We start from the raw sequence: 461,373 nt of genomic DNA, 5'->3' as shown, positions 1-461,373 counted from the left end.
TCATGAGTTAATTAACATTCAACTGTTAAAAAACCATCAACTTAGAGAATTAAATATTAGACTTATCGATGACAAAAACATCATAAGTCTGTTACCATCAGGTAGGCACAATCTGTCAAAGACGTCGTTGACATATGTCTCATTTGTTCCGTTTTACGATGAGACTTGTTTAACCTTGTCAGGTTTTAAATATAACTTAACGGATAAATATATTAGTATTGGTGAAACATTGACCGTCTCAAATGAGTTTCAAAACGATGAAGCCTTTGTTGAAACGAGTCATGATTTATTAATGATAAATTCTTCAGATTAGAGGTGGATGAATGATATTTGCAGGTGCAATTGTCAACGCATTAGCGATTATCGTTGGTGGGTTACTCGGTATGGTATTAACCTTTATACCTGAGCACATTAAAGATGCAATAATGAAAATACAGGGTGTTTTTATTATTGCCATGGGTATACAAATGGTTGTCGGTGCGACCGACATTTTGACAACGCTTATATCACTCATTATTGGTGTAGTTGTTGGTGAAGTGATTCAATTGGAAAAACAATTAAACCGCATGGGTCACCTACTAGAGTATAAACTTGGTGACAAGCATGGGGGTAATATCTCTCAAGGTTTAATTTCAGGGATGTTAATCTTTATAGTCGGTGCGATGGGCATTGTCGGTGGTTTGGATGCAGGTCTACGCGGGAACAATGATGTCCTGTATACAAAATCAGCGATGGACTTCTTCATTGCCTTAGTTATGACAGCGGCCTACGGTCGTGGCGTTATTTTTTCAGGTATTCCTACATTTATTTATACAGCACTGATCATTATTAGTGCACGTCTAATTGCTGCTTTTATACCTGAAGGGACACTCAATTTGATGATAGATCAAGTGAGTGCAACTGGAGGGGTAATTCTACTTGCTATCGGTTTAAATATGTTAAATGTGACCGCAATGCGAGTAGGGAATATGATTCCAGCAATCTTTATTGGCATGATTTTAGTTTGGATGATTTCATTCTTCTAAAAAAAAGCCGTCAGATCAATTGATTTGACGGCTTTTTTAATATTAAACGCGTTCTACTTTACCAGATTTTAGTGCACGAGCTGAAACCCAAACTTTTTTAGGCTTACCGTCAACTAAAATTCTTACTTTTTGTAGGTTAGCTCCAAAAGTTCTCTTATTAGCGTTTAGCGCGTGAGAACGGTTGTTACCACTTCTAGATCTGCGTCCAGTTACATAACATTCTTTGACCATGTGTCCCACTCCTCTACTTAAAATTACATAATCATGTTCTTTTATACTTTATGCATACTCTAATATGGTACACTAAGACAGATGATAAGACAATAGAAATTTTTAGAAAATGTTTAGAAAAACTGTAATAACACTTGTATTTGACTAGTGGTTTTGCTTATAATTATATGATGTATTGGAGGCGAATTAAATGGCGCTAGAAATTGTAAATGATTTAGGTAAAATTGAAATTTCAACGGATGTAATTGCGAATATCGCTGGTGGTACTGTCGTAGAATCTTACGGTGTTGTTGGAATGGCATCTAAGAACCAAGTCCGCGATGGTTTTGCTGAACTCCTAGGTAAAGAAAACTATTCACGTGGAGTAATCGTTGAAAATAATGAAGGTAAGTTGACAATTGAGTTATATATAATTGCCGGTTACGGTGTGAAAATATCAGAAGTTGCTTCAAATGTACAAACTTCAGTAAAATATAAATTAGAAAAAACATTGGGCTTAAATATAGAAGCTGTGAATATACACGTTCAAGGCGTGCGTATTATCTCAACAGATGAGTAACCAGGGAGGATTTACAAGATAATGAACAAAATAGATGGCGTAATGTTCCGACAAATGATTAAAAACGGAGCACAAAACCTAAAAAAGAATGCAGATTATGTTGATTCATTAAACGTATTTCCGGTCCCAGACGGCGATACAGGTACGAACATGAATCTTTCGATGTCTTCAGGTGCGAGTGAAGTCGAACCGGTAGACGATAAGCATATTGGTACAGTAGGTAAGCACTTTTCAAAAGGCTTACTTATGGGCGCACGTGGAAACTCAGGTGTCATACTATCTCAATTATTTAGAGGCTTCTCTAAGGCGATTGAAGATAAGGATACGGTCGATACAGATCAGTTTATTGCAGCGTTTAAACAGGGTGTTAAAACTGCATATAAAGCAGTGATGAAACCAGTTGAAGGTACAATATTAACTGTCGCAAAGGACGCATCTAAAAAAGCTGCTGAATTTGAAGGCCAAGATAAGTCAATTATCGAAGTGATGCAAGCGACTTTAGAAGAGGTAAAAGCTTCATTGAAGCGTACGCCTGAATTGTTACCAGTCTTAAAAGAGGTTGGTGTGGTCGATTCTGGTGGACAAGGTTTAGTCTATGTTTATGAAGGTTTCTTAAGTGCTTTAACAGGTCAAGAAATCGAAGAGGACGAAGATCAATTAAACAATGAGTTATTAGTGGATTCTCATGACCACGACAATGATTTCGATGACTTTATGAGTGTCGATGATATCGAGTTTGGTTATTGTACAGAATTCATGGTGCGTTTCGAAGATGGTAAACGTGCCTTTGATGAAGATGAATTCCGTCAAGAGATGAGTGACTTTGGTGATTCTTTACTCGTCATTTCTGATGATGAAATTGTAAAAGTTCACGTCCACACTGAAACACCTGGTGAGGCGTTCACATATGGTCAAACATACGGTGAATTAATTAAACTTAAAGTTGAAAACATGCGTGAGCAGTTCAGAACAGTTCACGGCAATAAAAATGATAAAGTAGCTGAGAAACAATCATACGATACTGCCATAATCACAGTATCAAGTGGAGAAGGCATAAACGAGTTGTTTAAGAGTATCGGAGTGACTCATGTCATCAACGGTGGCCAAACAATGAATCCTTCTACTGAGGACATTGTCAATGTCATTAAAGATGAAGATGTAAAAGAAGTCTTGATACTACCTAATAATAAGAATATTGTGATGGCAGCAGAACAAGCGACTTACATGCTCGATATTCCTTCAGCAGTGGTTTCGACAACATCAATCCCTGAAGGTTTAGCTGCAATGCTTAGCTTTAACCCAGAAGCAGAATTATCAGAGAATAAAGCGCAGATGACTAAAGCATTTGAATTTGTCCAAACAGGACAAGTGACATATTCAGTCAGAGATACTAAAATAGATGGCATAGAGATTAAAAAAGACCAGCATATGGGTATCGCAAATGGTAAAATCATTACTGCTAGTGACTCAAAACATACGACGCTAAAAGATCTAATTAACAATATGATTGATGAGGATACTGAAATCATTACTGTACTGATCGGTGAAGAAGGTACAGAAGAAGAAGTTGAATCAGTGATTGAAGAAATAGAAACAGAAAATGAAGATGTAGAATTTGAAGTTCATAACGGTGCACAGCCCGTATACAGCTACTTAATTTCTGTTGAATAAAGAAGACTGGCCGCATCGGTTAACCCGATGCGGCTTTTTGAACACGGAGGGATTGTATGAAATTTAAAAGTGTCTTTGACATAATCGGCCCGGTCATGGTCGGTCCATCATCATCACATACGGCAGGTGCGGCGAGAATCGGCTTACTTGCAAGAAGTCTCTTCGGCGGACAGCCAGATAAGGTAGACATTTATTTATATGGTTCCTTTAGGGATACATATCAAGGCCATGCGACAGATGTTGCTTTACTCGGTGGTCTCCTTGGTTACGACACGGATGATGAACGTATTATCAATGCAAAAAAAGAAGCAGAATCACACAATATGACTTATAATTTTATAGAAATGAACGAAGAACGTTCACACCCGAATACTGCGGTCTTACACTTATTTAAAGGTGAGGAAGAGCTTGTGATCGAGGGTGTCTCCATCGGTGGCGGTAAGATAGAGCTCGTTAGTATAAATGGTTACAACATTAATATATCTGGTAACTATCATGCTTTACTTGTCTTTCACAAGGATGAGTTCGGTACGATTGCACGTGTGACAACTAAGCTGGGTGAAGAACAACTCAATATTTCTCAGATGAGCGTTTCACGTAAGGAAAAAGGCCAAGTAGCCCTAATGACTGTTGAACTTGATGACACAATTTCACAAACCGCAATAGATGAAATTCGTGCTGTAAAAGGTGTCGACAGAGTCATAGAAATGATTGGAGGATAAGAAATGTTTAATAGTATAAATCAATTAGTAGAACGTGCCTTATCTGAAGGTATTTCTCTTTCAGAAGTGATGATTCAACAAGAGATGGAACAGACAGGTCAATCGTATTTAGATGTTTATAATTTGATGAAAATTAATTATGAAACGATGGAAAATGCGGTTCAAGAAGGTATTGCTGGTGTGAATTCTACAACAGGATTAACCGGTATGGACGCTGTGAAGATGCAGAAATATATAGATTCAGGTAAGGGACTGAGCGGTGAACTTAATCTCCTTGCAATTGCCAATGCAATTTCAACAAATGAAGTTAATGCGGCTATGGGTAAAATTTGTGCGACACTGACAGCTGGTTCTGCAGGTGTTGTCCCTGGTGTTTTATTTGCTATGGTAAAAAAAGATCCGACGATTACTGAGGAACAAAAGATTCGCTTCTTGTTCACTTCAGGTGCCTTTGGTTTTGTCGTTGCGAATAATGCGAGTATCTCAGGTGCAGCAGGCGGCTGCCAAGCAGAAGTGGGTAGTGCCAGTGCGATGGCTGCAGCCGCACTTGTAGAATTAGCAGGTGGTACACCAGAAATGAGTGCGAACGCCTTCGCCATCGCTATGAAAAATATGCTCGGGCTTGTATGTGACCTAGTTGCTGGTTTAGTAGAGGTACCATGTGTCAAACGTAATGCAGCAGGTGCATCTAATGCTTTAACAGCAGCAGATATGGCATTAGCAGGAATTGAATCAAGAATTCCAGCAGATGAGGTCATTGAAGCGATGTACAAGATAGGGTTAACAATGCCATCAGCGCTCCGTGAAACTGGTCGTGGTGGTTTAGCGGCTACACCAACAGGAGAACGTCTTAAAGCAGAACTATTCGGTGCAAAATAATGACGCGCATTCATCAGGTACAGACACCAGATCAAAGTATAACGGGTTTAAAAGGTGTCGGGGATAAGGTCAAAGAAAAACTTTTTAGTATTGGAATAGAAGGTGTGAATGATGTATTATTTCACCTTCCTTCATCCTATACAGATCAAAGTGTGGTTAATATAAATGAAGCTATAGACGGCGCAAATATTACCGTAGAAGGTACAGTGAAAACTGAACCTCAATTAGCTTTCTTTAGAAAAGGTAAGAGCCGTCTTACTTTTTTTATGGATGCAGATGGTATTTATGTTAAGGTAACTTTCTTTAATCAACCCTATCTTAAAAGTAAAATTATTAATGGTGAATTTGTTAGGCTCTTCGGGAAATTTAACCGTAATAAGCTTGAGATTAACGGTAGTAAATTAATCTTTGAAGCTAGTGGAGGCATGTCGGTAAAATATCCACTCGGTGGCGTGATACAGTCGAAAACCTTTCAAAAAATAGTGAGAAGTGCCTTTGACACTGCTATTTTTAACTTAGATTTACCACAACACTTAAAAGCAAAATATAAGTTGATGGCTGTACGTGACGCCTTGTTCGAACTTCATTTTCCAACGAGTCAGGTTATGACAGATCAAGCGAGACGTACAATTAAATTCTTTGAGTTGTATAATTTCCAACTTAAGATAATGGATAAACGACAAAAAGAACGCGTGAGAAGCGAGCGTTTTATAGTCGATTATAATATAGATGAATTAAAGCAGTTTATAGAAACCTTACCCTTTGAATTAACAGGAGATCAAAAGCGTAGCGTCAATGATATTTGCCGTGATTTTAAGCAGAATATTTCCATGCACAGGCTACTACAAGGTGATGTGGGTAGTGGGAAGACGATTGTTGCTGGAATTGCTGTTTACGCCGTGAAGACCATCGGTGAACAAAGTGCAGTAATGGTCCCAACAGAAGTGCTTGCTAACCAGCATTATCAGAGTTTTAAAGATACTTTTGGTGATAAGCTAGTTATTGAAAAACTCACAGGGACGACCAAACCTAGAGAAAAAAGAGAAATTTTGGATCGACTGAGTAGTGGTGAAATTGATCTCTTAGTAGGAACGCATGCGATCTTTGAAGACGACGTGGTTTTTGACCGTTTAAGTTTTACAATTATAGATGAGCAACACCGCTTTGGTGTAAGACAAAGGCAACGCTTAAACGATAAGGCTTATAGAAAAAATGTGTTGTACATGACAGCGACTCCGATTCCAAGAACTTTATCGATTACTGCTTATGGTGATATGGATATCTCTCTAATAAGAGAAATGCCAGCAGGACGTTTGCCAATTACAACAGAATGGCGACGCTTTAATGAGTTAGATCAAGTGTTAAGCTCAGTAAAAAATGAAATAGATAAAGGCCATAGTGCCTATATTGTCGCACCGTTAATTGAAGAGTCGGAAACCTTAGACTTAAAAAATGTCTACGAGATTTATAGTATTTTTGAAGATTACTTTGGACATGAAGACGTCGTACTTGTACACGGGCGAATGAAGCCTGAAGAGAAAAATGATGCAATGAAGGCTTTTGAATCTCTGAATAAAAAACTTTTAGTATCGACAACAGTGATTGAAGTAGGTATTAATGTGCCTAATGCGACATCCATAGTGATCTTTAATGCAGAACGATTCGGGTTATCTACTTTACATCAGCTTAGAGGAAGAGTCGGTCGGAATAATAAACAAAGTGCATGTATTTTAGTCAGTGATGCGGCGACAGATAATGCCAAATTACGAATGGAAATCATGACCTCTACGACAGATGGCTTTATTTTGAGTGAACGCGATTTAGAAATGCGTGGACCAGGTGATTACTTTGGTGTCAGACAAAGTGGTTTACCACAATTTAAAGTTGCTGACATTACAGAAGATTATCGTATACTAGAAGTAGCGAGAGAGGAAGCAGCAAAAGCCTATCTTCAAGATCAGTTTTAATCGGAGGAAACCATGAGAATTTTATTGAGAACACTCGGGGTGTTGATGATTGTTGCCGCACTAGTCTTATTTTTCTGGCAGGATATTAGAGAATACTTTACAGATCAAGTCAATGATAAAGTCATTACTGCCTACCAAGACGGTGATGATGATGTAAAGATAAATCCTTTAGAGTCCTTTGTTTCTGGTGTTGAAGCAACTGAAGATACATCACTTAATATTTCAGATAATATGGCTGGTGTGCTGGAAATTGAAAGTGCTGAAATCTTTGAACCATTATATAAAGGCGCGCTGACTGAAGAGAAACTTCGTAATGGTGTCAGTTTACTTGAAGAAACGGATAATCTAGAGATGCAGAATATCCCGATTGCTGGTCATAGAGTTGAAGGTGCAGGCATCAGATTTAACTACATCGACCGTGCAGAAGTTGGGGATGAAGTCAAAATCATTACCCATGATGATACGAAAGTGTATAAGATTACTGAAATGTTTGAAGTTGAACCTACAGAAGTCAATGTCCTCGACCAAAAAGAGGGCGAGCCACAAGAACTGACATTGATTACATGTGAGGATTACAATCCAGACACGTTACTCTTTGAGAAGCGGTTAATCGTTAAAGCTGAAATAGTTCAATAATAGCGCACTTCCTCCCATGGAGGAAGTGTTTTTATGTGCCGTCGACCTTATAACGAAGGCGAGTATTTTGATTTACGTGCCGTCGTCACCCGTAATAAATGCACTTTTTTATCATTGAAACTAATTGAAAAAATGGTAAGGGTTTAATATACTAAGTTTAGTGTTATGTTTAGATATTAATACCAACTACTAAAGTATAGAAGATTAGAGGAATCGACATGGGGAAATTAAAGAAAGTGGAACGACAATCAAATCTAGAAGCACATCTAGAAGAAGATCCATTTTTAACTGATGACCAGTTAGCAAAGATTTTTGACGTGTCTATCCAAACGATTCGTTTGGACCGTCTCGAATTGAATATACCTGAATTAAGAACGAGAGTTCAACACGTTGCTCGTGAAGGGGCAGATAAGATTCGTGCGTTATCTGTTCAAGATGTAGTCGGGGAAATAATCGATATCGAACTCAATGACAATGCAATTTCTCTGTTTATCATTGAAAGCGGGCATGTCTTTGAAAAAAACGAAATTGCCCGAGGGCATTTTTTGTTTGCACAAGCAAATTCTCTTTGTGTCGCTTTAATCGATGAGCCACTAGCATTAACTTCAAAAGCAGAAGTAGATTTTAAACGACCTGTTATGTTAAATGATAAGGTTATCGCCAAAGCAAAGGTGATCTCGATGGATAAGAATAGGGCACAAATTGAAGTGGAATCAAAAGTGAATGGTAAAGTGATTTTTACTGGAAAATTTGAAATGTATTATAAAGATGAAGATGGAGCTGAGTAGAACATGGCTAAAATTGCGATTGATTTAATGGGTGGAGACAATGCCCCTAGAGCGATAGAAGAAGGTGTACTCGAAGCGGTAGAGACATACCCAGATGTAGAAATCCTAGCATTTGGAACAAAAGGTAGCTACACACAGTCCCATCCAAAAGTGACGTTTATTGAAGTAACAGAAGTGATTGAATCAGATGATGATCCAGTCAAAGCGGTCAGAAAGAAAAAAGATAGTTCACTGGTTCGTGCAATTAAAGCGGTCAGTGATGGTGAGGCGGATGCGATTGTATCTGCAGGAAATACAGGTGCCTTGATGAGTGCAGGACTCTTTGGAGTCAAGCGCATAAAGGGTATCGAACGTCCGGCGATTACTTCGATGATTCCGACCACTTCAGGTGAAGGTATGATGTTACTTGATATGGGTGCGAATTCTGAGAATAAGCCGAACCATTTACTGCAATTTGCACAGATGGCAAGTGTCTATATGGAAAATATAGAGGGCAGAGAGAATCCTTCAATCGGGCTCATTAACAACGGTTCAGAAGAAATTAAAGGTACTGAGCTAACTAAAGAAACCTATCAGCTGCTCAAAAATAGCGGCTTAAACTTTGCAGGTTTTTTTGAGACGAGAGATATTTTATCTGGAAAAGTTGATATTGCAGTAACAGATGGTTTTACAGGTAATATCGTCTTAAAAACCATTGAGGGTACTGCCAGTGCGCTCATGAGTGAGCTAAAGAAAATTATGTATAAAAGCACGTTAAATAAAGGTGCAGCCCTAGTCTTGAAAAACGATTTAGGCGACCTTAAAGATATGTTGGACTACCGACAGTTTGGTGGTGCGCCATTAATGGGCTTACGTGGAAACGTGCTTAAGGCACATGGCTCTTCTGACTCGACAGCGATCGTTAATGCTATAAAACAAGCAAAAATTATGGCGGATTCTGGTACGATTGAAAAAATTCAAGAATTGATAGGTGAATCAAATGAGTAGATTACTAATCTTTCCTGGCCAAGGCGCACAGTACGGCGGTATGGCTAAGGATCTATACGAAAATAACGACAAGGCAAAAGCCATTCTCGATAAAATTTTCGACTTATCAAACTACGACTTAAAAGAAATTATGTTTAGTGAAGATGATGACAGATTGAACGACACTAAGTATACACAGCCAGCTCTTTTTGCTCATAGTCTAGCAGTCGTTGAAGCAACAGGTATAACAGGCGATTACTTACTTGGGCACTCACTAGGTGAGCTTCCAGCATTGGTACATGCTGGTGTTGTTTCATTGGCAGATGGTGTTCGTCTTGTAGAAAAACGTGGGGAACTAATGAGTCAAACTGAAGATGGCGCAATGGCTGCCATCATTGGTATGGACTATGATGCGCTTAAAGAAACTTGTGAGGCAGCCTCAACGGATGAGGAAAGCGTTGCACCTGCAAATATTAATGCGCCAGACCAAGTTGTCGTTTCAGGTGACAAGGCTGCTGTGGAATGTTTTAGAGCACTCGCGAAGGATGCTGGTGCGAGACGCATCATACCATTAAAGGTATCAGGCGCTTTTCACTCGCACTTAATGGCACCTGCGAAAGATCAGTTCAAGGCTTTTGTTAAAGATATTACTTTCAACGATGCAAAAACACCTGTCATTCAAAATGTGTCTGCTAAAGCTGAAACGGATAGTGAAACAATTAAGGCAAATTTTGTTGAACAAATCACGCATCCAGTCCGTTTTGTAGAATGTGTGGAAACTGCAGCGGCACATGGTGTAACAGAATCTGTAGAGGTTGGACCGAAGAAAGTTCAGTCTGGCTTAGTACGTAAGATCACTAAGGAAATCTCAACATCAAATATTGATACGATCGAACATGTGGAGGTGTTTTTAAATGAGTAAAGTTGCATTAGTCACAGGCGCATCTCGAGGAATTGGTCGTGCGATTGCATTGACATTAGCTGAAGAAGGGCACACTGTAGTCGTCAATTACTCTGGTTCAAAAGACAAAGCAGAAGAAGTTGTTAAAGAGATTGAAGACAAGGGTGGGAAAGCGACAGCCTATCAGTGCCAAGTCCAAAATGCTGATGAAGTGAAAGAAATGGTTAAATATATCACGGATACTTATAGTTCTATCGATGTTGTTGTAAACAACGCAGGTATTACGAAAGATAATCTATTGATGCGCATGAAAGAGGAAGAGTTTGACGCAGTTGTGGATGTTAACTTAAAAGGTGCATTCAATGTCATTAAGAGTGTATCAAGACCGATGATCCGCCAAAAATCAGGGCGTATTATTAATATTTCAAGTATCGTTGGATCACTTGGGAATGCAGGGCAAACAAACTATGTTGCAACGAAGGCAGCGATCGATGGCATGACGAAGTCAACTGCGAGAGAACTTGCAGCTAAAAACATTACAGTGAATGCTGTGGCACCTGGATTTATTAAAAGTGATATGACAGATGTTTTAAGTGATGACATCAAAGATGGTATGTTACAACAAATTCCTTTAAAACATTTCGGTGACACGAAAGATATCGCAGATGCAGTGAGTTTCTTAGCAAGTGACCGTGCATCGTACATTACAGGCCAAGTATTACACGTCAACGGCGGTATGTACATGGGGTAGAGCTTATGATATTATTTAAGGGAGGTGAATTGAATAATGGCTAACATTGACAAAATTAAAGATATCATCGTTGACAAACTTGGAATCGATGAAGAAAAAGTAACTAGAGAAGCTTCTTTTAAAGATGATCTAGGTGCTGACTCACTTGACATTGCTGAATTAGTAATGGAACTTGAAGACGAGTTTGATATGGAAATTCCTGATGAGGAAGCTGAAAAGATTAACACAGTAGGCGACGCATTAGATTTCATTGATAAAATCGAAAAAGAGCAATAATAAGCTTCGAAAAATCCACTCCGGAGAGTGGATTTTTCTTTGTAATTAAAAACTAAGAAAGTAAAATATAAGAGGTGATTAAATGGACTTTAACGTTGTCTTAAACAAGGTGAAAACTGAAGACAGTGCTAGGGAAAAGCTAAGAGACTTTAACCAACTATTTAAAGCATTTACAAGTCAGTTGAATATAACAGTAGAAAATTTAATGCTCTACCAACAAGCCTTTATGCATAGTTCATATATCAATGATTTAGGCTTAGATAAACGCTATAATAATGAGCGTTTAGAATTTCTAGGAGATGCGGTACTAGAATTGATGGTTTCAGATCATATTTTTAATAAATACGAAGCTTTACCTGAGGGCAGATTAACAAAACTTCGTGCCAATATCGTATGTGAACCTTCACTTGTAGTATTTGCCTCAAAAATTAACATGGAACAACTCATCTTACTGGGTAGAGGTGAGGAGAAAACAGGGGGTAGACATAGACCGTCTATTGTTAGTGATGCCTTTGAAGCCTTCTTAGGCGCCTTATACTTAGATCAGGGGACCAAGGGTGTCTTTCAATTTTTAAGCCAGGTTGTCTTTCCAGAAATACAGACGAGTGATTATAATGCAGTGGTGGATTACAAGACAAAGTTACAAGAATATGCACATAGTGCTTATAAAGATAGTGTAACTTATACACTGGTTAGTGCATCTGGACCGAGCCACCATAGACAATTTGAGACCACTGCAAACCTAGGTAATAAAGTCCTCGGCCATGGTCAAGGTCTAACTAAAAAAGAATCAGAACAACAAGCAGCTAAAAGTGCATTGCTGGCACTTGGCCAAGAGGTGTAAATGAATGGTATTTTTAAAGCGAATCGAAGCTCAAGGTTTTAAATCTTTTGCAGATAAAGTAAATATTAAATTCGATAGCGGAGTCACAGCAGTTGTCGGGCCTAACGGTAGTGGTAAAAGTAACATCACTGATGCTATACGCTGGGTGCTTGGAGAGCAGTCTGCACGTGTCATGCGCGGTGCCAAGATGGAAGATGTCATCTTTGATGGAACTGAAAACCGTAACCCTATGAATAGTGCTTCTGTTAGTTTAATATTAGACAACAGTAAAAAAGTACTTGGTGATGAAGCGGAAGTCGTTATATCTAGGAAATTATATAGAAATGGTGACAGTGAGTACTTCATTGATAAGGAAAAGGTTAAGTTAAAAAATATTACCGAACTCTTTATGGATTCAGGACTTGGCAAAAATGCTTATAATATTATCAGCCAGGGTCAGGTCGATGAAATACTTAATGCAAAACCATTAGAACGTCGTAAGATTATCGAAGAAGCTGCAGGTGTCATGAAGTATAAAAGTCGTAAAATCGAGTCTGAGAAACGTCTCGAAGAGACCAAGCAAAACTTACTTCGCGTTCATGATATTATCGAAGAAATTTCTTCACGTGTCGAACGTTTAGAAAGAGAAAGTGCTGTCGCTGAAGAGTACTTGGCATTAAAAGAAGAAATGACTGAAAGCGATATTGAAGTAACAGTCTATGATGCGAAATTACTCGCTAGTGAACTCAAAGACTTAAAGACAGCTATAAACAAAGAAGAAACGACGTTAAAGACTTCTCGTGAAAAATTAGAGTCAGTTTTAAATGAACAAACAGAGTTAAATAATGAACGTGATGAATTAGAGGCAAAATCAAAGTCATTAAACAACCAATTATTAGAAGATGCACGTACCCTTGAGCAAATTGAGGGGCGCATCGCCTTGTATGCTGAAAGAGAGACAAATAAGGAAACCTTAAGAGAAGATTTAAACAGTCGTCTTGAAAAAAATAAGGCTGAAATTACTACACTAAAAGAGCAGTTGCAAGAAGAAACAACTAAAAAAGATGAATTAGCATATGCTTGCACTGAACTTGCTACAAAGATTAAAAATAAGGAAAGAGAAATCAGTGTCATAAGAGAAGGCAATGATACTGATATAGAAGAGTTAAAAGATCAGTATTACCAGCTCATGGTAGAAAAGACAACCTTAGAAAATGATAAACGACGCAATCATGATGAGCAGTCTAAAATCGAAAATAATATCCGCTATAAATCCGAACGTTTAGAAACGCTCTTAAATGAAGTGAGTGAAGCTGAGTCGAAACTTAAAGATTTAAAAGCAGGAGCTGAAACGACAGGGCAGAATCTAAATAGAGCGAGACAAGCATATAAGGATACTAAATCAAAGCTTGATTCCTTAAATGAAAATTACGACCAGGCAAAAAGTGATTATAACCGAGCCGAAAACTTCATCCAAAACCAGCAATCAAAGCTGGATATGCTTAGAAATATGGAAGAGAATTACCAGGGGTATTACCCTGGTGTTCGGGCAATTTTGAAAAAAAAAAAGAGTATTCCTGGTGTTGTCGGTCCAGTGGGTGAATTGATTAGTGCTAATCCAGAGTACATGACTGCTTTAGATACTGCACTTGGTCAAGCGAGCCAGAATATTGTTATGGATGTAGAGTATAATGCAAGAACTGCGATTCAATTTTTAAAACAAAAGAAACTCGGTTTCGCAACTTTCTTACCACTTGATACCATTAAGGAGCGCCACCTATCGGTGGATATAGAAAATGCACTACAGTCTTCAGGTGTGGAATATCAAATATTATCAGAAGTGACAGATATTGACCGTGCCTATAGAAAAGTGATTCTACATTTATTAAATACGACGATTGTCGTGAAAAACTTAGAAGATGCTTCTCGTATATCTCGAGCGAGTAATCAAAGAGTTAGAATTATTACCTTAGACGGCGACATTATCATGCCTGGTGGGGCAATGAGTGGTGGTTCTAAAAACCGTAAGGGATCCATCATGGAAACTAAAAAAGAAATCGCTGATATCACTGAAAAAATAAATGCTTATAAATCACAGACAGCGGAGCTTGAAAATAAGGTCAATCGCTATAGGGAGCAAATCTTACAAGCGACAGCAGAATTAAAAACACAAGAAAACAGTGGCGTACAGCTCGCAGAAGTGTACGATGAAGAAGAAAGAGAAATTGCTAAACTTGAATATGCGCTTCAGTCAAAAAATGAAAATGCTAAAGAGATTCAAAAGGAAGTCGATGGTTTATCAGCAAGTACTAACGAAGAAAACCTCGATCAGCAAATTGAAAACTTAACGTCTAAAATGGCTGATATTGAAACTTCAATTAACATGATGAGTCGCTCTAATGATGAAAAAGATAAGGAAATAGAAACATTATCACACGAGATTCAACAGCTAAATAATGATAAAATAAGTAAAGACGGTGATGTGCGTTACACACGTGCATCGATTAGCCGAATTGAAGCGTCAATTGAAGATCTTGAAAATCAAGTTGCGAATATTGAAAGTGAAATCAGCATGGTGGATGATGACTTATCTGCTATGAATATTGAAGAATTAGAGACGAACAAAACCGAGTTAACACAAACTGTCGCGACCATTAAATCTTCTCAACAAGAGAATGATGAAAAACTGGTCACTGTTAAGGACGCACTAAAATCTATCGCAAGTAAAGAAACAGCGCTTCGTGCAGAAATTGATGACTGTCAATCCAGACTCCGTGGACAGTCAGCAGAATTAGAAGGTGTCGATACTAAATTAGAGAACAAACTGACTTATATTAGTGATAACTACAAGATGACTTATGAGTTAGCACTCAGTAAGTTCGATAGTTTTGAAAACATTGAAGAAAAACGTCAAAAAATCACTTTAAACAAGAAGAGTATTGAAGAACTCGGACCGGTTAACTTGGGTTCAATCGAAGAGTTTAAGACAGTTAATGAACGCTTTACCTTCTTAAAAGAACAAGAAGCGGACTTAATTGATGCAAGACAAACCTTATTAGATGTTATTGCCGAAATGGATGAAGAAGTTTCGGTTCGTTTTAAAGATACTTTCATTCAAGTCAATGTTTACTTCCAAGATGTCTTTAGTGAGATGTTTGGCGGTGGGCGTGCTGAACTCAGATTACAAGAACCCGACAATTACTTAGATTCTGGTATAGAGATTTTTGCGGAGCCACCTGGCAAGAAGTTATCCTCCCTATCTTTATTATCCGGTGGGGAACGTGCTTTGACAGCAATCAGCTTACTCTTTAGTGTGCTGAAAGTTAAGGTAAGTCCGTTTATAATTTTAGATGAAGTTGAAGCGGCACTCGATGAAGCAAACGTGATAAGATATGCAAGATACTTGAAAAAACTATCTCACGATACGCAGTTTATCGTTATTACTCATAGAAAAGGCACTATGGAAGAATCAGACCGCTTGTTTGGTGTAACCATGCAAGAAAAAGGTGTGACGAAGTTAATCAGTGTCGATTTGAAAAACTATGTTGACCCTGGAGTTAATGAAAAGAAAGGAAGAGTTTAATGGGTATTTTTGATCGTTTCAGACGTAAGAAAAAAACAAGTGAAGAAACCCCAGAAAATTTAGAAACACAGACAGACAAGCTTGATGATGGGCTGATTAGTTTAGATGAATTTGAAGAGTGGGAACAAGAACAGCTCAGCTATAAATTTGAACAAGGGCTTAAAAAGAGCCGTGATAAGTTCCAAGCAGATATCAATGCTTTGATGTCACGTTACCGTAAAGTCGATGAAGACTTCTTTGAAGCATTAGAAGAAGTACTTATCTCAGCGGATGTCGGTTTTAATACTGTACTTGAATTAACTGAAGAACTACGCCGTGAAGCACAGTTGAAAAATATCACAGAGACGGCTGACTTAAGAGAGACCATCGTTGAAAAAATGGTAGAAATATATGAGCGTAACGGTGACTTATCTGAAGAGATGAACATTCAAAATGATGAGTTGACCGTTGTATTAATGGTCGGTGTAAATGGTGTAGGTAAGACAACTTCAATCGGTAAACTTGCCTATAAATACCAACAAGAAGGCAAGAAAGTAATGCTCGCTGCGGGTGATACTTTCCGTGCCGGTGCAATCAACCAACTGCAAGTTTGGGGTGATAGAGTCGGTGTAGATGTCATTAAACAGGCAGAAGGCTCTGACCCCGCAGCAGTCATGTTCGATGCAGTAAGTGCTGCAAAAAAACGCGGTGCAGACATCCTTTTATGTGATACTGCAGGCCGTCTACAGAATAAAGGAAACTTGATGAATGAGCTCGGTAAGATTAAGAAAGTCATTCAAAAAGTTGTCCCAGAAGCACCTCATGAAGTCCTCTTAGTACTCGATGCAACAACTGGGCAAAATGCACTGAGCCAGGCCAAAGCCTTTAAAGAAGTCACTGACGTTACCGGCATTATTCTTTCCAAATTAGACGGGACGGCCAAAGGTGGGATCGTTCTAGCGATTAAGAATGAACTCGGTATACCAGTTAAGTTTGTAGGACTCGGTGAAAAACTGGATGATCTTCAGCCTTTTGATGCAGAAAACTATGTTTATGGTTTATTTGCTGATATGATTGAAGACTCGGAAACGCTCGAAGAAAAATTAGAGGAAGATGCTGATGACTAATGATTTAGAGCGCACGATGCGCATGAATTATCTCTATGATTTTTATCAGACCTTACTCACAGAAAAACAACAAAAATATATAGAATTATATTATCTTGAAGACTTTCAGTTTTCGGAAATTGCAGAAGCAATGGATGTTACACGTCAAGCAGTCTACGATAACTTAAAGCGGTCGAGAGATCTTTTAGAACATTATGAAGAGACACTCGGTATGTATAAGAACTTTAATAAGCGACTTGAACTCTATAAGGATTTAAAAGAAGCGCTTGGTGATGATACGAGTGCAGAAGTAAAGGATATATTAAATCGTCTAGAAAACCTAGATTAAGGAGGCCACATACATGGCATTTGAAGGACTTGGAGAACGACTGCAGTCCACAATGGACCGTATTAAGGGTAAAGGTAAAGTAACCGAATCCGACGTCAAAGTAATGATGCGTGAAGTAAGACTGGCTTTACTTGAAGCAGATGTTAACTTCAAAGTAGTCAAACAGTTCATCAATGATGTTAAAGAACGTGCCTTAGGCTCAGATGTTATGCAGAGCTTAACACCTGGCCAACAGGTCATTAAAATTGTACAAGAAGAATTGACAGCGTTGATGGGTGGAGAAAACCAACGGATTAACATGGCCAACAAACCACCAACAGTTATCATGATGGTCGGCTTACAAGGGGCAGGTAAAACAACAACGGCTGGTAAGCTCGCACTTCATTTACGTAAAAAACATAACAAAAAGCCACTCTTAGTTGCTGGTGATATTTACAGACCAGCTGCTATAGACCAGTTAGAAACTGTAGGGAAGCAGATTGATATCCCAGTCTTTTCACTTGGTGATCAAGTCAAACCTGAAGAAATTACAGAACGTGCCTTGGCTCATGCTAAAGAAGAACACTTAGATACAGTCATCATTGATACTGCGGGTCGTCTGCATATTGATGAAGCACTGATGAATGAATTGAAAAATGTTAAGGAAATTGCTAATCCGAACGAAATCATGCTCGTCGTCGACTCAATGACCGGTCAAGATGCGGTCAATGTTGCCGAGAGCTTTAACGATTTACTGGACATTACAGGTGTAACTTTAACTAAACTCGACGGCGACACACGTGGTGGTGCCGCACTTTCCATTCGTTCAGTCACAGAAAAACCAATTAAATTCATCGGTGTCTCTGAGAAGATGGACGGCTTAGAAGCCTTCCACCCTGAACGTATGGCATCTCGTATTCTCGGCATGGGTGACGTACTGTCAATCATCGAAAAAGCACAGGATAATATCAATGAAGATGAACAAAAAGCACTTGAGAAAAAGTTGAAAGATTCATCATTCACACTCGATGACTTCCTTGGACAAATGGATCAGGTGAAAACACTTGGACCATTAGATGAACTATTGAAGATGATGCCTGGTGCCAACAAGATAAAAGGACTAGATAAAATGCAGTTCAGCGGCAAGGAAATCGATCACGTACAAGCGATTATACGTTCGATGACTCTAGAAGAAAGAGAGCACCCTGAAAAGCTGAATGCGAGTCGTAAAAAACGTATATCTAGAGGTTCTGGACGTTCCTTACAGGAAATTAACCGCCTCTTAAAACAGTTTAACGACATGAAGAAAATGATGAAACAAATGACAAGTGGCAAGAAAAAAGGTAAGAATCCGTTTGGTAATATGGGCTTACCATTCTAAAAAAATAAATGTGTAAAGAAAAAACTCTTTACACATTTATTTTGATTTGTTATGATATATAAGTCGAAAAGATAGTAAAGAGAGGAGTTTTCAAACATGGCAGTAAAAATTAGATTAACTCGTATGGGTTCTAAAAGAAATCCTTTCTACCGTATCGTTGTTGCAGATGCACGCAGCCCAAGAGATGGTAGAATCATCGAGCAAATCGGTTCATACAACCCGGTTTCAAAATCTGAAGATAACGTTGTTTTAGACAACGACAAAGCGCTTGATTGGTTACAAAAAGGTGCTAAACCAAGCGACACTGTAAGAAATATTTTCAGTGACAAAGGCATTATGGAACAGTTCCACAACGCTAAATTCGGGAAATAATTCCTATGGACAAATTACTTCAAACAATTCTTGAACCGATGCTAGATTATCCGGAGGCGCTCGTTATTACAACGGAAGATACGCCAGCGAAGATTTCGTACAAAATCAGTGTTCATGAAGCCGATGCAGGTCGTGTAATCGGTCGAGGCGGTCGTACAATTAAGGCGATTCGTGTCATCATGTCAAATGCTGAAAGAGATGCATCAAAGAAAGTGTTTGTTGATTTGCATTAAGAGACACACTTTTCTAGTGTGTCTTTTATTTTTTACTAAGAGGTGTATATCTTGAGCATTAAAATTGGTAAATTAGTCAATTTTCACGGCGTTAAAGGTGAAGTTAAAATCATGAGTGATTCTGACTTCTTAGAAGACCGTTTCATAAGCGGTGAAACAGTTGAGATTAAAGGTGAGACCTACACAATAAAATCTTACCGTAAACATAAAAATTTTCACTTACTAACCTTTGAAGGTGTGAGTAATATGAATGATATTCTGCACTTAAAGGGTGAAACAGTTTTTATCGATGAAAATGCAGATGACTTAACACTAGACGAACACGAGTTCCACGTAAAAGATATCATCGGATTAAAGGTCATTAACTTGGATGATAATCAGACGCTTGGGACGGTTAAAGATGTCATGTTCACTGGAGCAAATGATGTTTGGGTGATAGAGGGCGATAAGGAATATTTGATTCCTTATATCGAGCAAGTTGTTCAGACAGTAGACCTCGATAAAGGTATTATTGAAATTACACCACTTGAAGGATTGTTAGACTAATGGATATTTATTATTTAACCTTGTTTCCTGAAATGTACCAAGGGGTCCTAGGAACATCTATTTTAAAACGTGCTGAGGACAAAGGCATTGTGAATTATCACCTCATTAACTTTAGAGATTTCTCAAATGATAAACATAACAAAGTCGATGATTATCCGTACGGCGGTGGTGCAGGTATGGTTTTAAAACCAGAGCCTGTCTTCAATGCCATGGACAGTTTAGAGTTAGAAAACAAGCGCGTGATTTTAATGTGTCCTCAAGGTAAACCCTTTGATCAAAAATTAGCGGAAGAGCTGGCTCATGAAGAGAATATTGTTTTCATCAATGGCCATTACGAAGGCTATGATGAACGCATACGCTCACTTGTTACAGACGAAGTGTCAATCGGTGACTACGTATTAACCGGAGGCGAACTTGCTTCTATGACGATGACAGATGCAATCGTACGTCTAATTCCAGATGTATTAAGTAATGAAAAAAGTCATCAAGAAGATTCGTTCTCTACAGGAATGCTTGAACATCCGCATTACACTAGACCTAGAGAGTACCGCGGTATGAAGGTACCCGATGTTCTATTAAGCGGTAATCACAAGTTGATTGAAGAGTGGCGACAAGCTGAAAGTTTAAAACGCACGAGAGAAAGACGCCCTGATTTACTAGGGGAGTAAAAAGTTAATTTTATTTCTAAAAGTGATTGAATGGTCACCGCTTGTATGGTAATATAATACGAGTGTAAATACACGTAAATATCACAGTCATCCGCTGCCAAAGTTCGTCGGCAAGATAACTGGAAGAATGGAGAAGATATAATATGTCACAAGAATTATTAAATTCTATTGTCAAAGATCAGTTAAAAACTGATATTCCTGATTTCAAACCAGGAGACACTGTAAAAGTTCACGTACGTATCGTTGAGGGAGATCGCGAAAGAATCCAGCTATTCGAAGGTGTTGTAATCAAACGCCGCGGTGGTGGAATCTCAGAAACATTCACAGTCCGTAAAGTATCTTACGGTGTTGGTGTTGAGCGTACATTCCCAATTCACACGCCAAAAATCGAAAAAATCGAAGTTTCACGTCGCGGACGCGTTCGTCGTGCTAAACTTTACTACCTACGTAACCTACGTGGTAAAGCTGCACGTATTAGAGAAATCCGCTAATAATGCTTTAAGAAAACCAAACCTCAGCCGAGGTTTGGTTTTTTTGTTGGGAAAATTTCTGTTTTTAAGCGAAAGAGGAAATGCCTCTAATACATATGGTCAAACGTTAAATAATGTTGTATAAATGATATGTAAATGAAAAATGGAGGTTAAGTATTGTTCATAACAGAACGTCATCGTCCCTCTGAACTTTTGCACATGGAAGCTATGTTTAGCCGCTCAAAATTAGATGATAAAAACCACAATCAGTTAGAAAATCTTCGGAGAGGTTATGAAGGTGAATGTATCTATGACAATATCTTTAATGAAGTTGGTCATGATAATTCATATATTTATAGAGATGTCTATTTGAACATTGAAGACAGCACCACTCAGTACGATAGTTTAATCGTTACCGAAGAAGGTGTCGTCGTCAACGAAATTAAAAACTTTAGCGGGACTTATACCGTAAGTGATGACAGCTGGGCAAAAGGAAATTTTGAGTTACCCGACGATCCATTCGCACAGCTGCGTCGTGCTATTGGTAAGATGAGACGATTATCTTTATCGTCCGATTTACAATTTAAAGTCAGTGGCAAGTTAATATTTCCTAATGAAGAATGTACTTTAATTATTGCCGATGAGTCCTTGAAACAAAATATTATAATTAGAAGTAATTTGAGACGATACTTAGCTCGTTTTAAGAACAGTTTTAGCGGAAATTTCGCTCGGGAAATTTGTGAAGTGATTACTGAACATATCGTTGTCAATCCCTACTTCAAATCAGCAGTCGACTTTGATGACGTCCGTCACGGTATCTACTGTAGTGAATGCGCCGGGTTTGAGGTCGATTCTGAGCGATTTCATTTTAGGTGTTCATCCTGTGGCTCATATGAAACCAAAGAAACTCATTTTGTCCGTGCAATTAGTGACTATAAATACTTGTTCGGAAAATTGCCGATGACAACAAATCGTATGATGGAATTTACAAATTATAAGTTCAGCAAGCGTTCTGTTCAAAGATTGTTGGCTAAGTATTGTGATCGAGAGGGAATTTATAAATCGACGAGTTATAAATTTAAATACTACGATTTCGAAGATGCGATGTCGAAACAACCTAGAAATATACGATATAAGGATAGAATAGATTAGGTGATCTACGATGTGCGCCAATGAGAGAGCACCGTTGGCGCGCAAACAGAAATACGCGCCAATGAGCAGACGCTGTTGGCGCGCAAATGGAAATACGCGCCAATGAGAGAGCGCCGTTGGCGCGCAAATGGAAATACGCGCCAATGAGAGAGCGCCGTTGGCGCGCAAACAGAAATACACGCCAATGAGAGAGCGCCGTTGGCGCACAAACGGAAATACTCTCGAGCGCCCAATCAATCAAGGCGCGTAAGCTAAAAAAATGATAAAATAAAGGACATGAAATGAAGAAAACGGAGGGAAAAGTATGTCGATTAATTGGTTCCCTGGACATATGGCAAAAGCACGTAGGCAAATCGAGGAAAGTTTAAAAAAAGTAGATGTTGTCATCGAAATTTTAGATGCGAGGATTCCATATGCATCACAAAACCCGATGCTGGACCAAGTTATTGGTGAAAAGCCGAGAGTCATTATTTTAAATAAGAAAGATATGGCGAGTCAAAGTGAAACAGACCGCTGGATGAATCACTATAAGGCAGAGGGACTTTATCCTGTTGCAATAAATGGTAAGGAGCCTAATATTTTAAAGAAAATTGAAGGTGTCGTCGTAGAAGCGACTAAAGAAATTTTTGAGAGAATGGAACGTAAGGGCATCAATCCACGCGCCATTCGTGCAATGATCGTCGGGATCCCGAATGTTGGAAAGTCAACGATTATCAACAATATTGCAAAGAAAAAAGTTGCGAAAACAGGAAATACACCAGGTGTGACAAAGGCTCAACAATGGATCAAAGCTGGAGGTAAGATGGAACTCTTAGATACCCCAGGCGTACTTTGGCCAAAGTTTGAAGATGAGACGGTAGGCTTAAAATTATCACTTACAGGTGCGATCAAAGACAATGTGGTTAACCTAGATGAAGTGGCAATCTTCGCCTTAAAATTTATGCAAGCACACCATCTAAAGGCTCTGAACAAATTTTATAATATCAATATAGACGAAGACTCAGAAATCGTCGAAATTTTCGATGCTATCGGACAGTCTCGCGGTTTCAAAATGAGCGGAAACGAAATCGACTATGAGCGCGTCACAGAACGTGTCATTTACGATACCAGAGACGCTAAGATTGACCTCATGACGTTCGACTTCCCGGAGGATAACTAATCTAATGAAGATTTCAGATATAAAATTAGCCCTCAACAAGATAAAAACCCTGGACGATTTAGCGGCCTCTGAATTTCATTTAGATGAAAGAAAAGGGGTTCAAAACGCGCTTAAATCAAGGGCTCGCACACTTCAAAAAGAAGTCGAATTAATTGAAAAGTATAAAGAAATGATGCGATACGAAAACCAGCACTACGGCAAGATCATTGCAGGCATTGATGAAGCGGGGCGAGGTCCACTTGCAGGGGAGGTTGTTGCAGCAGCAGTGATTCTCCCTTTAGAACATGATTTCTTAGGCCTTGATGATTCAAAGAAAATCCCAGCAAAAAAACGTGCAGCGCTACGTGAAGAGATTATGAAATATGCGGACTATGGTATCGGTGTAGCAACTGTTGAGGAGATTGATACGTTCAACATTTACGAAGCGACCAAACTCGCAATGGACAGGGCTGTAAAAAATTTGAAACACACCCCAGAGCATCTTCTCATCGATGCGATGACCCTGGATAATGGTATTGAACAAACATCACTCATTAAAGGGGATGCGATTTCTAATTCTATTGCAGCAGCTTCTATTATTGCTAAAACGACGCGTGATGAAATGATGATTCAGCATGCAAAAAGATATCCTGATTACGCCTTTGAAAAGAATATGGGATACGGGACGAAAGACCATCTCGAAGGGCTGAAAAATTATGGAGCATGTAGTATTCATAGACGTTCTTTTGAACCGATTAAGAGCCATTTTTAAGCTATTTCGTTTTTGAGTAACTTATTACATATAAAATAATAAGGAGAAGGATTTGAAAGTTTACAATCTACATCAATTTTCTTATAATTGAGAATGTAAGCTTTATTAAAAAGTCTTAGGAGGAAAACCATGAATATCCATGAGTATCAAGGAAAAGAAATTTTTCGCTCTATGGGTGTAAACGTGCCTGATGGCGGCGTTGCACTTACACCTGATGAAGCAGTTGAAGTTGCAAAAACACTTGATTCAGATGTCTATGTAGTAAAAGCTCAAATCCACGCAGGTGGCCGTGGCAAAGCTGGCGGTGTAAAAATCGCTAAATCGTTAGATGAGGTTAAAGCATATGCTGAGGAACTACTTGGTAAAGTATTAGTGACTCATCAAAACGGTCCAGATGGTACTGAAATCAAGCGTCTTCTTATTGAAGAAGGTTGCGATATCGACAGCGAATACTACTTAGGTTTCGTTATCGACCGCGCGACGAACCGCGTTACATTAATGGGTTCTGAAGAAGGCGGAACGGAAATCGAAGAAGTTGCAGAAAAAACTCCTGAAAAGATTTTCAAAGAAGTTATAGATCCTGCAGTTGGATTACTACCATTCCAAGCGAAGAGACTCGCTTTTAATATCAATATTCCAACAGGTTCAGTAAACAAAGCTGCTAAATTAATGCTTTCACTCTACGATGTGTTCATCAGTAAAGACGCATCAATTATGGAAATTAACCCACTTGTAACTACAGGTGATGGTGAAGTAATCGCGCTTGATGCTAAAGTAAACTTCGACGCGAACTCACTATTCAGACACAAAGATGTTGTTGAATTACGTGACTTCGACGAGGAAGATGAAAAAGAAATTGAAGCATCAAAACACGACCTTGCTTACATCGCACTTGATGGTAATATAGGTTGCATGGTAAATGGTGCAGGTCTTGCGATGGCAACTATGGATACAATCAACCACTTCGGTGGTAAACCAGCCAACTTCCTTGACGTAGGGGGCGGCGCGACTGCTGAGAAAGTTACTGAAGCATTCAAACTTATCTTAAGTGACAAATCAGTTGAAGGAATCTTTGTAAACATCTTTGGAGGAATCATGCGTTGTGACGTAATTGCACAAGGTGTTGTAGAAGCTGTAAACAACGTTGGTCTAGAAATTCCTTTAGTCGTACGCTTAGAAGGTACGAATGTTGAAGAAGGTAAGAAAATTCTAGCAGAATCTGGTCTTGCAATTACTCCAGCTAGTACTATGGCTGAAGGTGCAGAAAAGATTATCGCTGCTGTTAACGAAAATAAATAATAACGGAGGAATATATTGTGGCTGTATTTGTTGATAAAAATACGAAAGTAATTGTTCAAGGTATTACTGGTTCAACAGCACTCTTCCACACTAAGCAAATGTTAGAGTATGGTACTCAAATCGTTGCTGGTGTTACACCTGGTAAAGGTGGACAAGAAGTTGAAGGTGTACCTGTATTTAACACAGTAGAAGAAGCTAAAAAAGAAACTGGCGCAACAGTTTCTGTAGTATACGTACCAGCTCCATTTGCTGCAGACTCTATTATGGAAGCTGCGGATTCAGAAATTGAATTAGTGATTTGTATCACTGAGCACATTCCTGTTTTAGACATGGTTAAAGTTGTCCGTTATTTAGAAGATAAGAATACACGTTTAATCGGACCAAACTGTCCAGGTGTCATCACTGCTGATGAAACTAAGATTGGTATCATGCCTGGTTATATTCACAAAAAAGGACATGTTGGTGTAGTTTCACGTTCTGGTACATTAACATATGAAGCGGTTCATCAGTTATCTGAAGAAGGCGTTGGTCAAACAACGGCTGTCGGTATTGGTGGGGACCCTGTTAACGGTACTAACTTCATCGACGTACTTAAAGCGTTCAATGAAGATCCAGAAACATACGCTGTCGTTATGATCGGTGAAATCGGTGGTACTGCAGAAGAAGAAGCTGCTGAATGGGTTCGTGACAACATGACTAAACCTGTTGTTGGATTCATCGGTGGTCAAACTGCCCCTCCAGGAAAACGTATGGGCCACGCTGGTGCGATTATTTCTGGCGGTAAAGGTACAGCAGATGAAAAAATCCGCATCATGAACGAATGTGGAATTGAAACTGCTGATACACCATCTGAAATTGGTGAAACATTAATCAACCGTATCAAGAAAGAAGACGGTTTATACGAAAAATGTCTAACAGTAAAATAAATGAAATATAAATCAGTTAAGTGATTTAAAAGAGCGGTAATCATCATGGATTACCGCTCTTTTTTGTATTTTTATGGTAGTGTTTGTCAGTAAATTGAAAAGTAAAATGAGACAATTTTCTACTATAATATAGGGGATAATATTTGTCAGGAGGAAACATGTGGATCTATTACTTTTATCGTACGCTGGGGTGACTGCAAAAGAATTTTTATCCATAACAAACCATGAATATATTAAGCCTGATTTAAGTAAAAAATTAGCCTATGCAAAATCTTTAAATCGTGAGGAAATATTAGGTAAACTACAGTCATTCAATGTGAATTTCATGACCTATAAACATAGGAAATATCCACAACTCCTAAAAGAAATTTATGATTTTCCTTACATTATATATTACAGAGGTAACATCAATTTGTTACAAACAGATATGTTAGGGGTAGTAGGGAGTAGAAAGGCGACGCTTTATACGAAAAATGCTCTACTAGATATTCTTCCAAAACTAAAGGATATTACAATTATTTCAGGTCTGGCATATGGAGCTGATGAAATGGCACACAGTATCGCAATCAAGAATGATTTAAAGACTATTGGCGTGCTTGCATTTGGCCATGATATTCATTACCCTAAAACAACTGAAAAAGTACGTGCTCTGATGGAAAAGGAACATTTAACAATCAGTGAATATCCACCAGGTACAAAGATTGAAAAATGGAGATTTATAGCTAGAAATAGAATTATTGCAGGTTGTGCTAAGGGTGTTTTAGTGACGGAAGCTGAAGAGAAAAGTGGAAGTTTGATAACTTTAGAGATGGCATTAGATGAAAATAGAAATGGCTATTGCCTACCAGGAAATATTACCTCTGACTTTTCAAGAGGTACAAATTTGAGAATAAAAGACGGTGCAATGCTTGTTTTGAGTGCTGATGATATACTTTTAGATTACAATTAAATTGTCACTTATAGAACGTGATTAGAATTATTTTAATTGACAAAGTAAAATTTATCTGTGTATCATTTGGACTTGAGTGGATAATAACGAATGGAGGTCGTGAGTGTGGCAGACAATTTAGTGATCGTGGAATCACCCGCGAAAGCAAAAACGATTGAAAAGTACCTCGGTAAACGATATAAAGTTGTCGCATCTATGGGACACGTGAGAGATTTACCACGTAGTCAAACTGGAATCGACACAGAAAATAACTATGAACCAAAATATATAACTATACGAGGTAAGGGCCCCTTACTAAAAGATTTAAAGAAAGAAGCTAAAAAAGCGAAGAAAGTATTTCTCGCAAGTGACCCCGACAGAGAAGGAGAAGCAATCGCATGGCATCTCAGTCATGCCCTTGGTGATAATAATGATTATTACCGAGTCGTCTTCAATGAGATTACTAAAGATGCGGTTAAAGAAAGTTTTAAAAGCCCGAATGAAATAGATATGCAATTGGTCGATGCCCAGCAGGCTAGACGCATTTTAGATAGACTGGTAGGGTATAACATTTCTCCAGTCCTATGGAAAAAAGTTAAGAAAGGTTTGTCTGCAGGACGTGTTCAATCAGTCGCACTTAAGCTAATTATCGACCGTGAAAATGAAATCAGAAACTTTGTTCCAGAAGAATACTGGACGATCGAAGGCACCTTTAAGACAGGGCGTTCGAAGTTTACTGGTAAGTTTAACAAGTTAAAGAGAGATAAGGAAAAAACGAAATTAAAAACTAAAGCCGATGTTGATAACGTATTAAAAGAGCTTAGTGGTAAGGATTATTTAATCGAAAAAGTAGAGAAGAAAGAAAAGAAACGTTACCCAGCACAACCATTCACAACTTCTTCTCTACAACAAGAAGCAGCACGTAAGTTGAACTTTAAGGCACGTAAGACCATGATGCTCGCCCAGCAATTATATGAAGGTATCGATATTAAAAAAGAAGGTACAGTGGGTCTGATTACTTATATGAGAACTGACTCAACACGTATCTCAGATTCAGCTAAAGCAGAAGCTTACCAACTTATTAATGATACTTATGGTAAAGAATATACAGGCGTGCAAAAGGAAAAAAAAGCAGCCCAAGATGCACACGAAGCCGTGAGACCAACATCTGCTAATCGTACACCTGAAAATATGAAGCAATATTTAAGCCGTGACCAACACCGTCTATATAAACTGATTTGGGATCGTTTTATTGCGAGTCAAATGGCACCAGCAGTGCTCGATACGGTAAAAGTTGATTTGAGTAATAATGGTGTGCTGTTTAGAAGTACCGGACAAACAATTAAATTTAAAGGTTTCATGACAATTTATATTGAAGGCACCGATGATGCTGAAGATGATTTAAATAACCGTTTACCAGAATTAAAAGAGGGTGAAACGGTAACAGAAGAAAAAATTGAACCTTCTCAGCACTTTACTCAACCACCACCAAGATATACAGAAGCGAGGTTAGTTAAGACTTTAGAAGAGTCAGGTATTGGTAGACCATCAACGTATGCCCCGACAATTGATACGATTCAAAAGCGTAACTATGTAAGAATGGATCAGAAGCGATTTATCCCTACGGAAATTGGAGAAATTGTCAACGAGCAAGTTGTTGAATACTTCCCTGATATTATCGATGTTGCCTTTACACGAAATATGGAAGATAGTCTAGATGCTGTAGCAGAAGGCGAAAAAGAGTGGCGTCAAGTCATCGATGAGTTCTATAAAGGCTTCGAGCCTCAGGTTGAACGCGCAGAAGAAGAGATGGAGAAAATTGAAATCAAGGACGAACCCGTTGGTGAAGATTGTGAAAAATGTGGTTCACCAATGGTATACAAGATGGGCCGTTATGGTAAGTTTATGGCATGCTCTAATTTCCCAGAATGTCGCAATACAAAAGCCATCGTTAAATCGATTGGTGTGACTTGCCCAACATGTAAGGAAGGCGACGTGGTTGAAAGAAAATCTAAGCGTGGTCGAATCTTTTACGGTTGTGACAAATATCCTGATTGTGATTTCGTCTCTTGGGATCGCCCAATTGGCAGGAACTGTCCGAAGTGCGAACACTACTTAGTTGAAAAGAAAAAAGGACAGAAGGCACAGGTTAAATGTACCAACTGTGATTACACAGAAGATGCAAGTTAATTGATTACCGTGATTCTTAATAGAATCACGGTTTTTTTAATTGAATAATTAGAACTGTTTTACTTTGTGGCTGAATTATAAATATTTGTACAATTTCGTGCAATTTATATTCAAATGGTTTAGAATTACTAATGGAATTAATGGGAACGAATCATCTGACATATAATTTGGATATATTTTCTTAATTATGATAAAATTCAGACAAAGATAGAGGTGGTTATTATTTACGTCAAAGATTTTCTTAAGATGTTAGAATTTCAACGTAATTTTTCACCCCATTCTATTAAAAGTTATGATCATGATATTCATGAATTCATAACTTTTTTATGGACTGAGAATTTATCTGTTAAAGAATTTAAATATGATGATGCTAGAAGCTATTTGTCTAGTCTATATGACCGGGGCTTAAAAAAAGCGACAGTATCTAGAAAGATATCGTCACTTAGAAGCTACTATAATTATTTATTAGATAGAGATGCTGTTGAAATTAACCCATTTTCTAACTTACCATTTCCTAAAAAAGAAAGTCAGTTACCTGATTTTATGTATGATAATGAGATTAATGCTCTTTTTGACTCGATGGACACTGGTCACAAAATGTATCTGAGAGACCGTGCAATCATCGAACTCTTATATGCGACGGGCATTAGGGCAAGTGAGCTAATTAACATAAAATTGAGTGACATTGATTTTACTGCTCAAGCACTCAAGGTATTAGGGAAAGGTCGAAAGTGGCGTGTTGTTCCTTTTAACAACAGTACACGTGAAAGTCTTAAAGACTACCTTGATGAATTTTCTACACCCATTAAAGGAATCGATACAATATGGATCAACCAACGTCAAGGTCAGTTAACTGTACGTGGCTTAAGACACATTATTGATATGGTTGTTAAGAGAAGTGCCTTACATCTAGATGTACACCCACACACCTTCAGGCACACATTTGCAACCCATCTATTAAATAACGGTGCAGATTTACGTGCTGTACAAGACCTCTTAGGTCATGAGTCTTTATCGACAACTCAGCGCTATACCCATGTGACGACAGAACAAATAAAAGCGACATATTTAAATGCCCATCCGGGCAATAAGAAGAGGTGACAAGATGACAACGATATTTGCATTAAAACACAAGGGCCAAGTCGCCATGGCTGGAGACGGTCAGGTAACGCTTGGTAATCAGGTTGTTATGAAACATACAGCTAAGAAAGTCAGACGCCTATTCAACGGCAAGGTCGCTGCAGGATTTGCGGGTAGTGTGGCCGACGCGTTTACACTATCTGAAAAATTTGAAGCGAACCTCTATGAATATAATGGGAATTTAACTCGTGCTGCTGTAGAACTTGCTAAGGATTGGCGAGGGGATAAGATGCTGCGACAACTTGAAGCGATGCTCATTGTGATGGATAAGGATAATCTTCTCCTAGTCTCTGGTACAGGAGAGGTCATCGAACCAGATGATGGTATATTGGCCATTGGTTCTGGCGGTAACTATGCACTTGCTGCTGGACGTGCGCTTGTGAAATACGGGGATCATCTAGATGCTAAAACAATTGCCAAAGAAAGCTTGGAACTGGCAAGTGAGATTTGTGTCTTTACAAATGGCAATATAATAGTAGAAACAATTGACTAAATATAAAGGTGAGATGTATGTCTAACAGAAATCTTTCTCCAAAAGAAATCACTAGTCGTCTCGACGAGAGTATTGTCGGACAAAGTGAAGCAAAAAGAAAAGTTGCAATCGCTATGCGTAACCGCTATAGACGTATGCTTTTAGATGATGAGCTACAAGAAGAAGTTATTCCTAAAAATATTCTAATGATAGGACCGACAGGTGTCGGTAAGACGGAAATTGCTAGACGGATTGCAAAAATTACTGGCAGTCCTTATACAAAAGTTGAAGCAACTAAGTATACTGAGGTCGGCTATGTTGGACGAGATGTTGAGTCCATGGTCAGAGATTTAGTCGAAGCATCTGTCAGAATGATTAAAGAACAGAAGAAAAATGAAGTCGAGGACGATGCTTTGAACCTTGCGAATGAAAGACTTGTTGGGCTATTAGCTCCAGGTAAAAAAATTAAAAAGCCTGCTTCTAATAACCCTTTCGAAATGTTGATGAATCAATCCAATCAAGATGAAGAGATTGAAGAAGTCGATGATAGTGTTAGAACAAAGAGAAGAGATATCAAAAGCCAGCTTGAAGCTGGTCAGTTAGAAGATGAAAAGGTTACGATCGAAGTGACTGAAGAATCCAACCAACTTGGTATGATGATGCCAGGAATGGATAATAACGGTATGGGGGACATGTTACAAAACCTGATGCCTAAGAAAAAACAAAAGCGTACAATGACAGTTAAAAAAGCACGTCAGTATTTAAAAGACGAAGAAGCTGAGAAGTTAATCGATGGTGAAAATGTAAATGATGAGGCAATCGAATTAGCTGAAACAACGGGTATTATTTTTATCGATGAAATAGATAAGATCGCTAAAGGTAGTCAAAACTCGGGTGACGTTTCTCGTGAAGGTGTACAAAGAGATATTTTACCGATCGTCGAAGGATCACAAGTCCAAACGAAATACGGTACGATTAGAACGGATTACATTTTGTTCATCGGTGCAGGTGCTTTCCATGTTGCTAAACCAAGTGACTTAATTCCAGAATTACAAGGGCGTTTCCCACTAAGGGTTGAGCTGAACAAGTTGTCAGTTGATGACTTTGAAAAAATCTTAAGAGAACCGAAAAACTCTCTCTTAGAACAGTATCAAGCCTTACTACAAACTGAGGATGTGACAGTCACATTCACTGATGAAGCAGTAAGAACCTTAGCTGAGATTGCCTATAATGTGAACACATCAAATGATGATATTGGTGCGAGACGCTTGCATACAATTTTAGAAACCCTGCTTGAAGAATTGCTATTTGAAGCAAGTGATATCAAAGGGGCACAAGTTGAAATAACTAAGCAGTATGTTGAATCTAAGTTATCGCATATATCAACTGATAAAAACTTAAGCGAATTTATATTATAACTAATAGGAGTGAATGAAATGGTCAGTTTATTACAAAAAACACGTGAGATTAATACTTTAATTCAAAGCAGTTCGAGTATTAAGGTAGATTTCGAAGAGGTTGCAGACAAAGTCAGCCGTACTCTAGAATGTAATGCCTTTGTCGTATCAAAGAGAGGTAAGTTACTTGGTGTAGGCCAAGTGGAAGCAATAGATAATGAACGTATCGTTGAGATGTTAGAAAACAGACAGTTCCCTGAGTACTATGTCAGCCAAATTATGCGTTTAACAGAAACACGTGAAAATATTGCTTTTGAAGATGAGTTAACAATTTTCCCGACAGAAGATTCCTACCAAGATTCAGAAACATGCATCGTACCGATATACGGTGGGGGTAATCGCTTAGGAACTCTAGTATTAGGACGTAGTGAAACAGAGTTTTCTGAAGATGACTTAGTGTTAGCAGAATATACAGCGACTGTTGTTGGTATGGAAATTCTCCGAGAGAAAAACGATGAGATTGAACAAAAAGCCCGTGATAAGGCAAGCATCTCTATGGCAATCCGTTCATTATCTTACTCAGAAAGAGAAGCAATTGAGCACATCTTTGATGAGCTAGATGCGGATGAGGGCTTACTCGTCGCTTCTAAGATTGCAGATAGAGTGGGCATTACGCGTTCTGTAATCGTTAATGCACTTCGTAAGTTAGAAAGTGCAGGTGTGATCGAATCACGTTCACTTGGTATGAAGGGTACATTTATTAAAGTTAAAAAGGAAGACTTCCTACCTGAATTAAGAAAAGAAAGCTAAGCTTGCACGACTTTTAGAAATATGATATTATATAAAACGGTCATTAGACCAAATACGCACAACTTTGTAGGGGCTTGACCGGTGCCTTTTTAGGTGGTCACGTAGCGCAAAGTTGGAGGTATAAACCATTTAGGAGGAAACAAATCATGGCAGTAATTACTATGAAACAATTGCTTGAAGCAGGTGTACATTTCGGACACCAAACTCGCCGTTGGAACCCTAAGATGTCTAAATACATCTTTACGGAACGTAACGGTATCTACATTATCGACTTACAAAAAACAGTTAAGAAAGTTGCAGAAGCTTACGATTTCGTAAAATCTGTATCTGAAGAAGGCGGACAAATCCTGTTTGTAGGAACTAAAAAACAGGCTCAAGACGCTATTAAAGAGGAAGCTGAACGCGCTGGCCAACTTTACGTTAACCAACGTTGGTTAGGTGGAATCTTAACGAACTATCAAACAATCAGTAAACGTATCAAGAGAATTTCTGAAATCGAAAAAATGGAAGCTGACGGTACATTTGACGTACTTCCTAAAAAAGAAGTCGTTGAACTTCGTAAAGAGTATGCACGTTTAAACAAATTCCTAGGCGGAATTCGTGACATGAAGAAAATGCCAAGTGCAATCTTCATCGTTGACCCACGTAAAGAACGTAATGCAATCGCTGAAGCGAAAAAATTAAACATTCCTATCGTTGCAATGGTAGATACAAACTGTGACCCAGATGAGGTTGACTACGTAATCCCAGCAAACGACGATGCAATCCGTGCTGTAAGATTAATGACTAGTAAGATGGCTGACGCTGTTTTAGAAGGTCAACGCGGAATTTCTGATGAAGAAGTTGCAGAGGAACAAAATATCGACTTAACAGAAGAAGAAGCTTCAGCTGAGACTTCAGAAGATAACGAGTAATAAGTAAGAACAATCTTGGTGATAAGCGTCAAAACTTATCACCTTTTTTTAAAACAAAGTTATGGAGGACTGAGAACATGGCTATTTCAGCAAAATTAGTTAAAGAACTACGTGAAAAAACTGGCGCAGGTATGATGGATTGTAAAAAAGCGCTCATGGAAACAGATGGTGACATCGACAAAGCAGTAGACTACCTACGTGAAAATGGTATTGCTAAAGCTGCTAAAAAAGCAGATCGTATTGCTGCAGAAGGTGCTGTTTACATCACTTCTGAAGGTAACGATGCTGTAATCGTTGAAGTTAACTCTGAAACAGATTTCGTTGCGAGAAACGAAAGCTTCCAAGAACTAGTTAAAAAGATTGCTTCTCACATCCTAGCAACTAAACCTGCAGATGTTGAAGAATTATATAACTCTGAAATCGATGGTGAGTCAGTAACTTCTGTAATGAACAATGCTGTTGCAACTATCGGTGAAAAATTAAGCATCAGACGTTTTGCAGTTGAGTCAAAAACTGATGATGATGCTTTTGGTCAGTACATGCACATGGGTGGACGCATTGGTGTACTTACAGTTGTTGAAGGTACAACAAGTGAAGATGTAGCTAAAGATGTTGCAATGCACGCAGCTGCATTAAACCCTAAATATGTTTCACGCGACCAAGTTAACCAATCTGAGCTTGATCACGAACGTGAAGTATTGCGTCAACAAGCCTTAAATGAAGGTAAACCTGAAAATATCGTTGACAAAATGGTTGAAGGTCGTATCCGCAAATATCTTGAAGAGATTTGCTTAGTAGACCAACCATTTGTTAAAGATTCAGACCAAACAGTACAACAGTACTTAGATGCACAAAAAGCGTCACTACGTACTTTCGTTCGCTATGAACTCGGTGAAGGTATGGAGAAACGTGAAGAAAACTTTGCTGACGAAGTACTTGGTCAGGTTAAAAAATAAGCTTTTTTAAAAGACACTTCGGTGTCTTTTTTTCTAAGTTGAAAATTTAAGGAAAAGGATTGAAATACATGGCTGAAACTTCTAGATTCAATCGTATCGTTTTAAAGTTAAGTGGTGAGGCACTTGCTGGTGATGACGGCTTTGGTATCAACCCTGTTGTCATTAAAAATATTGCAGAGCAAGTTTCAGAAGCACAAAAACTCGGTGTAGAAATGGCAATCATCGTCGGCGGTGGCAATATTTGGCGAGGTAAAATCGGTAGCGATTTAGGTATGGACCGTGGGACTGCTGACTACATGGGCATGCTTGCAACTGTAATGAATTCTTTAGCACTACAAGATAGTCTAGAACAGCTCGGTCATGAAACACGTGTGCTGACTTCTATCGAAATGAAACAAGTCGCGGAACCTTATATTAGAAGACGTGCGATACGTCACTTAGAAAAGGGTCGCATTGTTATCTTTGCGGCTGGTATTGGTAATCCATACTTCTCTACAGATACTACAGCTGCACTTAGAGCAGCAGAAGTAGAAGCTGATGTTATCCTAATGGGTAAAAATAACGTTGATGGCGTGTATTCTGCAGATCCTAAAACAAATAGTGATGCAGTTAAATACGAGAAACTAACGTATATGGAGATGCTACAAAATAATTTACAGGTGATGGATTCCACTGCATCATCGTTCTGTATGGACAACAACATTCCGCTTGTGGTATTTTCAATTACAGAAGACGGTAATATCAAACGTGCTGTATCAGGAGAAACGATCGGTACAACAATTACAAAGTAATAGGAGAAGATATTATAATGAGTGAAGCTGTGTTAAAAACGACAGAAGAAAAAATGGACAAGTCTATTGATAACCTACAAAGAGAACTTGCTGGCATTAGAACAGGAGCTGCAAACTCAAGCATGCTTGACAGAGTATCTGTGGATTACTACGGTGCACCAACACCAATCAACCAATTAGCAAGTATTTCAGTGCCTGAAGCACGTATGCTAGTTGTTCAACCTTATGACAAAAGTTCAGTAGATGATGTCTTAAAAGCAATACAAATTGCAGACCTTGGTGTTAACCCAACAAGCGACGGGACATTAATCAGAATTACTGTGCCTCAGCTTACAGAAGAGCGTCGTAAAGAGTTTGTTAAAGATGCACGTAAAGAAGGCGAAAATGCAAAAGTTGCCATCCGTAATGTACGTCGTGATTCTAATGATGAATTAAAAGCAGCTGAAAAAGCAGGCGATATTTCTGAAGACGAATTACGTAATTACACAGACGATGTTCAAAAACTCACTGATAAGTTTATCGCTAAAGTAGATTCGTTATGTGACGATAAAGAGAAAGATATCTTAGCAGTTTAACTTTCAAACAGGTAAGGGGACTTACCTGTTTTTTTATTGATTAACTATGTTAAAATTAAATAATTGATAAGTATATAAAAATGTACAAAGCAACATATACAGCACGGAGGATCGTCATGTTTAATTCCGAAAAAATTAAAGCAGAGACAAATAGACCACTACCTGAACATATCGCTATGATTATGGATGGTAATGGCAGATATGCGAAGCGTATGGGAATGCCTAGAATTAAAGGGCATTATGAAGGGATGCAAAATGTTAAACGCATCGTCCGGCACGCAGCTAACATCAACATAAAGTACTTAACACTATATGCCTTTTCAACAGAGAATTGGACACGACCAAAGAGTGAAGTGAAATACCTGTTAAAGTTGCCGACTGACTTTTTAGGTACGTTTTTACCTGAGCTCATGGAGAAAAACGTTAAGGTCACAACAATTGGTGATTTTAATGCTTTACCTATACATACGAAGAAGGCAGTACAAACCGCAATAGATAAGACTGAGAATAACACAGGATTGAATCTAATCTTTGCCTTGAACTACGGCAGTAGAGACGAAATTCAAGACGCTCTAAAAGCGATGATTAGAGACGTAGAACAGGGGCACTTATCTATCGATGATATTGACAATCAAAAAATTGACGATTATTTGATGACAAGAGATATACCAGACCCAGAAATGATTATTAGAACGTCTGGGGAATATCGCTTAAGTAATTTTCTATTATGGCAATCCTCTTACAGTGAATTATTTTTCTCGCATACGTTTTGGCCAGAGTTTACTACTGAAGAAATGGATGAACTGATTTCCCAGTACCAAAACAGAGAAAGGCGTTTTGGAGGATTGAATGAGGAGGAGGATGTGAATGAGGACTAGAACAGTAACTGCAGTTATTGCACTGTTGTTATTTATCCCAATTGTCATTATTGGCAATTGGCCATTGTTGATTCTTGTTTATCTGATGGCAATTACTGGCCTGTATGAGATATTAAAGATGAATCGCATTCATATCATTTCATTACCAGGTATCTTATCCTTAATCGGACTCTGTATGATTTTAATACCTAAGGAATCTTTCTCTCCCTTAGTCGGTGAATTTCAACTGGAAATCATTGTTGGACTCGCACTGATTATGCTATCGACAACGGTGGTCTCTAAAAATAGATTTACTTTTGTCGACATGGGCTTTTGTGTTCTAGCAGTCGCCTATATAGGGATTGGTTTTATGTACTTTTATGAAACTAGAGAAGCAGGTATCTTTTATATTCTATATGCGCTATTAATCGTTTGGTTAACAGACACCGGTGCTTATCTTTTCGGTAAGGCATTTGGTAAAAGAAAATTATGGCCACAGATTAGCCCGAACAAAACTATTGAAGGCTCACTTGGTGGTACATTGATTTCCACACTCATTCCAATCATTTTTGTTTCTTTTGGATGGTTAGAAGGATCATTATGGTTTCTTATTCCATTTACAATAATTCTTAGCATATTTGGCCAGATGGGGGATTTAGTTGAGTCAGCCTTAAAACGTCACTTTGATGTTAAGGACTCTGGTAATTTTCTACCTGGCCACGGCGGTATTTTAGACCGTTTTGATAGCTTTATATTCGTGTTACCACTCATGAATATTCTGCCGATTATTTCATAAAATAGGTGAATAAAATGATTAAGACAATTTCTATATTAGGTGCGACAGGGTCTATTGGTACTCAAGCGCTTGATGTCATAAAAAATAATCCGGAACACTTTAGACTCGGGGCCATATCTATCGGGCGTAATATAAATCGTTTAAGAGAAATTTTAACTGATTTCACGCCACACTTGGTATCTGTACAAGACGAAAGTGTAGTAAAAGATTTAACATCAGATTATCCACACATTGAATTTACCTATGGAGAACAAGGTCTTTTGGATGTTGCGTCATCCTCATGTGATATACTACTTACCGCTATCATGGGAAGTATCGGCTTAAAGCCGACCTTAAAAGCCATCGACAATAAGACAACCATTGCGCTTGCTAACAAGGAAACACTCGTTGCAGCCGGCGATATTGTAATGCGTCGTGCTAAGGAAAATAATGTATCGATTATCCCCGTTGATTCTGAGCATTCTGCACTCTTTCAATGCCTAAAGGGTGAGAACATTAAAGAAGTTGAACAGTTAATTATCACTGCGAGTGGTGGATCTTTTAGAGATTTAACACGTGAAGAACTAACGCATGTCACCTTAAAAGATGCCCTAAATCATCCAAACTGGTCTATGGGACAAAAGATTACCATTGATTCAGCGACGATGATGAACAAAGGTTTTGAAGTCATCGAAGCCAAGCACCTCTTTGATTTACCGACAGAAAAAATCCAAACGGTACTTCATAAGGAGAGCATCATTCATTCAATGGTAGAGTTTATTGATAATAGTATGATTGCGCAACTTGGTAATTCAGATATGCGTACAGCGATTCAATATGCCTTCACGCATCCAGAGCGTCTACATAAGAACAATCCATTAAAACTATCGGAACTACATCAATTGAACTTCAAACCAATGGATTTTCACCGCTTTAAAATGTTAAAATTCGCATACGATGCACTCGAGGCTGGTGGGACGCTAGCGACTGTTATGAATGCAGCGAATGAATTTGCTGTTGGTCAATTTTTACAAGGTCAGATTAGCTTTTTAGAAATTGAAGAAATTGTTGAACGTCGCATGATGATGCATGACAATATTCAAAACCCAGATCTTGAGACAATCTTAAGCCTTGACGCTCAGTATAAAACTAATATGAGGTGACATAAGTGGCTGGAATTTTAGCATTTATAGTAGTCTTTGGGCTCCTCGTTACCGTCCACGAATTTGGTCATATGTTCTTTGCAAAAAGAGCGGGTATAATGTGTCCAGAATTCGCAATCGGTATGGGTCCGAAGATTTTCTCTTATAAATATAATGATACACAGTACACCATTCGTCTATTACCGATTGGTGGCTATGTAAGAATGGCTTCAAAAGATATGGAAATCAATCCATTAAATGCAGGCATGAGAGTACAAGTTAAGTTAAATAACAGAGATGAAATTACACATGTTCTCCTAGATGATAAACACAATTTCCAATTTGCAGAAGAGCTTGAGGTGATCGATAGCGACATTTCAGAAGAAATGTACATTCGTGCTTACAGGCTAACAGACAATCAAGAAGTGACTTATTACTTTAGCGAAGAGACATACTTTGTTGAGGATGCAGAACTTGAACGTATCGCACCACTTTCCGGTCGATTTGAATCGAAGTCAGTCTGGCAACGTTTCCTCACTTTATTTGCTGGACCACTTTTCAATTTCTTACTTGCCTTTGTCTTATTTACAATTCTGTTTTATATACAAGGTAAGGCAAGTGATGAACCGATTGTTGGTCAAGTAGTTGAAGACACACCCGCTGAAGAGATTAATCTTGAATCGGGAGACCGCATCTTAGAAATTGATGGTCAAAAAGTGGAAAGCTGGTCTCATATGACTAGCCTAATTCAACAAGGCCAAGGTGAATCTCAAGAACTATTGATCGATTCAGATGGACAACAGAGAACTGAAAACCTTGAACCTGTGATTGAATCAACAGAATTTCCTGACGGAACAGTAAATGAAAGACTGATTATCGGCGTTGGTGCTTACTTTGAAAATGGTATTATCGCTCCGATATGGTGGGGGATTCAAGAAACTGTCTCGAGTATGAGTTTGATCTTCGAACTTGTTGTAAGAATGATTGGTACTATTTTTGCGGGTACATTCAGCTTTGATATGTTGAATGGTCCAGTTGGAATATATAAGGTTACAGAGACAGTTGCTGCACAAGGCATACTTGTTTTAATGAGATTTACCGCACTCTTAAGTGTGAATTTAGGTATAATGAACTTATTACCAATTCCTGCTTTAGACGGTGGACGTATTTTATTCGTTTTATATGAAGGAATCTTCAGACGTCCATTAAACCGTAAGGTAGAATTGAACATACAACTTATCGGCGTACTATTCGTCTTAATCATCATGGTGCTGGTCACCTGGAATGATATTAAAACATTTTTCTTATAGGAGTGGATTTAAATGAGGCAATCACAAATGTTCATCCCAACTATGCGGGAAACACCAACAGAAGCTGAGAGTTTAAGTCATCGCCTGATGCTAAAATCCGGCATGATTAAACAACTCGCACGAGGTATTTATGCCTACTTGCCGATTACCCAATTAGTATTAAACAACATCCAAGACATCGTCCGCGAGGAAATGATGGCAATTGGTGGTGCTGAAGTCCACTTACCTGTACTGCATCCACAAGAACTCTGGGAAGAGTCAGGCAGATGGGATGCTTATGGTAAAGAACTCATGCGTTTAGAAGACCGTCATGGTAGAGGATTTGCACTCGGACCGACTCATGAAGAGGTCATTACAGATCTTGTACGTGATGAGTTAAAGAGTTATAAGAAATTACCACTGACACTTTTTCAGATTCAGACAAAATTCCGTGACGAGCTAAGACCAAGATTCGGACTCCTACGTGGACGTGAATTTATAATGAAAGATGCTTATTCATTCCATATTGATGAAGCATCATTAGACCAAACATACAATGATATGTACAATGCATATTCACGCATTTTTGACCGTTTAGATTTAAACTATAGAGCGGTTGAAGCGGATGGTGGTTCTATTGGAGGTAGTCATACTCACGAATTTATGGCCTTAGCCGATATTGGTGAAGATACGATTGTCTATACAGATGAGAGCGATTATGCTGCAAATATTGAAAAGGCAGTATCACCAAAACCAACAACGGTGAGTGAAGCAGAATTAAAAGATGTAGAAAAACTAGAAACACCAAATATTGCAACTGTTAAAGCGTTAGCAGAACTTTTAGAGACTGACTTAACACTTACAACCAAGACAATGGTGGTTAAGGTCGATGATGGTCTTAAAATGATAGTCATTAGAGGGGACCAGGAACTCAACGATGTTAAAGTGAAAGCCTTCTTTAATTCAGTTATCGTTGAGATGGCTACTGATGAAGAAATTCGACATGAATTAAACGCTTCACCAGGGTCCCTTGGCCCAGTTAATGCAACAATTCCAGTTTACATCGATTATCAAGTTGAAGTGATGAAGAACTATCCAGTTGGCGCAAATGAAACGGGTTACCATCTATTAAACGTTAACCATGGCCGTGATTTTACTCCAGACGGCACAGGAGATTTCCGCTTTATTAATGAAGGGGAAATGGTTGAAGATGGTTCAGGTCCAGCAAAATTCATGCGCGGTATTGAAGTTGGACAGGTCTTTAAACTCGGCACTAAATATTCAGAGTCGATGAACTTTAACGTCCTTGATCAGAATGGACGTTCAACACCAGTCTTGATGGGTTGTTATGGCATCGGTATTTCACGTGTATTATCAGCTGTCGTAGAAAGTCATCATGACGATAAAGGTATCTTCTGGCCGAAGTCTATTACACCATTTGATATCCATATCATTACAGCTAATACAAAAGATCAGACTATCGTAGACACAGCAGCGGAGCTCTATGACATTTTATCGAAAAACTATAGAGTACTTTACGATGATCGTAACGAGCGTGCAGGTGTTAAATTTGCCGATTCTGAATTGATTGGCTTACCAGTAAGAATTGTCGTTGGCCGCGGCGCTAAAGATGGCGTTGTTGAAGTAAAAGGTCGACGAGACGAAGAATCTACTGAAGTGCAAATCGCTGACTTAACATCATACCTTACTGACAATAACTACGCGTAAATCCTTGATTTACGCGTTTTTCTAAGGCGTGTATATAGAATTTTTAACCGGGAGTGTTATGTAAGTGGAAGGACAAGATAAATTAAGTATTTTGCTTCAGCGGGCGAATATCCAACAGAATAACTATTTAGAAGATGCATCACTGACAAAAGTTGTTGTCGATGATCAGTCTCGTAAGTGGCAGTTTCATTTGAAAACGTCTAGAATCATTCCGAGCACACTCTATCAGCTCATGAATCAAAATATTAAAGCAGCTTTTAAAGATATCGCGACAACAGAATTGATTATGTCATCGGCAGATTTTGATGAACAGACTGTCTTAGATTATTTTGATATTGCAGTAGATAGTTTAACTATAAACGACAATATAAAGCATCAGTTAAAGGGAACTGCAAAAAAACTACAAGATGAAACCCTTTTTATTGCGGTTAAGAATAGTATTGAAGAAGCGCACTTTAACAAACATATCAACGGCAACTTAACGACGGCCTATAAATATTTTGGTATTCATCTACAAGGTGTAAAAGTGACCGTCGATGATGAACTTCAAAACACTCGTACAGAAGCGCTAGAAAATAGAATCAATGATGAAAGAGAAGCGCTGATATCTGAATTCATTAATAGACGTGAACAAGAGAGTGAAGCAGAAGACACTAAAAAAGATGTTCAAAAACAAATCGGTAAACCGCAGACATTTGACGGAGTACGGCCATTAGAAAACATTTTTGATGAGGAAAACAGTGTCAAAATAGAAGGTCATATTTTTGATAAGGAAATCCGTGAGCTAAAAAGTGGCCGTCAAATTTTACAATTAAAGCTAACGGACTATACGGATTCTATTATGGCTAAGATGTTCTCTCGCCATGGTAAAAACGATGAGGATGTATTCGGTGCTTTAGAAGTGGGAGATTGGGTGATAATTGAAGGCCGTGTTGAATACGATGAATTTACACGTGATATGGTCTTAAATATTAGAAATCTTACCGCAGTCAATAAGAAACCGAAAAAAGATTACGGAGATGAAAAACGCGTAGAATTACACCTTCATTCTGCCATGAGTCAAATGGATGGTATGACGAGTATCAGTGAATACATCAAACGCGCGAAATCTTTCGGACACGATGCTCTAGCGATTACAGACCATAATAATGTTCAAGCCTTCCCAGAAGCCTTTAATGCAACTGCAGGTGATGAGGACTTTAAGATGATTTTTGGCATGGAGGGCATGCTCGTCGGTGACGGTGCACCAATTGCCTATAGACCTCAGAATTATAATTTAGACACACATGATTTTGTGGTCTTTGACGTCGAGACAACAGGACTATCATCTAAATATGATCAAATTATCGAACTTGCTGGAGTTAAGGTAAGAAACGGGGAAGTTGTAGATAAGTTTGAACGTTTTGCAAATCCAGGTGAAAAATTAACTGAACTGATCAAAGAATTAACAGGTATCACAGATGATATGCTTGTCGGAGCCCCTGATATTAGTGAAGTCATTACTGACTTCAAAAAATGGGTCGGAGATGCAATTTTTGTTGCTCATAATGCGAGCTTTGATGTGGGCTTTATAGATGAAGCCTATGAAAAACAAGGTTTTGGTGAATCTACAAATGGTGTCATTGATACCTTAGAGTTGTCACGTACAATTAATACGAAGATGAAAAAGCATGGATTAAATATCTTAGCCAAGCACTATAACGTAGATTTAACTCAGCACCATAGAGCCATTTACGACGCCGAAGCGACAGCTTATATCTTTATTAAGATGATGGCACAGCTAAAAAGAGACTACGGTGTAACGAATCACCAGGATATTAACCGTAGCTTATCGAATAGTGATTCATATAAACGTGCTATGCCTTCTCACGTGTCGATTCTTGTAGAAAATAATACTGGCTTAAAGAACCTCTTTAAAATAGTCAGCCTATCATTAACGGATAATTTCTATAAATCACCTAGAATTAAAAGACAAGTACTAGAAGAGCACCGTGAGGGCTTACTTATCGGTAGTGCGTGTGATAACGGTGAGGTCTTTACTGCTATGATGCAGAAGTCTTATGAAGAAGCGAAGAAAAAAGCGTATTTCTATGATTATATAGAAGTCTTTCCAAAACCACTCTATCAGAGACTTTTAGACCGTGAAGTTGTCAGAGATGAAGCGGTCTTAGAAGAAATAATAGAAAACATGATTAAGCTTGGTAAGGACCTTGACAAACCAGTCGTTGCAACAGGTAATGTTCACTACTTAGATGAGTCAGATAAGCTTTCTCGTGATATTTTAGTCAAATCAAATCCTGGTAATCCCTTATCAAGAGGGAACCTACCCGATGCTCACTTTAGAACGACAGATGAGATGTTAGAGCTGTTCGACTTTTTAGATGAAGATACAGCCTATGAAATCGTTGTGACGAACACACGTAAAATCGCGAGTAAAATTGATAGAGTTGAAGTGATTAAGAAAGATCTCTTCCCACCTAAAATTGAAGGAGCAGAACAAGAAATTAGAGATATGTCATACAACAATGCTAAGGCGCTTTATGGTGAAGATGTGCCTGAAATTGTTGTCGAGCGTTTAGAGAAAGAACTTGAGAGTATTATTGGTAACGGCTTTGCCGTCATCTATTTAATATCACATAAACTTGTAAAACGTTCACTTGATGATGGTTATCTCGTAGGTTCAAGGGGTTCAGTTGGTTCAAGCTTAGTTGCCACTATGACCGAGATTACGGAGGTTAACCCTTTACCACCGCATTACGTTTGTCCAAAATGTAAGCAGTCTGAGTTCTTTACAGATGGTTCAGTCTCTTCTGGTTATGATTTACCGGACAAACAGTGTGAAAACTGCCAAGTCGACTTGATTAAAGAAGGCCAAGATATTCCTTTTGAAACCTTCCTTGGCTTTAAAGGGGATAAAGTTCCAGATATTGACTTAAACTTCTCTGGTGTTTATCAACCTAAAGCGCACAACTATACGAAAGAATTGTTTGGTGAGGACTATGTCTACCGTGCGGGAACGATTGGTACAGTTGCAGAAAAAACGGCCTTTGGTTATGTTAAAGGGTATTTAAACGATAATGGTCTGCATAAGCGTGCTGCTGAAATTGACCGGCTCGTCATTGGCTGTTCTGGTGTAAAACGTACAACAGGTCAGCATCCAGGTGGGATAATTGTTGTTCCAGATGACATGGATATTTATGACTTTACGCCGATCCAATATCCTGCAGATGATATTGAAGCAGAATGGAAGACGACACACTTTGACTTCCACTCTATTGATAATAACTTATTGAAACTGGATATACTTGGACACGATGATCCGACTATGATTCGCATGCTACAAGACTTATCTGGTATCGATCCAACAACAGTACCAACTGATGACAAGGCAACGATGGGGCTGTTTTCATCACCGAGTTCACTCGGTGTGGACCAAGATCAAATTTTATGTAAGACCGGAACCTTAGGTATACCAGAGTTTGGTACAGGGTTCGTGCGTCAGATGTTAGAGGACACGAGACCGACAACGTTCTCAGAACTCGTACAAATTTCAGGATTATCTCACGGTACCGATGTTTGGTTAGGCAATGCCCAAGACCTCATTAGAAAAGGGATTTGCGACTTATCTAATGTAATTGGTTGTCGTGACGATATCATGGTGACCTTGATGTATAAAGGACTTGAACCGAGTCTAGCCTTCAACATTATGGAGAAGGTGCGTAAAGGTAAGGGACTCACTCCCGAACACGAACTTGCCATGAGAGAAAACGGCGTTGAGAGCTGGTACATCGATTCTTGTAAGAAAATCAAGTACATGTTCCCGAAAGCCCATGCCGCAGCTTACGTATTAAACTCAGTACGTATTGCTTATTTTAAAGTACATCATCCACTCTATTATTATGCATCGTACTTTACAGTCCGAGCATCAGACTTTGATTTGTTAACGTTCGTAAAAGATAAAGATACGATCCGGCATAGAGTCAAAGAGATGAATGCAAATTTCCAAGAACTCTCTAAAAAAGAGAAAGATACATTAGTCGTCTTAGAGCTTGTGAATGAAATGACGCAACGTGGCTATAGAATGCAGCCAGTCAACGTCGACAAATCACATGCGACGGACTTCATCATTGAGGGTGATACGCTAATTCCGCCTTTTGAATCTGTTCCAGGACTTGGGCGTTCTGTGGCGAACCGTATCGTTGAGGCAAGAGAAGATGGTGGCTTTATATCTAAAGAAGACTTGAACAAGAAAGCAGGTGTATCTCAAAAACTTATCGACTACTTAACAGAGCTCGGAAGTTTAGATCACCTTCCAGACAAAGCGCAGTTGTCAATCTTTGACATCTAGTGTTCTTGCGGTCGTTAAGCACGTGTGATATAATATTATTGATTTAAATAATCAGTCGTGAGGAGAAGAGCGGGTTTATACCGTTCTTCTCTTACTTTTGAAAGGGGATTTTGACATGAACCGAACTGAACAGGAAGTATATAACCATGTCGAGCCAATTGCCAAAGAAAATGATTTAAAGCTAGTTGAAGTTTCCTACGTAAAGGAAGGACCTGATTTCTTCTTGCGCGTTTACCTAGACAAAAAAGGCGGTATTACACTCGATGATTGTGCAGCATTTTCGGAAATAATCAGTGCGAAACTTGATGACTTGGACATCGTTCAAGGGGCCTATTATTTAGATGTGTCGTCTCCTGGTGCAGAACGTCCGATTAAAGATGATGAGGACTTAGAACTCACTTTAGAAAAAGGTATTTATATCAAAACTTATCAACAAATCGACGGTGAAAAAGAGTGGACTGGTGTCTTAAAAGAATACGATGACAAGTCTGTGACTATTGAATACAAAGTGAAAACTCGTAAGAAAACCATCACCGTAGAACGTGAAAAAATTGCAACGATTAGAAAAGCTGTACTGATTTAGAATGGAGGAAAATTGAGTGAATAAAGAATTGATCAATGCGGTTGAATATATCCATAAGGAAAAGAATATCCCAATGGAAGTCTTAGTGGATGCGATTGAAGCTGCTTTAATTACCGCTTATAAAAAGAATTACGCTGACCATAAAAATGTCTCGATCGATTTAAATATGGAATCTGGAAGTTATAGAGTGATTTCTAGAAAAGATGTTGTTGAAGAAGTAATGGACCCAACAGCAGAAATTGATCTCTTAACTGCAAGAGAATACAACCCAGCATATGAAGTCGGCGACCCGTTTGATGAAGACGTGACGCCTAAGGACTTTAATCGCGTTGGTGCACAGGCAGCGAGACAAGCAGTCATGCAGCGTATTAGAGATGCTGAACGCAGTATTCTATACGATGAGTTTATCGACAAAGAAGATGAAGTCTTAACTGGCTTAATCGATAGAGTCGACCACCGCTTTGTGTATATTCAACTAGGGAAGACAGATGCGGTATTAGCTGAATCTGAGCGCATGCCAAATGAGTCTTATATTCCAAATGAGCGTATTAAAGTTTACGTTAATAAGGTGGAACAAACGACTAAAGGGCCACAAATCTTCGTATCTAGAACGCATCCGAATCTATTAAAGCGACTATTTGAAGATGAAGTTCCTGAAATCTTTGATGGTACAGTAGAGGTTATGAGTGTTGCTCGTGAAGCGGGTGAGCGTTCGAAGATTAGTGTCCATGCAGAGAACCCAGATGTTGATGCTGTCGGGTCTTGTGTTGGTTCACGCGGTGCGCGTGTAGAAGCGATTGTGGATGAACTTCACGGTGAAAAAATTGACATCGTCTTATGGGATGAAGATCCTAAAGTATTTGTGAAAAATGCTTTAAGTCCTTCTCAAGTTGTCAGTGTGACTGTAGATGAGGAAAACAAATCAACTGTAGTTGTTGTTCCGGATCACCAACTATCATTAGCGATTGGTAAGAAAGGTCAAAATGCACGTCTTGCTGCGAAACTGACGGGCTGGAAAATTGACATTAAAAGTGAATCTGATGCTGAGGCAGAAAGCATCGAAAACGACTAGAGGTGTATACAATGGCACGGAAAATTCCGATGAGAAAATGTATCTTAACGAATGAAATGCATCCTAAAAATGATTTAATCCGCGTCGTTAAAACGAAAGAAGGCGAAGTTTTCGCTGATGCTACAGGTAAGAAAAATGGCCGAGGTAGCTATGTCGTTAAAGATTTAGAAAAAGTTAATAAAGCGAGAGAGAAAAAAGCTTTAGAAAAAGCGCTGGGTAAAGATACAGAAGCTTTAAATCCGGTCTATGATGAAATTATCCGTTTGATCTATAGAGAGGATATTCCGAAGCGATGAACGATAAAATACTAAATTATGTCGGTCTAGCAACAGGCGCTAACAAGACAATCAATGGAGAAGAAAAAACAATTGAAGCGGTCAAGTCAAACAAAGCTGCCCTTGTGTTTTTAGCTTCTGATGCGGGTAAGAGTACAAGTAAGAGAATGAATGATAAGTGTAAGAGTTACAATGTCACAATCATTGATAAGTATACAAACGAAGAGCTCTCTAAAGCGACGGGTGCCTATAACCGCGTTGTTCTTGCCATTACCGACCATGGTTTTGCACGAAAGATTAAAGAGCTCTCATAGAAGGGATTGGTTCAATGAGTAAAACTAGAATTCATGAATATGCCAAAGAAATTGGCTTATCAAGTAAAGAGGTCATCGACTTCTTAGTATCACAAAATGTCGAGGTTAAGAGTCATATGTCTTCAATCGAAGACGATGTCTTAGTAATGCTTGATAAGAAATTTAAAAACAAAGAATCAAACACATCTAAAGAAACTAAGCCAAACAACAAAGAAAACAAACCAAAGCAAAAACAAAATAACCAGAAACAAAATAACAAAGGCAGACAACAAAAAGCTAAAGAAAACAATAAAAATCAAAAACCCGCTAAAAAAGAATCATCCAAAAAAGAAGCGCCTAAAAAAGAGGAAGCTGACAGTAAGCATTTCACTTATGAAGAAGGTATCACAGTAGGAGAGCTTGCTGAAAAAATCAATGTAGACCCTTCTAAAATTGTTAAAGACCTCTTCATGCTTGGTATTGTAACAAACATTAATCAGTCACTTGACCAAGATTCAGTTGAAATTGTGGCTGAAAACTACGGCTATACTTCAGAGCTGACAGTTGAAGTCGATGATAGTGATCTGACAAACTTCTTCAATTTAGAGGAAGAAAACTTAGACGAAGAACGTCCAAGTGTAGTAACAATCATGGGTCACGTTGACCATGGTAAGACGACTTTACTTGACTCTATTAGAGATACGAAAGTAACAGCAGGTGAAGCTAGTGGAATTACTCAACACGTCGGTGCCTACCAAATTGAACATGAGAATAAGAAAATTACTTTCTTAGATACACCAGGACACGCAGCGTTCACTACAATGCGTGCGCGCGGTGCACAGGTAACTGACTTAACAGTACTTGTAGTGGCTGCAGATGATGGTGTAATGCCACAAACAATTGAAGCAATTAACCACGCTAAAGCAGCTGAGGTACCAATTATTGTTGCAGTAAACAAAGTTGATAAACCAACTGCTAACCCAGACCGTGTTATGACAGAACTTGGTGAACATGGTCTTTACCCAGAAGACTGGGGCGGCGACACAATCTTTGTTCAATTATCAGCACTAACAGGTGATGGAATCGATGACTTATTAGAAATGATTAATCTTGTTTCTGAAGTGTCGGAACTTAGAACAACGAGTGATATGCCAGCAGTCGGTACTGTAATCGACGCAGAATTAGACAAATCTCGTGGACCTTCTGCAAGTTTACTTGTACAACATGGTACTTTAAAAGTGGGCGACTCTATTGTTGTCGGCTCAACTTATGGTAAGGTCCGTGCAATGGTAAGTGACACAGGTCAGCGTATTAAGTCCGCTGGTCCATCTGTACCTGTTGAAATTACAGGTATCAATGATGTCCCTGAAGCAGGCGATCGTTTTGTAGTCTTTAAAGATGATAAGAAAGCGCGCCAAATCGGTGAAGCGCGTCACGAGGATAAGATTATGCGTGACCGTGAAGTCAATCAGAAAGTGTCTCTAGATAATCTGTTTGAACAGATGAAAGAGGGCGAAATGAAAGACTTAAACGTTATCATCAAAGGTGACGCTCAAGGATCTGTAGAGGCACTAGCTGCATCACTTATGAAGATTGATGTTGAAGGTGTCAATGTACGTATCATTCACACAGGTGTTGGTGCGATAAACGAATCTGACGTCACTTTAGCAAATGCATCAAGTGCGATTATTATCGGTTTCAATGTTCGTCCTGATGTCAACGCGAAACGTGCAGCAGAACAGAACCAAATCGATATGAGACTACACCGTATCATCTACAAAGTAATCGAAGAAATCGAGTCAGCAATGAAAGGAATGCTAGACCCTGAATTCGAAGAACAAGTTATTGGTAATGTCGAAGTTCGTGAAATCTTTAAAGTATCTAAAGTGGGTACCATTGCAGGTGCTTATGTAACAGATGGTAAGATTACACGTGATAGCGGCGTGAGAGTAATTCGTGATAGCATCGTTATCTTTGAAGGCGAACTCGACACACTGAAACGTTTTAAAGATGATGCCAAAGAAGTGACTGCAGGATATGAATGTGGTCTGACAATTAAAAACTTCAACGATATCAAAGAAGGCGACCAAATAGAGCCATTCATTATGGTAGAGATTGAGAGGAAATAATATGTCACAAAGAAATGAAAGAATTGCAGAAGAAATAAAAAAAGTACTCAGTGAAGAAATCCGCACAACAGTGACAGAGAAAGAACCTGACATTGGTATGGTGACAATCACAGAAGTCGAAGTCACTAAGGAAAACGAATTAGCGACAGTATATTTCACTGCCCTTAACAATAATAAAGAATTCGTCCAAGAGACGCTTGATAAGTTTAATGGCTTATTTAGAAAAACTGTAGCGTCAAACATTCGTTTAAGAAAAGCACCCGAAATTCAATTTAAGTATGATAATTCAATTGAATACGGTCAGAGAATTGAGTCACTCTTAAGCGATATTAAGAAGCGAGACGAATAATTTTAAAGTGCCGCAGCCGGTGGATCGGCCGCGGCTATCTTTTTATGGAGGAAACCTTATGACAAACCAAAAACATGGTGTTGTGGTGGTGGACAAACCGAGCGGTATGACTTCTCATGATGTCGTCTTCAAGATGCGTAAAGTCCTGAAGACAAAACGTGTTGGTCACACAGGAACACTCGATCCAGATGTCACTGGTGTCTTACCAATCGTAGTGGGTGATGCCACTAAGCTCACTGAGATCTTACAAATGAGAGACAAGCGCTATAGTGCAACAGTTACATTAGGAATCGCAACAGATACTGAAGATGCATCAGGGAATGTTACTGCACGTCAAGTGGTAGGTGAAAACATGAGTATTGACACAGTCAAAGAGGCGATTCAATCATTCATTGGTGGTTATAGCCAAATGGTACCTATGTACAGCTCAGTCAAAGTCAACGGAAGAAAACTTTATGATTACGCGAGAAATGGCGAAATTGTTGACCGTCCTGTAAAAGATATCTACATCGAGGACATAAAATTGACTTCTGACATTAGAAAGGATTCGAGTACTTTATCTTTTGATATTGATGTGAAGTGTTCTAAAGGAACCTACATTAGAACACTTGCATTTGATATTGGTAAAGCGCTTGGCTATCCTGCACACATGTCTTATTTGAGGCGGACGGCTTCTTGTGGATTTTCCCTTGATGATGCGACGCCACTTCAGGATTTAATTGAAAACCCTGAGGCAGTTAATGTTATCCCGGTTATTGAGATTTTAGATGATCAAGTTCATTTTGATATTAGTGATGACCAAGCTTTACAATTTAAAATCACTAACGGGCAAAAATTGGTCAAAAGTGATATATTAAATGTGCTAGGTTTAACTGAACTCGACACGGTTTTATTTACGCATCAGAACGTGCCGATTGGCATCTACAAAACGCACGTAGATAAGCCGGATCAGCTTAAGCCATTTAAAATGTTTAGTAACTTATGGGGGGCTTATGGAAATATTTAGATTGCACTATCCAAATGAGCAAGACTTATCTTCAATAGAGCCATCGGCAGCGGCGATTGGATTTTTTGATGGTTTACACCGTGGACACCTTGATGTCATTAATACTATGAAGGGCATTGCTGAAGAAAAAGGCCTAAAAAAAACGGTCATTACCTTTGATCCGCATCCGTCGGTTGTCTTAGATCCGACACGCCAGCGTACAACTTATCTCACACCGATCGATGTGAAGATTAAAAAACTTGAAGCACTAGATATCGACTACCTATTCATCATCAACTTCTCAAGTGCTTTTGCCGGTCTAGATAAAGATTTCTTTATTCAGGAATACATTATCAATACACAAGTAAAAGAAGTCATTTCTGGATTCGATTATACTTATGGTAAAAAAGGTAGCGGCACAGTCGAAGATTTAAAACAGTATACTGAGTTCAACACGACAGTCGTTGACAAACTTGATTTTGATGGTGAAAAAGTATCAACGACAAAAATTCGTGAGTATTTGGAAACAAAAGCGCTCGCTAAAGCGAATCAAGCACTCGGCCGCGCTTACGATATCGAGGGCATTGTCGTACAAGGAGAAAAGCGCGGCCGGACCATCGGCTTTCCGACTGCGAACATTGAACCGAACTATCGTTACTTCATGCCGGCGAACGGTTCCTATGCAGTGACGGTGACGATTGATAACGATGACAATGTTTATAAGGGCGTTGCAAGTGTAGGTGTCAAACCCACTTTCCACGACAACGCACGTCTAACGACAGAAGTCTATCTCTTTGACTTCAATAAAGATATCTACGGTGAAAACGTCACAATACATTGGCACCATTTCGTTCGTGATGAAGAAAAATTTGATGGTATCGAACCGTTAATAGAAGCAATCGATTCAGATGCCAAGATTGCACGCGAACTGCTGAGCGATATTTAACTCAAGGTGACTTTCGAAAAGGATGGGTTTCTATCGAAAGAATACTTGAACTTAGAGTAGAAAAATTGTATAATACTACGAGTACCTTATCTTGGCATTGTTGAAACTCCGACGCATGCTCGGATATTGGTGAATATAATTTTATTAGGAGGAATTTTCATGGCAATTTCAAAAGAAAGAAAAAATGAATTAATCGAAGAATACCGCGTACACGAATCTGATACAGGATCTCCTGAGGTTCAAATTGCAGTATTAACTGAAGAAATCAACACATTAAACGAACACTTACGTTTCCACAAGAAAGACCACCACTCAAGACGTGGACTTCTTAAAATGGTAGGTCGTCGTAAACACCTACTTACGTACCTACGTAATAAAGACGTTTCTAGATACCGTGAATTAATCGGTAAATTAGGCATCCGTCGTTAATTTTAATTGTGCATATTCATCCCCTCTCTGTCTGAGAGGGGATTTTTTGTTTATGGTTTTGTGACGGTTACGATAAAAAGGGAAATCGCGGCGCTGTGGCGGTGACAGCGTCCAATTAAGGCAATATCGGCTCCCTGTGGATCTGACAGCGGTCCGCTAGCAGAATATCGGCTCTCTGTGGATTTGACAGCGACCCGCCAACGCAATATCGGCTCTCTGTAACGACCATAGCGGCCAAATAATACAATATCAATCTAAATTATAGCGATATGCCACAACACACCAACCTCTTTTTATATATATATTTGTAAAAAAAAATGATATGATAACTATAAGTGCCAAGCTAAGGAGAGAAAACAAATTATGAATGAACAAAATAAACAAGTTTTTGAAACGACGTGGGGCGGCCGACCACTAAAAGTTGAGTATGGTGAAATGGCTAAGCAGGCAAATGGATCTGTGTTGGTACGTTACGGAGATACAGTTGTACTCTCTACGGCGACGGCTTCTAAGGAACCTAAGGATATTGGATTTTTCCCACTTACTGTAGGTTACGAAGAGAAATTATATGCTGCTGGTAAGATACCAGGTGGCTTTAATAAACGTGAGGGACGTCCGAGTGAGGATGCAACGTTAACGAGTCGTTTGATTGACAGACCGATTCGTCCACTATTCCCGGATGGTTATAGACATGATGTTCAAGTCATTTCGATTGTTTTATCTGTCGATAATGACGCATCTCCACAGATGGCAGCGATGCTAGGGTCTTCTATGGCCTTAAGCGTATCTGATATTCCATTTGATGGGCCGATTGCTGGTGTAACGGTTGGCTTAATCGATGGGGAATTTATTATTAACCCGACAGCAGAACAGATGGAAAAATCTGAGTTAGAGCTTCAAGTAGCAGGGACTAAACATGCGGTGAACATGGTAGAGGCTGCTGCCGAGGAAGTACCTGAAGATGTCATGTTAAAAGCGATTCTCTTCGGACATGAAAACATTAAGGAACTTGTTCAATTCCAAGAAGAAGCGATTGCACAAGTTCAACCTGAAAAACGTGAAGTCATTGTTCACGAAATTGATGCGGACTTCCGTACGAAGATTACAGCTGAAATTGAAGCGATGGGACTTTACGCTAAGATCCAAGAAAACGATAAGCAAACGCGTGAAGCAAACATTTCAGAAGTTAAACAAGACATCATTGCAACACTTGATGAAGAAGCGGAAGACTACGAGGCTCAAGTTCAAGATGTTTCTGCGATTTTTGATGATCTCGTTAAGGCTGAAGTACGTCGATTAATTACAGATGAAAAAGTGCGTCCGGATGGTCGTGAGCCAGCTGAAATTCGTCCGCTTTCTTCTAATGTAGGCCTGTTACCACGTGCACATGGTTCGGCTTTATTTACACGTGGTCAAACCCAAGCCTTATCCGTTGCCACACTTGGTGGTTTAGGAGAACACCAAATCATTGATGGTTTAGGCACAGAAGAGAACAAACGCTATATGCACCACTACAACTTCCCGAATTTCTCGGTAGGTGAAACTGGACCGATTCGTGGACCTGGCCGTCGTGAGATTGGTCACGGTGCCTTAGGTGAACGTGCATTATTACAAGTTATTCCTTCAGAAGAGGAATTCCCGTATACAATCCGTGTCGTATCTGAAGTATTAGAATCCAATGGTTCATCATCTCAAGCATCAATCTGTGGTTCAACACTTGCACTAATGGATGCAGGTGTACCGCTTAAAGCACCGGTTGCAGGTATTGCAATGGGGCTTGTTAAGAAAGGTGAAAACTACACAATTCTATCTGATATTCAAGGTATGGAAGATGCTCTAGGTGACATGGACTTTAAAGTTGCAGGTACACCTAAAGGAATCACTGCCATTCAAATGGATATTAAGATTGATGGATTAAGTGAAGCGATTCTTCAAGAAGCACTTGAACAAGCACGTCTTGGTCGTCAGCACATTTTAGATCATATGCTAGCAACAATTGATAAACCGCGTACTGAGCTATCAGCATATGCGCCGAAAATTGAAGTCATGCATATTAAACCTGCTAAAATCCGTGACGTGATTGGACCAGGTGGTAAGAAAATTAACGAAATTATCGATGAGACAGGCGTTAAGCTCGACATCGAGCAAGATGGGACGGTATTTATCGGTGCAAGTGATCAGGGAGCCATCAAGAAAGCTCGTGCCATTATCGAAGATATTGTCAGAGAAGCTGAAGTTGGAGAAATTTATAACGGTGAAGTGCGCCGTATTGAGAAGTTTGGTGCCTTCGTTCAACTCTTCCCAGGTAAAGATGCACTCGTTCACATTTCTCAACTTGATACAACACGTGTCAACAAGGTTGAAGATGTCGTTAAAGTGGGGGATAAAATCCTCGTTAAGGTAACGAATATCGATAACCAAGGTCGTGTTAACGCTTCACGTAAAGAGTTATTAGAATCAAACAATGAAGAAGACAAATAAATTGCCGAAAGAAATTGGAGGACAACACTGTGAAAAAAAAGCAAAATGATGCACATGTGAAAATCGTTCCTCTCGGCGGCGTTGGAGAAATTGCGAAGAACATGTACATTGTTGAAGTCGACAACGACATGTTTATCCTCGATGCAGGATTGATGTTTCCGGAAGATGAGATGCTCGGTATCGACATTGTCATCCCGGATATCTCCTATGTTTTAGAGAATAAAGATCGTCTTAAAGCGATTTTTGTAACTCATGGACACGAGGATTCGATCGGCGCAATTCCATATATTATCCAAGACTTAAACGTGCCAATCTATGGTTCACGTTTAACAATTGCATTAATTAAAGAACGTCTGAAAGAGAAGAACGTTAAAAAGAAAGTTAAATTTTACGCTATCAATAGCGAATCTGTTATGAAATTTGGGCAGACGAATGTGGAGTTCTTTGAAACTTCTCATAGCATCCCGGACTCATACGGTATTAGTATGAACACACCATATGGCTCGATTGTCTATACAGGTGAATTTAAGTTCGACCAGAGCTTAACAGGAAACTATGACTATAATATGGCGAAGATGTATGCCTTAAGTCAAAAGAATAAGACACTCGCTTTAATCAGTGACTCTACTGAAGCTGAGAAAATGGGCTACAATACGGCTGAGAACATTATCGAAGAGCACATTCTCGATAACTTCCAAAAGTCTAAAAAGCGTATTATCGTGTCATGCTACGCTTCGAACTTTGTTCGCATTCAACAAGTTTTAACAAATGCTGCCAAAGTTAACCGTAAAGTTTCCTTCCTTGGACGTACATTAGAATCATCGTTTAAGGTTGCTAGAAAACTGGGTTACTTCGACATTCCAGAAGGTTTACTTGTACCAAGCCATGAAATTAAAGATTATCCGGATAATGAACTTGTCATTATCGCGACAGGCTCACAAGGTGAGCCAATAGAAGCACTTGGTAAAATGTCACGTGGACAACATGAAGTGACCAACATTAAAGAAGGCGATGAAGTATACATCTTAACGACACCTTCTTCTAGTATGGAAGTCGTTTTATACTCTACTCAAAATGAACTTGTTAAAGCAGGTGCGACAATCAAGTCACCTGAATCAAGAATTCATGCCTCAGGACATGGTTTAGCTGAAGAATTAAAAATGATGCTAAACGTCTTTAAACCGGAATATTTCGTTCCTGTTCAAGGTGAATTCAAAAACCAAATTGCCCATGCCCGTCTTGCAACAGAGACAGGGGTTAAGGCAGAGAATATATTCCTACTTGAAAAAGGTGACGTCGTTCAGTACGACGGTACGAAGATGTATTCTAAAGATAAGGTTGAAGCAGGCAATGTCTTAATCGACGGTAGCGGTGTTGGCGACGTTGGTAACATCGTCTTACGTGACCGTAGACTTCTTAGTGAGGACGGTATCTTTATTGCTGTTGTCACAATTGACCGTCAGACACGTCAAATTATTGCAGGACCTGAAATTCAATCACGTGGATTTGTCTACGTCAAAGAATCTGAAGAATTATTAAAAGAAGCGGCTGGCCGCGTTGGTGGTATTGTTGAAGAAAACATTAGCGCCGGTAAGATTGAATGGAGCGTCTTAAAACAAAATATCAGAGACGACCTCGGAAAATTCTTATACGATGAAACGAAACGCCGTCCAATGATAATTCCAATCATTTCTGAAATATAATAAAGTTAGATCCAACGGAGATATGAGGTTATCCTAATATCTCCGTTGTTATAATTATTCTGTTAATAAAGGTGGTTAACCATGGCGACCAAAAGAAAGCGCACCACAAAGAAGAAAAAGAATGATAAAAAAACATACTATGCTAGTTTTTCATTAATACTTATTATCCTACTTATCATTACGGTGTTTAGCCTAGGTGTCGTCGGTGAATATTTAGATGCAGGATTCAATTATTTATTCGGCTCGAGTCGATACTTTACTTACTTCGTACTCCTACTCGCAGCCTTTTATCTTGCGACAAACTTAAAATTCCCATTCACGAAACGCATGTTTGGCTACACCCTAATGCAATTCGGACTCTTATTTTTCCTACATTCCATCCTGTACCTAACAAATCGAGCACTTACAGACAGCTACTATAGCTTCCAAGAAATTCTCGAATTAACAAGAGCTTCGGGCTTTGAATTTACAGGCGGTGGCGTGATCGGTCAGACACTTTTCAACTTCTCATCAACAGGAATCAGCTTCTTTGGCACACTCTTAATCAGCTTGATCTTTATCTATTTAAGCCTGATTATTGTGCGTAATAAGAGCATTGAAGAATCACTAAGAAATGATTTCACCTTTGTCATTAAAGGACTGACAGCTATCGGTGCAGGCATTGCCTCATTATTTAGCATAATCAATGAGAAAATTAAAAATAGACCGGCTAAAGAGAAGAAAACCAGTACTGGAAAAACGGCCCCTGTCATTGAAGAAGCGAACGCCGAAGCACCCTTACCAAAAAGAAAAAACAAAAAACGTGAGGCGAGATTTAATCAGACGGATGAATCAGCAAAAGAAGAAGTTTCGGATACAGACTACGAGGAGACTTATATCGAACCAGAAGTCTATGCATCCGATGAGCTCGTCAGTGAAGAACCTGAAACCAAAGACGAAGTTGGACGAGCTGATTCAGAATCTGGTTTAACAATAGAAGAGGAAATTAGTGAGAAAAAAGAAATAGAATATGAAGATGATGATGCGGATCCCCTTCACGATATTCCAGAAGGCGAAGTCGGTGATGATGAGTTTGAGGAATTTGACGCAGAAGAGTTAAGAGAACTGAATGCCTACAAACTTCCACCAATCGATATTTTAAATGACGCTGAACAGACTGCTAAAGTCAGTAATAAGGAAGTTATTCAGCAAGGTAAAGTGCTGGAAGAGACGCTTAAGAACTTTGGCGTCAATGCGAAAGTTTCTAAGATTAGAATTGGCCCGGCAGTGACACAGTTTGAAATTCAGCCAGATATCGGTGTCAAAGTTTCCAAAATTATTAACCTTCAAAATGATATCGCCCTGAGTTTAGCTGCAAAAGACATACGTATTGAGGCACCAATACCGGGTAAATCAGCTGTTGGTATTGAAGTGCCAAACTCTGTTGTCAGTATGGTGACCTTAAGAGAAGTCATTAAGAGAAGATCATCCGACAATCCACTTGAGGTTGCCCTCGGTAAAGATATTTCTGGTGCGCCGATTATGGCAGAGTTAAATAAGATGCCGCACTTACTTGTTGCTGGGTCAACAGGAAGTGGTAAATCAGTATGTATTAACGGCATTATAGTCAGTATCTTACTCAATGCTAAACCGCATGAGGTAAAACTGATGATGATTGATCCGAAAATGGTAGAGTTAAATGTCTATAACGGCATTCCTCACCTCTTAGCACCTGTAGTGACTAATCCACAAAAGGCGAGCGATGCCTTAAATAGAATCGTGAGTGAAATGGAAAGACGTTACGATTTATTTAGTCACTCTAATACAAGAAACATCGAAGCTTACAACCAGTATCTAGAACGGACTGCTGATAATCCGAAAAAAGTACAAAAATTACCGTACATTGTCGTCATCGTCGATGAGCTCGCTGACCTTATGATGGTCGCTTCAAAAGATGTAGAAGCATCGATTACTCGTATTGCCCAGATGGCTAGGGCTGCAGGTATTCACCTTATCATCGCAACACAAAGACCATCAGTTGACGTCATTACTGGTATAATTAAAGCAAATATTCCTTCCCGCATCGCATTTGCAGTCAGCTCTCAAACAGACTCACGCACAATCATTGACTCTATGGGCGCAGAAAAACTGCTCGGGCGCGGTGATATGCTCTTCTTACCATCAGGCCGCTCTAAGCCATTACGTGTTCAAGGGGCCTTCCTAGATGATGAAGAGGTCACAGATATAGTAGAATTTATAACAGAGCAGATGAAAGCAAACTATGAGAAATCAGTCATCATGAATCAAAAACAAGCAGAAAAAACAGAAGTTGAATCCGATGATGACCTATATCCAGATGCGAAGTGGTTCGTCATCGAAGAACAACGCGCGTCTGCCAGTCTATTACAGCGCCAGTTCAGAGTCGGATATAACCGCGCCGCTCGCCTCGTTGATGACTTAGAGGCTAACGGTGTAATCGGGCCGGCGAGCGGGTCGAAACCACGGAGTGTCCTGATTGAAAACCATGAAGATTAGTTAGGAGTTTTTCTTATGCAAGGTGTAGAGAAAAAAATTATTAATAATGTACCCATCGTAAAGATATATACCGCAAAGTTTAAGACAGTTGTCGTCAGCATCTACTTCCGTACGCCACTGACTGAACAAGGGGCAACAACAAGGAGTTTACTCAGTCGTATGATGGTCAAAAGAACAAGTGAACATCCGACGAATGCCAAACTGCTTGAGTACTTAGCTGAGCATTACGGTGCACACTTAACTTCTAACGTCATTAAGAAGGGTAGTGACCACCTATTAAAAGTGTCAATTGAATTTGTAAACGATAAGTTTATTCTTGAAGATATGGATATGCTTGGTGATATTACAGCACTCTTAAAAGATGTGTTGTATTCACCGTTCTCTTATAGTGAGGAAGATCAGGCATTTTTCGATAGAGAGAAGCGACTTTTAAAAAATCGTCTGACGAGCATGAAGGATAACTATGCCCAACGTGCCTTTGAGTCTCTCTTAGAGACTATGTTTGATGATGAGCCGTACCGGATTTTATCATTTGGGGATATTGAAGTCTTAGAACAATTAACGCTAGATGATGTTAAAGCAGCTCATGCTGATATGATGGCTAACAACGACATGTCAATTCTAGTTGCCGGTAAAGTGGATGATAAGGTATTTGATGCCTTAGCGAACGTTCATCAATTAGAAGAACCTAAGCTCTATCCTTATAAAGGCTACCCAATACAAGCACCTGGGGACGTGAAGTACAAGACGACAGAAAGCCGTATTGAACAAGCGAAAGCTAACCTAGGCTTTAGGGTACTGTATTCTGAACCTGGTGATGTCATGGCATTGAATGTCTTCAACCAATTGTTTGGCGGTTCTGCTTCATCACTTTTATTTACGAATATTCGTGAGAAGATGAGCTTAGCATATTCCATCCATTCACAAGTGGATATTAAAAATGGTTATCTCTTTGTTCTAGCAGGGGTAGATAACGACAATATCAAGGTCTTTGAAGATGCAGTTAAACGAGAACTTGATCGCGTTTTAGATGGTGATTTTGATGAGCGCTTCGTCGAAGAAATCAAGCGTAATATGTTATCTTCAAGAAAAGAGTCCATGGATAAGCCGAGAGGCTTGATCTCTTTAAATTATAATCGCTTACTGAGAGATCAATCGACGACTAAAGAAGTTAAAGAATGGACTGAACAATTAAAAGCAGTCACTAAGGCAGATATCATAAACCTTGCTACTAAGATTAAACTGGACACAGTATATACGCTGAAAGGCGGTAATAATGATGACTAAGTATACAAAAACATACTATGAACACGTTGATGAAACCGTCTATAAACAAGTAATGGATAACGGTTTACAAGTGTATATAATCGACAAGTCAGGTTATAATAAAAAGTTTGCAACGTATACAACTAAATATGGTTCGACTGATAATCACTTTAAGTCAGGTGATAAGGTTTACAATGTGCCAGACGGTATCGCTCACTTTTTAGAGCATAAGATGTTCGACAAAGAATCAGGTGACGTCTTTACGAAGTTTTCTGAAATGGGTGCCAGTGCCAATGCCTTTACTTCAGTGGACCGGACATCATATTTATTCAGTGCTACGGAAAATTTTGAAGAGAACTTAACGCTCTTGATGAACATGGTTGAAATTCCATATTTTACACCTGAAAAAGTGGATAAGGAAATTGGTATTATCAATGAAGAGATAAAGATGTACCAGGATAATCCAGGCTATAGACTCTACCATGAGACCCTAAATTCAATGTATGAAAACTCACCTGTTGCAATTGATATTGCAGGGACTTTAGAATCGATTTCTGAAATTACTGCAGAACACTTATATCTATGCCATGAGACATTCTATGCACCGGATAATATGGTCATGATTTTAGCAGGAGATTTCGATATCGAAGCAACGTTTAACTTTATCGAAACGCATCAAAATAAACGTCCGACAACGACACCATCAAACATTGAACGCTTCCTACCAGAAGAACCTTATGGTGTAAGTCGTTATAATCAAGAACTTCAACTGCAAGTGACCACACCAAAAGTGATGCTCGGTTTTAAATCACTCCCGGATGATGCAGATAGTCATTTACGATCAAAACGTGATGCAGCGATGTTATTTGCCTTAGATATGGTCTTTGGCGAACAGTCTAGTTATTATGAGGATCTTTTAGAACGCGGCATTATAGATGATTCCTTTAATTTCTCTTATCAAGAAGATAATCTAGTCCGTCATACTTTGATGGCTGTGGAAACTGAACATCCAGAAACATTTACACAAGAAATAATCCGCATTATTAAAGAAGTTAAAGACTCAGATTTCTTCAGCGAGAAGCGATTGCAGAGTCAAAAGCGAGAGTTATTAGGTGATTACTTAACGAGCTTAAACTCTCCAGAATACGTTGCGAATCAGTTTACTAAGTATCTCTTTGATGGTGCCGATCTCTATGAAGTGCCAGATCTAATCAATAGTATTAGCTTAGATGACTTGAAGGAATTCTTTAATAATTCTATCGATGAAATGAATGTCTCAAGTGTCATCGTGAAGCCACATGACTAAGGTTGTCATCGTCGGTGCAAGTGGTGATATCGGATCATCGGTCCATAAGAAATTTAAAGATGATGATGTCATCACATTCTCAAAGACACAGGCGCCGAAATTTCAAAGTACCCATCATTATTTAGACTTGAGTCAGCCAATTGAAAGGGACGATCTAGCGTCATACTTTCAACACATTGATGTCATCGATACATTAATCTACACTCCAGGCGAAGCTTTGTTTGAACTCATCCAAGATACGGATTTAAGCACTGTAGATAAACAGTACAATATAAACATACGTAGTTTGGTCGCTTTTATTCAGATATTGCTTCCTAAGCTGAGAGAAAGTGAGCAAGCATCGATTATCGTCATGTCCTCGGTATGGGGAACATACGGCTCAAGTATGGAAAGTGTTTATAGTGCCTTTAAAGGTGCACAGGAGACCTTGGTCAAATCCTTGGCCAAGGAGTTTGCACCGTCAGGAATTTCAGTAAATGCTATAGCACCTGGTGTGGTCCGTGGTAGAATGACATTAAAGCTAAGTAAAGAAGACATAAAGTATATGTTAGAAGATTTGCCGCAAGGCCGTTTAATTGAGCCTGAAGAAGTGGCAGACCTCACTCTTTATTTAGCATCTAGTAAAGCACGAAGCATTACGGGAGAGGTTTTAAAAATCAACGGGGGATGGTTTACATGAATCCAACACAACCTGAATTTTATCCTGAACGTACAGTAGAGGTGTATTTAGAATATAAAAATTTAGATGACAGGCCAGGTTTACTGGGCGATATTCTAAGTCTTTTAGGTAATATTGGTCTTTCAATTAAAACGATTAACGGTGTTGAAGTTTCACAGCGTGCACTGTTGATTCGTACGGACGATATGTGGAAGTTAGAACGATTTAAAAACATCGTCAGACACATCCATGAGATTGAAATTATAAAGATTAGAAAACCGACCATTACTGACCGTTTGACCCTACGTCATGGCAGATTCATCAAACGTGCTGAAGAGAACAAGAATATCTTTAGTTTTACACGTGATGAAATTAGTATTGTTGTTGACTTTCTAGCGAGTTTATTTGAGATTGATGATACTTTCTTAATTGGTGTCCGCGGCATGCCAAGAGTTGGTAAGACAGAATCCGTAGTTGCGGGGAGCGTGACAGCTGGTGATAAGTGGTTGTTCTTATCGTCAACAATGTTAAAACAGACGGAAAGAACGAGTCTTCACAAACAGGAATACGACAAAGGTAACGTCTACATTATAGACGGTGCTGTCACGTCTAAATCAACAAATAATGAACATAAACGTCTGGTCAACGAAATTATAAACTACGAGGGTACGACTGTCGTCGAACATCCTGACTTACTAATGGAAGATCCTTACTTTAAACTGACTCAAGATGATTTTGATTACATTATTGAAATACGTGAGTACGAAGGTCAAGAAATTACTTATGAAAAACATAAGAAGCGTCACTGGTTTGAAAGTGACAACATGGACTTTTTCTAATTGGAGCTAAAGATTATGAAACTAGGGACTTACTTAAAAAATAAAAGGGAAAAATCCGGCATCACTTTAAGAGAGATGGAAAGTGGCTCAGGTATAAAAAAATCAGTCATCTTAATTATCGAAGCGGGTGACTTATCAAAACTCCCTGAACCGAAACATACCAAACACCTTATTAGAAAGTATGCTGATTACGTAAAACTCGATGCTGATATGCTCTTTGAGCGTTTTAGTGATGAGCTTCCAAAAGCGACAACAGATCAGCAGAAGAGAAATCAAAAAGAAGATCAGGACTTTAAATACTTAAAGAAAATTTTAATCGGTTTTATTACGATGATCCTAGTCTTGTTTGTTGTTTGGCTTGTACTTTTGCAAATCGGTTCTGAAGGTGACCTCTTTGAAACTAAACGGGTCTATGAAACAGACTCTGAAGTTATTGATGACATTGCTTCATCAAATGAAGAAGAATCGACCGAAGCACCAGAAGAAGAAGCTGAATCTGAAGAACCAGAAGGAGAAACAGCTGAAGAAGAAACAGAGGAAACAAGCGAGGAAGAAGCTGAAGAAGCGCCGACAACCGATGTGAGTTTTGTCAATCGTGAAGGTAATACTTTGATATACAATATTACGACGAGTGACACTTTTTCAGTGGAAATTTCAGGAGATGAGCCTTCTTGGGTTAGCCTAACTGATGACCTTGAAAATTCTTATCTATATGAGGAATCTGAAGGTGGCACTTTTGATATTGATCCAGAAGCGTCTGTATTAAATTTGGCACTCGGAAACTCTACGAATTTTGATGTCTCAATTGATGGTCAGCCACTCGACAATTCCTTACGTGGTGATACGGTAACAATATATTATCAATTTAACATAACGAGGGAGTGACAAAATGAATATACCTAATTGGTTGACTGTGTTTCGAGTCATCCTTATTCCAGTCTTCTTAATCTTTGCCTTAGTCGATTTCGGTTTTGGCAATACGACCTTCCTCGGTGGGGAAGTTATCCGTATTGAACAGCTCATTGCTGCTGTTACCTTTGTCGTTGCCGCATTGACTGACTTTTTAGATGGCTACTTAGCCCGTAAATGGAATCTCATTACCAACATGGGCAAATTTTTAGATCCGCTTGCCGACAAACTCCTCGTCACGACCGGTTTAATTGTCCTAGTTGAATGGCATGTTATTTCATCCTGGATTGCAGTCGTCATCATCGCACGTGAATTTGCAGTCACAGGTTTAAGACTCTTACAAATTGAGCAGGGCTACGTGTCAGCAGCAGGCCAGCTTGGTAAAGTGAAGACGGTCTTTCAAATGTTTGCACTAGTATTTTTACTTTTCGGTGATATTATGACAAGCTTCCTACCATTTTCACCAGGTATGGTATTAATGTACATTGCAGTCTTCTTTACAATCTTATCTGGAGTCGAATACTTTGTTAAAGGCCGTGCTGTTTTTAAGGCAGACCATAAATAAAAAATTGTCGATAAAAACCAACAGAAAAGTGAAGTTTAGTAATGAATCCTGGCGGTAATTAGAAAATGGTCAGCAAAAATTAAAATTTTGTATTTAAAAGCGAACATATATTCGCTTTTTTATTTTATGAGTGATATAATAAATATGAAATCACGACTGGAGGTACATTATGGACGAAAGACATAAAGCGATAGATACAGTAATTAAAAATATGGAAAAATCATTTGGTAAAGGTTCGGTAATGAAGCTAGGAGATGACGTTGGACGTAAGGTACAAACCACTTCATCAGGATCAGTCACAGTAGACAGAGCACTCGGTGTAGGCGGTTATCCTAAAGGCAGAATTATAGAAATCTATGGACCGGAATCTTCAGGTAAGACGACAGTATCCCTACACGCGATTGCAGAAGTTCAGAAAAATGGAGGCATCTGTGCCTTCATTGACGCAGAGCATGCGCTCGATCCAGAATATGCTAAGAATCTTGGTGTAGACATTGATAATTTATATATTTCACAACCAGACACAGGTGAGCAAGCACTAGAAATTACAGAAGCTTTCGTACGTAGTGGTGCTGTAGATATGGTCGTTATCGACTCTGTAGCAGCTCTAACACCTAGAGCGGAAATAGAAGGTGAGATGGGTGACTCTCACATGGGTCTTCAAGCCCGTCTGATGTCTCAGGCACTACGTAAACTTTCAGGTGCCATTTCTAAGTCAAACACAACTGCCTTATTCATCAACCAAGTTCGTGAGAAAATTGGTGTGATGTTCGGTAACCCAGAAACAACAACCGGCGGACGTGCCCTAAAATTCTATAGCTCAGTACGTCTTGAAGTCCGCCGTGCGGAAAGTCTTAAAGTCGGTCAAGATATCGTTGGTAACCGTACTAAGATTAAAGTTGTAAAAAATAAGGTTGCACCACCGTTTAAAGTGGCAGAAGTCGACATCATGTATGGTGAAGGTATTTCTCGCGTCGGTGAAGTGATTGACCTTGGTGTAGAAGAAGACATCATTGAAAAAAGTGGTGCTTGGTATTCTTACAATGGTGAAAGACTTGGCCAAGGTAAAGAGAATGCGAAGAATACACTAAAAGAAAACACTGAACTATACGAAGAAATCCAAAGAAAACTGCGCTCGGCACTCGGCTTTGGGGAAGATATTGAAGTCACTGAAGAAGAGGATGAGAAAGAAAGTACACTCTTTGATGAAGATGAATTAAAATAAGCTTATATAGCAATTTATTAAAAGTCGGCAAGCACGGGAAATGTAAATTCTCGTGCTTGCTTTTATGTAACATTATATTTAAAATTGTAATATATAATATTTTAATTCAACTCATATTATATTTAACACACTTTAGAACCGAGATAGGGAGGTGTTTATTGTGGACTTAATGAACATTCTCTTCATCCTAATTGGTATTATTCTAGGTGTTGTTATCGGATATTTTATTGTCAATAACATGTTGACGAAAAAGCAGCAACAAGCGAGAACATCAGCTGATCATATAATTTCAGAAGCAGAGAAAGAAGCTGACAATCTCAAGAAAGAAAAGCTGCTCGAAGCGAAGGAAGAAAACCAAAATCTGAAGGAAGCTTTCGATGATGATATGAATCGTCAACGCGCAGAGATGAAAGCATATGAAAACAGATTAATTCAACGAGAATCATCCTTAGATCGTAAAAGCGAAACGCTAGATAAGAAAGATGACTCGTTGGAACAAAAAGAAGCTAAAATTGAAGAAAAACAGCAGATGGTAGATGCCAAGGATGACGAGATTAATGAAAAAATTAGTCAACAAGAAACAGAATTATCCCGCATCTCCGGACTGACTCGTGATGAAGCGCGAGAAGAGTTGTTCTCTCAAGTAGAACAAGAACTGTCACATGATATGGCTGTAATGGTAAAAGAAAAGAAAGAAGCAATGACCCGCGATGTAGAAAAAGAAGCGCGTGAACTGCTTGCCCTAACGGCACAGCGTTACGCAGCAGAATATACAAGCGAGTCCACAGTGTCGGTAGTCAACCTACCAAATGATGAGATGAAAGGTCGCATCATTGGCCGCGAAGGTCGTAACATTAGAACACTTGAAACGCTGACTGGAGTCGATCTCATCATCGATGATACGCCAGAAGCAGTAATCTTATCAGGCTTTGATCCGATTCGTCGTCAAATTGCGAAAAGTGCCCTAGAAGCACTCGTAGAAGATGGCCGAATTCATCCAGGACGTATTGAAGAAATGGTTGATAAATCCCGTCGCAATATGGAAACTGAAATTCGCGACGCAGGTGAAGCTGCTGCATTTGAACTCGACATTCATAACTTACATCCAGAACTTTCTAAGCATTTAGGTAAGATGAAATATCGTCTAAGCTACGGACAAAACGTCCTCAAGCACTCAGTAGAAGTTGGATATCTTGCAGGTATCCTAGCAGCAGAACTCGGCGAAAACGTTGCACTCGCTCGCCGTGCTGGACTACTTCATGATATCGGTAAATCCATCGACCATGAACTAGAAGGATCACACGTTGAAATCGGGGCTGAACTTGCTAAACGTTACAAGGAAAAAGACACAGTTATCAACGCAATTGAATCACACCACGGTGATGCTGAACCAACAAGCGTCATTTCAATCCTTGTTGCAGCGGCAGATGCCTTATCAGCTGCCCGTCCAGGTGCAAGACGCGAAACACTCGAGAACTACGTTAAACGTTTAGAAAAACTAGAGCACATAGCAGAAAGCTATGAAGGCGTTGAAAAAACCTTTGCAATTCAGGCCGGACGCGAAATTCGTGTCATGGTAAGTCCTGAAAATATCGATGACCTTAAAGCCCATCGATTAGCAAGAGACATTAAAAAACAAGTAGAAGATGAACTACAATATCCAGGACACATAAAAGTGACAGTTGTCCGTGAGATGAGGGCCATAGAATACGCTAAATAGTATTTAGAGAATCCCCCAGACTAATTCCTAGTCTGGGGGATTTTTGTATGGTGCTTTTTACCATTTTTCAAATAAGTACTTACACTTTCGCCATTATTGTATTTGTGAGGGCTTTTAGCTGAAAAACTATATTTTCCATGTATAAATAGAAGTGAGGAAATATACAAATTGGAGGAAAAATGTTCTTAAATCATCGTAAGCAACCATTCGAACTTTTACATTATGCCGCTTTAGGAAAACGTCGAGTATTGACAGAAGAAGAACAAACCGCCTTGAGAACAAGTCATAAGGGGTTTATCAGAGAAAAGAATTACGATTTGATTTTGGATGAAACCGGCCACAGAAATATGCATATATTTCGTGATGTCTTTTTGAAAATCGGTAAAAGTTATACCCAGTTTGATAGCATCATCATCGCTGAAGATAGAATATCACTCAATGAAATCAAAAACTACAGCGGTGAATATAGATTTGAAAATGGTAATTGGTATCGAAATCAAAGGCAGATGAGTGATAACCCTTTTGTTCAAACAGTGCGAGCAAAAAACAAACTTCAGCGACTAATGACAGAGAACAACATTCAATACAATGTTGAGTCGGCCACCGTCTTTGTGAATGATGGTTTTAGGTTGATTAGTGACGACGATAAGATCTGGAAGACCACCGTGTTACGAAATTATCTTAGGTCATACTTTTCAAGTCGGGGTAGTAGTTTTGTGGGCAATCGTACAAAGAAGGCAGCTGAAATAATTAAAACTGCTATAGCTGAAAATCCCTATTTACCAGATGCTATAGATATAAAGACGTTGAAGCTGGGTCTTTATTGTGGGGTTTGTGGGCACTTTGATTTGGAGAAGGGTCAATTCCATTTTTTGTGTGCAAATTGCGGGACGAAGGAGAGTAATAGTACCCACGTTTTACGTACCTTTAGCGATTTTAAATTCCTCTTCCCTAATGAAAAAATGACTAAGAGGAAGGTGCTGCAGCTGGCGGATCATCAGTTGTCCGATACTACCATTAAACGTTATTTAGCAAAATTTTGTACTAGAGATACAAGTGTGAAAACTGCTTGTTATAAATTTAAATTTTATGATTTTGAAGAAGCTATGACGACGATAAAGGACATAAGATATAAAGATTGGGTGAAAATTGTTGAATGATGGAGGTAGTTTGTCTTTATCGGCTCGCTGTGAAACTGACAGCGGCCCGCAAGAGTTGTATCGCACTGTTCTATCCCAAACATCGACACGGAAATCAGAAATAATGTATAATACTAGCAGTAGATAGGGTGGTTTTGATATGAGAATATTATTTATCGGAGATGTGGTCGGAAAAGTTGGCCGCCGCATGTTAAAAAATTATTTACCTGGGTTAAAAAAAGAACACGGCGCGCATTTCACAATTGTCAATGGTGAGAATGCTGCACACGGTAAGGGGATTACCGAGCGAACGTATAAGGAAATACTAAGTGCGGGTGCGGATTTTATCACGCTAGGGAATCATGCTTTCGCTAAACGTGAGGTATACGATCTCCTCAATACAGATGTGAAAATGGTAAGGCCGGCAAACTTCCCAGAAGGTACACCGGGTGAAGGGGCCAAAGTGGTCAACATCAATGGTAAGAAGCTGTTGATCGTTAATCTTCAGGCGCGTAGTTTCCTTGAGCCAATTGAAAATCCTTTTAAAGTTATCGATAAAATTCTTGATAGTCATGAATACGATCAAGCTTTCGTCGACTTCCACAGCGAAACGACGTCAGAGTCAATCGCCATGGGTTATTATTTAGATGGTCGGGTGAATGCTGTCGTTGGTACGCATACCCATGTGCAAACGAATGATGCGACCCGATTAGAAAATGGGACAGTTTACATAACGGACGTTGGTATGACTGGCTTTAAGGATGGAATTCTTGGTATTCGAAAAGATGAAGTCATCAGAAGGTTCATAACAAATTTACCTGAAAGACATGTGGTACCTGATGAAGGAAAAGGTGTCATCAGTGGCGTCATTATCGACATAGATCAAAAATCAATTAAAAATTTCAAAGTAGAAGAATAACTATGAAGGGTTCAGTTCAAATATAAACTGAACTCTTTTTCTTTATTCCAATCAAATTTAGTGAAAATTTCGTCTGTTTTATGGCATAATATAATTAATTCGGTTTTCGAAATAAGTATGTGGGATTGAAACAAGGGGTGCGTGTGTATGTTAACTGTCTACCGTTATGCAACGAAATATAAATGGCTGATTATCGTTGCTTTAGTGTTTATGTTTATTGAACTGATTGTTGAATTAATTCAGCCACTGTTTATTCAGCAAGTCATCGACCAGGGGATACTTGCCAATGATTTAGATAACGTCATATTTTATTTAATTGTGATGTTTGCAGTATCGCTGATTGCCTTTATATCAGGGATTCTGAATACATATTTCACTAGTCATTTAACCAATATGTTTGGTTATGATTTAAGAATGGCAATTTTTACTAGAGTCCAGCACTTTACTTTAGCAACATTCTCGAAATTTCCAACTTCAAGCTTGATTACACGACTCACACAAGATGTCCTTCAAACAGAAATGCTCTTGTACATGAGTTTACGTATATTACTTAGGGCACCACTGCTCGTTATTGGTTCCTTGGTCATGTCATTTGTAGTCAATCCGACACTTGGTTTTTATCTATCAATTCTAACGCCAGTCCTTGCGGTATTCTTATTCATTACTGCGAGAAAAGGGGCAAAAGTATTTTTAAGAGTGCAGCACTGGCTTGATAGAATTAACCGTTTTATTCAGCAAAATTTAGAAGCTGTTAGGCTGATAAAGGCCAACGACAGAGGGAAATTCGAAGCAAATAAATTCGCCAAGGTCGCAACCAAGTTAAAGACAGACACGACTTATGCTTTACGATTGATGGAATCGATATTACCGGTCTTACTTTTAATCATGAACGGCAGTTTACTACTGGTCTTATGGGTGGCATCTGACATTCTACAAGATAACGCTGTTGCTGTCGGTGAGATTGTAGCCATCATTAACTACGCCTTAAGAATGCAGGGTGGATTCTCAATGTTTGCCTTTTTAATTATCGCGACATCTCGTGCTAAGGCGTCAAGTGACAGAATAAGTGAAGTCCTTCATTCACCAATTTCAATAGATGGAGAACAGACGTATAAAGAGAGTGAAGAAGAAGGTTACGTTAAGTTTGAAAATGTATCATTCAAATATCCAAACGCCTCGCGATATGTACTTAAGAACATATCATTTGAAATATACGACAACGAAAACTTTGTCATCATGGGCGGGACAGGTTCAGGTAAGTCCACTTTGATTAGCTTGATTCCAAATATGTATGACCCGACAGACGGGAAAGTCTATGTCAATGATAAAGAAATCAGGGACTGGGAAACTGCTGACTTAAGGCAAACAATCGGTTATGTGCCGCAGAGATCTATGTTATTTACAGGTAGCATCTACGATAATCTCCTTTGGGGTAACATAAAGGCTGAAGAAGAAGAGGTCATGACTTCTTCAGAGAAAGCACAAATTCACGATAATATAATGAGCTTTGATGATAACTACGATACGCCAGTGGGTCAGATGGGTGTCACTTTATCAGGGGGGCAAAAACAAAGACTCTCTATTGCACGTGCCTTGGTAAGAAAGCCGGCTATTTTAATTTTAGATGACTCAACATCAGCACTTGATATTAAGACAGAAAACAACTTGTGGGATGCCTTAAAAGATGAAAATGTGACGCGAATCGTCATCACCCAAAAGATTTCTACAGCCAAAAATGCTGACCGTATTTTACTTTTAGATGACGGTGAAATTGCGGGGCTAGGTACACACGAGGAACTGTTAAAATCGTCACCGCTCTACGGAAAGATCAACGAGTCACAGATGAAAGGGGGGCACATCGATGAGTAATTTTTTCAACAAGCCTTTTGGTCATGAACCTGTCTTAAAGAAGGAAGATATTGGTTCAAAACAGAAGCGTACGAGGGCAGATAATATGGGGCAGACGCTCCTGAGAATCTGGCAGTTCATGAGAGGTGAAAGAAAGTTATTATACCTCATCATACTACTCGTCGTTGTGACCAGTCTTTTAAGCATCGTTGGTCCATTTTTAGTTGGCCGTATTGTTGACTTTTATTTTATACCGAGAGAATTCGATGGGCTATTTAGAGTATTAATTATACTTTTAGCTTCCTATATCTTACTGTCATTAACAACATTTATTCAGGCCTACCTAATGGTCGGCTTATCACAAAGAACAATCTATAACTTAAGACAACATTTATTTGATCATATGCAGGAATTACCAGTCACTTTTTTCGATAATCGCCAACACGGGGAATTGATGAGTCGGATGACAAACGATATTGAAACCTTGTCTCAAACAATGAACTCTTCATTTATTCAATTTACGACAAGTATTGTGACCTTGCTCGGCACGTTTTCGGTAATGTTGTACCTAAGTCCAATTATGACATTTCTAACGGCATTAATTATTCCTTTACTTATCATTGGTGTCCGCTATATTACAAATCGTACAGGTCCGATTTTTAAAATGAGACAGAGACGTACGGGGGAACTTAATGGCTATATAGAAGAAATTGTCTCTGGTCAAGAAATCGTTAAAGTATTCTCTCAAGAAAAACGAGCGATTGATAACTTTGAAGAAAAAGCGAGAAATTTAAGAGAAGTTACTTTCTGGGCAAACTTGTACTCTGGCTTTATACCGAAAATAATGAATATGTTAAATAACTTATCCTTTACTATAGTTGCAGGTGCTGGAGGCATTCTTGCACTGACGACAAACGGTATCGTTACTGTTGGTACTATTGTTGTCTTCGCTGAATATGCGAGACAGTTTACAAGACCGCTCGCTGACCTATCCAACCAACTCAACCAGGTACTATCCGCCATTGCCGGTGCTGAAAGGGTCTTTCAGATTATAGATACGCCAAAAGAAAAGGATAATGGAACGATTGAAAATTTACAAATTGAAGGAAATATAGAATTTAAGAATGTCACATTCTCATATTTAAAAGAACAAAAATCACCAACTATAAAGGATCTATCGTTTTCAATTCAGGCTGGTGAATCAGTTGCTTTAATTGGTGCCACTGGAGCAGGGAAGACGACGATTATGCAGTTACTGGCCCGTTTCTATGAGACAGATAACGGGGAAATTTTAATCGACGGTAGAAATGTTAAAGACTATAAACGGCATGCCATACGCTCACGTACCGCATTTGTCTTACAAGATCCTTATCTTTTTGAGGCAACAATCAGAGAAAATATTCGCTATGGACGCTTAGATGCAACAGATGAGGAAGTCATAGAAGCTGCGAAGACCGCCAATGCACACGACTTCATTATCTCCCTTGATAACGGATATGATACTGTACTTGATTCGGATGATGGTGTTGTTTCAGAAGGACAAAAGCAGCTGATATCTATTGCGCGGGCTTTAATTACCGATCCTGCAATCTTATTATTAGATGAGGCAACATCTTCAATTGATACGATTACAGAGCTTAAAATCCAAGAATCACTTGAGCGGCTGATGAAAGGGCGAACGAGTATTATTATTGCTCATAGACTCAATACTATAAAAGCAGTTGACCGAATCTTTGTACTTGAACACGGTAAAATGCTTGAATCGGGTACTGAAAAAGCCTTGCTCGAAAAGAAAGGGAAATATTACGATATGGTGAATCAGTAAGTTCATGAGATTTACATTTAATTCGTGTAAGGATTCATATATAATGGTGATATATAAACTTAAAGGTGGAACGTTTCATGTATACTAAGGAACAAATAATAGAAGAAGCAAAAAAGCTCGGTAAGATGATGGCTGAAACCGAGCAGGTTGAGTTTTTCCAAAAGGCAGAAGCTAAAATTCATGAAAACCAGGAAATTCGTGAAAAGATGGCAAGCTTAAAGAGTCTTCAGCAACAAGCCGTTAACTTCCAAAACTACGGTAAGGAACGCGCTTATAAGATGACTGAAGAAAAGCTCGCAAAAATTGAAGAAGAGTTAAACGACATGCCATTAGTCGAACAATTCCAAGCATCCCAAGCGGGTGTCAATGAACTATTACAAATGGTGTCTCACGCGATCAGCTCAACTGTTACTCAAGAAGTGATTGAAAGAACGGGTGGAGATGTGCTCCAAGGTGAAACTGGAGCTGCTGTTAGAAACAGACCGAACCAAAACAAAGATCAATTTAAATAAGCAATTTTTAAAGCCGATAACCAACTGATGTTGATTACGGCTTTTTTCTTAAAAAAAGGGGGATTTATAAATGAATAAATTGACGAGAAATTTAACCTTAACTTCTGTTTTTGTTGCTTTAAATGTGGTCTTAGGTGTATTTATAACAATACCACTCGGTGTAATTAGAGCCGCACCAATGCAACATTTAATTAACGTACTCGGGGCAGTATTCACAGGTCCATGGGTCATCGTTCAAGCCTTCGTGTCCTCGACAATTCGAGTACTCTTAGGTACAGGCACAATATTTGCTTATCCCGGATCTATGATCGGTGCTTTATTGGCATACCTATTATATCGATATACTAAAAAATTGGCACCGACTGCCTTAGGTGAAGTGCTTGGAACAGGTATCATTGGGGCTCTAAGTCTGTACCCTTTGATGTTGATATTAGACCTCGACACTAATGTATATGCCGTTATTGCACTTGCATTTTTAGTGTCGAGTGCGATCGGTGCAACGGTGTCTTATTTTATCTTAAAAGCGCTCGAAAAGCGTGGAGTTTTAAACCGACTTTAAATGCTTCACATGTTATAATAATACGACAAGATTATCTTAGGAAGTGGAATAGATGGCAGAACTGACGCCGATGATGAAACAATATTTTTCGATAAAAGACCAACATCCCGATAGCCTATTATTCTTTAGGTTAGGTGACTTTTATGAGCTGTTTTACGATGATGCAGTGACTGCAGCAAAAGTGCTGGAAATCACACTGACTTCAAGAGATAAAAACAGTGACAATCCAACGCCAATGTGCGGTGTACCTTATCATTCTGCAAGAAATTACATTGCTAAACTCATCGACCATGGTTTTAAAGTCGCAATCTGTGAGCAGATGGAAAACCCGCGTGAAACTAAAGGCATGGTGAAACGTGAAGTCGTCCGAGTCATTACGCCAGGCACTTTAATCGATGATTTTGGAATGGAAGACGGCGCGAGTAACTATATTTTAGCGCTCAGAGAAGTGAATCAAACATATGAGGTCGCTTACGGTGATATTTCAACGGGAGAAATCCATGCCTTCTCAACCGCGAACCAGGACGATTTGAAGAGTGAAATCGAGACAATCGGTGCAAGTGAATTAGTCGTGGATTCAAGTTCAGAGTACCTGCTAAGTAAAATATATAGTGATCCACCGCTATATACTGTCTTTGAAGCGGTTGATAAGAAGGATTACGACTTTGAAGATGATGTCGTTGAACATGAGGCGATTCAGCTCCTCTTAAACTATATTCGTGCACAAAACATGAGAGATTTAGAGCATTTAAAACCGGTGACTAAACACCAGTTGAATGCTCATATGAGATTGAATTATGCAGCCGTGTCGAATTTGGAATTGCTTGAAAATATTCAGACTAAAAAGCAAAAAGGGTCACTGTTTTGGTATTTAAATAAGACCGAAACACCGATGGGGAAACGTCGTCTAAAAAATATGATTGAACGTCCGCTCGTTTCTAAAAAAGAGATTGAGAACCGCCAACAAATTGTGACCGTTCTAATCGACCATTTCTCTGAACGTGAACAGTTGTCTAAAATATTGAATCAAGTATATGATATTGAACGTTTGGTCGGGCGTTTATCGTTTAATAATATTGATGTGAAGGACTTTGTCCAATTAAGAGACTCGCTCGAAGGCTTACCTGAATTAAAAGCACTTCTAGAATATCTTTCATTAACTGACAATCAATTATTTAGAAATTTTGATAGTTTAGAAGATGTCTATGAGCATTTAACTGTATTTACAGATCAACCACCTAAGACGATTCGAGAGGGTAATATCTTTAAAGATGGGGTCTCTGATGAATTGGATGAACTTAGAGACATTTCAAATAATGCGAGAACTTGGTTGAATAATTACTTAGAAGATGAAAAAGAACGTACTGGCTTAAAAAATCTAAAAATTGGTTTTAATAAAGTTTTTGGCTATTACTTAGAAATTTCTAAAGGGCAAGCTGTAAACTTTGATGCGGATAAGTTCTCTTACAATCGTAAACAAACATTAACGAATGCAGAGCGGTTTATTACCCCAGAACTTAAAGATATGGAGAGCAAAATACTGACTGCAGAAGATGATAGCATCATGCTTGAGTATAAGATGTTTACTGAAGTTAGAAATCATATGATGACCTACATCGATCGCTTGCAACATACCGCTTCACACTTATCAATGTTAGATACATTGATTTCATTTGCTCATGTTTCAAATGAGCATCACCTTATTGCACCTGAATTTTCTAGTGATCGTACATTAGAACTTGTTGAAGCACGCCATCCAATTGTTGAACGCATGTTAAACGAAAGTACTTATGTACCGAATGATTTAAACATGACAGATGATGACTTTATCTATCTAATTACCGGACCGAACATGTCAGGTAAATCGACCTATATGAGGTAAGTTGCTTTGATTATCATCATGGCTCAAATTGGTATGAGAGTACCTGCAAACAAAGCAGTGCTTCCAATATTCGATGCAATCTATACTAGAATTGGTGCGAGTGATGACCTATCTAGTGGAAAGTCGACTTTCATGATTGAAATGATGGAAGCAAATACTGCCCTTCAAAATGCGACTAAAGATTCTCTATTAATTTTTGATGAGATTGGCCGAGGGACGTCGACTTATGATGGTATGGCGCTCGCTCAAGCCATGCTATCGTATATACACGATGACATTGGAGCTAAGACCTTATTCTCTACGCACTATCACGAATTAACAGCCTTAGAAAATGACTTATCTGGGCTACAAAATGTACACGTTAAAGCGACTGAATACGATGGTAAACTGGTCTTCTTACACAAGGTGAAGCCTGGTGCAGTAGAGAAAAGTTATGGTATTCACGTCGCAAGACTCGCTGAACTGCCAAATAAGGTGACAGAGCTTGCAGAATCTTACTTGAGTGGTTTTGAAAATAAGAGTAAAGAAGCGCCAGACAATACAATTTTCCAACTTGAACTTCCGTTAGACGATTCAGAAGAAAAAGAGAGAAATATAAACAGTGATCTAATTGAAAAATTAGAAAGTATCGACTTAAATGAAATGACACCAATCGAAGCATTGAATACCCTAGCAGAATTCAAAAAACTATTGAAATAGGAGGCATATAAAATGAGTAGAATACACGTGCTTCCTGCTGATATACAAAACAAGATTGCAGCAGGTGAAGTGGTCGAGCGTCCATCATCGATCGTTAAAGAAATCGTTGAAAACTCACTCGACGCTGATGCCTCTGTTATAGAAGTCATGGTCAAAAACTCTGGTATGGAATCTATTAAGGTCATCGATAATGGATCCGGAATTGACTATGAAGATAGACACTTACTTTTTGAACGTCATGCGACGAGTAAGCTTGATACAAGCTATGACCTATTCGAAATACGTTCCTTAGGCTTTCGAGGAGAGGCCCTGAGTAGTATTGGTGCTGTAGCCAAGGTCACTTTAGAGAGTATGAGTCAAAATTCAACACCTTTTAAAATTGTCTATTCAGCCGGGAAGTATGAAAGGGATACAGTTTGGCACGAAAGACAGGGGACGATAATTGAAATAGAAGATTTATTTTACAATACACCTGCACGGTTAAAATATATAAAAAATCTTAGAACTGAGGCCGGTAAGATTATTGATATCGTCCAAAGAATGGCTTTAAATAATCCAAGTGTAAGTTTCCGTTTAGTCTTTGATGATAAGGAACGCTTTAAAACGACAGGTAATGGCAACTTAAAAGAAGTTATTCATATCTTGTACGGTATGCAAGTATCGTCCAATACCTTAGAAGTACACGGGGTGAGCCCGGACTATGAAATTACAGGCTACGCAGTTAGACCAGAAATTACTCGGTCCAATCGAAATTACATCAATATAGCAATCAACAACCGTCACATTCGTAATTTCAAGCTCACTCAAAGCATCATCAATGCCTACCATACTCTTCAAGCGAAAGATAAATACCCGCTTGTCTTTTTAGATATTAAGATGGATCCGAAATTACTTGATGTCAATGTGCACCCATCTAAGGTTGAAGTTAAATTATCAAAAGAACGAGAACTGTTAGATTTAACAGAACAAGCTGTCAAAGATGCATTAACAGAGACACAGTTAATTCCAGAAGTTCAGCATAAGTCGAAAGAAGAGAGACAACAAAAACCAGAACAGTCATCGATAGACTTTAGTGAGGACCACTTAAAAGCCATAAAAGAATCAGCGAGTCTTTATCAGAGTCCACCCAAGAAGAATAATTTCTTCAAGGAAAGAGAAATCGAACAGACGAGTGACCGGGCCTCAACAAAGCAAGAGCGTCCGACCGAGACTAAACCAAAAGATCAACCGACTTATATCAATACAGAAGACAAGCTAGAAAAAGAAAAACTACCGTATTTGGAAATTATCGGCCAACTTCATGGAACCTATATCATCATGCAAAATGAAACCGGCATGTACTTAATGGATCAGCACGCCGCTCAAGAACGCATCAAATATGAATATATTTATGAAAACGTAGTAAAAGAAAATGACGGCGTACCATTACTGATTCCATATACCTTCGAATTTTCATTTGACGACGTAATTACCATAGATGAGAAACTGACTGAATTAAGAAATCTAGGTTTTGAAATTGATAAGACGGGCATGAAACAATATACAGTATCAGCATATCCATCATGGATTAATAAAGATAATCCAGAAGCGGATATCAATGACCTCATAGATTTTATATCCCACACTGACCACTTTGATATCAACAAATATAGAGAAGAAATGTCCATCATGATGAGTTGTAAACAATCTATTAAAGCCAATCACTACCTCGATAAAAAACAGATGGAAGCCCTGTTAGAAGAACTCGGTAAGTGTCAATCACCCTACACATGTCCGCACGGCCGCCCAGTTATCATTCATATGACGACCTATGAGATCGAAAGACTGTTTAATCGGGTGATGAAGTAAGGTAGATTGTGGGAATATGGTGTTTGGTGAACTGGCCCGGCTTCGAAACCAAAACGAAGCGCATGTACAGAACAAGAACCGCTAAGAGGGGGGTAGTGCATGAAGATTATTAACAAAACAATGAAAAATAAAGGCAGGACGATTACCGTGACGCATTATGTACCAGTTGAACCGAAGGCGAGTATTCAGATTTTACACGGTATGGCTGAACATAAGGACCGCTACAAGGAATTTTTAACTTATTTAACTTTAAATAATATTCATTGTGTTGTTCACAACCATAGGGGTCATGGTAGTGATGAGAAAAAATCTAATTTAGGTCACTTTGATTCTTTTGAAGATTTAATCGACGACGCTATGGTCGTCTATCGTTCTATGCCGAGAGATTTACCCAGGTTCGCACTTGGTCATTCCATGGGCTCAATCATATTAAGAAGACTGTTAATTGAGGATTTATATGACGGTGCGATTATTGTAGGTACAGGCAGTAAGTTATCTTTTAAAGATGCGCTGGCTACAAATTTCTTAAAAGTGCTCGCTAAAGTAATTCCAAAAACAAGATCGACACTCATCAACAAATTAGCATTCTTTGGCTACGACTCTAACTTCAAAGGGAATCATAAGAATCGATGGCTATCAAAAGAAGATAGCAACGTCATCTCCTATAACGAAGATCCACATGCTGGTCAAAAGATGAGTGTGAAGGCGCTCAGTGAGATTTTATCGAATATACGTCAAGTGGATTCATCAAAGGTCATCAGACAATATAAAAACATTCCATACTTATTAATTGGCGGCAATGATGATCCCTTCTCTCATTTCGCGAGAGATTACGAGATTATACGCTATCGGTTAAAGCGCTTATCTGATCACGTTGACGTCATACTGGAACCGAATGCACGTCATGAGGTGCTATTTGAAGAAAATAGAGGGGCGGTTTTTTCTAAAATCGTCAACTGGGTATACTTACATGGGAAAAAGTAAATTATTAATCCTTGTCGGTCCAACAGCAATCGGTAAAACTGATTTATCTATAAAAATCGCAGAACATTTTAATGCAGAAATTATCAGCGGAGACTCCATGCAGGTTTATAGAGGTATGGATGTCGGTACAGGAAAAATTACTATAGATGAAATGAATGGCATTCCACATCACCTAATCGATATTAAAGACCCGGATGAAACTTTTTCAGTATCTGACTTTCAAACAATGGTGGTAAACTTAGTGAAGGATATTGAGAGTCGAGGTAAAGTACCCTTCATTGTTGGTGGGACAGGTCACTACATTAAAGCCCTGATCGATGGCTATAAATTTAACGAAGAAGAAAAAGAAGATATCGATAAATTCACCCAATACTATCAGCAATTTACAACTGAAAATTTATTCAAGATGCTCAGTGAAATGGTGCAAGATGTTGATATTCACCCCAACAACAGACAGCGAATCATTCGTCGTCTGGTAAAGGAAAACCTAACAACTACAGAAAAGAAAGCGTATACACAAGAAGAGAAGTATGATACATTCATAATAGGACTTACAACACAGAGAAGTGTGATATACGATCGTATCAATTTACGTGTAGAAAAAATGTTTTTGGCTGGCCTTGAAAATGAGGTTAGGGGATTGTATGACAAAGGTATGTCTAAGACAGCGAGTCAGGCAATAGGCTATAAGGAATTCTTGCCATATTTTAAAGGGGAGGCGAGTATTTCTGAAGTCATGGAGCGTGTACAAGCACATTCTAGACAGTACGCTAAAAGGCAATTAACTTATTTTAGAAACCAGCTTGAAATTCATTGGTATGATATCGCACAGACAAACACGGATATTATCTATAATGATATATATCAATTCTTACAAACAAAAGGGGAGAATTAGATGAATTTACAAGATTCGTTTCTAGGGGAGTATAAGGAGTCGGGGCAGGTGTTAACCGTCTTCTTAATGAACGGTTTTCAACTGCAAGGTAAGATCAATGATTTCGACAAATATGTGATAGAACTGGATTCTGATGGGAAAATTCAAATCATATATAAGCATGCAATTTCAACTTTTGTACGTGCTTAAAAAAGGGGAAACCGACTGTGAAATCTCTACGGAGAAACTTTACAGTCGGCTTATTTTTTACCCAGCTAGATAACGTTTGATATCTTCTTCTATATCTTTAGGATCTTTTTGAGGCGCATAACGTTTCGCAACAACACCTTCACGAGTGACTAAGAATTTTGTAAAGTTCCACTTAACTGCACTAGTAATAAGTCCGGACTTTCCTTCAGTTAGGAATTTGAATAATGGATGAATGTTTTCACCCTTAACATCGACCTTCTCCATGACAGTGTACGTCGCACCAAAATTGTTCATGTATTCATCACGTGCTTCTGTCGCAGAACACGGTTCTTGATTCATAAAATTATTAGACGGGAAGGCAAGAATTTCTAAGCCAATTTCATGATACTTTTCGTATAATTTCTCTAATTCTGCAAGCTGGTTATTAAAGCCGCATTCACTTGCGGTGTTAACAATAAGTACGACCTTTCCTTCGAACTGTCGCATATTTATAATATTTTCATCTGCGTCTTTTGCAGAAAGATCATAGAATGTCGTTTTCATTATATGATTCACCTTTCTTATTCAGAAACTTACTTAACTACTTTAATATAGCCTTATTTATAAATGCAAAACATGATATCGTAATATTAATAAAAAAATTTGGGGGTGTTTGTCATAGAAATGACGCATACCGGAATCATCATTGCAGCAAATTTACCTCAGACGAAGGATGTTGACGCTGAAGTCAAAGAATTAAAAGAACTTTCTGAGTCTATCGGTATCGAAATCCTTGGTATACATATACAAAATAGACAACGGGTTGATCGTAAATCATATGTAGGTTCAGGTTTTTTAGCAGAAATAGTAGCGCAATATGAAGACCTTGATTACTGCATTGTAAATGATGAAATTTTAGCTAGTCAGAATAGAGCAATTGAAACTATGTTAGATACAAGTGTCATCGATCGGACCCAAGTCATCTTGGATATATTTTCTTTAAGAGCGCAGTCGAAGTCAGGTAAACTTCAAGTCGAACTCGCTCAACTTGAATACTTGGTTCCTAGGCTTAAAGGAGAAGGCATAAACTTATCACGCCTTGGTGGGGGAATTGGCACAAGAGGTCCCGGTGAAACAAAACTTGAAACGGACCGTAGGCACATAAACTCACGTATCTCTGATATAAAGAGGCAATTGAAAGTTATCGATAATCACCGCCTAAGATATAGAAATAAGCGTCGTGAAAATCAAGTGACGAAAGTGTCTTTAATCGGTTATACCAATGCTGGAAAATCGACACTTTTCAATAAATTGACTAAGGCAGAGGCGCTTGAGGCAAATAAGCTTTTCGCTACACTAGATCCACTAACCCGTGAGATGGTGTTACCATCCGGTTTCCAGTGTATTATCTCAGATACTGTTGGATTTATTCAGAAACTGCCGACGACCTTAATCGAGAGTTTTAAATCGACACTAGAAGAAGCGGCGGACAGTGATTTTATTATACACGTGATTGATAATAATGCTGCAGATATCAACAGTCAGTATGATACAGTTGAGCAATTGATTCAGTCACTAGATATGGCGGATATTCCACAGCTTGTCTTATTTAATAAGAGCGACCTGAACGACAGTAAAAAATTATTACCACCTGTGCCTTATAACTTTGTAAATAAGAATATGAACTCAACTGAACTACTGTCTTATATAGAAGACTTCATGATTAAGTATTTCAGTGATTATGAAGTCAGTGTACCAATATATAGACAAGATAAGATTTATAATCTTAAACGACAAACGGTGGTTAAGGATATAGAAATCGAAGAAGAAACAGTGAAGATATCCGGCTTTGAACCAGATGGGAATTTTGTAAATAGAATAATTGCTAAGGATGAAGATAGTGAATAAAGAAGAAAAAATTATAAGCATCATAAATGAGGCAGAAGAAGCGTTATCACCTCATTTTAAAAAGAACAAAGATTTAGCCTACAAAAATTTTAAGAAGGTCATGCAGGCTTTTAATACACATTCAGTTATGGAGTCAGACTTTAATGGTACAACGGGTTATGGCTATGACGATACTGGGCGTGACAAGTTAGAGGATATCTATAGAGATGTCTTCAAGGCTGAAGATGCTTTAGTAAGAACACAAATTATTTCAGGAACGCATGCAATTAGTCTTGTGCTACTTAGTATTTTAAGAGAGGGAGATGAACTGCTTTATATTACTGGCCAACCTTATGACACCTTAGAGAAGGTCATCGGAAATAGTAAAGATGACGTAGGAAGTCTCATGGAATTAGGCGTTAAATTCAATACTATAGACTTAAAAGAAGATCAGTTTGACACAGAGAAAATTCTCAAATCAATTACGGATCAGACAAAAATAATTGGTATTCAACGCTCACGAGGGTATTCTGCACGTAAATCAATGTCAATCAACGAAATAGAAACCATCATAAAAACCATCAAAGAAAAGCATCCAAATGTGATTGTCTTCGTAGATAACTGTTACGGTGAATTTGTTGAGAGTAAAGAACCCCTTGAAGTCGGTGCAGATATCATCGCTGGTTCCCTCATTAAAAACCCAGGCGGTGGCATAGCTAAAATGGGTGGCTATGTCGCAGGTAGACAAGACCTTGTTGAAAGAGTAAGCTACCGCTTAACTGTACCAGGTGTCGGTAAGGAAATGGGCGCGAGTTTAAATGCTTTAACAGATATGTACCAAGGATTCTTTATGGCACCCCATGCAGTTATAGAATCTGTAAACGGTGCACTCTTAATGGCTTATGTCTTTGAACAATTGAACATGACAGCATCACCGTCTTATAGAGATAAGAGAACGGATCTAATCCAAAGTGTGAGCTTCAATACAGAAGAAGAGATGATAACATTCACACAAATGATTCAAAAAGCAAGCCCAGTCAATTCAAGATTTTTACCTATACCAGATCAAATACCAGGTTATCAAAACCCACTAATCATGGCTGCAGGTACCTTTGTACAAGGTGCATCACTAGAACTATCTGCTGATGGTCCGATTCGAGCACCATATACAGTCTATGCTCAAGGTGGTCTACATATTGAACACGTTAAATATGCTTTAGAGATGACTCTGAATGAAATGCACGATAAGGGTATGATTCAACTCTAGGCCTTGTATTTTAAAGGCTAGTGACACAATAATAGTTTAAGAGTATAATTAACTTCGATCTTACAAATTGGAGCAAACCATATGAAAAATGTATTTGCGTTATTAAAAGAAAACTTCGAAAACCTGCCATTGATTTGGAAGTTGAGTTTATATAACTTGAAGGCTTCATACGCCAACCACTATCTTGGTTTACTTTGGACAATTTTAATGCCAGCTGCCCAAGTTGGCGTATTTTATGTTGTCTTTGGACTTGGACTAAGAGGGGATAGAGGAGATGTACAGAATGTACCTTTCCTCGTCTATTTGATTACTGGTATATTTGCCTTTGGTTTTATATCAGGCTGTGTCAATGCATCATCAAATGCCATTAGTAGCCAGATTAACTTAGTGACAAAGATGAAGTTCCCTTCATCTATCTTGCTTTCGATGTCGGTCATGAATAATGTAATTTCTTTTATAATTATGACTTTAATCGTACTAGTCATCAGTTTAGTGAACGGTTATTCTGAACCAAGCCATTATTTAGTATGGTTTTATTTTATGTTTGCCACCATTGCCTTTAGTTATAGTATTGGTTTAATAATGTCTTCAGTGAACATATTAATAAGGGACTTTAAAAATGTTCAGGCAAATGTAATGAGAATGTTTTTCTTTGTAACACCAATTTTCTGGGAGCCAGAAGGTAGACCACCATTGATGTCTATAATTATGGCTTTTAACCCATTCGCTTATCTTCTCATGACATTCAGAAATGCGCTCATATTTGATGGACCAGCATTTTATGGTACAGCTGCTGACCATATCTATTTCTGGTCGATTACATTGTTCTTATTCTTTGTTGGAGTTCAGGTTCATTATCGCTATAAAGACAGATTAGTCGATTATCTGTAGAGGTGAAATTATGTATAAAGTAAAAGTAGATAATGTCTCAAAAATATATGATATAAATCGCAATAGAATTCAAAAAGTCTTATCCTTAATTTCATTTGGTTGGCTATATAAAGCTAAACCATTCTATGCATTAAGAGATATTAATTTTGAAGTACATGCTGGTGATTCAGTAGGTATTTTGGGTTTGAACGGTTCAGGTAAGACTACACTGTCTGACTTAATTGCTGAAGCGACGGTACCGTCTAAAGGGAATATTCATATTAATGGAAGAACATCACTTATTGCAATCAGTGCAGGTTTAAATAATGAGTTAACAGGCGAAGAAAATATTCGTATTAAATGCTTAATGCATGGTCTGTCTGAAAAAGATATTAATGATCGTTATGATGATATCTTAAAATTTTCTGAGCTTGGTGATTTCATCAAACAACCAATCAAGAGTTACTCTAGCGGAATGAGGTCAAGACTTGGTTTTGCGATTGCTATTCATACAGACCCGGACATTCTCATTGTAGATGAGGCTCTGTCTGTTGGTGATGAGACTTTTGCTAACAAATGTATTGACCGAATGAGAGATTTTCAAGCACAAGGTAAAACTATATTCTTCGTGTCTCATGCAACTGGTCAAATTAGACAGTTTTGTAATAAGGCAGTTTGGGTACAATATGGAGAAATGAAACAATTTGGAGATATGCAAGATGTAGTAAAAAGTTATGCTGAGTTTGTGGGTCAATATAAAAACTTAACACGTGATGAACAGATTGAGTATAAAGATAAGATGGTTGCCGAACAAATGGCGAAAAGTCAAAGATTGGTTTTACCGAAAGAGAAGATTAATATGTTGAGTGTTGCTGTCGGTAGTGGGCTGTTCTTACTAATGGTGCTCGGTATACTAATACAAGTATTCACTGTTTTTAATTAAAACAGCCTTTTTAAATATAGCAAAATATTGTAAGGTATAATATTAGTTCATTTCTGATAGACACATAGGAGAATTGCCATGAGATATCTTCAAGGAGTTATATCATACTTCGCATTAAAATATAATATGCCTGTTGTCTCTAGACACATACTCAAAATAAGTCTGACTAAAAAGATTGGTAAAAAAGAGCCGGGTTTAAGTTACTTTTTGAGAAAGTCAGGACACTTAACGCTACTTGACTTGATTGATCGTATGCGATTAGCCAATGATTATGAAGCTTATTTAAAGGCGCTTATTTTACGTCATGAGAAGGATTATAAAGGGTCTTTAGAGATGGTTGAAAATGACCGTAATAAGGCACTTGTACCTTTTAAGACCAAACTTTATTATAATTTAAAGCGTTTTGATGATGTTGAAGATATTGCAGAATCTGGACATGATGTACTCGGTGACTTAACAAAAGACCAGCAAGAGGTCTTAGTTCGTAATTTCTTAAAGTCAAATCAATACGATACGATTGAACGTATGATTAACCGTATGAGTAGAAATAAACAGCGATTGGTAGAATTATATAACGAAGAAAAAGATGATTTATTCTACCAATACTCTTGGACAAACTATAGACAAAATGTTTTAGAAATTGATGACCCTGATGTTCAGTTATCCGATTTAAAAGTAGTGATCGATCAAGAAGATATCAATTTAAAACATCTCGGTTATGTTTTAGTAATTAATAATCACTTCCAAAAAGAAGAATTAGTTGAACAATTAAACGATTTATTTGTCGATCACATCAACAATAATAGTCAGTTATTTAAATACATAGATCCAATCGCAGTCGATGTATTAGATTTCAATCTAGCTTCGACTGACAAAAAATCTGACCAACTCCAAAATCTATTAAATTATTATCACTTTGGTAAAGGTACGAAAGTGTTAATGAATAAAATTTTAAAATTGTTGCCTGAAGTACCGCTTAATGCACAGCATATTATGAGTTTACGAAGACTCATTATAGATCAACAGATACAATTTAAGGACTCAAATGCAATTCGTTTGTTTAAGTCAGATAAGCGTTTAGAAACTGTATTTCAAAGTGCAACGCTATTTTTAGATGAAGACACTAATGATAATACAGATTGTTTTGTCTATGACAATTTTTCAAATAAGTCTAGAGCGAGAATATATAATGCAGTGATTGCACAACTCCAAAGGGTAAATAAGTTATATAATTTACCACCATATCTTTTTGCTTATTTAGAAAAGACTGCAAGTAAAAAATATAATCATGCCCTCATACTCGGTCGATTTTATGCTGCTGAAAATGATACTGATAAGTTAAACCAGTTAATTAAGCGCCATTTACCGGAAAAGAAATACAAGTTACATATTAATCTTTCAATGTACTTGTTTAATTTAAAACGATTCAATGATTCACTCTATCATGCACAAGAAGCGTATAAGATTAAACCTGCCAGTGCAGATGTTTTAAGGGCATTGATCAGAGCAAATCATGCAATCGGTAATATTACTGCTTGGTATAAATTTTTAAAGGAAATGAAAAAGCACTTTCCTTCAAGAATATATCCTGGTGAATTTAATCTAGCGGAACAAGAATATAAACTGATGCAAAAAGAATGGCAACCGAAGCCCTTACCTTTAGATTCAAAATTCAATAGTGACGGCAAGACAATACTTTTTGTACTAAACAAAGGAATGCCAGTGATTAATGGTTATACAATTCGTTCAAATGAAATTATTTCTAGAGTAAAAGAACTCGGATATCGTCCAGTGGTGACCACACGCCTTGGCTGGTCTCCAGAACATGAGAGTTATGAAAAACCCGGTCTAGATGATGGGGATTATCGCATATATTATATTGATCGCTCAGATAAGTACTTAACAAATCGAACACCTTTAAAAAAATACTTCGATACTTACAAAGATGAACTTTATAAGATTGTCATGGCGGAGCGTCCGACAATTATTCATGCCGCTTCAAATTTCCAAAATGCCCTTCCAGCTATACGTTTAGGAAATCAGATGGGTATTAAGACAATTTATGAAGTTCGAGGCATGTGGCATCATACACAAACATCTAAAATTCATGAATTCTATCAGTCAGATAGATTTAACATGCAAGAAGAGTACGAAGTTATATGCTGTTCATACGCTGATGAGGTCGTTGTAATTAGTGAGAGCTTGAGAGAATATTTAATTTTTAAAGGTATTGATGCTTCTAAAATTACTTTAATTCAAAACGGCGTGAACACAGAGAAAATCTACCCAACAGAAAAATCAGAATCAATTGTTAATCAGTATAACCTTCAAAATAGTATTGTATTCGGCTTTATTGGGTCAATTACTAATTATGAAGGTATCGAAATGATAATTGATACTATTAAAGAATTAAACGAAAGTGATTATTATGATAAGCGCTTTAAGTTCTTAATTGTTGGAGATGGTCAATATCGCGCGACGCTCCAAAAGAAAGTGCTTGAGGCTCACTTAAGTGAGGATGTCATCTTTATAGGTAAAGTTCCATTTGAAACGGTTAAGGACTTCTATTCAGTTATAGATATCGCACCATTCCCTAGAGTGGATGAGCTTGTGTGTCAGTTGGTGACGCCAATCAAGACATATGAGGCGATGGCGATGGCTAAGAAAGTGATTGTCAGTGATGTCAATGCGCTTAAAGAAATGGTGATTGATCAAGTTAACGGCGTATACTTTAAAGCAGATGATCAAGAGGCATTCAAAGAAGCGGTGGTCAAAGTACTAACAAATGACTCTATCGGTGAATCAGCGAGAATGTGGGTTGAAGAAAATCGTAATTGGCAAGTATTAATCGATCGATTAGATCGTTTGTACAAAGAAATGATAGCTTAAAAAAATTGTGCCTAAGGAAAGCCTTAGGCACAATTTTTAATTTAACTTACTAATATAATCCTTAATCGCATTTGATGCTGAATTAAGAGCATCTTGATTATCAACGATGAATGTTTCAAGATCGTCTTTGTTTAAGTCATAAAGAATATTTAAAGCCATCTCTAATAAGTCTTCTTTTTTAATATAGTCTGCGTTTACTTCTTCTTTTAGAAATACGTCTAGACCGTTATAGCCATCCACATACCTAAATGGGTTACCCACTAGTCCTTTGAAGTTCGAAGTTGACAATATCAAATTTAACATCCATAAGTTTTCATCACTTGGCATTTCAACATATTGGTATGACTTACCTTTTGCTGAAATAGTTTTTGGATTATACACAAATGTATCGGAGAACCTAGGCTTAATATTATCTACTTCAGCTGTTACGCGGATTCGGTATTTTCCAGCTTCATCTAAATGGAACTGACAATAGCGTGAATCAGTACGGTGAGATTTTTTAAAAGGGCGACCACCTTTATATAATTCATAGATATAATGACGTTCTTCTACATAGTTCATAAAAACAGATAGAATATTATCTTCTAATTTTTCGTCAAAGAGTAGTTGATTTTCATAGTTGTCTGAATTAATTTTTCTAAGCTGTTGGTTAACTGCATCATAGATTTCTAGTGGTGCGTTAAGTATATCTTTAACTGCATCATTCCCTGCACTGATTACTAACTTATTTTCTATATTATTATAGAGTAATTCATATAGGCCTGAAATAAAGCTGTCGTAATCATTATTAGGTAGTACATCGATTAAAATAACTTTGTCATATCTTTGTGCCAAGGTTAAAATATCTTTGATTCTATCCCTTAAAGCTCTAAACTGATCAATTTTTCTAACTGTTTGGTAGTCGATTTCATCATCAATCAATTCAAATGAACGACGATTAAAGTAATCGCCATTATAGACGACGATATCATTTAGCTCACTGAGTAAATCAATCATTAATACTTCAGAGTTAGATTCTTTAAGTTTTTCCAGGTTTGCTTTATTTAAATCTCTATGAGCCGTAGAGATTTCAACGATATCACTCGTGTTAATATCTTTCATTGCCTTAGGGTACGGCTCTGAAAACAATGACAATAAGCTAGTACCAGCTATGAAGTTATTAACTGAGTAGGGGAAACTTCTGAATTCTGTTAGTTTGGAAGAAAATTTACTTCCGATAATATCAATTTTCATTACTTGCACCTCTAGATTTCGATAGAATGTTTTCTATTTGCATGCCTTAATAGTATAATATAATTTGAATCACGAATTAAGGAGCAGACTTATGTACTTTTTAAAGAAAAACATTCTTAATATTATTATTTGCATGCTTAGTTTTGGCGTGCTTGCTACAGTGGTTAACTTCTTCATTCCACCGTCCAGTACAACATACGAAGAATATTATACATTAGAAACTGCTCTAGAACCAAATTCTATTGCAGATTTAAATATTTTACTAAATGACACTATTAATAATAGTTCTGATAATATTCACGTAGCTGAGTTGAATGGACAGACAAATTCTAATCTGTTACAACTAAATATTACAACAGAAAGTGGAATTAACTATGATTCAATTCATGCACAGGTAATTGATATCATAGAAGCAGAAGGCTTCGTTGTACAAGAGAATTTAAGTCAACTGACTTATGAAACATCGAATGAAGCCTTACAGATTATAATTGTTATGTTAGGGTTAATCATTGGTACTGTTGCAGGGATCCTTCTCGCAGTCAACAATAATAACATTAATACTGAAGAAGATATCCAATACTATCTAAACGAAAGAACATTGGGTACATTCTAGGAGTGAGAATATGAGTTCAAATGAACAAAGTGGATCAGTATTTGACAAAGATCTTTTAAATACTTTATACGATACTGCGATTGCAATAAGAAAAGAGAACAAAGATAATCCAAAAAATAAGACGATATTTTCATCTTTAACAAAGCAAGCGGCAACTGTTGAAGCAACAGTTCATATTGCTTACTTACTCGCCAGCCTAAAAGATCGTGTGTTAATCGTTAACTTAGATGGAAAATCGTTTAACCAGGTTGAAACGTATATAAATTCAAAAGCCAAGCCGAATTTATTTACAACATTGAAGACTTCCATGTTTTTAAGTGAAGCCATTCAACCGACATCTGTTGAACGATTAGATGTCATTCATATTGAAGATTTAAGTGATGAGGAAATCGTTACAAAATTTAATGAGTATAATGTATTATCAAAATTAAGCCCGTTAACGAATTATTATGATCATATCTTCATCATTGGTCCTCAAGTGGATGATATGGAAAATTACGGAACATATTTGGAATTAGCTGACAGTGCTGTCACAATTATCAGTGCCAAAAAGAATGACAAACATGAATTAAGTAAATATTTACAGAAAATTAATCTTTTTAATGTAAAAAGTTTTGGTATACTAAGAAAAGAATAAATTTAAATTTGAAGAAGGTAAGGTGTTCCATAGTGAAACTAACAACAATTGGATTAGGATATATTGGTTTACCTACATCTATTATGTTCGCTAAACACGGCGTAGATGTGTTAGGTGTCGATATTAAGCAAGAAGCTGTTGATATGCTTAATGGAGGCCAAATTCATATTGAGGAGCCTGGACTACAAGAAGCACTTGAAGAAGTGTTAGAGTCAGGTAAATTTAGAGCGTCAACGGTTGCAGAAGAAGCAGACGCATATATTATTGCGGTACCAACACCAAACAATGATGATGAGCATAAATCTGCTGACATCTCTATTGTTATGGCTGGTGTTGAGTCAATCGTTCCTATACTTAAAAAAGGTGACACTGTAATCGTAGAATCTACAATTGCACCTCGTACTATGGATGATAATGTAGCGCCTTATCTAGAAGAACAAGGCTTTAAGATTGGTGAAGACATTTTCTTAGTACACTGTCCTGAACGTGTATTACCAGGACAAATTATGCATGAGCTTATTTATAACAACCGTATTGTTGGTGGAATGACTCCAGCATGTGTTGAAGCTGGTAAGAAAGTATATGGTACTTTCGTTAAAGGTGAAATGATTGAAACAAATGCGAAGACTGCTGAAATGTCTAAGCTAATGGAGAATACTTATCGTGATGTGAATATTGCATTAGCGAATGAATTGGCTAAAATTTGTAACCATTTAGATATCAATGTACATGAAGTAATTGAAATGGCGAACAAGCACCCACGTGTTAACTTACACACACCAGGACCTGGTGTAGGTGGTCACTGTCTAGCAGTAGACCCTTACTTCATTATTGCTGAAGCACCAGAACAGTCTCCATTAATTCAGTTATCACGTTCTATTAACGTGTCTATGCCTGAGTATGTTGTTAATACTACTAAAGACATTCTTGGCAAACTTGGTGGTAATAAAATGAGTGTCTTTGGTTTAACTTATAAAGGTGATGTGGATGACATTCGTGAATCACCAGCGTTTGATATTTATGAGTTATTACGTAAAGAATCTGGCCTAGAAGTTAATGCTTACGATCCACACGTTAAGATGGATTTTGTGGAAAAAGACATGACTGAAGCGATTAAAGATTCTTCTTTAGTCCTAGTATTAAGTGATCACAGTGAATTCAAGACATTAACTGATGTAGACTTTGAAGGTATGAAAGATAAGGTTATCTTTGATACTAAGAATGTTGTACCTAACAACTTCGAAGAAGTGAAATACTTCAACTACGGGAACATCCAAAAATTCTAGAAATTATATATAAATACAAAACTGTAGACAAAGTTAATATTTGACCTGTCTGCAGTTTTCTTTATACATAAAATAATTGAACATTGTGAGGTAAATGTATGGAACACAAATTAGATAAGTTTTTTAGACATGTCAAAGAATTTGATGTCAGCCATTATGTATGGATTTATGAAAAAGGGGACAAATCATTATTACAATCGGTTCAATCAATGAAAAAAATAGGTGATTTAAAAGATTATCAAAAACAAATTGTTCGTGTACTAGCCCACAGAAAAGTAAACAAGAAGAATTTCTATTACCTTGAACATAATGAAAATGAACTGGGATGGGCAGAATTAAGAACATCTATAGTTGTATATTCGAAACCACGTGAACATGTCAGATTAGACCTTGATAAATTTATGGAACAACAGGACAAGCAGATATTTGTGGTGGCTAAAAATAATTTGAGACTACTAAAAGATCAGATGCTTGATTCTAGGTTTGTAATGATTAAAGATGGCATTGAATATGAAGCTTTATTTAAAAAGCATCGTCTTCAGGGATGGTTTTCTTCAGATACTTTAATTCGTTCTGAGAAGGCAAAAATTAATGTAATTAGCTATTCAGATGAATTAAAGCTTTATGAATTCAATAATTTAACAAGTGAAGTAAAAATTGATGAAAAGAAAATTTATCCAATTACAATTGTACACATGTTTAGAGATATCAATCTGGCTAAAGTTAAAACGGGGATGGGTAATTTTTGGACTGATATGACTACACTTGAATATGATAAGAACACTTTACCTGAATATGAAAGACCATATACATTCGATGAGATAGTAGTTTATGATTTGATTCAAAACATTTCTGAAGAACGCACTATGACCAAAGCATTGGTAGAAAGACTGAATAGTCAATTTAAAAATACAGACATTGAAATTGAGCCCTCTAATAAAGAAGAAATTGTTGAACAAGAAATGGATAACAATCAGAATGTCGAATTATTAAAAGCAGAGTTAGCTGAAGAGAAAGAAAAACGACAAAATATTGAGAAAAGATATAAAAATCTAAAACAATCATTCTTCGGTAAACTTCAGACGAAATATTGGCAGATGAGAAAGTAGGTAGATTATATTGAATTCAAATAATAATGAATCAGTCTTGCCTTATGTAAGTATGTCTAATAACTACTTACTGGGTTTATATCATATGGCAAAATTTCATGATGTAGATACATATGGAGATTTATTTAATAAGGATGTATCGACTTCTGAACAATATCATGATTTAACACTAGAAGAGTACTATAAATTATTTAATCAACAGGGTAAACCAAACTTAGTGAATGAAATTGAAACACTTTCTGAACATGTCGTAGACTCTAATGGTTCTAGAATATTTAAGAAAATTAATCTTAATGTAGGGATTATTTGTGACGAGTTCCTATATGAAGCATATAAAGATGTTGTGAATTTGCAGTATATAAATTACAACAAGGATTATATCGATACAAATTTTGATTTTGTTATTATTGCTACTACATGGAAAGGTATTGATGGTAGTTGGCAGAATGTTGCCAAAGATAAATCAGAGGAGAGACATCATCTTTATGATTTAATTTTAGAACTGCAGGACCGAAAGATTCCCACGTTATTCTATTCAAAAGAAGATCCTGTAAACTACGATCAATTCGTTGAAATTGCCAAGAAATGTGATTATGTATTTACTTCTGCTGAAGAAATCATTCCGAGATATGTCCAGGCTGTTGGTCACGATAGAGTGTATAAGCTGGAATTTGGTATTAATCCACATAAACATAATCCGATTGGTATTAATGTACCTGAATTTAAAGATTATAAAAGTGATGTTATTTTTGCAGGCAGCTGGATGGTTAAATACCCAGTACGAAATCAGGAGTCTGCAATGGCATTCGATGGTGTACGACAATCGAATAATCAACTGACTATAATTGACCGTAATTTAAAGTTAGAAAATAAGAGATATCATTTCCCACCGAAGTACATGGAGCATCTATCTTATCCATTACCACATGATTTATTAATGAAATCACATAAAATATATAGGAATGCAATCAATGTAAACTCAGTTAAATACTCAAATACTATGTTCGCGAATAGAGTGTATGAGTTACAAGCATTCGGAAATATTCTGATGTCCAACTTTTCTGTGGGAGTTAATAGTAAGTTTCCACATATATTTATTTTCAACTATAAAACAGATGTACCACAGTTTCTAAAATATACTTCTGAACGTGCAATTAGAGAAATATCTTCTGCTGGAATCAGACAAACTATGAATAATGAAACAACTTATCACCGCATTCAATATATCTCTGAGATACTTGGTCATAAAATCGATGTAGACAATGCTAAAGTATTAGTCGTTCTTAAATCCAATAAAAACAATGCTGATCAAATGGTTAAAGCTCAGTCATATCAAGATATTGATTTCATTAATAGGGATGAATTAAAAGATATTGGTCTATCACCGTACCGCTTTGTTGCTTATTTTGATAATGAAAAATATTATTATGAAGAAAACTACATTGAAGAGCTGGTTAGTGGTTTCAAGTATGCTGATGTAGATTTCGTTACCAAAGACAATCAGCAGGAAAAATATAACTTTACAGATAATTTTAAAGATCTTGCTTTAACTATGTTTGATTTAACAATCATGCCTGATGGAAGTATAGATACAGTTAAAGATAAAGTACTTTCTGGATTAAATATTGATGATACGGAAGTTGTGGAACATAGTAGTCTACCAAGAAAATCAGAACGTACAAACAAATTAAGTGTGGTAGTGCCAATTCATAATAACGGAAGATATCTTGAAAACAAATGTTTAAGAAGTCTAAAACGCCAATCAGTTTATAATGATATGGAAATCATCTTTGTTAATGATGGTTCAACGGATGAGCAAACAATCAATATTATCAATCGTTTAATTCGTCGTAATCCTGATATTGTTTACCATGAGTTTGAAAAGGCGTCGGGTAGTGCATCAACCCCAAGAAATAAAGGTGTTGAATTGGCATCAACTGAATTAATAACCTTTCTTGACCCTGATAATGAAGCCACAGGAGATGGCTTTAGTAAGCTGCTCTCTGAAATTGAATCAGATGACACAATAGATATGGTCGTTGGTAATATGGTCAAAGAAGACCAAAATGAGAAAAGTGTTTTCAATTATTATAAAACAGTTCAACACTATAACTTTAAAAATGATGTTATCGATGATACGAAAGGATTTCTTAAACGATCTTATCTAAAAGCACAAAGTATTCAAGCTATGATTATTCGTAAATCAGTAATTATAGAGAATAATATTAAAATGGTGGAAGGTGCCATTGGACAAGATACTATATATTACCAAGAATTATTATTAAATTCTAATAAAGTTAAGGCAATTAATGAAGTAATCCATATGTACTATGGTGCGGTCGCAGACTCTGTAACCAACACAGTTGGTCTGTCATTCTTTGAGAAATATTTGAAGTTAGAAAAGTATAGAATTCATTTCCTTGAAGAAAACGATCTTATAAACGAGTATATTGAAGATCGTCTGGAGTACTATCTGATGAACTGGTATCTACCGAGACTTGAAAGAGTAGATCAATCAAAACAAAGTGAAGCGGCTGAAACGCTACAAGAAATCTTTAACTTATATGAAAAATACGTTGGAGATGAATACGAAATTGTTGAAGAAAAAATAAAAGATTACATTCAGACCTAATAGTAACACTTTAATCAGTCTTACTTTGGTAAAGTCGAATCTAAGAACAATATTAACTTGAGCAATGCAGAAAATTTGTATTGCTCATATTTTTAAATTACAAGTTGAGGTGCGTTATATGGCTTTTAAATATCTGCTTTCAAGCGAAAAAAATAATAGATATAATTTTAGCAGTCAGTTGAACGATGAATTTATATTAAATTATGATAATGAAGAGTTCTTTACAGAAGCAAATACAGGCTCAGGTAGAATGATTTGTTATGGTTTTTGCTTTGACGTAAGAAATCCAGAAAATTCTACTGAAGATACAATCAAAAAAATATTAAACAATAAAAATTTTAATGAGACTGTCGGATATCTAAATGGACAGTTTATTTTGTTCTACATTGATAAAAATAACAATCTATACTCAACGATTGATGCCACTTCTCTGATACCAGTATATATCGATAAAAAATTATCTATAATTTCTACAGATGAAATTGAAAACTTTAAAATATTTAATCCAAATTACATATTAAATTTAACGAACAAGTCACTACAACGTATAACAGTAGCTGCTGATTTAACTGATCAGGCTCTTGAAGATTATGTCCTATCCTTACTAGGGAATCAGTACAAATATTTTAGTGAACAGAATTTGATATTAAACTATAAAACAAACAAATATCTTAAAGCTTTAGTATCAGTTATGAAACCTAAATTATATAATAATTATATGGTTATGGATGATTTAGCAGTAGAAGAGAATGATCATTATTTTGCCAAGTCTCTATCAAGTGATTTTTCAATGAAACTTGTAGCTAAAGAGGATATTAAAGAGTTGTCTAGAATTACGTTCTTGAGAAATCAGCTCTTTGATTATGAACAGTTTCTTAAAGAGAATGATGGTTATAATAACGAAGACTTTTTACTAGATGAATCTTTTTCAGCCCAACCCAAATATCTTCAACACGTAGAAATCAATATCATCAGTAGGAAGCGTGCTCAGAGTAAGGTGCTGACAGAAACTGGACTACTGTTTGATCCATTCAATGTTCATGCAATTTATCAAACCTTATTTAAGAATAAGGCTAAAAATAGTAACATTATAACAAGTGTTACACAGACTTTATTACCTTCTTTAAATTTTTATGATTTTAATAAAGGTTATGATTTAAAACAAGTGAATCAGAGTTTACTTGAACAAATAGATGAGCTGAAATTAAAACAAATTACTGCAGATAATGAACAGTTCTTATTAGATACTAAAATGTCATTCTTTAATGTGAGTGATAATGTAGATGGTAAATTGAGTGGTAAGGAGATTATTATTTACCCAGCAAGCCAGTCTATTCAAAAAGGCGAGAAATTTTATGTATCTTATGAAAACCCAGGAGATGGAATGATTTTTATAAAATCGTTCTTTAAAAACAAAAAGAATGGGCAGACTATAGAAGTAACTATCAATAAAGAAAAATACACTATTGATCAACTAAGTAAAGGTATTCACCTGCATGTTCAAAGTAAACTAAATGTTCGTATACAATATAAAAACTCTAGAAATTCATTGCCATGGCAAAAGGCAGGTACTTTATTAATACGTGAGAAATAACTCACATATGGAGGCAAGTATATGGAAGATTTAATAGAAAGATATACAGATAAACTCGACATTAAAAAGCATTTATTCTTAATAGAAGATACATTTGAGATTTATAGTAACGTTCAAAAAGCGGCTAGTAAGATACAAAAATCATCTCTTAATTCTACATTAGTTGAAGTTGTAGATCAGTGTCGTTTGAACGATGAAGTCTTATATTTAGTTTCAGCTAACGGTAACGAACTAGGATGGATGACTACTGAGAAACCTTTATTTATTTTCAACACATTTAATGAAAATGTTCTTGTGACAGATGCGAATACTGATAATGAAATTAATAATATACTAAATTTATATTCAGATATTAATAAGGAAGAAATATATATTAAAAATTTCTTTACTATTTATGAAGGTCACGTTTATTTTGGGCTTACTAAGGAAGATCAGCTAATTACTTTCTTACCTGATGCTCAGATTACAAATGGTGATATTAAGCCAGTTAACTTTAAATTTAAACAAATGAGAAATAACGTATTTGAAGATATTTATCAAAAAGTCTCATCCCATTTCATCAGTAGTGACGTGTCTTATGAATGTATTAAAATCATCTATTTTAATAATGCTTATTTCGGTAAATTTAAAATAGGACGAATGAGTTATTGGTTCAATATCAATGATACGGATATTGATATTGACACGGTGGAATATAAACCATCATTTACAAGTGAGGAATTGAAACTTAGTCATTTGTTTTACACTGTTATGAAAGAAGAATCTGCATCTCCCCAAAAAATAGATGAGAAAGTTATTCAGAATAGATTTAACGAATACAACGAAAAAATCAATGAATTACAAGATGAAATTACTCGTTTAAAAAGTGAAATGAACAATCCAAAGGAAGATGAAATTTAATAATTGAAGTAGGTGTTAAATTTGACGGAATTAAGTGCAAAGCAAATATTATCAAATTCCTTACCGACAATTGAGGAAGAAGACCTGGAGAAGGCACTTTTATTAAAATACTATAATGATGCCATAGTACTTCAAAATAATAAAAAAGTTGAGCTATCTGATTTTAATATTAGTAATGCTCATTCAACAGACTTTAGTATTAAACTTCCAAATAACAAAAATGTTTATTATTACGATAGTAGTATTAAAGCCAAGTATCATACACTTCATGGATCGAAAACAGAAGTTAGAAGTAGATATCTCGAACAGCTTAGAATAATTGATGTGACAGTATCATATGAAATCGATGGTCATCTAGAGGTTACACCATATATTGTTGAATATTATGAATCAGAGATTATTGACATTTTGGAAATGTCGGATAATAATATTAAATTTCAACCAAATTCTCAAACAGATTCATTTGAGATTATGTTTAAATTTGAAGGCAACGGTGTCATTTTTAATTTTGATTTGGAACAGAAAGAGTTGGAAAGAACTGTACTAGGAGAAAAAACAATCTCATTTAACAGTGATGAATTCTTCTTGAATAAAAATCTAGTTAAAATAGCGCCTGAAAAGACTGGTGATTATTTAGATATTTCAGTGGTTCCAAATGATAAAAAACATATTTATGTTTCCTATCTAGAACAAAATAATAAGTATACATCATTACCTGTAGAATCTATATTTTCAGGTTTAGACCTAACAAGTAATCTACTGATTGAAATTGATGTTTTAAAAGATCAGACTTTGGAATTTATTCCGATGCTAATTGAGTATGATGAAGAAGAGAAAATCGGAATAAAAAATCTTAATATACTGAACCCGGATATCATTAAACTGATGGCTGATACCAAAAACGTCAGACTTGCTTTCAGAATTAGTGGAACAGGTGATATCAAGATTGGCAACATTAATATTACTGCATTAGAAGATTTACCTGACAACCCAAGACTTAATTTCCAAGATCGTGCAGATGTCATCAGCCTCTTATCACCTAAAATGAAGTTGAAGGAATTTAAGGTAGCAAGTATCATGGATGAGTTTACTTTCAATTCATTTAACTCTGAAGTACAGATGCATCGCTTAGACAGTAAGAAATGGAAATCTGAACTGTTATTCGTCCAACCTGATTTACTTTTCATTGAATCTGCATGGGTTGGAAACAATGGAATGTGGCATAGGAAAGTTGCTTATTATGATGAGGAGCAACATAAAGATGTCAGAGAACTGATTGAGTTTGCCAAGAATCTAAATATTCCTGTAGTGTTTTGGAATAAGGAAGACCCTGTCCACTATGATCGCTTTATTGAAACAGCGAAACTTTGTGATTATGTATTCACAACGGATAAAGGGCGTGTGAAACAGTACAAGAAAGATTGCGGTCATGACAATGTTGCTGCACTTCCTTTTGCTGCACAACCAAAAGTCCATAATCCAATTAAAATTCAGGAAAAACGTGATCCTAGAGTCAGCTTTGCTGGTTCATACTATCGTCACCATGAGGAACGTTCTAAAGATATGGATATTCTTCTGGAAGGTTCTAAAAAGACCGGTCTTGTTATTTATGACAGAAACTATGAAAAGACTAAAAAAGGTCAGATGCCTAACCATAAGTTCCCAGAGAGATATGATCCTTATATCGCGGGAACCTTACCTTTCAACCTGATTGATAAATCATATAAAGGCTATAAATATATGATCAACGTAAATACGGTTAAACATTCTGAAACGATGTTCTCAAGACGCGTATTTGAAGGATTATTATCAGGAACACCTATTATTAGTACATACTCACTCGGAATGAAAAAAATGTTTGGTGATATCATTAATGCTTCGGGTACAGTCTCTGGTTTGCAGGATCACCTTCAAAAATTAGATAATGATGACGAACTATACAATAAATATGCGCTTAGAGGTATTCGTGAGGTATTGATAAATCATACTTATGAGAACCGTATGAAACAAATTCTTCACAGTGTGGGTTATAGAACCTTATCTACAAAAACTGATGTATACTTCGTGTGTTTTGTTGAAAGCGATGAAGAAATCCAGAAGTATGAAGAGATTTTTGAATCACAGACAGTGTTGAATAAGAAGTTAGTGATTATTCATAAAAATATTGTGAACTACAAAGAATTTTATAATAACTATAATAAGCAGAATGTTATTGGGATTGATTACAAAGCACTTAGAAAATATATTAATATCCGACAGCTTTTAGGCGAAGGATATATTGCAGTTCTTGACAGTAGAAATCATTACGCTGAAAACTACGCGCTTGATTTGGTACTTGCTAAGGAATATGCACAGGCAGAAATTATTGGTAAATCTATGTATTATAAAGCTGACAATCAGGAATTAACAATCGTAAACAATAATAAAGACTATATTTTTTCAAACGAACTATTAGTAGACAGATCTATTATTAATATTTCTGTATTTGATAAATTCAGTGTGGACTCTGCGCTGGAATATATCGAAGGGACATCAGAATTGATAAATCTTGCTCCGTTTGGCTCGAAGCTATTCTCAGCAGATTCATTAAACTTTATAGAATCAGGTGAAGATTTCACAGAGAAGGACAGAGTCACTATATAAAAAGGGGTCAGAAAGGAGTTTTGCATTGAAAATATTAATCGCAGGACACGATTTGAAGTTCATTCAATTTTACATTGACTATCTGGAGAATACTGAACACGAAGTTAAATTAGATGTTTGGGAAAACCACGTTGCTCATAATGTAAAAGATAGTTATGAGTATTTAGAGTGGGCAGATATTATTTTTTGTGAGTGGGGATTGGGCAATACTATTTTCTACTCACAAAACAAAAAAGAAAATCAGAAGTTAATAGTAAGACTGCATAGACAGGAATTGGAAACGACTTATCTGACTCAAGCTAAAATCGATCAAATTGATAGTTTTATAGCTGTATCACCGTATATTTACGAAGAATTTAGCCGTGTATTTCAATTGCCTAGAGAAAAAATGCATTTAATTTATAATAATGTTGATTTAGATAAATTTAAAAACTTAAATTTATCTGGACGAGAATACAATCTTGGTATGGTAGGATACCTCCCTAAATTAAAACGCATGGATTTAGCTCTTGATATTTTTGAAAATTTATATGAGCAGGATAATCGATATCATTTACACTTCAAAGGTAAGAGACCAGAAGAATTAAGATGGTTAATGCGGATCGATGAAGAAAGAGAATATTATGAAGCACAGTTCAAAAGAATTAATAAGGCTAAGTGGAAAGATAATGTGATATTTGAATCCTATGGAGATGTTGTAGAGTTTTATAACCAAATGGAGTTTATTTTAAGTATTAGTGACGTCGAGAGTTTCCATTTGGCTGCTGCAGAGGGAATTGCAACAGGAGCAATTCCTATCATTACCAATTGGGAAGGGTCAGAATCAATATATTCTGCTGATTTCATTATAGAAGATTTAACAGAAGTAGAGGGATATATTACGAAGATGAGAGCTAAAAAAGAGGAAATTGATCAAAGACTTTCTAGTGAAAAGAGTAAATTTGATCAAAGTAATGCTATTATGGAACTAGATGAAATAATATTTGCTTAATTAAGAATTAACTTAAACAATCAAAGCAGGGTGAAAATTATGAGCAGAAATTCCGATACTAAGATACTAAATAAACTTCTCGCAAATATCGATGAAGACCTGGAAAAAGATAGTGTGAGATTTAATCCCGAAAAATATTATGATGTGATTAATAAGTATGGAACGAGTGATAAATTAGATGGAATTATTAATAATTTCAGAGAAATAGATCACGAAGGTTCTGCTCTATACGACAAAATCGATGTGAATATCGGTATTATCTGCGATGAATTTATGTATCACTCTCTAAAAGATGCCGCTAATATTAAATATATACCTTACTCTGACGATATAGAAATAGATCAGACTTTAGATCTTTTCTTGGTCGTCACTAGTTGGAGAGGAATCGATGGGACATGGCAATATATAGCAAACCCTAATGGTGCCAAAAGAAAGTCACTTCTTGACCTCATAGGGAAGTATAAAGCTGCTGGTATTCCGACAGTTTTTTACTCGAAAGAAGATCCTGTTAACTATGATAAATACATTTCTATAGCACAATCATGTGATCATGTTTTCACTTCAGCTGTGGAAATTATAGATAAATATAAGCAGGACACAGGCAATCAAAGTGTTGGATATTTAGAATTTGGAATTAATCCTTTCTACCATAACCCTCTTGGTAAAAATCTTGCAGAATCTGACTTAAATAAAGAAGTTGTGTTTGCAGGCAGTTGGATGACGAAATATCCTGTGAGAAATAAAGAAGCAGAAAATTTATTTAGTGGCGTCATTAGAAGTGACCATGCCCTTAACATAATAGATAGAAATTTTGATCGAAAACTCAAATCATATCAATTCCCTACAAAATATTTCGATTTTATTTCTAAGACAATTCCTCATGATAGACTGATGAATTTACATAAGTCGACAATGTGGGGCATTAACCTGAACTCAGTTAAATATTCAAATACTATGTTTGCCAACAGGGTCTATGAATTACAGGCTATGGGTAATATTATTCTCAGTAACTATAGTATGGGTGTAAATAATCGCTTCCCAAATGTTTTTATAGTAAATGACAGAGATGACGTAAAACGAATTTTAGATGGCCATAATTTTGATGATCAAAAAGAGTACATTGCAAAAGGTATTCAGAATGTCATGCTAAATCACACAGCATTTCATAGAGTAAGTAAAATTTTAAATGCTGCTAATATAAACCATGAGTTAAGTGAACCAAAAATCTTGGTTGTTTTAAAAGATGATGCATCAGAGGAATCATTTAATAGACAGATAATCACTAATGCAGATTATATTCACGAAAAAGATTTTACAGATGATTCTTTAACTGGGTATGATTATATAGCTAAATTTGATGATGATGTCGAATATGAAGAGTATTACTTGCAGACCTTACTATCTGGTTTTGCCTATACTGATGCAGATGTAGTAACAATGAATAAAGACGAGTATAACTTTACTGAAGAATGGGATGAGAAGTTTTCATTACAAAAGATTTCTAACGTAGGACAATCTGAGAAACTCGTTTTAAATATTCCGGTTACTGAAATTTTCAATAGTGCTGAGAAGTCAACAGGAGTATCAGATGACAAAACACTGTCAGTCATTATCCCTGTACACAACAATGGGCGTTATTTGGATAACAAATGTTTCCGTAGTCTCAAACGCTCGACTATCTTTAATAAGATGGAAATTATTCTAGTTGATGATGGCAGTTCTGATGAGATTACTTTAAAGGTCATTAACCGTATTAGAAGAAGACATCCTGATGTTAAATATCATCGTTATGAAGAAGGGTCGGGCAGTGCTTCCAGACCAAGAAATAAAGGTATTCAAATGACTACAACGAAGTATCTTACATTCCTCGACCCGGATAATGAAGCGAGTGGAGATGGTTACGCAAAACTTCTAAATGAATTACAGCAGGACGAGGAACTTGATCTTGTTCTTGGTAACATCATTAAGGAAGACCACCAGAAGAGAACACCATTAAATTACACTAGCTATATGGCAAAATATGATAAAGATTTACTAATAGAAGATCCTAAGGATTTTCTAATCAAGGCTGGGTTACGTGCACATAGTATTCAAGCTCTCATCGTAAAAAGCTCTATTGTTCAGGATAATAATCTTTATATGGTTGAAGGTGCTGCAGGACAAGATACAATGTTCTTCCAGGAGCTTGTATTGAATTCAAATAAAATAAAAGGTATGAAGCTTCTTATTCATATGTATTATGCAGCAGTAACAGGATCTGTTACAACGACCCTAAAGAAAAGCTTTTTTGAAAAATACTATAAACTTGAAAAGGAAAGGGTACCTTTCCTTAAGGAAAATGGTATATATGATATCTACGTTAAAAATAGATTTCCCTTTTACTTTAAAAATTGGTATGTCAAACGAATTGATAAGGTCAATGAAGATGAGAAAGATGATGCGATTGAAATTTTGAAAGCAATCTTTGATATGTATGGTGATGATTATCTAAGTAATGACAGAGAATTAAATGAGATACTAAATGATTTATTTGGATACTCCCATTTTATAGAAATTCGAAAAGTGGAGGATAGCAAATAATGAACATTGATGTATACGGAAGTAGATACACATTAATCCCACTGATGAGGAGTGCCGAAGAATTAGGATTTAATTTAAATAAAGCATATCTGGGTTCTTCTCTTTCAAGTCAGTATACAAAGACACAAAAATTGGATGTAAATTTAGCTGAAACTCGCTTGGGTGAATATGAGCAGTTAGAAGTTTTAAATGATCGATTAAAGTTGTTTAGAAGGTTTAGCAGCCAATCACTAAGTGAAGTCATTGTTATTGATTTTGTATACGAAGCATTTGAAGTTGTTACCTCTGCTCAAGGCAGATTAACTTTAACACCAGCCAATCAAAAATTTGATCGGGAGAGTACTAGAAATATAAGAATGACGAAAGATTCCAGATTAAACTTGGTTAGTGAAAATATTAATTTATTTGTAAAAGATCTAAATAAGTTTGATAAAGTGATATTAAATAAGTTGAGATTGCCAAAATATATTAAGAAAACAGAAGATAAGTTTGAGTTACGATCAGATATAGAGACTGTAAATATAATGAATGCTTTTATAGAATCATTTGAGGATTTATTGATTGAAAAGTTGGACGGTGTCCATGTGGTCCCACTTTATGAAAATCATCATTTAGATGCTTATTGGTTCTCTCAAAATTATCTCCAACATTTCAAAAAACATTCTGGTTTATAGCCTGTTTTAGATTTGAATTGATAAGGAGGGTGCATACACGTATGAAATACAACTATGAAATTGTAAAACCATTATTATATAGGAGTAGAAATAAAAATCCAGTTCCAGCAGCTGATGACATGCTCAGTAAGAATCTATTTGCCTTACCGCCTAATGGAAAAATTGCTATAGATATAGATAATAATTTTAGATTTGAGAATGAAACAAGAAGTCTGTGGCGCTTAATTCATGGCCATACTTTTCTAGGTGATTTATTTGATGCATATTTGCAGACATCAGACATGTCATATATTTATTATGCTGAGTCTATTTTATTTAAATGGTTTGATTATGTTGATCAAACTCCAGAAGATAAGATGATTTACCATGATGAAACTACCGCTCTTAGATTAACTTATTGGTTAAATTTTAACTATTCTTGCAGAGATGTGTTGTCTGAACAAATGATTATAAGGTTAGATAAAGAAATACGAAGTACCGTAGAGTTATTATCAACTAAAGAATTCCATTCCACCAATACGAATCATGGGATGTTTCAGGACATTTCATTAATGGCCTATGCAATCTTATATAATGAAGAACCAGCAATATCTAAAGAGTATCAGTTAGCTTTAGCAAGATTAAAGGATTACTTCTACTCAACCTATACTAGTGATGGTGTACACAAGGAACACTCTCCAGATTATCATTATATGGTTACTGTAAATGTAAAAAAGGTTGTAGATGTAATTACTAGCTTACACAATGAAGAATTATCATTGGATGAGGAAAAACTTATCTCGATTTATAAAAATGCTGAAGAATATGCGATGCACATTCTTGAACCAAGTTTATACCTACCTAAGATATCAGATTGTAGTAACTTCCAATTACCGAAAAGACCAACTTATTATAATTTATTCCCGTCCGAAACATTTCAGTATGTTAAGACGTTTGGAGAAGAAGGTAAAGAACCCACTAAAAAGCAGGTTCTATTTAAAGAAGCAGGTTATTTTATAAGTCGCAGTGACTGGACTAAGCATGCAACATACTTCCTTTTTATAGCCAGTTATAATGCCAGATACCATAAACACTCAGATGATCTAAGTTTTATAGTTTATGACAAAGGTGAACTATTCGTAGACTCTGGACCAAATGGATATGACTATGATTCACCATTTACAAAATATGCTTATTCTGGTTTTGCACATTCAACATTAATTGTAAATAATACTAGCCTGCCTAGAAATGACGATCAATTTGATAAAGTTGGTATAAGTAACGCTGAATTTGAAGATAATGGTGATGAATTTATAGTTACTGGATATAATAATCGTTACACAGACGTAAAACATGATAGAACAATACAGGGGAACCATGAAACTGGATCGTTTATAGTTAACGATGTTGTTGAGTCACCTAATCGAAATGAGTATCAAGTATTGTATCAGCTGAGCAGCAAAGTATCTGCTAGAGTAAATGGTAATATCATATCAATCTTTTCAAAAAAAGATGGTTCTAAAAGAGCCGAAATTGAAATTTCACTTGACCAAAGCATTAAGCATTATGAAATAGAAATAGTCGAGGGCCAGGGTCATAGACAACAAAGTTTTGAATTCCCTAAGATGGGCAGCTATTTAGAATCATCTACAGTTGTTATAAGATTTTATAATGAAGATAATATAGCAAAAGTGAGCTCTGCTATAGAATTAGAAAACTTCAAAGTACAAGAGACTATTATTGATAATGAAGAGGTATACGGGAACTCTAATGTAAAATATAATTTTTACAAGTCTAATAGTAAATCCGACTCCTTACTTGTAGTTTTTTCAGCGATGATGCCTTTATATCAATATAAATATAATTACTATGCAACTTTAAAAGATATTGATATGAATCAGTTATATATAAAAGATGACATAGGTGAGTTTGGTAACTATTTTATAGGTAAAAACAAAGGAAAAGAAACTGAAGCGGACATATTATCCTTGATATTAACTATTATGACTCAAAATAATATTTCTTTTGAAAATATTACCTTAGTAGGTTCATCTAAAGGTGCTTTCGCGTCTCTGTATTTTGGAATGAAGTACGGATTTAAGAATGTAATTGCCGGAGCGCCACAAACACAGGTGGGTAACTTCGTTATCGATGAAGCGCCTCATAAAAATGTTGGTGAAGTAGTATCAGGTGGAACAGATATTGGTGATAAATTATACTTGAATAATTTATTATATGGCTTTAAACCAAATGTGAGAAATTATGAAAATTACTTTATATGTGTGGGAACAAAAGATCATCATTATAAAGGACATATCCTTCCATATTATCGATTGTTAAAAGAATCTGGTGTTGATATTAGATTAGACGAGATTCCTGATGCAAACCATGCAGATCTGAAGATGTTCTTTAAAGATTATATATATCAGTCATTAAATAAAATTTATGGATTGAATCTTGCACATAATTCAATAATAGGTGTGGAAGAGCCGGAATTATCTATTGTTGATCACAACACTGAATTAGTAGGTAATACACAGGTTTCATTAAACTTAGATATACTTGGTAAAGACTATAATATTGTGTATTACTTAATAAGTGATAAAAATGAAGTTAAATTTAAAAGTAGACCTCAAAAGGCTAGCTCTATTGTTTTAGATATTGATCAAATTCTTAACTCGAGAATTAAAATATTTTTACGAAGTAATGATATTGTTAAGAAATATATAACTTCAATTATTAGAAATGTAGAAATGATAGAATTAAATCAAACTATATAAGGGGTTGCTATTATGAATAAAAAATTATTACTTATGTTGGGTGTTTCATTAATGCTTGCAGCTTGTGGAAATGAATCATCAGAAGAAGATGCTGCCAAAACAGAAGGAGAAGTAACTGAGGAATCAGCAGAAACTGACGCTAATGCTTCGGAGGATCCAGAAGAAAACTTAGAATCAACTGAAGCTGAGGATGCTGAAGTTGAGAATGAATCAAGTTATATTTCTATGGATGATGAAACATTAAACAACAGCTATTTATTTACTTCTGACGAACGTAGATCAAATGTTACATTTGACAATGGAATCATTAGATTTTCAGATGGAGATGGCAACCTGCGTTATAGACTAGCAAATGATGGAGATAGATTGGTGATTTCAGGTGAAGAACCACAAGTATACTTATTTTCTGAAAATGACAATGGTTATGAATTAATTAATATAGATAATGAAGGGAAAAGAACAGGTTCGAATATAACATTAGAGTCGCGATGACATATTAATATATATTTAAATAGACCTATACATAGCTGTGAAATAAGCGATGTATAGGTTTTTAAATACTAAAGTCAATATTATAAATAAACTACAATATGATTTATGATTATAGGAGGGTGATTGTATATGTTTACTACACTGGTACATACAAAACAGCATTATGATTTACTAACAGATTATAAAGTAATGGACAATACATATATAATTTCAAAAAATCAACAAAAATTTAATGGTTTTGAAGTGAACGGTTCAGGAATTGTAAATGACAAATTTTTAAAGCATAATCAAAGTTATAGTAAAAATGATGTTCTTTCCCAGAGTTTTGATATTGAAGAAATACAATTTAAAATGAAAGGTTCTGTCTGTTTATTTATATATGATGAAAATGAAACCGTGATTATACCTGATCCACTAGGTGGAGCAATATTGTTCTATTATGATTCACCTGGAATAAAGGTGTTTTCTAATTCTATTGATAATATTATTTCAATATTGAGTGAACTTGGCATAGAAGTGGAAAAAGATTTCTCCTATTTTTTAGAAAATATAGCTACAGGAAACGGTGGTTTAACTCAATCACCATTTAAAAATATTTATGCCTTAAAACAGTTCTCATTTTTAAGAATTGATAAGGAAAAAGTTCACTTTACAATAAACAAAAAAATTAAAGAATACATTAAGAATGCTAACACTAGAAATTATGATGAAGTTCTAAATATAGCGTTACACGAGATAAAATCAAATTTGGATATAGTATCCTCACATAATAATATAGGTAATAAATATTCACATTTAACTGGTGGTTTTGATTCTCGACTAATACTTAGTGGTTTATTAGCAATTGATAAAAAGAATGAGTATAGGTATTTTTGTTCAGGTTCAAAAGGTTCTCCTGATAAAGATATATCTATTGCCTTATCAAAGCATTTTGGTCTGACACAAACTAACGATTCAGGACAATTTATATATAAATATCCTAAATCGTTAAAGCAGGAAGTAATCTGGAGTATGAATTTAACAAGTGGAATAATAAAAACTATTAATCCTAATATAGAACAAAGAGACAATGTAATTTTGAGCGGTGGTTACGGTGAGTTAATGAGGTCTTTCTATACAAGAGATAATAATTACTATAGTTTTAATTCATTTGAAGATATTGTAGATAAATTATGGAAAAACCTAAATAGTAATGGCTTATTTACCAGTAATTTCAAAATGAAATTTGTAGAGAAATTTAGAAATGTTATTAATGATGGGTTGAATCTAGGTTTCCCAGAAGAGAGTATACTAGATTACTATTACGTCGCCATTAGAAATAGATATTTTGTTGGACAAATCTCATTTTATTCAAGTGTCTATAATTCTAGATTTGATCCTTTATATTCATGTAAAATTGCAATAGATACATTATTCATTTATAGAAATGAAAGAAATAATAATTTTCTTGTATTAGATTTATTAAAATTATTGAATGAAGATTTGTTATACCTACCATTTGATACCCCAAGAATCAATAATGACTACAAGAACTCTAGAGAAAATGTTAAAGAAATACAGTTCAAAGATAACTATGAAATTGTTTATGAGAATATTAATTTTGCAGAAAAACCTGATAATAACACCAGAAGACAAGCAAATAAATTAGATCGTGAAAAAGCCAATAAGATGAAGGCGAGATTATGGCAAGTAGTTGAGATGGAGAACATGCAAGAGAGTTTAATAAAAATTTTAGGTGAAGTAGATTCACATGAAATAAAGGAAAACTTAAGAGAAGAAAAAATTAATAATCTTTTACATCAAGAAATTAATAATAGACCTGATCTAAGAACACTAAATTTGTTGTATTCAAATTTAGTTTGGTGGATTGAGAAAGACGAGTAAAACTCGTCTTTCTTTTATTTTTTAAGGAAGTTCTTATATTTATCTATATTTGTTGATATTACTTTAGCTGGGACACCAGCAACAACGCAGTTATCTGGTATCTCATCTAAAACAACTGCATTAGCAGCAACAACAACATTAGAACCTATTTTACCACCGAGGCATAAAGCACCAGGTGCTATATAAACATTATTTCCAATGACTGGTCCTTCTAAAGTACTATTTCCACCAGAGAAACCGATAGTTACATGTTGAGCAATTTTTACGTTGTCACCAATGGTTGCATTTGGATGGATAATAGTTCCAATACCACCTAAACCTAGTCTGAAATTTTGACCTACTATTGTTTTATAACTTATAGAGCAACTCGAGTTTCGTCTCATATTAATCCAAATATAATGTGCCCCTTTTTCTAAGCCAACTAAGTATAATCTTCTAGAAAGTTGTTGAAGTTGTACAACACTTTTACGGCTGAGATATTCATTAAGAACATTATCACTACTTTGTGATAAGGATATATAATGATAGTCATTGTCATGTATTTTAGAACTATCACATGTCAAAATTTTAGAACCAGCTTTTATAGCAGAAGGAAATGAAATTGAATCTAAATCGTTAAAAGTATCATTGTCTGATTTATCACCTAAATAGTGTTCAATATTATACGCGTCTTTTAGTATCGTTGAAATCCACAGTAAGTCAAAGTTTGGTTTGTCAAGAATAAAATTAGTATGTCTAATAGTCGTTGCTGATTTATTTCTAACATATAGAACTTTGCTTGTTTTACTAATAATTTCTTCATCAGTTTTATAAAATACTTTAACGGTATAATTTCCAGGTTGTAAATTCTTAAATTCGTATGAATGGCATTCTTTATATGGAACTCTTTTGATTATTTCATTATTTTTATATAAGTAAAAAGCATAGAGTCCAGTGATTTTTACATCAGTTACTATATCAAAAAAATTTTTGATTTTAGTGGTAAAATTTAGATTATCCATCATATACGACCTTTCTAAAAAATTGTATAATACATACCAATTATACAATACAATCTAACGTAAAGGGGTTTATATTATGCAATTGGACATCTTTGGTGGTAGTGTTAAATTAGTACATTTTCAATGGTACTAATAGTGTAATATAAAACGCTATTATACAAAAAACAACAATTATAATTTTATATTCTAAATCTTTACATTTGAAAATAGGTGATATTAAGCTTGATTCAGTATTCTAACATAGAATTGTATTCTTGATTTAATGGAAGATTTTAGAGCAAGAATCAGAAATACAACATCTAAATTTTTAATTATTGATTCTAGAGATGAACTTAACTAAATAATAAATGTATACTAAATATCTAAAGAAGGAATACGAAATTTTCGTATTCCTTCTTTTAGATATTATAATTACAATAAACATTTATGTAAAAGTTCTTCCAATTTCTTGTTTGTAAGTTCTGAATACAACCATGGACTTACTCGGCCATTTGAGCTTATGTCAGAATAATAATCTTCTAATTTAATATAATTGTAGTTACTTTTTTTGAATTTTAAATGTTCATAAAATGTTTTTAACAAGGCATTCACTTTATTTATGCCATACTGGTTAGGATTGATAACTAACATATTATTTTCGTCTAATGAATAATTGGTCAGGTAAAGTTCTGCTACAATTACTTTTTCATATGAATCTGCAATTTCTGTAAACCGATCTATGTAGGAGGGTATAGATTTTGCACGGTTATCAAGTATTACATTCTTTGTTTTTTCATTTTCCAAAAATTTTCTTATTTCTGTATTAGATGTTAATTTACTTTTATTGTACTGAACAATGTTATTTCTTTCACTTAAGAAATCTACTAACAGGTACTTACCACGAGTCCCATTTAAACGAAATGACTTTTTATATTCATTCTCAACTATACTTCTTTCCATCCCGTTTAGTTGATCAAGTTTAGAGTTAGAAAGAGTAAGCGACGTCGAGAATTGACTTTCCAAGCTAGATGATATTACAGAACTATTAAGTTTTTCAGGACCGATTATATTAGATGTAACTTGGTGGAGTGTCTTTGAACCGAATATATCAATCATTGTAATTGCTCCTTTTTTAATATACTTTCATTATAAAGATTAAATATTAATAATTTGTAAAAACTAAAAGTTTAAAATTATTTTAGTCTATATAATTTTTTCTATTAATTAAGTTATTAGCTTTGAACTTATAACTACCAGAATAAGCTAAAGATTCATCTTTTTCTAAAGTGACCTTATTATTATTTCTGCCAAGGTTATGGGCATAAATTTTTCCGAATTCTCCACCAGTGAAGGTCATTGGTGACTGCGGAAATTCATCAGTACTTTTTGGGGCTAGACTACCGTCACCTATTCCAAAATCTCTATCAATACTCATAATCAACATACTTGAATCATTATATAGAATTGCACTATGGATATCTTCGTATGATTTAGATTTAAGAGTATATCTGCCTTCCTCCTCTCCTTGAACTGTGTATGCCTCTGGTTGTGAAGAAAAAGCAAAGTGATCATAATAATCAGGTTGTATCATCTGTAAACCCGCGTATCTAGTGAGTATCACGTCCTCTAATGCAGTCAGACTGACGTCTACATTATGTTCACCATCAGTAATCTTATATGTTCTCTCTTCTAATAGGCTATCACGAGTATTAAACCCATCGATAGTATTTGAGGCATAAATATAGTGTGACAAATTTAAAGTCAGTTCTCTTCCTTCATAGAAGCCATCCTTATCTAAATTCTGATCATCTAATTTAATTGAATCAAAACCACCAAATCTACTTGTAGGATAATCATTTGCTCCTGTTGTACTGTGTGATCCACCAACTGTGAAGCCTTTATTGTTTACAGTATTATTTTCCGCTAATAAACCATAAGGTGATACGAAATCAGTAGCTGTCTTCATTACTACTTCACCTTTAAAGTCATTTTTGTCACTATCTTTATCTTGTACAATAAATTGACTCATATCAAATGTCTCATTATCTCTGTTCTGATTGTATACTACAATAATATTTTGTTCTTTAGTGAGGGAATGCTTTACTTTAATTTCGGAGCCATCAATATTAACGTAGATATTATTGTCACTTTTATAAACAAAAAAGAGTGTAATTATTACAATGAATAAAAAAGAAATCAGTAATATTCTCTTCTTCATTATTTTCATCCTCTATGTAAAAATTTTAAATGTATTTAGAATGGCCTTTATAAAATGTGTAGGGACTTTAATTATTTCAAATTTATAAGTACAATAATAACATATATATAAATGGTATAATCAAAAGAATATTGCAACCGTTAGGAGCAGAGTATATGAGAGTCAACGAGACAAATTATAACTATTCATACGTCATTACAAACAAAAAGGTAAGCGGTTTCTTAGAAAGTGATAGTAAAAAAATCAATGAAGAATGGTCACTTTATCATAGTAATGATCTTGATGTGGAAGTCTATGAGGAAAATCAAAATAAACTTATCCTGCTAGGCTATGCATTGGATATTAGAAATGGAAGTCTGCAGGATTTAGATATCCTCGAGAGACTAACGAAAGTAGAAAACATTGAAGATGGGCTTGATTTTATTAATGGTCGTTACGTTTTAATAGTAAGAAAATCTGATGATATAAAGATATATACTGATGCAAGTGCATTACTACCAATCAATTACTCAGCGGATAAGAAAATTATTTCTTCACATGACGTCATTATTAAAGACATTATTGAGGCAACAGGAGAAGTTGTCAGTCTTGTTGAAGATGAACTGAAAGGGTCATTTGATTTTACCAGATATAAAGATGTTTTTAAATTTAACCCGAGTCTGTCATTGAGTTTATCTTCCGGTGAATTTAACAGATATTATCCGCAGAAGGAAATGGTAAATAAGGATATAGATTTGATTATTAAAGAGTTAGAAATATACTTTGAGCAAATGCTTATTTGGTTGAAAAATTGGAATAATGATATTGTGCTTACCTTAACTGGTGGTTATGACTCACGAGTATCCTTAGCTTTAACACGTGAAATTAATGACAAGATAGAGTATATAACGTACATACATCCAAATCTCAAAAGGTTAAGTGAACGTGCGCAAGAGATATATGACATTGACATGTTTATCACTAAATCTTTAAGAGACAATATGAATTTAAATCATACGATGGTCAATTTAGCTGATTATGATATACAAGGTGAAGAAAGAGATTACTATAAGAAAGTATTACAGTCATCTCACTCATATCCACTAATTGATTACTTTGAAAACAAAAGAAGATTTAATAAGGTATTACACATCAAATCCACTGTGTTTGGGATGGGTAAGTCAGATTTTCCGTTAATTCAAAGTCACTCTGCTGATACATACGAAGAGATGGGAGATTTTATTCACGGTGTTTCGAAAGAAGCTCAAGAATCGGCTAACTATCCAGAAATAGTGAAATCTTATTTTGAACGGAACTTGCAAAGTGAGAATGTAGGTCGGGGCAGACACTTTTTTGAAATGTTCCACTTGGAAAGCCGTATGGGGAATTGGCATAGTAATGTAACCCAGGAAACGGATCCAGCTCTTCTTGATTTTATCTTCGTGAACACTAGACGAATTATAGATTTGATACAATCTCCATCTATTCAAGAGCGTAGAGACAAGGTCTTATATACAAAACTAATTAATAAGTATTGGCCAGCTCTTTTATTTGTTGGTTTTAATGAAAAAGATATCAATCTAGATTATAATAAAGTTGGTTTAAGTAATATCTATATAAATGGTCTTAAGATTTATGAATTAAATCAGTTAGAACTAGAAAAAACAGATAACACTATAACGATCAAACCGGATTCTGAAATAACAGGTCCTCAGAATCAGTATGTTTTCAAAGCGAAGAACAATACACATCAACCAAAAGTACTGAATATTAAAAGCTTGTTTAATAAAGAGAACGGTCGTAAGTATATAAATGTAAGAATTATGAAGTTGGAGAATAAGACATATAAAACAATCGACATAGTTGATCTATATGATGGTTATGAATTAACACTTGAACCATTTAAAGAATTGATGATTAGAATCGATTACAATCATGGATTTGACAAAACTTCATGGCAAAATGCAGGTAGAGTTCAAATCAGTAATATATAATTCAAATTTTCGGAGGTAATTATGTTAAATAGTTTTGAAGTCTCTAAAGGTGCAGTAGGAGAGTATAGTAACAATGTCGAACTGGGAGAGGGTCTAAACCTCTATTACAATAATAATGATATTTTTTCAAAATATGATCTAGATACTAAATCAATTATCTTATAAATCAATTATCTTATACGGATATTGTTTTGATGTCAGAGAGCCAGAATTAGATACAGAGAATACTCTAAAGAAACTTCTTGTAAACTATGAAAACATTAACGATGAACTGAAATATTTAAATGGCCATTTTATAATTTTATTTAGAAATGATGAAATATGGTCATTAGTAACTGATGCTGTGAGTATGACTCCCAACTATTATGACAAAGAGAATCAGTTGGTTACTACGCTTGAATCAGATAATTTAGCTCCACTGAATGGTTTTATTATTTTGAATTTGAATGATTTCTCAACATCAAGAATTGAAATAGCTAAAAATAAATTAACTGATGAGAGAATTGAACGTACAATCTTTGATTTGCTAGAGAATCAGTATAAGTATTTTACAGATAAAAATCTTACTTTAAATTTTAGAAGAAATAAAATGAATAAAGCTATTCTTGCTTTGATGTATCCAGCATTGGTTAATAAAGTGTTGAACCTTAGAGAACATGATGAAATATCTATTAAAATTGCTAAATGGCTATCACGCGATTACAAAATGGAACTTTTAGATGAAGAAACAGAACCATCAACATTATATATGGTTAATACTCATTTGATGGACTTTGATTCTTTTATAGCCAAAGAAGTAGATGAACACTCTAATGACATTGTTCAATTTAAACAAAATATGTTGCTTGATTCAGATGAACTAAAAAGCAGAGTCAATGCAGAATACAACCTGTTAAATAATCTAAGGTATAGAAATGAAAAGAAAAATCATTTAATGTTTGATCCATTTAATGTAGTTGCTATACAGGAGAGAGTATATGACTATCAAGACAAGAAAAAATTCAAACCTTTAGACCGTATTATTAGTATTCTGCACCCGTCGATTGACTTTTATGACTTTGCAAAAGGTGAAACTCTAATGCAAAAGTATAAGAAAGTTAAAAAGAAGAACAAGAATTTAACTGAAGAAATGAAACAATATAAGATTAATGATCCATTCTTAAGAGAAGCTTCAAACAACGATATTAAAGTAACTGATAATTTAGATGGAAAGATTTTGGATGATGGAGTAACGTTCTATCCTGCCAGAACATCTATAAGCAGTCAGGACAGGTTCGAAATTACCTATAAAAAGAAAAATAATGGGATGGTCTTAATTGAGTCATATTTCGATAATCCTAAAAACTCACATAGAATTAAAGTCGAGCACGGTGGCGAAGAGTTTAATATAGATGAATTCCTCAATGGCAAATTTATAAATGTGGAATCCGAAGTGAATTTGGTTCTCAGATATGAAAGAGATTATGATGCACCTTCTTGGCAAAAAGCAGGGAAGATTACAATTAGAGAAGTGTAAAAATTAAGCGTGAAGAATAATTTTCTTCACGCTTTTTCTATAAAAAGTATGGATTTAGGCTTTTAGATATCTTTTTCTAAGTGTGTCTTCTAGTACAAGTGTTTCATAAATAGTAAGTAGATTTTGATTTAACGAAGAATCTGGATAGTAGTTGGTAGCAATCTGGTATGAAAAATCACCGACTAAATTAATATTTGTAGTATCACTGAGTAGAAAATCTAGATCTGTTTCTAATGAACCATTTATATAATCTTTAAACTTGTTACCATATCCACCGAAGTTATTGTAAACACCTTTTTTCCAATTATCATGTTTAATCAGACCTATAAATTTCTTACTGCCGACAGCAATTGTTGGTTTCCCGCTGGCCATCGACTCAATTGCAGATCTACCGGGTGCAAATATAATATCGCATTCACTATAGGCTTTTATAAGTGACTCATCTACTAGCCATCCGGTAAATTCTATTCTATGTTTGGTACCGTTGAGTAAGTCCTTACAAGACTGAAGAAATTCATCTTGTTTTTTTCCTGTTCCAATTATCTTAAAAGTGAAAGTGAATTCCTCATAATCTTTAAGATATTTCAATGCAATCAAAAAGATATCAAGTATAAATGATTTATCTTCATCAAGTCTTGTAACCAGGCCGATATTAAGATTTTTTTGTGTAGGGTCAAAACTGATTAAATTAGTAAAGAGTTTATCATTATAACCGTTTGGGATTACATAGCATTTATCTCCGATATTCTCTGTTTGTGTTTTAATATAGTCTTTAATTCCTTCTGATACACAGATGATAGAATTGATACGGTCGTGATATAAATGTAAGCTGTCAGCCCACATACCATGAAATGTCATAACTAAAGGAATATCAAATTCTTTAGAGATATGTAAGGCGGCTTTTCTTGACAGCCCTGGGTGGGTGTGAACAATATCAAAATCTACATTAGTATTTCTGATAGCATTTAAAGTTTCACTTATATATTTATAGTCCACAATGATAGTGTTCACACCATTATGTCTTAATCTTTCAGCCAGTGGACCTTCTTTTATAACAATCCATACATTTTGATTATTGTTATTCATAAATAGTGCTGATGAATACAAGTTTTCATGCAAACCACCCATTGGTGCATTAAAGTGTAATAAATAAAGGATATTCATTGTTGTAATTCACTCCTTCTATGTACTTTTTAATTTATGTGCATATAACTTCTATATGTTGTGATAAAATTGTATAAAATGAAGATAAATAATGACCCTATTATAGCATAGGAAATTTCATTATTTTATGAGGGGGATTTTATATGGAGAATCTTTTTAAAAATTATTTAGATAACAATAGTGAAATAGAAGAAAGTGTTGATATAAAAGACTTTGATGTACTTTCACTGACTAAGAGGTCACGATATACAGATGAAATTGTTGAAAGTGCTATGAATAACATTGTTGTTCCATTTCCAAACTTTACATCATTTAAATTAATTGAAACAAAAGACTGGGATACTGTAGATGATAAATATGGAGACAGCTATCAACTATACATTCATTCATTGAGGTTTGTTAATGAATTACTTACGACATATGATAGTAGTAAAGACGTTAAATACATAGATAAAGCTAGAGATTATATTGAAAATTGGATTGAATTCACTACAAATAATATAGGTAGTAATATGGTTTGGTATGATCATCCGACTGCCCAACGTATTCAGGTTATTATTTATTATTTATACTTAGCTAAAGATGTCCATGAAATAAATGAAAATCAATATGCAAATATATTAAAATACCATAGTCAATTTTTGGCTGAAGACAAAAATTACAGAAGAAATAACCATGGATTAATGATGGATAGGTCACTGATGATTTTTGGTAATGTACTTAATGATGATGCGATATTTAATATAGGTTATTATCGTTCCATTGATACTTTTTGGCATAGCTACAGCTATACGGGACTGCACTTAGAGAATTCTCCAGAGTATCATAATATGGTAACGAATATGTATATTGAGCTACAAAAATATTTAAGAAACAGTGGTAAAACATACGGGAAAACCATTGTTGCATTATTGAATAGGGCAAGCATACTTAAAAACATATTTACAAAACCCAACAAGATAATACCTTCGATTGGGGATTCAGGTAATGGTGTAGTTAAGATCAATAAAAATTATGAAAACTTCATTGATTATGCTGCAGGCTTATCAATAATTCAGGAAGAAAGAAATGAGTATTTCCTAACATTTATAAGTGGATATGCCTCAACGACTCATAAGCATATTGACGATTTAAGTTTTAACTTATTCTATAAAGGCAAAGACTTCTTTGTAGACCCTGGTAAGTTCAGTTATTCAAAACATCCCTATAGAAGCTATGTAAAATCTTTCAAGGGACACAGTGGGGTTTTCATCAATCATACAAATTATAAAATTGATGATGATAATCGCTTTAGAAAAAAGGTCAAATTTGATTATCACTTCGAAAATGAGAATTATTTCTTAGTTAAAGGAACAAATAATAGTTATGATGAAGGTAGTCTTTCAAGAACAATTTTATATTTAAAACAGCATCAGGTAACAATTCTAGTAGATGAAGTAACAGCGTATGAAGATATTTCAGTGCTGCATAATTTCAACTTACATCATAAAGTGGAAACTATTAAATTAAATAATAGTTCATACAAATTGGTAAATGGTAACGAGTCTTTAATACTTACAAACCACAATAATATTGCATTTGACAGAGTGATTGGAGATAAAGAGAACGAACCATATAAAGCTATAAATAGTGTTGTCTTTAATGAAGTTGTGGAGACGACACAACTTAGAAATAACCTAAAATATAACACTAACGAATCACCTGTAAATATCTTCAGTATTGTTGATGGACAAGTGGATATACCTATTGAAGTTCATCGGGAAAATAGGACTTTATATGTAGCTTGTGATGACAAAAAATATACTATTAACTTCTAAGGAGCATATATGAATCATACTATTGATAATTTAAATGAAATTGATAACTTGAAATTAGAAGCGGGTGTGGGCAATAACATAACGTATAGAACAGACTTTTTTGAATATAATGTGCTCGTTTATGTCAAAGAAAGATTTGATAATTTAGTTGTACTTTCTAATGGAGCAGTGAATTATGAGAAGAAAGCACCACCCATTTTTATGAGAAGTAAATGGGCAAGAGATATTGATGGGAATCTAATATACCTTGATGATCCAACTATTCATAACACACAGTTAAATCTTGGATGGGGACAAGGTAATTCTAAGGAATTCGCTCTAAGAGTTTATAGTGAGATGGTAAAGAAAATCTCTAAACTTTTAAAAATAGAAGATACTAAAATTTGTTACTATGGTTCTTCAGCCGGCGGTTTTATGTCGATGGTTTTAGCTTCAATGCATACTGATAGTTTTTCTATTGTTAATAATCCACAAACTGATGTGAGAAGTTATCATGAAGGACACTCATACCCATTATTAGAATTAAGTTATGGAAATATTGATCAGGCGTATAAAGATTTTCCAGAACGAGTGAATGTTGCTGAGGCGTTTAAATACACTAACTATGTTCCAAAAGTTTATTATATCCAGAACCAATTTTCACATCATGATTTAAAGTTTCATGTTAATCCATTCATAAAGAGTATGAAAGAGTACGAATTAGATTTGGAGAAAATAATCTTTATTAATTATTTTGATAAAGAAAAGGGGCATACACCTCTAGATAAAGATCCTGCGGTAAATTCAATTAACTTACTATTAAGCAGAGACATATTTTAATAATTTATACTGGATGAGGTTTTAAAAAAGAATATAAACTCTGTTATAAAGGAGTAAATGATGAATATTGAAAAAGAGCGAGAAAAGGTAGAAGCATTTTTAAATAATAAGTTTATTGTAAGAAAAGGTTTCGACCCTATTGATATCTCAAAGGGTATAAATTGGAACTATAAGCATGCTAAGAGTGCTAATACTTATCAAACTTATATGCATGGCTTAGGAATTGTCACGGACTTATTGATTGTTTCTAAGAAAGATGGCAACCCAACATTATTAGAGCATGCCACAAATATAATCATTGATTGGCATAAGAAAAACCCTAAAACTGTTAAAAATTATTCATGGAAAGAACATCCTGTTTCTTCACGTATTTCCAATATTATAGAGTTTCAGGAAAAAGCAGGTGATTATAAGTTAGATAATGATTTATTCGAAAAGATCGTTATTGATCACTGTGAGTTTTTATACGAGGAAAGAAATTACAAGTTCAATAACCATGGGCTGATGATGGATTATGGTTTGCTAAATGCCTGTAAACATATTACGGATAAACGACTTAAACGATTTTATGCAGATAAGGCTATCTATCGTGTGAGATATGCACTACTTCGTGACTTTACAAGAAAAGGCGTACATCTTGAAAACTCACCTGAATACCATAGACTTGTCATTTCAATTTTTAGAAAGTTAGAGAGAGTTATTAAAGAACTTAAGATTAGTATAGGTAAAGAAGAAACAGAGCTTTTAAAATTGGCTGATGGGTATAAAAAAAGAATAATTCTACCTAACAATTATTACCCAATGATAGGAGATACAGGGACCATTCAGGATATTAGAATCAAAAAAAATTATAATGATTTTATTGACTATGATGCTGGAATTGCTGTATTAAATAACAAAAATGTTGTTAATGAAAAAGATAGTACAATGCTCACTTTCAAAAGTGGATATCACAAGAAAACACATAAGCATAATGATGACTTGAGTATTACTTTATACATGACGGGTGAAGAAGTACTGGTTGATTCAGGTAAGTACAGCTATGATAGTAAAGACTTAGTTAGGAAACATCTAGTATCACCAAAAGGTCATAATGCACCATGTATTTCTAATAAAAATTATAAACTAGTCAATCCATTAATCGAACAGGAATTGATGAAAATTACAAAGTATAGTAATAAGAATGGACACAAGATAGTTTCAGGAATAAACAAGTTATATGACGATGTCTCATTGACCAGACATAATATCTTAAGTAACGATGATTTATACTTTGTAGTTGACAGAATGGTTTCTAAAGATAATGATTTGTTCTATCAAAATTTCAATATAAATGAAAATGCAGAAGTAGTGCAAACAGACAAACTCACTTTTAATCTTAAAATCGGTTCTAAAGAATTTATTTTGCGTACTTACGAAAGATTTGATTCTGATCTTGCAACGGAAATTAAACAAGGTTATGTCTCTAGAAGTTTTGGCAATTATGAGAATAACAAACGAATTTTAGTTAAACAAAATCAGATTAACTCGACATTCATTACTGTAATATTACCTAAAAAGAAATATGAAATGTTAGATGATGTTAGGTTTGTAAATAACAAGTTGAAGTATAACTATAAGGATAAGAATTACGAAGTGATTATATAGTGAGAAGTTAACTAAAACACGGTTTATATTTAATAATATAAACCGTGTTTTTAGTTTGAAAATATAAATACCAATATTCAAGATAAAAATATAATCAATTATGGTAATATTAAAGTAGACAAAGATTATTTAATAATAGTTGTAGAGTAAGGAGTTAATTATGAAATTAGCTAAAGAAAGAGAAAAAGTAGAGGCCTTTTTAGATAATCAATTAATTGTTCGTAAAGGTTTTGAACCAATTGATATATCAGAAGGTATAAACTGGAACTACCAGCATGTAAAGAATGCAAATACATATCAGACATATTTACATAGTCTTGGTATTATTATAGATTTATTAAAAATATCAAAAAGCGAAGGCAATCCACAACTACTAGTGTACGCTAAAAATATAATTATGGATTGGTATCAAACGGATCATACTACTAGTCAAAATTTTGCATGGAGAGAGCACCCTGTATCATCAAGGATTTCTAATATAATTGAATTTCAAGAAGGCGCTTTAGATTATAGATTAGAAGATGAAATCTTTGAAAAAATAATTATTGAGCACTGTGATTATTTATATGATGAGACTCATTATAAATTTAATAATCATGGACTAATGATGGATTATGGATTACTAGATGCATGTAAATATGTTTCTGATGTAAAACTTAAAAGAATGTATGCTGATAAGGCAATATACAGAGTTCGGTATGCACTATTAAGAGATTTTACACGTAAGGGAGTCCATTTGGAGAACTCTCCTGAATATCATCGCTTAGTATTAATTATCTTTAGAAAACTTGAAAAAGTAATCAAAGATTTAAAACTGAGTATAGGTAGAGATGAGACTGAAATTATCAAACTAGCTATAAAATATAAAAACTATATGATTCAACCGAATAACTACTATCCCATGATTGGTGATACTGGAACTATACATGATCCAAGAATAAAGAAAAATTATAATGATTTTATAGATTTTGATGCAGGCATAGCTATACTTAATAATAAAAATGAAGGTAATGAGATAGAAAGTTCAATGTTGACTTTTAAAAGTGGTTATCATAAGCAGACCCATAAACATAATGATGATTTAAGTGTCAGTTTATATCTAACAGGTGAAGAACTCTTAGTGGACTCAGGGAAGTATAGTTATGATGCTAAAGATGAAATCAGACAACACCTAATTTCACCACGTGGTCACAGTGCACCTTGTATTGCGCATTCAAACTATAAATTAGTAAGCCCAATAAAAGAACAAAAAGATATGAAAATCACTAGGTATTTTAACAAAAATGGTCATAAATTAGTTTCAGGAGTAAATCGATTGTATGCTAATGCATCACTTACCAGACATAATATTCTCAGTAAAGATGATATTTATTTTGTAGTTGATCGAATTGTTTCTAAAGAAAAAGGGTTATTCTATCAAAACTTCAACTTAAATGAAAATGCAGAGGTTAATAAGATTGATGATTTAACTTTTGAAATTAGTTTAAATAATAAGAAATTTATTCTAAAATCTTATGAAAGATATGATTCTAACTTGATGACAGAAATAAACAGCGGCTATGTTTCCAGAGCATTCGGTGAATACAAAGACAATAAACGAGTGTTGGTAAAACAAACAAACTTGAATTCAACATTTGTTACAGTTATATTGCCAAAAGAAAAATTTGATCTACTATCAGATGTTAATTTCTTAAACAGTTCTTTAAGATATTCGTTTGATGGTAATGAATTTGAAATTATCATCTAGAGGTGTTTGTATGGTCAAAATTAAATTTAATCCTACGTCTGAATTTAATATACAAGAAGAGAGCAGACTTGTAATTTTAGATAAAGAAAGTGCTGAATTCGTTCTAACACAAATTATAAAGAAAGACGATATATTCACTTTTGATTCAAAGATGTTGAAAGCACATTGGAATTATAGATATAAGTATCAGGTTAGACGTAAAGACAGAGATACTGGTTTGATGCGCTGGTCAGACAACACTGAATATAAACGCTTATATCCCGAAAGACAGAGTCAAAGTGGACTAAAGTATTTACTCTATAAAAAACCAAAGAGCAAAAAATTACTGGTAATGTTTCAAGCAATTAATCACAATCCAACTTATAATTATGTAGGCTTGCTTAGAGATTCAAATGTACATCAATTATATATAAAGGATGACTATGGACTAAATGTACCAACTAAAACTTCATATTATTTGAATTATAATACGAATTTTGACGTTGTGACTTCTGTTCAAAAGATTATCTCAAAGGTTTTAAGTGAAGTAAATTTAGAAATGAAAGATGTTATTTTTGCAGGTTCTAGTAAAGGTGGTTTTGCTGCTTTATATTATGCCTATAAATTAGGAAGCGGTCATGTGATTGCAGGCGGACCACAAGTATTATTGGGAGAGTATTTGTCAAAAGGGCATGAAGAAAGTAGTGTAGGGAAAAGTATTTTTAAATCAATGTTCGGTGAGATAAATGAGCAAAATATTGAAAAATCTAACTCTATTCTATTAGATGTCGTTGAAAATAGTGAGTTCAAAAATATAGATGTTAATATTCATGTTGGGTACTGGGAACCACATTTTACGGATCACGTACAACCATTTATGGATATTGCCAAAAATAATGAAATCAATAATATTACACTTCATCTCGATGACTATGACACCCATTCCGGTCTTGCAACTTATTTTCCACCATTTTTGAAACAGACTGTAGAGTCAATAGGCAATTTTTAAAAGGTATGCAAATATGCATACCTTTTTGTTAAAGGAGCCAGCATTATGAATCAAATTAAAACTGATATGATGAAAAAACTACAACAAGAAGAACCCAACTGTTTTAACATGGAAGATCATGTAGTAGCTAATTTTGTAGAAAACGGTGCAAAAAATTTACACAAAAGATATAGAGTGAAGGATAGATTAATAGAATTTTATCATGGTGAAAATACGTATGGTTCAATAAATGGTTTGTTACCAGGAACAACCAGTAATATTGCATATAATATTTGTAAAGATAAGTATAAAACAGAAGAGTTTTTAACATCCATGAATTTACCGACACTCAAATCAAAGTTTTTTACTGTTGATCAAATAAATGAGGCACAATGGTTACGGCCACAAGATTTTACCACTTCTGCCATCTTTCTTACCACTAAATGACATAGTATTTACCACACCCTGCCAACAAGCTTACCAATACATATAAAAATTAATGGTAATCATATGTTGAGAAAGAATTGATGTCTTTTTTAGTCAGTAGTGCCAGACTAGAAACCACCTTCCAAGCCATGACGTTCACGCATAGAGATTTCTCCGTCAATTAATATCTGATAGGAGTCATGGATGATCCGATCTAAAATGGCTTCGGCAATTGTTTCATTACCCAGTTTCAAATGCCAACCACTTGGGTCAATTTGAGAACAGAAAATGGTTGAAGATACCTTATGACGGGCTTCTGTAATTTCCAAAAGCATACTTGCTTCTTCAGGTGTTAAATCAGTGAGTAACCACTCATCCAGTACTAGAACGTCCACTTTTGTATATTTTTTAATACTTCTTCGGTAACTTCCATCTGCGGATAATTTGGCCAGAGATAATTCATCTAATAGCTCGGGTAAACGAATGTACTTCACTTTGTACAATTGACGACATGCCGAAATACCGAATGCGGTGCCTAAAAATGTCTTACCTGACCCTGTGGGTCCTTTTAATATGATGTTGTGCGCGTGATGAATATAAGTGCCACTCGCTAGTTTTAAAATCAAATCTTTATCCAGTCGACGATCTGCATGATACTCAATATCTTCAACACTGGCATTTGAGTTAACGAATGTCGCTGCTTTAATCAAGCGCTGCAGACGATTATTTTTACGACGGGAATGTTCCAAGTCGACCAGTAAAGAAAATCGGTCTTCAAAACTCATCTTTTTAAAATCCTGATTCATCGCTTGTTCCTGGTAGGCTTCAGCCATGCCATTTAATTTCATTTCGTGTAATTTAGTTAAAGTCTGATCATTCATCATTTATCCTCACCTCCATAATAAGATGCGCCACGGGTGAAGCCATAGTTGTTTTCGGTCATTTCTGTATTCTGTTTCAGTGTCTGTTCGGCATCATTCTTCTTATTATTTTTTAAGAGGGTTTGAATGCTTTTGACCGTCGGTCGTTGAGTGAGGGAAATTACCATTTTACACGCTCGTTCAATCTCATACTTTGTATATTTACGTTCTGATCTTTTCAGTGAAAATATCGATTGGAGGGCTTGTTTTTCAATTTGAGCCGTATCCAATATATATTCGATGACCTTCAGAGTACATGAACCAATACTGTTTGCCCACTCAATCGCAGCTTCCGGTGTCTGGTCTACAAATAATTTATGATTATCTGGCATATGGTCCCGCATAGTAGATAGTTGTCCAAATTTCCCATATAATCGTTTGTGAGAGGCCACTCGCATATGATTGAAATAAACTTCTACCAGGGTCTCTGAGAGTCTGATGTCAACTTGCCGATTAATGTACTCATAAGGCACAGAATAAAACATACTTTCGACAGAGACATGGTAGTCTGGACGGACTTTCGCTGTTCTCCATACAGAAAGTTTATACGGTGTGGCAGGCAGAGGGGAAAGCGCAAATTTCTCCTCTGTTTCAAATGCTGACAGTCGGTTCCCTTGTTTACGTGTAAATGCACGTTGATTGAAGTCAGCCAACTTTTGTTCAATTGCTTCATTTAATTCATCGATACTGAAGCACTGAGTATTTCTGAGTGCGGCAATAATCCATGTAGAAACCGTACTGACTGAGCCCTCAACACTCGACTTATCTTTAGGTGCCCGCACACGTGCTGGCATGACGACTGTATTATAATGCTCAGCCATTTCTCTGTATGTTGGGTTTAAAATAAGCTCTTGAGACGTGTGCTTTGTCACGCTCGCTTTCAAATTATCTGGAACAATAATCTGTGTCGTCCCGCCAAAGTAAGCATACGCATGATTGTGTACTCGAATCCATGACTGTAAGTCCATCGACAAGGTCGCCTCTGCATAAGACAATTGACTGCATGGTAGAGTGGCGACAAATACATACGCTTTTAACTTTTCACCCGTATCTCGATCAATGATAAAAGCTGTGGATCCTGCCCAATCCACCTCCATGATTTCCCCTGGTTTTCTACGGATGCGTAAAGTGGCTTTATGCTTATCTGCATACTTACTGTAGTGCCGGACAAAGCTCCGATATGAATACGGTATTTTTTGATTCGTCCGACACTCCGCCTCATATTCATGATGAAGGAGTGAGAGCGTCACATTGGGTTTCGCTAATTCCTGATGAATATAATCAAAATCTAACGGTTGTCTGCCTGATGCCTCCAATGTCTTTTCCGGATATAAAAACGCCTCAATCCATACATCTGTCATTATTTCATCTAATGGACAGACTAATTCTTTCTTCTCCGCCAAATCAATAATTTCTGTCACTTTTTGTCGAGAATGATTCGTACTGGTCGCGATGCCTCTAAGACTGATGCCTTCAGCACGTAATTCTAATATCTTTCGATAATGAATCATAAAAATACCTCCGATATAAAATGTCACACCTATTGGTGTGCGCATTAATTATATCGGAGGTAGTGGTAAACATACTGACATGACTTGGTACATTCCTTGTCATTTAATGGTAAGAAAGATGGCAGAGGTGGTACATTTTTCTGGCCGTAATCACACAAGAATTTTTGGAACAACATAATGATGAAACATTTGTATTGAAGCCTTTGAGTCTTGGTTCAGGTAAAGGGATAGTATTTGATGTTAATTTTGATAATTTCAAAGATGCGTATGAAGAATCTTTAAGAATTCAAAAAGAGAGGCTAATTGAAAATCCTTCCTTCATTCTGCAAAGCTATCTGGATGGTTTTGATATTAGAATTTGTGTAGCAGAAGGGAAGTATTCTTGTGCACTCTGGAGAGTACAACCCCATGTAGTTGGTAATGGGATAAATACAATTGAAGAATTAGTAGATCAAAAGAATACACAAAGAAAAAAATCCGTTTATTTTAATAAATTTCTTTATAATATCGATGGGAATTTATTGAAGTTTTTATCCAGTCAAGGAAAAGATATAAAATCGATTTTGGATAAAGATGAAATAATTTATCTGAGTAATCTAGGAAATCTTGCGGCAGGAGCAGAAAGTGTTGATATAACAAATTCTGTAAGTGAAGAATTAGTTGATTTAGCAATAAGGGCTGTTGCTTCAGTACCAGGTCTTCATACAGCAGGGGTTGATATATTAACTGATAGCTTAACGTCTAAGCAAGGATATATTATTGAAATAAATACAAATGCTAATCATAAAGTGCACTACCTACCATATTACGGATCTATTCGTACACCATATCAAGATATGATTGAGAATATGTTTATAAAATTTAAGATTAATTATGGGTATGGACTTACACAAGAAGAACGTAGAAAGTCTAGGAAGATAGCAACCTTTAATGAGTATAGAGCATATTATCATAATCTTTTAGGAAGAACTATATATGAAAATAAACTATAAAAATAATCGATTATTAAGATAGCCTAATCTTAATAATCGATTTGTTTATAGATTGAGAAACATATTGAATGAGTTAGATAACGACTTTTGTTTATTAAATAAATACTTATATCTATCTAAGATAGTTTTTAATTCATCTTCTGTTATATTATTAACATTAATTTCATCATTGAGAATTTTTCTATCTATTTGACAGTTTTTGAATATATCGTAAAGAGGCATTGTCTTTTCACCAGTCATTGGATAGTAATGAAGCTGTAGTGCTGGGTTAAGATTCACTTCAATAACAGTACCTTCCGTAGCATCAAGATCTTCAACAAAGATATCTACACCAGCAGTATGGGCTCCAGGGATAGCAGTAACTGCATCGAGTGCTTGATTAAAGATATTTGTATCTAAATATTTACTTACTTCAAAAACTTCTCGACCTGTTGCAATATCTGACTGCGAGTATAATATACAATATTCTCCGTCTGCTAATACTGTTTCTAAGGTTAGGTTTTTATTTTTTAGATTCTCTAATAAATTATCGTTAATTTTAAGTGGGTTACGATTTAAATAATTATGTTGCGAACGTTCAACGTTCTTAATCTCGATTAATTCTTGGATGGTGTGTTGCCCATCACCTTTAACATTACCAGGACCTCTAAATACCGCCGAATCAACTTTACCCTCAACTACAAGTACTCTTAATTCTAAACCTTGAATTTGCTCTTGAATTAATATTCTGGGGTTTTCAACTTTATATTTTTTCTGTACGTTAAAAGATCTTTCCCAAGATGATTCAAGGTTACTTTCATCAACATTTAAAAAAGTTCCGAGAGACATACTCATGCTTACAGGTTTAAGAACATATTTTGTTGAAGAATTATTTGAGATGAAAGACTTGGCTTCCACTAATTCATCAGGTTTGAACAGTTTGCCTACAGGCGTTTTCACACATGCATTATCTAAAAATCGTTGAGTTAAAAATTTGTCAGCACAAATACTTTTCCCTAGTCGGGTATTATTCGGATAAAAGCCTTTAACATATCTAAGTGGGCTATCAGAATCACTATAGAGATGTAACACATTTTCGCTTTTACTATCTTTTTTATATGGTATTGCTAAATTTTTAAATTCGTCCATTGCAACTTGTATCAGATTTACTTTAATGTTCGGTGAATATTGGATTGGTTGGTCATTGCTAATTTTTTTGAAAAAATTTTTAAGTATGATTTCGTTCAATTATATGCACTCCGGTCTAGTTTTTTCTTAATATCATGTCCTCATGTGGATGATCATCCATAATGTAAACATCAGATGTTGATACGAATCCTAAAGAGTTATAAAATTTTCTGAGATAGCTCATCGCTACTATTTCAATGTTTTTATTTGGAAAATGATTATCGCAATATTCAAGTGCTTTCGTTAGTAGTTGTCTACCACTACCATTTCCACGTTTTGCTTTGTTAACAGTTACCCTGCCTAAAATTATCTTATCATCGTAAATTAATAATCTTACATATGCCCAAATATTATCATTTTCTTTATTGAATATATGAATTGCCTTTTTATCATTTCCATCAATATCTTCAAAGAAACTTTTTTGTTCTAAAATGAAAATTGACTGTCTCATTCTAAGAATTTGTTCGAAGTCATATAGGTTGAGCTCATCAAATTGTCTTATGTACCACATGTAATGCCTCCAATTTATTTATAATATAATGATACTATAGTTTAATATTATTATGTGAAATTTTTAGAATGAAAGTTGTATACTTAATGTAAAGAAGAAAGAGGGTAATTATATGACAGCGAAGATTTACATTATATTTATAGCAAAATTAATGGGATGCCTAAAACTGAGTATCCAAGTAATATAAGTATTGGAACCCGGGGAATACAGTTGAATTATTTACGTACTAATAAAATATAAAACTTATAAATTAAATAATAGAAATTACATAGATATATTAAGAAAAGATAATAGTTATCTTACAACTGTCTCTGATAATACCTATCCAACCAATAGTAAGACTGCTATTAGATTGGGTATGGATAAAGTAGCCACTGAACAATACTTAAAAGAAAGAAATATAAGGACACCATTATCAAATCTATATGATCCTGACGATGCACAAAAAGCATTCGAGGAAACATTTATTAACGGTGATGAAGTTGTTGTGGTAAAACCCTCAACTTCTACTCTTGGTAGGGGAGTTGTTGTTGGCGTTAAAAAAGATGCATTTTTTGAAGCTTGGGAATATGCAAATGAAGTAAAATTAAAGGATAAGAAGATAATAGTACAAGAGTATTTAACGGGGTTTGAAGCTAAAGCTACTGTTATTCAGGGAGAACTTCATTCAATGGTATTAAGGGTTCCACCTTATGTAATTGGTAATGGGAAATATAGTATTTCTTATCTAATTAACAAGAAAAATGAAGAAAGAGAGAGCCATAGTCACCTTAAAATTGGTCCCATTCCAAAAAATGAGAGAATAAAATCTTTTCTAAAATCACAAAATTTAAGTTTAAATTATATACCTAAAAAAGGCGAGTATGTGTTACTAGTGTCAGTTTCGAATTTCTCACTTGGAGGGGAATTAGTGAACATCACTGATATGGTGTCAGATCATATAAAAGAAAATGTTTTAAAAGCAATTGCAGCAATGCCAGGATTATATACTGGAGGATTAGATGTTATGATGAAAAATTTTGATGATCCGGATCCTGTAATTTTAGAAATCAATTCGTTTCCTGCTCTAAGTTTAGCCACATATCCTACTTATGGTAAACTAGATAACCCTTTTAAATTATATGTTGAATCAATAGTAGCTGTTGATCAATTTTTAAATCCAAGACAAGAAAATTACGATATTGATAACAGTAATGATTATATTAGAAATTTGCTAAATTTTAACAATCTTAGAAACGAAGTTGATCATCAAAGAACTGATTTATGATAAGCTCTTATTTATTCTTTAATATTATTTTCTTGGATGTATCTATGTTTCATTGAAAAAAGTAATTTGTAGACTGGGGATTTGGGAATGCCTCTTAGGGGGAATTGGTGCATCTTATAATTGGCTGAGGTGTTGATTTCCAAAACAATTGGTTCCTGATCTTCAAAAGAGTTGTATAAAATATCAACACCAGCAGAGTTTATACCAGGTATAGCTTGAACACTTTGTTCAGCTATTACCTTCATTTTATCTGACACAAGGGTACTGATCTCTATATTGTCTCCTCCCTGAGTCAGATTTGAGCTCGTTTTTAAGAAAATAATCTTATTATTTTCAAGTACAGAATCACATGATAAATTCTGGCTTTCTAGAAACTTTATAGTTTGATTGTCGATTTTAATCAAGAGTTTTCTTAAGTAAGGATTTTTTGATCTTAGGAGATTTTTATTTTCGATTAGTTCTTTGATGGTACTTTTACCATTACCGATAATATGTGCAGGAATTCTTAACACTGCTGAATAAAAATTATTATTTATAACTAAGAATCGTGATTCTATACCATCAACAAAATCTTGAATGATGATTTCAACATCTTTATCTTGATCTAGACAAGCATCAGTAGCAAATTTCCAAGCTTCCTCGAAATTTTCTGATGTAACACCTATTGTTACCCCACGTCCACCGCTTAAGCTATTAGGTTTTAATACTAAAGGATAACCTTTAGTTTCCACAAAGACTTTAGCAAATTCATAAGCATCGCTTTTAAACAATATTGATTTTGTGGTGTTAATCCTGTTCTTACGTAATAAATTTTCTGTTTCAAATTTATTTCTTGTGATTAAAATTCCTTCTCTTTCATTCAGTGAAGAAATTTGACCTTTAATATAGCCAATATTGTGTGAACCATAAAATATATTTAATTTACCATCTTTATTTTCTATATAGGAGAATTGGTCTAGACTTTGTATAGTTGATTTAAATATGTTGTTATTGGTTTGAGTAACGTTAGGGTATTCATTTAGTTGCATACTTGTAGTTATATCTCTTATTATTATGTTTAGAAAATTTTCGTCTGAATGTTTGGTCTTTATCTTCTTGTTATTTTTTGATAAAAACTTTGTTAGTATATTCAATTTCTTTTCAACCTCCAGATCAATTATATTTCTAAAATCATACTAACTAGAATTTAATAAACATTACTTAATAGATTATTAAAATTTAATTAAATAACATAATTTTTGATATAAAGGTATATTAAATTGTATGATTCATATGAAAATCCCATGGAGGGTAAATATATGAATTTTTATAGAATAACAAGCTTATTAGTCGTCATACTATTTTTCTTATCAGCTTGCGATGGGATTGTTTCTTCTAATTCTTCGAATAATAATCTAATAAATAAGGTAAATATCATAGAGGACCGCTGGATAAATTATGAGGGAACTTCTGAAAATAATAAAACGATGAATCAATCCCAATATATTCCTATTGATACAGAGAACACATATGAACTAGACACAGACGCCTACATCTCTTATTTCAATGGAGATGAATTTCTAGGGACGATTCTTCACGAAGATACCCCTCAGGAAATAGAGATGATGGAAGAAGCAGATGGAATCATACTTAGTTTTAACAAAGAAAATATTAATGGTATAAAGCTGGTGGAACATAATGAATAAGCTCTTAAGAGCAATGACCAAACCAAAAATCGCTATTCCATTAACTATTATTCTGACCTTAATAATGGTTGGAGTAATTGTAGAAAGTTTCATTCATAATGATTCGGAGAAACCAGAAGACAGTGATGTTATTGTTGTACTTGGTGGCGGCGATCAGGGCAGGATGAAAAGGGCTGCAGATTTATATGAGTCTAGTTATGCAGAAAAGGTGATTGTTACACCCGTTGGTGATCGTTATAACACGGAGGAACTAACGAATATTGCCAGACACTATGGAATCGAAGAAGAAGATATTATAGTTGATTCAGAATCTACCAGCACATATACAAATGCACAAAGGACAATTGAGATTATGGATGAAAATGATTTTGAATTAGCTATGATTGTGACAAGCGACTATCATGTAAAACGTGCAAAAATTATCTTTGATAGATTAAATGATGGGAGCAAATCGTTTACTTACATTGCAGCAGGCAACTTGGAAGGTGATATCTGGATTGATAGGGAGGATGCTATAAGACATTGGCTTTCTGAATCAATTAAGGTTTGGGGATATCGATTTGGTTTATATAAATTCTTCGGTTAAAAGTTATCTATTTATGATACGATTACATTAAATTCTTCAGAAAAGGGGATTTATATGAAAAAAAGAATGTCTTTTATGAGTTTACTATTCGGTATTGTATTCTTAACAGCATGTGGCAACAGTGATGGGAATTTAATTGACACAGGTTCACTTACTGAAGGCAGTTGGATGGGCTATGACGGTGAAGCGGTAGAAAACGAAGAAATGATGACCACTGAATCGATTGATTACGACCCTGCAACTACATATGAAATTAACAGATCCAGTTATGTTTCATATTTTAATGGAGAAGAGTTTATTGAAACGATTCAATACAGTGATGATCCACCAATGACACTAGATACAGTTGAAGAGGCAGATTCTATCCATGTCAGCTTTAACCAATACAATGAAGATACAATCAGTTTAACTGAAGCTGAATAACAAGTACCTCCAAACAACATTGATTGGAGGTTTTTTACATGTTCTTAACTGACTTTAAATTCAATCTAAATATGCCCTTGTTAAGCTTAATTTAAGAATGAAGAAAGGGTGTAAATATGTCTTTTGAAAACAAAACATTAATTGTATACCTTGACGGTGATTATCGTAGATTCAAAGCAGTCGCAGATTTATACCAATGTTTTGACAGAGGAGACGCACACATTCTGATTACTTCATTTAATGACCAAAACGAACTCAGAGGTCAGATCGATTTATTAAATTCAAACTATGATTTCATCGATGAAAGACATATTTTAACCGAATACTATTCAACAACAACATACAATAACGCGATTGAAATAGAAGAAATCTTAAAAAGATTAAATTATGGTCATGTTATTGTTGTAACAAGTCAGTATCACATATTCAGAACAAAAATGATTTTTAAAGATAGATTCAAATATAACGATAAATTTAAATTTGTTGGTGTACATCATGATACGACTTTTATAGAATATGCTTCTGAAGTCGTGAAATTAGGCTTATACCTCATGAGAAACTACAAATTCTTTACAAAAGATAAATTATTATATAGTAAGAGTAAATATAGAACAAAATCCCGGTTAACCTACCAGTAAAAATAGTAGCTGATATGTTAAACTAGACTAATAAGAAATATTAGAATAGGGGATTACATGAAGAGCTATAAAGAAACCAAAGAATATTTAAAGCAACTAGAAGATTTTAGATCATTCAATTACAGAGCAACACGCTTACCAGAAATGGTCGCTAATGAAACAAAACACTTCGAGGATGTTCAAGAATTCTTTAAAGAAGAAGGATTCAACCATCTATCAGTCGTAGAAATTATACGTTCATTCATTAAAATGGATTTATTAAAGTTATCCTTAATGCAAAGTACACACGGCATATATGTGAATGACAATACACCACAGTATCCTTCAGAAGCTGAAACAGTTGCGAAGTTCACTTTAGAAAACTCAGATATCGACTTCTACCCACTCATACTTCCAGATGAGTTAGAGAAAGTGAATAAAGACACAAGAGATGCAATTATCTCTTATAACAAGAGTATTGAACCATTCTTACAGAGCATTGAAAAGAATGCAGGGGATATAACTGAAACAGTTCAAGCAGTTATTACAGAATTATTTGATTCAAATACACACATCTTAGATAAGATTTATGATGAAACATATTATAATACTGTATTGAACTACATGATCGACAATGCATTCGAAAACACATGGAAGAAACAAAAAGTACAAACACCGCTTGTATCGTTCTATGCAATGTTTACACTATCATTTTATGACAACGTTTATTTAGATCAGTTAGTATAAGATAAATGGCCACCTTAGGGTGGTCTTTTTAATTTGTGAATTTAATTAGAAAACTAATTAAAAATGTAATAACTTTGAAGAAATTGTTATATAATATATGTATTAGTTTATATATTACATATTGTAAAATATTTGCAAATTAATTAGAAAGGCAGGATATTAAATGCTGTGTCCAAATTGTAAGAAAGAAGTATTAGAGAGTGATAAATTTTGTGGTCACTGTGGTCTTCATTTAGGTTCTGAAACTCACACTCAAACAAATCCGAAACTTAAAGTTGGTTCTTATACATCAACTTTTGTGAAGACACCATCAAAAGTCATTGAAACACCAAGACTATTTAATATATATACAATGTTAACGACTGTTGGGATATTAATCTTATTAATCGGATTTCTATCATTTGTATATCTTGAAGGATTTTACCTTAACTTCGGTACTAGCCTTGGGATATTTTTAAGAGCAGTTTTTATATATGTAGGAATATTGGTTTTATACCTTTTTGCACTACTCTTAACATCATATATTTCATCTAGTAAATCAATTGATTTTAAAGATTTATTTAAAAGCTATTTGAGTTTGTCTGTAATTGCTTTAGTAGCTTTTACAGTATCACTCGTTTTATCTATTTTAAATGTTTCATACATACCATTAACATTTAATATTTTTGCCTTAATGAGTCTTAGTATTGGGACGTATTATATCTATAAGACTCAAAATACTACATCAGAAAAATTTGATTCTTTCTATGTATTAATCATACACATCGTTATAGTAGGAGTTGTTACACATTTAATTTATAACTATTGGATTAATCAAATATTTACTAATGCATTTAATTTATAAGATTAGGAGAGAGATAATGAAATATTGCAGTAATTGTGGACATGAATTAAGAGAAGGGACTACAGTTTGTACGAATTGTGGTCATAGTATAGAAGGTAAAAGAACTGAATCAATTAAAAGAGGGATGTCAAAGAAAAGTAAATCAATAATATTTGGTGCAGTTATTCTAGTATTACTTATAACCATTGCTCTAGTAGTATTTAGTCAAATACTTTCACCTAAAAATCAGCTGGACAATATCAGCCAGGCTGTCGAGGGGGAAGATCCAGCATTACTAGTAGAAAATATCGATAATGAAATTACTGAGGTTGATGCAGAAGCATATTTTCAGTATATTAATGAATCAGGTGGAAAAGATTCTATTATTGAAGACCTAAACTCATTAAAGGAATCTGCTGATAATTTGGTATATGACGAAATATCAGATGGAATGAATACTCTACTGACAGTTGAGGAAAATGACAAACAGTACCTTCTATTTAAAAATTATGATATAGAAATTCCAAAAGTATCTGTTTATAGTTATGAAGACTACAATATTGATGAATTTACATATGATTATAATGAGAAAGAAAGAAGATGGAATGGTACAACAGATAAGGTAATGGACCTCATACCAGGTATCTACAGTTTTGAGGGTATTTCTAGAATTGATGACACTGATTATAGTGAGACTATGCAGGTCGATTTAACAGATAGTGAACATATTTCATTCAACCCAGGCTACTTCAATATAAATTTAACAGAGAATATTTCATATTCTAGTTTAGACGTAGATTTTGATGATATTGCGATTAAAGTAAATGGAGAAGATACACCAGCAGATTTTAGTCAGTATGAAGTTACAATTGGACCATTTAAATATGGTGATGAAATAAGTATAGAAACAATTGTAAATGCAGGTGGAAAACAACTTACATCAGATCCTCAAGTCCTTAATTCAGAAGATGCGGAAATAAACTTTGAATATCAGACTAATGGTACTTTGGAACCTGTAGCAAGATTAGAATTAGAACACGATCAAGACGAAATTAGAGAAGTAGCAGATGAGCAAATGAATGAAGAAATGAAAGAAAATGCCCGAAAAGATTTTGAAGAAAACTTAGAAGATAATGCAAAACTTTTTGTCGAAAACTATTTATATGCACTTGAAACAATGTACCTTTATGAGGATATTAATGAAGTTGAAGATTATATTGAAGAAGGAAGCGGCGCATATAATACACTATCTAATAATATAAGTAGTGGAACATTTGAAGGAATGTTTATCTATAATATCAGTACGACGAACTATCAACGTGAAGACAATTTCATAACTTTAACAGCTAACACAGAAAGAGAATATGATGCTCTAAGTGAATCACAATCATTTAAGACAGTCTATACACTTGAGTATGATCCTGAAGCATTAACATTTACTATTGTAGATTTCAGAGATATTTAAGCTAGGTCATTTGACCTAGCTTTTTAATTTGATTTAATCATACTGAATTTTCATTATATTTAAAACTAAGCTATAATAGTATTCATCTTTAAAACATGGGGGAAAATAATGTACTGGTACATTACGTTATTCATTTTATACTTCGGGGCAATGTTTGGTATTGCCTGCTATTATTTCTACAAGATTAAAACATATGAGGATTACATGATATCCTCTTGGTCAACAGGATTTTGGAAAATTACAGGAACGATTATCAGTACAAACGCTGGTGCAGCTGTATTTGATTATTTCGCATTAATAAGCCCACCTTTTCACAGAGTGGGGTCCTAAGATATTCAATTGGAGTCCGGTAACACGCAAGTGGAGTCCACTTAAAAAGTGGGGTCAGGACTTTTGTCCCAGCCCCATCATTCATCAATTCATTTTTGCTTCAAATTCTCTGATGTTCTTATCTTCCGTATCAAACCAAACCGCATTATGAACGATACGGTCCATCATCGCATCAGCGTGGACACCCCCACCGAGTCTTTGATGCCAGTCTTTTTTCATAAATTGTGTGCAGTACATGGTCGAACTGTTATCATAGCGACGTTCCGTGAGTTCAAATATAAAATGGATTTCCTCTTCATTCAAATTATCCAGTAACCACTCATCTAAAATGAGTAAGTCAAAATTCGCATATTTGTTCAAAAGTTTAGGTACACCTTTGGGTATGAGTGAGGCTTCATCCCGTTCAACGAGTAAATCTGGGAGGCGAATATACTTGGTTCGGATGCCAAGTTTACATGCTTCTTTACCTAATGCACATGCACAATACGTTTTTCCAGAGCCTGTGAAGCCTGCAAATATCACATTCATATTATGTTCGATGAATTGGCAAGTACTGAGTTCCTGAAATTGACTGCGGTTGATGTTTCTCTGTTCATAGTAAATGCTGGACACATCCGCATTGGGGATCCGGAACTTTGCGCGTCGGATTAATCCATGGACTTTCTTATTGTACTTCTCTTGATGGACATAATCGACAATCGATTCAAATCGTTCTTCAAATGTTTGGTGCAGTGTATGCGCCTGTTTCTGTTGTTGATCAATCAGCTGGATCATTTCTTCTAAATTCAATTCTCTGAGTTTTCTTCTTGTGTCATTGTTCAACATTATTCATTCCCTCCATAATAGTCAGCACCTCTGATATAACCTTGTTGAGATTGTGTATGTGTGTTTGTGTGTTCTGTCGTTTCACTCTCCTGATTCAGCACACCAGAAGACAGTATTGTCTTCAACTGTTTGTATCGGGGAGTGTGCAACTTTGTCAGTGCCAGTCCACATGCAGCCTCCAGGTCATGTTTTGAATACTTTTTTGACAGATTGAGTACAGACAGTATTGAACGATAGGCCTGTTCTTTTAACGTGACGCTATCGAAGATACGGTCGACAACAGAATGAGTGTAAGGACCAATAGATTGTGCCCATTGTTTCATCCTGACATCATCCCATTCCGGTTGATTGAACTGTTCGGGTAAATGTTCCGGCAAGGTGGCCCATTGATATTTCTGATACAAACCGAACCGACGATGGCTCGCAATTCGTTGATCTTGGTGGTAAATATCCAATCGTTGTTTAGTTATTTTAAAATTGACGGCTTTGCGTACATATTGATATGGGCATGAATAGTAGTTATTCTTATATTGGATATGGCAGTCTAAATTTACTTTTCTTCCGTAGACCCACTCGGCAACTTCATACGGAAATTCAGGCAAGGGTCTCAGGGCTGAGACTTCTTCCTGTTGAAAAATGTCATAACGGCTGCCGGTCCGTTTTTGAAATGCTTGCGCATTGAAGGCAGTCAACTGTGCATTGATGGCACCGGACAGTTCATCTAGAGAAAAGAAGGACTGATTTCTGAGTGGCGCAATGACCGACATCGCAATTTTACCGACATTGCTTTCAACCGATGCTTTCCGCTTTGGTTTTCTCACAGGGGCCGGCATGATCGCTGTTAAATAGTGTTCACCCAGTGCCTCATACTGTGCGTTGAGTACGATGTCCCCTCTTTCGGGTGATGAATCACACCCGTCTTTAAATTGTCGCAAATGAGCCGAACAGTCGAACCACCAAAAAAACGATACATATTCACGTGACACTGTAACCATGTCTCACTTTTTTGATTAAATGTCGCCTCGACGTAGGTATACTGACTGTAAGGCAGTGTACCGACAAATAAGTATGCCGTTAAAATCTCTCCGCTCGCACGATCGATGACCGTCATTGTACTGCCACTCCAATCGACCTCAGTTGTGATTCCTGGTTTATGTTTCAAATGATTCGTGAGCTTATAACTGAGGATATGTGCCTGGTAGCCTTCACAAAATTTGGTGTACCCCATTGCGATGGTTCCTTTCGCCTGGCACTGATCTTTGTACTCCTGCCATAGTAGCTTCAACGTGACACCCACCCGTTTCAATTCCTTGTGAATATACGCATACTCCGGCACATCATACAGGGTCTCTGATTGATGGCGTTCAGGGAACAGCTTATGGTACACCTCAACTTCTGATAAAGATTCAACATCCTCTGCAGTTAATCCCAATTCATCGGCACGTTTGAAGACATCACTCACAGAGCTGCGTCCCACTTTCTTCGTTTTTGAGATGAGGTTTCTGGATAACCCCATCGCCCGATACTCCAGAATTAACTTTGCTGGAATTTTTCTAGCCATTAAAAATAGGCCTCCTTTTCATTTAATTAGAAAGCATAAGCTTTCTAATTAAATATACCGAAAAGAAGACCTGGGCGGACTCTTTATGCGAATCAATGGACTTGAACTGCGTATTCAAAAAATAATCACGTGGACTCTTTGTCATGAATTGGTGGACTCCAATTGCGTATTGATGGACTTCAACTCGCGAAATAATCAGTATTCATTGGTTGGGTAGGATTAGGCTTTACAGTCGGCTTATCTGGTTACGTTAAATTTGCTATGGTTGCCTACATATTTAGTTTGATTTTAGTCATATTCTTCGCAAAACCATTAAGAAGGCAAAAACTTTTTACATTAGCTGATTTATTTACTGCAAGATTTGGTGGTCGAGCTGGAATCATTCCATCGATTTTATCTGCAATTATCTATTCAGTTCCTACACTAGGTTTACAACTCATTGGTATGTCAACAGTATTTAACATCACTTTAGGCTGGGATCAATCAACTGGACTTATTGTGGGTACTATTCTTATTTTAATATTTTCAATTTTAGGAGGCTTACCTGCAACGATTATTACAGACGCGATGCAGTCGATATTAATATTAATTGGTTTAATTGTATTAGCCATTACAGTTGTTATGCACGTCGGTGGCTTTAGTGAACTGTTTGCAAATACATCTTGGGAATTTCTTAGTCCAATCAGTGCAGATGGTGTAACAGATACATTATTATATGCACTTTCAGTTGGTCCATTCTATTTAGTATGGCAGTCAACTTGGCAAAGAATATTTGCGGCTAAAGATGAAGAGACAGCTTTAAAAGCAGGAGTTACTGGGCACATCATTGTTATGGTCATATCTTTCTTACCATTCTTAATTGGTGTATCTGCAAGACAATTTGTTGATTTAAATATGCAACAAGATTTAGTATTCTCCTTTGTAACAAATGAATTGTTACCTACACCTATTGCAGCAATTGTTTTTGTGGCACTGCTTGCAGCTTTAATGACAGGTGCAACTTCATTTAATCTACAAGGTGCAAGTAACCTAACAAGAGATTTATACCAAGTATTGATCAATCCTAAAGCTTCAAACAAGAAACTATTACTGATATCCAGAATATCAGTTGCGATTATGACGCTCTTAGGCCTCGTCGTTGCTTTCTTTATTACGAACATTAATGACGCCTACCGCTGGGCACTCATGGTAAATGGTGTCATGTTGGTATTCCCATTCCTAGCAATCATGTTTTGGTCTAGAGTCACTAAGAAAGGTGTACTGATCAGTATGGTTGGATCACTGATTATTGTAATAATCTATCCATATCTAGGGCTACCTTTTGACCAGGCACTGGTCGGTTATTCATTATCATTGATTTTAGTAGTTGGAGTGAGTTTATTAACCAAACATGACAAGAGTGAGATTCCAAAAGCAGCATACAAGTATAAATTAGAAGATTACAAATAGGGGAGAACTAAATGAGTATTAAAAAGATTACTAATGCCAATGTACTAAACGTTGAAGATGGTTCTGTACAGTTAGCAACTGTTATTATTAGTGATGGAAAAATTAATGCTATAAATGAACAGACTGATCTGATAGTTGAAGATAAAGATTTAGATTTACAAGGGCAATTTCTTTCACCAGGTTTTATAGATACGCATAGTCATTTGGTGATGTATTCAAACTTTAGAAGACAATTAAATTGTTCACCTGAAAATACTAAAAGTATTGAAGAGATTATTGAGAAATTTAAGGAACAAAAAGATGAAATTTTAAGAGATGGATGGTTGAGGGGGTATGGCTATAATGAATTTGAACTTCAAGAAGGACGCCACCCAAACCGTTTTGATTTAGACAAAGTATCAACAGAGATACCCATTTATATTCAACATAGTTCAGCACATATGGGAACAGTAAACACAAAAGCCTTAGAAATTATGAAATTAGATTTAGATGCACCAGACCCTAAAGGTGGATCATTTGAACGAGATGAAAATGGTCAAATCAACGGTGTATTATTTGAATTTCCTGCACTTGATAAGGTTAAGGCAGTTTTACCAGATATATCTGCAGGGGATTTGGCTGAGGATATTAAAGGTGGGGTCTATGACTATCAAAGTAGAGGCATTACGAGTGCGACGGAGATGTGTGTCAGTCTATTAAATGGTATAAACGATTATAAAGCATCTTTAAAATATCTTGAAGACAAGGAAGAACAAGATTTTAGAATTCGATTTGCGATTGATTATAAGCTATTACTTAATGATCCAATGTTTGAAAATGAAACAGCTGATTCAATACGAGTAAAATTAGAGACCTTAAGTAACGGATTCTCTACATTAGCTGGGGCTAAATTCTTTAATGATGGCAGCATCCAACTCCATACTGCAAGCTTAAGAGAACCATATTATGATGGCACACCGTCAGCAGACACCCAGTTTACACTTGAAGAGTTAGAAAAACTTTTCATTCACTTCCAAAAATTAGGCTATCCACTTATCACTCATGCAAATGGTGACAAGGCAGGAGAAGATGTTATTAAAGCCTATATCAATACAAGTAATTATAAAAAAACTAAGCAAATGCATCGTGTAGAACACTTACAAATTGCTTCCTTAGAAGATATTCAAGAAATGACAAAAAACAATATTGGTGGTTCTTTCTTCATCAACCACCTTTATTACTTCGGTGATGTGCACAAAAATACATTTTTAGGTCCGGATAGAGTAATTAACCAAGAACCTGTACGCTGGGCAGAAGATGAGGGAATGATCTTTACAATACACTCAGATTGTCCAGTCACTGATATTTCTCCACTAGATTCAATTAGGTTTGCAGTAGAAAGAAAAACAAGAAGCGGTGAAACATTAGGAAATACACAGAAACTTACGAGAGTTGAAGCCTACAAAAAGATGACAATAGATGCTGCTAGGCTAAATCAAACAGATGATTTAGAAGGATCTATAGAAGTAGGGAAGTATGCAGATTTTGTCGTATTAACAGAGAACCCATACGATGAGAAAACTCAGTTATCTGATTCATTAGTGAATCGTACGATTGTGAATGGTAAAACAGTATATGAAAAATAAAAGCTAGGTCATAGACCTAGCTTTTTCTATTGTAAGGATTCGGTTAAATTAAGGGGGTTTATTTCAAACTTATACTTATTGAAGTTATAATTAAGGTGTAAATAATAGAGATGGAGTGACTTTATATGATAGATATTCATAATCACTTATTAATCAATGTGGATGACGGACCAAGATCAAAAGATGAGACTTTAGATTTATTATTACAAGCACAATCACTAGGCATTACAGATATTATCTGTACGCCACATCATCACAGTCCAGCACACATTACACCATCATCCGTTGTATATGAAAAATTATCAGAAGTAAAAAATATTATAGATGATAATAACATCAATATTACCGTACACCCAGGTCAGGAAATTAGAATCAATGATGATATTATTAGTGAATTAGTCAATGGAGAAGCAATTACACTAGCAAATGGAAAGTATGTACTCGTAGAATTCTCCTTTACAGAGTTAAAAGAAGATATTGAAGCAATTTTTGAAAAGCTAAGACAACTAAATCTGACACCTATTATTGCCCATCCAGAACGTTGTCAACCTTTAGTAGAACAACGTCACATTTTAAGGAAATTAATCAATGACGGTGCCATTGCACAAGTTACAGCTGCATCAGTTTGTGGAGATCTTGGGACAGAACTTCAAACAATAGCTTTAGACATGATAGAAAATGGTGACATTCATATCGTGTCAAGTGATGCACATCATGCTGAAGTCAGACCATTTAGGCTAAAACAAGCCTATGACATTATTGAGGAACAACTTGGAATTTCATATGTAGAAGAAATGAAAAAACAGGCAGAAATAGTATTAATGAGTAAAAAAGTAGAAGTAGACTAAAGCTAGTCTACTTCTACTTTTCCTTTTTCACTTTAAAGTAATTCCCACTATTTTTCTGAGTCTGTTCTTCATGACTCACTTCTCTTAGCTCTGGAATATGCTTAGAACAGTGAATATATGCTTCATCTACAGTGACGACCACCCAGCGTTCAGCTTTACCTTGATGCATGTCTTCCAAACGCCCGACGAGATCTTTATCTTGTAAAATAAATTCGAGTTCACTGTTTTCAACGATTTTTGCACCGCCGTTTATATGTAAGCCCACTTGGTCTTCTAAAAAGTCTATTAACAACAAGCCGATATGCGGGTTTTCACTGATATTACCTAAGGATGCCATGACACCATTGCCTCTATATTCCGGATACATCAATCTATAATCATCAATCACATAGACAAAACCTTTTTGTCCTGATCTAAAAGTTGAATCACAATTTCCATGTCTATCACTTGTAGAGACAAACATAAATTGCTGTTTATTTATAAAATCCTTCATCTGCTCATTAATATAATCAATCATTTGATTATCATAAAAAGCCGTTGCACGTCGTTTTGTACCAAATTTTTCTTGTAACTCACGTTCTCCTTGTGACATATAATTCCCCCTCAATATAAAAACCTTAACATTTTTTAAAGTATTAAAATTTGGGTATAGGTTACAAAGAGGTGAAATAAATGAAAAAATCATTACGATTCATTTTATTGGTGGCTCAAACATAGAAGTCAATAAGACAGAAGCGGTCGAAACCTTACTCCATCATTTAGAAGGCACAGAAAGTCAGAGACAATTTATTAGCCTACCGAACCGAAGCGGCCAAGAGATTTACATTAATTTAAAGCTAGTAACATCTATCGAAGTTAAGAGTATATAAAAGAATACGTAAAAGGAGCGGTGTTCGCCGCTCCTTTTTTTGAACAAATCTATGCCTGTTTTTCACTTGAAATCATAACTAGTTCGTTTCTTATTGTTAATATGTCTTTAGGTGTAGGATAATTCTCAACACAAACTACCGGGGTCTTATAAATGTTTTCATATGGGAAATTCGTTACGACTAAGTCGTATTTACCACTCGGGCAAATATCTTTGATTTGGGATATATCATATCCGATATATGCATTAAGTTGTGAATGAAACTCATCTGAAATTATACTCGCCAACATTGTAGCATGTTCGTAATCATTATTACTCATAAAGAATACATCATATTTCGGTTTAGTTTTTCTCAAGTGAACAAATAAATCTTCCCAGTGTGTCATGAAAGTGTAAATCATGTGATTTACTATATCAGGATCACACTTACTATTATTGTCTAGGAATTCTTTCACATAGGACTGTAAATCATCGTAGAACGATGGGAATTCTAATTGTACGTTGTCTAGGAACTGCTGTTTTTTATCGAAAACGAGATAGTGTGAAAATGGTTCACTAGAACCAAGATAATAAGTGGAGTGAATGCCCATAATCAATTGGTCCTGATTAGGAATTGGAACATTATATTTATTAGATAAGTTTCTACATATACTCAAAGCCTCGAAGTATGAATCAGAAATCGTTTGGTTAGAATGAGCATGAGCAATCAACTCATCTGGTGTATACAGTACATTGTCATTTAAGAAAGGTGTAAAAATTTCATATATAAGCTCCTGGTCAACTTTTAGATCCAGAGCTGATTCATAGTCTTCTGAATGTAAATCTGCATGTAAACGTTCGATAATATCGAGCTTAGTCTCATTTTGATTTTTGTAAAGACGTTTTCCTTGTTTATAACGTGTAAGTGCAATTGCTGAAATAAATCTCATATGACGTCTAAATGAAAAATCAAAATCCAAGTCTAAAGTATCTAAGACATCGTCAACGAGCTGATGTGAAAGAGATCTAGAAATCACCTCATCAAATGGCCATTCAAAGATTCCATATTTCTCACTAAAGAAAGTGTTATAAAAATTACGAATCTCTTTTTCATTACCTTCGACTCTACAAGGATTTGTTTCAAAAGATAAGTTAAACTCAGTCGATAAGATGCTCTCAATCTTATTGAAATAACGATATAAGGTAGATGGACTAACATACAACTGTTCAGATAGATCATCTACGCTCATATCATTATTAAAGAATAGTATCTCCAGCATTTGGAATGAAAAATTATGGTTTATAAAGTAACGAGTCAGAGATTCCATTCCCGTATTCTTATGGAAATCAATTTGTACACGATCATGATGTAAATCTACTTTGAGAATATCTGAGAGCTCTATAAGCTCATTTAAATTTTCCCTCAAGTTTCTTTCAGATGTTTTGAAGTTTTTAGTCAGCTCAGAGATATTTGTATAGTCATTAGAGTTATTAAGTATCTCAATTATCTCTAATTTTCTCTGTTCAGTTTTTGACAATAATCTCCTCATAGACTGTAGCTCCTTTTCAACAAATCATAATGTTCTATTTTTCTCACTTTTTTTCTTATATACCCATTTTTTTAAAAAATATTCATAATGTGTGGGTCTGAGACGACCATCATGCCAATACTTCTTGAAAATAAGCAAGTATTTAAACATATTTAAAGTAGTAGAAAACTACTCTTTTTCATATTTTCGTAATTAAAAAAATTGTTTTAATAAAAATTGACAAACATACATATTGTTTATTAACCATTTGCGAATATTAATGAACTTTAATGTATAAATATTTATATGAGTGTGAAGAAGGATTTTTGAAAAAGATTAGACAATAATCATTTAAGAAAAATACTTAAAATTTACCGCCTCGAAATGCTGATAACAAAGGGATTTTTGAAGTTTTTTAATTTTAATGTTTTTTGCGAAAAAAGGTGGAATGGGTATTGCTACGCTCCGTTGCTAAAATATTATTGTTGAATTAGATATTGTTTTTAAATAAGGAGCGTAATATCTTTGAGTAAAATAAAAAAACGTAAATATTCCCAATTTGTTGATAAGCGTGTGAATCGTTATTCAATACGAAAAATGAAATTCGGTGCAGCATCAGTAATGGTAGGCTCATTCCTATTCTTAGGTTTTAGTGGTGACACTAAAGCAGCAGAAACTGATGTAGTAGATGAAAATGCAATAGTAGATGAAACTGGAGGCGTAGACACCTCCAGTTCGCAAGAGGAAATAGAAGAAAGTACCGTCGAAACTGAAGCTATAGAAGAAACGACTCCAGTCGAAGAAATCAAAACATCAGAAGTTACGCCAATAGAAGAAACAGAAGAAGTCAATGATGATACTGAACTAGAGAATCGTCAGTATGAATTAGAGCAACAACTACAAAGTGAAAAAGAATCAGCTAAATCACAAATTAATCAATTAGGATACTTAGAGAATGTTACACGTTCAAATTTTATTACTCAAATTGATCAAGCAAATGACTCAGCGACCATTGATACGATTATTAATAATGCCAATATTGAAAATGATAGATTATATCAATTAGAACTAGAGGCAGAAGCACAAGCGGCTGAAGAAGCGGCAGCTCAGGAAGCTGAAGAACAAAAAGCAGCTGAAGAAGTAGCTGCTGCAGAGGGAACTGAATCAGAAGAACCGACTGAAGAAGTAGTTGAACAAGAAGCAGAATCAGAAGAATCGACTGAAGAAACAGTTGAAGAAGAAGCTGATTCAGAGGAAGTAACTGAAGAAACAGTTGAGGAAGAAACTGAGTCAGAGGAAACTTCTGAAAAAACAACTGAGAAAAAATCTAAGTCTAAAGAATTGACAGAAGAAACAAAAGAAGAATTGGAATCAGAAGAAATGACTGAAGAGTCATTAGAGCAAAATGAGCTAGAGGAAACGACTGATGAATCAGTAGAAGAAAAACCAGAAGATGCTGTTGAAAATACAGAAGAAGTACTTGTAAATACTCAGCCTAACGACGCAGAAGTAGATAATGGAAGCACAAGTAATTTTGTATCAAATAAAGACAATAGTTTAGCCTCTGATATTGATCAAGCATTTAATGAATCTGGAAACAAAGAAGAATTAACATCATCTTTATCCAAAGTTGTTGAAGATACCCTTAGTGAAGAAGAAACTACAAAATTTATGAAGTCAATTGATAGTGAGATAGAAAATTTAAACCCTAATGAAGTTAAATATATGTTATTTAGACTCGCATCTGAGAAAAAAGATCAGACTTCTATTGAAGTTACAAGAGAAAACATGAACTCTAAATCAACTGAGATTCAACTATTTGCAGCAGAAACAGCATCAGAGTTGGCAGCAAATATAGAAGTCGCACGCGGACAAAGTAAACGTGACGTTAATATAATGTTTTATTTAACCGATGAACAGAAAACTAGCTTTGAAAACAGATTAGATGGTGCGGAGGATCATGAAGCGTTATTAACTATCCTTAGTGAAGCGGATGAATTAAATGATTCACAAACGCCAGAAAAGGTTGGTACTGGGCAATATCCTTCAAGTAACACACAACCTTTATTATCACTTGATAAAGAGAATAATTACACATTCCAAACACTAAATTTTGATGTTGAGAACCTTGAAAACTACTTAGATCTAAATTATATCCCATTCGAATTAAATTCTTATATGGTTGGTTCAAACTCACTAGAAAGATTTAAAATTAACATTCAACTTGATGAAAGAATTGCTCAGCACGTAAGTGGCATGAGTTCTAGTCCACATGCACGACCTAACGAAACACGAGAGTATACAAGATTAAGAGATGAGTACGGTGACTTAAGAAATGTCTGGGAAGTTAATTATATTAGAGCTGAAAATGGACTGTTTCCTGGTGCGGAAATACTTGCTGGAAAAACCTCTCAAAATGGGCGTATAATGCTAGATGATACTTTAGGCAATATTCTTTCCCAGTACAATGATTTGGATACAAATAAGCTTAAATTTGAAACTGCTGTAAGAAATGATGTTACAAATAAATTGATTAGAACAACAGTATCTTCAGGATATTTAAGAACATCTAATGATTCATCAACAAATTTAGAAGTTTCGCCTAACCAAAGTGATTTCTTTAGAGGTTCCTTAGGAAAAGTTAATTACCATGACTCTGAAGCCGTTGGTAATCAAAACGGTGCTCTAGTTGTTGACCATGAGCTAGTTAAAAGAGCAATAGGTAGTTACAGTAATAGTAATAATTGGACTTATAATTTTGAGATAGATCCTAGCTTAGTTCCGTATATAGAATCTGTAGAATTACACGAACATGATTTTGTTGGTGTAAGTGGCTTTAACTATGATTTTAATTCAGATAATAAAAAAGCAGATTTAACTATTGATGAAAATGGAAAAGGTAGTATTACTTCTAATCGCTTAAGAGAATTAATTGAATTTAATAATTCATTACCTGAAACCGTTGGTGTTAGAGTAGTTTACAAGCTAAGAGAAAATGTAAATGAAATATTTAAAGAACAATATGGTAGTGGAGAGCCTGCAGTTGATAATTACTTCAATGGTTACTTTACGGATCCGCAAGGACGACTAATTTCAGATTCATATATGAGCGGTACACATACTATGTTGGATACTGATTTAGATGGCGTAGTCGATTCTTTTGAAAGTACATCAGTCGGTACTGACAAGATGGTTGCGAAACCAATATCTACTGATATTTATGATGTAGATACTCAAGTGAATGGTGTAGTAGATATTGATTATAATACCAATGGACAGACAGTTAGAATTATAAATACAACGACTGGTGAGACGATTGCAGAAGGTACTGTTGTGGATAATGTTATTCGAATCCATGATTCTAGTAATTTAGAAACACATGAATTCAATGTTGACATCACAGAACAACTTCCTGGTTCACAGTTAAGAATAGAAATCTTGTCACAAGATTTCTTAACTCCTGAAGTTACAGAAATTAACGTTCTAGAATCACCAAAAACTGTAGACATATTACAGTTGGAGATGGGTGAAGTAGTTGACCCACAGTCATCAATTGTTAATATGCAGAATCTTCCAGAAGGTGCCACATATGAGTGGATAGTTGAGCCAGACACGACACAAATCGGATTTTCAGAAGCAACAGTACGTGTGACTATTGGTAGTCGTATTTTTGATTTAAATGTTCCTGTTAATGTTGTAGATACCGAAGCACCTGTAATCAGTGCAGAAGGATTTACGGTTATAGAAGGACAAGACATAGAACCTAGAATTATAAATGTCGCAGATAATTCTAATGGACCAATTACAACAGAAGTGACTGGTCTTGTAGAAGGATTAACTTTTGATTCAACTGACAATCAAATTAGTGGAAATATAGATTCCAACATAATAGATTGGGAAGACACTGAAGAAGAACGTAGTTTTGAAATTGTTATCACGGCGACCGATGAATCAGGAAATACTTCAAATGAAACTGTAACAATCACAGTCCAAAGAGATACTGATGGCGACGGGGACCCAGATGTGACAGATCCAGATGATGATAACGATGGTTACACAGATGAGGAAGAAATCGAAGCTGGTACAGATCCAAAAGATCCAAATCAATTCCCATGGACACCAATCAACCCAGCACCAACAGTAGATCCGATTGATAATCAAACAGTTAATGAGAGTACTCCAATTGAAACAATTGTTGTGGATGCAGACGACGATGGTGAAGTAACAGTAGAAGTATCAGAACTTCCTGAGGGTGTGACTTTCAACCCAGAAACAAATGAAATCAGTGGTACACCAATCGTTGAAGATTGGGGACAAACTGAAGAAGAACGCACAACAACAGTTACGGTTACAGTGACCGATGAAGACGGTGCGACTGTTACTGAAGTGTTTGATATCACAGTCCAAAGAGATACTGATGGCGACGGGGATCCAGATGTGACAGATCCAGATGATGATAATGATGGATTCACGGATGAGGAAGAAATTGAAGCTGGTACAGATCCAAAAGATCCAAATCAATTCCCATGGACACCATTGAACCCAGCACCAACAGTAGATCCGATTGATAATCAAACAGTTAATGAGAGTACTCCAATTGAAACAATTGTTGTGAATGCAGACGACGATGGTGAAGTAACTATAGAAGTGTCAGAACTTCCAGACGGTGTAACATTCAATCCTGAAACTAACGAAATTTCTGGTACGCCAACAGTTGACGATTGGGGCACAACTGAAGAAGAACGTACAACGACAATCAACGTTACAGTCACTGACGAAGATGGTGCAACTGTTACTGAAGAATTCACAATCACAGTTCAACGTGATACTGATGGCGATGGTGATCCAGATGTGACAGATTCAGATGATGATAACGATGGTTACACAGATGAAGAAGAAATCGAAGCTGGTACAGATCCAAAAGATCCAGACCAATTCCCATGGACACCAATGAATCCAGCACCAACTGTAGATGCGATTGATAATCAAGAAGTTATCGAAGGTAATGCGATTACACCGATTACAGTTAATGCAGAAGATGATGGAGACGTGACGGTTGAAGTATCAGAATTACCAGAGGGTGTAACTTTCAATCCGGAAACAAATGAGATTTCTGGTACACCAGTTGTCGAAGATTGGGATTCAGCTGAAGAAGAACGCACAACAACAGTTACGGTTACAGTCACTGACGAAGTTGATGCAACTGTTACAGAAGAATTCGTTATCACAGTCCAAAGAGACACTGACGGTGATGGAACACCTGATGTGGATGATGAAGATGATGACAACGATGGTTACACAGATGAGGAAGAAATCGAAGCTGGTACAGATCCAAAAGATCCAAATCAATTCCCATGGACACCATTGAACCCAGCACCAACTATTGACGCGATTGGTAATCAAACAGTGAATGAAGAAACTCCAATTGAAACAATCACAATCAACCCTGAAGATGATGGTGAAGTGACAATTGAAGTGTCAGAACTTCCTGAGGGTGTGACATTTAACCCAGAGACAAATGAAATTTCTGGTACACCAGTTGTCGAAGATTGGGATTCAGCTGAAGAAGAACGCACAACAACAGTTACGGTTACTGTCACTGATGCAGATGGTGCAACTGTAACTGAAGAGTTTATTATCACAGTCCAACGTGACACAGATGGTGATGGCGATCCAGATGTGACAGATCCAGATGATGATAATGATGGCTACACAGATGAAGAAGAAATCGAAGCTGGTACAGATCCAAAAGATCCAAATCAATTCCCGTGGACACCGATCAATCCAGCACCAACAGTAGATGCGATTGATAGCCAAACAGTTACGGAAGGTAATGCGATCAATCCAGTCGTTATCAATGCTGAAGACGATGGTGAAGTGACAATTGAAGTGTCAGAACTTCCTGAGGGTGTGACATTTAACCCAGAGACAAATGAAATCTCTGGTACGCCAACAGTTGATGATTGGGGTGCAACTGAAGAAGAACGTACAACGACAATCAACGTTACAGTCACTGACGAAGATGGTGCAACTGTTACTGAAGAGTTTATTATCACAGTCCAAAGAGACACTGATGGCGATGGAACACCTGATGTGGATGATGAAGATGATGACAACGACGGTTACACGGATGAAGAAGAAATCGAAGCTGGGACAGATCCAAAGGATCCAAATCAATTCCCATGGACACCAATCAACCCAGCACCAACTGTAGCTGCGATTGATAATCAAGAAGTTATCGAAGGTAATACGATTACTCCGATTACAGTTAATGCAGAAAATGATGGAGACGTGACAGTTGAAGTTTCAGAACTACCAGAGGGTGTGACATTCGATCCAGAAACAAATGAAATTTCTGGTACACCAGTTGTCGAAGATTGGGATTCAGCTGAAGAAGAACGCACAACAACAGTGACGGTTACAGTGACTGACGAAGATGGCGCGACTGTTACAGAAGAATTCGTTATCACAGTCCAACGTGACACAGATGGTGATGGAGACCCAGATGTGACAGATCCAGATGATGATAACGATGGTTACACGGATGAAGAAGAAATCGAAGCTGGTACAGATCCAAAAGATCCAAATCAATTCCCATGGACACCGATCAATCCAGCACCAACAGTAGATCCGATTGATAATCAAACAGTTAATGAGAGTACTCCAATTGAAACAATTGTTGTGAATGCAGACGACGATGGTGATGTGACAATTGAAGTATCAGAACTTCCTGAGGGTGTAACATTTGATCCAGAAAACAATACAATTTCTGGTACGCCAACAGTTGACGATTGGGGCACAACTGAAGAAGAACGTACAACGACTATCACCTTAACTGTTACTGACGAAGACGGTGCAGTTGTAACTGAAGAATTCACAATCACAGTACAAAGAGACACAGATGGTGATGGTGATCCAGATGTGACAGATCCAGATGATGATAATGATGGTTACACAGATGAAGAAGAAATCGAAGCTGGTACAGATTCAAAAAATCCAAATCAATTCCCATGGACACCAATGAATCCAGCACCAACAGTCGATGCGGTTGATGATCAAAAAGTTAATGAGAATACTCCAATTGAAACGATTGTTATAAATGCTGAAGACGATGGTGATGTGACAATTGAAGTATCAGAACTTCCTGAGGGTGTAACATTTGATCCAGAAAACAATACAATTTCTGGTACGCCAACAGTAGATGATTGGGACACAACTGAAGAAGAACGCACAACAACCATCATGGTAACTGTTACTGACGAAGACGGTGCAGTTGTAACTGAAGAATTCACAATCACAGTCCAAAGAGACACAGATGGTGATGGAGACCCAGATGTGACAGATCCAGATGATGATAATGATCGTTACACAGATGAAGAAGAGATTGAAGCTGGTACAGATCCAAAAGATTCAAATCAATTCCCATGGACACCAATGAATCCAGCACCAACAGTCGACGCGATTGGTAATCAAGAAGTTATCGAAGGTAATGCGATTACGCCAATCACAATCAATCCTGAAGATGATGGTGATGTGACAATTGAAGTGTCTGAATTACCAGAGGGTGTATCTTTCAACCCGGAAACAAATGAGATTTCTGGTACACCAGTTGTCGAAAATTGGAATTCAGCTGAAGAAGAACGCACAACAACCATCATGGTAACTGTTACTGACGAAGACGGTGCCACTGTTACTGAAGAATTCACAATCACAGTTCAACGTGACACAGATGGCGACGGTGATCCAGATGTGACAGATCCAGATGACGACAATGATGGTTACACAGATGAAGAAGAAATCGAAGCTGGTACAGATCCAAAAGATCCAAATCAATTCCCATGGACACCAATGAATCCAGCACCAACAGTCGACGCGGTTGATAATCAAGAAGTTATCGAAGGTAATGCGATTACGCCAATCACTGTCAATGCCGAAGATGATGGTGAAGTGACAATTGAAGTATCAGAACTTCCTGAGGGTGTGACATTCGATCCAGAAACAAACACAATCTCAGGTACGCCTGAAGTTGAGTGGGATGGAGACGAAGAGACACGTGACATCACAGTAACAGTTACAGTGACTGACAAAGATGGCGCGACTGTTACAGAAGAGTTCACTATCACAGTCCAAAGAGACACAGATGGCGACGGTGATACAGATGTGACAGATCCAGATGACGACAATGATGGTTACACAGATGAAGAAGAAATCGAAGCTGGTACAGATCCAAAAGATCCAAATCAATTCCCATGGACACCAATGAATCCAGCACCAACAGTCGATGCGGTTGATGATCAAACAGTGAATGAAGGCAGTACGATTACACCAATCACAGTTAATGCTGAAGACGATGGTGAAGTGACAATTGAAGTATCAGAACTTCCTGAGGGTGTGACATTTAACCCTGAAACAAATGAAATCTCTGGTACACCAGTTGTTGATGACTGGGGTCCAACTGAGGAAGAACGTACAACAACAATCACAGTTACAGTCACTGACGAAGATGATGCGACTGTTACTAAAGAGTTTGAAATCACTGTACAAAGAGATACAGATGGTGATGGAACACCTGATGTGGATGATGAAGATGATGACAACGACGGATTCACTGACGAAGAGGAAATTGAAGCTGGCTCAGATCCGAAAGATCCAGATAGCTTCCCAGCAACACCGATTAATCCAGTACCAACTGTAGATCAGATTGATAATCAAACAGTTAACGAAGGCACTCCAATTGAGACAATTACTATCAACCCTGAAGATGATGGTGAAGTGACAGTTGAAGTATCAGACCTACCAGAAGGTGTGACATTCGATCCAGAAACAAACACAATCTCAGGTACGCCTGAAGTTGAGTGGGATGGAAACGAAGAGACACGTGACTTCACAGTAACAGTTACTGTCACTGACGAGGATGGTGCGACTGTTTCAGAAGAGTTTACTATCACAGTACAAAGAGATACAGATGGCGACGGAAATCCTGATGTGACAGATACAGATGATGACAATGATGGATTCACTGATGAAGAAGAAAAAGATGCTGGTACTGATTCGAAAGATCCAAACAGTTATCCAGAAGATGACGACGTGGATAACGGCAATCCAGTGATTACACCAATCGATGACCAAGAGGTCAACGAAGGTAATCCGATTGATCCAATCGTGATTGAAGTCAGTGAAGATGCAGATATCGAAGTAGATGGACTTCCTGATGGTGTGACATTTGACCCAGAAACAAACACAATTTCAGGTACACCTGAAGTTGAATGGACTGATGACAAGGAAGAACGTAGTTACGAAGTCATCATCACAGCGACTGATGAAGATGGTAATACAACAACAGAAACTGTTATCATCACAGTTCAAAGAGATACAGATGGTGACGGTGACCCAGATGTGACTGATCCAGATGATGACAACGATGGATTCACTGATGAAGAAGAAAAAGATGCTGGTACTGATTCGAAAGATCCAAATAGTTATCCAGAGGATGACGACACTGATAACGGCAATCCAGTAATTACACCAATCGATGACCAAGAGGCCAACGAAGGTAATCCGATTGAACCAATCGTGATTGAAGTCAGTGAGGATGCAGATATCGAAGTAGATGGTCTTCCAGATGGTGTGACATTTGATCCAGAAACAAACACAATTTCAGGTACTCCTGAAGTTGAATGGACAGATGACGAAGAAGAACGCAGCTACGAAGTCATCATCACTGCGACGGATGAAGATGGTAATACAACAACAGAAACTGTTATCATCACAGTCCAACGTGATACAGATGGTGACGGTGACCCAGATGTGACTGATCCAGATGATGATAACGATGGCTTCACTGATGAAGTAGAAATTGATGCTGGTACAGATCCTAAAGATCCAAACAGCTATCCTGAAAATGAAGTTCATCCAACAACACCAACAGACGATGATAATAATGAAGGTATTGTTGATGATTCAGATGATACGACTGTTGATGCACCTGTAATCAACCCAGTTGATGTTGATGATCAAACAGTATCAGGTACTGGAACTCCTGGCCATGAAGTGACTGTAACTTTCCCTAATGGAGAGACAGTAACGACGACAGTGAATAACGATGGTACTTGGACAGTAAACATTCCAGGTTCTATTAATCTTGAAGTCGGTCAAGTTATCACAGCAGTTTCTACTGACGAAAACGGTAATGTTTCTCAAACAAGTCAAATCACTGTTACTGATAATAATCAATCTGCAGCTACAACAAATACCGCTGATCAAAGTGGTATTGGTGAAGATGGTAGTAAAGTAGAAAGTCTTCCAGATACAGGTATTGCAAATGATGGTAAAACAGGCATCTTTGCAGCCTTCCTAGCAGCTCTAGGTACAATCTTTGCTTTCAGAAGAAGAAAAGATGAAGAGGAAGAAAATAAATAAGTAATCAAATGGCTATGAATACTCGTTCTCAGTGTTCATAGCCATTTTTAAGTTTTTAATAGATGATTTGTGAAAGAAACTTATACATTTCTACTGGTATAATCGAATTATCAAATACAATAAATCTAGGGTGGGTAAAAATGAATATCAATGACTATGCATGGAATGATCACGAACGTAGCTTAAAAGAAGATGATAAGATCAAAATTCCAACACCATACAAGATATCCATCAAAGATAATCTCGATAAAAGAATCGAACTTGAACAAATTTTAGAAATTTTACATCAAAGAGAGCTTGCAAGATGGGCTATAGAAAATGCTGAAAGATTTATTGAATACATTGATATAGACAATGAGGATTTTAAGTACTCAATAATACAAAGTAGTCGAGAAATTTTATTTAGAAGAATTAATAATGAAGTGAACGATTATCACTTAAGACAGGCCGGATTTTTATCCAACACTCTTGCTAAAAAATCAGTAAATGAGATCAGTAAGTATTCATCAAGAGTATTTGCTCAAGCAATTTCGACAGGACATATGCGTGGACATGCGATTGTTTCCTCTGATTATGCAGTGAAGGTAAAGAATTTGATTAGTGATTGTGACGTCAGTTCAAGAGAAAGAGATATACAAATCGAAATTGCTAGTAAATACTTAAAAATTCACAAATCTTAACAGAATTTAAACAAATATAGTATGTATTTTAAACATTTACATAGTATAATTGAATCACTAATATATATTGGGCTTAATCTATAAATGGAGGTGAAACTGATGAAAAATAGAAAGATGAACAAGCATACAAATGTCAATCAAGTAAAACAACGATTCTCTATTCGTAAATATAAAAAGTCTGTGTCATCGGTCATGGTTGGCATGTTCTTAATATTTGGATTTAGTTTCGATACCGATGCCTCTGAGAAAAATAAGGTAGATGGAGTTCAAACTGAGGAACGGACAGAGACAGAAAATAAAAATGAGGAAGATCAGACCAATGAAGCTGAGCTTGTTGAACAAGAAGATGCTTTATTGGCTGAACAAGAAAATGCAGAGCTCCTTATATCAGCTTTAGAAAATATATCAGCCGAAGACAAGTCTTCTTATATCGGTGAAATTGAAGTCGCTTCTGACATTGAAACAGTACAAATCATTCTTGAAGAAGCCATTGTAGAAGATGAGGCAATCTATCAAGAAATATTAAAAGAAGAAGAGGCTAAAAAAGCTGAAGCGGAAAGATTAAGAGCCGAACAAGCTGCTAAAAAACAGGCAGAACAGGAAGCAGCTAAACAAGCCGAAGCAGAAAAGGCTGAACAAGAAGCAAAGGAATTAGCAGAAAAAGAGCAGGCTGAACGTGAAGAGGCTGAGCGTAAGGAAAAAGAAAAAGTTGAGGAAGAAACAGATCAACAAGATCAAGATCAACAACAAGATAATGATGAATCTAAATCTAAAGAAGAAAATGATGAGGATGAAGTAGAAGACAAACAGTCTGAACTGGATACTGATACAGAAAATGATGATAGTGAAAATAAAGATGATGTAGAAGATTCACAGTCTGAACATGATAATACTGAAGAAACTGAAGATTCTAAAGAACCGGTTGAAAAACAACCAAAAGAAACAGAAGATGAGGTTGTTGAAGAAACACCTGAACAAAGTGAAGCGTCTGAAGAACCTATAACAGAACCGGTTCAACCAGAAGAGGAAATTGTAGAAAAGGCGCCCGAATATGTCGAACCTGAACAACCAGTTGTAGAAAAACCGGTTAAAGAAGAGGTCGAGATTGAAAAACAACCGCCTGTAAACTTCCAAAAAGGAGTGAGCGATGCTTATAAAAAAGCTGATGACAAGGCACAGTTAGAAAAACATCTCACTAACGTTGTCAACACGACCTTTAAAATGAATGATACGGAAGCCTTTATGAAATCGTTAGATGTGAATTTAGAAGACTTAACACCAGAAGAATTCACATATATGCTGTTGAAATACCTCTCTGAAAACATTGATGCAAAGAGTGTTGTTGTTACGAGAGATGATAGCGATGATATCTTAATTGCTGAAGGTGTGAAAGACTTATCAAAAGATTTAGGTCAGGCAAAGGACGATAGTAAGAATAATCTCAGCATGATGTTCTACTTAGACAATGAAGCAAGAGCTGCATACAAGCATCAAATTGACCAGGCAAAAGATCATAGTCAAATTACTGCGATTATGTTGGTGGCAAATGCATTTAATAATATGAACATGCCAGATTATGTTGCATATGGTAATCATCCATCACAAAATACTAAATCAATCCTGAATAATGATACAGAAGTGTCACCATCTGTTAAATCATTATCGATGAATAATGAAGCATTAAGTGGAATTAAAGATTTAAACTATGTTCCTTTTGAACTGACAAGTGAGCGTGTTAATGATGAAGGGACCTATAAGATTCAGATACAGTTAGACGAAAGACTAGCCCAGCATGTAACAGCAATGACTGTCCATCCACATCAATCATTTATTACGAAGCCGTTTAAGAGACTTGTAAATGATGCTGGACAACTAACAAATGTATGGCAAATTGACTACGACCGTCTCTTTAATAGTGAAGATGACACTTTTATGACAGCTAAAAATGGTTTAATCATGCTAGAAGATAGTATCGAGAATATTATAAGTTACTATAATGATTTAGGTATTAATCCACTAACTTATCAAAGTGCAGTGATTAATGAAGGTACTGGTAATCTTATAGACTCAACTGTAGGAAGAAATATAATTTAACATTCCAAAAGCCGTGAAATCTTGTTAATGAGATTTCACGGTTTTTTGTATAAATAAATTGTTTAAATATCTAAAATATTTTGGTCAAAACTTCGTTGAATAGAAAACATGAAAAATTGTCCATAACTCATGATTCAAGTTATGAGTTATGGACAAACTATTAAATATAACTTATATGCTTGTATCTAGATCTTACAGCTCATTGTTATCGTAAAAATCGATTAAGGCTTTTAGGCCAGCTGAAGCATCTATATTTTTAACACTTTTACTTTCAAGGAATACACCGAAAGCTGAAATGAAGTTTAAAAGATTTTGTTTTTCAGCAACATATCCCATCGTACCAATACGCCAAATTTTACCTGCAACTGCACCAAATGTTCCTGCAATTTCAATTCCGAAACGTTCGAGTAACTCATTACGGAAGGCAGCATCCTCAACACCTTCTGGAATGTTTACACAAACAACCATCTGCATTTCGTGTTCTTGATCACCGAATATTTCAAGTCCCATAGCAGTCACTGCTTGTTTCATTGCTTCATGGTGATAGGAATGGCGCTTCGCCCTTTGTTCTACACCTTCGGCAAGTGCAAGTTTTAATCCTTCATATAAACCGTAAACATTAACAGTGGCTTCAGTGTGATGGTTAAGGCGTCGATTAGACCAATAACCTTCCAGTTGCGTTAAGTCTAAGTAGTTACTTGTAATAAAACTTGATCGATTTTCTTCATCCGATTCTGTACGGATCCCTTTTTCAACACGCTGACGTTTATTTATTTCTTCACTAAATCTATCATTGTAAGTAATAGGGGTAATACCTGAAGGTACAGACAAGCATTTTTGTGAGCCACCGATAACAGCATCAAGTTGCCATTCATCAACAGGAATATCTTGACCCATATAAGTCGCAACAGCATCCACAACAGTAAAGGCACCACGTTCTTTAGAAGCCTTACCTAATTGATCAATCGGTTGTGAGCGACCAGATGATGTTTCACCATGTATTAATGCTAAAACTTTAGGCTCCAACTTATCCATTTCGTTAATGATATCTTCTTGCGGAATGACTTCTCCCATAGGTGCTTCAATTGTGTGAACTTCACCGCCAGCACGTTCAACGAGTTCGATTAGTAAGTTACCAAAACGGCCGATAACAGGTATTAGAACCTTATCGCCTGGTTCTACAATAGATGAAATCACTGCTTCTATACCTGCACGACTCGTACCATCAATGGGGTATGACCATTTATTATCTGTTTTAAATGAGTCACGAATTAAATCCATCGTTTCATTCATGATATTTGTAAATTCGGGATCGAATTGGCCAAGTATGGAGTTGCTCATTGCTTGTGAAACACGAGGGTCAACTGCAACAGGTCCTGGGGTCATGATTAATCTTCTGTTTATTTTTAAACTTGACATATTCTATCATCCTTTTTAATTTTTATTTCTATATAATATAACCGTTATCATGAGATAGCAAACAATAAATCTAAAATTGTGATAAATTGAACATAATATAATAGTGAATTTATACATATTGTATAATGTTTTGATTGAGGAGAAACAGAATAATTATGAGTGATAAAAGAAGTATTAAAGAAAAGAGGGAAAATATTCGAGAACAAACAGCTTTCAAACAATTACTGGATTAAAATTGTTATCGTGTTTACGCTCGGTTGGGTCGCAATTTATGCAACACGTACAATTTTAAACCCGATCATGACAAACATCCAAAGTGAGTTTGCAATTACGACTGCACAACTAGGTTTAATTTCAAGTTTATTCTTCCTAGGTTATACAGCTACACAGATCCCATCAGGGGTTTTTAGGGGATAAATTCGGGCGTAAGAAAATGATCATCCCAGCATTTATCGGTTTTGGTATTTTAGCAATTTTATCTGGACAAATGTTCACATTCTACATGTTCTTAACAATGTGGTTTATGACAGGGATGTTCCAAGGGGTATTCTACGGACCACAATATGGTCTATCTTCAGAGGCAATACCTCAAAAGCGTTTAACAATCGGTTCATCAATCATTAACTCAGGTATGGCGCTTGGTATGACAGCAGGTTACTGGATTTCTAGTATTACAGTTCAAGAGATGGACCTATCTTGGAGAACACCATTCTGGATTATGGGTGTTATCGTTATCATCATCGGTATTATTATGTGGATTGTTGTAAAAGAACATCCTCCAGGTTATCAAGCACCAAATGAAACTGCAGGCGAACAAGAGAAACTGAAAGTTTCAGAGCTATTTAAAAATAAAAACTTACTTCTAGCATTTATTACTATATTCTGTTCTATCTACGGTTTCTTCGTAATTTTAACTTGGTTACCATATTACCTTGAAACAGCAAGAGGAATTTCAGGAACTAGCGTCGCATTTGTATCTTCATTAGTACCTTGGGCATCTATACCTGGTATGCTCCTATTTGGTTGGATATCAGATAAGCTCGGTAAACAAAGACCAGTACTACTTGTGATGGTCCCGTTAGCATTTATCTCAACAATTTCTATAGTATTGTTTGATCAAATGTGGGTACTCTATTTTGCTCTAATCTTATATGGCATCGTCGGTAAATTACCAACTAACCCAGTACTGATTGCAGTAGTGGCAAACAACGCACCAGGTGTCGGACTAGCAACATCTTTTGGTATTTATAACTTTATCGGAATGTCAGCCTCAATATTGGCACCGTACATTACTGGCTTCATTACAGATGTAACTGGTAACTTAGATATGGGATTCTATTTAGCAGGTGGATTACTTCTGATCGCAGTCATAGCAGTATTCTTCATCGATGAATCAGGCTATAAAAGAGTCGTAGATATAGAGAAAGTTAACTAATGTATAGAGAAAAACTGATGCACTGAAACCTTACGGTTTCAGTGCTCTTTTGTTTGGTAGGATGGGAGAGTTGTTATTTGCTGGTGTATTTGGGTTGGGTGATTTCAATGGAATGGGATTGCTCCGCTTCGAAATAAAAACGAAGCTGATGAATGGTACGAGCTCCGCTTAGAAATAGAAATGAAGCACACCTACTCAAATCAACATCCAACCAAAACTCGCATAAGGACCATTTAAAATGGATATTTATTACATATAAGCGCTTACAATGAATATATGATAAGTTAAACTTATTGTTATCATTAAATATTCTATAGATTAATCAGAATATTTGTGATAGATTATTAATGTGTTTTATTTAAGGAGGGGGTATTTGTGAGCGAGTTTAAAGATAAAAATATCGTTCAGAAAAGTTATGATAACTTATGGAGTGAATCCAAAAGAACAAAATCATTACTGAAGTTTTTTAGTGCAAAAGATTTAAGGGACGCGGCAACAGGCGCACCGGTGCCTGAGCCTAATGCAACATCATATACTAAGGTCCAGCTGATTGGACTTCTGCTCGGACCATTATTATTTGTATTAACTCTGTTGTTTTTACAAACTGAAGGCTTAGATCAGAATGGAATTTTCGTCGTTGCAGCGGCTTTATGGATTGCAACTTGGTGGGTAACGGAAGCAATTCCGATACCAGCTACATCTTTACTACCATTAGTATTATTCCCGATGGGAGGAATAATGACGAATCAGGATACGGCAAGTTTTTATGGGGATGACATTGTATTCTTATTCTTAGGTGGTTTCTTATTAGCAGTTGCAATGGAGAAGTGGAATTTACATACACGTATCGCGCTTTCTATTATTAAAGCAATCGGTACGACAACAGCGACAATTCTTTTAGGCTTTATGATTTCTACAGCGCTGTTATCAATGTTTGTATCGAATACTGCAGCAGTTATGATTATGATTCCTATAGGACTCGCAATTATTAAAGAGGCACACTCTTTATCTACTCCGAGTGTTCAAGAGGATGTTAAAATCTTTGAGAAATCTTTAGTACTTGCGATCGGTTATGCGGGTACGATTGGTGGACTCGGTACTTTAATTGGAACACCGCCACTCATTATATTAGCTGGTCAGATGAAGCAAATCTTTGATGTTGAGATGAACTTTGCCCAGTGGATGCTAGTCGGGGTGCCTGTTGTTATTGTTTTACTGGCTCTAGCATGGGCATACATGAACTTCTTCCAGTTCAAACATGGTATGAATCAATTGCCTGGTGGGAGAAAAATTATTGTTGATGAGCTAGATAAGTTAGGGAAGATCACAAAGGAAGAAAAATGGGTACTTGCAGTATTTATTTTAGCTGCATCACTTTGGGTCCTTAGAGGCTTCTTCTTTGATCAGTTTGCATTCACAGAGCTATTAGGTGATGGCTCAATTGCAATGCTCGCTGCAGTCTTACTATTCATCATCCCTTCTAAGAGACAAAATGGTCGTGTACTCGACTGGGGTGTTGCAAAAGATCTACCATGGGGTGTTCTATTACTCTTCGGTGGTGGTTTAGCGCTTGCTGGTTCAATTGTTGAAACTGGTGTCGACCAATGGATCGGTGAAATGCTTTCAGGTGTAGGCGGTATGCCATTGATCTTAATGATTGCAATCGTTGCACTACTTATTTTGTTCTTGACAGAATTCACATCAAACACAGCAACAGCTACGATGATTCTACCAGTTCTAGCTGGTCTAGCTATTGCTTTAGACGTTCACCCATTAGCATTAATGGTACCTGCAGCTATGGCTGCAAACTGTGCCTTTATGTTACCGGTTGGAACACCGCCAAACGCGATTGTCTTTGGTACAGGTAAGGTAACAATTGGTGAGATGATGAAAGCAGGATTCGGTTTAAACATTATTGCTGCACTTATGATTATTATCGTCGTTTACCTTTGGGTACCGGTTGTTTACGGTATTGACTTACTTGCATTTCCATTTTAAATAAATAAATAAGCACTCAAGAAATTTAATTCTTGAGTGCTTATTTTTATATTGTCTTATGCGTGTTGTGAATTTTTGCCATCTCTTAGGTAGATTACTAAGAAGAAAAGCAGTGCTGCAACTAATAGTAAAACAGTTCCAATATAGAAACCAATAATTTGTGAACTTGTAGTATCACCAATGAAACCAGTTAACCATGGTGCGACAACTGATGATGCCATACCGAAGAAGTTAAACAAGCCAAGTGCTTTAGCTGTTTTGTGTTCTGGTACAGAATCTGAAACATAAGTAATTAATACAGGGTCGATTGCTAGTTTACCAAATAGTCCGTAAAGGATTAATGCGATGTACAGAATCCATGGTGATGGATAGTACACTGTCAATCCAATCATGACTGTAGAAATGATTAATAGGGCTAAGATATATTTCAAACGATCTTGCTGTCTTCTGTCTAGAATACGAGCGAAAATTAAAGCGCCCGGAATACCTGCGATAGCAACAAGTGCTGAAACATAACCAACGTCTGATTGTGCGAATCCTTTTTCTGCTACTAGGAATGAAGGTAACCAAGTTACAATCATGTAGTAACCGTAACAAACAGCGAAGTATACGAAGTAAATTGTTAGGTGTTTACTTGAGAATAATGACACACCATCATCTTCTTTAACAACATTTTTTGTATCTGTTGTTGTTTTTGCAGTTTGATCTTCCATAGCTGCAGGTTGCTTATCACTCTTGATGTTGATGTAAAATACAAATGTTACACCTAAGATGATAAGTGCAGTACCGTAAAGCATCCAGTTCCACTCAACGTTCAAGCCACCAACAAGCACTGATGAACCGATTAGACCGATCACCATACCGACAGCAGAACCAGAGTTGATTACGACGGCATTAGCAAAAGCTTTCTTTTCTTTAGGTACATGCTTAGCAGACAAGCTATAAGCCGAACCGTAGTAAGAACCTGTTGCTAGACCTGCAATCAATGAACCGATATATACTTGCGGTAAAGTTGTTGAAGTACCAAGTACAACTGCACCAACCGCGAAACCAATAAATGCTGGAATTAAGACTGTTTTTTGACCGAACTTGTCGACCAAGGCACCTGCAGGAATCTGCATACCTGTATACGCAAAGAAGTAAACAGAAGCAATTAAACCGATTTCTGCATTCGATGCATTACCTAGTGCATCTTGGATTTGTGGGTAAATTGGAGTCAAGATTGTTCTATATATCCAAATTGCTACCCAACCAAAGACTAAGGCAACTATAATTTTCTTATAATTATTGGATGTGAACAAGTTTTAAGCATCTTGGATATGTTGGGAAATGAACAATGCCAACCTAATATTTAATGAATGAACAGGATCCATGACATTCACTCTTAACATTTCTTCACATTTATTTATACGATATTTAACAGTATTTCGGTGTACGAAAATTTCATTTGAAGTCTTCGTAATATCACACTGATTATTCATGTATATTTGTAGGGTCTTCTTAAGTTCCTTATCCTTGGTGTTTGTTGGAAAAGCGAGGTCCCCTAAAGTATTCACTACAAATGGCCTGACCTTATCTGGGCTGATCAGTTGTAACAGTTCCTCAAAATTTCTCGGACGATAAACTTCCAAGAACTCTTTGTCACCGCGATTATGACTAATATCATAGGTCTCTTCTGCCTCGACGAATGATGAATGGATTTGGGTGAAGTCGGACACTTCATTTCCTATACCAAACGATAAGGATTCCCTAAAGAATTTCTTATATTCTTTTTGAAGATGGCGACAGTATGCCTGGTAATATTCATGACGTTCTTGTAACAAGATCGCAAAGCGATTGGAGTCACCAAAACCGAATATACTGATATTTGGGTCGAGTGAGACGAGCGCGTTTTGTAGCCATTCAAAAGTGAGTTGATAACGTTCATTTACATATTCTGAGTTTTCTATTTCATCGGTTTTATCGATTCCGCAAATCATGACTTGGTAGTATGACGAATCGATTAAATGATAACGTTCAAAAAATTCTGGATGAGAATTTAAATTAATAGGCGTACCATCTGTTGAATTGATAATAGAGCTAAACAGTAAGTTCACATCCTCTTGTTCTGTCGCTCTAATTTTAGAATCCTTATAAATTGCAAACGACAAGGTATTGATCGCTTGTTCAATTGCCAAATGGCTAAACGGATAAGATATCTTATCCAAATTAGAAACGATTAAATAGTAAGGGAAATACGTGAAGGCAGGCACTTTAAATACTGCAGTTTTCGTATTGAAGTCATTGGTGAAGTCTTCTTGGTTATTCAAATAGACATCATTAAAATATCGTATGCTTTCTTTATATAATTTCTGGTCGTTTTTAAAATTATTACTCATTACATCTACCTTGTAAAAAGGGTTAATTAATATAATCGGCAATCTTAAAAACTGACTGAGTTGGTTGACCATACGCTCAACACTAAACTCCTTGATTAACATTGAGTTCATGCGTTGTTGTACTTCTAAGGCATAATACAATTTTTCAGTTTCATCTTGTGAAATATATGTCGCGATACTATGAGTAGCTTGACCGAGTTTCCAGTTGTTTGGAATTTCAATTAATGGGAAACCGAGATTATTTGCGTAGTCGATTACGCTCTTATCAATCTCATGAATGAAGCGTGATAATTTAATTCCCAGTGCAGCAACAGGTACATCGTTTAAATCTCTAATGAATTTAATCAGTCCATCTGGGTCATTCTTAAAAGTCATTGCTGTCGTTAAGAGGATTGTGTGCTCCGTAGTGTAATCTTTGACATCTGGAGTCTCTGTTATATCGACATTGGTGACGGTTCTCTCGAGATCCGCTTTATGATTAATTACTTTAAAATTACTAAAGCGCTCCAAAGATAAAATTTCCTTAATTGTTACCATCTATTAATCACCTGTATTTTAAAAATAGGTTTTTGTACAAAATGCACAAAAATAAATTATTAACATTATAATTTAGACAATTTATATTTCTCCACTTAATAGTACACTAATAACAAAATAAACGTAAATATATTTGACTAATAGTATGTTTTAGAGCGTGCAACATGGGTATTGCCTAAAGTATGCTATTATCTTGTTTTGCGTTATTATACACCTAGTGTAGGAGGACTTAAAAATGGCTTATGATTTAGTAATTAAGAATGGTTTGGTTATACTTCCTGGCGGTGAACAAGAAGTTGATATCGCTGTTACTGATGGAAAAATCGCTCAAATTGGTACTGATATTGAAATAGGTGACGCTCGCGTTGTTGATGCTAAAGGTTTAGTTGTTTCCCCAGGTATGATTGATGCACATGTTCATATTAGTGAACCAGGTGGAGGCATTCGTGACCACTGGGAAGGCTATGATACAGGTACGCGTGCAGCAGCAAAAGGTGGGGTAACATCATTTATCGAAATGCCTTTAAACCAGATTCCAGCTACAGTCGATCACGATTCAATTCAAGAAAAATTCAAAGCCGGTGACGATAAGTTATCAGTTGATGTATATAGTTATGGCGGTCTAGTACCTTTTAATTTAGACGGCGGCATTCAAGAATTGGATGAAGACGGTGTAGTTGCTTATAAGGCATTTGTTGCAACAGCTGGTGACCGTTCAATCGAAGGAGACTTTATGAATGTTGATGACTACTCTTTATATGAAGGTATGCGTCAGATTGCTAAGACAGGTAAAATTTTATCAATCCATGCTGAAAATGGTCCAATAACAGATAAACTTGGTCAATTAGCACAAGAACGTGGTGAAAAATCACTAGCAGCTTATGTGGATACAAGACCTGTATTTACTGAAGTTGAACCGATTCAAAAGATTATTTTATTTGCTAAAGAAACAGGTTGTCGTGTGCATATCGTACATGTTGCCAATGCTGAAGCAATTGATTTAATCAATGAAGCTGCAAATGAAGGTGTAGATATTACATGTGAAACATGTACGCATTACCTATACTTCTATAAAGAAGAACTTGATGACATCGGACCAGTGGTTAAATGTTCACCACCAATCCGTGAAAAATCACGTTTAGAAGGTATGTGGGAACGCGTCTTTGACGGTAAAGTGATGTTCGTTACGAGTGACCACTCTCCATGTACACCAGATCTTAAAGATACAGATGATGCCTTTAAAGCTTGGGGTGGAATTTCCGGTATCCAAAATAATGTCGATCTTTTATTTGATGAAGCTGTACAAAAACGTGGTATGTCATTGACGCAGTTTGCAGATATCATTGCATCAAATGTCGCAGACCGTTTTGAGCTCAAAGGAAAAGGACGTATTGAAGTCGGTTACGACGCAGATTTCGTATTAATTAAAGGTGATTCACCTTATACTGTAGAAAAAGAAGCATTAGAATATCGCAATAAGATCAGTCCTTATATTGGACGTGAAATTGGTGCGCAAGTTGCCGGTACTATTTTACGTGGTGAAGAAATTTATTCACTAGATCAAGGTGTAAGTAATCTTAAAATTGGACAATTCTATAAATAAATAAAAAGTCAGGGAGGTGCCTCCCTGACTTTTCTTATGTATGCTGGTCATTCATAAAAGTAACTGCTGTTTCATAGAGTTTGATATTGTTTTCATTGACTGTTTGATCAAAATTGTGAGTATTTGTATCGACCTCAACAAATTTTACAACTGGTGCATTTTTATTTAACTTTCGACTGAAGAAAACAGGTACATCAGGATCTCCCTTCCCATGGGCGACAAAGATAGGTGGCAATGCTTTTATATCCTCATTGGTTAATCGGTATTTATCGTTCTCTAAATCGATGCCAAGGGTTTTTGCCCATTCACCAATATGCCTATAGTAAAGATATAAAAGATATCTTGGATCTGGATTTTCTTTGACGGTCACATAGTCACGTATGTTTGGTGTGACAATATCTTCAGTCAGCATTGAAGCTAGGTGCTTTTGATCGTGTGGTAGGTAATTGAAGTCACTATGACTGAAATTAAAGTAACCGTAAAAATTGATGATGCCTTCAATATTAAAATCGCGTGCCATCATTAAGCTTAAGTAACCACCGGCAGAGCGTCCCATAATATATATTTTTTCGTGTTTCAAAGTTGTAGCGAAGTGATATATGTCTTGTAAATCGATGAAAATATCATCGATAGTAGATTCAGGTGCGAGACGATAGTCGGCACAAAGGACTTCGAAGCGTTTACGTAGTATTTCAATATACTCATTAGGGAGGTCTGTGCGTTCACCAAAAACTAAACCACCACCATGTAAGTAGATTAAAGTACCTAAAACATCTCGGCTATTTACAGCAGTACTTTTGTAATAATCGCCTAAAAGCGTATATGAGTCAGCAATCTTAATTGTTACAGTTTCCATAAGCATGTCTCCTTTACATTAATCATTATACAGACTAAGCAATTTTAGTGTATTTGTCTAAAGTGAATAATTTGAATAGACATGATTGTTGAAACTGTCAATGCTAGTTGATGGTACTAATTTTATAATTGTAATTGAAAAATAATGAGTGGAGTGGATTTATAATGGACATTCTTGAAACTTTTGAAAAACTGGACAAACAGTTTACAAGTTATGGCGGTTTAGACCCTCGTGGAATTACACGCCTACTTTATTCAGAAGAATGGCGCAAAGCAGTTGACGCTTTGAAAGAAATCTTTGAAGAAAACGGACTAGAAGTATCAAGTGATGCTGTAGGTAACGTTTCAGGGCGACTAATTGGTTCAGAAAAGCCTGAAGAAACAATTATGTCAGGATCACACATCGATACTGTTGTAGAAGGTGGACACCTTGATGGACAGTTCGGTATTTTAAGTGCATTAATTGCAACACTTTACTTGAAAGAAAAATATGGTCAACCAAAACGTACATTAGAAGTACTATCTATTGCAGAAGAAGAAGGTTCTCGCTTCCCATACACATTCTGGGGTGTTAAAAACTTCTTCAACCTTCAAAACAATGATGACGTAAAAGACATCACTGATGGTGAAGGTGTTAAATTCGTTGATGCAATGAGAGAATCTGGTTTTGACTTTAGAACAGATGATAAGGTTCGTGATGACATCAAGGCCTTTATCGAAGTGCACATTGAACAAGGTCAAATCCTTGAAAAAGAAGAGAAGAAAATCGGTGTTGTTACAGGTATCGTTGGTCAAAAACGTTACACTATCAACCTAAAAGGTGAAGCAAACCATGCGGGAACAACACCTATGGGTTACCGTAAAGATACGGTTGTAGCCTTTACTGAAATCGCACAAGCGCTTGTACAAAAAGCACAAGAGATTGGTGATCCACTTGTTGTAACATTCGGAAGTGTTAAACCAGTTCCTGGTGTTGTTAACGTTGTACCTGGTGAGGTTGAATTCTCAGTTGATACACGTCACATCGATGAAGCGGAATTAAACGATTTTGCGAAAACTGTTGAAGACACAATCAACGAAGTTGCTGACAAGTACGGTATGACTGCGGACATCAACTTATGGATGGAACAATCTCCAGCCTTGATGGATGAAAGTATTGTCAACATGATTCAAGAATCTGCAGACAAAGTTGTCGGTGATTCATATAAAGTAATGCCATCTGGTGCAGGACATGATGCTCAAATATTCTCTAATTACATGCCAACAGGTATGGTGTTCGTACCATCAATCGGTGGGATTTCACACAACGTTGAAGAAGAAACAAAAATCGAAGATTTAGTTAACGGTATTGAAGTACTTGCTGAGACACTTTATAAATTAGCTTATTAATATAAATAGACTTAATTTAAGAGAAAGGGAGATATATAAATGGGTTACTTAAACCATCAACAAGGATATAGAGAAGGCTTATTAGAAACACGTTCAATCGTTAAGAAGGATGATTTTGCAGTATTAACTCCAGACGGACTCGTTAATAACGTTGTTCCTGGGTTTGAAGATTGCGATATGTCAATCTTAGGTTCACCAAGAATGGGTGCACGTTTTGTTGACTACCTAGTTACAGTTAAAAACAATGGTGGTAACAAACAAGGATTCGGCGGAGAAGGTATTCAAACTTTCTTATATGTTGTTTACGGAAACGTGACTGCAACTGCAGATGGACAATCTTATAATCTTTCACAGGGTGGATACATCTATGTGCCACCACACTTAGAACTTACATTTGAAAACAACAACAACGGTGAAGATAGCCGCCTCTTCCTTTACAAGAAGCGCTATCAAGAAGCTAAAGGTGTAGGTAAACCTGAAGTTGTGACAGGTAATGTTAACGATATCGAACAAAAAGCTTACGAAGGTATGGATGAAGTACTTGTACAAGACCTTTTACCAGCAGATATTGCTTATGACATGAACTTCCACATCTTATCATTCAAACCAGGTGCGTCACATGGTTATGTTGAAACACACGTACAAGAACACGGTGCTTATATCTTAAGTGGTCGCGGCATGTACAACCTTGATAACAACTGGATGCCAGTTGATAAAGGTGATTATATCTTCATGGGTGCTTATGCATTACAAGCAACTTATGCAGTCGGCCTAGATGAGCCATTTGCTTACATCTATTCTAAAGATGCAAACAGAGACGTTGAACTATAAAACATTCATATAGAGATAGGAGGTTATGGCATGTCAGAAGAATTAGTCATTTCTAATTCAGAAGAACTGCGTGAACTATTTAAAGCCAAATTTGTCCTTAATGGTATGCCTGAAACATTTGCAGATCGTGCTGCAGATGTTCTGGTTTGGGCAGATGCACGCGGTATTCATTCACACGGCTCAGTTCGTATGCAGTACTACTCAGAGCGCTGTGCAAAAGGTGGTTTTAACCTAGAGCCAGAGCTTAAATTTGAAAAAACTGGTACGTCAACTGGTGTTTACCACGGTGATAACTCTGTCGGTCATTACGTCGCTTTTGAAGCGATGGAAGAAGCAATCAAACTTGCTAAGGAATCTGGTATTGGTGCAGTTGGTGTAAGTGAAATGAGTCACTCTGGTGCGATTGGTTACTTCGTACAACATGCTGCAGAACAAGGCATGGTTGCTCTATCAATGTGTCAATCAGATCCAATGGTTGTACCATTTGGTGGCTCGGATCCTTACTTTGGTACAAACCCAATTGCTTTCGCTGCACCAAGAAAAGATGGACAGTCTCCAATCGTTTTCGACATGGCGACAACCGTTCAAGCTTGGGGTAAAATCCTCGATGCAAGAAGTAAGAATAAGGATATTCCAGATACTTGGGCAGTCGATAAAGACGGTAACCCAACGACGGACCCTTACGCAGTAAACGCACTCTTACCAGTTGCTGGACCTAAAGGTTACGGCTTGATGATGATGGTTGATATCTTATCAGGTAGTCTGATGGGATTAAATCACGGTAAACATGTAACAAGTATGTACAAAGACTTAAGTGAATATCGTCGTCTAGGACAGTTCCATTTAGTCATCAACCCTGATTTCTTCTCAACTAGAGAAGCAATGGAAGAGAAGATGGAAACGATGATTGAAGAGTTACATGCTAACAAACCTGCAACAGGTTTCGATCAAGTGTACTACCCAGGTGAGTTAATGGAAGTTACAAAGGCTGAGTACGAAAAATCAGGTATTCCAATTCCTAAAGACATCATGGAATTCTTAAAATCAAATACACCATACTAAAAGGTGGGATGTAAGAAATGCGTGTTTCAAAAGATGAACTATTTCAACTCATGAAAACTAAATTAGCTAAAGCTGGTCTTACAGAAGAGGCTGCGGATGCTGTCAGCGATGTACTTACTTTCGCTGACCACCGCGGTATCCACTCTCACGGTGCGGTACGTGTAGAATACTACGCTGAACGTATCGCTAAGGGCGGCATAACTAATAACCCAGAATTTAAATTTGAAAAAACAGGACCATCAACTGCATTACTTGACGGAGATAATGGTGTCGGTCACCAAGTTGCTAAACTTGGCATGGACAAAGCCATTGAAATGGCTAAAGAGAATGGTGTAGCTGTCGTTGGAATGACGAACATTTCACACTCAGGTGCACTCGGCTATTTCGTTGAAAAAGCAGCAGAACAAGATATGGTTGCTTTATCAATGTGTCAGTCGGATCCTATGGTTGTACCATTTGGCGGTACTGAACCTTACTTTGGTACAAATCCAATCGCTTTTGCAGCACCGACAAATGATGAACGAATCATCACTTTTGATATGGCGACTACTGTACAGGCATGGGGTAAAGTTTTAGATGCCCGTTCTAAAGGGCAGGATATTCCAGATACTTGGGCAGTAAATGCTAAAGGTGAACCAACAACAAACTCTCGTGATGTTCATGCATTAGTTCCAGTTGCTGGACCTAAAGGTTATGGACTGATGATGATGGTTGATATTCTTTCTGGTTCCTTACTTGGATTGCCGCACGGTGTGCATGTCTCAAGTATGTACAAGGACTTGACTGCTGGTCGTCAATTAGGGCAGCTACATATTGTCATTAATCCGGCGTACTTCACAGATGTGACAGCTTTCAAAAAACAATTATCTACAATGCTAGATGAACTAAAAGAGCAGTCACCTGCACCAGGATTCTCTGAAGTTAACTTCCCAGGAGAACGCGGAAAACAACGTGCCGAAAAATATGATGAAGATGGCATTGAAATTGTTGATGATATATATGATTATCTCGTGAGTGACAACATTCACTTTGATCGTTATCACGGTAAAAATAGATTTGCAGAATAAATATTAATGGAGGTTTATGATGTTATATACAATTATTAAGGGAAACACTTATCAAGATTCCATCGTGCTTATGCTTTTAAGTCAAAAACTTAGTGCTATGGAAGGTGTCAACAAAGCATCAGTAATGATGGGGACACCTGCTAACAAAGACATTTTCAAAGGATCTGGTTTAGGTACACCTGAATTAAAAGATGCAAGTGCAAATGACATTGTTATTGTTATCGATACTGACGATGAGTCTAAAGTTGATGAAGTTGACCAAGCAGTTGAAACTGAACTTGCTGGTGGTAGCGGTTCTGACGACAGTCAAAAATCTTCAGAAGCTCATAACTGGAAACGTGCTTTAGAACTTGCAAACAATCCTAACCTTGCATTAATTTCCATCCCTGGTACATACGCTGCGATGGAAGCAGAAAATGCTTTACGTAACGGTCTTCACGTATTCATGTTCTCAGATAACGTACCTAAAGAAGACGAAGTTCGTCTTAAAGAACTCGCTCATGAAAAAGGTCTTTTTGTAATGGGTCCTGACTGTGGTACTGGTATTATCCATAGCGTGCCATTAGCATTTACAAACACTGTTGCACAAGGTGACATTGGTGTTGTTGGTGCATCTGGTACAGGTATCCAAGAAGTAACAACAATCGTTGACCGTATGGGCAAAGGTGTCACAAATGCGATCGGTACTGGTGGACGTGACCTTTCAACAGAAGTTGGTGCGATTACTATGCTAGATAGCATTAAAGCTCTTAACCAAGACCCTAAAGTTAAGGTCATTACTGTAATTTCTAAGCCACCAGCTAAAGAAGTACAAGAAAAAGTTGAGAGCGTATTACGTTCAATCGACAAACCAGTTGTTGCTCTATTCTTAGGTGCGAAACCAGAATATCAAGAGGATGCAATTTATCATGCTTATACACTTGAAGAAGCGGCAGTTGCGTCTGTACAACTTTCAAATGGTGAAACAGTTGACTTCAAACCATCTACAATTGAAGGCTTATCTGTAGACTTTGATGCGAACCAAAAAGGAATCAAAGCATACTACTCAGGTGGTACGCTAGCAAGTGAAGCGGCAATGATGATTAGACATTCACTTGGTGAAGAAGAAGTTAAAGATGAAGGATTCACTTATAAATCTACTTCACACGAGGTGATTGACCTAGGTGATGATATGTACACTCAAGGTAAACCTCACCCAATGATCGACCCTGAAAAACGTATTGAAAAATTAGAAACATCTGCTGACAGTGAAGATACAGCTGTTATTATGTTAGACAACGTTATTGGTTATGGTTCTCATGCTGACATGGCTTCTGAACTTGCTCCGACTATTAAACGTATCACTGACAAAGCTAAATCAGAAGAGCGTTCACTTGTAGTACTTGCAACTGTTGTAGGTACTGACAAAGATGCTCAAGGTTACGATAAACAACGTCAAATCTTAGAAGAAGCTGGTGCAGTTCTTTGTGATACTAACGACCAAATGGTTCGTACTGCTATTGAACTTGTTGGTGGTAAAGTTGAACAGCCAATACTTGAAACTAAGAACTTTGACAAAGGTTCAGAAGACTTATCAGTAGATGAAAAAATGATGAGCCTAATTTCAAACAACCCAAGCGTAATCAACATCGGTCTGAAAAGCTTTACAGAAGCTGTTGAAAACAGTGGAGCAGAAGTTGTTCAATTCAACTGGCGCCCAGTTGCTGGTGGAGATGAGAAGCTTATGAAAGTACTTCAATTCTTAAACAATTATGAAGGAGAGAATGTATAATGGCTTACCAAAATATCGAAGAAGCAAATAAAGCAGTCGTTCAAAAAATGATTGGTGCAGCACCTTTCTTAACTGATGTTGTGCCTGCACACACGGTAATCCCAGAATTAAAAGAACACGTTCTTTTACACGCTGGACCACCAATCAAGTATGAAAACATGACTGATCCTATGCAAGGTTCTTGTGTCGGTGCAATCCTTTTTGAAGGATGGGCAAAAGACGAAGCAGGTGCACGTGAATTATTAGAAAATGACAAAATCACTTTCATTCCGTGTCACCATGTAAACGCTGTTGGTCCAATGGGTGGTATCACTTCAATGAACATGCCACTTGTAGTCGTTGTAAACAAAGAACACGGTAACGAAGCATACTGCACAATGAACGAAGGTATCGGTGCGGTACTACGCTTCGGTGCGTTCAACGACCAAGTTATCAACCGTTTACACTGGATGAAAGATGTCCTAGCTCCAGTTTTATCTGAAGCACTTAAAACTATGGACGAAGGACTTAACGTTAACGTTCTAGTTGCTAAAGCAATTGCAATGGGTGACGAATTCCACCAAAGAAACATTGCAGCTTCATTAGCATTCTTAAAAGAAGTTGCACCAGCAATTACATCATTAGAAGATGTATCTCTAGAAGACAGAGAAGCAGTTATGCAGTTCTTAGCTGATACTGATCAATTCTTCTTAAACATTGCGATGGCTACGGGTAAAGCAATGACAGATGCTGCACGTACAATCGAACACGGAACAATCGTTACAGCAATGTGCCGTAACGGTGAAAACTTCGGTATACGTATCGCTGGTATGGGTGACGAGTGGTTCACTGCGCCAGTAAACACACCACAAGGTCTATACTTCACTGGTTACTCAGCTGAAGATGCAAACACAGATATCGGTGACTCAGCAATTACTGAAACAATCGGTGTTGGTGGTATGTCAATGATCGCTGCTCCAGCAGTTACACGTTTCGTCGGTTCAGGTGGTTTCAATGACGCACTTGAAACTTCAAACAACATGGCTGAGATCACTCAACAAGAAAACCCTAACTTCATCATTCCTACTTGGGACTTCAAAGGTGCACCAACCGGAATCGATGCACGTAAAGTTGTTGAAAGTGGAATCCTTCCTGTAATCAACACAGGTATTGCACACAAAGTTGCTGGTTTTGGACAAATTGGTGCGGGTACAGTAAACCCTCCAATCGAATGTTTCGAAAAAGCAATCACAGCTTATGCCAAGAAATTAGGTTTTGAAGCTTAATGATATACCAAGCAAGTGCGGTCGGATCGATCGCACTTGACTTATTAAATCAGAACAATCACATGCGTGTGCATAGTATTTTCAACAATGGTTTTAATATTGTTAATGAATCTAACGATTTAATTTTCGTTGGAACGACTAAAAATGGATACTTTCCATTCGGTGTCACAATCGATAAAAACACCATGCATTATGCTAAGGAATTTCTGTCTGTTGGTCATATAGTCAAAGTGAGCCGACGTGGTATTGACTATAAAGATTTTATGATTATGTTGAATCAGGCAGACTTAGTTAAATATGACAAGGTTGAAACCGGATACACTACTGCTATAAAAAATGTAGTGAATGACTTTAATTTTGAAAAATTTAATGATAGTGATTTTTATCCTGAAAAAATGAGTGAGATATTAGACGCTCTAGCTGATGAAAACTCAGACTTCCCCCTTAAATATTTAGTGGGGAGAGGATCTGGCTTAACACCATCTGGTGATGATATGATTACAGGTATATTATATGTGGATGCACTAGATCCCTTTATCAGTGAAGTGCATAAAAATTCCTTAGCTTCATATCTATCGGAGACGGTAACGACTATAGTCAGTGAAAATTTTATTAAGCTCGCTCTAAAAGGTATATTTTCTTCGAAAATTACCGAACTTGGTGAGAACCCGAGTAAAAAAGCCGTTGAGGCGTTATTGGCTTTAGGATCTTCTTCTGGCCATGACACACTCTACGGAATTTATATGACATTAAATAGGAGATGAAATAATGGGTAAAAAAGTAGTTTTAGCTTTAGGTGGTAACGCCATCTTACAACCAAAACAAGAAGCAACATTTGAAAACCAATACCAAAACGTAATTAATGCGGCAAACCGTATGGTTGAAATTTCAGAAGCAGGTCACAAAATCGTAGTCACTCACGGTAACGGACCACAAGTCGGAAACATCATCGCTCAAAACGAAGCGGCAAAAGAAGAAATTCCTGCAATGCCAATCTTCGTTAACAACGCTGAATCTCAAGGTATGATCGGTTATATGATGGAATCAGCATTGAAAAACCGTTTAATCCAAGGTGGAGACAATACAAACGTTGTGACTCTACTGACTATGGTAGAAGTAGACAAAGATGATCCAGCATTTGAAAACCCAACAAAACCAGTAGGTGTATTCTTCGACGAAGAAGAAGCTAAACGCTTAACAGAAGAAAAAGGTTACCAAATGGCAGAAGATGCTGGACGCGGATTCCGTCGTGTTGTACCTTCACCAGAACCTAAAGTCATCCATGGTGTGGACGAAATTAAATCTCTTATTGAAACATCAATCGTCGTATCATCAGGCGGTGGCGGTATTCCAATCTACCGTGACGAAAAAGGTCAAATCAACGGTGTTGAAGCCGTAATCGATAAAGACCGTTCTGGTTTAAAACTTTCAGAACAAACTGATGCTGACGTATTCATGATGCTTACAGACGTACCAAACGTCTACATCAACTTCGGCAAAGAAAACGAACAAAAACTAGAAGAAATCACAGTTGCAGAAGCAGAACAATACGTTGCAGAAGGACAATTCCCTGCCGGTTCAATGCTTCCTAAAATTGAAGCAGCTATTGCCTTCGCTAAACACGAAGGTAAAGAAGGTATCATCTGCTCACTAGATGAAGCTGTCCTTGCCCTAGAAGGTAAAGCAGGTACAAGAATTAAACTATAATATTATTAGTTGATTGCCAACGACCGCTTGGTCGTTGGCTTTTTTGTGTAGGTATATGGCTGGTGTTGAGGTGGTGGCTTAATGTATGGCTGTAGCTCCGCTTCGAAATAAAAACGAAGCGGAGCATCGTTCACCCCCCAAAAAACACAACAAAAAACCGACCCAAGAAGGGTCGGTGCCAAGACACAAAATCATTAGAGTAGTTTTTTCTTGGTAATTTTGTTGATAATCCAACGAATCAATAGGCCGAGTGATATAGCAAGGCCGATGTAGCCGAGTATTGGGTAAACGATGTTGACGAGCTCGACGAAACCGACTTTAGAAATTAAGAAGGCTCCAATGAGTGACACAACTAGGAGCATTTTGTACTTGCCTGAGTAGGGCTCGGTGAATCTTGAAAGGAACGGGTACATTAAACCTACGACTGAATTAAATATCAACAGTATGATTATGATGGAGTATACTGTTCCTAACCAGGGTGCCATATTTTCTGCCATTAACATTGCTGGTAATGGGACTTCATTGGCATCTGGCATAATGGAGAGTACACCAACATTAACGAGTACCATTAATAAGAGGGTGATCAGACCGCCATAGATTGCCCCACGTCTTGCGATAGCGTGTTTGGCAGCACCAGCGCCCATAATCGATAAAAAGCTAAACGCGACTGCGAAAGCTAAACCAGCGTATGTGATTGAATCGAACCACCAAAATTTTGACGGTGCACGTGTTGGATCAACATAATTATTAACTTCAGAATAAGGTACTGTTGGATTTAAAATATTATAGGTTGTAATAATAACGACAGCGATGATCAATAGGGGCGTAATACCTCCGATTATATTGACGATCTTGTCGAAATTAAGAAGTAAGGTTCCTGCAGTTATGACGATCAATATTAAGACTCCGATATCAGGTGAGATACCAAATGCTTGATTAAAGGTAGCACCACTACCGGCAATCATTACGACTGCAATTCCATATAAAAAGAAGACTAAAGTGTAGTCGATAATTAATCCCAATCGCCTACCGAATAAAGCTTTAACTGGCCCTTCATGTGACTCTGCATCGAGTCTATAGCCAAGTTTTGCAGCCTGACGGCTGACAAACATTAATATAAATGCAGCCATGATGATACTGACAATACTGATCAATCCATGGCTGGCGAAGAATTGCAAAACTTCTTGTCCTGTTGAAAATCCGGCACCGACAACGATACCGGCATAGGCGAATCCAATTCGCCATGACGCTCTGTTCTTTCCGTTTGACATTCTCACAACTCCTATTATCTTGTTTACATAACTAATATAAACAACTAAGCGACTAATAAACATAGTATAGTTGTAAAAATACATATATATATAAATATCACTCTATAGTTTACGAATATACAAACTATAGAGTGATTTATATTAGTCTTCATCTGAGATTTTTTCAGCTAAATGATAAGCTTTACGTTTTAAGAAGATCCATCTTACAGTTAACATAAGTCCAATGGTCAATCCAACGTAACCAAACAATGGATAGATGATATTAACAAGTTCTACGAATCCCACATATGTCGCTAGATAACCAATTACTAACGATGATATCAAGAGTATCTTATATTTCCCAGATTGTGGTTTAGTAAAACGGCTTAAGAATGGATATAAGAAACCGACTACTGAGTTAAAGATTAGTAAGATAATAATAATAGAATATGCTGTACCGATCCACGGTGATAGATTATTCGCCATCTGCATTGTCGGTAAGGAAACATCATATGCTGCTGGCATAATAGATAATATACCAAAATTAATCAAGAGCATAATGAAAGTGATTAAGAGTCCACCGTATATTGCGCCGCGTCTTACGATGGATTGACGTGCACTTTCTGAACCCATTATGGATAAAAAACTGAAGGCTGTCGCTAGTGTAAAGCCTGAATAAGTTATTGCATCAAACCACCAGCTACCTGTTGGTGTGTGGCTAGTATCATTATATTGATTCACTTCAGAAAAAGGCACCATAGGGTTAAATATATTGTAGATTGCAATAATAAATAAAGCGATGACTAATACAGGAGTAATAGAACCGATAATTGAGATAATCTTATCGAAATCCATTAGTAAGGTGACGAAGGCAACAATAATTAAGAAAATCGCACCCACTTGCGGGTTGAGGCCAAAACCTTCATTGAAAGTTGCACCACTACCTGCAATCATTACAACGGCTAAACCATAGAGAAAGAATGCAAGGATGATGTCTACGACCTTACCAAGTTTGACACCAAATAAGGTGTTAAGCGGTAGGACGTGTGATTCAGCATTTGTAGAATAACCAAGTTTTGCTGCTTGACGTCCAATAAACATTACAATGAGTCCTGTTAGTATGACGCCGATAATACTAATTAAGCCATAGCTTGAAAAAAACTGAAGTACTTCTTGGCCAGTTGCAAAACCAGCACCAACAACGATACCAGTATAGGCAAAAGCATACTTCCAAGACGCTCTTCTTAATCCGTTTGACATGATTCCAACTCCAATATAATTTAAAATGTTACTATATTATTACACATATATTATAACAAAATTCAATTATCCGTAGCTGAATTTTACAAAAATAAAATCATTTTATAGTATACTTGTCTACTATAGAAATATTAGGAGGTTTCCTATGTATAAAGGCTTGAACTTTAGCAATGACTACAAAAAATTACCACGTACCTTTTGGGCACCTTATGAACCTGAAGAATGTGAAGCGCCTAAAATGATCTTATTTAATAAACACCTTGCCAAGCTATTAAAGCTTGAGGATGAGGCTTTAAGTGATGATGCAGAATTTTTCTCTGGCAACCATCTACCTGATGAAACAACACCGATTGCTCAAAGTTACATGGGCCATCAATTTGGTGTACTGAATATGTTGGGTGACGGCAGAAACGTCCTCTTAGGTGAGCATAATACACCTGAAGATGAAAAAATGGATATTGTTCTAAAGGGATCTGGGGCGACCAAGTTCTCTAGGAATGGGGACGGACGTGCACCCGTCGATTCAATGCTAAGAGAATATATCATCAGTGAATACATGGCGAATGTTGGTGTTTCAACAACGCGTGCACTTGCCGTCGTTGAAACAGGAGAATATTTACAACGTCAGTCCATCGTTAAAAGCGGAATTTTGACTCGGGTCGCAGAATCTCATTTAAGGGTCGGAACTTTTGAGTTTGCATACCATCAGTCTAGAGATAAGTTGACGACTTTAATTGATTTTGCCATTGATCGTCATTACCCATATTTAAAAGATATTGAAGCACCTAAACGCTACGAGTTGTTCTACGATCATGTCATAAGAAAACAAGCGGAACTCGTAGCAGAATGGCAAGCGCTCGGCTTTATTCATGGTGTGATGAACACTGACAATATGTCGATAGCAGGTGAGACTTTAGATTACGGTCCCTGTGCCTTTTTAGACACTTATGATCCAGATACCTATTTCTCATCTATTGATACAAACGGTCGCTATCGTTATAAAAACCAACCTTCAATTGCTCAGTGGAATTTAAGTAAGCTCGGGGAATCTTTAATTCCGGTATTAGCAGATGAACAAGAAGAAGCGGTTAAGCTTGCACAAAATGCCTTAAATCATTTCCCACAGTACTACAATAGAAAGTATATTTCTTTAATGGGTGAGAAGTTAGGGATTTTGGATATGAACCATGAGGATGTTTATGATCAGAGTCTAATCAATGATTTTCTAGAGCTTATGTTTAAACATAAGGCAGATTATACTCGAACGTTTCGTGATTTTTATCTTACAAATTATCATCTTTTACCTATGTTTGATGATAGTGACTTTATTTTATGGTTTGAAAAATATCAGGCTAGAAAGAAAAGTCAAACTGCTAAGCAAGATGAGATCGAGCTAGTAATGAATAAAAGAAACCCGAGTATGGTACCTAGAAATCACATCGTTCAAGAAGCATTAGATCAAGCAATAGAAGGACATTACGGTGAGGTTAAGCAATTGCTTAAGGCAGTGTCTAAACCTTATAATGATAAAATCGGGGGCAAATATACAGATGCACCTGGTGATGATGATATCGATCCGAACTTTAAAACATATTGCGGGACATGATTAAATAAAGAATGAGGACATTAAATAAATGCAGAGTATTTTAGAAGATTTAATTAATCAGTTTGGCTATTTTGCGATTGTCTTTTTGATTGCACTAGAGAATATTTTTCCACCAATCCCATCAGAAGTCATCCTGACTTTTGGTGGCTTTATGACAGCGCATACCGAAATGTCGATTTTTGGCGTCATCATCGCCTCGACTGTGGGTTCAGTTGGTGGGGCTATTGTCCTTTACTATCTAGGGAGTATCCTCGGCAAAGACCGAATGAAGCGTATTGTCCTAAGATATGGTAAGTGGCTACGTGTGACAGAAAATGACATTGAAAAATCTTATAATTGGTTCGGTAAGTATGGTGGTTGGACTGTATTTTTCTGTCGCTTCGTTCCACTGATAAGAAGCCTCATTTCCATTCCTGCAGGGATGAGTAAAATGTCTATGCCACTTTTTCTAGTTTTGACAACAGTTGGGACGCTGATTTGGAATACCGTTCTTGTATATCTCGGTGCTTCAGTAGGTGAAAACTGGGAGGACATCGTTAGCGTAATGGATGTGTATTCAAATATCGCATATGTCATTATAGCTGTAGCAGGTATCGCCTTCTTAATCTGGTTCTTTTATTATAGACCGAAGAAAAAAGCGAGAAGTTAAATAGAGTACACTTGGTTTGACATAGCCAAGTGTACTTTTTAATTGTCCCTAATTTCATAAGCTTTTAGTAACAATGTTACAGTATCTAAAATAGGTGTATGGATTGAACAATTTCCCTTTAGAGTCATTAAAAATCCTTGAATATATTGAAATTCAGTTGGCTTGTCTTGGATGACATCGTAATACATACTCGTGCCCATATGAGCTGGATAGCCTAAATACATATTCATTGCCGTGTCGATAAAATTCTCATCAATGGTGACACCATCCGGATTACAATTGTTAACAATATCGATTGCTTCATTTAAGAGTTGTCTTGTAAACATAACGACAGACTGGTCTTTAAATATACGAGCAGTGTTTTGACTGAGTGCAGTGACAGTGTTAACGCCTGTATTGACAATGAGTTTTTCATATCTTATTCGCTTAAAGTCTTCAGTCTTTACTATTTGAAGTTCGACTGAAGGATTCTCCTGCATCTGTTCAATGAGTGTATCAAGCGCTTTATATTGTTTATTTTCAATAAGCAACTTTTTATTTAAGAAGTGTTCGATGTAATCTTCTTTTTGTTGGCCGCTAATATACACAACAGCTGGAACACCATGTGAAAACATATTGTCATAACCCATACCATTCAAGGCGAACACAATCTCAGTATCCTCATGCATGAGCGTCGGGATTTTATCTTGTAAATCTTTTAAGGCGGGGGTCTTTGAGGCAATAAATATTAAATCGAATTTGTCGTCGACTGTGTCAATATCATAAACTGGTATCTTGTGATACTGCACGGTTTCACCAGTTTTTATAGTTAAGCCATCACGGTTAGATCTTGCCATTAGTTTTAATTCGACATCTAGATTTGATAGCTCAGTTGCGATGATAGCTCCGACAGCGCCAGCACCGATTATACCTATTTTCATACGGTCACTCCGTTCTTTGTTTCCGGTGATTATGTGGTAAAATTAAGTATAACTAATTTCAGAAAGTAGGGAAACTATGAAATCGACTGCGGACTTAATCAACATGAAGCACGATGACAAAATTGTCATGGTAACTGCCTATGACTATCCTTCAGCTAAGTCTTGTGAGGCGGCTGGTGTCGATATTATACTTGTTGGAGATTCACTAGGCATGGTAGTGCTTGGTTATGATTCTCCTGTTAAGGTGACCTTGGCTGACATGATTCACCATACTAAGGCAGCACGCCGTGGTGCAAATGACACATATATTATTGCAGACATGCCTTTTGGATCTTATCATGGTGATGTTAATCAAGCGATTAGTAATGGTATACAGCTATACCAGGAATCGAATGCGAACATGCTTAAATTAGAAGGTTCGGCGCGTGTTGATGTTATTGAAGGTCTAATTAAGGCAGGCATACCGGTATGTGGTCACCTAGGTTTAACGCCGCAACATGTCGGTATTACTGGCTTTAAAATGCAGGCTGGAGATACAGATCAGGCTGAACAATTAATAGAAGATGCGAAAACTTTAGAGTCAATTGGTGTATCAATGATGGTTTTAGAAGCGATTCCGAGCGATCTTGCTAAAAGAGTGACAGAGGCAGTCAGAATACCGACTATTGGTATCGGTGCAGGTGTTGACACAGATGGACAAGTACTTGTCTACCATGACTTACTTCAGTATGGGTCAGACAGATTACCGAAGTTTGTTAAAAAATTTGGTAATCTAACAGAACCAGCGGTGTCCGGCTTAAAAGCCTACCGAGATGAAGTAAAGAATGGCACTTTCCCAGATGAAGAAACCACTTATAAGAAGCGGGTGTACGAAGCGTGAAACACAGTGTAATGATTGACGAAACTAGAGAAATTTTAAGTGAATATAAGGGTCAGACTGTTGGCCTTGTTCCGACAATGGGCGCACTACATGAAGGACACGGAGCCTTAATCCAAGCTGCCAAAGAAGCTTGTGATATCGTTGTCGTCAGTATCTTTTTAAATCCTTTACAGTTTGGACCAGATGAAGATTTTGAAAGCTATCCCAAAGATTTAAAAGGAGACTTAGCTTTATGTGAAAGCTACGGCGTGGATCTTGTCTTTGCACCTAGTGAAAAGGTGATGTACCCATGTGAAATGGAATTTAACATCGGTATTAAATCAATGGCAAATCTACTTGATGGTGTAAAACGTCCGGGTCATTTTGAAGGTGTCGTCACTGTAGTGAGTAAGTTGTTTAATATTATTCAACCAGCTATGGCGTTTTTTGGAGAGAAGGACCGCCAGCAACTTATGATTATCAAACGTTATGTTCAAGATTTTAATGTGCCAGTTAAAATTCAAGACGTTCCAACAAAAAGAGAAGAGAGTGGACTTGCAAGAAGTTCAAGAAATGTGAATTTAACAGCAACGGAATATCAAGAAGCACCGAACATTTACCAAGCATTAAAGATGGCGAGTCTGAAAATTAAAGACGGTGAAACCAATGTCGATAAAATCCAATCATTGATTAAGATCCATATCGAACAAAATACAAGTGGGTCAATTGATGATTTAGCAATCTACAGGGCTGATAATCTTGGTGAACTTAATGAAATTGACAGTGATGTTATCATATTCATAGCGGTACAATTTTCTAAAGCACGTCTCATCGATAATTTATACGTCAGTATTTAGAGGGGAATAGTTTGAATGAATTGGATACGACGCGCACTTGGATTAGTAATTTTATATTTGGTAGTGGTTTTTATCGTACCAGTCATTCAATCTTATGATTTTAGAAATGGGTTGAACGAAGATTACTTCAGTCATTGGTTTGAAGGCCACTTCATACCCAGTTATGATACGACGAAGATTGAAAAGGTTTATGGTAGTCAAGAAACCAACATTGATTATTCCTTAGGTTCTTCAGTGACGACAGAAGGGGAAACTGTTTTAAACTCCGAGTACGAAGGTGTTTTTGTGATTAAAAATGAGCCTGGTGCTTTTCACATGTTACTCGTAAGAGACGGAGAACTGACTGGTGGATATACTAATTCACCAAACGTATCACTCGGCAAGATGAGTATAGACAAGATGACTCGAGAAAAGGCCAGAGAAACTTACGGTGAACCGGTGGAGTATGTTAGAAAGCAGTGGAAACGACTGAAAGTAGAAAATGAAGAATATGATGTCTTTGATGTCGGAAATTACTATGTCTACTTCTTTTATGATATTCATGAAGGCTATCAAGCCAATGGTATGCTTGTCTTACATAAGGACGAGATTATTGATATCAGTGAACTGTATAACCATCCATCAATAGAAGATAATGAACTCATGCACTATTATCTCTTAAATGCTACACGTTATGAATACGGCTATGGCATGTTAGATAGAAATGCCGAAGTGGATAATGTTGCTTACTATCACAGTGTAGACATGGCGGAACGTAAGTTCTTTGATCATGATAATCCTGATGGAAATGGTCTAAAGGAAAGGTTGGAAAGAGAAAATGTGAGGTATACCTATGCTGGTGAAAATATCGCAACAGGACATACTTCTCCAATATTCGCTCACCACAGTCTTTTAAACTCACCATCTCACAGAGTGAATATTTTAAATGATAAGTTCACATCAGTGGGCATAGGGATTGAGTATGATCAGGAACAAGTGCCTTTTTATACTGAAAACTTTTTACAATAATAAATAATGTATAGAGAAACACTCAGAATCTTTTCTTTAAGATTCTGAGTGTTTTTTGTTAAATAAATTCTCTAAATAAACCAACCACTTTGCCTAAGACACTCACATTATCAAGGAATATTGGTTCCATTGTAGAATTTTCAGGTTGTAAACGATAGTACCCTTTTTCCTTATAGAAACGTTTAACTGTTGCTTCATCTTCATCAGTCATGGCAACAATAATTTCACCGTTATGTGCAATGTTTTGCTTGCGAACAATGACTCTGTCACCATCATGTATGCCAGCTTCAATCATACTATCACCAACAACATTTAATAAGAAGATTTCACTATTATGGTTGGCAGTAAAATGTTCTGGGAGGGGGAAGTATTCTTCAACATTTTCCACGGCTGTTATCGGTAAACCAGCTGTGACCTTACCAAGGACAGGCACGTGAATAACCGGAGATTCATTTACATCTGATTCTTGCACGATTTCAATCGCACGTGGTTTGGTAGGATCACGTTTAATGTAGCCCTTACTTTCTAGTTTAGCGAGATGGCCATGCACGGTTGAGCTGGATTGTAGACCTACTGCATTACCAATCTCTCTAACGCTTGGTGGATATCCCTTATCGTTAACGTTTCTTTTTATAAACTGAAATATATCTTTTTGTCTCTCTGTTAAATCTTTCATCATTTTACCTCCAACCTTATGTTAATTAAATTTTACCATATTGTAAGTACGCTTACAAACATTTGTTCGTATAATTGTTGACTAAGAACAAGTGTTCTGTTATATTATTAATACAAACATTTGTTCGAAGGAGAGAATGTAAATGACAATTAAAGAATTGAAATCATTGATGGGATTGTTTACCGTGACGTTGAGTCTAGTGCTTTTATATAGTTTTACTAATACGGAACAAGTAGAGGGAGAGAACGTTTATTCTTCTGAAACTACAGCGAGTACAGAAGTTGTAAATGAAATGGATAGCGAACAAAAAACGAACACAATGTTATCTGGAGAAAGTGAAAGTATCATAGAGGAAGAACTCGTGAGTGGTGTGGTTCACACAGGTCTATTGGCAAATCGAATGATGGCACATTTCCAGAATTATGAAGTTTCTAGTTTAAATTAGATATATTGTGAGTTTATTCTCAAAATAAGTGCAGGACCGTTTGGTTTCTGCACTCTTTTTGTGGTAAATTATATGAGAAAGGATGACGCTTATGTTAGATGATGAAAAGATTAAACAGCTCAATGCACTTGCAAGAAAGAAAAAAGAAAATAACATTTCTGAATCTGAAATGCGAGAGCTGACTAAATTGAGAAAAGAATATTTATCAAACTTTAGAAATTCTTTTAGAAATCACATTGAAAGTACTAAGGTCATTGATCCGGAGGGTAATGATGTTACGCCTCAGAAGGTCAAAGATATAAAAGCACAAAAAAACAATGATAGTAATAAAGGAGACAAATGATATGTCATTTGATAAGACGGATTTACTCGCAATTAATACCATTAGATCTTTAAGCATTGATGCAATTGAGAAGGCAAATTCAGGTCACCCCGGTTTACCTATGGGTGCGGCACCAATGGCTTATGTGTTATGGCAGAAGCACTTAAACTTCAACCCTAAAAATGTAAATTGGTTCAACAGAGACCGCTTTGTTTTAAGTGCTGGTCATGGTTCAATGTTGATTTACAGCTTATTACACTTATCGGGTATTCTAGAAATGGATGACTTAAAAGAATTCAGACAGTATGAATCTAAAACACCAGGACACCCTGAATTTAAACATACAGAGGGTGTCGAGGTAACGACTGGCCCACTTGGTCAAGGTTTTGCAATGAGTGTCGGTATGGCGATGGCAGAAACTCATTTAGCTGCAACATTTAATTCTGAGGATAATAATGGACTTGTTGATCACTATACATATGTACTTGCATCTGATGGTGATTTAATGGAAGGGATCTCTCATGAGGCTGCTTCTCTAGCTGGTCACCTAGGTTTAGGTAAATTAATCGTCCTTTATGATTCTAATGATATTTCCTTAGATGGTGATTTAGACAAGAGTTTCTCAGAGAACGTAGCTGAGCGTTTCAAAGCTTACAACTGGGACTATATCCGAGTCAATGATGGTAACGATTTAGATGAAATTGACCGTGCTATTGAACATGCTAAAACAACAAATCAACCTTCATTAATTGAAGTGAAAACTGTCATTGGCTACGGGGCACCGACGAAGTCTGGTAAGTCAGATTCACACGGGGCGCCACTTGGTGAAGATGAGCGTCGTGGTGCATTTGAAGCATACGGCCTAGATCACACACAAACATTTGTCGCTGATGACAGTGTTTACGAACGTTTCAAGGAGACGTTAGCTGCTCGAGGTCAGGAAAAAGAAGACGCATGGAATTCATTAGTGGATAACTTTAAGAATGAAAATAGTGATCTTCATCAACAATTTATGGATGCAATTCACCGTAAGCTTCCAGAAGGCTACAGTGATGAACTACCAACTTATGAAGCAGGAAGTAAAAAGGCAACACGTGGTAATTCTGGAGATATGATTCAAGCATTGTCTAAATCAATCCCAACTTTCTTCGGTGGTGCAGCGGACTTAGCAGGTAGTAACAAAACAAATGTTAAGGATGCAACAGACTACTCAAAAGACAATTACGCTGGGCGTAATGTTTGGTTTGGTGTGAGAGAGTTTGCAATGGCGGCTGCCTTAAATGGTATGGCTGCGCATGGTGGCGTTTATCCATACGGCGGTACATTTTTCGTATTTTCTGATTACTTAAAACCAGCGGTACGTTTAAGTGCCTTAATGAAATTACCTGTAACTTATGTATTAACACATGATTCAATTGCTGTAGGGGAAGATGGACCAACCCATGAACCTATCGAACAGTTGGCAGGCTTACGTGCAATTCCAAACTTAAACGTGATTCGTCCAGCTGATGGCAATGAAACACGTGAAGCATGGAAAGTTGCATTGGAATCAGAAGATACACCGACAGCATTGGTGTTAACACGTCAAGATATCGAAGTGTTAGATGTATCAAGTGAAGCTGTATCTGAAGGTGTTCAAAAAGGTGGCTATCTCGTCTATGATGGTGGAGATGATGGGATTGTCTTTGCGACTGGTAGTGAAGTGGCCTTAGCTGTTAATACAGCGAAACAACTTAAAGAAGAAGGCATGAATATTAAAGTAGCATCTATACCTAATGTTCAAGCATTCTTACAACAAGACGAAGCTTATATTGAGTCAGTTCTAAATACAAATATTGAAAATCGTACAGCAGTTGAAATGGCTGCAAGTCATGGTTGGCATAGATTTGTTGGTATCAAAGGAAAACTACTGACGATTGATACTTTTGGTGCGAGTGCACCTGGCGGTGAAGTTGTAGAACGTTACGGATTCACAGTCGATAACTTAGCTCGCATTATCCGTGACAAATAAACATTGAATTTAGATGTTTGATATTGTAAACTAAATAGTGGTTTACACGGGAAAGAGGTGAGCATTTTGGCGACTTGGATATGGATACTAATTGTAATTGTAGCCCTCATTGGTGGTTTTGCATTAGGATTTTGGATCTCTAGAAAATACATGATGGATTATTTGGAGAAGAACCCTCCTATTAATGAAGACATGCTCAGAATCATGATGATGCAAATGGGACAAAAACCATCTCAGAAGAAAATTAATCAGATGTTGAGCATGATGAATAAATCATCTGAACAAGCAAAAAAAGGCACAAAAAAGTAAATTAAAATGAGTGAGTAGGCTCATGAGTAAAAGAAGCCCTGAAATCCGTATGGATTTCAGGGCTTCTTTCATTCTATTATATTTACTTCTGTGAATTTTACAAATATATTGAAAATTGGTAATAAACATGCATATAATAGATTATCAAGCAAAAGGGGGAAAACAGCAATGAATAAGCAAAAGTTTTTGGCGTTTTTTGTAATCGCTTTCTTGTTTATTTTATCAGCATGTTCGAGTGATGAAAATGTAGATGAAGCAGCAAGCGGTGAAGAAGGGGCTGAAGGTGGAAACACGGGTGATTTAACTGTAGGGACATTGGCGGATGTTGTATCGCTAGATTTACATGGTTCTAACGACTCTGCATCAAGTCAGGTAAGAACAAATATCTATGAAAGATTATTAAATCAAGATGTGAATATGGAATTACAACCAGGGCTCGCAACAGAATTTGAACAAGTCGATGAAACAACATGGAATTTCAAATTACGTGAAGAGACAACTTTCCATGGTGGTGAAGACTTTACTGCTGAAGATGTAGTTGCTACTTTTGACAGAGTGAGGGATGAAGCACTTGCTTCACCGGTTTTATTCTTGTATGAAATGATTGATGAAATTGAAGTAGTCAATGATTATGAAATCAATATACATACCACAATTCCATTTGCACCATTAGCTAGCCACTTAGCACATAGTACTGCGGGAATTATGCCTAAAGAATTAATCGATAGTGATTATCAAGCAGCCCTAGATGCGGCTGGAAATGATATGAGTTTAGAAGAGTATTATGAAGCACGTGATAGTGGAAGTGACGCATATGAAGAAATTAAGGATGACTTAGGTGAGCACTTAGGTACTGTAATTGGTTCTGAACCTAACGGTACTAACCATATGCAATTTGTATCACGTAGTGCAGGAGATTCAGTAACACTTGAGCGCTTTGACGACTTCCAAGGTGGCGATCGTTACTTTGAAACTGTTGAGTTTAGAGTCATTCCTGAAACTGGTTCTAGAATTGCAGAATTAGAAACAGGTGGTATTCAAATAGCGACAGATATTGATTCTTCAAACGTAGACCGTGTTGAAAATGGATCAGACACAGCTTTAGAAATTAAAGATTCAGTACGTATGTCATACTTAGGATTTAATACAGAGAAAGAGCCTTTCAATGATCCAAAAGTAAGACAAGCAATTTCATACGCTATTGACCGTGAAGAAATCGTAGCCGGTGTGTATGATGGTATGGGAATTCCAGCGAAAGGACCATTGGCGCCTGATGTATGGGGCTATAATGAAGACCTTGAAGGTGTTGAATTTGATTTAGAAAAAGCGAAAGAACTACTAGCTGAAACAGATGTGGCAGATGGATTCTCAACAACGCTTTGGGTAAATGATGATCAGCAAATTATTGATACAGCTGTTTATATCCAAAACAAACTTTCAGAGCTCAATATCGATGTTCAAGTTGAGCAATTTGAGTGGGGTGCATATCTTGAGACCTTAGCAAATGGTGATCACGATATGTTCATCCTAGGATGGACGACTGTTACAGGGGATGCGGACTATGGTCTATATGCCTTGTTCCACTCTAAGAATATTGGTGCTGCAGGGAACCGTTCATTCTATGCAAACGATGAGGTCGATGAATTATTAGACGCTGGCCGTGCTGAAGTCGATGAAGCTGCCCGCCAAGAAGTTTATACTGAAGTCGAAGAAATCTTAGTCGAAGAAGTTCCAGCATCATATCTTTTCCATGCTCAATTTGCTGTTGGTTATAATAGCACAGAAGTGAGTGGGGTGGAGATTGATCCGACAGGTCGAATTCACTTTGATAATGTATCATTTAATTAAAAAGTGTAACAAGACTCTCGATAACCGAACAGGTCGTCGAGAGTTTTTGTTATTGAGAATAGTATACCTATTTAACTCTAGAAAACGTTTTCAACAATTAACATAGTATTACTTAGTAGCGAAAAGTAAGTACCCTGTGTATAATATTTAGTATTCTAATAATGAGGAGCTTTCTATGAATAATTCACTTAAAGAAAAACGCTCTATTTTAGATTGGATTGAATATGGGGGAAATAAGTTACCACATCCTGTTACTATATTTTTAATTTTTACATTACTCGTAATTATTATTTCTCATATTGCTTATCTATTTGGAGTCACTGTATCGTATACAGGTGTAAATCCTGAAACTGGAAATCAAGAGAAACTTAATGTTGAAGTCGTTAGTCTACTAACCACTGATGGCATTCGCTATATTTTTACTAGTGTTGTTGAGAACTTTACGACTTTCGTCGCTTTAGGTCCTGTACTTGTGGCTATGTTAGGTGTTGGAGTAGCTGAGAAAAGTGGTTACATAAGTGCCTTAATGACTAATGTTGTAACGAAAGCACCTAAGAAATTTATCACACCAATTGTTGTTTTTATGGGTGTAATGTCCAACGTTGCAGCAAGTGTAGGTTATGTTGTTTTAGTGCCACTTGGAGCAATCATCTTCCTAGGGTTTAGACGTCATCCATTAGCAGGACTTGCAGCAGCCTTTGCAGGTGTTGCAGGCGGCTATTCAGCAAACTTACTCATCGGTACAAATGATCCGCTTTTAGCAGGAATTACAACAGAAGCGGCAGCAATTTTAGATACTTCATATATTGTTGAAGCGACTGATAACTGGTATTTTATGTTTGCATCGACTTTCTTAGTTGTAATTTTAGGTACAATTATTACAGATAAAGTAATTGAACCAAGATTAGGTGCTTATAATTTTGATAAAGATCAAAATAGCCCAGATGATAATCTTACAAGTAGAGAAACTACAGCATTAAGATGGGCGAATGTAGCTGCAGTGTTAACTATAATCGGAATACTTGCACTTGTTGCCTTCCCTAATTCACCTTTACGGGGTGATGACGGCGGCATAATCGGTTCACCGTTCATATCAAGCATCATTTTCATTATGATGTTAGTATTCTTAATACCAGGTTTGGTTTACGGTTTTATTAATAAGACGATTAGAAACGATAAAGACGCAGTACAGCTAATGGATTCATCTATTTCGACTATGGCAGGCTTTATTGTCTTGATATTTTTTGCCGCACAGTTTGTTGCACTCTTTACTTATTCGAATTTAGGTACAGTTATTGCTGTTAATGGTGCACAACTTTTAGAAAGCATGGATATTGGTGTGATTCCTGTGCTTGTTACATTTATCTTGGTCTCTGCAATTATTGACATCGTAATCGCTGCAGACTCTGCTAAATGGGCAATTATGGCGCCGATTTTTGTGCCGATGTTTATGCAGCTTGGTATCGCTCCGGAAGTGAGTCAAGCCGCATATAGAATTGGAGACTCAACTACGAATGTTGTTTCACCACTCATGCCGTTCTTCCCATTAATTGTCGCTTTCGCACAACGATATGGTAAGAACAACGGTATTGGTACAGTTGTGTCGCTCATGCTTCCATATTCAATTATTTTCTTAATTGCTTGGATTATCTTGTTTGTTGTTTGGTATCTATTTGGTATTCCATTTGGACCAGGTGCAAGCATTTCATATTAAAGTTTTTCCCACTTGGTGATTACCAGGTGGGATTTTTTGTTTCAAGCATTAGCTGTGCTTGGATAGAGAAACGACGGCACGTATTCTGATTTAGTGACCTTGACGAAGGTCCACTTTAATAAGGTTGGCAAAATACAGAATATCCATCTCAAGTATTATTTCATAATCCGAAATATATGGTAAAATTTGAAGTGATATTGGGGTTAAAAAGGGGATGGTTTTCATGAGAGTATTCAAGGATTTATGGTGGTTTTTTTCAAGTGAGAATAAAAGTTATTTGATAGGCTTATTGATGCTGATTTTAGTCGCTTTATTAGAACTGGTACCACCTCAGATTATCGGGCGCTTTATAGATGATATTACAATGGAGACGCTCACAGTAAATACATTGTTCATGTTCTCCGGTATATTGCTGTTAGTTGCAATACTGGCATACATATTTAGATTTTTCTGGCGGGTCATGATTTTTGGTGCGGCAAATAGACTGGGAAAATTGTTAAGAAAGACCTTATTCAAAAAGTATTCTGATATGTCTCCGACATTTTTTGGTAAAAGACGTACGGGTGACTTAATGGCACATGCAACAAATGATATTAATGCTGTTCAAATGACCGCAGGTCAAGGCATATTAACCATAGCGGACTCAATTATTATGGGCACTGCAGTCTTAGTCACAATGGCAGTGACAGTGAGTCCTAAATTGACCTTAATTGCTTTGATTCCACTTCCCTTTATGGTCATACTAACGAGTTACTATGGTTCAGTATTAAGCCGTTTATTCAGAGTGGCACAAGCTGCTTTTTCTTCACTGAACGATAAAAGTCAGGAATCTGTCGCGGGTGTCAAAGTGATTAAAACATTCGGATATGAAAAAGATGATTTGAAAGACTTTGAAGACTTATCTGAAGATGTGGTAAATAAAAACTTAAAAGTTGCGAAAGTAGATGCATTATTTGATCCAACGATTACTTTAATTATTGCAATTTCTTATTTTCTATCCATATTTTTCGGGGCGAGGATGGTAATCAATGAAGAAATTAGTCTCGGTCAATTAGTCACTTTTACAACTTACTTAGGTATGATGATTTGGCCGCTTTTAGCACTCGGTTGGTTCTTTAATCTAATGGAACGTGGAAAAGCTTCTTACGACAGAATCGAAGAGGTGCTTCAAACAAAAAGTGGCATAGGAACGAATTTTACTACGCGTCAGCTACCTAAGGGCGACATCGTATTTGATATTGATCAATTTAAGTTCGATGGGTCTGATGACAGTGCTTTAACGGATATATCCTTCACATTAAAGCCGGGTCAAACTTTAGGGATAGTCGGTAGAACGGGGTCTGGAAAGAGTGCGATTATCAGACTTTTACTAAGAGAATATGATACCGACTCAGATAGTCTTATTTCTATAGGTGGTGTCAATATTAAAGATATTGAGATTTCTAGCTTAAGAGAGAAGTTTGGTTATGTACCACAAGATAATTTCTTATTCTCAACAACCATAAGAAATAATATTGCCTTTACTGATCCAACATTAAACGATAAGACGATCCATAAGGCAGCAGATTTAGCATATATTCACAATGATATTATGGATTTTCACAACGGTTACGAAACCATCGTTGGTGAACGTGGTGTGTCCTTGTCGGGAGGTCAGAAACAAAGAATTTCAATTGCGAGAGCACTGATTCAATCACCTGATATTTTAATCCTTGATGATTCCTTATCTGCAGTCGATGCGGAAACTGAAAAAGCGATTTTAGCTAATATTAAGAAGGTAAGAAGTGATAAGACAAATATTATTACTGCCCACCGGATGAGTGCAGTCAGAGATGCAGATTTAATATTAGTCATGGAGGATGGACACATTGCTGAACGCGGCAATCATGAAGCTCTGATGCAGAACAATGGTTGGTATCAAGAAACCTTCCGTGCCCAGTCATTAAAAGAAAGTTTAAATGATGCGCTAAATGACTCTCTAGAAGGGGGGAGAGATTAATGGAAGCACAAACTGAAATCCTTACATTAACACTCAAAGATCAGCTGAGAGTCTTGTTAAGACTACTAAAGTATACACTTCCATTTAAAGGATTAATCGCACTTTGTGTATTAATGCTCGTGACATCCACAGTCATGGGTGTAATGACCCCTTATTTGGTCATGATTTTTATTGATAATTATTTAACATTATCATATTTTCCTGAAGCGGATATAATGTGGCTGATTATTGCCTTTATTATGGTAAACCTCATTGCAATCGTCACAACCTACGCTCAAATCTACTATTTGCAAAAACTGGCCTTAAAAGTTATACAACAACTGAGAATTGATACGTTTGAAAAGGTCGGTAACCTTGGTATGAAGTATTTCGATAAAGTGCCGTCAGGTAGTGTGGTTTCTAGATTAACCAACGATACCCAGGCCATCGTTGATATGTTTACCAATGTACTTGGAACATTCCTAATGGCATTGTTTATGGTCGTTTCATCTTTTGTGATGATGTTTATATTAGATTTAAAGCTCGCATTTATTGCACTAATTTTTATGCCATTAATCATCTTGATTTTACTCGTCTATAGAAAATATTCTGCTAAATATTTCTCGCATGCTAGAGCACTTTTAAGTGATATGAATGCGAAGATTGCAGAATCAATAGAAGGTATGATGATCATTCAAGTATTTAATCAGGAAGCACGTTTACAACAGGAGTTTGAAGCAATCAATGAATCTCACTATAAATATAATATGCAAAACATAAAGCTCGATGGGCTTCTATTAAGACCAGCCATCGATATGATTTATATTCTATCAATCATTGTCATTTTGACTTATTTTGGTTTTCTAAGTTTTGAAACATCTGTTACAGCTGGTGTAATATTCGCCTTTATTCAGTATATGGAACGCTTTTTTGAACCGATTAATCAGGTGAGTATGAGTTTAAATATTTTCCAGCAGGCACTTGTTGCAGCGAGTAGGGTATTTACCTTAATGGATGATGACAGACTAGAACCCGCTCAAAATAATGAGGGAACAGGACAAATTACTGATGGCGTGGTCGAGTTTAAAAATGTGACATTCTCTTATGATGGTAAGAATGATGTGTTAAAAGATATAACTTTCACCGTTCCAAAAGGGACGACAACTGCACTCGTCGGTCATACGGGCTCTGGTAAAAGTTCGATTATTAATTTAATCATGCGCTTTTATGAATTTAATCAAGGTGAAATTTCAATTGATGGCACATCGATTAAATCATTCGACAAACAAGACATGAAGAATAACATCGGTCTCGTCTTACAAGATCCCTTTATCTTTTACGGGACAGTACGTTCAAATATAGAATTGTATGATAGTCAAATGACTATAGATAAAGTTCAATGGGCAGCAGATTTTGTTAATGCTGATAGTTTCATTAATAAGCTACCGAACCGCTATGATGAAAAGGTCACGGAGAAAGGTACTGACTTTTCTAGTGGGGAACGTCAATTACTGGCCTTTGCACGTACCATGGCTAAGGAACCAAAAATATTAATATTGGATGAAGCAACAGCGAACATTGACTCAACGACAGAAACCGTCATACAAACATCTCTTCAAAAGATGCGCACGGGACGAACGACCTTGGCGATTGCCCACCGACTTTCTACAATTCAAGATGCTGATGAGATACTTGTTTTAAACAAGGGGGAAATAGTTGAAAGAGGCAACCATGATGAACTGGTGAAATTAAATGGTATTTACTTTAAAATGTATCAATTACAAAACAGTCAACAATAATTTGTCATAAATAAGCTCGAATAAGCATTCATCACCCCCTTTAGATTTGATATAATATTTCTGAATGGGGGTATTTTTAATGGGTTCAGAAGTAACATTCTTCCTCGCCTTTGGTGCTGGTGTGCTAAGCTTTGTGTCCCCTTGTGTACTGCCGGTATTTCCTGCATTTGTGTCGTATATTACCGGAATGAGCTATAACGAGGTTGAGAAACAGCAATTCAATGGAAGAGCCATTTTACATACATTGTTTTTCTTAATAGGATTTAGCTTAATCTATATTGCCTTAGGATTTGGAACATCATTTTTAGGTGGATACTTAGTTGAGTACGGAAATCTCATTAGACAAATTGGCGCAATACTTATCGTCGTTTTCGGTCTAGTGATTACCGGCGTCTTAAAGTTTGATTTCCTAATGAAAAACCACAAGGTGGAATTTAAAAATAGACCGTCAGGATTTATCGGGTCTATATTAATTGGTATGGCTTTTGGTGCAGGTTGGACACCATGTAATGGTCCAATTATTGGTGCAATATTCGCCATGAGTGCAACTGAGCCTAACAATGCTTTGATGTTAATGCTCGTTTATTGTGTTGGTTTTGGTATTCCATTCTTTGTCTTAAGTTTCTTTGTATCTAAGACGAGATGGATGCTCAAGTATTCTGGTAAGATTATGAAAATTGGTGGCGTCATCATGATCTTAATGGGAATCTTGTTATATTTTGATGGTCTAACTCAAATTATCATTTGGTTACAGCCATTCTTTGGAGAATTCCAAGGATTCTAAGATGCTAGAATTTTTAAAATCAATTGAAGATACATTGTTCATGATTGCATCGTTAGGTGCAGTCGTGATGGGTATCTTAGTCATTGTCATTCGCCAAAAGGCAAGTAAGACGCCATTGACAATGAAGAAGATACTGATTCCACCTGTTGCAATGTCAACTGGTGCATTAATGTTTGTCTTCCCATACTTTAGATTATCACCACTTCATATCTTTGAGTCAGTTTTAATCGGTCTCTTATTTTCTATTGTTATTATATGGACGACGAAGTATGAAGTTAAGGCTGATGATCTATATGTGAGAACGACAAAAGCTTTTCCAATTATTTTAATGTCATTATTAATTCTAAGAATTGCTTTAAAATATATATTTTCACTGTCCACGACACCAGGAGAAATGGGCGGCATGTTTTTCTTACTTGCCTTTGTAATGATTCTATTGTGGCGGTTATCCATGTTAATGAAATTAATGAAATTCAAAAAACAGCAGGCCCTATGAGGGTCTGCTGTTAATTTTTTCTGTCTGTTCGAATATAGAGAACTTCTGTTTCTCATCATCTGCATATTCAAAGAGATCTAAGTACGGTGTGTAATCTATATCAAGTTGCTTTAATTTTTTCTTCATGAACTTATGGTCTTTTTTAGGTGTTGCAATAATATAACCCTTCATGATCTGATCGAGTTCTATTGTTTTAACTTTCTCATCTAGTGCAATCTTAGAAATCCTACCCGCAATTCTTTCTTTAGCGACATCTCTAAAGAGCTCTGGAACTGGACTGACTAATTCATTCAACAAGGCTTTAGCATCTTCATTCCATAAGGGAAGCGCCTGTTCAATATAATAGTCCTGCCAATCTAATTCTGAGTATCCGTCACCTTTTGGCATTCTGCGAAGAAACTTTCGGAACATGAAAAATCCACCAATGGTCATTAAACCCAACATGATAAAGGTCCAGATTGCGATTAGAATCATAAAAACATCAAATGACATCTTCTTCACCTCTCACTTATCTCACATTATACCGTCTTTAAAATCTTTTTGTCCATTTAATAATTTGTGACGATATATAGAGTGAAGGGAGGTGAAGACATGATAAAGAACATGAGCCTTAAAATGTTTCATTTTGTCACAGATGAGTCGGGTAAAGATGTGACAAAATCAAGAAGTTTGAACAACCTGAACACTGATGGTACAGATGCGAATTTGAATGCCTTAGCTGCAGTCTATGAAAGTTTAACAGGAGAATCTTATTACAACATTGAAAAAGTTATCACACATGTAGTCTAAAAAATAAAAAGGAGAAATTAAAATGACTGAAAAATTAGTATTAGTATTTACCACTAACGAAGACAAACGTTTTACATTAACGATTAATAACCCTAAAGAAGGTATTACGGCTGCAGAGGTTGAAGCTGAGGCACAAAAGATTATTGATGAAGATATCCTACGTCCAAATCAAGGCATTCCAGTTTCTCTATATTCAGCTAAAATTGTAAACACTGCAACAACAGTCCTTAAATAATGGATTGGTTACCATTCGTCAGTGATTTGGGCTTCCCTGCGGTCATTACATTCTTTTTACTCCACAGAGTGGAAAACAAATTGGATGATTTAATTATTACGATTCAAAGTCTCAAATAAACGACGCCACACTCAATAATATATTGAGTGTGGTTTTTTATATATCTTCATATCGTTTAAACATATAAATATGTATAATGACTGTAAGAGGTGACCATCATGCGAATATTACATACTGGGGACTGGCATATCGGTAGAAAAATGAATGGTTTAGATTTAATAGATGACCAGCGTTATATATTAGACCAACTACAAGTAGCAATCGAAGACAATCAAATTGATACTGTTGTCGTTGCTGGTGATATATTTGATCGTGTAAACCCTTCACAAAGTGCTTTAAAGCTAGCTAACGATACGCTATATAAAATAAATATAGAACTCGGCAAAAATCTTATCGTTATATCAGGAAATCATGACAGCCGTGAAAGAATCAATTACGGTAGTGAGTGGTTTAAAGCAACTGATTTTTATATAAATACAGACCTTTCCAACGTTGCTGAGCCTGTGACAATTGACGATGTTGATTTTTATCTTGTACCGCATGTTGAAGTGCTAGAAGCACGTGCGTATTTTAATGATGATACGATCCAAACTCATCAAGATGCATATGAAAATATCGTAAAAGAAATTAATAAACATATGAATAAAGAACAGACAAATGTTTTAGTTGGCCATTTATATCTAAATGGAAGTATAGAAAGTGACTCTGAGAGACCTTTATCTATGGGTCTAAGTGAGGCAGTGAGTTCGGATGTCTTTAGTGATTTTGACTACACCTTACTCGGTCACTTACACCATCCTTTTGCAGTGGATCATGGGACTGCATTTTATAGTGGGTCTTTACTGAAGTACTCATTTTCTGAAGCGAATCAGCCGAAGGGCTATAGAATTATTGACACTAAGAAAAAAGAAGTGACCTTCGTACCCATAAAACCGCTACATGAAGTGAAGGTGTACAGTGGAGATTATGAGGATTTAATCAAGCAAAAAGTGACTTTCGACGATGACCAAGCCTATTTTAAGTTTGAGCTATCCAATATGTCTTATGTCAATGAGCCGATGAGTAAAATTAAGCTACTATATCCGAACACTTTAGAGTTAAAACCATTAATTGAAGACGTGGCAAGTGACCTTGAAACGGTGGATATTTCAACAACTTCTGATATTGAAATTTATGAATCATTTATAGAACACACATTAGATCGAACAATGACTGACTTTGATAAGGACATGTTCGATCAACACTTTGCAGGTGAAGACAATGAAACTGAGTAAATTATCAATGAAATATTTCGGCCCTTTTGAAAAAGAAGTTGTCGATTTTCATAGTCTAAACGATAGGTTGTTTTTAATCAGCGGACGAACAGGTTCTGGTAAAACGATGATCTTTGATGCGATTGTTACGGCCCTCTATGGTTCAGCATCAACGACAGGTCGGGATGAGGAATCTCTAAGAAGCCAATTCGCACCAGACGATGCGCCGTGTGAAGTAAGTCTGAAATTTGAAGTTAAAGACCGCGCCTATACAGTAGAGCGTGTCCTTAAGTATCAAAAACCAGGTAACAAATCAGCCACACCACCGAAGGCTGTCTTATATGATGACCAAGGGCAAATCATCGCATCATCCTTAACTGATGTGAGGGATGCAATCGAAGATATTGTAAAATTAACAAAAGCTCAGTTTAGAAAAATCTTAATTTTACCTCAAGGTGAATTTAAGGAACTACTGGTCTCAACAAGTCAGGAAAAACAAGACATATTAAGAACACTCTTTCAAACAGAACGCTTCTTAGATTTTGAGAATAATCTTAGAGATGAGTTAAAGGAACGCTCGAGTGCAGCAGCCCACCTTGATACTCGAATTTCTGAGCTGATTAAATATATAAACACTGAAGAAATTGATATTGATGAGGTCACTGAATTTCCGAATTACGATATGGTTGTGGACTATGTCGACGGGGTCATCTATTCATACGATAAAAAACTCGAAGAATTAAGAACACTCGGTACTAAAAGAAAAGAAGAGGCAGATGAGCTATCAAGACGTCTGCAAGAAAAAATTAAACATAATGAACAAATTGACCATCTAAACAATTATAAAGGACAATTGACTACTTTAGTTGAACAGTCGGACTTTATCGAAAAAAATCGTCAGACAGTTAAACAGTTTGATGAGACGTCTAAAATCAAATATGAACTATTAAGAAAAAAAGAGCTTGAGACAGCGATAAGTGAAAATAAGGAAGCATTGAATGAAGCGGTTAGTATTCAAGCGAATATTACGGATACATTGAATACTAAGACTGAGACGCTTGAAAGTATAGAACGAGAAAGACCTGAAATTAATGATAGAGAAAAGGTCTATTATAAGCATGAAAGGTTTTTAACTGATACCTACCGAAACCTAAACGATGTTATAGAGCGGTTGACTAAAGATGTTCAGTCAAGATACGAAGAGATTAAAATTCATCAAGAGAAAATTAGTAAGAAAAATGATGTGATAGAACAGATTAGCTATAAAGAAGCTGACTTTTTTGAATCTAAGAGTTTGTTGACTGACAATGGTCATAAACTTGAAGCTATAGAGGATAAGGTGAGACAGGCTGAAAAATCTGAAGCCTTGGTTAAAGAGAGTCAAGATATTGAGGCCAAACTAAGTGATAATAATAAGGAAATTGAGGAGCGTAAAAATGAGCTCGCAAGTTTTTCAGCAAAGCTTGAAAATTATGATGAAGACACCTTGTCTGTCATCAATCACCTGGTTAGTCACTTAGAAGTTGGATTGACTTGCCCAGTCTGTGAGCAGACCGTCATCGAATTGCCTGAGCACGGTGAGTTCACTCAGCAGCATAAGGAAGAGTTTAATGCACTCAGCGAACGCTTAAAGGCGATAGAAAAAGAGAATCAGTCATTCGTTAATCGTCTCGATGTCATTGAAGAATTATTAAATTCAAGTGAATACCATGATTCGAGTGTGTTTAAAGAAGAAAGAGATAAATTAAGTGCTGACAAAGAGAAGCTAGTCAATCAAGTGGAAACGATTGAAGAGAAACTTAAGGAGAAAGAAGCCTTAAGTCAAGAAGTTGCCGGCTTAAAAGAAGAGGAAGATCAATTGACAAAATCTCTTTCTCAAAAAGAAGCTGACTTAAAAAACGAACAAAATAAGAAAGCTGAATTCACTGAAGTCACAGATTTTGAAGACTATGAATCCTTTAAAAATCATATGGATAGTGAGTATGAAACGCTAAATGCCTATCAGAAAAATTACGCTGAGGTGAAGGATGAGGTCAACCAGCTTTCTTCAAGTTTAAAATTAGCTAAGTCTAAGATTGAATCAAATGAAAAAGAAAAAGTGAAGTACCAAATCGAACAAGATAAACTCTCCACCACTATTAATAATTTCCTAACCTCAAGTGATTTTAACGAAGAAGAGGAATTATACGACCTTGTTCATAATCCAAATATTGAAGATAAAAGGCGAGAGGTCAAGCAGTATGACGATCAGAAAATGACCTTACAAGCCTACATCAAAGAAGTTGAAAGCGTACTGACAAGTAAGGATTCTATCAATATTGAAGGAGATCAGGCCGCCTTAAAAGAAGCGGATGATTCCTTAAGTCGGGCAAGAGAATTTTATGCAGAAGTCAGGACCAAGCGTCAGCAAAACGAAGATATTAAAGTGAAACTGTCTGACTTAATCAATGAACATCGTCAATCTTTTGAGTTCTATATGAAATTAGTAGAACTGACAGAAGCAATTCAAGGAAAAAAAGGCCAGAAGGTGTCATTAGAGCGTTATGTCTTAATTTATTACCTAGATCGTATTCTAGATATTGCCAATATTCGTTTACTGAAGATGACCAATCATCGTTATAAATTACAAAGAAGTACGAAGCGGACGAATCGTTATAGTGGCCTAGATATTGAAGTATTCGATTATTACAATAACCAAGAACGTAATATAAACACACTTTCTGGTGGAGAAACCTTCCAAGCATCGCTTGTCTTGGCACTTGCTCTAAACGAAGCGCTCCAACAAGAGTCTGGTGGTATACAACTGGATACTATGCTCATTGATGAGGGCTTTGGTACTTTAGACCAGGAAACTTTAGAGGTTGCGATAACAACATTAATAGACCTCCAAACGTCAGGCAAAACAATTGGTATTATTTCACATGTTGAAGAACTTAAAGATAGAATGGAGAACATTTTAACGGTCAGTCCGGAAAATGGAAAGAGTACAGTGTCTATCACAAGCTTATAGTCAATGAAAAGTCATAAATATAGTAAAATTGACCCTCTTGTATTCTAGAATTCTGATAAAATTAATTTAGAAATGAAACCGAGGAGGGAGTCACTTGAAAAAGTGGTTACTAGTCATCTTACCGGTCTTATTAATCTTATCGGCTTGTACTTCAGGTGCGATTGAACCAATGAGCCGCTATGGCGATGAAATTCAGTATTTTGAAGTGACGAATCAGGACGGTGAGACCTTCACACGTGAAGACATGGATGGGAAAGTTTGGCTGATGAATTTTATGTTCACAAACTGTGCTACAGTATGTCCGCCGATGACTCAAAATATGACAGATGTAACAAATGCACTTGAAGAAAAAGGCATTGAAGACTATGGAGTAATGAGCTTTTCGGTAGATCCTGAAACCGATCAACCTGATGTATTAACAGAGTATTCGAGCTGGTACGATATACCAGAAAGTACAGAATGGCAATTTTTAACGGATTATGATTACGACTTCATCAGAGGTTTTGCTGAAGATAACTTTAAAACTATCGTTGCACCACCACCAGAAGGTAGTAACCAAGTTACACACGGTACATCATTTTACTTAATCGATGAAGATGGGACGATACTTAAAGACTATGCTGGTGTTGATTCTGGAGATAATCAATTCCCATTAGAAGAAATTGTTTCAGATGTTGAAAAATTAGTTGAATACAACAGTGAAAATTAAAATCTGTAAAGATAAAGCGTGGCTAGGTTCATTAAGAACCTAGCCACGCTTTTCTTAAATATTAAACTAAGTTATCACATTGTCCTGTTTCAATGACTTCATAGAAGTTTTTAAAGCTAGTTTCAATCATATTAGATAAGGCTTCGTCAGTGTTTGAACCGATATGTGGAGTGACGAGTACTCTAGGGTAGAGTGAAAGTAAATCCTCAACGCTTTTATCAGGAAGTGGATTTTCATCAGTGAATTTCTTAAAGAAGACATCTTGCTCATTTGGCATAACATCTGTTCCGAACCCACGAAGTGCACCATTTTTAATTGCCTTTATAATCGCTACATTATCCTGGAGTTCCCCGCGTGCTGTATTAATTAAGATTGCATCGTCTTTCATCTGACTGAGGAAATCTTCATTGATCATACCATCATTTTCATTTGGAATATGTGGAATGTGCATACTGACGATATCGCTATTTTTAAGCAATTCTTCAGCTGAAACAAATTCGACGACTTCTTTTGCTGCTTCACTAGGATATAGATCAAAACCGAGGACTTTAGCACCTAACCCCTTGAATAATTTTGCTTCTGTTAAACCGATTTTTCCAGTTCCATATACGCCAACTGTACAGTTTCTAATTTCTCTACTGAACATTTCTGGTGAGACTCTTAAGTCTTTTTCTTTGGTACGATCTAGTGTGAACGGAAGATTTCTTAGTAAATTCATCGCTAACATAACAGCAAGTTCTGCAATAGCATTAGGTGAATATCTCGGTACTCTTGCGACCTTGATATTTAAGTCTCTTGCAGCATCTAAATCTATGTGAGAGTACCCAACGGTTCTTGTAAAAACATAGTTGATGCCTGCTTCTTTCATATATTCTAGGGCTTGACGGTCCCCTTTACAATTCGCTCTTAGGAGTACAGCATCCTGTCCCTTTACTGATTCTAAGTTATCATCCGTTAGTAATCCCTCGACTAAAGTTAAGTCGAAATTATATTTATTTAATTGCTTAAAATATTCAACTTCATTCGGCCTAACACCGTATGCGATTAGTTTTATCATTATATAAATTCCTTTCTAATTTTAGATTTTAAAATATGCCTAAGTTACCAATGATGTTTAATACCACTAACCAAGTTGGTATCATTATAACTGCTGCTAGTGTAGATAAAAGTGAAGCATTAGATGCGAGTATTGCTTCTTTGTCAAAGTTAATTGCATAGGCGACTGCTACTGTAGCAGCAGGAGTTGCCATCATTACTATCATTGTTGTAACTGCATCAATATCGAACACTAAAATGCCAGTTAGAGTTGTTAAAAAGAATACTGCTAAGTTAATGGCAGGCACTGCAATTGTTTTAACACCTGCGTAGTACCAAGAAGCTTTAGATTTTGCAGCTTGTGAAATATTAATTTCAGCTAAAGTTGCCCCGATTGATAACCACGCGAGTGGTGATGCGAGACGTGCTAAGTATTCCATTGGTGCATACAACCAAGGTAGTGTTTGATCAATTCTTAAGAATGCAACTTCCCTTGCAGCCTCAGTTTCAGTTGCTGCAACTGTAACTTGTGGTAAGTAGTCTTGTAAAAGCCAGATTGCAAGACCTAAGAATGTTGCAATAACAATTGGGTTTAAGAACATTGTTTTTAAGTTTCTAAGCTCCATTTTTAAGCCGCTCATACGGATATATGCATAAGAATATAGGAAAATACGGTATCCAATGTTAAAGATATTTGCATAGATTACACCGATAGGACCGAGTATTGCACTGACAATCGGAATCCCGAAGAATGTTGTTGATCCAAAAATAGATAATACTTCTAAAGTCGTTTTACGGTCTCCAGTAAATTTCGCGTAGAATGGTTTCATTGCAAACATTAATACGATATACATTAATATTCCCCAGATTAAAACGTTTAAGCCTTGTGCGAGTTGCTCGCCATCAATGTCTGTCATAAATGCCGTAAAGGCTAGGGTAGGTAGACCAACAGTTAAGACAATTTTTGATAACGTCTTACCGACAGTCTCATTGAAAATGCCTCGCTTTCTACAGAAAAATCCAAGTAAAATAATAAGAATAGTTGATGCGATGGCACTTAAGAAGCCCATATCAGTAAATGTTAAGACGATAACTTCCCAAAGGTTCATTGTGTTTCCTCCTCATATTGTTATTTTTTTCACAATGTTTAATTCACTTAGTATTCTATACTGGATTATACTTTTTGGGAAGACTTTATGTGAAAAAAATAACAATATTTTTTGTGCAGATGTAACAAAAATTATAGGAATGAATATAAAGGGGGACTTTTTAAAAGACTTATCACCGAAAAGGATTAAAGCGGTGATAAATGAGCGCAATTCAAAGGACTTATCACCAAAACAGACAAAAACGGTGATAAGTGGGCTCTATACTGAGCACTTATCACCGTCTATTATATATTTATTCACTTGCAGTGTTATCTTTGTTCCTAATTTTACCAACTAAGAGCATGATCCCGACTAATATAATAATGCAGAGTACATTTTTCGTAAATAGTGGAATGGGGGCCGCATTAATAAGAATTCCAATAACTAATGCGAGTACACCATAGAGTGGAAACTTACCAGCGAATTGAGCAAGTACAGCCCCGAAAATTGCTGGTAGGACAAATGGAAAGACTTCTTGAACACTTTCTGGAATGACAGTTAGTAGCCAAAGTCCACCTAGTATAACTGGAATCAAAATAATCTTATTTACAAGAGAGGCGGCACTTATACCTAGAGTACCAATAATCTCTCCTTCATCTGTACCTGGTTTTACACCGACAGCTTCCTGACATGATGCAACTGCAGGTAAACACATATTTGAAATATTACCTGTAAAGAAAGCAACGTAGGTACCAGAAACCCCGAGAACAGGGAAGTACATAATTGGTTCTAGGAACCATACAATTGCAACGACCGCAGCATAGGCAAGAAAACTATTTAATATTAATGAGAAACCTGGATGATAACCCATCGCAAAAGATATATATATAGGCAATGCAAATGATATTAAAATTGCAATGCCTAATGTGATTTTTCCCCATTTATGTGAGGCATTTCTAAATTCCTGCATGATTAACCTCCATTTATATAAAGAAGTAAACTGCGACTAAACTAATGAGGATAGAGAATCCTAATGACCATTCTTTTAGCCAGTTAATTCCTTTTTTATTGGCAATATAGTTAAATGTTAACGATGAGATAATTGCTACAATTGCAGTGAATATATATGGTGCGCCTTTAATCATTTCAGCTCCTGTTAGAGAACCGAAAACTGCAATCATTGCACCACTTGCCACAATCCCCATCAGATATTCCCCTTTGGGTTTTGAAGTTAACTTAGTCTGAATCCTACTTAAGTATGGTGTCGCAAAGAAAGTAAAGATCATCCAACCGGCGCCACCGATACATAAGGTCCATACTACAAGGTTAAAAATCTCGGGAGAGAAACCATCACCTGCTAAGGTCACACCTGCAGATTGCGCGGATAGCTGCGCACCCATACTTTCGATTGGTGCAGAGCCAATCACACCAATTCTCATCATCGTTAATGGATTACCTATGAGTGATATTAAGGAAACAGCAACAATAATAATACCAATGGAAGGTCCGATTGCTGTTATGCTTCCAGTCTTTACTGCACGTTTAATATCTGTTTCAGAAATACCAACATCTCGAGCTGCTTTTTTCGATAAGGATAAAAATTTGATTGCCTGAAATATTACCAAGACTATGATTGCACCAGCAAAAGTCCATACGACTGGTGAATTAGCGAAATCCATTCCTGTCATTTTAGACGCCCCTTTGTTTATATATGTTTTATTTTTCTAAGCGTGCTAAGGCAACTTGACCAAGTACTTTTGCACTGATCAAGAGTGAGCCCTCGTGCACCTTAAATTTAGGGTGGTGGTTTGGATAGACATCCTCTAGTTCAACACCATCTGGTTTGGCACCGACTTGGATGAAAGTGCCTGGTATTTTTTGAGTATAGAATGAAAAGTCTTCTGATCCACTTGAAGGTTTAGGATGAGAATTTGTATGGAAATAGTCACCGACATTTTCACTTAAAATCTCTTCGACTTGCTCGGTCTCTGTTGGATGATTATAAGTTACTGGATAGTCATAGACATAATCTAATTCACAAGATACATCAAATGAACTTTCAATACCTGTAGCAATTTTCTTCATTGCCTCATAGGCAGGCACCTTATTCTTTTCGTCTAGATAACGGACTGTACCTCTTAAGGTGACTGAATCTTGAATCACATTATAGCCACCTGGTGCATCAAAGGCAGTGACAGAAACGACGACACTATCCATTGGATCCATGCGTCTAGAGACAATGGTCTGTGCCTCAGCGACAAAATATGCACCTGCAACGAGTGCATCATGTGTTGTGTGTGGCATGGCACCGTGACCACCATAACCTTGTATTTTAAGATCATAGTTTGAGCGGCCTGCCATAGCATTACCAGATGTAAGACCAATTTCACCAAGTTCTAACATTGGGAAGATATGAATGCCATAAACTTCATCTAGATCACCTAAAATACCTGATTCCACAATACTTTTGGCGCCACCTGGTGGCACTTCTTCAGCATGTTGATGAATGAGTTTAATTTTCCCTTGCCATTCATCTTTTAATTCGATTAAAGCCTTACCTAAATAGAGTAAGTAAGCAGTATGTACGTCATGGCCACACGCATGCATGACACCATCATTTTTCGATTTAAATTCAACATCCGCTTCTTCTTGTATAGGTAGAGCGTCAAAGTCCGCACGTAATCCAATTGTTTGTCCAGGGCCATTACCTTCTATTTCAACGATGATGCCGTAACCGTTTCCAACATGGGTCGTAACTTTAACATCTTCACCCTTATAAAAATCTTCAATAAATTTGGCGGTGTTTTCCTCTTTAAAAGAAAGTTCTGGATTGGCATGGAGATGACGTCTTGTTTCAATCATAGCTGCTTCACTTTCTTCTAATTTTTTAAATAATTTGTCTTTCAAACTCATTTATATATCCTCCTTTATATTTATGAATTTAGTCTATCACTGGATTTTAGAATAGACAAATAATTCTTTATATTTGAATAATATATTTAAAAATAACAAAATTTCTATTTTTGTCTGTAATTTTAAGAAAATTGTCGTGATTTTTAGATAAAACAACGAAACTGTAGTGTTTTTCATACAATTTTGGAATTACTGCTTTTTTACAACAATTTAAATAGAGAATATATTGGATTTAAATCAATTAGAGGAGGACATTTATGCTTTTAATCATGACAATGGGTGGTGTGTTAGCTTCTTTTATGTATGCTTTAACTCAAAATAGTCATATCAACTTTTTAACTAGACGGAGTTCATGTGATTCATGTGACAGAACTTTAAACGTAATAGATCTTATTCCAGTTGTCGGCTTTTTGATAAACAGAGGGAGATGTAAAGCATGTAATACAAAAATATCAATCAACTATTTCTTTGTTGAGCTTATAATGATCAGTTTGTTTTTATTGCCGACTATTACGCCATTAGCCTATGATAATTTAGTTCTATATTACTTACTCGTCAGTATATTAATACCACTCTCAATATATGATTATGAAACGATGTTAATTCCCTTGCACATGCTTTTAATATTGTTAGTTACCGGTTTGTTCCTCACGAATTTTATAAACTTTGATCCTTTCCTTGACTTGATAATCGTTGGCTTACTCCATATCTTTTATTTCATTTTAAAAGATAAGATTGGGTATGGTGACATACAGCTGTTCTCTGTCTTGACTGTAATTACCCCTCTAGATTTTTTTATCTTTTCCTTTTTGTTTACCTATATTATCGGTGGGATTGCCGTTATTGTATTAGATTTAATCTCTAAAAAACGCCTTGTAAAAGTGCCTTTAGTTCCTTTTATTGCGACGAGCCTTATCATTACTTTCTTCTTATATATTGACTACAATGATATTTACTTTGGAGGACACCTATGACCAGCGAATTAATGATTAGAGAAATGCATGATTCCGATAAACCCCGTGAGCGATTGCTCTTATATGGTCCGGATAAACTTACTAACCAGGAATTACTCGCAATACTCATTGCAACAGGTAATAAAAATGAATCAAGTCTATCTTTAGCTGCAAAAATACTTAAAGATTTACCTTCTATTAGAGAATTAAGAGAACTGACTTATGAAGAACTAACCTCAATTAAAGGAATTGGCAAGGTAAAGGCGATTACAATACTTTCATTTATAGAACTTGCTATTCGTATGCATACACATTCTAGAGAGGAAGAAAAATTTATTCGATCACCTAAAGATGTATCAGATATATTGATGGAAAAAGTCAGGTTCTATAATCAAGAGCATTTTATCGTCCTATTTCTAACGACTAAAAACATGGTCATTGAAGAAAAAACTTTATTTATAGGATCTTTGAATTCAAGTATTGTACATCCAAGAGAAATCTTTCGTGAAGCAGTGAAAAGAAGTGCTGCAGCGTTTATTTGTGTGCACAATCATCCCAGCGGAGATCCGACTCCATCAAAGGAAGATATAGAAGTAACAAAAAGATTAAAAGATTGTGGAGACCTTATTGGTGTGGATTTTTTAGATCATATTATAATTGGAGATGGTAAATACATCTCCTTAAAAGAAATGTCTTATATATAAGGAGTATACTATGGGATTAGATATGTATTTAGTACTAGAAGATCGAACGACAAAAGAGCAAATTGAGTATGCATATTATAGGAAATTTAACGCACTGCAGGGTTACTTTGAATCAAATTATAATATTGAAAATCCTGGGGTCATAGAACTTACGATGGATATAATTAATGATGTCTATATCAGGTTAAACGAAATACGTTATGCACCAGAAAAAGCAAATTTAATTCTACCCACCTATGCTGGTCCATTTTTTGGACGAATGACTTACGATCGTTTATATCACTCTTATATAAACCAAGCAGCTAATGATTTTTATCATGCAAAATTCATAGACTACAGTAAATATAAATTATACTATTCATCCAATTGGTAGGATCGAGACCTGTGTAGAACACCATCTACACGGGTCTTTTTAAATGAATATAATCAATTATGAATGAAATATGTCAAAAATGTGATAATTCTGGTTTGTTAGATAGAAATTTAGGGGATTATTTAATATAAAAGTGTATTTTTAAAATATTAAAAGGGGATGTTTGCCATTAAATACTTGGTTCTATTACTATCTAGTTTCTGGTTTTTCGGTGGAGAGGGTGACAGTGATAACACTTCAAACATTTTTGTGCAACAGCTAGACAACAAAGATGATGAAAGTGAGGAAACAGAAGCTTCTAAAGAAGACGAGGAAGCTGAGGATGAAGCCGACCAAGAAACTGGAGTCGTCGGTTCAAGAAAAGTATCTAGTGAAATGACAGAAACTACCTTAACTGGTCCTGATGATAAGGAAATTACAGCACTTTTTGAAAATAATGCTGAACCGATTGAGGCATTTGAAGATGCGGAGGAAGCGGATGTAGACCTTGAAGATGTCTTAAAACCAAAAGATGAAGTCACAAGCTATTATTCTGAGACTTTCATGTTGATTAATGCCTTTGAAGCTGAGTCTGATGAGCCAGCTGATACAGATTTAATCGGTTTGACTGCAGAAATTAACGAGGAGGATGAACTTCAAGTCTACTCAGGGCAGTGGTATCAAGAAGATGAGTTCATCTACCCTTATGCATATGCAGATAGTGACACTTTACTTTATATAACTGAGGATAAATGGACGGATATAACAGGTGAAGCTGAAGCAGAAGAAATATATTATGGTACGTATTCAAGCGTTTACGATGCATTAATGGAAAGTGAAGATGTCATCGAAATTTTTGAAGATGATGATAATTACTACTTAATTAATGTCGGTCAAGAGGAAGTCCTACATGAGACATTTGGTTCGATTTATGACGTAGAGTTCCAAAATGCTGATGAAGAATCACAAAATAATGCAGTACTTGCAATAGTTGATAAAGACTCAAATGAAATTAGTGATCTCACCTACATTAGTAATGCCGAAGGCTTAGCTGAGGGATTAGAACTACAAATCGAAGTTGCAGCTAAGTTTGATAATTACGGCGACTACGACGATGGTGTGACAGAACCTACTGAAGGTGAGGAAATTGAAGTTGGTGAACAGACTGATGAAAATCGAAGTGGTGTTGATGCATCGAGTACTGGAAAAGTTGAAGGAGAAACTTTAACAGGTAAAGATAGTGCAGCGATTAATTCTGTTCAAGAAAATAACCAAGGCTTATCAACAGCACTTGAAGAAGCTGAAGATACTGATGTTGAAATTGATGAAATCTTTAAAGATAAAAACGAGATTTATTCTTATTACTCAGAGTTTGATGCAATGGTACGCTTAATCGGTGAATCTGATGATGAACAGAGGGAAGAAAGGGTTAAAGCAACTGCTGAAATTTATGAAGTCGAAGATGAATTAGAAGTTTACTCTGAAGTTGCGAATAATGGCGAGGACTTAGAACCATCTGTTTATGCAAGTGAAGAAATATATTTCCAATATGATGGAAGTAAATGGAATGATCTGTCTACAGAAGGGAATGTAGAGGACGTTTATAATCCCACATATAGTAATATGTATGATGTCTTCATGGAAAACCAGGAACTACTCGATGTTAAAGTAGATGATGACTATTATTATCTTTATAACATCTCAAATGGTATGGAAATTCATGATACATTTGGTCAGATATTTGGAGCAGAAATCAATAATGGTGTTGAAGATGAACAAGTGAATGCCATCGTTGGTGTTTTAGATAGGGAAACAAATGAATTGAGTCAAGTAACCTATATCTCTACAACACCATCTCAGAATGGTGAGGGTGCAATTCACTTAGAAATGTCTGGTATATATAAAGATTATGGGAAATTTGATGATGATGGTATAACTGTTCCTGACGAGATATACGAATAGGATGAAATAATTATGACCAAGTTCTTAAAATTTAAAGTACTTGGTCTTTAATATTGTATAATAATAATAAACATAAGCAAGGTGGGAGAAAGCATGGAATTCGTGACATTAAATAATGGTGTTGAAATGCCAATAGAAGGTTTTGGTGTCTTTCAAATTGAACCGGAAGAAACTGAGAAATGTGTACTAGATGCAATAGTAGTTGGATATAGACACATTGATACAGCAGCCACCTATGGCAATGAACGTGGTGTTGGTACTGCAATTAAAAAATCAGGTATTGATCGTAAAGATTTATTTATTACTAGTAAATTATGGGTGGAAGATCAAGGTTATGAATCAACTTTAAAGGCATTTGAGAAAACCCTAGAGCGTTTAGGGACCGATTATTTAGATTTATATTTAATTCATCAGCCATTCGGGGATTATTATGGTTCATACCGAGCTATGGAAGCATTATATAAGCAAGGAAAAATTAAAGCGATTGGGGTTTCAAACTTTGATTCTGCACGATTAGTTGATTTGATTATGAATAATGAGATTGTACCTCAGATTAATCAAATAGAACTGCATCCATTTTTACAACAAAAAGAAGCAATCAAGGTGATGAAAGAATATGGCGTTCAAGTAGAGTCATGGGGACCGTTAGCAGAAGCTAAACATGGTATTTTAGAGGAAAAAGAATTACAAGATATCGCAAAGAAGCATAAGAAGACCGTCGCGCAGGTCATCCTTAGATGGCACCTCGATAATGGTATCGTTATTATTCCTAAGTCTGTAAATAAAGATAGAATGATTGAAAATCTAGATATCCACGATTTTAATCTAGACAGTGCGGATATGAGAATTATTGAAGCTTTTGATGAAAGTCAAAATAAAATTGTGGATCATACTGATATCAATATTGTGATTGGTATGAATAAATCAAAGACACCAGAGTGAATGTAAAATCCCTGAATGCCAATATTGGTATTCAGGGACTTATCTTATAAAAAGGAAATTAATATACCACCAATTGCACCACTAACTACAATGAGCCAAGGCGGAGATTTTAAGTAATTCAACATGACAAATAGTATTGCAGCTAAGGCGAAATCTGCTGGTTGGTTAATGGCAGAAGTTGAGATTGGTGTGTAGAGTGCAGCAATTAAAATACCAACCACTGCTGCATTAACCCCCATTACAGCGCCTTTTGTTTTAGCATGATTTCTTATCATATCCCAGAAGGGCAGGCTGCCTAAAATAAGTAAGAATGCTGGTAAGAAAATTGCAAATGTTGCAAATAAGCCACCGATCCAGCCATTCATAACAGTGCCGAGATATGAAGCGAAAGTGAAAAGCGGCCCTGGGACGGCTTGAGTTGCAGCATAGCCTGCTAAAAAGGCCTCTTGTGAAATCCAACCCATTGGTACAAGTTCTTGCTCTAGAAGTGGTAACACAACGTGACCACCTCCAAACACCAAGGATCCTGCACGGTAAAAGCTATCAAAAACCGATATCCAATAATTTCCTGTGAATTCTCTTAACATGGGTAGTAGGAATAACAGTATAAAAAATAAACTTAAACAAATGATGGAAAAAGTCTTGTTAACTGGGAACAAAGTTCTTTTAGTATCAGCTTCATGGTTCTTAAATATTAAAAATCCAAGCAGTGCGGCAATTAAAATAACACCAACTTGTGTAATGACTGATGGAAAGATAAGTATAATAACTACTGCTAAGAGTGCAATCAGTTTTCGACTTAAATCAGGCGTTAAATTTTTAGCCATGCCAAGTATTGCATGTAGGACGATGACAACGGCAACGATTTTTAAGCCTTGAATCCAGGCAGAATCAGCAATATTGAAGGTTGTTAAAAGACTAGCAAAAATGATCAGTGCAATGACTGAAGGTAAGGTGAATCCTAAAAATGAGATGATACCACCTAAAACGCCACCGCGCATCACACCGACGCCGATACCCACTTGACTGGATGCAGGACCAGGTAAAAATTGAGAAAGTGCGACAAGATCAGCATAGCTCTTTTCGTCCATCCACTTTTTACGCTCGACATACTCGGTATGGAAGTAACCAAGGTGAGCAGAGGGTCCACCAAAAGAAGTTAAGCCTAATCTTGTGGATACTAAATATATTTCAAGTAATAGCATGAATCGCTTCATTTAATCCTCCATTAAAACTTGTTTATGTGTAGAATACCATTTAAAGTTATTGAGTACTATAGAAATTCATATTCTTTTACAATTCATAATGTAATAGAAATAAAGTAGGTGAATTAATGAAAAAGAGAGAAATTGCAGCCCTTGGTTTTCAGAAATTAGAATCGAATCTACAGTGTCCGATTTGTAGTGCTGATTTAAATGTCGTCGATTCAAATCGTTTAGTGTGTGTAAATCGTCATAGTTATGACTTAGCAAAACAAGGCTATGTCAACATGTTGCAAAAACAAGTATCATCGATGTATGATCAAGACTTATTTGATGCGAGGTATAATATTATATTAGTTCATAATCTTTACAAAATAATTCATCAAAAAATTGCTGATATAATTAATGCACTTCCAAATGAAAACCACCTTATTTTTGATGCAGGTTCTGGTGAAGGTTCACATTTAAGTTCAATTATAAAACTAGTTGATAAAGATAACACTCATGGTGTTGGATTAGATATCTCAAAAGATGGCGTTTTACTCGCGAGTAAAAACTATAGTCATGAAAACTGGGTGGTCGGTGATTTAAGACATACACCGTTTAAAGAGAGTAGTATAGATGTTATTTTAAGCTACTTATCTCCTGCGAATTATGAAGAATTTCATCGTATATTAAAGCCGAACGGCATACTGATTAAAGTTATTCCTGGTAGCAAGTACTTAAAAGAAATTAGAGAGGCCTTAGCCGGTGATAGTCAAGAATATGAGAATACGGATACCTTGGAATTATTGAGAAATAAAGTAGATGTTATTTCCGAAGAGAGAATCACATATGAAGTTGAACTGGATGATTCTGCTTTAAAAGACTTAATCAAGATGACCCCGCTCGGTTGGCATGTAATTCAGCAAGAGGTTAGAGATTTTACTGAAACAAGCAGTAAAATAATTACTGTAGATTTACACATTATTCAAGCGCAATTTTGAAATAACTGTCATTGTAATCTTATCAAACTGCGTTATAATACTGTTTATAGGCTAATACTTGAAACATTCGGGCATATATTACAAAGACATTACAAACTTAATTATTTCACATTTAGGCTTGAAATAAGCCAAAGATTAAAATATAATGAAAATATATTAAGAAATACATAACAGAACGACCTATTAATTTATAGCTATATTTCATATTATTAGCTCAATCGTTCTTTGATAGTGCCTTTGGCCTAGATATCATATTATATTATTTATCTGTTAGGGAGACTTCGAGTCTCTCTTTTTTTATGACTATTTATAAGTAGTGGTGAGTAAGGTGGACGAAAAAGAATTATTAAAATATGCGGTAACATTCTCAAAAAAGTTTTTTAATGTGGATTTTAATATTCCGCTAAGAATCTCAAATAGAATGACAGCCAAACTGGGCGCTTTTGTAATTAAGACGAGATACAACAGGGTTATTAACGAAGAGATTGTCATGTCGAAATCCTTTATCGACAATAATCCGAGGCACGTAATTCTTGATGTCCTACACCATGAATGTGTGCATTTTTGTCTATATCGAATAAATAAACCTTACCGAGATCAAGATGATTATTTTAAGAATACACTCAAGAAGCTCAATATTTCATTAACAAGAACCTATAGATACAAAGGCATTTTACATCATTATCAATGTATGCACTGTAATTATAAATTTACTAAACGTATGAAGGGCTATGAGAAGCGGTATGTCTGTGTACGTTGTCATTCGAGATTTGCTTATCTCGGTCAAAGTAATGAGTCGCCTTATATTGACTTTTAGAATTAAATCCTATAGTATTACTCTAAATTGAATATGAAATTATCAAGAGAGATGGAGGGTCGGGCCCTATGAAGTCTCAGCAGCGGGCTTATTTAAGTACTGTGCTAAATCCTGCAGGCATCGGCTTGAAAGATAATCAAACATCGCCATTTGTCTACATGATGAATGGTTTTTTTATTTTAAAGAGGAGGTAGATCATGAGCATAAAATTGGAGAGCGTTTCAAAAACCTATCAATTAAAAGGTCGTAAGGTTGAAGCATTAAAAGAAACATCATTAGAAATTAAATCAGGTGAGATTTTTGGTTTAATCGGATATTCAGGTGCAGGTAAATCTACTCTTGTTAGACTAATCAACTTATTAGAACAACCAACAACGGGTTCTGTAACAGTTGCTGGTGAAGATTTAACAAAGCTCACTAAGCATGAACTCAGACAGAAACGACAGAAAATTGGCATGATATTTCAGCAGTTTAACCTCATTGAATCTAAGACCGTTTATGAAAATATTGAGTTTGTCTTAAAAGCTTCAAAATTTGATAAAAAGAACAGAACAGCCCGTATCAAAGAACTATTGGAACTGGTTGGTCTTGGAGACAAGGCTGAAATTAAATCATCAAATTTAAGTGGAGGGCAAAAGCAAAGAGTCGGTATTGCTCGTGCACTTGCAAATGATCCTGACATTTTGCTTTGTGATGAAGCAACAAGTGCCTTAGATCCAGACACGACTAAGAGTATTCTTAAATTATTGAATCGAATCAATAAGGATTTAGGTATTACGATTATCGTTATTACTCATGAAATGGAAGTCATCAAAGAGATTGCAGACCGGGTCGGTGTAATGTCTAAAGGCGAAATTTTAGAAATAGGTCATACTTACGATGTCTTTAGTCATCCTAAGCATGAAATTACTAAAGACTTTGTTCAAGAAATTTATAATTTTGAAGTCCCTAATCAGTTTAAGGCAACGCGTGAGAATCAAGTGATTACAATACAGTTTCTCAGTGAAAATGCAGAGGAAAATTATCTCAACAAACTCTACCGTAATTTTGATTTAAACATAAGCATCTTAAATGGACGTATTGAATACATTAAGGATCAACCACTTGGTTTTTTAATGTTCCAAGTGACTGGTAAAGAAGAAGAAATTAATAGACTGAAAAGTCATATTGACCAGACGAACGGCATAGAAAGGGTGGGTTACATTGGATAGTTTCAGTCAGTTATGGCCAATTTTATATAAAGCATTACTTGAGACCGTACAAATGGTTTCTATTTCAATATTTTTTGCAGTGTTATTAGGCTTACCACTTGGTATCCTTTTATATATTACACAGCATCCACTCCTTTTTAGAATTAAACCTTTAAACAGTGTTCTTGGATGGGTGATGAATATTATACGGTCATTCCCTTTCATTATCTTAATCGTTGCGATAATGCCTTTTGCAACTTGGTTAGTCAATGATTCACATGGGCCAGTATTTGCAAGTGTGGCCTTATCAATAGCTGCAGTACCACTATTTGCCCGACTCGTTGAATCTAGTTTCAACGGTGTTAAGGACGGAGTGATTGAAGCGTGTATTGCTGGTGGCGCTTCAATTTTCTTAATCGTTACGGATGTTTTGTTACCAGAAGCGAAAAAGAGTATTACCCAAGCGATTACGCTAACAATTATTTCAATTATTGCTTTCTCAGCGACTGCAGGCGTTGTCGGTGGTGGTGGTGTAGGTGACCTAGCCATACGATACGGTTATTACCGTTATGACACATTAACGATGATTGTGACAGTGGTTGTCTTAATCATTATCGTACAAATTGTTCAGTGGGTCGGCGACCGACTTGCAAACAGAGCGGAGGATAAGTAATGAGAGGTATTATAACATTTTTAATTGGTACACTTTTTGTCATCGTTCTAACAACAGTTTTACTCCATGAGGATGAAGGTGAAGTGATTACTATTGGTGCATCTAGTGGACCATTTGCTGATATGGCCACATACGCATTAAAGCCTGTACTAGAACAAGAAGGTTATTCAGTTGAAGTCATTGAGTACAGTGATTATATTCAACCGAATAATGCATTAGCCAATGGTGATATTGATGCTAACCTCTTTCAAAATGTACTCTTCATGGATAGTTATAATGAAGAAAATAATACAGAATTAAAAAATATCATTCAAGTACCAACTGCGCCTATGGGGCTATACAGTGGGACATTCGACAGCATAGACAGTATTACATCAGGAAGTGAAGTGGCTCTGCCTTTAGACCCTGTTAACGCTTCACGCGGTTTCTTAACTTTACAAGATGCTGGGCTCATAACAATTAGTGAAGATGCTGACATGTTTGCCATCGAAGAAGCAGACATTATCGATAACAAGAAAAACTTAGAATTTATCTTCCAAGATGCTGGCCAACTGCCTAGAAGTGTCGATCAGATTGGTCTGTCTCTTGTGCCAGGAAACTTTGCGCTTGCGAGTAATATGAAGTTAGAAGATGCCTTGTCACTAGAGAATATGAACGAATATTTTAGAAATCAAATCGTGATTAACGGTGAAGATGCCGGAAGCAAAATGGAAGAAGACCTTATCAATGCTGTAGAATCTGAAGAATTTAATGAAGTCATTGATGCAGATTTCCAAGGTTTCGATAAACCAGAGGAGGATGAATAATGGCGAGTGATTTATTGAATAGTTTAAGTCCGAGCTACTTTTCTAGCATGATGAACAAAAAATTAGAAACAGGGGAAAAACCACTCTTAAATCTAGCAGTGGGTATCCCTGATGGTTTGACACCAAAAGTTATTACCGATGCTGTCAAGGTAGCGATTGATAAGGAAGAAAACCAAAAATATGGTTCTTTTCGTGGGAAAGAAGAATTAAAAATCAGTATTAAAAATTTTTACAAGAGAACTTATGATGTCGATTTAAATGATGAGAATATCGCAATTTTATTTGGTACAAAAAACGGCTTGGTTAATTTCCCACTTGCACATTTAAATCCTGGCTCTGGAATTATGTTGCCAAACCCAGGATATGCCGATTACATTACAGCTGTTGAATTAGCGGGGGCAAAGGCCATCGATATGCCTTTACTTGAAGAAAATAATTATTTACCAGATTTCGATGCCCTTGAAAGAGAACTTAAAGAGACGGATTTAATTTATTTAAACTATCCTTCTAATCCAGTCGGTGCAGTTGCAACAAAAGAATTTTTCGACGAAACAATTGAACGCTTTAAAGGTACGAATACACAAATCCTTCATGATTTCGCCTATGCAGCATTTGGTTTTAACGAACAACATCCGAGCATATTAACGAGTGATAAAAATCTTGAACAATCCATTGAAGTCTACTCACTGTCAAAAGGATTTAATATGTCAGGTTATCGTATAGGATTTGCTGTCGGCAATAAGGACATGATTGAAAGCATTAATAGATTCCAAGATCATACAAATGCTGGTGTCTTTGGTGTCACTCAGGATGCAGCAGTGGCAGCCTTAGATCATGCAGATGAACTGATACCAAAACAAAATGAAATCTTTAACAAGAGAAAGACATATATTAATGAAGCTTTAAGGTCATTAAATATTCCAATTCAACATATCGACGGGGGTATCTTTGGTTGGATTAAAGTACCGGACGGATTTACAGGTGAAACATTCGTTGAGTATTTATTAAAGGAACAGTCGATTTTGACTACGCCGGGTATTCCATTCGGTAGCCGAGGGACGAATTATATTAGAATATCTTTAGCCGTAGAGAATTCGATATTACAAACTTTTGTCGACAGGCTAAAAGAGATTAAAAATCTCTGGTAAGTTTAGTGCTAGTCCCTTATTAAATGTGTTATTATTTATTTCAGATATATTTTATTGGGGGCGGACGGAGAGTGACTAAGTTTTTTAATAGAAACCGCTTGCTCATCGTACTATTTGGGATCATTGTTTTGATTGCCTTAATAGGGTTTTCATTAACAGACCGTAGTACGACGACAAAAGCTGAACAATTTACTGGCGATGCGGTCGCAACTACACAAGAAACCGTTAATGCACCATTTGGTTTTATCGGCAATATATTTTCAAATTTTTTTAATATGTTTGGTGCAGTTGAAGAGAATGAAGAATTAAAAAAACAACTAGATATGTTACCGCAACTACAGGCGGATAATGAGCGGTTAACTGAAGAGAACCAAAAGCTTCAAGAAGCCCTAGACGTTAGTTCTAATATGGATTATGAAACAATTAATGCAAATGTCATTTCAAGATCTCCTGACCAGTGGTTAAACTCTTTTACTATCGATAAGGGTGAGAAGGATGGTCTAAAAGAAGGTATGGCTGTATCAACTTCTAAGGGATTGATTGGTATTGTTAATAGGGTGAACGGTGGTTCAGCCTTTGTAGAGATTATTTCATCCAATGCGTCTCAAAATAACCTATCTGTAGAGGTCAAACATGGTGACGAGACAGTTTATGGTAACATTAGAAATTTTAATACAGAGAAAAATGTTTTAGTTATCGAAAACATTAAAAATCAGGTAACGATAGAACAAGGTGATGAGGTCTATACTTCTGGATTAACAGGTTCTTTACCTGAAGGGATTGTGATCGGTAAGGTAGTAGAAGTAGAAAATGATGAGTATGGTCTGAGTCAAAATGCTTATGTCCAAATGAACAGCGACTTAAATGACGTGGATACGGTGTTTGTTTTAAAACGAGATCCTGAATCATTGGAGGACTAAATCATGCAGATGATTGTCATCTTCATCTTGGGAATTATACTCATGTACATCGATATGACATTTACAGCTTTTAGTCCCATGATGTTGTTTGGTGTTGAGGTATACTTTGTACCTAAGTTCTTATTTATGTATATTTTACTTCTCACTATTTATGCGGGACCAAAAGTAAGCATGTTTTTCGCGCTACTGTTCGGCGTCATGCTCGATGTCTATATCGGTTCGATTTATGGGATCTATAGTTTTGGGTTTATTGCTTTTGTTATATTCATGCAAACAGCATTTCGCGTATTTTACCGTGACTTTGTAGCTATGGCTTTTGTTGTATTGCTGAATTCGTTTTTCTTTGATTTATATCAGTATCTTATCTATCGTATTTTAGAATTTATTTCTATGCCATTCTTTGATTATATTGCCTTAAGAGCAATACCGAGTGTATTGGTTAATGCGATTATGTTTACAATTATATATGTCTTAGCCATACAAACAGCAAAAGTGAGAAAAGAATTACGTAGTAACAATTGACATGGTGGTACAAAATTTGTATAATACAGTAGTTGATGAAAAGTGAACATCAACCGCTCATATATAGGTCTAAGCGGGAAACCCACCTATAATGGCGTGTCTTAAAAAATAGGAGGTGTAAGTATGTTTGCAATCATCGAAACAGGTGGAAAACAAGTAAAAGTTGAAGAAGGACAATCAATCTTCGTTGAAAAAATCAACGCTGAAGAAGGTGCTTCATTCACATTTGACAAAGTACTTTTTGTTGGTGGAGACAGTGTTAAAGTTGGTGCCCCAACAGTTGAAGGTGCTACTGTTGAAGCAACGGTTGAAAAACACGGTCGCGGCAAGAAAATCAACATTATCAAGTTCAAACGTAGAAAGAACTATAGCCGTAAGCAAGGTCACCGTCAGCCGTACACGAAATTAACAATCGGCAAAATCAACGCATAATGATTAAAGTTATCATCGCACGTAACAGTGAGTCACAGATTACCGAATTTACTATGACAGGTCACGCGGACTATGATGTCCACGGTAAGGATCTAGTTTGTGCAGGTGCTTCGGCAGTTGTTTTCGGTTGTGTCAATGCACTATTTGCACTCACTGCAAGTGAACCTGACGTCGACATGGCGGATGATGGCGGATACTTAAGTATGAAACTTGAAAATCCGGATGACGACAAAGTTCAATTGATTTTGGAAACTATGATTGTTTCATTGAAGACTATTGAATCAGAATATACGGAATTTATAAAACTTGAATACAAGTGAGGTGTATTTACATGCTAAAATTAGACTTACAGTTCTTCGCATCGAAAAAAGGTGTAGGTTCGACTAGAAACGGTCGTGACTCAGAATCAAAACGCCTTGGTGTCAAAAGACAAGACGGTCAATTCGTAACTGGAGGATCTATTATCTTCCGTCAACGCGGAACTAAAATTCACCCAGGTGAAAACGTAGGACGCGGGGGAGACGACACACTATTCGCTAAAATCGATGGTGTTGTTAAATTCGAACGTGTTGGACGCGACAAAAAACGTGTTTCTGTATACCAGGAAGCGAAATAAGACTATTGTGGCATCAGCTTCTGCTGATGCCTTTTTTTATGAGTGCTATAATATAAATTAGAGAAAAATACATGGAGGTGAATCTATGTTTATAGATTACGTATCCGTCTTTTTAAAGGCTGGTAATGGTGGTAATGGCTTAGTTGCTTACCGCCGAGAAAAGTATATACCGCTGGGTGGACCAGCAGGTGGCGATGGTGGTAATGGTGCTGACATTATCATGGAAGTTGACGAAGGTCTTAGAACTTTGATGGACTTTAGATTCCAGCGTCATTTTAAAGCAACTCACGGTGAAAATGGTATGAATTCTAATATGCATGGAAAAAATAGTGCGCCGTTAGTATTAAAAGTACCACCAGGTACAATTATTAAAAATAAAGAAACTGGTGAGACACTTGCTGACTTAGTTGAACATGGTCAACAAGCAGTCATCGCTAAAGGTGGACGCGGCGGCCGTGGAAATTCAAGATTTGCGACCAGTCGTAATCCAGCACCTGATTTTGCCGAGAACGGTGAGCCAGGAGAAGAATTAGAAGTTACTATGGAACTTAAAATGATGGCAGATGTGGGTATAGTCGGTTTTCCAAGTGTAGGTAAATCAACATTGCTTGGAACTGTATCACAAGCTAAACCCAAAACAGGCGACTATCATTTCACAACCTTACAACCCAACTTAGGTGTAGTGTCTACACAGGATGGACGTACATTTGTCATGGCAGATATGCCGGGATTAATTGTGGGTGCATCAGATGGTACTGGTCTTGGTCATCAGTTCCTGAGACACATTGAGCGTACAAAAGTGCTTGTTCATGTTATTGATATTGCTGAGGTAGATGGTCGGGATGCGATTAGTGACTATAAGACGATTCGCCAAGAGATGGAACTGTTTAATGCAGAACTTCTAAATCTTCCTGAAGTTATTGCATTAAATAAAGTTGAATTAATCGATCACGATAATGAAATTATCAATCATTTTAAGGCTGGCATTGACTCAGATAGTGATATTGTGGAAATATCAGCAGCAACAGGTGAAAACCTAGATGAATTACTTTATAAAGTTGCAGGCTTACTTGAGAGTCAACCTGTAGTGAAAGAAGAAATCGAAACGGAAAGCCGTGTAATTTACCGACACGAAAAAGATCCTGATCGCTTTGAAATTACTAGAGATGACGACGGTGCTTATGTCGTATCTGGACACTCGATTGAACGTCTCTTCATGATGACTGACTTTAACCGAGAAGCAGCGGTACGTCGTTTTGCAAGACAGATGCGTACAATGGGAATTGATGATGCCCTTCGTGAACGTGGCATTAAAGCAGGAGATATCGTTCGTATATTAGGCGGAGAGTTTGAATTTGTAGAATAGGTGAATATAATGTACCAATATATAAAAGGACAACTCACAGAAGTAAAACCGACAGGTGTCACTGTCGAAAACAGTGGTATTGGCTATCATTTATTAGTCGCGAATCCATTTCGTTTAGAGCAGTATATTAATACGGAAGTTAAAATTTACACTGAGTTTATAGTGCGTGAGGATGCACAGCTACTATACGGTTTTATGGCTGAGGATGAAAAGGACTTGTTTAATTCACTCTTGAAGGTAACTGGAATTGGGCCAAAGAGTGCCCTTGCAATACTTGCTTCGGCTTCGCCGAGTGATATCATTCGTGCCATAGAGAACGAAGATAGTGCCTTTATGCAGAAGTTTCCTGGTATCGGTAAAAAGACTGCGAGTCAAATTATCTTAGACTTAAAAGGCAAACTGCAAATTACTGACAATGTTGAAGAGACTAATAAGTCTGTGACTACGAATGATTATCTAAGTGAAGCACTCTTAGCACTAGAGGCTTTAGGGTACTCAAAGAGAGAACTTACAAAAGTTGAAAAGAAACTTGCTGATGAAACATTGGAATCAGTTGATGCTAACGTAAAACGAGGCTTAAACTTATTATTAAACTAATGGTAGGAGTGACATTATGGATGAACGTATTCTCGATGAACATGAACACGGTGATGAAGCGTCCTTAGAACTCTCGCTACGGCCGGTTAAATTATCACAATATATCGGACAGCATGCCATTAAAGAAAATTTAAATGTCTTCATAAAAGCAGCAAAGATGCGTGAAGAAGCACTTGACCACGTTATCTTACATGGCCCACCAGGTTTAGGTAAAACGACATTGGCAAACATCATTGCTGCTGAGATGGATGTAAACATCAAGACCACCTCAGGACCAGCAATTGAACGGGCAGGCGATCTTGCTGCGATCTTATCTAGTCTAGAACCTGGCGATGTGCTCTTTATAGATGAGATTCATAGAATTCCGAGAGTCGTTGAAGAGGTCTTATATTCAGCTATGGAAGACTTTTTCATCGATATCGTCATCGGTAGTGGTGATGAAGTGAGAAGTATAAGAATTGACTTGCCACCCTTTACGCTTGTTGGTGCCACAACGCGCTTCGGTTCTTTATCTGCACCGCTAAGAGACCGCTTTGGAGTGCAACTTAGGTTAGAATATTACGATCTTGAAAGTCTTAAACATATCATCGAACGTACTGCAGATATATTTGAAGTCACATTGCCGACAGATAGTATGAATGAACTTGCGAGACGCTCTCGTGGTACGCCTAGAATTGCCAACCGTCTACTCAGACGTGTGAGGGATTTTTCTATGGTAAAAGAAGAGGATGAAATTACTTTAGAGACTACGAACCATGCTTTAAAAGTCTTAGAAGTTGATCCAGAAGGCTTAGAACCTGTGGATCACAAAATAATGCGGACGATTATTGACACATACGGTGGCGGTCCAGTTGGACTAGAAACAGTTGCAGTCTCGATTGGTGAGGAAGTTGTAACATTAAATGATGTGTACGAGCCTTATTTAATTCAACGCGGATTTTTAGAACGTACACCGAGAGGACGTAAAGCGACTGCTAAATCCTTCGAATATTTTAAAGACAACAAAACGAACTAAGTTAAAGTGGAGGATACACATGAAGTTAGACGAATTTGATTTCGACTTACCTGAAAATTTAATTGCGCAGACACCTTTAAAAGAGCGTACACATTCTCGTTTACTCGCAGTCAATAAATCGACCGGTGAACTTTCAGACAAACATTTTTATAATGTGACGGATTATTTTAAGCGCGGCGACGTGCTCGTGTTAAATGACACAAAAGTCTTACCGGCACGTCTATTTGGTGTTAAAGAAGATACTCACGCCAAAGTAGAGATGCTACTTTTAAAACCGATAGAAGTCGGTTATGAGGTGCTTCTAAAACCCTCTAAAAAGGTTAAAGTGGGAACGAAAGTGATCTTTGGTGAAGGGCGTTTAATTGCGGAGTGTGTCGAGAAATTTGATGAAGGTATTCATCATATGAAGTTGAGTTATGATGGCATCTTGGAAAATGTCTTAGATGAACTCGGTGAGATGCCTCTACCACCTTATATTAAAGAAAAGTTAGAAGATAAGGACCGCTACCAAACAGTCTTTGCACGGGAGTCAGGTTCTGCTGCTGCACCAACTGCTGGCTTACATTTTACTAAAGACTTACTTAGTGAAATCGAAGAATTAGGCATAAAAATTGTCTACATTACCTTACATGTTGGTCTCGGTACCTTTAGACCTGTTTCAGTAGACACGGTTGAAGATCACGTTATGCATAGTGAGTTTTACACCATGACTGACAATGTGGCAAAAACTTTAAATGAAGCAAAACAAGCTGGAAATAACATAATCAGTGTGGGTACGACGAGTACAAGAACACTTGAGACTATTATGCATGATCACGGGGAATTTAAGGCAGCATCAGGATTCACAGATATTTTTATTTATCCTGGGTTTGAATATAAAGCTGTCGATGTATTGATTACTAACTTCCATTTACCTAAGTCATCGTTAGTTATGTTAGTGTCCGCATTTGCGACAAAAAATAATATTTTAAATGCTTACCACCATGCAGTAAATGAAGAATATCGTTTCTTTAGTTTTGGTGATGCAATGATTTTATATTAAAGAGGTGACAAAATGGCTATACGTTATGAACATATAAAAACTTGTAAACAAACTGGTGCACGTCTAGGAAAGCTTCATACACCGCATGGTGTTATCGACACGCCAATTTTTATGCCAGTTGGCACACTCGCAACAGTTAAGACGATGACACCGGAAGAACTCGCTGATATCGGCTCACAGATTATTTTATCAAACACTTATCACCTCTGGCTACGTCCGGGTAATGAAATTGTTAAAGAAGCGGGTGGCCTTCATAAATTTATGAACTGGGATAAGCCAATCCTTACTGATTCTGGTGGTTTCCAGGTCTTTAGTTTGAGTCATAGAAGACAAATTACTGAAGATGGTGTGCACTTTAAAAGTCATTTAGACGGTAGAAACTTATTCCTAGGACCTGAAGGTGCTATGGATATCCAACATGACCTCGGTTCAGATATCATGATGAGTTTTGATGAGTGTGCTGAGATTCCATCAACACATGATTACGTCAAACAGTCTGTAGAAAGAACATCTCGATGGGCTGAAAGAGGCTTGAATCACCACATTAAAAAAGGACACGATAAACACCAGGCACTCTTTGGTATCGTCCAAGGTGGAGAATATAAAGACCTCCGTGAACAAAGTGCCAAAGATTTAGTGTCTATGGACTTTCCAGGCTATTCAATTGGAGGCTTATCCGTTGGAGAACCCAAACCAACGATGTATAGAGTCCTTGAAGAAACCGTACCCTTATTACCTGAAAATAAGCCAAGATATTTGATGGGTATCGGATCTCCAGACGCTTTAATCGAAGGTGTCATTCGTGGTGTGGATATGTTTGACTGTGTCTTACCGACACGCATCGCTAGAAATGGTACTACAATGACATCACAAGGACGAGTCGTAGTTAAGAACAAAGTCTATGAGCGAGATTTTACACCGCTAGACCCGAACTGTGATTGCTACACTTGTAAGAATTATACGAGAGCATACATACGTCACCTGTTCAAGGCGGATGAAATTCTCGGTTTACGACTTACTACTTATCATAACTTGTATTTTCTGTTAAACTTGATGAAAGATGTTCGAACTGCAATTTTAAATGATAACTTACTAGATTTTAAAGAAGCATTTTTCGAATCTTACGGATTGAATAAAGAAAATCCGAAAAATTTCTAAGCAGGAGGAAGCAGCTAGATGGAATTATTAGTTACATTAGCGCCGATAATCGTTTTAGTACTTGTTATGTACTTCTTGATGATTCGCCCGGCACAGAAGAGACAAAAAGAAGTTCAAAACATGCAAGCTAATCTTCAAAAAGGCGATGACATCATTACAATTGGTGGAATGCACGGTACAATTGAATCGTTTGACCAAAAACATATGTACGTGCGTACAGATGAATCAGTTGTCATTAAATTTGACCGTATTGCCTTAAAAGAAGTAGTTAAATAATGAAAATAAAGTCGACTGTAGTCGGCTTTTTTTATATTTATCTTTCTTTTCATTAGCGTTATAATGAACTCACTGTTGAAACTAGAGGTGTAGTAGTGAAAAAGAAAATTAATAAAATAATAATCGCATTAATGATTGTTGTCGTGTCCTTCACGGCAATTGGTTTAACGTTAAAAGATGTCTTAAAAGACGTCAATCTAGGTTTGGATTTACAAGGTGGTTTCGAGGTACTTTATCAAGTTGATCCTTTAGAAGAGGGGGATACGATTGACGATAGTGCTGTTGAATCGACCGCATCAACGTTAGATTCACGTGTTAACGTGCTCGGTGTATCAGAACCAAGTATTCAAATCGAGGATAATAATAGAATTAGAATACAGCTAGCAGGTGTAGAAGATCAGCAAGAAGCACGTGAATTATTAAGTACACAGGCAGAACTGACCATCCGTGATGTTGATGATAATGTTTTACTTTCTGGTAAAGACTTAGTTCAGGGCGGCGCATCTCAGGGCTATGATGAACTGAATAATGCAATGGTGTCACTTGAACTACGTGATAGTAATAAATTTAAAGAAGTCACTGAGGAAATTTCTTCTAAACCACAAGGTGAAAACCTGATGGTGATTTGGATGGACTTTGTAGAAGGTGAAGATTCATTCGCCGAAGAAGTTCAAAAAGAAGACCCTAAATTTATCTCTGCACCGACTGTTTCACAACCGATTAATTCTTCAGATGTCATGATTTCTGGCGGATTTGACGGTCAAGAAGGTGTAGAACGTGCACAAAATATTGCAGCACTATTAAACTCTGGTTCATTACCTGTTAAATTAACTGAGATTTATTCGACTTCAGTTGGTGCACAGTTTGGTGAACAAGCTCTAGATGAAACGGTCACTGCTGGATTGATTGGTGTTGCTTTAGTATTTATATTTATGATTTTCTTCTATAGAGTACCTGGCATCATTGCGGCGATTACTCTAACAATCTATATCTATCTTACATTAGTTGGCTTTAATGCAATCAGTGGTACATTGACCCTCCCAGGTATTGCGGCAATCATACTGGGTGTTGGTATGGCTGTGGACGCGAACATTATATTATACGAGCGATTAAAAGACGAGATTAGGATTGGCCGAAGCTTAAAACAAGCGTATAAAAAAGCAGCATCTTCATCCCTATGGACGATTGTAGATGCGAACTTAACAACATTAATCGCTGCTATTGTGCTCTTTATATTTGGTACTAGTAGTGTTAAAGGGTTCGCAACAATGCTACTCTTATCAATTCTAATGAGCTTTATTACAGCAGTAGTCTTAACGAGAGTACTTATGAATTTAATCGTTAATTCAAATTACTTTAATAAAAAAATAACCTGGTTTGGTGTAGCTAAAAAGAACATTCATAATATTACTGAAGGTAAAGACATTCAAGATCTTTCATCAATTTGGGATCGTTTTGACTTTGTCAAACATGCCAATAAGTTCTTTGCCCTTAGCGGTTTAATGATTGTAGCGGGTATTGTGATTCTCTTTATTTTTAAACTAAATTTAGGTATCGATTTTACAAGCGGGACACGTGCTGATATTTCGACAAATGGTAATGTGACTGAAAGTGAAGTTACAGAAGAGCTCAGTGACCTAGGGGTTCCAGCAGAGTCAATTACAATGTCAGGTGAGGATACATTTGTAGCACGCTATGCGACTGATTTGAATCAAGAGGAAGTCACTGACTTACAAAATCACTTTAATGAACTTTATGGTTCAGAACCAATGATTAGTACGGTGAGTCCTGTGATTGGTCAGGAGCTTGTACAAAATGCAATAGTAGCCTTAATTATTGCTTCGATTGGTATTATCATTTATACGTCGATTCGTTTTGAATGGCGAATGGCGCTTCCAGCAGTACTTGCGCTCTTACATGACGTCTTTATAATTATTGCAGTTTTCTCTATCTTAAGGCTTGAGGTTGATATAACTATCATTGCAGCAGTATTGACCGTCGTTGGTTATAGTATCAATGATACAATTGTTACTTTAGATAGGATTAGGGAAAATAATAGAAAAGTTAAAGTATACCGAAGTGAAGCTGAAATTAATGAAGTCATCAATCGTTCCTTAAGACAGACAGCGACAAGATCAATTAATACAGTATTGACAGTTATTATAGTTGTCGTCCTCTTGGTACTATTTGGAGCGACTTCAATCTTTAACTTCTCACTAGCTTTACTCATTGGTTTAATCAGTGGTGTATATTCTTCATTCTTCATTGCTATTCAACTATGGGGAGTGCTTAAACGTAGACAGCTTAGAAAAGCAGGTGGAGAATTAGTTGTCTATACTGATAAACCAAAAAATGATGATAAAGTGGTAGTATAATATTAGTACATTCAAACGTCCGGTTACGCCGGGCGTTTTTTAAGAGGTGATTGAGTGTTTACGTCAAAATTTACATGGCAAGTAAGAGAACGAACGAGCCAAATTGAAGATCAGCTAATTAAAGAATATAAATTAAACCATTTAGAGCAGACATTACTAGAAAATCGTGGCTATACATCAAGCGTTGAAGTGGAGACAATTCTAAATCCACAAACTTATAATTGGCAATATATCCCGAACATCCAGCATGCTATCAATATAATTAACACCCATCTTGAAAATAATAGTCGCATCTTAATTTATGGAGATTACGATGCTGATGGTATTACATCTACTGCTATGCTGTATGACGCTTTAAGAGGTAAAAGTGACAATGTATCTTATTTTATTCCAAACCGTATAGAACATGGTTATGGGCCGAACTATGATTTTTTTGAATTTGAAGTTGTGGGCAACGTCGATTTAGTTATTACTGTAGATAATGGTGTGGCACACAGTGAAGAGATCGGTTTATTAAGAGATAATGACATTGAAGTTGTCGTTATTGATCACCATAGTTTTTCAGAAGAAATTCCAAATGCAACCATTGTTCACACTGACTATAATGAGAGTGCCTATCCCTTTAAGGAACTCGCAGCAGCAGGTGTGACATACAAGGTGATTGAAGGTTTAGACTTAATGAAAGACCAATATCTCGGTTTACTTGCTATTGGTACTGTGGCAGATATTGTCTCAATGACAGATGAAAACAAAATGTTAGTAAAAGCAGGCTTAAAAGTGCTGAACGAACAACTTCCACTTGGATTAAAATCATTACTTAAAACGAGTAATCACAGTGGATTGATTGATGAAGAGACGATAGGTTTTACAATCGCACCTAGACTGAATGCAACAGGTAGAATCGATGAGGCTTCTATTGGTGTAGAACTCCTACTCACCGAGGATGAAAACCAGGCTTATGAACTGTCAAGTGTGGTTGATGGTTTAAATACGGAGCGTAAGGCACTTGTAGAAACTATATACAATGAAGCGGTACAACAGATAGATGAGAGTAATGAAATTAATATTGTTATCGGAGAGACCTGGCATCATGGTGTATTAGGTATAGTCGCTTCTAGACTCACCGATGCTTTTGGAAAACCAGCTATCGTCTTAAGCCGAGACTTTGAGCTTTTTAAAGGCTCTGCACGGTCTATAGACGGTGTAAACTTACTTGAAGCGTTGAGGAAGTACCCTGAGTATTTCGAATCCCTGGGTGGACACTCTCAGGCACTCGGTCTAGCGATTTACGAGAGTGGAGCAGAAGAATTTAAAACGACCGTTACTGACCACTTCAACAATTTGAACTTGAAGTTAAAACCAGTTAAATTTATAGATTATAAAATTACTAAAGATAATTTGACCATGAAAGATTTTGAACGACTGTCTAGACTCAAACCGTTTGGTAAAGACTTTAACGTACCCACATTCATGATTACTAATCAAACAATCAAGAGCATTCGCCAAGTCGGTAAGGATAAGACACATATTAAAATTAATTTAGATGATACGGATATTGATATCATAGGTTTTAAATTTGGTCACTTATATAATGAAGTACAAGTAGGAGACCGGATTTCTCTTATCGGCACTTTAGATATCAATGAATTCAATCATAAGAGAAGTCTTCAGATGATTCTTTCAGATGCAAGAGTGGATGACCTACAGATATTAGATATGAGGGCGAAAAATGACCAAGACTTCTCACTAGTATCTAAAGAAGATACCTTTCTAACGTCTGATGTAAATGAGACGGAAAAAGGAAACTATTTTGTTTACGGTGAGGAATTACCTTTAGCAATGGACACACTTGTACTTAGAGATATTCCTTACTCCCTTTCGGCACTAAAAGAAAGTTTATCCGGTATTCAAGCCTCTAAAATCATCGTTATTTTTAACGATAAAAATGAGCTCTTCTTTGAAGGTTTACCTAGTAAACAAATTATTGAAAAGACAGATGCAGTCATTAAAAAAGCCGAGAATGGGTCAATCGACCTTACAATTCATGCACCGTACCTAGCTAGTAAACTTGATATATCTATGAAGAACTTGAAAAATATTATAGATATTTTAGTGGATTTAAGCCGTATTACGTTAGAACATGGTATAGTATATAAGGATAAAATCAAAGATGATATTGATATTGAACAGAGCGTGCATTTAAGACGCTTGACTGATAAAATTGAAGCGGAAGCAAAATTAAAAATGTCATCTGGGATTAAAATGAAAGATTATTTACGGACATTAATTACGACGTAAATGTGGAGGAAATTATGGATTTAAAACAGTATGTATCAGAAGTAGAAGACTGGCCGAAAAAAGGTGTCAGTTTTAAAGACATTACAACAATAATGGATAATGGTCCAGCATATAAGTATGCCACTGATCAGATTGTTCTTTATGCGAAAGAAAAAGATATCGATGTTGTAGTTGGACCAGAAGCACGTGGCTTTATTATCGGATGTCCAGTCGCTTACAGCATGGAAATTGGCTTTGCACCGGTACGTAAAAAAGGTAAGTTACCAAGAGAAGTGTTAGAATATGAATATGAACTTGAATACGGTACAAACGTACTAACGATGCATAAGGATGCAATCAAACCTGGCCAACGCGTCTTAATTACTGATGACTTACTTGCTACAGGTGGGACGATTTTAGCGACAATCAAACTTGTGGAGGCACTTGGCGGTATTGTTGCAGGAATTGCATTTTTAATTGAACTAAAATACTTAAATGGTATGGAACTACTAGAAGGTTATGATACCATTTCCTTAATAACTTACGAAGATTAACTTAAAGCCTGTTTATACAGGCTTTTTTATATAGCAAATGTTTTATTCAACGTTTATTTGTAGTATTATTGTTCTATATCTAATTTAAGAAGGGCGGTCTGATCATGGATAAGGAATACCCATATAGTGCGAAAGACGTATTCAACATGTGCAGTGAATACATAGATGACAGCGATGTCCGTCTTATAAAAAAAGCATATGGTCTTGCAAAAGAAGCTCATGAGGGACAATTCCGTAAAAATGGTCTGCCGTACATTGCACATCCTGTCCAAGTAGCAGGCATTTTAACAGAATTAAAACTAGATGCACCAACCATTATCGCAGGCTTTCTTCACGATGTCGTAGAAGATACGCCGTATACATTTGATGATCTTGTAGAGATGTTTAATGAAGAAGTTGCAGTTATTGTAGACGGTGTAACAAAATTAGAAAAAGTAAAATACCGTTCTCATCAAGAGCAACAAGCAGAAAATCACCGTAAGCTCTTCATTGCTATCGCTAAAGACATAAGAGTTATTTTAGTTAAGCTTGCAGACCGCCTACACAATATGAGAACGTTAAAGGCAATGCCTGAGGAGAAGCAGGTAAGAATTTCTAAGGAGACCTTAGAAATCTATGCGCCACTTGCACACCGACTTGGTATTTCCAGTATTAAATGGGAACTAGAGGATACTTCATTAAGATACATTGAACCTGGTCAGTATTTCCGTATAGTAAGTCTGATGAAGAAAAAGCGTAGTGAGAGAGAAAATGTCATTAATGAAGCAATTGAAAAAATTGACTATGAGCTCACAGACAGTCAAGTCAATCATAATCTGTCTGGACGACCTAAACACATCTATAGTATCTATAAAAAGATGCAAAAGCAGGCAAAGAATTTTGAGCAAATCTTTGATTTACTTGCAATTCGTGTCTTAGTGGACGATGTGAAGGATTGTTATGCAGCGCTTGGTATTATTCATACCATATGGCGACCGATGCCAGGACGATTTAAAGACTATATTGCTATGCCGAAACCGAATATGTATCAATCGCTACATACGACGGTCGTTGGGCCGAATGGAGATCCATTGGAAATACAAATTAGGACCCATGAAATGCATGAAATTGCTGAGCACGGGGTCGCTGCGCATTGGGCGTACAAAGAAGGCGTTGATGCATCGAAAGTATCACTTGATTCTAGGCTAAACTGGTTTAAAGAAATTGTAGGGAATGTTTCTGACAATCCAGATGCCGAAGAATTTATGGCAGCCTTAAAAACTGACTTATTGAGTGATAAAGTATATGTCTTTACACCAGATGGTGATGTCATTGAATTACCTAAAGGTGCCATTCCGATTGATTTTGCCTATCAGGTTCACTCAGAAGTAGGTAATAAGATGGTCGGAGCTAAGGTAAATGGTAAAATTGTTCCGATTGATCACGAGTTAGAAACTGGAGACATCTTAGAAATCAGAACAAGTAAACAATCATATGGACCAAGCATTGATTGGCTAAAAATGGTAAAGACGTCTTCTGCTCGTAATAAGATACGTTCATTCTTTAAGAAACAAGATAAGGCAGTAAATATAGAAAAAGGGCGAACTGCTGTAGAGGCAGAGATTAAAGAACGTGGTTATATTCCTGATGAAATATGGAAAGAAAATTATATTGATGCAGTTTTAGATCGCTATAATTTACGTGAGGCTGATGATCTCTTTGCCATGATAGGATTTGGTGGTGTAACCGTTAATCAAGTAACGAATCGTTTGTTAGAGAAGGTTAAGGCAAAAGAAGCAGAAATTCAATCCAACCATGTTGAAGAGATTGACAGAACTAAGGAATATAAAGATATTGCAACCGAATCCGGTGTCTATGTTGAAGGCATGGATAATATGTTGATCAACTTATCTAAATGTTGTAATCCAATTCCTGGTGATGACATTATCGGCTACATTACTAAGGGACATGGTGTGAAAGTACACGTCAGTACATGTCCAAACATCATCAATGAAACTGAGCGTTTAATTGATGTGGAATGGGTTGGAAACAAAGAAGAAAACAAGCGATATCAAGTTGATTTAGAAATTACTGGTTATGACCGAAATGGCCTGGTCAATGAAATATTAAATTTAATTTCAAGCTTAAAAGTTCCAATTACGAGAGTGAATGGCTTAGCTGATGAAACAAAACAAGCACGGGTAAGTTTATCGATTATGGTACCGAATAAACATGACTTACACCGTGTTGTAGATAGAATTAGACAATTACAAGATATATACAGCGTTGAACGCGTATTTAAGTGAGGGATGACGATGAAGATTGTATTGCAAAAAGTATCACATGCACTAGTTAGCAATAACGAAATGTATAATGAAATCAATGATGGCTATTGCTTATTAGTGGGTGTGAGTCAATCATCTACTGTAGCTGATGCCAAAGTACTCGCTAAAAAAATTGCCAGTGCCCGTGTGTTTGAAGATGCAGAAGGAAAAATCAATCGTTTGATTCAAGAAGTAGGCGGTCAAATCTTAAGTATCTCTCAATTTACCTTATATGCTTCACTGAAAAAAGGGAATCGACCGAGCTTTACCGATGCCGCATCTGGTGACGTGGCAAAAGATCTGTACCAAGTATTCAATGAAGGTCTAAGAGATGAAGGACTCATTGTTAAAGAAGGTTTCTTTGGTGAACATATGGACGTTAGAATTGTAAATGACGGTCCGATTACACTCATCTATGAAGCTGTGGATGGAAAAATAGTCTGATGAATACGATCAAAGCATTTTTTAAAAAAGTAGTTTCGAATATTTTATATTTCTTAAAATATAAAAAACATTTATATGTAAAGCCTTTATTTATTTTAATTATTGCAGTTGGAATTTTATATTTAGCTGTTTATATATATAGAACAGTGATTCATGAACCTGAACAAAAAATTACTATGGATTTTTCAAATGAAACAGAAGCACCAACCTATGATTTGAGTGGGGTCACTGTGGCGCTTGATCCTGGCCATGGCGGTGAAGATCCGGGTGCACCAAGTAAATACGGAGAAAATGAAGATAATGTCGTCTACTCGATTGCTTCTAAATTACAAACTACTTTAGAGGATTCAGGTGCAGAAGTCATTATGACTCGCAGTGAAGAAGAAACGAAGAGTTTAGATGATAGGAAGGTTGAAGCAGATTTATTTATAAGCTTACATAGTGATGCTTTTGATGATCCTGCTATATCTGGTTTTACTACTTTTTATACTTATCCAGAACAAGAGGCCTTTGGTCAACATTTAAACGAATCCTTAGATCGACATTCATTCCTTTATAATCGTGGAAATCAAACTATGAACTATCAGGTCACTTGGCAGTTAGATTATCCTGGGGTTTTAGTTGAACTTGGTTATCTTTCAAATGAGTTTGATGATTATATTTTAAATGAACCGGAATATCAAGATAAGATGGTGACAGGCTTAATAGAAGGCATAAATTCTTATGTTCATAGATAACTTGACATTAACAATAATTCTGACTATTATTAAGAGACTAATTATAAATATTTCATTTGCAAAGAGAGTATCTATATAAAAGCAAAAGAGAAATTCACCTAGGCTGGAAGTGAATGCTTAAAAAGATATTGGCCGACACTTTGCTCATACATCTGAAAATCAGCGGCAACAACCGTTATCTGTCTTGAGAGTACGATACTCGTACTGAACATAGGGTGGCACCACGACCATTTCGTCCCTTATACCATTTTTGGTATAAGGTTTTTTTATATTTAAATAATTTATTTAGGAGAGATATTATGATTCAAGTACCAAGAGGTACCCAAGATATTTTACCGTCGGAATCTTATAAGTGGCAGTTTATAGAAAAAAAACTAGCTGAAGTTGCTAAAAGTTACAACTATAAAGAAATTCGCACGCCTGTCTTCGAATCAACTGAACTTTTTGTCAGAGGTGTCGGTGGATCAACTGATATTGTCAATAAGGAAATGTATACCTTCCAAGATAAGGGTGATCGTAGTCTAACATTACGCCCTGAAGGTACTGCTCCCGTGGTGAGAAGTTATATAGAGAATAAGATGCAACATGATGTTGAACAACCCACAAAACTTTATTATTTAGCACCGATGTTTCGTTATGAAAGAAAGCAAAAAGGTAGATATCGTCAATTCGTTCAATTTGGTATAGAAGCAATTGGTGTAGAGGATCCATTAATCGATGTTGAAGTCATCAGTATGTTGATGAATATTTACCAATCATTTGGATTGAAAAAGCTTAAGCTTAAGATAAATTCAATTGGTGATATCGATTCAAGAAATGAATATAATAAAGCCTTGGTTGAACACTTTTCTCCAAGAATTGGTGAGTTTTGTAGTGATTGTCAAAGCAGAATTAACACCAATCCGATGCGCATTCTAGACTGTAAGAAGGATAAGGACCATGAACTTGTTCAAACTGCTCCCAGAATGTACGATTATCTAAATAACGAATCAAAAGCATACTTTGAGGCAGTAAAAAACAAACTAGATGATTTAGATATCGAGTACGAAGTAGATTATAATCTCGTCCGTGGATTAGATTACTACACGCACACTGCCTTTGAGTTAATGAGTGATTCTGAAGGATTCGGAGCCATAACAACTTTATGTGGTGGCGGTCGCTATAATGGTCTCTTAGAGCTGTTAGATGGTCCACAAAAAACGGGTATTGGCTTTGCCTTAAGTATTGAACGTCTACTCCTAGCCTTAGAAGCTGAAGGTATCACAATTCCAGATGAAAGTGGCATTGAATTATATATTTGTACAATGACTGATGAAGCGCGAGATGTTGCAAGTACTTTACTTCACAAGCTTAGAAAAAACAATATTAGTGCAGAGATGGATTATGAAAATCGTAAACTGAAAGCACAGATGAAAGACGCAGACCGAAAAAATGCACGCTATACCATCGTCTTAGGTGATGATGAGTTAAGTAGTGAAGCGGTTGATATCAAAGAAATGGCTACTGGCGATAGTAAAAATGTGAAATTCGACGAATTAATACAATTTTTGGAGGACCAATAAATGACAAGAATATTTTCAAATGAAGTGACCTTAGACAAGGTTGGTGAGCAGGTTCATATACAAGGATGGGTACAAAAGCGTCGTGATTTAGGTGGCTTAATTTTTATTGATATGCGTGACTTAAAAGGACAAGTGCAGGTCGTCTTCAACCCAGATGTGTCTCTTGAAGCGCTTAAGATTGCAGATACAATCCGCACAGAATATGTGGTGAGTATTCATGGTGAAGTAATCAAACGAGATGAATCTCAAGTGAATAAAAATATTCCATCTGGTGACATTGAAATTTTAGCGAGTGACATTGAAATCTTAGCAAAAGCTAAGACGCCACCGTTTCAAGTGAGCGAAGACAAGGTAAATGAAGATACACGGTTAAAATATCGTTATATTGACCTCCGTCGTCAAAAACTACAAAATATTTTACGTACGAGATATAAAATTAATAAAGCTGTCAGAGATTTCTTAGATAAAGAAGATTTCATGGATATTGAAACACCTGTTTTATCTAAATCATCACCTGAGGGTGCGAGAGACTATCTTGTACCTTCTAGAGTACATCCAGGAGAATTTTATGCACTACCACAATCGCCACAAATCTATAAGCAACTACTTATGCTGTCTGGTTTAGAAAGATATTACCAGATCGTTAAATGTTTTAGAGATGAAGATTTACGAGCAGACCGTCAGCCAGAATTTACACAGATAGACATTGAAAAATCATTTACTAACATTGAAGATATGATTGAGATGAATGAACGGTTAATTCAGTTTGTTATGAAAAAGGTTAAGAATATTGATGTGCCTGCACCATTTAGCCGAATCACTTATGATGAAGCAATGGCGAGATACGGTGTAGATAAACCCGATACACGTTTTGCTTTAGAACTACAAGATATTAGTGATTTTGCTAAGACATCAGACTTTAAAGTATTCTCTTCTGCAGTGGAAAGCGGGGGTAAGGTGAATGCTTTAGTACTCGAAGGCCAAGCTAAAAACTATTCACGTAAGGATATTGATAAGCTTGAAGCTTTCGTTAAAAATTACGGTGCTAAGGGTCTCGCTTGGTTGAAGGTCAGTGAAGAAGGACTACAAGGTCCAATTGCAAAATTCTTTGATGATGAAAGTCAAGCGGAATTATTTAAAAAACTTGACCTTAAAACTGATGACCTTGTTCTATTCGTTGCAGATAAAACATCTGTTGTACATGCAAGCCTAGGAAACTTAAGAAATAAATTAGGTAAGGATTTAGGATTGATCGATCCAGAACAATTTAATTTCATTTGGGTAACCGACTGGCCATTACTAGAATACGACGAAGAACTTGAGCGTTATTTTGCTGCCCACCATCCATTTACTTCACCTAGAGAAGAAGATATTAACAAACTAGAAACAGCACCTGAAGAAGTAAAAGCAAACGCCTACGACATTGTTTTAAACGGCTATGAACTCGGTGGTGGATCGATTCGTATTTCAGACTCAAGTCTTCAAGAAAAAATGTTTAAAGCACTTGGATTTACTGATGAGGAAAGAGACAGACAGTTTGGTTTCCTAATTGAAGCCTTCCAATATGGTGCACCACCACATGGTGGTATTGCTTATGGGTTAGACCGCTTTGTAATGCTATTAACAGGATCTGATAATATCAGAGATGTTATTGCCTTTCCTAAGACGCAAAATGCAAGTGATTTAATGATGCAAGCACCTTCTGAAGTTTCTAAAGCTCAATTAAAAGAGTTAAATATTGATTTAGACATTGGCAAATAAGACGAAAATTGTTTACACTTAGACTGAGATGAATTCATCTCAGTCTATTTTTAAAATTATGGAGGCGGGGAATGCAAACATTTGTTGATCCAAATGCAGCGACAATTGAACTCGGCAGTTTAGAGCACATCATTTATTTGATTGGATTTGCTTTAGTTATTGCATTTTTAATCGAGAACAGATGGCGGGTAAAAAAAGAACCTAAAAAGGCAATGGTGATTATATTGTCATCTGCCGTTTTACAGCGTGTTCTGAGCGTCATTTACTTTGTCGGATTCACTGATTATTCATTAACTGAGTCCTTACCATTGCATATTTGCCGCTTAGTTTGTTATTTGATTATCATTCAGTTCTTTGTAAACAAAGCTTGGTTGGATCAAATTATTTTTTATTGGGGAATTTTTGCCTATGCATCATTCATTTATCCTGTAGGCATTTCATCACCATTCCACATGCTTGGTGTCACATTCTTTATCCTGCATAGTTTAATTATCGTATATCCATATATCAGATATGCCATTTATGGCTTTGTACCAAATATCAAAGGTGCAATAATTTCTGCATTAGGTTTTATGGTATATATGACAAGTGCACACTTATTAAATAAATTAATTGGCAGTAATTACTTCTACACTATTGACAGACCATTCTGGCAAGACTTAGGAGAGTTCGAATATTATATTATTACACTTTCTGGTGTGATGTTTGGTTTTGTTATTGTTGGCATACTGATACAATCAGTTATACCAATGTTCCGTTACATTACAAAAGGTCGATTAAAAGAAAATTAAAGTTTATTTATGAAAAATAATCAGGCAAAAAAAGTGGTGTGAACATCTAATTGTTTAAGATGTTCACACCATTTTTATTTTACTACCATAGCTTAAAGCCTTTAGCACCTGGAATATTTTCAGTAAACATTTGTGTGATAGGTACCGTGTAGGCAATTAGTACTAAAAAGGCTGTAATTATAAAGAGCAGTCTCCAATTATCGACCCATCTGACTGGAGAATCATTCTGATCAAGGAATTCTGCGACAGGAAATTCTTCGATTTCATCTGTTTTTGGTCCAGTAATCAATTTCAGGAACATTAATATAGCGATAATAATTGCGATGAATAAGAAAGAACCCCCCACGGCTTGCATAACCTGATAAGTAATCCATTCTTCTGCGACTGGCGCACCGCCGTATTCAGAGAAGGTTGAACGACGTGGTGCCCCTCTTAACCCTGCAAAATGCATGGCTGCTGACATGATACCCATACCTAGTGCCCATGTGTAAGCGAGCATCAGTCCCAGTCTGTTCGCAATACGGTCGATTTTATGTCCTGTAATATGTGGAAGTAAAAATAACATTGCTGCGAAGTAGGTGAGTACGACAGGAGCACCTACTGTGATGTGGAAGTGACCCACAATCCAAATCGTATTGTGTACCAATTGGTTCATTTGACCAGATGCATTAATAATACCACCAAGTCCACCTGGAACGAAGAAGAGCATACCTATAAATACCAGCACAAATCGCGCATCTGACCAAGGTAATTTTTTAAACCAATCTAATAAACCAGTGGCGCCTTTGTTACGTCCATATGTTTCAAAAACAGCAAACATACTAAAGGCAGTCATTAAGGATGGTATAATAACCATGAAAGTTAGAACAACTTGTAGCCCTTTCCAAAATGCATCAATACCTGGATCAACGAGTTGGTGGTGAATACCAACTGGGATACTAAAGAATAAGAATAATACAAAAGCAAGACGCGCAAGTTTATCTGAGAATCCTTTTGTACCTAATATTTTTGGCATTACTGCATACCATACCATGTAAGCCGGTAAGAGCCAGAAGTAAACTAAGGCATGACCAAAATACCAGAATAAAGTACGACTTAGTGTAATATTTATTGTCTCAACCCAACCAACGGACCAAGGAATAAATTGGAAGAGTACTGTTGATGCGACACCTATAGTACAGACATACCACATTAAGTTATTTACAGCTGTCATGTAGCTAAGTAAAGGTGTCTTTTGTCCTTTATTCTCTTTACGCCAACGGAAGTAACGCATCATTTGGCCTAAAGCAGACAACCATGTACCAACAATAACTAGTGTTAAACCAATATAGAAAATAACATGTGCTTGTAGCGGTGCATAAAAAGTATATAAAACTGAAGCTTCATTAGTCGCAATCATCACCGCGGCCATAAGCGTACCAACAGTCATTACCCAAAAGCCAATCCAACCGAGTCGACGTTCTTTATTGTTTAACGGACCTGCAGTTCTTGAAAGCGCAGCAATTTGGAAGCCCATTATAAAGAAAAATGTCATAACTAAGGCAAGGATAACACCGTGTAATGTTAAAAGTTGATAATAACCGATACCAAAAGGTAATTCGAATTGACCTGAACGTACTAAGGTCTGCAGGAGACCAGCAGATCCACCGATAAGTAGGGCGAATGCAACCCAAAACATGTTTGCTAAAACAAGTTTACTATCTTTAGAATCGACCTTAGTGTGTGGTGCAAACATTCGATCAGTTGTGAAATTAGTCATTCGTTGTACCTCCATCTACGATTTTTAATTTAGATGTCATATCAGCATGACCGACACCACAATATTCGTTACAGAGTATTAGATGTTCACCAGGCTCATCAAAGGTCATATCATATGTTGAAATTAGACCAGGTTCAGCCATCATATTGATATTTGTACCAACGACTTGAAAGCCGTGTACAACATCTGGACTTGTGACATGCACTTTAACTTTGGAACCCACAGGAATTTCAACTTCACCTGGTTCATACATAAAAGCACTCGCAACAAAGTATAAATCGTAATCATGATCTCCAGAAGTTGCCTCAACGAGTCCGGGCTCTTTAAATCGCTCATCATCTCTGACATGTTCAGGATTTATAGTTTCAATACCACTTGCTGCAGGTGTGTGCCCACCATGGACTGCAGATATACCTAAAATAATTAAAAATAGCGCAAGAGAACTGGTCCCAAGCGTAATCCAAATTTTCTCAAACTTATGCATGTGTTAACCTACATCCTTTCCATGAATAAAATAAATGCACCGAACCAACTGAGTAACATTAAACCCCCTAGAAAAAGTACCATCATAAATGTGCCTCTTAAATCCATATTGTGATGGCTATCTTCTTCGTTCTTTTTGTCTAAATTTTTCTTCTCAGTCATACTTTCACCTTCTTTACGAATGTTTTCTATACATAAATTGTAAGCGAGTAGGCCTCAGAAAAAAGTGATATTTGTCACACTTTATGATAAAATTTACTCAAATGACTGGAGGTTAAATTATGATGAACAATACAATTTTTTATCCTGACCAACTCATTAGTCTTATAGAAACTCACGGCTCAAAAATGAGCTTTCACAAAGGTGATTATATTTATCATCCAGGTGATGAAACAACCTACATATACACCATAAAAAAAGGACAAGTATTTATTAGTCGTATGCAACCAGAAGGTGTTGAATTGGCCACAAATTTAATTAGTGAAAAAGGCATATTTGGTGCTGTAACACTCTTTTGTGGACCTAAAGTTCATGCAACTTACGCTAAGGCAAAAGTAAATACAGAAATCTATAAGATTTCTAGAAAGAGATTTGAGACACTAATATTAGAAAATGAAGATATAAAAACAGAGTGGATGCACTGGGTAGAGATTGATCGACAACGCTCAATTACTAAAATGCGAGACAATATCATGTACGGTAAAATTGGGGCACTTTGTTCAACTTTAATTCGCTTATCCAATTCATTTGGTGAAGAGACTGCAAAAGGGATTGTAATTAAAACAAAGATTACGAACCAAGAGATGGGGCAAATGTGTGGCACCTCTAGAGAGGTCGTCAATAGATTATTGAGAGAATTAATTCAGCAGGAATTGATTACAATAGAAAATAAAGTAATTACAATACATAACATCGAAAAACTACGACATATGATCAATTGTGAAGACTGTCATATAGATGTTTGCCAAGTATTTTAAAGCGCTTTCAGACTTTTTAGTTTACTTCTATATATTTTGTGGTATTATTATATTAATAGAAATTCCTGAAGAGTTCGTGACGTGTTGAATTATATTTTGACCTAACACCTTTTTAAACGGGAGCCTAATTGGTTTTCCTTCGAAAAACATGCCTATGAACGTAATAGGACGTTTGGAGTCGGGAACAGGGCACCCACCTGCAAATAGCAGGCCAAAATAATCAACAATAACACACGGCTCATGTTGGGTATTTCGGTAGCCACCAAGTTTTCTTGGTGGTTATTTTTTATGAGAAAAAGCAGTGTGGATTTTCCACACTGCTTTATTTATTTAAATTTTTAAGTTTGTGATAGGTTTCAGTTAAAGTTTGCTCGTACTTACTAATGCCATCATCTTTATAATATCTCTTTTTCTTAATCGCATCAGGTAGATATTGTTGACTAACAACATGGTTAGGATAATCATGTGGGTATTTGTAGCCAATGGCATTACCTAATTCCTTAGCACCTTTATAATGTCCATCCCTTAGATGACGAGGTATTGCACCTGTTTTTCCTTTACGTACGTCAGATAATGCCTGATCAATACTTGTAATTGCTGTATTTGATTTAGGTGTTAAGGCGAGCTCAATTACAGCTTGTGACAAAGGAATACGTGCTTCTGGAAAACCTAGTCGTTCTGCAGCAATTATCGCATCAAGAGTTCTTGATGCGATGTTTGGATTTGCAAGGGAAATATCTTCATAAGCAATGACGAGTATACGTCTTGCAATTGTAACCAAATCACCAGCTTCAATTAAACGTGCTAGGTAGTGCAACGCTGCATCGACATCGCTACCACGAATAGATTTCTGTAAGGCGCTCATTATATCATAATGCATGTCACCGTCTTTATCGTGTAAGAATGCTGATTTTTGCATACAATCTAAGGCATCTTGCAAGGTGATATTAACAGTACCATCTTCTTTGTTAGAACTTAAGGCAGCAAGTTCTAGGGCATTTAAAGCACTTCTTACATCACCATGTGAAGAGGAAACAAAGTGTTCAATTGCATCGTCTTCAATTGTTATATTTAAATCAGCCAAGCCACGTTCACTATCGTTAAGTGCTCTCTGGATTGCGGATTTAATATCTTCTGTTTCTAATGGATTTAGTTCAAAAATTTGAGTTCTTGAGCGAATGGCAGGATTGATTGCATGGTAGGGGTTGGATGTGGTCGCTCCAATTAAAATAATCGTACCTTTCTCTAAATGTGGTAAGAGAAAATCTTGTTTAGCCTTATCCAACCTATGGATTTCATCTAAGAGTAAGATGACACTACCGCTCATTTTTCCTTCTTCTGCAACAATCTGCATATCTTTCTTAGTATCCGTCACTGCATTTAAAGTGCGGAATTTATATTTAGTTGAACCAGCAATGGCACTTGCGATGCTAGTCTTACCAATACCCGGTGGGCCGTATAAAATCATTGATGACAGTCTTTTTGCGTCGACCATACGTCTAATAATACCACCCCGACCGACAAGGTGGTTCTGACCCAAGACTTCATCAATATTCTGTGGGCGCATTCGATAGCTTAACGGTTGGTTATTCATAGTTTTTCACCTTACTTTAAAGATATGTTATATTTAATTATAATATAAATTCTTTATGAACTTAAATTTTAGAGGTGTAACAATGAAAATATCCACTAAAGGTAGATATGGATTATATTTTATGCTGACATTAGCGAAAGATTACGGCATAAAAAAACGTAGTGTCAAATCAGTAGCAACAGAAAGAGATATCAGTGATTTATATCTAGAACAGATTGTTGCTAACTTAAAGAAAGATGGCTTAGTTAAAAGTACAAGAGGTGCGTATGGGGGATATGAACTAAATTATCCACCAGAAGAAATAACAGTAGGACAAGTGTTCTCTGCAGTAGAAGAAAATGTCATGGTAGTTGATGCCGATGATCATGAAAGTAAAAATGAAAGTTTCCTGTGGAAACGTATTGGTAATGCTGTTAACGATGTTTTAGATCACACGACCTTACACGATATTATCGACAATGATACAGATGAATTTGATGGATATATGTTTTATATCTAGGTATATTTAAATATTAGTGGCCGTTAGATTAAATAATCTAACGGCCATTTTTATATACCTATTCTTTAGAACCTACCTGATTTAACGATTGACCAGAGTAGCCAAATAAACATGCCCATTGCAAAAATTGCTGCGATTTCAATGATAGGTATTCTAAAAATAATACTACCTTCACCGAGTATAGCTGAGCCGACTATAAGGCCAACCATAATAATACTAAAGGCAAGTAAAACAATAGAGAAACTAAGTCGGTTTATGACTCTATCTAAATGTTTTGAAAATTGGGAACGTCCTTTAACATCAATTTCAATCGGTAAATTAGAATTTTTTAAACCCTTAGAGAACTGGTGCACATTAGAAGTTACATCTCTAAGTTCTGTACCAATTTGCTGAAGCTCATCGACTTGAAAGTCTATTAAGTTTTTAGGATTATATCTTTCAAGTAATAAGGCCTTACCAAACGGTTCAGCAACGTCCATAATACTAAAGTCTGGATCTAGCTTACTGACGACACCTTCTAAAGTTAAGAGTGTTTTCGCTAGTATTGTGAAGTCTTGAGGTAACTTAATTTTATACTTATTTGCAATGCCAAATAGATCATTGACTGCATCTGAGAAATTTAATTGGGATAAGGGAACATCATAGTATTTATCTCGCATGATTTCTGCTTCACGATTTAATTTCTTCATAGAAACATCAGCTGGGACAACTCCCATTTTTACGATAGATTTAACAACACCTGATGCATCTTTTTTCATTAATGAAATCAGTAAAGAACCGAAGTTATTTTTTAAATCACTCGTCAAGCGACCAACCATTCCAAAGTCTAAAAAGACGAGGCTACCATCATTTAACACACTGACATTACCTGGGTGCGGATCACCGTGAAAATAGCCATCTTCAAATATTTGTTTGAAAATTGACTTAGCTAGTGTGTCCGCCACCTTACTTCGGTCAATATTTAATGCATCGAGCTTGTCGAATTGGTTTATCGGTGTGCCTTTTATAAAGTCCATCATTAAAACTTCTTTAGTCGTATAATCCCAATGAATACTAGGGATGATTACACGACTGTCATGCTTATGAGTTTTACTAATGCGTTCCATATTTCTCGCTTCAATCGTATAATCTAATTCATTGATTAAAGCAGTTGAAAATTCATCGATCATATCGGTTACTTGATAGTTTCTTGCCCACTCAAGATTTGACTCAGCAAGTGTTGCTAAATGCCTGAGAATTTCAAGGTCTGTGCGGACGGTCTTTTCAATATTCGGTCGTTGCACCTTAACTGCAACATCTTCACCACTTAATAACATTGCCCGGTGAACTTGACCAATTGAGGCAGACCCGACTGGATCTTCATCAAAAATCATAAATATTTCATCCATTGGAGCGCCGAGTGCATCTTCAATTATCGTCTTCACCTTGTCACTCGGAAAACTTGGCACGTGACTCTGTAATTTTTCAAGTTCTTTAATGAGCTCTGGTGGGAGTAAGTCACCACGTGTAGAAGCAATTTGACCTAGCTTAATAAAGGTGGTCCCCATCGATTCGATAAACAAGCGAATTCTCTCTGCATAGGTTAATTCTTGAACTTCATCATCTTTTTGACGAATTAGTAATCTTTTTGGTAGGGAAATTACCTTATCTAGGCCGAGCTCCTCAATGATATAACCAAAGCCACTTTTTGAAATTGCAATGGCAATTTCTCTGTAGCGATTAATGTATGACACACGGGTTTGCAGACTCATAAACCATCACTCCTATATGAAAAAACGCTTAAGTCTATTATAGAATAAACTAAAGTAATAGTTAAAGTATAGGACTTAGAAAAACTGATTGAATAATGCTTTAATCGCAGGGACATGATCCTGTGATTGTATGGCAAACATCATACTATATTCAGTCGAACCTTGATTCATCATACGTATATTTATATTGTTGTCAGCAAGTGCGGTAGTCACTCGCTGAACGGTTCCGACCTGCCGAGCCATACCAAGTCCGACAATGAATAAGAGGCTAAGGTTATCTTCAACTTCAATCCATTCAGGCTCTAGTTGTGTGTCGATATCTTTAATGACACGTTCTAAATTGTCGTTACCTGTAAATTGATTGGAACGTATGATGATAGAAATATCATCAATTCCTGAAGGCATATGCTCATAAGATATGTTGTAATCCTCAAGTATTTGTAAAATTCGCTTTGTAAATCCGACTTCCTTGTTTAAAAGATACTTGTGTAAGTTTATAGAAATAAAACCTTCATCACATGAAAAACCAATTATCGGAACTTTTGGATCTAAAGCTCTTTCGGCAACGATTTTCGTTCCTTCAACAGTTGGATCATTTGTATTTCTAATCATGACAGGTATTTTTTCCTGATAGAGCGGCTCAAGCGCTTCATCATGGAAGATACCAAAACCTGCATAGGCTAATTCTCGCATTTCTTTATAAGTGATTTCTTTAATCTTATAAGGATTATCTATAATACCTGGGTGTGCTGCAAAAATATAAGACTCATCCGTATAGTTCTCATAAATATCTGCAGATATACCTCGTGCAATAATCGCACCAGTTATATCTGATCCACCTCTGGCAAAAGTGATGATGTCATCATATTCTGAATAGCCAAAGAATCCTGGAATAACTAAGACATCTTCCTCATAGTCTTTAAGTTTTTTAATTTCATCATAAGATGATTTTAGTAAGCGTGCGTTAGCAGGTGTATTTGAAACGATTATACCCGCTTCTTTTGGGGAGACGTACTTACTCGATAAGCCGAGCGTATTGAGGTATGTACTAATTAATTGAGCATTGAAATCTTCACCAGATGATTTCAGTGCATCGAGTAAATATGCTTGTTCTTCTATATTGTCTAAACGGTCATTTAAGATTGTTTCAAAACTTTCCACTATCTTTGACTCTAGTGAGAGTTCTTCTGCGATTGAACGATAACGATCCATAATCTCATCTATTATCTTAGAAGTATCCATATTTGCGACCTTATTCGTATAAAGTGCAATAAGTAGATCTGTGACTTTAACGTCATCATCAAAACGTTTACCAGGCGCACTAACAACAATGGTTTTAATGTCAGGGTCTTCTTTAACGATTGCTGCAACTTTTTTTATTTGACTTGCATTTGATAAGGAACTACCACCGAATTTAGCTACTTTCATAATTAACACCTTTTTTTATATATTTTAATTAGTTTATTATATTACAAGAAAAGTTTAGAAAAGTGTAGAGTTTTCTGAATAATGTCTTGAAATTTTTTCAAAACGCATCTAATATGAGAATCTATAATAGATTATTGGAGGTCATTATGGAAAAGAAAATTGCCTTACTTGGAATGGGCACCGTTGGTAGTGGTGTGATCAAACTATTCAGAGAAAATGAAGACTTGATTAAAGAAACAACAGGTCTTACCTTTACCATTACACACATTTTAGTGTCTGATACGAAAAAAGTAAGAGACGTAGATGTATCAGACATTCATGTGACCGATAATATTGAAGAAATTAGTTTAGATAACATTGATTTAGTCGTTGAAGTGATGGGTGGTATCGATGATACTAAAGACCTTTTACTACAGATTTTAGAATTAGGCATACCTGTCGTCACTGCGAATAAGGATATGTTGGCAATACACATAGATGAACTTGAGGAAAAAGCTATAGAAGCGAATACTAAGATTCTTTATGAAGCGGCAGTAGCTGGTGGTATTCCAATTATCAATAGTATGAAATATAACTTGAACAGTAACAAAGTTAATAAAGTAATGGGAATTTTAAACGGTACGACAAACTATATGTTAACTAAGATGAGAGACGAGGGTTGGGATTATGAATTAGCCCTTTCTACAGCTCAAGATATTGGATATGCAGAAGCAGATCCTACAGCAGATGTTGAAGGTATAGATGCCGGAAGAAAAATCTTATTGTTAGCAAGACTAGCCTTTCATAAGAAATTTGACTTCAATCAAGTCACAATGTCTGGTATATCTGGTGTGGATATTAAAGATGTTAACATCGCTAAATCTAATGGCTTTACTTTAAAGTTACTTGGGGTAGCTGAAGCGGTAAATGAGGTTTATCACTTATCTGTTTCACCAATACTGATATCAAATAACCATCAACTGAGCAGTGTTAAAAATGAAAAAAATGCAGTGTACATTACAGGTAATGGCATCGGTGAAGCAATGTTTTATGGACCAGGTGCAGGGAGTTTAGAGACGGCCTCAGCAGTTCTAAGTGACATGATTAACGTCTTTAATATCGATGTGAATCAATTAACTTTACCTACAACGACTGCTGTTATTAATAATAGCATAGTTGAAGCAGATTATTACATTCGTTTTAGTGAAGACATTAAGACAGTTCAAAATGTTCTAGATGGTGAAAACGTTTCATATGAGATTTTAGATGATAAAAACTCTGTTTGTATTTTAACAGTTGATGATGAATCATCTTTTATAACAGTTACAAACAAGTTAACATTAAAAGTTTCATACCAAATATTAGGGGCTGATTTATAATGGCATGGCAAGGTCTAATTAAAGCATTCGGAGCATATTTACCAATTACAGAACAGACACCTCAACTCACTTTATTTGAAGGTAACACGCCTTTAGTAAAATTAGAAAAAGTTTCCGATACTTTAGGCATCGATTTATATGCTAAATTCGAAGGTTTGAATCCTACAGGATCATTTAAAGATAGAGGTATGGTACTTGCAGTTGCAAAAGCTAAAGAAGAGGGTGCACACACTGTAATCTGTGCGTCTACAGGAAATACTTCAGCTTCAGCTGCAGCCTATGCAGCTCGGGCAGGACTTAATGCAATTGTTGTGTTACCTGAAGGTAAGGTAGCAGCAGGGAAAATATCACAAGCGATGATGGCTGGTGCGAAAACGGTATCTATTGATGGTAATTTCGACGACGCCTTAAAAATTGTGCGTAAGATCGCTCTGAAAAATGAGGGTGTAGAATTAGTAAACTCCTTGAATCCATACCGTATTGAATGTCAAAAGACTGCAGCTTTTGAAGTGGTTGATGAATTAGGGAAAGCACCAGATTATTTAGCAATTCCGGTCGGTAATGCAGCTAATATTGCTGCTTATTGGAAAGGATTTAAAGAATACCATGAACAAAAACAATCTGGTTTACCAAAGATGTTTGGCTTTGAAGCAGAAGGGTCAGCTGCAATTGTTAAAGGGAAAGTTATTGAAAATCCAGAAACAATTGGTACAGCGATTCGTATCGGTAATCCAGCTTCCTGGACTAAGGCTGAAAAAGCGAGAGATGAATCAAAAGGTAAAATTGATGCTGTAACAGATGATGAAATTTTATCCGCTTATAAATTAGTTGCACAAACTGAAGGTGTCTTTTGTGAACCAGGGTCCGCAGCTTCTCTTGCAGGTGTCATAAAATCAGTGAATAACGGGTCAATTGAAAAAGGCACAACAGTCGTTACTGTACTTACAGGAAACGGACTTAAAGACCCAGATACAGCGATTGATACAGCTATGGAAAAACCGAAGAAACTACCATTAGATGAACAAGCGATTGTTGATTATATTGAGAGTTTAGGTCAATAATATGAGCGAGTTATCATTCAAAGTACCCGCATCAAGTGCTAACTTAGGACTCGGCTTTGACTCAATCGGTGTTGCAGTTGATCTGTTTTTAACTATTGAAACCACTTTAGCAGATGCGTTTAAAGTGGAATTTAAATCTAAAGAACTAGAAGTATTGCCATCTGATGAGACCAATCTAGTCTTTGAAACTGCATTAAAAATAGCGAAAGATTATAAGCGAACATTGCCACCAATCCATATGATTATGGATAGTGATATTCCACTTTCACATGGCTTAGGATCTTCTTCTAGTGCAATAGTTGCAGGAATAGAAATTGCAAATCATTATTTAGACTTAAATTTAAGTGACCACGAAAAAGTACTAATCGGCTGTCAGATAGAGGGACACCCAGATAATGTGGGCCCATGTATAACGGGCGGTGCTTTTGTGGGCTACTACTTAAATAATGAATTGTATTATTATCATATCGATATTGGGGAACTTGGAATAATTATTAGTGTGCCGGATTATGAGATTAATACTATTGAGGCTAGAGAAGTATTACCAAATGCCTATACAAGAGTAGAGGCAGTGGCGCAAAATGCCCTTGCCAATGTGATGATTCTCGCACTACAAAACCAAGATTATCAGTTAATGGGTCATTTAATGATGAAAGATAGCTTTCATGAACCCTATAGACAACCATTAATTCAGGAATTTGAAGAAATTAAGGAAATGGCACTCAAAAATGGTGCCTTAGCCACAGTAATCAGTGGCGCAGGGCCGACAGTTCTAACATTAGTTGAAGAAAATGATACAAGGGCTGTTTTAAAACACCTACAAACTATTCACTCCTGTGAGCATAGAATTGTGAATGTCTATCAGAAATAAAAAATGTGCACCTGACTTAAAATCAGGTGCACATTTGTCTTTTATTAAAGTTTGTTATATTCGCTTGCAACCTCAGCAAACAGGTCGTAGGATTTTAATAATGCATCCATATCATAAATATACGAAGCAACAATCAACTCATCTACATTATATTTCTCTTGGAATTTTTCTAAACTCGCCATCGCGTCCGCCTTGTCACCTAAGAACTGAATTGGGAACTGCTGCTTAATCGTATTTTCTTCCATTGGTGTCCATAATCCTTCCATGGAATCAACAGGTGGTTGAAGTTGTTCTCTTTTATTTCTAATTAGTCCAATAATAGTTTGGTAATGTGTCGTTGCTAGATGCTCTGCTTGAGACGTCGTTTCAGCTAAAATAGCATTAACTGATGCCATTTTATACGGTTTGTCGAGTTGGGCACTCGGCACAAAATTATTTTCATATATAATAAAGGCTTCATTCATCTGAGCAGGTGCAAAGTGTGAAGCAAAGGCATAAGGTAAGCCGAGTTTCGCCGCAATGTGGGCAGAGTCTGTTGAAGAGCCCAATACATATAAGGGGACGTTTGATCCTTCACCTGGATATGCAACTAAGGCAGCCCCGTTATCCGCTAGGTAACGACGGAGCTCTTCTATTTCATCTTTAAATGAAAATACACCTTCGTGATTACTGCGTCTAATTGCATTAGCAGTTAACATATCTGTACCTGGTGCACGACCAAGCCCTAAGTCTAAACGATCACCAAAAATTGCATGGAGTGTACCGAACTCCTCTGCAACAATATAAGGAGAGTGGTTAGGTAGCATGACCCCTCCAGATCCTACTCTAATCTCATCAGTATTTTGTAAGATATGTTGGATGAGTTGTCTAGTCGCACTGGATGCAAGAGATCTCATATTATGATGTTCTGAAATCCAGTATCTTTGATAGGCTGTTTTATCCACATGTTTAGCTAAAGTAATCATATCTTCAAAAGCACCTGTAGCATTAGAACCTTCTCTTACAGGAACTAAATTTAATACAGATATATTAATGTTTTTCGACATTTGTGAACCTCCATGAATTTATATTATTTATTACATTTTCTTATATCCAAACAGAAAAGTATAAATATCTGCTCGAACATGATAAAATCTATAAGAATTATGTATGAGATAAGAGGGATAGTATGTCAATTTATGTAGATTATGCAGCGACAACACCAATTGATGAATCAATATTACAAGAGATGCTAAATAATGCGGATAAGTTTGGAAATCCATCAAGTATTCATCGGATTGGTAAAGAAGCGAAAGCTTTTTATGAACAATCACGACAACGAGTTGCCAAACATCTAAATGCTAGAGCTGACGAAATTGTCTTTACGGGGAGTGCCACGGAGGCGAATAATTTTGTCATTCGTGGGATTAGTGGTTTTTATGAAAAACCTCATATTATTACAACGAACGTTGAACATGCTTCTGTTAAGGAAACTTTTGATGATATAAAAGAGAATGTTGATATTACTTATTTGAATGTCAACGAGACAGGTTTAATAGATGTCGATGAGCTAAAGGCCGCACTTAGACCAGAAACAAAGCTCGTCTCGATAATCATGGTAAACAACGAAACAGGTACGATTCAACCTGTTGAAGCGATCGCGAATGTCTTGAATGAAACTGATGCTCTTTTCCACATTGATGCAGTCCAAGCATTTAAGCAACTACCTATTGATGTTAAGGCATTATCTTGTGACTTCCTCACCTTAAGTGGACATAAATTAAATGCGCCTAAAGGTATAGGTGTCTTATATGTGAAAAACAATACACATATTAAACGCATGATTACTGGTGGCTCCCAGGAAAGGGAACGTCGAGCGGGTACCGAAAATACTTTATATGCTTATGCAATGAGTTTAGCGGTAGAAAAGGCAGCTGAAAATAGAGAGAGAAATACAGAGCAACTTAATCTATTAAAAGATTCATTCATTAAGTCACTAGAAGATGATAAGGTGCCATTTGAAATCAATGGAGACATTTCTAATCAGACAGGACATATATTGAATTTATATTTCCCGTGGAGTGAATCGGAATACTTGTTAACTGCCTTAGATATGAAAGGTGTATATGCCTCTGGTGGCTCAGCTTGTAATGCGGGTACAGTCGTCCCCTCACATGTTATTACAGCCATGTACGACAAAGACCGTAGCAAGCATTCTTTACGTTTTAGTTTCTCAGAACAACTATCCCCCTCAGATATAAAAACAGTCTCGAGCGCTTTAAGTAAAATATATAATAATTTAAATGAAAACGGCTTTATTTAAGCTAAAGAAAAAGAAAGGAAGATTTACAAATGTCTAATAATGACACAACTGTAGTCGTTGGTATGAGCGGTGGTGTAGACTCTTCAGTCACAGCGAAACTCTTATTGGAACAAGGCTATAACGTGATCGGTATTTTTATGAAAAATTGGGATGATACAGATGAGTTTGGTGTATGTACAGCAACTGAGGACTACGAAGATGTGAGGTTGGTTGCCGAAGAAATCGGTATACCATACTACTCTGTTAACTTTGAAAAGGAATATTACGACCGTGTATTCCAGTATTTCCTCGACGAATATAAAAAAGGACGTACACCTAATCCAGATGTGATGTGTAACAAAGAAATTAAATTTAAAGCATTCTTAGACCATGCAATGAAACTTGGAGCAGATTATGTAGCAACTGGTCATTATGCTAGAGTTGAGCATGATGGTGAAAATGTACGTATGCTTCGTGGGGTAGATAATAATAAAGATCAAACTTATTTCTTGAATCAATTATCTAAAGAACAACTTTCTAAAGTGATGTTTCCACTCGGTCACCTTGAGAAAAAAGAAGTGCGTGAATTAGCACATCAATACGATCTAGCAACTAAAGATAAGAAAGATTCAACAGGGATATGTTTTATCGGAGAAAGAGACTTTAAACAATTTTTAAGTAACTATTTACCAGCAAATCCGGGAAGAATGATTAACTTAGAAACTGGTGAAGATAAAGGACGTCATGATGGCTTAATGTACTACACTATAGGACAAAGACAAGGTCTTGGTATTGGTGGAGATGGTGGGCCCTATTTTGTTGCAGGTAAAAACCTAGAAACAAACGAATTGTACGTTGTACAAGGTGATGGGTCGAATGCCTTAACTTCAACGAGACTACTTGCAAGTGAAGTGAACTTTATAAACCCAGTTGAAGATACTTTTGAAGCAACAGCGAAATTCCGCTATAGACAAAAAGATGTGCCGGTAACTGTTAGAGTGATGGGCGACGATCAGATAGAGGTCACTTACGATTCAGCAAATGCTGTCACACCAGGTCAAGCAGTTGTACTCTATGACGGTGATACTGTAATTGGCGGGGCGACGATTGATTCAGTATATAGAAATGATGAGAGATTGGAGTATCTGGCTTAATGTTTGCATATAAGACGCTCATTGAAAAAGGGGACTATGAAGCAGCTTTAGAAGAAATTTTTAAAGCGATAGATGAATCTCCAAAAGAAGACACACACTATATAAACGGTGCCGTTGTTTTGTCAACTATAGGTAAAATAGAAGAAGCAGAACGTTTTTTACAACAAGCACTAGTGATTAATCCAGATAGTTTTAGTGCCTTATATACGCTTGGTAATTTATATTTTGATGCTGAGCGTTATAATGAAGCAAGAACAGTTTATTTAACTGCTTATGGTAGTAAAATGGATGATGGAGATTTAAATTTCATGCTAGGTCGCACACACGTCAATACCGGTGAAATTAAAATGAGCATCCCATTTTTTGAAAAAGCATATCAAAGCATGCCAGATGACACAGATTTATTGTTTAACTATGGTTTAGCATTGTGTCAAGTCGAACAATATGTACCTGCGGTTAAACTATTATCTGCAGTGACAGAAAAAATCGATCATGCAGATGCTGAATATAATCTAGGACTTGCAATATACATGCTAACTGAGGATAAGAGTAAGGCAACTGAACATTTTAAGAAGGCGACTGAAATTCAAGCAGATCATCATCTAAGTCATCACGCCTTAAAAAAATTTAATGAGTTGGAGTAGATTCTATGGCTGATCACGGACAAACTTCAATATATGACGAACTTTATATTATCGGTGATGTGGACCGCGTTATCTTCATGAGCGAAGATTCGCGGTTTCATGTATTGAAAGTTAATATTACAAAGACAAATACTAAGTTCCGTGATGATGGTATAGTCACTGGATTCTTTCATGAAATTGAAGAAGGTGAAAGTTACCGTTTTGTTGGTAAGGTAACAAGCCACCAAAGATTTGGTGAGCAATTTGCAGCAGATAGTTTTCATAAGGAAATTCCAGATACTAATGAAGGGCTGATTCAATACTTCTCTAGTGATAAGTTTCCTGGTGTAGGAACTAAAACAGCAGAAAAAATTGTTGAAACGCTTGGTTTAGAAGCCATTAGTATCATTACAAATGATGACGATGCTCTAAATAAGGTTAAGGGTTTAACAAAACAAAAAAGACAGATGATAACTGATACTGTTAGACAGTCTAACCTATCAGATGAAGCTTATTTGTTGATGATTAATTTAAATATAGAACCATCTAAGCGTTCTAAAATTATTGATACATATAAGAGTGATACTTTAAATATATTGAGAAATCACCCTTATCAACTCGTCAGTGATATCTTTGGCATAGGTTTTAAAAAGGCTGACCAAATCGCATTGAATTCAGGTATTAATGCGGATGATCCAGAGCGCTTGGTTGCTGGTGTCATGTATACGATTAGCGATGAAATCAATGCGGTCGGTCACACTTATACGACTGTTGATTTAATACAAGATAAAACCCTAACACTCTTAAATACATCAAAAAATTACTTTACCAAGAGTGATATTGATGTGGCGCTTGAGACCTTAGCTTTAAACAAGAAGCTAATCTTAAAAGATCAACGTGTCACTATGCCGAATATCTATCATTCTGAGTATAAAGCAGCGAATAAGCTTTCTCATATTATGGATTTTAAAATCGATGAGATTGATGTGGATGAAGCTAGACATACCATTAAAGAAATCGAAAAATCATTCGATATAAATTATAGTGACAAACAGCGAACATCGATATTAAATTCAATCACTGAAAAGGTTTCGATAATTACGGGGGGACCGGGTACTGGTAAAACAACAATAGTTAAAGGGATTATCGCCCTGTATAAGGAAATGTATGACTATAAAAATTTCAGTGAATATGAAGATGGGGAATATCCTATTAAACTTGCGGCACCAACAGGTCGTGCAGCGAAGCGGATGGCGGATACTTCAGGTATAGAAGCGAAGACGATTCACAGGATGATCGGCTGGGGTCAAGATACTGAAGCTGACGAGATTTTAGATAATGAGATTGATGCAGAATTAATAATTATTGATGAAATGTCCATGGTCGATACATGGTTATTTTATCAGTTGATGCAAAATGTAATGCCACATACCAGACTCGTTTTTGTAGGAGACAGTGACCAATTACCGTCAGTTGGTCCTGGTCGAGTATTTAAAGATTTAATTAAGTCTAATGTTATAAATACGACAATTCTCGACACAGTTTACCGTCAAGGCGAAGGTTCGTCTATCGTTAGTCTTGCATACGATATTGCTAATGGTAATCCTATGAATATCACAGATAAGTTTAAAGACAGGGTGTTTTTCCCTGCAAATGCGAACCAAATTGTAGAAGTAGTAGATAAGGTCGCTACAAGAGCTGTTGAAAAGGGTTATGACATGAGAGATATTCAGGTACTTGCCCCGATTTACAGAGGACCTGCAGGCATTAATACCCTTAATCAACTACTCCAAGGTATTCTAAATCCTGAAGGTGACGACAAAACCGAAATAGAATTTGGTGATAAAGTATTTCGTAAAGGTGATAAGGTCATTCAACTTGTTAATCGAACAGAAGATAATGTATTTAATGGTGATTCTGGCATAATTTCCAACATCTTTTTAAAATCCGACGGCGAAACTGACAAGGACAAAATTGTCGTTGAATTTGAAACTGGACATATCTCCTATGAAAGAAAAGATTTGATGGAGCTTTCACATGCCTACTGTACGAGTATTCACAAAGCACAGGGTAGTGAATATCCTATTGTCATTATGCCTATCGTCTCTAGTTATTACCATATGTTGTTGAGGAACATTGTATATACAGGTATTACACGTGCAAAGGAGTCCTTGGTCTTATGTGGGGACCCTAATGCTTTTTACAGTGCAATTAATAGAGAAGGAATAGAAAGAAATACGATGTTAGAGGAATTTCTAAGAACGTATTGTAAAACCTTTTTACAACCGACAGCCTTGCCAGACTATCTAACGGAAGAAGTCGTCAACAAAGAATTAGTAGATCCAATGATTGGCATGGAGGGTATTACCCCGTATGAATTTGTTTGACACTTAAACCTTAAGATTTTATAATTGATTTAAATTTACTGGAATTTTAAATATACGGATTGTTTTTTTAGAGACATTGCGGTTGGTGCAAGCAATGAGACCCCGTCTATGTGCTACTTTCCAGTTATACTAATAATGCTAAAGTGATGACTATGTCATAAACTGGGTGGTACCGCGGTAACTATCGTCCCTTTTTTACAAGGGACGATTTTTTTATTTTATAAAATAACAGGAGTGATAATGATGAAGAAGTTAACTGGTAATGAAATTCGTCAGATGTTTTTAGATTATTTTAAGTCACATGATCATATGGTAGAACCAAGTGCGTCACTAGTACCTGTCGATGATGATTCACTATTATGGATTAATTCAGGTGTCGCAACTTTAAAAAAATATTTTGATGGTCGTACAGTGCCTACAAAACCGAGAATCGTTAATGCACAAAAGGCAATCCGTACAAATGATATAGAGAATGTTGGATTTACAGCTCGTCACCATACTTTCTTTGAAATGTTAGGGAACTTTTCAATCGGTGACTATTTTAAAAAAGAAGCAATTATTCGTGCCTGGGAATTTTTAACGCATGAAGATTGGATTGGTTTCGATCCAGATTTACTTTATGTGACGATTCACCCGGAAGATATCGATGCTTATAATCTATGGAAAGATGTGATTGGGCTAGATGAATCACGAATCATCCGTATTGAAGGGAACTTCTGGGATATAGGAGAAGGCCCTTGTGGACCAAACAGTGAAATCTTCTATGACCGTGGTGAAGCTTACGATACGACAAGCCCAGAAAGCGAAATGTATCCTGGTGGAGAGAACGAGCGATATCTAGAAATTTGGAACTTAGTATTTAGTGAGTTCAACCATAATAAAGACGGTTCTTATACACCACTTCCAAAGCAAAATATTGATACGGGTATGGGCTTAGAGCGTATTACGAGCGTTATTCAAGATGCGAAAACAAACTTCGATACTGATTTATTTACACCAATCATTAAAGAAATTGAAGTGGTATCTAAGAAAGACTACGGTGTAAATGATACTTACGATACTGCATTTAAGGTCATTTCTGACCATATTAGAACGGTTGCATTTGCGATTGCTGATGGCGCACTACCATCGAATGAGGGACGTGGTTATGTCCTCCGTCGCTTAATTCGTAGAGCTGTGAGATTCAGTAAAGACTTGGATATTAACCAAGCCTTTATGTACCAGTTGACGGATGTTGTAAGTGAAGTTATGGGTGGGTTCTATCCAAATGTTTCTGAGAAAAAAGACTTTGTAAAAGAAGTTATTAAAGGTGAAGAGGAACGGTTCTTGCAAACACTTGATGAAGGTATCAAAATCTATCAAGGATTACGTGATCGTGCTAAACAAACGAATGGTGTGATTGATGGTAAGGATGCATTTAAACTTTATGATACTTACGGCTTCCCTTATGAGTTAACAGTAGAATATGCCGCCTTAGATGGTTTAACAGTTGATGAAGCAGTGTTCAATGAAGAGATGGCTCAACAAAAAGAACGCGCAAGACAAGGTAGAAAGAGCGGGGACTCTATGCAAGTGCAGTCTGAAACCTTCCATAGCATTACCTCCCCAAGTGTATTTAAAGGTTATGAGACCACATATGTTGAATCAACTTTAGATTATATTGTAAAAGATGATCAACTCGTTGATTCAGTTGAAGAAGGTAAAGTTGAAGTCATATTCAGTGAAACTCCATTCTACAGTGAAAGTGGTGGACAAATTGCAGATACTGGTATTATTTCTAACCAGTTTGGTAAAGCAGAGGTCGACTACGTTTACAAGGCGCCAAATGGTCAAAATGTTCATGTGATTAATGTTGTAGAAGGTCGCTTAACCAAAGGAGAAAGTTATCAACTTCAAGTAAACACAGAAAAACGCCGTTTTGTAATTAAAAATCACACTGCAACTCACTTATTACACCAAGCATTGAAGGATGTTATTGGTGAACATGCCAACCAAGCGGGATCACTTGTACAAGCTGAACGTTTACGTTTTGACTTCTCTCATTTAGAGTCGATATCTAAGGCAGATTTACAACAGATTGAAGACATTGTAAACGAAAAAATCTATGAAGGTTTAGATGTTGTTATTAAAGAAATGCCAATCGATAAAGCGAAAGAGCTTGGTGCAATGGCGCTCTTTGGTGAGAAATATGGTGACATTGTACGCGTGGTAAATATAGATAATTATTCAGTCGAACTATGTGGTGGGATACACGTTGGTAATACTTCTGATATCGGTGTATTTAAAATTGTTTCAGAAAGTGGTATTGGCGCCGGCATTCGTCGTATTGAAGCAGTTACAAGTAAATTTGCAGTCAATGTCTATAAGGAAGAAGAAGATAAACTATCACAAATTGATCAATTACTAAAATCAAAACCAGAAAATACGGTTCACAAACTAGAAACACTATTAACAGATAAAAAAGAATTACAGATTGCTTATGATGGGTTAAAACGTGAACTTCAAGAAACCAAACTCAATGATTTATCTGCATCAACAGTTGAAATTGACGGTATCAATGTAATTCGCCAAGAAGTTGAGGCATCAAATGCCAAAGAATTACGTGAACAAATGGACGTCATAAAATCACAAAATCAGGATGCGGTTATCGCGCTTAGTGCAGTAACGGGTGACAAAGTATCACTAGTTGTCACTGTGCCTAAGGAATTGACAGAAAAATTCCATGCTGGACAAATTATGAAGGGCATGGCTGAAATTGTAGGCGGCAAAGGCGGCGGCCGTCCTGATATGGCTCAGGGAGGGGGAACAAACCCTGAGAGTATAACAGCAGCATTACAATTTGTTGAAGAGTATATTAAAGATAATGTATAAAACGCTGTAAAATGTTATAATATGAACCAAATATAGATGTATGAATAGGAGTGCTTTTAGTGGACCAGTTCGATAAAACTATGAAGTTCAGTGTAGATGAACGTAAGGAAGAGAACGTTAAAAAAGTCTTAACTAACGTTTATAACACTTTGGAAGAACGCGGCTATAATCCTATTAATCAAATTGTCGGTTATCTGCAAAGTGGTGATCCTGCCTATATTCCTCGCCATAATGAAGCACGTAATCAGATTAGACACGTTGAACGTGATGAGATTATGGAAATTTTAGTGAAGAATTATGTCGACAAAGAGATAAATGGTTAGAATTCTCGGGCTCGATGTAGGCACAAAAACAATTGGTGTGGCCATTAGCGATGCTTTAGGTTGGACTGCTCAAGGACTGACTACACTAAAAATAGACACGCATCAAGATGATTACGGCATAGATGAACTTGTAGACATTGTTAAAAAGTATGAAGTAGATACAGTGGTTGTAGGTTTACCTAAAAATATGAACAATACGATTGGGGAAAGTGGAGAAAGATCTCAACATTTTGCCGAATCACTTGCTCTTGAACTCACAGATGTTAAAATAACTCTGTGGGATGAGCGCTTAAGCACGGTCGCTGCCGAGCGTTCATTACTAGAAGCTGATTTATCACGCAAAAAAAGAAAAGCGGTTATTGATAAGATGGCTGCAGTATTTATACTACAAGGCTACTTAGATAATCCGCATAAAGGAGCATGAATATGACGAGCGAGAATACAGAATTTAACAAAGAAGAAGAACTACTTACGCTTTATGATGAGGATGGTTCTGAAGTACTTTACAGAAAAATGCTCGAATTTTATCACCCAGAATTTGATAAGAACTACGTTATCCTTGCTGAAGAAGGAAACTTTAGTGACGAAGAAGAGGATATCGAGCTTATCCCAATGATTAACGTTCCCGATGAAGAAGGCGACGGCGGTAAATTCCTACCAGTGGAAACTGACGATGAATGGGACATGATCGAAGAAGTTGTAAACACACAAATGGATGATTACGACGAGTAATACCCTCCAGCTTCCAATAGAAATATTGGAAGCTATTTTTTCAGAAAGGATAAATCTATGAGTAAATACGATGATGTTAAATTTTCAAAAAATGTATCGTCTTACCTCACACTTTTTATCGTAATTATTTTAGTTGTTATTTTAATCGTCGGTATTATTTCAGCCTTTTTATATATTAGAAGTGGTTTACAACCCGTCGATGAGGATTCAACTGAAACAATTGAAATGTCCATAGAACAGGGCTATTCTGCTAGTGACATTGGGGATTTATTAGAAAGTGAAGGCATTGTTAAGAATGGTACGATGTTTGAGTTATACTTACGTTTAAATAGTATTTCTAGCTATCAAGCAGGTACATATCAAATGTCACCCGCAATGGATTTCGAGCAGATCGCTCGAACATTAGAAACCGGTACGATATATGAGGAAGTTCAGTATAGATTAACAGTTCCAGAAGGCTATACAATTGAAGAAATCGCTGGCCAGATTGAAAGCAATACACCTGCTTCAGCAGATGAATTCCTAGAACTCATGAATGATGAGGAATTTATTGATGAATTGATAAGTGAGTACCCAGAGATGCTAACGGATGAAATTAAGGAAGAAGATATTAAGTATGCACTTGAAGGGTATCTCTATCCTGCAACCTATGATATTACAACAGAAGAACCAGACTTAAAACAATTGGTGAGAAATATGCTGAATGCAACAAAAGAGAACAGTTATAACTTATATACATCGTCACCTGATTATACAATTACTTATGAAGGTGAATCGCGTACTTTAACATTCCATGAATTCTTGACGTTCTCATCATTAATTGAAGAAGAAGCGACCTCCCTTGCGGACCGTTCACGAATCGCGAGTGTATTTTTAAATCGCATGGCATCCGTTCCAACAATGCCACTACAAACAGATCCCACTGTACTTTATGCACTTGGGGAACACCAAGAAGTGGTCTTGTATGAAGATCTTGAGGTTGATGATCCTTATAACACATACATTCACAACGGCTTAACACCAGGACCTATTGCTGCACCAGGTTTAGAATCTGTTCAAAGTACATTAAATCCATCAGATACTAATTATTATTACTTCCTAGCGGATAGTGAAGGTAATAACCACTTTGCAGAAACCTATGAAGAGCATAACGAAAATAGAGAGAAATATATTGATGGAGAATAATATGCGCTTTTCAAATTAATTGAAATGTGTTATTATCTATCGTAATGGATGAACAACTGATAACTTTGTTATCAGTTGTATTTTTTGTATATGGTGATCAGATGGAACTAAAACAATATATTAGAGAATTGAATACAGAGGCTGAGATATTTATAGATATATATGACTACGCAGTTAAGCACCATGTTCCAATCATTGATGGCGATGCCTTAAATGCTGTTAAACAGTACATATCTATTAAAGGTGCAAAAAACATCTTAGAGATTGGAACGGCTATTGGCTATAGTGCTTTGCATTTTGCAAGCGTTGATGACGATATTCACGTGACAACGATCGAAAAGGACGAAGCGAGTCATAATATTGCAAATGAAAATATCAACAACAGCCCATATAAGGATAGAATTACAACGATCCTAGCCGATGCTAAAACAGTTGAACTAAATCAAAAAGATTTTGATTTTCTATTTATAGATGCATCAAAAGGAAACAATCAATTCTTTTTCGATAAATATAAGACTTATTTATCCGATGATGCACTGATCATTGTAGACAATATTTTTATCCGTGGGCTAATCACTGAAGATGAAATTGAGAATAAAAACAAAAGAAAACTTCGTGATAAGGTTAGGGAATTCAATCAGAATATGAAAGATAGTGAGTATTCGACTTCATACTTAAATATCGGAGACGGCTTACTAGTCATTTACTAAGGGTGTGTACGCAAATGGAAAAACCGACGATAATAGGAATTGCTGGGGGTTCAGGTTCTGGTAAAACTTCAGTTACTAGAAAAATTATGGAATCACTTGAAGGACACAGCATTGTTCTTATCGAACAGGACTACTATTACAAAGATCAGAGTGAGAAGACCATGGATGAAAGATTACAAACCAACTATGACCATCCATTTGCTTTTGATAATGATCTACTGATTCAACATATCAACCAGCTGATAAATAGGGAAACGATTGATATACCGACTTATGATTATGCTAACCATACAAGAAGTACTGAAACGATAAGGGTAGAACCTAAAGAAGTAATCATCATTGAAGGTATTTTCGCCTTAGAAAATGAAACGCTTAGAGATCTTATGGATGTGAAACTTTATGTAGATACGGATTCAGATATTCGTATTTTACGTCGTTTGGCACGTGATATCAAAGAACGTGGTCGCTCACTAGATTCAGTGATCGATCAGTATTTATCAGTTGTTAGACCAATGCATCTTCAATTTATTGAGCCTACCAAACGCTTCAGTGACATTATTATTCCTGAAGGTGGGGAAAATATGGTGGCAATCGATATCATTACAACGAAGATTAGAACTTTAATCAACGAATAAAAGATTTATATTTAACGGAGGATTACGATGGAAAACAAAAAAGAATACCCAATGACACAAGAAGGTTTTGAGCAATTACAAGTTGAACTAGAGGAATTAAAAACAGTTAAAAGACCAGAAGTGGTTGAGAAAATAAAGGTTGCACGTAGTTTCGGTGACTTATCTGAGAACTCAGAGTACGACGCAGCTAAAGATGAACAAGGTTTTGTTGAAAAAGAGATTACTAAAATTGAAGAAATGATTAGACACGCTGTTATCATTGAAGATAATGGTGATAAAAACACTGTTGGTTTAGGTAATACAGTAACATTTACTGAAGTGCCTGATGGTGATAAAGAATCATATCAGATCGTTGGTAGTGCAGAAGCGGATCCGTTTGAAGGAAAAATCTCGAACGAATCTCCAATGGCACAAGCACTATTAGGTGCAAAATTAAAAGACGAAGTCGATGTACCCTTACCAAATGGTAACTCAATGAAAGTGAAAATCGTGAAAATTGACTAAGTTTACAGTCGGTATCGTAGGTGCAATGGAACCTGAAGTTGCCTTGTTAAAAACGGCGATGACAATAGAGAGAGAAGAATCGCTTATTCACACTACTGCCTGTATTGGACAGTTGAATGGGCAGAATATTGTCTTAGTCCAGTCTGGGATTGGTAAGGTGAATGCGAGTATCATTACGGCATTAATGATTGAGCGCTATGATTTAGATTATTTAATAAACACTGGCGTCGCTGGTGCTTTATCAAATAAATTAAACGTAACAGATATGGTGATTTCAACAGATGTCACACATCATGATGTGGATGCAACTGCCTTCGGTTATGTATTGGGCCAAGTTCCTGGCATGCCAGAGGTTTATCATAGTGATGATCAGCTTCAAGCACTCGCCCTATCTATAATCGACAATAACGAAGAGATTAAAGGACAATGTGGTCAAGTTGTAAGTGGTGATTCATTTATCGATAGTAAAGTAGAAAAAGATAACATTCTTAGTAATTTTGCTGATGCACTTTGTGTAGATATGGAATCAAGTAGTATTGCACAAACTTGCTATCAATTTGAGACACCATTTTTAATTATGCGTTCGATGAGTGATAAAGCGGATGATAGTGCGGACATGAGTTATGATGAATTTTTAGCTCGGGCTTGTGTTCATTCTTCTGAAGTTGTAAAATCAATATTAAGAGAACTGTAATGTGGAGGTAGCTATGTTATTCTTAATGATTCTTGCAATTGTATTTACGGTTATTATTGGCTTTGTTGTTTACACAGAAACTGAAACGGAAGACCCTGAAATAATCGAGTAGTAAAATGCGCACCTTAAACTATTTAAGGTGCTTTTTTTGTGTATTATCACTAATTTGGAGAGAGCTTATGACAATTATTGAAGATAAATTTTTACCTAGCCATTTTGTGAATAGATATGAAGATATTACTGTTGAATTTTTAAAAGCGCATAATATTAGTGCTGTCATGACGGATTTAGATAATACCTTGGTTGCTTTTGACGAAGCGGATGCAGATGATAATGTACTTAAGTGGATTCAGTCACTTGAAGCTTCCAATATCAAGTTGCTCATCTTATCAAATGGACGTCATGAGAGAGTAAAAGCATTTGCTGAACCGCATGGTATAGATTATATTGATAGTGCTAGAAAACCAATGCTTGCAAACTTTCATAAAGGCTTGAAATTATTAGGTACTAAAAAGAAAAATACTGTGATGGTCGGAGACCAGTTAATGACAGACGTACTGGGTGCAAATCGGGTTGGCATAAAAAGTGTACTCGTTATCCCTGTCAAAGAAAAAGATGGATGGGCGACCTACTTAAACCGCCGTATAGAACGTGTTATAATGAAGTACTTTAAGAAAAAGAACATGATTACCTGGGAGGATTAATTTGACAGACATAAAATGTATCGGTTGTGGCAGTGTACTCCAAACCAATGATAAGAATAAAGAAGGTTATATAACAGAGTCTGGCTTAAAGAAAGATGAACCTATTTGTCAGCGTTGTTACCGCTTAAGACATTATAATGAGGTACAAGAAGTCTCTATGGATTCTGGCGACTTCTTAACCATGTTGAATTCACTTTATGAAACAGATAGCTTAATTGTAAAGGTCATCGATGTATTTGATTTTGAGGGTAGTATTATACCATCATTTAATCGAATCGTCGGAAAAAAACAGGTCTTAGCAGTCATTAACAAAATTGACTTATTGCCAAAATCAACGAATACATCTAGATTAGTTGAACGTGCCAAAAAAATGCTTAAGGACGAAGGTATAACTGCAAATGATACGATAGCAATCAGTGCACTTAAAGGAAAACACTTAGATGAATTATTGAAAAAGATAAGTAGTATGGCACAAGGTAAGGATGTCTATATTGTCGGTACGACAAATGTTGGGAAATCTACTTTAATCAATAAACTACTAGAAGATAATACGGGCTTAAAACATGTGATCACGACAAGCAATGTTCCAGGGACTACACTTGGCATGATTGATATTCCTCTCGGTGATAATCAAACGATGTATGACACACCAGGTATTGTTGTGGATTCACAAATCTCACATTTTGTAAAAGCAAGTGACTTAAAATTTGTATCTCCAACAAAAGAGATTAAATCAAAGACTTTTCAGTTGAATAGTGATCAAACTCTGTTTATCGGTAATCTTGGACGTATAGACTATACAGAAGGTGGCTCAAATAGTTTTTCTGTCTACTGTAGTCAACACCTTACCGTTCACCGAACTAAAACGACAAATGCCTATGACTTTTACAGTAAGCATTTCAATGAATTGTTGGCACCCCCAACCATAGAAGAAGATTTCTTAACGTCAAATTACGACGAATATCAATTCGATTTACATGGTGCGAGTGATGTATTGATTAGTGGTCTAGCCTTTATTTCTGTAGCAAAGAAAGCGAAGGTAAGTGTTCGAGTACCTAAAGATGTAAATGTTACCGTACGACCGACCATTTTTAAAGGAGTGCAGTAAGATGAACTATGCTGTAATCGGTTATCCTATAAAACATACCATGTCACCACTTATACACCAAACAAACTTTGACGCCTTAAAAAATGAGTCGACTTATACTGCGCAAGAAGTCCTAGCAGAAGACATTAAAGATATAAAAAAATGGATCATGGACAGTGAATTATCGGGCATTAATGTGACGGTGCCACATAAGGAAACCATCATGGCTCACTTAGACTATATCGATCCTAAGGCGATAAAAATTGGTGCTGTGAACACTGTTCATTATAAAGACGGTGAATTACATGGGTATAATACCGATGTAACAGGATATATAGCTGCCTTTAATGCAGCATTTGGGGAAAAAAAAGAACGTCATATCTTAATTCTAGGTGCTGGCGGTGCAGCAAAAGCAGTCCACAGAGCACATATTGATCATGGTGATATTGTTACAATTGTTGCTAGAAGACTTGAAAGTTTTGCTACGTTTAAGTCTGATGATTTTACAGGTATTGTGACAAACGATTTTACAAACCGGCATTATGATGCTGTCATTAATGCTACACCTATAGGGTTAAATCATGAAGATGTATTTGAAACAATGGGCATTGATCCATCATTTATTGATGATGATACAGTGGGTATGGATTTAATTTATAATCCGAAAACAACACCATTCATGACATATTTTAAGCACAGTATCAATGGATTAGATATGCTAGTTAATCAAGCGATGGATGCCTATAAAATTTGGACAGGGCAAACTGGTGACACTAAATCAGTAAAAGACAAATTAGAAAAATATATGGAGGAATCATAATGACATTGACAGGAAAACAAAAGCGCTACTTAAGATCACTCGCTCATCATGAAAAACCACTATTTCAAATTGGGAAAAATGGTGTGACTGAGAATTTTATTGCACAAGTGGACGATGTCATGATCAAAAGAGAATTAATTAAAATTTCTGTACTACAAAATTGTTTAGAAGATAAAGATTCTATTGCAAAAGCGCTAGAATCAGCAACCGGTGCTGAAATTGTTCAAATTATGGGAAATACTATCGTATTATATAGAGAATCTGATGAACATAAAGAGATAGAATTACCATGAAAATAGGCATTTTCGGCGGAACTTTTGATCCTGTTCACAATGGACATATCAATGCCTTTGTGGAAGCATATATTGGTCTGAATTTAGACCAGATCATTATCGTTCCGACTTATGTTTCACCTTTAAAAAATTCGGCAAATTCAAGTGATTCTGAGCGTTTAGAAATGCTTAGGCTTGCCGTTGAACCTTTCGAATTTGTTTCTATTGATACAAGTGAATTAGAACGTGCAGAAGTCACTTATACTTTTGATACTTTAAGCACTTTAAAGTCAAAATATCTTAATGATGACTTGTATTTCATTATTGGTACAGATCATTATTTAAATTTTGACAAATGGGCGCATTCAGAAGCACTCCATAATTTAGCTCAATTTGTGGTCATTAATCGTGATGATTCAAACCTTGAAATTAAATCACCATTCAAATATTTAAAAACAAATATTGTTGAAGTATCATCTACAACAATCAGAGAGCGACTTAAGACGAATACAGAAATACAACACCTTGTTAATCCAAACGTATTTAAGTTTATAAAGGAGCAGCGTATTTATGAAACGTAAGGAAGCTTTAAAAGTTTCAGAAGAAAAATTACCAAAAAAACGTTTTAAACATTGCCAAAGGGTAGCTGAAACTGCAGAAAAAATGGCAAAGATTTTTAACGCAGATAAAGATAAAGTATATCTTGCAGGTGTATTACATGATTATTCCAAGTATGATGACCTTGGCAAGATGTATCAAACTGTTCAATCTGAAGGCTTAGATCCTGAATTATTAGAGTACAAATCAGAAGTATTACATGGTCCGATTGCAGCAGTTAAAGTTAAGAATAAATTTGGTCTAGATGACCCAGATGTACTTTTAGCAATTACCCACCATACCTCTGGGGCAAAGCAGATGGGTATCATTGAAAAAATTATATTTGTTGCGGATTATATTGAGCCCGAAAGAAGTCAGCCAGGTGTAGATTTCATCAGGGATATAATTTATAAAGAAGAAAATATTGACCGAGCTGTATATCAGATTACTAAAGCAAATATGCAGCATTTACTAGAAAAAGATCAAACCATTTATTATAAAACATTAGAGTGCTTGAATTATTACAATATGGCTAAGGAGTGAAAGTATGGATAGCAATAAGCTATTAGATTTAATGGTTGAGGCCGTGGATGATAAACGTGCCCTCGACATAAAAGTTTACGATGTAAAAGATCATAGTCCTGTGACAGATTATTTTGTAATATGTCACGGTAATTCAGAACGACAAACGCAAGCAATTTCTGATGAAATCAGAGATGTCGCTTTTAAGAATAACCTTGATGTAAAAATTGAAGGCCATAAAGAAGGGCAGTGGATTCTCTGTGATGTAGGAGACGTGATTGTTCACGTATTTATAAAAACTCAAAGAGAATACTACAATTTAGAACGTTTATTCAAGGATGCTGGTGATGACCTTGGACGTGCCTAAATACGAAAATTTTTCTAAAGTTTACGACTTATTTAATGATGAGATGCCATATAACTTATGGCTCGATATCATTAAATACTACGGTGAAAATGTAAACTCAATTTTAGACATAGGCTCAGGTACGGGGACTGTTTTAAATGCATTAAAAGTACCAAGGAAAGTTGGTATCGATAATTCATTAACAATGGTGGAAATTGCTAGAGAAAATGATCCAACATCCGAGTATTTTTGTGACGATATGACTCAATTCGACTTGAGTGAATCCTTTGATATGATCATAGCAACAGCAGATGTACTCAATTATGCAAAAGATGTAACAGCCTTTGGTAATGTACTTCAAAATGCATACAAACATTTGAACAAAGACGGCGTCTTTATCTTTGATGTTCATACAGAATATAAGATGAAAACAGATTTTAACTATGAACTGTATTCTGATTCTAACGATGATGTATTCTATACTTGGCAGACGATACCGGGTGAAGCGGAACTCAGTGTCTGGCATGAATTGACATTTTTCATCAAAGTTCAAAATGATCTCTATGAAAAATTTGAAGAAACACATTATCAACAAACTTATAAGCATAGTGACATATTACAGTTAGCTAATGAGGCCGGCTTTACAATCCATCACTCTTTTAGTGATTTTGATATTGATAATCCATTAACAGAAGTAGCTGAAAGGAATTTCTATATTCTAAAACGACTCTAGGTAAATTAAATAACTTGTCCGATAAAAAGTAAATCCATCTTTTTTTAATATATATAGTATGAGAGCTATTTTAAGGAGGAGATGGATTGGAACTCAAAACCTTTTTCGAACAGTATAAATTTTACCTTGCTGGTGGGGGATTATTCATTGGTTTGGTCATTGTTCTTTTTATCTTTATGAAAGAAGACACTGTGGCTATTGAGGATATCTCTATGAACGTCAGTGAAGATATTGAGGGCAGTGAAGTAGATGCTAAAGTAGCTGACCTAGAAAACATAGAGACGACGGTGTACGTTGAAGTGAAGGGTGCAGTTAACTCACCAGGTGTCTATGAACTTCCAGTTGATGCTAGGGTAAAGAATGCCCTAGATATCGCAAATGTTTCTGAAAATGCAGATCTACTCACCGTTAATCAGTCTAAAAAGCTAACTGATGAAATGGTCATTTATATCCCATTCAAGGGTGAAATTAATCATGAGGAAATCAAACATGCCATGACTGTACCAAGCGCGGAAGAGACGAGTGAGGCAAAAGTTAACATCAATACAGCAAGTTTGGATGAATTGATGACCTTAAACGGTATAGGTGAGAAAAAAGCACAAACGATTATAGAATACCGTGAAGAGACGGGGGTCTTTATGAAATTGGAAGATATAAAGAACATTCCAGGTATTGGTGATAAGACGTTTCTAACTTTAGAACCACATATTACAATAGAATGAGGTGCTTTATGAGAATAAATTGGCATGAATATTTTATGGCCCAAGCAATGTTATTATCCCTTCGTTCAACTTGTCAGAGATTAAGTGTAGGTGCAACGATTGTCAAAGACAATCGCATTATAGCAGGCGGCTATAATGGTTCGGTTTCAGGTGAAGTTCACTGTATAGATGAAGGATGTTATGTAGAGGATGGTCATTGTATACGTACCATCCATGCTGAAATAAATGGACTGCTCCAATGCTCAAAATTTGGTGTCTCAACTGAAGGTGCATCAGTGTATGTGACACATTTCCCATGTGTGCATTGTACAAAATCATTAATTCAGGCAGGTATCAGTAACATTTATTATCGGGAAAATTATAAAAACCATCCTTATGCGATAGAGTTATTAGAAAAGAATAATATAAACTATGAACTGATAGAAACAGACACGGAAAAAGTAAAAGCTTATTTCGAAGCCTTGTAATGGTCTTACTATACATATTCTTAGCTGTTGTCATTGGTTATATCTTTTTAGAAAGCCCATTTTTGGGCTTCTTTTTTTATGCAATTTTAATGTGGAGTAGTCGAGTGAATAGATTCTCCTTAAAATTTTTAAGTTTCCTGTCAATAGTCATTATTGTTGTTATCTTATTAATTAATCAGCTAGACGTGACGTTAGAAGAAAAGAGAATTGATTACTTGCACATCATAGACTACAAATATTATAAAGATAGTATTCACTACATAGTAGAAAATAACAATGAAACATATGAACTATATATTGAAGAAGGTCTAGATATAATACCACTTGGTTCTAAGTGTACAGGGAGTTTTAATACTAGTATTCCTGAAGAACAAAGAAATTTTGTAAAGAAGGATAGTCGAACATCTTTAATTTTAAATGAGTTAAGTGGACGAATTTATTTAGACAATTTATCTGGTGTAGAGTGTAAGGAAGCGGATCTCAACTTAAAAACAAAAATAAATCAAATTAGATTTATTTATATGAGTAAGGTTTTGAATATTACTGAATACGACTATAAATTTGACATGCTCACATTGGCAGTTGGAAATAAGTCTTACATAACATCTGAATTTTTTGATGCTTTACAAAAGTTAGGTATATATCACCTTTATGTTATATCGGGGACGCATGTTGCGTTTTTAAGTGCTTTTATATATGGTGCATTGAAAATGATCAGAACACCAGTGCACTACATTAAAATTATATTGATTATCGTCTTACTATGCTTCTTCTTAATTAATTTTTTCAGTCCGAGTGTCCTAAGAGCTGTTTTTATGGGTGTATGCCTTTTGGTTTGCTCCTTCTTCGATAAAAAACCTTATATGACGATAATTTCATTAAGTGCCTTGGTTCAAGTACTTATAAATCCGTCAGTAATGTACCATGCAGGATTTCAGTTATCATATGTAACCACTTATTTTATTCTTTTAACTCGGCCACTGTTCATGCAGTTTTCAAGTATTGGTCAACTTGTCATTATTACAGTTATATGTGAATTATCCACGATTGTTATTGTACTGTTACATTTTAATGAAATAAGTTTAAGTGGCTTAATATTAAATATTATTTTTGTGCCGTTCTTTTCTTTTATTATTTTCCCTAGTGTACTCATCTTTAATTTTTTAAGCTTTATACATCTACCTGTATTTATGGACGAAATTTACAATTTTACTTTCAGCTGTATTAAGCGTTTGATTGATTTTCTAAGCCATAGTTTTAAACATAGAATGCCAATTAAAAATTTACATCCTCTAAGTACGCTAGTCCTCTTTATCTTAAGTTATGGTTTGATTATTTTCACTTTAAAAAAATCGTATTTTAAAATATTTACTGCTACTGTAATGATGACGATTGTCTTATATACAAATCATCAAAATTTTACACAAAATTACACACTTACCATGGTAGACGTTGGACAAGGGGATGCCTTTATAATTGAGGATTATAGAGCAAATAAGACCATTTTAATTGATACTGGAGGGCAATTCTTACATAACAAACAAGTAATTCCCTTAAGTGAAAAAACAGTACTACCTTATTTAAAAGAACAAGGTATTGATAAACTTGATTTGATTGTAGTCAGTCATTTAGATATTGATCACAGTGGTGAATTGTTAAATATTTTATCTAAGATAGATTCAACAAATATCCTTATGAATACTAATGATGAGAAGTTTGAGGAGTGGTCGAGTAGTATCCCTAAAGAATACCTAAGTAAAATAATAGATAGTCGAAATATAGAGGATTTTATGGTGGGTACGATATACATTCAACATCTGTATAGTATGGATGTGCTTGATGATTCAAATAACCAATCCGTCGTGTTGAAAGTGACCTTAGATCAGTTTAAAGTACTGTTTACTGGTGACATAGGAATTGAACGTGAAGCGGATTTGGTTGGTAAATATAATTTAGAAAGTGACATATTAAAAGTCGGACATCATGGTAGTGATACTTCGTCATCTTTAGATTTTATAGAGGCAGTAGGGCCAGATATCGCACTCATTTCAGCTGGTGTTAATAATCGTTATGGTCATCCGCATAATAGCGTGATAGAAAATTTAGAAGGCATAAGAACTTATTTAACAGCTGATAGCGGTATGGTGAAGTTCGGCATTAAAGATGGTACAATATGTACTCATGAAAAATTAACTCAACGACAGTCTTGCTTACAAAAAGACATAAAAAAAGAGCCAGTTAACGGCTCTAAATAAGCTTAGCTTAACCTGCTATGATAGAGAAAATTTGAGGAATGATGTAGATTACAGTAAAACCAATAAATCCTACGATAAAACCGAGGCCTGAATCAATTACATCATTATTTTTAGATTGTACATTTTTTTCAAATTTATTCATGTAATTACCCCCTAAACACTTACCTATAGTATAGGATAAATTAAAGAAAAAAGCTATAATATATTTATAAATTTAAAGGAGCCTTATAAATGGAATTGCTACAATTAATGTACGGCACCAATATCACACGGATTGAAGATGAGGTTAAAAAAATCGCTAAAAGTTATGCAGGTGACTTAGATGACTTCAATTTCACTCGTTTGAATCTAAAAGAAACATCTATTGAAACGGTTGTAGAAGAGGCTCAAACCTTACCATTTTTGACAGATAGAAAAGTGTTGGTCATTGATGATGCGCTTATATTTACTGCAAACAAGAATACAGGTTCTGTCAATCATAATATCGACTTGTTACTTGATTATTTAACAAAAAAGAATGATGATACAATGATTCTTTTTACTGTGTACACAGAGAAGCTTGATAACCGAAAAAAACTAACGAAAGTCTTAAAGGAAAAAGGTAAGGTCACTGAAATTAATGAAATGACTGAACGTGAGCTTTCTTTATATGTTGAAAGTGTCCTTAACCAAGAAAACATTGAGATACATAGTGAGGCATTGGAACTGCTTTTAGAAAGAACGAGCTATAAATATGAAAATGTTCATAATGAACTTTCAAAACTGTTGCTTTATACAGATGGTGACATTACTTTAGAGGATGTTAAAGAAGTTGTTAGTATTTCCCTTGAACAAAATGTATTTTTACTGACAGAATTTATCTTGAAAAATGAAAAGGAAAAAGCAGTACAACTTGGACGCGAACTCATACTTCAAAAAGAAGAGCCGATGAAATTGTTACATCTAATCATAGGACAGTTCCGTTTGTTTTACCAAGTGAAGATTTTAAATCAACAGGGTTATCAAGAGGACAATATCGCCAAAGCATTAAAAGTGCATCCCTACAGGGTGAAGTTGGCGCTTAGACACGTTAGAAAATTCCCTTTAGAAAATCTCTTATCTAAGATGATGCTATGCCGAGATATTGACTATAAATTTAAGTCATCGTATTTAGATCGGAATACTTTATTTGAATTATTTATATTAGAAATATAGGTAAAATAAAAAAACCTTCTTAATGATAAGAAGGTTTTGTGCTTATTTAGCCATTAATTGAGATTTTACACGGTTAGCTTTGTTTGCATGAATGTGATTGTTTTTCACAGCTTTATCAATAAGTTTTACAGCTTGTGATACTAAAGCGTCTGTGTTTTCAGCATTTTCAGCTTTAGCTGTTTCAGCACGTTTTACAGCAGTACGCATTGCATTTTTTTGTGCAATGTTTGCTTCTTGTGCTGATTGGTTCGTTTTCACACGTTTGATAGCTGATTTAATATTAGGCATAATGTCACCTCCGACATAAAGTTGTACAACTTTTATTGCAACACAAGATATTTTACCAAATATACGATGCTTATGCAATAATCAATCCGAAATGAATTGAAGTTAATGTGCAGCATTGATATAATTATAGCATTGCAAACACGAGGAAAGTTGGATTTTTATATGGATAAACAGGAACGGTTAAAAAGACAAAAGAATATAAGGAACTTTTCAATCATCGCTCACATTGACCATGGTAAATCATCACTTGCTGATAGATTATTAGAAAATACTAAAAGTGTTGATGCGAGAGATATGAAATCACAACTTCTTGATTCTATGGATCTTGAAAGAGAACGCGGTATTACCATTAAACTTAACGCAGTACGTTTAAAGTATACAGCTAAAGACGGAGAAGAGTATACCTTTCATTTAATCGATACGCCGGGTCACGTCGATTTTACATATGAGGTTTCTCGTTCATTGGCAGCATGTGAAGGGGCAATCTTAGTTGTCGATGCAGCTCAAGGAATTGAGGCACAGACATTAGCTAACGTATACTTGGCTTTAGACAACGATTTAGAACTCATTCCTGTTGTCAATAAAGTCGATCTACCTGCAGCTGAACCTGATAGAGTTGCAGAAGAGATCGAAGATGTAATCGGCTTACCTCAAGAAGACTCTATCTATGCCTCAGCAAAGGCAAATATAGGTATCGAGGAAATATTAGAGCGTATTGTAGATGCTGTGCCTGCACCGGACGGTGATATCGATGCACCGCTTAAGGCGCTTATCTTTGATTCTTCCTTTGATGCCTATAGAGGTGTAATTTCTTCCATTCGAATTATGGAAGGTTCGGTCAAAGCAGGGGATAAGATCCGTATGATGGCGAGTGGTAAGGAATTTGAAGTGACAGAAGTCGGCATTAATACACCAAAGCAATTACCTGTTGATGATCTATCTGCAGGTGATGTGGGCTATATCATCGCGTCGATTAAAAAAGTTGGGGATTCTTTAGTAGGTGATACAATTACGAATGCAGATAACCCTGCAACTGAACCCCTACAAGGATATAAGAAGATGAATCCGATGGTATATTGTGGTATGTATCCGATTGATTCCAATAAGTACAATGACCTAAGAGAAGCATTGGAGAAACTTGAATTGAATGACTCATCATTACAATATGAGCCGGAAACATCTCAGGCGCTAGGTTTTGGTTTTCGTACTGGTTTCTTAGGCTTACTTCATATGGAGATTGTTCAAGAACGAATTGAGAGAGAATTTGGTATTGAATTGATTGCTACAGCGCCTTCTGTTATTTACAGTGTCGAAATGACTGACTGTGAAGTTATCAATGTCGACAACCCTGCACAAATGCCAGATCCACAAAAAGTGACCAAGATTGAAGAACCCTATGTCAAGGCACAAATTATGGTGCCGAACGATTTCGTAGGATCAGTCATGGAGTTATGTCAAAAGAAACGTGGAAACTTTTTAACGATGGATTACTTAGATGATGTGCGTGTAAATATAATCTACGAAATTCCTTTATCGGAAATTGTATTCGACTTCTTTGATCAATTAAAATCGAATACTAAAGGTTATGCTTCATTAGATTACGATTTAATTGGATATAAAGAGTCTAAATTGGTTAAGATGGATATCTTATTAAATTCTCAAAAAGTCGATGCACTTAGCTTTATTGTCCATAAAGATTTTGCTTATGATAGAGGTAAGGCAATCGTAGAGAAATTAAAAAATATCATTCCAAGACAGCAATTTGAGGTACCAATTCAGGCTGCAATTGGACAAAAGATTGTCTCTAGAACTAACATTAAATCTATGGGTAAAAATGTCCTATCTAAATGTTATGGTGGGGATATTACCCGTAAGAAGAAATTGTTAGAGAAACAAAAAGAAGGTAAGAAGAAAATGAAAGCCGTGGGTAATGTTGAAATCCCACAAGAAGCTTTCTTAGCCGTCTTAAAAATGGATGACGAATAAATTAATCAGAACAAAGGAGAAATCGACGGATTTCTCCTTTAGTTTTAGGAGGACGCATATGGATAGCATGTATATCCACATTCCTTTTTGTAATCGCATATGTACTTATTGTGATTTTAATAAGGTACTAATTAAAAATCAGCCTGTTGATGAATATATAGATGCATTAATTTTAGAGTTGAAAACTTATGGCAAGTTAACTTTAAAAACAATCTATGTTGGTGGCGGTACACCGACCGCTCTAAATGAAACTCAGTTAGATAGACTACTCAGCTTTGTTACTGAACAGTTTACTGTGACAGAGGAATTTACATTTGAAGCTAATCCAGATGAGCTGACGAGTACTAAGTTAGATATATTAAAAAATTACGGTGTCAACAGAGTTAGTCTCGGTGTGCAGACCTTTAATAATGAATTATTGAAAGTACTTGGACGTACACATAGCTTTGACGATATCTTTCAAAGTATAAATCACCTAGAGAAAATTGGACTATCTAATTATTCTTTAGATTTAATGTACAATCTACCTGGGGAGACATTTGAAGATATCGATATGAGTTTAAAGTATGTAAAAGAACTGAAACCTAAACATATTTCATGGTATTCATTGATCATTGAACCACATACAGTGTTCTATAACAAAATTAGGCAAGGTAAGATGTCCATTGCAGGAAGTTTAGAAGAGGGCGAAAAATATAATAAGGTGATAAATGATTTAGCTGCACTCGGTTATCCACAATATGAGATCTCTAATTTCGCAACTTTAGAGCATGAGTCGACCCATAATAAGACTTACTGGTTAAATGAACCATATATTGGCGCAGGAGCTGGTAGCCACGGCTACACTGGTGAGTATAGATATTACAACATTAAGCCTGTCCCACACTATATAAAAAGCATGAATGAAACAGGTTCTGTAGTTAAAGAAAAATTAGATCTTTCTTTAAATGATAAGTATGAAGAAGAAATGTTCTTAGGCCTTCGGTTAAATAAAGGTGTTAGCGAAAAAAGATTTATTGAAAAGTACGGTTTGACTATAGAGGATGTTTACGGGCCAACAATAGATAAGTTGAAGTCCAAACAGTTGATTATTCAAAGTCGTGGATTTGTAAGTTTAACTGAGTCAGGACGTATGATTGGTAATGATGTATTCGCTGAATTCTTGCTCTAAAAAAGAAGAAACGTTTACCCTTGACATACTTTGACCTATTTGATAAATTATTATTAGCACTTAAGAGAGAAGAGTGCTAATGAGGTGATTACTTGCTAACGAACAGGCAGCAAATCATTTTGAAATTTATCGTAGATGATTTCTTGGATGTAATGACACCTATTAGTTCAAAGTATTTATTAGACAAATACAAATTTGATGTATCGAGTGCAACAATAAGAAATGAAATGGCAGCACTTGAAAGAGCAGGATTTTTACTAAAGGCTCACACGTCTTCGGGACGAATGCCATCGAGAAAAGCTTTGAAATTCTACATCGAAGAACAAAAAGCTATGATTAAGGCATCACCGCCACAGACAATAGAAATTGTCAGTTCGGTGGATGATATTGAGGCTTTTACACAGACGCTTGCAACATCTATAAGTAAAGAAACAGGCTATTTAACTCAAGTATCAGCAAGTTCTGATGATGAAAAGGTAAAAGGTATGTACATCACACCTCTAACCGACAGTGCGGGTATTGCGATTATCGTCTTGAATACAGGGAGTGTAAAACAGCTTCCAGTAAGGACGGGAAAACATGTTTCAGTTGACGATTTATCAAAACTGAGTAATCTATTTTCTAGTTTACTTAAAGATAAGCGTTTAGATGATTCATTGTTTATTTTAAATGAGCATACAGTTGTACCGCATGAAATCCGAAATTTATATGATCAGTTGACTGCACAAATCGCTGCTGCTGTAGAACAGCCAAAGCGTACAGTCGGCTATGCAGGTTTTAACTATCTCTTGAGTGATATGAAAGATGAAGTAGAGACCTTAGAACATATTTACGAGGATATTGAGTCAGAATCATTGCAACAAACTGTAGAAAGGTTATCATCTAATGATGTAAGTATTTATTTTGGTGATGAGTTGGATGATAGTTACAAGGCTGTTTCAGTCATTACAACTAATTTTGAGCATCAAGGACTGAGTGGTAATTTGATGGTGATTGGCCCGGAATTAATGGGGTACAAGCACGTCATTAACTTACTTCACTCATTTAAAAAAGGAGTGTAGACTTTGACAGAAGAGAAGAAGGATGTCACTTCAGAAGAACTTGACACGGAGACAGTTGATTCTGCTAAGGAAGAATCGGTAGAGGTTTCCACTGAAACTGATGATAATACAACAGAAGCTGTCTCGAATGAATCTGAAGAAGAAAAACAAGAAAATGTAATTGCTGAACTTAAAAATGAAGTTGAAGCAACTGAAAACAAGTATTTAAAACTTTATGCGGAATTTGAAAACTACAAACGCCGTACTAGGCAAGAAGCTGAGATTAACAACAAATATAAAGATCAAAAATTTGCTGAAAATCTCTTGCCGGTCATTGATAACCTAGAACGTGCACTCAGCATCGAAGGCGATACTGAGAGTTTTGAAGCTTTAAATAAGGGTGTTGAAATGGTCTATAATAACTTATTAGACACATTAAAAAACCATGATATTAAAGCAATTGAAGCACTAGATCAGCCATTTGATCCTAATTTCCATCAAGCAGTGATGACAGAAGCTGTGGAAGGTAAGGATGCTGGTTTAGTCGTAGAAGAATTCCAAAAAGGATATATTTTAAAAGACCGTGTCATTCGACCTACAATGGTCAAAGTGAGCGAGTAATAATATTTAATATAATGGAGGCTATATAATTATGAGTAAAGTAATTGGAATAGACTTAGGAACAACAAACTCAGTAGTATCAGTATTAGAAGGTGGAGAACCAAAAGTAATTCAAAACGCTGAAGGTAACCGTACAACGCCTTCTGTTGTATCATTTAAAAATGGTGAAAGACAAGTTGGTGAAGTAGCTAAACGTCAGGCGATTACAAACCCTAACACAATCTTGTCAATTAAAAGACACATGGGTACTGAGCATGTAGAGAAAATTGAAGACAAAGAATATACACCTCAAGAGATTTCAGCAATGATCTTACAAAACTTAAAAGAAACAGCTGAAAGTTACCTTGGTGAAAAAGTAAGTAAAGCGGTTGTTACAGTACCTGCTTACTTCAACGACTCAGAACGCCAAGCGACTAAAGATGCTGGTAGAATTGCTGGTTTAGAAGTAGAACGTATCATTAACGAACCAACAGCAGCAGCACTTGCATATGGTTTAGATAAGACTGAAAAAGAAGAAAACATTCTCGTATTTGACCTTGGTGGTGGTACATTCGACGTTTCAATTCTTGAACTTGGTGACGGTGTATTTGATGTACTAGCTACAGCAGGAGATAACAGATTAGGTGGGGACGACTTTGATGACATCATCATTGACTACCTAGTAGATTCATTTAAACAAGAAAATGGTATTGACTTATCTAAAGATAAGATGGCAATGCAACGTCTTAAAGATGCTGCAGAAAAAGCGAAAAAAGACTTATCAGGTGTATCTTCAACTCAAGTATCATTACCATTTATTTCTGCTGGAGAAGCAGGTCCTTTACACTTAGAAACAACATTAACACGTGCGAAATTCGATGAGTTAACTCACAAACTCGTTGAAAAAACAATGGGCCCTGTACGTCAAGCACTTAAAGATGCTGGTGTTTCTAAATCAGAAATTGATGAAATTATCTTAGTTGGTGGTTCAACACGTATTCCAGCTGTACAAGATGCAATCACTAAGGAATTAGGTAAAGAGCCTAACCGTAGTGTAAACCCTGACGAAGTTGTCGCTATGGGTGCTGCAGTACAAGGTGGGGTACTCACAGGTGATGTACAAGATGTTGTATTACTTGATGTTACACCACTATCATTAGGTATCGAAACTATGGGTAACGTATCTACAGTACTCATTGAAAGAAATACAACAATCCCAACAAGTAAATCACAAGTGTTCTCAACGGCAGCGGATAACCAACCAGCAGTTGATATTCATGTCGTACAAGGTGAAAGACCAATGGCAAGTGATAACAAGACATTAGGTCGCTTCCAATTGACAGATATTCCACCAGCACCAAAAGGTCAACCTCAAATAGAAGTTACATTCGATATCGATAAAAATGGTATCGTGAATGTTACAGCGACAGACAAAGGTACTGGTAAGGAACAAAAAATCACTATCGAATCAAGCTCTAACTTAACAGATGACGATATCGATAGAATGGTTAAAGAAGCTGAAGAAAATGCAGATGCTGATAAAGCTAAAAAAGAAGAAGCAGACCTTAGAAACGAAGCAGACCAAATGATATTCTCTGCTGATAAGAGCATTGAAGATCTTGGTGAACAAGTTGAAGAATCAGAAAAAGAACAAATTAACACTGCTAAAGAAGACTTGAAGACTGCTCTAGAAGGTTCTGATTTAGACGCAATCAAAGAGAAAAAAGAAGCGTTAGAACAAGCTTTACACGCAATCACAACAAAACTTTATGAACAAATGGCACAAGAGCAACAAGCAAATGCAGAAGGTGCTGAAGGTTCAGGAGAACAAAAGGCAGACGATGATGTTATCGATGCTGACTACAAAGAAGTAGACGACGAAGACGATAAGAAATAATATAGTTGACCAAAAAAGTCAAAGCCAATGTGTTTGGCTTTGACTTTTTAAATGGTATTATATTGACTGTTGGAGGGAAAAATTGTGGCTAAAAGAGACTATTATGAAATATTAGGCTTAGATAAAAATGCAAGTCAGGATGAAATTAAAAAAGCATATCGTAAGCTATCAAAGAAATATCACCCGGATATGAAAGAAGGCTCTGAAGAAAAGTTTAAAGAGGTTTCAGAAGCTTATGAAGTACTATCTGATGATAATAAACGTGCGCAGTACGACCGCTTTGGTCATGAAGGTATGAACTCACAAGGCGGCTTTGGCGGCGGTGGATTCAGTAGTGGCTTCGGCGGCTTCGAAGACATCTTTTCTTCATTCTTTGGTGGTGGTGCACGCCGTGATCCTAATGCACCACGTAAGGGTGACGACCTGCAGTATACAATGACGATTACTTTTGAAGAAGCAGTCTTTGGTGCAACGAAGACTGTGACAATCAAAAAAGATGTAACATGTGATGTGTGTCATGGTGATGGTACAAAACCTGGTACTTCTAAATCGACATGTAAAACATGTTCAGGATCAGGTCATGTGTCTGTAGAACAAAACACACCATTTGGGCGAGTTCAAACACAAAGAGAATGTCCAACTTGTGCAGGTACAGGACAAGAAATTGAACATCCATGTGATAACTGTAACGGTCATGGTACATTAAGTAAGAATGTTGATATTGAAGTGAAAATTCCTGAGGGTATTGATAACGGACAACAGATCCGCCTTTCTGGTGAAGGTGAGCCAGGTATTAATGGTGGACCACAAGGTGACTTATATATTGTCTTTAGAGTTAAACAAGATAAGAAATTCACGCGTGATGGCGATGACATTCATTACGAACTAAAAATTTCATTTGCTCAAGCAGCCTTAGGTGACGAGTTGAAAGTTCCGACAATCAATTCATCTGTGATGTTAACGATTCCTGCAGGTACACAATCAGGTAGACGCTTTAGATTAAAAGAAAAAGGTGTTAAAAATGTTCAAGGATTTGGTTATGGTGACCAATTCGTAACAGTAACTGTGGTGACACCTACAAAACTCTCTGAAGAAGAAAGAGATATTTTTAAAGAGTTAGCAAAAGTAAATGGTGAAGATATCAACGAGCAACAAGAAAACATTTTCGATAAAACAAAACGATTTTTCAAAGGTGAGTAAATGATGAAATGGCATGAGATCACAATTGGTACCAAAAAAGAAAATGAAGAGACTCTTACTATGTTTTTAAATACAATAGCCAAGGGTGTTTCTATTGAATATGCTCTAGATATACTACGTGAAGGTGTAACTGATTTTGACGATAAATTCCGTCTAGATCCAAATGATTATCCTGAAAGTGATATAACTATTACAGTTTATTTTGATGAAACCATAGATATTAATGATAAATTAGAAGAAATAAACTCCTTTATAGCCACTGGATCATTATTCGACAAGGAAAATATTACAATCAATCATACAATCATCAATGAAGCTGACTGGGAAAATGAATGGAAAAAACACTTTCATAACTTTAAAGTAGGTAAAAACTTCTTTATCATACCATCATGGGAGTTTGATGACGTGAATATCCAAAGTGAGGATAAGGTCATTAAAATTGATCCAGGTATGGCTTTTGGTACCGGTGACCATGCAACAACTAGCCTGTGTTTAACTTTGATGGAAGATGTAGTACAAAAAGGCGATGATGTTATTGACGTTGGTACAGGTTCTGGGATTTTATCCATTGGGGCACATCTTTTAGGCGCTAAAAATATTAAGGCAACTGACATTGATGATCTGTCCTTACAAGTTTCAAAAGAGAACTTTGAGCTGAATCAATGCAGTGATGCAATCAAAGTAGAAAGTGCAGACTTATTGACTACTGAAGATGGCAAATATGATGTTGTGGTAGCAAATATCTTAGCGCATATTATCGATGTGATGATCGATGATGCTTATAATACCTTAAAAGAGAATGGTAGTTTTATTGCTTCTGGTATTATTACAGAAAAGAGAGATAGTATTGTTCAGCATATGGAGCGAGTTGGCTTTAATATTGAAGATGTCTTAGAACAAGATGGCTGGGTGGCAATACTTGCGAAAAAGGTGAAATAATGCAACGTTATTTTATTGAAATAGAAGTTTCAATAGGTGGAGTTTATGAGATGGACCCTACACATCATCATCATATTAGAAATGTCATGCGTTCTAATGTAGATGATACTTTCACTGTTGTAGATTGTACGAACACCGCTTATTTTGTTCAGTTGATCTCAATCGAACCGCTTGAATATAAAGTGTTGGAACAATTGACGAGTGATGTGGAATTACCTGTTCAAATCACTGTGTTTAGTCCACTTTTAAAAGGTGATAAGATGGATACTGTCTTACAGAAATCTACTGAGTTAGGTGCCTCTGATTTCGTATTATACAAGGCGGATAGAAGTGTCGTTAAGCTAGATCAAAAGAAGGAAAAGAGCCGCTTAGAACGGTTTGAAAAAATTGTAAGAGAGGCTGCAGAACAGAGTAAGAGAACTGTTATTCCCCAAGTGTCTTTTGATGGTCGCTTAAAGACAATCGATTTTTCTTCTTATGATTTGGTACTTTTCGCTTATGAGGATTACAATATTTCTGGTATACCAATTACTTCTGTCTTAGAGCATTCAAATGCCAAAAATATTGCATTCATCTTCGGGCCAGAGGGTGGTTTTACATCTAAAGAGGTCGAATTATTTAAGAATGATTCAAATGTCAGCTTAGGGCATAGAATATTGAGAGCTGAAACTGCACCATTGTATGCATTATCTGTAATTGGTAACTATTTCGAATAAAGAAAATGTGCTATTATTATTATGCTCGAAATTAATTATTAGGAGTGTCCTTATGAACATTGCAAAGTATATTGATCACACTTTACTAAGTCCAGCTTCGACTAAGGAAGAAATCTTAAAATTATCCAAGGAAGCTGACGAGTATGGCTTCTTTAGTGTATGCATCCAGCCATCATGGGTGAGTACAGCAAGTGAAGCATTAAAAGACAGTGAAGTAAAAGTTTGTACTGTCATCGGTTTCCCGCATGGTGCGACAAGTTCAGAAACAAAAGCTTTTGAGACGCGAAATGCGATTGAAAATGGTGCAGATGAAGTCGACATGGTCATCAACATTGGTCAACTTAAAGATGGAAATGAAGATTACGTGAGAACAGACATTAAAAGTGTAGTTGATGCTGCGGATAATGATGCTTTAGTTAAAGTTATTATTGAATCTGCCTTATTGACTGAAGATGAAATCGTGACTGCATCTAAATTAAGTAAAGAAGCAGGTGCGGACTTTGTTAAGACTTCTACAGGATTTAATGGCAGTGGCGCAAGCGTTGAAGCAGTTACATTGATGCGCTTAACTGTCGGTGAAGAGATGGGTGTTAAAGCAAGTGGTGGTGTACGCTCACTTGAAGATGCCCAGAAAATGATTGAAGTTGGTGCAACAAGAATCGGTGCATCTAGTGGGATAGCGATTGTTAATGGTGCAGTTTCGGATAATGATTATTAATTAAATATTGACTGAAACAATCACAATATATTATAATACTAAAGTACATAGTATCTACTATGTGAATTAGCCTTTTGCATTATCGGAGGGAGGGAAAACACATGTCAAAAACTGTTGTTAAACAGAACGAACCACTAGAAGATGCTTTACGACGTTTTAAGCGTACAGTTTCTAAAAGCGGTACTCTACAAGAAGCACGTAAAAGAGAGCATTACGAAAAACCTAGTGTAAGACGTAAGAAAAAATCTGAAGCTGCGCGTAAGCGTAAGTTCAAGTAATATCACTCTTCCCTCTGATAAGTGATATATAAAACAGCGTACAAAAATGTACGCTGTTTTTTTGTTTTATTATCGCAATTCCATAATTGTCATGTATAATCGAAAGTAGGAGGGATGTGCATGGTTAATGTGTATTTATCTAACATTTATAATATATTGAACAACTATGTAGATATTATTACATCACCACCCATCGCATTTCTATTATTAGCATTGTTCTTCCTCGGTGTAATCTACCAACTCTTTTCTGAAAGAATTAATATTATTGGTGTCTTAAGTGTCATTTCAATATTTGTATTCTTTACAGGTCACTTTCTTACAGGTAGTGGAAATTATACTGCTTTAATTCTTATTTTGCTGAGTGCATTTTTAATTCTTGTAGAATTTTTTGTGATCGGCATGATTCTAGGAATATTTGGTGTAATTTTATTTGCTGCGAGTATTTTGGTTGTAAGCATAGATCCCGGTTTATATGCCGTTTTCTTAGCTGTAATACTTATATTAGCAGTAGTAGAGTGGGTGATATTTGTGAAACATAAGAAAAGAAGAATACCTTTTTTAAGTAAGCTCATTTTAGATGATGCAACTGATAAGGAGTCAGGTTATACATCGTTTGATGATCGCTCTCACCTAGTTGGTGAAGAGGCGGTTACTCATACCGTTCTAAGACCTTCTGGAACAATCAGACACGGTGATGAACGGATTGATGCAGTAGCTGAAGGCGCCTATATCGCGAGTGGAGTAAAGGTGAAAATTATTTATGTAGAAGGTACTAGAGTTGTCGTTAGACCGTTAGAAGAATAGTAAAACAAAGGAGAGAAACATATGGCATTAGGATTTATTACTGGTGGGACAATAATAACACTATTGATTATTGTTGTTATTTTTATCGCCCTAGCAATTATTTTATCGTTTGTACCAATTGGTTTATGGATTTCTGCAATTGCTGCAGGGGTTAAAGTTGGTATTTTCACTTTAGTTGGTATGCGTCTAAGACGTGTTAAACCAAAACGTGTAATTGAACCAATGATTAAAGCACACAAAGCCGGAATTCAATTAAAAACGAACCAGCTTGAGTCACACTTCTTAGCAGGTGGTAATGTAGACAGAGTTGTAGATGCGCTTATTGCTGCCCAACGTGCGGACATCAATTTAACTTTCGAACGTTGTGCTGCAATCGACCTTGCAGGACGTGACGTACTTGAAGCTGTACAAATGAGTGTAAACCCTAAAGTTATTGAAACACCATTCATTGCAGGTGTTGCAGTTGATGGTATCGAGGTTAAAGCTAAAGCTAGAATTACAGTTAGAGCAAACATCGAACGTCTAGTCGGTGGTGCTGGTGAAGAAACAATCATTGCCCGCGTTGGTGAGGGTGTCATTTCTACAATTGGTTCTTCAACTAAACACGCTGAAGTACTAGAAAACCCAGAAAAAATCTCACAAACTGTACTATCGAAAGGTCTCGATGCAGGTACTGCCTTTGAAATTCTTTCGATTGATATTGCAGATGTTGATATCGGTAAGAACATTGGGGCAGATCTACAAACGGAACAAGCTGTTGCAGATAAGAATATTGCACAAGCGAAAGCCGAAGAACGTCGTGCAATGGCCGTTGCCCAAGAGCAAGAAATGAAAGCACGCGTTCAAGAGATGAGAGCGAAAGTAGTAGAAGCAGAATCACGTGTACCACTTGCCTTTGCTCAAGCATTAGAAGATGGCAATATCAGTGCTTCAGATTACTACAATCTTAAAAATGTAGAAGCTGATACAAGTATGAGAGACTCTATTAATAAGATGACGAACCCTACACGCTACAACGACGAAGAATAGGGTGTGATGAGTAATGGAATTAATTCCAATCGTTATAATTGTACTCGGTATTATTTCTTCAATCATCAGTAGTCAATCAAACAAAAAGAATGAAGAAAAACGTAATATCGATCCTTCTAAATTAGATCGTAAGTCAAAAACTGCACCAAGAAGACGTCAAGATCAACAAAACCAAACAACTGAGAATAAAGGATTTTTTGAAAACTTACAAGAAAATTTTGAGAAGGAAATGAAGAATTTTGAGAAAGAAATAGAGGGACAACCTCAAACAGAACCTAGAAAAAGAGCTGAAAATCAGTCTAGAACACAAACGGCAGAAAGACAAGCTAGAGAAACAATTCAACGCTCTAACAATCGTCAAAATACTTCACAAAATGTATCTGATTATGAAAAACGTAAGACAGACCGTTCTAGACATTCAAACAGAGCAAATCAAGCTAAAGAGAAAGTGCTCACTGAGGCTTATGATGAGCGTATAACAATGGATGAAGGTCTTACAAAAGATATGATTGAGGAACGACAAAATAATAGACAAAATAAAGATAGAATCAAGGAAACAGATATTACAAGTGGTGATATCAGTTTTGATTCTAAATCTGTTGTGAATGGTATTATTATGTCGGAAATTCTCGGTAAACCAAAATCTAAGCAGTAATTAAGAACATGCAGGTAACCACCTGCATGTTTTTTTACGACTTCTTAATTGCAGTAGTACTTTTATAGTGGTAAATTTAAATAGAATAACACTACTTAAAAAGGGGTTTGTAAATGCCTAATATTATTAATATTGATAGCCTAGATGAAGCTCAAGCTCTAATAGGCGCAAATGATTCACACATCACTTATCTTGAAGAAGAGTTTGACGTAAAAATTCACACGCTTGGTAATGAAATTACTGTGAGCGGAGAAGATGAAGAAAAAGTCGAACTTGTTGAAGATGTGTTGCTTCATTTATTAAAAATAATTCAGCGGGGAATGAGTATTTCTCTTAGAGATGTTCAATCTGCTGCAATGATGGCTAAAAATAAAACCATTGAATATTTACAAGATCTCTATAATGAAGAAATAGCTAAAGACTCTAAAGGTAAGAGTATAAAAGCAAAAACAACAGGTCAGAGAGTATATGTCGATAATATTAAAAAACACGATTTAACTTTTGGAATTGGCCCGGCTGGTACCGGAAAAACTTTTTTAGCTGTGGTAATCGCTTGTCAGATGCTCAGAGAAAACCAAGTTAAACGTATTGTTCTTACAAGACCTGCAGTTGAAGCTGGGGAGAACCTCGGATTCTTACCAGGAGATTTAAAGGAAAAGGTAGATCCATATTTAAGACCATTGTATGATGGTTTACATGCCGTATTAGGTGCTGAAACAACAGACCGTCTAATTGAGCGAGGCATTATTGAAGTGGCACCTTTAGCGTACATGCGTGGACGTACTTTGAATGACGCCTTTGTCATACTTGATGAAGCACAAAATACAACTGAGATGCAGATGAAGATGTTTTTAACACGTCTCGGATTTGGTTCAAAAATGATTGTCACTGGTGATGAAACTCAAATTGACTTACCTGGTTCTACAAAGAGTGGTTTAGTTGAGTCTGTTAAGCGATTGGAGAATATTAAAGGTATTGCAATTAATCGAATGGACGAGAGTGATGTTGTCAGACATCCACTTGTTTCTAAGATTATAGTTGCCTACGAAAAGGATGCGAACTTATGATTAATGTAGATTTCATCGATGAAGGTAGTTTTGTTACAACTGAAGAACAAAACGATATTAGTGACCTCTTATCATTTGCGTATAAACATTTAAAAGAAGAAGGGCCTGCAGAAGTGTCGGTATCTTTCGTATCTAATGAAGAGATTAAAGATATTAATCGTGACTACCGTGACAAGGACAGTATTACAGATGTGATTTCCTTTGCACTTGAAGAAGATGAACTCAACTTAATTCATGAAGATGCACCACGTACATTGGGTGATATTATTATTTCTACAGACCGTGCTAAAGAACAAGCAGAAGATTACGGTCATTCCTACCGTAGAGAGTTGTTATTTTTAAGCTTACACGGATTTCTACATTTGCTTGGCTACGATCACATGGAGAGCGATGAGGAAAAAGAAATGAATGGAAAACAAGAAGAAATATTAACTGCCTTTGGAGTGACAAGAGATTAATCCTAGTCGATTTAAGTATCCTCTCCAGGGATTGTACCGATTACTAAAAAAAGATTATAATTTTTTAGTTCATTTAATCATTGCAGCACTAGTGATCGGCTTTGGATTCTGTTTTAATATATCTAAGGTCGAATGGTTATTTGTCACTTCAGCAATCTTTATGGTTTTAATAGTTGAAGCATTGAATACGGCTATTGAATACGCTGTAGATTTATCGACAGATTCTTATAATTTATTTGCAAAATACGCTAAAGACGTTGCAGCTTTTGCTGTAGTGCTTGCATGTATTTATGCTGTAGTGATTGGTTTTACTGTGTTTATACCTTATATAATTCAGATATTTTAGGAGGAAACGAATGGAATTCAAATCTGAGTGGTTAGAAGAAGCTTTAAAGGCGAAAGATAATGCCTATACACCTTATTCAAAATTTAAAGTCGGTGCGTTACTAATTACAGATGAAGATGAGTATATTTACGGTGCTAATATTGAAAATGCTGCTTACCCAGCAACAATTTGTGCGGAAAGAACGGCCCTAGTTACTGCCTATGCAAATAATAAGAGAAAATTTAAGGCGATTGTTGTCGTTACAGATGCTAAAGAACCTGCTAGCCCATGTGGTACTTGTAGACAGGTTATGAAAGAGTTATGCCATGATGACATGCCAGTATTTTTAGTCAGCCCAAGTGGGGAAGTGATCGAGCGTACAGTAGATGATTTACTACCACTCGGTTTTAGTGGAAAGGATATGGAGTAATGGATTTTGGAGGGTTTAAATCCGGTTTCGTCAGCATTATAGGTCGACCAAATGTCGGCAAGTCTACCTTTATGAATAAGGTACTCGGTCAAAAAGTTGCAATTATGTCTGATAAACCACAGACAACAAGAAACAAGGTGCAGGGAGTCTATACAAAGGATGATTGTCAGATCGTTTTTATTGATACGCCTGGTATCCATAAACCTAAGCATCAGCTCGGTGAACACATGATGAAGGTTGCTAGAAACACTTTACGTGAGACAGAGGTCATCTTGTTTATCATAAATGCTGCAGAAGAAATTGGTCGCGGTGATGAATACATTATTGATATGTTAAAACATACAAAGACGCCGATTATTCTTGTCTTAAATAAGATTGATCTTGTCCACCCAGATGAGCTATTAAAGCAAATTGAAGTGTACAAAGATAAATTAGAGTTTAGTGATATCGTCCCAATATCAGCCTTACAGGGTAACAACATTGACCGTCTACTCAGTGTAATCGAAACCCATTTACCAGAAGGGCCAATGTACTATCCAAAAGATAGAATTACAGACCACCCTGAGTTCTTTATTGTTAGTGAATTGATTAGAGAAAAGGCCTTGCATCGCCTCAGTCAAGAATTGCCTCATGCAATTGGTGTTGAAGTATTGAAGATGAAAGGGCAAGATGATGGTGGCAAAGTCCACGTCGAGGCAACCATCTTTGTAGAACGCGATTCACAAAAAGGCATGGTTATCGGTAAGGGTGGTAAGATGCTTAAGGAAATCGGACAAGAGGCGCGTCGTGACATAGAAAACTTATTGGGTAGTAAGGTGTACCTTGAGCTATGGGTTAAGGTCCAGAAAGATTGGAGAAATAAACCACAATTTATTCGCTCACTCGGCTATAAGGATGAAGAATATTAAAAATAGGTGAGTAAATGATTTATCAGCAAACAGGCATGATGATCAGGCAGACAAATTACAGTGAGACTAGCCGTATCATAACAATATTAACAGAGAGTGGGGAACAAGTTCCCTTGATGGCTAGAGGCTTTAACAAACCGAAAAGCCCTTTTACTGTATTGAGACAAGGTTTCTTAGAAGCGCTGTTTACATATAATCGTTTCAAAGGTATGGGTACTTTAAATGATGTTGATGTGACCGAGCGTTATACAAATTTAAATAGTAACTTTGAGCTATATACACATGGTTCTTATATATTAGAAGTTATCAGTCGAGCACTGGATGAGAACTATGCTGAAAGTGCCTACTACAATCTTTTAAGGAAAGCCTATGACCTTCTAGATGATAATAATGAACGCTATTCAGTTACAAGTTTAGTACTTATTAAAATGTTACCTGCCTACGGTGGCGAACTTAATGTTGATTCTTGTGCGATTTGCGGCGAGTCTAATTATCAAAACTATAGTCACTATTCATTTAAATACCACAGTGTAATCTGCAATCGTTGTTTAAGTGAAGAAAGTCTAGAACGGGCAGTTGCAATATCGAATAAGGTGCTATATTTTTCACTATATTTAAAGCACGTTAAAATTAGAGATGTAAAAAGTATTCATATCTCAGAAGACATAGGTAAGCAATTACTACGATTTATAGAGATGCTTTATGATGAATATAGTGGTGTATATTTTAAAAGTAAAAAATTAATAGACAAATAACGTCCTTAGCTAATGCTAGGGACGTTTATATGTTTAATTTAGCTTTCTTAAATCCTTAATTATTTCATCAGAATTGAATTCTTGTTCTCCAACGTCTACACCGGAATAATCTTTTATTAGCACACCATCTTCGTCTACAAGATATAAGGCTGTACTATGTAAAACCTGGTTGCCACCGTCTTGTGGTGCTTTGATGACAGATTTAAAATTGTTAAGTGCATAGTCTCTAATATATTCAAAGTCATAGCCAGTGAGTAATTGCCATTCGATACTTTCATCTTTGTCGTACCAACTGATATATTCACTGAGTATTTCTGGACTGTCGTATTCTGGATCTACAGAAAAGCTGACCAGCCCTACATCGGTAAGATTATTATCTTTAAGCTTAGTTGTCAATTCGGCTAGATTGGCAGTCATTGGAGGACAAACAGTCACACAGTTTGTAAAGATCTGATTGACGAGCCATACCTTGTTTTCCATGTTATCACGTGTAAAACTTTGGCCATCTTGATTGATTGCTTCAAAATCTTTTAAGGTGTTACCATAATATGAATTGGGTTCTATGTCGTTTGAACACGATGAGAGGATTATAACAAGAAATAATAATAAGTATCGTTTCAACGGGTGACGCCCCCTTATATGTAAAAGGCACCCTAAGGTGCCTTTTATTAATATTTGATTCTTGATGATAAGAAGTCATGGACATCGTCGATTGCAATACGTGTTTGTTCCATCGTATCACGATCTCTGATGGTCACTTTCTTATCTTCTAATGAATCAAAGTCAAATGTAATACAGTACGGTGTACCAATTTCATCTTGACGACGGTAACGTTTACCGATTGATTGAGATTCATCGAACTCTATGTTGAAGTCGCCCGCAAGTTTAGAATAAACTTCCATAGCTTCAGAGCTTAATTTCTTAGATAGTGGTAAAACAGCTGCTTTAAACGGTGCAAGCGTCGGGTGGAAGCGTAATACTGTACGTTTCTCATCACCTTCAAGCGTTTCTTCGTCGTAAGCATCACATAGGAATGCTAAAGTCATACGGTCTAAACCAAGTGATGGCTCGATACAGTATGGCACATACTTTTCGTTCGTTTCAGGATCATGATAATTGAAGTCCTCATTAGAGTGCTCCATATGCTTACGAAGGTCGAAGTCTGTACGACTTGCAATACCCCAAAGCTCACCCCAGCCAAATGGGAATTTATATTCTATGTCAGTCGTTGCGTTAGAGTAGTGTGATAATTCATCTTCATCATGGTCTCTAAGACGAGTGTTTTCTTCTTTTAGATTTAAATCTTTTAACCAGTTAACAGCGAAATCTTTCCAGTAGTTTTGCCACTCAATTTCAGTCCCTGGCTTACAGAAGAATTCAAGTTCCATCTGATCAAATTCACGTGTTCTAAAAGTGAAGTTACCAGGGGTAATCTCATTACGGAATGATTTACCAACTTGTCCGATACCAAATGGTAATTTTTTACGCATTGTTCTTTGAACATTTTTGTAGTTTACAAAGATACCTTGTGCAGTTTCTGGACGGAGGAATAATTCGTTTGTTGAACCTTCTGTTACACCTTGGAAGGTTTTAAACATCAAGTTAAACTGACGAATTTCAGTATAATCGTTGGCACCACAAGTCGGGCAAACGATGTTCTTTTCTTCGATTATTTCTTTCATTCTATCGAAAGATAAACCATCAGCAACAAAAGTGTCATCTTCTTTTTGCATGACATCTTCGATCAATTTGTCTGCACGGTGACGCGATTTACAGTTTTTACAGTCTATCATTGGGTCATTAAAGTTTCCTAAGTGACCTGATGCTTCCCAAGTTTTAGGATTCATTAAGATGGCAGCGTCAATACCAACATTGTATGGTGATTCCTGAATGAATTTTTTCCACCATGCGTTTTTAACATTGTTTTTAAGAGCGATTCCAAGTGGACCATAGTCCCAAGTATTTGCAAGACCACCGTAGATTTCACTACCCGGGAAAACAAAGCCTCTCGTTTTTGCTAAGTTTACAATCGTATCCATATTCATGATAAATGCAACTCCTTTTATTTTTAACTTTGATATAGAAAAATCCCTGGACAGCAATAATATATGCTATCCAGGGACGAGCGTAGCCCGCGGTTCCACCCAATTTAGTAAGAAAACTCGCTTTTATATATAAAGTTATTTTATAAGTTATTTCAATGCCAAATTTGTTGTTAAGCTTACACCATCCTTAACTCGCTTAATGCTATTATATAATCGGCTAGTTTGGAATGCAAGTGCGATCATATTTCTTTATCTCGATAAATATTATATAATATTTATGTTGGGAGTGAGAACGTGGAACTGAATGAGCGACAAGAAAAAATACTAAACATTGTAAAGCAACATGGTCCCATTACAGGAAGTAATATCGCTGCACAATTGTCTTTAACAAGAGCGACATTGAGACCGGACTTGGCAATTTTAACGATGTCAGGATTTTTAGATGCTAGGCCGAGAGTCGGTTATTACTATACAGGGAAAGAAACTAATGATGTCATTTCTCTCAAGGTAAATAATTTACTCGTTAAAGATGTGCAAAGCTTACCAATAGTTATTACAACTGAAACAACAATCTATGATGCAATCGTTAAAATGTTTTTAGAGGATGTTGGTACACTGTATGTTATTGACGAAGTAAAAACGTTGCAAGGCGTTGTTTCAAGAAAAGACTTACTCAAAGGCACGATGAGCTTTAGTGATATTGAAAACACTTCGGTTAGTACAATTATGATGAGAAAGCCTAATATAACTGTATGTTACGCTGATGATTCACTTTTGTACGCAGCAAAACAGCTTATTGACCGTCAAATTGACTCTCTACCAGTCGTTAAAGACGTAGATGATAATTTAGAAGTCATCGGTCGAATCACTAAAACTAATATTACAAAAGTATTCGTAAACTTAATGGAGTGATTATATATGACAAACTTAAAAGTAATCGTTGCATCAGACTCTGTAGGAGAAACCGGTGAACTAGTCACAAAAGCTTGTCTCTCACAATTCGATCTTGATGCTCCAGATAATATTATAATTCGTTACCCTTATGTAGACTCTACTGAAGATATTGATGATGTCATCGATTTAGCTAAAAGTAAAGATGCTTTAGTTGTATACACTATAATCACCCCTTCATTAAGAGAGTACATAGATGCTGAAATGGTTCAAGAAGAAATTTCTTATATTGATGTTATGGGCCCATTAATACGTGAAATCTCTAATGCAACTGGCCAAGTACCATTAAATGAACCGGGAAGAGTCCACCGCTTAGACGAAGATTACTTTAAAAAAATTGAAGCAATTGAATTTGCAGTTAAATATGATGATGGCAAGGATACGAGCGGCTTAGATAAGGCAGATATCATATTAATTGGTGTATCTCGTACATCGAAAACCCCATTATCTCAATTTTTAGCCTTAAAAAAATATAAGGTTATGAATGTTCCACTAGTTCCAGAAGTTAAACCCCCTCAAGAATTATTTGAGGTCAATCCTAAAAAGTGTGTGGCCCTTAGAATTAATCCAGAAACATTAAATAGAATCAGAAAAGAAAGACTATCACAGCTTGGCCTAAAAGATACTGCGATGTACGCGAATGGCTCAAGAATAGATGAGGAACTATCTTATTTTGATGAAATAATTGGAAAAATAGGCTGTCCAGTAATTGATGTATCTGATAAGGCCATTGAAGAAACTGCGAATGCTATCATGAGATATGTAGATAGCGAAAGTAATATCAGAGGGTGATTATTTGAAAATACCCGAGGAAACAATTGAAAACATAAGAACACAGACCGACATAATAGACTTAGTTTCAAGCTATATAAAACTTGAGAGACGCGGGCGTAACTATGTTGGTCTGTGCCCGTTTCATGACGAGAAAACACCATCCTTTTCAGTAAGTCCGGACAAACAGATTGCACATTGTTTCGGCTGTAAAAAGGGTGGTAATGTTTTTCAATTCCTAATGGAAATTGAAAATATTAGTTTTACAGAAGCGGCAAAAAAACTCGGTGAACCATTAGACATTAAGATTGAAACTGGTGAAATTGAAGTTGATCAAGGTGATATGTCACAGATCAAGATGCATGAATATATGACTGACTTATATCATCATCTGTTAATGAATACGAATGAAGGAAATCAACCTCTACAATATTTACTTGATAGAGGATTTACAACGGACCTGATTCGACAAGAAAAAATAGGCTTTGCTCCTGCGATGTCTTACTTTGCAAAAAATGCATTGCTAGAGCAAGGATATAATGAAGAATCGGCCTACCAAGCAGGGCTACTGTCTAGAAATGAAGAAAATTTTTCTTACTATGATCGATTTGTCGGACGGATTATGATTCCGATTAAGAATCATCAAGGTAATCACATTGGTTTTACAGCTCGGAGCATAGATGGTAGTGAACCGAAGTATTTAAACACACCAGAAACAGATATATTTAAAAAAAGAGAACTATTCTTCAACTTGTCTGATGCAAGGAAACACATTAGAAAAATGGATAATGTCATTCTTATGGAAGGGCATATGGACGTGCTAAAGGTTAAGATGACTAATGTTCAACATATTGTTGGGACCATGGGAACAGAGTTGAGTCGAGAGAATTTGACCTTATTAAAACGATTGTCATCAAACACTACGATTATGTTTGATGGTGATAAGGCCGGGCAAAATGCAACATTAAAGGTCGGCGACGCACTCTTACATGAAGGCCTGAATGTGTACGTTCAAAAACTGCCTGAGGGAATGGACCCTGATGAATATATAGAAAAATACGGTACTGAGAGTTTTGAGAATTTTATCGAAAAACGGATGCAGCACTATCTTCAATTTAAGGCGGAAAAATTTAAATCGGATGCTGGAGCCAACGACATGAAAATCAATCAGAACCTAAGTGTAGTGATTGAGGATTTAAAATTTGTAAGAGATTCACTAACTAGAGAACGGTTGGTTACTGTAATATCATCTATCTTCGATATTGACAAAGATGCGCTTAAAAACAGAATGCCATCAACAATGGTTACACAGGAAGCTACCTATACTGAACCTGAAGTCAATAGAAGGACTTTAAGTCTCAGGCAGAAAAAAGAAAGATATCTAACACGCATCATGATGTCTCACCCAGAATACTTGAAGACATACAGTGAAAAGCTCGATGAAAATATCTTAACTTATCAACCATATTATGATATAGTTAGAGGACTTTGTGTTTATTTTGAAACACATGAAGTGTTTGATATTTCTTTAGCCCTTAACTATCTAGACGGCGCACTGACAGACACACTGATTGACTTAGATAATATGAGGATTCATCAGGATGTGTCAGAGAGTGAAATAAATGATTACTTAGAAGACTTAAGTGGTATAAGAAATAATGAAAACGAAATTGAGCTTTTATCTCGTCAATTGGAATTAGCAGAGCGTGACAATGATGTAGAACTACAACTTAAGCTCACTCAGGAAATAATAGAACTGAATAGAATTCATAAGATGTAGTTTTTTATAACTAGGAGGCACAATATGGCGAACAAAAAAGCAGCTATTGCTGATACAAAAGATATTGATTTTACTAGCATTGAGCAGGTTAAAACTTATCTGTTAGATAAGGGTAAGAAAGAAGGTCAACTTTCTCACGAAGAAGTAGCCGATAAGCTTGCCAACTTTGAACTTGATTCCGATGCCATGGATGAATTTTTCGATGATTTAAATGAAAATGACATTCAAATGGTCAATGAAAAAGATGCATCTGATAAAGATGAGAAACTTAATCTTCATGATATGAGTGCACCTCCAGGTGTTAAAATTAATGACCCAGTTAGAATGTATTTAAAAGAGATTGGGCGTGTTGATCTCTTATCAGCTTCAGAAGAAGTTGAACTTGCCAAAAAAATTGAAGAAGGCGACGAAGTTGCACGTGCACGTCTAGCTGAAGCGAATTTACGTCTTGTTGTTAGTATTGCTAAACGTTATGTCGGTCGTGGCATGTTATTTTTAGACCTAATTCAAGAAGGGAATATGGGTCTAATTAAGGCTGTTGAGAAATTCGACTTTACTAAAGGTTTCAAATTCTCCACTTATGCAACTTGGTGGATTCGCCAAGCGATTACTAGAGCAATTGCAGACCAAGCTAGAACAATTCGTATTCCAGTTCACATGGTTGAAACGATTAACAAATTAATCCGTATTCAACGTCAATTATTACAAGATTTAGGTCGTGAACCAACACCTGAAGAAATCGGTGAAGAGATGGATTTACCAGCTGATAAGGTTCGAGAAATTCTAAAAATTGCCCAAGAGCCTGTATCACTGGAAACACCAATTGGTGAAGAAGATGACAGCCACCTTGGTGACTTTATAGAAGACCAAGAGGCACAAAGTCCTTCCGATCATGCTGCTTATGAATTATTAAAAGAGCAGCTTGAAGATGTTCTAGAAACATTGACGGACCGTGAAGAAAATGTACTTCGTCTACGATTTGGTTTAGATGATGGACGTACGAGAACACTTGAAGAAGTTGGTAAGGTATTTGGGGTTACCAGAGAGCGAATTCGTCAAATAGAAGCGAAGGCTTTAAGAAAACTCAGACATCCTTCAAGAAGTAAAAAATTAAAAGATTTTATGGACTAATATGTGTAATTTTTTCTCAAAATTGTTTTGACTTTGTCACAAATTGAGATACAATTGAATATGAGATTAAATCCATGTATTGAGGGGGTAACAAATTGAATAAAAATCCTATAATTCCATTTTTACTGATTATCTTCTTAGGAGTTGGACTTGTTTTCCTACTTTCAGGTGTAGGGGCGACTGATGACGGTGAAGAAGATGTAGCATCCGAAGAAGGTGCTTCAGAAGAATCAGGTGGCGGCGAAGAGGCATCAAGCGGTGACGTAGATGCTGAGGGTATCGCTCGCGATAACTGTGCATCATGTCACGGTCAAGACTTCTCTGGTGGTATGGGGCCTGCTTTAGCTGGTACTAGCCTAGATGAAGAAACTTTCACAACGACAGTTCGTGATGGTAGAGGTTCAATGCCTGCATTCTCAGCTGATCAAATTGCAGATGAAGAACTTACTGCTTTATATCAATTCTTCTCTGAACAATAATTATTTTTAAAAGACTCTCAAAACTTGAGAGTCTTTTTCTGTATAGGAGCGAATTTATGTTAAATGAACGATTGAGATTAGTATCAGATTATATTACTGGTAATACATTGGTTGATATTGGTTCAGACCATGCATATCTACCGATTTATGCGATTGAAAATGGGTTATGTCAATCTGCAATTTGTGGAGAAGTTGTAGAGGGCCCCTTTGATTCATCAGTAAAAAATGTGAAAGAAAAAAACATGGATGATAAGATTGAAGTCCGCTTTGGTGATGGTTTAAAAATTTTAAATGAATCGGATCAAGTCGATACTATTACAATATGTGGTATGGGTGGACCACTGATTGCATCTATTATTGAGACTGGCTTTAAAAACGTATCTGGAAAACCAAGAATTATCGCTCAGGCAAATACTTACCCTTACAAGGTAAGACAAGTTATGTCTATACTTAACTACCAAGTAAGTGATGAACGACAATATAAAGATGGTCCACATTTTTACGATATTATTGTTTTTGATTATTGTCCTGATAAGCCGTCATATAGTGAGAGAGAACTGAGATTTGGTCCTTTAAACTTAGTGAGAAGAACAGATTTGTTTATCGATGATTTAGAACGTGAAAAACAACATATTGAAAAAATTCTTCTTGGTATTAAAGAAACAGAACAAAATAAAGGTAAAATTACTGAGCTAAAAAAAGAGTTACAAGTTTTAAATGAGGTGATTGATCATGACCACAGTTAAAGATTTATTTAAAGTTCTTGATACAATAGCCCCCTTTAATGATAGTGAAACTTGGGACAATACAGGTTTACTTGTCGGAGATATGAATAACGAGGTGACGGGTGTTTTGACCACACTCGATTGTCACACATCCACTGTCGATGAAGCAATAGACTTAGGTGCTAATGTTATTGTTGCTCACCACCCACTCATCTTTTCAAAATTATCATCTGTAACTGAATCTGGCATTGGGAAGATTATTAGAAAATTAATTAAACATGATATTAACCTAATAGCCATGCATACGAATCTTGATCATCAGACAAATGGTGTAAGCCACATGATTGCATGTAAACTTGGCTTTGAAGACACGGAAGTGTTACTGCCACTAGCTGGAAATTTTAAAAAGCTTAGAATTAATATTACACGTGAAGAAAAAGAGAAGTTCAAGGAAAATATGCTTAAAAATGCACCTGTTGGTAAGATGGGCGAATATTCTGAAGTGAGTTTTGAATATGAGGTCCAAGGCCAATTTAAACCGAGTCAAAATGCCAATCCAACGATAGGTAAGAGTGGTGAGCTAGAACATGTAGAAGAATTTGTCCTAGAGTGTATATTCGATGCTAAAGATACTGAAGCAGTCGTTTCTGCAATTTATAAGTACCATCCATTTGAAACTCCAGCTTTTGATATTATTTCTATTGATATGAATAAGAACGAAGGACTTGGTGTGAGTTTTCAATTTGGGGAATCTCTTGATGATTTAGTAAACAGACTAGAAGCCGTAATGGATAGAAAGATTGTTAACCTAGTTAAAGCAAATGATAATCCAATAAACAAGGTCGCAATCATCGGTGGATCCGGTATGTCGTATGTAAATGATGTATTTAAAAAAGACGTTGATGTTTTAATTACAGGTGACGTTAAATATCATGAAGCATATGATGCAAAACTAGCCGGATGGAATATTATAGATGCTGGACACTATTTAGAAATAGTGATGGTTGATGGTTTACAATCATTGATAGAAAAGTATAGTGATGTCACAGTCTATGCATCAAGCGTGAATACTAATCCATTTGAATAACAAAGTAAAAGCGCTTGGGATCATTGTCCCAAGCGCTTTCGTATTTCACTATTCCATAATTTTAACTGGAGTAGGATTTTTAATTTTCGGCAAGATTTTTCTCATCGGTACAACAGATTCAGGTGTCTTTTGCGCTTCGATGTTATAGTTCTTAATGTAATCAATAACTTCTTTAACAATCGGTGTCGGAGTCGAAGCACCGGCAGTAATTGCAACTTTCTCAACGCCTTCTAACCAAGAATTGTCCAATTCATTTAAGGAACTAATGCGGTATGCATTAGTATGTGCAATTTCCTTAGACACTTGTGCGAGACGGTTTGAGTTATTACTCTTAGGGTCACCGACTACAATAAGTAAGTCAGCTTCTCCTGCTTGTTCAGCAACTGCTTCTTGTCTTACTTGTGTTGCAAGACAAATTTCTTTATGCACTTCGATGTGTGGGTAACGTGTTTTAAGGTCGTCCATTAAGTGGCTGACGTCCCACTGACTCATTGTTGTTTGGTTAGTAACAATGAGTTTTTTATCAGAAAGGAAATCTGGTAAATTCCCTACATCTTCAGGTGTTTCAATTAGGTGTACTTGACCGGGCGCAACACCGACAGCACCTTCAGGTTCTGGGTGATTTCTCTTACCAATATAAATCACATGATAATCATCTTTTGTTTTTTCTCTAATTAAATCATGTGTGAATTCTACGTCTGGACATGTCGCATCTATGCATACTAGACCTTTTTCTTTGGCTCTCTCTTTAACTTGTGGTGATACCCCATGTGCAGTAAATATTACTGTACCGTGGTCAATTTGTTCTAGAATTTCTAAACGGTTTGGGCCATCTAATGTAATGATACCTTCTTCTTCAAAAGCATCCGTTACATGTTTATTGTGTACGATCATACCGAGAATATATATAGGACGCGGTAGAGTTTTGTCTAAGGATGCGTTTCTTGCAATGACCATTGCGTCAACGACACCATAACAATACCCACGCGGTGAAATTTTAATAATATCCATAAATGAAACTCCTCCTTAATAAAGATTATACTTGATTTTGATTCACTTTCAATCATCAAGTCAACTATTGTAATTCTATAGCGTAATTAGTGAATTTTAGTTATAATTATGTAGAGTTTGAAAGGAACAGGTGACAAATATGTCCAAAGCATTTAAAAGATTTGAATTTGATGACACAGTGCTAAATGCAATAGAGAAAATCGGTTTTACCCATCCAACTTTAGTACAAGAACGTGTAATTCCTAAAGTTATGAAAGGTCAAAGCGTTGTTGCACAGTCTGCGACAGGTAGCGGTAAAAGTCACGCTTTCCTCTTACCCTTGATTCAAGGTATTGACCATGAAAAGAAATCTACACAAACAATTATTTTAACACCAACTAGAGAATTAGCCAAACAATTAGAGAACATGGCTAAAAAAGTTATAGCACATCTTGAAGGTGTGACTGTCCGAGCCTTCATCGGTGGTACAGATTTAAAACGCGATGAAGATAGAGCGAATCAGCAACCACAAATCGTTATCGGTACACCGAGACGAGTGAGGGATTTAATCGACAATCAAGCTTTAGATATTCATAATGCAAATAATATTGTCATTGATGAAGCAGACTTGATGGTGGACTTAGGGTTCATGGATGATGTGGATTACATTTCTAATCGCATCTCTAACCAGAGTCAATTTTTAGTCTTCTCTGCGACCATTCCAGAACCGTTAAAACACTTCTTAGAGAAGTATATTGGCGAGACTGAAATCATCGTCATTGACACACCTAAAAATAAAGCGTCTATTCACTACAGCTTAGTTCCGGTTAAGGGTAGTTCAAAGTTAGAAAAGACATTAGAACTGACACGTACCATTACGCCTTATATCGGTTTAATTTTTGCTAACTCACGTGAGCGTGCAGATGAATTGTATGCCTACTTAAAAGAAGAGGGTATCAATGTAGGGATTTTCCACGGTGGTTTAAAACCACGTGAAAGAAGCCAGGAAATTAAAAATATTGAAGGTTTGAAATATCACTGGGTCGTTGCAAGTGATTTAGCAGCACGTGGCCTAGATTTCGACGGTGCTTCACATGTGATTAACTACGATATTCCTAAACAAATTGAGTTCTTTACACACCGTTCAGGGCGTGTAGGGCGTGGTACTTACACTGGTGTCGCGATTACCTTGTATGAACCATCTGAAGAAAACTTAATCAATGAATTGGAAAGTAAAGGTTACATCTTTAATCATGAAGACCTACGTGGTGGGGAACTTAAAGAAATCAAGGACCGTACAACTAGAAAGTCTAGAACCAACCGTTCTAAAACGAATAAGACACAGAACTATAAAGTACGTAGTCCTAAAAAAGTAAAACCAGGTTATAAGAAAAAAATTAAGTACCAAAAAGAAGAGTTAGAACGTCAAGAAAGACGTCGTTACGCCAAGGCTAAATCAAGAAATGAAAAGAAACGTAAACAAAGAGAAAATAAGTAGGGGTGGATAACTATGTTACTCGGATCACACGTATCAATGAGTGGTAAAAAGATGCTTGAAGAATCTGTAGAAACAGCAGCATCTTATGGCGCGAATACTTTCATGATCTACACTGGTGCACCACAAAATACGAGACGTAAAAAAATCGAAGATTTAAACATCGAAAAAGGGCATCAAAAGATGACAGAACTTGGTATTAGTGACTTTGTCGTTCATGCACCTTATATTATTAACATCGCTAATATAGAAAAAGAGAATGTGTTTAATCTAGGTGTGGATTTTCTCCAAGAAGAGATAGTAAGAACTGAAGCACTGGGAGCTAGTCAGATTGTCCTACATCCAGGATCACACGTCGGTGCAGGTAGTGAAGCCGCGATTAAGAAAATTATTGAAGGACTAAATGAAGTCTTAACAAATAAGAATAATGTACAAATTGCTTTAGAAACCATGGCAGGAAAAGGTACCGAAATCGGACGCTCATTTGAAGAACTGGCACAGATTATTGACGGTGTCACAAACAATGAAAGACTGAGTGTTACTTTTGACACTTGCCACGTTCACGATGCAGGTTATGATATTAAGAATGACTTCGATGGTGTTTTAAATGAATTTGATAAGATCATTGGTATCGACCGTATTAAGGTATTACACATGAATGACTCTAAAAATGATGTTGGCGCTCACAAAGATAGACATGAGAACTTTGGATTTGGATATCTAGGTTTTGATGCCTTATCTTACATTATTAATCATCCTGAGTTTAAAGATATTCCTAAAATCTTAGAAACCCCTTTTGTTGGTCCAGATAAGTCAAATCGCTTAGCACCATATAAACATGAGATTGAGATGATTAGAAGTGGAGAATTTGATCCAAATCTTCTCACTAAAATCAATCCAGCGGTTGCAGAGTTAGAGTAAAACAATTAAGAAACTAAAACTGTACTTAGTCAAGTTATGACCAGGTACAGTTTTTTCGTAATCATTCCTATTTACAAATCGTAACCATTCCATTATAATAACCAAGGTAGATAAAGGAGTGTAGATATGGTAACACCAGTATTTGAACTTAAAAATGTCAGTTTTCAATATAAAGATAAATTGGAAGCGACACCTGCTTTAAAGCACATTTCCCTTGCCATTAACAAAGGTGAATTTCTAGCTATAGTCGGACCAAACGGCTCTGGTAAATCTACCTTATTAAAATTGATTCTTGGGGTGTATAAATTACAAGAAGGTGAAATTTTAATTAATGGCAATCAGAGGAAGTCATTCAATGCCTGGCAAGAGATCGGTTATGTATCTCAAAAAGCAGCAGCGAATGCTAAGGGATTTCCAGCGACGGTTAAGGAAGTTGTCTTAAGTGGTTTAACTAAAGAACGTGGATTATTTAAAAGATATTCTAAAAAAGATTATGAACGGTTAGATGAAGTGTTGGAGTTACTGGATATTAAGAACTTAAAAAATCAAAATGTATCTAACTTATCTGGTGGACAAACACAGCGTGTATTTATTGCAAGGGCACTAGTCAATAAGCCTTCGGTTCTAATTATGGATGAACCTACTGAAGGTATTGATAGTCAACATGTAAAAGATTTTTATAATGTCTTACTTAAATTAAAACGTGAGAATGTGACGATTTTACTTGTTACTCATGATATTGGAGTTGTAGTAGATAATGCAGACCGAGTGGCATGTTTGAATGAGCACTTACATTTTCATGGTACTAACGAAGAGTTTAAAAACCTAGGTGAAGCAGAGCTATCTAAAATTTACGGTTTTCCACTTCAGTTGGTTTCACATAATCACCAAAGGGAGTGCTGTAATTGATAGAAGCAATTTTAAATTATGATTTTATGAGATATTCCTTTGTTAGTGGGCTCATAGTTGGATTAATTGCACCACTATTAGGTACTTTCATTGTTGTAAGACGATTATCATTGATTGCCGATGCCCTAAGTCACGTTGCTTTAGGTGGTATTGCATTCGGGGTGTATATTTCATCGATTTTTAATATCATCATCAATCCAGTGATTTCAGGCGTTATATTCTCTGTCATTGGCGCTCTAGGAATAGAAAAGCTAAGGGGTTTATATAAACATTATTCAGAAATTGCCATTCCGATTATTATGAGCCTTGGTATTGCTCTAAGTGTCTTATTTTTATCTTTAGCAAATGGCTTTAATCAAGATTTATTTGGCTACTTGTTTGGTAGCATTAGTGCAGTAAGCTTTAATGACTTAATACTGATCAGTCTTATTGGTGTTATTGTTTTAGCTTTTGTCTTCTTACTTTATAAGGAGTTGTTCTTTATTTCCTTTGATGAGGAGTACGCCGGAGTGATGAAACTAAGTAAATATATTCATATTATATTTATTGTACTCGTCGCACTTGTCATCAGTGCTTCGATGAGGATTGTTGGTATCTTACTTGTAAGTGCCATGATGACTTTACCAGTTGCAAGTGCCATGAGAATAACTTCAAGTTTCAAGCAGTTGATGATAGTCAGTATTATCTTTGGCGAGATTTCAGTAATTGCAGGTTTATTTTTAGGTTATCATTTAGATATTTCACCAGGAGGCACAATAGTACTTGTATCTATTTTAATCCTGCTAATTACCTTATTATTAAACCGTGTAGGAGTTGTTAAAAATGCACAAAGAACTCAATGATTATAAAGCGATGTTACAAGAGGCAAATTTTAAAGTTACAAAGAAACGACTTAGAATGATTGAAATTTTTATGGAGGATGAGCGGTATTTATCCGCTAAAGAAATTCAGGAAAGCATGAATGAAGAATATCCAGGTATTAGTTACGATACAATCTATCGTAACCTTCATACCTTAAATGATATTAATGTACTCGAACAAACAACATTTTCAGGCGAGATGCAGTACAAAATTTCTTGTACAGATCATCATCACCATCACTTTATATGTGAAAAATGTGGTGAAACTAAAGTAATTAACTATTGTCCTGTTGGTGAGTGGCAAAAAGAATTAGGTGGTCTGACTATAAACAGTCATAAAGTTGAATTGTATGGCCTATGCGAGAAATGTGCCTAGTTTTGAGTATTCATAGAATATGGTATATAAAAAGGTGGAGATCAATATCGATCTCCACCTTTTCTTTATGAGTTACTCTTTAATTCTTCTTTTTCTAAACGCTTTTTCTCATGGTATTCTTCAGCTAAGATGTCAATCTCTTTCTTCAGTTCATCTACCATTGTTTCTTCAGGAACTTTTCTAACTGTTTTACCATGCATGAACAGTAGTCCCTCACCACGTGCACCTGCGATTCCGATATCAGCTTCACGTGCTTCACCTGGACCATTTACAGCACATCCAAGTACAGCAACTTTAAGTGGTGCTTTTACTGTAGAGATGTACTCTTCCATTTCATTGGCAATTGAAATTAAGTCAATTTCAATACGTCCACATGTCGGACATGCAATAAGTGTTGCAGCATTTGATGCAAGACCAAATGTTTTCAGCAGTTCCTTACAAACTTTTACTTCTTCAACAGGATCTGCAGATAATGAAATACGCATTGTATTTCCGATACCTTTAGAAATAATTGTACCTAAACCTGCGGCACTCTTGACTGTACCAGCAAACAATGTACCACTTTCAGTGATACCAATGTGTAATGGGTAGTCAAATGCTTTAGATGCTTTCTCATATGCTTCAATTGCTAAGTTAACATCAGAAGCTTTCATTGAAACGATAATATCATGGAAGTCTAATTCTTCTAGAATTTGAATGTGATGTAAGGCACTTTCAACCATACCCTCAGCAGTAGGGTAGCCATATTTTTTAATGATGTGTCTTTCTAAACTTCCGGCATTGACACCAATACGAATTGGAATACCTTTCGCCTTACATGCTTTAACAACTTCTTCAACTTTTTCTCTACGTCCAATATTACCAGGATTAATACGGATTTTATCCGCACCGCCCTCAACGGCAAGTAAAGCTAACTTGTAGTCAAAATGTATATCGACAACTAGCGGTATGTTGATTTGCTTTTTAATTTCAGCAATCGCTAATGCATCTTCTTCTTTCGGACATGCGACACGAACAATCTGACAACCTGCTTCCTCAAGTTCTTTAATCTGTGCAACTGTTGCTTCAACGTCGTGTGTTTTTGTCGTTGTCATACTTTGAATAATAATCTCATCGGCACCGCCGATTGTAAGATCGCCAACTCTAACTTTTCTAGTTTTTGTACGATGTGTAATTTCAGACATATACAAGCCCCTAATCTATTTTACTCATTTTATAATTTCATTATAATAAAAAAATCTGTGGAATGTAACCTTGACGCCTTAGCTTTGTGTTTTATTTTTCACAGGTAGCTTTTTATAATAATACACGAAAGGAATTAAAGCAAGAATAAATATCTGCCAGAGAAACAAACCTGTGGTCGTTTGGATAATGCCAATAATTAAAGCGGGTATTAAAATTGCATATGAGCCGATTTTAAACCAGTTCATATAGTCTGTCTTTTTATTACCGAGCTTGGCTAATCCACTAAATATAAATGATAGTATCAACATTAATGTAAAGACAAAGAAATATATTACAATGACATATATTGTAGCATACATAATAATGTAGAAATACAAACTAGACATCTGAGTCGTGATAAAATGTTCTAAACTCTCCTTATCATTTACATCACCGATTAAACTATAGGAAAACGTCCCATTTTGAAAATCAGCAATATATAAACCATCAGATAAAAACCCAAGGAGCACATCATCACTAATTTCTTCAACATTATCCTGACTGATTTGTTCAGTAAATAGTACTGAGTCACCGTTTAAGTTAATTATTTTGTCAACGCCGTGGTACTGCCCATTTTCTATGGTAAAGTCAGGAATTTCATTTTCAATTTCATCCAGCTCACCCAGGGTATTAGCAGTCAAAAACATAGAACTTATGTAGGGTAAAGAAATTAAAATAGATACTAAAAGTATGTTTAAAAGCAAGTATCTAAAGGGTAGAGTTCTAAAGAGTGGGTACTTTTTAAACGTTAGTAAACGTTTAAGAAACTCAAAATATTTCATGTTATCATCCTTAATATTATTTAATAGGACTAAGGTCTTATTTTATTTTGATTTAAGCAATCTAATTGTTATTCTAACATCAAATTGCTATATTTAGGATGTAAACAATTTTGAAGGGAGATTTTTATTTATGGCTTTTGAATTACCAGAATTACCATATGCTTATGATGCATTAGAACCAACTATTGACAAAGAAACAATGGAGATTCACCATTCTAAGCACCATAACACTTATGTAACAAAATTAAACGATGCAGTTAAAGGTACTGATCTTGAGTCTAAATCTATCGAAGAAATTGTTAAAAACTTAAACTCTGTACCAGAAGACATCAAGACTGCTGTTCGTAACAATGGTGGAGGACACTACAACCACTCATTATTCTGGGAATTATTATCTCCAGAACAAAAAGAATTAACTGGTGAACTTAAAGATGCAATTGAATCAGCATTTGGTTCAGTTGACAAATTTAAAGAAGAATTTGAAGCTGCTGCAGCTGGGCGCTTTGGATCAGGTTGGGCATGGCTAGTTGTTAACAATGGTTCATTAGAAATCGTTACAACACCTAACCAAGATAACCCACTTACAGAAGGTAAAACACCTGTATTTGGTGTAGACGTTTGGGAACACGCTTATTACCTTAAATATCAAAACAAACGCCCTGAATATTTAAGTGCAATTTGGAACGTAGTTAACTGGGACAAAGTTAACGAACTTTACCAAGCAGCTAAATAATATTTTATAGTTTAAAGACGAGGATTTTTCCTCGTCTTTTTTTTATTTAACGGATATACTTAAAAATATGTTAAAATGATGTGGACTTTATTAAAGGGTTTGATTTGTGTGAAACGTGCAAAAATAAAAAGCTTAGATGCAATAAATAAACAAGTGCTTCGAGCAAGAATTAACATCTTGATGTTAGTAATTTTTGGTTTATTTCTAATCATCATTATTAGACTTGGATACTTACAAATTGTCTTAGGTGATACATATCAAGAACAAGTTGAAAATGCGCAATATGTAGAAATCAATCAGAGTGTTCCACGAGGAGAAATATACGATAGAAATGGTAACTTACTCGTTGGAAACTCGGCTGAACAAGCAATCTATTTCACAAGGCATAGAAACATGTCTAATTTTGAAATTATGGATGTAGCTGAAGAGTTAAGTTCATACCTAACGATGGATACGAGTAGCTTATCTCTTAGAGATAAACAAGACTTTATTATAAATAATTATCCAAATGAGCTCGAACAAGTGATGTCTGAACAGGTCGCTTTACTAGAAAATGGTGGTATTTCTCAGAATGAATTCAATGAAGAAGCATATGAAATGATTGATGAAGAATTTGCTGATTCTGTCTTAAGAGAAGAAGATTTAAATATTATAGCAATCTATGTTGAAATGGCATCAGCAAGCGAACTCAATCCTGTCATCGTAAAAAGTGAAGATGTGACGGAAGAAGAATTTGCTTCTATTAATGAAGACTTAGATCAACTCACCGGTATAACAACAGGCTTAGATTGGGAAAGAACATATCCGTATGATGACTCTCTCAGAACGATACTTGGAGAAGTATCAACAAATGAAGAAGGGTTGCCAAGAGAGCTCGTTGAATACTATCAGGCACTTGGTTACTCGAGAAATGATAGGGTCGGTAAATCTTATTTAGAATTTCAATACGAGGATGTACTTCGCGGAAAGAAACCTCAAGTGAAATACACTACAGATAAATCCGGTCGGATAATCGGTGAAGAAACTATAGAAGAGGGTAAAGCTGGAGATGATCTTTATCTCACAATCGATATAGAACTTCAAAAGGAACTTGAGGAGATTGCAGAACACCACTTAACTGGAATTCGAAATCTCGCTGAAGAAATTGTTGAAATGGATGAAACAAGAGGAGATCTCGATTATACAATTATTCCTGAATACATCGACACAGTTCAACTAGTCGTACAAGATCCAAATAATGGTGATATTTTAGCGATGGTCGGTAAGACTATCAATGAAGATGGAGATATTGTCGATTACGATTATGGAACCTTAACAGCGACCTATGTACCAGGTTCTTCTATTAAAGGGGCGACAGTTGCGTCTGGCTATCAAGAGGATGTTTTTGAAGTAGGCGAAGTCGTTATCGATGAACCACTCTATATTTCGAGTGACCAACCGAGAGCTTCATTCTTTAATCCAGATGGTAGAGAACCTGTAGATGATCAAAGGGCATTAATGGTATCATCCAATACTTATATGTTTAAGGTAGCACTTGGTTTACTAGGTCTAGATTATTCACAGAATATGGCATTACCTACAGATATCGATCAAGCAGGCTATGATTTAAGAAATGGTCTCAATCAGTTTGGTCTAGGTATTTCAACAGGTATAGACCTACCGAATGAAGCGACAGGTCTTTCACCACAGCTTAACGCAACAAATCTTTTAAACTTAGCAATTGGCCAATATGACACATATACTGCACTACAGTTATCTCAGTACATGTCTACATTTGCAAATGATGGCAAACGTGTCCAGCAACACTTAGCTAAAGAAGTCAGAGGTTCAAATGCAAATGATAAAGGACAAGTCATCCGTTCATATGGCACTAACGTATTGAATACGATACCGATTACAAGTGAACAACTAAATCAAATTCAAGCAGGATTCTATGATGTGTTTAACACACATGACCAAGCAAGAGATATGTATGGAACAGGTTGGGATGCATATCACGAACTGGAACCTAAGGCCGCTGGTAAAACAGGAACGGCGGAAAGTTTTAGAGATGGTGATCCTGTCTTGAACCAAACTTACTTAGGCTATGCACCATATGATGATCCTGATATGGCATTCTCAATTATCTTCCCAACATTGCCAAGTACAGTACCATTCTTCCCTGCCCAATACATGGGACAGGATGTTGTTCAAAAATACTACGAAATCTACTATGGTCAAGATGAAGAACCACTTCATAATTACGATGCGTCAGAATTTTATCAAGAACTTGAATATGGCAGCTATTAATACCCGAATTTATTCGGGTATTTTTGTATTTACATAATCTTAACACTACATTTATTTTAGATTTACAATACTTCCTTAGAATATGAATGTAACAATAATTAATACTTAATTGGAGGAATTTTGGCGATGAAGAAGAATTTATTTCTTGCTGCGCTACTAATGAGCTTAATGTTCATTTTAGCTGCATGTTCTGGTTCTGGCTCTGAAGAAGACACTAGTACTGAAGAAGATACTGGTTCTGAAGAGACTACTGAAGAAGGGTCTGAAGACGAAAGTACTGAAGAAGGATCTGAAGATGAAAGTTCAGAAAGCGGATCATCTGCAGAAGTTACAGGTTCTGTAAACGAAGATGATGAGCAAATCGCTGGTGAAGGTTCTTCAACAGTATTCCCGATTCTAAACTTACTAGTTGAAGACTTCAATGCTGATCACGGTGTTGCTGTTGAACTAGGTGGTAACGGAACTGGATCTGGTTTCAGTGCATTAATCGACGGTTCTGCTCAATTCGCTAACGCATCACGTGGAATTGAACAAGAAGAAATCGATGCACTTGAAGAAGCAGGAATCGAGTACACTGAATTTTTAGTTGCAACTGATGGACTAACTGTTGCTGTCAATCCAGCTAACGACTTTGTAGAAGATTTAACTTTTGAAGAGCTACAAACAATCTACTCAGGTGAGGCTGAAAACTGGTCTGATGTTCGTGAAGACTTCCCTGAAGAACCTATCACTGCATACGGTCCTGACCAATCACACGGAACTCACGATTTCTTCAATGAAGAAGTTATGGAAGAAGAAGGTGTTCAAGGACAATTAATCCAAGACACTAACCAAGTTGTTTCTTCTGTAGTAGGAGATCAAAATGCAATTGGTTTCTTCGGATATAGCTTCTACCAAGCAAATGCTGATCAGCTTAAAGCTGTAAACATTGTTGGTCCAGACAGTGAAGAAGCTGTTGAACCATCATTTGAAAACGTAATGGACTTCTCTTATCCATTATCTCGTCCACTTTACGTTTACGCTAATAACTCAGCTTTAGAAGAGAATGAAACATTCCATACATTCATGGAATACACTCTTAAAAATTCACAATCAGCTGCAGAAGAAGTTGGATATGTACCTCTTGAAGACGACGCACTTGAAGAAGAACTTTCTAAACTTCCAAACTTAGAACAATAAGTAAAAATCTTATAACAATGGACGGGATGATTTGTATATCCCCGTCCATTTTTAAAGTAAAGAGAGGTTTAAGATGAGTAATAATAAAATTCGTGAACAAGTAGTAGAGAACACAAGAAATAAATCAAATACGTTTGAAAGAATTATTCCAATTATCTTATTAGTGATAACTTTAGTATCGATCGTGGCTACAATCGGTATTCTATATACATTAATTTCACAGTCTTTTGAATTCTTTTCAAGAGTACCGATAACTGAATTTCTCTTATCTACAACTTGGCAACCATACGTAGGAGATGGTGAGTGGGGAATTTGGGCACTCATAATGGGAACGATGAAAATTGTAGTAATTGCAGCAATTGTTGCAATTCCAATTGGACTAGGTGCCGCTATTTATTTAAGTGAATATGCATCTGATAAGGTTAGACGATTGATTAAACCAATCCTAGAAGTATTGGCAGGTATTCCTACAGTAGTTTATGGTTTCTTCGCTATTAACTTTGTTAACCCAATCCTTCAATCTATTTATGATGGTTTTGGTCTATATAATGCCGTATCTGCTGGTCTTGTTGTTGGTGTTATGATTATCCCTATGATTGCAAGTCTGAGTGAAGATGCGATGAGCTCTGTACCTGCCTCAATGAGAGAAGGTTCGTTAGGTATGGGAGCAACTCGATTAGAAACAGCGGTTAGAGTCGTTATTCCTGCAGCATTCTCTGGGATAATTGCATCATTTGTACTTGCAATTTCTCGTGCAATTGGTGAGACGATGATCGTATCGATTGCAGCAGGTTCAACACCTAATGCAAGCTTTGATGTAACAGAACCATTACAAACTATGACTGGTTTTATCGTACAGATTACTTCTGGTGATGCAGCATTCGGGACAAATCTATATTACAGCTTGTTCGCTGTAGGTATGGCATTGTTTGTCATGACATTAATTATGAACATAATTTCTTCATGGTTAACAAACAGATTCAAGGAGGAATACTAAAATGACATTGATTGATAAGGATATCATTGCCAACAAACGTTCTGGTAGACAAACCAGAAACTCAATTTTAAAGTGGTTGTTCTTCCTTTGTACTATGTTTGGACTCATGGTCCTCATTATGTTAATTGCAGACACAGTTGCTGATGGTTGGGATAGTCTAGATATGGAATTCCTAACAAATTTTAACTCAAGTAGAGCAGAAAGTGCTGGTTTCTATGGTGCGATTATTGGATCACTTTGGTTAATGGTTGTCACAGCCCCTGTCGCCATTGTGCTTTCAGTTGGTACAGCACTTTATCTAGAAGAATATGCACCGAAAAACAAATTTACTGAATTCATTAAAATTAATATTTCTAACCTTGCAGGTGTACCATCAGTTGTATTTGGTCTACTAGGTCTAGCGATGTTTGTTCGTGCTTTAGCACTAGGTAACTCAGTTTTAGCAGCGGGTCTAACTTTAGCACTAATGATTCTTCCTGTTATCGTTGTTGCTTCACAGGAAGCGATTAGAACAGTCCCAGCATCTGTTAGAGAAGCATCAATCGGTATGGGTGCAACGAAATGGCAAACAGTTTCTAAGATTATTTTACCTGCAGCAATACCTGGTATTATCACTGGGATTATCTTAGCCTTATCCCGTGCACTTGGTGAGACAGCACCTCTAGTTGTAATTGGTGTTCCAACTACTTTACTTGTCACACCGAATAGTTTCTTAGATTCTTTCCAAGCTATGCCAATGCAAATATATAGCTGGGTTAAAATGCCTAATGAAGAATTTCAGTATATCGCAGCTGCAGGTATCATTATTATGTTAGTGGTTCTATTACTGATGAACTCAGCAGCTATTTTCATCCGTAACAAGTTTTCTAAAAGATATTAATTTTTAAAGGAGTTTTATATATGGCTGAACTTAAAAACGTTCAAGTTAACAAACAAGATACAGTAGACAATAAGGAAACTGAATCTAGCTCAATTATTCAAACAGACAAAAAAGTAGTATTCGAGGCGAAAAACTTCAACCTTTGGTATGGTGACAACCATGCCTTGCAGGATATCAACTTAACTTTCCATGAAAATGATATCAATGCAATCATCGGCCCATCAGGTTGTGGTAAATCTACTTTCGTTAAATCAATGAACCGTATGACAGAACTTGTACCTATTGTACGTACAGAAGGTAACATTGAATTTAGAGGAGACGATATCTTCAAAAGCGGTATGTCTGTTGAAGAATTAAGAACAAGAGTCGGAATGGTATTCCAAAAACCAAATCCATTCCCTAAATCAATCTATGATAATGTTGCATATGGACCGAGAGTTCACGGTATTAAGAAAAAATCTATTCTCGATGAAGTCGTTGAAAAATCATTACGTAGTGCGTCTATCTGGGATGAAGTTAAAGACCGTCTTAACGATAACGCTTATGGCTTATCTGGTGGTCAACAACAAAGAATTTGTATCGCTCGTACACTTGCAGTAGAACCTGAAGTTATCCTAATGGATGAGCCTACAAGTGCCCTTGACCCAATCTCAACAACTAAGATTGAAGACTTAATGCAAGAGCTTAAGAAAGACTACAGCATTATTATCGTTACTCATAATATGCAACAGGCTGCACGTGTGTCAGATAGAACTTCCTTCTTCTACCAAGGTTATGTTGTTGAATCAGATGATACTAATGTTATCTTTGAAAACCCTAATGACAAGCGTACAGAAGATTACGTATCAGGTAGATTCGGTTAATAGATGACAGTTTATCGTGAGAAGTTTCATGAAGATCTTACTTCTCTGATTGAAGAATGCATTACGCTTGGTAAAGCATGTCATAACAGATTATCTACGGCTGTAGAAATTCTTGTGACTGATAATATAGAAGAAGCTAGAAAACTGGTAAAAGCTGACTCAGAAATTAATCAGTTAGAATCAGCGATTAACGCCCATGCAATTAATTTAATTACCACTCAAGCACCTGTTGCTAGTGATTTACGTACCATTATTTCATGCATTAAAATTGCTGATGATCTTGAGAGAATAGGGGATAACATCAGTAATATTGCAGAAGTTAGAAAACGTATAAAAATTACTAATGAACGTACACTCTTAAGATTTAAAACCATGGAACGTTTAGCATCACTTATGTTAGAAGATGTTTATACAGCATTTAAAGAAAGTGATATGGATCTTATCCGTGAAATTATAGAACGTGATAAGGATATAGATGCTGTTTTCGTTCAGATTACAACTTCAGATATCTTTGAAGAGTCTGATGCATTCTTAACCGGTCAAATCCAGTTAACAGCTAAGTATTTAGAACGTATCGGCGATCATATAAAGAGCATTGCTGAACATATCTATTACACTGAAACAGGAACTCCCTTTGAAAAAGGGTCAAGAGAATAATATTCAACCTCCAGATATCTGGAGGTTTTTTCTATATTCATATAAACTAGTAATAAGAATATTGTGTGAGGAGAAGTGTTATGACAAAAAAAGAATTGCGTAAAGAAATGATTTCAATTTTAAAAAATCTACCAGCAGATAAGAAACTCGCTGCAACAAGAAATATTACAGAACGCGCTGTTGGTTTTATAAAAGAAAATAATTATCAAAGTGTTGGTATAGTGCTACCTATGTCTATTGAATATGATACATGGACTTTAATCGATAAGCTTTTAGAAGAAAATATTGAGGTGTATGCACCAAAGTGCAACTACGTAGATAAATCTATGAACTTTCATAGGTTAAACTCTAGAAATGAAGTAGAAAGTGATGAGAAGAATATTCCAATACCAGACCCTAATCAGCCTATTAATAATGATATAGATCTCCTAGTTGTACCAGGCTTAATATTTAGTACTAATGGCTATAGAATTGGCTATGGTGGTGGTTTTTATGATCGCTTCCTAAGCACTTTTAAGAATGATACAGTATCCCTTATCTTTTCAGAACAAATCGGCCAAACAATAGTAGATGATCATGATATTCCTGTCGATACGATCATTACTGATCAAGCACTATTTGATGTAAAGTCAGTGAGAGCCGATGAGAAATAAATGGCAGGCTGCCTATGAAGTAGCTAAATACACAAATTACGATTTCTTCCATCACGATACAAATCCAGAAATTATTTGGTTAAAGGATCAGAAGAAAAGAACTTTACTCTGTTTAGTGGATGTCGATTTGACAGATACTGAATTAGAAGATGTGACAGACAGTATTTTTAATTCTCAGGACCATCTTAACAAGCTGGCAGGTTTTACTATTAAGGCCATTAATGTCTACCATCTAACCGATAAGAAATTTACTAGAAAATTTAAATCTAAAACACTTAAGGTAAATCATAGAGCAATCAATAACTTAGAGAAGATTATATCAAATCCATTTTATAAGATTGACATTAAGTATAAAAAATCTAAGGATGATTCGTACTATCAAAAACGATTAACTTCTAGACATCCTTTTGAGAAATATATGATTAAATTTACGCCGATGACCTTACTTTTAGTCACTTTAAATACGCTAGTTTTCCTAATAAATATACTATTTATTCATTTATTTAATAACAATGAATTAACGCATTTACTTGCTGTGATTCATTATGAAGTCACATCTGGTGATTATTACAGGCTTTTATCGTCCTCATTCTTACATGTAGGTGTTAGCCATTTTCTTATGAATATTTTTGCACTATTCATATTAGGTAAATTTGTTGAAGGACTATATTCAGGCTGGCATTTACTCATCACCTATATTATTAGTGGTGTGATTGCGAGTATGTTCTCTTTAGGGTTTATTACTGAAGGTATATCACTCGGGGCAAGTGGGGCAGTATATGGATTACTAGGCGTAATTATTGTACATCTCTTAGTTAATCGAAAGATAAAGGCTAAATTAATTATGCAGATACTAGTGATTTTCGTGGTAGTTTCAGCACTATCTATGCTTACAGCAAATATAAATCATTTTGCACATGCAGCAGGATTAATCATCGGTGCCTTACTTGGTGTAATTTATAATATTAAAAAGACTGGTATAAAATATTCGGTTGGTGCGCTCGTAGTTATCATTTTATTCACTTTATATAGTCATTATGCAATGAATCAGCAAACTTCTATTCACCCGATGGATGATGAGGCAATGACGTATTATGAACAAGGTGAATATGAACGTGCCTTAGAAGTTGTTAATAATTCATTTAATAAAGAGGTGGAAACACCACTTACTTATTATATTCTTGGAGAACTGTATATCGAATCGGGTGACGAAGAAAAGGGGCAAAGCTTGATAGATCAGAGCTATGAGATGGATCCTTCCAATGAACTAACCGCTAAGGATAAGATAATCGCCTATAGAAAAAGACAGGATTACGATAGTATGAAAGAAGCACTAGATAAACTTGAGAAACCCATACAAGATGATGGACTTAAAATACTTGCTGAAGAAGTTAATTAATATTATGTATAAATATACTTGATTACGTAATTTTATAATGATATGCTATGAACTATCATATAAAAATAAACTTATGGAGTGATTGATATGTCCGAAAAGAAAGTTGTCTTAGCATATTCTGGTGGTTTAGATACTAGCGTAACGATTCAATGGTTTATTGACCAAGGATTTGACGTTGTAGCTGTTTGCCTTGATGTAGGTGAAGGTAAGGATCTTGAATTAATCCATGACAAAGCCTTAAAAATGGGGGCAAGTGAATGTCATATAGTCAATGCTCAACAGGAATTTGCAGAGGAATTTGTCAGTTATACAATATATGGAAACTCTATGTATGAAGAAAAATATCCTTTAGTGTCAGCGCTCAGTCGTCCGTTAATCTCTAAGAAACTTGTAGAAATTGCCCATGAAACTTCTGCAGATTTTGTTGCGCATGGTTGTACAGGTAAAGGTAACGACCAGGTGAGATTTGAAGTGGCAATAAAATCTTTAGATCCAACTATCAAGGTACTCGCACCGGTTAGAGAATGGACATGGTCACGAGAAGAGGAAATTGAGTATGCTAAAGCACATAACATACCGATTCCAATCGACCTAGACTCACCGTACTCAGTAGACCAAAATTTATGGGGACGCAGTAATGAGTGCGGTATATTGGAAAATCCTTGGGCAGCACCTCCAGAAGATGCTTATGATTTAACCGTTAATGTTAAGGATGCACCCGATGAAGTTGAAGAATTATTAATCACTTTTGAAGCAGGTTTACCAACTAAATTGAACGGTAAACAATATGACTTACACGAATTAATTCTTCAATTAAACGATGTTGCAGGCAAGCACGGTATTGGGCGTATTGATCACGTTGAAAATAGACTGGTTGGAATAAAGTCTAGAGAAATTTATGAAACACCCGCTGCTAAAGTGATTCTCACTGCAAAGCATGATTTAGAAACGATAACCCTAACTAAAGATATTGCGCACTTTAAACCAGTAATCGAACAAAAATATACTGAACAGGTATACAACGGACTATGGTTTACACCATTATCCGATTCTCTTAGAGCAATGCTAAAAGATATGCAAGCACCTGTGAATGGTGAAGTCCGTTTAGAGCTTTATAAGGGTAATGTTATTGTTAAAGGACGTCAGTCGAATAATAGTCTCTACAACGAAAAACTTGCAACCTATACAAAAGAAGATGCTTTTAACCAAGCTGCGTCAGTTGGGTTTATAGAAATCTTTGGTCTACCGGCAAAAGTAAAAGCAATGTTAGATCAGGGAGTGTCAGTGGATGACTAAAAAAGCTTGGGGTGGAAGATTTACTAACGATTCAATATCATGGGTGGATGACTTTAATGCATCCATCCATTTTGATAAAGTGCTGATCGAAGAAGATATTAAAGGCAGTATTGCTCATGGGGATATGCAAAAAACTAAAGGTATTCTAACAGAAGATGAATTTAAAAAAATTGAGGCAGGATTAAAAGAAATCCTTGAAGAATACCAAAAAGGGCAGATCACATTTTCAATTGAAAGAGAAGATATTCATATGAATATTGAAGCACTACTAATTGAAAAAATTGGTCCAATAGGCGGTAAACTACATACCGCACGTAGCAGAAACGATCAAGTCGCAACAGATATGCATTTATATGTAAAAAGAGAAGTAATAGATATTATCTCAACCATCGAGTATTTGCAAGGTACCATTGTCGAGTTAGCAGAGTCTAACATTGAAGTTCTTATGCCAGGTTATACACATCTCCAGAGGGCACAACCCATACTGTTTTCTCACCATATACTTGTGTATTTTTGGATGCTAGAAAGAGATAAAGCAAGATTTAAAGATGCCTTAAAACGTATTGATATCTCACCGTTAGGTGCAGGTGCAATTAGTGGGACAACATTTGACATAGACCGTCACCAAACTCAAAAAGCGCTCGACTTTAACGATATATATCACAACAGTATGGATGCAGTTAGTGACCGTGATTATATTGTTGAAACACTATCTAACATTTCATTAACGATGGTTCATTTATCAAGATTATCGGAGGAACTCATATTTTGGTCGACAGATGAAGCAAACTTCATTACTCTAAGTGATGCATTTACGACAGGCTCATCAATGATGCCTCAAAAGAAAAATCCAGATATGGCTGAATTGATTAGAGGTAAAAGTGGACGTACGAGTGGTCACTTAATGAGTATGTTAATGCTCTTAAAAGGTTTACCGTTAACATATAATAAAGATATGCAAGAAGATAAAGAAGGGTTATTTGATGCAGTGAAGACCATTAAGGGCGCGCTTAAAATAATGGATGGCATGTTAAGTACAATGTCCGTTAATAAAGATGTACTCGAGGAAGCTGTGTCTAATGATTTTTCAAATGCTACCGAACTCGCAGACTATTTAGTTGAAAAAGAGATTCCCTTTAGGGATGCACATGAAATTGTAGGGAAATTAGTCCTGACTTGTATTAACAGAGGAATTTACTTAAAAGATTTACCGTTTGAGGAATATAAGAAAGCGTCCTCAGTCATCGAGAACGATATTTATGATATTTTATCCGCAAAAGTCTCAGTTAATCGTCGTATATCTTATGGTTCAACTGGTACTGAAGCAGTTAAAGTGCAATTAAAACTTGCAAGAGAAAGAATCACATAAAAAAGCCGCTCCATTTTTTAAATGGAACGGCTTTTTTGAACTTAGTGCCCTAAGTCAGGATAACCAAATGTAAATATAGTAGCTACTGTCCATAATCCAAAAACGACAAATGTAAGACCACTGAATCCAGCAGCTAAGAAGTTTTTAGCTTTCATTGAGTTTAAAAGACCAATGATACCAAATACTGCTACTAAGCCCATTAAGATTGCTAGCGCATTAATACCAATTCTTATTGTTACGCCACCAATTGTGAATAATTCTCCAGTATCGAAGAAAGGCATTGAATTGACCCCCTAATATTTCTCATTAAACAATCACTTAAGAATATTGTATAATTAATAAATAGATTTGTCGAGTATATTTTTGGAGGATGATTATATGAATATTACACGTTTACCTTTAGGTGATCTTGCAACGAACTGCTATATTTTAAGTGATAGCAAATCGTTGTTAGTTTTTGATCCATCAGCAGAACCTGAAGTAATTCTTAGTAAACTTAAAGACATCAACTTACCAGTCAGTGCAATTTTACTGACGCATACTCACTATGATCATTTTGGTGCTTTAGATGATGTGATTGAGTACAGTGGAGCAGATGTTTATATGTCTGATATAGAACGCACTTGGCTTACTGATATCGAAAAGAATGGTTCAGTACGTTATAAGTATCCAATTACTTCTAAAGCAGCACCTAAGTTACTGAATGAAGGCAAGCATTCTATTGCAGACTTTAATTTTGAAGTCATTCATACGCCAGGTCATTCACCAGGATCTCTGTCTTATAAATTCGATGACTTTATTGTATCTGGTGACGTTTTATTCAGAAATGGTGTAGGGCGTACAGATTTATTTGGTGGTTCTAATGATGATTTACAGTATTCTATTAAAGAGAAACTTTTCAAGCTCCATGAAGATACCACTGTCTATGCTGGACACAATGTACCGACAACTATCGGGGAAGAAAAACAAAATAATCCGTATGTAAGATAAGTCATTATAAAAAGGCAGGAACGAGATTTCGTTCCTGCCTTTTTTTAGTGCTGGTTTCCAAATGATGGTTCTAATAGGAATGTTGTATAGTATGTAAAGCCAACGAAGAATAAAATCAAGTACGCTGCAAAAATATACATATACATTCTTTCAGTTAATTTCATATAGCCAAGTAGAACGAACAAGCCAGTTTGTACGACAAAGAAAATAGTCATTGTGACCATGTCTCCAACGTAGAAAAGAATAGCAAACATTGCTGTCCAGAAGCCTAGCATTTTAAATACTTTATCCATGTGATACGTCCTCCCACCTGAATAATTTCACATATCATTAAATATAATTATAGATAAGTACTCGAATAAAGTAAATAGGAATTAAGCATCTTTCAATATTTTCTCTAGTCATTTAATTACAATTGTCAGTTAAACTGTGTAAAAAGTAAAGCGGTTTTATAAAGATTGTATTTAAGTGTCTGAAAAAAGCAAATGAGCTTTTTTTTCGTATATATAGGGTAGGAGGTGTATTTTATGAAATCTTTAGTTGAAAGTATTCTGACAGAAGCTCACACCCATTCAGCGAGTGATATACATATCACATTGGACGAGTCCGGTGGCACAGTAAAATTAAGAGTCAAAGGTCAGATGGTTCAATTGCAACTATTAGACGGTGATACGTTCAAGCGATTGATTAATTATTTAAAGTTTATTACAGAATTAGATATCAATGAACACAAAGTACCACAAAGCGGTCGAACAACAGTTCAATTAGAACATGGTGAAATCAGCGTCAGAATAAGCACCTTACCTATGACAATTCTAAGGGAGTCGGTTGTCATTAGAATTTTGAACAATAATGATCGTCAAACTTCAAGAGAATTATTTTATGATAAAAAGGATTATCTCTTTTTATCTGAGTATATGAAAAAGTCTCAGGGACTTATATTGTTTACTGGGCCAACTGGTTCAGGCAAAAGTACAGTGATGTACCGCTTGATTAAAGAAATTGCAGATGAAGGGTTAAAAGCAGTCATCAGTATTGAAGATCCTGTGGAATATGAAGTACCGGGGCTCGTTCAAGTTGAAATCAATGAAAAAGCAAAACTCGAATATGCGCCTTTAATCCGCGGTGTCTTACGCTGTGATCCGGATATTATTATGTTTGGAGAGATTAGAGATAAAACCATTGCTGAAGAGCTTATTAAAACAAGCTTATCTGGTCATTTAGTACTGAGTACTTTTCATAGTAAAAGTGCGCTCGGCACACTAGTTAGACTTCAGGATTATGGCTTATTCAAAGAAGAATTGTCTGAGAGTATCTCTTTAATCGTAAATCAAAGGCTGATTCATACAGCAAAAAGAAGCTTTATTATTTGTGAATATATCGAAAGTAAAGATGTTGAGAATTTTTTGAAAGGTAAAACGGTTAAGTATGACACCCTAATAGATAAATTAGCACTTATCCATCAAGAAAGTGGAATGAATGATGAAGAATATCAATATTACCATCGGATCCTCCAATAAGTTAAAAAAGCACGATTCTCACTTTTTAATTAAACTCGGAGATTTACTGAGTAGCGGTTTTAACATGTACCAAGCTATGAAATTTTTACTTGAGCAATACGAGGTTTTAACAAAGAAAGATAGAGAGGGAATATTAAATTTACTAGAAGAAGGTGCATCAATATCAACTTTACTTAAGCGTTTAGGTTTTTCAAAATCAATTATTATGCAAGTATCGTTTGCTGAAATCCATGGTGAAATCATTGAAAATTTATATGAATCTGGTGCTTATTTACAGCGGAGGAGACAAACAAAAGAAAAGTTGATAAAGGCGATTCAGTATCCTTTAGTGCTCACAGGCATATTCATTATTATGTTGATCTTATTAAATTACACCGTAATTCCCCAATTTAATGAATTATATACAGCCATGCAGGCTGAAAAATCTTTTTTAGTTAATATATTAACTCTGGTTTTAAAATATCTTCCACACGTTGTTTTATTTATTGTGGGACTCCTTCTCATTTTTATTATATATATCTGGTTTGTATTCAAGCTAAAGAATACTAAAATGGCAGTTTCAATACTACTTAAAATTCCTCTTGTAAAAACTTATTTTAAATACTATATAACATATCGATTTTCTAGAGAATTTGGCTATTTTCTAAATAATGGTCTTGAAGTAAAGGAAATAATCCTTTTATTTAAGACTCAAACTATTAATCGATATCTCTCTTTTACAGCTAATGTAATAGAAAAAGAACTATTAATTGGAAATACACTTGGTAAGTCCATAGAATCTATACCACTCTTAGATCATAGGCTGAGTATCTTCGTGAATCACGGAGAGTATAACAGTAATGTTGGTAAAGAACTAATTATCTATAGTGAATACACATTAGAAAATATCATTCTTAAAATTGAAAAAATGACACAGAAAATTCAACCGATAATATTTTTAATTCTAGGGCTCTTGATCATCTGTTTATACCTCGTAATCGTTATGCCAATCTTTAATATGTTATCTACAATATCTTAGGAGGAAATAAAATGAGACGTGCATTTATAAGAAGATTTAAAGATCAAGAAGATGGATTTACTTTAATTGAAATGTTATTAGTATTGCTTGTTATCTCGGTTCTGATTATTTTAATCATTCCCAATATCGCTGCACAGAGTCGTAATGTACAAGACACAGGTTGTGATGCTCAAGTTAAAATGGTGCAAAGTCAAATAGAAGCCTATACTTTAAATGAAGGGTCGCCGCCGACCAGTGTAGATACACTTGTGCCGACTTATCTGTCTACAGATCAAATCAGTTGCCAAAACGGTGACTCTATTACAATTACTAATGGCACAGCTGTCCGTTCATAAGGGATTTACAATGGTGGAGATGCTGATGACCTTAATGGTCGTCAGCATTCTAGTATCTTTATCTTTCGGTAGTCTACCAAAATACAAGGTCAAGTCGGTTGATGACGAATTGTTAAATATGAGCTACCTATTAGAAGGGACTCAGATGAAGGCACAGGCTGAGTCCAGTTCATTTACAGTAAACTTTGATAGGAAAAACAATAAAATTATTGTAAGAGACGCAAAGAGAAGCGAAGTGAATGGCTATAAATTGGATATCTGTAAACTGCAAAATTACGGATTAGAGCAGTTCTCCTATAATACTTTAGGTGATACTACAGCTTTTGGCACAGTTTATATGATATGTGATAAGAAAAATGTCAAAATCGTGATGCAGATTCAAAAGGGGAGGTTTAGAATTGAAAAATGATGGTTTCTTACTTTTTGACAGCATACTATCCTTAGTCATCTTTAGCACCTTATTAATGCTAATACCTGCTATTTTACATATTCAAAAAATAGATGACGATAGCCAAAACCAAGTCGAGTTTTACAGACACCTTTATATTAAAAGTTTATTAATGGAAGAGGATGAATTTATAAACTATGCAAAGAATGAACATAAAATAAATGAAATAAAGTGTAAAGAAAAATTAAGTGATTTATGTCCATGAAGGGATTTAGCTATGTCGAATTATTATTATCACTGATGGTGATTACTTTAATTACATTCACATTACCTCAATTACTGACAACCTTAAACAATATTAAATTGCATGAAGATAATTATGACTTCGATGTCTTCATACTAGATATTGGAAACACATACCAATCAACAGACGATATTGAAGTTAACAATAGTAAGAGCGTTAACTTTATAAGTGATAACAGAATTGTAAGTTACCATTTTTCCGCTAACAGAATCATTAAAAGTATAGATAACAGTGGTTTTGTTACCCTTATGTATAATGTTAAAAATTTTGACGTCGAAGAATCTAAGTCGAGTATTGTCATAAATATAGAAGGTGTACAAAATGAAAAACTTGAATTTAAACGCTAAAGGATTTTTTAGTTTATCAGTATACTTTGTACTTATTTATTTAATCGGTGTATATTATTATTATTATTATGAAAGATTTCAATTAATTCTTGATATTCGTATGAATCTAATCGAAATTTACGTCAATCAAATCAGTAAGTTAATATATTAAGGGGGTTTAGAATGATTTTAATCGGTTTTATGGGTTCTGGAAAAACAACGATTGGTAACGCTTTGGCTGATACACTCAATAAAGAATTAGTGGACTTAGACGATGTTATACCAAAACTTGCAAACAAGAGTATACCTGAAATCTTTAAAGCATCTGGAGAAAAAACATTTAGAGAATATGAATATAAAGCACTCAGTTTAAATTTAAGAGAAGATATAATCCTTTCAACTGGTGGGGGTATTGTCTCTTTTGATCAGTCTTTTGAATTATTAAAAAAGCAAAATAATTTAAAAATATTCTTCTTGAATGCGCCATTTGATGACTTGTATGAAAGAATTTATAATGACAAAACACGTCCCTTAGGTAATCAAGAAAAGGAAAAAGTAAAAGCCTTATATGAATCTAGACTTGATAAATATAGAGCACTTTGTGATCATGAAATCTCTACAGATAAGTCTATTGATGAAACAGTTGATAATATTCTAGCTAATTTGTATTGAATGCTTATCTAATAAGCTTTGCAGCTTGCAAAGATGAATAAAATATGAGTATAATGAATACGGATTCAATAATATACAGACGATTGAAAAACATTGGAGAGTGCATAAAAATGCCGCCGAAGGAGCAAGCCACTACTGGTGAATCTCTCAGGCAAAAGGACAATGTTTGGACGTCATCCTGAAGAGATTTTCAACAGGCCAGCATTAAACTGACCTGTTATATTTATTTAAGGAGGATTTTTGAATGAGTGAATTGAAGAGAACACCTTTAAATGAATACTATCATGAACAAGGTGCAAAGCTAGTTGATTTTGGTGGTTGGGAAATGCCTGTACAATTCTCAAGTATCAAAGAAGAACATACTGCAGTGAGAGAAGATATCGGTATTTTTGATGTAAGTCACATGGGTGAAATCCGCGTGACTGGTGAAGATGCTGAAGCATTCTTAAACTACACACTTACAAATGACGTTACTAAGCTAACAGACGTTAAAGCTCAATATACGACAATCACAAATGAAAATGGTGGCGTAATTGATGACTTAGTCATTTATAAACTTGGTGACAATGAATATCTTCTTATTCCAAACGCAGGTAACACTGATGGAGATTTTGAATGGTTGAAATCTGTAGAAGGTTACAATGTAACTGTAGAAAATGTTTCTAGTGAATATGGTCAACTTGCTGTACAAGGACCTAATGCTAGAGCTTTAGTACAGAAATTTACTGATTCAGATCTATCTGAACTTAAAATGTTCAATTTCATTAAAGATGGAAAAGTAGATGGTAAAGAAGTAATTATTTCACAAAGTGGTTACACTGGTGAAGATGGTTTTGAACTTTATTGCAAACCCGAAGATACACTAGCATTATGGAATCTTTTTGTTGAAAATGGTGCAGTTGAATGTGGTCTGGGTGCGAGAGATACACTTCGTCTTGAAGCTGGTCTACCATTACATGGTCAAGACTTAACACCTGAAATATCACCAATTGAAGCACGTATTGGTTTTGCCGTTAAAGTAGATAAGGGAGATTTCATCGGACAAAGTGTCTTGAAAGACCAAAAAGAAAACGGTGCACCACGTCGTCTTTCTGCTTTTGAGTTAACAGACAAAGGTATTGCTCGTACTGACTATGAAGTTTTCGATAAAGAAGGCAACAAAGTTGGATATGTTACAAGTGGTACACAGTCACCAACAAGTAAACGTTCAATTGGCTTTGCTTTAGTTGATACTGACTTCTACGAATTGGATAAGGAATTTGTTGTTCAAGTTCGTAAAAAAGAAGTACCTGCTAAATTTGTAAAATCACCATTCCACAAAAACTAATATATTATCTTTGTATAGTATTTATAAAAAATCCAGCGATTTTTAATCGCTGGATTTTTCTTATTTAGTCTTAGATTTGATTTTACCCGTCCATTTGGCGATACCTTGTTTTAAAATATTGATATCCTTATGACCATCTTTTTTCAACATACGTGCTGCTCTTAGTGCTGTTCTTCCGTTTTGATCGTACAGAAAAACTGGTTGATCTTTACGAATGCCACCTTTTTTCATTTGGAAGGTAGAAAGAGGAATATTTCTTGCACCAAGAATATGACCATGGTTAAATTTATCTTTTTCTCTTAAATCAATCAATTGAACCTTTCTTAGATCTTTACCAAATTCTTCTTCAGATAACATGTTCACACCACGCATGCTAATATAAGCATTGATAACAAGCGCGATGATAATAACTGCTAAGATAATTAATGCAATAATCCAACTTTCCACTTTAAACTCTCCTTAAAATCTATATTTATTTTTTCTTTCTTCTTCTCTTTGCCTGTCTAAGGGCTTTTCTATATTTCCTTTGATCTTCAGTTAAGATGAAGAAATAGTAAATGCCATACAAGACCAAACCTAATACTAATAGGAATATGAGTGAACTAACAATCATGCTTAAGACAGCATCTAAATTCATCAAAAGACCGATAGCAGCAATAGCGAGAATGATAATTAAAATGGCTCTTTTCATTATTTTTCACTCCTTAATAGGTGATTAAAAGAATGTATCGCAACATCAACCTGATCATCTTTAGGGTTTTTAGTTGTTAAATATTGTAACCATAATCCTGGTTGCCCTAAATATTTTAACACAGGTACGCTACGCAATTTATTTGTTATCTGTAAAACCTCAAAAGACAAACCGAGTACAACGGGAATGAGAAGAATTCGGTTAATTATTCTTACATGAAAGGGTTCCATCGGAACGAACATATAAATCACAAAGCCAACAAGTACAGTAAATAATATAAAAGAACTACCACATCTATAATGAAGTCGTGATTGCTTTTGTACATTTTCTACTGTCAATTCTAAGTCATTTTCATAACAGTTAATGACCTTATGTTCTGCACCGTGATATTGAAAGAGTCTTTTTACCATTGGGGTCAATGATAAGAGATAGATATAACCGAGTAAAATGATGAGTTTAATTAATGTTTCTAAGAATACTTGACCAAATTTACCAGTAATTACACCTGAAAATACTTCTGCAATAAAGACCGGTACTAGAGTGAGTACAAATTTTGCAAATAAGAAAGTGAGAATTGCAATGATTGCTGTAGTAATCGCAACTTTAGCTGTACTTGTATTATTTTTTTCAGACTCTATTTTGTAGTCGTCTTTAGGGTCACGTTCATAGCGATCTGTTGCAAAGTCCATCGGCTTCATACCGTATACGACTGCCTCAAAAATCGCAACAATACCTCTTATAAAAGGGATTTTTTTCAGTTTAATTAAATTTTTGTTCTTGGGTCTTGGCATATCAAAGTATTCAATTTCACCAGTCGTGCGTCTGATCGCTGTTGCAATATGATCTGTAGACTGGAACATGACACCTTCTGGTACTGCCTGACCACCATAAATATTTTTAGTCATCTAAGCCATCCCTCTTATAGGTATTCAGTTGCCTGTTTAAGTTGATTGACGGCAGTGTCTAAAAGCTCAACATCGTCACTGGCAATTGCATCTGCTATATCAGTAACTGCCTCATCAATCTCTTCATTAGCAAGTACAATATTTTCATTTTCTCTTTCTAATACATCTGTTAATTCTAGGTCACTGACTGAATCATCAAAAGTTTCAATTGTTTCTTTAATTGAATCCCGAACTTTTACCACTTCTCCAGCTTTTACTTCCTCATCATTACGATAAGTCAAAATAAAAGCATCGAGTTTTTCTAAGTCTTCGGTCAAACGATTACTATAAGTCTCAACAATGCTAACATATTGCTCGACATTAGGGTTATCCATGTCGCGTTCAAAATTCGCGATATCTGTATCCAGGTTTTCTAAATGTAAGGATAATTGTTGGTTTCTGACTTGCTCAGTTTGTAATAGACTTTCGAGTTCACTTTTATATTCTTCTTGTTCTTGTAAAGATTCTTCTGGACTGTTAGCTGAACATCCTGCTAGAAGCAGAAAAAATGCAGCCGCAGTGAGGCTTTTTTTCATTGCACATTCTCCTATATATCATTAGACTATTCTAACATGTTAGCGTTAAAATATAAAAAGAAAATGAAATGGAAATTATTTTAATGTAAGATGTAAAGGAAAGGGTGACTGGGAAATGATCAAATTTGACAAAGTTCAAGCTTTAATTGAAAGAGAAAATCTCGATGCATTAATCATTATGAGTGACCATAACAGAAGGTATTTAAGCCGATTTACTGGTTCAAGCGGTGCCTTGGTCATTACGAGTAATCAGCGTTACTTACTCTCTGATTTTAGATATAATGTACAAGCTCAACAAGAGGCGACTGAATTTGAATTTGTCTTACAAGAAAAGGGTCTATTAGAATCTATTGTAAACTTACTTAATGAAACAGGTGCAAAAAGAGTCGGTTTTGAAGGGGAACATGTAAATTATAATACATACAAACTACTAAATGATTCCTTTGAGCTCATTGCACTGACTGGTGAAATCGAAGAAATACGTATGATTAAAAATTCAGAAGAGCTGAAATTAATTAAAGAAGCATGTAGGATTGCAGATCAATCTTATGAACACATTTTAACTTTTGTACAACCAGGTATGACGGAGTTGGAAGTTAAAAATGAACTTGAAGCGCATATGACTAAACTTGGTGCAAGTGGACCGAGCTTTGATACGATTGTTGCAAGCGGATATCGAGGTGCTTTACCGCATGGTGTCGCTTCTGATAAAGTAATTGAGTCAGGTGATATGGTCACACTAGATTTTGGTGCATACTATAAAGGCTATGCATCAGATATTACTCGTAGTTTTGGTGTCGGCGCTGTTTCTCCTGAAATGGAAAACATATATAATATTGTATTAGAGTCTCAGCTAAAGGCTTTAGCTGAAATTAAAGCGGGTATGACAGGTAAGGAAGCCGATTCAATTTCAAGAGACGTTATCAGTGCTAATGGATATGGCAAAAACTTCGGTCATTCACTTGGCCATAGTTTTGGACTAGAAGTACATGAACAACCTGGATTATCACAAAAGAGTAATACAGTGTTAAAACCGGGAATGTGTATTACTATAGAACCTGGTATCTATGTAGATGGCCTCGGAGGCGTCCGTATTGAAGATGACGCAGTAGTGACCGAAAATGGTCTAGAAAAATTAACACATAGCAGAAAAGAATTATTTATAATTGAATAGCATAGGAGGAATATTATGATTTCAGTAAACGATTTTAAAACAGGTTTAACAATTGAAACAGACGGAGGAATATGGAAAGTTTTAGACTTCCAACACGTAAAACCAGGTAAAGGTGCTGCCTTTGTACGTAGTAAGCTCAAAAACCTACGAACTGGTGCAACACAAGAGAAAACATTTAGAGCTGGTGAAAAAGTAGCTCATGCTCAAATAGATAACAATAAAATGCAGTACCTATATGCAGATGGCGATTCACATGTATTTATGGATAACAACACATATGATCAACTTGAAATCCCTGCAGACCAATTAGAACATGAATTAAACTACCTAAAAGAGAATATGTCTGTTTCAATTATGATGTATGAAGGTGAAACACTTGGGGTAGAGCTACCTAAAACTGTTGAACTTGAAGTAGTCGAAACAGAGCCTGGCATCAAAGGTGACACGGCAAGTGGTGCTTCAAAATCAGCGACACTTGAAACTGGTGTGACGCTACAAGTCCCACTTTTTGTTAACCAAGGGGACGTGTTAGTCGTTAACACAGAAGAAGGGTCATACGTTTCTAGAGCATAAAAAAAATTAAGAGCAGTTTTCCCTGCTCTTAAAATTAACTTGAATTGGTACGACCACCGGTGTAGAATATTTAACATATTATTTTATGGGAGAGTTTACGAATGAATTTAGAACAAGTCGATTCTTTAATCGAAAAAATGGAACGTGCGTCACTTACTGAAATTTCATATAAAGATAAAGACGTGGATATAAAACTTAAAAGAGAGCTGACACCGACTCAGGTACAAAGCCCACAAATAGTTCAAACTCCAAAACAAGAAGTTACAACATCCAGCAGTAAACAGCCTGTAGATGAAGGAATAACTATAAAGGCTCCGATGGTAGGAACATTTTATAAATCACCATCACCTGAAGCAGATGCTTACGTTAAAGTTGGAGACAAAGTTTCAAGCTCTTCAGTCGTTTGTATTTTAGAGGCTATGAAACTATTTAATGAAATACAGGCAGAAGTATCCGGTGAAATTGTTGAGATTTTAGTAGATGATGGAGAAATGGTTGAATACAATCAACCATTATTCAGATTGAAATGATAAAAAAAGTATTAATTGCAAACCGTGGAGAAATTGCGGTCAGAATTATTCGTGCTTGTCACGAATTAGGTATTGATACTGTTAGTATTTATTCAGAAGCAGATGAGGATAGTTTACACCGGAAACTAGCTACAGAATCATACTGCATCGGACCTAAATTATCGAAGGATAGTTATCTAGACATGATAGGTATTATCACTATTGCGCAGTCAACAGGATGTGATGCGATACATCCTGGTTACGGGTTCTTAGCTGAAAATAGCGATTTTGCGGAAATGTGTGAGACATCCAATTTAATATTTATAGGACCAATGTCTGAAACTATTTCATTAATGGGTGTTAAAGATGTCGCTAAACAAACTATGATAGAAGCAAATGTACCGACTGTACCAGGTAGTGACGGCGTCGTAAAATCATTAGAAGATGCTTATTCTATTGCAGATGACATCGGTTATCCAATAATTATCAAAGCGAGCTATGGCGGTGGCGGTAAAGGTATACGTGTTGCAAGGAACAGAGATGAACTTACACAAAATTATAAACTGACAGAACAAGAGGCTGAAAGTGCGTTCGGTAATAAGAGTTTATACATCGAGAAATTTATTGAGAACTTTAGGCACGTTGAGATTCAGGTCCTAGGTGACTATCATGGTAATGTTGTCCACCTAGGTGAAAGGGATTGTACCGTTCAAAGAAGGATGCAAAAACTTGTTGAAGAAGCACCAAGTCCCGTAATCAGTGAAAAAACTCGTCAAGAGATGGGTGAAACTGCTGTACGTGCAGCTAAAAGTATCGATTATATTGGTGCTGGAACAATAGAGTTTATATACGATTTAAACGATCATAAATTCTATTTTATGGAAATGAACACGCGTATACAAGTTGAGCACCCAGTCACAGAAATGATTACAGGTGTCGATCTTGTCAAAGCACAAATACAAGTTGCGATGCACGAACCTCTTCCATTCAAACAAAGTGATATTAACTTTGAAGGGCATGCTTTTGAATTTAGAGTGAATGCAGAGAATCCTCATAAAAACTTTATGCCTTCTGCAGGTAAGATCACAGAGTTCTTACAACCTGGTGGCTTTGGTGTAAGGATGGATACAGCCTCTTATTCAGGTTATGTGATTCCACCTTTCTATGACTCAATGATTGCAAAACTTATTGTCCATGGAAAAGACCGTGACGCTGCCTTAAGTATTGCACGTAGAGCTTTAAAAGAATTTACCATTGGTGGGATTGATACAACAATTCCATTTCACCAAAATCTTTTAAAGAACCAGTCATTTATAGACAATAATTACAATACTAACTTCTTAGTAGAAGAAGACATTATGAAATAAATACTATAATCAAAATGAAAATCGGACGTATATTACAAAACGTAGTGTACGTCCGATTTTAATGTCAAACTATTTTTATAAGCAGAAATGTCATGGTATAATATTGATGTGAGGTGATCGTAATGATTTTAGAAAATCATAGTACAGCTTTAGGCAATATTGAAATTTCTAGTGAAGTGATAGAAGTAATTGCCAGCATCGCAGTAGAAGAGACTAAAGGAGTTCACTCATTGCAAAATAACTTTGCCAGTGGTAATATCGAAAAGATTGGTAAGAAGTTTCGAGGCCGCGGTGTCAGGGTTGAAACAAAAGATGACAAAATTCATATCTCTATCTATGTTGTTTTATCGACTGACCGAAATGTGCATAACGTGGCTGAACGCATCCAAAACAATGTTAAACAGACAGTAAATGATATGTTAGAAGTGACTGTCAATGAAGTAAACGTGCACATTGTCAACATTATAAAATAGTATACAGATAGGTTTAGGTGTAAGCATGAAAAGACATGAACAAAGACAAAAGGCATTCCAATTACTTTTTCAAACGGACAAAGATATTGTAGATTTAACGAATGCTAAATATTATGAAGTTTATCAGAGTGAGATGTTTATAAAAGCCATAGTAGATTATTATTTCGCAAATGATGAAAGTATAAATGGTAAGATTTCATCCAGCCTAACTGGATATACGATCGACCGAATTTCTAAAGTAGAACGCAATATCTTACGTATCGCAATCAGTGAGTTGGAAGTTCATGATTCACCTGTAAAAGTCATTATTGATGAAGCTGTCAGACTTGCAAAAAATTACGGAGATAAGGATAGTCATCGTTTTGTAAATGGTGTACTTAAGAACTTTGCCGTACAAAATGAAGGGTAAGTTATATGGATAGTAATAAGTATTTAACTGTTCAATCTTTAACAAAATATATTAAATATAAATTTGACAAAGACCCGTATTTACAACGGGTCTTTCTTAAAGGTGAGCTATCGAATGTAAAGCACCATTCAAATGGTCACATCTACTTTTCAGTTAAAGATGACGCATCAGTAATCAATGCAGTTATGTTTAGATATGATGCAGAAAAACTAGATTTTAAAGCGGAAGAAGGACAAAACGTCTTACTTTCTGGAAACATCACACTCTATGAAAAAAGAGGGCAGTATCAGCTATATGTCAAGGAAATGCAGATTGATGGTGTCGGACAATTATTTTTAAAGCTTGAAGAGAATAAAAAGTACCTAGAGGAGAAAGGGTATTTTAAAGCGGACTTAAAAAAAACAATTCCAAGATTTCCAGAACATATTGCAATTGTTTCTTCAAGTACGAGTGCAGCCATTAAAGATATGATTACGACATTGACAAGACGTTATCCTCTCGTCAAAGTGTCGCTCTACAATACATATGTTCAGGGTGGTCTTAGTAAACAGAGTGTTATTAATAATTTAATGGCAGCAGATAAACTCGGTGTAGATACAATTATTCTTGCCCGTGGTGGCGGATCAATTGAAGATTTGTGGACTTTTAATGAGTTGGATGTTGCCATGACCGTTGCTAATTTAAAAACCCCTATTATCACCGGAGTCGGTCATGAAACAGACTTTACACTCGTCGATTTTGTGAGTGACCTAAGAGCACCAACACCGACGGCTGCTGCAGAACAAGCTGTACCAAATCAAAGAGATTTACAGGTTAAATTAGAAGAGTTTAATCGACAGACGACGTATCAATTAAAAAATAAAATCTCCACTGATAGAAAACAACTAGAGAATCTTGCATCATATTATAAGTTTAAGAACCCTAATTTACTGTACATTGAACAGACTGAAAAACTACATGACTTCAATAAGAATATAGAGCGTTCGATGGTCAAGCAACTAACCCTATTTAAACACCAGCTGGACCGCTTAAATACTAGCTTATCTTATATGAGTCCGTCACCGAGTATTAATAAGTATCAGCAGGACTTAAATCGTTATCGTGATGGACTTTATCGTGGTGTTAGAAAAGTTCATAGACAAAAAGCGGAGTCCTTAAATAATAATATTCAAGTTTTAGAGTCTGTCAGTCCGACACAGATACTAAAAAGAGGCTATTCTTTTACAACATTTAATAATAAAATTGTCTCAGATGCAAAGGAATTAAATAAGGGCGATTTTGTAGATATATCATTTAGTACCGGCAGTGTGACCGCCGAAGTTATAGAGGTGAATGAAGATGACAAAAAATGAAGCAACCTTCGAAATGAAAATGACACGACTTGAAGAAATCGTAAAATCTCTAGATGAAGATGGTTTATCTTTAGAAAAGTCACTTGAACTCTATCAGGAAGGTATCAAGCTTTCCAAAGAATGTGATGATATTCTTAAAAATGCAGAATTAAAAGTCGAAGAGCTAGTTGGAGATTCAGAAGATGAAGAATAAATATATAGATGAAGTAAGACAAAATATATTAGCTCATCTCGAATACTCCAAACACTCAACAACTATATTTGATGCGAGTCGATATTCCATTGAAGCAGGGGGAAAAGGTCTACGTGCGACACTCTTATTTACTGTGTTAGATGCGCTTGGCGAAACGCCTATGAAAGGCTTAAGTGCTGCTTCTGCTATCGAGATGATTCACACATATTCACTTATTCATGATGACCTACCAGCCATGGATAACGATGACTTAAGACGCGGTAAACCAACCAATCATATCGTTTTTGGTGAAGCGACAGCGATATTAGCAGGTGATAATCTACTAAATGAAAGTTTCAATGTCATTAGTAAAGATGAGTCATTATCTGCTGAAGTGAGAATCAAATTAATTGAGACAATCTCAACTGCCAGTGGTCAGTCCGGCATGATAAGCGGTCAGATGTTAGATATTGAAGCAGAAGAGAAGATTACTTCATTAGAAGAATTAGAAATTATACATTCCTTTAAAACCGGTGCTCTAATAAAAGCGCCAGTCCTTTCTGCATGTATCATCGCTAATGCAAGTGAATCAGTTAGTTTACAACTTGAACGATTTAGTGAAATTATCGGTGTGCTCTTTCAAATTAAAGACGATATTCTAGATATAGAGGGACAGGTTGAACTCACAGGTAAGAATTCTGGTTCAGATGTTAAAAAAGGTAAGGTTACTTATGTGAGTGAACTTGGATTAGATGGTGCGAAGTCGGCATTAGCAGAAAAAGTTGACCAGGCTAATATGATACTTGAAACTTTAGAAAGAGACATTTCCATAGAGGGATTAAGACAAATTGTCTCTATATTTGCTGACAGAAACCAATGATAATTCATAGGTATATGAATTATCATTTTTCTTTTTGGGAGTACTATATAGTGTTATAATGAGTAATAGTAAATTTAAAGGTGGTTGCTATATGAATATATATAGTATTGAAGAGCCTTCATTTCTGAAAAACTTAAATGATAAGGAGCTCGAAGAACTTGCAAGTGATATTAGGGAATTCCTAATAGAATCATGTGCAATTACAGGCGGCCACATCGGAGCAAACTTAGGTGTTGTTGAATTAACAATTGCCCTTCATAAGTACTTTGATTCGCCAACTGACAAACTGATTTTCGATGTCGGACATCAGGCATATATACACAAGATCCTAACGGGTAGAATCGATAAGTTTCCTACACTTCGTCAATACGAAGGCTTATGTGGTTTTCCTAAAATGCGAGAAAGTGAACATGATGTATGGGAAGCGGGCCATTCATCAACGTCCTTATCTGCAGCGATGGGATTTGCCAAAGCGAGAGATATTAAAAGTGAAAACAGTCATGTCGTCCCAATTATTGGTGATGGTGCTTTAACTGGCGGTATGGCTTTAGAAGCATTAAATCATATCGGTAGTGATAAGACGAATATGACGATTATTTTAAATGATAATGAAATGAGTATTGCACCAAATGTTGGTGCCTTACACAACATGCTTGGACGCATGCGTACGAATACACAGTATAATAAATTAAAACACGGTGCTGAAGGTTTTATCGAGAAATTACCACAAGTTGGAACGACTTTAAGAGATTTAGCAGACCGCGTAAAAGATAGTACTAAGTACATGTTTGTTGATGGCGTCTTCTTTGAAGAACTGGGCATTAAATACATTGGTCCAGTCGATGGTCACAGTTTCGAAGACTTAGGTGCCGCAATTAAAACTTCAAAAGAGTATGATGGCCCCGTTATCATTCACGTGATTACTAAAAAAGGTAAAGGGTACCACCCAGCTGAACATGATAAATTAGGTGTTTGGCACGGCTTAGGTCCATATAAGATGGAAACTGGAGAAGTGCTTGGTAAAAAGGAAACGGAGTCTTGGAGTGGCTTTATGTCCAACACTGTCTTAGAGCATGCAAAAAAAGATGAACGTATTGTTGCCTTAACGCCTGCTATGCCTGTTGGTAGTAAACTTACTAAGTTCCAAAATGAATTACCAGAACGTTTCTTTGACGTTGGTATCGCTGAACAACATGCTTTAACTATGGCAGGTGGTTTAGCTGCAGCAGGCTTAAAACCATATCTAGCGATTTATTCGACCTTTTTACAGCGCGGTTACGACCAGCTTTTACATGATGTTGACCGTCAAAACTTAGACGTTTTAATTGGTATAGACCGTAGTGGTTTAGTTGGTGCAGATGGTGAAACACACCAAGGCGTCTTTGATATTAGCTTCATTACACCATTACCAAATATTACGTTAATGATGCCTAGAGATGAGATAGAAGCTGCAGCTATGATTGATTTATCATTCAACACTAATGGTCCTATGGCAATTAGGTATCCTAGAGGTAATGTCCTTGGTTTAGATCCAAGTGAAGAAAGAGCGCCAATTAAATACGGTAGTTGGGAAGTGTTAGAAGAAGGAAATGATATTGTTTTAATTTCCTACGGCCCAACTTTACAGATGCTCACTGAAGCAGCGACAACACTTAAAGACCTTGGAATTAATGCTAAAGTTATTAATGCTAGATTCATTAAGCCTTTAGATTTTGACTGCTTAGATCAATTAGGTGCCAACAGCATGCCAATCTTTGTTATTGAAGAAGCAATGCTGACAGGTGGTTTAGGTTCTATGATTGCATCATATTTTACTGATAATAAGTATAGAAATACTATTCAAAGATTAGGTATTGATAACGAATATATTGAACATGGTGATGTTGATCTACTACTCAATGATATCGGAATCAGTGTTGAAAATATCGTAAATAAAAGTCGTCGTATTGTTGAGAATAGTCATGAAAAAAATGCGAACTGATGAGTATATTTTTGAACATTTTAATATCGGCTCATTAACAGACATCCAGCGTATGATTATGGCGGGAAAAGTATTAAATAATAATGAGTTAGTCTATAAAGCTTCTGATAAGTTAGATCCCGCTAAAGCAAATATTAGATTTAAAAATGTTAAAGAGTATGTGTCTCGTGGTGGTTTGAAGTTACAACATGCAATTCGTAATTTTAATATCGATTTAAACAATAAAATCATGTTGGACATTGGATCATCTACGGGTGGTTTTACGGATTGTGGATTGAAGCACGGGGCTTCATATATCTATGCTGTGGATGTAGGTACAAATCAACTGGATTATAGCCTTAGAATAGATGAACGTGTTAAGGTCATGGAACAGACTAACTTTAAAGATACAGATATTAATGATTTCACTCGTTTACCTGAATTGATTACTATTGATGTTTCCTTTACTTCTATTGTTCCAATTCTTAGACATATTGAAGTGTTGTTTAAACATGATTATAGTATTGTCGCCTTAATTAAGCCCCAGTTTGAGAGTTATCTTGAAGAGCGAGAAGCGCATGGGATTATAACGAATTTAGAGACCCATGAAAGTGTTATAAATCGGGTGATTGATGAAGCGAACAAGATTGGTTTATATGCGTATTCACTTGACAAATCACCGATTAAAGGTACCAAAGGTAATGTAGAATATTTATGCTACCTTAGCAATGTAGATATAAATAATAATCAAGTCAGAACAGAAGACATCACTACTATTGTTAATAGTTGATGTCTTCTGTTTTTGCTTTCCAAGAATATAAACTTATGATAATATGATGTATAAATATACACATGATTTTAACCAAGGGGGATATTCAATGTCGAACAAGTCAATCAGGCAAATAAAGATTAGAGAAATTATTACTAACAACAAAATTGAAACACAGGAAGAGCTTGTAGATAAGTTAAATGAACACAAGTTCAATGTTACACAAGCAACTGTCTCAAGAGATATCAAGGAATTGCAGTTAATTAAAGTACCATCTCCAGGCGGAGAATATGTATACAGTATGCCTAAGGATAGACAGTATCATCCACTAGAAAAGCTCGGTCGATATCTAATGGATAGTTTCGTTAAGTTGGATTTTACTGGTAACTTACTTGTCTTAAAAACATTACCAGGTAATGCACAATCAATTGGTGCGATTATCGATCAACTAGAGTGGGAAGAGGTCGTTGGTACGATTTGTGGCGATGACACATGCTTACTCATTTGTAGAGATGAAGAATCACAGCAATTAATTAAAGATCGAATTTTTAATCTCATTTAATTGGAGTGTTGAATGTGTTACTAAGACTCAGTGTGCAGAACTTTGCTGTATTAGAAAATATAGAAGTTGATTTTTCAAAGGGCATGACAGTATTGACGGGGGAATCTGGTGCCGGAAAGTCAAAAATTATTGAAGCGATCGGATACTTAGAGGGGAAACGTGCATCTCAAGAAGATATCAGGCATGGAAAGTCCGGTGCTGTCATTGAGGGTGTATTTGATTTTCCAAGTAATGAAAAATTAAATCAATTATTAGCTGACTCAAGTATTGAAGAAGATGAGTTGTATATTGTTCGTAGAGAAAATATGACGAATAGTAAAAGCTTGATTAAAATAAATAATAAGATGATCACTTTAAATCAGCTTAAAAACATTATGGAACATGTTTTATCCATACATTCTCAATCCACACATAGAGAAGTGTTAGATAAGTCCGAGCAGTTGGATTACTTGGATCGATATATTGGTTTAGTTAAGGAGGATATTTTCACAACATATACTCATGATTACCAATCTTATCAATCTGTAAAGTCTCGTAAGGAAGAGTTAGAATATAAAGATAGAAATAGACTGACACAACTTGAATTGTTAAAGCATCAATATAGTGAACTATCTACATTAGAATTAAAAGAGGACGAAGAGACAGAATTAGAAAATGAGCTTGAGTTTTTATCGAACTATGAAAATATTAATGACGCATTAAATCAGATTAAGTCCTTACTTGTCAGTGAATATCCACCTCAAGGTATGCTTTACGATATCAATCAGTCGTTAGAAACGATTACTCGTTATGATGAGTCATACATTTCTTATAAAGATACATTGACAGATGCATATTACCTACTGACAGAGTTGAATTCACAAGTATCAAATGATTTGTCATCACTCGATTATGACAGTGACCGTTTAAATGCAATCCAATCGAGATTAAATCAAATTAATCAATTAAAGAGAAAATATACTAAAACATTTGAAGGATTGTTAGAATTTCAAACGCAATTAAAATCAGATATTGATGATTTAGAGAATATTTCACAGTCATTTGATCGGCTTCAAAAAGAAGAAAAGATGCTTTACGACAAGATGGAAGCATCAGCAGAACGATTGCATCAATATCGATTGGACAGAAAACATTTTCTTGAAAGTAAATTAAGACATGAATTGTCAGAACTTGAAATGCCAGATGTACAGTTTGAAATCAATTTAAAAGAATCACAATTTAATCCTTTAGGATACACATACGCTGAATTCTTGATCGCAGTCAATAAAGGTGAACCACTAAAACCTTTGAATAAAATTGCATCCGGTGGGGAAGTGTCCCGTGTAAGTTTAGCGATTAAAACGATTTTCTCTGACTTCGAACATGATTCACTTATAATATTTGATGAAATAGATACTGGAGTGAGTGGTCAAGTTGCTGCGCGTATGGTAGAAAAGATGAAGTTGTTGAGTAAGCAAAGACAAGTACTCGCTATTTCACACTTACCACAAGCCGCTGCAACTGCAGATTTCCTCCTTCACGTAGAGAAATCTAATGTCGATGACAGAACACAATCTACAGCATCTTATTTAACTGAAGAGGAGAAAGTCGAAGAAATTGCACGTATGATTAGTGGATCTAAGATCACAGAAGCTGCACGTTTGAATGCAGAAGAATTGCTGAGAACTGGAAAAGAATAAGTTTCTTCCTAAATAGAAGAGGGTAGAAATCTAAAAATTAGATTTCCACCCTCTTTATTATTTACGCTGTAGTCACATAGACCTACATTTATTTCTCATCACCAGATTTTCTTCTTCTAACTAAGAAGCCTAGGCCTAGTGCTGCAAGTAATGCTGCAAATACAGTTGTGCCTTGTTCTTTAACACCTGTATTTGGTAACACTGCTACTTGATCATCTGTAGTTTCTACCACTGGATTACTATCTTTCTGCGTATTTTCTTTTACTTCATTTTTAGATATAGACCCTTCAGCCTGATCAACTTGACCTACATTTTCTGTGTAGACTTTAGAATGAGTATTTGTACCATCAGATGAATTTCCACCATGTTTTTCAGATGTTGGTGGGATAATAGTGTTTTCTTTGTTAGATTCACCGTAAACTACAGCATATTGACTGAAGCTAGAAGTTTCAAATACGACATAGTCATCGTCAGTTCTGAATGAAATGGCCTCTAGCGTTTCACCAATATCCCCTAGATAATATAGATTTGATACATATCCATTAGCAGGTAGGTAAACTGTAACAGGGTTGTTCAAGTTATATAATGAACCATCACTATTTAGAATATGAATATCATATAAATCATGTGTTGCATCAATGGCATTTGAAGGATTAAGTACAGTTACTTCTAACTGCTTGCCAACTAGCTCATCAGACACACTATAAACTCTAATACCAGTATCTGGATCTTCTAATGAAGATGAAACATCATCAGTTGCTTCACCATTATCATCATCTAAGTCAGTTGATTCATCTCTTCCTACAACTTCTTCAGATTCATCATCTGATTCATTATCTCCATTACTTGGTTGTTCTGGTTGATCTTCAGTACTGTCATCAGAGATATTATCACTATTTGAATCATTTGGAGACTCGTCATCTGAGCCATTTTCATCATTACTATCACTCGGTGAATCTACTTCAGTACTATCATCAGAATCATCGTCTCTTTGATTCTCATCTGTAGATGTATCTTCATTCGAATCATCAGCAGATTCATCGTCATCATCAACTGATACTTCAGGTGTAGAGTCATCTCCTGACTTATCAGTGCCTTCGTCGTCATCTTCTTCAGGCGACTCAGGAGTAGAATCATCACCTGAGTTATCAGTAGCTTCATTGTCATCTTCTACTGGTGCTTCTGGGGTAGAACCATCATCTGAGTTATCAGTAGCTTCATTGTTATCTTCTACTGGTGCTTCTGGGGTAGAACCATCATCTGAGTAATCAGTACCTTCATCGTCATCTTCAATTGGTGCTTCTGGTAGTGCTGATATGGCAACATCACCTGCATACATCCAGCCGATTGTTGACCCGTCTGCGACATTTTCAAGTAGGTAGTATTCTTCATAATTGTAAATTTCAGAGCGAACCACTCGAACATCTTCTCCTAAGTAGTTGCTGGCATCGGCAGTTTTAACATCTGTGATACTTTCATAAATCCCTCTATTTTGGTTAGTGATACTTCCGGCAAGATTTGATTTATCTCCTTCAAAAGTAGGCATATAAATGCTTGGCGTAGTGACTTTATTATAGAGGTTGTTGTAACGACCTTGGATTAAGCTAATCACATCTTCATAAGCATATCCATGTGATTGGAAATATTCATATGGGTCAGGTGAAGCTGTTCCACCTAAAATGTTTGAAACTTCTACGTGAGACCATAATGTACCATTTCCTGAACTATCCGCTCTTTCAGCTGGAAGTTTATATTTATAAAGTAGATTAGCAATATAGTCTGCGTAGTTATTAATTGATCTTGCGAAGTCATGTTGGTTATCGTGTCGTACAAGTTCTACTTGTAAATGAATTTCATTTGATACAGGACCCGCACCATAAGCGAGATAATCTGTATTTGCAACTTGAATGATGTTATCAGCATCTACAAAGGCATGTACAAAGGCATTTTCCCAATTCTCGGACATGTAACTAATCTCGCCATGTATCGTTGAGTTATCATTACCAACATCATGTAACACCACACCTGAAGGTTGGCCAACTTTACCGTTTTCAGGCTCCCATCCAATGTTAGATTCATAAGCATATTGAGGTAGATGATCAATAATATCGTATTGAATTTCTGCTACTTCAAAATTATTTTCTGCAATATAACTATTAATATCCGTAATTGCTTGAGACATTGACATTGCACTCATTGTGCTAAAGACCTGATTTTCATCAATCTCAACACCATGTTCATCTTCAACGGCTTGTGTCAATTCCTTCAGTGTTTCTTCATCAGCTTCAATATTGTCAGCATTTTCTTCTATAAACGCTGTACGTTCCTCAGCAGATTTATTTTCTAATTCATTCGTAAGTGTTTCAGAATCATATTTATATGTAGCTTCTTCTGATTCGTCAGTTGCTGATTTGTTGATCTCTACATCTTCAACTGTCTCTTCAATTTCTTCAGCTTCTTCTATTGATTCTTCAATATTTGTATCAGTTTCATCTATTTTTGTAGCATCAGTAGCTTCTTCTGATTCTGGATTACTTTCTTCCTTTGAGGTTTCTACAGTCTCTTCCTCAGTAGATTCATCTGATTCTACGTTTTCTTCTGCTTTAACTTCAGGGGTAGACTCAGCGTTTTCTTCTGGAGTTTCTTCAACAGTTGAATTAGCGATTTCTACTTCTGTAGTATCCGTTTCTTCTTCAGTTTCCGTATTATTTTCTTCCTGTGAAGGTGCTTCATTTACTTCCTCAGAAGTTGCTTCTGAATCAGCAATTTCTGATGTCACTTCTTCAACATCTTGTGCTGGTTCTTCTACTGGCTCACTTACAGTCGTTGAATCTGAGTTTTCTTCTGTAGTTTCTTCAACAGTGGTTTCTGTACTTTCTAATGTAGTATCCGTTTCTTCTTCAGTCTCAGGATTACTTTCTTCTTGTGAAGGTACTTCAGTTACTGCCTCAGTAGTCACTTCTGATTCTTGAAAAGCTGCTGTTTCATTTTCAGTAGTGGACGCCGTGTTTTCAACAGTTTCTTCTTCACTTTGGACATCTTCTTCAACTTCACTTTGGACATCTTCATTAACTTCACTTTCTTCATCTTCAAATGTGATTTCTTCGCCTGATTCTAGAGTTTCTTCTGTATTTACTTCTTCAACAATTTCTTCAGAATCGTCACTTTCATCCGTATCGTCATCTGCTAAATTATCAACTTCACCGTCTTCTTCTTCATAGTGAGTTTCTAAATTTTGTTCGTAACTTTTCTCTTCTTGATCAATCTCATCTGCACTAGCGACCATCGTTGAGGCAAGTAAACTTGTAGAAAGTAGGGTTGGGATAATTAAACGATTCTTGTACTTCATTAAAAGTAACCTCCATCAATTAATTTATAAGGCAATTATAGAAGAGTAAAGTCACAAAATTATCAAAATTTACAGAATTTAATACAATTGTAATATAAAAACCCCCCAAAAGTTACAATTAACATACTCGTCTGTAACCGTTGGAGGCCATAAAAAACTATTAATTTGTCTCGTCATTTTCTTTACGTTTTTTTAAAAATCTTTCTTGTGCACGTTTATTTTTTCTTTCTCTATGAAGGAGGTAACCCCCAATGAACCAAACACCAACAATAGTCATAATTAAACCAACTATAAATTGGAGGGCTGTATAAGTAAAGGGATCGATTACGATACCGAACATGCTGTCTCGCATCAATTTGATTCCGACCCCAGCAATTATAAATGGGATAACAAGTATTAATAAAGCGATAATTTTCTGCATTAACATGCTCCTAATCTAAAATACTAGTTATATTATACATTAAATAATAGCTTAAAAATTTAAGAATTTATGAAATTATTAGTTCTAATATTCTTAATAATTAAACATTCGTAATACACTTTTCTTTTATATATTTTAAAGTTATCCTTAATGTAAGGGCTTACAAACAATGGATGATACAAGCGTTTTATATTAAATATTGTATAATGAATGTAGGAGGGATTATTATTAATTTTGACAGCATGTTAAATCACAACAGGAGTACTTCTCAGTCTATAGCTTTGGTTCGAGCAAACTCAAAAGGGCTCTTAGAAATAGTCAGAGAAACAGCAGAAAAACATGAAATAAAATGGCATCTCTATGATGATGAATCGTTATTAGTGAATTCATTTAAAGATATGGCTTTTGACTATCAGTCTTACGACATAGAAATACATGATGTTAAAGGGGATACCGAAGCGGCTGACCTAGCTGCTAAAGATATTCACAGTGGTCGGGCCAGTGTGTTAATGAAAGGATTAATATCGACAGGAACAATACTCAAAGCAGTGCTTAATAAGGAATTAGATTTATTAGATAAGAAGGTACTATCACATGTTGCCTTATTCGACATACCGACGTATCACAAGCCTATTATTATCAGTGATGCAGCTATGAACATTGATGTCGACAATGAAAAGAAAGTTAATATTATAGAGAATGCAATAGAGGTCGCAGAAAATCTCAATATCAATAAACCAAAAGTAGCCTTAATTTCTGCAGTTGAAAAAGTGAATGAGAAGATTCATTCTACAGTCACAAATGATACAATTGTAAAAGCTGATTTATTTTCAAATGCGATCGTCGATGGACCAATGTCATATGACTTAGCAATGTCAGCTACTGCTAGTGAAATTAAAGGCTATAAATCTGAAGTTGCAGGTGATGCGGATATTCTCATCATGCCTCACATTGATGCAGGCAACGTTTTATATAAAGCATTAACAGTATCAGCTGGTGCACATAGTGCAGGTATAATTACTGGTTTAAAAGTCCCATTTGTACTCACATCTCGGGCAGATACTAAAGTAGAAAAATACAATTCAATCAAACTCGCACTACAAATGCTCAACTAAATTTAGGAGGATGTTTAAGATGATATTTACGGAAATGGAACATGGGGATTACGAACAACTTGTATTTTGTCAGGATAAACAAAGTGGCTTAAAGGCGATCATTTGTATACATGATACAACACTCGGTCCAGCCCTTGGAGGTATTAGATTTTGGAACTACGATAAGGAAGAAGATGCAATCACTGATGTGTTAAGACTTGCTAAAGGCATGACATACAAGAATGCTGCAGCTGGCTTAAACCTCGGTGGTGGTAAAACAGTAGTAATCGGTGACGCTTCAAAAGATAAGTCTGAAGCCTTCTTCCGTTCTTTAGGACGTTACATTGAAAACCTTGGTGGTCGTTATATTGCTGCTGAAGACGTCGGTACCACAGTATCAGACATGGACTATATCTTCCAAGAGACTGATTATGTTTGCGGAATTTCTGAGGCATACGGCTCATCTGGTAACCCGAGCCCATTTACAGCGCTTGGATTATTCCGAGCAATGCAGCGTACTGCTAAAGAAGCATTTGGTAGTGATGATCTTTCAGGAAAAACGATCTCCGTTCAAGGCGTCGGAAACGTTGCTTACAGCTTATGTGAGTTACTACATGAATCAGGAGCAAATTTAATTGTTACAGATATTAATGAAAAAGCAGTTCAACGAGCTGTAGATAACTTCGGTGCTAAGGCAGTAGGTTTAGATGAAATATATAGTGTAGATGCTGATATCTTTGCACCGTGTGCACTTGGTGGAATTTTAAATGATGACACGATACCACAACTGAAGGTTAAAGCAGTATGTGGTAGTGCAAACAACCAGCTATTAGACATTGAGAAACATGGACAAATGTTAACGGATGCAGGAATTATGTATGCGCCAGATTATGTCGTTAACTCTGGTGGGGTAATCAATGTTGCTGATGAGCTAGAAGGTTATGACAAAGAACGTGCGACATCTAAAGTTAACAATGTATACAATCAAATCGACAAAATTTTTACGATAGCAAAAGAGCAAAATATCTCACCTCAACACGCAGCTGATCATCTTGCTGAGAGTCGCATTGAAGCCATTCAAAACGTCAAAAGTGTCTTCACTCAAAAAGATAAAAATATTCTAAGTGGTAGAAGAAAATAATGTCTATTTTAACATTAGTAATCAATCTCGGGAGCACGACTACAAAAGTCGCGCTCTACCGAGATTTATCTTGCCTAGAAGTTAAGACCTACTCGCATGACAAGGCTCTAATTTTAATGCCTCTCATAGACCAAAAGTCAGTTCGCTTTGACACAGTGATGGGCTTTTTACAAGAGTGTAATGTAACTGCAGAAGAGTTGGATATCGTCTCAGCACGGGGTGGCCTATTAAGGCCCATTGAAGGCGGCACTTATTTAATTAATGAAGAAATGTTAGATGACCTCATTTCTAAGAGATACGGTGATCATGCTTCTAATCTAAGTGGTATACTCGCCAATGAATTTACAAAACAGTACGGTATTAAGGCAGTAATTACTGATCCTGTTGTCGTGGATGAACTGTGTGACGAAGCAAAATATACAGGTTTAAAAGGTGTTAGAAGAACATCAATCTTCCATGCACTTAATCAAAAAGCAGTCGCCAGAAAATATGCAGATTCAATTGATAAAAACTACAAAGACTTGAAGCTTATTGTCGTACATATGGGCGGAGGTATTACTGTTGGTGCTCATAAACACGGCAAGGTTATCGACGTTAATAATGGTTTAAATGGTGACGGACCAATGAGTCCAACACGTGTCGGTTCAGTTCCAGTCAATGCACTATTGAAATATAAAGCCGATAATAATTTAAGTGATGAAGCAATTATTTATACTGCTTCTAAAGCAGGTGGCTTAATATCCCACCTTGGTATAGAAGATGTACGCACTGTCGTTCAAAATATTGAGAATGAAGATAAGCATAGTAAAGAAGTACTTGATGCAATGATTTACCAGATTGCCAAAGAAATCGGCGGAAAAGCTGCCATTCTAAAAGGGCAGGTTGACCAAATCATCTTAACAGGTGGAGTCAGTTATAGTGACTATGTTATCAATGGCATTAAAGAATATATTGCCTACATTGGACCAGTGACCGTTTACCCAGGTGAATTGGAGATGGATGCATTAGCCTACGGTGCATACTCCGTAATTCAAGATAATAACAAGCTAAAATACTATAAAGCAGGTGGTCAATAATGACTAAAAATTACGATACCGTCGTAATCGGTGGTGGAACAGCTGGCTATGTGGCAGCAATTAAACTCAGTCAACTTGGTCAGAGTGTTGCTGTTGTTGAAAAAAGTAAGCTCGGTGGTACTTGTTTGAACCAAGGATGTATTCCTACAAAAAGCTTTTTAAAGAGCGGAGAAATGATAGAGAATATGAAAACAGCATCTCGTTTTGGTTTAGAGAATCATACACCATCTTTTGATATTAAAAATATTAATAGTGTAAAAGACAAGGTTGTAAACCAGATGCAAAATGGCATTAAATACTTACTTGATAAGAATAAGGTGGATGTAATTGAAGGTACGGCAACGATTCTTGGGCCCTCACTTTTTTCACCGCTTGCCGGTGCAGTCAGCGTATCCTATGAAGATGAATCTATGGAAAGTGAAGTCCTTGTCAATGACCAAGTGATTATAGCGAGTGGTTCAAGGCCAATAGAATTACCATTCCTTTCATTTGATCATAAGGTTGTCCTATCTAGTAACGACTTAATGCATCTTGAAAATATACCCAAAAAAGTTGCACTGATTGGCGGCGGCGTCATAGGTGTTGAATTTGCGACTATCCTATCATCTTTCGGTAGTGAAGTGACTTTAATTGAAGCGGCTGACCGACTCTTAATTCAAGAAGAAAAAGATGCTTCAAAAGCAGTTGAAAAATCCTTAAAAGACAAAGGTGTCAGAGTGTTAACCGGTCTTACACTAAATCCAGACGATATAGAGATTAAAGATGACCATGGTGAAATAGTGGTGAATAGTGAAAAAGAAAGCTATGATAAAATTATCGTTGCTGTTGGAAGACAACCTAATACAGATCAACTCGGCATTCAAAATACGAAAGCTCAAGTGACTGGTAAAGGTACGATTGAGGTTAATGAGTACTATCAGACTAAAGAATCTCATATTTATGCCATCGGAGATGTTATAAATACGCCTCAACTTGCACACGTTGCGATTGAAGAAGCGGTTATCGCTGCAGAGCATATAGCAGATCAGAAACCACTGACTTTGGACTATAATAAGATCCCTAGATGTGTCTATACCTCACCAGAAATTGCATCAATTGGTATGACCACTGAAGCTCTAAAAGAGAATGGAATAGATTTTAAAACCCATAAGTTACCTTTACAAACAATCGCAAAAGCTGTGATTGAAAATGGTGCAGAAGGTTTTATAAAGCTAAATGTGTCACCATCAGGTGATATTTTAGGAGCGACGATTGTCGGTGCACATGCGACTGAGTTAATCAACAGTATATCTATTGCAGCATTTATGAATGCATCAACGCTAGAATTATCTAGTGCTACATTTGCACATCCATCAGTTGGTGAAATCATAAAAGAAGTCGGACTCGATGCAGAAGACATCGCAATCCATGTATAGGAAGGTGAGACATATTGTTATCACATAAAGAAACAGATTTAACAGAATCGGATTTAAAAGAAATGTATAAATTAATGGTCTTATCAAGGCGACTAGATGAACGTATGTGGTTGTTAAACCGTGCAGGTAAGCTACCCTTTGTTATTTCTTGTCAAGGTCAAGAGGCAACACAAGCTGGTACTGCCTTTGCTTTAGATAAGGAAGTTGACATTCTAAGCCCTTACTATAGAGATCTAGCCTTAGTGACACACTTCGGTATTACACCAGAAGAAACGATGTTATCTGCCTTCGCAAGAGGTGCTGATGTACAAAGTGGTGGACGTCAGATGCCTGGACACTTTTCTAAAAAGGAAAGTAATATTTTAACTCAAGGTTCTACCGTAACGACTCAAGTGATTCATGCTGTAGGTGCGAGTTACGCCTTTAAAATGGATGGTAAAAAAGCTGTTGCCTTAACCACTTTAGGGGAAGGTTCAACTTCTCAAGGGGATTTTCATGAAGGCTTAAACTTCGCAGGTGTCCACGATTTACCATTTATATGTCTAATTGAGAACAATAAGTATGCCATTAGTGTACCGACAAGCCTTCAATATGGAGCAGAAAAGTTGTCTGACCATGCAATTGGTTATGGTATGCATGGTGAACAAGTAGATGGTAACGATCCAATTGCGGTATATAAAGTAATGAAAGAAGCCCGTGAACGTGCTATTAACGGCGATGGTGCTTCCTTAATCGAAGCCTTATCCATTCGATTAACCCCACATTCTTCTGATGATGATGATAAATATAGAGATCCAGAAGAATTAAAGAAAGATAAGAAAAATGATTGTATAGACTCGTTTAAAACATATTTACTAAGTCAATCTATCGTCGATGAGTCTTGGTTAGAAGAATTAGAAAAAAAAATTAAAGAAACTGTCAATCAAGCAACAAAAAGAGCTGAAGCTGCACCTTATGCAGAACCAGAATATGCGCTTAAACACGTTTATGAGGAGGTAAACAATGGCTAAATTGTCTTATCTCGATGCTATAAAAGATGCATTATTTACTGCCATGGAACAAGACGATGATGTTTTTGTACTTGGAGAAGATGTAGGTAAAAAAGGTGGCGTTTTTAAAGTAACGGAAGGCCTACAAGAAAAATTTGGTGAAATGAGAGTTTTAGATACGCCACTTGCCGAAAGTAATATTGCAGGAACTGCCATTGGGGCAGCGATGGTGGGCAAAAAACCAGTCGCTGAAATTCAGTTTGCAGAATATATTTTACCTGCAGTCAATCAAATATTAAACGAGGCTGCTAAAATTAGATACCGTTCAGACAACGACTGGAATGCGCCACTTGTCATCAGAGCACCATTTGGTGGTGGAATTCACGGCGCACTGTATCATTCACAGTCCATCGAATCAATTTTTGTTTCTACACCAGGTCTAAAAGTCGTTGTGCCATCGAATCCTGCCGATGCAAAAGGTTTATTAATGGCTGCCATTAAAGATAACGATCCGGTCTTATATTTTGAACACAAGAAAGCTTATCGTCTCTTAAAAGGTGAGGTGCCAGAAGGGGAGTATATCGTACCTATTGGACAAGCGAATACTGTCCGGAGCGGGGATGATATTACCGTCATTACTTATGGCTTATGTGTTAATTATGCTGTACAAGCTGCTGAACAGTTATCTAAAGATGGATATGAAGCAGAGATATTAGACTTACGAACATTGTATCCACTTGATAAGGAATCAATTATTAAAGCAGCTTCTAAGACAGGTAAGGTGCTACTTGTAACAGAAGATAATTTAGAAGGTAGCGTAATGAGTGAAGTTTCTGCAATCATCGGTGAAAATTGCCTCTATGATTTAGACGCACCAATTACGCGATTAGCTGGTCCTGATGTACCATCTATGCCATATGCACCACCTATGGAAGACTTCTTTATGATGAACCCAGAAAAAATATACAATAAAATGCTCACACTAAGTGAATACTAGGGAGTGAAATAATGATTGAAATTACGATGCCTAAATTAGGGGAAAGTGTCACAGAAGGTACAATTGAAAATTGGTTGGTCAAAGTTGGGGACCATGTCAATGAATATGATGCAGTATGTGAAGTTAACACGGCAAAGGTAACTGCAGAAGTTCCTTCTGTTTACGACGGTGTAATTAGAGAAATCCTCATTAATGAAGGTGAGACTGTAGAGGTGGGAACACCAATCTATAAAATTGAACCTGACAATGCAGCAGTTAAAGAAGAAGTTGATGAAGAAACTGATGATTCAGAGATAAATGATGTACCTTCAGAAAATAAAGAATCAGTTAAAGCTAGTTCAGATAACAATTCTTCTAAACGACTATCACCTGTAGTGATGAGAATGTTGAGTGAACATGGTTTGGATGCCAATAGTATAGAAGGCACAGGCTTTGAGGGACGAATAACTAAGAAAGATGTAGAAAAATTCATTGCTTCTGACAACCAACAGCAAACTGTAAATAAAACTGATTCAGCACCAAAAGAGACGCCTCATATATCTACACAAGAAACAGGCGTAACAGCTGGTGAGAAAATCAAGGTTAAAGGTGTTCGTAAAGAAATTGCTAAACGCATGGTACAATCAAAAACTGAAATTCCACATGCTTGGCTCATGATGGAAGTCGATGCGACAAATCTAGTAAATTTACGTAACAAACACAAGGCAAAATTTAAAGAAACAGAAGGTGTTAATTTAACTTACTTCTCTTATTTCGTTAAGATTGTTTCTGAAGTACTTAAAGATTTCCCGCTGTTAAACAGTTCTTGGGACGGTGACACAATTACAGTTCATAAAGATATCAACTTATCTATTGCGGTTGCAGACGAAGACCAGCTCTTTGTACCGGTCATAAAAAATGCAGATGATCGTTCATTAAAAGGCATCGCTAAGTCTATCAACGAACTTGCAACTAAGGCGAGAACGAAAAAGTTAACGGGTGAAGACATGGCTGGTGGTACATTTACTGTAAATAATACTGGTGCCTTTGGCTCTGTGCAGTCTATGGGTATTATCAATCAACCGCAAGTTGCGATTTTACAAGTTGAATCCATATTAAAGAAACCAGTCTTCATAGATGATATGTTAGCAGCAAGACACATGGTAAACCTATGTCTATCGATTGATCACAGAGTTTTAGATGGTCTCATGGCTGGAAACTTCTTACAAACAGTTAAACAACGAATTGAAAATATTGACCCAGATCATTCGTCAGTTTATTAACTTTACAAACTTCTTTTAGCGGTCTAGAATAAAAGTAATTACTAGACTCGTCTTGAGTCAAAAAAGGAGTTTTAGTATGGATTTAGATTTTAACCTATACATGCAAGATCTCGTTCAAAATGCTAGAAATGAATTAACTGAATCTGGGTACACAGAATTACGTACACCTGAAGATGTAGATCAAGCTTTAAATAAAGAAGGTACTGCCTTAGTTATGGTGAACTCTGTTTGTGGTTGTGCAGGTGGTATCGCAAGACCTGCTGCAATCCATTCCTTAAACTATGACAAACGTCCAGACCAATTGTTAACGGTTTTTGCTGGTCAAGATAAGGAAGCAACAGAACAAATGAGAGATAGAGCACCAGATTACTTACCTTCCTCACCATCATTCGCATTTTTCAAAGATGGAAAAATTGTCGATATGATTGAAAGACATGAAATAGAAGGTCACGAAATAATGAGTGTAATGACTGGAATTCAAGCTTGGTTTGAAGAACACGGTAAAGAAGTTTAAAAAACACCGGTTTGTGTCCTAGGATACAAACCGGTGTTTCTCATTTTTAAAATGAAGTTAAATATGAGATGCCCATCATTAGTCCTGAAACAACAATCAGTATAATCATGAACCATATGATGAATTTTTGAACGTTTTTATTTTGCATTATTCAACCATCCTCGGTATTTATTGTTATAATAACTATACATGAAGGTAAATCAACATATCAACACTTGGAGGCATTATTTTATGAATAAAGAACGTCTTACAGAGCAATTTTTAGAAATTGTCCAAATCGATTCAGAATCTGGCCAAGAAAGACAAGTGGCAGATTATTTAATCAATCTTCTTAACGAACTTGGACTTGAAGGTTTTGAAGATGACTCACAAAAGACAACCGGTTATGGTGCTGGTAACCTGATTTATACATTAAAAGGGGACAGTAACATTCCACCAGTTGCTTTCATGGTTCACATGGACACAGTAACACCAGGTAATGGTGTTAAACCACATATTGAAGATGGTTATGTTTACAGTGATGGTACAACAATACTAGGTTCAGATGATAAGGCTGGAGTCTCATCTATTATAGAAGCTGTTCGCGTTCTAAAAGAAAAAGGCATTCCACATGGTGATGTAGAAGTCATCATTACAGTGGGTGAAGAAACTGGTTTAGTTGGTGCTAAGGCTTTAGACATTCAGAACATAAAAAGTAAATTTGGTTATGCGGTTGATGGCACAGGTGAAGTAGGTACAGTGGTTAACCGTGCACCATCACAGACAAAAGTTAGAACACAAATCTTTGGTAAAAAAGCACATGCTGGAATTGAACCAGAAAAGGGTATTAGTGCAATCAACATTGCTGCTAAGGCAATTGCAAAGATGAACCTAGGTCGAATTGATGAAGAAACAACTTCAAACATTGGTACAATTACGGGTGGTCAAGCAACAAATATTGTCAGTGACCATTGCGAAATTTTAGCAGAAGTTCGTTCATTGTCTGATGAGAAGTTACAGAGTGAGACAGATAAGATTAAAACTGCTTTTGAAGAAACCGCAAAAGAACTTGGTGGTAGTGCAGAGGTTGATGTTGAATTGATGTATCCATCTCTATATGCAAAAGAAGACGATGTAGTTATAACAACTGCTTCAGAAGCGATTAAAAACATTGGCCGTACGCCTAATGTCATCAGTCTTGGTGGCGGTAGTGACGGTAATATCTTCCATGGAAATGGTGTGACGACAGCTATTTTAGGAGTTGGATACGAATATATCCATACAACAAGTGAACGCATGCCATTAGAAGAACTTTATAAAATGACAGATTTAATTGTTGAGATTGTTAAAGTTCATCATAAAAATGAAAGTAAATAAATTATAAATAGAACCGTACATTAAGTTTATAGGCCGTTAATGATGCCAAGTAACTTAATATACGGTTCTTTAATTTTAATCATCGATTGCTTGCCAAACTTGAATTTTGGTTGTTGGATCCTCAATTTCATAAGTATGTTTGATTAATTCTAATGAGAAGTCACAAGTCAAATTGACATCTTCTTTAAAGTGCCAACGTCGAAAGATGTATTTATAGACGTCCCCAATTACTGTTGAAGGATAGCCTTTGGTGTCAAAAATCTCATAGTTCATAGATTCAGTGTAAGTTTCATCAAACGGTGTATTTTGATTACTTGTGACCCCGACAAATATTTCCATTTCATCATCAATCGTTCTTTCTTGAACAAAAATACCTTTTATAAAGCCATCATTGTATTTCAAAAGTTCATCAATTAAGCCATCTCTTTCTAGGACTCTCAAAAATTTATGCTTATATTCCGGACGGTAGGTATTTAGGTCGAAATATTGAGCAATGCCAGTGAGCCTAAAACTTTCTACAAAACTTCGATATGATGGATACTTTGGTTTTTTTGATGGTACAACCTCAAAAGCAATTTGCTCAAGTTGATTCATCTCTTTAAAATAACGATCTGTTTCATGCACTGATATCCCAAATGTTTTTTTGTACATCGCTTTAAATTTTTCTAAATCTCTATAACCATAGTACTTAATAATATCAATAAGCCGGCGGTGGCCCTCATATACTTCAAATGAAATCTCAGTCAGACGACGTTTTTCCTGATATTCAGCAGGTGTCATACCAACTAGGGAAGTGAAAATGGTGAGAAAAGACTTTGGTTCTACCCCCATCTTATCTAGTACATCTGAAAAATCTATATTCTCTCTTAAATGATCTTCTATGTATACGATAAATCTTTCTACAAATCTAATAGTTTCCATATTATCACCTTTTTTAAATTGCTCATCATACCACCTAATATCATACCACAAGTCATATTGTGATATAATTAAACAAGAAAAATTGAGGTGTCAAAATGAGATTAACTGTTCTTGGATCCGGTGCAGGCTTACCGTCAAAAGATAGAAATACACAGAGCATTATTATAAACTGTGTTAGCGAATATAATGAATATATCCTTATCGATGCTGGAGAAGCCTTACAACACCAGATTCTTCATACACATATAAAGCCCGCTAAAATCAAAAATATTTTTATAACCCATCTACATGGCGATCACATATTCGGCTTGCCAGGTTTTCTATCGTCTAGGGCATTTCAGGGTGGGGCAGATATTCCTTTAACAATCTATGGACCAAAAGGGTTGGCTGAATGGTTAGAAGTTACATTTAGATTGTCTGAGAGCACTTTAAACTACCCGTTAACGATTATCGAAGTTGAAGATAAGGCTAACTACGATATAAATGGCTTTACTGTCACTGTACACGCTTTAGATCATGGCATTGAGTCCTACGCTTATTTCTTTAATGAGCACGACAAGTTAGGCGGCTTGAACAAGGATAAGTTGCTTGACCTTGGCATTAAACCTGGCCCCATATATGGACACATAAAAGCTAGTGAAACGTTCACCTTTGACGATGTTACTTATCAGTCCAAAGATTTCATTGGCGAAGATATTAAAGGCATAAAAATCGCTGTTCATGGGGATACGAGACTTATAAATAATCCACTTTATTTAGCTGATTTGTACCAAGCAAATCTTATTGTCCATGAAGCCACATTTTTAAATAATGAAATAGAAAAAGCGCATGATTATTTCCATTCGGAATTAAATCAAGTGCTCCAAAATTTTAAAGATTTAAATTATCAACAGCTAGTGTTTGTTCATATTAGCAGCCGGTATACCGATCAGGATATCGAAGTTGTTAAATCACAATTACCTGACAACGTCTTTATTGCTCATGATTACTTCGAACTTCCCATCCCGCGTACTGTTCAATAAAGGATTGAACAGTGCTGCGGTATTTTTTTTGATTGCGGTTAAATGATTCTACATGATCGCCGCGTTCTGGATACCAAGCTTTTTTTGGTCCTTTCTTCTTTTTATATAGGGCTAAGGTAGATTCATACGGAATGAATTTGTCTTTTTTAGAGTGAATGAACAAAATGGGCTGCTCAATCTGATCGATGACTTTAATAGGTGAGAGTTCATAAATACTATAGTGGCTTCTAAGTTTAAGTATCAGATAGGTAAAGAACAAGACAGGTGCGGTGGCAGTCTTAGATATTGATTGATAGACAGATGTTAATTGCTCACTAAAGCGAGCAAATGACGCATCTGAAATGTAAAATTCTGCTTCATTAGAAAGCTCTCCTGCATAGAGTAACATTGTTGCAGCACCCATAGATTCACCATGAATACCGAAGCGAATATCTGACCCATATGTTTTCTTCAATCTTTCTATAACAGATTCTAAATCAAATTTTTCATAATACCCATAAGTTGAATCTATTCCACCAGTTTTCCCGTGCCTTCTAGCATCATAAACCACACAATTGTAGCCCATATCTGTAAACATATGTACATACTTACTTGAACTTATGCTGTTTTCAGATACACCATGTAGGAGGACCATCCAATGATTCGTCTCATGTGGATGGTAAAAGGTCGAGTGAATGTCGTAACCAAATTTAGACGGTATTTTCACTTCATTCTTTGGCATATTCTTTAAGACTTCTAAATTCATTCTCTTACCGCGTGTTTCTCTTCTAATTATGATTTCAATTTCTCTTAATTTGAAAAACATAATCTGACTTGATGCATAATAAGCAACAGAAGTTAGTATAGTTAACACTGATAAGATCAATATAAAAAACCAGGATTTATACTGTTTCAAATTCTTACCTCCTCACATTTCACAACAATTATTATATCATCAGTTTTAGAAATATAAATTTTTATTTTTTGACAGGGATTGTGATATATTTATAATAACTTTTACAAGGTAGGGATTATAATGACGGATGAACATTTAATTGAAAAAACAAAATCAGCGGAAGATATCTACCAAGGTAAAATCATCGATGTAAAAAAACTAACCGCAGAACTTCCTGACGGCAGTGAGGCTTTTAGAGAAGTCGTCTATCATAAAGGTGCTGTTGCACTAATCGTAAAGGATGATACATCAATGTACTTTGTCCGCCAATTTAGAATATCGACAGATGAAGTACTGTTAGAGATCCCAGCTGGTAAGGTTGAAACTGGCGAACACCCTGACGACACAGCAAGAAAAGAGCTCAAAGAGGAGACAGGTGCAACGGCAGAATCATTAGATAAATTATATGAATTTTATGTCTCTCCTGGATTTTCTAATGAATTGATTCATTTATATAGTACAAAAAATGTTTCATTTGATAATATGGAACTTGAAGATGATGAATTTCTAGACCTAGTAAAAATACCGTTTCAAGAACTAAAAACACGTATGCATAACGGTGAATTTAGAGATGGAAAAACTTTAGTTGCAGTTCACCATGTGCTCGCCGAAAAAGGTTATTTATAATAATTCTAAATAGTATTGAAAATCTTTCTCAATCATGTATAATTGTTATAAATAAGAAATTGAAATTAAGTAGGTGCTGTTGTGGAAAAACGAATAGAGAGAATTAAAGAAGCATTGCATGAGGCTCGCTATAAATTGACTCCACAGCGTGAAGTGACTGTGAGAGTCTTATTAGAAAACGAAAGCTCACATTTAAGTGCTGAAGATGTATTTATGAAAGTAAAAGATAAGTACCCTGAAATTGGACTAGCGACAGTTTATCGTACCTTAGAATTATTAAATGAATTAAATGTACTAGATAAGGTGAATTTTGGAGATGGTGTCGCACGATATGATCTTCGTAAAGAAGGTGCGAAACATTTTCATCATCACTTAATCTGTACACAATGTGGTTCAGTGGAAGAAGTAGAAGAAGATTTACTACCAGAGGTGGAGAAGATTATCGCTCATGAATTTAACTTCCATGTTATCGATCACCGTTTAACTTTCCATGGTATTTGCAGAAACTGTCAAGAGAGAGATGGCAATAGTCATGTTTAAAACGCATATTGACGAATATTTAAGGTATTTGAAAATAGAAAAAGGACTTAGTGATGCTTCTATATCTTCCTATAATCAAGATTTAAAAAAGTATAGTCAATTTTTAGAAGATCAAAATGTTACGAGGGTAGAATCAATTACTGCAGAGACTCTCGTAACTTTTTTGCAGTTTTTGACTTCAGAAAATAAGAGTGCCAAAACAATCAGACGCATGCAATCGACCTTAAAGAATTTTCATCAGTTTTTACAAATTGAACGCATCACTGAAAATAATCCGGCACTCCGCTTACAAACACCAAAAGAAGAAAAAGCTTTGCCAGTCGTCTTAACGATTGAAGAGATGGAACGTTTATTGCAGTCACCAGACCAAACGACTCAAGGTATTAGAGATAATGCGATGATGGAGCTGTTGTACGCTAGTGGACTCAGAGTCAGTGAACTGATTAATTTGAATATATCTGATTTAAATTTAGAGATGGGCTTTATACATGTTTATGGTAAGGGTGAAAAAGAAAGAATTGTACCCACTACAGAATATGTTGCAAAAAAATTAACGAATTACATAAAAAATTACAGACTTAAGTTGCTAAAAGACGAAAATATCGATACACTTTTTTTAACGAATCGTGGGAAAGGTTTCACGAGACAAGGCTTGTGGAAAACAATTAAAAAGTATGTCAGAGACAGCGGTATTGATAAGAATATAACACCGCATACTTTTAGACATTCCTTTGCAACACATTTAATTGAAAATGGGGCGGATTTAAGAGCGGTTCAAGAAATGCTCGGACACTCTGACATTTCAACAACACAAATCTATACTCAAATTTCTGCAGGTAAAATTAGAGAGATGTATAAGCAGTTTCATCCAAGAAAGTAGGTAAATTTTATGTTTAAGAGAATTCATTTAATCGTGCTAGATTCAGTTGGAATTGGAGAAGCACCAGATGCTAAAGACTTTGGAGATGAGGGTACACATACCTTACGTCACACTTTAGAATCTCATCCAAATACTTTGCCAAACCTCGCACAACTTGGTTTAGGTAATATCGATGACTTACCAGGCGTAGATCAAGTTGATCAAACAACAGGTTTTTACACAAAAATGCAGGAAATTTCAAAAGGTAAAGATACAATGACTGGCCACTGGGAAATCGCTGGTTTAAATATTAATACAGCCTTTAAAGTATATCCAGATGGTTTCTCTGACAAATTACTAGACAAGATTAAAGAAGCAACAGGTCGTGGCATTGTGGGTAATAAGCCTGCTTCAGGTACGGATATTATTGAAGAGTTTGGGGAACATCAAATTGAAACAGGTGACCTGATTATCTATACTTCAAATGACCCAGTGCTTCAAATTGCAGCAAACGAAGAAGTGATTCCACTTGAAGAACTCTATGATATCTGTGAAAAGGTACGTGAGATGACAAAAGATCCTGAATTCTTAGTCGGCAGAGTCATCGCACGTCCATTTGTTGGCAAGAAAAAAGGTGAGTTCAAGCGCACAGAAAATCGCCATGACTATGCCCTTAAACCTTTTGGACAAACAGTCTTAAATGCCCTAAAAGATGAAGGCAAGGATGTCATTGCGATCGGTAAGATCAACGATATCTTCACAGGTAGCGGTATCACTGACTTTGTGCGTACTAAAAGCAACGATGACGGTGTCGATAAGCTACTTTCTGTTATGGATAGAGATTTTGATGGTTTATCATTCTTAAACTTAGTGGATTTTGATGCTGAGTATGGTCATAGACGAGATCCAGTAGGTTACAGTAATGCCTTAAAAGAATTCGATGATCGTTTACCTGAAATTACTTCTAAATTAGGTGAAGATGAGTTACTCATCATCACTGCAGACCACGGTAATGATCCAACTTATACTGGTACAGATCATACTAGGGAATATGTACCACTATTAATCACTTCAGGTAAAGACTTGAATTACGGTGAAATTAATCAGTGTCAAACATTTTCTAACATCGCTGCAACGATTGCAGATAATTTCGATGTTGACTATAAAACACACGGTAAAAGCTTCCTTGGGGAACTGAAATAATGAACAAGGCAAAATACATTATTTTCTTTGGCATACTATTGATGTGTCTAATCTGGGGATTTGTTTACTGGTTTGTAATTGTATAGATAGTATTGGTTTTTGATTTTGGTTTTTAGGCAGGGAGGGATCTTGTATATGAGATTCCTCTTTTTTGGATTAAGTCCATAATATTGTGTAATAAAGAAAAAGAGTCAAATCAGATCTCTATAGTACAATGTAGTTACCAGACAAACATTGATGGGAGAGATATGAAATGACTCAATTAAATTTTAACTTATGACTTGATATATTAATAGCACTATTTTTCAATTCTGGTGTTAGAACTATATGTATAATAGTTCTAAAAACTAAAAATACTGTCCTCCTAAAGATAATTATTGATGATTAACAAGTAGAACAGGGACGGTGAATTCTCATCACCATCCAAACTCAAATCAAATCAACTCAATTCACCTTATTGTTCAGTGCTTCTAAGCGTTTTTGGATCACGTCTGATCGATCTCGCATGCTGTGTCTGTGTGTGATCTGCACATTGGTCTCGAAATTTGCCAGCATTGTTGTCATAAATTGACTAAAGGAATCGAACTCGTTCTCATGCGCATTGTATAATGCCTCCCAGACCCAGTCTTGAACAGGAAATTGCAAGGGCACAAAAGATTTTTTGGGGATCTCTTGATAGCGTCTCTCTATTTTATTGATAAATCCATCTTCAAATCCGAATACACTTAAATCATATTGATTATCTTCATATAGTTTTAATGCGCGTTTATAAGACGTTGTGGCGCCGATTACATTATCTCTTCTGTAGTGATATTCACCTGTAACAATCAAGACAATGAATACTTCAGCATCCGTTTTTGTGAAATTTTCTTTATCTTTCCATACATCTTCCATGATTTCATGGCATTCAAAGTAATCTTGCTTTATAATTAATTCGTTAAAGAATTCAATGATAGTGTTTTTATTAATTGGTATCACTCCTGAAATCGAGGTTATATAATGTCATCATATAAAGTGGAATTGGATGTTTTTGAAGGTCCTTTGGACTTACTTTTACACCTTATTAAAGAATTAGAAATTGATATATACGATATTCCTATGAAACTTCTTACTGAACAGTATATGGAATATATCAATCAGATGAAAGTACTAGAGCTCAATGTTGCCAGTGATTATTTAGTTATGGCAAGTGAGCTTGTTAAAATAAAAAGTCATATGCTACTACCTGAACCTCAGTATGTTGACGAGGAATATGAGGATCCACGTGGTCCCTTGATGACTCAACTTATAGAATACCAAAACTATAAGCAATATGCAGAGGAATTGAACAAGATGAAAGAAGAACAGAGTCAATTTTTCATCAAAGCACCGCATGATTTTTCAGATGATATGGACGAAAGGGAAGACCTAACATTTAACTTGAATGACTTATTAGACGCTTATAACAAAGTAAAGTCTCGCGTGAGCCTTTCTGAAGACGCATATGTTGTGGTCAGTCGTGATGAGTATTCAAAAGAAGATGCTGTCGCTTTTATCGATAAAAGTTTTAGTGGTCGTAAAATACTAAAAATGACTGAATTGCTTACTTTTAACGAACCGAAAACAAAGGTTGTACAAGTATTTATTACAATTTTAGAATACATCAGTCAGAACTTATATCGTATCAACACGATTACGAGTGATGATTTTGAACTTGAAAGGTTGGTTTAAGCTTGGAGAAAATTAACATTATTGAAGGGCTCTTATATATCGCAGGTGACTTAGGTTTAAGTGAAGAAGCTTTAATCATGCACGTGCCAATCACAAAGATCCAACTTGAAAATGAAGTAAATGCATATAGTAAAGAACAGTATGTTATTGAAAGACATGGGGATATGTACTATTTGAAGACGAGTCCAGAAATGGAGAAATATATTAGCCGGGTACTTGCCGATCGTCCTCAAAAGAAATTGTCCCAAGCATCTCTCGAAGTTCTAGCTATTATTGCTTACAACCAGCCAATTTCAAGAAATGGTATTGAAACTGTACGTGGCATTGCGTCAGATGGACCAATTTCAACATTGATTAATAAGGGACTAGTGAAAAAGAAGAACATTCAAGATGAACGCGCTAGTCATTTTGAAACCACCCAACATTTTCTAGAGGTATTTGGCCTTAAATCTTTAAGTGATTTACCTAGTGATGATATGATTAGTGAACAAGAAGAGATTGACTTATTCTTCAATAGTCTAAAGGAGTAAAACACATGACAAGTACACGTATTAATAAGAAAATTGCTGATGCTGGAATTACTTCCCGTAGAAAAGCAGATAAGCTAATTGAAGAAGGTAGAGTAACAATCAACGGTAAAAAAATTACAGAACCTGGTATAAAGGTAACAGATAAGGACCAGGTGAAAGTCGATGGTGTCATCATTACTAAAGAAGAACCTGTGCATATTTTATACTATAAGCCAACAGGTGAAATCTCATCTGCCGAAGACGATAAAGACCGTGAAACTGTCATTGATGCCTTTGATGACATTGATGCGAGACTCTACCCAGTTGGTCGTTTAGATTATGACACATCTGGAATCTTACTCGTCACTAACGATGGTGAGTTTACCCAACACATGACACATCCTAAATATGAAATGAAGAAAACTTACAGAGTAAAAATAGATGGCGTTTTACTTCGTCATCAACAAGATGAAATGCGACGAGGTATACGTTTAAGTGATGGTAAGACAGCACCGTGTGACTTAAAAGTGATCAGAGATAAGAGTGGTAAGGACATGATTTTAGAAATTTCTATCCACGAAGGACGTAACCGACAGGTTAGACGTATGTTCGAACATTTCGGCTTAAACGTGACAAAACTCACTCGTATCCGCTTTGACTTTCTAACACTTGAAGGATTGAAAGAAGGCGACTATCGCTACTTAAAACCACATGAAGTTAAAAAGCTCATCGCTAACAGTAAAAAGTAAGTCGTAAATGTCATAATAATGTCAAACCGCCATAAAATGAGTAGTGTTATAATTGGCACTATGCACGCATTTTATAGCGGTTTTATAATATATTGAAAGGAGCCTAACTTTGAAAAAAAGTACAAGGAAAGTCGTTCGTACAGGAACGATTATTACAATAGCAGCACTATTAGGTTTAACACTTTACCTAAACTTAAGAGATGGTTCCCAAACAGTAAATGTTGGTGACGAAGCAGTGGATTTCAAGCTTGAGACGCTAGATGGGGATGAAATTCAACTATCACAACTTACTGATGAAAAAGGGGTTATCTTAAATTTCTGGGGCACATGGTGTAAACCATGTCGTGAAGAAATGCCCGATATGAACCAAGTATATAATGAAGGCCATGAAGACTATGAAATAATTGCTATCAACGTTTCTGAAAATCCTCAGCAAATTTCACAATTTATTTCAGGCTTATCTGAAGACTTGGATTATCCGATTGCACTCGATCCAAATCGTAGTGTCACAAAGGCTTATAATATCGGCCCTTTACCAACAACAATAGCGATTAATAAAGATGGTGAAGTTGTGAAAAAACAGGAGTATCAACTAACTAAAGAGGACATTCATGCCTTTATAGAGTCTTCTGTAGAATAGGGTGAACTTAATGAACACTAAAGAAAATAATGAAGAAGTAAAAGGAAATATGCATGATATTACATGTAGTCATTGTGGCCATGTCAACCCTCCGGGGACGCAACTTTGTCAGTCCTGCGGTAAGATGATTAATGAAAACTATGACAAGAAGAAAATTAAAGATTTAATGCGCTATGACGGTAGTGCAGTACGTTCCAAAGTGAAGTCTAAAAGTATCTTTGATAAGATCTGGAACTTCTTCACATCCATTAAGGTGGGTGTCGGTATCATTGCAATAATCGCAATTGCTGCTGCTATTGGGACAATCTTACCGCAGGAATACTTTATTCCGATTGGTGCAGACCCACTAGAGCACTACACCGAACAATATGGAACATTTGGTATGTTGTATTACAAACTTGGTTTTACTCAGCTGTATTCCTCTTGGTGGTTTGTTTTACTTAATGGTCTATTGGCTTTATCTATTATTGCAGCGAGTGTCGATAGAGGTGTACCTCTATACAAATCATTAAAGAATCAACGTGCGAAAAAACACGATTCATTCTTTAGACGCCAACGTTTAAACAACAACTATGACAATGTTAGTAAAGCACCTGAAATTGTTAAATCGTTTGAAAACAAAAAATACAAATTAACTCAGGACGGGAATCATTACCTATTAGAAAAAGGTCGTTTATCTAGATGGGGCCCATACATAAACCATACTGGTTTAATTATTTTACTCATCGGTAGTATGCTTAGATTCTTCCCAGGGGTATATGTTGATGAAGTTATCTACGCTCAAGAAGGTGAGACTGTAAGTGTCCCGACAACGAACGGTAAATATTACGTCAAAAACGAAGGTTTCACACTCGATACGTATGATGAGGAAAGTGGAACAGTATTTGATGAATCTCTACAAAACAACATGGAAATGACCATCAGTAACTTCCAAACAGACATCACATTTTATGAAAACCAAACAGCTGATGTTGTAGGATCATCTCCTGAGCTAGAAGAGGTTGACAAATATAGTATTAGAGTAAACCATCCTTATGTATTTGAAGATTATCAACTTTATCAATCTTCTTACGATAATTCACAGATGAAATCGATGACCTTTAGACTAGAAGATAGTGAAGGTAACACGCTAGGTGACAACTTCACGGTAGAACTTGATGACCCAGAAGATTCTTATCAAATTACCGAAGACGTTAGTATCGATATGCGTGCCTATGCACCAGATTTTTTAGAAATAGATGACAACGGTACATTGATTACGGCAACACCTGTACCTACAAACCCTGCCTTTGTATTTGAAGTAGATGATGGTGAAAAACAAGAGCTGAGCCTACTTCAAATTATGAATTCGACTGATATTACACAAGATAATGAGTACAACATTCGCTTTGTAGAAGCAGAAGATCATATGGCAAGTGTACTGACCTTGAAAAAAGACTTAGCAATGCCTTATATGGCAGCTGGCTTTATCATCTTCTTAATCGGACTCTTTATTGGTTCATATATCAATCACCGTAGAATTTGGATTAATGCAGAAGGTGACACAATGAACATCGCTGCACATACGAATAAAAACTATTACGGTATGAAGAAAGAAATGAATACAATATTAGAATCATATGAATTCGAGGGCATGAAAGATAAAGAAGAAGAGGAATCGAATTCGAAAGGATAGTGTTTAATATATGGATGCAACATTTTTATCAATAAGTAATACACTCATATTCATCGCGTTTATCATGCTACTCGTCGCACTGATTCCACTCGGTATCAGTATCAAGTCAAAGTCAAAGACCAAAAAGTATGAAAAAATTGCGCTTTGGATGATTATTATTGCCTTTATCTTAGAATTAGGCTATTTCGCTTTCCGTTGGATGGCGACGGGACATGCACCGGTATCGAACATGTATGAATTTATTGCCATGTTCTCAATCATGCTCATCGGTGGTTATCTGATTACGTACCATTACTTTAAAACTAAAATATTCGGTTTATTTGCAATACCGATTTCCTTATTATTACTTGGATACGGTAGTCTGTTCTCAACAGATGTTCAACCTTTAATACCAGCACTTCAGAGTAGCTGGCTAGCCATTCACGTTATTACTGTAACCTTATCCTATGGTATACTTTCAATGAGTGCTGTAGCAGGATTGATTTACTTACTTAAAGCCATTCCTGCAGATGAAAAATCATGGCGCGCAAGATGTTTAGAAATGATAATGGTCGGATTAGTAATTGTTGCAACATATATTGTGACAACACTCGTGATGAAAGAAGTCGTCGGTTACAATGATGAATTTTACTACACAGATCAAACTGGACAACAAGTAATTGCCGAATATCATTTACCAAGTTTAATTAACTACCAGGACGCAATTCCTGTAGAACACGTTGGAAACAATGAGTTTGAACCAACTGAACATTTCCATCTAGGTATTGATTTACCTCCAGTAATTAAAGCGGACTCACTTAATACTGTCCTGTGGTCAATTATTTTAGGTATCGTCGTCTATGGAATCGTTCGATTAATACTCAGAAGACGAATCTTCTCACTCTTTAAACCATTAACTAAGAAGGTCGATCTAGTCTTAATGGATGAGATTGGATATCGTTCGGTTATTATCGGCTTCCCACTATTTGCTTTAGGTGGCATCTTCTTCGCTGCAATTTGGGCACAGATGGCATGGAGTAGATTCTGGGGCTGGGACCCGAAAGAAACATGGGCCTTTATTACCTTCATGTTCTATACGATTTTCCTTCACTTAAGAATTAACAGAGGTTATGAAGGTGAAAAATCTGCATGGTTAGCAGTGGGAGGTTTCCTACTTATTCTGTTTAACTTAATTGCAATCAATATGATTGTGTCCGGCCTACATTCATATGCATAATACGAAAAGAGGGTTACAATGACAGAAAAAATATTGCTTGTTGATGATGAAGAACGGATTAGAAAGTTACTGAACCTATATTTAACAAGAGAAAATTATGAAATAGTTGAAGCTGACAATGGTAAAGATGCCTTGTCAATTGCAATGAATGAAGATTTCCATGTTATCTTATTGGATTTAATGATGCCTGAGATGGATGGAATAGAAGTTGCAAGAGAGCTTCGTAAGGAAAAATCTACACCTATTATTATGCTAACAGCTAAGGGTGAAGAAGCAGATCGTGTTGAAGGTTTAGAAGTCGGTGCTGATGATTACATTGTCAAACCCTTCTCACCACGAGAAGTTGTGCTTAGAGTCAAAGCGATTTTGAGACGTTCTTCAGAAACTGCCTTTATCAAAAAAGATACTTCTGCAAAGGATATTGTCGTCTTTGAACACTTGGTCATCGACAATGATGCACACAGAGTATTAGCTGATAATAAGCGTGTAAACTTAACACCTAAGGAGTATGAACTCCTATTATTCCTGGCTAAAAGTCCAGATAAGGTGTTCAATCGTGAAGAACTGCTTAAAGAAGTTTGGAATTACGATTTCTACGGTGACTTAAGAACTGTAGATACACATGTCAAGAGACTGAGAGAGAAATTGAATAAAGTATCTCCAGAGGCAAGCCAGATGATTCATACAGTATGGGGAATCGGCTATAAATTTGAGGTAAACGACAAATGAGTTTTTTCTCCAGTGTCGTAACAAAACTGTGGTTTACTATCTTAATGATAGTGACTACAGTTTTAATTATATTGTCCATCGTTTTAAGTCTTTTTTTTAGAAATTATTCTTTAGATATTACAGAGAGACAATTAGAAAAAGAAGTGAGCCGAGTAGAGAATGTCATCTTAAGTAATCATTCTCTAACCTCACAAGAAACATATTTAGCTGCAGAGGAAAATTTAATCATCTACTCTAATGGTCAGGTTATTACTGGAGACCAATCTACTGCTGAAAACATCTATGAAGAAATCATTAATTCAGACTCTGCAGAAAATACCTTTATTTTTAGAGATGAAGATAATCACGAACTCATGGTAAAAGTTTCTGATCTAAGTCGGTATTTTAATGAAGACACAGCGATCATTATGTTTAGTGATTTAGATGCCTTGAATCAGTCATTCTTTACCGTATTAATGATTATTCTAATCAGTGCAATTACCTTATTCTTGATTACAACCTTCTTTGCATTTTTCTTGATTTCTAGGATTACCAAGCCGCTAATCGCCTTAAAGAACTCAGCTTTTTCTACGGCTACTGGTGAATACAATAATTTAAAAGTAACATCTCGAGATGAAATAGGGGAGTTAACACTCGCATTTAATAAGATGAATGATAATATTAAAAGCACCATTTCAGAGCTGACACATGAGAAAAATTTAAGAGAGAATGTGTTCTCATCACTAACGAATGGTATTCTTTACTTAAATACCAATGCGGAATTAATCTATAGTAATCAGGCAGGATTAAATTATTATAGCCTATTCGAAGAGAATGAGCAGAATGGTTATTTTTCATCCTTAATTAAAGTTGTTGCGAGAGACAATCGACCACATTTAGAACGTCTCGACATAGATGATATGCACTTACAACTTGCTATGTCTCCAGTGGAATCAAACGAGGAACAAAGTGGTGTAACGGTCTTGATTTGGGATATTACAGATGAAATTAACACAGAGAAGATGCGTTCAGAATTTATTTCCAATGTCTCCCATGAATTAAAAACACCAATGGTCATGCTTAGTGGATACTCTGAAGCACTCTTAGATGACATCGTGACTGATCCGGAGGAAGTAAAAGAAATGGTGTCAATTATTAAAGATGAGTCGGACCGCATGAACAAACTCGTAAACGAACTTTTAGTTATAGCGAGAATGGATTCGGACGAAGTCCTTTATGATATTGTCGATCAGGACTTTAAACCACTTCTCGATAAACTACGTCACCGCTTTGACTACGAATTAAAAGAAAAAGAAACTAAACTACTTTTCGATGTTGAAGATGGGCCGATTATTTTCCCACACGATGCAGATAAGATGAATCAAGTACTGACAAATTTATTAGACAATGCCATCCGTTACACTAAAGCTAATGATACGATTACTATTTCTGCAAAACAGAATAGTGAAAACCATGTTACCATCAAGTTATCAGATACGGGAACTGGCATTAAACGTGAAAACATAAAACATATATTTGATCGTTTCTATAAGGTCGATGAAGCACGTACAAGAGGTAAACACGGAACCGGCTTAGGCTTGTATATTGTAAAAAATATCATCGAAAAACACGGTGGTGAAATATCAGTAGAGAGCGATTTCGGAAAAGGTACAACATTTATTATTACTATGCCTAAAACTAGAAGGGATTGATATCAATAGATAGACAACGACTAAGAAAAATCATCAATATTAGTATCCTGAGTGCATTATCATTTATATTAATGCTCATTCAGTTTCCTTTACCATTCCTACCACCATTTCTGATGCTTGATTTGTCAGATATACCTGCCTTTATAGGCTTCATACTTTTTGGTGGTTTAGGCGGCTCATTAATTATTATTATGAAAATTGTGCTGTACAGTTTGCTGGTTGCCAGTGAGCCAATAGGCCCAATTGCGAACCTTTTAGCAGCATTTTCATTTTTACTGCCTGTCTTCTTTTTTTACTACAAGAAGAAAACAGTCAAACGCCTCATTTACGGCTTTGTAACAGGTACTTTAATGCTCATTCTTTCTTTAGCAGTGTTGAACTATTTTGTACTACTCCCTGCTTATGGTCTGATTGTCGATCAAACAGACATCATAAATAACTTAAGAGTGGTCGTTACTGCCGGAATAATTCCATTCAACTTAGTCAAAGGAATTATTTTGAGTATTATATGTTATATCATCTACATTAAGGTGATTCCAGTAATTCAAAAACAAAATTAAGAAAGAAAAAATAAGGATGAGAAATCTTTTGATTTCTCATCCTTATTTAATATTATCTATTCATACTTCAATGGATCACCATCAAATGGTTCTTCTTCAACTTTAATTGAATCTGTCGGACAGCCATCAAATGCATCTTCCATATCTTCCAGAAGATCTTCTGGTACAGCAGTAATGCCTTTATTGTCATCTAAGATAACATAAGCAATACCGTCATCATCATAATCATAAATATCCGGTGCTGCTGCTCCGCAGGCGCCGCATGCGATACAAGTATCTTGGTCAACGATTGTGTATTTCTTAGCGCACATAAAAATTTCACCTCTTAACCTTTACGATTGTTCATTGTTATTTTAAGAGAAAATCAAAAATATATCAATGAACAATAATTGAACATACAACAATACGACTAAAGACTGATAACTCTTTAAATGTTGGTACAAACAATATATAATTAAAATTAGAATTCTGTGACTAGGAGAATGCGGTATGAAAGATGATTTTTATAAAGATATGAACCATAAGCGGGCAGATGAAGAAAAGCCTGACAAGACCGATTCTAAAAATGGTAACAAGGATGGCGAAAGACAAACGCTCAGTCGTAGTGCACGCCACAAAAATAAAGATAATCAAAAAGAAGGAAATCCAAAGAAAAATAATTCTGCAAAAGAAAAAAAGAACAAGAATGAAGATAGCCTCACTGATAAAATTCAGGCTTATTTCAGCTCGGAAAATAATCAAAAGAGAAAAGCTGCTTTTATCGGCACGTTAAAAGGCTATCAAAATCGTATTAAGAACGAGCTTAAAGTGTCAAAAGAAAAATTAGGTGGCATCGGTAACCAAACTAAAGCAAAAGCGAATACTAAAAAGAAAAGTGATAACAATGAAGGTAGAAAATTACCTTGGATTCTCGGTCTCTTAGTATTGATTCCAATTACTTTATTACTCGCATTCTTAATATTTTCTAACTTCTGGCCATCATTAGATGATGAAATTGAGCTCGCAAGTTCTGAATCAGAAGAGACGAATGAAGCCGAAGAAAATAATAACACAGCTGAGTTCAATGCAGAACTTGAAGAACAAAAGAAAGAACATGAAAGACGATTAGCCGAAGGTCGAAATAATACTTCAAGTTCTGAAGACTTAGAAGTCAATTATTCTGAAGAAGAGCTAGAAGCACTCGAAAGTGAATCTAGAAATGCTATTCAAGACAAAGAGTCTGATGAGTCAAGCAGTAACGACCAGGAGAATACAGAAGATAGTAATACTGAAGAAAACTCAAATGAGTCAGAGTCAGCGAGCGAAGATACTCAAACTGAAGATTCAACAAACAATGAGAACCAGACTGAAGCAAATACAGAAGCAAATCAAGAAACAGAAGTAGCCAACCAAGAAACAGAAGAAAATCAGACAACTAATGCCAATGCCTCCCATACAGTAACCACTGAGGATAACCTTTATAGAATTGCCATTCAATACTATGGTGATGGTAGTTCAGAAAACGTTCAGAGAATTAGAGAGGCAAATGGCATAAGTGAAAATGAAATCTCTGTCGGCCAACAATTGATAATACCGTAATATGAAAGTAGGACACAACATGACAACGTTAAGAATAGCCATTGACGGCCCAGCTGCTGCTGGTAAGAGCACGATTGCAAAACGCGTCGCAAAAAAACTAGGGTATCTCTACATTGATACTGGTGCTATGTATCGTGCAGTTACTTTACACACTTTAAAACACGGCGATGATTCAATCGAAAATATTGAAGAAGATGTCACGATAACCTTCGATGAGAATGATGAAGTTTACTTAAATGACGTTAATGTAAGTAAAGAAATTCGATCGAAAGAAGTGACCCAAAATGTTAGCCGAATCTCAAGTTTAGAAAAAGTGAGAACCTATCTTGTAAACATGCAACGTAAGATAAGTGAAAATGCTAACGTCGTTATGGATGGTAGAGATATCGGTACAACAGTACTACCAGATGCAGAAATTAAAGTTTTCATGCAGGCTGATCCAAAAGTGCGTGCAGAAAGACGTTTAAAAGAAGAACAAGTTAGAGGGAACAATGTTAGCCTCGAAACACTCACACAAGAGATTATTACGAGAGATGAAATCGATAGTACTCGAGAAATATCACCACTTGTTAAAGCCGATGATGCGATTGTTTTAGATACGAGCGATTTAACAATTGATGAAGTCGAAAAGTATATTATAGAACTCGTAAACATCAAAATGGAGGCTAGATAAATGTTATACAACATTGCAAAAGTTGTGGTCCATCAATTTTACAAATTCAGATTTAAAGTGAAGGTTATTGGACAAGACAGAGTTCCTCAAAGTGGACCTGTAATGATTTGTTCAAACCATATCAATGATTTCGACCCTCCATTAATCGGTGTAAGTCTTAAAAGAGAGCTATCTTTCTTTGCAAAACAAGAATTGTTTGACTTACCCGTAATCGGGAAGATTTTCCCTAAATTCAATGCCATTCCTGTATCAAGAGGAAAGAGTGATCGCGCTGCATTAAAAACTTCAATTAAGGCATTAGAAGATGGTCGTTGTCTTTTAATATTCCCTGAGGGTCATCGTAATAAAGGGGATAAGACTCAATTACAGCCTTTACAAGAAGGTGCAAGCTTTATTGCTTCAAAATCAGAAGCACCTATAGTACCATGTGTCATTAAAGGAAGCTATAATAAAAAAGAAGGTGTCACGGTCATTTTTGGTAAACCGATTGACACTAAAGCATTTTTAGAAGAAGGCAATAATCGTAAAGATTTAACTTTGAAAATAGAAAATCAGCTAAAGAATTTACTATTTTCAGAATAATCACTTGACAAAACGATCGAATTATAAGAAGTTAAATATATATTGTAAAGTAATTGGAGGCAAGCACATGGCGACAGAAGACATTAAGAACGAAGATTCAAACATCGAAGAAACTCAGGTTAATGATGCACCAGACAACAACGATGATTTACAGAATGATATTGAGACTGCAGATGGTCCATTCGCAGTCGGTGATGAAGTAACTGGTACTATCTCTACCATCGAAGATAAGTTTGTCAAAGTTCAGGTGGATAATTCTGACTACGAAGGCATTATTCCAATTAGTCAGCTTACAAATAAACGCATCGAACATCCAAACGATATCATCGCTTTAGATGATCAAGTTACAGCAGTAGTAATCAAAGTGGAAAACGATGCTAAAAACATCATTGTTTCAATTAGAAAACTTGATGAACAAAAGGCATATGATGAATTAAAACAAAAACAAGCAGATGACGAGACACTTCAAGGTACTGTAGTAGAAGCAGTTAAAGCTGGTTTAGTATTAGACGTAGGTGTTAGAGGATTTATCCCTGCATCACTATTGTCTGATGAGTACGTTGAAGATTTAGAACAGTTCACTGGTCAAGTCTTAGATGTTAAAGTTGAAGATATTGACCAAGAGAAGAACAGAGTCATCTTAAATAGAAAACGCATTGTTGAAGGTGAAAAATCAAAACAACGCCAAGCTGAGTTAGAAGATTTAGAAATTGGCAGTATTATTGACGGAGAAGTCGTACGTACAACCTCATTCGGTGCTTTCATTAACATCGGTAACGTAGATGGCCTTGCTCACATTTCTGAGCTAAGCTATAGCCGTGTTGAAAGTGTTGAAGATGCAGTTGAAATCGGTCAAAAAGTTAAAGTTAAAGTACTTGACGTTAATCCAGATGAAGAGCGTATAAGCTTATCTCTTAAACAAGCTGGAGAGTCACCGTTTGATACATTCATCGATAACCACGATGTGGGAGATACATTGAGTGGAACAGTTAAACGCCTTGTTGATTTTGGTGCATTTGTTGAGGTTGAAGCTGGTGTTGAAGGTCTTGTACATATTTCAGAGATCTCATATGACCACGTCAACGTACCACAAGATGTCCTAAAAGAAGAGCAGGAAATTGAAGTTAAAATTATTGGCTTAGATAAGGATAATGAAAAAATCTCACTTTCTATTAAGGCATTAGAGGAAGCACCTGCTAAACCTAAACAAGCTAGAAAAGAAGAGAATACTCAAGTTTATACTGACGATGACGAAGATGATGCACCAACACTTGGTGATGTTTTTGGCGATCGATTCAAAAATTTAGACTTATAATAAGTAGATTAATAAAATTTTGTTCTATGACTAAAGGGCGATGTTACTATCGCTCTTTATTTTATTTGTGTTAAAATAAATGTGCATACAGGGAGGGTAACAATGTATAAACCAACAATCGCAGTAGTGGGTAAACCAAACGTGGGGAAATCCACGCTTTTTAATAGAATTATCGGTGAAAGAAAAGCTATAGTTGAAGATTCACCAGGGGTCACAAGGGACCGATTATATGCAGAAGGTGAGTGGTTAAACCATACCTTTAACTTAATCGATACTGGTGGAATTGAAATTAAAGATGAACCTTTCCAACAACAAATTAAAATGCAGGCTGAAATCGCAATATTAGAAGCAGACGTTATCATGATGGTCGTCGATGGACGTGAGACTGTGAGTAACGATGACCTGTTCGTCGCTAGGATTCTACAAAAATCTAATAAACCTGTTGTTTTAGTCGTTAATAAAATTGATAACTTTGAAATGAGAAATGAAATCTATGAATTTTATCAACTCGGCTTAGGCGATCCATGGCCTGTTTCAGGCAGTCATGGCCTAGGCTTAGGTGATGCATTGGACGAAGTTGTTAAACACTTTAAAGATATTGAAGCTGAATTAGAAGAAGATACTTCAATAAAAGTGTCACTAATTGGTCGGCCAAACGTCGGTAAATCTAGTCTTGTAAATGCTATCCTAGGTGAAGAGCGCGTCATTGTTTCTGATATTGCAGGTACTACAAGAGATGCTGTTGATACCCAATATACTTATGAAGATGAAGAATATACACTTATTGACACTGCAGGTATGAGAAAGCGCGGTAAAGTCTATGAGGCGACTGAAAAATATTCTGTCTTAAGAGCGAGCCGTGCCATTGAACGTTCAGATCTTGTACTTGTTGTTTTAAATGGTGAAGAGGGTATTCGTGAGCAAGATAAGAGAATTGCTGGCCTGGCACACGAAGCAGGTAAGGCCATTGTCATTGTAGTTAATAAATGGGATGCAGTTGAAAAAGATGAAAAAACTATGCGTGAGTTTGAACTGGATATTAAGGATAACTTCCAATACTTAGACTATGCACCTATTACTTTTGTTTCTGCGATGACTAAAGTCAGATTGAAGACCTTATTCCCACTTATCAAGGAAGCATATGATCAGAGTATAAAACGCGTTCAATCAAGTACATTAAATGAGGTACTTGTTGATAGTGTCAGCATGAATCCAACACCAACAGATTCAGCTGGTCGCCGTTTAAGTATTTACTACGGTACACAGGTTAGTGTTAAACCACCGACCTTCGTATTATTTGTTAACGATACTGAACTGATGCATTTTAGCTACCGTCGTTATATTGAAAACCAATTAAGAAAAGCATTTGGTTTTAAAGGAACGCCGATACACATCATCAGTCGTAGAAGAAATTAGGAGGTTTTCACATGAACATATCGGTTATTGGAACAGGTAGTTTCGGCACAAGCCTCGCAATCGTACTAAATGACAACAAACATGATGTTTTAATGTACGGTAGAAATGAAGCGACCGTTCAGGAAATCAATGACTTAAAGACCAATGAGAAATATTTAAAAAATATTCAACTCGATAATGGTATCCAAGCGACAACCTCACTAAGTGATGCGGTTGAACACTGTGAAATTATCGTTTTAGCAGTACCTGTAATTGCCATGAGAAAAATGGCGACTGACATTCATGAACTTCTAAAATCATTTAATAAACGTATCTTAGTTGTCCATGTAGCAAAAGGACTTGAATTAGATACTTATAAACGTGTTTCTGAAGTACTAACAGAAGTGTTCGATGACTCGACTGTGTCCGACATCGGTGTACTTAGTGGACCTAGCCATGCTGAAGAAGTAGCAGAAAAGCAACCGACAACTGTCAGTGTTGCCTCAGTTAATTCTACTGGTGCAGAGCTACTTCAAGATGTCTTTATGACTGAATACTTTAGGGTCTATGTCAACCATGATCTAATCGGTGTAGAAATCGGTGGTGCCTTAAAAAATATCGTTGCCTTAGCAGTTGGCGCCTTATCTGGCTATGGTTTTGGGGACAATCCAAAGGCAGCTGTAATTACACGTGGCTTACACGAAATTGCACGTCTTGGCACAAAATTAGGTGCGAATCCATTAACTTTCTTAGGCCTTACAGGTATGGGAGATCTAATTGTTACAGCAACCAGTCAACATTCTAGAAATTACCGCTGTGGTCAAATGTTGGCAAGTGGCTTAACTCTAGAGGAAGCGACTAAGAAAATGGGCATGGTTGTTGAAGGCGTCAACACAACTAGAGCCGCTCATGAACTTGCAATTGCTGAAGATATCGAGATGCCGATAACGACGACCTTATACGGCTATCTCTTTGATGGTATCAGTGAAGATGAAGCTTTTGCTGCATTAATGCAAAGAGAGAAGACATCTGAATCTGAAGGATTGAAACAATTATTAGAAAATCAGATTAAAAATAGTAAATAGGTTGAGGTATAAATATGTTTGATATTTCCAGGATGGATTTAATGTGGGTGTCCTTTGTCTCAATGGGCTTCATGGCACTTGCAGCAGTTTTGATCTACTTATCAAGATTTGTCATCACCATTCGCTTTATAAGTGTAATCGTTTCTATTATTGCGTGGCTCATTCTCATACTTGCATTCTTACTTATGATTCTTGTCATTGGGGGATCGTCCCATGCGTAAGTTCGGCTATATTTTCACATTAACTATTGCGCTCTTTGTTTTAACAGGTTGTTTGTATCCTGAAGAAGAGAGAGCAGGTCATAATATACCACCAGAAGCCGATATACAAAACGTTCAAAGTGCGGTAGAGAACTTCAGTGAGAATGAAGGCGGGGTACTACCTATACAAACAAAATCTGATACAGCAGAATATCTTGAATATCAGATTGATTTCAATAGTATAGTTCCGGAATACTTAAGTGATATCCCCACAACTGCATATGAGAATGGGGGTAATTTCCAATATGTAATTTTAGATGCTGAAGAGAACCCAACAGTTAAACTTGCAGATCTTGCCTTAATAGAGGAGCTACGTTCTTTATCTCTAAGAATCAATGGTATGGGTGAACATGTAGAACTCGGTGAACAGGTTGGACCAAACGTCTATCAGCTCGATTTAGACTTTTATAATTTGCAGGAAAACCCAACAGTAATCAGCCCCTATACAGGTGAGGAATTAAATGTATACTACAGTGGGGGACAAGAGTTTGTAATCGATTATCGCCCCGATTTAGATAAGATGATAGAAAATGAAAACTTAGACTTTGAAACAGGCGATGACATCAGAGAAATCCTATATGAATATACACCAATAGTGCCGATTTATTCGCCAGAAATGACTGTCGATGAAAACAACGAGGCTATTTTCATGACAAGTGTTCATAAAAACTGATTTCTCGGTGTCTTTTACAGGAAAAATAACTTAAATGCGTTGCAGTCACTAGTGTCGTATGGTAAAGTCAAAACATAATGATAAAATCATTATACAGATTATAGGAGGTCTATCAGATGAATAAGACAGATTTAATCAACGCTGTCAGCGATAAAGCTGATTTGACGAAAAAAGAAGCAGGAGCTGCTGTAGACGCAGTCTTCGAATCAATTCAAGGTTCACTTTCTAAAGGTGAAAAAGTACAATTAATTGGATTCGGTAACTTTGAAGTACGTGAACGTGCTGCAAGAAAAGGCCGTAACCCACAGTCTGGTGAAGAAATTGAAATTCCAGCATCAAAAGTACCTGCATTTAAAGCTGGTAAAGCACTTAAAGACGCAGTTAAATAATTCCATTTACTAGGCCTAACGCGAGTTAGGTCTATTCATTTATAAGGTGATATTTATGAAATATTTAAAGGAACAGCAAAATGACTATAAGACGCTGTCCGATCTCGTCAAAGCACTCGAAGCGAACGAAATCACAGACTTCTTTATCGACGATAATAATATTATCGGTGAAACATATATCGCTGAAGCTGTCCTCTTATTTACATACGCATTAAATACGCTCGATATGATACCAGATAACCAAGCACGAGAGAAACATGTTTTGATGGGTGATTATTATTTTTCTGAATTCTATTTCGCCTTATCACAGGGTGGTCACATGGACATCGTTTACGATATGGTCACGATATCAAAGGACCTTGCCTCAAAAAAATCTGATATCTATGCAAATACAAGAATGATTGATGAACATGAATTAAAATATCTGTTGTTTGCACCGCTTTTCTATTTAATAGATAATGGTTATGTCTCATCAACGCTTTATCAGGTGATAGATAAATATTATAAATCACTCGATAAGACTGCATTAACATACATAACAAATATTAAAGGTGAAGACTAATGCAAAATGAAAACAGAATTCAAAATATATTTAATACAATCTCTGATGACTACGATCACATGAATGACGTCATAAGTTTTAATCAACATAACATTTGGAGAAACAAAACAAATAAGGAGATTTTCGTTAAAGACAATCAACAAGTTCTTGACCTTTGCTGTGGTACTGGCGACTGGACAATCCAACTTGCAGAAAATCCTAATGCCAATGTCATCGGCCTTGATTTTAGTGAAAATATGCTGAGAGTTGCTGATGAAAAAACAGCTCAGTTTAATAATATTTCTCTTGTTCAAGGTGATGCCTTAAATCTACCTTACGAAGATAATAGTTTTGATATCATCACTATCGGTTTTGGACTCCGTAATCTCCCGGATTATGCAGTTGGTATTAAAGAATTTTACCGAGTGTTAAAACCGGGTGGTCAGCTCGTTATTTTAGAAACTTCTAATCCTGAGAATGCCTTTATGAACTTTGGCTTTAATATATACTTTGGTAAGATTATGCCATTCCTTGGCCAGAAAATTGCTGGAAGTGGTAAGGAATATGAATGGTTATACGAGTCTACGAGTCAATTTTTAACAAAAGCTCAATTAAAAGACATGCTCTTTGATAGTGGTTACATCAGTGTTAAAGTAATCCCTCATACATTTGGCACTGCCGCAACCCACATCGGATATAAACCTTTGGGTGAAGACGAGTGAAAAGTTTAAGGAAGTTCATGTCTGATGAGCTGTCTCAAGTTAAAAAGATTGTAAAGAAAGAGCTTGAGCCTAATGGAATCTTAGTCAACGATCAAAGCTTTGAATTGTTTAATTCTGGGGGCAAGAAACTCAGACCCTTATTTACAATTCTATCAGGACAACTTGGCGATGCAGATGCATATAGTGATGTTTTAAAAACCGGGGCAAGTTTAGAATTACTTCATATGGCGAGCCTTGTTCATGATGACATTATTGATGATAGCGCCTTACGCCGAGGTAAACCGACGGTCTATCATAATCACGGCTATTTCCAGGCGGTCAATACAGGAAACTATTTGTTATCTTCTGCCTTACAACTTGTTGCGAGAATTGAGAGCTCAAAATTTCATGAAACATATTCCACAGGAATTCGAGAAATTGTTAGAGGGGAACTGATTCAATTTGATAGTCAGTTCGATGCTTATCAAACCTTAGATGAATATTATAAAAAAATATATCGAAAGACTGCCTTATTAATCGTACTCAGTATTGAACTTGGTGCCTATGCAGGTAAGGTTGATGATGAGACGATTTCAAAACTCGTCACATACGGCTACCATATCGGTATGAGCTTTCAAATTACTGATGATTGTCTAGACTTTACAGGATCTAGTAAGGTGCTCGGTAAACCGCGTTTTGCTGATATTAAAAATGGTCATTATACTTTACCAGTCTTACTTTTAAGAGACAGTGATCCCACCTTTAAGTCGATGCTCGAATCATATTCCAACTATAAGACTGATGACAATAAATTAATAAACTATTTATTAGAAACAGATGCCATAAACAAGGCCTTAGATATTAGTCATGATCACATTACCGAAGCTACAGAGGCTGTTGCTGAGATTGAGACTCCAATTAAGGAATATTTTTTAGAAATCGCAGATATGTTAAAAAATAGGCGTAATTAGTTTGTAAACCGCCTATAGATAGTGATAAAATAAGACGAAAACATTTTTAAGGAGCTATTATAATGGAAAAAACATTTCTTATGATTAAACCTGATGGTGTCCAAAGAAACCTAATCGGACCTATCGTTGAAAGACTTGAAAACAAAGGCTTTAAAATCGTTGGTGCTAAATTAATGCAAGTATCTGATGAGCTTGCTAAAACACACTACGGTGAACACAGCGAAAGACCTTTCTTTGGTGAGTTAGTAGACTTCATCACTTCTGGTCCTGTATTTGCTATGGTACTTGAAGGCGAGAACGTCATTAAAACAGCACGTTTAGTTGTTGGTTCAACTAATCCACAAGAAGCAGCACCCGGTACTATCCGTGGCGACTTCGGTTTAACTGTAGGAAAAAACATCATACACGGTTCAGATTCACCAGAAAGTGCAGAAAGAGAAATCAATCTATTCTTTGACCAATCTGAATTAGTTGATTACAACCTATCTAATAGCGCTTGGATTTACTAAAATGATCAATCGGACTGGGTAAGAAATTACTCAGTCTTTTTTTCATATACAAAAAAATTAACAGAGGTGCTTACTATGAGATTTTTAACTTCAGGTGAATCACACGGTCCTAAGGTCAGCGCTATAGTCGAGGGCTTTCCGTCCAATCTTCCAATTGATAAGGACCGCATGCAAGAGGAACTTTTTAAACGCCAAGGTGGGTACGGTAGAGGTCGTCGCATGCAAATTGAAAAGGATACCTTCCAGTTTGGTGCAGGTATAAGACATGGTAAAACACTCGGCAGTCCCATCATGTTGGAGATCAATAACGATGACTTTAAACATTGGGTCAACATCATGGGTGCAGAACCTATTTCAGAAGATGAAGAAAAAGAAATGAAGCGTGTTATAACAAAACCTCGCCCAGGTCATGCAGACTTAGTCGGTGGCATGAAGTATAACCATCGTGATCTTAGAAATATACTCGAGCGCTCTTCAGCAAGAGAGACGACAGCACGCGTAGCTGTTGGTGCACTATGTAAGGAACTCTTACACAGTCTAGATATTAAAATTACTTCTCGTGTGACACAGATTGGTAAAGTAATAGATGAAGGCTCTTATGACTTCGATACAATTGTAGAAAACACTAATAGCTCCAGTGTACGTATGGTATCGACAGATGTCGTTAAAGCCACAGAAGAGACAATTGATCTTGCTAAGAAAAACGGGGATACAATCGGCGGAGTAGTAGAAGTTATCGTTGAAAACCCACCAGCTGGACTCGGCTCTCATGTACACTATGACCGTAAATTAGATGCAAAAATTGCCCGTTCTATTGTTAGTATTAACGCCTTTAAAGGTGTGGAATTTGGCATGGGCTTTAAAATGGCCTCTACACCTGGCTCACAAGTTCAAGATGAAATTAAATATTCTACAGAAGAAGGATATTACAGAAGTAGTAATAATCTTGGCGGCTTTGAAGGCGGTATGACAACAGGTATGCCAATCGTAGTTAGAGGTGTTATGAAACCAATCCCTACACTTTATAAGCCTTTAATGAGCGTGGATATTGAGACGAAAGAACCATTTACTGCAACGATTGAACGTAGTGATCCAAGTGCTGTACCAGCAGCATCAATAGTTGCAGAACATATGGTTGCGATTGAAGTAGCTGATGCCATACTAGAAAAATTCCCAAGTGATGATTTTTCTGAGTTAAAAGCTGCCTTAAGTGACTATCAAAAACGCTTAAGAGAATTTTAATATGGATATCATTACAACGTATCCAACAAATAACTACCCAATTTATGTTGAACGCGGTGTCTTAGATACTCATTTAGAATCTTTGACTAATCAATACGAATCGGTGTTTTATATCATCGATGAGAACGTCTATTCATTATATAAAAATAGTAAATTAAAAAATATCAAGCACCCTATAACTGTCACTGGAGGAGAATCGTTTAAATACGCTTCTCCTTTAATGGAAACAGTAGAGCTTTTATTAGAGAGAGATATTAAGAGAAATTCTCTACTCGTCGTTATCGGTGGTGGGGCAACTGGAGATGCAGGCGGATTTATTGCAAGTATGGTCCTCCGTGGTGTAGATTACATTCACGTTCCAACAACACTGCTCGCTCACGATTCTGCAATTGGTGGTAAGACGGCCATTAATTCTAAACACGGTAAAAACTTAATCGGTGCATTTTATCGACCTAAGGCTGTCATTTACGACTTAGAATTTTTAGATTCATTAAGTGAAAGTGAAAAATTAAGTGGCTTTGGTGAAGTATTTAAACATGCATTGTTAAGTTCAGAAGCTGATGCGAACCAATTAATGCTTGATACGAAAGATGAGATTCGAGTAGAGACTTTAACCCCTTATATTATTCAGGGTATTCAAACTAAGATGCAATTTGTGATTGAAGATGAGCATGAGAGCGGTAGGAGAAAGTTTTTAAACCTTGGTCATACACTTGGACATGCTTTAGAATATAGCTACAAAATTCCACACGGGCAAGCAGTCATGCTTGGTATAATTGCGAGTCTCCATCTCTCAAACAAAGTTCATAATACGCAATTTGATTTAGATGCTTATTATAGCTATATGAAGTATCATGGCTATCCGGTCCATCTTCTAAAAGAAATGGAAATTGATGTTATGCTAAAATTAATTGAAAAAGATAAAAAGAACCATCTCTCAGGTGTAATCAGTTACGTATTATTTAATCAGGATTCACAACTTGTTGTGACAGATTTAAAGATAGAGACCTTAAAAGAATACTTATTAGAGTTAAGGGAGTGCCTATGAAACAACTTTTAAATAGTAAGTTTACCGGTAACATTACTGTTCCAGGAGATAAGTCGATTACCCATCGCGCTTTGATGTTAGGTGCTTTAGCAGAGGGAACAACCTTTATAAAATCCCCTCTGATTAGTGCGGATACTTTAAGAACTTTTGAAAACATGAGACAACTTGGCGCTGACGTTAAGAGAATCGGAGCTGACTTTGAAGTGACTTCTAGTGGTCATCAATCGCTTCAATCTCCATCAGATATTCTTTACACAGGAAACAGCGGTACAACGACACGTCTTTTAACTGGCTTAGTCGCAGGATTAGAACAGATTAATGCAGTGATTGAGGGTGATGAAACGATTGCTAAACGCCCCATGGATAGGGTAGTCATCCCGCTAAGTGAAATGGGTGCAAAGATCAACTTAAAAGAAGATACGTTCCCACCGATTTCAATTCAACCAGCTAAAATCAAACCGCTTGAATATCATATGCCGATTGCCTCAGCACAAGTTAAAAGTGCCATCTTATTCACTGGGCTTTTTCAAGAAGGTCAAACAATTATTCACGAAACGCATCCATCAAGAAATCATTCTGAAATAATGATGGCACAATTTGGTGCTGACATTAATGTAGCAGATAAGACCGTAGTACTAAATGGAGGGCAAGCACTGACATCATCCGATGTCGTTGTTCCAGGAGATATTTCTTCAGCTGCCTTCATCATCGTCCTCGGCTTGATTACACCAGGTGCTGATATTACTATTAATAACGTATCCTTAAATGATACTCGAGCGGGAATTATTGATGTTGTGAAAACCATGGGCGCTAATATTACGATTGATGAGAAAACGACAGATGGAGAAGCTTTTGGCGACATTCATGTCAAATACACAAAAAATCTTAAACCATTCTCTATTGATGGCGAAATTATCCCACGTCTAATTGATGAGATTCCAATCTTAGCGGTACTTGCTGCATTTACTAATGGAACGTCAACCGTTAGAGATGCAGAAGAACTTCGCTATAAAGAAACTGACAGAATTAGTGCTGTTGAAGATGAATTGAAGAAGTTTGGTGTTGACATTAACACTTTTGAAGACGGTTTTGAAGTCAATCCAGGCTATGGCTCAGTCACAGCAAACGAAATCTTTAAGGGTTATCATGACCATAGAATTATAATGATGCTGATCATTATGGCCATTGCAACGAATCAAGAAATCAACATTGATGATATCAGTGCCATAGATGTGTCATTCCCAAGCTTCCTTGAAGACCTTAATAGTTTACGAGAGGATCGATAATATGCACGAAGAAATTCTTCAAATAATCGATAAACTTAGACAGGGAACATACCCTGAAAGTGATTTAAACAATATTTTAAATAGTCTAGACCAATTTCACTCAGATGAGTCTTTAGAAGCACTCTTTGTTTTGGGAGATGCATTACAAAATGCAGGTTTAGAATATCAAGCAAGACAGATTTTCCTACATTTAAATAATAACGTAGACCATGACGATTACGTCATTTCATATATCGTTGAATCTTATATCAGTGAAGGGCGCCTTGATGATGCCCTTGAACTGATTAACTCTAGCCCTGAAACGCCAACAGTACTAATGTTGAAGTCAGAAATCTTTCAACAGATGAACTTAAACGACGTCGCATTAAGATTGTTATTTGAGGCAAAAAATATGTCTGATGACATCATTATCGACTTTGCAATTGCCGAGTTATACTACTCAAATGGTGACCTTGAGGAAGCAGTCAGATTTTATGAAGATGTTTTAAACGAAGGGCTCGAGGAAGTAAATGGTATATTACTTGGTTTAAGATTAGCGGATATCAACGTCAATCTTTTAAACTTTGAAGATGCACGTGCATATTTCGATAGTATTTCAGAAGATCATTATTCAAATGAAGACTTCTACAAAAAAGCCTTACTCGAATATAATTTAAAAGATTACGATGCAGCTAAAAGCTTACTTGAAAAAGTACTCGACAATGAACCGTACTTTATCAATGCCTATATTTTACTCATGAACATCTATGAAACTGAACATAATTTAGAAGACGCGACAGAAACACTTTTAACCTATCTTAAAGAAAATGATAAAAACTCGCTTATTTACTTCCATCTTGGTCGCTTGTACTTTAGACAAAACCAAGCGGACAAAGCCATTGAACATTTCAGAATCGCAACTGAACTGGATGAAGACTACGATGATGCATATCTAATGCTCTTTGAAAGTATTTTAAAAACAGGTGAAACAGACACAATCGATGACTATGTTAAACATTTAGACATCAATGCCCTAAGTGGTGAATCGATTTACTTACTTGCTAAAATAGAAGCAGAAAATGAAAATGACAGTCAAGCCTTAAAATACTACAAGGATGCCCAAGCACTGTTAGATGATTCTCTTGAATTCTATGTAGATTATTACTATTACTTAAGAGAAATTAATCATCCAGACAAAAAACAAATCCTAGAGAAACTGATGCAACTAGAACCTGACAATCCGGACTGGCAGATGGATTATGAGCAGATAGCAGGTGAGGAAGACGAGCTTTAAAAAAGATTTTATTAACTATTGTCTCTATAACTATGATTTTAAGGACCATACTGCAGTTTGGATCTTGAATTTTATTAAATCTCACCCACTGATTACCCATAATATTTCCTTTACGGATTCTTCTATACGTAGAAAGTTAAGGATTGCAGAAAAAAATGTAAATAGACCAACCTTAATGTTCGAAAAAGACGGTATCATCACAGACAATGGTGAGACAATCTTCCATGAATTGAACTTGAACAAAACTGACGGTCTTTATTTAGAATTCATACTCTCAACAGATGATATTCGCTATAATCAAATTCGGTCTGAAGAACTAACAAAAAATGATGAGATTCTTCAAGAAGATATAAAGGAACTCGAACATTTAATCGACCAAGCCTTATTATCTAAAGATGAAGTTAGATTTTATGAACTGACAGATGAGCTACAAAAATTAACAAAAGAAAGAGGGTAGTCAGTGTGTTATTTAATACACAGGATCTTCGCGTTTTAAAGGATGAAATTGAGTTTATCGATACTGCAATTGTGCCAGTGGTAAGCATTGCTTTTGATAATGAAGTTCTCACACATGCTAATAATTTAGAACTCATGCAATTAATATCCATCCAGTTAGAAAAACAGCTGAAGGGTAGATTGATGATTACACCTGCTTTTACAACTGTAACAGATGACCATACGAGCCTTATTGCTTACAAAGATCAATTAAAAGCATATGGCTTTAAAAATGTGGTGAGCATTGCTTATCAAGATATTGAGTTAGATGGTTTGGATCACATTAGGGTTAATAGTATTCCAATAAGCGATATGGATAATGAAATGAAAATTTCAATAATCAATGACGAAGTAAAATCTGTTATCAAGCAAATTATTGGTGTATGGAATCAATAATTAGAAGTATTATTACACAATCTATTTATTAGATGTGTCAATTCTTTGAAAACCATATTGACCAGTCAGTTTTAATGAGCTAAAATTGAAATGTCCTAGTTATATTATTTGTAAAAGTATGTGCGTTTGAGGGGGGAAAGACTAATGTCGCAAAAAGTAACAAGACGCCAGTTTTTGAACTATTCTCTAATGGGTGTCGGTTCATTTATGGCTGCAGGAATGATTCTTCCAATGGGTCGTTTTGCTCTAGATCCACTATTTAAAGAATCATCTGCAAGTGACATGATTGCAACAAGTGTAAAAGTTGCTGACATCACCGAAGAACCAGTCAGTGTAGACTTCACATTCGAGCAAACAGATGGCTGGTATGTGAGTGAAGTTACAGACTTCGCTTGGGTTTACAAAGAAGGCGATGAGATCATCGCGCTATCACCGGTTTGTAAGCACTTGGGTTGTACTGTATCATGGGCAAGCGATGCAAGTAATCCAGAGCGTTTCTTCTGTCCATGTCACAACGGGCTCTATGAGAAAAATGGTGAGAATGTACCAGGTACACCACCACGTGGGCCTTTAGATATGTACGAAGTTGGAGAATCTGACGGATTCTTAACTATCGGTGCAATTAAAGAAAATGAATTAGTATAGGAGGGTAATTGATGCTGAATCGTATTTATGATTGGATTGATGACAGAATTGACATCACACCAATTTGGAGAGACGTAGCAGATCACGAAGTGCCTGAGCATGTTAACCCTGCCTATCACTTCTCAGCTTTCGTCTATTGTTTTGGTGGTTTAACGTTCTTCATTACAGTAATCCAGATCTTGTCTGGAATGTTCTTAACAATGTACTATGTACCAGATATCATTAACGCTTGGAACTCTGTTTACTTCCTACAACAGGATGTTGCAGCTGGTGTTATTGTTAGAGGTATGCACCACTGGGGTGCAAGCTTGGTCGTAGTAATGATGTTCCTACATACTCTAAGAGTATTCTTTACAGGTGCATACAAGTCACCACGTGAATTAAACTGGGTTGTCGGTGTACTGTTATTCGCAGTTATGCTTGGCCTTGCGTTCACAGGTTACTTATTACCATGGGATATGAAAGCTCTATTCGCTACTAAAGTAGGTTTAGATATCGCTGAAAGTGTTCCGTTTATCGGTGAGTGGATTAAGACTCTACTTGCAGGTGATGCGACAATTATCGGTGCTCAAACACTGACTAGATTCTTTGCTATCCACGTGTTCTTCCTGCCTGCTGCGCTATTTGTATTAATGGCTATTCACTTTATCTTAATACGTAGACAAGGTATTGCAGGACCACTATAAGAAGGAGGGGGACTATTTATGAAACATGGTAAAGGTCTAACTTTTGTAGGTGATTCACGTGTACAAAAGTATGACAAACCAAAATTAAATCGTGATTATTCAGAATTCCCTGGTCGTACAGAGGAATTCTACCCAGACTTCCTTCTTAAAGAATGGATGGCTGGTGCAGTATTCTTAATCGGTTTCCTATGCTTAACGGTTGCACACCCTGCACCATTAGAGCGCATGGCAGACCCAACTGATACAGGTTATATTCCACTACCTGACTGGTATTTCCTTTTCCTCTATCAGATTTTAAAATACACTTATGCGTCTGGTCCATTTAACGTAGTAGGTGCGATTATCATTCCTGGTATCGCATTCGGTGCTCTATTACTTGCACCTTGGCTTGACGGTAAGAAAGAACGTCACTGGAAAAAACGTCCAGTTGCTACAGGTATGATGCTCATAGCTGTAGGTATTATCTTCTACACAACTTGGGAATCAGTTGCTTACCATGATTGGGAACAACAAAACCAACAAGGTCAGATTGTTTTCTCTAACTTAGATGCAGAAGATCCTGTCTTCAATGACTTAATCCGTACAAACTGTACAAGTTGTCACGGTGGGGAACTTGCTGGTGGATCAGGCCCGAACTTAATTGAACCTGATTTACAACCTGAAATGGTTGAAGCTTTTGTTAGAAGTGGTAGTGGTGAAATGCCTGCCTTTGAAGGTCAATTAACAGACGAAGAAATCACTGCGATTTCTGAATATGTTGCTGGACTTGAACTAACAAGTAAAGACGAAGCAAGCAATGTTGAAGAATCAGCTGAATAATACAAATAATAACGACCCTTCTGGTAACAGAGGGGTCTTCTTGTAGGAGAAACTATGCTATTTAACTACATATATAACTTAATGTTTAACAGAAAATTCTTAGTCTTATTGCTGATTTCAAACTTTTTAGGTACAGTCTATGGCTATATTTGGTATGGTGGACAACTTTCCGTTACACCGTGGTATTTCTACCCATTTGTACCAGATAGCCCGACTGCAACTTTGTTCTTATGTGTACTTATTGTCTTAATCTTGTTTAATAAGCATTCAGGGTTGGTTGATGCTCTAGCATTTACAACCTTGATTAAGTATGGTGTTTGGGCAGTGATTATGAACATTTGGAACTTTATTGACATGGGCTTTGTCTCATTAGTTGGCTTGATGCTGATTGCATCCCACTTGGCAATGGCGATTCAAGCGTTCTTGTTTCTTCCCCATATGAAAATAAAAATTTGGCACTTTGGTGTGACTGCCTTATGGTTATTTCATAATGACGTCATCGATTATGTCTTTATGCAGTATCCAAGATACGGAAACTTGCATGGATTTGCAAATCAAATAGGATACTTGGCTTTTTGGTTAACAATAATCGTGCTTATACTATTATGGAAGCTTGTAGATAGACGTAATAATTGACTTATGTAAAATCACTTTAGTAAAATATAACTATGAACAAGACGGAGGGACAAATGTGTATCTGATAATCTATTTTATAATTTTAATGATAGTACCAATGCTTGCACAGATGAATGTTAAATCTACATTTAACAAGTATTCTAAAGTGCGTTCGACTAGTGGTATGACTGGTAAACAAGTCGCTGAAGATATCTTACGTGAGAATGGTATTTACGATGTAAGTGTCGAACGTGGACAAGGTACTTTGACTGATTACTATGATCCTAAAAACAAAAAAGTCGTATTATCTCCAGGTAACTACGACAATCCAAGTGTTGCAGGTACAGCAGTTGCCGCACACGAAGTTGGTCACGCAATTCAACATGCAACAGGCTATAAATTCCTAAGCTTCCGTTCAGCACTGGTACCATTAGCGACATTAGGCTCTAACTTCTCGTATTTCTTAATTATCGCTGGTATTATCTTAACTGCGGCACAAAGTGCAGCAGGTGGGGGACTAGGCGAAATTCTTTTATGGTCAGGGATCGGTTTAATGGCCTTTGCAGTATTATTCCAAGTGGTGACTTTACCAGTGGAATTCGATGCTTCTAAACGTGCCATGAATCAAATCGAAGAATTAAATATTGTTAATAGTAAAGAGTATCGTCATGCTAAGAAAGTGTTAAATGCAGCAGCAATGACTTATGTTGCAGCAACTGCAGTCGCTGTGGCTGAACTTCTACGCTTTATTATGATTGCAAGAAACAATTAGAATTAGATTATAGACGACCGTTTATTCGGTCGTTTTTTTATTTGTAGTAATATTCGTTTCCTTTATCGATAAATTTTCTCTATAATTAAGACTGATATAAATTATAAGTAGTTGAGGTGCATTGGTATGAAGTTAGGAATTGTATGTTATCCAAGTGTAGGTGGGAGTGGCATCATTGCAACAGAGCTTGGCATACAAATGGCAAATAGAGGTCATGAGGTCCATTTTATTGCATCCAGTGTGCCATTCAGACTTGGAGCAAACCACGATAATATATATACCCATAAGACAGAAGTTAACGACTACAGTGTCTTTAAGTATCCACCTTATGACATTACCTTATCTAGTAAAATCTCCGAAGTGATAGATGAATTTGATTTAGATGTTATTCACATGCACTATGCGATTCCTCATGCTGTATGTGGCATCTTGGCTCGTGAAATGTCTAAGAAAAAAGATGTGGGTATAATAACAACCTTACATGGTACTGACATTACTGTACTCGGTCACGATATGTCATTGGTAAATGCGATTCGTTTTGGGATTGATAAGTCTGATTTAACGACATCGGTGTCGAATAGTCTAAGAGAGCAGACCTATGACCTTATTAAGCCAAAAACTAAAATAGAGACCGTCTATAACTTTGTTGACGATACTCGTTTTAATACAGAGAGTCGTTTAGAGATTCAAGCTGAAACAAAAATTAAGCTCGGCATTCCAGATGAAGCAAAGGTGCTTGTTCATAGTTCAAACTTCAGAAAGATTAAAAATGTCGATCATGTCTTATATACATTTAACGAAGCTTTAAAAGAAGTCGATTGTCACTTAGTATATGTCGGAGATGGACCAGAGCTTTTCTCTATAAAACAACTTGTAAAATCATTAGATTTAGAAGACCGCGTTCATTTCATAGGCCAAGTTTCTGATATCACAGACTACTATAAACTCGCAGATATTTTCCTTTTACTTAGCAGAAAAGAAAGCTTTGGCCTAGCGATGCTAGAAGCAATGTATTGTGGTGCTGTACCTATAGGTTCAACTGCCGGTGGGATATCTGAAGTAATTCAAGATAATGAGTCAGGCTATACAGTTGAAATTGGTGATTATAAAACAGCAGCAGCCCGTATTGTTCAATTGTTAACCCATGAAGACCAATTTAAAACTATGCAAGGTGCTATGTTAAAAGATATAAAAGAACGTTTTAATATGGAAGAAATTGTTGATCAATATGAGAATTTATATAACCATTTAATCTCTGGTGATGCACATGAATAAACTGTTTAAGCAGGCAGGCTTGATCTTAGACATCTTAGAGAAAAACGACTATGAAGGCTATTTTGTAGGCGGGGCAGTGCGTGACTATATATTGAATCGGCCAATTAACGATGTAGATATAACAACAAATGCCTTACCTGAAGAAATTGAACGGCTATTCGAACGGACGATTGATGTGGGTAAAGAACATGGCACGATTGTTGTTCTAATAGAAGATACACCTTTTGAGGTAACGACCTACCGTACAGAAGGTACCTACAGTAATTTTAGACGACCAGACAAAGTATTCTTCACAGAAAATCTTCAAGATGACTTAAGTCGCCGAGATTTTACGATCAATGCAATGGCAATGATGAAAAATATGATACTCTTTGATCCTTATCACGGTCAAGATGACCTAGAAGAAAATGTTATTAATACAGTAGGCGAGGCAGATGAACGGTTTGGTGAGGACGCACTTCGCATGCTGAGAGCTGTTAGATTTATGTCCCAATTAGACTTTAAACTAACTGAAAATGTAAAGGCAGCGATTCATAAAAATAAGGCTTTACTTGCTCATATTGCGAGTGAGCGTACTTTTACAGAACTTAAGAAAATGTATGCAGGCTTAAATCCGTCGGCCGCACAAAATATTATAGTTGAAACTGGCTTACTGGAATATATCCCTTTCTTTAAGCATGTCCATAAAGACACATATCTTAGTGCATGCGTATCAAATATTGAAGAAGCACTCGTAATACACGTTTACCATGACCAATCCTTGTTAAGGTTCCTAAATGAGCTCAAGCCATCGAACCACTTAAAAAATCAGATACGTGATAGCTTATCTTTAATGGATGACTTGTCCATGAATGTAAATTCTAAATTAATTGCCTACTATTATAACAAGGAAATTATGGATTTAGTCCTTCACTTAAATCAAAAGAATGACGTACTAAGTACAGATTCAGTCGACATACTTTTAAATGCCATCACACTGAGAGACAAACTTGTTATAAACAGTCGTAGTGACCTATATGTTGATGGTCGAGTTTTAATGCAGGTACTAGAACGACAAGGCGGACCATGGTTAAAAACACTATTATCAGAGATAGAAAAACAAGTCGTGCTCGGTCAATTGGAAAATGACCAAAACGAAATAATTAACTGGGTGAAAAATCATGCAAAGTACGAAGAGTAAAATATTAGATTGTTTACAAAGTGAAACATTTGTTTCTGGTAATTCACTTGCAGAACAACTGAATGTTTCTAGAACAGCGATTTGGAAAAATATACAAGCTTTGAAAAATGAGGGATATCAAATAGCAGCTGTTCAGAATAAGGGCTACGCATTAGTCGGAGCATCTCAAAATATTAATCAAGCCAAACTGCTATCGATTATTGACAAATCCACACTATTTGATCAACTCATCTATAAAAAGACTGTTGACTCTACACAAAATACAGCCTTTAACATTTTACATAAAAATGATGATAACATAGTAATAGTAAGTGAGTCACAGACGGAAGGTAGGGGACGGTTTAAAAGGCAATGGCTGTCTCCTAAAGAAACTGGTCTCTACATGTCACTCGTCTTAAGGCCGAATATAAAACATAGTGATATGATTACATTCAACTTATTCATGTCATTAGCAATTAGTCAAACGATTAGAAAGAACACAGGTTTAAAAAGTGGAATTAAATGGCCTAATGATATTTATATCAGTGATAAGAAAGTATGCGGCTTTTTAACAGAAATTGTTTCTGAAGAAGACACCGTTCAAACCATTATATGTGGTGTGGGTATCAATATTGAACCCTCAACAGATATCGAATCATTGTCGACTGCTACTGCTCTTAATGCTGAACTACCATCTGAAAAGCAGTTAGATATCGATTCATTTTTAAGTGAGTTATTTAAGAATATAGAAATTTACTATAACAAATTTATGTCAACTTCTTTTTCAGAAATTAGAGATGAATGGATAGAGCATTCCATAATCTTTAATCGTCAATTAAAGATTAGCAGTTCAAATGGTATGATTAAAGGTAAGGCACTTGATGTAAATGATGAGGGTTACCTAATCATTATTGATGAAGAACAAAATATACATCAGGTAATCAGTGCAGATATTGAAATTTAATTTGGTGATATGATGTTAAATAAAACTTTTGCCGTCGTAGACTTAGAAACGACCGGTAACAACCTACAAAAAGATAAGATTATTCAACTTAGTATTGTCTTTGTGAGAAACAATGAGATTGTGGACACATACAATACTTTCTTAAGTGATAAAACGACCATATCACCCTTTATTCGGGAACTCACAAGTATTTCGCCTGATATGTTGATTGGCGCCCCTAAGTTTCAAGATATCGCTTGGGAAATTAGGGACATGCTCAAGGGCTCAGTCTTTGTTGCACATAATGTAGATTTTGATCTCAATTTCTTAAAGACTGCATTTAAGGCATGTGGTATTAAATATAACCCAACCTATAAAATAGATACGGTCGAACTTTCAAGAATCTTTCTGCCTACAGTTCCTGGGTATCAGTTACATTTAGTCGCTGAATTTTTAGATATAAAATTATCACAGGCACATAGGGCAGACGAAGATGCCTTAGCAACTGCTAAAGTTCTGATTAAGATATTTGACTTAATTCTAAATCTACATCGACAAACGCTGATTACGATTTATCATTTAACGAAGTCTTTACCCACTAATATTACTGATTTACTCTTTAATGTCTTAAGTCTTAATATAGACAACGATCGAGATGACATCGTCAGTTATAAGCAGTTTTATATCAAGGACTTTACTTTAAACACACATGATATTAAACCGATTTCTGTAGATGAGCTATATAAAAAATATCTACATGAAACCAATCATGACTACCGCCAAGATCAATATGACTTATCTTTATTAATTTACGATAGTCTAGTCAATGAGAAGTTTCATGCCATTGAAGCCTACACTGGTCTTGGTAAAAGTGATGCTTTTTTAATTGCAGCAATTTGTTATTACTCAAATTATCATCAGCAAGTCGTCGTCTCCACATCGAGAAAAATATTACAAAACCAATTAATAGAGTCTTCACTAACGCGTCTAAGAAGTGTTGTTTCATTAGAAGCGCCCTTTGTCTTATTAAAAGGAAGAAATAATTATATTGATTTAGATGCTTTTTCTGCACTCTTAGAATCAGAAGATAATAATCCAGAAATTTGTTTTTTAAAAATGCGCATTTTGGTATGGTTGCTATCTACGAAAACAGGTGACTTATCTGAGTTAAATCTACGTGGACCCGAAAAATCATACTACGATACGATGCGCATCCAGAATGGTGACAATAAGCAACACTACTATTTTAAACGTGCCTTAAACAATGCTAAAAGAGTGCCTGTTATTGTGACGAACCATTATTTCCTTAATGATTGTATTAATAATTTGTATGATGTACATGCCTTAATAATCGATGAAGCGCATCAGTTAAAATCTGCCTTAGATTTAAAAGAAAGAAGAAAATATACTTATAGTGAGATGAAGTTTTTTATTGGTCAAATCGGACAGTTGAGTCAATCTCGCTTATTAAGTTCCTATGCTGAAGATAATAAAGCCGTATCCCTATATTTACTAGAAGATATTGTCGTCAATTTGCATAGACAAATTGATGAATTATTTAAGCATTTTTCTAAAAGTAAGATTAAAAAAGCGAGTGAGACCTTAGAAAGCATCATTAAGTATACACAATTATTTTTAAGTACAATAAGAGGTACGAAGAACTACCAAGCACTTTATAATCACATGCATTTCTTTGAACAATCATTAAAAAGGCTTCAGCATGCGATTATATACGATGACTGTCATATAGAAACTCATGCCAATCCGACACGTACAGAAGTTGAAATTAGAACTGACGTACTGGATGAATTAGCAAGTGCTTTAACTAAGATTCCTAGCCAGATTTTATTATCAGGAACTCTAGAAGTAAATGGCAGTTTTAAGCATTTGAAATATTGGTTTGGTGATCACGAATATGATACGACAATAATGGATAATACCGAAATGTTTGATGACATAAAGTTATTCATTCCAAACGACATCAGCAGTTACGATATGAACAATCCTGATTATGTTATCGATATTCTGGATTACCTATCCCTGTACTTAAGTGAAACGAACAGTAAACTCATTGTTATTTTCTCTAATTTCGAACTACTAGAAAAGGTCTACAGCTATACTGAGGAAGTCGGTTTATTTGATCAGATTCCTGTCTTAAAACAGACGCGTGGTTCTAATAATGAAAAATTACTCAATCAGTACAATCAGCTTAGCCAATGCCTGTTATTAGGGACCTACACTTTTACAGAAGGGGTCAACTTAGTATCTGAAAAAGATAAGACACTCATGCTGACTAAATTACCATTCCCAGTGCCTAACCAGAACAGCTTTTCACATTTCTATTCTGAAGATTTACCAGAGGCTGTCATTCACTTTAGACAGATTGCAGGTCGATTAAAACGTAGTGAAGAAGATAAAGGTATTCTCATGCTCTTTGATGATAGGATAATAAATAAACCATATAAGAATGCTTTCTTAAAATATTTTCCTGAGAAAAATATTATCCATGATGATCGGACATCTTTTAAAGCATTGCTTTTTGATTTATAATAAGGAAAACGAATTGTTAGGAGACTGCCGCAAGATGGAATTATCCGAGAAAGTTAAGTCGCTTACACCGAGCCAAACGATTGAAATTACAAACACAGCTCGAAAACTAAAAGCTGATGGCTATGATATTATCAGCTTATCTGCAGGTGAGCCAGACTTCAATACACCTGAAGAAGTCATCGAAGCTGCCCATCAAGCCGCACTTGATGGCCATACAAAATATACAGCTTCTGTCGGTATTAAAGCAGTGAGACAAGCGATTGCAGACAAAATGTTAAGAGATAATAATCTAGAGTATACTCCAGACGAGGTATACGTAGGTAATGGCGCAAAACAAGTGTTATTTAATATCTTTTTAGCTACTTTAAATCCGACTGATGAAGTGCTTCTACCCGCACCTTACTGGGTATCATATTCTGAACAGATTAAAATGGTGGGCGGAGAGCCTGTCACAATTGAAACAACAGAAGACACAAACTTTAAACTGACTCCTGAGCTTTTAAAAGCACATATCACTGAAAAGACTAAAATGATTGTCTTAAACTCACCTAATAACCCAACAGGGGGCATCTACAGTAAAGAGGAACTACAGGCCTTAGTAGATGTTTTAGAACATACTGATATAATAGTAGTGGTCGATGAGATTTATGAAGTCTTGGCCTATGAGCGTGAACATATTTCGATTGCGAGTTTAAGCGAGAAAATTAAAGGGCAATCGATTATCGTAAATGGCTTTAGTAAATCACATGCGATGACAGGTTGGCGTATTGGCTACGCTTGTGGCCCATTGAATGTTATTAAAGCATTAGGGGATTTATCTTCCCAATCTACGACGAGTGTGGCATCACCCTCACAATATGCTGCGATTAAGGCATATAACATGTCAGACGACTTTAAAAATGATTACGTGAGCACGTTTAAAGCGCGTCGTGACAATGCTTATGAAAAACTCATGACAGTGCCACACGTTCGCTGTATCAAACCAGAAGGGGCATTTTACTTGTTCCCTTATTTAAAAGATATTGCAAGTCAGTGTGGTTATGACAGTGTAGATGATTTTGTTAAAGGTCTTTTAACAGACCAATACGTTGCAATTGTGCCTGGAGCAGCTTTTGGTGCAAAAGATTATGCACGTATTAGCTATTCAGTCTCTGAAGAAAAGTTCAATGAAGGCATTGAAAGAATTAAAACATTTATTAATAAAAAAACGACAGTCTAAGGATGGTAAGAATGAAAATAACAATTAATCAAGCACCAGACTACGTGGGTCAAGAAGTCACAATCGGCTCATGGTTACTCCAAAAACGTGGGTCAGGTAAATTTCAATTTTTACAATTAAGAGATGGTACTGGATTCATGCAGGGTATCGTCGTAAAAGCGAACGACGAAGATTTATTTACCCTTGCTAAAGGTTTAAACCAAGAAACTTCTATGTATGTGACTGGCGTAATTAAAGAAGATGACCGTTCAAGTTTTGGCTATGAGATGGAAGTTTCTCGTATTGAAATTATCCAAAGTGCAGATGGTTACCCAATTACACCAAAAGAACATGGGCCTGAGTTTTTACTAGATAACAGACATCTATGGTTACGTTCTAAAAAACAACATGCTGTAATGAATATTAGAAATCAAATTATCAAAAGTACTTATGACTTCTACTATGAAAATGGCTTTAAAAAAATTGATCCACCAATTTTAACAAGTTCATCTCCAGAAGGGACAACTGAACTCTTCCATACTAAATACTTTGATGAAGATGCATACCTTTCACAAAGTGGTCAGTTGTACGCTGAAGCTGCTGCAATGGCGCATGGTAAAGTCTTTACTTTCGGTCCTACTTTCCGTGCTGAGAAGTCTAAAACGCGTCGTCACTTGATTGAGTTTTGGATGATTGAACCAGAAATGGCGTTCTATGATCACGAGGATAGCTTAGTTGTTCAAGAACAATATGTTGAATATCTAGCTAAAAATGTTTTAGAGCATTGTAAACTGGATTTAGAGGCTCTTGGACGTGATACTACAGCGCTTGAAAAAATCAAAGCACCGTTCCCTAGAATCACTTATACAGAGGCCATTGACCTCTTACACGAAAAAGGATTTGATGATATTGAGTGGGGCGATGACTTCGGTTCTCCACATGAAACTGAGATTGCAAACAGCTTTGAGAAACCGGTCTTTATCGTAAATTATCCAAAAGAAATTAAATCTTTCTATATGAGTACTAACCCTGAAGACCCACGTACAGTACTTTGTGCAGATTTAATTGCACCAGAAGGTTACGGTGAGATTATCGGTGGTAGTGAACGTATTCATGACTACGATGAACTTAAACAAAGAATCATCGATTCAGGCTTAAACCTAGACGCCTATGAATGGTACTTAGATCTACGTAAATATGGTAGTGTGCCGCATTCAGGCTTCGGTCTTGGTTTAGAGCGTGCAGTTGCATGGTTCTCAGGTGTTCAACATGTTAGAGAAACCGCACCATTCCCAAGATTATTAAACCGTCTATACCCATAAATGACACGGAGACGTTAGCACAGCTAATGTCTCCTTTATATGATTGGAGATTATTCTATGGAACAATCTTATATTAAATACATTACAGTTCCGGTAAACAAAATCTTACTTGATCACTATAGTGAATTAGGATTAGACGAACAAAGTTTAATTATCCTAATAAAGATGATTGAAAATGATCGTCAGACAGACGAAGCCCCTGAATTTAGTGAACTGATTAAGGGCACCACACTAAATCAAAGTGAACTCACTCGGATTATTCAATTGTTAATTAAAGAAAAGTGCATCGAACTCCAGACCATAAAAAAAGAAGATGGCTATGTTGAACGCTTTAACTTTGAACCTTTATACAAGCGTTTAGAAGATTTTATTTATAACACTGTTGAAGCACCACAAAAAGATGAAAAATCATTAAGAGAAATGTTCGACTATATTGAAAATCTCTATGGCCGTACGATTAGTCCAAATGAGTATCAGCGTCTAAACAGTTGGATTAATGATTCTAACTATCAAGTTGAAGATATAATGAATGCTGTAGACGTGGCATATAAATCGAATATTACATCGCTGCAATATGTTGAACGAATTTTACTAAGTACATCAAAAAGTGAAGACCAAAAAGGAACAGGCTTACCTGTAATTTCATGGCTAGATCGGGGGGAAAGACTTGACAACGAGTAAGAAAAAGACAATGGAAATGATCGATGTGATTGCGGAGATGTTTCCAGAGGCAGAAGCAGAATTAAACTACACGAACCCCTTCGAGTTGACGATTGCAGTTTTACTTAGTGCACAGACGACAGATGTTGGTGTAAACCGAGTGACTAAAGGCTTATTTGAAAGATTTAAAACTCCAGAAGATTATTTAGCAGTCGACGTCGAAGTAATTGAGTCATATATAAAGACGATTGGACTTTATCGTAATAAGGCAAAAAATATCCAAAAATTATGCAGAGACTTAATCGAAAAATTCAATGGAGAAATTCCCAATAACTACGATGACCTAATTTCCTTAGCTGGTGTGGGTAGAAAGACTGCAAATGTTGTATTATCTGTAGCTTTTGACACGCCAAGAATTGCTGTTGACACCCATGTCGAACGCATTTCTAAACGCTTAGGCATCGCACGTTATAAAGATTCACCCTTAGAAGTAGAAGAGACCTTAATGCGCAAAATTCCGCCTGAAAGATGGAGTAAGACCCATCATCAACTCATCTTCTTTGGACGATACCACTGTTTAGCCAGGGCACCTAAGTGTCATGAGTGTCCGCTCTTAGAAGAGTGTAGAGAAGGGCAAAAACGCTTGAAAAAAGGTCTGGTAAAGTAGTCGTGATATTTACGGGGTTTGTGTTTGGTTGGTGATGAGCATTCTTCATCACCACTTCATACACGTACCCATAAAAAATGCTAGACTCTCAGGAAAGAGTCTAGCGTTTTTTTATTCTTCCTCTTCAGTTGTAGTAGTGGATTCTTCTTCTGATGATGAATTTGATTCGGATTCTGCCGCAGGTTCAGAGTCAGGTTCTGGTTCACTGCTTGATTCTGATTCGGTCTCCTCATCAGTTGGTTCTTCTTCAGTCGTTGAAGATCCGCTGTCTTCAGATGGTTCTGCGAGTTCTGCATCATCCGGTAATTCACCTTCTGGCACGTCACCTTCAGTTTCAATTTCCCCATCTTCGTTATATTGCCAAGACCAGGCACCGCCTGATGAATCACTGTTACTATCGCTATCATTATTGCTATTACTATTAGAGTTACTGTTTGAATTATTATTTGAGTTATTATTTGAGTTATTATTTCTGTTAAATAATCCACCGCCACTCGCATCTGCAACAGCAAGCTCGTTACCATTAATCTGTTCGACGGAGTCTGGCTGTTCAAAGTCCTGGCCATTAAATGTACTAATGTACTGCATAATATCTCTAAAGAACCACTGTGGTGTAATGTGTTCATCTGTTCCGATGAATAGCTTGTCTTCTGAATATCCTGCATTGGCATTATCGAATCCTGTCCATACACTCATTGTATATTCTGGTGTATATCCAACAATCCAAGCGTCTTTGGCACTGTTTGAAGGCAGATCATTTTCTTCAAGTATGGAAGTATCTAGTGATGTTGTACCTGTTTTCGCTGCAATGTTTAGGCCATTCATTTGAATGTAGTCTGCACTACCATTGTTTGCAAAAGTATCTTTCAACATATCTGTTAACATGTAAGCTGTTGAATCTTTCATGGCTTGATGGGATTCATTTTCAAACTCGACAGTCTCACCTTCATCAGTGACGATGTGACGAACGGATTGTGCTTCATTGAATTCACCATTATTACCTAAAGTTGCATAGGCTTGTGCCATCTGTAGGGGACTGAATCGAGATTCTCCACCACCGAGTACATCATTAAATGATACTGTGTATTCACCGTCAAGCTTAGTATCGTAATCTAAACCAACTTCTTTTGCGAATTCTCTAGGTACATCGTTACCCGCTTCTTCCTGAACCGCTTCAAAGGCTTTAACTGCTGGGACGTTGAAACTTTGTCTCAAGGCATCTCTCATAGTGACATTACCGTGTCCTTGATTGTCATAGTTATATACCGTGTTGTTTGGACTATCTTCAGGGTTGTATGATTGTTCATCTTGTAGTTGGTGATTTGTTGCCCAGTCCATATGCTCAATTGCAGGTCCGTAACTTAAGAATGGTTTCATAGTTGAACCGACATTATGTTGAACTAATGACAAGTTTTGATCCACAACTTCTTGGTAATCACGGCCACCAGTCATTGCTACTAAGCCACCAGAATTTGTATCTAAGATGGTTGATGCTAGATTAAAGTCATCACTTTGGAACTTCTCATTGTAGTAATAGTTTCTATTGTTAGCCATATTTTGTAGATACGACTGAATTTCAGAATCCATATTGGTATAGATCTTAATTCCACTATTTAAGACTTCATTGATATCTCTGTTTCTAAATTCATCATGTTGTTGGATTTCTGTCTTAACGTAATTAATGTAAGATGCATATTCAGGATCTTCTTCTTCAGCAACGGCTCGATCTGACTCATCACGTTGAACTAAGTTTGCTGTTAAGTCTGTGTTCATCGCTTCATCATACTGTTCTTGTGTAATTCTCTCATGTTCTAACATCATGTATAGGACTGTTTCTGTTCTAGACTGTGCGGCTTCTGGATCAACGTAAAGGTTGTAAACGTTAGGCAGGTTAGATAAACCTGCTAAGTACGCCGCTTCTTTTAAGTTTAAATCTGCAAGTTCCTTATCAAAGTAGTAGAGGCTTGCTGTACGAATACCGTATATACCATCTGAATAGTATATTTTGTTTAAGTACATCTCTAAAATGTCATCTTTTGAATACTCTTGTTCAAGTCGGTAGGCTAAATATGCTTCTTGAGCTTTACGTTCTAGCGTCTGTTCTTCAGTTAAGAAGGCACGTTTAACTACTTGTTGTGTAATTGTTGACGCACCTTGAGAGGCAAAGCCATCTGTAAAGTTAGAAATGACTGCACCACCCAACCTAACAAAGTCCATCGCACCGTGTTCATAGAAACGATTATCTTCAATCGCTAAGACGGCATCAGTCACGTGGTCAGGTACATCTTCAATGCTGACATACTCCCGTTTTTGTCCAGTATGCAAGGTGGTGACTAAATTATCATTACGGTCGTATATTTCCGCTGGGACAGGGTCCTTTAACTTTTCTTCACTAAAGGCGGGTGCCTGTGAAGCGTAGTAGGCAAATAAGACTGCACCGATAACTAATCCAATTAATGCAATCAGTCCACCATATAATAGTACCTTTTTTATAATCGATGATTTAGATGAGCTTTTAGACCGATTCTTATCTTTATTTTTCGGGTCTTTGCTCCTTTTAAAATTCGATTCCATATATATTACTCCATTTCACTATAAAATTCTTCAAGTGCAGCTAAATAATCATAACGCGGATTGTATTTTATTGGTAGTAAAATACTCTCATTTTTAATATCTTCATAAGGTATTGATTTACGTCCATCAGCCATAAAGTTGTCCCAATGTTTGACAAAATGTTCAAAAGGATAAAGAAATACTTCATCATAGACTGTAAACTTAATAATTAAAAAGACAATGCCACCGGTATTATGACACGCTCTCATATGTTCGACTTGATGGGCGTGTATATTAATGAAAGGAAAGCGTGTTTTATTACGAGTTTCCTTCGCTTCAAAGTCGATGTATTTCCCTTTATATATGCCGTTATAGTCACTAGTTGACGGAACCTTGAAATACGCTTCAGTAATCTTTGCTTTGTTTCTAGAAGGATAATCAACATTAACGATTTGGACCGGTGTTGGCTTCTTATGAATAACCGCTTTTTTCGTATCCAAATAATACTGATTCGTCTTATCAATATCCTTCTCTAAGGTCATCCCGCGTTGGCCATAAGACACTTTGCCATTTGATTTTGGTTTTTGACGTGCTTTAATTCCCTGAGGATATTTCATTTATTCGCACTCCAAACTATTATTATATATACTAATTATAATATATTTATTAGAATTTGATTAACATTTCATTATTATAGGTGGTGAAAAAGGAATGTCAAGTGAGTATACATTCGAAGACTATCGTCATCTTTTAGATGAACTCGATCGACGTTATGCACTCAGCAGGGAAGGAGAAGTCTTCGATTTCGACCAAGACATCAAACCTTTTCTCGATAAAAATAAAAAGCTTGCTTATAACATCGAAAACTTCAACACTGATCATCGTTTAACTGAAAAGGTTAAAAATACAATGTTTGAAGAGCTTATGGAACTCTTAATGAGTTGTCATATTTCACGTTTTAGTTTAAAGCTGTATCATGAAAAATACAAATATATAAATATGTGGATTAACCATGCCCATAAAGAAGGTTTAATATGAGAGTTTTCATTACAGGCTACCGGCATTATGAACTCGGTATCTTTAAGGATAGTCAACCTGAAGTAAAAGTATTAAGAGACTTTCTTAGGTCCTCAATTATTCGCTTAATTGAGGAAGGTACTGAATGGTTTATTATTCAAGGCTACACAGGTATAGAAATGTACGCAGCCAATGAAATTATAGACTTAAAAAAAGACTATGATATTAAGCTCGGCGTCTTAAAGCCATTTCATGAATTTGATGACCGCTATTCTGAAAGCCATAAGATCGAACTCAATAATATTTTAGCACACGCTGATTTCCATAAATTCATCTTTGACCGGCCCTATAAGGACCCATCAATGTTTAGAGCCATTAATGCCTTTATTACTGAACATACAGACTATGGTTATATTGTCTATGATAGTGAAACAGAGACAAACTTAAAATATATATTTAGTCTTATGCTTGAATTAAATGAGAAGAATCAGTATAATATTGAAAGAATACAATTTGACGATATTAATTATTTCGTCAACGATAGATATGATAGTTGAGAGGTGTAAGAGATGAGTGATTATACGCTAAAGCTGTCTGCTAAAGATATATTCGAAAAGGAATTCGAAAAATCGGTGAGAGGTTTTAAACCGATCGAAGTAGATAGTTTTCTTGATGATGTCATCAGCGACTATCAAAAAATGGCAGACATGAATAACAACATTAAGAAATTAGAAGAAGAAAACGCTCGTCTAAAAAAAGAGGTTGAAGATCTTCGTGTGAGGGTAGCAACCAATTCTAGAACTCAAGGTTCTGGTGGGCAGAGTCAACAAATCGATATTTTAAAACGTTTATCTAGTCTTGAAAAACAGGTATTTGGTAAATCAGAAAAGTAAACAGCAAGTAAATGAACGGTAACTCGGATAATCGCTATGCATTTTGATGTATAGAGGAAAGTCCATGCTCACACGATCTGAGATGATCGTAGTGTTCGTGCCAGACGAAACAATAAGTCTGGGCAATGATATTTATATCTTGACGGCTGTGAAATATTCTAAGTGATTTTATCATATGAATAGAGTAGCTTTAAAAGTGCCACAGTGACGAACTTCAAAAGAAATGCTGAAGGTGGAACGCGGTAAACCCCTCGAGTGAGCAATCCAAATTAGGTAGGAGCACTTTCCAACAGGAATTCAACTGACGGAGAGATATTATTTTTAAATAATATAGACAGATGATTATCACCAATGTGCGAGTGTATACTAGTGCACGCTATTAGCACAGCGGTACAGAACATGGCTTATAGAGAAACCGGACTAGACGCTCTCCGAACAGGAGAGCTTTTTTTATGCCTATTTTCATACTATAATATAGACAAATCAAACTTTAGGAGCTTCTTTTATGAACTTTAAATTTATTGTTAATACACCGATGGGACTTGAAAAAGTGGTTTCAGAAGAAATTAAATCTTTAGGGCTTTCAACAGAATTAGAAAATGGACGTGTTTATTTTAATGGGGATGAGAAGACCATTGTAGAAACCAACTTAAAGTTACGTACTGTTGACCGTATTAGAATTATCCTTGGAGACTTCGAGGTCAAGACCTTTGACGAACTATTCGAGAAGGTTAAAGCTTTGCCACTATCCGATGTGCTCGGGCCTAATGCAATGTTCCCAGTAACAGGACGTTCACATAAGTCGACTTTATATAGTGTACCTGACGTGCAGAGAATCACGAAGAAGGCAATTGTTGAACACTTAAAGGATGCCTTTAAAATGACGGGGAAACTACCAGAAGACGGACCAAGATATAAAATCGATATTAATATACTAAAAGACCGCGCGATTCTTACTGTTGATACTAGTGGTGATGCACTACATAAACGTGGTTATCGTGTCGGGCAAGGGGAAGCACCAATCAAGGAAACACTCGCTGCAAGCATGTTAAAACTTGCAAACTACGATGGTACAAATACACTCTACGATCCATTTACAGGCTCAGGAATGATTGCGCTTGAAGCAGCGATGATGGCAAGAAATATTGCACCAGGTTCTAACCGCAGTTTTGATAGTGAATCATGGGATATTATCCCTGAAGACTTATGGACACAGTTACGCACTGAATGTGAAGAACAAGCTGATTACGATAAGGAAGTTAAAATATATGCGACTGATATCGACAGCGATATGATTAAGATTGCTAAGAAAAATGCAGAAGAAGTCGGCCTAGATGATGATATTCATTTTGGCGTATTAGACATACATGATTTAGATCATGTTGATGAGCATGCACAAATAATTACCAATCCACCTTACGGTGAACGCATTGGTGAGGCGAAAGCCGTTGAACAAATGTACGCCAAAATAGGGGAACTAATGACTAATTTCCCAAGCCTAAATGTATATCTAATGACTTCAAATAAAGAATTTGAACAAATCGTAGGGAAGAAAGCGACAAAACGCAGAAAATTATTTAATGGCTATATTGAAACAACCTTTTACCAATACTGGGGAGTGAAGTAATCGTTGTCAGCACAAGGGGAAGAAAAAGAAACACTAAATCGTTTATATAAGTTAAAAAAAGAAATACTAAAATCAGATAATGATGTACTTGTATCTCAAATTGATCATGCCATACAAAAGACATACAACGAACAACTAGTATTCTCTTTTATTGGCCATTACTCTGCGGGGAAATCAAGCTTAATCAATCATTTAATTGGTATGGATATTTTACCATCATCACCGGTACCAACGACAAGTAACACAGTCAGTGTTCAAATCAGTGAAGATAATAAGATTGAGGCTTTTATTAATCAATATCAATATGCAACAGTAAATGATTATGATGAGTTAAAAATTCTCAACACTCTAGATCTAGATATCCAAGCAATTACAATGGACGTTCAACATGATGATTTCAATATAAATACAGTGTTTCAAGATACACCAGGTGTAGATTCTAACACAAGTAGCCACGAAGAATCTGCCAATCGTTTTTTACTTAACAGTGATGTCATCTTCTTTACTGTGGAATATAATCATGTGGAAAGCGAACATAATTTAAAACTCCTGAGAGAGATACAGGAATTGAACATTCCACTATGTCTCATCATCAATCAGATTGATAAGCATGATGACCATGAACTGACTTTAGATACATTTCTAAATCGTGTAAAAAGTACACTAGATAATTGGGACATTCATCCTGAACACATTTTTACTACATCTATATACGACACACCTTATAACCAGATTGACAACTTAAAAACTTATATTAAAGAAATAGAAAGTCGTAAGGAAATGGCCGAACGATACGACCAGAGAATTATGCATAATATCGAACAGAAACAGATTGAATACTTAGAAGACAAGATAGACGCGGTTGAACATAATTTAAATACGGATCGTCCACTAAACCTTGAACGTGCTAAAGAACGAATCCATTACTTGGAACAAGAAATTAACGAAGCACATTTGGACGATTTAAGATCCGACCAAGCAGTATTAGAAGACCATGTTAAGGATAATGTAAGAAAGCTAGTGAAAGACGCTTATATTTTTCCCCATCAAGTTAAGGATGCCATCATAGAATATTTAAAGATACAAGCAGGTGAAAAGAAACCTACAGGACTATTTGGTAAAAAGAAAAAAGAAGAAGAGATGTTAAATACATCTGTAAATGATATAAAGGAAGTCATCCAAAAAGTTATCGATACAGAAATCAACGCCAATGTGAACAATCTCTATAAAACACTCGGCTTAAGTGGTCCACCCTTTAAATATGAGTGGCATAGCGACTTACTTGGAAAAGATGAAAATATTTCCTTAAACCAGAGCTATATTAAAAACTACTTTGACAAATTGAAATCTACTTTAGAAAGAGAAGTATCAACAAAAGCAAAAAGCCACCTCTCTCAACTAACGATTGAGAATATGGGGGAGACAAAAGCATCTTCTACACTAGAACATGAAAAATCTTTGTACGTCGAAGTCAAACAACTGCTTGAATTACTCGAATCTCTTACAACAAAAAACTACCAGCATCTATATATTCATATGGATGACGAATTAGATAAGCTGAATCTAACAGAAGAAATCGAAATTGATACTTCAACAGATATAGTTCAAGAAGATATAGAAAGTAGACATAATAATTTTACTGTCGATAATAATGAAACATATTCAGTTGATTATTTTAAACAAGTGAGTCAACAACTAGAAAATTTACCTCGCTATAACAACTTTAAGCACTTAATTGATCATAAAGTGCATAGAATAGAAACTGGCAAGGCGAATATCAGTGTGTTTGGTGGTTTTAGTGCGGGTAAGACGACCTTTATTAATGCCTTACTGGGTCAGGCCCGTCTAACAACAAGTCCGAATCCAACGACCGCGACTATAACAGAAATCAACGATAACAAGTCGAGTTCAGGGGAGATGAAGTCAGAAGCAGATCTCACTGAAACACTACAAACCTTATCTTGTGAAACACATGACACAGTAAAGGGTTATAAAAAATGGATGAAAGCAAACATTGATAAAGTTCAAGAAACTTATAAACCCTTACTTAGAGGCTTGTTAAATAAATACGATCAATACGAACCTATTCTAAATAGTAAGCAAGATTTTGATACAAATACCTTAATAGAAATGATTAGTAATGATGAGGATGCCACCTTCATTCATAAAGCAAATGTATCTATTCCTAATGAAATTACTAAGCATTATAATCTCATTGATTCACCAGGTATCAATTCAATCAACCAAAGACATACATCAGAAACAAGAGATATCATCAGTCAAAGTGATATGATTATTTATGTTTCTTATTACAATCATGTATTTTCACGTTCAGACGAAACCTTCTTGAAATATATTCAATCATTAAAAGGGGAAGATTTCCCGCTGATTTTTATTATTAACGCGGTAGATCTTATGAAGTCAGAAGACGACAAGGAAAAAGTCATCGACTATATGGCGAATGCCTTAAATAAATTACAGATTAAACATGTTATATATCCTGTGTCTTCTAAAAAAGCGATCCAATCTGGTGATCACGACTTCGATCTAGCGAAAACTGACATCAGAAAAATCGCTGATCAACAAGCAAGGAATGTTCAATTAAGAACATTAAGTGAAATGACAAATCAGTTAATCAATACTGTTGCTAGTAATATTAAACAGTTTGAAGATAGTGGACAAGAGCGCCAAAGAATTATTGAAGGTAGAAATGCGCTAAAGTCAGAGATAGAAAGCTTGAGCGCCAAGCAATTTATAAAAGTATTAAAGCAAGAAATTGATATTATCTTAACTTATCTACCAAAACGTTTAGAACTTCAAGTCTATGATCATCTAAAAGGTTTAATTACAGTTTCTGAGATGAGAGATAAGCACTATCTGAGTAAACATTCTGCCTTGGTTAGTAAAAATATCGATAGCTATTTAACACTGGAAACTGGCGTTGCCTTTAATGCGATTTATAGACAAGCAGATAATTTAACAAATCAAAGATTGATACAGTTTAATGAACGTCTCGGTGAATTTGGTAGTGCTGGTTCATTATCAATAGACACCGCATATGCGGATGAACCCAAAATTCAAATTGACGAAACTGTGCTTCAATCATATGAAAAGGCACTCTATAAAAACCGTAAGGATTCATCAAGCTTTAGAAATACCTTACTCGATTTAGCGAAGGACTTAAGTGCGAGTATTAATATAGAGGCACTTGAAGGTGATATGGTTTCCTTAACAAAAGACTATCTTGAACGACTGGATTTGCAATTTATGGATGAAAAAGCTCAAGTTTATAAAGCGCTAAGAGAACCTGTAAAAGAAATTTCAGAAGAAGATTATAAAGCCGATCAAACACTTTATAGTAATCTTACTGATTTAATAATAGAGGAGTGAAGTAATGACTGGACAAACTATCATCATCGACGGCATGGCACTCTTATTTAGACATTTTTTTGCTACGAGCTTTCGTAATCAATTCATGTATAACAGTAAAGACCAACCAACAAACGGTGTACAAGGCATGTTGAGACATACCTTTAAACTCTTAGAAATTACCGGTGCAAAAAATGTGATCATCGCCTGGGATATGGGCTCAAAATCAGTTCGTAATGAGTGGTTCGATGGTTATAAAGCAAACCGTCCAGCACCGCCTGAGGAATTAAAACCCCAGTTCGATCTGATTAAAAACGTCATGCACGACCTCGGCTTTCATCAAGAAGGCGTCATCGGATATGAAGCCGATGATGTGATAGGGACGGTCTCTACACATATAGATGACTTAACTATTGTCAGTGGAGATAGAGACCTTCTACAGTTAATTAACAACACCAATAAAATACTTTTAACAAAAAAAGGCTATACAGAGTATCATCACTACGATATGGCGACTTTTACAGAACAGTTCGGCATTCACCCACGGCAGTTTATTGATGTGAAAGCCTTGATGGGTGATACGAGCGACGGCTATTCAGGTGTTCAGGGTATCGGAGAGAAGACAGCTTTAAAATTAATTCAGACACATGGCTCAGTTGAAAATCTTCTAAACACACTTGATACACTCACACCAAAAATGCAAGACAAAATACAGGCTGACTTAGAGTCACTAAATATGTCACTTCGTCTTGCTGAAATCATTAAGGATGTGCCTTTAAAAATGGATCAGCTTCTAGCCAATAGTCATTATATCTATGATGAAGCTCAAACGATTAAAGTACTCCAGGACTATGACCTAAGAATCACTGAAAAATACTTAGGTTCATTGAAGTTAGTATAATTATGGCAATCATGTATTTTGACGCTGCTGCTAGTATGTCGCCAAAGCTCTCAGCGGGTGGAATTGTGATTACGGGTGAAAAACTTGACCACAGTGCCTCCATATTCTTAGGAGAGATGGATAACCACCAAGCGGAATGGGCAAGTTTGGCCTTTGGAGTAGAAGAAGCCTTAAAACTTAAAATTACCTCACTAATCGTTTATACTGATTCTAAAATTATTGTTGATTCGTTCGATAAAAACTTCGTCAAAAATAAAGTATTTAAATTTTATTTTGATCAGGTCATTGGATTGACACGGCATATGGATATGTTTATCGTTTCGTATACACCGAGAAAGAAGAACAGTCGAGCAGATCAAATTGCAAAAGACCGTTTATATAAAGAGAAGAAAAGTCTATAATTATTAAATAGAAGTATGTCACTAGCGAATTTTAGTAATGAGGTATGACAATGAACACAGAAGCACTTGAAAAAATTAATTACTTAGAGAAAAGATATTGTAAAGGCTGCCTGCTTAAACAAAGAAATCGTGAGGAAGGCAGCAAGGCCAGTGCTCATGCATTTTGTATCAGTGAATGCTCAGTGGGTATTGAAATGAAAATGCAAGGTAACAAATTATAGATGGAGGCAACAATATGGAAATTGTAAGAATAGAACCAACACCAAGTCCAAATACTATGAAAATTACTGTAAGTGAACCGAAAGACGATATGAAATCATCGACGTATAGAGAAATCACAGAAGATACGCCAGCTTTTATTGCGCGTGTTTTAGAATTAGAAGATGTGACGAGCGTCTTTCATGCTATGGATTTTATATCAGTAGATAAGAGTCCTAAAGTGGATTGGGACACTTTAATTCCACAAATTGAAGCGGTATTTAACGAAGGCTCGGATAGTGATTCAAAAAAAGTCTAACACCTGAGTCTAACTTTGGTGAAGTGACCGCTCAGGTGCTCATGTTTAAAAATATTCCTTATCAATTAAAAATAAATGATGGTGAGGAACATCGTCGTGCTTTATCTGAAAAATTTACACAGGCGGTTGAACAAGCGACACTTCCTGAAGACAATATTATCTTCGGCCGTAAGTGGGTGGATTTACAAGTCAGATATGGTACGAGCGAAGCAGTCCTTGATGAGTTGACTGAAGAAATGGATGCGCTCTACCCTATGGAGCGACTCGATCAATTAATTAAAGAGGCTCAAGCAAAAATTCAGCCAGAACCGAAAAAATACTTTAAAGTATCAATAGATGACTTTAAAAATGCACCGGACTGGAAAACTCGTCTGTATATGTTAAATCACTACGACACACCAGATGAAAGTGACTATGAGTTTTTAGCTTATGCACTAGAAGATGAAAAGCTTCAAGTACGTCGTATGGCGGTTGGCCTCTTGGCGATGATTGAGTCTAAAAACACCTTGCCTTATTTAAATAAAGCAATAGAAGACAAAGCGATTCCTGTTAGACGTACGGCAGCAGATGCTTATAGTGACTTAGGCTTTAAAGAAGGGCTAGATGATATGTACCAAGCCCTAAATGACAAAAGCCCGATCATCCGTTGGCGTGCAGCGATGTTTATCTATGAGACCGGTGATGAATCAAGTCTACCTATTTTAAGGACACACCAAAACGACCCTCAATATGACGTCAGATTACAAATAGAAATGGCGATTACGAGAATCGAACAAGGCGAGTCAGCACTCGGCAGTGTGTGGAAACAAATGCAGAACAGGGAGAGATAAGTATGGATGCATATCAAGCTTACATGAGAGAAATAGCAGAACCGATGAGACGAGAACTAACGAACTATGACTTTACTGAACTCTTAGAGCCATCGGACGTAGATCAATATATGAAAGACGCAAATGATGATACGACCACTTTTGTTGTGATTAATAGCGTTTGTGGTTGTGCAGCAGGTTTAGCGCGTCCAGCAGCAGTAACAGTTGCCAGCCAAAATCCGATTAAGCCAGACCGTTTGGCAACAGTTTTCGCTGGTCAAGAAAGACCTGCAACTGAAACGCTAAGAGAGTATATAGATGAACCTGCATCGAGTCCATCTATGGCCTTATTTAAAGGACAGGAACTCGTAAGTTTCTTAGGTCGTTCAGATATAGAGAACAGAGCTATCGAAGATATTATGACAGACATCAAAGACGCTTTTGATACACATTGTGCAAAATAAAAAGGAAAGGGAATATTCCCTTTCCTTTTTTACACTTTTAGAATGACTTATTCGTAAATGCACATACTAATCATGTATAATGCTAGTAAAGATAAACCAATTGTAAATAAGATTTCCATCTTCAGCACTCCAAACTAATTGTTTTACTCATTCATTAATATTAATTATATAGAATTAAACTATAAAAGAAAAGGGTGGTTTTATGAATTCCTTTGACCTAGCTTATCACCAGTTACTCGAACGCATACTAGATGCGGGAACGACTAAGAATGATCGCACAAATACAGGTACAAAATCAATTTTCGGTCATCAGATGCGCTTTGATTTAAGTGAAGGGTTTCCCTTATTAACGACCAAGAAAGTATCTTTTAAATTACTTGCAACAGAGCTAATCTGGTTCTTAAGAGGCGATACGAACATCAAGTATTTACTTGAATACAATAATAATATTTGGAATGAATGGGCCTTTAAAAATTATGTAGAGTCTAATGATTATCATGGTGAAGATATGACTGACTTTGGACACCGATCCTTGAAAGACCCGGACTTTAAAGCAGTTTATGATGAAGAAATGGCGAAATTTAAAGCACGTATTTTAAACGATGATGAATTTAGCCAAAAATACGGCACATTAGGTAACGTCTACGGTAAACAATGGCGTCATTGGGAAGGCAAAGACGGCGTCGCCATCGATCAAATCAAAAATTTGATTGAGGGGATTAAAACTAAACCTGATTCGAGACGTCATATTGTCAGTGCATGGAATCCAGCTGAAATCGACACGATGGCACTGCCGCCTTGTCATACACTCTTCCAATTTTACGTCAGTGAAAATAAGTTAAGCTTACAGCTCTATCAACGCTCAGGCGATGTATTTTTAGGGGTACCGTTTAATATTGCCAGTTATAGCTTACTGCTTTGTTTAATTGCTCGTGAAACGGGTTATGAGGTTGGGGAGTTTGTTCACACAATTGGTGATACCCATATCTACTCTAATCATTTTGAAGCAGTCAATACACAGCTTGAACGCACGAGCTATGACCCTCCAAAACTTGTCATTCACACTGACAAATCAATATTTGACTTGGAATATGAAGACTTAGAAATTATAGATTATCAATCGCACCCGGCTATTAAAGCGCCGATTGCAGTTTAGGAGGCACTATGGTTGCATTAATTGTTGCACACGCTAATCAAAATGTTATCGGCTTTAATGGCGACATGCCTTGGTCACTGCCAAATGACCTAAAGCATGTTAAGAAGCTGACAACCAATCAAACTATCGTCATGGGAAGAAAAACATTCGATACTCTAGGGAGACCCTTACCAAATCGGACAAATGTCGTTTTAACTTCTGATAAAAACTATCAAAGAGATGGTGTTGAAATCATTCATCACATTGATGAGATTGAAAAACTTCCTGGTAAAGTATTTATCTTCGGTGGAGCAACCATCTACGAACAAACCATGCATATAGTTGACGAGATGTATGTCACAGTCATTGATGAGACTTTCGGCGGTGACACATTTTTCCCGAATTATAATATGAATGATTGGGAAATTAAAGACGAAGAAAAAGGCGTAGTAGATGATAAGAATATATATCCTCATACCTTTTATCATCTTGTGAGAAGGTAAAGTATGATGCACAAACTATGGATGATATTATTCTTTACGCTACTTTTAATCAACCTAATTATCGTTGTCATTGTCGCCTCATTTTTTAACCAGGACTATGAGGAAAGTGATTTGACGGGAACAGAAAATTCGCCTCAAGCACTTACATCCATCTTACCGAACCAAACAATAGAAACACTAATCAATGACAATCTACCCTATGAAAACTTTAATGTTGACATAGACACATCAGGAGTAACGGTCAATATTGAATCTCGGGTCTTAGGCATTCCCATTCGCTCATCAGTTCGAGGTGCACCAATTGTTGATGGCGACAACATTGTCATTCCATTAACAGACTTAAACTTAGCGGATTTACCCTTAAGTGAAGACACCTTATATTCTGCACTTAAGACCTTTTTAGATTTACCTGAAGGGATCACCATGGCGGATGGTAAAAAAGAACTTATCATTGATACGAAGATCTTTGAACAGTATTTTGGCATCGGCCTACAAGTCAACAAAATAGACTATGAAGCCGACACATGGTATTTTTCAATTAACAACATTTTCTAGGAGGCACATTATGACAATAGCAACTTTAGCCGGCGGATGTTTCTGGTGTTTAGTTAAACCATTTGATCAGTGGGACGGTGTGAAACAGATTACATCAGGCTATTCTAACGGTGAAGAAGAAAATCCATCATATGAATTAATCTCAACAGGAACAACAGATCACGTAGAAGCTGTTCAAGTTGAATTTGATGACTCTATCATTTCCTATAGAGAAGTTTTAGAAATCTTCTTTAAAACATTTGATCCGACTGATACTAACGGTCAGTTTGGAGACAGAGGTCCACAGTACAGACCAGCAATCTTCTATCACGATCAAGCACAAAAGGAAACTGCAGAAGCAGTCATAGAAGAACTCGATTCACAAAACATTTTCCCTGGCCCAATTAAAACGCCAGTGCTACCTTATAAAAACTTCTATCCAGCAGAAGAGGAGCACCAAGACTTCTACAAGAAAAACCAAGGTCACTACAAGGCGTATTATAAAGGTTCTGGTCGCCAAGGATTTATAGAAAATATATGGGGTGAAAAATAATGGCAAGAAAAAGTGTAGAAGAATTATCTGACTTAGAACGTCAGGTCATGAAAGAAAATGGAACGGAAGCACCATTTGAAAATGAATACTGGAAGCATTTTGAAGAAGGTATCTATGTAGATAAGTTAAGTGGAAAACCTCTATTCACATCTAAAGATAAATTTGATTCATCATGTGGTTGGCCAAGCTTCTCTAAATCTCTTGATGAAGGGGATGTTTCTGAACATGTAGACACTTCTTTTGGTATGCGTCGTACAGAAGTGAGAAGTGAGAGCTCTGATTCACATCTAGGCCATGTTTTTCCTGACGGTCCAAAGGAAACAGGTGGACTTCGCTACTGCATTAATTCAGCGGCAATTGATTTCATTCCAAAAAGTGAGCTCGAGAGTCAAGGTTACGGTGAGTTTGTCAATTTGTTGGAAGAAAATAAATAGATGAAAGATCGCTCATATTACCAATATATGAAAACTGAAGTGGGTGCAAAAACGGACATCGGTAAACTTGCAACACACATTTCAGAAGATCTATCATTTCCCAAGCACTCAAAAGATTACGGAGAAATTTCAGATTATCTTGAAAAGAACCCTTATCTTCATATATCATTAGATACGTTCGATGAAAGTTTTTTTGAATATAAAGAATGGCTAAAATCTTAAGGAGATGACAAGATGAGTATTCACATTAATGCAAAACAAGGCGATATTGCAGACACTATTTTACTACCAGGTGACCCACTACGTGCAAAGTATATTGCTGAAACATTTTTAGAAGATGTTGTTTGCTATAACGAAGTTCGTAACATGTTCGGTTATACCGGGACATACAAAGGTAAAAGAATTTCAGTTCAAGGTACAGGTATGGGTGTCCCATCTATATCTATTTACATTCACGAGCTTATGCGTGAATACGGTGTTAAGAACTTAATTCGTGTTGGTACTGCTGGTGCCCTTAAAGAAGAAGTAAAAGTTAGAGATGTTGTCATTGCCCAAAGTGCAACGACAGATTCTTATCAAAATGCTAAACTTTTCAACAATGTTTCTTATGCACCAACATCAGACTTTGACTTACTATTAACATCTTACAATGAAGCTAAAAAGCGTGGATTAGATGTTAAGGTAGGTAACGTTTATACTGCCGATTCATTCTATGATACTAAGACTGACACAAAACAACTTGCAGATTACGGTGTACTTGCAGTTGAGATGGAGTCAGCAGCCTTATTTACAATCGCTCAAGAGTACAAAGCAAGAGCGTTAGCAATCTTAACAATCTCTGACCACTTAATAACTGGAGAAGTAACAACTGCTGAGGAAAGACAAACAACATTCAACGATATGATTGAAGTTGCACTTGATGCAGCAGTACCATTTATCGAAGAACAGTGATTTCACTGTTCTTTCTTTTATTTGATGAAAGAAACTGATAATATATGAGTAATATACGTAGTAGAAATTAGGTGCATAAGTTGAGCGAAGAAAACAATGAAAAGAATGTCGGCCATAGGCTTAAATCTCTACAGATTAATGTCTTTTGGTTTATCGTTATTATACTGACGACGATTATAATCAGCGTAGTGATTTCAGCTGTCGCGATGTCTAATAACCAAGAGCGCGCAGTTAACGTTGGCACTGATACGCGTACTGAATTTGCCAAGCTATATAATGTCTATGACACTTTAACTGAAAACTATTATGAAGATGTTGATCAAGATGCTCTAATTGAATCATCAATTAAAGGTATGGTTGAAGGTTTAGATGACCCTTATAGTGAATATATGAATATCGACGAGACTGGAGAATTTGAAGAAAGTATTACAGGTGACTTCGAAGGTATTGGCGCTGAAATCATGCAAGAAGGCAACAAAATCTTAATTTCTAGTCCAATGAGAGGGTCGCCCGCTGAAGAGGCAGGTCTAGAACCAGGCGATCAGATTCTTGCAGTTGATGGGGAGTCAATAGAAGGTATGACAACAACTGAGGCTGTCCAGTTGATTCGTGGAGAAAAGGGAACAGATGTCACCTTAACGATCCAACGCGGTGAAGCTAGTCCAAGTGATATCACTATTACCCGTAATACTATACACATTGATAGTGTAACGTATGAAGAAATTGAAGGCGTCGGGCACATCTCTGTTAACAGATTCCAACAAGGCACGACTGAAGAGTTTGAGAGGTTCTTTAATCAAGCTGCAGAAGATGGGGTAGAAGAACTCGTTATCGACTTCCGTTATAATCCAGGTGGACTCTTAAACGAAGCAGTGACACTAATTAACCAATTCGTTGATAAGGACACCACTGCACTTTACCTTGAAGATAATCAAGGTAATCAGCAAGAACTCCTCACAGAGAATGAAAAGAATCCGAATGCTGAGCAGTTCGATGAAGTCTATGTACTCATCAATGAGGGTTCAGCAAGTGCTTCAGAAGTGTTTACAGGTGCACTATCTGACTTAATCGACATTAAAACAGTCGGTACAACGTCATTCGGTAAAGGTGTCGTACAAAGAACGAGTGAATTTAAAGACAATTCCATGTTGAAATATACGAATACTAAATGGCTAACACCGAATAAGACATGGGTACAAGATGAAGGTATTACACCGGATATTGAGCTGATCACACCTGATCACTACAGAATCGAACTGCTCACTGAAGATGAAGTGTTCACTGAAGGTCAAACAAATGAGAAAATCTTGTCTATTAAAGTCGCTCTTGATGCACTCGGCTATGATATTTCAACATTTAATTCGACCTTCGATGAAGAACTTACAAGTCAGGTTGAAGCCTATCAAAATGCCAACGATTTACCAGTAGACGGTATCGTAACTGGCGAAACAACAACAAGTATTATTTCAGATGTTAGATCACTCATCCAAGAAGAGGATGCTCAGCTCAACTATTTAATTGATTACATTAATAGCGACATGTCTATTATGGAAATTGAACAAGAAGCGAGAAATAATGCCACACACATTCCTGTTGTTGAAGAGGAAGAACAAAACCTTAGAGATGATAGCGAAGAGACAGAAGAATAAGACTAAATTCCGTACAATAATCTTGTACGGAATTTTTCTTGTAGAGCTTATCTAAATAGTTTAAAGTTAAGATTAACAAGTATTATGGAGGCGCTTATGGTTTCTACAAATAAAAAAGCAATGCTCACTGGTGGTGGAACAGTCGGGCACGTTATGCTCAATAAATTACTTATTCCTGAACTTATAGAAAGAGGGATAGATCCACATTACATCGGTTCTAAAAAAGGAATAGAAAGAGAAATTATTGGCACCACTAATATTCCATTCCATGAAATTTCAAGTGGAAAGCTAAGACGCTATTTATCTTTTGAGAATCTTAAAGACATCTTTAAAGTTTTAAAAGGTGTGACTGATGCAAAAAAAATCTTAAAACAAGAACAACCCTTATTCGTCTTTTCTAAGGGCGGCTTTGTCTCAGTCCCTGTCGTTTTAGCAGCAGCGGCAAAAGATGTCCCTGTCTATATACATGAATCCGACTTAACACCTGGATTAGCAAATAGAATTGCAAGTAAATTTGCAACTAAGGTCTTCTGTACATTTGAAGAAACAACACGTCATTTCACTGACGTAAAGGCAGAATACTTAGGACCAGTATTAAGAACAGAACTGAATACTGGTAATAACGAAACTGGCTATGAGATCAGCCATTTCACAAGTCAAACGCCAGTTCTATTAATAATGGGTGGCTCACTTGGTTCAAAGAAAATCAATGAATTTGTATGGAGTCACTTGTCGACACTGTGTGACAAATATCAAATTATTCACCTTACGGGTAAGGGAAACAAAAACGACAGTGTGAAGCATGATCGCTACCTTCAACTGGAGTATGCAGATGAGGATTTAAAGCATCTACTCGCAATTTCTGATGTTGTAATTTCAAGAGCAGGTTCAAATGCAATTTTTGAATTTCTGCTCGCTAAAAAACCAATGGTTTTAATTCCACTTGGTTTAGATCAAAGTCGTGGGGATCAAATCCAAAATGCCAAGCATTTTAAAAAGCATGGCTATGCAGAAGTAATTGAAGAAGATGATTTAAATCTAGACAACCTACAAAATAAATTGACACACATCGATGAGAATTACAGTGAAATTACGATTAAAATGACACAGTTTAAACACGCTTATCAACCAAGTGAATTCGCAGATAAGCTAATCGAGGAGGCAGAGAAGTGAGCCGACAAAAGAAAATATCCTTATTTTTAGTGTTCACTTTAATTTTTGGTGTCATAGCAATATTCCATGAGTCTAGGCTCGGCCGCTGGATCGACCGAGAAGTCTATGAATTTATCTATGCCTCTGAAAGCTTCATTACCACAGCATTAATGCTAGGTTTTACTCAGCTTGGTGAACTTTTATCTATGATTGTTATGTCATTAATAATGATTTCTATCTTAATGCTGTATAAACTTAAAATTCATACACTGTTTTTCATTATTTCAATGTTGATTTCAACAGTTTTAATCCCAGTATTAAAAAATTCTTTTGATAGAGAACGTCCAAGCTTTTTAAGATTAATTGAAATCTCAGGTTTCAGTTTTCCGAGCGGCCATGCAGTCGGTTCCACCATATTTTTTGGTTCCGTTGCTCACGTCATAAAAGAAACAAATTTAAATAATAAGGCGCTATTAATGACCATTTGCGCTACCTTCATCTTGATGATTTCGTCTTCAAGAGTTTACCTCGGTGTCCATTATCCAACCGACGTCTTAGCCGGTGTCATCATCGGTCTTGCCGTTGTTTTTGGCACCAGTGCGCTCATGCACAACAAGTTTAAAAAGCGGCTTCGATTTTAAGATCGGAGCCGTAATTTTTTTTGATTGCTAAAGGTGAGTAGGCGAATTATAATGGATTTGCTTTAGAAATATTTTAAGACGGCAGGTGATTTTATGGTGATAAATTTATATGAAAACATCACACTTGAAAACGACAGAATTAGACTTCTTCCGATGCAACTCAGTCATGCAGAAGAATTACAGGCAATAAACCATGACAGTATTTGGACTTATATGCTTTTTCAAGCGACTACAGAAGATACAATGCGTGAATGGATTCAAAGTGCCATAGACTTACGTGGTGAGATGAATACAATTCCCTTTGTTGTCGTCTTAAAATCTACAGGAGAAGTCGTTGGCTCGACGAGAATCCAACATATTGATTACGAGCGTCAGAGCTGTGAAATCGGTGCATCATGGTTTGGTACTAAAGCCCAGCGCACCTTCATTAACTCCGACAGCAAATTCCTATTACTCGAATATTGTTTTGAGGTATTGAACCTCATGCGGGTTCAAGTACGAGCAGATGAAAGAAATGAGCGTTCGAACAAAGCGATCGAACGCATTGGTTTTACAAAAGAGGGCATTATAAGAAAGGAACGTGCACTACACGGTGTTCCTAGAAATCTGATTATCTATTCAATTATCGATGACGAATGGCCTGAAGTTAAAAAGAACTTATTAATTAAACAACAGAGCTATATGATGGAAACGCCATCTACTATAGTGAGTTAATCTTTATATCGTAAAAAAGGGGTTGGGACAAAACAATTCCCTTCATATAATAAGCCGGACGTTAGCTTTTCTGGGGCATCGCGTGAGCCTGTAGTCTCACGCAGATGCTATTCCCCTAGAAGTCTAACGTCCGGCTTTTCTATTATAATTTATTATTTCCCTATATATTCAGAGTTTTTGTCCCAGCCCCTTTTTTTACTTTTATGTATATGTATTTATGACTGATGCTCATATTTCTTTAGTTTTCATTTTCATGATAATATTATAGAAAATGAGGTGGGTAAAGATGCCGAAAATATTAGTAGTAGAGGATGAAACGAATTTAGCACGTTTTATCGAATTAGAATTAAGCCATGAAGGCTATGAAGTAACGATTGCAGAAGATGGGCAAGAAGGTTTTAATCTTGCTTATGATAATGATTACGATGCCATTCTTTTAGACTTAATGTTACCAAAGCTGAATGGACTAGAAGTGTGTCGTAAATTAAGAAAAACGAAGAATACGCCGATTATTATAATTACAGCAAAAGGGGAGACCTATGATAAGGTTGTCGGCCTAGACTATGGTGCAGATGATTATATTGTTAAGCCTTTTGAAATAGAAGAGTTACTGGCGCGTCTTCGCGTGATAATGCGTAGAAACCAATCTGTTGAAGTGAACCATGACACAGTTGAATTACATGGCATCCAAATCGATACAACCGCCTATACTGTATCGATTGATGATCAGCCGATTGAACTGACAAAAACTGAGCATGAGTTACTTTATTTACTTGCTAAGAACACTGGTATTGTTATGAAAAGAGAACAGATTTTAGATATTATCTGGGGCTATGATAGTGAAGTTGAGACCAATGTCGTCGATGTATACATCAGATATTTGAGAAACAAGCTTAAACCTTTCGAGAAGGATAAGGTTATCGAAACGGTTCGTGGCGTCGGTTACGTGATTCGACAATGAATACGAACAAATCATTACGTTCCCAGTGGCTAAAATTATCTATACTTATCATTACAATTACCTATCTTTTATTTAGTTCACTTTTAATTTATGCCACGAGTGTTTATTTAAAAGATCAAGAATACCGATCTGTTTCAAGGGCATTGGATGATGTGAGTACGCTCTATGCCAATCAAGCTTTTAATACCATTACTGAGCGAGACATATACTCTAGCTTAATTGACAACCAACAGATGGCTTTATATACATTAAGTGGTGAGGAAGTATACAGATGGCCAGCGCGTTCTGAATTGTATTTTGAATTGGATTTCCAGCAATCGGACAACCCTTTGATTAATGAGAAAAGTATTGAGGGGGATGATTATTTAGTTGCGACTCAGATGATTCAATCTGATTTTTGGCATGGCTATGTTGCAGTCATCCATCCGCTCAATGAGTATAATACAATTATTCGAATGATGCTGTTCATCGCAACAATTATCGGGTTCTTATCTATCACGTTTACGTCTGTTATTTCTTACTTCTTTTCAATCCAGATGGTTAAACCCATCGGTCGATTTACCAATCAACTGAAAAAGATTGAAAACCAAGGCTTTGCTGAACGTTTGGAACTAAAAACGAATATTGTTGAAACAGACTATATGATTGAATCCTTTAATAATATGATGGATGCCCTAGAGGAATCCTATAATCAGCAAAAGCAATTCGTTGAAGATGCTTCACACGAACTTAGAACACCCCTACAAATTATTCAGGGTCACCTACAGTTGATCAATCGATGGGGGAGAAATAATCCTGAAGTACTCGATGAGTCACTCGGTATCTCTATAGATGAATTAAAGCGAATCAATCGTCTAGTTGAAGAGTTATTACTACTGACTAAAAATGAAGGTTCTGAGTATGTACAACCCGATTTGGTTAACATTAATGATGAGATTGAAAGTCGTTTATCAAGCCTTAGAAAAGTGCATCCAGACTACATGTTTACAACCGACTTTACTAAGGCGAATCTTATGTATCCTATCAACAACTATCACTTTGAACAGATGCTCATTATCTTCTTAGATAATGCCATTAAATTCGATAAAGAAAACAAACATATCACAGTATCAACTGAAGTTGATAATAAGGGTGATGTATTGATTGAAATAAGCGATAGTGGAATCGGTATTCCTAAAGATGAAATCGATCAAGTGTTTAATCGTTTTTACCGCGTTGATAAATCAAGAAGTCGTCAACAAGGTGGCAATGGACTCGGTCTCTCTATTGCTAAAAAAGTAGCAGAATTGTACCGTGGACAGGTCTGGATTTCTAGTGTTGAAGGTCAATCGACCACTGTTCATATCAAATTTCCAAAAGTTCAAAAATAAGCGAGATTAAATTTACACTTATCAATGTTCGTGCTTTAAAGAAGAGGCACAAAATGGTAAAGTTTAGGTATAAAGAGTATTAAAAAAATAAAACGAGGTGGCAGTACAATGCAAGAAAGAGAATTTGAGAATGCACCACTTAGATTTGGTACAAATCTTGGTTTAATTCTTGAATATTTTGACATGTACAAGAATGACCCAGATTCAGTATCAGATGAAATGAAGTATCTTTTTGATAACATTTCAACTGATCAGGAAGGTAATACTCGTCAGGACGGCAAGCAGTTATCTGCTGCAGGACAAGACAAGATTAAAGGGATTTTACAATGGCTAAACGACGTTCGTCAATATGGTCATTTAAAAGCCGATGTGTATCCAGTATATGCTCCAGAAATTGATAATGCACCAGATTTTGATTTCAATGCATACGGCTTCCAGGATGCGGATTTAGAAGCTCTACCAGCAAGTATCGTATCAGAAGCGATGGCTGATAAGTTCGATAATGCCTTGGATGCAGCACGTTATTTAGAACAGGTTTACACGTCTCCTTTATCTTATGAATATACGCACATCAACAATAGCGAGGAAAGAGAATGGTTACAAAACGCTATTGAAAGTGAAGGCGAAGTGAATTTATCAGAAGAAGAAAAACTTCATCTGTTTAAAGAACTTGTTAAAACAGAAGGATTTGAAAAATACCTTCACAAAAACTTTGTTGGTGCAAAACGTTTTTCTATTGAGGGTGTAGACTCACTTGTACCCATGTTAGATCACTTATTACAACGCATGGCGGATGAAAATATTCCACATCTACAAATTGGAATGGCACACCGTGGTCGCTTAAATGTACTCACACATACATTACAAAAACCTTACGCTATGATGTTAAGTGAATTTATGTCTACCGACCCAATGAAATTCTTACCAGAAGACGGTTCACTAGAATTGACGAATGGTTGGATGGGCGATGTTAAATATCACTTAGGTGGTGTGAAAACAAGAACAGACAAAGGAATCACACAGACTGTTACACTTGCTAATAACCCATCACACTTAGAGATTGTTGGACCCGTTGTCCAAGGACGTACGCGCGCACAACAAGATTCAACAAACCAAAGTGGTAAAGCAGTACATGATACTGATAATTCACTTGGTGTGATCATTCATGGTGACGCAGCCTTCCCTGGACAAGGTGTTAACCCTGAATCAATGAACTTATCAAACCTCGCAGGCTATACGGTTGGTGGGGCACTTCACATCATTACGAATAACCGTATTGGCTTTACAACAGAGGAGTGGGATGCACGTTCAACACTATATGCATCTGATATCGCTAAAGGCTTTGATATGCCAGTATTCCACGTCAATGCTGACCGCCCGGAATATGTTTTACGCGTCATTGATATTGCAATACAATATCGTCAGAAATTCAAAAAAGACCTTGTAATTGATTTGATTGGTTACCGTCGTTATGGTCATAACGAAATGGATGAGCCAATGACAACAAACCCTAAACTTTATAATGAAGTTCATGAATATCCAACTATTGATAATCTTTACGGTGATCAACTTGTTGAAGAGGGTGTCTTAACAAAAGAAGACAAAGAATCGATTATGCAAGCAATTCAAGATGAATTAAGAGCGGAACATGACAAGATCAACAAAGATGATACGATTGTCACTAAAGATATCAAGACACCTGATGAAATCTTAGAAGGACAGTCAAATGATCAAGAAACTGAAATCTCTAGAGAGAGATTAGCGAAGATCAATGAAGAGCTGTTAACATACCCGGAGGACTTCAAACCACTTAAGAAATTAGGTAATGTTTTAGATCGTCGTAAGAAACCATTTGAAGACGACACAGCACTTGTTGACTGGGCACATGCTGAAGCCCTTGCATTTGCAACAATTAACCAAGACGGTACGCCAATTCGATTTACAGGTGAAGATGCAGAACGTGGTACATTCGCTCAACGTCATGCTGTTTTACATGACCCAGAGACAGGTAAAAGACATACACCACTTCACAACATCAGTGATTCTAAAGCATCATTTGAACTTTATAACTCACCATTAACTGAGATGGCGGTTGTTGCTTATGAGTATGGTTACAACGTTGAGAACAATGAAGCTATGGCAATTTGGGAAGCACAATACGGAGATTTCTCCAACATGGCCCAAGCAATTTTTGATGTATTTATGTCAAGTGCCCACTCTAAATGGGGTGAAAGAACTGCCTTAACTTTACTTCTACCACATGCTCAAGAAGGACAAGGTCCTGAACACTCATCTGCACGTTTAGAGAAGTATTTACAGCTATGTGCAGAAAATAATATGACAGTGGTTAACTTGTCTAGTAGTGCAAACTACTTCCACATTTTACGTAGACAAGCGAAATACTTGAACACTGAAAAAATGCGTCCACTCGTTGTAATGTCACCTAAGAGTTTACTTAGAAACTCAACAGCGAGCCAACCTGTAAGTGAATTTGTAAACGGTCAATTCAAAGAAATAATTGTTCCGGAATACAAGAAAACTAAAGTTAAAACTGTTGTAATTGCAAGTGGTAAAGTCGCTGTAGATATACTTGAAGCAGAAGCGAAAAACGAATCACCTAACGATGAATTACTCATCATTAGACTTGAACAGCTATATCCATTCCCAAGCGAGGCAATTAAAGAAGTCTTATCTGGCTTAACGAATCTTAGTGAAGTACGCTTCGTTCAAGAAGAGCCACAAAACCAAGGTGCATATCACTTCGTTCTACCGTACTTGCTCGATATCGTACCATCTAAAGCGACATTAAATTATGTAGGAAGAAAACCAAGTGCTTCAACAGCCGAAGGTAACGGTGGATCTTACAAACTAGTACAACAAAGTATCATCGAGAACGCTTTAAAATAATAGGAGGTATTATATAAATGGCTGAAATCATCGTGCCTGAATTAGCAGAATCAATTACAGAAGGAACTATATCTACTTGGTTTAAGCAAGTAGGCGACAGTGTAGAAAAAGGTGAAAACGTCCTTGAATTAGAAACTGATAAAGTAAACGTAGAAATTGTTAGTGAAGAAGCTGGTGTCATTTCAGAAATTAAAGCTGAAGAAGGTGACACTGTAGAAGTTGGTCAAGTCATTGCCGTAGTCGGTGAGGGTAGTGGTGCACCTGCAAAAGAAGAAAGTTCAGAAAAAGAAGCACCTAAAGCTGAAGCAAAAGAAGAATCTACTTCAGCACCTAAAGAAAAAGAAGAAGAAACAACAACTGTGAAAACTGAAGATGGTACAATCGTTGCCACACCATCTGCTAGAAAACTTGCACGTGAAAAAGGCATTAGCCTTTCAGACATCAATGCTGCTGATCCACGCGGTCTTGTACGTAGCCAAGATGTTGAAAATCACGGTCAAGCTTCAAGTCAGCCTGCTGCTAAAAAAGAAGAAGCACCTAAAGCTGAGACGAAACAAAATACAACACCTGAAAAACCAGTTAGACGTGAAAAAATGTCACGCCGTAGACAAACCATTGCTAAACGTCTATTAGATGTTTCTCAAAATACTGCAATGTTAACAACATTCAACGAGATAGATATGACGAATGTTATGGCATTAAGAAAACGCAAAAAAGAATCATTCATGGAACGTAATGATGGTACTAAACTTGGCTTTATGTCATTCTTTACTAAAGCTGTAACAGCCGCACTTCGTAAGTACCCAGCTGTAAATGCTGAAATTGATGGCACAGACTTAGTTTATAAAGAATTCTTTGATGTATCGATTGCTGTATCTACAGAAGAAGGACTTGTTGTACCGGTAGTACGTAACACAGATAGAAAAACATTTGCTGAAATTGAAAACGATATTGCTGACCTCGCAACAAAAGCGAGAGAGAAGAAACTTTCTCTTGATGAAATGTCAGGTGGCTCATTCACAATTACTAACGGTGGGGTATTTGGATCATTAATGTCTACACCAATCATCAATGGTACACAAGCTGCAATCTTAGGTATGCACACAATCCAAAAACGTCCAGTCGCGGTTGGAGATGACATTGAAATCCGCCCAATGATGTACATTGCATTAAGCTATGACCACAGAATCATTGACGGTGCAGAATCAGTTGGCTTCTTAAAAACTGTTAAAGAATTAATCGAAAATCCAGAAGACCTGTTACTAGAAGGTTAATTTATTAAATACTTTTAAAGATAAAGGTATCCAAGGGATACCTTTTCTTTTTTATAGGAGGAATAATATGATTCAAGAAAATTGGCAAGATAATAATCTAGGTACTGTCACAGTTAAACATACAGATGCAGAAAAGTTTAAAGTCTCTGATATGTTAACTGTAGGTAAGGAGTATAGAGTCATTAACGAAACTGAAGAATATATTTTTGTTATAGACAATTCAGGAAAGCCTGCTGGATATTACAAAACTTACTTTTCTTAGAAAATAATTCAGATAATTTAAATAACTCATAGATTTTTTATACGTTCTAGTGTAGACTAATTGCATACTAATTTTTAGATGAGGGATGCATATGAGTACGAAGCAAGTCATAATGGTAGGTTTCACCCTGTTTGCCATGTTTTTTGGCGCAGGTAATTTAATTTTTCCACCTGCTCTCGGTTTTTCTAGCGGAGAATATTTCTGGACAGCAATTATTGCCTTTGTCTTAACTGGGGTAGGTTTACCACTTTTAGGTGTCATTGTTGGTTCAATTTCAAAAGATGGATATAGAGAGTCTCTTAAAAATATACATCCAGCATTTGCAGTAATTTTCCTAGTTGTTATTTATTTAACGATTGGACCATTCTTTGCCATTCCAAGAACAGCAACAACAGCTTATGAAATGGCAGTAGTACCGTTCTTGAGTGAAAATACTGGATTATGGTTATTAATATTTTCACTTGTGTACTTTATTATCGTATTTTTACTTAGTATTAAACCAGGCTCACTCGTTAATAGTATTGGGCAAGTATTAACACCTTTACTATTAATCAGTATTGTTTTATTAATTATCTTTGCAGGTATTGCATATTTTAATAATCCAATTAATCCTGCAAATGAAACATTTGAAGCGACTTCACCTTTCTCTATTGGTTTCACAGAGGGATATTTAACAATGGATGCAATCGCAGCAATTGCCTTTAGTGTTTTAGTTTTAAATTCTATTCGTCAACTTGGAATTACCAATAGAAAGGATTTGCTGTTTGGCACAATCAAGTCAGCATTTCTAGCAGCGATTTTACTAGGTGTCATATACATCTCACTCGGTTGGTTAGCGAACAAAGTTGATCTCGGCGGGGCAGCTGTTGATGACCAAAACTTAGGTACGTTCTTACTGACTTTCATGAGTTCTGATATTTTTGGTATTTTTGGACCAATCTTATTAGGTACTATAGTATTCTTAGCTTGTTTAACTACTGGAACTGGATTGATAGTTTCTGTATCTGGCTACTTTAATAGCATTTTACCTAAAGTACCTTACAAAGTATGGGTTGTCTTATTCGTACTTATTTCATTTGGTCTTGCCAACCAAGGTCTAGACCAAGTTATTGCAACAAGCGTTCCAATTTTGTCGATTATTTATCCTGTTGCAATGACAACAGTCGTCCTACTAGTGCTAACATACTTTGTACCATCACCAAAACTGAGTTTGCAAATTCCAGTATTATTAGTTGCAATTCTTTCTATTCTTTCAGTTATTCACCGAAACGGATGGCTGACAATGGATTGGCTAGAAGTATTACCTCTGTTTAGTGCAAGTTTTGAATGGCTACCATTCATGATTGTCGGTTACATTCTTGGTTATGTTATCGCACTGAATAAACCAAAAGTAGAGTACTCTTAAAACATAAAAAACGGGAGCTAGCGATTTTGCTAGCTCCCATTTTTGTGTCGATTATTATAGTTATTAATTAATATCTATATTCATCTTTTAATTGTAAGAGTCGTTCCTTCAATTCTTTTTCCATTGTTACAAGTTCAGCCTCAGCTGATTTACGCTTCTGTGAACCTTCGGACTGAATTTTTAATGTTTCTTCAATTGTGGATACAAGATTCTCCTGAGTCAGTTTCAATGTCTCAATATCTACAATACCACGTTCATTTTCAGTTGCTGTTCTCAGTGAATTTTGTCTAAGCATTTCGCTATTCTTCGTTAATAAGTCATTGGTTGTATTCGTCACTTCTTGTTGTGCCTTAGATGCCGATTCTTGACGAAGTAGGGTCAGGGCAATCGCCATTTGATTCTTCCATAATGGAATAGAAGTCAAAATTGAACTCTGAATTTTCTCCGCTAAGGTCTGATTAATATTTTGAATCATACGAATTTGAGGTGCAGATTGTAATGTGATTTGTCTAGACAGTTTTAAATCGTGTATACGTTTTTCAAGACGATTTACATACTGCATCATATCATTCACATCTTGAACATCCATCTGGTTATTCGATTCATTTGCTTTCTTTTTAAGTCTTGGTAGCTCTTCATTTTCAAGCTCTTCTTTTTTAAGTTCAGCCGCTGCAATATAAATATTAATGGCATCAAAGTAATCTTTGTTTTGGTTATAAAGACCATCTAACATGTTCACATCTTTAACCAATACTTCTTTAGCATGTTCAAGTTGGATTGAGATACGATCTACTTGTGAAGCAATACTTTGGTGTTTTGAGATCATCTCATTGACTGAGCGTTTGACTTTACCGAACATACGCTTAAAGATGTTACTTTTTTCATTCGTTAACTCTTCAGGGTCAATCTCTTTAAGCTTCTTCATCAAATCTTCAAGCGTATCACCGATCGGCCCAACATCTTTTGATTGAACCTCATTTAACATTTGGTGAGAGAACTTAGACATTGCCTGCTGTGCATTCGCACCGTAAGTAATCAAGGCATCGTTATCAAGCGGTTGAATCTTGTTTTTGATGTCTTTGATTGTCTTTAAATCCTCTTCTGAGAACTGATCTTGAAAAGTCGTCAGTACTGAATTAGATTGACTATTTGTCTCTGGTTGAACTTCCTTTTGGAGTACGAAGTCATCCTGTTCACCAGGTTCATTTATACTTTTAAATGGGTCTTTTAATAGTTCATTTTTTAAGTTATCTTCCGTCATTCTGTTCACCTCGATATAGTATTTCATCTTCTTTTTCTTCACGTTTTAGATTTACTTTTTCCTTATCAAGCTTGTTACCTAACATTGCTTGGCGTTTTTTTGATCTCGATGCATTTCTTCTAATAATTTCTCTTTCTATATCGAGATCATTATAACTCGCTTGATTCATGTAAGATAAATTCGATTGTAAAGTTCTTTTCAGCTCTAATAGCGAAAGGCGGGTTTCATGTAATTGGATACGTTCATTTTTAGATTTACCCGGCATCTTATATAAATATAAATACTTTTCAATCGTATTAACTGCAGACTCTAAGTTAGAGTGAAAGAACTGTTGACCTCGATAAAACTTCCGAGGCTCTTCTTCAACTGAAGATATGATTGTTTTAATTATTCTATTGATTTCAAAAATTAATTTTGCATCTTTGATCGAACGAATATTCATATAGCTGGATCTCAGCCTTTTCATCTGTTCATCAACCTGATGTAACTGGCTCTTGATATATTTATATTCACTATTCGTTAAGTTTATTTCTTCTAAATGCTTATTGTGAGCGATTCGATGTGAGGGGAGGTAGGATGCACCAAAACCACCTATACCTAGCACTACATCGAGAAACATATGAATGTCAAATATGTTTGAGGAGAGTACCCAGGTAATCAGTCCTATAGGTACGGCGATCACAGAAGCAATGAAATGAGAATAGTTACCTTTCATCGTTCAAAACTCCTTAATAAAATGTGGCTATTTATTACAATTATAAAGCGTAATGCTTGATAATGCTAATTATTCGCGTTTATAATGATTTCAACGATAGGCTAGTGAAATGGAGTTTTAAACATGTATGAAGTTGTAATCATAAAGGCTGATTATGAAGGTTGGTGGCTATTTGATGGTTGGCAAGAAGATATCATCAAACGGTATCAGGCGACTGACTTAAATAATCTCTTGCACGCATACAATACAATCATCGACGAGATGAAACAAAAGTATAATAGCCATATAACAGGAAAATATAATATTATTGCTTTTTTCAATGCTTGTGATATAGAGTATTGCGAAGACTGCGAAGAAGATATGCAAATTTACTATACGCCATTGATGACTAAAAATAATGAATTTTTCAACTATGAAGACAATTAAAGAAAAGTCCTGAAAATGAGATTGCAATATAACAATCCTTCTTGTATAATATGAATTATCAGTAAGTTATGCTTATTGATAATTAACGTCTTTTGGAGGATTTTATTAATGAAACAAGGTACAGTAAAATGGTTTAACGCAGAAAAAGGTTTCGGCTTCATCGAAGTTGAAGGCGAAAACGATGTATTCGTACACTTCTCAGCTATTAACCAAGAAGGTTACAAATCACTTGAAGAAGGTCAAGAAGTAGAATTTGAAGTAGTTGAAGGCGACCGCGGTCCACAAGCTGCTAACGTTGCTAAACTATAATTATAAATTGATTCATTAGAATAATTTGTAAACTACAGGATCCCAGTTATTGGGGTCCTATTTTTTTGTGCTTATTTACTTAAGTAAGACTTATTGAAATATATTTTTGGGGAAATTTAACTTTTATCGGTTAAGAGAGGTGAAAACTTAAGCAATTTTATAAAATTTGTATAAACTTGTCCGAAAAAAAGAAAAGCTGCTTTTTTTTGTATATATAGAGTAGATGGACTTTTAGGAGGGATAGCAATTTTTATAAATAGTAGAAATAAACCCCATGAATTACTACATTATGAAGCCTTGAATCGACGTGTTAAATTAACGAAAAGTGAGGATTTTAAATACAAAAATGCTATAAAGGGTTATGAAGGTGAGTGCCTGTATGACAGGATTTTTGACCGTATGGGTCATGATTACTTGTACATATACCGAGATCTTTATCTTCAGATTGGTAATTCTTGTACCCAGTACGACACGCTTATCATCACTGACCAAGGCATTATTAGTAACGAAGTTAAAAATTTTACTGGGAATTACACAATTGAAAATGGCACTTGGTTCAATAATAACTATCAATTGCCAAACGATGCTTTTAGTCAACTCAACCGGTCACTAGGAAAATTAATGGATCTAAGAAATTCAGGGCAGAGTGATTTTAATATAAGTGGGAAGTTGGTATTTCCTAACGACTCGTTAGTGCTACGGACCGATGATTCTTCAAACTGTAATAAGATTATTTTACGCTCTGGCATGCGTGAATACTTCCGACAGCTCAATCGTTCAAGCCAGCGTTTAGGGAATAAGGCTGACTACATTTCTCGTTTGCTCAGCCAATATACAGTAGAAAATCCATATTTCAACCCTTCAACTGATAAAACCCGCATAAAAATCGGTCTTTACTGCGGATCATGTGGTCACTTTAACTTAAATAGAAAAAGATTTCATCTTGTCTGTAATAAGTGTGGGTCAATTGAAAGTAATGAAACGCATCTTCTGAGAGCAATGAGCGACTATAAATTCTTGTTCTACAAAGAAGAAATGACCAGAAACGATTTGATGGCCTTTATTGATTATGAAATTTCCGCAGATGTAGTAAGGCGGGTACTTTTAGAGCATTGTTTCCAAAACAAAAAGGGTAATCATAGCACTTATACCTTAAAATACTTTAATTTTGATATGGCAACTCAATCACCCAACTTTAATATTAGGTATAAAAACCATATTAAATAGATGAATTAACTGAAAAGTAGTGAGAAAGTTGATTGGATGGTGATGACAGACCCTCATCACTGTTCTGACTCATGTGGATGGTGATGTCGATAATTCATCACCATTCTGACTCATGTGGATGGTGATGACGATAACTCATCACCATTCCAACTCAATAGAATGGGAATGTCCATATCTCATCACCATTCCAAATCAATAGAATGGGAATGTCCATATCTCATCACTATTCCAGCTCAATAGAATGGGTATGTCGATATCTCTTCACCATTCCAACTCAATAGAATGGGTATGTCGATATCTCTTCACCATTCCAACTCAATAGAATGGGTATGTCGATATCTCTTCACCATTCCAACAACACTAACCCAAGCAATCCACCCATAATTGACGAGAATATACTAATCGCAGAGTATACGAGTAGTATGCTCATGATGATACGAAAGGCGAGATCGTATTTGTTCAACAAATCTTCAGTGTTCTCAGAAAAACACCTCCAAATTTAACATTTTGGAGGTGTGACATCATCGCACATCATTTTCTATTAACTGTGGTAAACTTTGACGTCTAATGACTTCTCGAACACCTGAATCGCTAACAAAAATCACTGCTGGTTTTTGCATTTGATTATAGTTCGAAGCCATGGAGTAATGGTAGGCGCCTGTTGACTTAACGGCCAGGAGATCCCCACGTTTTAAGTCGTGCGGTAACATCTTGTGCTTACCAATAACATCACCGGATTCACATAATTTACCGACGACATGTGTTGAGACTTGTGCGTTATCATCTCTAAGTTTTACTGGAATGACTTCGTATTCTGCACCGTAAAGGGGCGTACGAATATGATCACTCATACCTCCATCGATGGATACGTACTTACTAATACCATGGATATTTTTTATAGTACCCACTTCATATACTGTAAGCCCAGCTTCTGCGGTAATAGAACGACCTGGTTCTATCATTAAGTGAGGCACTGGACGATTAGAAGCTTCCAAAGTTTCTTTTAAATGCGTTAATATCTCATCAAATCCGGACTCTATCGGAAAACGCACATCATCTTGTGTATATTTCACACCGTAACCGCCGCCCATGTTTAAGATTTCAATATTGATATCTTCTTCATCTAGCCAAGTAAAGACATTGGTAATCGCATTAATGAACGGTCGACTCTCTGACAGCTGTGAGCCTAGATGGTAGTGTAGACCTTTAAAGCTTAAATGATCACTTTTCTGAATCAAATCAATTGCCGTTTTAGCTGCACCGTTCGATAAGGATAAACCAAATTTGCTGTCTTCTTGGCCGGTTGAAATATACTCATGTGTATTGACTTCAACACTTGGATTGATACGAATTAAGACATTGATTCGGTCGGTTTCAGATAGGTCTTTAGCCAGCTCATTAATCAAGCCAATTTCATCTATCGCATCGATAATGAAAAATCGTACACCAGCTTTAATCGCATAGTCGATTTCAAATGGCGTCTTGTTATTACCATGAAAGTGAATATCTTCTACTGGAAAACCTGCCTCTATTGCAGTATAGAGTTCTCCAACTGATACAACGTCCAATTCCATTTCTTGACGCTTTAGGAGTTTGATCATCTGAATGCTTGAAAATGCTTTAGAGGCATAGGGAATTGAGTAGGGGACTTGATGACATTTAAAAATTTGATGATATTGATTCATCATTGAAGTCATTTTATCTTCATCGTAGATTATTAACGGCGTACCATATTCCTTTGCAAGGTCTGCGATTTTATGGCCTCGCATCATTAATTGTCCGTTTTCGTATTCAGTCGTCATAAACAATTTCTCTCCTCATCGAGTTGTAATTAAAAGCACCGAGTTGTTCTGAGTTTGCACCGACTCCTAGTGCTGTAAAGTGGTCGATTCTTTGGCTCTTACCATATAAGTAAACCGGCATGTGCATCTTAACGTGATCATCAACCAAGACTGCCATGTGACTCATCATCAAGGCAACAATCTCATATGAACGACCACCAATTTCACAGCCATGTTTAATTCTTTCTCTTAAAATACCATCACCATAGCCGATATCAACAATAGCGACCTTACAATCTTCAGTCGCCGTAAATGCTTTACTATAACCAAGTGATTCACCCGCTTTTAATTGCCTAATTTGGACAATTGGGGCAGTGACAGAAACACTTTGAATGAAGTCTTTACTGTCTAATGATTCAAATGGTTTAGAACCATATAAGCCGATACCTAATCGAACATGACTATGATTATTAAGCAGACCATCACGCATAAATGACGCGCTATTTTGTGCATGAACAACGGATGGATGAATCCCGAGTTCAAAAACACCTTCTACAAAATCCAGCCATAGCTGTCTTTCCTTTTCGTATACACCATCAAATTCATCAGCATAACCGAAATGTGTCCATAGTCCCTTAATATTTAAGTCAAAATCATTCGCTTTTGCATCGTTTAAAAATGCTTCGACCTCATTGATTTTAGCGAATCCTGAGCGCTTAAATAGTCCCTCGAATTCAATATGTAAGTCAATATCCACTAAGTCATGCTTATAGGACATATAATAGTCAAGAGAAGGTAGGGTAATCTCAAGTCGATGCTGTTTGACCCGCTTAAAATCAGTTGTCGGGTTTAGGAGAAAGATATTAACCTTCTGCCCACAAATTTTTCTGATATAAATTGCATCTTCAATTGAAGTCGTTGCAAAATAATCTATGCCTGCTATGGCAAAGGCCTTTACCGCGAAGTCTAAACCATAGTTATATGCATTATTTTTTACAACTGCAATCGTTTGACCCTCTAGCTGAAATTGTTTTGCTTGTTCAATAAATTCAGCCTGATCGACTTGAAATACGCCACCCATATTCGCCACTCCTGACCGTTAATAGTGATTTAAAATTGCTTCATAGTAGTTCGCTACATCAATCAGGACACGTTCATCAAAGTTAAAAGTATTGGTGTGTAGTCCTGTAACGAAACCTTGATCGATATTTCTCGAACCGATAAAAACAAAATACGCCGGTGCGATTTCTCCGTAGAATGAAAAATCTTCACCGAATAAGTAAGGTTTTTCCATGTCATTCACTTCCATGCCGATTGACGATAAGGATTTTTCTACTAAACCTTTAAGACTTCCATTATTTTTTACCGCAGGATACCCACTATTATATGCTAAATCTGTTCTCACACCGTAGAGTAGCTCAGAAGCTTCTTTTATTTTAGCCATCTGTGTTTTAATCTGACTTAAATCCGCTTCTTCATAAGTACGTATTGTTCCTCTAAGAGAAGCTTTAGCTGGTACTGTATTAATTGCTTCTCCTGCTTGTAGTTCACCCATGTGTACAATATTTCTATTTAAACCATCCAGGTGGAACTGTTGAATATTTGAAACTTCATTGGCAATTTTAATGATTGCCTCAAGTGCAGAACGCCCTTGATGTTTTTGAGCCACGTGCGCACTTGTACCATCAACTGTAAAGTGGAACTCATTCGCACTCGCAGTTAATTCTTCATCCCTATAGTGCGCTGTACCTTCTAGTTCATCTGGCATTAAATGAATGCCAAATATTGCATCAAATTCCGGTCTATTCTCCCATGCCTTAAGTAAAAGATTTGCACCTGCGTTACTTTCTTCACTCGGTTGAAAAATAAAGACGCAATTGTGTTTTAATTCCCCTTGATCAAACACTTTCTTCATCCGCTTTATAAAGAGTAAGAGGGCAGTCGTGTGGCCATCATGGCCACATGCATGCATTACATTATCAACTGTGCTCTTATAAGAAACTTCATTGACTTCTTGAATCGGTAGGGCATCTATATCAGCTCTAAAACCAAGGATTTTATCACTATTTCCTTTTAACTCAGCAATCACACCGGTCTCTAGCACTCGGTAGTAGGGCACATCAAGTGCCTCAAGAACACTGATAACATATTCTGTCGTCTTGAACTCTTCCATACTTAGCTCAGGGTGTTGATGTAAATGTCTTCTATGTTTAATAACAAACTCTAATTCTTCATTTGATACTATCGTCATCTTATTTCAACTTTCTAAGTGCTTGAACGATTTCTTTTTTAGAGTCAGTCACTTCACTTGCTTGTTTGATGACCTTTGCCGGTGTGCCTGCAACAACCGAACCTTCAGGTACATCTTCAGTCACGATTGCACCAGCTGCAACAATTGAGCCTTGTCCGACTGTAACACCTTCTAAAATTACAGCGTTCGCACCGATTAATACATCATCTTCAATGACAACAGGTGAGGCACTTGGTGGTTCAATCACCCCAGCAAGTACTGCTCCAGCACCGACGTGAACATTTTTACCTGTCGTCGCACGGCCACCTAAAACAGCGTTCATATCAATCATTGTACCCTCACCAACGATGGCACCAATATTAATAGAAGCACCCATCATGACTACCGCACCATCTTCGATGACTGCATGTTCACGAATGAAAGCACCGGGTTCAATACGTGCATTTGTATTCGTTAGGTCCATGAGTGGAATCGCTGAGTTACGACGATCTTGTTCTACGACAATGTCCGTTACCTTGTCTTCAATTGAAGGGTAAAAGGCTTGCCAATCTTTTGAGTCGGCAAAAATTGTTTTAGATTCATTCGTACCAAATACTTTAAATGACGCATCAAAAGTGACATCAGAAAAATCTCCATTGATATATATCTTTAAAGGTGTTTCTTTTTCTGCCTCTGAAATGTAATTAATAAGTTCTTCTGCTGTAAATTTTTCCATGTGTAAATTTCTCCTTAAAATATATTGTTGTAGTTATAAAATCCATTTTCTTTATGAATCAAAGCCTCTGCTGCCTTGATTGCACCGTTTGCAAAGATATCTTTTGACTGGGCGGTGTGTCTCAGTTCAATAACCTCATCATGACCTGCAAATATTGCGTCATGGGTACCGACAATCGTACCACCGCGAATGGCACTAACTCCAATCTCTTCTTTACTGCGTGGTGATCTAGCACTGGATCGATCGTAAACTGGATAACTTCCAGGTCTTTCTTCAAGTGCTGTATCTAACAGTTTAACTAAAGTACCACTCGGCGCGTCGACCTTTTTATTATGGTGACGCTCAACTAATTCTAGGTCATAGTCACTCAATTCACTTAAGGCTTTTTTAAGTAAATTATTTAAGACATTTACACCATAACTCATATTGGCACTAAAGAACACAGGAGACGATTCAGCTCTCTTTTTTAGTAAGCTGACAATCTCTTCTTTAGATCCTGTCGTTGCAACGACGAGTGGTGTTTTAAAGTCTTCTGAAATCAAAGGAATCAATCTTTCAGGATTTGAAAAATCAATTGCAACATCTGCACCCGCTTCATCAATACTCGTAAAATTAGGGTAGGTATCTGTCGAAGATGAAATCACACCGATGATCTCATGGCCCTTTTCCTTAGCGAGACGACTGACAATTTGATTCATGGTTCCGTATCCAATCAAGAGTATCTTCATACTCTGACACCTTCTTTGTAACTTTGATAAACATCAACAACAGTCTGTCTAACTGCTTCATCTAATGGTAAGAGTGGAAGTCTTAGTTCATATTGACCAAAACCAAGTTCTGCTGTGAGTGCTTTAACTGGGATTGGGTTGACGTCTACTTGTACAGCATTGATGACCGGCATTAAATCTTTAAAACGTGCTCTTGCGGTTTCACGGTCATTATTGGTTTGACGCTCGTAGACATCTTGTAATTCTTTTGGAATCACATTGCCGACTACTGAAATTAAACCTTTACCGCCAAGATCTGTAAAGTCTGTGAAATTATCATCGTTGCCACTGTAGAGGGCAAAGTTTTCATCGACTAAGTTTAAGACGTTGATTGTGTAGTTTAAGTCACCAACAGCATCTTTTAAAGCGACAATATTTCTGTGTTGGCTGAGTTCTAGTACCGTCTCAGGTTCAATTGATAAGTTCGTTCTGGACGGCACATTATATAAGACAATCGGAATGTTAATGGCATCTGCAATCGTTGTGAAGTGTGCCACTAAACCGCGTTGATTACTCTTATTGTAATAAGGCGTAATTAACATGACTGCGTCAGCACCCGCTTCTTCAGCATATTTCGATAGGGCCATTGAACGCTCTGTAGAGTTTGTTCCGGTCCCTGCAATCACTGGCACACGACCATTCACTGTTTCAATCGCTGTATTTAATAGTCCTTTGATTTCATCATCTGAAAGGGTAGGGGATTCTCCTGTTGTACCATTGATAATTAAACTTTGTGCGTTGTGCTCGATTAAAAATTCAATATGATTTTTATATGCTTCATAATCCACTTGATTATTCGAAAATGGGGTGGTCATTGCAACACCAATACCTTCAAAAATATGGGTCATATTTATCCGCTCCTTATTTATTATCGATTAGCGTTTTAAGAATTTGAACTGTGTTTTGTGCGGCACCTTTAAGTAAGTTGTCTCCGACACACCATACGTGGAAGGTGTTCTCGAGCGTTGGGTCTTTTCTAATACGACCGACGTAAATCTCATTTTTATGGGATGCTTCAAACGGTGTAGGGTAGACACCATTTTTAGGATCATCCATCAAGACAATGTGTGGTACGTTTCTAAAAGCATTCCTAACTTCTTCTTCTGTTGCTCTCTTTTCTAAAGTCACATTAATCTGAACACTGTGACTTGAAATCACCGGTACTCTCACACAAGTTGCAGTGACCTGAATATCATCATTTCCAAGAATCTTTTTCGTTTCATCAATCATTTTGACTTCTTCTTTTGTATAACCATCTTCTAAAAAAACATCAATTTGAGGAATCACATTGTTATATATTGGTTTCGGATATGTTGTCGGTGCTTCACCTTTTGCACCTTCTTCTAAATCCCTAATGCCACCTGCACCTGAACCAGATACTGATTGGTAAGTTGCGTAATGGACACGCTTGATACCAAAGATATCGTAGAGTGGTTGTAAGGCAATGACAGATTGAATTGTTGAACAGTTCGGGTTCGCTATAATCTTTCTATTTAATCTAGGCTCATTAATCTCTGGAACGATGAGATCGATATCATCCTTCATTCTCCAAAAGCTTGAATTATCGATAATGATTGCGCCATTGTCTTCAAAAAGTGGGGCGAACTTTTCACTCGCCCGCCCACCTGCACTCATGACGACATAATCAAAGCCCTCCTTTGTTTTATCTTCCGTTAATTCTTCGACAATGTAAGTTTGTCCTTTAAACTCAACTTCTTTACCACTTGAACGCTTGGATGAAAATAAGACCAAGTCATCAAAAGGGATTTCATATTGCTCAATCATTTCTAACATTTTTGTACCTACAACACCTGTTGCACCAACTACTGCTAATTTCATAACATGCCTCCTAGTTTTATAAGTACAATCAAAAATGTAAATAAAAAAAACAAGCCTGGGTGACCAGACTTGTTTAAAATTTATATACAAGTGATGCACTCCATTATCCGTGAAAATAATGACAAATCCTTAGCTCTTAACCTACGAATCCAACGAGTGGTAGCTGCGTTTCTACCATTCATTTCGGCATCTCACCCTTTAGTCATATACACTTTCGCAGAAGTTAAGTATATGAGTACTCATGATTGATGCGCCTCATCTTAATAATATTTAGTTTTTGTCGTTAGATGTCATTATACATAAGGTAATATTCAAAGTAAACAGAAAGTTCTTATTTCTTGATAATTCCTTTTTCAACAAGGTAATCTTCATAACCAATTTCCTTAACGATTGCCTTGTTGTCAGAGATGTCTAAGACTGTGTTTGAAATTGTATTGATGAACTCTAAGTCGTGTGATGTAAAGATCATAGAACCTTTAAATTTCTTCAAGCCATCGTTGACCGCAGTAATGCTTTCTAAGTCTAAGTGGTTTGTTGGCTCATCAAGTAGAATGACGTTAGCTTGAGATAACATCATCTTACTGAGCATGGCGCGTACTTTCTCTCCCCCTGATAATACGCTCGCTTTTTTCTTCGCTTCTTCACCAGAAAAGAGCATGCGACCTAAGAAGCCTCTTAAGAATGTTTCAGTCTGTTCTTCTGGTGGTGCATACTGACGCAACCATTCAACAAGACTTAAGTCCACACCTTCAAAGTACTCAGAATTATCTTTAGGGAAGTAAGATTGTGATGTTGTGACACCCCAGCGAACTTCGCCTTCATCAGCCTCAATTTCTCCAGCTAAAATACGAAGTAGGGTCGTTCTTTGTAATTCTGATCCACCTGTTAGTATGACTTTACTATAAGGTGCTAAAGTAAATGATAGGTTATCAAGTACCTTTTCACCGTCAATAGAGTAGGAGAGTCCAGTAACTTGTAAGAGCTCATTACCGATTTCTCTACCTGCAGTAAAGTTGACAAATGGATAGCGACGAGATGAAGGTTGAATATCTTCAAGTTCAATCTTATCAAGCATCTTCTTACGGCTGGTTGCCTGTTTAGATTTTGAAGCATTGGCAGAGAACCGAGCAACGAAGTCTTTTAGTTCCTTAATCTTTTCTTCTTTTTTCTTATTTTGGTCTTGGGCCATTTGTAGGGCCATCTGACTAGATTGATACCAGAAATCGTAGTTTCCAACATAGACTTTAATCTTACCAAAGTCTAAATCCGCAATATGTGTACATACATTATTTAGGAAGTGTCGGTCGTGGGATACGACGATTACAGTGTTTTCAAAATCGATTAAGAATTCTTCTAACCACTGTACCGCTTCAATGTCTAAACCGTTGGTCGGCTCATCGAGTAACAGTACATCAGGATTACCGAATAGACTTTGTGCTAAAAGCACTTTTACCTTTTGTGTATTATCAAGTTCAGACATGTTCTTATCAACTAAGTCGTGAGGAATTCCAAGGCCGTGGAGTAGGGACTCTGCATCACTTTCTGCAGTCCAACCACCCATTTCACCAAATTCTCCTTCAAGTTCAGCCGCTCTAATACCGTCCGCATCTGAAAAATCAGGTTTCATGTAGATTTCATTCTTTTCGTTCATGACATTCCATAATTTCTCATGGCCCATCATGACAACGTCTAAAACTCTTGTGTCTTCATAACCAAAGTGATCCTGTCTTAAGAACGCCATGCGTTCGTCTTGTCCTAAAATTACGTGGCCATCTGAGTCAACTTCACCAGTTAATACCTTAAGAAATGTAGATTTACCAGCACCATTTGCACCGATTAATCCGTAGCAATTCCCTGGTGTGAATTTAATGTTTACATCTTCAAAAAGCTTTCTATCTCCAAATCTCAGACTCACGTCGCTTACTTGCAGCATGTGCATTCTCCTTTATATTAAACATTCGTTTTAAAAGTTTACATTCATAAGCGATGATACCATAAATATGATATTATTGGAATATAGTTAACCTTTGAAACCAATAAGGCTATTGCTAAAATAGAACTTAATAGTTTAAAACAATTTGTGAAATAAATGAGGACTTAAAATGACTAAAATATCAGGTACAGTACAATTTTTAAAAGTAATCAAAAAAGAAGGCTCGACGTATCATCTTGTAACTGAAGATGAAAAGTATATCCGCATGAACCGTTCAGAAATCGAAGAAGACTTGGATTATGATATTGACGAAGAAGTACCGGTCTTTATCTACCCAAACCGTTCAGGTGAACTCTTCGCAACACCTAAAATCCCGAGCATTACAGCCGACAAATTCGGCTACGCACGAGTGAGCGAAGTCAATCGTGATGGGGCATACTTAGACATTGGCTCACCACGTGAAATCCTCATTCCTTGGATTGACTTACCACGTATGAAGGAAGTTTGGCCAGCTGTCGATGATATGGTCTATGCGACGATTCGTGTTGAGGCAGATGATCAGTTGTACGGGCGCCTAATTACTGAAACAGAAGTAAGTGAAAAGTTCCAGAAATTAACTCGTGAGGACTATGAATCACTCGGTAACAAGTGGTTAAAAGGGCGTCCGTACCGTTTACTGAAAGTCGGAACCTTCCTGATTTCGGATGAAGGCTACAAGGTCTTCGTTCACGAGAGTGAAAGAGAGCAAGAGCCTCGACTCGGGCAAGAAGTCTCCTTTAGACTGATTGGCATTAATGACAAAGGTGAAGTCAACGGCTCCTTCCTAGAAAAATCCTATAAACGTCTAGGTACTGACGGAGAACGTATCGTCGAATACATGCAGATGCATGATGACATGATGGAATTTAACGATAAAAGTTCACCCGAAGATATCAAACGTGTCTTCAACCTATCTAAAAGTCAGTTCAAACGCGCTTTAGGTGGATTATTGAAAGAAGGACGCATCGAGTTTGTTAACGGCATGACACACTTGAAAGATAAGTAAATATATTGGTTCGAGAATACGTACGCGCCAATGTGATTTACTCGTTGGCGCGTATTTGTCTTTTCGCGCCATCGTGACCCGCTCATTGGCGCGTATTTGTCTTTTCGCGCCATTGTTATCCGCTCATTGGCGCGTATTTGTCTTTTTGCGCCATTGTGATCCGCTCATTGGCGCGTATTTGTCTTTTCGCGCCATTGTGATCCGCTCATTGGCGCGTATTTGTCTTTTCGCGCCATTGTGATCCGCTCATTGGCACGTATTTGCCTTTTCGCGCCATTGTGATCCGCTCATTGGCGCGTATTCTCATTTATGTACCGTCGTCAATTCCACGACGACACGTAACAATCCATATATAATAAAAAAGTATGAAATCCATCAAAGGATTTCATACTATATAAATTATTTACCGATTTCTTCAGTCAACGCTTCTAATTGATCAACGAGTTCTCCGATATAGGCAATTGTATTCTCTAATGGTTCAGAAGTTGTAATATCAATGCCGGCCATCTTCGCTAATTCTACTGGGTCTTCTTTACCACCCGTCTTAAGCACATTTAACCAATCATCAATAGCTGGTTGGCCATCGTTTAAAATACGTTTGGACATTTCTGTTGCAATTGTTAATCCAGCTGAATAAGTATACGGATATAGTCCCATATAGTAGTGTGGTTGACGCATCCAAGTCAATTCAGCACCTTCAGTGATTTCAACATCTTCACCCCAGAACTTCTCAATGACTTCACGTTTTAATTGATTGAGCGTCGATGCAGTCACTGTCTCATAATTATCAACACGCTTATAAACCTCTCTTTGATAAGCTGCCTCAAGTAGGTGAGTGACAAAGTTATGATAGTAAGTTCTTGAAATAATTGAACTGATGACCCAACGTTTAAATGCAGGATCTTCAGAATTCTTCAATAAGTGATTGGCCATCAACATCTCGTTCATCGTACTTGGCGCTTCGATAAAGTACATCGATGGTCTTGTATCAAAAATATTTTGTGCACGGTTCGCATTATAGAAGTGACCCGCATGACCTAATTCATGGGCTAAGACAAATACTTCTTCCATTAAAGAAGACCATGAGATTAAAATGTACGGATGACTGCCATATGGACTAGAACAGAAAGCACCTGTTGATTTCCCTTTATTTTGAACGAAGTCGATCCAACGTTCATCGTAGGCTCTGTTGATCATATCTGTATAATCTTCACCCATAATACCAAGGGCATCTAAAATATATTTTCTTGATTCTTCTACACTAATCTCTGGCTCTGATTCTGGATCTAACGGAATCTTTAAGTCTTCATATTTCATAGTGTCTAGGCCGTGAACATCTTTTAGTAACTTCGCATAACGGCGCATATGTGGGGCTAATTTTTCAGTAATCGTATCAATCTGTCTATCGTATAATTCACGATCAACTTTTTGTCTGTGTAATAAGTAATCAATCACAGAGTCAAAACCACGTAAGTCTGCTTCTGCTTTTTCACGTTTTAAGTGAATATCATAAGTCCCAGCCGTCGTTTCTTGGTATTGTCTTAACGATTCCGAGAATTTTTTGAATGCTGCACGACGGACTTCCTTATCAGGATTGGATTCTAATCCACCTTCAAACGCTAGGTAAGATAAAGAATATTCCTCACCATTAGCAGTGAAGGTACCAAAATCAATGTCTAGTAATTTTGTTTTTTGATATAAATCATAAGGTCCCGCAAATACAGAAGAGAAAGATGCGAGTGCTTTTTCTACATTTGCATCTAATTGATAGGGTTTAGAACGCAATAAATCCGCTATAAAGTTTGCGTATTCTGGTTGTGTATCCCCAATTTCTTTAAGGAATGCATCATCTTTTTGGAGTAGTTCGCTATCTAAAAAGCTTGTTTTTGAGCTTAAGTCTGTCTGCAGATTCCCAGTTAATCCACCAAGTTTTTGTGCGTCGGCGTCACTTCTGTCTTCGGATAATCGAAGGTTAGAGTATGTACCAATTAAAACTGTTGTCTCTAAAATTTTGCGATAATCGTCAATGGCTTTAATTGCATGTTCTACCGAATCAAGTTTTCCTTGATGTAAAGATTGAAACGCATCGATTTGTTTACGTGCTTCTTCAATTGCATCTTGGCAAGCGTCATCATTTTTAAATATAACCGATAAATCCCATGTGTAATTCACATCGACGTCTGAACGGTGCTGTAATTCTGACATTAAATCATCTCCCAATATTATTCATTTGTTTCTATAGTTGTATTATACATAAAATTTTGAATATTGTATAACTTACGATAAATGAATGATTTTTAGAATATTGGGTATATATTTCTGGAGGTGAGAATAATGATTGATGATGTACAGTTTTATATTTATACACTTTTAGCAGTTATTGTTTTAAGTATACTTGTCGGATTTTTACCTAAAAAATACTATATTATGCCGATTATCACTATTGTTGTCATGGGTGCCTTGGCATTTATTCTGCCTAATTTCTATTCAAATCTTGAATGGCAACCACTTTTAGGATATGCAGTGTTCTTAGCAGTTTTATCGTTAATTATTTCTGTATCTATGTGGGTGGCTAAGAGAAATAGAAGAAAGGCCAAAGAGGTTAGAGAAAGAGTATTGAGAGAATCCGAAGAAGAAAAAGCCCGTAAACGCTAATTATTTAGTGTTTATGGGTATTTTTTGTGGGAATAAATTTGACAATTACACATTATTTTTATATTATAAAATTGATTAACCGTTCAAAATAAAAAATAATCATTCAAATTTAAGGGTGTTAAGAGATGGATAGTAGACAATATTTAATATCAGATGCACGTAAAGAACAGGTGATTAAAGCATCCATAGAGGTGTTATCTGAACTTGGATATCACAAGACGAGCTTGTCTAAAATAGCCAAAGAGGCAGGTATTAGCACAGGGTTAATCTCATACCATTTTGATGGAAAAGCTGACTTGATGAGAAATACATTGAAGTATTTAGTAGAGAGAGAGCAGACTACTATAAAGGAAGCTGTAGAAAAAGAAGACTCATATACGAATCGGTTGATAACCTTTATAAAAGTAAGCTTGAATTACCAACATCTAAATCAAAAAGATAATCATGCTCTATTAGAAATTGTATTCAATGGGCGTACTGAAGATAATGTACCGTATTATTTAGTAGAGATTGATGAGGATGATGAGAACCAAGTAAATGATTTATTAAAAGATCTATTAAGTAAAGGACAAGAAAATAAGGAATTTACCGACTTTGATCCAGATGTTATTGGGGTCATTATTCGCGGTGCGATATCCGGTTCTGTTAATTTACCTCAGTATGAGCGTAGGTCAGATCATGATGATTACAGTGAAAAAATAGTTCAAAGTATTTTAAAAATGATTAGGTAAAAATAGAGGCCTATTGTAAATAACTCAAAATCTAAAAAAGTAGGTGTTTCCTATACTTGGTTTAACTAAGAAAAGTAGACGACGTAAGCAGATGAAGAAAGTAAAAGCGGGCGATGGTCATCTTTTGAAGCCTTATAGAATTTGGAATATATTTACGCATTCGTTGTTTCACTTAGAAATTACCAATAAAGCGGATAGGAACACGACTTACTACGCCTTAAAATCTAGATATTTTTCAGAAGAACCTTCAGTAGACCTATATAAAGAAGGAAGACACATTGCTTTTTCTAAACTCCCAGCTGTATTTCCAGTTGATGATGGCATGATCGAAGTTAAAAATAGTACGAGTGGTATCAATAAAATTAATTATGTTTCTGATCAAGATGCGATTTTCTCAGTCTATCCTGATAAAAACTCGGTAAGAGGATTTAGAAGAGGGTTTCATCAGCGGTTTCCAGTTATCAGTAATTTTATCGGTATGTTAGCAATAATTATCCTGTTAGTTTCACTTGTATTAACTGTATTACAGTTGACAGAAACACTAACAGAAATTCCGTGGGTGGCTGAAAATATTGGTACCTTTACATCGCCGATTTCTCTGTCGCTTTGGGAAAACTTTGCTGTCGCGATTATAGCCGCAACAGCAGCAACCGAACGTGCATTCATGTTAAAACGGCATTGGCTGATTGACATTGAAGCAGGTAATGGATTCACAGGAGAACAATAGTAACTTAATCAAATAAGCCATATCCCAAAAAGTAGGGGATATGGCTTTAAACATTTATCCTATTAGTGCTTCTAAGTCTACACCATATGATTCAGTGACAATTAGGAATACTGCGCCTTTGTCTAATTCTGCTTCATATTCTGATGCTTCTTCTTTAGAAAATCCGATGCTTTCGAATTTATTTCTTAATTCGTCGCCTTGTTTTTCAAAAGTAGATTTAACTGCATCAGCTAAACCTTGTTCTTTTGCGCCAATCGTGTTGGCTTCAGCATTTTTTGCAATACGATCTGTACGATCGTCATCATGTGTTAATACATAGATATTTTCTTTATCAATCTTGTTTGATTTTAAGATATTGATATCTTCCTGAATTCTTTCATCGTCATGATAAACTTTAAAGAATGGTGCCATATTTAAAACCTCCTAAAATTTAATCAATCATTTACATATATTATTTATCCGAAATATAAAATATTAAACATCATAATCACGTGAAAAGGGTTCTATTCTGATAAACACATAACTTCCTATAATATATGTTATGTAAACTTTAATATGAATTTTAAAATAAGGATTAAATATCTCAAATCTAACACTTAATCCCATTCTTCATACAATTGCATATCTTTTATTCTTTCAAAGTCATCATAATCTACTGAAAATGTTTTCTCATCTGAGTTTGCAATACTATCACTTACAGTGAGTTCATCAATTACATCGTACAATGACTCAATCTCATCCAAGGCAAATTCGTATTGTGCTTTACTCATTAATACACCAGTTAATCGATCTCCATCCATGACATGTACAACGCGTTTTTCTTTCTCTGCGGTCTCAAATGCACGATTTGGCTGTTCTTTTAGTTCACCAAGGTCAATATTAATTGGTTGTGATGAATCCACAATAATGCCTCCTTATTTATATTTAGTGTACATTTACCCACTTAAATGTCTTTTAGTCACTTATATAGAAAAAACCAGAACTTTTCAGTTCTGGTTGTCAAGCTATATTTTTCCTAATTTTTTTGCTAATAAATAAACAGGCTTATTAAATACCTTATCAAAGGTACCTGGTAGTTCTTCTATATATGGTGTATAGCCACGCTTAAATCTAAACACACCGTAATCCTTGGAGTCTTCTGTAAAATCACCAGTTAAACCGAAGAAATTAAAGCGTTTCAGACCTAATTCTTTCGCTTTTTTAATCATTTCCCAAGTAGCAAAGTTCGTTCCTTTAAAGAAGGATAATTCTGGATAACTACCACTAAACAGATACACCATCTCTTGATTATTGTAATAATACATACCAACAGATAGGTCGAGTTCTGTACCGAATTCTGCCTTGAAACTTTCCATCTTTTCTATACGCTTATCTTTACTTGCCAATTGTTCTTTGTGTTCATTAATACGTTTTTTCTCACGTTTTGTTGCTGTACCATTTGCTGTTTTTTCTTCAATTTCAGCGATATTATTAAGTTCTTCTTGGCGTTCAGCTTCTAATTGAGTGAGATACTTATCCACATTGACATGGGTTAAGACTAGAAACATACGGTCTTTAAGAGTATTTAAGAGGTTTTTAACCTTCTCTCTTGGCACTGGATCAAAACCGATTCTTTCTTCTGTTTCCTTATAAATATCTATAAACTTATCATATTGATCTTCTTCTAAAAGTCTTAGTTCTAAAGGCATAAGCTCAGTTTGACGAGTATTGTAACGCGTCGTTGTATCCATCTGTTTTAAGATGTCATCTAGCGGCTTATCCACATCAATCACTGCTTGATATCTCAGGAGCTCTTCAGTGATAAGCTCTGTTGTAAAACCATGATGGTTATATCCTAAGTCTTCATAGATTTTAATAATATCGTGATTATTTCGGCTATCATCTTCTATTATGTTTCCGTCATGGTCACGCATTTGATAGACCATATATGGCGAGTGAATCATTTGCAGTGCACCATTTTTCTTTGCATACTGGTCAATTTCTTTTAAGAAAAATTCTAACTTATCATTAGAAAAATCTTGTAATAAAGGCCCAGTGTGGGATGTAAACAGTCTAAATTTCTTTAGAACAGATGTCGCACTCAGCATGGATACACCAATGACTGTTTCATTGTCAAAGAGCCCTAAGAGATGGGTCTCATTAACCTTCGAAATGTAATCATAGAACATTTCGTCATGAAAATAGTGCATATGACCATCATAATCCTTAAGAAATGTTTTAAATTCTTGTTCTGATATTGGTTTTACTTCCATTTCTGGACCAACCCTTCTCTATTTTACTTATTGAGTCCGAGTTTTGCTTTCACTTTATAAACGTTGTGTTGGAATGGTGCAATGACTTTTACAAAGTCACCTACAAGTTCTTCAATTTCAGCGTTAAATCCACGCTTAAATCTATACACACCATAGTCCTCCCCGTCTTCTGAGAAGTCCCCACTGACACCATAGAAGTTATATCTGTCGATATTATTATCTATACAATACTTCATCATTTCTAAGTGCATCTTGTATGGCCCTACAAACTGTGGGTATTCAGACGTACTCGCACCTGAATTATAAACGAGTTCATAAGGTGTTTCAAAGTAGATTCCAGCAGCAAGATCTAAGACGTTGCCTTCCTTATCATGAATGACTTTAGCCTCTTCTAAATCTTTCGTTAAGTTTGCTACTTGTTTTTCTAACTCTTTAATCTTGTTGAGTGTTTTATCGTTTTTGTTTTCTTTAGCTTGCATGGTAACTAAACGACCTTCAACATCTTCTAATTCACTCGTTAAATTAGCGACATATTTGTCTAGCTCAATATAAGCATATGGAATTAAAACCTTGTCTCCGTATGCTTTTTTAAAGTTTGAGAAATAGCGTTTTGGATCAGGGTGTGTAAAGAAGCCTTGACGTTCAGAAGTATCAGCATAAAGCTTCACAAACTTATCAATCTCATCCACTTCTAAGAGTCTAAGCTCTACGCCATACTTTTGAACCTTTTTCATATTGCGTTTACGCTGGGAATCGAATGATTTAATCAATTCCTGCTCGTTATTAAATGGAGACATATCTAGGACACTCATCCAACGCGCTTGAGATGTTTTAGAATAGCCACGTGTGAAGCCTTCATGTGCATAACCAAGAGACTCTAAAAGCTCGATGACATCATCTTTTGGTTCATAATCCGTTTTTTCATTAACATCCTTGTCGTACTTTTTGTAGATCCAGTTTGGATCGACTTTAACGTAAGAACATTTATTTTTACTTAAATAATCCGTTAAACCTTCAAAGAAGAATTTAACGAGGTCGAGGTTGTGGTAATCTAAGACCGGTCCACGGTTAGAGTAATAGAAATACTTACCCATTACCGTTGGCTGTAAGGTGAATAGACAAGCAGCAATGACTTTGTCACTATCGTCTTTCACACCGACTAATTTTACCTCTTGCCCATCCATTTCACGGTTCTTTTTATTTTGTATCATCTGGAAGAAGGCTGACTCATGCCCTTCCTCTATAAAAGATTGATATTCCTCATCAGTAAGTTCCAAGAATTTCATAATTTCACTCTCTCTTAAAAGTCTTCTTTTAATCAATAAAATATTTTACCTTCTTATATGCATTAATTCAACTATATCACAGTATGAGGTAAGTTTAGGCATGATAAAGTGCTGTTTAGTGGACAATGTCGTGGGACATCTACCAATATACTCATCTTATAAGTCAATGAAATCTCTCTTCTACCGAAAAAAACAGCACCACAAAAAACAGCGTGAAAAGTAATTTTCACGCTGCTCCCCATCCTATCCTCTTATTTTATTAATTGCTTGATAGGCTTTATAAGCTAGTCCATTGATTGGCTTAATAAAGTCCCCGATGTACTCATTAACGACCGCATTAAAGCCTTTCTTAAATTGTATAACACCATAGTCTTCGGCATTTTCAGTGAAATCTCCACTGATTCCATAGAAGTTGTATTGGTCTATACCTTGTTCTAATGCGTATTTAATCATGGTCCACTGAATGAGATATGATCCCGCAAAGTGTCTAAAGTCATTGTCTGTTCCACCGGAAAGGTAAGTTACTTCGTGTGGTGTAACAATGAAGTAGGCACTGGATAGTGGCAATTCTTTTCCATGTGTCTGTAGGAGTTCTTCCCCTTCTTGTAACTTCGCATCTATGTTTTCAATTTGTTCTGATAGATTCTTAATTTTGTTTTGATTTTTCTCGTTGTCTGGATCTCTGTCTAAGGCTTTTTGTGCCTTATCTATATTCTTTTGCATCTTAGTTTTGTCATTAGCAATGGATTCAGTATAGTCTTCAAGGTCGACATATACCATTGGAATCAAGACCTGGTCTTTAAAGTATTTCTTACGGTCAATGTAGAAACTGTCATCTCTATCGAAGAAGGCTTTCATCTCTGATGTATCTTTCATAAATTTACGGAAGATATCGATATTGTCTAAGTCTAAATATTTAATGTGTAGTCCGTGCTTCTCAGCCTTCTTAATATTTCTTCGTCTAAGGTTATCCATGTCATCAAAGACTTGTTTTTCGTCTTTATCTGTTAAATCTAAGACAGAATGCCAACGTACTTGCACAATCGGGTCAAAGCCGTTTCTAAAGCCGTCATGATTATAGCCGAGTGCTTTAAAGTTATCGAAGATATAGTCGTTTTCCATACTTTCAATAATCTCGCCTTCGTGATTACGTTTGTTAATCACTTCATAAGGGTCAACTCTAAGATATAATACTTTTTTCGGTTTTAAGAAGTTTGTGAGTCCTTCAAAAAATGTATTGAATACCGCTTCATCACTATAATCTAAAACTGGTCCTCTGTTTGTATATGCGTATTTAAAAACCTTCATTACCGGTGTTAAAGTGACTAAACACGCTGCCTTTACTGTGCCTTGATCTTTCACACCGACTAAATAAGTCTCGATGCCACTGTCTACTTTTAATTGGTAGTTCTCTTCAGTTTGAGTGAAATGACTGAAGTTCTCTCTCGTAAAGTCATTAAACTCAGCTAAACTTAATTCTGTAAATTGCATAATGGCACTCCCGTTCATCAATTCTTAATCTCTAATATAGTAACAGATTTCACAAGTAGTTTCATCTCAAAGCAAAATCAAATTTACCTTATTAAACGAATTCCCTAAAATCGTTGAGTTTAGGCATAATTTTAGTCGATAAAAATAGCTGCTATCTGTATGAAAGATAACAGCTAAAATTTAGACTAAGGTCAATTTATTTTCTTTGTTCTTCTTCTCTTTTCATAAAATTCTTATGGTCAAAATGTGTGGTTAATTTTGCTGTCATTATAGCTGCCATAATCGCCACTGATGATGTAATAATAGTCGGAATCAAATCAATACTATTTATATTATCCATTTATATCCTCCATTTTATTTGCTATATTTCGTCCATTTAAACGAATTATATAAAATTCGCTTTTTTAGGCTAATTGATGTATACTGTCTTTATTAGTTTAAGGAGATGGTTCCTATCTTATCTATGTTGATTATGGATGTGTCTAATAGCACTAAGGCCCCAGCGGAAATTTATGATCATCTTGCTTTTACCGAAGAAAAATTACAAGAATTAAATACAAATCAAAATAAAATATATGTTAATTATCGCATGGGAGATGAGTTATTCATACTCTCTGATACGGAACATTACACTGCCCTCTTGTCGCTTTACGTCAAAGTTCTATGGCCCGCTTCGGACTTCCCTTTAAAGTGTAGCTTCCATAGTGTGGATATTCCTTTTCCGGAGGGTAACCCTGAGCATTGGAATCATCCGTCTATTAAAACGGTTCGAGAGTCGCTTCAATCTATAAAAAAATCAAACATGCAAGATTTCTCGAGTCCGCATATGACGAAGGGAATAGAAATTGCCTTAATGTATGCGACGGATATCTTTAGAGATTTGACTGAAAGTCAGCAAGAAGTGATGCAGTATTATCTAACGGGTATGAGTCAAAAGGATATTGCAGCAAAGACAAATAAGTCTGTGGCGACAATTTCTAAGCATGTCCAACTGTCACGGGTGAAGCAATTAACTGAGATTATTGATTATGTAAAATCTACCTATTCACTTAACTCAGAAGTGCTTGTAGAACAACTCCGTGATATTACCGCGTCAGGAGGAAAATGATGACTTTATTAATTATTGTTGGTGTGATTTTCTATCTACTTAGCGGCTTCTTTATAAAAATCATCTTAGAGATTTTATCTGGTGAGAAAAATACAGAAACCGACCGTATTGGAATGACGATCGGCTACTGTGAAAGATTATTAACGATTGCATTTGTAATGTTGAATCAATACACAGCATTAGGACTCTTAGTTGCTGCGAAATCTATTCTCCGCTTCTCTGGGGATAAATCCAGCGAGTTTGTTAGAAAAGAAAGTGAGTATGTTTTAGTTGGGACCATGATGTCACTTGTCTTTGGTATTGTGAATGGCTTGATTTTTATGTTTGCGTTTAGCAGTTAAAAACTTCGGACAAGGTCAATTCTTAATATTGACCTTGTCCGATTTACCTTCATTATTTTCTTTGAAAATTCTAAACTTATCTGTACAACATACCACCGTCTGTAATAATAGCTTGACCAGTTATATATCCAGCATCTTCAGATGCTAAGAAAGCGACTAAGTTAGCAACATCCGTAGGTTCTTGTGTTCTACCTAAAGAAATTGAGGAAGAATAT

General features: G+C 36.3%; 446 protein-coding genes, 2 other RNA genes, 2 pseudogenes, 3 riboswitches and 1 other annotated feature (2 of these 454 running past the window's edge). Of the genes and pseudogenes, 371 read left to right on the top strand and 79 right to left on the bottom strand.

What is annotated here, in order from left to right:
• Together JEM45_RS03800 and JEM45_RS03795 are read left to right on the top strand one after the other, a co-directional pair.
• On the top strand, nt 1–313 hold the 3' portion of the coding sequence (locus JEM45_RS03800; protein WP_198687841.1) for a thiamine diphosphokinase. The gene continues 299 nt to the left of window position 1, outside the view; only the last 313 of its 612 coding nucleotides appear in the window; the start codon falls outside the window, past its left edge; its stop codon occupies nt 311–313.
• Nucleotides 314–323: 10 nt separating this feature from the next.
• A complete protein-coding gene (locus tag JEM45_RS03795; protein ID WP_198687840.1) occupies nt 324–1,025 on the top strand; it encodes a DUF554 domain-containing protein in 702 nt (233 codons plus the stop codon).
• Nucleotides 1,026–1,067: 42 nt separating this feature from the next.
• Here JEM45_RS03795 and rpmB read toward each other — a convergent pair whose 3' ends face one another.
• A complete protein-coding gene (gene rpmB / locus JEM45_RS03790) occupies nt 1,068–1,256 on the bottom strand; it encodes a 50S ribosomal protein L28 (RefSeq protein WP_026867566.1) in 189 nt (62 codons plus the stop codon).
• 190 nt (nt 1,257–1,446) lie between these two features.
• On the opposite strand from rpmB, the gene JEM45_RS03785 reads away from it, so the two are divergent.
• From JEM45_RS03785 to hfq, 73 genes and pseudogenes are all read left to right on the top strand, one after another.
• A complete protein-coding gene (locus JEM45_RS03785; protein WP_026867567.1) occupies nt 1,447–1,815 on the top strand; it encodes an Asp23/Gls24 family envelope stress response protein in 369 nt (122 codons plus the stop codon).
• A gap of 18 nt (nt 1,816–1,833) precedes the next feature.
• Nucleotides 1,834–3,486 carry a DAK2 domain-containing protein gene (locus JEM45_RS03780; RefSeq protein WP_198687960.1) on the top strand — a complete coding sequence of 551 codons (1,653 nt, stop codon included), beginning with the start codon at nt 1,834–1,836 and terminating at the stop codon, nt 3,484–3,486.
• A gap of 56 nt (nt 3,487–3,542) precedes the next feature.
• A complete protein-coding gene (gene sdaAB / locus JEM45_RS03775; RefSeq protein ID WP_198687839.1) occupies nt 3,543–4,208 on the top strand; it encodes an L-serine ammonia-lyase, iron-sulfur-dependent subunit beta in 666 nt (221 codons plus the stop codon).
• A gap of 3 nt (nt 4,209–4,211) precedes the next feature.
• Nucleotides 4,212–5,087 carry an L-serine ammonia-lyase, iron-sulfur-dependent, subunit alpha gene (gene sdaAA, locus JEM45_RS03770; RefSeq protein WP_198687838.1) on the top strand — a complete coding sequence of 292 codons (876 nt, stop codon included), beginning with the start codon at nt 4,212–4,214 and terminating at the stop codon, nt 5,085–5,087.
• Nucleotides 5,087–7,054 (top strand): ATP-dependent DNA helicase RecG, encoded by a 1,968-nt coding sequence (gene recG, locus JEM45_RS03765; RefSeq protein ID WP_198687837.1) that lies wholly within the window; start codon nt 5,087–5,089, stop codon nt 7,052–7,054. The genes sdaAA and recG overlap by 1 nt, the downstream gene beginning before the upstream one ends.
• Before the next feature lie 12 nt (nt 7,055–7,066).
• Nucleotides 7,067–7,690: a class D sortase gene (locus JEM45_RS03760; RefSeq protein WP_198687836.1), complete on the top strand. Its 624-nt coding sequence runs from the start codon at nt 7,067–7,069 to the stop codon at nt 7,688–7,690.
• A 218-nt stretch (nt 7,691–7,908) separates the two neighbouring features.
• Nucleotides 7,909–8,478, top strand: a complete 570-nt coding sequence (fapR, locus tag JEM45_RS03755; RefSeq protein ID WP_026867572.1) for a transcription factor FapR — start codon at nt 7,909–7,911, stop codon at nt 8,476–8,478.
• Between the two features lie 3 nt (nt 8,479–8,481).
• Nucleotides 8,482–9,465 carry a phosphate acyltransferase PlsX gene (gene plsX / locus JEM45_RS03750; RefSeq protein WP_166626499.1) on the top strand — a complete coding sequence of 328 codons (984 nt, stop codon included), beginning with the start codon at nt 8,482–8,484 and terminating at the stop codon, nt 9,463–9,465.
• The gene (gene fabD, locus JEM45_RS03745) at nt 9,458–10,366 is read left to right on the top strand and encodes an ACP S-malonyltransferase (RefSeq protein WP_026867574.1); all 909 of its coding nucleotides are present in this window, start codon (nt 9,458–9,460) and stop codon (nt 10,364–10,366) included. Before plsX ends, fabD begins: the two co-directional genes overlap by 8 nt.
• Complete coding sequence (fabG, locus tag JEM45_RS03740; RefSeq protein WP_198687835.1) at nt 10,359–11,096, top strand: 3-oxoacyl-[acyl-carrier-protein] reductase; 738 nt, start codon at nt 10,359–10,361, stop codon at nt 11,094–11,096. The genes fabD and fabG overlap by 8 nt, the downstream gene beginning before the upstream one ends.
• Nucleotides 11,097–11,132: 36 nt before the next feature.
• The gene (locus JEM45_RS03735) at nt 11,133–11,372 is read left to right on the top strand and encodes an acyl carrier protein (protein ID WP_026867576.1); all 240 of its coding nucleotides are present in this window, start codon (nt 11,133–11,135) and stop codon (nt 11,370–11,372) included.
• A gap of 82 nt (nt 11,373–11,454) precedes the next feature.
• Nucleotides 11,455–12,216 (top strand): ribonuclease III, encoded by a 762-nt coding sequence (rnc, locus tag JEM45_RS03730; protein WP_051220573.1) that lies wholly within the window; start codon nt 11,455–11,457, stop codon nt 12,214–12,216.
• Nucleotides 12,217–12,220: 4 nt separating this feature from the next.
• Nucleotides 12,221–15,778 (top strand): chromosome segregation protein SMC, encoded by a 3,558-nt coding sequence (gene smc / locus JEM45_RS03725; protein ID WP_198687834.1) that lies wholly within the window; start codon nt 12,221–12,223, stop codon nt 15,776–15,778.
• A complete protein-coding gene (gene ftsY, locus JEM45_RS03720; RefSeq protein WP_026867579.1) occupies nt 15,778–16,884 on the top strand; it encodes a signal recognition particle-docking protein FtsY in 1,107 nt (368 codons plus the stop codon). The genes smc and ftsY overlap by 1 nt, the downstream gene beginning before the upstream one ends.
• Nucleotides 16,874–17,212 carry a putative DNA-binding protein gene (locus tag JEM45_RS03715; protein WP_198687959.1) on the top strand — a complete coding sequence of 113 codons (339 nt, stop codon included), beginning with the start codon at nt 16,874–16,876 and terminating at the stop codon, nt 17,210–17,212. The genes ftsY and JEM45_RS03715 overlap by 11 nt, the downstream gene beginning before the upstream one ends.
• 13 nt (nt 17,213–17,225) lie before the next feature.
• Nucleotides 17,226–18,572, top strand: a complete 1,347-nt coding sequence (gene ffh, locus JEM45_RS03710; protein WP_026867581.1) for a signal recognition particle protein — start codon at nt 17,226–17,228, stop codon at nt 18,570–18,572.
• Between the two features lie 96 nt (nt 18,573–18,668).
• Nucleotides 18,669–18,944 (top strand): 30S ribosomal protein S16, encoded by a 276-nt coding sequence (gene rpsP, locus JEM45_RS03705; protein ID WP_026867582.1) that lies wholly within the window; start codon nt 18,669–18,671, stop codon nt 18,942–18,944.
• 5 nt (nt 18,945–18,949) lie between these two features.
• A complete protein-coding gene (locus JEM45_RS03700; protein ID WP_198687833.1) occupies nt 18,950–19,177 on the top strand; it encodes a KH domain-containing protein in 228 nt (75 codons plus the stop codon).
• Between the two features lie 51 nt (nt 19,178–19,228).
• The gene (gene rimM / locus JEM45_RS03695) at nt 19,229–19,723 is read left to right on the top strand and encodes a ribosome maturation factor RimM (RefSeq protein ID WP_198687832.1); all 495 of its coding nucleotides are present in this window, start codon (nt 19,229–19,231) and stop codon (nt 19,721–19,723) included.
• Nucleotides 19,723–20,391 (top strand): tRNA (guanosine(37)-N1)-methyltransferase TrmD, encoded by a 669-nt coding sequence (trmD, locus tag JEM45_RS03690; protein WP_035857271.1) that lies wholly within the window; start codon nt 19,723–19,725, stop codon nt 20,389–20,391. The genes rimM and trmD overlap by 1 nt, the downstream gene beginning before the upstream one ends.
• Nucleotides 20,392–20,534: 143 nt before the next feature.
• Nucleotides 20,535–20,882, top strand: coding sequence for a 50S ribosomal protein L19 (gene rplS / locus JEM45_RS03685; protein WP_026867585.1), 348 nt, complete (start codon nt 20,535–20,537; stop codon nt 20,880–20,882).
• Between the two features lie 156 nt (nt 20,883–21,038).
• Complete coding sequence (locus JEM45_RS03680) at nt 21,039–22,013, top strand: nuclease-related domain-containing protein (protein WP_198687831.1); 975 nt, start codon at nt 21,039–21,041, stop codon at nt 22,011–22,013.
• A 304-nt stretch (nt 22,014–22,317) separates the two neighbouring features.
• The gene (gene ylqF / locus JEM45_RS03675) at nt 22,318–23,172 is read left to right on the top strand and encodes a ribosome biogenesis GTPase YlqF (RefSeq protein WP_026867587.1); all 855 of its coding nucleotides are present in this window, start codon (nt 22,318–22,320) and stop codon (nt 23,170–23,172) included.
• A gap of 4 nt (nt 23,173–23,176) precedes the next feature.
• Complete coding sequence (locus JEM45_RS03670; RefSeq protein ID WP_198687830.1) at nt 23,177–23,923, top strand: ribonuclease HII; 747 nt, start codon at nt 23,177–23,179, stop codon at nt 23,921–23,923.
• A gap of 126 nt (nt 23,924–24,049) precedes the next feature.
• Nucleotides 24,050–25,222: pseudogene (gene sucC, locus JEM45_RS03665) on the top strand (ADP-forming succinate--CoA ligase subunit beta); the annotation flags it as partial.
• A 17-nt stretch (nt 25,223–25,239) separates the two neighbouring features.
• Nucleotides 25,240–26,148, top strand: coding sequence for a succinate--CoA ligase subunit alpha (gene sucD / locus JEM45_RS03660; RefSeq protein WP_026867590.1), 909 nt, complete (start codon nt 25,240–25,242; stop codon nt 26,146–26,148).
• 160 nt (nt 26,149–26,308) lie between these two features.
• Nucleotides 26,309–27,097 carry a DNA-processing protein DprA gene (dprA, locus tag JEM45_RS03655; RefSeq protein WP_084145830.1) on the top strand — a complete coding sequence of 263 codons (789 nt, stop codon included), beginning with the start codon at nt 26,309–26,311 and terminating at the stop codon, nt 27,095–27,097.
• 105 nt (nt 27,098–27,202) lie between these two features.
• Entirely contained in the window at nt 27,203–29,266 is a 2,064-nt protein-coding gene (gene topA, locus JEM45_RS03650; protein ID WP_198687828.1) for a type I DNA topoisomerase, read from the top strand.
• A 219-nt stretch (nt 29,267–29,485) separates the two neighbouring features.
• Complete coding sequence (xerA, locus tag JEM45_RS03645) at nt 29,486–30,367, top strand: site-specific tyrosine recombinase/integron integrase (RefSeq protein WP_255527067.1); 882 nt, start codon at nt 29,486–29,488, stop codon at nt 30,365–30,367.
• A gap of 4 nt (nt 30,368–30,371) precedes the next feature.
• Nucleotides 30,372–30,899 (top strand): ATP-dependent protease subunit HslV, encoded by a 528-nt coding sequence (gene hslV, locus JEM45_RS03640; protein WP_035857275.1) that lies wholly within the window; start codon nt 30,372–30,374, stop codon nt 30,897–30,899.
• Between the two features lie 17 nt (nt 30,900–30,916).
• Nucleotides 30,917–32,296: an ATP-dependent protease ATPase subunit HslU gene (gene hslU, locus JEM45_RS03635; RefSeq protein ID WP_035857277.1), complete on the top strand. Its 1,380-nt coding sequence runs from the start codon at nt 30,917–30,919 to the stop codon at nt 32,294–32,296.
• A gap of 18 nt (nt 32,297–32,314) precedes the next feature.
• The gene (gene codY, locus JEM45_RS03630; RefSeq protein ID WP_198687826.1) at nt 32,315–33,085 is read left to right on the top strand and encodes a GTP-sensing pleiotropic transcriptional regulator CodY; all 771 of its coding nucleotides are present in this window, start codon (nt 32,315–32,317) and stop codon (nt 33,083–33,085) included.
• A gap of 146 nt (nt 33,086–33,231) precedes the next feature.
• Entirely contained in the window at nt 33,232–33,999 is a 768-nt protein-coding gene (rpsB, locus tag JEM45_RS03625) for a 30S ribosomal protein S2 (RefSeq protein ID WP_026867597.1), read from the top strand.
• 77 nt (nt 34,000–34,076) lie between these two features.
• Entirely contained in the window at nt 34,077–34,955 is an 879-nt protein-coding gene (tsf, locus tag JEM45_RS03620; protein ID WP_198687825.1) for a translation elongation factor Ts, read from the top strand.
• A 68-nt stretch (nt 34,956–35,023) separates the two neighbouring features.
• Nucleotides 35,024–35,746, top strand: a complete 723-nt coding sequence (gene pyrH, locus JEM45_RS03615) for a UMP kinase (protein ID WP_026867599.1) — start codon at nt 35,024–35,026, stop codon at nt 35,744–35,746.
• Between the two features lie 17 nt (nt 35,747–35,763).
• Nucleotides 35,764–36,321 (top strand): ribosome recycling factor, encoded by a 558-nt coding sequence (gene frr / locus JEM45_RS03610; RefSeq protein WP_026867600.1) that lies wholly within the window; start codon nt 35,764–35,766, stop codon nt 36,319–36,321.
• An 80-nt stretch (nt 36,322–36,401) separates the two neighbouring features.
• Nucleotides 36,402–37,199, top strand: a complete 798-nt coding sequence (locus tag JEM45_RS03605) for an undecaprenyl pyrophosphate synthase (RefSeq protein ID WP_026867601.1) — start codon at nt 36,402–36,404, stop codon at nt 37,197–37,199.
• The gene (locus JEM45_RS03600; RefSeq protein ID WP_198687824.1) at nt 37,189–37,974 is read left to right on the top strand and encodes a phosphatidate cytidylyltransferase; all 786 of its coding nucleotides are present in this window, start codon (nt 37,189–37,191) and stop codon (nt 37,972–37,974) included. Before JEM45_RS03605 ends, JEM45_RS03600 begins: the two co-directional genes overlap by 11 nt.
• A gap of 17 nt (nt 37,975–37,991) precedes the next feature.
• Nucleotides 37,992–39,116, top strand: coding sequence for a 1-deoxy-D-xylulose-5-phosphate reductoisomerase (locus tag JEM45_RS03595; protein ID WP_198687958.1), 1,125 nt, complete (start codon nt 37,992–37,994; stop codon nt 39,114–39,116).
• A gap of 5 nt (nt 39,117–39,121) precedes the next feature.
• Entirely contained in the window at nt 39,122–40,405 is a 1,284-nt protein-coding gene (gene rseP, locus JEM45_RS03590; RefSeq protein WP_198687823.1) for an RIP metalloprotease RseP, read from the top strand.
• Between the two features lie 12 nt (nt 40,406–40,417).
• A complete protein-coding gene (locus JEM45_RS03585) occupies nt 40,418–42,112 on the top strand; it encodes a proline--tRNA ligase (protein ID WP_026867605.1) in 1,695 nt (564 codons plus the stop codon).
• A gap of 64 nt (nt 42,113–42,176) precedes the next feature.
• Nucleotides 42,177–46,460 (top strand): PolC-type DNA polymerase III, encoded by a 4,284-nt coding sequence (locus JEM45_RS03580; RefSeq protein WP_198687822.1) that lies wholly within the window; start codon nt 42,177–42,179, stop codon nt 46,458–46,460.
• A 115-nt stretch (nt 46,461–46,575) separates the two neighbouring features.
• On the top strand, nt 46,576–47,043 hold the full coding sequence (gene rimP / locus JEM45_RS03575; RefSeq protein WP_026867607.1) for a ribosome maturation factor RimP: 468 nt from the start codon (nt 46,576–46,578) through the stop codon (nt 47,041–47,043).
• Between the two features lie 16 nt (nt 47,044–47,059).
• Nucleotides 47,060–48,115, top strand: a complete 1,056-nt coding sequence (gene nusA, locus JEM45_RS03570; protein ID WP_198687821.1) for a transcription termination factor NusA — start codon at nt 47,060–47,062, stop codon at nt 48,113–48,115.
• A gap of 11 nt (nt 48,116–48,126) precedes the next feature.
• Nucleotides 48,127–48,411 carry an RNase P modulator RnpM gene (rnpM, locus tag JEM45_RS03565; RefSeq protein WP_198687820.1) on the top strand — a complete coding sequence of 95 codons (285 nt, stop codon included), beginning with the start codon at nt 48,127–48,129 and terminating at the stop codon, nt 48,409–48,411.
• On the top strand, nt 48,408–48,704 hold the full coding sequence (locus JEM45_RS03560; RefSeq protein WP_198687819.1) for a L7Ae/L30e/S12e/Gadd45 family ribosomal protein: 297 nt from the start codon (nt 48,408–48,410) through the stop codon (nt 48,702–48,704). Before rnpM ends, JEM45_RS03560 begins: the two co-directional genes overlap by 4 nt.
• Before the next feature lie 14 nt (nt 48,705–48,718).
• Nucleotides 48,719–50,812, top strand: a complete 2,094-nt coding sequence (infB, locus tag JEM45_RS03555; protein WP_198687818.1) for a translation initiation factor IF-2 — start codon at nt 48,719–48,721, stop codon at nt 50,810–50,812.
• 1 nt (nt 50,813) lies between these two features.
• Nucleotides 50,814–51,161, top strand: coding sequence for a 30S ribosome-binding factor RbfA (gene rbfA / locus JEM45_RS03550; RefSeq protein WP_026867612.1), 348 nt, complete (start codon nt 50,814–50,816; stop codon nt 51,159–51,161).
• A 58-nt stretch (nt 51,162–51,219) separates the two neighbouring features.
• Nucleotides 51,220–52,167, top strand: coding sequence for a tRNA pseudouridine(55) synthase TruB (gene truB / locus JEM45_RS03545; protein ID WP_198687817.1), 948 nt, complete (start codon nt 51,220–51,222; stop codon nt 52,165–52,167).
• Complete coding sequence (ribF, locus tag JEM45_RS03540) at nt 52,154–53,092, top strand: riboflavin biosynthesis protein RibF (protein ID WP_198687816.1); 939 nt, start codon at nt 52,154–52,156, stop codon at nt 53,090–53,092. The genes truB and ribF overlap by 14 nt, the downstream gene beginning before the upstream one ends.
• A gap of 159 nt (nt 53,093–53,251) precedes the next feature.
• Nucleotides 53,252–53,521 (top strand): 30S ribosomal protein S15, encoded by a 270-nt coding sequence (rpsO, locus tag JEM45_RS03535; RefSeq protein WP_026867615.1) that lies wholly within the window; start codon nt 53,252–53,254, stop codon nt 53,519–53,521.
• Between the two features lie 363 nt (nt 53,522–53,884).
• Nucleotides 53,885–56,002, top strand: a complete 2,118-nt coding sequence (gene pnp, locus JEM45_RS03530; protein WP_198687815.1) for a polyribonucleotide nucleotidyltransferase — start codon at nt 53,885–53,887, stop codon at nt 56,000–56,002.
• Nucleotides 56,003–56,031: 29 nt separating this feature from the next.
• A complete protein-coding gene (locus tag JEM45_RS03525) occupies nt 56,032–57,705 on the top strand; it encodes a ribonuclease J (RefSeq protein WP_035857284.1) in 1,674 nt (557 codons plus the stop codon).
• A gap of 81 nt (nt 57,706–57,786) precedes the next feature.
• Complete coding sequence (locus JEM45_RS03520) at nt 57,787–60,219, top strand: FtsK/SpoIIIE family DNA translocase (protein WP_198687814.1); 2,433 nt, start codon at nt 57,787–57,789, stop codon at nt 60,217–60,219.
• 15 nt (nt 60,220–60,234) lie between these two features.
• On the top strand, nt 60,235–61,506 hold the full coding sequence (yfmF, locus tag JEM45_RS03515) for an EF-P 5-aminopentanol modification-associated protein YfmF (RefSeq protein ID WP_198687813.1): 1,272 nt from the start codon (nt 60,235–60,237) through the stop codon (nt 61,504–61,506).
• Nucleotides 61,499–62,791, top strand: coding sequence for an EF-P 5-aminopentanol modification-associated protein YfmH (yfmH, locus tag JEM45_RS03510; protein ID WP_198687812.1), 1,293 nt, complete (start codon nt 61,499–61,501; stop codon nt 62,789–62,791). Before yfmF ends, yfmH begins: the two co-directional genes overlap by 8 nt.
• On the top strand, nt 62,784–63,470 hold the full coding sequence (locus JEM45_RS03505) for an SDR family NAD(P)-dependent oxidoreductase (protein WP_198687811.1): 687 nt from the start codon (nt 62,784–62,786) through the stop codon (nt 63,468–63,470). Before yfmH ends, JEM45_RS03505 begins: the two co-directional genes overlap by 8 nt.
• On the top strand, nt 63,467–64,288 hold the full coding sequence (locus JEM45_RS03500) for a DUF3388 domain-containing protein (protein WP_166626518.1): 822 nt from the start codon (nt 63,467–63,469) through the stop codon (nt 64,286–64,288). The genes JEM45_RS03505 and JEM45_RS03500 overlap by 4 nt, the downstream gene beginning before the upstream one ends.
• A gap of 15 nt (nt 64,289–64,303) precedes the next feature.
• Nucleotides 64,304–65,173: a helix-turn-helix domain-containing protein gene (locus JEM45_RS03495; protein WP_166626519.1), complete on the top strand. Its 870-nt coding sequence runs from the start codon at nt 64,304–64,306 to the stop codon at nt 65,171–65,173.
• 4 nt (nt 65,174–65,177) lie between these two features.
• Nucleotides 65,178–65,762, top strand: a complete 585-nt coding sequence (pgsA, locus tag JEM45_RS03490) for a CDP-diacylglycerol--glycerol-3-phosphate 3-phosphatidyltransferase (RefSeq protein WP_198687810.1) — start codon at nt 65,178–65,180, stop codon at nt 65,760–65,762.
• A gap of 169 nt (nt 65,763–65,931) precedes the next feature.
• Nucleotides 65,932–66,987, top strand: a complete 1,056-nt coding sequence (recA, locus tag JEM45_RS03485; RefSeq protein ID WP_166626521.1) for a recombinase RecA — start codon at nt 65,932–65,934, stop codon at nt 66,985–66,987.
• 169 nt (nt 66,988–67,156) lie between these two features.
• Entirely contained in the window at nt 67,157–68,707 is a 1,551-nt protein-coding gene (gene rny, locus JEM45_RS03480) for a ribonuclease Y (RefSeq protein WP_370545414.1), read from the top strand.
• Nucleotides 68,708–68,886: 179 nt separating this feature from the next.
• Complete coding sequence (locus tag JEM45_RS03475) at nt 68,887–69,867, top strand: nuclease-related domain-containing protein (protein ID WP_198687809.1); 981 nt, start codon at nt 68,887–68,889, stop codon at nt 69,865–69,867.
• 139 nt (nt 69,868–70,006) lie between these two features.
• On the top strand, nt 70,007–70,765 hold the full coding sequence (locus JEM45_RS03470) for a TIGR00282 family metallophosphoesterase (RefSeq protein ID WP_198687808.1): 759 nt from the start codon (nt 70,007–70,009) through the stop codon (nt 70,763–70,765).
• Nucleotides 70,766–70,912: 147 nt separating this feature from the next.
• On the top strand, nt 70,913–72,634 hold the full coding sequence (locus tag JEM45_RS03465; RefSeq protein ID WP_198687807.1) for an ABC transporter ATP-binding protein: 1,722 nt from the start codon (nt 70,913–70,915) through the stop codon (nt 72,632–72,634).
• Nucleotides 72,627–74,438, top strand: coding sequence for an ABC transporter ATP-binding protein (locus JEM45_RS03460; RefSeq protein ID WP_198687806.1), 1,812 nt, complete (start codon nt 72,627–72,629; stop codon nt 74,436–74,438). Before JEM45_RS03465 ends, JEM45_RS03460 begins: the two co-directional genes overlap by 8 nt.
• Nucleotides 74,439–74,515: 77 nt before the next feature.
• Nucleotides 74,516–74,950, top strand: coding sequence for a YlbF/YmcA family competence regulator (locus JEM45_RS03455; RefSeq protein WP_026867631.1), 435 nt, complete (start codon nt 74,516–74,518; stop codon nt 74,948–74,950).
• 70 nt (nt 74,951–75,020) lie between these two features.
• Nucleotides 75,021–75,509, top strand: coding sequence for an energy coupling factor transporter S component ThiW (gene thiW, locus JEM45_RS03450; RefSeq protein WP_026867632.1), 489 nt, complete (start codon nt 75,021–75,023; stop codon nt 75,507–75,509).
• A gap of 52 nt (nt 75,510–75,561) precedes the next feature.
• Nucleotides 75,562–78,090, top strand: a pseudogene (mutS, locus tag JEM45_RS03445) (DNA mismatch repair protein MutS).
• A gap of 12 nt (nt 78,091–78,102) precedes the next feature.
• Complete coding sequence (gene mutL / locus JEM45_RS03440; RefSeq protein ID WP_198687805.1) at nt 78,103–79,938, top strand: DNA mismatch repair endonuclease MutL; 1,836 nt, start codon at nt 78,103–78,105, stop codon at nt 79,936–79,938.
• Between the two features lie 99 nt (nt 79,939–80,037).
• Entirely contained in the window at nt 80,038–80,922 is an 885-nt protein-coding gene (locus tag JEM45_RS03435) for an alpha/beta hydrolase (RefSeq protein WP_198687804.1), read from the top strand.
• Nucleotides 80,909–81,817 carry a tRNA (adenosine(37)-N6)-dimethylallyltransferase MiaA gene (miaA, locus tag JEM45_RS03430; protein WP_026867636.1) on the top strand — a complete coding sequence of 303 codons (909 nt, stop codon included), beginning with the start codon at nt 80,909–80,911 and terminating at the stop codon, nt 81,815–81,817. Before JEM45_RS03435 ends, miaA begins: the two co-directional genes overlap by 14 nt.
• Complete coding sequence (hfq, locus tag JEM45_RS03425; RefSeq protein WP_026867637.1) at nt 81,818–82,006, top strand: RNA chaperone Hfq; 189 nt, start codon at nt 81,818–81,820, stop codon at nt 82,004–82,006. It begins immediately after the preceding gene.
• 57 nt (nt 82,007–82,063) lie between these two features.
• Here the strand turns inward: hfq and JEM45_RS03420 are convergent, their stop codons facing one another.
• Nucleotides 82,064–82,549: a glutathione peroxidase gene (locus tag JEM45_RS03420; protein WP_198687803.1), complete on the bottom strand. Its 486-nt coding sequence runs from the start codon at nt 82,547–82,549 to the stop codon at nt 82,064–82,066.
• A 120-nt stretch (nt 82,550–82,669) separates the two neighbouring features.
• Here JEM45_RS03420 and hflX point away from each other — a divergent pair, with 120 nt between their 5' ends.
• From hflX to JEM45_RS03395, 5 genes are all read left to right on the top strand, one after another.
• The gene (hflX, locus tag JEM45_RS03415; protein WP_198687802.1) at nt 82,670–83,893 is read left to right on the top strand and encodes a GTPase HflX; all 1,224 of its coding nucleotides are present in this window, start codon (nt 82,670–82,672) and stop codon (nt 83,891–83,893) included.
• Nucleotides 83,886–85,139 carry a methionine gamma-lyase family protein gene (locus JEM45_RS03410; RefSeq protein WP_370545397.1) on the top strand — a complete coding sequence of 418 codons (1,254 nt, stop codon included), beginning with the start codon at nt 83,886–83,888 and terminating at the stop codon, nt 85,137–85,139. The genes hflX and JEM45_RS03410 overlap by 8 nt, the downstream gene beginning before the upstream one ends.
• Nucleotides 85,140–85,220: 81 nt before the next feature.
• Nucleotides 85,221–86,030: an ABC transporter permease gene (locus JEM45_RS03405; protein ID WP_198687800.1), complete on the top strand. Its 810-nt coding sequence runs from the start codon at nt 85,221–85,223 to the stop codon at nt 86,028–86,030.
• 7 nt (nt 86,031–86,037) lie between these two features.
• Nucleotides 86,038–86,952, top strand: coding sequence for an ABC transporter ATP-binding protein (locus JEM45_RS03400; RefSeq protein WP_026867641.1), 915 nt, complete (start codon nt 86,038–86,040; stop codon nt 86,950–86,952).
• A gap of 78 nt (nt 86,953–87,030) precedes the next feature.
• Nucleotides 87,031–89,841 (top strand): glycosyltransferase family 4 protein, encoded by a 2,811-nt coding sequence (locus JEM45_RS03395; RefSeq protein ID WP_198687799.1) that lies wholly within the window; start codon nt 87,031–87,033, stop codon nt 89,839–89,841.
• A gap of 36 nt (nt 89,842–89,877) precedes the next feature.
• On the opposite strand, the gene JEM45_RS03390 is transcribed toward JEM45_RS03395, so the two are convergent.
• The gene (locus JEM45_RS03390; RefSeq protein WP_198687798.1) at nt 89,878–91,074 is read right to left on the bottom strand and encodes a DUF6270 domain-containing protein; all 1,197 of its coding nucleotides are present in this window, start codon (nt 91,072–91,074) and stop codon (nt 89,878–89,880) included.
• 91 nt (nt 91,075–91,165) lie between these two features.
• On the opposite strand from JEM45_RS03390, the gene JEM45_RS03385 reads away from it, so the two are divergent.
• The 14 genes from JEM45_RS03385 to JEM45_RS03320 all read left to right on the top strand — a co-directional run bounded on the left by JEM45_RS03385 (nt 91,166) and on the right by JEM45_RS03320 (nt 111,868).
• The gene (locus tag JEM45_RS03385) at nt 91,166–91,687 is read left to right on the top strand and encodes a YveK family protein (RefSeq protein ID WP_198687797.1); all 522 of its coding nucleotides are present in this window, start codon (nt 91,166–91,168) and stop codon (nt 91,685–91,687) included.
• A gap of 10 nt (nt 91,688–91,697) precedes the next feature.
• A complete protein-coding gene (locus JEM45_RS03380) occupies nt 91,698–92,324 on the top strand; it encodes a ParA family protein (protein ID WP_198687796.1) in 627 nt (208 codons plus the stop codon).
• A gap of 32 nt (nt 92,325–92,356) precedes the next feature.
• On the top strand, nt 92,357–93,610 hold the full coding sequence (locus JEM45_RS03375) for a nucleotide sugar dehydrogenase (RefSeq protein WP_198687795.1): 1,254 nt from the start codon (nt 92,357–92,359) through the stop codon (nt 93,608–93,610).
• A gap of 98 nt (nt 93,611–93,708) precedes the next feature.
• Nucleotides 93,709–94,719 carry a GW dipeptide domain-containing protein gene (locus JEM45_RS03370; RefSeq protein WP_198687794.1) on the top strand — a complete coding sequence of 337 codons (1,011 nt, stop codon included), beginning with the start codon at nt 93,709–93,711 and terminating at the stop codon, nt 94,717–94,719.
• An 85-nt stretch (nt 94,720–94,804) separates the two neighbouring features.
• Entirely contained in the window at nt 94,805–97,351 is a 2,547-nt protein-coding gene (locus JEM45_RS03365; RefSeq protein ID WP_198687793.1) for a glycosyltransferase, read from the top strand.
• Nucleotides 97,352–97,469: 118 nt separating this feature from the next.
• The gene (locus tag JEM45_RS03360; protein ID WP_198687792.1) at nt 97,470–98,945 is read left to right on the top strand and encodes a hypothetical protein; all 1,476 of its coding nucleotides are present in this window, start codon (nt 97,470–97,472) and stop codon (nt 98,943–98,945) included.
• Between the two features lie 21 nt (nt 98,946–98,966).
• A complete protein-coding gene (locus JEM45_RS03355) occupies nt 98,967–99,845 on the top strand; it encodes a hypothetical protein (protein WP_198687791.1) in 879 nt (292 codons plus the stop codon).
• Between the two features lie 21 nt (nt 99,846–99,866).
• The gene (locus JEM45_RS03350) at nt 99,867–102,488 is read left to right on the top strand and encodes a CgeB family protein (RefSeq protein WP_198687790.1); all 2,622 of its coding nucleotides are present in this window, start codon (nt 99,867–99,869) and stop codon (nt 102,486–102,488) included.
• Between the two features lie 25 nt (nt 102,489–102,513).
• On the top strand, nt 102,514–103,479 hold the full coding sequence (locus tag JEM45_RS03345) for a glycosyltransferase family 4 protein (RefSeq protein ID WP_198687789.1): 966 nt from the start codon (nt 102,514–102,516) through the stop codon (nt 103,477–103,479).
• 39 nt (nt 103,480–103,518) lie between these two features.
• A complete protein-coding gene (locus tag JEM45_RS03340; protein WP_198687788.1) occupies nt 103,519–106,059 on the top strand; it encodes a glycosyltransferase in 2,541 nt (846 codons plus the stop codon).
• Nucleotides 106,059–106,733: a DUF6270 domain-containing protein gene (locus JEM45_RS03335; RefSeq protein WP_198687787.1), complete on the top strand. Its 675-nt coding sequence runs from the start codon at nt 106,059–106,061 to the stop codon at nt 106,731–106,733. Before JEM45_RS03340 ends, JEM45_RS03335 begins: the two co-directional genes overlap by 1 nt.
• A 17-nt stretch (nt 106,734–106,750) precedes the next feature.
• Nucleotides 106,751–109,492, top strand: coding sequence for a heparinase II/III domain-containing protein (locus tag JEM45_RS03330; protein WP_198687786.1), 2,742 nt, complete (start codon nt 106,751–106,753; stop codon nt 109,490–109,492).
• 12 nt (nt 109,493–109,504) lie between these two features.
• On the top strand, nt 109,505–109,984 hold the full coding sequence (locus JEM45_RS03325) for a hypothetical protein (protein ID WP_198687785.1): 480 nt from the start codon (nt 109,505–109,507) through the stop codon (nt 109,982–109,984).
• Nucleotides 109,985–110,113: 129 nt separating this feature from the next.
• Complete coding sequence (locus JEM45_RS03320) at nt 110,114–111,868, top strand: hypothetical protein (protein WP_198687784.1); 1,755 nt, start codon at nt 110,114–110,116, stop codon at nt 111,866–111,868.
• A gap of 14 nt (nt 111,869–111,882) precedes the next feature.
• On the opposite strand, the gene JEM45_RS03315 is transcribed toward JEM45_RS03320, so the two are convergent.
• From JEM45_RS03315 to JEM45_RS03305, 3 genes are all read right to left on the bottom strand, one after another.
• On the bottom strand, nt 111,883–112,872 hold the full coding sequence (locus JEM45_RS03315; RefSeq protein WP_198687783.1) for an LbetaH domain-containing protein: 990 nt from the start codon (nt 112,870–112,872) through the stop codon (nt 111,883–111,885).
• A gap of 408 nt (nt 112,873–113,280) precedes the next feature.
• Nucleotides 113,281–113,964 carry a DUF6270 domain-containing protein gene (locus JEM45_RS03310; RefSeq protein ID WP_198687782.1) on the bottom strand — a complete coding sequence of 228 codons (684 nt, stop codon included), beginning with the start codon at nt 113,962–113,964 and terminating at the stop codon, nt 113,281–113,283.
• A gap of 82 nt (nt 113,965–114,046) precedes the next feature.
• Nucleotides 114,047–115,066, bottom strand: a complete 1,020-nt coding sequence (locus JEM45_RS03305; RefSeq protein ID WP_198687781.1) for a hypothetical protein — start codon at nt 115,064–115,066, stop codon at nt 114,047–114,049.
• Nucleotides 115,067–115,221: 155 nt separating this feature from the next.
• Here JEM45_RS03305 and JEM45_RS03300 point away from each other — a divergent pair, with 155 nt between their 5' ends.
• Together JEM45_RS03300 and JEM45_RS03295 are read left to right on the top strand one after the other, a co-directional pair.
• Nucleotides 115,222–117,039 (top strand): hypothetical protein, encoded by a 1,818-nt coding sequence (locus tag JEM45_RS03300; RefSeq protein WP_198687780.1) that lies wholly within the window; start codon nt 115,222–115,224, stop codon nt 117,037–117,039.
• 349 nt (nt 117,040–117,388) lie between these two features.
• Nucleotides 117,389–118,555, top strand: coding sequence for a hypothetical protein (locus JEM45_RS03295; RefSeq protein WP_198687779.1), 1,167 nt, complete (start codon nt 117,389–117,391; stop codon nt 118,553–118,555).
• Nucleotides 118,556–118,609: 54 nt separating this feature from the next.
• Here JEM45_RS03295 and JEM45_RS03290 read toward each other — a convergent pair whose 3' ends face one another.
• Nucleotides 118,610–119,719 carry a glycosyltransferase gene (locus JEM45_RS03290; RefSeq protein WP_198687778.1) on the bottom strand — a complete coding sequence of 370 codons (1,110 nt, stop codon included), beginning with the start codon at nt 119,717–119,719 and terminating at the stop codon, nt 118,610–118,612.
• A gap of 143 nt (nt 119,720–119,862) precedes the next feature.
• On the opposite strand from JEM45_RS03290, the gene JEM45_RS03285 reads away from it, so the two are divergent.
• The 6 genes from JEM45_RS03285 to JEM45_RS03260 all read left to right on the top strand — a co-directional run bounded on the left by JEM45_RS03285 (nt 119,863) and on the right by JEM45_RS03260 (nt 127,163).
• A complete protein-coding gene (locus JEM45_RS03285; RefSeq protein WP_198687777.1) occupies nt 119,863–121,536 on the top strand; it encodes a heparinase II/III domain-containing protein in 1,674 nt (557 codons plus the stop codon).
• Between the two features lie 9 nt (nt 121,537–121,545).
• Entirely contained in the window at nt 121,546–122,355 is an 810-nt protein-coding gene (locus JEM45_RS03280) for a prolyl oligopeptidase family serine peptidase (RefSeq protein ID WP_198687776.1), read from the top strand.
• A 57-nt stretch (nt 122,356–122,412) separates the two neighbouring features.
• Nucleotides 122,413–124,002, top strand: a complete 1,590-nt coding sequence (locus JEM45_RS03275) for a heparinase II/III domain-containing protein (RefSeq protein WP_217623505.1) — start codon at nt 122,413–122,415, stop codon at nt 124,000–124,002.
• A gap of 160 nt (nt 124,003–124,162) precedes the next feature.
• On the top strand, nt 124,163–125,749 hold the full coding sequence (locus JEM45_RS03270; protein WP_198687774.1) for a heparinase II/III family protein: 1,587 nt from the start codon (nt 124,163–124,165) through the stop codon (nt 125,747–125,749).
• A gap of 10 nt (nt 125,750–125,759) precedes the next feature.
• Nucleotides 125,760–126,737, top strand: coding sequence for an accessory Sec system protein Asp2 (locus tag JEM45_RS03265; RefSeq protein ID WP_198687773.1), 978 nt, complete (start codon nt 125,760–125,762; stop codon nt 126,735–126,737).
• A gap of 45 nt (nt 126,738–126,782) precedes the next feature.
• Nucleotides 126,783–127,163 carry a hypothetical protein gene (locus tag JEM45_RS03260; RefSeq protein WP_198687772.1) on the top strand — a complete coding sequence of 127 codons (381 nt, stop codon included), beginning with the start codon at nt 126,783–126,785 and terminating at the stop codon, nt 127,161–127,163.
• A gap of 107 nt (nt 127,164–127,270) precedes the next feature.
• Here JEM45_RS03260 and istB read toward each other — a convergent pair whose 3' ends face one another.
• The gene (istB, locus tag JEM45_RS03255; protein WP_026867177.1) at nt 127,271–128,026 is read right to left on the bottom strand and encodes an IS21-like element helper ATPase IstB; all 756 of its coding nucleotides are present in this window, start codon (nt 128,024–128,026) and stop codon (nt 127,271–127,273) included.
• Nucleotides 128,023–129,573: an IS21 family transposase gene (istA, locus tag JEM45_RS03250; protein ID WP_026867176.1), complete on the bottom strand. Its 1,551-nt coding sequence runs from the start codon at nt 129,571–129,573 to the stop codon at nt 128,023–128,025. Before istA ends, istB begins: the two co-directional genes overlap by 4 nt.
• Before the next feature lie 164 nt (nt 129,574–129,737).
• On the opposite strand from istA, the gene JEM45_RS03245 reads away from it, so the two are divergent.
• Entirely contained in the window at nt 129,738–130,565 is an 828-nt protein-coding gene (locus JEM45_RS03245) for a hypothetical protein (RefSeq protein ID WP_198687771.1), read from the top strand.
• A gap of 45 nt (nt 130,566–130,610) precedes the next feature.
• Here the strand turns inward: JEM45_RS03245 and JEM45_RS03240 are convergent, their stop codons facing one another.
• The gene (locus tag JEM45_RS03240; protein WP_198687770.1) at nt 130,611–131,792 is read right to left on the bottom strand and encodes a hypothetical protein; all 1,182 of its coding nucleotides are present in this window, start codon (nt 131,790–131,792) and stop codon (nt 130,611–130,613) included.
• A gap of 16 nt (nt 131,793–131,808) precedes the next feature.
• Nucleotides 131,809–132,243, bottom strand: coding sequence for a GNAT family N-acetyltransferase (locus tag JEM45_RS03235; protein WP_198687769.1), 435 nt, complete (start codon nt 132,241–132,243; stop codon nt 131,809–131,811).
• A 358-nt stretch (nt 132,244–132,601) separates the two neighbouring features.
• Between JEM45_RS03235 and JEM45_RS03230 the strand changes: the two genes are divergently transcribed.
• A complete protein-coding gene (locus tag JEM45_RS03230) occupies nt 132,602–133,510 on the top strand; it encodes an ATP-grasp domain-containing protein (RefSeq protein ID WP_198687768.1) in 909 nt (302 codons plus the stop codon).
• Between the two features lie 11 nt (nt 133,511–133,521).
• On the opposite strand, the gene JEM45_RS03225 is transcribed toward JEM45_RS03230, so the two are convergent.
• Nucleotides 133,522–134,643 carry an ATP-binding protein gene (locus JEM45_RS03225; protein ID WP_198687767.1) on the bottom strand — a complete coding sequence of 374 codons (1,122 nt, stop codon included), beginning with the start codon at nt 134,641–134,643 and terminating at the stop codon, nt 133,522–133,524.
• A 165-nt stretch (nt 134,644–134,808) separates the two neighbouring features.
• Here JEM45_RS03225 and JEM45_RS03220 point away from each other — a divergent pair, with 165 nt between their 5' ends.
• The 8 genes from JEM45_RS03220 to JEM45_RS03185 all read left to right on the top strand — a co-directional run bounded on the left by JEM45_RS03220 (nt 134,809) and on the right by JEM45_RS03185 (nt 140,186).
• On the top strand, nt 134,809–135,195 hold the full coding sequence (locus JEM45_RS03220; RefSeq protein WP_198687766.1) for a hypothetical protein: 387 nt from the start codon (nt 134,809–134,811) through the stop codon (nt 135,193–135,195).
• The gene (locus JEM45_RS03215) at nt 135,188–135,781 is read left to right on the top strand and encodes a YdcF family protein (RefSeq protein ID WP_198687765.1); all 594 of its coding nucleotides are present in this window, start codon (nt 135,188–135,190) and stop codon (nt 135,779–135,781) included. Before JEM45_RS03220 ends, JEM45_RS03215 begins: the two co-directional genes overlap by 8 nt.
• 54 nt (nt 135,782–135,835) lie before the next feature.
• The gene (locus tag JEM45_RS03210) at nt 135,836–136,204 is read left to right on the top strand and encodes a hypothetical protein (protein WP_198687764.1); all 369 of its coding nucleotides are present in this window, start codon (nt 135,836–135,838) and stop codon (nt 136,202–136,204) included.
• 116 nt (nt 136,205–136,320) lie between these two features.
• Entirely contained in the window at nt 136,321–136,842 is a 522-nt protein-coding gene (locus JEM45_RS03205; protein WP_198687763.1) for a YdcF family protein, read from the top strand.
• 57 nt (nt 136,843–136,899) lie between these two features.
• Nucleotides 136,900–137,568: a hypothetical protein gene (locus JEM45_RS03200; RefSeq protein WP_198687762.1), complete on the top strand. Its 669-nt coding sequence runs from the start codon at nt 136,900–136,902 to the stop codon at nt 137,566–137,568.
• Nucleotides 137,569–137,731: 163 nt separating this feature from the next.
• Nucleotides 137,732–138,412 carry a zinc ribbon domain-containing protein gene (locus JEM45_RS03195; protein WP_198687761.1) on the top strand — a complete coding sequence of 227 codons (681 nt, stop codon included), beginning with the start codon at nt 137,732–137,734 and terminating at the stop codon, nt 138,410–138,412.
• A gap of 16 nt (nt 138,413–138,428) precedes the next feature.
• Nucleotides 138,429–139,856: a TcaA NTF2-like domain-containing protein gene (locus tag JEM45_RS03190; protein WP_198687760.1), complete on the top strand. Its 1,428-nt coding sequence runs from the start codon at nt 138,429–138,431 to the stop codon at nt 139,854–139,856.
• A 108-nt stretch (nt 139,857–139,964) separates the two neighbouring features.
• Nucleotides 139,965–140,186, top strand: coding sequence for a hypothetical protein (locus tag JEM45_RS03185; RefSeq protein ID WP_235678909.1), 222 nt, complete (start codon nt 139,965–139,967; stop codon nt 140,184–140,186).
• An 84-nt stretch (nt 140,187–140,270) separates the two neighbouring features.
• On the opposite strand, the gene JEM45_RS03180 is transcribed toward JEM45_RS03185, so the two are convergent.
• Genes JEM45_RS03180 through JEM45_RS03170 form a run of 3 tightly spaced genes read right to left on the bottom strand, consistent with a single transcriptional unit; the run spans nt 140,271 to nt 142,572 of the window.
• A complete protein-coding gene (locus JEM45_RS03180; RefSeq protein WP_198687759.1) occupies nt 140,271–141,011 on the bottom strand; it encodes an ATP-binding protein in 741 nt (246 codons plus the stop codon).
• A complete protein-coding gene (locus tag JEM45_RS03175; protein WP_198687758.1) occupies nt 141,011–141,832 on the bottom strand; it encodes a Mu transposase domain-containing protein in 822 nt (273 codons plus the stop codon). The genes JEM45_RS03180 and JEM45_RS03175 overlap by 1 nt, the downstream gene beginning before the upstream one ends.
• 20 nt (nt 141,833–141,852) lie before the next feature.
• On the bottom strand, nt 141,853–142,572 hold the full coding sequence (locus tag JEM45_RS03170; RefSeq protein ID WP_198687757.1) for a DDE-type integrase/transposase/recombinase: 720 nt from the start codon (nt 142,570–142,572) through the stop codon (nt 141,853–141,855).
• Between the two features lie 204 nt (nt 142,573–142,776).
• On the opposite strand from JEM45_RS03170, the gene JEM45_RS03165 reads away from it, so the two are divergent.
• From JEM45_RS03165 to JEM45_RS03155, 3 genes are all read left to right on the top strand, one after another.
• On the top strand, nt 142,777–144,021 hold the full coding sequence (locus JEM45_RS03165) for a sodium:solute symporter family protein (RefSeq protein ID WP_198687957.1): 1,245 nt from the start codon (nt 142,777–142,779) through the stop codon (nt 144,019–144,021).
• Nucleotides 144,022–144,032: 11 nt separating this feature from the next.
• Nucleotides 144,033–145,646: an amidohydrolase gene (locus JEM45_RS03160; RefSeq protein ID WP_198687756.1), complete on the top strand. Its 1,614-nt coding sequence runs from the start codon at nt 144,033–144,035 to the stop codon at nt 145,644–145,646.
• Nucleotides 145,647–145,771: 125 nt separating this feature from the next.
• Nucleotides 145,772–146,494: a tyrosine-protein phosphatase gene (locus JEM45_RS03155; protein ID WP_198687755.1), complete on the top strand. Its 723-nt coding sequence runs from the start codon at nt 145,772–145,774 to the stop codon at nt 146,492–146,494.
• 13 nt (nt 146,495–146,507) lie between these two features.
• Here the strand turns inward: JEM45_RS03155 and JEM45_RS03150 are convergent, their stop codons facing one another.
• Together JEM45_RS03150 and JEM45_RS03145 are read right to left on the bottom strand one after the other, a co-directional pair.
• The gene (locus JEM45_RS03150) at nt 146,508–147,086 is read right to left on the bottom strand and encodes a pyridoxamine 5'-phosphate oxidase family protein (RefSeq protein ID WP_198687754.1); all 579 of its coding nucleotides are present in this window, start codon (nt 147,084–147,086) and stop codon (nt 146,508–146,510) included.
• A 326-nt stretch (nt 147,087–147,412) separates the two neighbouring features.
• A complete protein-coding gene (locus tag JEM45_RS03145) occupies nt 147,413–148,891 on the bottom strand; it encodes an AcpB/EbpR/MafR family transcriptional regulator (protein WP_198687753.1) in 1,479 nt (492 codons plus the stop codon).
• 504 nt (nt 148,892–149,395) lie between these two features.
• On the opposite strand from JEM45_RS03145, the gene JEM45_RS03140 reads away from it, so the two are divergent.
• From JEM45_RS03140 to JEM45_RS03130, 3 genes are all read left to right on the top strand, one after another.
• Entirely contained in the window at nt 149,396–159,289 is a 9,894-nt protein-coding gene (locus JEM45_RS03140; protein WP_198687752.1) for a putative Ig domain-containing protein, read from the top strand.
• Between the two features lie 62 nt (nt 159,290–159,351).
• Nucleotides 159,352–159,969, top strand: coding sequence for a putative immunity protein (locus JEM45_RS03135; RefSeq protein WP_198687751.1), 618 nt, complete (start codon nt 159,352–159,354; stop codon nt 159,967–159,969).
• A 99-nt stretch (nt 159,970–160,068) separates the two neighbouring features.
• Nucleotides 160,069–162,063, top strand: a complete 1,995-nt coding sequence (locus tag JEM45_RS03130) for a YSIRK-type signal peptide-containing protein (RefSeq protein ID WP_198687956.1) — start codon at nt 160,069–160,071, stop codon at nt 162,061–162,063.
• Between the two features lie 192 nt (nt 162,064–162,255).
• Here the strand turns inward: JEM45_RS03130 and JEM45_RS03125 are convergent, their stop codons facing one another.
• Nucleotides 162,256–163,482, bottom strand: a complete 1,227-nt coding sequence (locus JEM45_RS03125) for a pyridoxal-phosphate-dependent aminotransferase family protein (protein WP_198687750.1) — start codon at nt 163,480–163,482, stop codon at nt 162,256–162,258.
• A 159-nt stretch (nt 163,483–163,641) separates the two neighbouring features.
• On the opposite strand from JEM45_RS03125, the gene JEM45_RS10995 reads away from it, so the two are divergent.
• The 3 genes from JEM45_RS10995 (at nt 163,642) to JEM45_RS03115 (ending at nt 166,915) form a co-directional block, all read left to right on the top strand.
• On the top strand, nt 163,642–163,899 hold the full coding sequence (locus tag JEM45_RS10995; RefSeq protein WP_370545393.1) for a hypothetical protein: 258 nt from the start codon (nt 163,642–163,644) through the stop codon (nt 163,897–163,899).
• Nucleotides 163,900–163,915: 16 nt separating this feature from the next.
• Nucleotides 163,916–164,917 carry an MFS transporter gene (locus JEM45_RS03120; protein WP_370545392.1) on the top strand — a complete coding sequence of 334 codons (1,002 nt, stop codon included), beginning with the start codon at nt 163,916–163,918 and terminating at the stop codon, nt 164,915–164,917.
• A 507-nt stretch (nt 164,918–165,424) separates the two neighbouring features.
• Nucleotides 165,425–166,915 (top strand): SLC13 family permease, encoded by a 1,491-nt coding sequence (locus JEM45_RS03115; protein ID WP_370545413.1) that lies wholly within the window; start codon nt 165,425–165,427, stop codon nt 166,913–166,915.
• Between the two features lie 56 nt (nt 166,916–166,971).
• Here the strand turns inward: JEM45_RS03115 and JEM45_RS03110 are convergent, their stop codons facing one another.
• Together JEM45_RS03110 and JEM45_RS03105 are read right to left on the bottom strand one after the other, a co-directional pair.
• A complete protein-coding gene (locus JEM45_RS03110) occupies nt 166,972–168,216 on the bottom strand; it encodes an MFS transporter (RefSeq protein ID WP_198687749.1) in 1,245 nt (414 codons plus the stop codon).
• Between the two features lie 3 nt (nt 168,217–168,219).
• On the bottom strand, nt 168,220–169,830 hold the full coding sequence (locus tag JEM45_RS03105; RefSeq protein ID WP_198687748.1) for a PucR family transcriptional regulator: 1,611 nt from the start codon (nt 169,828–169,830) through the stop codon (nt 168,220–168,222).
• Between the two features lie 235 nt (nt 169,831–170,065).
• On the opposite strand from JEM45_RS03105, the gene allB reads away from it, so the two are divergent.
• Nucleotides 170,066–171,433, top strand: a complete 1,368-nt coding sequence (gene allB, locus JEM45_RS03100) for an allantoinase AllB (protein ID WP_026866548.1) — start codon at nt 170,066–170,068, stop codon at nt 171,431–171,433.
• 34 nt (nt 171,434–171,467) lie between these two features.
• Here allB and JEM45_RS03095 read toward each other — a convergent pair whose 3' ends face one another.
• Entirely contained in the window at nt 171,468–172,289 is an 822-nt protein-coding gene (locus JEM45_RS03095) for an alpha/beta hydrolase (protein ID WP_198687747.1), read from the bottom strand.
• Between the two features lie 164 nt (nt 172,290–172,453).
• On the opposite strand from JEM45_RS03095, the gene allC reads away from it, so the two are divergent.
• From allC to arcC, 8 genes are read left to right on the top strand one after another with little or no spacing between them, the layout of a single operon-like run.
• Nucleotides 172,454–173,677 (top strand): allantoate deiminase, encoded by a 1,224-nt coding sequence (gene allC, locus JEM45_RS03090; protein WP_198687746.1) that lies wholly within the window; start codon nt 172,454–172,456, stop codon nt 173,675–173,677.
• A 39-nt stretch (nt 173,678–173,716) separates the two neighbouring features.
• Nucleotides 173,717–174,508: a (S)-ureidoglycine aminohydrolase gene (allE, locus tag JEM45_RS03085; RefSeq protein ID WP_026866545.1), complete on the top strand. Its 792-nt coding sequence runs from the start codon at nt 173,717–173,719 to the stop codon at nt 174,506–174,508.
• A 30-nt stretch (nt 174,509–174,538) separates the two neighbouring features.
• Nucleotides 174,539–175,570 (top strand): ureidoglycolate dehydrogenase, encoded by a 1,032-nt coding sequence (allD, locus tag JEM45_RS03080; protein ID WP_026866544.1) that lies wholly within the window; start codon nt 174,539–174,541, stop codon nt 175,568–175,570.
• A gap of 17 nt (nt 175,571–175,587) precedes the next feature.
• Nucleotides 175,588–176,637, top strand: coding sequence for an ureidoglycolate dehydrogenase (gene allD, locus JEM45_RS03075; RefSeq protein WP_166626574.1), 1,050 nt, complete (start codon nt 175,588–175,590; stop codon nt 176,635–176,637).
• Nucleotides 176,638–176,656: 19 nt separating this feature from the next.
• Nucleotides 176,657–178,408 (top strand): acyl-CoA synthetase FdrA, encoded by a 1,752-nt coding sequence (gene fdrA / locus JEM45_RS03070; protein WP_198687745.1) that lies wholly within the window; start codon nt 176,657–176,659, stop codon nt 178,406–178,408.
• Nucleotides 178,408–179,673, top strand: coding sequence for a YlbE family protein (locus JEM45_RS03065; RefSeq protein WP_198687744.1), 1,266 nt, complete (start codon nt 178,408–178,410; stop codon nt 179,671–179,673). The genes fdrA and JEM45_RS03065 overlap by 1 nt, the downstream gene beginning before the upstream one ends.
• Nucleotides 179,673–180,437, top strand: a complete 765-nt coding sequence (locus tag JEM45_RS03060) for an oxamate carbamoyltransferase subunit AllH family protein (protein WP_198687743.1) — start codon at nt 179,673–179,675, stop codon at nt 180,435–180,437. The genes JEM45_RS03065 and JEM45_RS03060 overlap by 1 nt, the downstream gene beginning before the upstream one ends.
• 4 nt (nt 180,438–180,441) lie before the next feature.
• Nucleotides 180,442–181,380 (top strand): carbamate kinase, encoded by a 939-nt coding sequence (gene arcC, locus JEM45_RS03055; RefSeq protein WP_166626578.1) that lies wholly within the window; start codon nt 180,442–180,444, stop codon nt 181,378–181,380.
• Nucleotides 181,381–181,574: 194 nt separating this feature from the next.
• On the opposite strand, the gene JEM45_RS03050 is transcribed toward arcC, so the two are convergent.
• Entirely contained in the window at nt 181,575–182,651 is a 1,077-nt protein-coding gene (locus JEM45_RS03050) for a YkvI family membrane protein (protein ID WP_198687742.1), read from the bottom strand.
• Nucleotides 182,652–182,792: 141 nt separating this feature from the next.
• Complete coding sequence (locus JEM45_RS03045) at nt 182,793–183,890, bottom strand: YkvI family membrane protein (RefSeq protein ID WP_198687741.1); 1,098 nt, start codon at nt 183,888–183,890, stop codon at nt 182,793–182,795.
• Between the two features lie 145 nt (nt 183,891–184,035).
• Here JEM45_RS03045 and JEM45_RS03040 point away from each other — a divergent pair, with 145 nt between their 5' ends.
• Both JEM45_RS03040 and JEM45_RS03035 read left to right on the top strand, forming a co-directional pair.
• Complete coding sequence (locus tag JEM45_RS03040; RefSeq protein ID WP_198687740.1) at nt 184,036–185,496, top strand: protein adenylyltransferase SelO; 1,461 nt, start codon at nt 184,036–184,038, stop codon at nt 185,494–185,496.
• Between the two features lie 28 nt (nt 185,497–185,524).
• Nucleotides 185,525–186,145: a DedA family protein gene (locus JEM45_RS03035; RefSeq protein ID WP_198687739.1), complete on the top strand. Its 621-nt coding sequence runs from the start codon at nt 185,525–185,527 to the stop codon at nt 186,143–186,145.
• 38 nt (nt 186,146–186,183) lie between these two features.
• Here the strand turns inward: JEM45_RS03035 and JEM45_RS03030 are convergent, their stop codons facing one another.
• Nucleotides 186,184–187,065 (bottom strand): ketopantoate reductase C-terminal domain-containing protein, encoded by an 882-nt coding sequence (locus JEM45_RS03030; RefSeq protein ID WP_198687738.1) that lies wholly within the window; start codon nt 187,063–187,065, stop codon nt 186,184–186,186.
• A 76-nt stretch (nt 187,066–187,141) separates the two neighbouring features.
• Here JEM45_RS03030 and panB point away from each other — a divergent pair, with 76 nt between their 5' ends.
• Genes panB through JEM45_RS03015 form a run of 3 tightly spaced genes read left to right on the top strand, consistent with a single transcriptional unit; the run spans nt 187,142 to nt 189,789 of the window.
• Nucleotides 187,142–187,945, top strand: coding sequence for a 3-methyl-2-oxobutanoate hydroxymethyltransferase (panB, locus tag JEM45_RS03025; protein WP_026866534.1), 804 nt, complete (start codon nt 187,142–187,144; stop codon nt 187,943–187,945).
• A complete protein-coding gene (gene panC, locus JEM45_RS03020) occupies nt 187,942–188,781 on the top strand; it encodes a pantoate--beta-alanine ligase (protein WP_026866533.1) in 840 nt (279 codons plus the stop codon). The genes panB and panC overlap by 4 nt, the downstream gene beginning before the upstream one ends.
• A gap of 15 nt (nt 188,782–188,796) precedes the next feature.
• A complete protein-coding gene (locus JEM45_RS03015) occupies nt 188,797–189,789 on the top strand; it encodes a CAP domain-containing protein (protein ID WP_026866532.1) in 993 nt (330 codons plus the stop codon).
• Between the two features lie 58 nt (nt 189,790–189,847).
• Here JEM45_RS03015 and lexA read toward each other — a convergent pair whose 3' ends face one another.
• Complete coding sequence (lexA, locus tag JEM45_RS03010) at nt 189,848–190,465, bottom strand: transcriptional repressor LexA (RefSeq protein ID WP_026866531.1); 618 nt, start codon at nt 190,463–190,465, stop codon at nt 189,848–189,850.
• Between the two features lie 142 nt (nt 190,466–190,607).
• On the opposite strand from lexA, the gene JEM45_RS03005 reads away from it, so the two are divergent.
• The 10 genes from JEM45_RS03005 to JEM45_RS02960 all read left to right on the top strand — a co-directional run bounded on the left by JEM45_RS03005 (nt 190,608) and on the right by JEM45_RS02960 (nt 202,171).
• Complete coding sequence (locus JEM45_RS03005; RefSeq protein WP_198687737.1) at nt 190,608–190,910, top strand: hypothetical protein; 303 nt, start codon at nt 190,608–190,610, stop codon at nt 190,908–190,910.
• Nucleotides 190,911–191,001: 91 nt separating this feature from the next.
• Nucleotides 191,002–191,253, top strand: coding sequence for a DUF896 domain-containing protein (locus JEM45_RS03000; RefSeq protein WP_198687736.1), 252 nt, complete (start codon nt 191,002–191,004; stop codon nt 191,251–191,253).
• Nucleotide 191,254: 1 nt separating this feature from the next.
• Nucleotides 191,255–193,243: a transketolase gene (gene tkt, locus JEM45_RS02995; RefSeq protein WP_198687735.1), complete on the top strand. Its 1,989-nt coding sequence runs from the start codon at nt 191,255–191,257 to the stop codon at nt 193,241–193,243.
• 66 nt (nt 193,244–193,309) lie between these two features.
• The gene (locus JEM45_RS02990; RefSeq protein ID WP_026866527.1) at nt 193,310–193,552 is read left to right on the top strand and encodes a YneF family protein; all 243 of its coding nucleotides are present in this window, start codon (nt 193,310–193,312) and stop codon (nt 193,550–193,552) included.
• Between the two features lie 168 nt (nt 193,553–193,720).
• Entirely contained in the window at nt 193,721–195,400 is a 1,680-nt protein-coding gene (locus JEM45_RS02985) for a glutathione ABC transporter substrate-binding protein (protein ID WP_198687734.1), read from the top strand.
• Nucleotides 195,401–195,575: 175 nt separating this feature from the next.
• Nucleotides 195,576–197,114 carry an AbgT family transporter gene (locus JEM45_RS02980; RefSeq protein WP_198687733.1) on the top strand — a complete coding sequence of 513 codons (1,539 nt, stop codon included), beginning with the start codon at nt 195,576–195,578 and terminating at the stop codon, nt 197,112–197,114.
• Nucleotides 197,115–197,337: 223 nt separating this feature from the next.
• Complete coding sequence (locus tag JEM45_RS02975; protein ID WP_198687732.1) at nt 197,338–199,113, top strand: ABC transporter ATP-binding protein; 1,776 nt, start codon at nt 197,338–197,340, stop codon at nt 199,111–199,113.
• Nucleotides 199,113–200,891, top strand: coding sequence for an ABC transporter ATP-binding protein (locus JEM45_RS02970; protein WP_198687731.1), 1,779 nt, complete (start codon nt 199,113–199,115; stop codon nt 200,889–200,891). The genes JEM45_RS02975 and JEM45_RS02970 overlap by 1 nt, the downstream gene beginning before the upstream one ends.
• 79 nt (nt 200,892–200,970) lie before the next feature.
• The gene (locus tag JEM45_RS02965) at nt 200,971–201,675 is read left to right on the top strand and encodes a cytochrome c biogenesis CcdA family protein (protein WP_026866522.1); all 705 of its coding nucleotides are present in this window, start codon (nt 200,971–200,973) and stop codon (nt 201,673–201,675) included.
• Nucleotide 201,676: 1 nt separating this feature from the next.
• On the top strand, nt 201,677–202,171 hold the full coding sequence (locus JEM45_RS02960) for a CcdC family protein (protein ID WP_051220474.1): 495 nt from the start codon (nt 201,677–201,679) through the stop codon (nt 202,169–202,171).
• Here JEM45_RS02960 and JEM45_RS02955 read toward each other — a convergent pair.
• Nucleotides 202,166–202,663: a DUF2621 family protein gene (locus JEM45_RS02955; RefSeq protein ID WP_026866520.1), complete on the bottom strand. Its 498-nt coding sequence runs from the start codon at nt 202,661–202,663 to the stop codon at nt 202,166–202,168. The two genes, JEM45_RS02960 and JEM45_RS02955, sit on opposite strands and share 6 nt — an antisense overlap.
• A gap of 99 nt (nt 202,664–202,762) precedes the next feature.
• Here JEM45_RS02955 and JEM45_RS02950 point away from each other — a divergent pair, with 99 nt between their 5' ends.
• From JEM45_RS02950 to JEM45_RS02925, 6 genes are all read left to right on the top strand, one after another.
• Nucleotides 202,763–202,960 (top strand): DUF1659 domain-containing protein, encoded by a 198-nt coding sequence (locus tag JEM45_RS02950; RefSeq protein ID WP_035856043.1) that lies wholly within the window; start codon nt 202,763–202,765, stop codon nt 202,958–202,960.
• Nucleotides 202,961–202,982: 22 nt separating this feature from the next.
• A complete protein-coding gene (locus JEM45_RS02945; protein WP_026866519.1) occupies nt 202,983–203,195 on the top strand; it encodes a DUF2922 domain-containing protein in 213 nt (70 codons plus the stop codon).
• Nucleotides 203,195–203,314: a YvrJ family protein gene (locus JEM45_RS02940; RefSeq protein WP_084145719.1), complete on the top strand. Its 120-nt coding sequence runs from the start codon at nt 203,195–203,197 to the stop codon at nt 203,312–203,314. The genes JEM45_RS02945 and JEM45_RS02940 overlap by 1 nt, the downstream gene beginning before the upstream one ends.
• A gap of 99 nt (nt 203,315–203,413) precedes the next feature.
• The gene (locus JEM45_RS02935) at nt 203,414–204,529 is read left to right on the top strand and encodes an exonuclease SbcCD subunit D (RefSeq protein ID WP_198687730.1); all 1,116 of its coding nucleotides are present in this window, start codon (nt 203,414–203,416) and stop codon (nt 204,527–204,529) included.
• Entirely contained in the window at nt 204,516–207,518 is a 3,003-nt protein-coding gene (locus tag JEM45_RS02930; protein ID WP_198687729.1) for an AAA family ATPase, read from the top strand. Before JEM45_RS02935 ends, JEM45_RS02930 begins: the two co-directional genes overlap by 14 nt.
• Nucleotides 207,519–207,612: 94 nt before the next feature.
• Entirely contained in the window at nt 207,613–208,227 is a 615-nt protein-coding gene (locus tag JEM45_RS02925; RefSeq protein ID WP_198687728.1) for an SCO family protein, read from the top strand.
• Nucleotides 208,228–208,288: 61 nt separating this feature from the next.
• Here JEM45_RS02925 and JEM45_RS02920 read toward each other — a convergent pair whose 3' ends face one another.
• The 5 genes from JEM45_RS02920 to JEM45_RS02900 all read right to left on the bottom strand — a co-directional run bounded on the left by JEM45_RS02920 (nt 208,289) and on the right by JEM45_RS02900 (nt 213,263).
• Nucleotides 208,289–209,284, bottom strand: a complete 996-nt coding sequence (locus tag JEM45_RS02920; RefSeq protein WP_198687727.1) for a 2-hydroxyacid dehydrogenase — start codon at nt 209,282–209,284, stop codon at nt 208,289–208,291.
• 28 nt (nt 209,285–209,312) lie between these two features.
• Nucleotides 209,313–210,371, bottom strand: a complete 1,059-nt coding sequence (locus JEM45_RS02915) for an AEC family transporter (protein ID WP_198687726.1) — start codon at nt 210,369–210,371, stop codon at nt 209,313–209,315.
• A gap of 292 nt (nt 210,372–210,663) precedes the next feature.
• Nucleotides 210,664–211,320: a small-conductance mechanosensitive channel gene (locus tag JEM45_RS02910; protein WP_198687725.1), complete on the bottom strand. Its 657-nt coding sequence runs from the start codon at nt 211,318–211,320 to the stop codon at nt 210,664–210,666.
• 13 nt (nt 211,321–211,333) lie between these two features.
• Nucleotides 211,334–212,038, bottom strand: coding sequence for a DUF5058 family protein (locus JEM45_RS02905; RefSeq protein WP_026866512.1), 705 nt, complete (start codon nt 212,036–212,038; stop codon nt 211,334–211,336).
• 28 nt (nt 212,039–212,066) lie between these two features.
• Entirely contained in the window at nt 212,067–213,263 is a 1,197-nt protein-coding gene (locus tag JEM45_RS02900; RefSeq protein WP_198687724.1) for an amidohydrolase, read from the bottom strand.
• Between the two features lie 257 nt (nt 213,264–213,520).
• Between JEM45_RS02900 and JEM45_RS02895 the strand changes: the two genes are divergently transcribed.
• From JEM45_RS02895 to JEM45_RS02875, 5 genes are all read left to right on the top strand, one after another.
• A complete protein-coding gene (locus JEM45_RS02895; protein ID WP_026866510.1) occupies nt 213,521–214,237 on the top strand; it encodes a prepilin peptidase in 717 nt (238 codons plus the stop codon).
• A complete protein-coding gene (gene radC, locus JEM45_RS02890; RefSeq protein ID WP_035856037.1) occupies nt 214,234–214,920 on the top strand; it encodes a RadC family protein in 687 nt (228 codons plus the stop codon). The genes JEM45_RS02895 and radC overlap by 4 nt, the downstream gene beginning before the upstream one ends.
• 10 nt (nt 214,921–214,930) lie before the next feature.
• Nucleotides 214,931–215,293, top strand: a complete 363-nt coding sequence (locus JEM45_RS02885) for a hypothetical protein (protein ID WP_026866508.1) — start codon at nt 214,931–214,933, stop codon at nt 215,291–215,293.
• 159 nt (nt 215,294–215,452) lie between these two features.
• Complete coding sequence (locus JEM45_RS02880) at nt 215,453–217,234, top strand: hypothetical protein (protein WP_198687723.1); 1,782 nt, start codon at nt 215,453–215,455, stop codon at nt 217,232–217,234.
• Nucleotides 217,235–217,327: 93 nt separating this feature from the next.
• Nucleotides 217,328–218,176: an aldo/keto reductase gene (locus JEM45_RS02875; protein ID WP_217623504.1), complete on the top strand. Its 849-nt coding sequence runs from the start codon at nt 217,328–217,330 to the stop codon at nt 218,174–218,176.
• A 44-nt stretch (nt 218,177–218,220) separates the two neighbouring features.
• Here the strand turns inward: JEM45_RS02875 and chrA are convergent, their stop codons facing one another.
• Complete coding sequence (gene chrA, locus JEM45_RS02870) at nt 218,221–219,393, bottom strand: chromate efflux transporter (RefSeq protein WP_198687721.1); 1,173 nt, start codon at nt 219,391–219,393, stop codon at nt 218,221–218,223.
• 116 nt (nt 219,394–219,509) lie between these two features.
• On the opposite strand from chrA, the gene JEM45_RS02865 reads away from it, so the two are divergent.
• The 26 genes from JEM45_RS02865 to JEM45_RS02740 all read left to right on the top strand — a co-directional run bounded on the left by JEM45_RS02865 (nt 219,510) and on the right by JEM45_RS02740 (nt 245,746).
• The gene (locus tag JEM45_RS02865) at nt 219,510–220,364 is read left to right on the top strand and encodes a putative RNA methyltransferase (RefSeq protein ID WP_198687720.1); all 855 of its coding nucleotides are present in this window, start codon (nt 219,510–219,512) and stop codon (nt 220,362–220,364) included.
• 316 nt (nt 220,365–220,680) lie between these two features.
• Nucleotides 220,681–221,181, top strand: coding sequence for a SprT-like domain-containing protein (locus JEM45_RS02860; protein ID WP_370545389.1), 501 nt, complete (start codon nt 220,681–220,683; stop codon nt 221,179–221,181).
• Nucleotides 221,182–221,217: 36 nt separating this feature from the next.
• A riboswitch (SAM riboswitch) is annotated at nt 221,218–221,320 on the top strand.
• Nucleotides 221,321–221,378: 58 nt separating this feature from the next.
• Complete coding sequence (locus JEM45_RS02855) at nt 221,379–222,392, top strand: methionine ABC transporter ATP-binding protein (RefSeq protein ID WP_198687718.1); 1,014 nt, start codon at nt 221,379–221,381, stop codon at nt 222,390–222,392.
• A 52-nt stretch (nt 222,393–222,444) separates the two neighbouring features.
• Nucleotides 222,445–223,044, top strand: a complete 600-nt coding sequence (locus JEM45_RS02850) for a methionine ABC transporter permease (protein ID WP_198687954.1) — start codon at nt 222,445–222,447, stop codon at nt 223,042–223,044.
• Nucleotides 223,044–223,850, top strand: a complete 807-nt coding sequence (locus JEM45_RS02845; RefSeq protein ID WP_198687717.1) for a MetQ/NlpA family ABC transporter substrate-binding protein — start codon at nt 223,044–223,046, stop codon at nt 223,848–223,850. Before JEM45_RS02850 ends, JEM45_RS02845 begins: the two co-directional genes overlap by 1 nt.
• The gene (locus tag JEM45_RS02840; protein WP_370545386.1) at nt 223,850–224,998 is read left to right on the top strand and encodes an aminotransferase class I/II-fold pyridoxal phosphate-dependent enzyme; all 1,149 of its coding nucleotides are present in this window, start codon (nt 223,850–223,852) and stop codon (nt 224,996–224,998) included. Before JEM45_RS02845 ends, JEM45_RS02840 begins: the two co-directional genes overlap by 1 nt.
• 71 nt (nt 224,999–225,069) lie before the next feature.
• Complete coding sequence (gene mreC, locus JEM45_RS02835; RefSeq protein WP_198687716.1) at nt 225,070–225,918, top strand: rod shape-determining protein MreC; 849 nt, start codon at nt 225,070–225,072, stop codon at nt 225,916–225,918.
• 3 nt (nt 225,919–225,921) lie between these two features.
• On the top strand, nt 225,922–226,440 hold the full coding sequence (mreD, locus tag JEM45_RS02830; protein ID WP_026866497.1) for a rod shape-determining protein MreD: 519 nt from the start codon (nt 225,922–225,924) through the stop codon (nt 226,438–226,440).
• Between the two features lie 41 nt (nt 226,441–226,481).
• Nucleotides 226,482–226,552: a sequence feature (ribosomal protein L21 leader region), on the top strand.
• 11 nt (nt 226,553–226,563) lie between these two features.
• Complete coding sequence (gene rplU / locus JEM45_RS02825) at nt 226,564–226,872, top strand: 50S ribosomal protein L21 (RefSeq protein WP_026866496.1); 309 nt, start codon at nt 226,564–226,566, stop codon at nt 226,870–226,872.
• A complete protein-coding gene (locus tag JEM45_RS02820) occupies nt 226,872–227,192 on the top strand; it encodes a ribosomal-processing cysteine protease Prp (RefSeq protein WP_026866495.1) in 321 nt (106 codons plus the stop codon). Before rplU ends, JEM45_RS02820 begins: the two co-directional genes overlap by 1 nt.
• A gap of 11 nt (nt 227,193–227,203) precedes the next feature.
• On the top strand, nt 227,204–227,488 hold the full coding sequence (gene rpmA / locus JEM45_RS02815; protein WP_026866494.1) for a 50S ribosomal protein L27: 285 nt from the start codon (nt 227,204–227,206) through the stop codon (nt 227,486–227,488).
• 85 nt (nt 227,489–227,573) lie between these two features.
• Nucleotides 227,574–228,854: a GTPase ObgE gene (obgE, locus tag JEM45_RS02810; protein WP_198687715.1), complete on the top strand. Its 1,281-nt coding sequence runs from the start codon at nt 227,574–227,576 to the stop codon at nt 228,852–228,854.
• 9 nt (nt 228,855–228,863) lie between these two features.
• Entirely contained in the window at nt 228,864–229,451 is a 588-nt protein-coding gene (ruvA, locus tag JEM45_RS02805) for a Holliday junction branch migration protein RuvA (RefSeq protein WP_026866492.1), read from the top strand.
• A gap of 16 nt (nt 229,452–229,467) precedes the next feature.
• On the top strand, nt 229,468–230,466 hold the full coding sequence (gene ruvB / locus JEM45_RS02800; RefSeq protein WP_026866491.1) for a Holliday junction branch migration DNA helicase RuvB: 999 nt from the start codon (nt 229,468–229,470) through the stop codon (nt 230,464–230,466).
• 19 nt (nt 230,467–230,485) lie between these two features.
• Complete coding sequence (queA, locus tag JEM45_RS02795; protein WP_026866490.1) at nt 230,486–231,508, top strand: tRNA preQ1(34) S-adenosylmethionine ribosyltransferase-isomerase QueA; 1,023 nt, start codon at nt 230,486–230,488, stop codon at nt 231,506–231,508.
• Nucleotides 231,509–231,520: 12 nt separating this feature from the next.
• Nucleotides 231,521–232,666 carry a tRNA guanosine(34) transglycosylase Tgt gene (gene tgt, locus JEM45_RS02790; protein WP_026866489.1) on the top strand — a complete coding sequence of 382 codons (1,146 nt, stop codon included), beginning with the start codon at nt 231,521–231,523 and terminating at the stop codon, nt 232,664–232,666.
• An 18-nt stretch (nt 232,667–232,684) separates the two neighbouring features.
• On the top strand, nt 232,685–232,942 hold the full coding sequence (gene yajC / locus JEM45_RS02785) for a preprotein translocase subunit YajC (RefSeq protein ID WP_026866488.1): 258 nt from the start codon (nt 232,685–232,687) through the stop codon (nt 232,940–232,942).
• A 95-nt stretch (nt 232,943–233,037) separates the two neighbouring features.
• Nucleotides 233,038–235,317 (top strand): protein translocase subunit SecDF, encoded by a 2,280-nt coding sequence (gene secDF, locus JEM45_RS02780; protein ID WP_198687714.1) that lies wholly within the window; start codon nt 233,038–233,040, stop codon nt 235,315–235,317.
• 54 nt (nt 235,318–235,371) lie between these two features.
• Nucleotides 235,372–237,615: a single-stranded-DNA-specific exonuclease RecJ gene (recJ, locus tag JEM45_RS02775; RefSeq protein ID WP_198687713.1), complete on the top strand. Its 2,244-nt coding sequence runs from the start codon at nt 235,372–235,374 to the stop codon at nt 237,613–237,615.
• A gap of 14 nt (nt 237,616–237,629) precedes the next feature.
• Complete coding sequence (locus JEM45_RS02770) at nt 237,630–238,148, top strand: adenine phosphoribosyltransferase (RefSeq protein WP_026866485.1); 519 nt, start codon at nt 237,630–237,632, stop codon at nt 238,146–238,148.
• Nucleotides 238,149–238,252: 104 nt separating this feature from the next.
• On the top strand, nt 238,253–240,433 hold the full coding sequence (locus JEM45_RS02765) for a RelA/SpoT family protein (RefSeq protein WP_198687712.1): 2,181 nt from the start codon (nt 238,253–238,255) through the stop codon (nt 240,431–240,433).
• 9 nt (nt 240,434–240,442) lie between these two features.
• On the top strand, nt 240,443–240,895 hold the full coding sequence (gene dtd, locus JEM45_RS02760; RefSeq protein WP_198687711.1) for a D-aminoacyl-tRNA deacylase: 453 nt from the start codon (nt 240,443–240,445) through the stop codon (nt 240,893–240,895).
• Nucleotides 240,895–241,632, top strand: a complete 738-nt coding sequence (locus JEM45_RS02755) for an N-acetylmuramoyl-L-alanine amidase family protein (RefSeq protein ID WP_198687710.1) — start codon at nt 240,895–240,897, stop codon at nt 241,630–241,632. The genes dtd and JEM45_RS02755 overlap by 1 nt, the downstream gene beginning before the upstream one ends.
• Before the next feature lie 299 nt (nt 241,633–241,931).
• Nucleotides 241,932–243,194 (top strand): histidine--tRNA ligase, encoded by a 1,263-nt coding sequence (gene hisS / locus JEM45_RS02750; RefSeq protein ID WP_026866481.1) that lies wholly within the window; start codon nt 241,932–241,934, stop codon nt 243,192–243,194.
• Nucleotides 243,195–244,955: an aspartate--tRNA ligase gene (gene aspS, locus JEM45_RS02745; protein ID WP_198687709.1), complete on the top strand. Its 1,761-nt coding sequence runs from the start codon at nt 243,195–243,197 to the stop codon at nt 244,953–244,955.
• A 71-nt stretch (nt 244,956–245,026) separates the two neighbouring features.
• A complete protein-coding gene (locus tag JEM45_RS02740; RefSeq protein ID WP_198687708.1) occupies nt 245,027–245,746 on the top strand; it encodes a YwaF family protein in 720 nt (239 codons plus the stop codon).
• 82 nt (nt 245,747–245,828) lie between these two features.
• Here JEM45_RS02740 and JEM45_RS02735 read toward each other — a convergent pair whose 3' ends face one another.
• From JEM45_RS02735 to JEM45_RS02725, 3 genes are read right to left on the bottom strand one after another with little or no spacing between them, the layout of a single operon-like run.
• On the bottom strand, nt 245,829–247,481 hold the full coding sequence (locus JEM45_RS02735; protein ID WP_198687952.1) for a b(o/a)3-type cytochrome-c oxidase subunit 1: 1,653 nt from the start codon (nt 247,479–247,481) through the stop codon (nt 245,829–245,831).
• Nucleotides 247,482–247,497: 16 nt separating this feature from the next.
• Complete coding sequence (locus JEM45_RS02730) at nt 247,498–247,989, bottom strand: cytochrome c oxidase subunit II (RefSeq protein WP_198687707.1); 492 nt, start codon at nt 247,987–247,989, stop codon at nt 247,498–247,500.
• 8 nt (nt 247,990–247,997) lie between these two features.
• On the bottom strand, nt 247,998–248,150 hold the full coding sequence (locus tag JEM45_RS02725; protein ID WP_198687706.1) for a cytochrome c oxidase subunit 2A: 153 nt from the start codon (nt 248,148–248,150) through the stop codon (nt 247,998–248,000).
• A gap of 119 nt (nt 248,151–248,269) precedes the next feature.
• On the opposite strand from JEM45_RS02725, the gene JEM45_RS02720 reads away from it, so the two are divergent.
• Together JEM45_RS02720 and ssrS are read left to right on the top strand one after the other, a co-directional pair.
• Nucleotides 248,270–248,965, top strand: coding sequence for a Crp/Fnr family transcriptional regulator (locus tag JEM45_RS02720; RefSeq protein WP_198687705.1), 696 nt, complete (start codon nt 248,270–248,272; stop codon nt 248,963–248,965).
• Nucleotides 248,966–249,024: 59 nt separating this feature from the next.
• Nucleotides 249,025–249,219: non-coding RNA, 6S RNA (gene ssrS / locus JEM45_RS02715), on the top strand.
• A 68-nt stretch (nt 249,220–249,287) separates the two neighbouring features.
• On the opposite strand, the gene JEM45_RS02710 is transcribed toward ssrS, so the two are convergent.
• Complete coding sequence (locus JEM45_RS02710) at nt 249,288–250,559, bottom strand: replication-associated recombination protein A (protein WP_198687704.1); 1,272 nt, start codon at nt 250,557–250,559, stop codon at nt 249,288–249,290.
• A gap of 82 nt (nt 250,560–250,641) precedes the next feature.
• On the opposite strand from JEM45_RS02710, the gene JEM45_RS02705 reads away from it, so the two are divergent.
• On the top strand, nt 250,642–251,058 hold the full coding sequence (locus tag JEM45_RS02705) for an RrF2 family transcriptional regulator (RefSeq protein WP_198687703.1): 417 nt from the start codon (nt 250,642–250,644) through the stop codon (nt 251,056–251,058).
• 65 nt (nt 251,059–251,123) lie between these two features.
• On the opposite strand, the gene JEM45_RS02700 is transcribed toward JEM45_RS02705, so the two are convergent.
• Together JEM45_RS02700 and JEM45_RS02695 are read right to left on the bottom strand one after the other, a co-directional pair.
• On the bottom strand, nt 251,124–252,809 hold the full coding sequence (locus JEM45_RS02700) for an ABC1 kinase family protein (protein WP_198687702.1): 1,686 nt from the start codon (nt 252,807–252,809) through the stop codon (nt 251,124–251,126).
• Nucleotides 252,810–252,884: 75 nt separating this feature from the next.
• Nucleotides 252,885–254,237 (bottom strand): aspartate kinase, encoded by a 1,353-nt coding sequence (locus JEM45_RS02695; protein ID WP_198687701.1) that lies wholly within the window; start codon nt 254,235–254,237, stop codon nt 252,885–252,887.
• A 146-nt stretch (nt 254,238–254,383) separates the two neighbouring features.
• Here JEM45_RS02695 and JEM45_RS02690 point away from each other — a divergent pair, with 146 nt between their 5' ends.
• The 3 genes from JEM45_RS02690 to thrB are packed head-to-tail and all read left to right on the top strand — an operon-like array spanning nt 254,384 to nt 257,527.
• The gene (locus JEM45_RS02690; RefSeq protein ID WP_198687700.1) at nt 254,384–255,595 is read left to right on the top strand and encodes a homoserine dehydrogenase; all 1,212 of its coding nucleotides are present in this window, start codon (nt 254,384–254,386) and stop codon (nt 255,593–255,595) included.
• Nucleotides 255,595–256,656 carry a threonine synthase gene (gene thrC, locus JEM45_RS02685; RefSeq protein WP_198687699.1) on the top strand — a complete coding sequence of 354 codons (1,062 nt, stop codon included), beginning with the start codon at nt 255,595–255,597 and terminating at the stop codon, nt 256,654–256,656. The genes JEM45_RS02690 and thrC overlap by 1 nt, the downstream gene beginning before the upstream one ends.
• Nucleotide 256,657: 1 nt before the next feature.
• Nucleotides 256,658–257,527 carry a homoserine kinase gene (thrB, locus tag JEM45_RS02680; protein ID WP_026866470.1) on the top strand — a complete coding sequence of 290 codons (870 nt, stop codon included), beginning with the start codon at nt 256,658–256,660 and terminating at the stop codon, nt 257,525–257,527.
• A gap of 44 nt (nt 257,528–257,571) precedes the next feature.
• On the opposite strand, the gene JEM45_RS02675 is transcribed toward thrB, so the two are convergent.
• Nucleotides 257,572–258,573 (bottom strand): LLM class flavin-dependent oxidoreductase, encoded by a 1,002-nt coding sequence (locus JEM45_RS02675; protein ID WP_026866469.1) that lies wholly within the window; start codon nt 258,571–258,573, stop codon nt 257,572–257,574.
• Nucleotides 258,574–258,695: 122 nt separating this feature from the next.
• On the opposite strand from JEM45_RS02675, the gene JEM45_RS02670 reads away from it, so the two are divergent.
• The 24 genes from JEM45_RS02670 (at nt 258,696) to JEM45_RS02555 (ending at nt 280,151) form a co-directional block, all read left to right on the top strand.
• Nucleotides 258,696–259,829, top strand: a complete 1,134-nt coding sequence (locus tag JEM45_RS02670) for a cysteine desulfurase family protein (protein ID WP_026866468.1) — start codon at nt 258,696–258,698, stop codon at nt 259,827–259,829.
• Between the two features lie 29 nt (nt 259,830–259,858).
• A complete protein-coding gene (gene mnmA, locus JEM45_RS02665) occupies nt 259,859–260,962 on the top strand; it encodes a tRNA 2-thiouridine(34) synthase MnmA (protein ID WP_026866467.1) in 1,104 nt (367 codons plus the stop codon).
• A complete protein-coding gene (locus JEM45_RS02660; RefSeq protein ID WP_166626613.1) occupies nt 260,962–261,606 on the top strand; it encodes a tetratricopeptide repeat protein in 645 nt (214 codons plus the stop codon). The genes mnmA and JEM45_RS02660 overlap by 1 nt, the downstream gene beginning before the upstream one ends.
• A gap of 5 nt (nt 261,607–261,611) precedes the next feature.
• Nucleotides 261,612–263,972 (top strand): SF1B family DNA helicase RecD2, encoded by a 2,361-nt coding sequence (locus JEM45_RS02655; RefSeq protein ID WP_198687698.1) that lies wholly within the window; start codon nt 261,612–261,614, stop codon nt 263,970–263,972.
• 243 nt (nt 263,973–264,215) lie between these two features.
• Nucleotides 264,216–266,843 (top strand): alanine--tRNA ligase, encoded by a 2,628-nt coding sequence (gene alaS / locus JEM45_RS02650; RefSeq protein ID WP_198687697.1) that lies wholly within the window; start codon nt 264,216–264,218, stop codon nt 266,841–266,843.
• Between the two features lie 59 nt (nt 266,844–266,902).
• Complete coding sequence (locus JEM45_RS02645) at nt 266,903–267,166, top strand: IreB family regulatory phosphoprotein (protein WP_198687696.1); 264 nt, start codon at nt 266,903–266,905, stop codon at nt 267,164–267,166.
• On the top strand, nt 267,159–267,590 hold the full coding sequence (ruvX, locus tag JEM45_RS02640; RefSeq protein ID WP_166626617.1) for a Holliday junction resolvase RuvX: 432 nt from the start codon (nt 267,159–267,161) through the stop codon (nt 267,588–267,590). The genes JEM45_RS02645 and ruvX overlap by 8 nt, the downstream gene beginning before the upstream one ends.
• Nucleotides 267,587–267,898: a DUF1292 domain-containing protein gene (locus JEM45_RS02635; RefSeq protein WP_370545384.1), complete on the top strand. Its 312-nt coding sequence runs from the start codon at nt 267,587–267,589 to the stop codon at nt 267,896–267,898. The genes ruvX and JEM45_RS02635 overlap by 4 nt, the downstream gene beginning before the upstream one ends.
• A 57-nt stretch (nt 267,899–267,955) precedes the next feature.
• A complete protein-coding gene (mltG, locus tag JEM45_RS02630; RefSeq protein ID WP_166626618.1) occupies nt 267,956–269,083 on the top strand; it encodes an endolytic transglycosylase MltG in 1,128 nt (375 codons plus the stop codon).
• Nucleotides 269,084–269,184: 101 nt separating this feature from the next.
• Nucleotides 269,185–269,793: an O-methyltransferase gene (locus JEM45_RS02625; RefSeq protein ID WP_026866459.1), complete on the top strand. Its 609-nt coding sequence runs from the start codon at nt 269,185–269,187 to the stop codon at nt 269,791–269,793.
• A 14-nt stretch (nt 269,794–269,807) separates the two neighbouring features.
• Nucleotides 269,808–270,428, top strand: coding sequence for a uridine kinase (gene udk / locus JEM45_RS02620; protein WP_026866458.1), 621 nt, complete (start codon nt 269,808–269,810; stop codon nt 270,426–270,428).
• 27 nt (nt 270,429–270,455) lie between these two features.
• On the top strand, nt 270,456–270,932 hold the full coding sequence (greA, locus tag JEM45_RS02615; RefSeq protein WP_166626619.1) for a transcription elongation factor GreA: 477 nt from the start codon (nt 270,456–270,458) through the stop codon (nt 270,930–270,932).
• Nucleotides 270,925–271,626 carry a 5'-methylthioadenosine/adenosylhomocysteine nucleosidase gene (locus JEM45_RS02610; RefSeq protein WP_026866456.1) on the top strand — a complete coding sequence of 234 codons (702 nt, stop codon included), beginning with the start codon at nt 270,925–270,927 and terminating at the stop codon, nt 271,624–271,626. The genes greA and JEM45_RS02610 overlap by 8 nt, the downstream gene beginning before the upstream one ends.
• A 179-nt stretch (nt 271,627–271,805) precedes the next feature.
• Nucleotides 271,806–272,330: a YqeG family HAD IIIA-type phosphatase gene (locus tag JEM45_RS02605; protein WP_026866455.1), complete on the top strand. Its 525-nt coding sequence runs from the start codon at nt 271,806–271,808 to the stop codon at nt 272,328–272,330.
• Nucleotide 272,331: 1 nt separating this feature from the next.
• Nucleotides 272,332–273,438, top strand: a complete 1,107-nt coding sequence (gene yqeH / locus JEM45_RS02600) for a ribosome biogenesis GTPase YqeH (protein WP_166626620.1) — start codon at nt 272,332–272,334, stop codon at nt 273,436–273,438.
• Nucleotide 273,439: 1 nt separating this feature from the next.
• Complete coding sequence (aroE, locus tag JEM45_RS02595) at nt 273,440–274,237, top strand: shikimate dehydrogenase (protein ID WP_198687695.1); 798 nt, start codon at nt 273,440–273,442, stop codon at nt 274,235–274,237.
• A complete protein-coding gene (gene yhbY / locus JEM45_RS02590) occupies nt 274,237–274,530 on the top strand; it encodes a ribosome assembly RNA-binding protein YhbY (RefSeq protein ID WP_026866452.1) in 294 nt (97 codons plus the stop codon). Before aroE ends, yhbY begins: the two co-directional genes overlap by 1 nt.
• Entirely contained in the window at nt 274,527–275,090 is a 564-nt protein-coding gene (gene nadD / locus JEM45_RS02585; protein WP_166626622.1) for a nicotinate (nicotinamide) nucleotide adenylyltransferase, read from the top strand. Before yhbY ends, nadD begins: the two co-directional genes overlap by 4 nt.
• Nucleotides 275,080–275,649 carry a bis(5'-nucleosyl)-tetraphosphatase (symmetrical) YqeK gene (yqeK, locus tag JEM45_RS02580; protein ID WP_026866450.1) on the top strand — a complete coding sequence of 190 codons (570 nt, stop codon included), beginning with the start codon at nt 275,080–275,082 and terminating at the stop codon, nt 275,647–275,649. The genes nadD and yqeK overlap by 11 nt, the downstream gene beginning before the upstream one ends.
• Nucleotides 275,650–275,653: 4 nt before the next feature.
• On the top strand, nt 275,654–275,995 hold the full coding sequence (gene rsfS, locus JEM45_RS02575) for a ribosome silencing factor (protein WP_026866449.1): 342 nt from the start codon (nt 275,654–275,656) through the stop codon (nt 275,993–275,995).
• Entirely contained in the window at nt 275,976–276,707 is a 732-nt protein-coding gene (locus JEM45_RS02570; protein WP_198687694.1) for a class I SAM-dependent DNA methyltransferase, read from the top strand. The genes rsfS and JEM45_RS02570 overlap by 20 nt, the downstream gene beginning before the upstream one ends.
• 86 nt (nt 276,708–276,793) lie before the next feature.
• Nucleotides 276,794–277,429: a ComEA family DNA-binding protein gene (locus tag JEM45_RS02565; protein ID WP_166626623.1), complete on the top strand. Its 636-nt coding sequence runs from the start codon at nt 276,794–276,796 to the stop codon at nt 277,427–277,429.
• Nucleotides 277,430–277,437: 8 nt separating this feature from the next.
• A complete protein-coding gene (locus JEM45_RS02560) occupies nt 277,438–277,896 on the top strand; it encodes a ComE operon protein 2 (RefSeq protein ID WP_026866446.1) in 459 nt (152 codons plus the stop codon).
• Nucleotides 277,896–280,151: a DNA internalization-related competence protein ComEC/Rec2 gene (locus JEM45_RS02555; RefSeq protein WP_198687693.1), complete on the top strand. Its 2,256-nt coding sequence runs from the start codon at nt 277,896–277,898 to the stop codon at nt 280,149–280,151. Before JEM45_RS02560 ends, JEM45_RS02555 begins: the two co-directional genes overlap by 1 nt.
• A 7-nt stretch (nt 280,152–280,158) precedes the next feature.
• On the opposite strand, the gene JEM45_RS02550 is transcribed toward JEM45_RS02555, so the two are convergent.
• Nucleotides 280,159–280,293 (bottom strand): YqzM family protein, encoded by a 135-nt coding sequence (locus tag JEM45_RS02550; protein WP_084145711.1) that lies wholly within the window; start codon nt 280,291–280,293, stop codon nt 280,159–280,161.
• A gap of 89 nt (nt 280,294–280,382) precedes the next feature.
• Here JEM45_RS02550 and holA point away from each other — a divergent pair, with 89 nt between their 5' ends.
• Nucleotides 280,383–281,345 (top strand): DNA polymerase III subunit delta, encoded by a 963-nt coding sequence (gene holA / locus JEM45_RS02545; protein ID WP_198687692.1) that lies wholly within the window; start codon nt 280,383–280,385, stop codon nt 281,343–281,345.
• A gap of 42 nt (nt 281,346–281,387) precedes the next feature.
• Here holA and rpsT read toward each other — a convergent pair whose 3' ends face one another.
• Entirely contained in the window at nt 281,388–281,633 is a 246-nt protein-coding gene (gene rpsT, locus JEM45_RS02540) for a 30S ribosomal protein S20 (RefSeq protein WP_026866443.1), read from the bottom strand.
• 162 nt (nt 281,634–281,795) lie between these two features.
• Here rpsT and lepA point away from each other — a divergent pair, with 162 nt between their 5' ends.
• From lepA to recO, 19 genes are all read left to right on the top strand, one after another.
• Nucleotides 281,796–283,619, top strand: coding sequence for a translation elongation factor 4 (lepA, locus tag JEM45_RS02535; protein ID WP_166626626.1), 1,824 nt, complete (start codon nt 281,796–281,798; stop codon nt 283,617–283,619).
• 58 nt (nt 283,620–283,677) lie between these two features.
• Complete coding sequence (hemW, locus tag JEM45_RS02530) at nt 283,678–284,790, top strand: radical SAM family heme chaperone HemW (protein ID WP_166626627.1); 1,113 nt, start codon at nt 283,678–283,680, stop codon at nt 284,788–284,790.
• A 92-nt stretch (nt 284,791–284,882) separates the two neighbouring features.
• Nucleotides 284,883–285,851, top strand: a complete 969-nt coding sequence (hrcA, locus tag JEM45_RS02525; protein WP_198687691.1) for a heat-inducible transcriptional repressor HrcA — start codon at nt 284,883–284,885, stop codon at nt 285,849–285,851.
• 3 nt (nt 285,852–285,854) lie between these two features.
• Nucleotides 285,855–286,451 (top strand): nucleotide exchange factor GrpE, encoded by a 597-nt coding sequence (grpE, locus tag JEM45_RS02520; RefSeq protein WP_166626629.1) that lies wholly within the window; start codon nt 285,855–285,857, stop codon nt 286,449–286,451.
• 31 nt (nt 286,452–286,482) lie between these two features.
• The gene (gene dnaK, locus JEM45_RS02515) at nt 286,483–288,327 is read left to right on the top strand and encodes a molecular chaperone DnaK (protein ID WP_026866438.1); all 1,845 of its coding nucleotides are present in this window, start codon (nt 286,483–286,485) and stop codon (nt 288,325–288,327) included.
• Nucleotides 288,328–288,411: 84 nt separating this feature from the next.
• A complete protein-coding gene (dnaJ, locus tag JEM45_RS02510) occupies nt 288,412–289,527 on the top strand; it encodes a molecular chaperone DnaJ (RefSeq protein ID WP_026866437.1) in 1,116 nt (371 codons plus the stop codon).
• Between the two features lie 3 nt (nt 289,528–289,530).
• Nucleotides 289,531–290,466: a 50S ribosomal protein L11 methyltransferase gene (gene prmA, locus JEM45_RS02505; RefSeq protein ID WP_026866436.1), complete on the top strand. Its 936-nt coding sequence runs from the start codon at nt 289,531–289,533 to the stop codon at nt 290,464–290,466.
• Entirely contained in the window at nt 290,466–291,182 is a 717-nt protein-coding gene (locus JEM45_RS02500) for an RsmE family RNA methyltransferase (RefSeq protein ID WP_026866435.1), read from the top strand. Before prmA ends, JEM45_RS02500 begins: the two co-directional genes overlap by 1 nt.
• Before the next feature lie 52 nt (nt 291,183–291,234).
• Nucleotides 291,235–291,900, top strand: coding sequence for a deoxyribose-phosphate aldolase (gene deoC / locus JEM45_RS02495; RefSeq protein ID WP_198687690.1), 666 nt, complete (start codon nt 291,235–291,237; stop codon nt 291,898–291,900).
• Between the two features lie 101 nt (nt 291,901–292,001).
• Entirely contained in the window at nt 292,002–292,178 is a 177-nt protein-coding gene (rpsU, locus tag JEM45_RS02490) for a 30S ribosomal protein S21 (RefSeq protein ID WP_026866433.1), read from the top strand.
• A 120-nt stretch (nt 292,179–292,298) separates the two neighbouring features.
• Nucleotides 292,299–292,982 carry an NfeD family protein gene (locus JEM45_RS02485; RefSeq protein ID WP_235678894.1) on the top strand — a complete coding sequence of 228 codons (684 nt, stop codon included), beginning with the start codon at nt 292,299–292,301 and terminating at the stop codon, nt 292,980–292,982.
• 21 nt (nt 292,983–293,003) lie between these two features.
• Nucleotides 293,004–294,011, top strand: a complete 1,008-nt coding sequence (gene floA, locus JEM45_RS02480; RefSeq protein ID WP_035856001.1) for a flotillin-like protein FloA — start codon at nt 293,004–293,006, stop codon at nt 294,009–294,011.
• 13 nt (nt 294,012–294,024) lie between these two features.
• The gene (locus JEM45_RS02475; RefSeq protein WP_026866430.1) at nt 294,025–294,666 is read left to right on the top strand and encodes a hypothetical protein; all 642 of its coding nucleotides are present in this window, start codon (nt 294,025–294,027) and stop codon (nt 294,664–294,666) included.
• Between the two features lie 113 nt (nt 294,667–294,779).
• Nucleotides 294,780–295,733 (top strand): PhoH family protein, encoded by a 954-nt coding sequence (locus JEM45_RS02470; RefSeq protein ID WP_026866429.1) that lies wholly within the window; start codon nt 294,780–294,782, stop codon nt 295,731–295,733.
• The gene (ybeY, locus tag JEM45_RS02465) at nt 295,730–296,191 is read left to right on the top strand and encodes an rRNA maturation RNase YbeY (RefSeq protein WP_026866428.1); all 462 of its coding nucleotides are present in this window, start codon (nt 295,730–295,732) and stop codon (nt 296,189–296,191) included. Before JEM45_RS02470 ends, ybeY begins: the two co-directional genes overlap by 4 nt.
• On the top strand, nt 296,187–296,537 hold the full coding sequence (locus JEM45_RS02460; RefSeq protein WP_026866427.1) for a diacylglycerol kinase family protein: 351 nt from the start codon (nt 296,187–296,189) through the stop codon (nt 296,535–296,537). The genes ybeY and JEM45_RS02460 overlap by 5 nt, the downstream gene beginning before the upstream one ends.
• A gap of 10 nt (nt 296,538–296,547) precedes the next feature.
• Nucleotides 296,548–296,946, top strand: a complete 399-nt coding sequence (cdd, locus tag JEM45_RS02455; protein ID WP_198687688.1) for a cytidine deaminase — start codon at nt 296,548–296,550, stop codon at nt 296,944–296,946.
• Nucleotides 296,946–297,854 (top strand): GTPase Era, encoded by a 909-nt coding sequence (gene era, locus JEM45_RS02450; protein ID WP_198687687.1) that lies wholly within the window; start codon nt 296,946–296,948, stop codon nt 297,852–297,854. Before cdd ends, era begins: the two co-directional genes overlap by 1 nt.
• 14 nt (nt 297,855–297,868) lie before the next feature.
• Nucleotides 297,869–298,609, top strand: coding sequence for a DNA repair protein RecO (gene recO, locus JEM45_RS02445; RefSeq protein WP_026866424.1), 741 nt, complete (start codon nt 297,869–297,871; stop codon nt 298,607–298,609).
• A 33-nt stretch (nt 298,610–298,642) separates the two neighbouring features.
• On the opposite strand, the gene JEM45_RS02440 is transcribed toward recO, so the two are convergent.
• On the bottom strand, nt 298,643–299,230 hold the full coding sequence (locus tag JEM45_RS02440; RefSeq protein ID WP_026866423.1) for an SCO family protein: 588 nt from the start codon (nt 299,228–299,230) through the stop codon (nt 298,643–298,645).
• Nucleotides 299,231–299,277: 47 nt separating this feature from the next.
• A complete protein-coding gene (locus tag JEM45_RS02435; RefSeq protein ID WP_026866422.1) occupies nt 299,278–300,654 on the bottom strand; it encodes a glycine--tRNA ligase in 1,377 nt (458 codons plus the stop codon).
• Nucleotides 300,655–300,948: 294 nt separating this feature from the next.
• Here JEM45_RS02435 and JEM45_RS02430 point away from each other — a divergent pair, with 294 nt between their 5' ends.
• From JEM45_RS02430 to JEM45_RS02400, 7 genes are all read left to right on the top strand, one after another.
• The gene (locus JEM45_RS02430; protein ID WP_026866421.1) at nt 300,949–301,566 is read left to right on the top strand and encodes a transcriptional regulator CcpN; all 618 of its coding nucleotides are present in this window, start codon (nt 300,949–300,951) and stop codon (nt 301,564–301,566) included.
• A 6-nt stretch (nt 301,567–301,572) separates the two neighbouring features.
• Complete coding sequence (locus JEM45_RS02425) at nt 301,573–302,397, top strand: pyruvate, water dikinase regulatory protein (RefSeq protein WP_026866420.1); 825 nt, start codon at nt 301,573–301,575, stop codon at nt 302,395–302,397.
• Between the two features lie 4 nt (nt 302,398–302,401).
• Nucleotides 302,402–304,156: a DNA primase gene (dnaG, locus tag JEM45_RS02420; protein WP_026866419.1), complete on the top strand. Its 1,755-nt coding sequence runs from the start codon at nt 302,402–302,404 to the stop codon at nt 304,154–304,156.
• Nucleotides 304,157–304,180: 24 nt separating this feature from the next.
• Nucleotides 304,181–305,287 carry an RNA polymerase sigma factor RpoD gene (gene rpoD / locus JEM45_RS02415; protein ID WP_026866418.1) on the top strand — a complete coding sequence of 369 codons (1,107 nt, stop codon included), beginning with the start codon at nt 304,181–304,183 and terminating at the stop codon, nt 305,285–305,287.
• 95 nt (nt 305,288–305,382) lie between these two features.
• Complete coding sequence (locus JEM45_RS02410; RefSeq protein WP_026866417.1) at nt 305,383–305,766, top strand: c-type cytochrome; 384 nt, start codon at nt 305,383–305,385, stop codon at nt 305,764–305,766.
• Between the two features lie 56 nt (nt 305,767–305,822).
• Nucleotides 305,823–306,512: a tRNA (adenine(22)-N(1))-methyltransferase gene (locus JEM45_RS02405; protein WP_198687686.1), complete on the top strand. Its 690-nt coding sequence runs from the start codon at nt 305,823–305,825 to the stop codon at nt 306,510–306,512.
• Nucleotides 306,499–307,578 carry a Nif3-like dinuclear metal center hexameric protein gene (locus JEM45_RS02400; RefSeq protein WP_198687685.1) on the top strand — a complete coding sequence of 360 codons (1,080 nt, stop codon included), beginning with the start codon at nt 306,499–306,501 and terminating at the stop codon, nt 307,576–307,578. The genes JEM45_RS02405 and JEM45_RS02400 overlap by 14 nt, the downstream gene beginning before the upstream one ends.
• A gap of 48 nt (nt 307,579–307,626) precedes the next feature.
• Here JEM45_RS02400 and JEM45_RS02395 read toward each other — a convergent pair whose 3' ends face one another.
• Complete coding sequence (locus JEM45_RS02395; protein ID WP_198687684.1) at nt 307,627–308,589, bottom strand: 4-hydroxy-3-methylbut-2-enyl diphosphate reductase; 963 nt, start codon at nt 308,587–308,589, stop codon at nt 307,627–307,629.
• A 139-nt stretch (nt 308,590–308,728) separates the two neighbouring features.
• Here JEM45_RS02395 and JEM45_RS02390 point away from each other — a divergent pair, with 139 nt between their 5' ends.
• From JEM45_RS02390 to JEM45_RS02370, 5 genes are all read left to right on the top strand, one after another.
• Nucleotides 308,729–310,066 (top strand): DEAD/DEAH box helicase, encoded by a 1,338-nt coding sequence (locus JEM45_RS02390; RefSeq protein WP_026866413.1) that lies wholly within the window; start codon nt 308,729–308,731, stop codon nt 310,064–310,066.
• Nucleotides 310,067–310,078: 12 nt separating this feature from the next.
• Nucleotides 310,079–310,984, top strand: a complete 906-nt coding sequence (locus JEM45_RS02385; protein WP_026866412.1) for a deoxyribonuclease IV — start codon at nt 310,079–310,081, stop codon at nt 310,982–310,984.
• Nucleotides 310,985–311,110: 126 nt separating this feature from the next.
• The gene (locus tag JEM45_RS02380; RefSeq protein WP_198687683.1) at nt 311,111–311,893 is read left to right on the top strand and encodes a metal ABC transporter ATP-binding protein; all 783 of its coding nucleotides are present in this window, start codon (nt 311,111–311,113) and stop codon (nt 311,891–311,893) included.
• Nucleotides 311,890–312,735 carry a metal ABC transporter permease gene (locus JEM45_RS02375; RefSeq protein ID WP_026866410.1) on the top strand — a complete coding sequence of 282 codons (846 nt, stop codon included), beginning with the start codon at nt 311,890–311,892 and terminating at the stop codon, nt 312,733–312,735. Before JEM45_RS02380 ends, JEM45_RS02375 begins: the two co-directional genes overlap by 4 nt.
• Nucleotides 312,716–313,129, top strand: coding sequence for a Fur family transcriptional regulator (locus tag JEM45_RS02370; RefSeq protein ID WP_026866409.1), 414 nt, complete (start codon nt 312,716–312,718; stop codon nt 313,127–313,129). The genes JEM45_RS02375 and JEM45_RS02370 overlap by 20 nt, the downstream gene beginning before the upstream one ends.
• A gap of 65 nt (nt 313,130–313,194) precedes the next feature.
• Here the strand turns inward: JEM45_RS02370 and ispG are convergent, their stop codons facing one another.
• Nucleotides 313,195–314,313 (bottom strand): flavodoxin-dependent (E)-4-hydroxy-3-methylbut-2-enyl-diphosphate synthase, encoded by a 1,119-nt coding sequence (ispG, locus tag JEM45_RS02365; protein ID WP_026866408.1) that lies wholly within the window; start codon nt 314,311–314,313, stop codon nt 313,195–313,197.
• A gap of 78 nt (nt 314,314–314,391) precedes the next feature.
• A complete protein-coding gene (locus tag JEM45_RS02360) occupies nt 314,392–315,135 on the bottom strand; it encodes a DUF1189 family protein (RefSeq protein ID WP_198687682.1) in 744 nt (247 codons plus the stop codon).
• Nucleotides 315,136–315,265: 130 nt separating this feature from the next.
• Here JEM45_RS02360 and JEM45_RS02355 point away from each other — a divergent pair, with 130 nt between their 5' ends.
• The 11 genes from JEM45_RS02355 (at nt 315,266) to argH (ending at nt 327,450) form a co-directional block, all read left to right on the top strand.
• Nucleotides 315,266–315,868, top strand: a complete 603-nt coding sequence (locus tag JEM45_RS02355) for a superoxide dismutase (protein WP_026866406.1) — start codon at nt 315,266–315,268, stop codon at nt 315,866–315,868.
• A 108-nt stretch (nt 315,869–315,976) separates the two neighbouring features.
• Nucleotides 315,977–318,157: a peptidoglycan D,D-transpeptidase FtsI family protein gene (locus JEM45_RS02350; protein WP_198687681.1), complete on the top strand. Its 2,181-nt coding sequence runs from the start codon at nt 315,977–315,979 to the stop codon at nt 318,155–318,157.
• Between the two features lie 126 nt (nt 318,158–318,283).
• Nucleotides 318,284–319,336 (top strand): phosphate ABC transporter substrate-binding protein PstS family protein, encoded by a 1,053-nt coding sequence (locus tag JEM45_RS02345; RefSeq protein ID WP_026866404.1) that lies wholly within the window; start codon nt 318,284–318,286, stop codon nt 319,334–319,336.
• 73 nt (nt 319,337–319,409) lie between these two features.
• Nucleotides 319,410–320,333 carry a phosphate ABC transporter permease subunit PstC gene (gene pstC / locus JEM45_RS02340; protein ID WP_026866403.1) on the top strand — a complete coding sequence of 308 codons (924 nt, stop codon included), beginning with the start codon at nt 319,410–319,412 and terminating at the stop codon, nt 320,331–320,333.
• 1 nt (nt 320,334) lies between these two features.
• Complete coding sequence (gene pstA / locus JEM45_RS02335; RefSeq protein WP_026866402.1) at nt 320,335–321,213, top strand: phosphate ABC transporter permease PstA; 879 nt, start codon at nt 320,335–320,337, stop codon at nt 321,211–321,213.
• A gap of 20 nt (nt 321,214–321,233) precedes the next feature.
• Nucleotides 321,234–322,076 carry a phosphate ABC transporter ATP-binding protein PstB gene (gene pstB / locus JEM45_RS02330; protein ID WP_026866401.1) on the top strand — a complete coding sequence of 281 codons (843 nt, stop codon included), beginning with the start codon at nt 321,234–321,236 and terminating at the stop codon, nt 322,074–322,076.
• A 3-nt stretch (nt 322,077–322,079) separates the two neighbouring features.
• Nucleotides 322,080–322,733 (top strand): phosphate signaling complex protein PhoU, encoded by a 654-nt coding sequence (phoU, locus tag JEM45_RS02325; RefSeq protein WP_026866400.1) that lies wholly within the window; start codon nt 322,080–322,082, stop codon nt 322,731–322,733.
• 80 nt (nt 322,734–322,813) lie between these two features.
• Nucleotides 322,814–323,386 carry a 5-formyltetrahydrofolate cyclo-ligase gene (locus tag JEM45_RS02320; RefSeq protein WP_026866399.1) on the top strand — a complete coding sequence of 191 codons (573 nt, stop codon included), beginning with the start codon at nt 322,814–322,816 and terminating at the stop codon, nt 323,384–323,386.
• Nucleotides 323,376–324,785, top strand: a complete 1,410-nt coding sequence (locus tag JEM45_RS02315) for a rhomboid family intramembrane serine protease (RefSeq protein WP_198687680.1) — start codon at nt 323,376–323,378, stop codon at nt 324,783–324,785. Before JEM45_RS02320 ends, JEM45_RS02315 begins: the two co-directional genes overlap by 11 nt.
• Before the next feature lie 87 nt (nt 324,786–324,872).
• Entirely contained in the window at nt 324,873–326,081 is a 1,209-nt protein-coding gene (locus tag JEM45_RS02310; protein ID WP_035855993.1) for an argininosuccinate synthase, read from the top strand.
• Nucleotides 326,074–327,450 carry an argininosuccinate lyase gene (gene argH, locus JEM45_RS02305; protein WP_198687679.1) on the top strand — a complete coding sequence of 459 codons (1,377 nt, stop codon included), beginning with the start codon at nt 326,074–326,076 and terminating at the stop codon, nt 327,448–327,450. The genes JEM45_RS02310 and argH overlap by 8 nt, the downstream gene beginning before the upstream one ends.
• A 41-nt stretch (nt 327,451–327,491) precedes the next feature.
• Here argH and JEM45_RS02300 read toward each other — a convergent pair whose 3' ends face one another.
• A complete protein-coding gene (locus JEM45_RS02300; protein ID WP_198687678.1) occupies nt 327,492–327,731 on the bottom strand; it encodes a DUF2759 domain-containing protein in 240 nt (79 codons plus the stop codon).
• Between the two features lie 97 nt (nt 327,732–327,828).
• On the opposite strand from JEM45_RS02300, the gene JEM45_RS02295 reads away from it, so the two are divergent.
• Entirely contained in the window at nt 327,829–328,440 is a 612-nt protein-coding gene (locus JEM45_RS02295; protein WP_026866394.1) for an MBL fold metallo-hydrolase, read from the top strand.
• 44 nt (nt 328,441–328,484) lie between these two features.
• On the opposite strand, the gene JEM45_RS02290 is transcribed toward JEM45_RS02295, so the two are convergent.
• Nucleotides 328,485–328,733, bottom strand: coding sequence for a DUF2626 family protein (locus tag JEM45_RS02290; protein ID WP_026866393.1), 249 nt, complete (start codon nt 328,731–328,733; stop codon nt 328,485–328,487).
• A 234-nt stretch (nt 328,734–328,967) separates the two neighbouring features.
• On the opposite strand from JEM45_RS02290, the gene comGA reads away from it, so the two are divergent.
• From comGA to gcvT, 9 genes are all read left to right on the top strand, one after another.
• Nucleotides 328,968–329,960 carry a competence type IV pilus ATPase ComGA gene (gene comGA, locus JEM45_RS02285; protein WP_198687677.1) on the top strand — a complete coding sequence of 331 codons (993 nt, stop codon included), beginning with the start codon at nt 328,968–328,970 and terminating at the stop codon, nt 329,958–329,960.
• The gene (gene comGB / locus JEM45_RS02280; RefSeq protein WP_035855989.1) at nt 329,923–330,978 is read left to right on the top strand and encodes a competence type IV pilus assembly protein ComGB; all 1,056 of its coding nucleotides are present in this window, start codon (nt 329,923–329,925) and stop codon (nt 330,976–330,978) included. The genes comGA and comGB overlap by 38 nt, the downstream gene beginning before the upstream one ends.
• 11 nt (nt 330,979–330,989) lie before the next feature.
• The gene (gene comGC / locus JEM45_RS02275; protein WP_026866390.1) at nt 330,990–331,313 is read left to right on the top strand and encodes a competence type IV pilus major pilin ComGC; all 324 of its coding nucleotides are present in this window, start codon (nt 330,990–330,992) and stop codon (nt 331,311–331,313) included.
• Nucleotides 331,291–331,722 (top strand): competence type IV pilus minor pilin ComGD, encoded by a 432-nt coding sequence (gene comGD, locus JEM45_RS02270; protein WP_370545412.1) that lies wholly within the window; start codon nt 331,291–331,293, stop codon nt 331,720–331,722. The genes comGC and comGD overlap by 23 nt, the downstream gene beginning before the upstream one ends.
• Entirely contained in the window at nt 331,712–331,966 is a 255-nt protein-coding gene (locus tag JEM45_RS02265; protein WP_026866388.1) for a hypothetical protein, read from the top strand. The genes comGD and JEM45_RS02265 overlap by 11 nt, the downstream gene beginning before the upstream one ends.
• On the top strand, nt 331,963–332,352 hold the full coding sequence (locus JEM45_RS02260) for a competence type IV pilus minor pilin ComGF (protein WP_026866387.1): 390 nt from the start codon (nt 331,963–331,965) through the stop codon (nt 332,350–332,352). Before JEM45_RS02265 ends, JEM45_RS02260 begins: the two co-directional genes overlap by 4 nt.
• Nucleotides 332,327–332,503 carry a hypothetical protein gene (locus JEM45_RS02255; protein ID WP_198687675.1) on the top strand — a complete coding sequence of 59 codons (177 nt, stop codon included), beginning with the start codon at nt 332,327–332,329 and terminating at the stop codon, nt 332,501–332,503. The genes JEM45_RS02260 and JEM45_RS02255 overlap by 26 nt, the downstream gene beginning before the upstream one ends.
• Nucleotides 332,504–332,514: 11 nt before the next feature.
• Complete coding sequence (locus JEM45_RS02250) at nt 332,515–333,003, top strand: shikimate kinase (RefSeq protein WP_198687674.1); 489 nt, start codon at nt 332,515–332,517, stop codon at nt 333,001–333,003.
• Nucleotides 333,004–333,086: 83 nt separating this feature from the next.
• Nucleotides 333,087–333,176, top strand: a riboswitch (glycine riboswitch).
• Between the two features lie 71 nt (nt 333,177–333,247).
• Complete coding sequence (gcvT, locus tag JEM45_RS02245) at nt 333,248–334,330, top strand: glycine cleavage system aminomethyltransferase GcvT (RefSeq protein ID WP_026866385.1); 1,083 nt, start codon at nt 333,248–333,250, stop codon at nt 334,328–334,330.
• Between the two features lie 60 nt (nt 334,331–334,390).
• Here the strand turns inward: gcvT and JEM45_RS02240 are convergent, their stop codons facing one another.
• The 4 genes from JEM45_RS02240 to JEM45_RS02225 are packed head-to-tail and all read right to left on the bottom strand — an operon-like array spanning nt 334,391 to nt 336,501.
• On the bottom strand, nt 334,391–334,777 hold the full coding sequence (locus JEM45_RS02240; RefSeq protein WP_026866384.1) for a rhodanese-like domain-containing protein: 387 nt from the start codon (nt 334,775–334,777) through the stop codon (nt 334,391–334,393).
• Between the two features lie 25 nt (nt 334,778–334,802).
• Nucleotides 334,803–335,021: an SA1362 family protein gene (locus JEM45_RS02235; RefSeq protein WP_026866383.1), complete on the bottom strand. Its 219-nt coding sequence runs from the start codon at nt 335,019–335,021 to the stop codon at nt 334,803–334,805.
• The gene (locus tag JEM45_RS02230; RefSeq protein ID WP_026866382.1) at nt 335,021–335,926 is read right to left on the bottom strand and encodes a DUF1385 domain-containing protein; all 906 of its coding nucleotides are present in this window, start codon (nt 335,924–335,926) and stop codon (nt 335,021–335,023) included. Before JEM45_RS02230 ends, JEM45_RS02235 begins: the two co-directional genes overlap by 1 nt.
• Nucleotides 335,927–335,940: 14 nt before the next feature.
• On the bottom strand, nt 335,941–336,501 hold the full coding sequence (locus tag JEM45_RS02225) for a hypothetical protein (RefSeq protein WP_026866381.1): 561 nt from the start codon (nt 336,499–336,501) through the stop codon (nt 335,941–335,943).
• A 115-nt stretch (nt 336,502–336,616) separates the two neighbouring features.
• Between JEM45_RS02225 and JEM45_RS02220 the strand changes: the two genes are divergently transcribed.
• The 13 genes from JEM45_RS02220 (at nt 336,617) to recN (ending at nt 348,380) form a co-directional block, all read left to right on the top strand.
• Entirely contained in the window at nt 336,617–337,675 is a 1,059-nt protein-coding gene (locus tag JEM45_RS02220) for a M24 family metallopeptidase (protein WP_026866380.1), read from the top strand.
• A gap of 15 nt (nt 337,676–337,690) precedes the next feature.
• Nucleotides 337,691–338,248: an elongation factor P gene (gene efp / locus JEM45_RS02215; protein ID WP_198687673.1), complete on the top strand. Its 558-nt coding sequence runs from the start codon at nt 337,691–337,693 to the stop codon at nt 338,246–338,248.
• Nucleotides 338,249–338,349: 101 nt separating this feature from the next.
• Complete coding sequence (gene accB, locus JEM45_RS02210) at nt 338,350–338,778, top strand: acetyl-CoA carboxylase biotin carboxyl carrier protein (protein WP_198687672.1); 429 nt, start codon at nt 338,350–338,352, stop codon at nt 338,776–338,778.
• Complete coding sequence (gene accC / locus JEM45_RS02205) at nt 338,778–340,124, top strand: acetyl-CoA carboxylase biotin carboxylase subunit (RefSeq protein WP_198687950.1); 1,347 nt, start codon at nt 338,778–338,780, stop codon at nt 340,122–340,124. The genes accB and accC overlap by 1 nt, the downstream gene beginning before the upstream one ends.
• 122 nt (nt 340,125–340,246) lie before the next feature.
• On the top strand, nt 340,247–340,597 hold the full coding sequence (locus tag JEM45_RS02200; RefSeq protein ID WP_026866376.1) for an Asp23/Gls24 family envelope stress response protein: 351 nt from the start codon (nt 340,247–340,249) through the stop codon (nt 340,595–340,597).
• Nucleotides 340,598–340,622: 25 nt separating this feature from the next.
• Entirely contained in the window at nt 340,623–341,006 is a 384-nt protein-coding gene (nusB, locus tag JEM45_RS02195; RefSeq protein ID WP_198687671.1) for a transcription antitermination factor NusB, read from the top strand.
• A 5-nt stretch (nt 341,007–341,011) separates the two neighbouring features.
• Nucleotides 341,012–342,358 (top strand): exodeoxyribonuclease VII large subunit, encoded by a 1,347-nt coding sequence (gene xseA / locus JEM45_RS02190; RefSeq protein ID WP_026866374.1) that lies wholly within the window; start codon nt 341,012–341,014, stop codon nt 342,356–342,358.
• Nucleotides 342,345–342,551, top strand: coding sequence for an exodeoxyribonuclease VII small subunit (gene xseB / locus JEM45_RS02185; protein ID WP_026866373.1), 207 nt, complete (start codon nt 342,345–342,347; stop codon nt 342,549–342,551). Before xseA ends, xseB begins: the two co-directional genes overlap by 14 nt.
• Nucleotides 342,541–343,410 (top strand): polyprenyl synthetase family protein, encoded by an 870-nt coding sequence (locus JEM45_RS02180; RefSeq protein ID WP_026866372.1) that lies wholly within the window; start codon nt 342,541–342,543, stop codon nt 343,408–343,410. The genes xseB and JEM45_RS02180 overlap by 11 nt, the downstream gene beginning before the upstream one ends.
• A 91-nt stretch (nt 343,411–343,501) precedes the next feature.
• Entirely contained in the window at nt 343,502–345,391 is a 1,890-nt protein-coding gene (dxs, locus tag JEM45_RS02175; protein ID WP_198687670.1) for a 1-deoxy-D-xylulose-5-phosphate synthase, read from the top strand.
• Entirely contained in the window at nt 345,372–346,160 is a 789-nt protein-coding gene (locus JEM45_RS02170) for a TlyA family RNA methyltransferase (protein ID WP_198687669.1), read from the top strand. Before dxs ends, JEM45_RS02170 begins: the two co-directional genes overlap by 20 nt.
• An 88-nt stretch (nt 346,161–346,248) precedes the next feature.
• A complete protein-coding gene (ahrC, locus tag JEM45_RS02165; protein ID WP_026866369.1) occupies nt 346,249–346,701 on the top strand; it encodes a transcriptional regulator AhrC/ArgR in 453 nt (150 codons plus the stop codon).
• Between the two features lie 14 nt (nt 346,702–346,715).
• Nucleotides 346,716–348,380: a DNA repair protein RecN gene (gene recN, locus JEM45_RS02160; RefSeq protein WP_198687668.1), complete on the top strand. Its 1,665-nt coding sequence runs from the start codon at nt 346,716–346,718 to the stop codon at nt 348,378–348,380.
• A gap of 88 nt (nt 348,381–348,468) precedes the next feature.
• On the opposite strand, the gene JEM45_RS02155 is transcribed toward recN, so the two are convergent.
• Nucleotides 348,469–351,729 (bottom strand): LPXTG cell wall anchor domain-containing protein, encoded by a 3,261-nt coding sequence (locus JEM45_RS02155; protein ID WP_198687667.1) that lies wholly within the window; start codon nt 351,727–351,729, stop codon nt 348,469–348,471.
• A 160-nt stretch (nt 351,730–351,889) separates the two neighbouring features.
• Nucleotides 351,890–352,150 (bottom strand): DUF2627 domain-containing protein, encoded by a 261-nt coding sequence (locus tag JEM45_RS02150; protein ID WP_198687666.1) that lies wholly within the window; start codon nt 352,148–352,150, stop codon nt 351,890–351,892.
• A 281-nt stretch (nt 352,151–352,431) separates the two neighbouring features.
• Between JEM45_RS02150 and JEM45_RS02145 the strand changes: the two genes are divergently transcribed.
• The 8 genes from JEM45_RS02145 (at nt 352,432) to JEM45_RS02110 (ending at nt 360,638) form a co-directional block, all read left to right on the top strand.
• Nucleotides 352,432–353,265 (top strand): phosphate acyltransferase, encoded by an 834-nt coding sequence (locus tag JEM45_RS02145; protein ID WP_198687665.1) that lies wholly within the window; start codon nt 352,432–352,434, stop codon nt 353,263–353,265.
• Nucleotides 353,266–353,284: 19 nt separating this feature from the next.
• Nucleotides 353,285–354,385 (top strand): Leu/Phe/Val dehydrogenase, encoded by a 1,101-nt coding sequence (locus tag JEM45_RS02140; protein ID WP_026866364.1) that lies wholly within the window; start codon nt 353,285–353,287, stop codon nt 354,383–354,385.
• Entirely contained in the window at nt 354,385–355,461 is a 1,077-nt protein-coding gene (gene buk, locus JEM45_RS02135) for a butyrate kinase (RefSeq protein WP_198687663.1), read from the top strand. The genes JEM45_RS02140 and buk overlap by 1 nt, the downstream gene beginning before the upstream one ends.
• Nucleotides 355,461–356,876 carry a dihydrolipoyl dehydrogenase gene (lpdA, locus tag JEM45_RS02130; RefSeq protein WP_198687662.1) on the top strand — a complete coding sequence of 472 codons (1,416 nt, stop codon included), beginning with the start codon at nt 355,461–355,463 and terminating at the stop codon, nt 356,874–356,876. The genes buk and lpdA overlap by 1 nt, the downstream gene beginning before the upstream one ends.
• A 14-nt stretch (nt 356,877–356,890) precedes the next feature.
• Nucleotides 356,891–357,886: a thiamine pyrophosphate-dependent dehydrogenase E1 component subunit alpha gene (locus JEM45_RS02125; RefSeq protein WP_305066946.1), complete on the top strand. Its 996-nt coding sequence runs from the start codon at nt 356,891–356,893 to the stop codon at nt 357,884–357,886.
• Nucleotides 357,879–358,862 (top strand): alpha-ketoacid dehydrogenase subunit beta, encoded by a 984-nt coding sequence (locus JEM45_RS02120; RefSeq protein ID WP_026866360.1) that lies wholly within the window; start codon nt 357,879–357,881, stop codon nt 358,860–358,862. The genes JEM45_RS02125 and JEM45_RS02120 overlap by 8 nt, the downstream gene beginning before the upstream one ends.
• A 14-nt stretch (nt 358,863–358,876) precedes the next feature.
• The gene (locus JEM45_RS02115; RefSeq protein ID WP_305067039.1) at nt 358,877–360,124 is read left to right on the top strand and encodes a dihydrolipoamide acetyltransferase family protein; all 1,248 of its coding nucleotides are present in this window, start codon (nt 358,877–358,879) and stop codon (nt 360,122–360,124) included.
• 76 nt (nt 360,125–360,200) lie between these two features.
• Nucleotides 360,201–360,638, top strand: coding sequence for a BrxA/BrxB family bacilliredoxin (locus tag JEM45_RS02110; RefSeq protein ID WP_026866358.1), 438 nt, complete (start codon nt 360,201–360,203; stop codon nt 360,636–360,638).
• Between the two features lie 46 nt (nt 360,639–360,684).
• On the opposite strand, the gene prli42 is transcribed toward JEM45_RS02110, so the two are convergent.
• On the bottom strand, nt 360,685–360,786 hold the full coding sequence (gene prli42 / locus JEM45_RS02105; protein WP_156889134.1) for a stressosome-associated protein Prli42: 102 nt from the start codon (nt 360,784–360,786) through the stop codon (nt 360,685–360,687).
• 83 nt (nt 360,787–360,869) lie between these two features.
• Here prli42 and JEM45_RS02100 point away from each other — a divergent pair, with 83 nt between their 5' ends.
• Entirely contained in the window at nt 360,870–361,994 is a 1,125-nt protein-coding gene (locus JEM45_RS02100) for a M20/M25/M40 family metallo-hydrolase (protein ID WP_026866357.1), read from the top strand.
• Between the two features lie 75 nt (nt 361,995–362,069).
• On the opposite strand, the gene JEM45_RS02095 is transcribed toward JEM45_RS02100, so the two are convergent.
• Complete coding sequence (locus JEM45_RS02095) at nt 362,070–362,915, bottom strand: helix-turn-helix domain-containing protein (RefSeq protein ID WP_026866356.1); 846 nt, start codon at nt 362,913–362,915, stop codon at nt 362,070–362,072.
• A 95-nt stretch (nt 362,916–363,010) separates the two neighbouring features.
• Between JEM45_RS02095 and rnz the strand changes: the two genes are divergently transcribed.
• On the top strand, nt 363,011–363,937 hold the full coding sequence (gene rnz, locus JEM45_RS02090) for a ribonuclease Z (RefSeq protein WP_026866355.1): 927 nt from the start codon (nt 363,011–363,013) through the stop codon (nt 363,935–363,937).
• Here the strand turns inward: rnz and JEM45_RS02085 are convergent.
• A complete protein-coding gene (locus JEM45_RS02085) occupies nt 363,888–364,832 on the bottom strand; it encodes an alpha/beta hydrolase (RefSeq protein ID WP_051220463.1) in 945 nt (314 codons plus the stop codon). The genes rnz and JEM45_RS02085 overlap by 50 nt on opposite strands.
• Nucleotides 364,833–364,952: 120 nt before the next feature.
• On the opposite strand from JEM45_RS02085, the gene JEM45_RS02080 reads away from it, so the two are divergent.
• The 4 genes from JEM45_RS02080 (at nt 364,953) to deoB (ending at nt 368,100) form a co-directional block, all read left to right on the top strand.
• Nucleotides 364,953–365,498, top strand: coding sequence for an NUDIX hydrolase (locus tag JEM45_RS02080; protein ID WP_026866353.1), 546 nt, complete (start codon nt 364,953–364,955; stop codon nt 365,496–365,498).
• Between the two features lie 81 nt (nt 365,499–365,579).
• Nucleotides 365,580–366,038, top strand: coding sequence for a ferric iron uptake transcriptional regulator (locus tag JEM45_RS02075; protein ID WP_026866352.1), 459 nt, complete (start codon nt 365,580–365,582; stop codon nt 366,036–366,038).
• Nucleotides 366,031–366,918, top strand: coding sequence for a site-specific tyrosine recombinase XerD (gene xerD, locus JEM45_RS02070; RefSeq protein WP_198687661.1), 888 nt, complete (start codon nt 366,031–366,033; stop codon nt 366,916–366,918). The genes JEM45_RS02075 and xerD overlap by 8 nt, the downstream gene beginning before the upstream one ends.
• Nucleotides 366,919–366,927: 9 nt before the next feature.
• Nucleotides 366,928–368,100: a phosphopentomutase gene (deoB, locus tag JEM45_RS02065; RefSeq protein ID WP_198687660.1), complete on the top strand. Its 1,173-nt coding sequence runs from the start codon at nt 366,928–366,930 to the stop codon at nt 368,098–368,100.
• Between the two features lie 444 nt (nt 368,101–368,544).
• On the opposite strand, the gene JEM45_RS02060 is transcribed toward deoB, so the two are convergent.
• Nucleotides 368,545–369,078, bottom strand: a complete 534-nt coding sequence (locus JEM45_RS02060) for a DUF309 domain-containing protein (RefSeq protein ID WP_198687659.1) — start codon at nt 369,076–369,078, stop codon at nt 368,545–368,547.
• A 21-nt stretch (nt 369,079–369,099) separates the two neighbouring features.
• On the opposite strand from JEM45_RS02060, the gene JEM45_RS02055 reads away from it, so the two are divergent.
• From JEM45_RS02055 to JEM45_RS02015, 9 genes are all read left to right on the top strand, one after another.
• Complete coding sequence (locus JEM45_RS02055; RefSeq protein WP_198687658.1) at nt 369,100–369,810, top strand: segregation and condensation protein A; 711 nt, start codon at nt 369,100–369,102, stop codon at nt 369,808–369,810.
• A gap of 2 nt (nt 369,811–369,812) precedes the next feature.
• On the top strand, nt 369,813–370,340 hold the full coding sequence (gene scpB / locus JEM45_RS02050) for an SMC-Scp complex subunit ScpB (protein ID WP_026866347.1): 528 nt from the start codon (nt 369,813–369,815) through the stop codon (nt 370,338–370,340).
• Nucleotides 370,341–370,345: 5 nt separating this feature from the next.
• Entirely contained in the window at nt 370,346–371,068 is a 723-nt protein-coding gene (locus JEM45_RS02045) for a pseudouridine synthase (protein ID WP_198687657.1), read from the top strand.
• Between the two features lie 109 nt (nt 371,069–371,177).
• Nucleotides 371,178–371,708 carry a redoxin domain-containing protein gene (locus tag JEM45_RS02040; protein WP_198687656.1) on the top strand — a complete coding sequence of 177 codons (531 nt, stop codon included), beginning with the start codon at nt 371,178–371,180 and terminating at the stop codon, nt 371,706–371,708.
• A gap of 10 nt (nt 371,709–371,718) precedes the next feature.
• Nucleotides 371,719–373,383, top strand: coding sequence for a cytochrome c biogenesis ResB family protein (locus JEM45_RS02035; protein ID WP_235678888.1), 1,665 nt, complete (start codon nt 371,719–371,721; stop codon nt 373,381–373,383).
• A gap of 10 nt (nt 373,384–373,393) precedes the next feature.
• Entirely contained in the window at nt 373,394–374,599 is a 1,206-nt protein-coding gene (gene ccsB / locus JEM45_RS02030) for a c-type cytochrome biogenesis protein CcsB (protein ID WP_198687655.1), read from the top strand.
• Nucleotides 374,600–374,617: 18 nt separating this feature from the next.
• Nucleotides 374,618–375,328 (top strand): response regulator transcription factor, encoded by a 711-nt coding sequence (locus JEM45_RS02025; RefSeq protein ID WP_198687654.1) that lies wholly within the window; start codon nt 374,618–374,620, stop codon nt 375,326–375,328.
• The gene (locus JEM45_RS02020; protein ID WP_198687653.1) at nt 375,325–377,019 is read left to right on the top strand and encodes a HAMP domain-containing sensor histidine kinase; all 1,695 of its coding nucleotides are present in this window, start codon (nt 375,325–375,327) and stop codon (nt 377,017–377,019) included. The genes JEM45_RS02025 and JEM45_RS02020 overlap by 4 nt, the downstream gene beginning before the upstream one ends.
• Nucleotides 377,016–377,579: an ECF transporter S component gene (locus tag JEM45_RS02015; RefSeq protein WP_235678887.1), complete on the top strand. Its 564-nt coding sequence runs from the start codon at nt 377,016–377,018 to the stop codon at nt 377,577–377,579. The genes JEM45_RS02020 and JEM45_RS02015 overlap by 4 nt, the downstream gene beginning before the upstream one ends.
• 56 nt (nt 377,580–377,635) lie before the next feature.
• Here JEM45_RS02015 and JEM45_RS02010 read toward each other — a convergent pair whose 3' ends face one another.
• Nucleotides 377,636–377,890, bottom strand: a complete 255-nt coding sequence (locus JEM45_RS02010) for a ferredoxin (RefSeq protein WP_026866339.1) — start codon at nt 377,888–377,890, stop codon at nt 377,636–377,638.
• Nucleotides 377,891–378,068: 178 nt separating this feature from the next.
• On the opposite strand from JEM45_RS02010, the gene JEM45_RS02005 reads away from it, so the two are divergent.
• The 32 genes from JEM45_RS02005 (at nt 378,069) to nth (ending at nt 407,302) form a co-directional block, all read left to right on the top strand.
• Entirely contained in the window at nt 378,069–379,157 is a 1,089-nt protein-coding gene (locus tag JEM45_RS02005; RefSeq protein WP_026866338.1) for a LysM peptidoglycan-binding domain-containing protein, read from the top strand.
• Between the two features lie 19 nt (nt 379,158–379,176).
• Nucleotides 379,177–379,830, top strand: coding sequence for a (d)CMP kinase (gene cmk, locus JEM45_RS02000; RefSeq protein ID WP_026866337.1), 654 nt, complete (start codon nt 379,177–379,179; stop codon nt 379,828–379,830).
• Nucleotides 379,831–380,412: a lysophospholipid acyltransferase family protein gene (locus JEM45_RS01995; protein ID WP_166626673.1), complete on the top strand. Its 582-nt coding sequence runs from the start codon at nt 379,831–379,833 to the stop codon at nt 380,410–380,412.
• Nucleotides 380,413–380,479: 67 nt separating this feature from the next.
• Nucleotides 380,480–381,727 (top strand): 30S ribosomal protein S1, encoded by a 1,248-nt coding sequence (rpsA, locus tag JEM45_RS01990; protein ID WP_198687652.1) that lies wholly within the window; start codon nt 380,480–380,482, stop codon nt 381,725–381,727.
• Between the two features lie 102 nt (nt 381,728–381,829).
• Nucleotides 381,830–383,143 (top strand): ribosome biogenesis GTPase Der, encoded by a 1,314-nt coding sequence (der, locus tag JEM45_RS01985; protein ID WP_166626675.1) that lies wholly within the window; start codon nt 381,830–381,832, stop codon nt 383,141–383,143.
• 11 nt (nt 383,144–383,154) lie between these two features.
• Entirely contained in the window at nt 383,155–384,207 is a 1,053-nt protein-coding gene (locus tag JEM45_RS01980; RefSeq protein ID WP_166626676.1) for an NAD(P)H-dependent glycerol-3-phosphate dehydrogenase, read from the top strand.
• A 14-nt stretch (nt 384,208–384,221) separates the two neighbouring features.
• On the top strand, nt 384,222–384,428 hold the full coding sequence (locus JEM45_RS01975) for a DUF2768 family protein (protein ID WP_026866332.1): 207 nt from the start codon (nt 384,222–384,224) through the stop codon (nt 384,426–384,428).
• The gene (locus tag JEM45_RS01970) at nt 384,421–385,140 is read left to right on the top strand and encodes a hypothetical protein (RefSeq protein ID WP_026866331.1); all 720 of its coding nucleotides are present in this window, start codon (nt 384,421–384,423) and stop codon (nt 385,138–385,140) included. The genes JEM45_RS01975 and JEM45_RS01970 overlap by 8 nt, the downstream gene beginning before the upstream one ends.
• Nucleotides 385,141–385,256: 116 nt before the next feature.
• Complete coding sequence (locus tag JEM45_RS01965) at nt 385,257–385,529, top strand: HU family DNA-binding protein (protein WP_026866330.1); 273 nt, start codon at nt 385,257–385,259, stop codon at nt 385,527–385,529.
• 55 nt (nt 385,530–385,584) lie between these two features.
• The gene (locus JEM45_RS01960) at nt 385,585–386,091 is read left to right on the top strand and encodes a hypothetical protein (protein ID WP_026866329.1); all 507 of its coding nucleotides are present in this window, start codon (nt 385,585–385,587) and stop codon (nt 386,089–386,091) included.
• Nucleotides 386,091–386,792, top strand: coding sequence for a demethylmenaquinone methyltransferase (locus JEM45_RS01955; RefSeq protein WP_026866328.1), 702 nt, complete (start codon nt 386,091–386,093; stop codon nt 386,790–386,792). The genes JEM45_RS01960 and JEM45_RS01955 overlap by 1 nt, the downstream gene beginning before the upstream one ends.
• Nucleotides 386,789–387,742 carry a polyprenyl synthetase family protein gene (locus tag JEM45_RS01950; RefSeq protein ID WP_198687651.1) on the top strand — a complete coding sequence of 318 codons (954 nt, stop codon included), beginning with the start codon at nt 386,789–386,791 and terminating at the stop codon, nt 387,740–387,742. The genes JEM45_RS01955 and JEM45_RS01950 overlap by 4 nt, the downstream gene beginning before the upstream one ends.
• Nucleotides 387,743–387,804: 62 nt before the next feature.
• Nucleotides 387,805–388,251, top strand: a complete 447-nt coding sequence (gene ndk / locus JEM45_RS01945; protein WP_026866326.1) for a nucleoside-diphosphate kinase — start codon at nt 387,805–387,807, stop codon at nt 388,249–388,251.
• A gap of 75 nt (nt 388,252–388,326) precedes the next feature.
• The gene (aroC, locus tag JEM45_RS01940; RefSeq protein WP_198687650.1) at nt 388,327–389,493 is read left to right on the top strand and encodes a chorismate synthase; all 1,167 of its coding nucleotides are present in this window, start codon (nt 388,327–388,329) and stop codon (nt 389,491–389,493) included.
• Nucleotide 389,494: 1 nt separating this feature from the next.
• Nucleotides 389,495–390,541, top strand: coding sequence for a 3-dehydroquinate synthase (locus JEM45_RS01935; protein WP_026866324.1), 1,047 nt, complete (start codon nt 389,495–389,497; stop codon nt 390,539–390,541).
• Entirely contained in the window at nt 390,538–391,827 is a 1,290-nt protein-coding gene (gene aroA, locus JEM45_RS01930) for a 3-phosphoshikimate 1-carboxyvinyltransferase (RefSeq protein ID WP_198687649.1), read from the top strand. The genes JEM45_RS01935 and aroA overlap by 4 nt, the downstream gene beginning before the upstream one ends.
• A gap of 1 nt (nt 391,828) precedes the next feature.
• On the top strand, nt 391,829–393,100 hold the full coding sequence (locus JEM45_RS01925; RefSeq protein ID WP_026866322.1) for a tetratricopeptide repeat protein: 1,272 nt from the start codon (nt 391,829–391,831) through the stop codon (nt 393,098–393,100).
• Complete coding sequence (locus JEM45_RS01920; RefSeq protein ID WP_026866321.1) at nt 393,081–393,557, top strand: YpiB family protein; 477 nt, start codon at nt 393,081–393,083, stop codon at nt 393,555–393,557. Before JEM45_RS01925 ends, JEM45_RS01920 begins: the two co-directional genes overlap by 20 nt.
• Nucleotides 393,558–393,562: 5 nt before the next feature.
• Complete coding sequence (locus JEM45_RS01915) at nt 393,563–393,991, top strand: DUF2487 family protein (RefSeq protein ID WP_026866320.1); 429 nt, start codon at nt 393,563–393,565, stop codon at nt 393,989–393,991.
• A gap of 144 nt (nt 393,992–394,135) precedes the next feature.
• Nucleotides 394,136–394,636, top strand: a complete 501-nt coding sequence (locus JEM45_RS01910; RefSeq protein ID WP_026866319.1) for a QcrA and Rieske domain-containing protein — start codon at nt 394,136–394,138, stop codon at nt 394,634–394,636.
• Between the two features lie 11 nt (nt 394,637–394,647).
• Nucleotides 394,648–395,322, top strand: coding sequence for a menaquinol-cytochrome c reductase cytochrome b subunit (qcrB, locus tag JEM45_RS01905; RefSeq protein ID WP_026866318.1), 675 nt, complete (start codon nt 394,648–394,650; stop codon nt 395,320–395,322).
• Nucleotides 395,323–395,340: 18 nt separating this feature from the next.
• Nucleotides 395,341–396,141: a menaquinol-cytochrome c reductase cytochrome b/c subunit gene (locus JEM45_RS01900; RefSeq protein WP_051220459.1), complete on the top strand. Its 801-nt coding sequence runs from the start codon at nt 395,341–395,343 to the stop codon at nt 396,139–396,141.
• A gap of 54 nt (nt 396,142–396,195) precedes the next feature.
• Complete coding sequence (locus tag JEM45_RS01895; protein ID WP_166626681.1) at nt 396,196–396,777, top strand: DUF1405 domain-containing protein; 582 nt, start codon at nt 396,196–396,198, stop codon at nt 396,775–396,777.
• A gap of 55 nt (nt 396,778–396,832) precedes the next feature.
• Nucleotides 396,833–397,528: a zinc metallopeptidase gene (locus JEM45_RS01890; protein ID WP_026866316.1), complete on the top strand. Its 696-nt coding sequence runs from the start codon at nt 396,833–396,835 to the stop codon at nt 397,526–397,528.
• A 126-nt stretch (nt 397,529–397,654) separates the two neighbouring features.
• A complete protein-coding gene (gene bshA / locus JEM45_RS01885; protein ID WP_198687648.1) occupies nt 397,655–398,803 on the top strand; it encodes an N-acetyl-alpha-D-glucosaminyl L-malate synthase BshA in 1,149 nt (382 codons plus the stop codon).
• On the top strand, nt 398,796–399,983 hold the full coding sequence (locus JEM45_RS01880) for a CCA tRNA nucleotidyltransferase (protein ID WP_198687647.1): 1,188 nt from the start codon (nt 398,796–398,798) through the stop codon (nt 399,981–399,983). The genes bshA and JEM45_RS01880 overlap by 8 nt, the downstream gene beginning before the upstream one ends.
• Nucleotides 399,964–400,926 (top strand): biotin--[acetyl-CoA-carboxylase] ligase, encoded by a 963-nt coding sequence (locus JEM45_RS01875; protein ID WP_198687646.1) that lies wholly within the window; start codon nt 399,964–399,966, stop codon nt 400,924–400,926. Before JEM45_RS01880 ends, JEM45_RS01875 begins: the two co-directional genes overlap by 20 nt.
• A gap of 12 nt (nt 400,927–400,938) precedes the next feature.
• The gene (locus JEM45_RS01870) at nt 400,939–403,455 is read left to right on the top strand and encodes an exonuclease domain-containing protein (protein ID WP_198687645.1); all 2,517 of its coding nucleotides are present in this window, start codon (nt 400,939–400,941) and stop codon (nt 403,453–403,455) included.
• Nucleotides 403,456–403,489: 34 nt separating this feature from the next.
• On the top strand, nt 403,490–404,674 hold the full coding sequence (locus tag JEM45_RS01865) for a pyridoxal phosphate-dependent aminotransferase (RefSeq protein WP_026866311.1): 1,185 nt from the start codon (nt 403,490–403,492) through the stop codon (nt 404,672–404,674).
• 11 nt (nt 404,675–404,685) lie between these two features.
• Nucleotides 404,686–405,975 carry an asparagine--tRNA ligase gene (gene asnS / locus JEM45_RS01860; RefSeq protein WP_026866310.1) on the top strand — a complete coding sequence of 430 codons (1,290 nt, stop codon included), beginning with the start codon at nt 404,686–404,688 and terminating at the stop codon, nt 405,973–405,975.
• A 57-nt stretch (nt 405,976–406,032) separates the two neighbouring features.
• A complete protein-coding gene (locus tag JEM45_RS01855) occupies nt 406,033–406,656 on the top strand; it encodes a DnaD domain protein (RefSeq protein ID WP_026866309.1) in 624 nt (207 codons plus the stop codon).
• Between the two features lie 10 nt (nt 406,657–406,666).
• Nucleotides 406,667–407,302 (top strand): endonuclease III, encoded by a 636-nt coding sequence (gene nth, locus JEM45_RS01850; protein ID WP_166626907.1) that lies wholly within the window; start codon nt 406,667–406,669, stop codon nt 407,300–407,302.
• A 111-nt stretch (nt 407,303–407,413) separates the two neighbouring features.
• On the opposite strand, the gene JEM45_RS01845 is transcribed toward nth, so the two are convergent.
• Nucleotides 407,414–409,876 carry a transglycosylase domain-containing protein gene (locus JEM45_RS01845; protein WP_198687644.1) on the bottom strand — a complete coding sequence of 821 codons (2,463 nt, stop codon included), beginning with the start codon at nt 409,874–409,876 and terminating at the stop codon, nt 407,414–407,416.
• 5 nt (nt 409,877–409,881) lie between these two features.
• Nucleotides 409,882–410,472 carry a Holliday junction resolvase RecU gene (gene recU, locus JEM45_RS01840; protein WP_166626686.1) on the bottom strand — a complete coding sequence of 197 codons (591 nt, stop codon included), beginning with the start codon at nt 410,470–410,472 and terminating at the stop codon, nt 409,882–409,884.
• A 94-nt stretch (nt 410,473–410,566) separates the two neighbouring features.
• Between recU and JEM45_RS01835 the strand changes: the two genes are divergently transcribed.
• From JEM45_RS01835 to brnQ, 29 genes are all read left to right on the top strand, one after another.
• Nucleotides 410,567–410,893 carry a DUF1798 family protein gene (locus JEM45_RS01835; RefSeq protein ID WP_198687643.1) on the top strand — a complete coding sequence of 109 codons (327 nt, stop codon included), beginning with the start codon at nt 410,567–410,569 and terminating at the stop codon, nt 410,891–410,893.
• Entirely contained in the window at nt 410,890–411,429 is a 540-nt protein-coding gene (locus JEM45_RS01830) for an SLOG family protein (RefSeq protein ID WP_166626688.1), read from the top strand. The genes JEM45_RS01835 and JEM45_RS01830 overlap by 4 nt, the downstream gene beginning before the upstream one ends.
• Nucleotides 411,430–411,441: 12 nt before the next feature.
• The gene (gene gpsB / locus JEM45_RS01825; RefSeq protein ID WP_026866305.1) at nt 411,442–411,765 is read left to right on the top strand and encodes a cell division regulator GpsB; all 324 of its coding nucleotides are present in this window, start codon (nt 411,442–411,444) and stop codon (nt 411,763–411,765) included.
• Nucleotides 411,766–411,784: 19 nt separating this feature from the next.
• Nucleotides 411,785–412,177: RNase P RNA component class B (rnpB, locus tag JEM45_RS01820), an RNA gene on the top strand.
• A gap of 93 nt (nt 412,178–412,270) precedes the next feature.
• Complete coding sequence (locus JEM45_RS01815; protein ID WP_198687642.1) at nt 412,271–413,392, top strand: THUMP domain-containing class I SAM-dependent RNA methyltransferase; 1,122 nt, start codon at nt 412,271–412,273, stop codon at nt 413,390–413,392.
• Between the two features lie 3 nt (nt 413,393–413,395).
• Nucleotides 413,396–416,782, top strand: a complete 3,387-nt coding sequence (locus JEM45_RS01810; protein ID WP_198687641.1) for a dynamin family protein — start codon at nt 413,396–413,398, stop codon at nt 416,780–416,782.
• Between the two features lie 4 nt (nt 416,783–416,786).
• Complete coding sequence (locus tag JEM45_RS01805) at nt 416,787–417,662, top strand: 5'-3' exonuclease (protein ID WP_166626691.1); 876 nt, start codon at nt 416,787–416,789, stop codon at nt 417,660–417,662.
• 2 nt (nt 417,663–417,664) lie between these two features.
• Nucleotides 417,665–418,063 (top strand): ribonuclease HI family protein, encoded by a 399-nt coding sequence (locus tag JEM45_RS01800; protein WP_198687640.1) that lies wholly within the window; start codon nt 417,665–417,667, stop codon nt 418,061–418,063.
• Nucleotides 418,064–418,113: 50 nt separating this feature from the next.
• Nucleotides 418,114–418,284, top strand: coding sequence for a zinc-finger domain-containing protein (locus JEM45_RS01795; RefSeq protein ID WP_084145695.1), 171 nt, complete (start codon nt 418,114–418,116; stop codon nt 418,282–418,284).
• 14 nt (nt 418,285–418,298) lie between these two features.
• A complete protein-coding gene (locus JEM45_RS10990; protein WP_370545379.1) occupies nt 418,299–418,580 on the top strand; it encodes a NifU N-terminal domain-containing protein in 282 nt (93 codons plus the stop codon).
• Nucleotides 418,581–418,621: 41 nt separating this feature from the next.
• Complete coding sequence (locus JEM45_RS01790) at nt 418,622–419,410, top strand: virulence factor (protein ID WP_370545378.1); 789 nt, start codon at nt 418,622–418,624, stop codon at nt 419,408–419,410.
• A gap of 2 nt (nt 419,411–419,412) precedes the next feature.
• Nucleotides 419,413–419,853, top strand: a complete 441-nt coding sequence (locus JEM45_RS01785) for a BrxA/BrxB family bacilliredoxin (protein ID WP_166626692.1) — start codon at nt 419,413–419,415, stop codon at nt 419,851–419,853.
• Nucleotides 419,854–420,055: 202 nt separating this feature from the next.
• Nucleotides 420,056–421,009 carry a thymidylate synthase gene (locus JEM45_RS01780; protein WP_198687639.1) on the top strand — a complete coding sequence of 318 codons (954 nt, stop codon included), beginning with the start codon at nt 420,056–420,058 and terminating at the stop codon, nt 421,007–421,009.
• An 8-nt stretch (nt 421,010–421,017) separates the two neighbouring features.
• On the top strand, nt 421,018–421,491 hold the full coding sequence (locus JEM45_RS01775) for a dihydrofolate reductase (RefSeq protein ID WP_026866298.1): 474 nt from the start codon (nt 421,018–421,020) through the stop codon (nt 421,489–421,491).
• Nucleotides 421,492–421,494: 3 nt separating this feature from the next.
• Complete coding sequence (locus JEM45_RS01770; RefSeq protein ID WP_198687638.1) at nt 421,495–422,046, top strand: DUF2140 family protein; 552 nt, start codon at nt 421,495–421,497, stop codon at nt 422,044–422,046.
• Between the two features lie 10 nt (nt 422,047–422,056).
• A complete protein-coding gene (gene msrA, locus JEM45_RS01765; RefSeq protein ID WP_166626695.1) occupies nt 422,057–422,578 on the top strand; it encodes a peptide-methionine (S)-S-oxide reductase MsrA in 522 nt (173 codons plus the stop codon).
• Entirely contained in the window at nt 422,578–423,012 is a 435-nt protein-coding gene (gene msrB, locus JEM45_RS01760; RefSeq protein ID WP_026866295.1) for a peptide-methionine (R)-S-oxide reductase MsrB, read from the top strand. Before msrA ends, msrB begins: the two co-directional genes overlap by 1 nt.
• On the top strand, nt 423,013–423,234 hold the full coding sequence (locus JEM45_RS01755) for a YozE family protein (protein ID WP_026866294.1): 222 nt from the start codon (nt 423,013–423,015) through the stop codon (nt 423,232–423,234).
• A gap of 12 nt (nt 423,235–423,246) precedes the next feature.
• Nucleotides 423,247–423,963 carry a purine-nucleoside phosphorylase gene (gene deoD / locus JEM45_RS01750; RefSeq protein WP_026866293.1) on the top strand — a complete coding sequence of 239 codons (717 nt, stop codon included), beginning with the start codon at nt 423,247–423,249 and terminating at the stop codon, nt 423,961–423,963.
• Between the two features lie 71 nt (nt 423,964–424,034).
• A complete protein-coding gene (locus JEM45_RS01745) occupies nt 424,035–425,612 on the top strand; it encodes a S41 family peptidase (protein ID WP_370545377.1) in 1,578 nt (525 codons plus the stop codon).
• A 96-nt stretch (nt 425,613–425,708) separates the two neighbouring features.
• A complete protein-coding gene (locus tag JEM45_RS01740) occupies nt 425,709–426,785 on the top strand; it encodes an undecaprenyldiphospho-muramoylpentapeptide beta-N-acetylglucosaminyltransferase (RefSeq protein WP_166626696.1) in 1,077 nt (358 codons plus the stop codon).
• Nucleotides 426,782–427,405, top strand: coding sequence for a phosphatase PAP2 family protein (locus JEM45_RS01735; protein WP_026866291.1), 624 nt, complete (start codon nt 426,782–426,784; stop codon nt 427,403–427,405). Before JEM45_RS01740 ends, JEM45_RS01735 begins: the two co-directional genes overlap by 4 nt.
• A 93-nt stretch (nt 427,406–427,498) precedes the next feature.
• Nucleotides 427,499–428,119: a GNAT family N-acetyltransferase gene (locus tag JEM45_RS01730; protein ID WP_166626697.1), complete on the top strand. Its 621-nt coding sequence runs from the start codon at nt 427,499–427,501 to the stop codon at nt 428,117–428,119.
• A gap of 286 nt (nt 428,120–428,405) precedes the next feature.
• Nucleotides 428,406–429,080 (top strand): response regulator transcription factor, encoded by a 675-nt coding sequence (locus JEM45_RS01725; protein ID WP_198687636.1) that lies wholly within the window; start codon nt 428,406–428,408, stop codon nt 429,078–429,080.
• Entirely contained in the window at nt 429,077–430,450 is a 1,374-nt protein-coding gene (locus tag JEM45_RS01720; RefSeq protein ID WP_166626698.1) for a sensor histidine kinase, read from the top strand. The genes JEM45_RS01725 and JEM45_RS01720 overlap by 4 nt, the downstream gene beginning before the upstream one ends.
• Nucleotides 430,451–430,558: 108 nt before the next feature.
• Complete coding sequence (locus JEM45_RS01715; protein WP_198687635.1) at nt 430,559–433,357, top strand: 2-oxoglutarate dehydrogenase E1 component; 2,799 nt, start codon at nt 430,559–430,561, stop codon at nt 433,355–433,357.
• 17 nt (nt 433,358–433,374) lie between these two features.
• The gene (odhB, locus tag JEM45_RS01710; protein ID WP_166626700.1) at nt 433,375–434,631 is read left to right on the top strand and encodes a 2-oxoglutarate dehydrogenase complex dihydrolipoyllysine-residue succinyltransferase; all 1,257 of its coding nucleotides are present in this window, start codon (nt 433,375–433,377) and stop codon (nt 434,629–434,631) included.
• Between the two features lie 67 nt (nt 434,632–434,698).
• Nucleotides 434,699–434,893, top strand: coding sequence for a DUF6501 family protein (locus JEM45_RS01705; RefSeq protein ID WP_026866285.1), 195 nt, complete (start codon nt 434,699–434,701; stop codon nt 434,891–434,893).
• A 91-nt stretch (nt 434,894–434,984) separates the two neighbouring features.
• Nucleotides 434,985–436,298, top strand: coding sequence for a branched-chain amino acid transport system II carrier protein (brnQ, locus tag JEM45_RS01700; protein WP_198687634.1), 1,314 nt, complete (start codon nt 434,985–434,987; stop codon nt 436,296–436,298).
• 67 nt (nt 436,299–436,365) lie between these two features.
• Here the strand turns inward: brnQ and JEM45_RS01695 are convergent, their stop codons facing one another.
• Nucleotides 436,366–437,559, bottom strand: coding sequence for a toxic anion resistance protein (locus tag JEM45_RS01695; protein WP_026866283.1), 1,194 nt, complete (start codon nt 437,557–437,559; stop codon nt 436,366–436,368).
• The gene (locus JEM45_RS01690) at nt 437,546–438,274 is read right to left on the bottom strand and encodes a 5-bromo-4-chloroindolyl phosphate hydrolysis family protein (protein WP_198687633.1); all 729 of its coding nucleotides are present in this window, start codon (nt 438,272–438,274) and stop codon (nt 437,546–437,548) included. Before JEM45_RS01690 ends, JEM45_RS01695 begins: the two co-directional genes overlap by 14 nt.
• 123 nt (nt 438,275–438,397) lie before the next feature.
• Between JEM45_RS01690 and JEM45_RS01685 the strand changes: the two genes are divergently transcribed.
• From JEM45_RS01685 to JEM45_RS01675, 3 genes are all read left to right on the top strand, one after another.
• The gene (locus tag JEM45_RS01685) at nt 438,398–438,700 is read left to right on the top strand and encodes a DUF1033 family protein (protein WP_198687632.1); all 303 of its coding nucleotides are present in this window, start codon (nt 438,398–438,400) and stop codon (nt 438,698–438,700) included.
• A 108-nt stretch (nt 438,701–438,808) separates the two neighbouring features.
• Nucleotides 438,809–439,009: a cold shock protein CspA gene (cspA, locus tag JEM45_RS01680; RefSeq protein ID WP_026866280.1), complete on the top strand. Its 201-nt coding sequence runs from the start codon at nt 438,809–438,811 to the stop codon at nt 439,007–439,009.
• Nucleotides 439,010–439,306: 297 nt separating this feature from the next.
• A complete protein-coding gene (locus JEM45_RS01675; protein WP_198687631.1) occupies nt 439,307–440,236 on the top strand; it encodes a nuclease-related domain-containing protein in 930 nt (309 codons plus the stop codon).
• Nucleotides 440,237–440,757: 521 nt separating this feature from the next.
• On the opposite strand, the gene lysA is transcribed toward JEM45_RS01675, so the two are convergent.
• The 8 genes from lysA to JEM45_RS01635 form a co-directional block, all read right to left on the bottom strand.
• On the bottom strand, nt 440,758–442,038 hold the full coding sequence (lysA, locus tag JEM45_RS01670; protein WP_198687630.1) for a diaminopimelate decarboxylase: 1,281 nt from the start codon (nt 442,036–442,038) through the stop codon (nt 440,758–440,760).
• Nucleotides 442,028–443,098 (bottom strand): alanine racemase, encoded by a 1,071-nt coding sequence (locus JEM45_RS01665; RefSeq protein WP_198687629.1) that lies wholly within the window; start codon nt 443,096–443,098, stop codon nt 442,028–442,030. Before JEM45_RS01665 ends, lysA begins: the two co-directional genes overlap by 11 nt.
• A gap of 18 nt (nt 443,099–443,116) precedes the next feature.
• Nucleotides 443,117–444,268 (bottom strand): M20 metallopeptidase family protein, encoded by a 1,152-nt coding sequence (locus JEM45_RS01660; RefSeq protein WP_166626707.1) that lies wholly within the window; start codon nt 444,266–444,268, stop codon nt 443,117–443,119.
• A gap of 1 nt (nt 444,269) precedes the next feature.
• Nucleotides 444,270–444,983 carry a 2,3,4,5-tetrahydropyridine-2,6-dicarboxylate N-acetyltransferase gene (gene dapD, locus JEM45_RS01655; protein ID WP_198687628.1) on the bottom strand — a complete coding sequence of 238 codons (714 nt, stop codon included), beginning with the start codon at nt 444,981–444,983 and terminating at the stop codon, nt 444,270–444,272.
• A gap of 14 nt (nt 444,984–444,997) precedes the next feature.
• The gene (dapB, locus tag JEM45_RS01650; RefSeq protein ID WP_198687627.1) at nt 444,998–445,711 is read right to left on the bottom strand and encodes a 4-hydroxy-tetrahydrodipicolinate reductase; all 714 of its coding nucleotides are present in this window, start codon (nt 445,709–445,711) and stop codon (nt 444,998–445,000) included.
• Nucleotides 445,708–446,598 (bottom strand): 4-hydroxy-tetrahydrodipicolinate synthase, encoded by an 891-nt coding sequence (gene dapA / locus JEM45_RS01645; RefSeq protein ID WP_166626709.1) that lies wholly within the window; start codon nt 446,596–446,598, stop codon nt 445,708–445,710. The genes dapB and dapA overlap by 4 nt, the downstream gene beginning before the upstream one ends.
• Before the next feature lie 13 nt (nt 446,599–446,611).
• Complete coding sequence (locus tag JEM45_RS01640) at nt 446,612–447,589, bottom strand: aspartate-semialdehyde dehydrogenase (RefSeq protein ID WP_198687626.1); 978 nt, start codon at nt 447,587–447,589, stop codon at nt 446,612–446,614.
• An 85-nt stretch (nt 447,590–447,674) separates the two neighbouring features.
• Nucleotides 447,675–447,856, bottom strand: a riboswitch (Lysine riboswitch).
• A 64-nt stretch (nt 447,857–447,920) separates the two neighbouring features.
• Nucleotides 447,921–449,522, bottom strand: coding sequence for an ABC-F family ATP-binding cassette domain-containing protein (locus tag JEM45_RS01635; protein WP_198687625.1), 1,602 nt, complete (start codon nt 449,520–449,522; stop codon nt 447,921–447,923).
• Between the two features lie 169 nt (nt 449,523–449,691).
• Here JEM45_RS01635 and JEM45_RS01630 point away from each other — a divergent pair, with 169 nt between their 5' ends.
• The gene (locus JEM45_RS01630; RefSeq protein ID WP_198687624.1) at nt 449,692–450,567 is read left to right on the top strand and encodes a CvfB family protein; all 876 of its coding nucleotides are present in this window, start codon (nt 449,692–449,694) and stop codon (nt 450,565–450,567) included.
• 399 nt (nt 450,568–450,966) lie between these two features.
• On the opposite strand, the gene pepF is transcribed toward JEM45_RS01630, so the two are convergent.
• A complete protein-coding gene (pepF, locus tag JEM45_RS01625; RefSeq protein WP_198687623.1) occupies nt 450,967–452,772 on the bottom strand; it encodes an oligoendopeptidase F in 1,806 nt (601 codons plus the stop codon).
• Nucleotides 452,773–452,901: 129 nt separating this feature from the next.
• Between pepF and JEM45_RS01620 the strand changes: the two genes are divergently transcribed.
• The 3 genes from JEM45_RS01620 to JEM45_RS01610 all read left to right on the top strand — a co-directional run bounded on the left by JEM45_RS01620 (nt 452,902) and on the right by JEM45_RS01610 (nt 454,680).
• Nucleotides 452,902–453,222, top strand: coding sequence for a DUF2651 family protein (locus JEM45_RS01620; RefSeq protein ID WP_198687622.1), 321 nt, complete (start codon nt 452,902–452,904; stop codon nt 453,220–453,222).
• Nucleotides 453,223–453,347: 125 nt separating this feature from the next.
• Nucleotides 453,348–453,953, top strand: coding sequence for a TetR/AcrR family transcriptional regulator (locus JEM45_RS01615; protein ID WP_198687621.1), 606 nt, complete (start codon nt 453,348–453,350; stop codon nt 453,951–453,953).
• Between the two features lie 91 nt (nt 453,954–454,044).
• Nucleotides 454,045–454,680 carry a hypothetical protein gene (locus tag JEM45_RS01610; RefSeq protein WP_198687620.1) on the top strand — a complete coding sequence of 212 codons (636 nt, stop codon included), beginning with the start codon at nt 454,045–454,047 and terminating at the stop codon, nt 454,678–454,680.
• Between the two features lie 54 nt (nt 454,681–454,734).
• Here the strand turns inward: JEM45_RS01610 and JEM45_RS01605 are convergent, their stop codons facing one another.
• From JEM45_RS01605 to JEM45_RS01580, 6 genes are all read right to left on the bottom strand, one after another.
• On the bottom strand, nt 454,735–455,091 hold the full coding sequence (locus tag JEM45_RS01605) for a YflT domain-containing protein (protein WP_026866266.1): 357 nt from the start codon (nt 455,089–455,091) through the stop codon (nt 454,735–454,737).
• A gap of 185 nt (nt 455,092–455,276) precedes the next feature.
• Nucleotides 455,277–455,582 carry a hypothetical protein gene (locus tag JEM45_RS01600; RefSeq protein WP_198687619.1) on the bottom strand — a complete coding sequence of 102 codons (306 nt, stop codon included), beginning with the start codon at nt 455,580–455,582 and terminating at the stop codon, nt 455,277–455,279.
• A gap of 102 nt (nt 455,583–455,684) precedes the next feature.
• Entirely contained in the window at nt 455,685–456,932 is a 1,248-nt protein-coding gene (locus JEM45_RS01595; protein ID WP_198687618.1) for a peptidoglycan bridge formation glycyltransferase FemA/FemB family protein, read from the bottom strand.
• Nucleotides 456,933–456,955: 23 nt separating this feature from the next.
• Nucleotides 456,956–458,218, bottom strand: a complete 1,263-nt coding sequence (locus tag JEM45_RS01590) for an aminoacyltransferase (RefSeq protein WP_198687617.1) — start codon at nt 458,216–458,218, stop codon at nt 456,956–456,958.
• A 243-nt stretch (nt 458,219–458,461) separates the two neighbouring features.
• Nucleotides 458,462–459,709 carry an aminoacyltransferase gene (locus JEM45_RS01585; protein ID WP_198687616.1) on the bottom strand — a complete coding sequence of 416 codons (1,248 nt, stop codon included), beginning with the start codon at nt 459,707–459,709 and terminating at the stop codon, nt 458,462–458,464.
• A gap of 196 nt (nt 459,710–459,905) precedes the next feature.
• Nucleotides 459,906–460,049: a hypothetical protein gene (locus JEM45_RS01580; RefSeq protein ID WP_198687615.1), complete on the bottom strand. Its 144-nt coding sequence runs from the start codon at nt 460,047–460,049 to the stop codon at nt 459,906–459,908.
• 105 nt (nt 460,050–460,154) lie between these two features.
• On the opposite strand from JEM45_RS01580, the gene JEM45_RS01575 reads away from it, so the two are divergent.
• Nucleotides 460,155–460,817, top strand: coding sequence for a helix-turn-helix transcriptional regulator (locus JEM45_RS01575; RefSeq protein WP_198687614.1), 663 nt, complete (start codon nt 460,155–460,157; stop codon nt 460,815–460,817).
• Complete coding sequence (locus JEM45_RS01570) at nt 460,817–461,158, top strand: hypothetical protein (protein ID WP_235678885.1); 342 nt, start codon at nt 460,817–460,819, stop codon at nt 461,156–461,158. The genes JEM45_RS01575 and JEM45_RS01570 overlap by 1 nt, the downstream gene beginning before the upstream one ends.
• Before the next feature lie 76 nt (nt 461,159–461,234).
• Here the strand turns inward: JEM45_RS01570 and JEM45_RS01565 are convergent, their stop codons facing one another.
• Nucleotides 461,235–461,373, bottom strand: the 3' portion of a protein-coding gene (locus JEM45_RS01565) for an acetoin reductase (RefSeq protein ID WP_198687612.1). Its footprint extends 641 nt past the window's final position; the window shows 139 of its 780 coding nt (coding positions 642–780); its start codon lies beyond the right edge, outside the window; its stop codon occupies nt 461,235–461,237.

The sequence above is a fragment of the Jeotgalicoccus sp. ATCC 8456 genome, from assembly GCF_016313225.1.
GTDB lineage: Bacteria > Bacillota > Bacilli > Staphylococcales > Salinicoccaceae > Jeotgalicoccus > Jeotgalicoccus marinus.
This window is presented reverse-complemented; position numbering and strand designations above follow the sequence as displayed.

Coding starts and splice junctions, on each gene's coding strand:
- JEM45_RS03795 (WP_198687840.1), top strand. CDS start 324: ATGATATTTGCAGGTGCAATTGTCAACGCATTAGCGATTATCGTTGGT.
- rpmB (WP_026867566.1), bottom strand. CDS start 1,256: ATGGTCAAAGAATGTTATGTAACTGGACGCAGATCTAGAAGTGGTAAC.
- JEM45_RS03785 (WP_026867567.1), top strand. CDS start 1,447: ATGGCGCTAGAAATTGTAAATGATTTAGGTAAAATTGAAATTTCAACG.
- sdaAB (WP_198687839.1), top strand. CDS start 3,543: ATGAAATTTAAAAGTGTCTTTGACATAATCGGCCCGGTCATGGTCGGT.
- sdaAA (WP_198687838.1), top strand. CDS start 4,212: ATGTTTAATAGTATAAATCAATTAGTAGAACGTGCCTTATCTGAAGGT.
- recG (WP_198687837.1), top strand. CDS start 5,087: ATGACGCGCATTCATCAGGTACAGACACCAGATCAAAGTATAACGGGT.
- JEM45_RS03760 (WP_198687836.1), top strand. CDS start 7,067: ATGAGAATTTTATTGAGAACACTCGGGGTGTTGATGATTGTTGCCGCA.
- fapR (WP_026867572.1), top strand. CDS start 7,909: ATGGGGAAATTAAAGAAAGTGGAACGACAATCAAATCTAGAAGCACAT.
- plsX (WP_166626499.1), top strand. CDS start 8,482: ATGGCTAAAATTGCGATTGATTTAATGGGTGGAGACAATGCCCCTAGA.
- fabD (WP_026867574.1), top strand. CDS start 9,458: ATGAGTAGATTACTAATCTTTCCTGGCCAAGGCGCACAGTACGGCGGT.
- fabG (WP_198687835.1), top strand. CDS start 10,359: ATGAGTAAAGTTGCATTAGTCACAGGCGCATCTCGAGGAATTGGTCGT.
- JEM45_RS03735 (WP_026867576.1), top strand. CDS start 11,133: ATGGCTAACATTGACAAAATTAAAGATATCATCGTTGACAAACTTGGA.
- rnc (WP_051220573.1), top strand. CDS start 11,455: ATGGACTTTAACGTTGTCTTAAACAAGGTGAAAACTGAAGACAGTGCT.
- smc (WP_198687834.1), top strand. CDS start 12,221: ATGGTATTTTTAAAGCGAATCGAAGCTCAAGGTTTTAAATCTTTTGCA.
- ftsY (WP_026867579.1), top strand. CDS start 15,778: ATGGGTATTTTTGATCGTTTCAGACGTAAGAAAAAAACAAGTGAAGAA.
- ffh (WP_026867581.1), top strand. CDS start 17,226: ATGGCATTTGAAGGACTTGGAGAACGACTGCAGTCCACAATGGACCGT.
- rpsP (WP_026867582.1), top strand. CDS start 18,669: ATGGCAGTAAAAATTAGATTAACTCGTATGGGTTCTAAAAGAAATCCT.
- JEM45_RS03700 (WP_198687833.1), top strand. CDS start 18,950: ATGGACAAATTACTTCAAACAATTCTTGAACCGATGCTAGATTATCCG.
- trmD (WP_035857271.1), top strand. CDS start 19,723: ATGGATATTTATTATTTAACCTTGTTTCCTGAAATGTACCAAGGGGTC.
- rplS (WP_026867585.1), top strand. CDS start 20,535: ATGTCACAAGAATTATTAAATTCTATTGTCAAAGATCAGTTAAAAACT.
- ylqF (WP_026867587.1), top strand. CDS start 22,318: ATGTCGATTAATTGGTTCCCTGGACATATGGCAAAAGCACGTAGGCAA.
- JEM45_RS03670 (WP_198687830.1), top strand. CDS start 23,177: ATGAAGATTTCAGATATAAAATTAGCCCTCAACAAGATAAAAACCCTG.
- hslV (WP_035857275.1), top strand. CDS start 30,372: ATGACAACGATATTTGCATTAAAACACAAGGGCCAAGTCGCCATGGCT.
- hslU (WP_035857277.1), top strand. CDS start 30,917: ATGTCTAACAGAAATCTTTCTCCAAAAGAAATCACTAGTCGTCTCGAC.
- codY (WP_198687826.1), top strand. CDS start 32,315: ATGGTCAGTTTATTACAAAAAACACGTGAGATTAATACTTTAATTCAA.
- rpsB (WP_026867597.1), top strand. CDS start 33,232: ATGGCAGTAATTACTATGAAACAATTGCTTGAAGCAGGTGTACATTTC.
- tsf (WP_198687825.1), top strand. CDS start 34,077: ATGGCTATTTCAGCAAAATTAGTTAAAGAACTACGTGAAAAAACTGGC.
- pyrH (WP_026867599.1), top strand. CDS start 35,024: ATGGCTGAAACTTCTAGATTCAATCGTATCGTTTTAAAGTTAAGTGGT.
- frr (WP_026867600.1), top strand. CDS start 35,764: ATGAGTGAAGCTGTGTTAAAAACGACAGAAGAAAAAATGGACAAGTCT.
- JEM45_RS03605 (WP_026867601.1), top strand. CDS start 36,402: ATGTACAAAGCAACATATACAGCACGGAGGATCGTCATGTTTAATTCC.
- JEM45_RS03600 (WP_198687824.1), top strand. CDS start 37,189: ATGAGGACTAGAACAGTAACTGCAGTTATTGCACTGTTGTTATTTATC.
- JEM45_RS03585 (WP_026867605.1), top strand. CDS start 40,418: ATGAGGCAATCACAAATGTTCATCCCAACTATGCGGGAAACACCAACA.
- rimP (WP_026867607.1), top strand. CDS start 46,576: ATGAACCGAACTGAACAGGAAGTATATAACCATGTCGAGCCAATTGCC.
- rnpM (WP_198687820.1), top strand. CDS start 48,127: ATGGCACGGAAAATTCCGATGAGAAAATGTATCTTAACGAATGAAATG.
- JEM45_RS03560 (WP_198687819.1), top strand. CDS start 48,408: ATGAACGATAAAATACTAAATTATGTCGGTCTAGCAACAGGCGCTAAC.
- infB (WP_198687818.1), top strand. CDS start 48,719: ATGAGTAAAACTAGAATTCATGAATATGCCAAAGAAATTGGCTTATCA.
- rbfA (WP_026867612.1), top strand. CDS start 50,814: ATGTCACAAAGAAATGAAAGAATTGCAGAAGAAATAAAAAAAGTACTC.
- truB (WP_198687817.1), top strand. CDS start 51,220: ATGACAAACCAAAAACATGGTGTTGTGGTGGTGGACAAACCGAGCGGT.
- ribF (WP_198687816.1), top strand. CDS start 52,154: ATGGAAATATTTAGATTGCACTATCCAAATGAGCAAGACTTATCTTCA.
- rpsO (WP_026867615.1), top strand. CDS start 53,252: ATGGCAATTTCAAAAGAAAGAAAAAATGAATTAATCGAAGAATACCGC.
- pnp (WP_198687815.1), top strand. CDS start 53,885: ATGAATGAACAAAATAAACAAGTTTTTGAAACGACGTGGGGCGGCCGA.
- JEM45_RS03520 (WP_198687814.1), top strand. CDS start 57,787: ATGGCGACCAAAAGAAAGCGCACCACAAAGAAGAAAAAGAATGATAAA.
- yfmF (WP_198687813.1), top strand. CDS start 60,235: ATGCAAGGTGTAGAGAAAAAAATTATTAATAATGTACCCATCGTAAAG.
- yfmH (WP_198687812.1), top strand. CDS start 61,499: ATGACTAAGTATACAAAAACATACTATGAACACGTTGATGAAACCGTC.
- JEM45_RS03505 (WP_198687811.1), top strand. CDS start 62,784: ATGACTAAGGTTGTCATCGTCGGTGCAAGTGGTGATATCGGATCATCG.
- JEM45_RS03500 (WP_166626518.1), top strand. CDS start 63,467: ATGAATCCAACACAACCTGAATTTTATCCTGAACGTACAGTAGAGGTG.
- JEM45_RS03495 (WP_166626519.1), top strand. CDS start 64,304: ATGAAACTAGGGACTTACTTAAAAAATAAAAGGGAAAAATCCGGCATC.
- pgsA (WP_198687810.1), top strand. CDS start 65,178: ATGAATATACCTAATTGGTTGACTGTGTTTCGAGTCATCCTTATTCCA.
- recA (WP_166626521.1), top strand. CDS start 65,932: ATGGACGAAAGACATAAAGCGATAGATACAGTAATTAAAAATATGGAA.
- rny (WP_370545414.1), top strand. CDS start 67,157: ATGAACATTCTCTTCATCCTAATTGGTATTATTCTAGGTGTTGTTATC.
- JEM45_RS03475 (WP_198687809.1), top strand. CDS start 68,887: ATGTTCTTAAATCATCGTAAGCAACCATTCGAACTTTTACATTATGCC.
- JEM45_RS03470 (WP_198687808.1), top strand. CDS start 70,007: ATGAGAATATTATTTATCGGAGATGTGGTCGGAAAAGTTGGCCGCCGC.
- JEM45_RS03465 (WP_198687807.1), top strand. CDS start 70,913: ATGTTAACTGTCTACCGTTATGCAACGAAATATAAATGGCTGATTATC.
- JEM45_RS03460 (WP_198687806.1), top strand. CDS start 72,627: ATGAGTAATTTTTTCAACAAGCCTTTTGGTCATGAACCTGTCTTAAAG.
- JEM45_RS03455 (WP_026867631.1), top strand. CDS start 74,516: ATGTATACTAAGGAACAAATAATAGAAGAAGCAAAAAAGCTCGGTAAG.
- thiW (WP_026867632.1), top strand. CDS start 75,021: ATGAATAAATTGACGAGAAATTTAACCTTAACTTCTGTTTTTGTTGCT.
- mutL (WP_198687805.1), top strand. CDS start 78,103: ATGAGTAGAATACACGTGCTTCCTGCTGATATACAAAACAAGATTGCA.
- JEM45_RS03435 (WP_198687804.1), top strand. CDS start 80,038: ATGAAGATTATTAACAAAACAATGAAAAATAAAGGCAGGACGATTACC.
- miaA (WP_026867636.1), top strand. CDS start 80,909: ATGGGAAAAAGTAAATTATTAATCCTTGTCGGTCCAACAGCAATCGGT.
- hfq (WP_026867637.1), top strand. CDS start 81,818: ATGAATTTACAAGATTCGTTTCTAGGGGAGTATAAGGAGTCGGGGCAG.
- JEM45_RS03420 (WP_198687803.1), bottom strand. CDS start 82,549: ATGAAAACGACATTCTATGATCTTTCTGCAAAAGACGCAGATGAAAAT.
- hflX (WP_198687802.1), top strand. CDS start 82,670: ATGACGCATACCGGAATCATCATTGCAGCAAATTTACCTCAGACGAAG.
- JEM45_RS03405 (WP_198687800.1), top strand. CDS start 85,221: ATGAAAAATGTATTTGCGTTATTAAAAGAAAACTTCGAAAACCTGCCA.
- JEM45_RS03395 (WP_198687799.1), top strand. CDS start 87,031: ATGAGATATCTTCAAGGAGTTATATCATACTTCGCATTAAAATATAAT.
- JEM45_RS03390 (WP_198687798.1), bottom strand. CDS start 91,074: ATGAAAATTGATATTATCGGAAGTAAATTTTCTTCCAAACTAACAGAA.
- JEM45_RS03385 (WP_198687797.1), top strand. CDS start 91,166: ATGTACTTTTTAAAGAAAAACATTCTTAATATTATTATTTGCATGCTT.
- JEM45_RS03380 (WP_198687796.1), top strand. CDS start 91,698: ATGAGTTCAAATGAACAAAGTGGATCAGTATTTGACAAAGATCTTTTA.
- JEM45_RS03370 (WP_198687794.1), top strand. CDS start 93,709: ATGGAACACAAATTAGATAAGTTTTTTAGACATGTCAAAGAATTTGAT.
- JEM45_RS03365 (WP_198687793.1), top strand. CDS start 94,805: ATGGCAAAATTTCATGATGTAGATACATATGGAGATTTATTTAATAAG.
- JEM45_RS03360 (WP_198687792.1), top strand. CDS start 97,470: ATGGCTTTTAAATATCTGCTTTCAAGCGAAAAAAATAATAGATATAAT.
- JEM45_RS03355 (WP_198687791.1), top strand. CDS start 98,967: ATGGAAGATTTAATAGAAAGATATACAGATAAACTCGACATTAAAAAG.
- JEM45_RS03340 (WP_198687788.1), top strand. CDS start 103,519: ATGAGCAGAAATTCCGATACTAAGATACTAAATAAACTTCTCGCAAAT.
- JEM45_RS03335 (WP_198687787.1), top strand. CDS start 106,059: ATGAACATTGATGTATACGGAAGTAGATACACATTAATCCCACTGATG.
- JEM45_RS03325 (WP_198687785.1), top strand. CDS start 109,505: ATGAATAAAAAATTATTACTTATGTTGGGTGTTTCATTAATGCTTGCA.
- JEM45_RS03320 (WP_198687784.1), top strand. CDS start 110,114: ATGTTTACTACACTGGTACATACAAAACAGCATTATGATTTACTAACA.
- JEM45_RS03315 (WP_198687783.1), bottom strand. CDS start 112,872: ATGATGGATAATCTAAATTTTACCACTAAAATCAAAAATTTTTTTGAT.
- JEM45_RS03310 (WP_198687782.1), bottom strand. CDS start 113,964: ATGATTGATATATTCGGTTCAAAGACACTCCACCAAGTTACATCTAAT.
- JEM45_RS03305 (WP_198687781.1), bottom strand. CDS start 115,066: ATGAAGAAGAGAATATTACTGATTTCTTTTTTATTCATTGTAATAATT.
- JEM45_RS03300 (WP_198687780.1), top strand. CDS start 115,222: ATGAGAGTCAACGAGACAAATTATAACTATTCATACGTCATTACAAAC.
- JEM45_RS03295 (WP_198687779.1), top strand. CDS start 117,389: ATGACTCCCAACTATTATGACAAAGAGAATCAGTTGGTTACTACGCTT.
- JEM45_RS03290 (WP_198687778.1), bottom strand. CDS start 119,719: ATGAATATCCTTTATTTATTACACTTTAATGCACCAATGGGTGGTTTG.
- JEM45_RS03285 (WP_198687777.1), top strand. CDS start 119,863: ATGGAGAATCTTTTTAAAAATTATTTAGATAACAATAGTGAAATAGAA.
- JEM45_RS03280 (WP_198687776.1), top strand. CDS start 121,546: ATGAATCATACTATTGATAATTTAAATGAAATTGATAACTTGAAATTA.
- JEM45_RS03275 (WP_217623505.1), top strand. CDS start 122,413: ATGATGAATATTGAAAAAGAGCGAGAAAAGGTAGAAGCATTTTTAAAT.
- JEM45_RS03270 (WP_198687774.1), top strand. CDS start 124,163: ATGAAATTAGCTAAAGAAAGAGAAAAAGTAGAGGCCTTTTTAGATAAT.
- JEM45_RS03265 (WP_198687773.1), top strand. CDS start 125,760: ATGGTCAAAATTAAATTTAATCCTACGTCTGAATTTAATATACAAGAA.
- JEM45_RS03260 (WP_198687772.1), top strand. CDS start 126,783: ATGAATCAAATTAAAACTGATATGATGAAAAAACTACAACAAGAAGAA.
- istB (WP_026867177.1), bottom strand. CDS start 128,026: ATGATGAATGATCAGACTTTAACTAAATTACACGAAATGAAATTAAAT.
- istA (WP_026867176.1), bottom strand. CDS start 129,573: ATGATTCATTATCGAAAGATATTAGAATTACGTGCTGAAGGCATCAGT.
- JEM45_RS03235 (WP_198687769.1), bottom strand. CDS start 132,243: ATGTGGTACATAAGACAATTTGATGAGCTCAACCTATATGACTTCGAA.
- JEM45_RS03230 (WP_198687768.1), top strand. CDS start 132,602: ATGGATAAAGTAGCCACTGAACAATACTTAAAAGAAAGAAATATAAGG.
- JEM45_RS03220 (WP_198687766.1), top strand. CDS start 134,809: ATGAATTTTTATAGAATAACAAGCTTATTAGTCGTCATACTATTTTTC.
- JEM45_RS03215 (WP_198687765.1), top strand. CDS start 135,188: ATGAATAAGCTCTTAAGAGCAATGACCAAACCAAAAATCGCTATTCCA.
- JEM45_RS03210 (WP_198687764.1), top strand. CDS start 135,836: ATGAAAAAAAGAATGTCTTTTATGAGTTTACTATTCGGTATTGTATTC.
- JEM45_RS03205 (WP_198687763.1), top strand. CDS start 136,321: ATGTCTTTTGAAAACAAAACATTAATTGTATACCTTGACGGTGATTAT.
- JEM45_RS03200 (WP_198687762.1), top strand. CDS start 136,900: ATGAAGAGCTATAAAGAAACCAAAGAATATTTAAAGCAACTAGAAGAT.
- JEM45_RS03195 (WP_198687761.1), top strand. CDS start 137,732: ATGCTGTGTCCAAATTGTAAGAAAGAAGTATTAGAGAGTGATAAATTT.
- JEM45_RS03190 (WP_198687760.1), top strand. CDS start 138,429: ATGAAATATTGCAGTAATTGTGGACATGAATTAAGAGAAGGGACTACA.
- JEM45_RS03185 (WP_235678909.1), top strand. CDS start 139,965: ATGTACTGGTACATTACGTTATTCATTTTATACTTCGGGGCAATGTTT.
- JEM45_RS03180 (WP_198687759.1), bottom strand. CDS start 141,011: ATGTTGAACAATGACACAAGAAGAAAACTCAGAGAATTGAATTTAGAA.
- JEM45_RS03170 (WP_198687757.1), bottom strand. CDS start 142,572: ATGGCTAGAAAAATTCCAGCAAAGTTAATTCTGGAGTATCGGGCGATG.
- JEM45_RS03160 (WP_198687756.1), top strand. CDS start 144,033: ATGAGTATTAAAAAGATTACTAATGCCAATGTACTAAACGTTGAAGAT.
- JEM45_RS03155 (WP_198687755.1), top strand. CDS start 145,772: ATGATAGATATTCATAATCACTTATTAATCAATGTGGATGACGGACCA.
- JEM45_RS03150 (WP_198687754.1), bottom strand. CDS start 147,086: ATGTCACAAGGAGAACGTGAGTTACAAGAAAAATTTGGTACAAAACGA.
- JEM45_RS03145 (WP_198687753.1), bottom strand. CDS start 148,891: ATGAGGAGATTATTGTCAAAAACTGAACAGAGAAAATTAGAGATAATT.
- JEM45_RS03135 (WP_198687751.1), top strand. CDS start 159,352: ATGATTTGTGAAAGAAACTTATACATTTCTACTGGTATAATCGAATTA.
- JEM45_RS03130 (WP_198687956.1), top strand. CDS start 160,069: ATGAAAAATAGAAAGATGAACAAGCATACAAATGTCAATCAAGTAAAA.
- JEM45_RS03125 (WP_198687750.1), bottom strand. CDS start 163,482: ATGTCAAGTTTAAAAATAAACAGAAGATTAATCATGACCCCAGGACCT.
- JEM45_RS03120 (WP_370545392.1), top strand. CDS start 163,916: ATGATCATCCCAGCATTTATCGGTTTTGGTATTTTAGCAATTTTATCT.
- JEM45_RS03105 (WP_198687748.1), bottom strand. CDS start 169,830: ATGGTAACAATTAAGGAAATTTTATCTTTGGAGCGCTTTAGTAATTTT.
- allB (WP_026866548.1), top strand. CDS start 170,066: ATGGCTTATGATTTAGTAATTAAGAATGGTTTGGTTATACTTCCTGGC.
- JEM45_RS03095 (WP_198687747.1), bottom strand. CDS start 172,289: ATGGAAACTGTAACAATTAAGATTGCTGACTCATATACGCTTTTAGGC.
- allC (WP_198687746.1), top strand. CDS start 172,454: ATGGACATTCTTGAAACTTTTGAAAAACTGGACAAACAGTTTACAAGT.
- allE (WP_026866545.1), top strand. CDS start 173,717: ATGGGTTACTTAAACCATCAACAAGGATATAGAGAAGGCTTATTAGAA.
- allD (WP_026866544.1), top strand. CDS start 174,539: ATGTCAGAAGAATTAGTCATTTCTAATTCAGAAGAACTGCGTGAACTA.
- allD (WP_166626574.1), top strand. CDS start 175,588: ATGCGTGTTTCAAAAGATGAACTATTTCAACTCATGAAAACTAAATTA.
- fdrA (WP_198687745.1), top strand. CDS start 176,657: ATGTTATATACAATTATTAAGGGAAACACTTATCAAGATTCCATCGTG.
- JEM45_RS03065 (WP_198687744.1), top strand. CDS start 178,408: ATGGCTTACCAAAATATCGAAGAAGCAAATAAAGCAGTCGTTCAAAAA.
- JEM45_RS03060 (WP_198687743.1), top strand. CDS start 179,673: ATGATATACCAAGCAAGTGCGGTCGGATCGATCGCACTTGACTTATTA.
- arcC (WP_166626578.1), top strand. CDS start 180,442: ATGGGTAAAAAAGTAGTTTTAGCTTTAGGTGGTAACGCCATCTTACAA.
- JEM45_RS03050 (WP_198687742.1), bottom strand. CDS start 182,651: ATGTCAAACGGAAAGAACAGAGCGTCATGGCGAATTGGATTCGCCTAT.
- JEM45_RS03045 (WP_198687741.1), bottom strand. CDS start 183,890: ATGTCAAACGGATTAAGAAGAGCGTCTTGGAAGTATGCTTTTGCCTAT.
- JEM45_RS03040 (WP_198687740.1), top strand. CDS start 184,036: ATGTATAAAGGCTTGAACTTTAGCAATGACTACAAAAAATTACCACGT.
- JEM45_RS03035 (WP_198687739.1), top strand. CDS start 185,525: ATGCAGAGTATTTTAGAAGATTTAATTAATCAGTTTGGCTATTTTGCG.
- JEM45_RS03030 (WP_198687738.1), bottom strand. CDS start 187,065: ATGAAAATAGGTATAATCGGTGCTGGCGCTGTCGGAGCTATCATCGCA.
- panB (WP_026866534.1), top strand. CDS start 187,142: ATGAAATCGACTGCGGACTTAATCAACATGAAGCACGATGACAAAATT.
- JEM45_RS03015 (WP_026866532.1), top strand. CDS start 188,797: ATGAATTGGATACGACGCGCACTTGGATTAGTAATTTTATATTTGGTA.
- lexA (WP_026866531.1), bottom strand. CDS start 190,465: ATGAAAGATTTAACAGAGAGACAAAAAGATATATTTCAGTTTATAAAA.
- JEM45_RS03005 (WP_198687737.1), top strand. CDS start 190,608: ATGACAATTAAAGAATTGAAATCATTGATGGGATTGTTTACCGTGACG.
- JEM45_RS03000 (WP_198687736.1), top strand. CDS start 191,002: ATGTTAGATGATGAAAAGATTAAACAGCTCAATGCACTTGCAAGAAAG.
- tkt (WP_198687735.1), top strand. CDS start 191,255: ATGTCATTTGATAAGACGGATTTACTCGCAATTAATACCATTAGATCT.
- JEM45_RS02985 (WP_198687734.1), top strand. CDS start 193,721: ATGAATAAGCAAAAGTTTTTGGCGTTTTTTGTAATCGCTTTCTTGTTT.
- JEM45_RS02980 (WP_198687733.1), top strand. CDS start 195,576: ATGAATAATTCACTTAAAGAAAAACGCTCTATTTTAGATTGGATTGAA.
- JEM45_RS02975 (WP_198687732.1), top strand. CDS start 197,338: ATGAGAGTATTCAAGGATTTATGGTGGTTTTTTTCAAGTGAGAATAAA.
- JEM45_RS02970 (WP_198687731.1), top strand. CDS start 199,113: ATGGAAGCACAAACTGAAATCCTTACATTAACACTCAAAGATCAGCTG.
- JEM45_RS02965 (WP_026866522.1), top strand. CDS start 200,971: ATGGGTTCAGAAGTAACATTCTTCCTCGCCTTTGGTGCTGGTGTGCTA.
- JEM45_RS02960 (WP_051220474.1), top strand. CDS start 201,677: ATGCTAGAATTTTTAAAATCAATTGAAGATACATTGTTCATGATTGCA.
- JEM45_RS02955 (WP_026866520.1), bottom strand. CDS start 202,663: ATGTCATTTGATGTTTTTATGATTCTAATCGCAATCTGGACCTTTATC.
- JEM45_RS02950 (WP_035856043.1), top strand. CDS start 202,763: ATGATAAAGAACATGAGCCTTAAAATGTTTCATTTTGTCACAGATGAG.
- JEM45_RS02945 (WP_026866519.1), top strand. CDS start 202,983: ATGACTGAAAAATTAGTATTAGTATTTACCACTAACGAAGACAAACGT.
- JEM45_RS02940 (WP_084145719.1), top strand. CDS start 203,195: ATGGATTGGTTACCATTCGTCAGTGATTTGGGCTTCCCTGCGGTCATT.
- JEM45_RS02935 (WP_198687730.1), top strand. CDS start 203,414: ATGCGAATATTACATACTGGGGACTGGCATATCGGTAGAAAAATGAAT.
- JEM45_RS02930 (WP_198687729.1), top strand. CDS start 204,516: ATGAAACTGAGTAAATTATCAATGAAATATTTCGGCCCTTTTGAAAAA.
- JEM45_RS02920 (WP_198687727.1), bottom strand. CDS start 209,284: ATGATAAAACTAATCGCATACGGTGTTAGGCCGAATGAAGTTGAATAT.
- JEM45_RS02915 (WP_198687726.1), bottom strand. CDS start 210,371: ATGAACCTTTGGGAAGTTATCGTCTTAACATTTACTGATATGGGCTTC.
- JEM45_RS02910 (WP_198687725.1), bottom strand. CDS start 211,320: ATGCAGGAATTTAGAAATGCCTCACATAAATGGGGAAAAATCACATTA.
- JEM45_RS02905 (WP_026866512.1), bottom strand. CDS start 212,038: ATGACAGGAATGGATTTCGCTAATTCACCAGTCGTATGGACTTTTGCT.
- JEM45_RS02900 (WP_198687724.1), bottom strand. CDS start 213,263: ATGAGTTTGAAAGACAAATTATTTAAAAAATTAGAAGAAAGTGAAGCA.
- JEM45_RS02895 (WP_026866510.1), top strand. CDS start 213,521: ATGCTTTTAATCATGACAATGGGTGGTGTGTTAGCTTCTTTTATGTAT.
- radC (WP_035856037.1), top strand. CDS start 214,234: ATGACCAGCGAATTAATGATTAGAGAAATGCATGATTCCGATAAACCC.
- JEM45_RS02885 (WP_026866508.1), top strand. CDS start 214,931: ATGGGATTAGATATGTATTTAGTACTAGAAGATCGAACGACAAAAGAG.
- JEM45_RS02880 (WP_198687723.1), top strand. CDS start 215,453: ATGTTTGCCATTAAATACTTGGTTCTATTACTATCTAGTTTCTGGTTT.
- JEM45_RS02875 (WP_217623504.1), top strand. CDS start 217,328: ATGGAATTCGTGACATTAAATAATGGTGTTGAAATGCCAATAGAAGGT.
- chrA (WP_198687721.1), bottom strand. CDS start 219,393: ATGAAGCGATTCATGCTATTACTTGAAATATATTTAGTATCCACAAGA.
- JEM45_RS02865 (WP_198687720.1), top strand. CDS start 219,510: ATGAAAAAGAGAGAAATTGCAGCCCTTGGTTTTCAGAAATTAGAATCG.
- JEM45_RS02855 (WP_198687718.1), top strand. CDS start 221,379: ATGAGCATAAAATTGGAGAGCGTTTCAAAAACCTATCAATTAAAAGGT.
- JEM45_RS02850 (WP_198687954.1), top strand. CDS start 222,445: ATGGTTTCTATTTCAATATTTTTTGCAGTGTTATTAGGCTTACCACTT.
- JEM45_RS02845 (WP_198687717.1), top strand. CDS start 223,044: ATGAGAGGTATTATAACATTTTTAATTGGTACACTTTTTGTCATCGTT.
- JEM45_RS02840 (WP_370545386.1), top strand. CDS start 223,850: ATGGCGAGTGATTTATTGAATAGTTTAAGTCCGAGCTACTTTTCTAGC.
- mreD (WP_026866497.1), top strand. CDS start 225,922: ATGCAGATGATTGTCATCTTCATCTTGGGAATTATACTCATGTACATC.
- rplU (WP_026866496.1), top strand. CDS start 226,564: ATGTTTGCAATCATCGAAACAGGTGGAAAACAAGTAAAAGTTGAAGAA.
- JEM45_RS02820 (WP_026866495.1), top strand. CDS start 226,872: ATGATTAAAGTTATCATCGCACGTAACAGTGAGTCACAGATTACCGAA.
- rpmA (WP_026866494.1), top strand. CDS start 227,204: ATGCTAAAATTAGACTTACAGTTCTTCGCATCGAAAAAAGGTGTAGGT.
- obgE (WP_198687715.1), top strand. CDS start 227,574: ATGTTTATAGATTACGTATCCGTCTTTTTAAAGGCTGGTAATGGTGGT.
- ruvA (WP_026866492.1), top strand. CDS start 228,864: ATGTACCAATATATAAAAGGACAACTCACAGAAGTAAAACCGACAGGT.
- ruvB (WP_026866491.1), top strand. CDS start 229,468: ATGGATGAACGTATTCTCGATGAACATGAACACGGTGATGAAGCGTCC.
- queA (WP_026866490.1), top strand. CDS start 230,486: ATGAAGTTAGACGAATTTGATTTCGACTTACCTGAAAATTTAATTGCG.
- tgt (WP_026866489.1), top strand. CDS start 231,521: ATGGCTATACGTTATGAACATATAAAAACTTGTAAACAAACTGGTGCA.
- yajC (WP_026866488.1), top strand. CDS start 232,685: ATGGAATTATTAGTTACATTAGCGCCGATAATCGTTTTAGTACTTGTT.
- JEM45_RS02770 (WP_026866485.1), top strand. CDS start 237,630: ATGGATTTAAAACAGTATGTATCAGAAGTAGAAGACTGGCCGAAAAAA.
- JEM45_RS02765 (WP_198687712.1), top strand. CDS start 238,253: ATGGATAAGGAATACCCATATAGTGCGAAAGACGTATTCAACATGTGC.
- dtd (WP_198687711.1), top strand. CDS start 240,443: ATGAAGATTGTATTGCAAAAAGTATCACATGCACTAGTTAGCAATAAC.
- JEM45_RS02755 (WP_198687710.1), top strand. CDS start 240,895: ATGAATACGATCAAAGCATTTTTTAAAAAAGTAGTTTCGAATATTTTA.
- hisS (WP_026866481.1), top strand. CDS start 241,932: ATGATTCAAGTACCAAGAGGTACCCAAGATATTTTACCGTCGGAATCT.
- aspS (WP_198687709.1), top strand. CDS start 243,195: ATGACAAGAATATTTTCAAATGAAGTGACCTTAGACAAGGTTGGTGAG.
- JEM45_RS02740 (WP_198687708.1), top strand. CDS start 245,027: ATGCAAACATTTGTTGATCCAAATGCAGCGACAATTGAACTCGGCAGT.
- JEM45_RS02735 (WP_198687952.1), bottom strand. CDS start 247,481: ATGTTTGCACCACACACTAAGGTCGATTCTAAAGATAGTAAACTTGTT.
- JEM45_RS02730 (WP_198687707.1), bottom strand. CDS start 247,989: ATGCATAAGTTTGAGAAAATTTGGATTACGCTTGGGACCAGTTCTCTT.
- JEM45_RS02725 (WP_198687706.1), bottom strand. CDS start 248,150: ATGACTGAGAAGAAAAATTTAGACAAAAAGAACGAAGAAGATAGCCAT.
- JEM45_RS02720 (WP_198687705.1), top strand. CDS start 248,270: ATGATGAACAATACAATTTTTTATCCTGACCAACTCATTAGTCTTATA.
- JEM45_RS02710 (WP_198687704.1), bottom strand. CDS start 250,559: ATGAATAACCAACCGTTAAGCTATCGAATGCGCCCACAGAATATTGAT.
- JEM45_RS02705 (WP_198687703.1), top strand. CDS start 250,642: ATGAAAATATCCACTAAAGGTAGATATGGATTATATTTTATGCTGACA.
- JEM45_RS02700 (WP_198687702.1), bottom strand. CDS start 252,809: ATGAGTCTGCAAACCCGTGTGTCATACATTAATCGCTACAGAGAAATT.
- JEM45_RS02695 (WP_198687701.1), bottom strand. CDS start 254,237: ATGAAAGTAGCTAAATTCGGTGGTAGTTCCTTATCAAATGCAAGTCAA.
- JEM45_RS02690 (WP_198687700.1), top strand. CDS start 254,384: ATGGAAAAGAAAATTGCCTTACTTGGAATGGGCACCGTTGGTAGTGGT.
- thrC (WP_198687699.1), top strand. CDS start 255,595: ATGGCATGGCAAGGTCTAATTAAAGCATTCGGAGCATATTTACCAATT.
- thrB (WP_026866470.1), top strand. CDS start 256,658: ATGAGCGAGTTATCATTCAAAGTACCCGCATCAAGTGCTAACTTAGGA.
- JEM45_RS02675 (WP_026866469.1), bottom strand. CDS start 258,573: ATGTCGAAAAACATTAATATATCTGTATTAAATTTAGTTCCTGTAAGA.
- JEM45_RS02670 (WP_026866468.1), top strand. CDS start 258,696: ATGTCAATTTATGTAGATTATGCAGCGACAACACCAATTGATGAATCA.
- mnmA (WP_026866467.1), top strand. CDS start 259,859: ATGTCTAATAATGACACAACTGTAGTCGTTGGTATGAGCGGTGGTGTA.
- JEM45_RS02660 (WP_166626613.1), top strand. CDS start 260,962: ATGTTTGCATATAAGACGCTCATTGAAAAAGGGGACTATGAAGCAGCT.
- JEM45_RS02655 (WP_198687698.1), top strand. CDS start 261,612: ATGGCTGATCACGGACAAACTTCAATATATGACGAACTTTATATTATC.
- alaS (WP_198687697.1), top strand. CDS start 264,216: ATGAAGAAGTTAACTGGTAATGAAATTCGTCAGATGTTTTTAGATTAT.
- ruvX (WP_166626617.1), top strand. CDS start 267,159: ATGGTTAGAATTCTCGGGCTCGATGTAGGCACAAAAACAATTGGTGTG.
- JEM45_RS02635 (WP_370545384.1), top strand. CDS start 267,587: ATGAATATGACGAGCGAGAATACAGAATTTAACAAAGAAGAAGAACTA.
- mltG (WP_166626618.1), top strand. CDS start 267,956: ATGAGTAAATACGATGATGTTAAATTTTCAAAAAATGTATCGTCTTAC.
- JEM45_RS02625 (WP_026866459.1), top strand. CDS start 269,185: ATGGAACTAAAACAATATATTAGAGAATTGAATACAGAGGCTGAGATA.
- udk (WP_026866458.1), top strand. CDS start 269,808: ATGGAAAAACCGACGATAATAGGAATTGCTGGGGGTTCAGGTTCTGGT.
- greA (WP_166626619.1), top strand. CDS start 270,456: ATGGAAAACAAAAAAGAATACCCAATGACACAAGAAGGTTTTGAGCAA.
- JEM45_RS02605 (WP_026866455.1), top strand. CDS start 271,806: ATGACAATTATTGAAGATAAATTTTTACCTAGCCATTTTGTGAATAGA.
- aroE (WP_198687695.1), top strand. CDS start 273,440: ATGAACTATGCTGTAATCGGTTATCCTATAAAACATACCATGTCACCA.
- yhbY (WP_026866452.1), top strand. CDS start 274,237: ATGACATTGACAGGAAAACAAAAGCGCTACTTAAGATCACTCGCTCAT.
- nadD (WP_166626622.1), top strand. CDS start 274,527: ATGAAAATAGGCATTTTCGGCGGAACTTTTGATCCTGTTCACAATGGA.
- yqeK (WP_026866450.1), top strand. CDS start 275,080: ATGAAACGTAAGGAAGCTTTAAAAGTTTCAGAAGAAAAATTACCAAAA.
- rsfS (WP_026866449.1), top strand. CDS start 275,654: ATGGATAGCAATAAGCTATTAGATTTAATGGTTGAGGCCGTGGATGAT.
- JEM45_RS02570 (WP_198687694.1), top strand. CDS start 275,976: ATGACCTTGGACGTGCCTAAATACGAAAATTTTTCTAAAGTTTACGAC.
- JEM45_RS02560 (WP_026866446.1), top strand. CDS start 277,438: ATGAGAATAAATTGGCATGAATATTTTATGGCCCAAGCAATGTTATTA.
- JEM45_RS02555 (WP_198687693.1), top strand. CDS start 277,896: ATGGTCTTACTATACATATTCTTAGCTGTTGTCATTGGTTATATCTTT.
- JEM45_RS02550 (WP_084145711.1), bottom strand. CDS start 280,293: ATGAATAAATTTGAAAAAAATGTACAATCTAAAAATAATGATGTAATT.
- holA (WP_198687692.1), top strand. CDS start 280,383: ATGGAATTGCTACAATTAATGTACGGCACCAATATCACACGGATTGAA.
- rpsT (WP_026866443.1), bottom strand. CDS start 281,633: ATGCCTAATATTAAATCAGCTATCAAACGTGTGAAAACGAACCAATCA.
- lepA (WP_166626626.1), top strand. CDS start 281,796: ATGGATAAACAGGAACGGTTAAAAAGACAAAAGAATATAAGGAACTTT.
- hemW (WP_166626627.1), top strand. CDS start 283,678: ATGGATAGCATGTATATCCACATTCCTTTTTGTAATCGCATATGTACT.
- dnaK (WP_026866438.1), top strand. CDS start 286,483: ATGAGTAAAGTAATTGGAATAGACTTAGGAACAACAAACTCAGTAGTA.
- prmA (WP_026866436.1), top strand. CDS start 289,531: ATGAAATGGCATGAGATCACAATTGGTACCAAAAAAGAAAATGAAGAG.
- JEM45_RS02500 (WP_026866435.1), top strand. CDS start 290,466: ATGCAACGTTATTTTATTGAAATAGAAGTTTCAATAGGTGGAGTTTAT.
- deoC (WP_198687690.1), top strand. CDS start 291,235: ATGAACATTGCAAAGTATATTGATCACACTTTACTAAGTCCAGCTTCG.
- rpsU (WP_026866433.1), top strand. CDS start 292,002: ATGTCAAAAACTGTTGTTAAACAGAACGAACCACTAGAAGATGCTTTA.
- JEM45_RS02485 (WP_235678894.1), top strand. CDS start 292,299: ATGGTTAATGTGTATTTATCTAACATTTATAATATATTGAACAACTAT.
- floA (WP_035856001.1), top strand. CDS start 293,004: ATGGCATTAGGATTTATTACTGGTGGGACAATAATAACACTATTGATT.
- JEM45_RS02475 (WP_026866430.1), top strand. CDS start 294,025: ATGGAATTAATTCCAATCGTTATAATTGTACTCGGTATTATTTCTTCA.
- JEM45_RS02470 (WP_026866429.1), top strand. CDS start 294,780: ATGCCTAATATTATTAATATTGATAGCCTAGATGAAGCTCAAGCTCTA.
- ybeY (WP_026866428.1), top strand. CDS start 295,730: ATGATTAATGTAGATTTCATCGATGAAGGTAGTTTTGTTACAACTGAA.
- cdd (WP_198687688.1), top strand. CDS start 296,548: ATGGAATTCAAATCTGAGTGGTTAGAAGAAGCTTTAAAGGCGAAAGAT.
- era (WP_198687687.1), top strand. CDS start 296,946: ATGGATTTTGGAGGGTTTAAATCCGGTTTCGTCAGCATTATAGGTCGA.
- recO (WP_026866424.1), top strand. CDS start 297,869: ATGATTTATCAGCAAACAGGCATGATGATCAGGCAGACAAATTACAGT.
- JEM45_RS02435 (WP_026866422.1), bottom strand. CDS start 300,654: ATGAATATGGATACGATTGTAAACTTAGCAAAAACGAGAGGCTTTGTT.
- JEM45_RS02425 (WP_026866420.1), top strand. CDS start 301,573: ATGACAAACTTAAAAGTAATCGTTGCATCAGACTCTGTAGGAGAAACC.
- rpoD (WP_026866418.1), top strand. CDS start 304,181: ATGGCGAACAAAAAAGCAGCTATTGCTGATACAAAAGATATTGATTTT.
- JEM45_RS02405 (WP_198687686.1), top strand. CDS start 305,823: ATGTTAAATGAACGATTGAGATTAGTATCAGATTATATTACTGGTAAT.
- JEM45_RS02400 (WP_198687685.1), top strand. CDS start 306,499: ATGACCACAGTTAAAGATTTATTTAAAGTTCTTGATACAATAGCCCCC.
- JEM45_RS02395 (WP_198687684.1), bottom strand. CDS start 308,589: ATGGATATTATTAAAATTTCACCGCGTGGGTATTGTTATGGTGTCGTT.
- JEM45_RS02390 (WP_026866413.1), top strand. CDS start 308,729: ATGTCCAAAGCATTTAAAAGATTTGAATTTGATGACACAGTGCTAAAT.
- JEM45_RS02385 (WP_026866412.1), top strand. CDS start 310,079: ATGTTACTCGGATCACACGTATCAATGAGTGGTAAAAAGATGCTTGAA.
- JEM45_RS02380 (WP_198687683.1), top strand. CDS start 311,111: ATGGTAACACCAGTATTTGAACTTAAAAATGTCAGTTTTCAATATAAA.
- JEM45_RS02370 (WP_026866409.1), top strand. CDS start 312,716: ATGCACAAAGAACTCAATGATTATAAAGCGATGTTACAAGAGGCAAAT.
- ispG (WP_026866408.1), bottom strand. CDS start 314,313: ATGTCTGAAATTACACATCGTACAAAAACTAGAAAAGTTAGAGTTGGC.
- JEM45_RS02360 (WP_198687682.1), bottom strand. CDS start 315,135: ATGAAATATTTTGAGTTTCTTAAACGTTTACTAACGTTTAAAAAGTAC.
- JEM45_RS02355 (WP_026866406.1), top strand. CDS start 315,266: ATGGCTTTTGAATTACCAGAATTACCATATGCTTATGATGCATTAGAA.
- JEM45_RS02345 (WP_026866404.1), top strand. CDS start 318,284: ATGAAGAAGAATTTATTTCTTGCTGCGCTACTAATGAGCTTAATGTTC.
- pstC (WP_026866403.1), top strand. CDS start 319,410: ATGAGTAATAATAAAATTCGTGAACAAGTAGTAGAGAACACAAGAAAT.
- pstA (WP_026866402.1), top strand. CDS start 320,335: ATGACATTGATTGATAAGGATATCATTGCCAACAAACGTTCTGGTAGA.
- pstB (WP_026866401.1), top strand. CDS start 321,234: ATGGCTGAACTTAAAAACGTTCAAGTTAACAAACAAGATACAGTAGAC.
- phoU (WP_026866400.1), top strand. CDS start 322,080: ATGACAGTTTATCGTGAGAAGTTTCATGAAGATCTTACTTCTCTGATT.
- JEM45_RS02320 (WP_026866399.1), top strand. CDS start 322,814: ATGACAAAAAAAGAATTGCGTAAAGAAATGATTTCAATTTTAAAAAAT.
- JEM45_RS02315 (WP_198687680.1), top strand. CDS start 323,376: ATGAGAAATAAATGGCAGGCTGCCTATGAAGTAGCTAAATACACAAAT.
- JEM45_RS02310 (WP_035855993.1), top strand. CDS start 324,873: ATGTCCGAAAAGAAAGTTGTCTTAGCATATTCTGGTGGTTTAGATACT.
- argH (WP_198687679.1), top strand. CDS start 326,074: ATGACTAAAAAAGCTTGGGGTGGAAGATTTACTAACGATTCAATATCA.
- JEM45_RS02300 (WP_198687678.1), bottom strand. CDS start 327,731: ATGCCTTTCTTCGATACTGGAGAATTATTCACAATTGGTGGCGTAACA.
- JEM45_RS02295 (WP_026866394.1), top strand. CDS start 327,829: ATGAATATTACACGTTTACCTTTAGGTGATCTTGCAACGAACTGCTAT.
- JEM45_RS02290 (WP_026866393.1), bottom strand. CDS start 328,733: ATGGATAAAGTATTTAAAATGCTAGGCTTCTGGACAGCAATGTTTGCT.
- comGA (WP_198687677.1), top strand. CDS start 328,968: ATGAAATCTTTAGTTGAAAGTATTCTGACAGAAGCTCACACCCATTCA.
- comGB (WP_035855989.1), top strand. CDS start 329,923: ATGAAGAATATCAATATTACCATCGGATCCTCCAATAAGTTAAAAAAG.
- comGC (WP_026866390.1), top strand. CDS start 330,990: ATGAGACGTGCATTTATAAGAAGATTTAAAGATCAAGAAGATGGATTT.
- comGD (WP_370545412.1), top strand. CDS start 331,291: ATGGCACAGCTGTCCGTTCATAAGGGATTTACAATGGTGGAGATGCTG.
- JEM45_RS02260 (WP_026866387.1), top strand. CDS start 331,963: ATGAAGGGATTTAGCTATGTCGAATTATTATTATCACTGATGGTGATT.
- JEM45_RS02255 (WP_198687675.1), top strand. CDS start 332,327: ATGAAAAACTTGAATTTAAACGCTAAAGGATTTTTTAGTTTATCAGTA.
- JEM45_RS02250 (WP_198687674.1), top strand. CDS start 332,515: ATGATTTTAATCGGTTTTATGGGTTCTGGAAAAACAACGATTGGTAAC.
- gcvT (WP_026866385.1), top strand. CDS start 333,248: ATGAGTGAATTGAAGAGAACACCTTTAAATGAATACTATCATGAACAA.
- JEM45_RS02235 (WP_026866383.1), bottom strand. CDS start 335,021: ATGAAAAGAGCCATTTTAATTATCATTCTCGCTATTGCTGCTATCGGT.
- JEM45_RS02230 (WP_026866382.1), bottom strand. CDS start 335,926: ATGACTAAAAATATTTATGGTGGTCAGGCAGTACCAGAAGGTGTCATG.
- JEM45_RS02225 (WP_026866381.1), bottom strand. CDS start 336,501: ATGAAAAAAAGCCTCACTGCGGCTGCATTTTTTCTGCTTCTAGCAGGA.
- JEM45_RS02220 (WP_026866380.1), top strand. CDS start 336,617: ATGATCAAATTTGACAAAGTTCAAGCTTTAATTGAAAGAGAAAATCTC.
- efp (WP_198687673.1), top strand. CDS start 337,691: ATGATTTCAGTAAACGATTTTAAAACAGGTTTAACAATTGAAACAGAC.
- accB (WP_198687672.1), top strand. CDS start 338,350: ATGAATTTAGAACAAGTCGATTCTTTAATCGAAAAAATGGAACGTGCG.
- JEM45_RS02200 (WP_026866376.1), top strand. CDS start 340,247: ATGATTTTAGAAAATCATAGTACAGCTTTAGGCAATATTGAAATTTCT.
- nusB (WP_198687671.1), top strand. CDS start 340,623: ATGAAAAGACATGAACAAAGACAAAAGGCATTCCAATTACTTTTTCAA.
- xseA (WP_026866374.1), top strand. CDS start 341,012: ATGGATAGTAATAAGTATTTAACTGTTCAATCTTTAACAAAATATATT.
- xseB (WP_026866373.1), top strand. CDS start 342,345: ATGACAAAAAATGAAGCAACCTTCGAAATGAAAATGACACGACTTGAA.
- JEM45_RS02180 (WP_026866372.1), top strand. CDS start 342,541: ATGAAGAATAAATATATAGATGAAGTAAGACAAAATATATTAGCTCAT.
- dxs (WP_198687670.1), top strand. CDS start 343,502: ATGAATATATATAGTATTGAAGAGCCTTCATTTCTGAAAAACTTAAAT.
- JEM45_RS02170 (WP_198687669.1), top strand. CDS start 345,372: ATGAAAAAAATGCGAACTGATGAGTATATTTTTGAACATTTTAATATC.
- ahrC (WP_026866369.1), top strand. CDS start 346,249: ATGTCGAACAAGTCAATCAGGCAAATAAAGATTAGAGAAATTATTACT.
- JEM45_RS02155 (WP_198687667.1), bottom strand. CDS start 351,729: ATGAAGTACAAGAATCGTTTAATTATCCCAACCCTACTTTCTACAAGT.
- JEM45_RS02150 (WP_198687666.1), bottom strand. CDS start 352,150: ATGCAGAAAATTATCGCTTTATTAATACTTGTTATCCCATTTATAATT.
- JEM45_RS02140 (WP_026866364.1), top strand. CDS start 353,285: ATGATATTTACGGAAATGGAACATGGGGATTACGAACAACTTGTATTT.
- buk (WP_198687663.1), top strand. CDS start 354,385: ATGTCTATTTTAACATTAGTAATCAATCTCGGGAGCACGACTACAAAA.
- lpdA (WP_198687662.1), top strand. CDS start 355,461: ATGACTAAAAATTACGATACCGTCGTAATCGGTGGTGGAACAGCTGGC.
- JEM45_RS02120 (WP_026866360.1), top strand. CDS start 357,879: ATGGCTAAATTGTCTTATCTCGATGCTATAAAAGATGCATTATTTACT.
- JEM45_RS02110 (WP_026866358.1), top strand. CDS start 360,201: ATGGATTTAGATTTTAACCTATACATGCAAGATCTCGTTCAAAATGCT.
- prli42 (WP_156889134.1), bottom strand. CDS start 360,786: ATGCAAAATAAAAACGTTCAAAAATTCATCATATGGTTCATGATTATA.
- JEM45_RS02100 (WP_026866357.1), top strand. CDS start 360,870: ATGAATAAAGAACGTCTTACAGAGCAATTTTTAGAAATTGTCCAAATC.
- JEM45_RS02095 (WP_026866356.1), bottom strand. CDS start 362,915: ATGGAAACTATTAGATTTGTAGAAAGATTTATCGTATACATAGAAGAT.
- rnz (WP_026866355.1), top strand. CDS start 363,011: ATGAGATTAACTGTTCTTGGATCCGGTGCAGGCTTACCGTCAAAAGAT.
- JEM45_RS02080 (WP_026866353.1), top strand. CDS start 364,953: ATGACGGATGAACATTTAATTGAAAAAACAAAATCAGCGGAAGATATC.
- xerD (WP_198687661.1), top strand. CDS start 366,031: ATGTTTAAAACGCATATTGACGAATATTTAAGGTATTTGAAAATAGAA.
- deoB (WP_198687660.1), top strand. CDS start 366,928: ATGTTTAAGAGAATTCATTTAATCGTGCTAGATTCAGTTGGAATTGGA.
- JEM45_RS02055 (WP_198687658.1), top strand. CDS start 369,100: ATGTCATCATATAAAGTGGAATTGGATGTTTTTGAAGGTCCTTTGGAC.
- JEM45_RS02045 (WP_198687657.1), top strand. CDS start 370,346: ATGACAAGTACACGTATTAATAAGAAAATTGCTGATGCTGGAATTACT.
- JEM45_RS02035 (WP_235678888.1), top strand. CDS start 371,719: ATGAACACTAAAGAAAATAATGAAGAAGTAAAAGGAAATATGCATGAT.
- ccsB (WP_198687655.1), top strand. CDS start 373,394: ATGGATGCAACATTTTTATCAATAAGTAATACACTCATATTCATCGCG.
- JEM45_RS02025 (WP_198687654.1), top strand. CDS start 374,618: ATGACAGAAAAAATATTGCTTGTTGATGATGAAGAACGGATTAGAAAG.
- JEM45_RS02020 (WP_198687653.1), top strand. CDS start 375,325: ATGAGTTTTTTCTCCAGTGTCGTAACAAAACTGTGGTTTACTATCTTA.
- JEM45_RS02010 (WP_026866339.1), bottom strand. CDS start 377,890: ATGTGCGCTAAGAAATACACAATCGTTGACCAAGATACTTGTATCGCA.
- JEM45_RS02005 (WP_026866338.1), top strand. CDS start 378,069: ATGAAAGATGATTTTTATAAAGATATGAACCATAAGCGGGCAGATGAA.
- cmk (WP_026866337.1), top strand. CDS start 379,177: ATGACAACGTTAAGAATAGCCATTGACGGCCCAGCTGCTGCTGGTAAG.
- JEM45_RS01995 (WP_166626673.1), top strand. CDS start 379,831: ATGTTATACAACATTGCAAAAGTTGTGGTCCATCAATTTTACAAATTC.
- rpsA (WP_198687652.1), top strand. CDS start 380,480: ATGGCGACAGAAGACATTAAGAACGAAGATTCAAACATCGAAGAAACT.
- der (WP_166626675.1), top strand. CDS start 381,830: ATGTATAAACCAACAATCGCAGTAGTGGGTAAACCAAACGTGGGGAAA.
- JEM45_RS01980 (WP_166626676.1), top strand. CDS start 383,155: ATGAACATATCGGTTATTGGAACAGGTAGTTTCGGCACAAGCCTCGCA.
- JEM45_RS01975 (WP_026866332.1), top strand. CDS start 384,222: ATGTTTGATATTTCCAGGATGGATTTAATGTGGGTGTCCTTTGTCTCA.
- JEM45_RS01970 (WP_026866331.1), top strand. CDS start 384,421: ATGCGTAAGTTCGGCTATATTTTCACATTAACTATTGCGCTCTTTGTT.
- JEM45_RS01965 (WP_026866330.1), top strand. CDS start 385,257: ATGAATAAGACAGATTTAATCAACGCTGTCAGCGATAAAGCTGATTTG.
- JEM45_RS01960 (WP_026866329.1), top strand. CDS start 385,585: ATGAAATATTTAAAGGAACAGCAAAATGACTATAAGACGCTGTCCGAT.
- JEM45_RS01955 (WP_026866328.1), top strand. CDS start 386,091: ATGCAAAATGAAAACAGAATTCAAAATATATTTAATACAATCTCTGAT.
- ndk (WP_026866326.1), top strand. CDS start 387,805: ATGGAAAAAACATTTCTTATGATTAAACCTGATGGTGTCCAAAGAAAC.
- aroC (WP_198687650.1), top strand. CDS start 388,327: ATGAGATTTTTAACTTCAGGTGAATCACACGGTCCTAAGGTCAGCGCT.
- JEM45_RS01935 (WP_026866324.1), top strand. CDS start 389,495: ATGGATATCATTACAACGTATCCAACAAATAACTACCCAATTTATGTT.
- aroA (WP_198687649.1), top strand. CDS start 390,538: ATGAAACAACTTTTAAATAGTAAGTTTACCGGTAACATTACTGTTCCA.
- JEM45_RS01925 (WP_026866322.1), top strand. CDS start 391,829: ATGCACGAAGAAATTCTTCAAATAATCGATAAACTTAGACAGGGAACA.
- JEM45_RS01910 (WP_026866319.1), top strand. CDS start 394,136: ATGTCGCAAAAAGTAACAAGACGCCAGTTTTTGAACTATTCTCTAATG.
- qcrB (WP_026866318.1), top strand. CDS start 394,648: ATGCTGAATCGTATTTATGATTGGATTGATGACAGAATTGACATCACA.
- JEM45_RS01900 (WP_051220459.1), top strand. CDS start 395,341: ATGAAACATGGTAAAGGTCTAACTTTTGTAGGTGATTCACGTGTACAA.
- JEM45_RS01895 (WP_166626681.1), top strand. CDS start 396,196: ATGCTATTTAACTACATATATAACTTAATGTTTAACAGAAAATTCTTA.
- bshA (WP_198687648.1), top strand. CDS start 397,655: ATGAAGTTAGGAATTGTATGTTATCCAAGTGTAGGTGGGAGTGGCATC.
- JEM45_RS01880 (WP_198687647.1), top strand. CDS start 398,796: ATGAATAAACTGTTTAAGCAGGCAGGCTTGATCTTAGACATCTTAGAG.
- JEM45_RS01875 (WP_198687646.1), top strand. CDS start 399,964: ATGCAAAGTACGAAGAGTAAAATATTAGATTGTTTACAAAGTGAAACA.
- JEM45_RS01870 (WP_198687645.1), top strand. CDS start 400,939: ATGTTAAATAAAACTTTTGCCGTCGTAGACTTAGAAACGACCGGTAAC.
- JEM45_RS01865 (WP_026866311.1), top strand. CDS start 403,490: ATGGAATTATCCGAGAAAGTTAAGTCGCTTACACCGAGCCAAACGATT.
- asnS (WP_026866310.1), top strand. CDS start 404,686: ATGAAAATAACAATTAATCAAGCACCAGACTACGTGGGTCAAGAAGTC.
- JEM45_RS01855 (WP_026866309.1), top strand. CDS start 406,033: ATGGAACAATCTTATATTAAATACATTACAGTTCCGGTAAACAAAATC.
- nth (WP_166626907.1), top strand. CDS start 406,667: ATGGAAATGATCGATGTGATTGCGGAGATGTTTCCAGAGGCAGAAGCA.
- JEM45_RS01845 (WP_198687644.1), bottom strand. CDS start 409,876: ATGGAATCGAATTTTAAAAGGAGCAAAGACCCGAAAAATAAAGATAAG.
- recU (WP_166626686.1), bottom strand. CDS start 410,472: ATGAAATATCCTCAGGGAATTAAAGCACGTCAAAAACCAAAATCAAAT.
- JEM45_RS01835 (WP_198687643.1), top strand. CDS start 410,567: ATGTCAAGTGAGTATACATTCGAAGACTATCGTCATCTTTTAGATGAA.
- JEM45_RS01830 (WP_166626688.1), top strand. CDS start 410,890: ATGAGAGTTTTCATTACAGGCTACCGGCATTATGAACTCGGTATCTTT.
- gpsB (WP_026866305.1), top strand. CDS start 411,442: ATGAGTGATTATACGCTAAAGCTGTCTGCTAAAGATATATTCGAAAAG.
- JEM45_RS01815 (WP_198687642.1), top strand. CDS start 412,271: ATGAACTTTAAATTTATTGTTAATACACCGATGGGACTTGAAAAAGTG.
- JEM45_RS01805 (WP_166626691.1), top strand. CDS start 416,787: ATGACTGGACAAACTATCATCATCGACGGCATGGCACTCTTATTTAGA.
- JEM45_RS01800 (WP_198687640.1), top strand. CDS start 417,665: ATGGCAATCATGTATTTTGACGCTGCTGCTAGTATGTCGCCAAAGCTC.
- JEM45_RS01795 (WP_084145695.1), top strand. CDS start 418,114: ATGAACACAGAAGCACTTGAAAAAATTAATTACTTAGAGAAAAGATAT.
- JEM45_RS10990 (WP_370545379.1), top strand. CDS start 418,299: ATGGAAATTGTAAGAATAGAACCAACACCAAGTCCAAATACTATGAAA.
- JEM45_RS01790 (WP_370545378.1), top strand. CDS start 418,622: ATGTTTAAAAATATTCCTTATCAATTAAAAATAAATGATGGTGAGGAA.
- JEM45_RS01785 (WP_166626692.1), top strand. CDS start 419,413: ATGGATGCATATCAAGCTTACATGAGAGAAATAGCAGAACCGATGAGA.
- JEM45_RS01780 (WP_198687639.1), top strand. CDS start 420,056: ATGAATTCCTTTGACCTAGCTTATCACCAGTTACTCGAACGCATACTA.
- JEM45_RS01775 (WP_026866298.1), top strand. CDS start 421,018: ATGGTTGCATTAATTGTTGCACACGCTAATCAAAATGTTATCGGCTTT.
- JEM45_RS01770 (WP_198687638.1), top strand. CDS start 421,495: ATGATGCACAAACTATGGATGATATTATTCTTTACGCTACTTTTAATC.
- msrA (WP_166626695.1), top strand. CDS start 422,057: ATGACAATAGCAACTTTAGCCGGCGGATGTTTCTGGTGTTTAGTTAAA.
- msrB (WP_026866295.1), top strand. CDS start 422,578: ATGGCAAGAAAAAGTGTAGAAGAATTATCTGACTTAGAACGTCAGGTC.
- JEM45_RS01755 (WP_026866294.1), top strand. CDS start 423,013: ATGAAAGATCGCTCATATTACCAATATATGAAAACTGAAGTGGGTGCA.
- deoD (WP_026866293.1), top strand. CDS start 423,247: ATGAGTATTCACATTAATGCAAAACAAGGCGATATTGCAGACACTATT.
- JEM45_RS01740 (WP_166626696.1), top strand. CDS start 425,709: ATGGTTTCTACAAATAAAAAAGCAATGCTCACTGGTGGTGGAACAGTC.
- JEM45_RS01730 (WP_166626697.1), top strand. CDS start 427,499: ATGGTGATAAATTTATATGAAAACATCACACTTGAAAACGACAGAATT.
- JEM45_RS01725 (WP_198687636.1), top strand. CDS start 428,406: ATGCCGAAAATATTAGTAGTAGAGGATGAAACGAATTTAGCACGTTTT.
- JEM45_RS01720 (WP_166626698.1), top strand. CDS start 429,077: ATGAATACGAACAAATCATTACGTTCCCAGTGGCTAAAATTATCTATA.
- JEM45_RS01715 (WP_198687635.1), top strand. CDS start 430,559: ATGCAAGAAAGAGAATTTGAGAATGCACCACTTAGATTTGGTACAAAT.
- odhB (WP_166626700.1), top strand. CDS start 433,375: ATGGCTGAAATCATCGTGCCTGAATTAGCAGAATCAATTACAGAAGGA.
- JEM45_RS01705 (WP_026866285.1), top strand. CDS start 434,699: ATGATTCAAGAAAATTGGCAAGATAATAATCTAGGTACTGTCACAGTT.
- brnQ (WP_198687634.1), top strand. CDS start 434,985: ATGAGTACGAAGCAAGTCATAATGGTAGGTTTCACCCTGTTTGCCATG.
- JEM45_RS01695 (WP_026866283.1), bottom strand. CDS start 437,559: ATGACGGAAGATAACTTAAAAAATGAACTATTAAAAGACCCATTTAAA.
- JEM45_RS01690 (WP_198687633.1), bottom strand. CDS start 438,274: ATGAAAGGTAACTATTCTCATTTCATTGCTTCTGTGATCGCCGTACCT.
- JEM45_RS01685 (WP_198687632.1), top strand. CDS start 438,398: ATGTATGAAGTTGTAATCATAAAGGCTGATTATGAAGGTTGGTGGCTA.
- cspA (WP_026866280.1), top strand. CDS start 438,809: ATGAAACAAGGTACAGTAAAATGGTTTAACGCAGAAAAAGGTTTCGGC.
- lysA (WP_198687630.1), bottom strand. CDS start 442,038: ATGACGACTGAATACGAAAACGGACAATTAATGATGCGAGGCCATAAA.
- JEM45_RS01665 (WP_198687629.1), bottom strand. CDS start 443,098: ATGGGTGGCGTATTTCAAGTCGATCAGGCTGAATTTATTGAACAAGCA.
- JEM45_RS01660 (WP_166626707.1), bottom strand. CDS start 444,268: ATGACGATAGTATCAAATGAAGAATTAGAGTTTGTTATTAAACATAGA.
- dapD (WP_198687628.1), bottom strand. CDS start 444,983: ATGGAAAAATTTACAGCAGAAGAACTTATTAATTACATTTCAGAGGCA.
- dapB (WP_198687627.1), bottom strand. CDS start 445,711: ATGAAGATACTCTTGATTGGATACGGAACCATGAATCAAATTGTCAGT.
- dapA (WP_166626709.1), bottom strand. CDS start 446,598: ATGACCCATATTTTTGAAGGTATTGGTGTTGCAATGACCACCCCATTT.
- JEM45_RS01640 (WP_198687626.1), bottom strand. CDS start 447,589: ATGAAATTAGCAGTAGTTGGTGCAACAGGTGTTGTAGGTACAAAAATG.
- JEM45_RS01635 (WP_198687625.1), bottom strand. CDS start 449,522: ATGCTGCAAGTAAGCGACGTGAGTCTGAGATTTGGAGATAGAAAGCTT.
- JEM45_RS01630 (WP_198687624.1), top strand. CDS start 449,692: ATGACTAAAATATCAGGTACAGTACAATTTTTAAAAGTAATCAAAAAA.
- pepF (WP_198687623.1), bottom strand. CDS start 452,772: ATGTCAGAATTACAGCACCGTTCAGACGTCGATGTGAATTACACATGG.
- JEM45_RS01620 (WP_198687622.1), top strand. CDS start 452,902: ATGATTGATGATGTACAGTTTTATATTTATACACTTTTAGCAGTTATT.
- JEM45_RS01615 (WP_198687621.1), top strand. CDS start 453,348: ATGGATAGTAGACAATATTTAATATCAGATGCACGTAAAGAACAGGTG.
- JEM45_RS01610 (WP_198687620.1), top strand. CDS start 454,045: ATGAAGAAAGTAAAAGCGGGCGATGGTCATCTTTTGAAGCCTTATAGA.
- JEM45_RS01605 (WP_026866266.1), bottom strand. CDS start 455,091: ATGGCACCATTCTTTAAAGTTTATCATGACGATGAAAGAATTCAGGAA.
- JEM45_RS01595 (WP_198687618.1), bottom strand. CDS start 456,932: ATGGAAGTAAAACCAATATCAGAACAAGAATTTAAAACATTTCTTAAG.
- JEM45_RS01590 (WP_198687617.1), bottom strand. CDS start 458,218: ATGAAATTCTTGGAACTTACTGATGAGGAATATCAATCTTTTATAGAG.
- JEM45_RS01585 (WP_198687616.1), bottom strand. CDS start 459,709: ATGCAATTTACAGAATTAAGTTTAGCTGAGTTTAATGACTTTACGAGA.
- JEM45_RS01580 (WP_198687615.1), bottom strand. CDS start 460,049: ATGGATAATATAAATAGTATTGATTTGATTCCGACTATTATTACATCA.
- JEM45_RS01575 (WP_198687614.1), top strand. CDS start 460,155: ATGGTTCCTATCTTATCTATGTTGATTATGGATGTGTCTAATAGCACT.
- JEM45_RS01570 (WP_235678885.1), top strand. CDS start 460,817: ATGACTTTATTAATTATTGTTGGTGTGATTTTCTATCTACTTAGCGGC.